This is a genomic window from Bradyrhizobium sp. C-145 (genome assembly GCF_023375135.1).
GTDB classification, from domain to species: Bacteria; Pseudomonadota; Alphaproteobacteria; order Rhizobiales; family Xanthobacteraceae; genus Bradyrhizobium; species Bradyrhizobium zhanjiangense.
In genome coordinates this window covers 992,330-1,453,702 of the sequence record NZ_CP088150.1, presented here as the reverse complement: position 1 = coordinate 1,453,702, position 461,373 = coordinate 992,330, and the positions used below count along the sequence as shown (strand labels likewise).

At 62.2% G+C, this 461,373-nt stretch carries 415 protein-coding genes, 2 tRNA genes, 33 pseudogenes and 2 riboswitches (2 of these 452 only partly in view); of the genes and pseudogenes, 183 read left to right on the top strand and 267 right to left on the bottom strand.

Annotated elements, in window-relative coordinates:
• The 14 genes from LRP30_RS06905 to LRP30_RS06840 form a co-directional block, all read right to left on the bottom strand.
• A protein-coding gene (locus tag LRP30_RS06905) for a Rieske 2Fe-2S domain-containing protein (RefSeq protein ID WP_249761711.1) crosses the window boundary here: on the bottom strand, positions 1-348 show its 5' portion. 102 nt of this gene lie to the left of the window's left edge; 348 of the gene's 450 nt are visible here — the first part of the coding sequence; it begins with the start codon at positions 346-348; its stop codon lies off the left edge, out of view.
• A gap of 20 nt (positions 349-368) precedes the next feature.
• Positions 369-590, bottom strand: a complete 222-nt coding sequence (locus tag LRP30_RS06900) for a hypothetical protein (RefSeq protein ID WP_249759783.1) — start codon at positions 588-590, stop codon at positions 369-371.
• Between the two features lie 350 nt (positions 591-940).
• Entirely contained in the window at positions 941-2,095 is a 1,155-nt protein-coding gene (locus tag LRP30_RS06895; RefSeq protein WP_249761710.1) for a DegT/DnrJ/EryC1/StrS family aminotransferase, read from the bottom strand.
• Between the two features lie 34 nt (positions 2,096-2,129).
• A complete protein-coding gene (locus tag LRP30_RS06890; RefSeq protein WP_249759782.1) occupies positions 2,130-2,405 on the bottom strand; it encodes a DUF6129 family protein in 276 nt (91 codons plus the stop codon).
• Positions 2,406-2,439: 34 nt separating this feature from the next.
• Positions 2,440-2,799, bottom strand: coding sequence for a DUF3024 domain-containing protein (locus LRP30_RS06885; protein WP_130212184.1), 360 nt, complete (start codon positions 2,797-2,799; stop codon positions 2,440-2,442).
• Between the two features lie 15 nt (positions 2,800-2,814).
• On the bottom strand, positions 2,815-3,054 hold the full coding sequence (locus tag LRP30_RS06880; protein WP_249759781.1) for a nitrogen fixation protein NifZ: 240 nt from the start codon (positions 3,052-3,054) through the stop codon (positions 2,815-2,817).
• Positions 3,051-3,365, bottom strand: a complete 315-nt coding sequence (locus LRP30_RS06875; protein WP_249759780.1) for a nitrogen fixation protein NifZ — start codon at positions 3,363-3,365, stop codon at positions 3,051-3,053. The genes LRP30_RS06880 and LRP30_RS06875 overlap by 4 nt, the downstream gene beginning before the upstream one ends.
• Positions 3,366-3,726: 361 nt before the next feature.
• Entirely contained in the window at positions 3,727-3,951 is a 225-nt protein-coding gene (locus LRP30_RS06870) for a 4Fe-4S binding protein (RefSeq protein ID WP_249759779.1), read from the bottom strand.
• A gap of 10 nt (positions 3,952-3,961) precedes the next feature.
• On the bottom strand, positions 3,962-5,461 hold the full coding sequence (nifB, locus tag LRP30_RS06865; RefSeq protein ID WP_249761709.1) for a nitrogenase cofactor biosynthesis protein NifB: 1,500 nt from the start codon (positions 5,459-5,461) through the stop codon (positions 3,962-3,964).
• A gap of 396 nt (positions 5,462-5,857) precedes the next feature.
• Positions 5,858-6,721, bottom strand: coding sequence for an SIR2 family protein (locus LRP30_RS06860; protein WP_249759778.1), 864 nt, complete (start codon positions 6,719-6,721; stop codon positions 5,858-5,860).
• Positions 6,718-6,942 carry a putative nitrogen fixation protein NifT gene (nifT, locus tag LRP30_RS06855; protein ID WP_018319613.1) on the bottom strand — a complete coding sequence of 75 codons (225 nt, stop codon included), beginning with the start codon at positions 6,940-6,942 and terminating at the stop codon, positions 6,718-6,720. Before nifT ends, LRP30_RS06860 begins: the two co-directional genes overlap by 4 nt.
• Positions 6,943-6,947: 5 nt before the next feature.
• Positions 6,948-8,120, bottom strand: a complete 1,173-nt coding sequence (nifS, locus tag LRP30_RS06850) for a cysteine desulfurase NifS (protein WP_249759777.1) — start codon at positions 8,118-8,120, stop codon at positions 6,948-6,950.
• Positions 8,107-8,406, bottom strand: coding sequence for a NifU family protein (locus tag LRP30_RS06845; RefSeq protein WP_249759776.1), 300 nt, complete (start codon positions 8,404-8,406; stop codon positions 8,107-8,109). The genes nifS and LRP30_RS06845 overlap by 14 nt, the downstream gene beginning before the upstream one ends.
• Before the next feature lie 20 nt (positions 8,407-8,426).
• Positions 8,427-8,747, bottom strand: a complete 321-nt coding sequence (locus tag LRP30_RS06840; RefSeq protein ID WP_249759775.1) for an iron-sulfur cluster assembly accessory protein — start codon at positions 8,745-8,747, stop codon at positions 8,427-8,429.
• A gap of 273 nt (positions 8,748-9,020) precedes the next feature.
• Here LRP30_RS06840 and LRP30_RS06835 point away from each other — a divergent pair, with 273 nt between their 5' ends.
• Positions 9,021-9,611 (top strand): hypothetical protein, encoded by a 591-nt coding sequence (locus LRP30_RS06835; RefSeq protein WP_249759774.1) that lies wholly within the window; start codon positions 9,021-9,023, stop codon positions 9,609-9,611.
• 9 nt (positions 9,612-9,620) lie between these two features.
• Here the strand turns inward: LRP30_RS06835 and LRP30_RS06830 are convergent, their stop codons facing one another.
• From LRP30_RS06830 to LRP30_RS06680, 31 genes and pseudogenes are all read right to left on the bottom strand, one after another.
• Positions 9,621-10,016, bottom strand: a complete 396-nt coding sequence (locus tag LRP30_RS06830) for a Rieske 2Fe-2S domain-containing protein (protein WP_183232848.1) — start codon at positions 10,014-10,016, stop codon at positions 9,621-9,623.
• A gap of 282 nt (positions 10,017-10,298) precedes the next feature.
• Complete coding sequence (gene fdxB / locus LRP30_RS06825; protein WP_249759773.1) at positions 10,299-10,598, bottom strand: ferredoxin III, nif-specific; 300 nt, start codon at positions 10,596-10,598, stop codon at positions 10,299-10,301.
• A gap of 14 nt (positions 10,599-10,612) precedes the next feature.
• A complete protein-coding gene (locus LRP30_RS06820) occupies positions 10,613-10,813 on the bottom strand; it encodes a CCE_0567 family metalloprotein (protein ID WP_018319619.1) in 201 nt (66 codons plus the stop codon).
• The gene (locus LRP30_RS06815) at positions 10,810-11,286 is read right to left on the bottom strand and encodes a NifX-associated nitrogen fixation protein (protein WP_091881680.1); all 477 of its coding nucleotides are present in this window, start codon (positions 11,284-11,286) and stop codon (positions 10,810-10,812) included. Before LRP30_RS06815 ends, LRP30_RS06820 begins: the two co-directional genes overlap by 4 nt.
• A 6-nt stretch (positions 11,287-11,292) precedes the next feature.
• Positions 11,293-11,688 carry a nitrogen fixation protein NifX gene (nifX, locus tag LRP30_RS06810; RefSeq protein WP_097669291.1) on the bottom strand — a complete coding sequence of 132 codons (396 nt, stop codon included), beginning with the start codon at positions 11,686-11,688 and terminating at the stop codon, positions 11,293-11,295.
• Complete coding sequence (gene nifN / locus LRP30_RS06805; RefSeq protein WP_249759772.1) at positions 11,685-13,094, bottom strand: nitrogenase iron-molybdenum cofactor biosynthesis protein NifN; 1,410 nt, start codon at positions 13,092-13,094, stop codon at positions 11,685-11,687. The genes nifX and nifN overlap by 4 nt, the downstream gene beginning before the upstream one ends.
• 10 nt (positions 13,095-13,104) lie before the next feature.
• Complete coding sequence (gene nifE, locus LRP30_RS06800; protein ID WP_249759771.1) at positions 13,105-14,751, bottom strand: nitrogenase iron-molybdenum cofactor biosynthesis protein NifE; 1,647 nt, start codon at positions 14,749-14,751, stop codon at positions 13,105-13,107.
• A gap of 97 nt (positions 14,752-14,848) precedes the next feature.
• Positions 14,849-16,405 carry a nitrogenase molybdenum-iron protein subunit beta gene (gene nifK, locus LRP30_RS06795; RefSeq protein ID WP_249759770.1) on the bottom strand — a complete coding sequence of 519 codons (1,557 nt, stop codon included), beginning with the start codon at positions 16,403-16,405 and terminating at the stop codon, positions 14,849-14,851.
• A 66-nt stretch (positions 16,406-16,471) separates the two neighbouring features.
• Positions 16,472-17,974, bottom strand: coding sequence for a nitrogenase molybdenum-iron protein alpha chain (nifD, locus tag LRP30_RS06790; protein ID WP_249759769.1), 1,503 nt, complete (start codon positions 17,972-17,974; stop codon positions 16,472-16,474).
• A 449-nt stretch (positions 17,975-18,423) separates the two neighbouring features.
• Complete coding sequence (locus LRP30_RS06785) at positions 18,424-19,671, bottom strand: cysteine desulfurase (protein WP_249759768.1); 1,248 nt, start codon at positions 19,669-19,671, stop codon at positions 18,424-18,426.
• The gene (gene sufD / locus LRP30_RS06780) at positions 19,668-20,990 is read right to left on the bottom strand and encodes a Fe-S cluster assembly protein SufD (protein WP_249759767.1); all 1,323 of its coding nucleotides are present in this window, start codon (positions 20,988-20,990) and stop codon (positions 19,668-19,670) included. The genes LRP30_RS06785 and sufD overlap by 4 nt, the downstream gene beginning before the upstream one ends.
• An 18-nt stretch (positions 20,991-21,008) precedes the next feature.
• The gene (sufC, locus tag LRP30_RS06775; protein WP_249759766.1) at positions 21,009-21,761 is read right to left on the bottom strand and encodes a Fe-S cluster assembly ATPase SufC; all 753 of its coding nucleotides are present in this window, start codon (positions 21,759-21,761) and stop codon (positions 21,009-21,011) included.
• A 69-nt stretch (positions 21,762-21,830) separates the two neighbouring features.
• Positions 21,831-23,327, bottom strand: coding sequence for a Fe-S cluster assembly protein SufB (gene sufB / locus LRP30_RS06770; protein WP_249759765.1), 1,497 nt, complete (start codon positions 23,325-23,327; stop codon positions 21,831-21,833).
• A gap of 194 nt (positions 23,328-23,521) precedes the next feature.
• Positions 23,522-23,716, bottom strand: a complete 195-nt coding sequence (locus tag LRP30_RS06765; RefSeq protein ID WP_018319631.1) for a 4Fe-4S binding protein — start codon at positions 23,714-23,716, stop codon at positions 23,522-23,524.
• A gap of 771 nt (positions 23,717-24,487) precedes the next feature.
• Positions 24,488-25,600, bottom strand: coding sequence for an alanine dehydrogenase (gene ald, locus LRP30_RS06760; protein WP_249759764.1), 1,113 nt, complete (start codon positions 25,598-25,600; stop codon positions 24,488-24,490).
• 403 nt (positions 25,601-26,003) lie between these two features.
• Complete coding sequence (gene hypE, locus LRP30_RS06755) at positions 26,004-27,050, bottom strand: hydrogenase expression/formation protein HypE (protein WP_249759763.1); 1,047 nt, start codon at positions 27,048-27,050, stop codon at positions 26,004-26,006.
• Entirely contained in the window at positions 27,047-28,189 is a 1,143-nt protein-coding gene (gene hypD / locus LRP30_RS06750) for a hydrogenase formation protein HypD (protein WP_249759762.1), read from the bottom strand. Before hypD ends, hypE begins: the two co-directional genes overlap by 4 nt.
• Positions 28,186-28,419: a HypC/HybG/HupF family hydrogenase formation chaperone gene (locus tag LRP30_RS06745; RefSeq protein ID WP_018319633.1), complete on the bottom strand. Its 234-nt coding sequence runs from the start codon at positions 28,417-28,419 to the stop codon at positions 28,186-28,188. The genes hypD and LRP30_RS06745 overlap by 4 nt, the downstream gene beginning before the upstream one ends.
• 16 nt (positions 28,420-28,435) lie before the next feature.
• Positions 28,436-30,679, bottom strand: a complete 2,244-nt coding sequence (hypF, locus tag LRP30_RS06740; protein WP_249759761.1) for a carbamoyltransferase HypF — start codon at positions 30,677-30,679, stop codon at positions 28,436-28,438.
• Positions 30,676-31,635, bottom strand: coding sequence for a hydrogenase nickel incorporation protein HypB (gene hypB, locus LRP30_RS06735; protein ID WP_249761708.1), 960 nt, complete (start codon positions 31,633-31,635; stop codon positions 30,676-30,678). Before hypB ends, hypF begins: the two co-directional genes overlap by 4 nt.
• Positions 31,635-31,976 (bottom strand): hydrogenase maturation nickel metallochaperone HypA, encoded by a 342-nt coding sequence (hypA, locus tag LRP30_RS06730; RefSeq protein ID WP_018319637.1) that lies wholly within the window; start codon positions 31,974-31,976, stop codon positions 31,635-31,637. Before hypA ends, hypB begins: the two co-directional genes overlap by 1 nt.
• Positions 31,969-33,063, bottom strand: a complete 1,095-nt coding sequence (locus LRP30_RS06725; protein WP_249759760.1) for a hypothetical protein — start codon at positions 33,061-33,063, stop codon at positions 31,969-31,971. The genes hypA and LRP30_RS06725 overlap by 8 nt, the downstream gene beginning before the upstream one ends.
• Before the next feature lie 100 nt (positions 33,064-33,163).
• On the bottom strand, positions 33,164-34,021 hold the full coding sequence (locus LRP30_RS06720; RefSeq protein WP_249759759.1) for a hydrogenase expression/formation protein: 858 nt from the start codon (positions 34,019-34,021) through the stop codon (positions 33,164-33,166).
• Complete coding sequence (locus LRP30_RS06715) at positions 34,018-34,464, bottom strand: hypothetical protein (protein ID WP_249759758.1); 447 nt, start codon at positions 34,462-34,464, stop codon at positions 34,018-34,020. The genes LRP30_RS06720 and LRP30_RS06715 overlap by 4 nt, the downstream gene beginning before the upstream one ends.
• Positions 34,465-34,655: 191 nt before the next feature.
• A complete protein-coding gene (locus LRP30_RS06710; RefSeq protein ID WP_249759757.1) occupies positions 34,656-34,946 on the bottom strand; it encodes a HypC/HybG/HupF family hydrogenase formation chaperone in 291 nt (96 codons plus the stop codon).
• Between the two features lie 16 nt (positions 34,947-34,962).
• Positions 34,963-35,547, bottom strand: a complete 585-nt coding sequence (locus LRP30_RS06705) for a HyaD/HybD family hydrogenase maturation endopeptidase (protein ID WP_249759756.1) — start codon at positions 35,545-35,547, stop codon at positions 34,963-34,965.
• 11 nt (positions 35,548-35,558) lie between these two features.
• Positions 35,559-36,269, bottom strand: coding sequence for a Ni/Fe-hydrogenase, b-type cytochrome subunit (gene cybH, locus LRP30_RS06700; RefSeq protein WP_249759755.1), 711 nt, complete (start codon positions 36,267-36,269; stop codon positions 35,559-35,561).
• A gap of 4 nt (positions 36,270-36,273) precedes the next feature.
• Positions 36,274-38,064, bottom strand: a complete 1,791-nt coding sequence (locus tag LRP30_RS06695; RefSeq protein WP_249759754.1) for a nickel-dependent hydrogenase large subunit — start codon at positions 38,062-38,064, stop codon at positions 36,274-36,276.
• 13 nt (positions 38,065-38,077) lie between these two features.
• Positions 38,078-39,178: a hydrogenase small subunit gene (locus LRP30_RS06690; protein WP_249761707.1), complete on the bottom strand. Its 1,101-nt coding sequence runs from the start codon at positions 39,176-39,178 to the stop codon at positions 38,078-38,080.
• 830 nt (positions 39,179-40,008) lie between these two features.
• A pseudogene (locus LRP30_RS06685) lies at positions 40,009-41,272 on the bottom strand (serine hydrolase domain-containing protein).
• Between the two features lie 111 nt (positions 41,273-41,383).
• On the bottom strand, positions 41,384-42,064 hold the full coding sequence (locus tag LRP30_RS06680) for a molybdenum ABC transporter permease (protein WP_249759753.1): 681 nt from the start codon (positions 42,062-42,064) through the stop codon (positions 41,384-41,386).
• A gap of 1,165 nt (positions 42,065-43,229) precedes the next feature.
• Here LRP30_RS06680 and dctA point away from each other — a divergent pair.
• The 4 genes from dctA (at position 43,230) to LRP30_RS06660 (ending at position 49,468) form a co-directional block, all read left to right on the top strand.
• Complete coding sequence (dctA, locus tag LRP30_RS06675; RefSeq protein ID WP_249759752.1) at positions 43,230-44,552, top strand: C4-dicarboxylate transporter DctA; 1,323 nt, start codon at positions 43,230-43,232, stop codon at positions 44,550-44,552.
• A 1,090-nt stretch (positions 44,553-45,642) separates the two neighbouring features.
• The gene (locus tag LRP30_RS06670; protein WP_249759751.1) at positions 45,643-48,315 is read left to right on the top strand and encodes a PAS domain S-box protein; all 2,673 of its coding nucleotides are present in this window, start codon (positions 45,643-45,645) and stop codon (positions 48,313-48,315) included.
• The gene (locus LRP30_RS06665; protein WP_249759750.1) at positions 48,312-48,995 is read left to right on the top strand and encodes a response regulator transcription factor; all 684 of its coding nucleotides are present in this window, start codon (positions 48,312-48,314) and stop codon (positions 48,993-48,995) included. Before LRP30_RS06670 ends, LRP30_RS06665 begins: the two co-directional genes overlap by 4 nt.
• An 86-nt stretch (positions 48,996-49,081) precedes the next feature.
• Complete coding sequence (locus LRP30_RS06660; RefSeq protein WP_249759749.1) at positions 49,082-49,468, top strand: response regulator; 387 nt, start codon at positions 49,082-49,084, stop codon at positions 49,466-49,468.
• Positions 49,469-50,390: 922 nt separating this feature from the next.
• On the opposite strand, the gene LRP30_RS06655 is transcribed toward LRP30_RS06660, so the two are convergent.
• From LRP30_RS06655 to ltrA, 4 genes are all read right to left on the bottom strand, one after another.
• On the bottom strand, positions 50,391-51,218 hold the full coding sequence (locus LRP30_RS06655) for an Effector protein NopP (RefSeq protein ID WP_249759748.1): 828 nt from the start codon (positions 51,216-51,218) through the stop codon (positions 50,391-50,393).
• 451 nt (positions 51,219-51,669) lie between these two features.
• Complete coding sequence (locus LRP30_RS06650; protein WP_249759747.1) at positions 51,670-53,634, bottom strand: beta-L-arabinofuranosidase domain-containing protein; 1,965 nt, start codon at positions 53,632-53,634, stop codon at positions 51,670-51,672.
• A 73-nt stretch (positions 53,635-53,707) separates the two neighbouring features.
• Positions 53,708-55,057, bottom strand: coding sequence for an IS701 family transposase (locus LRP30_RS06645; protein ID WP_249759746.1), 1,350 nt, complete (start codon positions 55,055-55,057; stop codon positions 53,708-53,710).
• Between the two features lie 123 nt (positions 55,058-55,180).
• Complete coding sequence (ltrA, locus tag LRP30_RS06640) at positions 55,181-56,503, bottom strand: group II intron reverse transcriptase/maturase (protein ID WP_346016183.1); 1,323 nt, start codon at positions 56,501-56,503, stop codon at positions 55,181-55,183.
• Positions 56,504-58,071: 1,568 nt separating this feature from the next.
• Here ltrA and LRP30_RS06635 point away from each other — a divergent pair.
• Positions 58,072-58,536: pseudogene (locus LRP30_RS06635) on the top strand (transposase); the annotation flags it as partial.
• 217 nt (positions 58,537-58,753) lie between these two features.
• Here LRP30_RS06635 and LRP30_RS06630 read toward each other — a convergent pair.
• The gene (locus LRP30_RS06630; RefSeq protein ID WP_249759745.1) at positions 58,754-59,629 is read right to left on the bottom strand and encodes a host specificity protein; all 876 of its coding nucleotides are present in this window, start codon (positions 59,627-59,629) and stop codon (positions 58,754-58,756) included.
• A gap of 315 nt (positions 59,630-59,944) precedes the next feature.
• Here LRP30_RS06630 and LRP30_RS06625 point away from each other — a divergent pair.
• Positions 59,945-60,224, top strand: a pseudogene (locus tag LRP30_RS06625) (transposase); the annotation flags it as partial.
• Between the two features lie 454 nt (positions 60,225-60,678).
• Here the strand turns inward: LRP30_RS06625 and glmS are convergent.
• Positions 60,679-62,505, bottom strand: coding sequence for a glutamine--fructose-6-phosphate transaminase (isomerizing) (gene glmS, locus LRP30_RS06620; protein ID WP_249759744.1), 1,827 nt, complete (start codon positions 62,503-62,505; stop codon positions 60,679-60,681).
• A gap of 1,484 nt (positions 62,506-63,989) precedes the next feature.
• On the opposite strand from glmS, the gene gmd reads away from it, so the two are divergent.
• From gmd to LRP30_RS06605, 3 genes and pseudogenes are all read left to right on the top strand, one after another.
• Complete coding sequence (gene gmd, locus LRP30_RS06615; RefSeq protein ID WP_249759743.1) at positions 63,990-65,075, top strand: GDP-mannose 4,6-dehydratase; 1,086 nt, start codon at positions 63,990-63,992, stop codon at positions 65,073-65,075.
• Positions 65,056-66,060, top strand: a complete 1,005-nt coding sequence (locus LRP30_RS06610; RefSeq protein WP_276017369.1) for a GDP-L-fucose synthase — start codon at positions 65,056-65,058, stop codon at positions 66,058-66,060. Before gmd ends, LRP30_RS06610 begins: the two co-directional genes overlap by 20 nt.
• 297 nt (positions 66,061-66,357) lie before the next feature.
• Positions 66,358-67,294 (top strand): annotated as a pseudogene (locus LRP30_RS06605) (IS630 family transposase).
• 87 nt (positions 67,295-67,381) lie between these two features.
• On the opposite strand, the gene LRP30_RS06600 reads toward LRP30_RS06605, so the two are convergent.
• The 9 genes and pseudogenes from LRP30_RS06600 to bioB (LRP30_RS06560) form a co-directional block, all read right to left on the bottom strand.
• Positions 67,382-68,521, bottom strand: coding sequence for an MFS transporter (locus LRP30_RS06600; RefSeq protein ID WP_249761705.1), 1,140 nt, complete (start codon positions 68,519-68,521; stop codon positions 67,382-67,384).
• 799 nt (positions 68,522-69,320) lie between these two features.
• Positions 69,321-70,211 carry a sulfite exporter TauE/SafE family protein gene (locus tag LRP30_RS06595; protein ID WP_249759742.1) on the bottom strand — a complete coding sequence of 297 codons (891 nt, stop codon included), beginning with the start codon at positions 70,209-70,211 and terminating at the stop codon, positions 69,321-69,323.
• A gap of 210 nt (positions 70,212-70,421) precedes the next feature.
• Complete coding sequence (locus tag LRP30_RS06590) at positions 70,422-73,526, bottom strand: efflux RND transporter permease subunit (RefSeq protein ID WP_249759741.1); 3,105 nt, start codon at positions 73,524-73,526, stop codon at positions 70,422-70,424.
• Positions 73,527-74,226: 700 nt separating this feature from the next.
• A complete protein-coding gene (gene panC / locus LRP30_RS06585; RefSeq protein ID WP_249759740.1) occupies positions 74,227-75,078 on the bottom strand; it encodes a pantoate--beta-alanine ligase in 852 nt (283 codons plus the stop codon).
• Positions 75,079-75,090: 12 nt separating this feature from the next.
• Entirely contained in the window at positions 75,091-75,963 is an 873-nt protein-coding gene (gene panB / locus LRP30_RS06580; protein WP_249759739.1) for a 3-methyl-2-oxobutanoate hydroxymethyltransferase, read from the bottom strand.
• Between the two features lie 356 nt (positions 75,964-76,319).
• Complete coding sequence (locus LRP30_RS06575) at positions 76,320-77,585, bottom strand: adenosylmethionine--8-amino-7-oxononanoate transaminase (RefSeq protein ID WP_249759738.1); 1,266 nt, start codon at positions 77,583-77,585, stop codon at positions 76,320-76,322.
• A complete protein-coding gene (gene bioD / locus LRP30_RS06570) occupies positions 77,585-78,214 on the bottom strand; it encodes a dethiobiotin synthase (protein WP_249759737.1) in 630 nt (209 codons plus the stop codon). Before bioD (LRP30_RS06570) ends, LRP30_RS06575 begins: the two co-directional genes overlap by 1 nt.
• Positions 78,196-79,365, bottom strand: coding sequence for an 8-amino-7-oxononanoate synthase (locus tag LRP30_RS06565; protein WP_249759736.1), 1,170 nt, complete (start codon positions 79,363-79,365; stop codon positions 78,196-78,198). Before LRP30_RS06565 ends, bioD (LRP30_RS06570) begins: the two co-directional genes overlap by 19 nt.
• A gap of 125 nt (positions 79,366-79,490) precedes the next feature.
• Positions 79,491-80,539: pseudogene (gene bioB, locus LRP30_RS06560) on the bottom strand (biotin synthase BioB).
• A gap of 122 nt (positions 80,540-80,661) precedes the next feature.
• On the opposite strand from bioB (LRP30_RS06560), the gene LRP30_RS06555 reads away from it, so the two are divergent.
• Positions 80,662-81,303, top strand: coding sequence for a GntR family transcriptional regulator (locus LRP30_RS06555; RefSeq protein ID WP_249759735.1), 642 nt, complete (start codon positions 80,662-80,664; stop codon positions 81,301-81,303).
• A 102-nt stretch (positions 81,304-81,405) separates the two neighbouring features.
• A pseudogene (locus tag LRP30_RS06550) lies at positions 81,406-81,553 on the top strand (Dabb family protein); the annotation flags it as partial.
• A gap of 338 nt (positions 81,554-81,891) precedes the next feature.
• On the opposite strand, the gene LRP30_RS06545 reads toward LRP30_RS06550, so the two are convergent.
• Positions 81,892-82,197: a hypothetical protein gene (locus LRP30_RS06545; RefSeq protein ID WP_276017368.1), complete on the bottom strand. Its 306-nt coding sequence runs from the start codon at positions 82,195-82,197 to the stop codon at positions 81,892-81,894.
• Between the two features lie 476 nt (positions 82,198-82,673).
• On the opposite strand from LRP30_RS06545, the gene LRP30_RS06540 reads away from it, so the two are divergent.
• Positions 82,674-83,288, top strand: a complete 615-nt coding sequence (locus LRP30_RS06540) for an NYN domain-containing protein (RefSeq protein WP_249759734.1) — start codon at positions 82,674-82,676, stop codon at positions 83,286-83,288.
• A 76-nt stretch (positions 83,289-83,364) separates the two neighbouring features.
• On the opposite strand, the pseudogene LRP30_RS06535 reads toward LRP30_RS06540, so the two are convergent.
• Together LRP30_RS06535 and LRP30_RS06530 are read right to left on the bottom strand one after the other, a co-directional pair.
• Positions 83,365-83,731 (bottom strand): annotated as a pseudogene (locus LRP30_RS06535) (hypothetical protein).
• 97 nt (positions 83,732-83,828) lie between these two features.
• Entirely contained in the window at positions 83,829-84,050 is a 222-nt protein-coding gene (locus LRP30_RS06530) for a hypothetical protein (protein ID WP_249759733.1), read from the bottom strand.
• 576 nt (positions 84,051-84,626) lie between these two features.
• On the opposite strand from LRP30_RS06530, the gene LRP30_RS06525 reads away from it, so the two are divergent.
• The gene (locus LRP30_RS06525) at positions 84,627-85,082 is read left to right on the top strand and encodes a YidB family protein (protein WP_249759732.1); all 456 of its coding nucleotides are present in this window, start codon (positions 84,627-84,629) and stop codon (positions 85,080-85,082) included.
• A 41-nt stretch (positions 85,083-85,123) separates the two neighbouring features.
• Positions 85,124-85,387, top strand: a complete 264-nt coding sequence (locus LRP30_RS06520; RefSeq protein WP_249759731.1) for a GlsB/YeaQ/YmgE family stress response membrane protein — start codon at positions 85,124-85,126, stop codon at positions 85,385-85,387.
• 119 nt (positions 85,388-85,506) lie between these two features.
• Here LRP30_RS06520 and LRP30_RS06515 read toward each other — a convergent pair whose 3' ends face one another.
• The 14 genes and pseudogenes from LRP30_RS06515 to LRP30_RS06450 form a co-directional block, all read right to left on the bottom strand.
• Complete coding sequence (locus tag LRP30_RS06515; protein ID WP_249759730.1) at positions 85,507-86,241, bottom strand: hypothetical protein; 735 nt, start codon at positions 86,239-86,241, stop codon at positions 85,507-85,509.
• Positions 86,238-86,357: pseudogene (locus LRP30_RS06510) on the bottom strand (phage holin family protein); the annotation flags it as partial. The pseudogene LRP30_RS06510 and the gene LRP30_RS06515, both read right to left, overlap by 4 nt.
• A gap of 53 nt (positions 86,358-86,410) precedes the next feature.
• Entirely contained in the window at positions 86,411-87,088 is a 678-nt protein-coding gene (locus LRP30_RS06505; RefSeq protein WP_249759729.1) for a hypothetical protein, read from the bottom strand.
• A 12-nt stretch (positions 87,089-87,100) separates the two neighbouring features.
• Complete coding sequence (locus LRP30_RS06500) at positions 87,101-88,303, bottom strand: DUF3618 domain-containing protein (RefSeq protein WP_346016204.1); 1,203 nt, start codon at positions 88,301-88,303, stop codon at positions 87,101-87,103.
• Positions 88,300-88,542 carry a hypothetical protein gene (locus LRP30_RS06495; RefSeq protein WP_249759728.1) on the bottom strand — a complete coding sequence of 81 codons (243 nt, stop codon included), beginning with the start codon at positions 88,540-88,542 and terminating at the stop codon, positions 88,300-88,302. The genes LRP30_RS06500 and LRP30_RS06495 overlap by 4 nt, the downstream gene beginning before the upstream one ends.
• Positions 88,543-90,663: 2,121 nt before the next feature.
• A pseudogene (locus tag LRP30_RS06490) lies at positions 90,664-90,966 on the bottom strand (transposase); the annotation flags it as partial.
• 45 nt (positions 90,967-91,011) lie between these two features.
• Positions 91,012-91,739 (bottom strand): annotated as a pseudogene (locus LRP30_RS06485) (hypothetical protein).
• A gap of 84 nt (positions 91,740-91,823) precedes the next feature.
• Positions 91,824-92,726, bottom strand: a complete 903-nt coding sequence (locus tag LRP30_RS06480) for a hypothetical protein (protein ID WP_249759727.1) — start codon at positions 92,724-92,726, stop codon at positions 91,824-91,826.
• The gene (locus LRP30_RS06475; RefSeq protein WP_249759726.1) at positions 92,723-94,273 is read right to left on the bottom strand and encodes a hypothetical protein; all 1,551 of its coding nucleotides are present in this window, start codon (positions 94,271-94,273) and stop codon (positions 92,723-92,725) included. The genes LRP30_RS06480 and LRP30_RS06475 overlap by 4 nt, the downstream gene beginning before the upstream one ends.
• 286 nt (positions 94,274-94,559) lie before the next feature.
• Complete coding sequence (locus tag LRP30_RS06470) at positions 94,560-95,558, bottom strand: polyprenyl synthetase family protein (protein ID WP_249761703.1); 999 nt, start codon at positions 95,556-95,558, stop codon at positions 94,560-94,562.
• A 132-nt stretch (positions 95,559-95,690) separates the two neighbouring features.
• A complete protein-coding gene (locus LRP30_RS06465; RefSeq protein WP_249759725.1) occupies positions 95,691-97,034 on the bottom strand; it encodes a cytochrome P450 in 1,344 nt (447 codons plus the stop codon).
• Entirely contained in the window at positions 97,034-97,879 is an 846-nt protein-coding gene (locus LRP30_RS06460) for an SDR family oxidoreductase (RefSeq protein WP_249759724.1), read from the bottom strand. Before LRP30_RS06460 ends, LRP30_RS06465 begins: the two co-directional genes overlap by 1 nt.
• Entirely contained in the window at positions 97,866-99,464 is a 1,599-nt protein-coding gene (locus LRP30_RS06455; RefSeq protein WP_249759723.1) for a cytochrome P450, read from the bottom strand. The genes LRP30_RS06460 and LRP30_RS06455 overlap by 14 nt, the downstream gene beginning before the upstream one ends.
• A gap of 93 nt (positions 99,465-99,557) precedes the next feature.
• A pseudogene (locus LRP30_RS06450) lies at positions 99,558-100,759 on the bottom strand (cytochrome P450).
• A gap of 332 nt (positions 100,760-101,091) precedes the next feature.
• Between LRP30_RS06450 and LRP30_RS06445 the strand changes: the two are divergent.
• The 4 genes and pseudogenes from LRP30_RS06445 to LRP30_RS06430 all read left to right on the top strand — a co-directional run bounded on the left by LRP30_RS06445 (position 101,092) and on the right by LRP30_RS06430 (position 104,050).
• Positions 101,092-101,256 carry a hypothetical protein gene (locus tag LRP30_RS06445; protein ID WP_249759722.1) on the top strand — a complete coding sequence of 55 codons (165 nt, stop codon included), beginning with the start codon at positions 101,092-101,094 and terminating at the stop codon, positions 101,254-101,256.
• Positions 101,257-101,522: 266 nt separating this feature from the next.
• A pseudogene (locus tag LRP30_RS06440) lies at positions 101,523-102,172 on the top strand (FMN-binding negative transcriptional regulator).
• 304 nt (positions 102,173-102,476) lie between these two features.
• Positions 102,477-102,764 carry a hypothetical protein gene (locus LRP30_RS06435; protein WP_249759721.1) on the top strand — a complete coding sequence of 96 codons (288 nt, stop codon included), beginning with the start codon at positions 102,477-102,479 and terminating at the stop codon, positions 102,762-102,764.
• A gap of 377 nt (positions 102,765-103,141) precedes the next feature.
• Positions 103,142-104,050 (top strand): TauD/TfdA family dioxygenase, encoded by a 909-nt coding sequence (locus LRP30_RS06430; RefSeq protein ID WP_249759720.1) that lies wholly within the window; start codon positions 103,142-103,144, stop codon positions 104,048-104,050.
• 187 nt (positions 104,051-104,237) lie between these two features.
• Here the strand turns inward: LRP30_RS06430 and LRP30_RS06425 are convergent, their stop codons facing one another.
• The 12 genes from LRP30_RS06425 to LRP30_RS06370 all read right to left on the bottom strand — a co-directional run bounded on the left by LRP30_RS06425 (position 104,238) and on the right by LRP30_RS06370 (position 115,332).
• Entirely contained in the window at positions 104,238-104,480 is a 243-nt protein-coding gene (locus LRP30_RS06425; protein WP_128931751.1) for a DUF2274 domain-containing protein, read from the bottom strand.
• Between the two features lie 4 nt (positions 104,481-104,484).
• A complete protein-coding gene (locus LRP30_RS06420; protein ID WP_249759719.1) occupies positions 104,485-105,696 on the bottom strand; it encodes a TrbI/VirB10 family protein in 1,212 nt (403 codons plus the stop codon).
• A complete protein-coding gene (trbG, locus tag LRP30_RS06415; RefSeq protein ID WP_249759718.1) occupies positions 105,693-106,727 on the bottom strand; it encodes a P-type conjugative transfer protein TrbG in 1,035 nt (344 codons plus the stop codon). Before trbG ends, LRP30_RS06420 begins: the two co-directional genes overlap by 4 nt.
• Entirely contained in the window at positions 106,724-107,407 is a 684-nt protein-coding gene (gene trbF, locus LRP30_RS06410) for a conjugal transfer protein TrbF (RefSeq protein ID WP_249759717.1), read from the bottom strand. Before trbF ends, trbG begins: the two co-directional genes overlap by 4 nt.
• A 99-nt stretch (positions 107,408-107,506) precedes the next feature.
• Complete coding sequence (gene trbL, locus LRP30_RS06405; protein ID WP_249759716.1) at positions 107,507-108,736, bottom strand: P-type conjugative transfer protein TrbL; 1,230 nt, start codon at positions 108,734-108,736, stop codon at positions 107,507-107,509.
• Complete coding sequence (gene trbK-alt / locus LRP30_RS06400; RefSeq protein ID WP_249759715.1) at positions 108,733-109,104, bottom strand: putative entry exclusion protein TrbK-alt; 372 nt, start codon at positions 109,102-109,104, stop codon at positions 108,733-108,735. Before trbK-alt ends, trbL begins: the two co-directional genes overlap by 4 nt.
• The gene (trbJ, locus tag LRP30_RS06395) at positions 109,104-109,832 is read right to left on the bottom strand and encodes a P-type conjugative transfer protein TrbJ (RefSeq protein ID WP_249759714.1); all 729 of its coding nucleotides are present in this window, start codon (positions 109,830-109,832) and stop codon (positions 109,104-109,106) included. Before trbJ ends, trbK-alt begins: the two co-directional genes overlap by 1 nt.
• The gene (gene trbE / locus LRP30_RS06390; RefSeq protein ID WP_249759713.1) at positions 109,829-112,270 is read right to left on the bottom strand and encodes a conjugal transfer protein TrbE; all 2,442 of its coding nucleotides are present in this window, start codon (positions 112,268-112,270) and stop codon (positions 109,829-109,831) included. Before trbE ends, trbJ begins: the two co-directional genes overlap by 4 nt.
• A gap of 10 nt (positions 112,271-112,280) precedes the next feature.
• Entirely contained in the window at positions 112,281-112,544 is a 264-nt protein-coding gene (locus LRP30_RS06385) for a VirB3 family type IV secretion system protein (RefSeq protein ID WP_249759712.1), read from the bottom strand.
• The gene (locus tag LRP30_RS06380) at positions 112,544-112,867 is read right to left on the bottom strand and encodes a TrbC/VirB2 family protein (protein ID WP_249759711.1); all 324 of its coding nucleotides are present in this window, start codon (positions 112,865-112,867) and stop codon (positions 112,544-112,546) included. Before LRP30_RS06380 ends, LRP30_RS06385 begins: the two co-directional genes overlap by 1 nt.
• Before the next feature lies 1 nt (position 112,868).
• Positions 112,869-113,783 (bottom strand): P-type conjugative transfer ATPase TrbB, encoded by a 915-nt coding sequence (trbB, locus tag LRP30_RS06375; RefSeq protein WP_249761702.1) that lies wholly within the window; start codon positions 113,781-113,783, stop codon positions 112,869-112,871.
• A 220-nt stretch (positions 113,784-114,003) separates the two neighbouring features.
• The gene (locus LRP30_RS06370; RefSeq protein ID WP_249759710.1) at positions 114,004-115,332 is read right to left on the bottom strand and encodes an MFS transporter; all 1,329 of its coding nucleotides are present in this window, start codon (positions 115,330-115,332) and stop codon (positions 114,004-114,006) included.
• Positions 115,333-115,693: 361 nt separating this feature from the next.
• Here LRP30_RS06370 and LRP30_RS06365 point away from each other — a divergent pair.
• Positions 115,694-115,951, top strand: a pseudogene (locus tag LRP30_RS06365) (transposase); the annotation flags it as partial.
• Positions 115,952-116,197: 246 nt separating this feature from the next.
• On the opposite strand, the gene LRP30_RS06360 reads toward LRP30_RS06365, so the two are convergent.
• The gene (locus LRP30_RS06360; RefSeq protein ID WP_249759709.1) at positions 116,198-117,250 is read right to left on the bottom strand and encodes an IS110 family transposase; all 1,053 of its coding nucleotides are present in this window, start codon (positions 117,248-117,250) and stop codon (positions 116,198-116,200) included.
• Positions 117,251-117,317: 67 nt separating this feature from the next.
• Between LRP30_RS06360 and LRP30_RS06355 the strand changes: the two are divergent.
• Together LRP30_RS06355 and LRP30_RS06350 are read left to right on the top strand one after the other, a co-directional pair.
• Positions 117,318-117,816 (top strand): annotated as a pseudogene (locus LRP30_RS06355) (IS3 family transposase); the annotation flags it as partial.
• Between the two features lie 1,793 nt (positions 117,817-119,609).
• On the top strand, positions 119,610-119,837 hold the full coding sequence (locus LRP30_RS06350; protein ID WP_091891373.1) for a hypothetical protein: 228 nt from the start codon (positions 119,610-119,612) through the stop codon (positions 119,835-119,837).
• Positions 119,838-120,145: 308 nt separating this feature from the next.
• Here the strand turns inward: LRP30_RS06350 and LRP30_RS06345 are convergent, their stop codons facing one another.
• The 15 genes and pseudogenes from LRP30_RS06345 to LRP30_RS06275 all read right to left on the bottom strand — a co-directional run bounded on the left by LRP30_RS06345 (position 120,146) and on the right by LRP30_RS06275 (position 132,803).
• Entirely contained in the window at positions 120,146-120,397 is a 252-nt protein-coding gene (locus tag LRP30_RS06345) for a hypothetical protein (protein ID WP_249759708.1), read from the bottom strand.
• 125 nt (positions 120,398-120,522) lie between these two features.
• Positions 120,523-121,583: pseudogene (locus LRP30_RS06340) on the bottom strand (HAMP domain-containing sensor histidine kinase).
• Positions 121,584-121,612: 29 nt separating this feature from the next.
• The gene (locus tag LRP30_RS06335; protein WP_249759707.1) at positions 121,613-122,404 is read right to left on the bottom strand and encodes an alpha/beta hydrolase; all 792 of its coding nucleotides are present in this window, start codon (positions 122,402-122,404) and stop codon (positions 121,613-121,615) included.
• A 103-nt stretch (positions 122,405-122,507) separates the two neighbouring features.
• Positions 122,508-122,866 (bottom strand): annotated as a pseudogene (locus LRP30_RS06330) (response regulator).
• A gap of 92 nt (positions 122,867-122,958) precedes the next feature.
• Entirely contained in the window at positions 122,959-123,213 is a 255-nt protein-coding gene (locus tag LRP30_RS06325; RefSeq protein WP_249759706.1) for an ATP-binding protein, read from the bottom strand.
• A 62-nt stretch (positions 123,214-123,275) separates the two neighbouring features.
• Positions 123,276-124,073, bottom strand: a complete 798-nt coding sequence (locus tag LRP30_RS06320; protein ID WP_249759705.1) for an RsbRD N-terminal domain-containing protein — start codon at positions 124,071-124,073, stop codon at positions 123,276-123,278.
• 283 nt (positions 124,074-124,356) lie between these two features.
• Entirely contained in the window at positions 124,357-124,782 is a 426-nt protein-coding gene (locus tag LRP30_RS06315; protein WP_249759704.1) for a CopG family transcriptional regulator, read from the bottom strand.
• A 6-nt stretch (positions 124,783-124,788) separates the two neighbouring features.
• Positions 124,789-126,777, bottom strand: a complete 1,989-nt coding sequence (locus tag LRP30_RS06310; RefSeq protein WP_249759703.1) for a conjugal transfer protein TraG — start codon at positions 126,775-126,777, stop codon at positions 124,789-124,791.
• A 36-nt stretch (positions 126,778-126,813) separates the two neighbouring features.
• Positions 126,814-128,577, bottom strand: coding sequence for a DUF3363 domain-containing protein (locus tag LRP30_RS06305; RefSeq protein WP_249759702.1), 1,764 nt, complete (start codon positions 128,575-128,577; stop codon positions 126,814-126,816).
• Positions 128,578-128,827: 250 nt separating this feature from the next.
• Positions 128,828-129,550, bottom strand: a complete 723-nt coding sequence (locus LRP30_RS06300; RefSeq protein WP_249759701.1) for a transglycosylase SLT domain-containing protein — start codon at positions 129,548-129,550, stop codon at positions 128,828-128,830.
• Positions 129,551-129,723: 173 nt separating this feature from the next.
• Complete coding sequence (locus tag LRP30_RS06295) at positions 129,724-130,236, bottom strand: S26 family signal peptidase (RefSeq protein ID WP_249759700.1); 513 nt, start codon at positions 130,234-130,236, stop codon at positions 129,724-129,726.
• Positions 130,233-130,697, bottom strand: coding sequence for a DUF2840 domain-containing protein (locus tag LRP30_RS06290; protein WP_249759699.1), 465 nt, complete (start codon positions 130,695-130,697; stop codon positions 130,233-130,235). Before LRP30_RS06290 ends, LRP30_RS06295 begins: the two co-directional genes overlap by 4 nt.
• A 289-nt stretch (positions 130,698-130,986) precedes the next feature.
• A complete protein-coding gene (locus LRP30_RS06285; protein ID WP_249761701.1) occupies positions 130,987-131,868 on the bottom strand; it encodes a replication initiator protein A in 882 nt (293 codons plus the stop codon).
• A 22-nt stretch (positions 131,869-131,890) separates the two neighbouring features.
• Positions 131,891-132,172: a helix-turn-helix domain-containing protein gene (locus tag LRP30_RS06280; RefSeq protein ID WP_249759698.1), complete on the bottom strand. Its 282-nt coding sequence runs from the start codon at positions 132,170-132,172 to the stop codon at positions 131,891-131,893.
• Positions 132,173-132,305: 133 nt separating this feature from the next.
• On the bottom strand, positions 132,306-132,803 hold the full coding sequence (locus tag LRP30_RS06275) for a DUF2285 domain-containing protein (RefSeq protein WP_249759697.1): 498 nt from the start codon (positions 132,801-132,803) through the stop codon (positions 132,306-132,308).
• A 369-nt stretch (positions 132,804-133,172) separates the two neighbouring features.
• Between LRP30_RS06275 and LRP30_RS06270 the strand changes: the two are divergent.
• Positions 133,173-133,292, top strand: a pseudogene (locus LRP30_RS06270) (helix-turn-helix transcriptional regulator); the annotation flags it as partial.
• Here LRP30_RS06270 and LRP30_RS06265 read toward each other — a convergent pair.
• Positions 133,287-134,248 (bottom strand): annotated as a pseudogene (locus tag LRP30_RS06265) (IS481 family transposase). The pseudogenes LRP30_RS06270 and LRP30_RS06265 sit on opposite strands and share 6 nt — an antisense overlap.
• Before the next feature lie 84 nt (positions 134,249-134,332).
• On the opposite strand from LRP30_RS06265, the pseudogene LRP30_RS06260 reads away from it, so the two are divergent.
• Both LRP30_RS06260 and LRP30_RS06255 read left to right on the top strand, forming a co-directional pair.
• Positions 134,333-134,470, top strand: a pseudogene (locus tag LRP30_RS06260) (XRE family transcriptional regulator); the annotation flags it as partial.
• Between the two features lie 83 nt (positions 134,471-134,553).
• Complete coding sequence (locus tag LRP30_RS06255; protein ID WP_249759696.1) at positions 134,554-135,618, top strand: IS630 family transposase; 1,065 nt, start codon at positions 134,554-134,556, stop codon at positions 135,616-135,618.
• Between the two features lie 166 nt (positions 135,619-135,784).
• On the opposite strand, the gene LRP30_RS06250 is transcribed toward LRP30_RS06255, so the two are convergent.
• A complete protein-coding gene (locus tag LRP30_RS06250) occupies positions 135,785-136,105 on the bottom strand; it encodes a DUF736 domain-containing protein (protein ID WP_018317677.1) in 321 nt (106 codons plus the stop codon).
• A gap of 395 nt (positions 136,106-136,500) precedes the next feature.
• On the opposite strand from LRP30_RS06250, the pseudogene LRP30_RS06245 reads away from it, so the two are divergent.
• Positions 136,501-136,656, top strand: a pseudogene (locus LRP30_RS06245) (DUF736 family protein); the annotation flags it as partial.
• A gap of 53 nt (positions 136,657-136,709) precedes the next feature.
• On the opposite strand, the gene LRP30_RS06240 reads toward LRP30_RS06245, so the two are convergent.
• The 7 genes and pseudogenes from LRP30_RS06240 to LRP30_RS06205 form a co-directional block, all read right to left on the bottom strand.
• Positions 136,710-137,144, bottom strand: coding sequence for a hypothetical protein (locus LRP30_RS06240; RefSeq protein WP_249759695.1), 435 nt, complete (start codon positions 137,142-137,144; stop codon positions 136,710-136,712).
• 140 nt (positions 137,145-137,284) lie between these two features.
• Positions 137,285-138,208, bottom strand: a complete 924-nt coding sequence (locus LRP30_RS06235) for a DUF2493 domain-containing protein (protein WP_249759694.1) — start codon at positions 138,206-138,208, stop codon at positions 137,285-137,287.
• A 370-nt stretch (positions 138,209-138,578) separates the two neighbouring features.
• Positions 138,579-139,640 carry a toprim domain-containing protein gene (locus LRP30_RS06230; protein WP_249759693.1) on the bottom strand — a complete coding sequence of 354 codons (1,062 nt, stop codon included), beginning with the start codon at positions 139,638-139,640 and terminating at the stop codon, positions 138,579-138,581.
• A complete protein-coding gene (locus LRP30_RS06225; RefSeq protein ID WP_249759692.1) occupies positions 139,640-143,962 on the bottom strand; it encodes a strawberry notch-like NTP hydrolase domain-containing protein in 4,323 nt (1,440 codons plus the stop codon). The genes LRP30_RS06230 and LRP30_RS06225 overlap by 1 nt, the downstream gene beginning before the upstream one ends.
• A gap of 94 nt (positions 143,963-144,056) precedes the next feature.
• A pseudogene (locus LRP30_RS06220) lies at positions 144,057-144,353 on the bottom strand (zincin-like metallopeptidase domain-containing protein); the annotation flags it as partial.
• Between the two features lie 307 nt (positions 144,354-144,660).
• Positions 144,661-145,269, bottom strand: a complete 609-nt coding sequence (locus LRP30_RS06215) for a carbonic anhydrase (protein ID WP_249759691.1) — start codon at positions 145,267-145,269, stop codon at positions 144,661-144,663.
• A 1,375-nt stretch (positions 145,270-146,644) separates the two neighbouring features.
• A pseudogene (locus LRP30_RS06205) lies at positions 146,645-147,227 on the bottom strand (site-specific integrase); the annotation flags it as partial.
• An 804-nt stretch (positions 147,228-148,031) separates the two neighbouring features.
• On the opposite strand from LRP30_RS06205, the gene LRP30_RS06200 reads away from it, so the two are divergent.
• The 6 genes and pseudogenes from LRP30_RS06200 to LRP30_RS06175 all read left to right on the top strand — a co-directional run bounded on the left by LRP30_RS06200 (position 148,032) and on the right by LRP30_RS06175 (position 153,918).
• Positions 148,032-148,646 (top strand): sigma-70 family RNA polymerase sigma factor, encoded by a 615-nt coding sequence (locus LRP30_RS06200; RefSeq protein WP_249759690.1) that lies wholly within the window; start codon positions 148,032-148,034, stop codon positions 148,644-148,646.
• A complete protein-coding gene (locus tag LRP30_RS06195; protein ID WP_249759689.1) occupies positions 148,643-149,221 on the top strand; it encodes a cupin domain-containing protein in 579 nt (192 codons plus the stop codon). The genes LRP30_RS06200 and LRP30_RS06195 overlap by 4 nt, the downstream gene beginning before the upstream one ends.
• A 323-nt stretch (positions 149,222-149,544) precedes the next feature.
• A complete protein-coding gene (locus LRP30_RS06190; RefSeq protein ID WP_249759688.1) occupies positions 149,545-149,973 on the top strand; it encodes a cupin domain-containing protein in 429 nt (142 codons plus the stop codon).
• Positions 149,974-150,093: 120 nt separating this feature from the next.
• Positions 150,094-151,896, top strand: coding sequence for a PAS domain S-box protein (locus LRP30_RS06185; RefSeq protein ID WP_249759687.1), 1,803 nt, complete (start codon positions 150,094-150,096; stop codon positions 151,894-151,896).
• Positions 151,897-152,341: 445 nt separating this feature from the next.
• Positions 152,342-152,837: pseudogene (locus LRP30_RS06180) on the top strand (ferritin-like domain-containing protein).
• A gap of 153 nt (positions 152,838-152,990) precedes the next feature.
• Positions 152,991-153,918, top strand: a pseudogene (locus LRP30_RS06175) (hypothetical protein).
• Between the two features lie 235 nt (positions 153,919-154,153).
• On the opposite strand, the gene LRP30_RS06170 reads toward LRP30_RS06175, so the two are convergent.
• Together LRP30_RS06170 and LRP30_RS06165 are read right to left on the bottom strand one after the other, a co-directional pair.
• Positions 154,154-154,357 (bottom strand): CsbD family protein, encoded by a 204-nt coding sequence (locus LRP30_RS06170; RefSeq protein ID WP_249759686.1) that lies wholly within the window; start codon positions 154,355-154,357, stop codon positions 154,154-154,156.
• Positions 154,358-154,738: 381 nt separating this feature from the next.
• Complete coding sequence (locus LRP30_RS06165; protein WP_249759685.1) at positions 154,739-155,068, bottom strand: hypothetical protein; 330 nt, start codon at positions 155,066-155,068, stop codon at positions 154,739-154,741.
• Between the two features lie 241 nt (positions 155,069-155,309).
• Between LRP30_RS06165 and LRP30_RS06160 the strand changes: the two are divergent.
• The 3 genes and pseudogenes from LRP30_RS06160 to LRP30_RS06150 form a co-directional block, all read left to right on the top strand.
• Positions 155,310-155,752, top strand: a pseudogene (locus tag LRP30_RS06160) (transposase); the annotation flags it as partial.
• A gap of 348 nt (positions 155,753-156,100) precedes the next feature.
• On the top strand, positions 156,101-158,434 hold the full coding sequence (locus tag LRP30_RS06155) for an AI-2E family transporter (RefSeq protein ID WP_249759684.1): 2,334 nt from the start codon (positions 156,101-156,103) through the stop codon (positions 158,432-158,434).
• A gap of 317 nt (positions 158,435-158,751) precedes the next feature.
• Positions 158,752-159,141: a response regulator gene (locus tag LRP30_RS06150; protein WP_249759683.1), complete on the top strand. Its 390-nt coding sequence runs from the start codon at positions 158,752-158,754 to the stop codon at positions 159,139-159,141.
• Positions 159,142-159,197: 56 nt separating this feature from the next.
• Here LRP30_RS06150 and LRP30_RS06145 read toward each other — a convergent pair whose 3' ends face one another.
• The 4 genes from LRP30_RS06145 to LRP30_RS06130 all read right to left on the bottom strand — a co-directional run bounded on the left by LRP30_RS06145 (position 159,198) and on the right by LRP30_RS06130 (position 164,107).
• Complete coding sequence (locus LRP30_RS06145) at positions 159,198-160,124, bottom strand: zincin-like metallopeptidase domain-containing protein (protein WP_249759682.1); 927 nt, start codon at positions 160,122-160,124, stop codon at positions 159,198-159,200.
• A gap of 220 nt (positions 160,125-160,344) precedes the next feature.
• Positions 160,345-160,788, bottom strand: coding sequence for a hypothetical protein (locus LRP30_RS06140; RefSeq protein ID WP_249759681.1), 444 nt, complete (start codon positions 160,786-160,788; stop codon positions 160,345-160,347).
• On the bottom strand, positions 160,785-162,950 hold the full coding sequence (locus LRP30_RS06135; protein ID WP_249759680.1) for a hypothetical protein: 2,166 nt from the start codon (positions 162,948-162,950) through the stop codon (positions 160,785-160,787). Before LRP30_RS06135 ends, LRP30_RS06140 begins: the two co-directional genes overlap by 4 nt.
• Positions 162,950-164,107 (bottom strand): hypothetical protein, encoded by a 1,158-nt coding sequence (locus LRP30_RS06130; protein ID WP_249759679.1) that lies wholly within the window; start codon positions 164,105-164,107, stop codon positions 162,950-162,952. Before LRP30_RS06130 ends, LRP30_RS06135 begins: the two co-directional genes overlap by 1 nt.
• Between LRP30_RS06130 and LRP30_RS06125 the strand changes: the two genes are divergently transcribed.
• On the top strand, positions 164,072-164,467 hold the full coding sequence (locus tag LRP30_RS06125; RefSeq protein ID WP_249759678.1) for a hypothetical protein: 396 nt from the start codon (positions 164,072-164,074) through the stop codon (positions 164,465-164,467). The genes LRP30_RS06130 and LRP30_RS06125 overlap by 36 nt on opposite strands.
• A gap of 320 nt (positions 164,468-164,787) precedes the next feature.
• Here LRP30_RS06125 and LRP30_RS06120 read toward each other — a convergent pair whose 3' ends face one another.
• Positions 164,788-166,143 carry a tyrosine-type recombinase/integrase gene (locus LRP30_RS06120; protein ID WP_249759677.1) on the bottom strand — a complete coding sequence of 452 codons (1,356 nt, stop codon included), beginning with the start codon at positions 166,141-166,143 and terminating at the stop codon, positions 164,788-164,790.
• 334 nt (positions 166,144-166,477) lie between these two features.
• A pseudogene (locus tag LRP30_RS06115) lies at positions 166,478-167,212 on the bottom strand (ArdC-like ssDNA-binding domain-containing protein); the annotation flags it as partial.
• A 1,228-nt stretch (positions 167,213-168,440) separates the two neighbouring features.
• On the opposite strand from LRP30_RS06115, the gene LRP30_RS06110 reads away from it, so the two are divergent.
• On the top strand, positions 168,441-168,719 hold the full coding sequence (locus tag LRP30_RS06110; RefSeq protein ID WP_249759676.1) for a hypothetical protein: 279 nt from the start codon (positions 168,441-168,443) through the stop codon (positions 168,717-168,719).
• A gap of 24 nt (positions 168,720-168,743) precedes the next feature.
• Here the strand turns inward: LRP30_RS06110 and LRP30_RS06105 are convergent, their stop codons facing one another.
• Complete coding sequence (locus tag LRP30_RS06105) at positions 168,744-168,932, bottom strand: DUF3606 domain-containing protein (protein ID WP_249759675.1); 189 nt, start codon at positions 168,930-168,932, stop codon at positions 168,744-168,746.
• A gap of 104 nt (positions 168,933-169,036) precedes the next feature.
• Between LRP30_RS06105 and LRP30_RS06100 the strand changes: the two are divergent.
• Both LRP30_RS06100 and ligD (LRP30_RS06095) read left to right on the top strand, forming a co-directional pair.
• Positions 169,037-169,138 (top strand): annotated as a pseudogene (locus tag LRP30_RS06100) (DNA ligase); the annotation flags it as partial.
• Between the two features lie 38 nt (positions 169,139-169,176).
• Positions 169,177-170,124 (top strand): non-homologous end-joining DNA ligase, encoded by a 948-nt coding sequence (gene ligD, locus LRP30_RS06095; RefSeq protein WP_249759674.1) that lies wholly within the window; start codon positions 169,177-169,179, stop codon positions 170,122-170,124.
• Positions 170,125-170,178: 54 nt separating this feature from the next.
• Here ligD (LRP30_RS06095) and LRP30_RS06090 read toward each other — a convergent pair.
• Positions 170,179-170,382: pseudogene (locus LRP30_RS06090) on the bottom strand (metallophosphoesterase family protein); the annotation flags it as partial.
• 616 nt (positions 170,383-170,998) lie between these two features.
• The gene (locus LRP30_RS06085; RefSeq protein ID WP_249759673.1) at positions 170,999-171,265 is read right to left on the bottom strand and encodes a DUF3551 domain-containing protein; all 267 of its coding nucleotides are present in this window, start codon (positions 171,263-171,265) and stop codon (positions 170,999-171,001) included.
• A gap of 399 nt (positions 171,266-171,664) precedes the next feature.
• Between LRP30_RS06085 and LRP30_RS06080 the strand changes: the two genes are divergently transcribed.
• A complete protein-coding gene (locus tag LRP30_RS06080) occupies positions 171,665-171,907 on the top strand; it encodes a hypothetical protein (RefSeq protein WP_249759672.1) in 243 nt (80 codons plus the stop codon).
• 332 nt (positions 171,908-172,239) lie between these two features.
• Here LRP30_RS06080 and LRP30_RS06075 read toward each other — a convergent pair whose 3' ends face one another.
• The 5 genes from LRP30_RS06075 to LRP30_RS06055 form a co-directional block, all read right to left on the bottom strand.
• On the bottom strand, positions 172,240-173,112 hold the full coding sequence (locus LRP30_RS06075; RefSeq protein WP_249759671.1) for an ABC transporter permease: 873 nt from the start codon (positions 173,110-173,112) through the stop codon (positions 172,240-172,242).
• Positions 173,105-173,986: an ABC transporter ATP-binding protein gene (locus LRP30_RS06070; RefSeq protein WP_249759670.1), complete on the bottom strand. Its 882-nt coding sequence runs from the start codon at positions 173,984-173,986 to the stop codon at positions 173,105-173,107. The genes LRP30_RS06075 and LRP30_RS06070 overlap by 8 nt, the downstream gene beginning before the upstream one ends.
• Positions 173,983-175,038, bottom strand: coding sequence for an ABC transporter substrate-binding protein (locus LRP30_RS06065; RefSeq protein ID WP_249759669.1), 1,056 nt, complete (start codon positions 175,036-175,038; stop codon positions 173,983-173,985). Before LRP30_RS06065 ends, LRP30_RS06070 begins: the two co-directional genes overlap by 4 nt.
• Before the next feature lie 28 nt (positions 175,039-175,066).
• Positions 175,067-175,996: a TauD/TfdA family dioxygenase gene (locus tag LRP30_RS06060; RefSeq protein ID WP_249759668.1), complete on the bottom strand. Its 930-nt coding sequence runs from the start codon at positions 175,994-175,996 to the stop codon at positions 175,067-175,069.
• 124 nt (positions 175,997-176,120) lie between these two features.
• Positions 176,121-176,513 (bottom strand): hypothetical protein, encoded by a 393-nt coding sequence (locus LRP30_RS06055; protein ID WP_249759667.1) that lies wholly within the window; start codon positions 176,511-176,513, stop codon positions 176,121-176,123.
• 136 nt (positions 176,514-176,649) lie between these two features.
• Between LRP30_RS06055 and LRP30_RS06050 the strand changes: the two genes are divergently transcribed.
• Positions 176,650-177,990 carry an LLM class flavin-dependent oxidoreductase gene (locus LRP30_RS06050; RefSeq protein WP_249759666.1) on the top strand — a complete coding sequence of 447 codons (1,341 nt, stop codon included), beginning with the start codon at positions 176,650-176,652 and terminating at the stop codon, positions 177,988-177,990.
• 1,078 nt (positions 177,991-179,068) lie between these two features.
• Here LRP30_RS06050 and LRP30_RS06040 read toward each other — a convergent pair.
• The 3 genes from LRP30_RS06040 to LRP30_RS06030 form a co-directional block, all read right to left on the bottom strand.
• Positions 179,069-179,515 carry a winged helix-turn-helix domain-containing protein gene (locus LRP30_RS06040; protein ID WP_249759665.1) on the bottom strand — a complete coding sequence of 149 codons (447 nt, stop codon included), beginning with the start codon at positions 179,513-179,515 and terminating at the stop codon, positions 179,069-179,071.
• A 17-nt stretch (positions 179,516-179,532) separates the two neighbouring features.
• On the bottom strand, positions 179,533-179,733 hold the full coding sequence (locus LRP30_RS06035; RefSeq protein ID WP_249759664.1) for a hypothetical protein: 201 nt from the start codon (positions 179,731-179,733) through the stop codon (positions 179,533-179,535).
• Positions 179,734-180,393: 660 nt separating this feature from the next.
• Complete coding sequence (locus LRP30_RS06030; protein WP_249759663.1) at positions 180,394-180,654, bottom strand: hypothetical protein; 261 nt, start codon at positions 180,652-180,654, stop codon at positions 180,394-180,396.
• A gap of 728 nt (positions 180,655-181,382) precedes the next feature.
• A riboswitch (cobalamin riboswitch) is annotated at positions 181,383-181,582 on the top strand.
• A 274-nt stretch (positions 181,583-181,856) separates the two neighbouring features.
• Here LRP30_RS06030 and LRP30_RS06025 point away from each other — a divergent pair.
• The gene (locus LRP30_RS06025) at positions 181,857-183,974 is read left to right on the top strand and encodes a TonB-dependent receptor (protein WP_249759662.1); all 2,118 of its coding nucleotides are present in this window, start codon (positions 181,857-181,859) and stop codon (positions 183,972-183,974) included.
• A gap of 2 nt (positions 183,975-183,976) precedes the next feature.
• Positions 183,977-185,500: a PepSY domain-containing protein gene (locus LRP30_RS06020; RefSeq protein ID WP_249759661.1), complete on the top strand. Its 1,524-nt coding sequence runs from the start codon at positions 183,977-183,979 to the stop codon at positions 185,498-185,500.
• A 339-nt stretch (positions 185,501-185,839) separates the two neighbouring features.
• Here LRP30_RS06020 and LRP30_RS06015 read toward each other — a convergent pair.
• A pseudogene (locus LRP30_RS06015) lies at positions 185,840-186,943 on the bottom strand (IS630 family transposase).
• 38 nt (positions 186,944-186,981) lie between these two features.
• Between LRP30_RS06015 and LRP30_RS06010 the strand changes: the two are divergent.
• Complete coding sequence (locus tag LRP30_RS06010) at positions 186,982-187,266, top strand: helix-turn-helix domain-containing protein (protein WP_027555782.1); 285 nt, start codon at positions 186,982-186,984, stop codon at positions 187,264-187,266.
• A 415-nt stretch (positions 187,267-187,681) separates the two neighbouring features.
• Positions 187,682-188,125 (top strand): hypothetical protein, encoded by a 444-nt coding sequence (locus LRP30_RS06005; protein ID WP_249759660.1) that lies wholly within the window; start codon positions 187,682-187,684, stop codon positions 188,123-188,125.
• Between the two features lie 803 nt (positions 188,126-188,928).
• On the opposite strand, the gene LRP30_RS06000 is transcribed toward LRP30_RS06005, so the two are convergent.
• From LRP30_RS06000 to bioB (LRP30_RS05975), 6 genes are all read right to left on the bottom strand, one after another.
• Entirely contained in the window at positions 188,929-189,123 is a 195-nt protein-coding gene (locus LRP30_RS06000) for a hypothetical protein (RefSeq protein WP_249759659.1), read from the bottom strand.
• Positions 189,124-189,645: 522 nt separating this feature from the next.
• Positions 189,646-190,908, bottom strand: coding sequence for an adenosylmethionine--8-amino-7-oxononanoate transaminase (locus LRP30_RS05995; RefSeq protein WP_249759658.1), 1,263 nt, complete (start codon positions 190,906-190,908; stop codon positions 189,646-189,648).
• A complete protein-coding gene (gene bioD, locus LRP30_RS05990; RefSeq protein WP_249759657.1) occupies positions 190,908-191,540 on the bottom strand; it encodes a dethiobiotin synthase in 633 nt (210 codons plus the stop codon). Before bioD (LRP30_RS05990) ends, LRP30_RS05995 begins: the two co-directional genes overlap by 1 nt.
• Positions 191,537-192,691: an 8-amino-7-oxononanoate synthase gene (locus LRP30_RS05985; RefSeq protein ID WP_249759656.1), complete on the bottom strand. Its 1,155-nt coding sequence runs from the start codon at positions 192,689-192,691 to the stop codon at positions 191,537-191,539. The genes bioD (LRP30_RS05990) and LRP30_RS05985 overlap by 4 nt, the downstream gene beginning before the upstream one ends.
• 74 nt (positions 192,692-192,765) lie before the next feature.
• Positions 192,766-193,119: an aspartate 1-decarboxylase gene (gene panD / locus LRP30_RS05980; RefSeq protein WP_249759655.1), complete on the bottom strand. Its 354-nt coding sequence runs from the start codon at positions 193,117-193,119 to the stop codon at positions 192,766-192,768.
• 50 nt (positions 193,120-193,169) lie between these two features.
• Positions 193,170-194,165 (bottom strand): biotin synthase BioB, encoded by a 996-nt coding sequence (gene bioB / locus LRP30_RS05975; protein ID WP_249759654.1) that lies wholly within the window; start codon positions 194,163-194,165, stop codon positions 193,170-193,172.
• A 124-nt stretch (positions 194,166-194,289) separates the two neighbouring features.
• Between bioB (LRP30_RS05975) and LRP30_RS05970 the strand changes: the two genes are divergently transcribed.
• The 4 genes from LRP30_RS05970 to LRP30_RS05955 all read left to right on the top strand — a co-directional run bounded on the left by LRP30_RS05970 (position 194,290) and on the right by LRP30_RS05955 (position 197,563).
• Positions 194,290-194,928, top strand: coding sequence for a GntR family transcriptional regulator (locus tag LRP30_RS05970; RefSeq protein ID WP_249759653.1), 639 nt, complete (start codon positions 194,290-194,292; stop codon positions 194,926-194,928).
• 163 nt (positions 194,929-195,091) lie between these two features.
• Entirely contained in the window at positions 195,092-195,451 is a 360-nt protein-coding gene (locus tag LRP30_RS05965) for a Dabb family protein (RefSeq protein WP_249761700.1), read from the top strand.
• Positions 195,452-195,566: 115 nt separating this feature from the next.
• Positions 195,567-196,961: an aminodeoxychorismate synthase component I gene (gene pabB, locus LRP30_RS05960; RefSeq protein WP_249759652.1), complete on the top strand. Its 1,395-nt coding sequence runs from the start codon at positions 195,567-195,569 to the stop codon at positions 196,959-196,961.
• Positions 196,958-197,563 carry an aminodeoxychorismate/anthranilate synthase component II gene (locus tag LRP30_RS05955; RefSeq protein WP_249759651.1) on the top strand — a complete coding sequence of 202 codons (606 nt, stop codon included), beginning with the start codon at positions 196,958-196,960 and terminating at the stop codon, positions 197,561-197,563. Before pabB ends, LRP30_RS05955 begins: the two co-directional genes overlap by 4 nt.
• A gap of 473 nt (positions 197,564-198,036) precedes the next feature.
• Here LRP30_RS05955 and panC (LRP30_RS05950) read toward each other — a convergent pair whose 3' ends face one another.
• The 4 genes and pseudogenes from panC (LRP30_RS05950) to LRP30_RS05935 form a co-directional block, all read right to left on the bottom strand.
• A complete protein-coding gene (gene panC / locus LRP30_RS05950; protein ID WP_249759650.1) occupies positions 198,037-198,909 on the bottom strand; it encodes a pantoate--beta-alanine ligase in 873 nt (290 codons plus the stop codon).
• Positions 198,910-198,916: 7 nt separating this feature from the next.
• Complete coding sequence (gene panB / locus LRP30_RS05945; protein WP_249759649.1) at positions 198,917-199,792, bottom strand: 3-methyl-2-oxobutanoate hydroxymethyltransferase; 876 nt, start codon at positions 199,790-199,792, stop codon at positions 198,917-198,919.
• A 214-nt stretch (positions 199,793-200,006) separates the two neighbouring features.
• Positions 200,007-200,245 (bottom strand): annotated as a pseudogene (locus tag LRP30_RS05940) (aspartate 1-decarboxylase); the annotation flags it as partial.
• A 521-nt stretch (positions 200,246-200,766) separates the two neighbouring features.
• Positions 200,767-201,288 carry a thermonuclease family protein gene (locus tag LRP30_RS05935; RefSeq protein WP_249759648.1) on the bottom strand — a complete coding sequence of 174 codons (522 nt, stop codon included), beginning with the start codon at positions 201,286-201,288 and terminating at the stop codon, positions 200,767-200,769.
• 283 nt (positions 201,289-201,571) lie between these two features.
• On the opposite strand from LRP30_RS05935, the gene LRP30_RS05930 reads away from it, so the two are divergent.
• Entirely contained in the window at positions 201,572-201,838 is a 267-nt protein-coding gene (locus tag LRP30_RS05930) for a hypothetical protein (protein WP_249759647.1), read from the top strand.
• A 33-nt stretch (positions 201,839-201,871) separates the two neighbouring features.
• Here the strand turns inward: LRP30_RS05930 and LRP30_RS05925 are convergent.
• Positions 201,872-202,062: pseudogene (locus tag LRP30_RS05925) on the bottom strand (DUF3606 domain-containing protein).
• Between the two features lie 104 nt (positions 202,063-202,166).
• Between LRP30_RS05925 and ligD (LRP30_RS05920) the strand changes: the two are divergent.
• The gene (ligD, locus tag LRP30_RS05920; RefSeq protein WP_249759646.1) at positions 202,167-203,087 is read left to right on the top strand and encodes a non-homologous end-joining DNA ligase; all 921 of its coding nucleotides are present in this window, start codon (positions 202,167-202,169) and stop codon (positions 203,085-203,087) included.
• Positions 203,087-203,254, top strand: coding sequence for a hypothetical protein (locus tag LRP30_RS05915; protein WP_249759645.1), 168 nt, complete (start codon positions 203,087-203,089; stop codon positions 203,252-203,254). Before ligD (LRP30_RS05920) ends, LRP30_RS05915 begins: the two co-directional genes overlap by 1 nt.
• Before the next feature lie 51 nt (positions 203,255-203,305).
• On the opposite strand, the gene LRP30_RS05910 is transcribed toward LRP30_RS05915, so the two are convergent.
• Complete coding sequence (locus tag LRP30_RS05910) at positions 203,306-203,920, bottom strand: cell envelope biogenesis protein TolA (RefSeq protein ID WP_249759644.1); 615 nt, start codon at positions 203,918-203,920, stop codon at positions 203,306-203,308.
• A gap of 142 nt (positions 203,921-204,062) precedes the next feature.
• Between LRP30_RS05910 and ligD (LRP30_RS05905) the strand changes: the two genes are divergently transcribed.
• Positions 204,063-205,010 carry a non-homologous end-joining DNA ligase gene (gene ligD / locus LRP30_RS05905; RefSeq protein ID WP_249759643.1) on the top strand — a complete coding sequence of 316 codons (948 nt, stop codon included), beginning with the start codon at positions 204,063-204,065 and terminating at the stop codon, positions 205,008-205,010.
• A gap of 81 nt (positions 205,011-205,091) precedes the next feature.
• On the opposite strand, the gene LRP30_RS05900 is transcribed toward ligD (LRP30_RS05905), so the two are convergent.
• The 3 genes from LRP30_RS05900 to LRP30_RS05890 all read right to left on the bottom strand — a co-directional run bounded on the left by LRP30_RS05900 (position 205,092) and on the right by LRP30_RS05890 (position 207,049).
• Entirely contained in the window at positions 205,092-205,556 is a 465-nt protein-coding gene (locus LRP30_RS05900; RefSeq protein ID WP_249759642.1) for a metallophosphoesterase family protein, read from the bottom strand.
• Positions 205,553-206,056 carry an NUDIX domain-containing protein gene (locus tag LRP30_RS05895; RefSeq protein WP_249759641.1) on the bottom strand — a complete coding sequence of 168 codons (504 nt, stop codon included), beginning with the start codon at positions 206,054-206,056 and terminating at the stop codon, positions 205,553-205,555. Before LRP30_RS05895 ends, LRP30_RS05900 begins: the two co-directional genes overlap by 4 nt.
• A gap of 63 nt (positions 206,057-206,119) precedes the next feature.
• On the bottom strand, positions 206,120-207,049 hold the full coding sequence (locus tag LRP30_RS05890) for a Ku protein (RefSeq protein WP_249759640.1): 930 nt from the start codon (positions 207,047-207,049) through the stop codon (positions 206,120-206,122).
• Between the two features lie 146 nt (positions 207,050-207,195).
• Here LRP30_RS05890 and LRP30_RS05885 point away from each other — a divergent pair, with 146 nt between their 5' ends.
• The 5 genes from LRP30_RS05885 (at position 207,196) to LRP30_RS05865 (ending at position 213,689) form a co-directional block, all read left to right on the top strand.
• Complete coding sequence (locus LRP30_RS05885) at positions 207,196-207,591, top strand: hypothetical protein (protein WP_249759639.1); 396 nt, start codon at positions 207,196-207,198, stop codon at positions 207,589-207,591.
• A 46-nt stretch (positions 207,592-207,637) separates the two neighbouring features.
• A complete protein-coding gene (locus LRP30_RS05880) occupies positions 207,638-208,087 on the top strand; it encodes a hypothetical protein (protein ID WP_249759638.1) in 450 nt (149 codons plus the stop codon).
• A 426-nt stretch (positions 208,088-208,513) separates the two neighbouring features.
• Positions 208,514-209,179, top strand: coding sequence for an SOS response-associated peptidase family protein (locus LRP30_RS05875; protein ID WP_249759637.1), 666 nt, complete (start codon positions 208,514-208,516; stop codon positions 209,177-209,179).
• 144 nt (positions 209,180-209,323) lie between these two features.
• Positions 209,324-212,458, top strand: coding sequence for a hypothetical protein (locus tag LRP30_RS05870; RefSeq protein WP_249759636.1), 3,135 nt, complete (start codon positions 209,324-209,326; stop codon positions 212,456-212,458).
• A complete protein-coding gene (locus tag LRP30_RS05865) occupies positions 212,379-213,689 on the top strand; it encodes a hypothetical protein (protein WP_249759635.1) in 1,311 nt (436 codons plus the stop codon). Before LRP30_RS05870 ends, LRP30_RS05865 begins: the two co-directional genes overlap by 80 nt.
• A gap of 26 nt (positions 213,690-213,715) precedes the next feature.
• Here LRP30_RS05865 and LRP30_RS05860 read toward each other — a convergent pair whose 3' ends face one another.
• Positions 213,716-214,546: a hypothetical protein gene (locus tag LRP30_RS05860; protein ID WP_249759634.1), complete on the bottom strand. Its 831-nt coding sequence runs from the start codon at positions 214,544-214,546 to the stop codon at positions 213,716-213,718.
• Positions 214,547-214,743: 197 nt separating this feature from the next.
• Between LRP30_RS05860 and LRP30_RS05855 the strand changes: the two genes are divergently transcribed.
• Positions 214,744-214,923, top strand: coding sequence for a hypothetical protein (locus LRP30_RS05855; protein ID WP_249759633.1), 180 nt, complete (start codon positions 214,744-214,746; stop codon positions 214,921-214,923).
• On the opposite strand, the gene LRP30_RS05850 is transcribed toward LRP30_RS05855, so the two are convergent.
• The 4 genes and pseudogenes from LRP30_RS05850 to LRP30_RS05835 all read right to left on the bottom strand — a co-directional run bounded on the left by LRP30_RS05850 (position 214,917) and on the right by LRP30_RS05835 (position 217,489).
• On the bottom strand, positions 214,917-215,489 hold the full coding sequence (locus LRP30_RS05850) for a hypothetical protein (protein ID WP_249759632.1): 573 nt from the start codon (positions 215,487-215,489) through the stop codon (positions 214,917-214,919). The two genes, LRP30_RS05855 and LRP30_RS05850, sit on opposite strands and share 7 nt — an antisense overlap.
• 121 nt (positions 215,490-215,610) lie before the next feature.
• Positions 215,611-216,537, bottom strand: coding sequence for a hypothetical protein (locus tag LRP30_RS05845; protein WP_249759631.1), 927 nt, complete (start codon positions 216,535-216,537; stop codon positions 215,611-215,613).
• An 80-nt stretch (positions 216,538-216,617) separates the two neighbouring features.
• Positions 216,618-217,300 (bottom strand): annotated as a pseudogene (locus tag LRP30_RS05840) (SOS response-associated peptidase family protein).
• An 18-nt stretch (positions 217,301-217,318) separates the two neighbouring features.
• Positions 217,319-217,489 (bottom strand): hypothetical protein, encoded by a 171-nt coding sequence (locus LRP30_RS05835; protein ID WP_249759630.1) that lies wholly within the window; start codon positions 217,487-217,489, stop codon positions 217,319-217,321.
• A gap of 443 nt (positions 217,490-217,932) precedes the next feature.
• On the opposite strand from LRP30_RS05835, the gene LRP30_RS05830 reads away from it, so the two are divergent.
• The 6 genes from LRP30_RS05830 to LRP30_RS05805 all read left to right on the top strand — a co-directional run bounded on the left by LRP30_RS05830 (position 217,933) and on the right by LRP30_RS05805 (position 226,699).
• Positions 217,933-218,142, top strand: coding sequence for a hypothetical protein (locus tag LRP30_RS05830; RefSeq protein ID WP_249759629.1), 210 nt, complete (start codon positions 217,933-217,935; stop codon positions 218,140-218,142).
• Between the two features lie 9 nt (positions 218,143-218,151).
• Positions 218,152-218,400, top strand: coding sequence for a hypothetical protein (locus LRP30_RS05825; RefSeq protein ID WP_249759628.1), 249 nt, complete (start codon positions 218,152-218,154; stop codon positions 218,398-218,400).
• A 136-nt stretch (positions 218,401-218,536) separates the two neighbouring features.
• Positions 218,537-219,130, top strand: coding sequence for a hypothetical protein (locus LRP30_RS05820; protein WP_249759627.1), 594 nt, complete (start codon positions 218,537-218,539; stop codon positions 219,128-219,130).
• The gene (locus LRP30_RS05815) at positions 219,120-220,070 is read left to right on the top strand and encodes a nucleotidyl transferase AbiEii/AbiGii toxin family protein (protein WP_249759626.1); all 951 of its coding nucleotides are present in this window, start codon (positions 219,120-219,122) and stop codon (positions 220,068-220,070) included. Before LRP30_RS05820 ends, LRP30_RS05815 begins: the two co-directional genes overlap by 11 nt.
• A gap of 106 nt (positions 220,071-220,176) precedes the next feature.
• On the top strand, positions 220,177-224,787 hold the full coding sequence (locus LRP30_RS05810; protein ID WP_249759625.1) for a hypothetical protein: 4,611 nt from the start codon (positions 220,177-220,179) through the stop codon (positions 224,785-224,787).
• A complete protein-coding gene (locus tag LRP30_RS05805) occupies positions 224,774-226,699 on the top strand; it encodes a hypothetical protein (RefSeq protein ID WP_249759624.1) in 1,926 nt (641 codons plus the stop codon). The genes LRP30_RS05810 and LRP30_RS05805 overlap by 14 nt, the downstream gene beginning before the upstream one ends.
• A 165-nt stretch (positions 226,700-226,864) precedes the next feature.
• Here the strand turns inward: LRP30_RS05805 and LRP30_RS05800 are convergent, their stop codons facing one another.
• Together LRP30_RS05800 and LRP30_RS05795 are read right to left on the bottom strand one after the other, a co-directional pair.
• Positions 226,865-227,524, bottom strand: a complete 660-nt coding sequence (locus tag LRP30_RS05800) for a hypothetical protein (protein WP_249759623.1) — start codon at positions 227,522-227,524, stop codon at positions 226,865-226,867.
• Between the two features lie 752 nt (positions 227,525-228,276).
• Positions 228,277-229,044 (bottom strand): integrase, encoded by a 768-nt coding sequence (locus tag LRP30_RS05795; RefSeq protein WP_249759622.1) that lies wholly within the window; start codon positions 229,042-229,044, stop codon positions 228,277-228,279.
• A 53-nt stretch (positions 229,045-229,097) separates the two neighbouring features.
• Here LRP30_RS05795 and LRP30_RS05790 point away from each other — a divergent pair, with 53 nt between their 5' ends.
• Entirely contained in the window at positions 229,098-230,183 is a 1,086-nt protein-coding gene (locus tag LRP30_RS05790; protein WP_249759621.1) for an HNH endonuclease, read from the top strand.
• Between the two features lie 86 nt (positions 230,184-230,269).
• On the opposite strand, the gene LRP30_RS05785 is transcribed toward LRP30_RS05790, so the two are convergent.
• From LRP30_RS05785 to LRP30_RS05760, 6 genes are all read right to left on the bottom strand, one after another.
• Positions 230,270-231,937, bottom strand: a complete 1,668-nt coding sequence (locus LRP30_RS05785; protein ID WP_249759620.1) for a DUF4062 domain-containing protein — start codon at positions 231,935-231,937, stop codon at positions 230,270-230,272.
• A 185-nt stretch (positions 231,938-232,122) separates the two neighbouring features.
• Positions 232,123-233,088, bottom strand: coding sequence for a hypothetical protein (locus tag LRP30_RS05780; protein ID WP_249759619.1), 966 nt, complete (start codon positions 233,086-233,088; stop codon positions 232,123-232,125).
• Between the two features lie 279 nt (positions 233,089-233,367).
• A tRNA-Met gene (locus LRP30_RS05775) sits at positions 233,368-233,453 on the bottom strand.
• Entirely contained in the window at positions 233,432-234,106 is a 675-nt protein-coding gene (tenA, locus tag LRP30_RS05770; protein ID WP_249759618.1) for a thiaminase II, read from the bottom strand. The genes LRP30_RS05775 and tenA overlap by 22 nt, the downstream gene beginning before the upstream one ends.
• A 350-nt stretch (positions 234,107-234,456) precedes the next feature.
• Positions 234,457-234,533, bottom strand: a tRNA-His gene (locus LRP30_RS05765).
• 349 nt (positions 234,534-234,882) lie between these two features.
• Positions 234,883-235,317 carry a phasin gene (locus LRP30_RS05760; protein ID WP_128931477.1) on the bottom strand — a complete coding sequence of 145 codons (435 nt, stop codon included), beginning with the start codon at positions 235,315-235,317 and terminating at the stop codon, positions 234,883-234,885.
• Positions 235,318-236,006: 689 nt separating this feature from the next.
• On the opposite strand from LRP30_RS05760, the gene LRP30_RS05755 reads away from it, so the two are divergent.
• The gene (locus LRP30_RS05755; RefSeq protein WP_249759617.1) at positions 236,007-239,324 is read left to right on the top strand and encodes a PAS domain-containing protein; all 3,318 of its coding nucleotides are present in this window, start codon (positions 236,007-236,009) and stop codon (positions 239,322-239,324) included.
• 202 nt (positions 239,325-239,526) lie between these two features.
• On the opposite strand, the gene LRP30_RS05750 is transcribed toward LRP30_RS05755, so the two are convergent.
• The 11 genes from LRP30_RS05750 to LRP30_RS05700 form a co-directional block, all read right to left on the bottom strand.
• Entirely contained in the window at positions 239,527-240,693 is a 1,167-nt protein-coding gene (locus tag LRP30_RS05750; RefSeq protein WP_249759616.1) for a serine hydrolase domain-containing protein, read from the bottom strand.
• Between the two features lie 193 nt (positions 240,694-240,886).
• Positions 240,887-242,059: a thiolase family protein gene (locus LRP30_RS05745; protein ID WP_128931474.1), complete on the bottom strand. Its 1,173-nt coding sequence runs from the start codon at positions 242,057-242,059 to the stop codon at positions 240,887-240,889.
• A gap of 260 nt (positions 242,060-242,319) precedes the next feature.
• Positions 242,320-243,909 carry a phosphoglycerate dehydrogenase gene (gene serA / locus LRP30_RS05740; RefSeq protein ID WP_128947306.1) on the bottom strand — a complete coding sequence of 530 codons (1,590 nt, stop codon included), beginning with the start codon at positions 243,907-243,909 and terminating at the stop codon, positions 242,320-242,322.
• A gap of 216 nt (positions 243,910-244,125) precedes the next feature.
• Positions 244,126-245,298 (bottom strand): phosphoserine transaminase, encoded by a 1,173-nt coding sequence (locus LRP30_RS05735; protein ID WP_249761699.1) that lies wholly within the window; start codon positions 245,296-245,298, stop codon positions 244,126-244,128.
• A gap of 79 nt (positions 245,299-245,377) precedes the next feature.
• Positions 245,378-245,569 (bottom strand): hypothetical protein, encoded by a 192-nt coding sequence (locus tag LRP30_RS05730; RefSeq protein ID WP_249759615.1) that lies wholly within the window; start codon positions 245,567-245,569, stop codon positions 245,378-245,380.
• A gap of 173 nt (positions 245,570-245,742) precedes the next feature.
• Positions 245,743-246,207, bottom strand: coding sequence for a GNAT family N-acetyltransferase (locus tag LRP30_RS05725; RefSeq protein WP_249759614.1), 465 nt, complete (start codon positions 246,205-246,207; stop codon positions 245,743-245,745).
• A 16-nt stretch (positions 246,208-246,223) separates the two neighbouring features.
• Positions 246,224-246,814: a glutathione S-transferase family protein gene (locus LRP30_RS05720; RefSeq protein ID WP_249759613.1), complete on the bottom strand. Its 591-nt coding sequence runs from the start codon at positions 246,812-246,814 to the stop codon at positions 246,224-246,226.
• 74 nt (positions 246,815-246,888) lie between these two features.
• Positions 246,889-247,716, bottom strand: coding sequence for an outer membrane beta-barrel protein (locus tag LRP30_RS05715; protein ID WP_249759612.1), 828 nt, complete (start codon positions 247,714-247,716; stop codon positions 246,889-246,891).
• 166 nt (positions 247,717-247,882) lie between these two features.
• Complete coding sequence (locus LRP30_RS05710) at positions 247,883-248,701, bottom strand: outer membrane beta-barrel protein (RefSeq protein ID WP_128931469.1); 819 nt, start codon at positions 248,699-248,701, stop codon at positions 247,883-247,885.
• Positions 248,702-249,249: 548 nt separating this feature from the next.
• Positions 249,250-250,593 carry a phosphoglucosamine mutase gene (glmM, locus tag LRP30_RS05705; RefSeq protein ID WP_091886618.1) on the bottom strand — a complete coding sequence of 448 codons (1,344 nt, stop codon included), beginning with the start codon at positions 250,591-250,593 and terminating at the stop codon, positions 249,250-249,252.
• Between the two features lie 221 nt (positions 250,594-250,814).
• On the bottom strand, positions 250,815-250,982 hold the full coding sequence (locus LRP30_RS05700; RefSeq protein WP_164939789.1) for a hypothetical protein: 168 nt from the start codon (positions 250,980-250,982) through the stop codon (positions 250,815-250,817).
• 91 nt (positions 250,983-251,073) lie between these two features.
• Here LRP30_RS05700 and LRP30_RS05695 point away from each other — a divergent pair, with 91 nt between their 5' ends.
• Positions 251,074-252,210, top strand: a complete 1,137-nt coding sequence (locus tag LRP30_RS05695) for an alpha-hydroxy acid oxidase (RefSeq protein ID WP_128939778.1) — start codon at positions 251,074-251,076, stop codon at positions 252,208-252,210.
• Positions 252,211-252,435: 225 nt separating this feature from the next.
• On the opposite strand, the gene LRP30_RS05690 is transcribed toward LRP30_RS05695, so the two are convergent.
• The 7 genes from LRP30_RS05690 to LRP30_RS05660 form a co-directional block, all read right to left on the bottom strand.
• Positions 252,436-253,062: a hypothetical protein gene (locus LRP30_RS05690; protein WP_128939779.1), complete on the bottom strand. Its 627-nt coding sequence runs from the start codon at positions 253,060-253,062 to the stop codon at positions 252,436-252,438.
• A 56-nt stretch (positions 253,063-253,118) separates the two neighbouring features.
• On the bottom strand, positions 253,119-253,952 hold the full coding sequence (locus LRP30_RS05685; protein WP_249759611.1) for a shikimate dehydrogenase: 834 nt from the start codon (positions 253,950-253,952) through the stop codon (positions 253,119-253,121).
• Positions 253,953-254,043: 91 nt separating this feature from the next.
• Positions 254,044-255,798, bottom strand: coding sequence for a SulP family inorganic anion transporter (locus LRP30_RS05680; protein WP_128931464.1), 1,755 nt, complete (start codon positions 255,796-255,798; stop codon positions 254,044-254,046).
• Between the two features lie 93 nt (positions 255,799-255,891).
• A complete protein-coding gene (locus LRP30_RS05675) occupies positions 255,892-256,164 on the bottom strand; it encodes a helix-turn-helix transcriptional regulator (RefSeq protein ID WP_091886630.1) in 273 nt (90 codons plus the stop codon).
• A 352-nt stretch (positions 256,165-256,516) separates the two neighbouring features.
• On the bottom strand, positions 256,517-258,565 hold the full coding sequence (locus LRP30_RS05670; RefSeq protein WP_249759610.1) for an elongation factor G: 2,049 nt from the start codon (positions 258,563-258,565) through the stop codon (positions 256,517-256,519).
• 178 nt (positions 258,566-258,743) lie between these two features.
• Complete coding sequence (locus tag LRP30_RS05665; RefSeq protein ID WP_249759609.1) at positions 258,744-259,223, bottom strand: DUF992 domain-containing protein; 480 nt, start codon at positions 259,221-259,223, stop codon at positions 258,744-258,746.
• A gap of 398 nt (positions 259,224-259,621) precedes the next feature.
• Positions 259,622-260,824 carry a pyridoxal phosphate-dependent aminotransferase gene (locus LRP30_RS05660; protein ID WP_091887068.1) on the bottom strand — a complete coding sequence of 401 codons (1,203 nt, stop codon included), beginning with the start codon at positions 260,822-260,824 and terminating at the stop codon, positions 259,622-259,624.
• A gap of 605 nt (positions 260,825-261,429) precedes the next feature.
• On the opposite strand from LRP30_RS05660, the gene LRP30_RS05655 reads away from it, so the two are divergent.
• The 6 genes from LRP30_RS05655 (at position 261,430) to LRP30_RS05630 (ending at position 265,537) form a co-directional block, all read left to right on the top strand.
• Positions 261,430-262,080, top strand: a complete 651-nt coding sequence (locus LRP30_RS05655) for a glutathione S-transferase family protein (protein WP_128931461.1) — start codon at positions 261,430-261,432, stop codon at positions 262,078-262,080.
• A 159-nt stretch (positions 262,081-262,239) separates the two neighbouring features.
• A complete protein-coding gene (locus LRP30_RS05650) occupies positions 262,240-262,416 on the top strand; it encodes a hypothetical protein (RefSeq protein ID WP_164934664.1) in 177 nt (58 codons plus the stop codon).
• Positions 262,417-262,489: 73 nt separating this feature from the next.
• Entirely contained in the window at positions 262,490-262,648 is a 159-nt protein-coding gene (locus tag LRP30_RS05645) for a hypothetical protein (RefSeq protein ID WP_091886648.1), read from the top strand.
• 128 nt (positions 262,649-262,776) lie between these two features.
• Positions 262,777-263,589, top strand: a complete 813-nt coding sequence (locus tag LRP30_RS05640; RefSeq protein ID WP_249759608.1) for a PAS-domain containing protein — start codon at positions 262,777-262,779, stop codon at positions 263,587-263,589.
• A 298-nt stretch (positions 263,590-263,887) separates the two neighbouring features.
• On the top strand, positions 263,888-264,343 hold the full coding sequence (locus tag LRP30_RS05635; protein WP_249759607.1) for a GNAT family N-acetyltransferase: 456 nt from the start codon (positions 263,888-263,890) through the stop codon (positions 264,341-264,343).
• Between the two features lie 252 nt (positions 264,344-264,595).
• Positions 264,596-265,537 (top strand): aldo/keto reductase, encoded by a 942-nt coding sequence (locus tag LRP30_RS05630; protein WP_249759606.1) that lies wholly within the window; start codon positions 264,596-264,598, stop codon positions 265,535-265,537.
• A gap of 13 nt (positions 265,538-265,550) precedes the next feature.
• On the opposite strand, the gene LRP30_RS05625 is transcribed toward LRP30_RS05630, so the two are convergent.
• The 3 genes from LRP30_RS05625 to LRP30_RS05615 form a co-directional block, all read right to left on the bottom strand.
• Positions 265,551-265,874: an antibiotic biosynthesis monooxygenase gene (locus LRP30_RS05625; RefSeq protein ID WP_249759605.1), complete on the bottom strand. Its 324-nt coding sequence runs from the start codon at positions 265,872-265,874 to the stop codon at positions 265,551-265,553.
• Between the two features lie 171 nt (positions 265,875-266,045).
• Entirely contained in the window at positions 266,046-267,269 is a 1,224-nt protein-coding gene (locus LRP30_RS05620) for a DUF1501 domain-containing protein (RefSeq protein WP_249759604.1), read from the bottom strand.
• Entirely contained in the window at positions 267,266-268,819 is a 1,554-nt protein-coding gene (locus LRP30_RS05615; protein WP_249759603.1) for a DUF1800 family protein, read from the bottom strand. Before LRP30_RS05615 ends, LRP30_RS05620 begins: the two co-directional genes overlap by 4 nt.
• 114 nt (positions 268,820-268,933) lie before the next feature.
• Here LRP30_RS05615 and LRP30_RS05610 point away from each other — a divergent pair, with 114 nt between their 5' ends.
• On the top strand, positions 268,934-269,149 hold the full coding sequence (locus LRP30_RS05610; RefSeq protein ID WP_249759602.1) for a cysteine-rich CWC family protein: 216 nt from the start codon (positions 268,934-268,936) through the stop codon (positions 269,147-269,149).
• 161 nt (positions 269,150-269,310) lie between these two features.
• Here LRP30_RS05610 and LRP30_RS05605 read toward each other — a convergent pair whose 3' ends face one another.
• The 3 genes from LRP30_RS05605 to LRP30_RS05595 form a co-directional block, all read right to left on the bottom strand.
• Positions 269,311-270,009 carry a glutathione S-transferase family protein gene (locus LRP30_RS05605; RefSeq protein ID WP_249759601.1) on the bottom strand — a complete coding sequence of 233 codons (699 nt, stop codon included), beginning with the start codon at positions 270,007-270,009 and terminating at the stop codon, positions 269,311-269,313.
• A gap of 120 nt (positions 270,010-270,129) precedes the next feature.
• Complete coding sequence (locus LRP30_RS05600; RefSeq protein WP_091886673.1) at positions 270,130-270,360, bottom strand: hypothetical protein; 231 nt, start codon at positions 270,358-270,360, stop codon at positions 270,130-270,132.
• On the bottom strand, positions 270,357-271,136 hold the full coding sequence (locus LRP30_RS05595; protein WP_249759600.1) for a sulfite exporter TauE/SafE family protein: 780 nt from the start codon (positions 271,134-271,136) through the stop codon (positions 270,357-270,359). Before LRP30_RS05595 ends, LRP30_RS05600 begins: the two co-directional genes overlap by 4 nt.
• Before the next feature lie 199 nt (positions 271,137-271,335).
• Between LRP30_RS05595 and LRP30_RS05590 the strand changes: the two genes are divergently transcribed.
• From LRP30_RS05590 to uvrB, 4 genes and pseudogenes are all read left to right on the top strand, one after another.
• Positions 271,336-272,253: a LysR substrate-binding domain-containing protein gene (locus tag LRP30_RS05590; protein WP_249759599.1), complete on the top strand. Its 918-nt coding sequence runs from the start codon at positions 271,336-271,338 to the stop codon at positions 272,251-272,253.
• Positions 272,254-272,583: 330 nt separating this feature from the next.
• A pseudogene (locus LRP30_RS05585) lies at positions 272,584-272,809 on the top strand (hypothetical protein).
• 50 nt (positions 272,810-272,859) lie between these two features.
• Positions 272,860-273,093 (top strand): hypothetical protein, encoded by a 234-nt coding sequence (locus LRP30_RS05580; RefSeq protein ID WP_249759598.1) that lies wholly within the window; start codon positions 272,860-272,862, stop codon positions 273,091-273,093.
• A 93-nt stretch (positions 273,094-273,186) separates the two neighbouring features.
• Positions 273,187-276,138, top strand: coding sequence for an excinuclease ABC subunit UvrB (gene uvrB / locus LRP30_RS05575; RefSeq protein WP_249759597.1), 2,952 nt, complete (start codon positions 273,187-273,189; stop codon positions 276,136-276,138).
• A gap of 73 nt (positions 276,139-276,211) precedes the next feature.
• On the opposite strand, the gene LRP30_RS05570 is transcribed toward uvrB, so the two are convergent.
• Positions 276,212-276,598 (bottom strand): hypothetical protein, encoded by a 387-nt coding sequence (locus tag LRP30_RS05570; protein WP_249759596.1) that lies wholly within the window; start codon positions 276,596-276,598, stop codon positions 276,212-276,214.
• 691 nt (positions 276,599-277,289) lie between these two features.
• Here LRP30_RS05570 and LRP30_RS05565 point away from each other — a divergent pair.
• From LRP30_RS05565 to LRP30_RS05550, 4 genes are all read left to right on the top strand, one after another.
• Positions 277,290-277,730 (top strand): nuclear transport factor 2 family protein, encoded by a 441-nt coding sequence (locus tag LRP30_RS05565; protein WP_249759595.1) that lies wholly within the window; start codon positions 277,290-277,292, stop codon positions 277,728-277,730.
• Positions 277,731-277,990: 260 nt separating this feature from the next.
• On the top strand, positions 277,991-278,902 hold the full coding sequence (locus LRP30_RS05560; protein WP_249759594.1) for a hypothetical protein: 912 nt from the start codon (positions 277,991-277,993) through the stop codon (positions 278,900-278,902).
• Between the two features lie 224 nt (positions 278,903-279,126).
• Positions 279,127-279,546 (top strand): hypothetical protein, encoded by a 420-nt coding sequence (locus LRP30_RS05555; RefSeq protein ID WP_091886700.1) that lies wholly within the window; start codon positions 279,127-279,129, stop codon positions 279,544-279,546.
• 320 nt (positions 279,547-279,866) lie between these two features.
• Entirely contained in the window at positions 279,867-280,004 is a 138-nt protein-coding gene (locus LRP30_RS05550) for a hypothetical protein (protein WP_164934668.1), read from the top strand.
• Between the two features lie 38 nt (positions 280,005-280,042).
• On the opposite strand, the gene LRP30_RS05545 is transcribed toward LRP30_RS05550, so the two are convergent.
• From LRP30_RS05545 to LRP30_RS05535, 3 genes are all read right to left on the bottom strand, one after another.
• On the bottom strand, positions 280,043-280,189 hold the full coding sequence (locus tag LRP30_RS05545; protein ID WP_164934669.1) for a hypothetical protein: 147 nt from the start codon (positions 280,187-280,189) through the stop codon (positions 280,043-280,045).
• A gap of 198 nt (positions 280,190-280,387) precedes the next feature.
• Positions 280,388-280,867 carry a MaoC family dehydratase gene (locus LRP30_RS05540; RefSeq protein WP_249759593.1) on the bottom strand — a complete coding sequence of 160 codons (480 nt, stop codon included), beginning with the start codon at positions 280,865-280,867 and terminating at the stop codon, positions 280,388-280,390.
• A complete protein-coding gene (locus LRP30_RS05535) occupies positions 280,867-281,319 on the bottom strand; it encodes a MaoC family dehydratase (RefSeq protein WP_128931444.1) in 453 nt (150 codons plus the stop codon). Before LRP30_RS05535 ends, LRP30_RS05540 begins: the two co-directional genes overlap by 1 nt.
• Positions 281,320-281,501: 182 nt before the next feature.
• Between LRP30_RS05535 and LRP30_RS05530 the strand changes: the two genes are divergently transcribed.
• Complete coding sequence (locus tag LRP30_RS05530) at positions 281,502-281,798, top strand: DUF4282 domain-containing protein (protein ID WP_091886710.1); 297 nt, start codon at positions 281,502-281,504, stop codon at positions 281,796-281,798.
• A gap of 199 nt (positions 281,799-281,997) precedes the next feature.
• Here the strand turns inward: LRP30_RS05530 and ychF are convergent, their stop codons facing one another.
• From ychF to LRP30_RS05510, 4 genes are all read right to left on the bottom strand, one after another.
• Positions 281,998-283,095, bottom strand: a complete 1,098-nt coding sequence (ychF, locus tag LRP30_RS05525; protein ID WP_091886713.1) for a redox-regulated ATPase YchF — start codon at positions 283,093-283,095, stop codon at positions 281,998-282,000.
• Between the two features lie 5 nt (positions 283,096-283,100).
• Complete coding sequence (pth, locus tag LRP30_RS05520) at positions 283,101-283,706, bottom strand: aminoacyl-tRNA hydrolase (RefSeq protein ID WP_249759592.1); 606 nt, start codon at positions 283,704-283,706, stop codon at positions 283,101-283,103.
• Positions 283,707-283,764: 58 nt separating this feature from the next.
• Positions 283,765-284,484: a 50S ribosomal protein L25/general stress protein Ctc gene (locus LRP30_RS05515; RefSeq protein ID WP_091886720.1), complete on the bottom strand. Its 720-nt coding sequence runs from the start codon at positions 284,482-284,484 to the stop codon at positions 283,765-283,767.
• Between the two features lie 207 nt (positions 284,485-284,691).
• A complete protein-coding gene (locus LRP30_RS05510) occupies positions 284,692-284,952 on the bottom strand; it encodes an accessory factor UbiK family protein (protein WP_091886723.1) in 261 nt (86 codons plus the stop codon).
• Between the two features lie 434 nt (positions 284,953-285,386).
• Here LRP30_RS05510 and lgt point away from each other — a divergent pair, with 434 nt between their 5' ends.
• From lgt to LRP30_RS05485, 5 genes are all read left to right on the top strand, one after another.
• Positions 285,387-286,232, top strand: a complete 846-nt coding sequence (lgt, locus tag LRP30_RS05505) for a prolipoprotein diacylglyceryl transferase (RefSeq protein ID WP_249759591.1) — start codon at positions 285,387-285,389, stop codon at positions 286,230-286,232.
• A 21-nt stretch (positions 286,233-286,253) separates the two neighbouring features.
• Positions 286,254-287,372, top strand: a complete 1,119-nt coding sequence (locus tag LRP30_RS05500; protein ID WP_249759590.1) for an SAM-dependent methyltransferase — start codon at positions 286,254-286,256, stop codon at positions 287,370-287,372.
• A complete protein-coding gene (gene pgeF, locus LRP30_RS05495) occupies positions 287,369-288,136 on the top strand; it encodes a peptidoglycan editing factor PgeF (protein ID WP_128931439.1) in 768 nt (255 codons plus the stop codon). Before LRP30_RS05500 ends, pgeF begins: the two co-directional genes overlap by 4 nt.
• A 191-nt stretch (positions 288,137-288,327) precedes the next feature.
• The gene (locus LRP30_RS05490) at positions 288,328-288,942 is read left to right on the top strand and encodes a hypothetical protein (RefSeq protein ID WP_128931438.1); all 615 of its coding nucleotides are present in this window, start codon (positions 288,328-288,330) and stop codon (positions 288,940-288,942) included.
• 196 nt (positions 288,943-289,138) lie between these two features.
• Positions 289,139-290,092 carry a ribose-phosphate pyrophosphokinase gene (locus LRP30_RS05485; protein ID WP_164934670.1) on the top strand — a complete coding sequence of 318 codons (954 nt, stop codon included), beginning with the start codon at positions 289,139-289,141 and terminating at the stop codon, positions 290,090-290,092.
• A gap of 173 nt (positions 290,093-290,265) precedes the next feature.
• Here LRP30_RS05485 and LRP30_RS05480 read toward each other — a convergent pair whose 3' ends face one another.
• Positions 290,266-290,838 (bottom strand): 6,7-dimethyl-8-ribityllumazine synthase, encoded by a 573-nt coding sequence (locus LRP30_RS05480; RefSeq protein ID WP_128931436.1) that lies wholly within the window; start codon positions 290,836-290,838, stop codon positions 290,266-290,268.
• Between the two features lie 77 nt (positions 290,839-290,915).
• Positions 290,916-291,090: riboswitch (FMN riboswitch) on the bottom strand.
• 433 nt (positions 291,091-291,523) lie between these two features.
• On the opposite strand from LRP30_RS05480, the gene LRP30_RS05475 reads away from it, so the two are divergent.
• Positions 291,524-292,024 (top strand): YbjN domain-containing protein, encoded by a 501-nt coding sequence (locus LRP30_RS05475; protein ID WP_091886743.1) that lies wholly within the window; start codon positions 291,524-291,526, stop codon positions 292,022-292,024.
• A 225-nt stretch (positions 292,025-292,249) separates the two neighbouring features.
• A complete protein-coding gene (gene proC, locus LRP30_RS05470; RefSeq protein ID WP_249759589.1) occupies positions 292,250-293,074 on the top strand; it encodes a pyrroline-5-carboxylate reductase in 825 nt (274 codons plus the stop codon).
• A 97-nt stretch (positions 293,075-293,171) separates the two neighbouring features.
• On the opposite strand, the gene LRP30_RS05465 is transcribed toward proC, so the two are convergent.
• From LRP30_RS05465 to LRP30_RS05450, 4 genes are all read right to left on the bottom strand, one after another.
• Positions 293,172-293,576: a hotdog domain-containing protein gene (locus tag LRP30_RS05465; protein ID WP_249759588.1), complete on the bottom strand. Its 405-nt coding sequence runs from the start codon at positions 293,574-293,576 to the stop codon at positions 293,172-293,174.
• Between the two features lie 228 nt (positions 293,577-293,804).
• Positions 293,805-294,008, bottom strand: coding sequence for a tautomerase family protein (locus tag LRP30_RS05460; protein WP_025033847.1), 204 nt, complete (start codon positions 294,006-294,008; stop codon positions 293,805-293,807).
• Between the two features lie 100 nt (positions 294,009-294,108).
• Positions 294,109-295,623: a histidine--tRNA ligase gene (gene hisS / locus LRP30_RS05455; protein ID WP_249759587.1), complete on the bottom strand. Its 1,515-nt coding sequence runs from the start codon at positions 295,621-295,623 to the stop codon at positions 294,109-294,111.
• A gap of 200 nt (positions 295,624-295,823) precedes the next feature.
• Positions 295,824-296,906, bottom strand: coding sequence for a branched-chain amino acid aminotransferase (locus LRP30_RS05450; RefSeq protein WP_128931431.1), 1,083 nt, complete (start codon positions 296,904-296,906; stop codon positions 295,824-295,826).
• A 413-nt stretch (positions 296,907-297,319) separates the two neighbouring features.
• On the opposite strand from LRP30_RS05450, the gene LRP30_RS05445 reads away from it, so the two are divergent.
• The 4 genes from LRP30_RS05445 (at position 297,320) to LRP30_RS05430 (ending at position 300,457) form a co-directional block, all read left to right on the top strand.
• Positions 297,320-297,787, top strand: a complete 468-nt coding sequence (locus LRP30_RS05445) for a MarR family transcriptional regulator (protein ID WP_164934671.1) — start codon at positions 297,320-297,322, stop codon at positions 297,785-297,787.
• A complete protein-coding gene (locus tag LRP30_RS05440) occupies positions 297,784-298,515 on the top strand; it encodes a response regulator transcription factor (protein ID WP_128931429.1) in 732 nt (243 codons plus the stop codon). The genes LRP30_RS05445 and LRP30_RS05440 overlap by 4 nt, the downstream gene beginning before the upstream one ends.
• A 20-nt stretch (positions 298,516-298,535) precedes the next feature.
• The gene (locus LRP30_RS05435; protein ID WP_128931428.1) at positions 298,536-299,924 is read left to right on the top strand and encodes an ATP-binding protein; all 1,389 of its coding nucleotides are present in this window, start codon (positions 298,536-298,538) and stop codon (positions 299,922-299,924) included.
• A gap of 122 nt (positions 299,925-300,046) precedes the next feature.
• Positions 300,047-300,457 carry a hypothetical protein gene (locus tag LRP30_RS05430; RefSeq protein ID WP_128946365.1) on the top strand — a complete coding sequence of 137 codons (411 nt, stop codon included), beginning with the start codon at positions 300,047-300,049 and terminating at the stop codon, positions 300,455-300,457.
• A gap of 7 nt (positions 300,458-300,464) precedes the next feature.
• Here LRP30_RS05430 and LRP30_RS05425 read toward each other — a convergent pair whose 3' ends face one another.
• Both LRP30_RS05425 and LRP30_RS05420 read right to left on the bottom strand, forming a co-directional pair.
• Positions 300,465-300,995 carry a DUF3617 family protein gene (locus LRP30_RS05425; RefSeq protein ID WP_128931427.1) on the bottom strand — a complete coding sequence of 177 codons (531 nt, stop codon included), beginning with the start codon at positions 300,993-300,995 and terminating at the stop codon, positions 300,465-300,467.
• Positions 300,996-301,039: 44 nt separating this feature from the next.
• On the bottom strand, positions 301,040-301,333 hold the full coding sequence (locus tag LRP30_RS05420; protein ID WP_128931426.1) for a hypothetical protein: 294 nt from the start codon (positions 301,331-301,333) through the stop codon (positions 301,040-301,042).
• Positions 301,334-301,514: 181 nt separating this feature from the next.
• Between LRP30_RS05420 and LRP30_RS05415 the strand changes: the two genes are divergently transcribed.
• The 4 genes from LRP30_RS05415 to LRP30_RS05400 all read left to right on the top strand — a co-directional run bounded on the left by LRP30_RS05415 (position 301,515) and on the right by LRP30_RS05400 (position 304,271).
• Positions 301,515-301,976 (top strand): hypothetical protein, encoded by a 462-nt coding sequence (locus LRP30_RS05415; RefSeq protein WP_249759586.1) that lies wholly within the window; start codon positions 301,515-301,517, stop codon positions 301,974-301,976.
• 105 nt (positions 301,977-302,081) lie between these two features.
• Complete coding sequence (locus tag LRP30_RS05410) at positions 302,082-302,786, top strand: ribonuclease T2 (RefSeq protein WP_249759585.1); 705 nt, start codon at positions 302,082-302,084, stop codon at positions 302,784-302,786.
• A gap of 157 nt (positions 302,787-302,943) precedes the next feature.
• Entirely contained in the window at positions 302,944-303,804 is an 861-nt protein-coding gene (gene rlmJ, locus LRP30_RS05405) for a 23S rRNA (adenine(2030)-N(6))-methyltransferase RlmJ (RefSeq protein ID WP_249759584.1), read from the top strand.
• Between the two features lie 251 nt (positions 303,805-304,055).
• Entirely contained in the window at positions 304,056-304,271 is a 216-nt protein-coding gene (locus tag LRP30_RS05400; RefSeq protein ID WP_008544396.1) for a cold-shock protein, read from the top strand.
• Positions 304,272-304,342: 71 nt separating this feature from the next.
• Here the strand turns inward: LRP30_RS05400 and LRP30_RS05395 are convergent, their stop codons facing one another.
• Complete coding sequence (locus LRP30_RS05395) at positions 304,343-304,966, bottom strand: outer membrane protein (RefSeq protein ID WP_164939607.1); 624 nt, start codon at positions 304,964-304,966, stop codon at positions 304,343-304,345.
• A 249-nt stretch (positions 304,967-305,215) separates the two neighbouring features.
• Here LRP30_RS05395 and uvrC point away from each other — a divergent pair, with 249 nt between their 5' ends.
• From uvrC to LRP30_RS05350, 9 genes are all read left to right on the top strand, one after another.
• Positions 305,216-307,285, top strand: coding sequence for an excinuclease ABC subunit UvrC (gene uvrC / locus LRP30_RS05390; protein ID WP_249759583.1), 2,070 nt, complete (start codon positions 305,216-305,218; stop codon positions 307,283-307,285).
• 97 nt (positions 307,286-307,382) lie between these two features.
• The gene (gene pgsA, locus LRP30_RS05385) at positions 307,383-308,000 is read left to right on the top strand and encodes a CDP-diacylglycerol--glycerol-3-phosphate 3-phosphatidyltransferase (RefSeq protein ID WP_091886795.1); all 618 of its coding nucleotides are present in this window, start codon (positions 307,383-307,385) and stop codon (positions 307,998-308,000) included.
• Positions 307,997-308,248: a molybdopterin converting factor subunit 1 gene (gene moaD / locus LRP30_RS05380; RefSeq protein ID WP_091886798.1), complete on the top strand. Its 252-nt coding sequence runs from the start codon at positions 307,997-307,999 to the stop codon at positions 308,246-308,248. The genes pgsA and moaD overlap by 4 nt, the downstream gene beginning before the upstream one ends.
• Positions 308,249-308,251: 3 nt before the next feature.
• Entirely contained in the window at positions 308,252-308,734 is a 483-nt protein-coding gene (locus LRP30_RS05375; protein WP_249759582.1) for a molybdenum cofactor biosynthesis protein MoaE, read from the top strand.
• Positions 308,734-309,693, top strand: a complete 960-nt coding sequence (gene prmB, locus LRP30_RS05370; protein ID WP_249759581.1) for a 50S ribosomal protein L3 N(5)-glutamine methyltransferase — start codon at positions 308,734-308,736, stop codon at positions 309,691-309,693. The genes LRP30_RS05375 and prmB overlap by 1 nt, the downstream gene beginning before the upstream one ends.
• A 91-nt stretch (positions 309,694-309,784) precedes the next feature.
• On the top strand, positions 309,785-310,372 hold the full coding sequence (locus LRP30_RS05365) for a phage holin family protein (protein WP_128939806.1): 588 nt from the start codon (positions 309,785-309,787) through the stop codon (positions 310,370-310,372).
• Positions 310,373-311,503, top strand: coding sequence for a YihY/virulence factor BrkB family protein (locus tag LRP30_RS05360; protein ID WP_249759580.1), 1,131 nt, complete (start codon positions 310,373-310,375; stop codon positions 311,501-311,503).
• Between the two features lie 162 nt (positions 311,504-311,665).
• A complete protein-coding gene (locus LRP30_RS05355; protein ID WP_249759579.1) occupies positions 311,666-313,141 on the top strand; it encodes an EAL domain-containing protein in 1,476 nt (491 codons plus the stop codon).
• Between the two features lie 15 nt (positions 313,142-313,156).
• A complete protein-coding gene (locus tag LRP30_RS05350; protein ID WP_128931415.1) occupies positions 313,157-314,011 on the top strand; it encodes a TIGR01459 family HAD-type hydrolase in 855 nt (284 codons plus the stop codon).
• Positions 314,012-314,184: 173 nt separating this feature from the next.
• Here the strand turns inward: LRP30_RS05350 and LRP30_RS05345 are convergent, their stop codons facing one another.
• Positions 314,185-314,580: a response regulator gene (locus LRP30_RS05345; protein ID WP_008567674.1), complete on the bottom strand. Its 396-nt coding sequence runs from the start codon at positions 314,578-314,580 to the stop codon at positions 314,185-314,187.
• A 229-nt stretch (positions 314,581-314,809) separates the two neighbouring features.
• On the opposite strand from LRP30_RS05345, the gene LRP30_RS05340 reads away from it, so the two are divergent.
• The 7 genes from LRP30_RS05340 (at position 314,810) to arfB (ending at position 324,052) form a co-directional block, all read left to right on the top strand.
• A complete protein-coding gene (locus LRP30_RS05340) occupies positions 314,810-315,781 on the top strand; it encodes a bifunctional riboflavin kinase/FAD synthetase (RefSeq protein ID WP_249759578.1) in 972 nt (323 codons plus the stop codon).
• Between the two features lie 206 nt (positions 315,782-315,987).
• Entirely contained in the window at positions 315,988-318,996 is a 3,009-nt protein-coding gene (ileS, locus tag LRP30_RS05335) for an isoleucine--tRNA ligase (protein WP_249759577.1), read from the top strand.
• 172 nt (positions 318,997-319,168) lie between these two features.
• Positions 319,169-319,663, top strand: a complete 495-nt coding sequence (gene lspA, locus LRP30_RS05330) for a signal peptidase II (protein WP_249759576.1) — start codon at positions 319,169-319,171, stop codon at positions 319,661-319,663.
• Positions 319,664-319,757: 94 nt separating this feature from the next.
• On the top strand, positions 319,758-320,483 hold the full coding sequence (locus LRP30_RS05325; protein WP_164934707.1) for a hypothetical protein: 726 nt from the start codon (positions 319,758-319,760) through the stop codon (positions 320,481-320,483).
• Positions 320,484-320,689: 206 nt separating this feature from the next.
• On the top strand, positions 320,690-322,081 hold the full coding sequence (locus tag LRP30_RS05320) for a pitrilysin family protein (RefSeq protein WP_249761698.1): 1,392 nt from the start codon (positions 320,690-320,692) through the stop codon (positions 322,079-322,081).
• On the top strand, positions 322,078-323,451 hold the full coding sequence (locus LRP30_RS05315; RefSeq protein WP_249759575.1) for a pitrilysin family protein: 1,374 nt from the start codon (positions 322,078-322,080) through the stop codon (positions 323,449-323,451). Before LRP30_RS05320 ends, LRP30_RS05315 begins: the two co-directional genes overlap by 4 nt.
• A 184-nt stretch (positions 323,452-323,635) precedes the next feature.
• Complete coding sequence (arfB, locus tag LRP30_RS05310) at positions 323,636-324,052, top strand: alternative ribosome rescue aminoacyl-tRNA hydrolase ArfB (protein ID WP_128931409.1); 417 nt, start codon at positions 323,636-323,638, stop codon at positions 324,050-324,052.
• Positions 324,053-324,110: 58 nt separating this feature from the next.
• On the opposite strand, the gene LRP30_RS05305 is transcribed toward arfB, so the two are convergent.
• Positions 324,111-324,416 (bottom strand): hypothetical protein, encoded by a 306-nt coding sequence (locus LRP30_RS05305; protein ID WP_249759574.1) that lies wholly within the window; start codon positions 324,414-324,416, stop codon positions 324,111-324,113.
• 310 nt (positions 324,417-324,726) lie between these two features.
• Between LRP30_RS05305 and LRP30_RS05300 the strand changes: the two genes are divergently transcribed.
• The 4 genes from LRP30_RS05300 to LRP30_RS05285 are packed head-to-tail and all read left to right on the top strand — an operon-like array spanning position 324,727 to position 327,701.
• Complete coding sequence (locus tag LRP30_RS05300) at positions 324,727-325,113, top strand: c-type cytochrome (RefSeq protein WP_249759573.1); 387 nt, start codon at positions 324,727-324,729, stop codon at positions 325,111-325,113.
• Positions 325,114-325,509, top strand: a complete 396-nt coding sequence (locus tag LRP30_RS05295) for a VOC family protein (protein ID WP_128939816.1) — start codon at positions 325,114-325,116, stop codon at positions 325,507-325,509.
• A 46-nt stretch (positions 325,510-325,555) separates the two neighbouring features.
• Complete coding sequence (locus LRP30_RS05290) at positions 325,556-326,104, top strand: gluconate 2-dehydrogenase subunit 3 family protein (RefSeq protein WP_249759572.1); 549 nt, start codon at positions 325,556-325,558, stop codon at positions 326,102-326,104.
• Positions 326,105-326,132: 28 nt separating this feature from the next.
• The gene (locus LRP30_RS05285) at positions 326,133-327,701 is read left to right on the top strand and encodes a GMC family oxidoreductase (RefSeq protein ID WP_249759571.1); all 1,569 of its coding nucleotides are present in this window, start codon (positions 326,133-326,135) and stop codon (positions 327,699-327,701) included.
• Between the two features lie 230 nt (positions 327,702-327,931).
• Here the strand turns inward: LRP30_RS05285 and LRP30_RS05280 are convergent, their stop codons facing one another.
• The gene (locus LRP30_RS05280; RefSeq protein WP_128946382.1) at positions 327,932-328,249 is read right to left on the bottom strand and encodes a ribbon-helix-helix domain-containing protein; all 318 of its coding nucleotides are present in this window, start codon (positions 328,247-328,249) and stop codon (positions 327,932-327,934) included.
• Positions 328,250-328,500: 251 nt separating this feature from the next.
• On the opposite strand from LRP30_RS05280, the gene mutL reads away from it, so the two are divergent.
• A complete protein-coding gene (mutL, locus tag LRP30_RS05275) occupies positions 328,501-330,315 on the top strand; it encodes a DNA mismatch repair endonuclease MutL (RefSeq protein ID WP_249759570.1) in 1,815 nt (604 codons plus the stop codon).
• 123 nt (positions 330,316-330,438) lie between these two features.
• Here the strand turns inward: mutL and rsmD are convergent, their stop codons facing one another.
• Positions 330,439-330,993: a 16S rRNA (guanine(966)-N(2))-methyltransferase RsmD gene (rsmD, locus tag LRP30_RS05270; RefSeq protein ID WP_249759569.1), complete on the bottom strand. Its 555-nt coding sequence runs from the start codon at positions 330,991-330,993 to the stop codon at positions 330,439-330,441.
• 1 nt (position 330,994) lies between these two features.
• Positions 330,995-332,917 (bottom strand): pseudouridine synthase, encoded by a 1,923-nt coding sequence (locus LRP30_RS05265; protein WP_249759568.1) that lies wholly within the window; start codon positions 332,915-332,917, stop codon positions 330,995-330,997.
• 119 nt (positions 332,918-333,036) lie between these two features.
• Here LRP30_RS05265 and LRP30_RS05260 point away from each other — a divergent pair, with 119 nt between their 5' ends.
• Complete coding sequence (locus tag LRP30_RS05260) at positions 333,037-333,495, top strand: nucleoside deaminase (RefSeq protein ID WP_128931400.1); 459 nt, start codon at positions 333,037-333,039, stop codon at positions 333,493-333,495.
• A gap of 103 nt (positions 333,496-333,598) precedes the next feature.
• On the opposite strand, the gene LRP30_RS05255 is transcribed toward LRP30_RS05260, so the two are convergent.
• Both LRP30_RS05255 and purD read right to left on the bottom strand, forming a co-directional pair.
• Positions 333,599-334,501 carry an alpha/beta hydrolase gene (locus tag LRP30_RS05255; RefSeq protein ID WP_249759567.1) on the bottom strand — a complete coding sequence of 301 codons (903 nt, stop codon included), beginning with the start codon at positions 334,499-334,501 and terminating at the stop codon, positions 333,599-333,601.
• Between the two features lie 220 nt (positions 334,502-334,721).
• The gene (gene purD, locus LRP30_RS05250; RefSeq protein WP_249759566.1) at positions 334,722-336,005 is read right to left on the bottom strand and encodes a phosphoribosylamine--glycine ligase; all 1,284 of its coding nucleotides are present in this window, start codon (positions 336,003-336,005) and stop codon (positions 334,722-334,724) included.
• A 760-nt stretch (positions 336,006-336,765) separates the two neighbouring features.
• Between purD and LRP30_RS05245 the strand changes: the two genes are divergently transcribed.
• Entirely contained in the window at positions 336,766-337,785 is a 1,020-nt protein-coding gene (locus LRP30_RS05245; RefSeq protein ID WP_249759565.1) for a HEPN domain-containing protein, read from the top strand.
• A gap of 332 nt (positions 337,786-338,117) precedes the next feature.
• Here LRP30_RS05245 and LRP30_RS05240 read toward each other — a convergent pair whose 3' ends face one another.
• The 3 genes from LRP30_RS05240 to LRP30_RS05230 are packed head-to-tail and all read right to left on the bottom strand — an operon-like array spanning position 338,118 to position 339,975.
• Complete coding sequence (locus tag LRP30_RS05240; RefSeq protein WP_249759564.1) at positions 338,118-338,417, bottom strand: transcriptional regulator; 300 nt, start codon at positions 338,415-338,417, stop codon at positions 338,118-338,120.
• Positions 338,417-338,968, bottom strand: coding sequence for a hypothetical protein (locus LRP30_RS05235; protein ID WP_249759563.1), 552 nt, complete (start codon positions 338,966-338,968; stop codon positions 338,417-338,419). The genes LRP30_RS05240 and LRP30_RS05235 overlap by 1 nt, the downstream gene beginning before the upstream one ends.
• Positions 338,965-339,975 (bottom strand): alpha/beta fold hydrolase, encoded by a 1,011-nt coding sequence (locus LRP30_RS05230; RefSeq protein ID WP_249759562.1) that lies wholly within the window; start codon positions 339,973-339,975, stop codon positions 338,965-338,967. Before LRP30_RS05230 ends, LRP30_RS05235 begins: the two co-directional genes overlap by 4 nt.
• 137 nt (positions 339,976-340,112) lie before the next feature.
• Here LRP30_RS05230 and xseA point away from each other — a divergent pair, with 137 nt between their 5' ends.
• Together xseA and LRP30_RS44910 are read left to right on the top strand one after the other, a co-directional pair.
• The gene (gene xseA, locus LRP30_RS05225; protein WP_249761697.1) at positions 340,113-341,735 is read left to right on the top strand and encodes an exodeoxyribonuclease VII large subunit; all 1,623 of its coding nucleotides are present in this window, start codon (positions 340,113-340,115) and stop codon (positions 341,733-341,735) included.
• Between the two features lie 332 nt (positions 341,736-342,067).
• Complete coding sequence (locus tag LRP30_RS44910) at positions 342,068-342,196, top strand: hypothetical protein (RefSeq protein ID WP_256477654.1); 129 nt, start codon at positions 342,068-342,070, stop codon at positions 342,194-342,196.
• A 20-nt stretch (positions 342,197-342,216) separates the two neighbouring features.
• Here LRP30_RS44910 and LRP30_RS05220 read toward each other — a convergent pair whose 3' ends face one another.
• Together LRP30_RS05220 and LRP30_RS05215 are read right to left on the bottom strand one after the other, a co-directional pair.
• Positions 342,217-342,366: a hypothetical protein gene (locus LRP30_RS05220; protein WP_249759561.1), complete on the bottom strand. Its 150-nt coding sequence runs from the start codon at positions 342,364-342,366 to the stop codon at positions 342,217-342,219.
• 226 nt (positions 342,367-342,592) lie between these two features.
• Positions 342,593-343,417 (bottom strand): dienelactone hydrolase family protein, encoded by an 825-nt coding sequence (locus tag LRP30_RS05215; protein ID WP_249759560.1) that lies wholly within the window; start codon positions 343,415-343,417, stop codon positions 342,593-342,595.
• 177 nt (positions 343,418-343,594) lie between these two features.
• On the opposite strand from LRP30_RS05215, the gene LRP30_RS05210 reads away from it, so the two are divergent.
• The gene (locus tag LRP30_RS05210) at positions 343,595-343,822 is read left to right on the top strand and encodes a DUF2093 domain-containing protein (RefSeq protein WP_128946396.1); all 228 of its coding nucleotides are present in this window, start codon (positions 343,595-343,597) and stop codon (positions 343,820-343,822) included.
• Between the two features lie 16 nt (positions 343,823-343,838).
• Here the strand turns inward: LRP30_RS05210 and LRP30_RS05205 are convergent, their stop codons facing one another.
• The gene (locus tag LRP30_RS05205; RefSeq protein ID WP_249761696.1) at positions 343,839-344,162 is read right to left on the bottom strand and encodes a hypothetical protein; all 324 of its coding nucleotides are present in this window, start codon (positions 344,160-344,162) and stop codon (positions 343,839-343,841) included.
• 200 nt (positions 344,163-344,362) lie between these two features.
• On the opposite strand from LRP30_RS05205, the gene LRP30_RS05200 reads away from it, so the two are divergent.
• The 4 genes from LRP30_RS05200 to LRP30_RS05185 all read left to right on the top strand — a co-directional run bounded on the left by LRP30_RS05200 (position 344,363) and on the right by LRP30_RS05185 (position 347,133).
• A complete protein-coding gene (locus tag LRP30_RS05200) occupies positions 344,363-345,643 on the top strand; it encodes a pilus assembly protein TadG-related protein (RefSeq protein WP_249759559.1) in 1,281 nt (426 codons plus the stop codon).
• A gap of 11 nt (positions 345,644-345,654) precedes the next feature.
• On the top strand, positions 345,655-346,158 hold the full coding sequence (locus LRP30_RS05195; RefSeq protein ID WP_249759558.1) for a TadE/TadG family type IV pilus assembly protein: 504 nt from the start codon (positions 345,655-345,657) through the stop codon (positions 346,156-346,158).
• Entirely contained in the window at positions 346,155-346,532 is a 378-nt protein-coding gene (locus LRP30_RS05190) for a TadE/TadG family type IV pilus assembly protein (protein ID WP_249759557.1), read from the top strand. The genes LRP30_RS05195 and LRP30_RS05190 overlap by 4 nt, the downstream gene beginning before the upstream one ends.
• Before the next feature lie 415 nt (positions 346,533-346,947).
• Positions 346,948-347,133, top strand: a complete 186-nt coding sequence (locus LRP30_RS05185; protein ID WP_128931389.1) for a hypothetical protein — start codon at positions 346,948-346,950, stop codon at positions 347,131-347,133.
• A gap of 361 nt (positions 347,134-347,494) precedes the next feature.
• Here LRP30_RS05185 and lpxK read toward each other — a convergent pair whose 3' ends face one another.
• From lpxK to LRP30_RS05155, 6 genes are all read right to left on the bottom strand, one after another.
• Positions 347,495-348,511 carry a tetraacyldisaccharide 4'-kinase gene (lpxK, locus tag LRP30_RS05180; RefSeq protein ID WP_249759556.1) on the bottom strand — a complete coding sequence of 339 codons (1,017 nt, stop codon included), beginning with the start codon at positions 348,509-348,511 and terminating at the stop codon, positions 347,495-347,497.
• Positions 348,504-349,838, bottom strand: a complete 1,335-nt coding sequence (locus tag LRP30_RS05175) for a 3-deoxy-D-manno-octulosonic acid transferase (protein WP_128939837.1) — start codon at positions 349,836-349,838, stop codon at positions 348,504-348,506. The genes lpxK and LRP30_RS05175 overlap by 8 nt, the downstream gene beginning before the upstream one ends.
• Complete coding sequence (locus LRP30_RS05170; protein WP_128931386.1) at positions 349,801-350,514, bottom strand: lysophospholipid acyltransferase family protein; 714 nt, start codon at positions 350,512-350,514, stop codon at positions 349,801-349,803. Before LRP30_RS05170 ends, LRP30_RS05175 begins: the two co-directional genes overlap by 38 nt.
• Entirely contained in the window at positions 350,511-350,753 is a 243-nt protein-coding gene (locus LRP30_RS05165) for a DUF4170 domain-containing protein (protein WP_091886920.1), read from the bottom strand. The genes LRP30_RS05170 and LRP30_RS05165 overlap by 4 nt, the downstream gene beginning before the upstream one ends.
• Positions 350,754-350,814: 61 nt before the next feature.
• Positions 350,815-351,633, bottom strand: coding sequence for a 3'(2'),5'-bisphosphate nucleotidase CysQ (locus tag LRP30_RS05160; RefSeq protein ID WP_249759555.1), 819 nt, complete (start codon positions 351,631-351,633; stop codon positions 350,815-350,817).
• Positions 351,620-353,017 (bottom strand): TldD/PmbA family protein, encoded by a 1,398-nt coding sequence (locus LRP30_RS05155; protein WP_249759554.1) that lies wholly within the window; start codon positions 353,015-353,017, stop codon positions 351,620-351,622. The genes LRP30_RS05160 and LRP30_RS05155 overlap by 14 nt, the downstream gene beginning before the upstream one ends.
• A gap of 264 nt (positions 353,018-353,281) precedes the next feature.
• Between LRP30_RS05155 and LRP30_RS05150 the strand changes: the two genes are divergently transcribed.
• On the top strand, positions 353,282-353,800 hold the full coding sequence (locus LRP30_RS05150) for a DUF6101 family protein (protein WP_249759553.1): 519 nt from the start codon (positions 353,282-353,284) through the stop codon (positions 353,798-353,800).
• A gap of 106 nt (positions 353,801-353,906) precedes the next feature.
• Here LRP30_RS05150 and ubiA read toward each other — a convergent pair whose 3' ends face one another.
• Together ubiA and LRP30_RS05140 are read right to left on the bottom strand one after the other, a co-directional pair.
• Positions 353,907-354,839, bottom strand: coding sequence for a 4-hydroxybenzoate octaprenyltransferase (ubiA, locus tag LRP30_RS05145; RefSeq protein WP_249759552.1), 933 nt, complete (start codon positions 354,837-354,839; stop codon positions 353,907-353,909).
• Positions 354,836-355,498, bottom strand: a complete 663-nt coding sequence (locus LRP30_RS05140; RefSeq protein ID WP_128937137.1) for a hypothetical protein — start codon at positions 355,496-355,498, stop codon at positions 354,836-354,838. The genes ubiA and LRP30_RS05140 overlap by 4 nt, the downstream gene beginning before the upstream one ends.
• 211 nt (positions 355,499-355,709) lie before the next feature.
• Between LRP30_RS05140 and LRP30_RS05135 the strand changes: the two genes are divergently transcribed.
• The 6 genes from LRP30_RS05135 to LRP30_RS05110 all read left to right on the top strand — a co-directional run bounded on the left by LRP30_RS05135 (position 355,710) and on the right by LRP30_RS05110 (position 361,682).
• Positions 355,710-356,465: a 16S rRNA (uracil(1498)-N(3))-methyltransferase gene (locus LRP30_RS05135; protein ID WP_128931381.1), complete on the top strand. Its 756-nt coding sequence runs from the start codon at positions 355,710-355,712 to the stop codon at positions 356,463-356,465.
• Between the two features lie 155 nt (positions 356,466-356,620).
• Positions 356,621-357,772 (top strand): ATP phosphoribosyltransferase regulatory subunit, encoded by a 1,152-nt coding sequence (locus LRP30_RS05130; protein WP_249759551.1) that lies wholly within the window; start codon positions 356,621-356,623, stop codon positions 357,770-357,772.
• A gap of 3 nt (positions 357,773-357,775) precedes the next feature.
• Positions 357,776-358,753: an ATP phosphoribosyltransferase gene (hisG, locus tag LRP30_RS05125; protein ID WP_091886940.1), complete on the top strand. Its 978-nt coding sequence runs from the start codon at positions 357,776-357,778 to the stop codon at positions 358,751-358,753.
• Between the two features lie 86 nt (positions 358,754-358,839).
• Positions 358,840-359,886 (top strand): glycosyltransferase family 2 protein, encoded by a 1,047-nt coding sequence (locus LRP30_RS05120; protein ID WP_128931379.1) that lies wholly within the window; start codon positions 358,840-358,842, stop codon positions 359,884-359,886.
• On the top strand, positions 359,883-360,728 hold the full coding sequence (locus LRP30_RS05115; protein WP_249759550.1) for a ChbG/HpnK family deacetylase: 846 nt from the start codon (positions 359,883-359,885) through the stop codon (positions 360,726-360,728). Before LRP30_RS05120 ends, LRP30_RS05115 begins: the two co-directional genes overlap by 4 nt.
• Positions 360,729-360,854: 126 nt before the next feature.
• Positions 360,855-361,682, top strand: a complete 828-nt coding sequence (locus LRP30_RS05110; RefSeq protein WP_249759549.1) for a DUF2076 domain-containing protein — start codon at positions 360,855-360,857, stop codon at positions 361,680-361,682.
• Between the two features lie 629 nt (positions 361,683-362,311).
• Here the strand turns inward: LRP30_RS05110 and LRP30_RS05105 are convergent.
• Entirely contained in the window at positions 362,312-363,124 is an 813-nt protein-coding gene (locus LRP30_RS05105; RefSeq protein WP_249759548.1) for a L,D-transpeptidase, read from the bottom strand.
• Between the two features lie 315 nt (positions 363,125-363,439).
• Here LRP30_RS05105 and LRP30_RS05100 point away from each other — a divergent pair, with 315 nt between their 5' ends.
• Positions 363,440-364,219, top strand: coding sequence for a protein phosphatase CheZ (locus LRP30_RS05100; protein WP_128939845.1), 780 nt, complete (start codon positions 363,440-363,442; stop codon positions 364,217-364,219).
• Between the two features lie 158 nt (positions 364,220-364,377).
• On the opposite strand, the gene LRP30_RS05095 is transcribed toward LRP30_RS05100, so the two are convergent.
• Positions 364,378-364,899: a hypothetical protein gene (locus LRP30_RS05095; RefSeq protein WP_164939615.1), complete on the bottom strand. Its 522-nt coding sequence runs from the start codon at positions 364,897-364,899 to the stop codon at positions 364,378-364,380.
• 316 nt (positions 364,900-365,215) lie between these two features.
• On the opposite strand from LRP30_RS05095, the gene LRP30_RS05090 reads away from it, so the two are divergent.
• The 3 genes from LRP30_RS05090 to LRP30_RS05080 all read left to right on the top strand — a co-directional run bounded on the left by LRP30_RS05090 (position 365,216) and on the right by LRP30_RS05080 (position 368,643).
• The gene (locus tag LRP30_RS05090) at positions 365,216-365,512 is read left to right on the top strand and encodes a co-chaperone GroES (RefSeq protein WP_091886950.1); all 297 of its coding nucleotides are present in this window, start codon (positions 365,216-365,218) and stop codon (positions 365,510-365,512) included.
• Between the two features lie 143 nt (positions 365,513-365,655).
• Positions 365,656-367,287 carry a chaperonin GroEL gene (gene groL / locus LRP30_RS05085; RefSeq protein WP_128931374.1) on the top strand — a complete coding sequence of 544 codons (1,632 nt, stop codon included), beginning with the start codon at positions 365,656-365,658 and terminating at the stop codon, positions 367,285-367,287.
• Between the two features lie 144 nt (positions 367,288-367,431).
• The gene (locus LRP30_RS05080) at positions 367,432-368,643 is read left to right on the top strand and encodes a hypothetical protein (RefSeq protein WP_249759547.1); all 1,212 of its coding nucleotides are present in this window, start codon (positions 367,432-367,434) and stop codon (positions 368,641-368,643) included.
• 134 nt (positions 368,644-368,777) lie between these two features.
• Here LRP30_RS05080 and LRP30_RS05075 read toward each other — a convergent pair whose 3' ends face one another.
• Both LRP30_RS05075 and LRP30_RS05070 read right to left on the bottom strand, forming a co-directional pair.
• Complete coding sequence (locus LRP30_RS05075) at positions 368,778-369,176, bottom strand: META domain-containing protein (protein ID WP_249759546.1); 399 nt, start codon at positions 369,174-369,176, stop codon at positions 368,778-368,780.
• A 143-nt stretch (positions 369,177-369,319) separates the two neighbouring features.
• On the bottom strand, positions 369,320-370,984 hold the full coding sequence (locus LRP30_RS05070) for an L-lactate permease (protein WP_128931371.1): 1,665 nt from the start codon (positions 370,982-370,984) through the stop codon (positions 369,320-369,322).
• A gap of 313 nt (positions 370,985-371,297) precedes the next feature.
• Here LRP30_RS05070 and LRP30_RS05065 point away from each other — a divergent pair, with 313 nt between their 5' ends.
• Positions 371,298-373,052 (top strand): ABC transporter ATP-binding protein/permease, encoded by a 1,755-nt coding sequence (locus tag LRP30_RS05065; protein ID WP_249759545.1) that lies wholly within the window; start codon positions 371,298-371,300, stop codon positions 373,050-373,052.
• A gap of 235 nt (positions 373,053-373,287) precedes the next feature.
• On the opposite strand, the gene LRP30_RS05060 is transcribed toward LRP30_RS05065, so the two are convergent.
• The 6 genes from LRP30_RS05060 to LRP30_RS05035 form a co-directional block, all read right to left on the bottom strand.
• Positions 373,288-374,301 carry a TorF family putative porin gene (locus tag LRP30_RS05060; RefSeq protein WP_128931369.1) on the bottom strand — a complete coding sequence of 338 codons (1,014 nt, stop codon included), beginning with the start codon at positions 374,299-374,301 and terminating at the stop codon, positions 373,288-373,290.
• Positions 374,302-374,686: 385 nt separating this feature from the next.
• The gene (locus tag LRP30_RS05055; protein ID WP_249759544.1) at positions 374,687-375,049 is read right to left on the bottom strand and encodes a histone; all 363 of its coding nucleotides are present in this window, start codon (positions 375,047-375,049) and stop codon (positions 374,687-374,689) included.
• 85 nt (positions 375,050-375,134) lie between these two features.
• Positions 375,135-376,457, bottom strand: coding sequence for a glycolate oxidase subunit GlcF (gene glcF / locus LRP30_RS05050; protein WP_249759543.1), 1,323 nt, complete (start codon positions 376,455-376,457; stop codon positions 375,135-375,137).
• Positions 376,454-377,692 (bottom strand): FAD-binding protein, encoded by a 1,239-nt coding sequence (locus tag LRP30_RS05045; RefSeq protein WP_249759542.1) that lies wholly within the window; start codon positions 377,690-377,692, stop codon positions 376,454-376,456. The genes glcF and LRP30_RS05045 overlap by 4 nt, the downstream gene beginning before the upstream one ends.
• A gap of 245 nt (positions 377,693-377,937) precedes the next feature.
• Entirely contained in the window at positions 377,938-378,216 is a 279-nt protein-coding gene (locus LRP30_RS05040) for a hypothetical protein (RefSeq protein WP_164940093.1), read from the bottom strand.
• Positions 378,217-378,460: 244 nt separating this feature from the next.
• Positions 378,461-379,954 (bottom strand): FAD-linked oxidase C-terminal domain-containing protein, encoded by a 1,494-nt coding sequence (locus LRP30_RS05035; protein WP_128946417.1) that lies wholly within the window; start codon positions 379,952-379,954, stop codon positions 378,461-378,463.
• Between the two features lie 276 nt (positions 379,955-380,230).
• Here LRP30_RS05035 and cycA point away from each other — a divergent pair, with 276 nt between their 5' ends.
• The gene (gene cycA / locus LRP30_RS05030) at positions 380,231-380,626 is read left to right on the top strand and encodes a cytochrome c-550 CycA (protein WP_091886974.1); all 396 of its coding nucleotides are present in this window, start codon (positions 380,231-380,233) and stop codon (positions 380,624-380,626) included.
• A gap of 118 nt (positions 380,627-380,744) precedes the next feature.
• On the opposite strand, the gene LRP30_RS05025 is transcribed toward cycA, so the two are convergent.
• Positions 380,745-381,701, bottom strand: coding sequence for an alpha/beta hydrolase (locus tag LRP30_RS05025; protein WP_249759541.1), 957 nt, complete (start codon positions 381,699-381,701; stop codon positions 380,745-380,747).
• A gap of 331 nt (positions 381,702-382,032) precedes the next feature.
• On the opposite strand from LRP30_RS05025, the gene LRP30_RS05020 reads away from it, so the two are divergent.
• Positions 382,033-382,215 carry a hypothetical protein gene (locus LRP30_RS05020; protein WP_091886978.1) on the top strand — a complete coding sequence of 61 codons (183 nt, stop codon included), beginning with the start codon at positions 382,033-382,035 and terminating at the stop codon, positions 382,213-382,215.
• An 11-nt stretch (positions 382,216-382,226) separates the two neighbouring features.
• Here LRP30_RS05020 and LRP30_RS05015 read toward each other — a convergent pair whose 3' ends face one another.
• From LRP30_RS05015 to ykgO, 3 genes are all read right to left on the bottom strand, one after another.
• Positions 382,227-382,487 carry a hypothetical protein gene (locus tag LRP30_RS05015; RefSeq protein WP_128931362.1) on the bottom strand — a complete coding sequence of 87 codons (261 nt, stop codon included), beginning with the start codon at positions 382,485-382,487 and terminating at the stop codon, positions 382,227-382,229.
• Between the two features lie 125 nt (positions 382,488-382,612).
• Complete coding sequence (locus tag LRP30_RS05010; protein ID WP_091886982.1) at positions 382,613-383,254, bottom strand: tetratricopeptide repeat protein; 642 nt, start codon at positions 383,252-383,254, stop codon at positions 382,613-382,615.
• A 104-nt stretch (positions 383,255-383,358) separates the two neighbouring features.
• Positions 383,359-383,484 (bottom strand): type B 50S ribosomal protein L36, encoded by a 126-nt coding sequence (gene ykgO / locus LRP30_RS05005; RefSeq protein WP_006611362.1) that lies wholly within the window; start codon positions 383,482-383,484, stop codon positions 383,359-383,361.
• 306 nt (positions 383,485-383,790) lie between these two features.
• Between ykgO and LRP30_RS05000 the strand changes: the two genes are divergently transcribed.
• The 3 genes from LRP30_RS05000 (at position 383,791) to LRP30_RS04990 (ending at position 386,113) form a co-directional block, all read left to right on the top strand.
• A complete protein-coding gene (locus tag LRP30_RS05000; protein WP_011090280.1) occupies positions 383,791-384,675 on the top strand; it encodes a 4-hydroxyphenyl-beta-ketoacyl-CoA hydrolase in 885 nt (294 codons plus the stop codon).
• 180 nt (positions 384,676-384,855) lie between these two features.
• Positions 384,856-385,587, top strand: coding sequence for a haloacid dehalogenase type II (locus tag LRP30_RS04995; RefSeq protein ID WP_249759540.1), 732 nt, complete (start codon positions 384,856-384,858; stop codon positions 385,585-385,587).
• A gap of 58 nt (positions 385,588-385,645) precedes the next feature.
• Complete coding sequence (locus tag LRP30_RS04990; protein WP_249759539.1) at positions 385,646-386,113, top strand: YbaK/EbsC family protein; 468 nt, start codon at positions 385,646-385,648, stop codon at positions 386,111-386,113.
• Between the two features lie 6 nt (positions 386,114-386,119).
• On the opposite strand, the gene LRP30_RS04985 is transcribed toward LRP30_RS04990, so the two are convergent.
• Positions 386,120-386,464: a hypothetical protein gene (locus LRP30_RS04985; protein WP_091887079.1), complete on the bottom strand. Its 345-nt coding sequence runs from the start codon at positions 386,462-386,464 to the stop codon at positions 386,120-386,122.
• Between the two features lie 96 nt (positions 386,465-386,560).
• Positions 386,561-387,547, bottom strand: a complete 987-nt coding sequence (locus LRP30_RS04980) for a tripartite tricarboxylate transporter substrate binding protein (RefSeq protein WP_128931358.1) — start codon at positions 387,545-387,547, stop codon at positions 386,561-386,563.
• A gap of 147 nt (positions 387,548-387,694) precedes the next feature.
• Here LRP30_RS04980 and LRP30_RS04975 point away from each other — a divergent pair, with 147 nt between their 5' ends.
• Positions 387,695-387,952 (top strand): hypothetical protein, encoded by a 258-nt coding sequence (locus tag LRP30_RS04975; RefSeq protein ID WP_249759538.1) that lies wholly within the window; start codon positions 387,695-387,697, stop codon positions 387,950-387,952.
• Positions 387,953-388,058: 106 nt separating this feature from the next.
• Here the strand turns inward: LRP30_RS04975 and LRP30_RS04970 are convergent, their stop codons facing one another.
• Positions 388,059-388,994 (bottom strand): LysR family transcriptional regulator, encoded by a 936-nt coding sequence (locus tag LRP30_RS04970; protein WP_128931356.1) that lies wholly within the window; start codon positions 388,992-388,994, stop codon positions 388,059-388,061.
• A gap of 119 nt (positions 388,995-389,113) precedes the next feature.
• Between LRP30_RS04970 and LRP30_RS04965 the strand changes: the two genes are divergently transcribed.
• From LRP30_RS04965 to wrbA, 3 genes are all read left to right on the top strand, one after another.
• Complete coding sequence (locus tag LRP30_RS04965; RefSeq protein WP_128939860.1) at positions 389,114-389,866, top strand: SDR family oxidoreductase; 753 nt, start codon at positions 389,114-389,116, stop codon at positions 389,864-389,866.
• 37 nt (positions 389,867-389,903) lie between these two features.
• Positions 389,904-390,602 carry a pirin family protein gene (locus tag LRP30_RS04960; RefSeq protein WP_249759537.1) on the top strand — a complete coding sequence of 233 codons (699 nt, stop codon included), beginning with the start codon at positions 389,904-389,906 and terminating at the stop codon, positions 390,600-390,602.
• A 125-nt stretch (positions 390,603-390,727) separates the two neighbouring features.
• The gene (gene wrbA, locus LRP30_RS04955) at positions 390,728-391,327 is read left to right on the top strand and encodes an NAD(P)H:quinone oxidoreductase (RefSeq protein WP_091887000.1); all 600 of its coding nucleotides are present in this window, start codon (positions 390,728-390,730) and stop codon (positions 391,325-391,327) included.
• A 38-nt stretch (positions 391,328-391,365) separates the two neighbouring features.
• Here the strand turns inward: wrbA and LRP30_RS04950 are convergent, their stop codons facing one another.
• Complete coding sequence (locus tag LRP30_RS04950) at positions 391,366-392,499, bottom strand: GNAT family N-acetyltransferase (protein ID WP_249759536.1); 1,134 nt, start codon at positions 392,497-392,499, stop codon at positions 391,366-391,368.
• Between the two features lie 118 nt (positions 392,500-392,617).
• Positions 392,618-393,970, bottom strand: coding sequence for an O-antigen ligase (locus LRP30_RS04945; RefSeq protein WP_249759535.1), 1,353 nt, complete (start codon positions 393,968-393,970; stop codon positions 392,618-392,620).
• A 348-nt stretch (positions 393,971-394,318) separates the two neighbouring features.
• Between LRP30_RS04945 and LRP30_RS04940 the strand changes: the two genes are divergently transcribed.
• Positions 394,319-395,305, top strand: coding sequence for a glycosyltransferase (locus tag LRP30_RS04940; RefSeq protein ID WP_249759534.1), 987 nt, complete (start codon positions 394,319-394,321; stop codon positions 395,303-395,305).
• Positions 395,306-395,320: 15 nt separating this feature from the next.
• On the opposite strand, the gene LRP30_RS04935 is transcribed toward LRP30_RS04940, so the two are convergent.
• Positions 395,321-396,349, bottom strand: a complete 1,029-nt coding sequence (locus LRP30_RS04935) for a glycosyltransferase (RefSeq protein ID WP_249759533.1) — start codon at positions 396,347-396,349, stop codon at positions 395,321-395,323.
• Positions 396,350-396,745: 396 nt separating this feature from the next.
• Between LRP30_RS04935 and LRP30_RS04930 the strand changes: the two genes are divergently transcribed.
• The 5 genes from LRP30_RS04930 (at position 396,746) to LRP30_RS04910 (ending at position 402,585) form a co-directional block, all read left to right on the top strand.
• A complete protein-coding gene (locus tag LRP30_RS04930) occupies positions 396,746-397,546 on the top strand; it encodes a class I SAM-dependent methyltransferase (RefSeq protein WP_249759532.1) in 801 nt (266 codons plus the stop codon).
• A 279-nt stretch (positions 397,547-397,825) separates the two neighbouring features.
• Positions 397,826-400,207: a Wzz/FepE/Etk N-terminal domain-containing protein gene (locus LRP30_RS04925; RefSeq protein WP_249759531.1), complete on the top strand. Its 2,382-nt coding sequence runs from the start codon at positions 397,826-397,828 to the stop codon at positions 400,205-400,207.
• On the top strand, positions 400,200-401,003 hold the full coding sequence (locus LRP30_RS04920) for a WecB/TagA/CpsF family glycosyltransferase (RefSeq protein ID WP_128939866.1): 804 nt from the start codon (positions 400,200-400,202) through the stop codon (positions 401,001-401,003). Before LRP30_RS04925 ends, LRP30_RS04920 begins: the two co-directional genes overlap by 8 nt.
• Positions 401,004-401,022: 19 nt before the next feature.
• Positions 401,023-402,015, top strand: a complete 993-nt coding sequence (gene galE, locus LRP30_RS04915; RefSeq protein ID WP_128931348.1) for a UDP-glucose 4-epimerase GalE — start codon at positions 401,023-401,025, stop codon at positions 402,013-402,015.
• Between the two features lie 228 nt (positions 402,016-402,243).
• The gene (locus LRP30_RS04910) at positions 402,244-402,585 is read left to right on the top strand and encodes a hypothetical protein (protein WP_128939868.1); all 342 of its coding nucleotides are present in this window, start codon (positions 402,244-402,246) and stop codon (positions 402,583-402,585) included.
• Here LRP30_RS04910 and LRP30_RS04905 read toward each other — a convergent pair.
• Positions 402,559-406,674, bottom strand: a complete 4,116-nt coding sequence (locus LRP30_RS04905) for a GAF domain-containing protein (protein WP_249759530.1) — start codon at positions 406,672-406,674, stop codon at positions 402,559-402,561. The two genes, LRP30_RS04910 and LRP30_RS04905, sit on opposite strands and share 27 nt — an antisense overlap.
• 296 nt (positions 406,675-406,970) lie before the next feature.
• On the opposite strand from LRP30_RS04905, the gene LRP30_RS04900 reads away from it, so the two are divergent.
• The 3 genes from LRP30_RS04900 to LRP30_RS04890 are packed head-to-tail and all read left to right on the top strand — an operon-like array spanning position 406,971 to position 410,213.
• Entirely contained in the window at positions 406,971-408,023 is a 1,053-nt protein-coding gene (locus LRP30_RS04900; protein ID WP_249759529.1) for an Ldh family oxidoreductase, read from the top strand.
• A gap of 21 nt (positions 408,024-408,044) precedes the next feature.
• A complete protein-coding gene (locus LRP30_RS04895) occupies positions 408,045-409,412 on the top strand; it encodes an LLM class flavin-dependent oxidoreductase (protein ID WP_249759528.1) in 1,368 nt (455 codons plus the stop codon).
• 15 nt (positions 409,413-409,427) lie between these two features.
• Complete coding sequence (locus tag LRP30_RS04890; protein ID WP_249759527.1) at positions 409,428-410,213, top strand: fumarylacetoacetate hydrolase family protein; 786 nt, start codon at positions 409,428-409,430, stop codon at positions 410,211-410,213.
• Position 410,214: 1 nt separating this feature from the next.
• On the opposite strand, the gene LRP30_RS04885 is transcribed toward LRP30_RS04890, so the two are convergent.
• Complete coding sequence (locus tag LRP30_RS04885) at positions 410,215-411,135, bottom strand: LysR substrate-binding domain-containing protein (protein WP_128931342.1); 921 nt, start codon at positions 411,133-411,135, stop codon at positions 410,215-410,217.
• 62 nt (positions 411,136-411,197) lie between these two features.
• Between LRP30_RS04885 and LRP30_RS04880 the strand changes: the two genes are divergently transcribed.
• The 3 genes from LRP30_RS04880 (at position 411,198) to LRP30_RS04870 (ending at position 413,163) form a co-directional block, all read left to right on the top strand.
• The gene (locus LRP30_RS04880; RefSeq protein ID WP_249759526.1) at positions 411,198-411,668 is read left to right on the top strand and encodes a hypothetical protein; all 471 of its coding nucleotides are present in this window, start codon (positions 411,198-411,200) and stop codon (positions 411,666-411,668) included.
• Positions 411,669-411,739: 71 nt separating this feature from the next.
• The gene (locus LRP30_RS04875; protein WP_249759525.1) at positions 411,740-412,333 is read left to right on the top strand and encodes a hypothetical protein; all 594 of its coding nucleotides are present in this window, start codon (positions 411,740-411,742) and stop codon (positions 412,331-412,333) included.
• A complete protein-coding gene (locus LRP30_RS04870; protein WP_249759524.1) occupies positions 412,330-413,163 on the top strand; it encodes an MFS transporter in 834 nt (277 codons plus the stop codon). The genes LRP30_RS04875 and LRP30_RS04870 overlap by 4 nt, the downstream gene beginning before the upstream one ends.
• Before the next feature lie 25 nt (positions 413,164-413,188).
• Here LRP30_RS04870 and LRP30_RS04865 read toward each other — a convergent pair whose 3' ends face one another.
• Entirely contained in the window at positions 413,189-413,644 is a 456-nt protein-coding gene (locus LRP30_RS04865; protein WP_091887029.1) for an Lrp/AsnC family transcriptional regulator, read from the bottom strand.
• Positions 413,645-413,798: 154 nt separating this feature from the next.
• On the opposite strand from LRP30_RS04865, the gene LRP30_RS04860 reads away from it, so the two are divergent.
• Positions 413,799-417,230, top strand: a complete 3,432-nt coding sequence (locus LRP30_RS04860; protein WP_249759523.1) for an indolepyruvate ferredoxin oxidoreductase family protein — start codon at positions 413,799-413,801, stop codon at positions 417,228-417,230.
• A gap of 7 nt (positions 417,231-417,237) precedes the next feature.
• On the opposite strand, the gene LRP30_RS04855 is transcribed toward LRP30_RS04860, so the two are convergent.
• Positions 417,238-418,149 (bottom strand): LysR family transcriptional regulator, encoded by a 912-nt coding sequence (locus LRP30_RS04855; RefSeq protein ID WP_128931338.1) that lies wholly within the window; start codon positions 418,147-418,149, stop codon positions 417,238-417,240.
• A 301-nt stretch (positions 418,150-418,450) separates the two neighbouring features.
• Here LRP30_RS04855 and LRP30_RS04850 point away from each other — a divergent pair, with 301 nt between their 5' ends.
• The 4 genes from LRP30_RS04850 to LRP30_RS04835 all read left to right on the top strand — a co-directional run bounded on the left by LRP30_RS04850 (position 418,451) and on the right by LRP30_RS04835 (position 423,126).
• Positions 418,451-419,632 carry an HlyD family secretion protein gene (locus LRP30_RS04850; RefSeq protein WP_249759522.1) on the top strand — a complete coding sequence of 394 codons (1,182 nt, stop codon included), beginning with the start codon at positions 418,451-418,453 and terminating at the stop codon, positions 419,630-419,632.
• Positions 419,633-419,648: 16 nt separating this feature from the next.
• Complete coding sequence (locus LRP30_RS04845; protein ID WP_249759521.1) at positions 419,649-421,259, top strand: DHA2 family efflux MFS transporter permease subunit; 1,611 nt, start codon at positions 419,649-419,651, stop codon at positions 421,257-421,259.
• Positions 421,260-421,285: 26 nt separating this feature from the next.
• A complete protein-coding gene (locus LRP30_RS04840) occupies positions 421,286-421,747 on the top strand; it encodes a carboxymuconolactone decarboxylase family protein (protein ID WP_249759520.1) in 462 nt (153 codons plus the stop codon).
• Positions 421,748-421,956: 209 nt separating this feature from the next.
• The gene (locus LRP30_RS04835) at positions 421,957-423,126 is read left to right on the top strand and encodes an IS481 family transposase (RefSeq protein WP_128936665.1); all 1,170 of its coding nucleotides are present in this window, start codon (positions 421,957-421,959) and stop codon (positions 423,124-423,126) included.
• A gap of 35 nt (positions 423,127-423,161) precedes the next feature.
• On the opposite strand, the gene LRP30_RS04830 is transcribed toward LRP30_RS04835, so the two are convergent.
• From LRP30_RS04830 to LRP30_RS04805, 6 genes are all read right to left on the bottom strand, one after another.
• Positions 423,162-424,022, bottom strand: coding sequence for a D-amino-acid transaminase (locus LRP30_RS04830; RefSeq protein WP_249759519.1), 861 nt, complete (start codon positions 424,020-424,022; stop codon positions 423,162-423,164).
• 201 nt (positions 424,023-424,223) lie between these two features.
• On the bottom strand, positions 424,224-424,955 hold the full coding sequence (locus tag LRP30_RS04825; RefSeq protein ID WP_091887043.1) for an amino acid ABC transporter ATP-binding protein: 732 nt from the start codon (positions 424,953-424,955) through the stop codon (positions 424,224-424,226).
• A gap of 12 nt (positions 424,956-424,967) precedes the next feature.
• Positions 424,968-425,660, bottom strand: coding sequence for an ABC transporter permease subunit (locus LRP30_RS04820; RefSeq protein WP_091887045.1), 693 nt, complete (start codon positions 425,658-425,660; stop codon positions 424,968-424,970).
• 3 nt (positions 425,661-425,663) lie between these two features.
• A complete protein-coding gene (locus tag LRP30_RS04815; protein ID WP_128939881.1) occupies positions 425,664-426,395 on the bottom strand; it encodes an amino acid ABC transporter permease in 732 nt (243 codons plus the stop codon).
• A 115-nt stretch (positions 426,396-426,510) separates the two neighbouring features.
• A complete protein-coding gene (locus tag LRP30_RS04810; RefSeq protein ID WP_249759518.1) occupies positions 426,511-427,422 on the bottom strand; it encodes an amino acid ABC transporter substrate-binding protein in 912 nt (303 codons plus the stop codon).
• An 86-nt stretch (positions 427,423-427,508) separates the two neighbouring features.
• Positions 427,509-428,894, bottom strand: a complete 1,386-nt coding sequence (locus tag LRP30_RS04805) for a M20 family metallopeptidase (RefSeq protein ID WP_249759517.1) — start codon at positions 428,892-428,894, stop codon at positions 427,509-427,511.
• A 264-nt stretch (positions 428,895-429,158) separates the two neighbouring features.
• Here LRP30_RS04805 and LRP30_RS04800 point away from each other — a divergent pair, with 264 nt between their 5' ends.
• The gene (locus tag LRP30_RS04800; protein ID WP_249759516.1) at positions 429,159-430,538 is read left to right on the top strand and encodes an LLM class flavin-dependent oxidoreductase; all 1,380 of its coding nucleotides are present in this window, start codon (positions 429,159-429,161) and stop codon (positions 430,536-430,538) included.
• A gap of 183 nt (positions 430,539-430,721) precedes the next feature.
• Here the strand turns inward: LRP30_RS04800 and LRP30_RS04795 are convergent, their stop codons facing one another.
• The 4 genes from LRP30_RS04795 to LRP30_RS04780 all read right to left on the bottom strand — a co-directional run bounded on the left by LRP30_RS04795 (position 430,722) and on the right by LRP30_RS04780 (position 436,233).
• Positions 430,722-432,383 carry a thiamine pyrophosphate-binding protein gene (locus tag LRP30_RS04795; RefSeq protein ID WP_249759515.1) on the bottom strand — a complete coding sequence of 554 codons (1,662 nt, stop codon included), beginning with the start codon at positions 432,381-432,383 and terminating at the stop codon, positions 430,722-430,724.
• Positions 432,384-432,653: 270 nt separating this feature from the next.
• Positions 432,654-433,157, bottom strand: coding sequence for a GFA family protein (locus tag LRP30_RS04790; RefSeq protein WP_249759514.1), 504 nt, complete (start codon positions 433,155-433,157; stop codon positions 432,654-432,656).
• Between the two features lie 223 nt (positions 433,158-433,380).
• Positions 433,381-434,508: an alkene reductase gene (locus LRP30_RS04785; RefSeq protein WP_249759513.1), complete on the bottom strand. Its 1,128-nt coding sequence runs from the start codon at positions 434,506-434,508 to the stop codon at positions 433,381-433,383.
• A 228-nt stretch (positions 434,509-434,736) separates the two neighbouring features.
• Positions 434,737-436,233 carry an aldehyde dehydrogenase family protein gene (locus LRP30_RS04780; protein WP_249759512.1) on the bottom strand — a complete coding sequence of 499 codons (1,497 nt, stop codon included), beginning with the start codon at positions 436,231-436,233 and terminating at the stop codon, positions 434,737-434,739.
• Positions 436,234-436,423: 190 nt separating this feature from the next.
• On the opposite strand from LRP30_RS04780, the gene LRP30_RS04775 reads away from it, so the two are divergent.
• Positions 436,424-437,269: an SDR family NAD(P)-dependent oxidoreductase gene (locus LRP30_RS04775; protein ID WP_249759511.1), complete on the top strand. Its 846-nt coding sequence runs from the start codon at positions 436,424-436,426 to the stop codon at positions 437,267-437,269.
• Positions 437,270-437,429: 160 nt separating this feature from the next.
• Here the strand turns inward: LRP30_RS04775 and LRP30_RS04770 are convergent, their stop codons facing one another.
• The 3 genes from LRP30_RS04770 to LRP30_RS04760 form a co-directional block, all read right to left on the bottom strand.
• Positions 437,430-437,636, bottom strand: coding sequence for a hypothetical protein (locus LRP30_RS04770; protein ID WP_025033895.1), 207 nt, complete (start codon positions 437,634-437,636; stop codon positions 437,430-437,432).
• 276 nt (positions 437,637-437,912) lie between these two features.
• A complete protein-coding gene (locus LRP30_RS04765) occupies positions 437,913-438,188 on the bottom strand; it encodes a YiaA/YiaB family inner membrane protein (RefSeq protein WP_061846546.1) in 276 nt (91 codons plus the stop codon).
• A gap of 55 nt (positions 438,189-438,243) precedes the next feature.
• Positions 438,244-438,939 carry a PspA/IM30 family protein gene (locus LRP30_RS04760; protein ID WP_249759510.1) on the bottom strand — a complete coding sequence of 232 codons (696 nt, stop codon included), beginning with the start codon at positions 438,937-438,939 and terminating at the stop codon, positions 438,244-438,246.
• A gap of 101 nt (positions 438,940-439,040) precedes the next feature.
• On the opposite strand from LRP30_RS04760, the gene LRP30_RS04755 reads away from it, so the two are divergent.
• Positions 439,041-439,649 (top strand): TetR/AcrR family transcriptional regulator, encoded by a 609-nt coding sequence (locus LRP30_RS04755; RefSeq protein ID WP_128931323.1) that lies wholly within the window; start codon positions 439,041-439,043, stop codon positions 439,647-439,649.
• Positions 439,650-439,763: 114 nt separating this feature from the next.
• A complete protein-coding gene (hydA, locus tag LRP30_RS04750) occupies positions 439,764-441,218 on the top strand; it encodes a dihydropyrimidinase (protein WP_249759509.1) in 1,455 nt (484 codons plus the stop codon).
• 61 nt (positions 441,219-441,279) lie between these two features.
• On the opposite strand, the gene LRP30_RS04745 is transcribed toward hydA, so the two are convergent.
• The gene (locus LRP30_RS04745; protein WP_249759508.1) at positions 441,280-442,656 is read right to left on the bottom strand and encodes a glycoside hydrolase family 3 N-terminal domain-containing protein; all 1,377 of its coding nucleotides are present in this window, start codon (positions 442,654-442,656) and stop codon (positions 441,280-441,282) included.
• Between the two features lie 189 nt (positions 442,657-442,845).
• Between LRP30_RS04745 and LRP30_RS04740 the strand changes: the two genes are divergently transcribed.
• The 3 genes from LRP30_RS04740 to LRP30_RS04730 are packed head-to-tail and all read left to right on the top strand — an operon-like array spanning position 442,846 to position 446,649.
• The gene (locus tag LRP30_RS04740) at positions 442,846-444,342 is read left to right on the top strand and encodes a DUF4173 domain-containing protein (RefSeq protein WP_249759507.1); all 1,497 of its coding nucleotides are present in this window, start codon (positions 442,846-442,848) and stop codon (positions 444,340-444,342) included.
• A 19-nt stretch (positions 444,343-444,361) separates the two neighbouring features.
• Complete coding sequence (locus LRP30_RS04735) at positions 444,362-445,066, top strand: response regulator transcription factor (protein WP_249759506.1); 705 nt, start codon at positions 444,362-444,364, stop codon at positions 445,064-445,066.
• On the top strand, positions 445,063-446,649 hold the full coding sequence (locus tag LRP30_RS04730) for an ATP-binding protein (RefSeq protein WP_249759505.1): 1,587 nt from the start codon (positions 445,063-445,065) through the stop codon (positions 446,647-446,649). The genes LRP30_RS04735 and LRP30_RS04730 overlap by 4 nt, the downstream gene beginning before the upstream one ends.
• Here the strand turns inward: LRP30_RS04730 and LRP30_RS04725 are convergent.
• Entirely contained in the window at positions 446,646-446,786 is a 141-nt protein-coding gene (locus LRP30_RS04725) for a hypothetical protein (RefSeq protein ID WP_164934688.1), read from the bottom strand. The two genes, LRP30_RS04730 and LRP30_RS04725, sit on opposite strands and share 4 nt — an antisense overlap.
• 52 nt (positions 446,787-446,838) lie before the next feature.
• Positions 446,839-447,153, bottom strand: a complete 315-nt coding sequence (locus tag LRP30_RS04720; protein ID WP_249759504.1) for a hypothetical protein — start codon at positions 447,151-447,153, stop codon at positions 446,839-446,841.
• A gap of 123 nt (positions 447,154-447,276) precedes the next feature.
• On the opposite strand from LRP30_RS04720, the gene LRP30_RS04715 reads away from it, so the two are divergent.
• The 3 genes from LRP30_RS04715 (at position 447,277) to LRP30_RS04705 (ending at position 451,307) form a co-directional block, all read left to right on the top strand.
• Positions 447,277-448,206 (top strand): carboxylesterase family protein, encoded by a 930-nt coding sequence (locus LRP30_RS04715; RefSeq protein ID WP_128939987.1) that lies wholly within the window; start codon positions 447,277-447,279, stop codon positions 448,204-448,206.
• Between the two features lie 390 nt (positions 448,207-448,596).
• Complete coding sequence (locus tag LRP30_RS04710; RefSeq protein WP_128947624.1) at positions 448,597-449,820, top strand: ABC transporter substrate-binding protein; 1,224 nt, start codon at positions 448,597-448,599, stop codon at positions 449,818-449,820.
• Between the two features lie 395 nt (positions 449,821-450,215).
• Positions 450,216-451,307, top strand: a complete 1,092-nt coding sequence (locus LRP30_RS04705; protein ID WP_249759502.1) for an enolase C-terminal domain-like protein — start codon at positions 450,216-450,218, stop codon at positions 451,305-451,307.
• Positions 451,308-451,494: 187 nt separating this feature from the next.
• Here LRP30_RS04705 and LRP30_RS04700 read toward each other — a convergent pair whose 3' ends face one another.
• From LRP30_RS04700 to LRP30_RS04690, 3 genes are read right to left on the bottom strand one after another with little or no spacing between them, the layout of a single operon-like run.
• Positions 451,495-452,391, bottom strand: coding sequence for a U32 family peptidase (locus LRP30_RS04700; protein ID WP_249761695.1), 897 nt, complete (start codon positions 452,389-452,391; stop codon positions 451,495-451,497).
• A 54-nt stretch (positions 452,392-452,445) separates the two neighbouring features.
• Positions 452,446-453,372 (bottom strand): peptidase U32 family protein, encoded by a 927-nt coding sequence (locus LRP30_RS04695; protein WP_249759501.1) that lies wholly within the window; start codon positions 453,370-453,372, stop codon positions 452,446-452,448.
• On the bottom strand, positions 453,372-453,905 hold the full coding sequence (locus LRP30_RS04690; protein ID WP_249759500.1) for an SCP2 sterol-binding domain-containing protein: 534 nt from the start codon (positions 453,903-453,905) through the stop codon (positions 453,372-453,374). The genes LRP30_RS04695 and LRP30_RS04690 overlap by 1 nt, the downstream gene beginning before the upstream one ends.
• A 99-nt stretch (positions 453,906-454,004) precedes the next feature.
• Here LRP30_RS04690 and LRP30_RS04685 point away from each other — a divergent pair, with 99 nt between their 5' ends.
• Both LRP30_RS04685 and LRP30_RS04680 read left to right on the top strand, forming a co-directional pair.
• On the top strand, positions 454,005-455,537 hold the full coding sequence (locus LRP30_RS04685; protein ID WP_249759499.1) for a UbiD family decarboxylase: 1,533 nt from the start codon (positions 454,005-454,007) through the stop codon (positions 455,535-455,537).
• Positions 455,534-456,130 carry a UbiX family flavin prenyltransferase gene (locus LRP30_RS04680; protein ID WP_128939897.1) on the top strand — a complete coding sequence of 199 codons (597 nt, stop codon included), beginning with the start codon at positions 455,534-455,536 and terminating at the stop codon, positions 456,128-456,130. Before LRP30_RS04685 ends, LRP30_RS04680 begins: the two co-directional genes overlap by 4 nt.
• 3 nt (positions 456,131-456,133) lie before the next feature.
• On the opposite strand, the gene LRP30_RS04675 is transcribed toward LRP30_RS04680, so the two are convergent.
• Positions 456,134-457,561, bottom strand: a complete 1,428-nt coding sequence (locus LRP30_RS04675; protein WP_245473393.1) for a sulfatase-like hydrolase/transferase — start codon at positions 457,559-457,561, stop codon at positions 456,134-456,136.
• Between the two features lie 171 nt (positions 457,562-457,732).
• On the opposite strand from LRP30_RS04675, the gene LRP30_RS04670 reads away from it, so the two are divergent.
• The 4 genes in view from LRP30_RS04670 to LRP30_RS04655 are tightly spaced (at most 26 nt apart) and all read left to right on the top strand, a layout consistent with a single transcriptional unit that may run on beyond the window.
• The gene (locus LRP30_RS04670) at positions 457,733-458,497 is read left to right on the top strand and encodes a FadR/GntR family transcriptional regulator (protein WP_249759498.1); all 765 of its coding nucleotides are present in this window, start codon (positions 457,733-457,735) and stop codon (positions 458,495-458,497) included.
• Positions 458,498-458,523: 26 nt separating this feature from the next.
• Positions 458,524-459,879 carry an extracellular solute-binding protein gene (locus LRP30_RS04665; RefSeq protein ID WP_249759497.1) on the top strand — a complete coding sequence of 452 codons (1,356 nt, stop codon included), beginning with the start codon at positions 458,524-458,526 and terminating at the stop codon, positions 459,877-459,879.
• Positions 459,876-460,772, top strand: a complete 897-nt coding sequence (locus tag LRP30_RS04660; protein ID WP_091892059.1) for a sugar ABC transporter permease — start codon at positions 459,876-459,878, stop codon at positions 460,770-460,772. The genes LRP30_RS04665 and LRP30_RS04660 overlap by 4 nt, the downstream gene beginning before the upstream one ends.
• Positions 460,769-461,373: the 5' portion of a carbohydrate ABC transporter permease gene (locus LRP30_RS04655; protein WP_249759496.1), read on the top strand. The gene runs 223 nt beyond the window's last position; the window shows 605 of its 828 coding nt (coding positions 1-605); it begins with the start codon at positions 460,769-460,771; its stop codon lies beyond the right edge, outside the window. Before LRP30_RS04660 ends, LRP30_RS04655 begins: the two co-directional genes overlap by 4 nt.

The following is a 461,373-nucleotide window of genomic DNA, read 5'->3' as shown; positions in this document are numbered from 1 at the left end:
ACCTTCGATCACGGCGAGCGCTAGCGGCTCAAGCGATTGTCCATCGCAGGGGCCGTCGATGCACATTCCAGTGTCGATCTCGAATCTTGCACCGTGTCGGCCGCATCTGAGAAAGGAGCCGTCAGCCGAGAAAAACGCACCGGAGCGGATGTTGAGCCAGACGCTTTCATGCGGACAACGATTGACGTAACCAAAATAGTCGTTGCCGAAGGTGCGCACCACAATAATTGGAAACGGCCGGCTCTCGCCCCTATCATCGATCCGCGACAGGCTAAAGCCCATGGCCCCGCTCCGCTCGATGGCATCAGCCGGACAGACGGCAAAAACCTCGATCTGATCGCTCATCAGCTTGCCAATTGTCGGTTCGGTCATCCCGGCCGCGCAGCTTCCTGCTTGTAGGCATCGAGCGCGGTCCGGCTCAGCCGAAAAATCCCACGGCCACGAGCGAGCGGCCGATAAGCCGAGCTGGCACGGGCGTTGAGGATATCAAACCATTGGTTCGATGTGAGCTTCGCCGGACGCTCGCTGATTTGGATCACCCTCCCGTTTGGACCGAAGCGGACGTGGATGATGACTTGTTGCGAGTTCATATCGATCCCCTGTTTTGGTAACTCTAAAGATCCCGAGCCGACACCGAGAATCTCTCGACCCTGATGTGCTTGGTTTCGGGCACCTTGGCGCGTGGGCCTCAAGCCGCGCCTTGGACGCGGCGCCTTTTCTACTATCGAGCAGGTCTTCTTTGCGCTCGCTCGGAGGATTTCTCTTCGTCAAGACGAGTGCATGCCTCCAGCGGCATCCGGCGCGCTCCCGCATTTGTTTGGATCACGATGTGCGCCCGGCAACGCGTATCCTCGGTCCCCTTGCTCATCACTCGCGATGACAAACACTGTGATCATCGCAATTCAATTCTCGTTCTTCCGTGCCGTGGATAACGAGCATCTCAGTAAATCGCTGCACCCGCTCCCACGTTGATCGACGCATCTTTCATGGTCTCGACGATAAACTCGATCTGCTCGTTCGTGAGATGGGTGTGAAACGGAAGCGCCAGAGCGCGATCGGCTATTTTTTCCGTAACCAGGAAATCGCCACGCCGATAGCCGAAATCAAAGTAGTGGCGTTGCAAGTGCAGGGGCTGGCTATAGGCGGCGCATTCAACCCGTGCGCCGCGCAGATCATCGATAATGGCGTCGCGCCCCGATCGCGTAAAGCGCGTCCCCAGATGAACGAGATAAAGCAACCAATTCACCTCGGTCACATGGGGTCCAATATAAGGAGGCTTGATGCCCTCAAATGATTGCGTATGCGCGTTGTAAAGCTGCTCGACCAACCGACGCCGCTCCAGGATTTCATCGAGACGCTTGAGCTGCGCCAGGCCCAAGGCAGCCGTGAGATCGCTCATGCCAGCTTGGTACGGTGCGGTGCTACCGACAACAACTGAGGAGCGCTCGTCCAGACGATGGAGGCGATGGCGACGCATGCCGACCGCGATGTCGATATCGTCGGTCACCACCATTGCGCCTTCGCCACAGGTCATGGCCGCCGGCTGGGCAAAGTCGAACACAGCGAGGTCACCAAATCGGCCGACGAGCTCACCCTTGTAGCTCGATCCGATCGCCTCGGTGGAGTCCTCCAAAAGCAGCAGCTGATGGCGCTGCGCGACCGCGCGCAGTTCCGACCATGGCGCGGGATGACCGTTGGGGTTGCCGGCGACAATCGCCCGCGTGTTGGCCGTGATGCGCTCTTCGACCTTCGCTGGGACTAATGCTCCCGACCAATAGTCGATATCGGCAAATACCGCTCGTGCGCCTGCGAGACTGATGGCATGCGCGGTCTCACGAAAGGAGTAGGGCGAGGCGATAACCTCCTGCCCCGGGCCGATGCCGAGCGCCTTCAGCGCAAGCAGGAGCCCGATGGCACCACTCGAGACCGCAACAGCATATTTGCGGCCCAGATAGGTGGCGAAAGCGTGCTCAAACGCCTCAGTGATCTGCCCGTTGGAGATTTGCGGCGAACACAGCAGCGTTTCCACGGCAGAGAGCTCGGCGCTGGTGATATCGGGATCGGACAGTGGAATGAATGATGTATTCTCTTCCAAAGTGTGCGCGCCATCAAGCCGATACTCTGCTAGTTCAGTGCTCACCGCCCACATTCCTTTTGGCCAATACGATTCCGGTCGCCCGCGTCGGATCGGCCGTAATCTGCACGCAGTGATCCGATCCATCGATCAGATGAAGGTCGAAACGAGGAAACTGCCGGAACGGACGATCCGCTACATCCGACGCATCACAGCGCACCCAGGCAAGCTGCGGAAAGCGGCGCCGTAGCTCGACAGACAGACCCATCTCGGCGCAATCGGCTGCAAGCAGCCGCTCGATTTCGATCAATTCCTGCGCGGTGAGCGCCATCGTGGCTCCTCTATGATTCCTCGACCGTGGTTCGTCATTGCCAGAACAGACGCTCCGGATCCGCATTCAATTCGTCGATTGCAGAAGTCAACCGATGGTAAAGGCTGTAAAATTCCCAGATGCCTCGCGCGTGGTTCTTGCGAAACAGCTTCCAGATCCCGCTCACGGCATCATAAAGAATCAGCGCGACATCGATGAGAGCGCCATCCTTGTCGATGTTGCGCGAGCAACAGGGGCTCTCAACGAGGTAGCCGCCCCTCACCTGCGTCACGTTCGGCGAGACGTAGAGATAGCGCTTGCGCGAGCTCAAGCCGCGCTCGATCCGTTTGCGATCGAGCTCGTTGGGGTGAGGCACCAGCCCGGCCTTTACCTTTCTCATCAGCGCGGCATTCATGGCGAAAGCCTCCATTCAAAGCACTGTGATTTCTTCTTCAAGACAGCCGATGAGTAGCTGCTCACCAAAATCGACAATATAGATCGGCACGTTCGCTTCGGTATGGATAGCGACGTTGATGATCTCGCCGGTCGCTCCGGCGGCGAGCAAGACTCCCTCGGGCTCCTTATTGGGAAATGAGCGGTCGTTGATGAGGTCGACTGCGGTTTTGACCCGCTGGCCGCGCCGATATTTCGGAAAGCCGGGCTGGGTCATGACTCCTCCGGCAATGGCAGATCATCGATCTCCTGGCAGGCGTCCACCGGCTCTAGTTCCTTGCGCTTCATGCCAACGCGGTAGCCGCTTTCCAGAAACTCGACGCCGTAGATGTAGAATTGCTGCAGGAACGTACCGATCGAGACGACGTAACCCACCTCTCCCTTCTTGACCAAGACGTCGCCAATCTCCTTGCCGCGATAGGTGCCATCATTGCGGATGGTGCGATTGGCTCGCAGTTTTTGGCCAAAGCTGAAGACAGGCGCCTCGCTGAGCTCGACGACGTCGCTGTCGCGAACAATGCTGTTCATGTACCGCTCCTCATGCGCATCGTTCCCTCGTAGAGATGCAGCGAGCCGCCTCGCCCATCGCAGGCGAGATCCTGCATCACTTCATGCTCGCGTGGCATCGTCAGTCACATCGGCGATGGCAGCTCCGCCTGAAAGACCGCTCTCGGCATCGCGAAGCGCCTTCGGACCGCCGCGCAGAATGAAATGCCCGCCAGGGCCGTGCTGCCGACCAGCAACAGCACTTTTGCAGGGCAATCCAGAGCAGTCGTCGTCCGTGATCGAGGACCGAAAGTCGGCGCCTGCGCCGCCGTCAGCACGCAGCACGAAGCTTGCGACGTTTTCAGCACCAGCTCTTGGCATGCCGTTCATGGGGGCTCACGCGTTAGGCTGGCGCCTGGTAGCGAGGCAAGGATGTGTCAACTACGCAGGTATTGTCGACCGGACAGGCGGCGACACATTGCGGCTCGTCGAAATAGCCAACACATTCGGTGCATTTCGCCGCTTCAATGACAAAGTTCCCCCCCTTCTCCGAGATGGCAACGTTCGGGCATAAGGGTTCGCAGGCTGAGCAGCTCGTACACTGCGAGGCGATGATCTTGAATGGCACACATTCCCCCTTACGCCGCAGAGATCAGAGATCCTTGCCGGATCGCGGCGTCGCCGCGCTGCGCGTGCTGGATCTCGCCGCGTTTCACCTTGTCCAGATAGGATCTGAACCAGGCGATCGCCGACTTCTCAATGAACTCATAGGCGTATTCATCGACCGGCTCGATCCCCGCCTTGATCAGATTGCTTTTCGGGCAGCCACCGATCTTGGCCACGAAGACCGCATGGCAGTCCTGGATGCCACGCATGATGGCGGAAAGCCTGTCCTCCTCGCCATAACCGCCCTGGCAGTAAACGTCCACGCGGCGGTGGCCGACGAATTTGGCGCCGGATGTAGAAAGTTCGTATACCTGGAATTCCTTTGCATGCCCAAAGTGCTCGTTGATCAACCCCGAGCCCTTGCTTGCGACGGCCACTAAAAGAGTGATCGCGCTCATCTCTCCGGCAAATTCCGCAAGCTCCTTTTGGCCGGCCGCGACTTTGGCGGCACGTTCATCCTCTACCCTGTCCTGATATGCCCTGCGCATCTCTAAGTCATATTGGACGTCCATTTTCATGACCTGATCGGTGGTGAACTCTGCGCTGCGATCCTCCCCGAGTAGACCGACCGCATCGGCGCGGCACTGGCGGCAATGCCGCATCATTTTTATCTCCCCTTCACAAGCATCTTGCAGCGCCTTCAATTCCTGCGCTGTCGGCCCGCGCTGACGGTTGAGGCCAAATACGGTGCCGTGCTCGGGCGCCGAGATCAGCGGCATGATATTGTGAAGAAAGGCACCGCGCGACTTCACCGCCTTGTTGACCTCGATCAGATGGTCGTCGTTGATGTTTGGGATCATTACCGAGTTGACCTTGCACAGGATACCGCGTTCGCTAAGCATCTCGAGGCCTTGCAGCTGGCGATCGGTGAGTATCCTGGCCGCGTCGATGCCGGTGTAGCGCTTGTGGTTGAAGAAGATCCAAGGATAGATCTTGGCGCCGATTTCGGGATCGACCATGTTGATGGTGATGGTGACGTGGTCAATTTTGCATCTGGCGATGGCATCAATATGGTCCGGCAGAGCCAATCCGTTGGTAGACAGACACAGCTTGATGTCGGGAGCCGCCTTGGCGACCAGCTCGAACGTCTTGAACGTCTTTGCTGGATTGGCCAGGGGATCGCCGGGACCAGCGATGCCAAGCACCGTCATCTGCGGAATGGTGGTCGCGACCGCGAGCACTTTTCTTACCGCCTGCTCAGGCGTGAGCTTCTCGCTTACCACACCCGGACGCGATTCATTGGCGCAGTCATATTTTCGGTTGCAGTAGTTGCACTGGATGTTGCAGGCAGGCGCGACCGCGACATGCATGCGCGCGTAATGATGATGCGCTTCGTCGCTGTAGCAGGGATGGTTCTTGACCTTTTCCCAGATTTCGGTCGGCAGATCGCCTTGGCCTGCCTGCGAGCCGCAGCTCGCCTGCCCGGTCTTGGCCGAAGCGCGGCAGCCCTTAGGCTTGTGGGCGGGCTTCATCTTGCCGCTATCCGCTGCAGCCTTGACATATTTTCCGCGTCCGACGACCGCGTTCATTTTCATTTTTCCCTGCAGGCATCATCGGCCTCCCAGGACCATCCGTGAGCGAGCCTCAAGAAGCTGGGTAGCAACTTGCATGCCATGGCGGAGACGATGAAATTACAACCATACGCCAACGAGTTAGCGGAAACGATCGGCGCTGGCGCGTGTAAGAACGGCAATGATGCGCTTGTTGACAATGCGACAGATACGTCGTCATTCTCACGCAGAGCTCCATGGCTTGCGCATTCATTCTCGCGCTAAGCCACAACCCGGCTCCACCTGAACGGGTTTTCTCGCGTTGCGGCTCTCGCAATATGCCGATACGAGCTGGGGGATCCGGGCTTCACAAGGCCACTAATGGGTCAGCAGTATCTCAACCGCCCAAGGGAGCCCAATCGCAAGCGGTGTCAGGCCTTGCTCGAGTAGGAAGCGGAGCTCGTTGCGAGAGAGCGCGTCCGGATCAACGATCGCATAGTGGGTGTCGGCCGAGCGCTTGATGATCTGCCGCGCATAACTACGCAACAGCTGGTCGTTGAAGCGACAGCCGATGAAGAGAAAGGTCTTTCCGGTTCGCCTTTCCTTGATGATGTCCGGAATTGGCGTCTGAATGTCGATTTCGGTCAACGCCTCAACATAGTCAGCGTCGGAGATAAGGAAGTTGTTGGCCGGCTGCACGCTGCCATGCGGCTTGTACAACACCGTCGCCCAGCTGCCGGCCACGGCACTGTCGACCTCTTGGCCAACTGAATCGTAAAAGCGATACCAGCGATTCTCGCCAATCCCGCCGCGGGTGATACCCTGTACTTCGCCCCATCCATCGCGCTTACCCAGCGCCGCGCGCATGGCGGCATCATACCAGGCGTCTACTATGACGGGCAGCGACAGGGACGCAAGATGATGGTGCAACCGCGTCGGCTCGACTGGCCGAGCGAAGGCCTGGGTCATCAATGCCGTCACGGCGGACCGATGTTTGCTGATCTCGATATGCTGCGCCGATGCCCACGCATTGCCCCTAGCCCGCCGCGGCAGCGCAATCTTGCTGGCGAAGAAGCCGGCCAACGCCTCTGGTGTGGTCGGCACATCGGATCTGCACAATTCGGCGAGGCCAGGACCAAGATAGGGAACAATGCTCGCGGCCCTCAGACGGGCAGCGAGGTCCACGAGCGTGGCCTTTGCATCGGCCGCATCGACAAAGTCGATCTGCGGGGGCGCCTTCATGGATCGTCCCCGTTCTCGCCCCGTTTTTTAGCGTTGATTGTGATCGGTAACCGTGTGTCGCTCGCCATCTCGGGCAAATCGAGCACCCAGCCATTAGCTACTTTTATCCAGCCGCCCCATAGCGTCTCGTACTCGGATTCCACGATTGGCTCTTCGAGATCCTTTTTTGGCACGTAGATCGACAGGCCCGCGTCCGGAGACCGGCGGATCATGATTTTCACGAGGTCTACTCCCTGACTGTGACGCGGGAGGTGGCGCGCAGGCGAGCCACGATGTCGGACACTGCGCAGACGACCTCATCGACCTCCGCGAAGGAGGTTTCACGCGACAGAGAAAAGCGCACCGCGCCGCGTATCCGCCACGCCGGCACCTGCATGGCATGCAGAACATGCGATGGCTGCATTGAGCCGGAGTTGCAGGCTGATCCGATCGACACGGCGATGCCCGCCCGATTGAGATGGTGAACGATGGTTTCGCCTTCGAGATGATCGAAGACAATGTTGGCCGTGTTCGCTAATCGATTGCTGATATCACCGAGCGCAACGCACTCGCCATTATGCAAGATTCCCTGCTCAAGGCGGTCGCGCAACGCGCCAATGCGAACGCGCTCCGGTTCGAGCCGCTCCGCCGAAAGCTCGGCAGCCTTTCCCAGGCCGACGATGCCGGGAATATTCTCAGTCCCGCCGCGACGCCCTCGTTCCTGTGATCCGCCGCAGATCAGCGGTCGGAATTTTGTCCCTTTGCGCAAATATAGCGCGCCGACCCCCTTGGGGCCGTGCAGTTTGTGCGCGGATAGCGACAGCATGTCGATCGCACTGTCCTTTAGGTTCACGCGCACCTTACCGATGGCCTGGACCGCATCGGTGTGAAACAGCGCGCCCGCCTCACGGGTCAACCCGGCCAGAAACTCCACAGGAAACATCGTTCCGGTCTCGTTGTTGGCCCACATAACCGAGGCAATCGCTGTGCGTGGCCCGAGCGCGCAGCGAAACGCCTCGACGTCGAGCCGGCCGCGGGAATCTACGGGTACGATGTGCGTCTTGACTCCTCTTGTCGCCAATTGCTCGGTTAGCGCAAGAATGGCGGAGTGCTCAACCGAGGTGGTGACGATCTCGTCGCGCTCTTCCTGCGTCGCAAGCGCAGAGAGGACCGCGGCATTATTGGCCTCGGTCCCTCCCGAGGTGAAAACGATTTCATGATCGTATGCGTTCCCTAGCAGGCCCCGCAAGCTACGCCGGGCCTGCCTCACAGCGACTGCGACCTCGCTGCCAAAGGCATGCGTGGACGAGGCATTGCCGAATTGCTCGGTGAAGAACGGCAACATGGCTTGCACGACGGATGGATCGGTCCGCGTCGTTGCATTATTATCGAGGTAAATCGGCACTCTATTTTTGCTCAATCCACGCCTCGCCTGCAGCAGCAACGGGGATCAGGCGAACCAATTCGCCGAGTTTATCGACCAGACGCGCCTGAATGCCTTCCAGCGTCACCCTCGAAAGCTTACACAACGTGCAGGCACTGGTCAGCCTGACCATGACCCTGCTGCCATCAATCCTGATCAGGTGACAGTCGCCACCGTCGCGTTGCAGATTGGGTCGGATCTCTTCGATTGCGCCGCGAATGCGACGCTCTCGGTCTGTCGCAGTGGACGACGATTGCCTTAGTTGTTCTGGTTCGGCCGGCATGCTTCGATGTCTGCTCCTCATCAGCTGAACGATTTTCCGCAGGAGCAGTTCGCGATGGCGTTCGGGTTATGAAAGGTAAAGCCAGAGCTCTCCAGTGCCATCACGAAATCGATGGTCGTACCGACCAGATGCTCACGGCTCTTGTTATCGACGAACACCTTCAGCCCGTCGCATTCGATCACGGTGTCGTCAGGCTTCGCTTCCTCGGCCAGACCCATCTTGTATTTGAATCCATTGCAGCCGCCTGCTTCGATCATGACGCGCAGACCGCCGGTCGGGTGCGTCGACGATGAAATCGCGCTCTTGATTGCATTCACTGCGCTATCCGTCAGGTTGATCACGGCTTTCCCTCATCAGCTTGGATCTAGCTACCAAGGGCAAGTCACGTGCCAGCGCGCAGACGCTTGATGATGCTCACTTTTTCGGATCGCGCCTGCTGGCTTTGGAACCGGTGTCGGGTTCCCGACAAGGCTCCTTGAGGCGACCGCAGCCACTGACGCGTTTTCTTTCTGACCTACGCCCGGAGACCGCTACGCATGCAACGGCAAGAAATTTGCATCGCATCTGGCACCGGCCAAGGCGTCGGTTAAGAGCTTAGATCGAGGAAGAATTTAATGACTGCAATCGAGAACACCGCACTCGGCAGACTTGAGAAGGAGGGCCGCCTGCTCAATGCCGTACTCAAAGGCGGGACTACCAAGCCGGGCCGGTTCGGCTTTCGCGGCGACGTCGCACTAAAATTCCAGACCCAAGTCGCGGACGAGAAACGGCCGCCGGATTATTCGATCGAACAGGTGTTGACGATCGCGCAGGACGGAGAACGCACTATTCCGGTGCTGGCCGGCTACCTGCATTCCCTCGCCTATCTTGCTGACGTCGCGACCGTCCTTGACGGTGCCTTAAGCCCAAACGGCAGCTACTTCATCTTCTGCAACAACATAGATTTGCTCGCGAAATATCGAATCAAGCTCGGTGATATTAACTTCCACGTCCTACCGTGCGATGAATCCACCGTTTGGAAGGAGATGATGGACCTGGTCGGGCTCAACAAGGACGACATCAAGAAGCTCGATCCGGGCGGCAAGCTTGATTACCTCCTCGATGCCGCAAAGGATCTCGATTTGTCCTATGAGGAGATCTCGTACCACGACGGGCTAAAAAGGATGGAGCCCGTGAAAAACCGCAACGAGAACCGGCCGGTCTGAGCGCGGTCTTCAGTTGTTGGGAGATGCATCGTCTTCGACAAGACGCACGCCGAGGACACAGATATCGCCATCCAGAACCGCCAACGCGATCGGTGTGAGCGCTCTACCCTGACATGGACCTTCGACGCACCGCCCGGTGCCGAGTTCGAAGGTCGAACCGTGCTTGCCGCACATCAGCCGGATACCGTATGGATCGAGGAATTCGTTCCGCTCCCAGTCCAAATTGACGCTGTTGTGCGGGCATTTATTGACATAGCCAAGCACCTTTTTGCCCCAGCGCACCACAATGATGGACCACGGCCGGTGATTGCCGTCATCTTCGGCCACCATAAGATGGAATCCCATAGCCTGGCGGCTCGGAATCTCGTTAAAGCCGCAAATCGCATAGATGGGATTTGGCTGCATTCATCGCTCGTTTATTGCAAGACGTTCTTCATTGTCGCTGTGCAATCACCCCTGCAAGAACCGTACAAGCGCCGGAACGGATCGTGTTTCTGGCAATCCAACGCGCAAGCTTCGCCATTGCGGCACACTTCATTGGCCCGGACGCATAATTCAGACCAATTCGCACGAGCATTGAGCCTTGCTGCCCTTTCCATGCTGGCTGCGCAGCTGCAGCTTTCGCGCTTCAACCTCTCTGGCCCATTTGGCCGGACAGCTAACGCGGTGGCTGGTAGCCGCCTTCGCTCACGCAGCTTCGGCTGCGCCTGAAACGTGGGTCTGGCAGTTGGTCGGGCAAACCCTGGCGCATGCACCACAGCCGATGCAAGCGCCCTGATCGTTCAGAATCATGACCTTCTTTTCGATTTCATCGTCGTCGTCATTGTCGAGGTCGACAAGTTCGCCCTCCTCGTTGATACCTTTCAAGGTCATGACATCTCGACCGCATACCTTGAAACAGCGGCCACAGCCGATGCACTTCTTGCTATTGATCGAGATCAGATATTCTGGCGTCCAGTGGCGTCCATCGCGCGTTGCAAATGACATCGGTCGGGCCCCCTTTAAGTATTTTCCAGCGCCTTCAAATCATGGCTCTTGCGCTCGAGTTCGGCATAGGCATTGTGTGCCTTCTGCGCCACCACCATGATCGAGGTCCAGTTGACGGGCAATTCTTCCGAAAGATCATGCAAATCCATCTTGGCTTGTGTCGCCTTGACAGACAGCTTCTTTAGTTCTGCCTTCAGTGTTTCACGATCGCTCATGAGTATCCCCAATAGTTCGCCACGTCCGGAAATTTCCGAATCAGGTCGATTCCGTCGCTGACATATTTGTCGCCCTCCTGCGCGAGCTTTACGAAATTAGGAAATCCAAAGCGATGCACATCGCGCAGCTGCTTGTTCACGGCGATCAGCCGGCCTGAGATGAGCACCATGCGGCCGAAGCCTTCATGATGCAGATCCAGGATCGGCTGGATCATCACGCCGGTTTCCCTCTCGATCGAGAGCGCGACCGCATCGAAGAACAGCTTAAGCCGCCACAGCGTATCGGGATCGGGATCACCGATAATCGGCAATGCGCGCCGTTTCTCCTTGTCCAGGATATAGGGTTCGAGCAGGTCAAGATCGCTCTTCGCCTCCCAGGCTCCGTTGGTATCCTGAGCGCGCCAAATCTTGATCAACTCCTTGAGAAACGGCGCGTCGACGGCGCTGCCCTGCTGCTCTATTTTTGCGGTCATATCACCTCATTCATCGAACTCGAACGTACGCCGTCGGTCCTTTGCCATGGCCTTGCGTAGCCAGGGAGGTGGCGTGCCCTTCAGTACGCGCTCGAGTTTTTCGAGCAACACCAGGATGCTTTCTGGCTTATTCACCTTGATAGGATGGATCTTGTTGGCCACCACTCGCGCAGCCCCGGCACCGCCGATGGCGGCGACGTAAAGGATTGCGCAATCCTTGATCGCCTCGATCTTCGGCGCCAACTTATCGTCGTTGCCGTCTTCCTTAAGATCGCCCTCAAACTCAATCGCTTTGAGAAAGACGTGCCCGCCAGGCGTGACATCGTAGATTGCGATATTCTTTGCCCAACCAAAATGGGCATCGACGCGTCTCAGGTCTTGAGTGGCAAACGCGACCTTCATGAAAACGACCTCTCAGCTGCGCCGGTGGGGCTGCGATACCCCGAATATCGTGACAGTCCGGCCGCAGTCCGCCATCTATCGGGCGTCGGCTGATCGTTCTCCTCGCGGTGCGCGATCACGAGATTGGCGATATCGAAGATCAGATTGCGGGTACCACGATAGCCCACGGATATTTGGTGTCCCGCGCCAAGTCGGTCGAACATCGGAAATCCCATACGATAGAGCGGGACTTTCAGCCGAGCCGCCGCTTGCCTGCCATGCGAATGCGTGATCAGCAGGTCGCAATGCTTTGTTTTGGCAAGCCCTTCCAGATCCTCGAGATCGCCAATGAGTACCTCCTTGGTCTTGATCCGCTCGATCACCCCCGACTGAGTTGTCGTCACGGCCGCGGTCACATGCGCGCCCATGTCGTGCAGCATGCCGGACAGATCGAACAGGAGGTCTGGCTCAGCGCCGATCGCAACTTTGCGACCACCAATATGGAAGTGCGCGTCCAGCATTGCATCGGCGAGCTGACTGCGCTGGCGCCGGTATTTCAATGGTATGGGGCGGCCGCTGATCTCGCTCAAAAACGTCATGAATTCGTCGTTCGGACCGAGACCACACAACCGCTCGAAGACACGAAAAGGCACGCCGGTCTTGACCTGCATGACCTCTGCCGCTCGCTGCATCTGCGCGCCGATTGCAATCGTCCACCCGGCGCGGCCCATGCTCGCAATTTCGTCGACGCCAATGCCGCCGATGGTCGTCGGCGTAAACTCATCGGGGATATGCCCGTCGAGCGATCCCGCGAGGTCAGGGAGGAAGGACGGGCACAACCCGAAATCCTCCAGTACGACACGGAGTTCATCAAGGTCGCCGGGCGTGAGGTGACATCCCGGCAGAACATTCACCTTCGATGGATCCCGCAGGCCATTGGCGTTGGGCCCTTCCACCAGCACCTCCACAATGCGCGCCACAGCCTTCTCCCAGCCGTCCTGGAATGCGCCCTTGAAATCAGGCGTCGAGACATACACCAGTGGCAACTTTGCAAGTTGCGGATGCTTGCTCCGGATTAGCTTGAGGTAGGCATCCACATCGTCGCCGTTGGTCTCGGTGACACCGGTCGAGCAGATTCCGATGATCTGTGGCTTGGCCCGGTTGTAGATGTTCAGTATTGCCTGCTCGAGATTCTCATAGCCGCCGAGTACGGTCGCGACCTCGCTCATCGCGGTGGTCTGCAGCGGTACTGCCTCTTTGAAATGCCGGACAAAGAGCGTGAGCCCGAAGGATGTGCACCCCTGGGAGCCGTGCAGAAGCGGCATCGCCCCGCGCAGCCCCATGAAGGCGAATGCGCCGCCGATCGGCTGGCTCATCTTCAGCGGGTTGACAGCGCAGGCCTTTGTCGGCGCTATGACGAGGGCCATGACGCCTCCCCTATTCTGCGGCCTGTCGCATGGCAGATGGCTCGGAAACCAAGATCCCTTCGATGCGCCTTTGGCAGCAGCCACCGACCGCATTGGTATGCTCTCTGACCGCTGCGACGCTCCTCAGGCCGTGCGCGTAGATTGCATCCTCAATCGTGCCCAGATCGACCGTGTTACACACGCAGATCTTCCGGGCGCGGCGCGCGGTTTCGGCGAGCGCCGGATCGCAGGCGATCGCCGCCACCGGCGATTGCATCTGCTCCATCGCCTTGGCTAATGCCTCCCATGGTGCCGGTCGACGTAGCTGCTCCCACATCGGACTGGAGAGCGACTTGTCGATCTCCTCCACCAGCTTGACCATTCCGACATAGCCCATATAGGCGTGGCAACGCTCCTGGTTGATATCGAGCCAGGGCATCGCCGCTTTCAGCGCGACGAACTGCGACTTGCCGCCCGATAGCATGATGTCCGCTTTTGCGTCCTTCAACATCTTGTACATTTCGCGCGGCGTCATGTCCTCGATCATGTGGGCATCCTGCCCCATGAGCTCCTTGATGCGCTCCTTGTCTTTCTTGGTTGATTTCTTGACGCTGGTTCCGACTAACTCAAACCCGGCTTCCTGGAGTGCCGCGACGACCGACCATGACTTGACGCCGCCCGTAATCAACAAGGCCTTCTTGCCCTCGAATCGTGGCTTGTACGGCTCGATCGCAGCCCAGGCCCACGCTTCCTCGCGCGCGATCACCGCTTCGGTGCGGTCGAGCAGATCTGCCGGCGCGCCGCGTTCAACTAACAAGCGGGCAAGCTGACGCAGCGATTCGCTCGAATCTTGAATACCGTAGAACGACCCCTCGAAGAACGGGATCCCGTAGCGTTGCTCCATCTTGCGTGCGACGTTGATCATGGACTTTGAGCACACCAACATCGCCGCCCGCGCGCGATGAGATGAAGCGACTTCGCGATATTTTCCATCGCCGGAGATGCAGGAGAGAATCCGTATTCCAAGCTCGTCTAGCAATGGCTTCACTTGCCAGAGCTCTCCCGAAAGGTTGTATTCCCCGATCAGGTTGATATCGTACGGCGTGGTGTAGTCCGGTTCTTGCGTCCCGATTACATAGTCGAGCAAAGCCTCGCCGGCGAGCTTGTTACCGAGGTTCTTCGAGCCGACGAAGCCCGGGGAATTGATCGGGATCACCGGCTTTGCGAACCTTTGAGATGCTGCCTTACAGACTGCGTTGATGTCGTCGCCGATCATCGCCGGGATGCAGGTTTGATAGACGAAGATGGCGGGCGGGTCGCACTTGTCGATGATCTCCTTGATCGCTTTGCAGAGCCGCTTCTCGCCTCCGAATACAATATCGGTTTCGCTCAAATCGGTTGTGAATGCGGTGCGCCACAGATTCGAGCCGGACGACGCCGCGCCGCGATTGTCCCAGGAATTACCTTCGCACGCGATCGGACCGTGCACCAAGTGAGCGACGTCGGTGAACGGCTGCAGCGCAACCTTGGCGCCATCGAAAGCACAGCCGCCGGCGGCGCTACCCGGCTGCAGCTGTTTGGTGCAGCCCTTCTTCCGTTCAGCCTCCGACTTACTGCCATTCTTGGCGCAGCCCGGCTCGTCGAAAATATTTTGGACCGTGGCCGCTAGTGAACTCATCCCTTTTTCCTCTCAGCGCAAACCAATTGCAAGGTCAACCGTCGTGTGCTTGTGCCATCGCCGAGTGCTTGGGCGATGGCACGCGCACGATCGCTCATCAACGAATGATGTCGAAGCTGTAGTCAGTTTTGCCAAGAACGTTTGTCTTCTTGTCGATCTCGTCGAAGATCTTGTCCAGCATCTTCACCAGCACATTCAGGCCGCCCTGATAGCCCCATAGGGGGGAGCGGTGATGGTGATGCCGATCAAAAACCGGAAAGCCGATGCGGATCAGTGGCGTTCCAGTATCACGTTCCAGGTACTTGCCATAGGTGTTGCCAATCAGAAAATCGACCGGCTCGGTGAACAGGAGTGAGCGCATGTGCCAGAGGTCTCTGCCCGGATAGGCTTGGCAGCCCTGCCCAAATGGCGAGCTTGCAAGCAGCGCCTGCATTTTTTCGTGCCACGCCTTGTTGCCGTTGGTGGACAGCACATGGGTCGGTTCGGCGCCGAGTTCGAGCAGAAACGCAGCTAACCCATAGCAAAGATCAGGATCACCATAGATCGCGAACTTCTTGCCATGGATATGCGCGCTGGAGTCAGCGATGGCGTCGACCAGACGGCCACGTTCTCGCGCGAGTTGCTCGGGAATCTCCTTGCCGCTGATGCGTGACAGCGCGACGATAAAGTCATCCGTTGCGGATAAGCCCACCGGGTAGTTGAAGGATACGATGTCCTGGCCATGCTCAGCCACGAATGGCAGCGTTTTTTCGGTGCACCACTGCTGCATGGAGATTGTCGCCTTGGCGTGAACCGCGTTGGCCGCATCTACCAGCGTCGTACCACCGTCATACATCCGGAATTCGCCGTCTGTCGGAGTATCGAAGACTTCAGAATTATCGGCGAGAATCGTGTGCTGGATGCCCATCAACGCCAAGATGCGCTTGATTTCGCGAAGGTTTCCGACGGTATAGCCATCGAACCCGCCAATGATGTTGATCGCCCCGTTCGGCTTGCGCTGCAGCTTCGGTGCTGTTCCCGCCTTGCCGTCCCAAAAATGCTCCAGAATGCCCTTGAGTGCATTGTCATAACCGGTGACGTGGCTGCCGACGAACGCCGGCGTGTGGGCGAACGGCACGTCGAAGTCCGCCGGAACCGAGCCTTTTTCTTTCGACGTCTTGATGAAGGCGTTGAGGTCATCGCCGATCACCTCGGCCATGCAGGTCGTGGAGACCGCAATCATCTTGGGTCTGTACATGTTGTAGCTGTTCGCGAGCCCGTCGATCATGTTGTTCAGGCCGCCGAATACGGCAGCGTCTTCTGTCATCGACGAAGAGACGCAGGAGCTAGGCTCCTTGAAGTGCCGCGACAGATGGCTGCGGTAATAGGCCACGCAGCCTTGCGAGCCGTGGACGAAGGGCAGCGTGCCCTCAAAGCCAACAGAGGCGAATACGGCGCCAAGCGGCTGGCAGGCCTTGGCCGGATTTACCGCTAGCGCCTCCCGCGCAAAGTTCTTTTCCCGATATTCGGCCGTTTTCGTCCATTCCTTGATACGTTCGACCTCGGCGGGATCGCGAGGATTCTCGAATATCTTCTTCTTGGCCAGCATCTGCTGGTATTCTGGACCGCGGAACAGTTCGAGATGATCGAGCACGTGTTCGGCACTCTGCGCCATTGTTGAAGTCCTTCACTATCGAGATTGGTATCGCCTCGGCTTTTCCAGAGAGCGAGATGAGTTGCTTTATTCTGCAGCCAGGAGCTTGGCCCTCGAAGCTTCCTTCCAGGGGGCCTTCGTTTTCTTCCAGACCGGCGAGTTGACGGCCATGTCCATGTCGCGCGCAAAGATCGCAAAGCCGTCATAGCCGTGATATGGACCCGAATAGTCCCAGGAGTGCATCTGCCGGAACGGCACACCCATCTTTTGGAAAACGTATTTTTCCTTGATGCCCGAGCCGACAAGATCAGGCTGGAGCTTTTCGACGAAGCGCTCGAACTCATAGCCATTGACGTCATCGTAGATGAGCGTGCTGTCCTTTACGTAGTGCTGAGCTGTGCGCTGATAGTCGTCGTTGTGACCGAACTCGTATCCGGTGCCAATGACTTCCATCCCGAGATCCTCGTATGCGCCAATCACGTGACGCGGACGGAGCCCGCCGACGTACAGCATCACCGTCTTGCTCTCCAGGCGCGGGCGATATTTCGCGATCACGGCATTCACCAGCGGCTGGTACTTTTCAATCACCCGCTCGGCACCTTCCTTAATCTTGTCGTCGAAATAACCCGCAATCTTGCGCAGCGACTCTGCGATCTTTGAAGGTCCGAAGAAGTTGTACTCGCACCACGGGATACCGAACTTCTCTTCCATGTGGCGTGAGATGTAGTTCATGGAACGGTAGCAATGCAGAATGTTGAGCTTTGCCTTCGGCGTTGCCTCGAGCTCAGCCAGTGAACCGTCGCCGGACCACTGCGCGATCACCCGCAGGCCCATCTCCTCCAGCAGAATTCGTGATGACCAGGCGTCGCCGCCGATATTGTAGTCTCCGATGATCGCAACATCGTACGGCGTCGGCTCGAACTTTGGTTTGCCGTCGGACTCGAGCTGGTCGAAAATCCAATCCCTCACCGCGTCGTTGGCAATGTGGTGGCCTAGTGACTGCGACACACCCCGAAAGCCCTCACAACGGACCGGCACGATGGTCTTGCCGCCATATTCCTTGGATTTCGCTCTTGACACGGCCTCGATGTCGTCACCGATCAGTCCGATCGGGCATTCCGATTGGATCGTGATGCCGTTGTTGAGTGGAAACAGCTCCTGGATTTCGTCTAGGATCTTCACCAGCTTTTTGTCGCCACCGAATACGATATCCTTTTCCTGGAAGTCGGAGGTGAACTGCAGGGTCACGAAGCTATCGATGCCCGTCGTGCCAACGTAATAGTTGCGTCGCGAGCCCCACGAATACTGACCGCAGCCGACCGGGCCATGGCTGATATGGACCATGTCCTTGATCGGTCCCCAGACCACCCCCTTTGACCCTGCATAGGCGCAGCCTCTGATCGTCATCACGCCAGGTATGGATTTGATGTTGGACTTCACCCCGCAGTCAGACTTGCCGGCTTGGTGAACGTTGAGGTGCTTGGCACGCCGTTTCGCGGTTTTCTCCGGATAGACCTTCAGCACCTCCTCGATCAGCTCTTTGTTGCGAGCCCTGATTTCTGCGATGCTCTGGGTCGTGGCGAGACTCATCTGATGTCCTTCAAAGGTTAGCTGTTGCGAGGGCGGCTTCTTGACCAAGACTTTTGCAACCAGCATGCCAGCGTCGCGTAAGCACAAAAAACACAGCAATCAAAATCGCTTAGCGCGCCTCGTGCGGTGACAGGGGGTGTTGTTGCGAACCCGACATCACGCTTTGCGCAGAGAACTCTTGGTTTGGCCCTGTTCGAAATGGAACAAGGGCTGGCTATGTGTGAAATTGCCCGCCCAATTCTCGCGTGTGTCCGCGATCGCAGTACTCTGCGATCGCGCTCGCCGGGCGGCCGTACAGGAAGGTTGGCCGACACAGGCTTGCCAATGCTATCTATGCTTGCTGAGACCTACAGGTTCTTATCTGCTGCGATGAGGATGAGGTGCTTGACCTCATCCTCCAGACCTCAATGCGAGCTGCCTCGCAACCTGGACGTCGTAGGCTCGCCGAATCACGAGAACAGCTGCCGCGCCTTGATAAGCGCACGCACGAGCACATCAATCTCTTCACGTGTATTGTAAAGTCCGAGGGACGCACGGCATGTCGCCAGCACGCCGAAGCGCTTGAGTAGCGGCATCGCACAGTGGGCCCCCGCCCGCATCGCTACACCGGCGCGGTCGACGACGGTGGCAATATCATGCGCATGCGCACCCTTCATATCAAAGGAAATGATCGGCCCCTTCTCGGCCGGGGTCCCGATCATGCGCACGACGTTGATGTCCGCCAGCCTCTCCTGCGCGTAAGCGAGCAGTACGCTCTCGTGCCTGCGGATCTGCACCTTGCCTATTGAATTGATGTAATCGATAGCCGCGCCTAAACCGATGGCTTCGACGATCGGCGGCGTACCCGCTTCGAACCGGTGCGGCGGATCACCATAAATGACGCCGGAACGCGAGACCTCGCGGATCATCTCCCCGCCGCCATTGAAGGGCGGCATCGATGCCAGATGCTCAGACTTGCCGTAAAGCACACCGATCCCAGTCGGACCATAGAGTTTGTGGCCCGTCATGACGTAGAAATCGCAATCAATGTCGCAGACGTCGGCGCTCAGATGGACGCATCCTTGCGAGCCGTCGACCAGCACCGGGATACCACGAGCATGCGCGATCCTCACCACGTCTTTCACCGGCAACACCGTGCCGAGCACGTTCGACATTTGTGTGATTGCAACCATCTTGGTGCGCGGGGTCAGCAGTCGCTCAAAATCATCGAGCAAAAAGTTTCCGTCATCATCCACCGGCGCCCATTTGATCACTGCACCGAGTCGTTCCCTGAGAAGGTGCCATGGCACAATGTTGGAGTGGTGTTCCATAATCGAGAGAACGATCTCATCACCTGGGGTAATGCGTTCACGGCCAAAAGTCTGGGCCACCAGATTGATTGCCTCCGTGGCGCTGCGGGTGAAGATGATCTCTTCGTTTGAATGCGCGTTCACAAACCGGGCCACCTTGGTACGGGCGCCTTCATACGCCTCGGTCGCCGCGTTAGCGAGGTAGTGCAAGCCGCGATGAACGTTGGCGTATTCGCTGGAGTACACCTGCATCATACGGTCAAGCACCGCGTTGGGCTTTTGCGCGGATGCAGCGTTATCGAGGTAAACAAGCGGTTTGCCGTACACCGTCATGGCAAGCGCAGGAAAGTCCTTACGCAGATGGTTGACCTCGTAACTACCATTGCTCACGGCGGGATGTGCGCTCATCGCCCCGCCTGCAGCCAGAGTTCAGCTTGCGCTGCCACGAAATCGCGCAGATTCTCGGAAGTGATCTCCTCAATCGACTCGCCAAGGAACGCTTTAATCAGCAACATCTGCGCATCCTTCTCGGGTAGCCCCCGAGCGCGCAGATAGAATACGAGAGCGTCGTCGAGCGCACCCGATGTCGCTCCGTGGCCGCAGGTCACGTCGTCAGCCAAGATTTCAAGTTCGGGCTTATTATCGGCCTCGGCCTGGTCCGATAGGAGCAACGCTCGCGTCGTCAGGGTGGCGTCCGTCTTCCGGGCGGCGGGACGAACGACGATTCTGCCCTGAAACACCGAGCGGCCGCAATCGTCGACGACCGCGCGGAACTTCTCCCGACTGGTGCAATGTGGCACGGCGTGGTCGACCACGATCGTTGTGTCGGCGTGCAGCTTGTCCCTGATAAGATTAACCCCATTCGCCGAGAGCTTGGTTCCTTCGCCGGCCAGCGTGATGAATCCCTGATAGCGACTGATGGAGCCGCTGCAGGTCATGCTGAAGAGGTCGAGCTTAGCCTTGGCGCCGACTGCGATGATCGCCGAGGAGATGTTCACGGCGTCGGAGGCATCGGCTGCCACGCGGTTATGCGAAAGGCTCGCCTCGTCACCAACCAGGGCGATTATCGCATCGTTGGCTTGATAGCCGCTCGCGCCTTCAGCTGGGACGAAACTTTCCACGATGGCCGCATGCGCTCCTTTACCGAGCTGCAGATAGGAGCGTGTAAAGGTGGACACCGACAGTCCGGTTGCGACGTGAACGATTTGAATTGGACGCTTCACCGCATTGCCATCGGCGACCGTAATCACCAGGCCATCTGTCGCCATTGCGGCATTGAGCGAGATCGCCGGATCGCTCGTCGTCGACAGCACCAGACCGGCCATGGCCGCAGTGGCCGAATTCTCCAGAACCTCTTGCAGCGACCGCACAACGAGGTCATTTTCCAGCCTGCCGAGATCGGACAGCTCCGGCGCGAATATGCCATCCACCAAAACCAGTTTGACCGCCTGATCGGCAGCCACTTGCTTGGCCGACACCTTTGCGCGCACCAGCGCCTCCGCATCCGGTCGCGGAGCGAGTGGCAGCACCTCGCCGATCAGGGCGCGCAGATCAGTGTATTTCCAATCCTCCATGCGCCGATGCGGGAGGCCGGTACGCTCGTAGACCTCGAATGCCCTCGCCCGGATTTGGGGCACAGGGCCTGCACCAGGCAGCCGTCCACGCGCCGCAGCGAAAACATTGCCCATTGCGCGCTCGGCGTCGGCTTTGGCCAAAACCTGCTTCATCGGGGAATCCTAAAGCCCTCAGGCCGCGTCTTCAAATTGGGCGTAGCCACAAGCCTCGAGCTCCAGCGCGAGTTCCTTGCCGCCGCTCTTCATGATCCGCCCTTTCGACATCACGTGCACAATGTCCGGCACGATATGGTCGAGAAGCCGCCGATAGTGGGTGATCACGATCATCGCTCGTTCCGGCGAACGCAAGGCGTTGATGCCGCTGGCGACGATACGCAGCGCGTCGATATCGAGGCCGGAATCGATCTCGTCCAGGATGCACAGTCTCGGCTCGAACAACGCCATCTGCAAAATTTCATTGCGCTTCTTCTCGCCGCCGGAAAAGCCGACATTGACGCCACGCTTGAGCATGTCCTTGGGAATGTTGAGCGAACCGGCCACCTCGCGGACTGTTTTCAGAAATTCGGGCGTGGAGAATTCCTGTTGGTCGCGCGCCTTGCGATGGGCGTTCAGTGCCGCCCGCAGGAAGTTCATGGTGGTAACGCCGGGGATCTCGACCGGATATTGGAACGCCAGGAACACGCCCTTGGCGGCGCGTTCATTAGGCTCCATCCGCAAGAGGTTCTCGCCCCTGAAAAGGATTTGTCCGCCGGTGATCTCATAACCCGGCTTGCCGGCGATGACGTGCGAGAGCGTCGATTTGCCCGAGCCGTTCGGCCCCATGATCGCGTGCACATCACCTGCATTGACGTTAAGATCGAGGCCACGAATAATTTCGCGGTCTTCGACACGAACATGCAAATCTTGGATTTCGAGTAGCGCCATTCTGATCTGAGCCCTGAAATGCGTCATTCGAATGCGAGCCGCATTGGAGAGGGCTCGCGGGAGGTTCGGTTATCCGACAGATCCCTCGAGCGAGATCGAGATCAGATTCTGCGCTTCCACCGCGAACTCCATCGGCAGTTTTTGCAGAATGTCCTTCGCGAAGCCGTTCACGACGAGGCCGACGGCCTCTTCCTGCGAGAGGCCGCGCTGGATGCAGTAGAACAGCACGCCCTCGGAGATCTTCGACGTCGTCGCCTCGTGCTCGAAGGTCGCGGACGAGTTCTTCGCCTCGATGTACGGCACGGTGTGCGCGCCGCATTTGTCGCCGATCAACAAGGAGTCGCAGGCGGTGAAGTTGCGCGCGCCGGTCGCTTTGCGGTGCGCGGTGACGAGACCGCGATAGGTGTTCTGCGATTTGCCGGCGGCAATGCCCTTGGAGATGATTCGGCTCGACGTGTTCTTGCCGAGATGAATCATCTTGGTTCCCGAATCGACCTGCTGGAACCCGTTCGAGATCGCGATCGAGTAGAACTCGCCGCGGGAATTGTCGCCGCGCAGGATGCAGCTCGGATATTTCCAGGTGATCGCCGAACCGGTTTCGACCTGGGTCCAGGAGATCTTGGAATGGGCGCCGCGGCAGTCGCCACGCTTGGTGACGAAATTGTAGATGCCGCCCTTGCCTTCCGAATTGCCGGGATACCAGTTCTGCACCGTCGAATATTTGATCTCGGCATCGTCGAGCGCCACCAGCTCGACCACGGCCGCGTGCAGCTGGTTCTCGTCGCGTTGCGGCGCGGTACAGCCCTCGAGATAGGAGACGTAGGAGCCCTTGTCGGCGATGATCAGCGTGCGCTCGAACTGGCCGGTGTTGCGCTCGTTGATGCGGAAATAGGTCGACAGCTCCATCGGGCAGCGCACCCCCGGCGGCACGTAGACGAACGAGCCGTCGGAGAACACCGCCGAGTTCAGCGTCGCGTAGAAATTGTCCGAGGTCGGCACCACGGAGCCGAGATATTTCTGCACCAGTTCAGGGTGCTCGCGGATCGCCTCCGAGATCGGCATGAAGATCACGCCGGCCTTCTTCAGCTCCGCCTTGAACGTGGTCGCAACCGAGACCGAATCGAAGACCGCGTCGACCGCGATCTTGCGGCGGGCCGGGTCTTCCTCGCCCACCTTGGGCTCGACGCCTTCGAGCATGGCGACTTCCCGCAAGGGAATGCCGAGTTTCTCGTAGGTCTTCAGGATCTCCGGATCGATCTCGTCGAGCGAGGTGACCGTCTTCTTCGGCTTCGGCGCCGAGTAATAGTAGATGTCCTGGAAGTCGATCTTGGGATATTCGACGCGCGCCCAGGTCGGCTCGGTCATGGTCAGCCAGCGCCGATAGGCTTCCAGCCGCCACTGGAGCATCCAGGCGGGTTCATTCTTTTTCTGCGAGATGAACTTGACGATCTCTTCCGAGAGACCCTTGGGGGCCTTGTCGGACTCGATCAGCGTTTCAAACCCATATCGATACTGGTCGACGTCGATGCGCCGGACGCGCTCGACCGTCTCTTGTACAGCTACCATTGCCCGCTCCGCTCGCGCAACGACAACTCCCGACGCCGAGGATTGCGCCGCAATCTCTCCGAGCGGACCGCGCAAGTCACGGCCAACTCGGGGCCAGCGAGTGAGAGAAACAGGAGACGGATCCAAAAGGCGGCGGCTGTCGATAGCGTCTTCATCATGTTTCGTGCCGGAGCTCCTCTCATCGGCTACTCCACCTATGCCGGCACGCAGGTATCGGGCACCGGGCAAACGACGGCGCATTGCGGCGCGTCAAAATGCCCCTCACATTGGGTACACTGGGTCGGATTGATCACATATATGTCGTTCTTCAGGCTGATCGCGGCATTGGGACATTCGTACTCACACGCTCCGCAGACGGTGCACTGGGATGCGATTATCTTGTAGGCCATCACTGCGATTCCATGAGCAAAAGGTGCGGGACAGTTTCTTGCTTTTTTCTTGCTTTCAAGTCTTGTGCCAGACAGTTTAATCTTGATTTGTCTGGGCTATTTTCGATAACGCAACGCCGCCTCGACACGGTGTCGCAAATCCTACAACGGGCATGACAGCAGCTTGATCTCGATGCCGTGGTTTACGCATGGTCGATCTCACGGCAGTCAGCCGATCAGGTGAACCGGGTCAGCCAACCTCAGGGAACGATCTGCGATCCTTCCCAAGGCCGCCGTGCCGCGGCTACGATCGAAGCGCCGCGCGACTTCACAAAGTTCTCCGCCGGTGTGTCAGGTCGACCCCGAGCCGCATCTTGTTGGTTCCACTCACCGGGACAGCGGCGGCTTCGGCGACATCACCGCGATGAACAACCGGCGCAGTGATCACCGGTCCGGTCCGCGTCCCCACAGCCAGTCAGAAAAGGTCGCGGCGATCGCGCCAGATAAAGTCGCTGAGGCGATCGCGGGCGCCCTGGGGACCCGCGGGACGCAGTCTCAATTGCCTTGGATGACTTGGCAAAACCGGCATTCATATGCGCTGTAAGGGGCGAGAGTACATTGTCTCGCATTGTGCGGGCGACTGAAGCCAGGCCTTCGTCTGGTGATCCTCCGCTTCGCTCCGCGTGGCAAATAAATGCCGGCGCCGGTCAGCAGATTGATGGAGCCGAAAAAAAAGCCACCCCGAAGGGTGGCCTAAGTCAGGGAGGAAACGCCCATAATGGGCCTCTGGGATCAGGCCGCAGCCTGTTCGATCGGTGAGAAGGGCAGCCCGAGGCTTTCGGCCACCGCTTTGTAAGTTAGCCGGCCCCGATGGACGTTGAGGCCTGCGCGCAAATGCGGATTTTCGAGCACGGCGGAAAAACCCTTGTTGGCCAGAGCCAAACCAAACGGCAGCGTGGCGTTATTCAGTGCCTGGCTCGAGGTCAGCGGCACGGCGCCGGGCATATTGGCCACGCAATAATGAATGACGCCATCCACTTCGTAAGTTGGCTCAGCGTGAGTGGTTGGGTGCGATGTCTCAAAGCAGCCGCCCTGATCGATAGCGACGTCCACGAGCACCGCCCCCTTGCGCATCGAGCTCAGCATGCTCCGGCGGACCAGCTTCGGCGCGCTCGCACCTGGAACGAGCACCGCACCAATCACCACATCCGCCGCAAATACCTCTTCCTCCACGGAGTCGATGGTCGAAAACCTGGTGCGAACGCGTCCTTCGAATAGCTCGTCCAACTCGCGGAGCCGAAGTATCGAACGGTCGATTATGGTCACCTCTGCGCCCAGACCGACCGCCATGCGTGCCGCGTGCGTGCCAACGACGCCACCTCCGATCACCACGATTCGGGCCGGCTGAACACCGGGTACCCCACCGATCAACAGCCCTCGTCCGCCTGCACTCCGCTTCAGGGCGCTACCCGCCGCTTCGATCGCAAGCCTACCCGCGACCTCGCTCATCGGCGCCAGCAGTGGAAGACCAGCATGCGCATCGGTTACGGTCTCATAGGCGATCGCGGTGCATCCAGATTTCAGGAGGCCCTTGGCCTGATCCGGGTCGGGGGCCAGATGCAGATAAGTGAACAGGATCTGATTTTCCCGCAGCTGACACCATTCGGACGGCTGAGGCTCCTTAACCTTTACGATCATCTCGCTCGATGCGAATACCTCAACTGCGGAAGTTAGAATCGTTGCGCCAGCATTGCGATAATCGTCATCGGTTGCACCAATGCCAGCGCCGGCATTGGCCTCGATCATCACGCGGTGGCCCGCTGCCACGTATTCGCGGACAGCTCCAGGGGTAAGGCCCACGCGATATTCGTGCGCCTTGATTTCCTTGGGGACTCCGACCTTCATTTGAAAACTCCCTGCCTGAAGCGCCTTTCTAATCGGAAGCGCCCAGCGATATTGCGACCCAGCCGTCAAAATGGCGCAGGAATTCAGCGATATTTGACAAGCTTCGCAGGATTTCAAACCCACGGGTGCCGAGCGGATCGTGTGATCCATAGGTCGGCGAGCTTAAACGTCCAAACTGCGCGATGGCGGTGAATCATTTCGAGTCGCGTGCTCGGCTCGTGGAAAAGCTAACAATTGAAATCCAGCCTCGCTGAACTTCCTAAAGGAGCGAAGATCGCAGTCTGCCGGGTTCGGCAGGATTGCCGATTGAATGGATCGTTTCCAGAGCTGATGGCTGATGGCTGATGGCTAATGACCATTGATCATAAATTTGCTTCCAAAAACTGGACGTTGCGTAGCGCGTTCAACAGATCCGAGGCAATTGTTCGCCCCACAGCCAATCGACGATTCGTCGGCCGCCGAAACCGGTCGCCATCTGTACAAATTTCTGATCGTCAGCCACCGCCTCGCCAATATCAGCTGCATCGGACCCGAGCGGGTGCGCCTTCATGGCCGCAAGCACGGCATCGGCCAATTCAGGCGCGACGATCGCAACGAGCTTGCCCTCATTGGCGACATGGATCGGATCGAGTCCAAGGAGTTCGCAGGTAGCCGCAACCGCGGGCTTCACCGGAATAGTTGCTTCCTGCAGACGAAACCCGAGTTCGGATTGATGCGCAATCTCGTTGAGGGTCGCAGCGAGCCCACCGCGCGTGGGGTCGCGCATCACCCGGATGCCGCCACCGCCGGCGGCAACCATGACCTCTACGAGGTTATGCAACGCTGCGGAATCCGAGACGATCTCAGTTTGAAAAGCGACGTTCTGCCGTTTTGACATGATCGCCACCCCATGATCGCCGAGGCTACCGGACACCAGCACACGATCCCCGACCCTTGCCTTGTCGGCGGAGAGATCGAGTCCATCGGCCACAATCCCGATCCCGGTCGTAGAGATGAACAGACCATCCGCCTTGCCGCGCTCGACGACCTTGGTGTCCCCGGCAATGATGTAAACGCCGGCCCCGCGCGCTGCCGCGCCCATCGAATCCGCGATCGCCTTCAGATCCGAAAACCGGAAGCCCTCCTCGATGATAAAACTGGCCGACAGATAGAGGGGATGCGCGCCGGACATCGCGACATCATTGATCGTGCCGTGCACAGCCAGTGACCCGATATCGCCGCCCGGAAAGAACAGCGGCGAGACCACATAGCCGTCGGTCGTCATCACCATCCTGCCTGCCGCAACGTCAAACACCGACTGATCATTGCAGCGGGCGAGCCATTCATTACCAAAGGCTTGGTGAAAAAGGCCGGAGATCAGCTGTGCCATGGCACGGCCCCCAGATCCGTGAGAAAGATCAACGCGTCCGTTCACGACGTCGAGCTTGCGTTGATAGGCCTTTAAGCTCATGACGTCCGCCTCAACTGTTCATCGCGAACTCGGCCATAGGTCCAATACGCCGCACAAGCGCCTTCCGATGACACCATGCAGGACCCTATGGGAGTTTCCGGCGTGCAGACGGTTCCAAACAGCTTACAATCGACCGGCCGCTTGGCGCCACGCAGGATCGCGCAGCACTCGCACGCCGGATTGTCTGCGACACGCAGGTCGTGGATCGCAAAACGCGTCTCGGCGTCGAATTGCGTATAAGCCCGCTTCAGCTTCAGTCCGCTGTTGGGTACGAGTCCGAGCCCACGCCATTCAAACTGCTCACGCAGTTCGAATATCTGCGATACCTCCTCCTTGGCGCGCCGATTGCCTTCGCGTGTCACTGCACGGCTGTATTGATTCTCCACCTCGTAGCGGTCTTGGTTCACCTGCCGCACCAGCATCAGGATCGCCTGCATCACGTCGAGGGGTTCAAATCCCGCGATCACGATAGGCTTGCCGAATTGTTCCGCCAGTGGCTCATAGGGCTGCGTACCGATAATGGTGCTGACATGTGCAGGCCCGATGAAGCCGTCAATTGGGACCCCGCCAGTGTTGCGGATCTTCGGGTTCTCGAGAATGCTGTGCATCGCAGAGGGTGTAAGCACGTGGTTGCAGAACACGCTCAGGCCCTTCAGCCGCTTCTTCTCGGCAATTCGGATCATGACCGCCGTCGGGGGCGTCGTGGTCTCAAATCCGATGGCAAAGAAGACCACCTCGCGGCTCGGCGCCTGTTCGGCGAGCCGGATAGCGTCGAGCGTCGAGTAGACCATCCGAATGTCGGCGCCGAGCGCTTTAGCTCGCAACAGGGACTGTCCTTGCGACCCAGGCGCGCGCATCAGGTCGCCGTAGACGCACAGAGTGACCTCTGGTCGGTCGACGAGCCGGATCGCCATGTCGATTCGGCTGGCGGGCAGAACGCAGACGGGACAACCGGGCCCGTGGATCATGCGGACGTTCGCGGGCAGCAGATCTTCCAGGCCGTAGCGGGAGATCGCATGAGTGTGTCCGCCGCAAAATTCCATGAACCGATAGGCTCGTTGCGAACTGACCTCGGCGTCAATCGCACGCGCAAGTCCCTGCGCGATGGTCTTGTCGCGAAATTCGTCGGAATATTTCATGATCGGCGTTCCCCTTCGCTGCCTAGCTCCTGCAGGAGCTCCAGGGTGCGCTTGGCTTCCGTCGGATCGATCTTGGCCAGCGCATAGCCGACATGGACAAGGACGCAATCGCCGACCTCGAGCTCGTCGATGAGAGCAATCGATATCTCCAGGCTGATGCCATCGATGGACACGACGGCCATGTCATTGGGAAGAATTTTCGCAATCTTTGCCGGAACCGAAAGACACATATCAGGCTCTTCCTCCTCAGGCCGACGACCGTTGAGCAATCTGCAGAGCGGCAATCCAGGCCTGGCCAAGGCTCAAACCGCCATCATTGGGCGGCACCCGCCGTGGCACCAGCGGGGTAAGGCCGGCAGCGCTGCAACCGCGCGGGATTTCATCCGCCAGCACCGCGTTCAGGAAGCAGCCGCCGCTCAGAACGACGGTATTAACGCCGGTTGTCCGCGCAGAGCGCGTGACCCAGTCAACGCAGGCGGCGGCGAAGGTGCCATGAAACAGCCCGGCTCCGCCCGCGGCGTCAATGTCATCTGCAACCAACCGCGCAAACAGCGGACGAAGCGACAGCACGCCGCCATCGATCGTCCAGCCGACTTCGAGAATTGCAGTCCGCCGCACCAGCGCCTCGAGCTTCATCGCCGCTTCGCCCTCATAGCTCTGCAAACTCGCAATCCCCAGCAGCGCCGCTGCCGCGTCGAACAACCGGCCCGCACTGGTCGTGGTGGCCCCGCCCGGCTGATCGAGCAAGGCCGACATACATCCGGCCTGACGTTGCGCCGCAAAGCGCGGCCCGATTTCGTTACCCCGGCCGAGCCCGTGTAATACTGCGCTCGCCATGCGCCACGGCTCGCGGGCTGCACGATCTCCACCAGGCATTTGCAGGGGCGCTAAGTGCCCGATGCGTCGGCAGCTCGTCCCTTCGCACAATAATAGTTCGCCACCCCAGTTACCGCCCTCGGAGCCAAAGCCATGGCCATCGAGCACCAGGGCAAGCGCAGGTCCCGTATGGCCATGCTCGGCGATCACTGCGGCAGCGTGTGCGTGATGATGCTGGACAGCCACCAGCGCGCGGCCATTTGCTTCCGCAAACCGGGTGGAAGCCATATCGGGATGCAGATCATGGGCGATGACGACGGGCTCCACATCAAGGCTCGATGTGAGGTGTCGGATCGTGTCCTCGAACGTACGGATGCCTTCGGCCGTATCCAGATCGCCAATATGCTGGGAGACGAACGCTTGGTTATCCCGCGTGATGGTGACGGTCGATTTCAGTGCGCCGCCGACGGCGAGCACGGGCGGCACAGACTTCGTAAGCCGGATCGGTTCGGGAACATAGCCACGGGCACGACGAATGAATTGCGGCCGGCCAGCCACCACCGACACCACGGAGTCATCAGCACGCGTCAGGATATCGCGATCATGGGTCACGATAAGGTCGGCGATCCCCTTGAGCCGCCGCAGCGCCTGCGCGTTGTCGATCAGGAGCGGTTCGCCGCAAAGATTGGCACTGGTGGCGACGATGACCGGGCCGGCCCCCGCACATGCTCCTGCCGAGCGAAGCGCATGAAAGATGAGGTGATGCAGCGGCGCTACAGGCAGCATGACACCCACACGCGATAAGCCAGGAGCTATGGCGGGCGCCAGATTGTTGCGCGAAGGCAGAAGGACGATGGGACGTGCTACGGATTCGAGCAGCGCAAGCTCGGGCGCGTTCGCCTCCGCGATGTCGCTGACGCGCTCTATGGAATCGACCATAACAGCGAACGGCTTCTGAAGGCGATGCTTTCTCCTGCGCAAACGCTGCACGGCGTCCTGATTACGCGCATCGCAAAGAAGCTGGTATCCGCCCAGCCCCTTTATCGCCACGATTTGTCCCCCCACGATTGCCGCGACAATGGCGCTGATCCCATGGCTGAGCCGAGGACCGCACGTGGGACACGCGATCGCCTCCGCATGAAACCTGCGGCTCGCCGGATCGGCATAATCGGCCGCGCAGGCGGCGCACAGCCCAAAAGCCCTCATCACAGTGTTGCGGCGATCGTACGGAAGCCGTTCGGCGATAGTGTAGCGCGGGCCGCAATGGCAACAACTGATGAAGGGGTAAAGGTAATGCCGATTTTCTGGATCGAACAGCTCACTGAGGCATTGCTGGCAGGCCGCGGCATCAGCGACGATCTGCGTTGACAATTTTCCGCCTTCGCTCGTGCCGATCGAAAAGTCTTTCGCCGCGAGCGCCGCAGTCTCCCGAACGCAGATGTGGTCGATGCGTGCCAATGGAGGCGCCTCGAGCGGCAACGTGGCGACAAACTCCGACGCACGGTGGCCCTCGACCTCGATCGTAACGCCCTCGGGGCCATTGATGACAAACCCCGCCAATCCGTACCGCCTAGCGAGTCCATAGACGTAAGGACGAAACCCGACCCCTTGCACGGCCCCACTCACGCGCACGCGCAGCCGTGTTGGGTCGCAGGTGGTTGCGGCGGCGCTCATCGCCTTGTGTCCTCTACGGCGCGCCTCTGATGCCCCGCCTGTCTATCGATCCAGGCGTAGAGCGCGCCAAAGCCCTCGCCAGTACGCGCCGAAACTACAAGCACGTCGATCTTTGGATTGACGCGTCTGGCGTATTCGATGGTCTTGTCCAAATCGAACTCAAGCAGCGACGCCAGATCAATCTTGTTGATAACCATGAGCGAAGAAGCGGCAAAGATATCGGGATATTTGAGCGGCTTGTCTTCACCTTCGGTCATCGACAGCACTACGATCTTGCAGGCCTCGCCAAGATCGAAGGCTGCGGGACAGATCAGATTACCGACGTTCTCGATGAAGAGAATACCGCCAGTGAGCAGCGGCAAGCGCCGATAAGCCTCGCCAATCATTGCAGCATCGAGATGGCAACCCTTGCCGGTGTTGACTTGAATGGCTGGCACGCCGGCGGCCCGAATGCGTTCGGCATCGTTCGAGGTCTGTTGGTCGCCTTCGATGACCCCGACCGGGCGGCTACGCTTGAGCTCGGACACGGCGCGGACGAGCAGCGTCGTTTTACCTGCACCGGGACTGGACAAAAGATTAAATACAAGCAGGTCATCGGCTACAAAGAGCGCGCGGTTGTCCGCCGCAATCCCATTATTCTTGCCAAGAATATCGCGCTCGACCTGAATGACCCGCTCTCTGCTCATGCCCCCGACCTTCAAGCCAGCCGGCTCGGCGCCGCCGCTCAGAAGCGCCTGCACGCCATGAGCCTGGTGATGGGCAGATCGATGATTGCGACTATGACCATCGCCAGCATGGTTTGAACGCTGCGGGCCTTGGTCGCCATGCGGATGGGCACAATGGCGTTCGCAATCGTCCTGCACATGGGCATCGTATCGCTCATGGCTCTCCGCATCATGCGCCTTCGCGCGTTTGGTCAACGGCTTTCCTTCGGTGCAGCCGCAAACGGTGCACATCAATCGATCTCCAGCTCTTTCACGCGCATCTGTTCGCCCGCGGTTACCTGTAATTGATAGCTGCCGCAGCAAGGACAGCATTCACCGCGCCGTGCAATTTCGACGCTCTTCGAACAGCTCATGCACCAGGCAACGCCTGGCAGTTCGACGATATTAAGGGCCGCGCCCTCGGCAACTGTCCGCGTTGCAACGACAGCAAAGCAGAACCTGATCGCTTCAGGCGCGGCATGACTCAGCGCTCCCATCTCTAGACAGACGCTCCGCACCCGCGAAAACGATCGGTGACGTACCTCCTCCTCGACGATTTGAATGATGCCAAGACAAATCGTCATTTCATGCATCGCCAACTTCGCGAAAATTGAGGGTGAACCCGACGCACGGATCGAGCGATGCAATCACCGCATGGACTGCATCCCGACGTCGTCTAGCCGTCAGCACCGCGCCCTGCAGGTTCCGGACAAGCGGTCCGCGCCGGTGGAAATTCCACTCCGTCGGCGCAAGGAATTCGAAGCGGGATATCCGGCCCTGAGGATCAAGCTCAACCGCGTGGTAGAGACGCCCCCTGGCGCATTCGACCGCGGCCGCTGCACGGCCGGGCCCTAGCTTATATCTTTCGATAATCCCATGCTCCGCGGAGTCAATCTGAGCACCGGACTTGAGCCAAGCGCATAGCCGGAGGATTTCAGTAATTCTGGCCCTCAGCCGCTCGGCCGCTCCGACGGGACTCGGCGAGAGCCGATCACGCGTCATTTGGCGCGCCCATGGACCCGTCTCGGGCACATGACCGTCAAGATCGGGACAATAGCAAAATGTCGCGTCATCCACGAGCAGCCGTTTAATGATGTTGCGGTCGTCAGCAACGGACAGGAACGAGTGCTCCGCCGGAATTGACTTCAGGTCCACCTCATTAAGCGCTGCAATGCGAAGCGCCAATGGGCTACCGGACCTCAGCGCGCCACCCTCATTCGGCATGCCGAGTGCGGCCAGCGCAGCCGCAATCCGCGCTGTTTCTTCGCGTTGAGCTGAGCCCCAGGCCGGCTGTGCGCAGCCGACAAGCGCTGACATTCCCCGCATTAGGGAGCGAATTGCCGCCGCACTGGCGATGTCTTGCGTAAGATGTCCGACAAAGATGCCCCGTAGCAAATCCGCGATGCGCTCGGTAACGATAAGCGCGATACGATGCTGTTTTGTTGTGCGGGTGATCACTTCGTCGCGCGCCGTCTCGATCGCGGACAGTAGTGCGGTTTGCTGCGCAGCGGCACACAACGCGAAGAGCCGCGGCAGCACGTTGAGCAGGGACGAGGCCTGTTTGCCGGCGAACAGCCGCGTCAGTGGCGGCCGGACTCGCGGCACGATCTCAACCGCGGCGACTACGTCGGCAGCAAGCGATACGGTGACATCGATTTTGTTGCGGGCAGCTAGGCTCATGCGCACCGCTGCCCCATCATACCGCGCAAGATATGCCGGCGGTCGCCGTGCGCGCCCCGTCTGCGGGATCCCACCCGATTCCGAACGTTCTCCAAGCTCTTCATGTGAAGTACGCCTTGATAATTTCCTGCATGCGTTCGGCAGAGTCCTGGAAATCCTCGTCGGCAGCCAACGCAACAATCGGTACGCCGCCGACCTCCAGCGTATCAAGGATGATGTCGTCCGCAGAATTGAAGAACTGCACCGACCAGACATTCCTGATCCCGGTCGCCTGCACTCGGCAGGTGCCGTAGCCGCGGAAGATGAGTTGGACCGGGCCATTGCCCACGCTTTGCTGCAGGAACGCCAGGTCGACAACGCTCATTGGCAGCAATGTGAGATTGATGACATGCGCGCGCATGCCAATCCGCCACACGCGCGCCCGCTCGCGCATTTCTGCCAGCACCGGTTGCACGTTCATCGCGCCGTCGGGCGCCGCGCCGATCACAAGATCGGCGGACGTCAGGTCAGTTGCGGCGCGCCGGACAATCTGCGGGATCGCCCCGACCTCAACATATTCGTGCGCCGGCTCGGTCCCGATGCGCACGCGCCAGATTCCTGCAAGCACGGACTCCCGAATTTGCGCCAAAGAGCCATCTGGCAGCGCAACCACGCCGGCGACCTCACCTTCTCCGAGCACTTCGCCTATCAGCCTGCGCTCGGGATCGCTGAGATTCGCGAGTCCGTACAGTTGCGTCCGAGCGCCGCTTCTCTGGCTGCCAGCGGCAGCAGCGGCATTCGATAACAGCGCGGTGGCATTCGGATAGTTCCTTGCAAGCTCGCCGCCATCGCGCCAAGCGCGCTTGGCGAGCGCACTCGTCGATCCGCTGTGGAATACATCGAGACTTTCCGAGGCCGTGCCAAACTTGCACGTCACCCGCTCGGCGCCGTCGGATACAACGCGGATCGCTGTTTTCATGATGCGATGTTCCGTTTGGTGTATCGAGAGGCAATGCACCTGCCGACCGAAGTGCTGCCGGCGTGTGGCCGAACGATCGGTACCGAGATGCGACCGATCTTGACCAAACGGATCGGTCTCTTGCCAATCAGGCGGAGTGCATCGTGCCGATCGCACAGGCTCGGCGTCGACGGGCCACGCAGGCCGATCCGGCCGACCAGTTCGCCACCAACGCCGCCCGCAGGCACTGCGCCTTGCATGCGCTGCCGAAACGCCTTGACCATTTCAGGAACGAAGAATGCGAGCTGGATGATCCGGAGCAAATATAGGGGATCGCCCGCCGACAGCGGCATCACGGCCGCCCTCACGGGAGCGTGCGCGGCCAGGCGCGCATCGACGCTGACGCCCTCCACGTCGGACGGAGCGGGCCGCGCCAGACCATGCTGCGCCGGCTGCAACTTCATCACACGCCTTTCTGATAATGTTCGGTTCTGCTAGCAGGCTATTAGCAAGGCGCATGCCAATCATCGTCTGGCCGCGACTCCCGCTCGAACCAACGGCTCGAAGCGCCTGACATTTTTCCATGCAAAGGTTACGTGCGACTGAAATTCGATTTGTGAGCAAGCCTAGTCGGCGCAACCGGCGAGCGGAACTGCTAGCGTAGGTGCTCCGGCAATTGCGGCTCATGACCGATCAAGTCCGCAAAGAAGCGATCGCAGTCCTGGCCGTTGAGGCTGGCCTTAAGCCCGTCAAGTGCTTCCGAGATCAGCCTTGCTTCATTTTCGTCCAAAAGCCGCACCGCGCTATCGATATGAACGAGCACCTTGGCGCCGACCGACGCGTCGGAGAGCAGCATGACCGAGACGCGCCGCCGTTCATTGCCATACTCGCACAGCGCCGTGATGCCGTCGGTCTCGACAATCGTCATCGGCAAGCCAAGGCACATGGTCAGTCGCGGGCCGCTAGACCGGCTGCGCCCTCATCTCATAATTTGCATGGTCGATATTGTTCGCCAGCAGCCGTTCTGATGCAGGCAGCGGCGCGGTCCGCGGTTTTGCCGGCGAGTCCCACTGCGCCAGGAGTTTGCAAGCCAGTTCAATCGCAGGCGCAATCTGAAAGCGCACCGGAGCGGTCAGCGGACCGCCCCAATGCTCCAGGTCCAGCGGCTGACAGCCGATGAGAGCGAGCTCTCGCGGGCAGCGGCCAAGTAGGTCGGCCGCATTCAAGACGTCCTGAAAGCCGGTCTGATGCAGGCTCACCTTCTTGGCGGCGGTAAATTTTGGCACTTCGTCATCTCGCACAAGCTTCAACTGCCCGGGCAGCAATCCATAGTCGATGGCATCGAACACGATCAGGCAATCGGCCTGCTCAAGAAAACTGACGAGGTAGAGCCCCTGTGTGCCGCCATCGAGGACGGTGACGTTGTCATCGATAGCGTAGCGGCGATGAAACTCCTCGACCACCCGCACGCCGAATCCCTCATCGGCCCACAGGATATTGCCGATGCCGAGCACCAGGACTCGTTTTTTACTTTCCGGCTTCAGCATGCGCTTCCCAGTCAATCGCGAAACCCGCGCTCACCCGACATGATAGAAGAGATGCTGCGGCCCGACATGATGTCTTCCCGGATCACGGCGTAGACGTGGACCAGCGCGAAGATCACGATCACCCACAGGCCGAGATGATGACAGGTATGGACGTCCTGACTGTTCGGCCAGATTGAAAACACCCAGCCGAACAGCTTGTACTGCCAGCTGTCAGTACCGGCACCTTGCCCATAAAGTGCAAAGCCTGTGACGACCATGAACGTGGTCGTCTGCGTAAACATGAAGAACATTGCGAGCTGAGCAAGATGGTTGTGCCCGACGCGCCTCTCCGGCTCAACTGTAATGAACGCATACCAGCGAATCTCGTGGTACACCTCGCGCCAAAAGCACCTGCGCCAGAGCGGCACGCAAAAGATCTGGATGGCATGCGCGTTTCCCATTAAGGCCCAGTAGACGCGTAGAAAAAAGCCGACGCTGAGCACATATCCCGCCGAGAAATGAGCAAAGCGGAGATAGCCGAACAGGAAATTGCCGCTTGCCTCACCCCATATCGCCGGTGTCCCGGTTCCAATGAGATAGCCGGTTAAACTCAGCATCAGAATGGCCGCCGCATTGACCCAATGCCACAGTCGCACCGGTGCGTAGGCGACGCCACCGCCGATGCTGCGTTCAGTCGGGGCCGCATCGACGACGGCGAGGAGCTGCGGAGCGTTGTCCAGCATGTCCCTAACGAACTTTGACTGAAGCCATTTCTTGGCCGTCAGGACTCATCACGTGGGTCGAGCAAGCCAAGCACGGATCAAAGGAATGGATGGTGCGCAAGATCTCCAGGGGCCGCTGCGGATCGGCCATCGGGGTACCGATCAGGGAGGCTTCAAAAGCGCCAATATTGCCCTTGGGATCGCGAGGAGATCCATTCCACGTCGTCGGCACGACACATTGATAATTGTCAATCTTGGCGTCCTTGATCTTGATCCAGTGCCCGAGTGCACCGCGCGGCGCCTCAGTGAACCCGTAGCCCTTGGCCTCCTTGCGCCAGCTCTCCGGCTTCCACCTGCTGACATTGGCAGTTGCCGTATTGCCTGCCTTAATGTGGATTACCAGCTTATCCTGGAAATAACGCATCTGATGCGCCGCCCACTGGCATTCGAGCGCCCGCGCTGCAGTACGGCCAAGTGTCGAGAACAGCGCAGTCAGGGGAAGATTGAGCCCCTTGAGCAGTCTCTCGGCCGGCTCCTTGAACTCGGCTTTGCCTTGCGCATAACCGATGATGTATCGCGCCAACGGCCCGACCTCGACGGCGTGGCCACGCCAGCGCGGCGCTTTGATCCAGGAGTACTTGCCGCCTTCGTCGAGTTCCTTGATATCTGTCTTGCTGCCTTTGAGTTTTGGCCCAAGTTCAAAACTCGCCTCGGTGATACCGTCCCACGGATGCAGTCCACAGCAATCGCTGGGGTACTTATACCATGAATGCGCGACGAATTCCTGGATCTGCTCGGGATCACCATGGTCGATCGGCAGAACCTCCTTGAGATTGCCATCAAGAATGATCCCGCGCGGCAGCTTGAAGCTCTTCGCGGAACAGTCATTGGCGTTTTCGGGGATGTCGCCATAGGACATCACGCTTTTGCTCGAAAGTCCGCCGCCATGGAGCCAGTCCTTATAGAACGAGCAGATCGCGGCAATGTCGGGCAGGTAAACCTGCTCGACAAACTCGATCGAACGATCGATGACCGAGGACACGATGTTCAGTCGCTCCATATTGATCGCACCCACCGCACCAGTTCCGTCGATATTGATCGCGCAGGGCACGCCGCCGACCAGCCAGTTTGGATGCGGGTTCTTGCCACCATAGATAGCTTGGATCTTGACGATCTCCTTCTGGAAGTCGAGCGCTTCCAGATAATGCGCTACAGCCATCAGGTTCGCTTCCGGTGGCAGCTTGTAGGCCGGATGCCCCCAATAGCCATTCTTGAACGGACCGAGTTGCCCTGATCCGAAGAATTTGGTGAGCCGGATCTGCAAATCCTTAAAATAGCCAGGGGACGACAGCGGCCAAGGCGAGATAGACTGCGCCAGCGCGGAGGTCGACTTGGGATCGGCCTTGAGCGCGGAGACGACGTCGACCCAATCCAGCGCGTGCAGGTGATAGAAATGTACGAGGTGATCATGCACGAGCAGGCACAGCTGCATGATGTTGCGGATCGAATTTGCATTCTCCGGAATCGTAATTCCTAGTGCATTTTCAACCGCGCGCACGGAGGTGAGCGCATGGGTGCCGGTGCAGACCCCGCAAATCCGCTCGGTGAACGCCCAGGCGTCGCGCGGATCGCGCCCGCGCAGGATGACTTCGATGCCACGCCACATCGTCCCGCTTGAGACCGCATTGCGGATCACATTATCGGAATCGAGATTGGCTTCGACGCGCAGGTGGCCTTCCACCCGCGTCAGCGGATCGATGACGATTCGCCTGCCGGAACGATCGAGATTGAACCCATTCGGTGTCTGGACGGCCACCGTCGCCCCCTCCTCAACTCGGTTTGCTTTTTTGGGCTGCGCGATCCGGCTTGTGGGTCAACCGCTTCACGGCGGTGACCGCCGCATGGGCAGCGACGGTTAGCCCAACCACGCCGGCAGCGGCCATGCCGATTTGGTCGGCGTTCTCCTCGATGCCGAACTGCTTGATGGTCGTGAGTCGATCGTAAAATGACCCTTTATCCCAGAAGCCGTCTTCGGAGCAGCCGAAGCAGCCGTGGCCGGATTGAATCGGAAATGAAACGCCGCCGTTCCACCGAAGGGCCGAACAGGCATTGTAGGTGGTTGGCCCCTTGCAGCCCATCTTGTACAGGCAATAGCCCTTGCGTGCGTACTTATCGTCCCACTCTTCGACGAATTGGCCAGCGTCGAAATGGGAACGCCGATAGCACTTGTCGTGAATGCGCTCGGAATAAAACATACTTGGACGCCCTTGACGATCGAGCTCAGGAAGCTTTCCGAATGTGGTGATGAAAGTCACGAGGCCACTCATGACCTCTGCGATAGGCGGGCACCCGGGCACCTTGATGACCGGCTTGTTGGTGATCACCTTATCGATCGGCGCCGCGCCAGTCGGATTGGGCTTGGCCGCCTGCACGCATCCCCAGGACGCACACGTGCCCCAAGCGATGATCGCCATGGAATCTTCCGCCATCGACCTGAGCTTTTCAACGAACGGCTTGCCGCCGTCAATGCAGAACATGCCATCCTCCTTCAGCGGCGGATTGCCTTCGACGGCGAGCACATACCTGTCTTTGTACTTGGCACGAGTTTCCTCCAGGATGGCCTCGGCCTGATGTCCTGCCGCCGCCATGATCGTATCGTCATAGTCGAGCGAAATCATCGACAGCAGCACGTCCTTGATCAAGGGATGGGCAGACCGGATAAAGCTTTCCGAGCAGCACGTACACTCGAGCCCGTGCAGCCAGATGACGGGCAAACGCTCTTTGGTCTCCAGGGCATTGGCAATACTGCTTGCGGCGAGCGGACTAAGTCCCAAGCTCGCGGCCGTCAAACTGCAGAATTTGTGGAAACTACGACGCGTGATACCTTGACGTCTGATCACGCTGTAGAACGTCTCCGTTGCACCACCCATGAGGCCTTCCATGTCAGCTGTCGCCGGCCGTAACGAATTGCTGACGTACAGCAAGAAGCAGGCCACCGAAGCCAAACACTGACAGACACCAAGCTACCGCTTCGGGACTCGCGGATTATCGAACCCAGCCAGCGAGCCACAAGCAGCGCCATTGATCTGTCATGCTAATGGTGTCCGGTTTTGGACGTCGATGTGAGCACTTCAACAGAGCAGCACGATGGTTCACCACTGCACGGCGACTACGTCATACTAGCTCTTGCACGACCGCGACACTCACGTGTCATGCCGATTGTTGAATAAAATTGGTGCAGTTGACGGGCACCGCACTGCCCCCGGGTCTTAAAAAGACTTGCCGATTGCTGACCAATGAGGTGTTAAAGCCGCTCATAGTCGCAAGTGCGCAAGCAGTCCGTACCAAAGTGGCGGTCGAGCGACGAAGAGAAGCCGCAATGGATTGAGCCGCGATGCGCACGCTGCCTGCGCGTTTTAGGCTGATCGAATCCGACTGCCTTTGATTCAAAGCGGCTCGCCGCACGGCATCGCTGCGGGATCGTGGGCGAGAGTTTGGACGTTCAGAGCTATCACAGGAGCGTTCATCGCGCGAGCCGATCGATAGCAAGGCGCGATCGTCTTGGCGCATCGCAACACCACCCCCCCTTGCAAGAGCTTCTTCGATGACGGAGGCGATCTCGTTTTTGAAGCACTGGTGCGATCCGGCCGACGCGGATAGCAGTCGACGGCGCCGACTTTCAGTCGACATCGATGCGTAGCAGCAACACTGTCTGCCTGCTACCCCAAACGGTTCAGCGAGCCTTTCGACGGAAAGCGAATTATCGGATTATTGCAGCATAGACGATATACTGGACTTGTTCGCGGTAATACTTCCGGATTTCTCCGGGCGCTGCCGTTCCGACCACCACGACGAGACGCTCCTTTGGGTCGCAGAAAAATTGTGTTCCGTAGGCGCCGGTCCAGGTGAACTCACCTGGATTGCCCGGAACCGCCGAGAGACCCTCGTTTGTGCGTACAGCCACTCCGAGCCCGAAGCCGAAGCCGGCACGGTGCGCTTCCACATTGGCGACCTTATTTTTGATCTCTGGCCCGAGGTGGTTGGAGATCATGTGGCGCACCGTCTTCGGACCGAGAATGCGCTGCCCATCGAGCTCCCCGCCGTTGAGCAGCATTTGTCCAAAGCGCACGTAGTCACCGACTGTCGCAAATGCACAGGCTCCCCCGCAGTCAAACTTCGTTGGACTTTCGAGGAGCTCGATGTCTTGTGGCTTTCCCGTCAGCGGGTCGTCTGGAAATGGATGCGCGAGGCGCTCGCGTTGCGATTCCGACAAATGGAAAGTGGCATCCTGCATTTCGATGGGCCTCCACAGGTTGCTGGCAAGATAGTCGCCCAATCGCTGTTCGCTGACCTGTTCCACGACAGCTCCCAGCACATCGGTCGAGAAGCCGTATTCGAATTCCGTCCCCGGTTGGTGCGCTAGCGGCAGCTTGGTAATGGCTTCGATGAACGCCTGCTTATCGCCCCTTAGTGGCGGCGCGGCGAAATCAGGATAGAGACGCGCCACTTGGTCTGAGCTGTCGGGCGCCGCGCCATAGGTCAGCCCGGATGTGTGGCGATATAGATCGTGGATGTAGATCGGAGACCTCTGCGTTTGAAATTCTAATGAGCCGTCATGCTGTGGCACCTCCCACCTTCATGTTTGCGAATTCTGGGTAGTAATCCGTAAGCCTAGCCTGTAGAGGCAGGCGACCTTGCTCCATGAGGATAAGCCCCGCAACGGCCACCATCGGTTTGGTCATAGACGCAAGCGCGAACATCGCATCGAGCCGCATCGACCTTCCTTTTGCAGGATCGAGTTGCCCGTACGCCTTGTAGTGAATCAGCTTGCCGTCTTTGGCGATTGCAACCACCGCGCCAGGCACGCGTTTACTCTCGATCTCGCGAGCGAAGAACTCGTCTAGCTTGGCGAGGCGCTGCTGAGAAACGCCGACGTCATCGGCCGTCGCTTCGGGCAGAGGCGCGGAGTGCACTGAATTGAAGCCGATTCCAGCAGCCGCCGCGGCCATAACAAGCTTGTTCATTGTAGCCTCGCAAGGATGGATGATCGGCTTGCAATACTGCTGCTCGGTCGTGATCGGATATGTCTGGCCGGTAGGCCTAAGACGGTTCTATCCGGCTTGGTGCGCTTTCGTTCATGTGCCTCTCCTGGCACAGTGTCTGTCGATGAGGGCTAAGGTGAAGATTGCCGCAAAGGCGAACATCACCATACCGCCGGCAACCACACTCGCCTCGCGCCAGCGCGATGCTTGGACGTACTCTACGACGTAGGCTGACAACACTTTGGTGCGCCCAGGAATGTTGCCGCCGATCATCATCACGACGCCGAATGTGCCGATCGTATGAGAAAAGCCAACCACGGCCGCTTTAACAAACTCTAGTCGCGCCAGCGGCGCGCTGATGGTAATGAAGGCATGCAACGGCGAAACGGGCGGCGTAGTTTCCAACGGGCGATCGCCTATCGCGACAAAGGCGTTACGGATCGGCTGCACCACCAACGGCAGCGCCGAGAGGACCGATCCGACCACGATTCCTGCGAAGGTAAAAGCGAGCGAGCGCTCGCCCCAGAAAGAGGCGAGAACGCCACCCGGTCCGTTGGGGCCGAGCAACACGAGTACGCAAAAACCGAGAGCTGTCGGCGGTAGCACCAGCGGCAGGGCGATCATGGTCGCCACCGCCTCGCTCAAAAGAGTCTTTGAGCGCGCTAGCCACCAAGCGAGGGGCACACCAATCACGAGGAGGATCACGGTCGTCACGCTGGCGAGCTCGATCGTGAGCGCAACGGATTGCGAAATCTCTGCCGAAAAGACCTCCATGTGCGTCAGCCCAACAGTGAGAGCAGGTCGCCGTACCGGCACAGTGATCGCCGGCACGTCCGGCCCGCCCAGCGATGTGGCGCGGATCGCCCTTTGGTTGCGCGGCGCTTCGTGGCGGCCGCCACATTCACGCGCGTCGTTTCTGCTAGCAAGAGCAGCATCGCACGCCTCATCGGCAACTCCTGTGACAGGGCCGCTTCGATCCATCTGACGGCAGCCCCTCGTTAGTCATCAGCAATTCCTGTGCCGTGTGCGAACTGTGGCGCGCTCTATGCTCGACGTGAGAGAACTTCGCATATACGTCGACGTCACTATGGATTGGACCTAACGCTCTGTGTCAGATTCCTGGCATCTTTGTTTCCGAGCAGACAGCGACACGCCGCGTAACGAAACGGAGAATTTGACGCCCCGAGAGATGCCTGTTTGGTTTGCCGACGGCTCAAACGCCGCATTCGCCGCGCCGGCAAGTGGAACGGATTGCAGGAAGCCTGCCGTTTGGCAGCAACGCGAACGATCTAGCTGAGAAATCATCGTCACGCTGCTTCTGCGACGCAACAAAAGGCGCGAGGGGCCGAGAGCGAAGGCCGCCTCTCGACCAACCTGCCTAATGCGCATCGTTAGCACAGGCCTGGAGACAAATGCCCCGTGCACGAACGAGCTTTGCCGCTAGCGACAATCATCCATCAAAGATTTTTTTCGCGCAATCGAGTTCCTAAACCAAGCTTCCATCGCGTGGATGCCGATAATCCAAACTATCAATTTTACTAATGTCACGTACTGTTGCATCCATCTCAGCAGTCGGCGCATATCGATCACGCTAGGGTTTCCAGGCCGAGACGTGACTCCGCTAATGCGCGCAGCCGATCAAGATACGAGTCACGCTGCAACTTATGTTCGACCTTGCGAACGTGGTCCGAGCACTCAAACCGATGACCCGGAGATGACGGCTTGTCCGCGACTGCTTAATCGACCGCAGTTTGGGCATCTGGTGCATATCTTGCTTAGCGAGAAAGATAACGTAACTGAACGCCTGCCTTTGGAACGACGCGTCGGCTCTCGGAACCGTCTTCAATCGGACACGGCTAAAATGATGATTCTCGTATGACGCTGCCGCCCCTCAATCACGCGGCGGCTCAAATTCGAGTATATTCGGGAAGGAAGCGTCATGACCACCATGGCAACTGCGGCGCCCGCGCGCGCGTCGCAAGCTTGGTATAAGATTCTCTACGTCCAGGTACTGATCGCGATCGTGATTGGCGCCGTGGTCGGCTGCCTATGGCCGTCCGTCGCGACCAGCGACTGGGTCAAGGCGCTCGGTGACGGGTTTATCAAGCTCATCAAAATGGTGATCGCGCCGATTATTTTCTGCACCGTCACATCTGGTATCGCGCATATTCAAGATGCGAAGAAAGTCGGGCGCGTCGGCATCAAGGCGCTGGTCTATTTCGAGATCGTCTCCAGTTTTGCCTTGCTGTTGGGCCTTGTTATGGGCAATCTGGTCCAAATCGGCCATGGCCTTGCGGTCAAGCCGGATGCTGCGGCGGTCGCCAATTACGTCAAGCAGGCGGAAGCCTCGAAGACCGTCGATTTCTTTCTCAACATCATTCCCGATACGGTGGTCGGCGCCTTCGCTCGCGGCGATGTCCTGCAGGTTCTCCTGTTCGCGATCCTATTCGGCTTTGCGCTGATGGCGCTGGGAAACCGTGGTGAGCGACTGCGCGGCATGATTGACGACGTGGCGCACGCGGTGTTCGGCGTAATCGCTATCATCATGAAAGCGGCCCCGATCGGCGCCTTCGGCGCCATGGCCTTCACGATCGGCAAGTTCGGGCCGGCAGCACTCGGCAATTTGATCGGTCTGATCGCGCTGTTTTACGCGACGGCGGCGTTATTTGTGGTGGTGGTGCTCGGTTTGATCGCGCGCCTCGTCGGCTTTTCAATCTTCAAGTTCATTGTCTATATCAAGGACGAGATTCTGATCGTGCTCGGCACTTCGTCCTCTGAAAGCGCGCTGCCGCAATTGATGGAGAAGCTCGAGCGGCTGGGCTGCTCCAAGCCCGTGGTCGGCCTCGTGGTGCCAACTGGCTACTCCTTCAACCTCGACGGCACCAATATCTATATGACACTTGCGACATTGTTCATTGCCCAGGCACTCGGGGTCGATCTCACCTTTGGCCAGCAGCTCACGATCCTGCTCGTGGCAATGCTAACGTCTAAGGGAGCAAGCGGCGTCACCGGCGCGGGCTTCATCACGCTCGCTGCAACGTTGTCGGTGGTCAACCCAGCGCTGGTACCGGGCATGGCAATCGTGTTTTCGATCGACAAGTTCATGAGCGAGGTGCGCGCCCTTACCAACATCACCGGCAATGGCATCGCCGCCGTGTTCGTATCCTGGTGGGAAGACGAGCTCGAGCACGCGACGCTACAGGCTCGGCTCAACCAGCCCACCGTCTCCACCAATATCGACACTACAAGCACAATGAGGTAGGTCCTTAACCACCGCCATTCGAAGACGCCTCGAATGCTAGCGCAGCCACATTTCTCGTAATTCGAATCGGCACCTCCGACTTGACACGAGCCGGAACTTTCTCGCGCGATCTCCAGTGCGCAGCGCCTTGCTCCGCGTTGCGCCCCGGCAGCCGCCCCTGACACGATGCCGCACGCGAGCAAAAGAGTAGGAGCTTTTTTACAGTCATTTTCAAGCGCGTCTTTCGCGGTCAAGGCTCCCGGCCATCTGAACGCTTGTGCAACATTTGCCGAGTCAGACAACAGGACTGCGACAGAACGTGTCCGGCCTGACGGACCTACCTGTTGGTCCACCTACAAATGCCCATGTGCGCGGTCACCGCATTTGCCTCGCCCGACCAACGAGGTGGTAGCGATCTTGCTGACGCAACTCGTGACCCGTTGTTAACGTGCGCGCAGCGCATCAGACCGTGATGGGTGTGATCAGCAGGATTAGATGGCACCTCGACGGAGCCGTGGCGGCTCGTACACGGATAGTGTCGGTTCGGCGTCACTGTGCGCGCTCGGTTCCGGCTAAACTCGAGACAAGTCCTCCGCACCTAGGCGTGATGGCCTGAACGCATAGATAGCAATCGCGTTACTTCGCCTTCGTGTCTCGGCACATGACCATTGCGCTTTCTTCCGCATGACCGATCGTGCCGGCGAGATGAGTGGTCCGGCAGCTTGTCCCTGTTCTTTCCGGGTTCGGCGAGGCGCGCGCCTGATTGTTTTGCCTCAACGTCTTGGCTGACCTGCAGCCGCTGTCCTCGTACCGCTGGCTTAAGGGCGTTGTCCTCGGCCGCAGCCTCGAGCGCCTGCCGGGAGGCTATCGGCAGCGGAGGAAAGCAGACATCTCAGCTTCGATTGCAGGCGTGTCAGCCTGCGCCATATTGGAAGGTTTAGGACAACTATACGTATGTCTGTAATGCGTTTTTTCTCGGCGCGTGCTCAGTTCAGCCGCAAGCAATCGATCTCGGAACCGCTCACCAGCGGGTCTTGTGGCCGAGGATTGCCCCATTTTTGCCTAAAATGTTATAGCTCTCCCGCCGGAGAACAGGCCGGACGGTATCACAATGCGTAGCCAGATCAGCAGTTTTAAACGTTCAGCCCCTCAGTTTACCTTCGGCAGCATGACGCTGGCCGTGGTAACATTGGCTTGCTTGCACCTTCAGGCGCATTTCGCCGCGACGGCGTTCGCCTATTTGTTGGTGGTATTGCTGTTTTCGTTGATGGGCAGCTTCATCGCGTCGTCCGCGCTTTGCATCCTAGCCATCGCTGTTCTCGCTTACTACTTTGCGCCGCCAGCGTTCAGCCTGCGAATCGATGACCCCCAAGATCTTCCGGTGGTTGTTGCATTCTTTATTGCCTCGATTGTGGGAACGCACCTGATCGGAAAGCTCCGCCAGGAAAGAGAGGCTGCGCGTGTGGCCGCGGCCAAGCTACAGCGGAGTACGGCCGATTTGGAGGATCGCGAAAAACGGTGGCGCGCAATCTTCGAGCACAATCCGGCCATGTATTTCATGGTCGACGAAGCCGGCACTGTCCTCAACGTCAATACGTTCGGCGCGACACAACTCGGCTATGCTCGTGCTGAACTGATTGGTCAACCCGTGCTGGGCGTATTTCTTGAGGAGGACCGCGCGTTCGTTCGCGAATGCTTTCGGACGTGCCTTGAGGATATCGGACAATCGCGCACGTGGGACGTCCAGAAGGTCAGGAAGGACGGCTCGGTCTTGTGGGTACGTGAAAACGCCAAAGCCATGCTCTGGGCCGATGATCAGCCAATTGTCCTTATAGCCTGCGAAGATATCACGGAACGAAAGCGGACCGAACTTGCCCTGCAGCGGAGCGAAGCACATTTGGCCCAGGCGCAGGAGTTGAGTCATACAGGCAGCTTCAGCTGGAACGCCACTACGGGCGAGGCCTTCTGGTCAAAGGAAACATTTCGGATTTTCCAATTAGATCCTGAGATTGCCCCGGGGCCGCAGCTCGTCGTTGAGCGCACTCATCCAGATGATAGGGCTTCGGTTAAAGAAATTATCGATCGAGCGATGCGAGACCTGAGCGATTTCGAGCACGAATACCGGTTGCTACTACCGGACGGCTCGGTGAAGCACATCCATGCGCAGGCACGAACCAGGAGAACTGCCTCTGGTGACATCGAGTTTGTTGGGGCAGCTACGGATATTACGGCGGCGAGGCGAGCAGAACAGCAGCTGCGCCGCAGCGAGGCCTATCTAGCCGAAGCCCAGCATCTCAGTCACACGGGCAGCTGGTCCTGGGACGTCTACGGTCTAGATTTCGTGTATCGCTCCGCCGAGGTCGATCGTCTGTTTGGCTTTAGCCCACAAGAACCGGTATCGATAGAGACCATTCGATCGCGCATCCATCCGGACGACTTGCCGCGGCTGCAGGAGGTGCAGCGCCAGGCGATTGAACAGAAGGAGGGACGGTTCGAATATGATTTCCGTATCCTTTTACCAGATGACGGGATAAGGCGCATACACTCCGTTGCGCACGTGGTGGTCGGCAGCGATGGTAACGTCAGCGAGCTGATCGGAACACATATGGATGTCACCGAGCAACACGCAGCTAGGGAACGCCTGGAAACCACACTTGCCGCGCTGCGCGAAAGCGAACAGCGGTTTCGCGACTACGCCGAAACAGCTTCCGACTGGCTCTGGGAGACTGGGCCAGATCATCAGGTCACTCACTTGTCCGAGCACACCAGCGCTGCGGGAATTTTGGCGACAGGATTGATGGGCCTGCTTCGCTGGGACATTGCGTGCGACGTCGAAGAGGAACCCGAGAAGTGGCGGCAGCATCGGGCGACGTTGGAGGCCCATCTTCCGTTTCGGGATCTCGTCTACCGCACCGTGAATCGGACAGGTTCTCCGATCTACGTCCGTACGAGTGGCAAGCCTTTTTTCGATGGAAACGGCAAATTTCTCGGCTACCGTGGGGTCAGCACTGACATCACCGCTACCATTCGCGCCGATCAAGCCGAACAAGAACTACGAAAAGCACAGGCGGAGCTTGCACATGTGACGCGTGTAACGACGTTAGGAGAACTGACAACTACCATCGCGCACGAAATAAACCAGCCACTCGCCGCTATTATCAGCAACGCCGATGCGTGCCTCGGTTGGATGGGTCGCGAAGCTCCTGATCTTTCCGCCGCGCGCTCTTCGGTGGAGTGGATCATCGAAGACGCAATCCGGGCAAGCGAGGTGATCCGTCGTGTTCGCGCACTCGCTAAGAAAGGCGAGATTGAGATGGTGCCGCTCGATATCAATGAGGTCGTTAAGGACGTCATTGCGCTGGTAACACGAGAGCTGGTGAGCCACCGAGTGACGTTACGAACCGAATTGACGGCAGCGCTGCCAGCAATCCTCGGCGACCGGATTCAGCTACAACAGGTGATCATCAATCTGGTGATGAACGGAATCGAAGCCATGGACGCTGTTACAGACCGGACGCGCGAACTGCTGATTCAATCATCAAAGGACGACATGGGGCAGGTGCAGCTTGCCGTGACCGATTGCGGCGTCGGGGTCGCCGAGGACGACGCGGACCGTGTCTTGGATCCCTTCTTCACCACCAAGTCGAGTGGCCTTGGAATGGGCCTTTCGATCTGCCGGTCGATCGTGGAAGCTCACGGAGGGCGGCTGTCAATGGTCCACAGACATGGGCCGGGCGCGACGTTCCAGTTTGCCCTACCATTGCATAAGGAGGTCGTCTCGTGACAGGACGCTTTGACTCGCCAAGTGAAGGCAGCAATGCCGAGGCCTCGACAAAGGCGATCGTCTTCGTCGTCGAGGATGACATCTCCATGCGTCGCTCGCTTACGAACCTTTTTAAATCGGTAGGGTTGGACGTCGTTGCATTCGGATCGGCCCGCGAAATGCTGCAGAGCACAATTGCGGACGTTGTTAGCTGTCTAGTTCTTGATGTTCGGCTGCCAGGCTTGAGCGGCCTTGAGTACCAGACCGAGCTGGCGAGATTGAACATACATATTCCGATCATTTTTATTACCGGCCATGGCGACATTCCCATGACCGTCAGGGCCATGAAGGAAGGAGCGGTCGATTTTCTCAGCAAACCGTTTCGCGATCAGGAACTGCTTGATGCCGTGGTTGCGGCGACCGAACGCGATCGCAAAAGACGGGAGGCTCAGCAGACCGTCGCGAACCTGCAGTCTCTATTTGAAACCTTAAGCCCGCGCGAGCAGGCGGTGATGAAACTGGTGGCTGCCGGCCTGATGAACAAGCAAGTAGCCGCCGAGCTTGGGCTCGCCGAAATTACGGTCAAGATCTACCGGGGACACGTCATGAAGAAGATGCGTGCCCGGTCGCTGGCCGACTTGATCAGAATGACTGAGACGCTGGGAATTCGCACCAATCGTCCTGAACAAACCCAAGTATGATTTTACAAATTCATGACTCGAGCCCACTTTCGCCGAAAGTGGCTAATGCTTTGGCAGCCACTATTCCCGCGCCAGGAGGGCTCGTCTTGTCCACGCCTTTGATTTCCGTCGTTGACGACGACGCCTCAGTCCGTGCGGCGACAGAGAACCTTCTGAAATCGCGTGGCTACATCGTCCGAATATTTGCGTCGGCCGAGGAACTCTTGCGGTCGCCGCAGTTGAATGAGACATCCTGTGTCATTACCGATGTGCAGATGTCGGCTATGAGCGGCTTGGAGCTGTTGGCAGAGATGCGGACGCGTGGTTACGACGCACCGTTCATTTTCATTACTGCTTTCTCCAACGACCGCGTGCGCGCGTCAGCGCTGGGCGCCGGAGCGATTGGCTTCCTTGCCAAACCCTTTGGCGGACAAGCGTTAATCGAGTACATCGACACCGCACTGAAGGCGTGTGGCGGTCGAGTCGGGATCTGACGCAATCAACCTGCAGCGCTTGAGTTCATGTCCGATCTAAACGCTCATGCGACGACGATCTCGCCACCGATCAACCTCTTCGCGGTCGGACACGCTACTTGCTCTAAAATCAGGCGAGCGAGAGGCCAATTGTTGCCTTGTGGATGCCTTACCGACTATCGCCAGGCGGCTACATTGGTGCAAAACAACTTGCCGCTGCGAGGGACGGAGGGCACGCCGGCTCGACTCATTCTGCAGGTCGACGTTCAACGTAATGTTCACCTAAAGCGATCGACGAGCCTAAGCACTTCTTAACTCCGTCTCGATCGAGGCTATATATTCCATTGCAGAGCCGAGCTGGCCGAGAGCGCTCGACAAAGCAAGAGATTGGCTGTGCGCAGCCCGACTGCAGTGACCATGCCAACGGAGCTTCGCCCAGGACAACCGCCTCACGTCTTGTGTTGAGGCTTTTCTGGTGAAAGAGCTCTGCACGATGCTCGTGCTCACGGCGTCGTTATGTCCGTTGACGCATGCCGGCCAGCCTTGTCCATAGGGACGCCGCTTCGCTGTGCATTTCCTTGCCCACCGATTCACGGCAGGCGCCCACGCCCTTACTACTTCGTAGGCGTCATCTGTAGAAGACTTCTGCCTCCAAGCAGTCCAAACTGCTCGGCGCAGCACGCCCGGCCCCTGGGGGCCGGGCGCACTTTGGCGGCACCCCATGCAGGTTCTCGCCGCAGCGAGCATTGTCGCAATTGCCTTGCGCCGTGAGCTCCTACTCCCAAGGCGCAAACAAATCAGCAACCGCTAAGCCAAGAAGCAGTCTGGGGGTAGTATTCTGAGCCGACTCAGAGGAACTCCTAGCCGAAACGGCAATAAACGCAGAGGAGCCCGGAGCAGGCTAGATAGGGCCTACTCCATGGGGCCATATCCCCTCCCATGGTCACATAAAATCATCCTCATAACCGTATGTTGAGGAGCTCGCTGGGATCTCGGTATCACTGCCTTCACTGTCGTCATCTTTGGAAAGATACCGCGCAGCAGTGCCTTTTCGCTGCCATTCGCCGTCGCTATTCCTTACCCATTTGTCTGACTTCTCTGGGTCGAGAACCATGTTGTCGTCGTCAACCTCGACGAACCCCATCTTTGCCGCACGGGCTCTTGCTTCCGGATTAGCCGGACGCAAATTGAGCAGCGGCCGTTTGCCTTCCATTCGAAGTTGATGCTCGAGCAGAATATCGCCAGCGTTCTCGACGAGCGGATGAACGACCTGAAGATCTACGGTAGACGTCGTCCCGGACCGCCCAGGAAACAGCTCCTTCCACCTTTTGACGTCGAACTTCGTCATGCTGTCGCCGCCCTCCATTCTTAGAAGTCCGACACTCTTGTTGCCCAATTGGTAGCTGAAGTATCGCGCATTCTCGGAATCTCGGGTTGTCCCGTAGTCTTTGGCAAGTTCTGCAGTTCGCTTTGCCTTGGCGGACACGAACTCGGAGTACTCGTGGGGGTTGTCGGCGATGTACTTGATTTCGTCGCCATGATAGGCCTCCGCGGCTTTTCGGAATGACTGACGATCGTTGAACTCCATTATGGGAGGGGTTGAAACGAGCGAATACGGTCTTGTTGCCGAAGATGAACCGCCACTCGAGCCAGATTCGGCTAAGCGCATATTGGCGAACGCATCCGCAAAGCTGTCCGCGTCCTTTTGCTCATCACTTTCGGCAAAGTGAGAGGATTGGAAGTAGGACGAGCCGTTGATCCGATTATACATGGCGATTGGTGCTCCCGTCGGACATACATTTCCGCATCTAGTTTAGGCTTGTTAGGCCCAGCGGCGCTGATAGGGAGCCTGGCTTACCAAAACCTGACGTGGTCCTGCTGGCCGCCCTCACGCTGGCTTGTCACAGGGCCTTCTTCTGAACGACACCGCGGCACGCTCGTCCCATTGCCATTCATCAGGTTTGATGAGAGGCCGCGAGCACGTCCGAGGATGCTGCTCCATTAGGAATTGGTCGATCGATGATTCATCTGCTGACGCCGATCGGATCGTACTCTTTTCGGAGTTCTACCCCGCCGCCTCATATCTGGGTCTTCTTTTCAACGTTCCAGTGGAGCTCGCGGACGAGCCGTCTTCGCCGATTTCCAGACTTTGACCAACGATATCGCCTGCGCCAGAAGCGTACTCTAACTTCGACTCGTGGAAGCGCGACCCGCGTTCGGCGTCAACGCTCATTTACCCAAATCCGCATTTCGCCTTCGCCGCGGTTAGCCCAGCTGAACCACGGAATGAATGTCAGCTGCTGTGGTTCTAGTTGTCCAGGCACTTTGTCGTACTGATGAAGCGCCGTTTCTTCAGAATGCGTGTGTTGCAACCGTGCCCCGTTGGCCTGCAGCAAAATCTTGCCCTTAAGGAGACCAGTTCCTTCGATAAGGGAAAACCGGCTGTCTGCATGAAGCCAAACGTTGTGTAACTCGGTCCCGTTGTCGACTTCCTCCAGACAATAAATTAACGGGCCACGCTGGATGGCCACCTTGCTGGCCAAATTGCGAAGTTGTGGATGGCCGTATACGCGACGAACTTGCATCGGCAGCGATAGTTTGACGCGATCTCCCTGCCGCCATGTTCGGCGAATGTGCAGATAGCCCTTGCGCGGCTCGCAATTCACAGGCTCGCCGTTCAGGCTCGCCTGCGGCGCGCTGCACCATTCCGGCAGGCGCAGGGCGAGCGTGTGGGCAATTGGCGGCGCAGATTCGACTGCGATTTCCACCTCGTCTCTCCAGGGATAGCTGCCGCTTATGAGCAACCGCAGCGTATGTCCCTCGACGGATATTGCCACCTTATTACCAATGTAGAGATTTACATAGAGCGCGTCGGTGCGAGGCGTGTAGATGTATTGACCAATCGATGTGAAAAGGCGTGCGATGTTCGGTGGACAGCACGCGCAGCCAAACCAGCGTCGTCGCACCGGCGAGATGTGATTGTAGATGCCATTAGATCTCAGCGTTTTGGGATGCACTTCGAGCGGGTTAACATAGAAATAGTGACGCCCGTCGAACGCGATACTGCCGAGAACGGTATTGTAGAGCGCGCGCTCCATCACGTCTGCATAGCGACCGTCCAGTTCCATCTCCAGCATACGGCGCGCGAACATCATTAGGCCAATCGACGCGCAACTTTCCGCGTACGCGGTATCATTCGGCAAATCGTAATCGCTGCTGAACGCTTCGCCGGCGCCTTGCGAGCCGATGCCTCCCGTAATATAGATCTGGCGCTGGACCATGTTTTGCCATAGCCGTTGGCAAGTTTGACGCTGCTGCTCGTTCTGGCGCAGACGCGCAAGATGAGCTACCGCGGTCATGAGGTATACAAAACGAACCGCATGACCGGTTGCAGTCTGCTGCTCCGAAAGTGGCAAGTGCGCTTGGCTATACGCTTTATTTTTTATCATCCAAGGCTTGCCGTCCGATTTGGGGACGCAGGATTGCTGGCGTTTCTCGTACTCCATATCGTAGAAGTGTGGCTCCGTGCCGCGTTGCTCCACGAAAAAATTGGCTAGCGTGAGATATCGCTGCTCCTCTGTCGCTTCGTAGAGGCGTGCCAACGCAAGTTCGATTTCCGGATGGCCATCGTAGCCGTGCAACTGATCGCGCTCCGGGCCGAAAACTGTGCCGAGGTGATCAGCAAGCCTGCAAACGATCTCCAGCAATCGCCGTTTGCCAGTCGCCTGAAAGAACGCGACACCCGCTTCAATCAAATGGCCCGCGCAATAAAGCTCGTGGCACTCCGCTAGGTTGGTCCAGCGCTCCTGAGGCGCGTTCAGTATGAAATAGGTGTTGAGATAGCCGTCGCCGCATTGGGCGGTCGCAATCAATTCAATCAGCTCATCGGCGGCTTTCTCCAGGTCTGGATTTGGTGCCTGGCATAGCGACCATGCAGCCGCCTCAAGCCATTTTGCGACGTCGCTGTCCTGGTAAACCGTGCCATGGAACTCCCCCCTCGCACGTCCGGCGGCAAGGCGGAAGTTCTCTACCGCGTGGCTCGGTATCGCATCGGGATCACGATCGTTCAGCACCTCCCATTGGTAGGGAATTGCCACTTCCCTGACCAGCTGCTGGCATTTCCCAATCAGCGGATCCGAGACCTGTAGGTTGTGAAGATCGACTTCGGCCACATTCCGATCATTCATCTCGTTCCTCCTTGGAGTGTGGCGAACGGACGCCTAGCACTACTTTGGCAGAATGTGTTTGCGCCACTGTTTTTCAAGGATTTGCTTTCGGCAATATGGGCACTGCTGAGACGGCGGCCGAAGGATGAGATCGACGATGGCGTGACGTACGGCGGGCATGGTTGGTTGAGGCGGAGGCCCGTTGATTCTTTTTTTTCCGCCCCGCGTATGCGAGGCGACGATGTTGCAGGAAGGCGTAGGCAATCATTGTCATCAGGGCGTGGCGATGAAGACCTTGCCATGATCGCCCTTCGAAGTGATCAAGTCCAAGCTCCTCCTTCAGCTGCTGATGCGCCTGCTCACAAATCCACCGTGCCTTGATGGTTGCGGCCAGCGTGCGCAGATCCGTCGCCGCCGGAAGATTGGCGAGATAGTATTTCTTCTCCCCGGAGGCACGTTGCTCGCCAATGAGCCAGGCTTCGTCGCCTGGGAGATGCTGCTGACCTTTATCCCATATCCGCTGCGGAGGGCCGTCGGCGGTCCGGACACGGAGAGCAGCAAATTGGGCTTTGAGCCGACCTTTCGTCCCGCTACGCCAACTCACGGTTTTCCATTTGGCGCTGGCCAGCATTTGTTCTGCCGCAATCGATAAGATATCTGGCACGTGGTGCTTTCGTGGTTTCCCGCGGACTTTGGTCATCGGCCAAATGAGCTTCACATCGACCGGATACACTTTCAGGTGCCGAGGGATGCCAACAGCCCAGGCCAGCCCGCGCCCTGTTAGCCCTTGTCGAAACGGTGCGCTGAGGCCGTATCCTGCATCCGCCAGCACACATCCAAAGCGCACGTTAGCTGCCATCGCGCGGTCAATCTCGGCCAAAGCAATCTCCGGCTTGGACCGTGGCGTTCGGTGTTCGACTGGCACGCGAGCGCGCTTCAAACGAGACACGTCGCTCGTCCAACTGTCAGGCAGAAAGAGACGTAACGCGACCATCACTGGCACTTCGCCCCGCGCAAGCGTTAAAGACACCAGCGTTTGGCAATTTGCTGTTTTGCCGAGAGCCGACGCGTATTGAGCCGCAACACCGACCGAGCGCTCACCCTTCTTCGGCAGTGAGGTGTCATCAATAACCAGCACCGCATCCCTGCCGCCGACAAGTCGGTCCGCCTGGTTGAGCAGCTCTGTCTCCAGCGACGTCGCGTCCCAGACACCATCCGCAATGAAATGGTGCAACTGGTCGTAGTTGCTCGTGGCAAGGCGTTCCGCCATCGGCTGAACGCTCTTGCGATCGCCAGGACCGATCAATCCCGCCACATACAGAGGACACATCCGCTGCCGGGTCTTATGACCCAGCCGGTCCAAGAACGGCATCAGCCAGCGTTCGAGTTCGTCTTCCCATCCCGGCATGGTCAGCCCTCCAAGAGCCGACCACCCATGAATCATTGAAAAATTGATTCGGGAATCCTATAAAACACGACAAAATCAACAATCTGTTCGCGGTAGGGACACCCATCACTGGGCGCCCCCCGCGCAGATCCCGGCGAGCCCAATTAAGGCACCGGGCTCCTACCTCGGGTGTTTGACGGCGAAGCGCAGCTTCGGCCATGGATGAAGGATGCGAGCCTTGGGGAGCCAGTCGTCGGTGATCTGCGTTATGCGATCCCAGGTCAGACAGTTCCGCTGACTGCGCCGCCGAAGCGTACGCCTCCAGAGGTCGGTCAGATAGAACCGAAACGCATTGAGCGCTCGGCCATTCGTCGGGACAGCAAAGTACGCAAAGTGGCCGGTCACGACCTGCCTGAGCCATCTCCCCTGTGCAGGGATCGGCCAGTGCATTCGGCGCCTCAGCTCCTCCTTGATCTCGCGGAGTTTGGTTCGCATGCGGTCGCTACGGGTCTTCCGTTGAAGCTGGAAGCGCCCTTGGCGTGATTTGCCGCAGATGAATGTGAACCCCATGAACGCAAAGGTTTCCGGCTTTCCGAGTCCGCGCTGCTTACGTTGAACCGCCGCATGGCGACCAAACTCGATCAGGCGGGTCTTGGCCGGATGGAGCGTCAGCTCGAACTCCTCCAGTCTCGCGCGCATCGCATCGAGGAAACGACGTGCGTCGTCCTCGCGCTCAAAGCCGACCACTACATCGTCCGCGTAACGCACGATGATCATGCCGCCGGAGGCCTCGCGTTGTCGCCAGCGCTTGGCCCACAGGTCGAGAGCGTAGTGCAGGTAGATGTTGCCGAGGAGCGGTGAAATCACCGAACCTTGACCCGTTCCCCTGTCATCAGCGGTTACGACGCCGTCTTCGAGAATACCTGCCTTCAGCCATTTCTGGATGAGGCGGATGATGCGCTTGTCGCCGATCCTATGTTCCAAGAAGCGCACCAGCCAAGATTGACTGACTGCGCCAAAGAAATTTTGGATGTCGGCGTCAACGATCCAGTTCACCTGCCGCGTCTCGATCGCTGTGCAGAGCGCGTCCAACGCATCATGTGGCCCTCTGCCGGGCCGAAACCCGTAGGAAAAGCCACAGAAGTCTCCTTCGTAGATGGCGTTGAGCACGATGACGGTGGCGCCCTGGACGATTTTGTCTTCGAGAGCCGCGATCGCTAACGGCCGCTGCTTGCCGTCTGCCTTTGGTATGTACGTCCGGCGAGACGGTTGCGGGCGGTACGTTCCTCGTTGGACCCGTTTGTGCAGATCGGCGAGCTGGGGCTCGAGATCTTCCTCGTAGTCCTGCCACGTCATGCCATCCACTCCGGGAGCGGCCCTGCGCCTGAGCGCAAAGAACGCCGCCCGCAGTGTATCGACATTGATGTGGTGAAGGAGCGCGGTGAACCGGTCCTTCTTCCTCAGCCTTGCGGCTGTCCGTACGCGGTCCAGCGACTGGGTCATGCGAGCCCGGCCCTGTGTCCGGTGTATGCGCTGCTGTTCCGCGTTTCCCTTGGTCCCCAGCCTTGGCTCCACCCACTCCGCCGCCGGTAATCCGGCTTTGTTCGTCGGCTTCTCAGCTACTATGCCAGAGTCAGACTTCTCCGTGTCGTGCATCAGCGGCTACGGCTCCTCGCCTTCCCGCTGCGGACCATATCCTCGGAGGAGGAAGGTGGCCGACCCGGAGATATCCCGGTTCCCGTACAAGGAGCTTCCATGCATGCCAGGGTCTACGACCACGCCGGGCTGGACGGGTGCTCGCGCTTGCGCACTCGCCCATGTTGCCTTCCGCTCTTTGGACAGCGTCGACGCCCGGGATAACACTGTTTCGCGGCTCAATGGCTGGCCTGCATGCTCCCCTACCGACGCTTCGCCGACCCCCTCGCGGAGGCCTGCGCACGGCTCGGGGCCGATGTAGTTCGCTACACCTTCATCGCAATGGACTTTCACCATCTACTCCTTGCCGGTCTCCCGGCGCACCCAAAGTAGTGCTAGCCTGGCAAGCCATCTCACCACGATTGCGTTGTTGGGTTGTGGCCCTGAGATTTGCGGCTGCACAATCGTATTCTCGGTGCGAGCGTTCAAACGATAGAAATGGAGAGGCTGCCCTAAGGCGCCGCACTCCAGACATGCGTTGACAGCAGTCGCGTTCGAGGAGCGGGACAGCAATTCCCGTGCCGAAAATGAGGAGCGGTTCTTCTTTCAACCCGATCTGCGGCTCCGCGGTATGAGCCCGATGCGATCGCTGGCCACCGACCGGATTTGCCAGTCGTGCTAAATCCCGCGTCGCCACAAGGATGGTCGATCCTCCTATACGAGCGGGTCGGTTGTCGCTGGGCCAGATAATGGCCAATAGTACTCGCCTGTCGCATATACGGCGGGCGCGCCGCGTCCTTCCGGTGCGGCGAACCATCTGCTATTGATTCTAGGCCCTGGAACTTGTGCGGGAATGTCCGGTTTCTAACAATCCTTTTGATGACAGGTAGCAGGTGGGAGGGCCGCGGTGGCGCGTGTGGCCCAACCGGATTGAATGAGCCGCTGCTACGCGCGATCTACGGAGGAAACTGGACTGCTAATCCTAGCAATCGTCCCGGGGTCGAAGTGCATGCTCAACTTGCCCGACATGGCGCGGATGCTGGCAATCGGGAAAAGTAAGTTGTCGCGCGTATGCGCTTCCAGTGAATAAGCCGCGACGGAGCGGCCCGAAGCTGTCTACACCGACTTGCTCGCCGGCTTCGGCAAGATGCGAGGATGAGTTAGAGATATCTTTTGTGCATCGAGCTTCAGGCTGATTTGGTCCTGCAAGGCAGATAGCAGGCTGGGTAACCAAGAGCCGACTTGGATCTCCCAATTGTCCGTAATTCGTCGTTCGTGAAGAACCGCTAAGCGATTGAGCTAGAATCGCATTTTGTCGTTGTGGACTGGTTTGCGAATGCAGGGTTTGGTGCACCGGGCATCGGAGCCTTGCAATTTCATTTTCGGGATTCCGTCGAATCGCCGGCCATGATTCCGTCGTCGCATCGGAGGTGGCGATGCGACCGAAGAAGCACAGGACGAAGGGATCGGGCGATCTGTTCCGGGCCAGGCTGAACCAGATCAACAATATGAAGCACGCGCTGCTTCAGCTCGCCGGCAAGGTCGATTAGGACAGGATCGACGGCGAGATCGCGCCGCTGTACAGCGAGAACGGCCGGCCCGGGATCGCGACCCGCTTTGTGATCGGGCTGCTGCTGCTCAAGCACATTTACGGCCTGTCCGATGAGGGAGTGTGCGAGCGCTGGCTTCACGATCCGTATTTCCAGTACTTCACCGGCGAAGAGTTCTTTCAGCACGCCTTCCCGCACGAGCGCTCGGACCTGATCCACTGGAGCAAGCGGCTTGGCGACAAGCTGGAGCTGTTATTGGCCGAGAGCCTGCGGGTGGCGCACGAGGTCGGCGCGTTACGCAATCAGGACCTCAAGCGGGTCACGGTCGACGCCATCGTGCAGCCGAAGGCCTCGACACCTCGCGGCCCCCCTATGGAATGCGTGGATTGGATCCAATTCGGCTACGCGTGCTCGCTGACTGGCGGCGAGCGGCCCAGCGCAGGTCGGTGCAGCACTCCGGGCGCGATCCCGCCGCCTAAGGCAAGCTCGTTTTGAAGTGGCGAGCCATTCCTGCAGCAACATACTCAATGAGCTCAGTAGTCACCAGGTCCGGCCTCGCCCACAGCGACTATTCGGCAGCCGACCCCGGGCCTAGATTAAGGCGTTCGAAGTACCAAGACGTGTCATCGCCGGACGACTCTGTCTCATCACTTGCTTCACTCGAAGCTCGCTCGATTCTTGCCTGAGCACCACTACTCTCGGCGGCGAGATATCCTTCAGGTTTGCCTACCCGTTGCCATTTACCTTCAGCGTTATGCGTCCACTTGTCGGGATGCTGGTGAGGATCAAGCACCCAGTGATTGTTATCACTCACAGGAACAAAGCCCATCTGAGCCAGACGGGGCTCGATGCCTGGCAACGCAGGTTTTGACATAATCAATGCTCGCTCGCCGTCCTCCCGAAGCTGATGCTCCAGTAGAATATCGCCAGCGTTCTCGACGAGCGGATGAGTAACCCGAAGATCTACTTGGGATGTGACTGCGTTTCGACCGGGAAACTGGGCGCTGAATCGCCTTCCTCCTACCCGAAGTCCGCCTTCTGTTCTCAGAAGCCCAACAGTTTTGTCACCCAATCGATAGGCGAAATATCGCGCCTCGTCCGTATCTTCGTCGGTGTGACCATGGGTTCTAGCAATGTTCGCTGCGCGCTCAGCTTTTGTGGATATGAAATCCGAGTATTCCAGTGGATTATCGGCAATGTGCTTGATGTCATCGCTATAGAAGGCCTTCACTTCTTCCCCGAAGGTATCCATGTCGATCTCTTCGATCGGAGGTCGGGAAACTACGGAGTACGGCCGTGTCGCTGCCTGGAACGAACTTGGGCCAGCATCGGGCGCCATGCCTGCAAGCCTTTCCGCAAAGCCCTCGTCATCTGAATGCCTCGATTCGTCAGCCTGGGTAGCGCTTGTGGATTGGCTGGATGAGCCAGCAATTCGGCCATACATCGGATCTCTCTCCTGTCGGTACGGTTGGGGGTGCTGAGCTCGCGCCGCTCGAGCTCTACCGACGATGGTAAGAGGTCTAGCTGACTATGAGCTGACGCGCCGAGGTTGAGCATCTGTCGCGCGCTCTTGTGAAGAGGAAGCTAACGCGTCGTCCGTGAAGAACGCCTAAGCGATTGAGCTAGAATCGCATTTTGTCGTTGTGGACTGGTTTGCGAATGCAGGGTTTGGTGCACCGGGCATCGGAGCCTTGCAATTTCATTTTCGGGATTCCGTCGAATCGCCAGCCATGATTCCGTCGTCGCATCGGAGGTGGCGATGCGACCGGAGAAGCACAGGACGACGGGATCGGGCGATCTGTTCTGGGCCAGGCTGGACCAGATCATCTATATGAAGCACGCGCTGCTTCAGCTCGCCGGCAAGGTCGATTGGGACTGATCGACGGCAAGATCGCGCCGCTGTACAGCGAGAACGGCCGGCCGGGATCGCGACCCGCTTTGTGATCGGGCTGCTGCTGCTCAAGCACATTTACGGCCTGTCCGATGAGCGAGTGTGCGAGCGCTGGCTCCACGACCCGTATTTCCAGTACTTCACCGGTCCGGCGATGCCGCCAACGTCATCCTCTCTGCCGTCGGCCATAACTTCCGCCGCATCCTCGCCTGGCTGAGGACTCTTTCGCGTCTCTTCCTGACCACCATCATCGCTGCCCTCAGCGACCAATCACCGCTGAAATCGGTTTCTTAACATTGGTGTCCTGACGTGATGACGTAAGCACGACGGAATCTAGCTCTTTAGCTGGATCGGTCTATGATTGACCTGTTGATGCCGGGATCGTTCTCCTTCTGAGCTCGCCCACGCCATAGTGACGTCGTCGTCTCGCCGCTCAGCTGAGCACGGCCTGAGTCGCGCAACCATACGGCAGCTACGAACAACTTCGGATACAGCAAGATCGAGAACTTGTCCGGTTCCGTCCCCACGAAATCGACGCGACCAAACGCAAGCCCAACGGCTCGACGCCGAGGCCTCAATGCTCCGATACTAACACTGCGGCCTCATTCGACGGTCACCGATTTTGCTAGATTACGCGGCTGGTCCACGTCCGCGCCCCTTACGAGGGCGGTATGGTAAGCCAGGAGCTGAACCGGAATGGCATAGACTATCGGCGTAAAGCTTGCGACCATCTCCGGCAGCACAATGGTCATGAGTGTGTCCACCGTCGCTTCCAAAGCACCCTTCGCATCGGTGATCAGAATGATCTTGCCGCCCCGGGCGGCAACTTCTTGCATATTCGAGACGGTCTTCTCGAAGACCTGGTCGTAAGGCGCGATCACCACCACAGGCACGGCCTCATCGATCAGTGCGATCGGTCCGTGCTTGAGCTCGCCGGCGGCATAACCTTCTGAGTGGATATAGGAAATTTCCTTCAGCTTGAGTGCGCCCTCCAACGCCAGGGGGGCCGATGTGCCACGACCGAGATAGAGCACGTCCCTCGAGTCGGCGATATAACGCGCGAGCTTCTCGATCTGCGGCTCGATCAACAGCGCCGCAGCAATCAATCGCGGCACTTCGATAAGCTCACGCACGAGCTTCGACTCATCGATCTCAGACAGCTTACCGCGCTCTTTGCCTGCTGAGACGGCAAGCGCCGCCAATACGATCAGCTGGCAGATGAATGCCTTTGTGGAGGCTACGCCGATTTCTGGCCCTGCCAGCGTCGGCAGAACGGATTCACTCTCGCGCGCAATTGTCGAGGTCGGGACGTTGACCACTGATATCGTGTGCACGCCCTGCCCCTTGGCGTATCGCAACGCGGCCAGTGTGTCAGCGGTTTCGCCCGACTGCGAGATGACGATGGCGAGATCGCCCCGGCGCAGAGGCGCCTCCCGGTAGCGGAACTCGGACGCTACATCGATCTCGACAGGCAAGCGCGCCAGCCGCTCGAACCAGTATTTGGCGATGTGCCCGGCATAGCTCGCCGTGCCGCACGCGGTAATTGAGATGCGCTGAATGGATTTAAAGTCGAACGGCAATGTGAGCGGCAGGGCGATACGCTTGGCCGCCATGTCGAGATAATGCGCTAATGTCTTGCCGGCCACGGTCGGCTGCTCGTGGATTTCCTTGGCCATGAAGTGGCGATAATTCGCTTTGTCCACAAGGAGTGACGATACGCCAGACTTTGTTGTTTCCCGCTGGACGACGGAGCCGTCTGCGCTATAAATCACGCACATCGTGCGCGTAAGCACGGCCCAGTCGCCGTCTTCAAGATAGGTAATCTTGTCGGTCAAAGGCGCGAGCGCGATCGCGTCCGATCCTAGATACACTTCGCCGTTACCATGTCCGATCGCAAGGGGCGACCCCTTGCGCGCGCCGATCAAAAGATCGTCGTGCGCCTTGAAAAGGAATGCCAGCGCGAAGGCACCGCGCAGCCGCGGCAGCGAAGCTTGTACCGCATCCTGCGGCGAGTAGCCGTTCTTGAGATACGATTCGACGAGATGTGCCACCACCTCGGTGTCCGTCTCTGAGTCAAAATGGGCTCCATTCCGCTCCAGCTCGGCTCGCAGCTCGCTGAAATTCTCAATAATCCCGTTATGAACGACCGCTACATTTTCCGTCGCATGCGGATGAGCATTGCTCTCGGTCGGCTTTCCATGAGTTGCCCAGCGGGTGTGACCAATACCGGTACGACCCGACGGCGGGTAATAGCGCAGCCGCTCCTCAAGGTTTCTTAGCTTACCTTCAGCGCGTCGCCGCTCGATGCGGAGACCTTCGAGAGTAGCGAGGCCTGCGGAGTCGTAGCCACGATATTCCAATCGCTTAAGCGACGCGACCAACTGCCCAACGACCGGGCCACGCCCCAAGATGCCGACAATTCCACACATATGGATCAATGCTGCCCAAGTTAAAGAAGCCCGACGTTCCCCCTTACAGGAACCCCGTTATGAAATTCGCTTGCCCGATGATAACAGACGTCAAGTTCGGGATTTGTCGCGGCCGGCGCTATCGCCGCCGCGTTCACAAGCGTGAGTTAGATCTCTTTCAGCCATCATCGCTTCGCCTGGCTGCATTCCGCTTTTGGCTGCCTATCGTGTACAAACTGCAATGCGGCCGCGAAAAGCGTGACCGCTTCGAAGAGAGCCAGATATGCAGGTGCGCTTGCAGCGTGGCGCGACATCCAATCCCGACACGAACAGAATCGCGCGGTTGCGACGATAGCTGTCGTCGTCGCCACAAGCCGATGCGAGGATACATCGCGCAAATAGTCTGGCTCCATAGATGAGGACATTCGAACCAGATCGGCAGGCCAATTATCCTACGATAAAACATCTTGTCTTGTTTGGCTCATCATCACTGATGAGCCATTTCACGAATGCAGCTCAAATTCCAGGAAAGTGAGCAGCGATACCGGCGAACCGAGCGGCAGTGGATGTGAGAGTAACTGAGTCCTTGCGTCTCACTGATAGACCTTTCGAGAGGTTCACGTTCCGTCTCGGCTGCGCTCCATTCGGGAGATATGGCTTCTACATAGTCTGGCGCCGATATATTTGCGCAGCCGCTCTAGCGTGAATTGTCCTGTGTCACTGGAAACATTTTGCCGGCGCGGGTTTAAGAGGCTCATCATACTCGGACCGAGGCACGTTACGTTCGTCGAGACTAAGCGATTGGCGTCGAAACTCTATTGTACAAACGTAAACTTTCGATATCGATACGTTCGAGGATCTATACCAACGTTTGCTACTCTTTCTCATTTGTCTTTCGTCGACCGTCCACTGCCTGCCGCGAGTTGGATATTGGCAACGTCTCTGATCACGGGTGATGAATCGACCCAAGACGGGGTGCTCTGTTCGCAAGTTAACGGTACGGGCGCTTTGTAGACTACGATGCGCAGGCTTGACTGCGTGCTGGCTTGCATCCCTTCACTCCGACAAATGCATTGACGACTGCGGCCTCAGCTCGTCGCTCTCCCAAGCCATGACGAGACCACGCGAGTGCGTACATGCGCCTGAGGATAGATAAGGAACACATACCGTCGGCTTCTATCTCATTGGAAATATCGCCCCGGGGATAAGCGCGCCCGTAACAGCATTTTCCATCCATCCCGCCTGCTTAGGGCCATCACGGATACCACGCAGGTTGCGAGGCTTAGCTGACTTTCATTTTCTAAGCTCAATCTGTTGGCGTCCTCCAGTCCAACTTAAATCAATGTATATAGTGTGCATTCCTACATGATGTGTATGACTGGAGCTAACGATCGCTTTCCTCTAATTGCGGGTGGAGCGCGCTTGCGCATCTAGATTTCTTGAGAATCGGCTTCGCAATAGCGTTTCACAGGGAGGCTTTCTTTCCGGCGCAACTAAGAGAGACCATGGCGGCTCAGGACTCAAAGCGGCGCGTTGCGCTGATCACCGGCGTCACCGGGCAGGACGGCGCATATCTCGCCGAGTATCTGCTCGGTCTCGGCTACGTCGTGCACGGCATCAAGCGGCGGTCGTCCTCCTTCAATACCGCTCGCGTCGACCATCTCTACCGGGACCCGCATGTCGGCGAGGTGCCGTTCCTGATGCACTATGGCGACATGACGGACTCGACCAACCTGATCCGGCTCATGCAGCAGATCAGGCCGACCGAGATCTACAACCTCGCCGCGCAGAGCCATGTCGGCGTCAGCTTCGAAAGCCCGGAATACACCGCCAACGCGGACGCGATCGGCGTGCTGCGGCTGCTTGAGGCGATCCGCATCCTCGGCATGGAGAATGAGACGCGCTTCTATCAGGCCTCCACCTCCGAGCTCTACGGCCTGGTGCAGGAAGTTCCGCAGAAGGAGACCACGCCGTTCTATCCGCGCTCGCCCTACGGCGTGGCGAAACTCTACGGCTACTGGATCACCGTGAACTACCGCGAAGCCTACGGCATGTTTGCCTCAAACGGCATCCTGTTCAATCACGAGAGCCCGATCCGCGGCGAGACCTTCGTCACCCGCAAGATCACCCGCGGCATCGCCCGCATCGAGGTCGGGATCGAGGACACGCTCTATCTCGGCAATCTCGACGCCAAGCGTGACTGGGGCCATGCCCGCGACTATGTCGAGGGCATGCACAGGATCCTGCAGGTCGACGAGCCCGGCGACTTCGTGCTCGCGACCGGCGAGACTCGGTCGGTCCGCGAGTTCGTCGAGCTGGCGTTTGCCGGGGTCGGGCGCAGCATCGAATGGCGCGGCAAGGGCGTCGAGGAGGTCGGCCTCGACAAGGCATCCGGCAAGACCCTGGTGCAGATCGATCCGACCTATTTCCGTCCGACCGAGGTTGATCTCCTGATCGGCGATGCCAGCAAGGCGCGCGCGAAACTGGGCTGGGCGCCGAGGACGCCGTTCTCGCAGTTGGTGAAGGAAATGCTCGCCAGCGATCTCGTCGAAGCCAGGCAGGACGCAGCCAATGGCAAGCACTGCGTTTGAACTGAAGGGCAAGACGGTTTTCGTCGCCGGCCACCGCGGCATGGTCGGCGCGGCGCTGATGCGCCGGCTGGCACGCGAACAGGCCAATCTCTTGACGGTGTCGCACAACGAGGTCGACCTGCGCGACCAGGCCGCGGTGAATGCCTGGTTTGCCGCGAAGCGGCCGCAGGCCGTGTTCCTCGCCGCCGCCAAGGTCGGCGGCATCGTCGCCAACAACACGCTGCGCGCCGAGTTTCTGCACGACAATCTGGCGATATCGAGCAACGTGATCCAAGCGGCCCATGCCAATGGATGCGAGAAGCTGATGTTCTTCGGCTCCTCCTGCATCTATCCGCGCCTGGCGCCGCAGCCGCTGCGAGAGGATTCGATGTTGACCGGCCCGCTGGAGCCGACCAACGAACCCTATGCCATCGCCAAGATCGCCGGCATCAAAATGGCCGAGGCCTATCGCAGCCAGTACGGCGCCGATTTCATCAGCGTGATGCCGACCAATCTCTACGGCCCCGGCGACAACTATCACCCCGAATACAGCCACGTCGTCGCCGCGCTGATCCGCCGCTTTCACGAGGCCAAGATATCGGGCGGCGGCAACGTCGTGGTGTGGGGCACCGGCACGCCGCGCCGCGAATTCCTCTATGTCGACGATCTCGCCGACGCCTGCATCCATCTGATGAAGACCTATTCCTCGCCGGAACTGGTCAATATCGGCACCGGCGAGGACATCAGCATCGCCGAGTTCGCACTCATGGTCGCGGCCGCCGTCGGTTTTCGCGGTGAGATCAGCTTCGACCCGTCGCGCCCGGACGGCACGCCCCGCAAGCTGCTCGACATCGGGCGGCTGTCCGCGCTCGGCTGGCGCGCCACGACGTCGCTCGAGGACGGCATTCAGCTGGCATACCGGGCGTATCGCGCCGATAGCGGACAGCACCAGAGTGATCTGCTTGTTCACGATAAGGGGCCGATCCTACGTATCAATCGGCGGTGAACCTCCAGCGTAGGTGACTCGCCGCTCAATAACGATAAATTTTGCTTCGCAGTCGACAAATGTTGAACGTCAACAACCGCGCTCAGATGGACGCCAAGAACCCGAGTGTGACGCGGTGTATCCTAGCTACGACGCAGCAACGACTGCAGCAAAAGGAGAATGGTAATGATCGATGTGCTGCCATCACATTGAGTCGCTCATCGGCTCTAGAGCATGTTGTTTTTTGCCGGAATCGGGATTCCCTGCGGGGAGGATTTCTGATTCAAGCTCCATGCTGGAAAGCGGAGGCCAGCATGGATGACGCGACCGTTTTCGGAAGACATTCGCGAACGCGCTCTTGCGCCAGCTGACGCGGGCGAGACCGTTCGTTCGATCGCAGAAGCGCTTCAGATCAGCCCTTCCTGTGTGACGAAGTGGAAGAATCTGCGGCGGGAGACCGGAGGCGTTTCTCCCGGCAAGATCGGCGGTCACAAGAAGCCGGTTCTGTCCGGCACCAATGCCGACTGGCTGCGCAAACGCATTCACTCCGGCCCATTCACTTTGCGGAAGCTGACGGAGGAACTGGCTGCGCGGGGACCAAGACAGACGTGCGGGCGGTGTGGACGTTCGTTCACGCCGAAGGGCTGAGCTTCAAAAAAAACGGTCCTGCCGGCCGAACAAGATCGTCCCGATATCGCCCGTAAACGGGCGCGCTGGAAGACGCATCAGGGCAGGATCGACGCTTCGCGCCTGGTCTTTATCGACGAGACCTGGATCAAAACCAACATGGCGCCGCTGCGAGGCTGGGGGCCGAGCGGGCAACGTCTCCAGGCGTCTGCGCCTTTCGGCCATTGGAAGACCATGACCTTCATCGCTGCGCTACGATCGGATCAGCGCGCCATGGGTCATCGACGGCCCAATCAATGGCGAGCTCTTCACCCTTTATATCGAACAGGTACTGGCGCCGACCCTCGCAAAAGGTGAACTCGTCATCCTCGATAATCTCGGCAGTCACAAGGGCAAGGCGGCGCGCAACGCCATCCGTGCCACAGGAGCACATCTGCTCTTCCTGCCGCCCTACAGCCCCGACCTCAACCCGATCGAGCAGGTCTTCGCCAAGCTCAAACACCTGATGCGAGCCGCCCAGACACGTGATGTCGAAGCGACTTGGCGCAAGGTCGGCGAACTCCTCGACCTCTTCTCCAAGGAGGAGTGCGCCAACTATCTCAAAAATTCAGGGTATGTTTCCGTATAAAAACATCACGCTCTAAGCCTCTACGCCGAGCGGTGGACGATCATTAACCGGAAGCGTGCTGGTGTCCCTTTCCTCTCGACCACCGGCTTAGCGGGGGTCTATCATCATGATCCTGGCCGACAATGTAACGATGGACATGAGCGCGCCTAACAACGCGAACGCCAAGGGCAAGCCTAACATGTGTGCGACGAGCCCGATGCCGGCGGGCCCGACGAGTATACCCGCGTAGCCGGCTGTCGTGATGACCGCGATCGCAACGCCTGCTGGCATCACTTTCTGTTTGCCGGCGCGCCGACACAGTACGGGTACAACATTTGAAATACCCAATCCAATAAGCAGGAACCCCGCCATAGCAATCAACGCAACGGGCGCGGCCACTACGGCCAAGAAGCCCGTCACGGTCGGCAGAGTCCCGAGCATCAATGTGGCACGGTCGCCGATTCGCGCCACCACGGCATCTCCGCTGAGACGCCCTGCTGTCATGGCGATTGAGAAGAGCATACAACCAATGCCCCCGTGCGCCTCAGCGAGGAGATCTCGTTCAACGAGAAGCAAAGCGCTCCAATCGAGCATTGCACCTTCAACAAGAAAGGTGATAGCCGCGAGCACAGCTATCAGCATTACACTGCGATGGGGCAAGACAAACAATGGCCCCTGCTGCCTCGAACCCGTCCCGAGCAAACCCAGCCAAGCCGACACAATCGCGATCGTCATTAACGCCGAACAGAGGAACGTCGAAAAAAGCGGGCCAAGCTGCAACGAGAGGAACGAGGTCACGGCGGCAGAGCCGGTGAATTCCCCAAGGCTGTACTGGGCGTGGAAGCCGGACATCAATGGACGGCCGGTGGCGCGCTCCAATTCAATCGCATGAATGTTCATGGCTACATCGATCGAGCCGAGTGAAACGCCGAAAGCAAACAGCGTGGCACCGAGGCTGAGAGGTGTGTCGGCAATTGCAAGCCACGGCAGGATGATCGCGAGTCCAAGTCCACCCGCGAGGATAATGGGCTTGCTGCCGTACCACGCATTCGACAGGCTGCTCAAAAGCATAGCGATGACGGATCCCGTGCCGAGACAGAGCAGCAGAAGACCAAGCATGTGGTCATCCACCGCAAGCCGCTCCTTCGCGAGGGGCACCAAAGGCGCCCAGGCCGCGAGGCCGAATCCGGCCACAAAGAATGCGAGCCGCGTCGCAAGCAGGCCGGCAGACCAATTGGCAGATGGTATCACGAGCGCTCCTGAGAGAACGGCCTCGTGAGCGCGGCGCCACTCATCCTGCGATGCGCCGCCTGCGAGCGGCCCGCGGCTCGACGATGATGGCCTCAAGTTGACATTCTTCAGCCTTGCAAATGCGATGCCGCTACAAAAACTCGACTACGTCACAGGGCGAGCGACAAATAGGCGTGATCGTCGAGCCCCTGGACCCGGTGTTTCGGCTGATCTTTGCCGGATGAGCTAGCTATGCGGGGGTTGGCAGTTGTTGCTGGTCTGCGACAGCTGGAGGCGCAACGCTCAATGGCTTGTGTTGCAAAGCCTACAAAGCCAACAGCGCCCGACGCCTCTGGTACTTGGCGCGAACACGGCCGTAGGATTTCCGATAGCTTTGCAGCCAATCGGAAGCTCTCATCACGAGCAACGTCGCTGAGACGCGAGATCACGACGAGCACCGCTATCACGCGCAAGCCGTCAACGTCGGCCTGACACTTTTGATACTCGATTATTCCCGGTTTCAGGCGGCCAGGTGGTCCCCCGCGCCGCATTTGATGTGTCGTGTCTCGAGTGATCCGTTTGTTCTGAACTAGCGTTCGCCGTCGGCGACCACAGCCACTTTGAATGGCATGGCGACAACATCAGCCTCCAAAAGTTCAAGGCTGTCCTGTGATCCCGAATTCCCGGCGACGGTGCGCTGGGCTGTCTTGGAGCAATCAACCTGATTTCCATGCCATCGTTGTTGCCGCCGAAGGGGCGGCATCGGTTAGGTCCAGGACGCCGGCGCACTCAATACCGAGGTGCCCGCCGGCATCGTTCAAGCGCTTATATCCGCAGTTTTCCGAGACCGTCGCTCTGACCAAATCGGATTGTGCGTGGTAAGGAACAAGTATAACAGGCAGAGATCGATCAGTATCGCCGCCGCCATCACGCTATAAGCCCAGGCGCTCTGCACTAGATCGAGCTCGATGAGCACTCGTGACAAACCGAAGCCCACGATCCAAGCATCAAAGCTCATGCAGATGCGTCGGAATATCTCCGGATCAAGCCGGCGAATGACGTAGGACCCCAGCGGGATGCCGACCATGACACTGGGTATAAAAACATAGAGCAAGCTACCGCTTTCGGAAATGAACAAGCCGAGCTGATAGTAGACGAAGGCGGTCACGCTCGATTCCGCCACGCGAACCAGGGCTAGGCCGGCGCGAAATTCGTGTTTGACCAGGCCCTGGTTGTTAAACAGCATCGCTAAGGGAGGGCCGGAGATAGTCGTCACCGAATAGAGGATGCCCAGCATCCACCCGAATGGCAGGCCGATCAGCCAGCTTGCTTCGATAGGGCGGCGCCAACCCGCAGCTTGCAGCAGGATCAGGGGCAGAATGATCGTGTAGGTGGCGAATTTGATCCAGCCCGGCTGGAGCGAGGTCAACGCATAGCCGCCGAGCGCAATGCCCGGCAAGAGTCCAAGCAAGATGGGAAGCACTCGTCTCCAAACCACCGGCACGCCCTTCAGATTGATGAGGAGGACGTAAACGTTAACGAAGACCTCGATGATGACAATGGCGGGGTTGAGAATGCGATTGGTGTAGAAAACCAGCGCAAGGGGTACAGTGAGCGACGAAAAGCCGTAGCCGATGGCTCCATTCACAAAGGCCGCAAAACACGTCGTTGCGGCCAGAAACCACATAGCAGCATCAAACTCAGGCATTTCCTTAACTTTCCCACTCCGGAGGGCATCGGGTCACGCGTCAGGAACCAGCGTGGCCATTGGACCGCGTATCGCCGATGTATTCTTCGCCGAGCACCTGATGGTCGCCAAGCTCGGCACCACGGGCGTGACAATCTCGATACGCGAGGGAGCGTGAAGCGGTCGCAGGCTCCTTCGCTCACACCACACTGAGCGAAACTGATCTTATCATCATTGCTTCGCCATCGAGGCATCAGCAGCGCCGGTGAGGTCGAGCTCGGCAGCGATCGTCGCCCGGCCGGAGCTCGCATCGGCACGGTGATCGGACGCGATCGCGACATAGACCGCCGGCAGCACGAAGAGCGTGAACAGCGTGCCGACAGACATGCCAGCGACGAGCACGAGCCCGATCGAAAAGCGGCTCGCAGCGCCAGCTCCCGTTGCGGTCAACAAGGGTATCAAGCCCGTGACCATCGCCGCCGTGGTCATCAAGATTGGACGCAGTCGGACGCGCGCCGCCATCTCTATAGCTGAGCGACGGTCAAGTCTCTCCTTGACCTGCAGCTCATTGGCGAACTCAACCATCAGGATGCCGTGCTTGGAAATCAACCCGACCAGTGTCAACAGTCCGATCTGGGTGTAGATGTTCATAGTCGCCCAGCCAAAGAATGGCGGGATCAAGGCGCCGACGATTGCCATCGGCACGCTAATCATGATGATGAGAGGATCGCGCAGACTTTCGAACTGCGCCGCAAGCACCAAGAATATGATGATGAGTGCAAATGCAAACGTAATCGCCAGTTGGTTACCCTCGTGCACATATTGGCGGGCGTCGGCGAGGAAGTCGTGGCTGAAGCCTGCGGGCAGTTTCTTTGCCTCAGCTTCCAGGAAGTCCACAGCCTGACCGATCGTGACGCCTGGCATCGGCACTGCCTGAAAGGTCGCGCAGTTGAGCTGGTTGTAGTGGGTGAGCGCGTTCGGATCAGTCGCAGTCTCGATGGAGACTACGGTGGACAGCGGGAGCATCGAGCCCGCCGCAGTCTTCACATAATAGTTCCCGATTGCTTGCGGCGCCAGGCGTTCCTCGCGTGGCACCTGCGGGATCACCTGGTAGGAGCGGCCCTGCAAATTGAAGCGGTTGACGTAGTTTCCGCCAAGCAAGGTGGCGAGCGCGTTACCGATGGTCTGCATGGTGATGCCAAGCTCGTTGGCCTTGGATCGATCAACCTTGATTCGTACAACCGGCTGGTTGAACTCGAGGTCGGAGTCGCTGACCATGAATAGACCGCTCTTCCGCGCGGCTTCCTTCAGCTTCGACATCTGCTCGTAGACGGATTGGAAGCCAAGCGTCGAATTGATCACCATCTGCACTGGTAGGCCATCCGAACCGCCCGGAAGCGGCGGCAAGCTAAAGGCAAACGCGTTGATGCCTTCGATTTTGGACAGCTCGGCCTGGACAAGGGACTTTAGCGCGATCGATGATCGCTTGCGCTCGTCCCATGGCTTGAGCAACATGCCGGCCATGCCACTTTGCTGGCCGTTAACGCCATTGAGCACGAAGCTCAAATCAGTCTCGGAAAATTTGTGGAACGCGTTTTCGAGCTTGGTACCGTAATAGTCGAGGTAGTCGACATTGGCGTATTTCGGCGCCTTGGTTAGAGCGAATACGATACCTTGATCCTCCTCGGGTGCGAGTTCCTTGGAAGTATGCATATAGAGAAAGCCGACGAGGCCCAGCATGGTCAGCGCAAACAGCCCGGTAATCGGACGATAGTCGAGCGAGCGGTCGAGCTTGCGGCCGTACCATCGTGTCATGGCGGCGAACCCGCGGTTCACAAATCTTGCAAACCGCCCCCCCTCAGCGCGCTTCAGGAAGAGTGAGCACATCATCGGCGACAGCGTCAAAGCGATCACGCCCGACACGATTACCGCTCCCGCTAGCGTAAACGCGAGCTCGCGGAACAGCGCACCGGTGAGGCCGCCGAGAAATCCGATTGGGGCATATACCGCAGCCAAGGTAATTGTCATGGAGACAACGGGGCCGACGATCTCGCGCGCGCCCCTCGTAGCAGCCTGTAGGGGCGGCGCACCCTCTTCTAAATGGCGATGAATGTTCTCCACCACCACGATCGCGTCATCGACGACGAGACCGATCGCGAGAACCATCGCAAGGAGGGTCAGGAGATTGAATGAAAACCCCAGCGCCAGCATCATGCTGCAGACACCAACGAGCGACAAGGGAATAGTAACCACAGGAATGATGACCGACCGCAGCGAGGCCAGGAATAGGAAGATTACCACCACCACGACCACGACGGCCTCGATGAGCGTCTTCTCCACTTCATCGATCGATGATTGAATGAATTTGGTGGAGTCGTAGGCCACTTTCAACTTCAGTGACGGCGGCAGGTTACGCTCCATTTCTGGAAACAGCGCCCGAACGCCTCGCACTATGTTCAATGGATTGCCCTGCGGGCTCGCCTGAACGCCGATAAAGACTGCGTGCTCGCCGTTCATTGCGACGCTGGTGTCTGTGGCTTGCGCGGCAAGCTCGACTACCGCAATGTCCTCCATGCGCACAAAGCCACCGTCATTGGCTTTGACGATCATGCGCTTGAAGTCATCGACACTTCGCAGATCCGTGTTTGACGTGACATCGGAGATAGTGAAATAGCCCTTGGTCTGGCCGGCCGCGGCCTGGAAGTTGTTAGCGGCGATTGCAGCCGAAGCTTCAGCCGGCGACACGCCGTGCCCTGCCATTTTCGCAGTATCGAGCCATAGCCGCATCGCAAAAGTCTGGCCGCCCAGGATGTTTGCGGCTGCGACGCCGTCGACGGTTGACATAACCGGTTGCACGACGCGCGAGAGGTAGTCGGAGATCGCGCTGGCCGCCAGTTCCTCGCTGGAGAAGGCGACATACATGACAGCGGTGGCCTGACCGGTCGACTTAGTGACGACCGAATCGTTTGATTCCTTCGGGATCAAGTATTTGACTGAGTTGACCCTGGAGAGCACCTCGGTGAGCGCTTCGTTGGGATCGAAATTGAGCTTGATGTAGACTTGGATCGTCGAGGTACCGAGCACCGATGCGGACCTGATGTAGTCAACGCCCTCGGCGGAAGCCACTGCCTGCTCCAGGGGAGTGGTGATGAACCCCTGGATCATGTCGGCGGAGGCGCCAGGATAGGAAGTCGTGATATTGACGACCGTACTAGTTAGCTTGGGATATTGCCGGATCGGCAGTACGGTGGCCGCGCGAAAGCCGATCAGCAGGATCAGCAAACTGACGACGATAGACAATACCGGACGTTTGATGAAAAGCTCGGTAAATGCCATCTCGACTCGCATTTCAAAGGGGATGCAAATTCGCCAGCAGCTTGCGCACAATGATCATCAATGCGGCAACTGCGCTAAAGCCCGTAGTATGAGGGAAGCGTTATCAGCTACTCTAAGGGCTCACACGTTCCTGAGCATAGCGCGCCCAATCCTCCGCTTCTCCATCTTCGTCGCTCGGATGAATGTTGGCTCCGCTATTCTGATCGCTGATCGCGATCTCGAATAGTCGGTACCGTCTCAAGATAAAGCCCCTGTTTTTTTTTGCGTGCAATCGGCCAAAGGTCCGACTCTAGATGTTCGTCTTCACACCCGATTGGAAGCATCGACTTCTAGCAAGATATCAGTTCAGGGTTCGCGCCCCCCGTCGATCGAATGATCCAGGTTCGACATCGAAAGTACAAACGACCTGACCGGTGCTCAACTCTACAAAGGTAAGTCGGTAATATAGCATGGGCTGCCAAACACTATACCAAGGTTTGCCGAAACGGTCGCTGGTCGCAGCCGCGCGAAACTGTGCGCTGCCAGACGCAAAGTTCTCGGCCCCACAATATTCCGCAACCACCCCTTATCGCATCGCTAACTCGCTGAACGTCGGCTCGGAGTTCGCCCTTTGCTACTAGGTCGACACGTCTGTCGGAAAAGTGGCCTTGAGCACTTCTTCCACCTCAATATGCTGCGTACGGTTTGGCTACGCATTGCGCTACGGAGTTGGCAACACCAGTATTACGTTGTCGATCAGCCGGGTCGAGCCGACGTAGGCTGCCGCACAAAGCGCCGCGGGCCGTCGCAGTGGATTGTCGGCGGCCTTGAGCGTGTCACCGTCGACAAGTTCAAGATACTGCAGCCGGTCAACTGCCTCTAAATGCCCCTTGGCGATCGCAATCAGCTTTTCTACGTTGCGCTCTCCTGAGCGAAATTCGTCGAGCGCGGCGGATAGTCCACGATTGATCGCAAGGGCCCGCTGACGTTCTTCCTTGCTGAGATACCGGTTGCGACTGCTCATCGCGAGCCCATCCTGTTCGCGAACGGTTGGTACGGTGACGATCTCGATCGGGAGATTTAGATCAACCGCCATGCGACGCACGACTGCGCATTGCTGAAAATCCTTCTGGCCAAAAAACACGACATCGGGCTGCACCATGTTGAACAACTTGCATACGACAGTCGCGACACCGCGAAAATGTCCAGGCCTGAAGGCTCCGCACAGAGGTTTCGCGAGGTCGCCCGGTTCAATGAAGGTCTCGAAATGGCTCGGATAGACTTCCTGTGCATCCGGCGCAAAGAGGATCGCAACACCGGCATCGCGGCACAGTCCCTCATCGCGCAAGAAGTCGCGCGGATAGGTGCTGAGATCCTCGTTTGGTCCGAACTGAGTGGGGTTGACGAAGATGCTGACGACGGTAACGTCGCATTGCGCCTGGCTCGCCGCGATCAGCGCCAGATGGCCATCGTGGAGATAGCCCATTGTCGGCACGAATCCGACCCGTAGATCGGCGCTGCGGGACTTTGCGAGAGTGCGGCGAAGCTCAGCGACCCTCGTGATTGTTTGCATGTCGAGCTCACATCAGGTTGGGTTGGACGGCGCCCAGTTGGTAATTGCCTCGCCGACCCCTTCAGGAAGTCGATAGGATTCTTGGGGTCCCGGGAATGCACCACTGCGGACATCCGCGGCCCAGCGCAAAAGCGCATCATGCAACTGCTGGAAGCCTTCCGCATAGGCGCGAACGAATTTGGGGCGATGACCCTCGGTCAGGCCCAGCACGTCATGAAACACGAGCACCTGCCCTGAACAGTCCGGGCCGGCGCCGATTCCGATCGTCGGTATTGTCAAGGAATCGGTTGCTCGAGCAGCAAGCTCGGCCGGAATCCCTTCCAACACCAAAGCGAAACAGCCGGCCTCCTGCAGACGGTGAGCATCATCGAGCAACCGTAGCGCTTCATCCGCTTTCCGGCCCTGCACCTTGAAGCCACCCATGACATTGACGCTCTGGGGCATAAGGCCCAGATGACCCATCACGGGAATCTCGCAATCGACGAGGGCACGTACCATCTCGATACGCTTGCCGCCGCCCTCGAGTTTCACCGCGGCTGCGCCTCGCTGCAGGAATCCGCCGGCATTGCGTATGGTTTCTTCGACGCTGAGGTGGAAGCTAAGAAACGGCATATCGGCGACGAGCAAAGCACGAGGCTTGGTGCGTACAACGGCTTCCAGATGATGGTTCATCATCGCGACGCTCACGGGCAGCGTGTTTTCAAATCCAAGGCAAACGTTGCCGACACTGTCACCGACGAGAATGATGTCGACGGAAGGATCCGCGATGCGCGCCGTAACCGCGTCGTAGGCAGTCGTCATGACGAGACGCCGGCTGTCCTGCTTCCAGCGCTGCAGCATGGGAATCGTGATGCGCTCGACCGGCTGCTGCGAAACGTGGCTCATTTGGACCCCATCGCGTCGACGACCTCAGTTCGATTCTGCGGTGCGAAGTGGCAAGGCTTTGATGTCACCCAACTCGCCGACTGTTTAGCAGAGCGTACTTTTCTCATTTGAAGTACCGTTGAGCCTTTGCGCACCTGGTACTTCCTAGGGAGCGTGGAAGAAAATTGTCAACCGGGGAAGAAAAAAAGAAATCGTTGCCTCGAAAATGGCCCACGAACGGATGGAAATTCCTTTTGGTTGCGCGATCACCAGACGAAGACTTTCTCGACCGGTGTGTTGGGTCATGCGGGCGTGGCCAATGACTCCGGCAGATTCGCCGACAGGCTGTGGCGATCGGCAACCGATCCGGCCTGCTTCTAGACCAGCTCATCGGCTGCATCGTTAATTCCAGCATAGATTTCATCGAGGTCCGCCGACGTGACACAATACGGCGGCATGACATAGATCGTATTGCCAAGCGGGCGCAGCAGCAGATCTCGATCGCTAAAGAACGCCTGCAGCCTCGGCCCGATATTGGCGAGGTACCCCTCGTCGCACACCTTCAGCTCGAGTGCTGTGATAGTACCAGTTTGACGGACGTTCGCGAAGCGCGCGTCCGCGCGAAATGACTCGATTTTCTGTTTCTGCATTGCGGCGACGAAGGCCACACGCTCGTAAGTCTCATGGTTGCACCAGAGATCCAGGTTCGCCTTGGCAGCGGCACACGCCACCGGATTTGCCGTGTAAGAACTGGAGTGGAAGAAGGTGCGGGTTCGGTCTTTCGAATAGTGTGCGTCGAAAATCTCCGCGCAGCAGAGCGTCACCGCAAGCGGAAGAGAGCCACCCGTGAGGCCCTTGGAATAGCAGGCAATGTCGGGCGTGACACCAGCCTGCTCGCAAGCGAATAATGTTCCAGTGCGCCCCCAGCCTGTCATGACCTCGTCGGCAATGAACAGGACGCCTGAGGCCTGACAGATCCGTTGCATTTCATTTAGGACCCAAGCAGGATACATAAGCATCCCGCCAGCGCCCAGGATCAGGGGTTCGACGATGAAGGCAGCCGGATTTTCGTTGCGACACGCGGCCTCGAGCGCGTCGAGCGTCGGCTGTTCATGACCCAGCGCCGGGAACGGCACTGAGGTAACCTCGAACAGCAGAGGTTCGTAGGCCGCATTGAACACACCACGCGCGCCGACCGACATCGTCCCCACCGTGTCGCCATGATAGGAATGCTGCATCACGACGATGCGTGAGCGCGACTCGCCGATGTTGCGCCAATAGCCGAGCGCGAACTTCAGCGCGACCTCCACACTGGTCGAGCCGCTGTCGGAGAAGAAGACGTAGTCGAGGCCGCGGGGCGCAAGTTTCAAAAGCAGGGAGGCAACCTCTTCGGCGGGTTCATGAGTGTGGCCCGCGAAGATGATCTGGTTGAGCTTTTCCGCCTGCTTCTGAATGGCACTCACGATGTATGGATGGCAATGGCCATGGGTCACAACCCACCAGGACGCGATCGCATCGATGATGCGACGGTCATCCGCGGTGTAAAGATATGCACCCTCGCCGCGCAAAATCTTTGTCATCTCGCCTTGCAGCGCATGTTGGGTAAACGGATGCCAGATCCGCGACTTTGCTTTGCACATCATCAATCGAAATCGCCACCACGGAACGAGACCTTGAAGGCCGCGCGAAGCGCGTTGGCCGTGAGTGGAACAAGGCGCGGCAGCCGGCCCAGCTTCCGCACTTGTCCGATCCTGCAAATGGTGCTCTCGGTGTCGACGTTCTCTTCGCCGATGAACGCGATACCGAGAATTTCAATGTTGCGATTGTGCAAGGCCTCGAGCGAAAGCAGCGAATGATTGATGGTACCAAGGGCAGTGCGCGCGCAGAGAATGACTGGCAGCCGCCATTGTGCAAAGACGTCGATATAGAGTTCGTTGCGATTGAGCGGTACCATCAGCCCGCCTGCCCCCTCGATCACGAGCGGGCGATCCCCGGTGTCCGGTACATTGAGTGAGGTGGCGTCGATGTGAAGGCGATCGAGTTCTGCTGCGAGATGTGGTGACGCTGGCGTTTCAAGACGATACCGCTCTGGCACAATCCGATCGTCGGGAAGTTCAGCCAGTTGTTTAACGACTAAGGAATCGGTCTCCCCTCGAAGACCAGCCTGGACAGGTTTCCAATAATAGGCATCAAGAAAATCGACGACTCCTGCGGAAAAGATCGTCTTGCCGACCTCAGTGTCGGTGCCAGTGACTACGAATCGCCGAGCCATCTTGTCTCGCTTCCGGTTTCTTCCATCAAGGCATCGAGCAACGCACGCACATCATTCTCTCCGACATTCAGTGTCAGGGAGATTCGCAGCCGAGCTGTGCCCGCCGGCACAGTCGGTGGTCGGATTCCGCGAACGTCGAATCCGCGAGCCTGCAGCTTCGATGCCAGTTTCATGGCGCGCGCGTTGTCGCCGACAATGTAAGGGACAATCTGGGAAACGGAGGGACTCCGGCCCCCGCGCAAGCGGATCTCCCGATGTGTGAAGGCGACCAAGCTGGCCAGGCGTTGTTGCCGTTCGGGTTCCTCCTTCAAGATTGATAGCGCCTCCTGCACGGCAACAGCCAGCAGAGGCGACGGGGCGGTTGCAAAAATGAAGGGACGGCAACGGTTGACGATGAAGTCGCGCAGCACCCGGCTCGCAGTGACGAGGGCACCGGCGGCGCCCAACGCCTTGCCGCACGTATGAACGACGACCAGGTTCTCGCGCCCTTCATAGGGGGCGGTCAGCCCCCTTCCCTGCTCACCGTACACGCCAGTGGCATGAGCTTCATCTACCAAAAGAAATGCATCATGCCTGTCGGCGATTGCGACAAGCTCCTTGAGCGGCGCGAAATCGCCGTCCATGCTGTATAGACTTTCAGCCACGATCCAGACGCGGCCCGTCCCGCCTTTCGCGCGCCAGTTGCGGATTGTGTTTTCGACCGAGGTCGGGTCGTTGTGAGCGCTTTCGCGAAACTCGGCGCGTCCGGACCGTGCGCCTTCGTGAATGCTCGCGTGCACGAGCGAATCGAGTACCAGCAGATCGCCCCGTTGAGGCAGCGTCGTCAGGATGGCAAAATTCGCCACATATCCGCCGCTGAAAAACAGCGCCGTCTCGGCTCCGAAAAGGTGCGCGGCCTTCGCTTCGAGGAGTTCGTGCTCGTCGCAATTTCCGCGCAGGAGTCGTGACCCGCCGGCCCCGATTGGAGTGCCGGCTTCCAGCGCCGCCGCCAGAGCCTTCTTCATGCGCGGCGCACTCGCCAGCGCGAGATAGTCGTTCGATCCAAAGTCAATGCCGGAACGCGGCGCTAGGCGCCGCAGCCGGTCCTGCTCGTTCAGGGCCCGCAAGGCGGCGTGATAAGTGGCCATCTTGTCCGCGCATGTTGGAGTCATTAATCAATCCCGCGTGTAGAAGGTGTGCTTGCGCAAATCACTCAGGCAGCCGCTAATCACGAAGCCCCGCTTCTTCCTGACATTCTTCAAAACGTCTCTCGAGTTCGGCGGACGCGGTTTGGGCGTCAATCGCTGTGAACGCTATCGTTAGCCGGCGCAGATTGCGTGTTGACCGGCTGCGTCTGGTCGAGGCTGGACTTGATGCCGAGCCGCCCAAGCAACTCCACGTCGCGCTCGCGCTGCGGGTTGCGCGTGGTCAGGAGCGCGTCGCCGATAAAGATCGAGTTAGCGCCGGCGAGAAGGCACAGCGTCTGCAATTCGTCGGTCATGTATTGCCGTCCGGCGGACAGCCGCACCACGCTTTGTGGCATCAGGATGCGTGCGACCGCGACGAGACGCGCGACGGAGATTGGATCGGGCCGTTCCGCGGCTTCCATGATCGGCACGCCCTTGACCTCGTTCCAGAGATTGATCGGCACGCTCTCCGGATGGCTCGGCAGATTGGCGAGCAGCACCAGCATGCCTAGCCGGTCCACGACGCGCTCCCCCATGCCGATGATGCCGCCGCAGCAGACCTTCATGCCTGCCGCGCGCACCTCTGTGAGCGTGTCGATACGATCCTGCAAGATCCGCGTGGTGATGATCTGGCCATAGAATTCGGGCGAGGTATCGACGTTGTGGTTGTAGAAGTCGAGGCCGGCCTCACGCAAACGCTGCGCCTGAGGAGCGGTCAGCATTCCGAGCGTCACGCAGGTTTCCATTCCGAGACCCTTCACCGCGCTGACCATCTCGCAGACCTGGTCTAGGTCGCGGTCTTCGGACTGCGCCACGCCGCCGCCATGCAGAACCGCGTCGCGCCGGCCGCTTTCGCGCGCTCGGCCGCCGCGATCACATCCGCCTTGTCCATCAGCCGCGTCGCTTTCAACCCCGTGTCATAGTGGGCGCTCTGCGAGCAATAACCGCAATCCTCTGGGCAGCCGCCAGACTTGATGCTGAGAAGGCTCGCGGTCTCCAGATGATTGGGATCAAAGCGGCGGCGGTGAACGGCCTGGGCGCGGAACATCAGGTCGGAGAATGGCGCGTTGTAGAGCGCCTCGGCCTTCCCAAGGGTCCAGTCGTGGCGGACGGGTTCGATGTAGCCGTCGTCCGATTCTGTTTTCGCGCTTGGGACCATCCGAGCCACGAGGCCTCCTCTACAAACTATAGATAATCATTATGATTATCTATGATCTTCCATCTTGAGGTATGCTAACTGACGTCTGGCCGCCACGCACGATGTTTTCTGATAGATAATCTATGATGAGTTTGAGCGACAACACGACAACTGCGCAACGCATTGCGCATTCGATCGGGCACCGCATTATCAGCGGCGCGCTACAACCAGACGCACCGCTGCGGCAGGACCATATCGCGCGCGAATTCAACTCGAGCCACGTCCCCGTGCGGGAGGCTTTTCGGCAACTCGAGGCACAACATCTCGTTGTTGCCGCCCCCCGCCGCGGCGTGCGCGTTGCATCGCTCGACGCGAAGTCGGTGAAGGAGATCGCCGAGATGCGTGCCGCGCTGGAAGTGGTCGCGCTGCGGAATGCCGCGCCGAAACTCACGTCGGCTCATCTGGCGCGGATTGAGCTGGCTCTGATCGAAGCAGATAACGCGGAGACAATTCAGGAATTCGAGATCGCGAATCGCACATTTCACCACGCCCTTGTGGCGCCCTGCGCAATGCCTCGATTGCTCGCCTGCCTCGATGGACTGCAACTCGCAAACTCGCGACTGGTGTTCGCGATGGCGCGCAGTGCCGGATGGCGTCCGCGCTCCAATCAGGATCACCGCTTGATTCTGCAAGCATTACGATCGCGCAATATCGATCAAGCCTGCGATCTGCTTGCGCGTCACATTCAAACCATTGAGCGCCTCGCCATCCCAGCGTCATTATGAGGGACAACAATGCAATCGCAGAGCACCATGCGCGTCCGTCGCTGGCACGATATCAAGATAGTCCTGCGATCAGCCTTCATCTCACACAGTTAGCCAGCCACGATTCGCCACATCGTCCTATTTACAGCCAAGAACAAGACCACATCAGTCGAATCGCCGACGGACTCTCGGTTATTACCGCCACCCACATGCACGCCGGATCGAGATCGCGCGCAACCGCAAGGCCGATCAGCTCGGTAATGACATCGATTCGTTGTTTACGAATTCACTTCGGACCGCTCTGATGGTGAACATTGACGCACACCTCGACTGGCTGGAAACGGCCACAATGACGTGGCCCCATGGCGTTAGTCCGCGAATGATTCCTCCTCTCCAGGGTGCAAATGGAAAGCCCCGGCTCGAAGCCGGGGCTTTTGTTGAGCTATTCATCGCCGCGCAACTCTCACAAGCGCCACGGTGCCGTTGTTACCAGGCATCTCATCCGGTCGAAGCGGTCGGTTTCACTCCGCCCAAGACTCAACGTAAGCTGACGATGTCGACTTACGTTGCTCCGCCGCCTGCCGCAACATGAACGCTTACAGATCCGCGTTACATAAAGTCACCGTCCTCGTCGGAATCTGCTGCAGCTTCAGTATCACTGTCCGCTTTGGAGAGATAGCGCCGAGAACTAGTTGCACGCTGCCATTCACCATCGCTGTTTAGCTCCCACTTTCCGGACTGGGTGGGATCGAGCACCATGTCGTCCTCATCCACTTCAACGAATCCCATGGCTTGTGCGCGGGCTTTCGCTTCTGGATTAGCGGGACGCCAGTTCACCAACGGTCGTTCGCCGTCTTGCCGAAGTTGATGCTCGAGCAGAATATCGCCAGCATTCGTGACAAGCGGATGAGCCACCTGAAAATCGACAATTGAGGTGACTTCAGTGGACGGGAGGACGCCGACGGGTAGATCTCGTTCGATTGCGATAAGGGGCTGTCAACAGAAACTGGAAGATGGCTCGGGCAGCCATGTATTGCGCCCCGGACCGGCTGCGCTCACTTCCCGCCAACAGAAGATTTCCGCATTGATCTGAGACAGACCACCGCCAAGTGCGGCCGCGCCTGCTGATGGAGAATTCGAACAGGGCAAAATCGCCAGACGTCATGACGCGACTAGCCTCAAAAGCTTCTAGAACGGACAGCAAAAATGACAAATTTGACAGAACAACTTTCGTCTACAGCACGAGTTCCGAATCATGATCTCGAGCGCCTTGAGCCGACCCCATTTGGCGCACTCGGTGACTATCTGTATATAAAGCGTCCGCCTGTTCGCGCTCGGCGGATAAATCCTTACACGTTCAATCCTTCATTTAGCTTCTGCAAACGGCACAAATGCCCTCTCCTACCAACAAGATCGCGCTCTTCATCGACGGGGCCAATCTCTACGCGACGGCGAAAACTCTGGGCTTCGACATCGATTTCAAGCGCCTGCTGAAGGAGTTTCAGAGCCGCGGGACGCTGCTTCGGGCGTTCTACTATACCGCCATCATCGAGGATCAGGAATACTCCTCGATCCGTCCCCTGATCGACTGGCTGGACTACAACGGCTACACGGTCGTCACTAAGGCGACCAAGGAATTCATCGACGACTCCGGCCGCCGCAAAATCAAGGGCAACATGGACATCGAGCTTGCCGTCGACGCCATGGAGCTCGCCGGGCATATCGACCAGATGGTGCTGTTCTCGGGTGACGGCGAGTTCCGCTCCCTGGTCGAGGCCGTCCAGCGCCGCGGCGTGCGGGTCACCGTGGTCTCCACCATCGCCAGCCAGCCGCCGATGATCGCCGACGAGCTGCGCCGCCAGGCCGACGTCTTCACCGACCTCGTCGAGCTGCAATCCAAGCTCGGCCGCGACCCGTCCGAACGCCCCGCCCCGCGTGACCGCGAGCCGCGCGGCCGACTGCCGAAGTTGTTACAAGAGCCGAAAGGGAATGATCCACCGGAGTGAATCGGTGCCGCCGCGTCGGGTCACATGTGCGAAGGATTAGGACGGGCCTCTTGATTGCGAGATCCTCAACTGGGTTCTAGCTGGGATGAAGAAGGCGCACGCGCGAACTTCTTCCCTCCGAGCGACTAACGGGTAGGCGCCACCGGATGGGCCGGGGGAAGCTGTTGGCGATGCTCAGGGCGCGCTCCTCGTCCGTTTCGAGAGCTATTTTCTGGGCGAGCATGACGTCGCTCGCGACCAAGCCACCCAGCGGGACGAAGCACCACCCCGTTCCGAGCCGCCCATATTCGTCGATCTCGTTGACGTTACCGGACGATCCCTGCCTGGCGGTACCGCTTCCCGGTATGGCATCCTACGACATCGAAGTACCCCCTCGTATCGAACTCGACCCTTTGCTGCGGCGAAAGCCAAGAACGCAGCAGTCGCAGCGCACGACCCTGAATCGTTTTCTCGTCCTTAGCTGCTTGATAAAGCCCACCAACGGCCAGGCTTCGAAGGGTCCACGGGCGGACGCGACAAAACTTAGTCTTCACCTGGTGATCACCCGCCGACGAGCCGCGGGAAGAACAATGTCTCTTCGGCGGTCGGCTCGAACGCTGTGATTTTGGTTACCTCCCCCGGCCCCGTCCTCACCGCCGCGGTATATCCTTTGCCGATATATTCCAGAAAAAGCCTCTCCGCTTCCGCCAAGGCATCTGCACTGGAGTCGTCGAAGAAGTGCCGGCTGTCGCCGCTGTGATCCATCACGATTTGCGTTGCCATGCTGAGGCTCCCGATTGCACCTCAGAAGCAATGTGGAAGCCGAGACCTCGTTCCTAATTTCGCAAAAATGCCCGTGAGACTTCCACGCGCTGCATCATCGGCGCGGGTCGATGTATCCGCCTGATAGGACATGCCAGACGATTGTCTCAAGGCCTTGTCATTGCTCGATTGAAATCTCGATACGATCTCGCGGCAGGGTGGCGGAGTGGGTCTGGGCTCTCAAAGCGAACGGCTTGCGCCCCCGAAACATGATCAACCTGCCAGCTGCACTTGTCCGTTCTCTCCTCGCAAGCAGACCACGCACATCCGAATCTTGAAGTTGCAAAGTGCCATAACCGACTCATGCACCCCCGCAATTGTTGTCGCTATTCGATCACCTCGTCGGCGCGGATAAGCAACGAGGGCGGTACGGTGAGGCCGAGCGCCTTGGCGGACTTCATGTTGATCAGGCCGCTTTGCGACTGCGAGGCAATAAGCGGTCAGGACTGAGGTGCCCGGATGTCTGGTCGAGACTGCCTAGGAACAGAACCGGACCGGCCGAGTTCGAGCTGTCTAATCATATCATGGAGTTACAAGATGAGCCGCGGAATGCCGTCCATGACCGCACTTCTCGGACTGCTCGCCATTGCCGGGTATCAGAATCGAGACAAGCTGGCGGAGTTGCTCAGAGGCCCGGGCGCAGGCTCTCTCGAGCCGCCCAATTCTCAACAGCCGCTCGGCGGCCTGCTCCGCAATCTCCTGGGCCTGCTGAGCGGCGGGGGTGTCGGAGGACTGCTCCAGGGAGGAATTGGCGAGCTACTGGAGAAATTCAACCAAAACGGCCACGGAGATGAGGCTCGGTCTTGGGTCAGCTCGGGGCCAAACAAGGACATATCGCCCCCGCAGCTGCGGGAAGCAATCGGCCCCGACGTGTTGGACAGACTTGAGAAGGAAACCGGGCTTTCTCAGGAGGAGATACTCGCAAGATTATCGCGCGAGCTTCCCCAGGCAATCGACAAGTACACACCTGAGGGGCGTGTACCCGCCTCATAGCCCTCGAACTGTCGCCGTTATCTATTCAGGAGGAGCGGAGCATGAGCATTATCTGGACCATCATTATCGGCTTTATCGCGGGGGTGATCGCAAAATTCATCATGCCAGGTGATAACGAACCCTCCGGGTTCATCCTGACGACCATCCTCGGGATCGTCGGCGCCTTCGTTGCCACTTACCTTGGCCAAGCCCTTGGGTGGTACCGTCCGGGAGAGGGTGCCGGACTCATCGGTGCGGTGGTCGGCGCCATCATCGTGCTCTTTGTGTATGGTCTGTTCGCCGGACGACAACGGCGCGTGATTTGAAGGCGGAAGGTCGCGTTTTGTCCGCCGCGATCTGTGTGCAAAGCATCCTGTCTGATCAAGTTCAAGCAAAAAGGGCGCGCGCCATCGACGGCAAGCGCGCCCCCGCCTTTCTCGTGGCATCAAGGAGACTTCACTTCGGCACGGGCAGCTGCCGCGGCGTCCATGCCAGCCTGCTTAAGCCGGTCTACAGCTTCGGCGCTGGTGTCACTCATATCTGCGATCACCGTATCCGAGGCTTCACGCAGGGCCTGCGAGACCGCACCGGCGCGCCGATTCAGGTCGTCCTTCACATCGTCGCTGACTTTGCCGATGTACTGGTTCTCGATCTCAGACGCGCGAAACGCGCCTGCAACCGCTGCACCGATCGCGACGCCCACGACCCCAAGCACGAGGGGTTGCCGTTCAAGCATATCGGCGAGTGACGATTTCGCGCTGTTTATGGCTTCCTTGTCCGGAAACGCGTTGCCGTGCTTGCTGAATTTTTCCTGCGCGAAGGCGACGCCCTCGTCGAAACGATTCCGGACGTTGTCGCCAGCTCTCGAGACCGCATCGGAAGCGGCAGCGGTCGCGTCACGAAAACTTTCTCCGACGCCCAGCGACGTGTCGTCGTCCATTTCAGGTGCGGTCGGAGGCGCCACGGTCTGCTTGACGGCGGATGCCGCCGACCTGAGACCACTCGTCCCAATGTCGGCGACGGGTGCGACGGCGTCCGCAGCCGACCGCGCCGCAGTCTTCAGCTTCGGGTCGCCGGCCAACAGCCAGAGCGCTCCGCCTCCGATCAGCGCCGCAGCAAGCGGGTTTTCCCGGGCGGCGGTCACCAAATTGTCCATAAAGCTGGTTTTTGTGCTGCTCATCGCACCATTCCCTTCACGGTGTCCTTATCCTTTTCGAGCTGGCCGATCGTTTCCCGGGGCGCCAGATGACGCACATCAAGCCGGTTGAGGCCGATGGCGACGAGCACGGCGGCGATGGCCACGGCATCGCCGAGCAGCGTCGAGATCGCCCTGAAATCGCGCTCGATGCTCATGGTACTGTGCTGCCCTGTGTGGATGAGGTTTGTTGCGGATTAGGGCCACGCCGCACGGACTCCTCAGCCCAAGTTGGTTGTCCTGCCGAGAACGAAGTCCCGCCCGACTTCTGGCCGCTTCCCGACGACGATCTGTCCGTGGTGCGCTGCCCAGGGGATGACGACTGTCCGCCCGATGCCTTCAGGAAGCGGACGGCCGCGAAGCCTGCCAACACCGATATCCCGAGAAAGGCCGCAGGCTGACGTTTGGCGAAATCGGTTGCGCCTTCGACGAGATCTCGGAAGCTCCCCTCCCGGATCTTCTGCGCGGCGTCTTCGACATAGTCCGCGGCGGAATCGATGCCACGTGCGGCGAACGGTACGTCAATCTCAAAAGCTCTGCCGGCTTCGCGGATGTTGCCGGCCAGGCGCTGGACGAAATCGGCGCCGGACCGCTGCTGCTCGCGCGCTTGGCTCTGGATCTGGTCCGCGGTTCCTTCCGCGACCCCCTTTGCTGCTTCCGCGGCCTCACCAAACTTGTCTCGCGCAAGATCGGCCGATGCCTGAAAAGCATCACCGGCGCGCTGCTTCATCTCCCCTCCGGCATCACCAATCTGTTCTCTCAGATCCTTCCCGGTGCCTTTGTCCTGGTCCTTTGCGAACTGCGTCACGTTGTGCGGGTCCAAATCGCTCATGATGTTTATCCTTCAAGTGTTCGTTTGAGAGGGACTAAAGGCAGCTTTGACCACGTCGTCGGCGGCCTCTTTCAATGTGTCCGCCATGTTCTGCGTCATACGGCTGGCGTGGCTGGCGAGATCAGCCTCGGCGACCTTTTGCGCCGCAGCATCGGTTGCCGATGTGGTCGCGCCTTTGGCTGCCTCGAAGCCGGATTGCGCCGCAGCGGCCGCAGCCTGCTTCATTTCGTCGCTTGCCCGGCCCATCACCCTGGCTTCAGCCTTGGTCTCGGGGAGCGCCGCGGCAATGATGGCACCAATCGCGATGCCCAGGCCTCCGATCAGCGCTGCATTGTCGCCAATGGTCTGACGAGCCTGGTCAGGCACGCTCGCAGCGGCATCCTTGGTTGCATCCATGCCGCTCTTGAGCTTTTCGCTCGCGACGCTGGCCGTCCGCGCCGCGCTCCCGCGCAGATCAGCGGCCTTGTCCTGCGCGTCGCCAGCTATCCCGGCGGCTCGGCTTTGAGCCGAGGATAGCGTCTCCTTGGCATCGCCCTGCATGGCCAGGGCGCCTTCCCTCACCTCCTCAAGCATCCCTCCCGCTTTGTCGATGACCGGACCGGTGGCGTCTGCAGCGCGATCCCGCACTGTCTTCGACGTCAGGGCCAGCCCGGCACCGATCATGAGAAGTGGGAACGGCACACCTCGCGCCATTCGCAGCAGCGGAATTCCCACGGCGGCGCCCGCGGCCACTGCGCGCATGGGATTCTCCATGATCTGTTGCTTGAGCCCCTCGACCCAACTTTGGGTTTTGTGGCTGACGTATTCGGTGACCTCGGATTTGATGTGCTGCGGCGAGACTTTGTGGCGAATGTCGTCGGCGGTGTCCGATATCTGCTCCTTTAATCGTCCTACCGTAGCCGCCAGTTCTGCACGGCTGCGCTCGGACTCGCGTCTCAACTCCTCCACGGATCGTGTCATCACTTCACCCTCCTGATCTGTTGGCACGGGCAGGCACTGAGGCCGCCTGAATTTTAGCCGCCGGGAGCTCCTGAAGCTCAGCAAGATCTTTCTGGCCGTCAACCAGAGCGATTTCCGGTGGACTTGGCGGCGCGAGCCCCCGCCCGCTTTGCGGCAAGCTTGCGAATGAGCCGGCTTGTTGAAGCAACATGCCGAATCGGGTTCGCTGGCCGCCAGCTTTTCAAGCTGGACCGCGCGTTCGGTCAGCAACTTCATGCGATGTCACGAGCCTTTTTCGCCGCCATCTCCCCGAGTGCGGGCGGCGCTGCGCCTGGTGCGGCCAACCAGTCATTGATTTGCACAGCGGCCTCAGCCTGCCTGGCGCGCTTCATCAACAACTCTCGCTGAGTACCGGGCGGCAATTGTTCGGCGGCTTCCCGAAACTTGGCAGCCTCCTCCATGAGGCGCTGCGTGAACGACGTGGTGTGTTTAATGCGACGGCGAAGCTTACCCATGCGAGGTCTCCGGAAAGCAAGACACATAGCCCGTATCGCGAGCTCGACTCCGAAATAGTTCCGGGTGTCGGCGCGCTTAGATCAAAGCTGCAACACATTTAATCCAAGATCCGTATCATCTGATACACCGCTCCGGTTTTGTTTTGCGGAGGGTATCAATCAGCATGGAAGGCGCTCGGCTCACGTCCGGCCCTGGAAGCGCTATGGCCGACTAGGAACTAACGAGAGATGCATCTCGTTTTGATCGAGCCTTGCCTGGGTTACTGGAACCTCGGCCGTCCAGACAGCGGCTGGGACCTTTTGAGGCGCTATGACAATTGAGGCTGCCGGACTTCCCGAGCCTCATGTTCAAAGCCGCCTCGACCCAACTCCGCTGGACGGCGCTAAGGGCCCTTCCCTCGGGAACCGCATCGAGCACGCACTCGACAGCCTTGTCGCGCTCGTCGCTGCCAACCAAATCTGGCGTTCGCCGATGTCGGTAATGACCATGAGCCTGTAAGAAACCGGAAGGGCTCACGCCGCTAGTGTCTCGATCGGGTGGTTGCAGGTCTGGGCTCTATAAGACCCGGTACCGCACTTGCTTTGGGACGAGCTTGTACGGCGAGCTGATGTCATTTGCATCGAAGGGGTCGGTTCAGAGGAACACTTACATTTGTGCGAGATTGACAGTCGGTGGCTTACCGCGATCTCGCGGAGCGGCTCGGGCTCCAACCCTCTCTCCGAGGATGCAGGGACAGAATTGAGATTGCCTATGTCGCTATCGGCTGATTGCATCCTCCCATCGTGCCCACGTTGTGAAGCATGGCCAATGGCCATTTCAGGGATGGTGTCCTCCTATGGAAGGGCAGCCGAGTTTCGTTGCCCGCGTTGCTCCTATCGCGAAGTGTTCGACGCGCGCCCATCCGACGTCGTTCGTAAGCACTGGCCAGCAAGTTCTGGCCGGTTCCAGAACGCAGTCCGCATTCGTGTAACAACGTGAGTCTTTAGCTGCCAGTCAGGCAAAGACGCTGTCCGCGGCCGCGAAATCTTAAGCGTACGGCGGACGTTCACGAGGGTCCCCATCTCTCCTTTTATTGGCGGCAAGCATTGAGCGAATGAGGGCCCGTGCTTGGCTCGATCCTATCGCCCAAGCATTTCGAGCAGGGCGCGATACCGACAAACCAGTATCGGGGCCATCTCCAAAGATAGTCAAATCGAGTCGGCCGCACGCCGCGCCGGTGCCGACGACGTTTAACGGATGAGGTGCGCATGAAGCGCCGTCACCGAAAACGCATGCTTGGCGGTTCAAGCGCGCTCCCTGATACAATGCGTCACCACTACACCGAGGGTGAGCGGGCCGCCCTCTGCGTCGTGGCCGGCGAGGTAAAGCGGCAAGGAGTGTGCGACCTTTCCATCGATGACATTGCCGATCGCGCTGTGTGGGCAGGACCACGGTCCAGAATGCCATGCACGAGGGACGACGACTTGGCCACCTGCAAATCATCGAACGCCCGCAACGCCGCGCCAAAAATCTCACCAACCTTGTCAGGATCGCCTCAACCGAATGGCGCGCGTGGATCAGACGAGCGCCATCTGCAGCACGGCCGATAGGGTCCAAATTTCCAAGAATATCATCACGACAGAGATCATAGATTTAAGGAAGAAAGGAGCTTGGCAGAAAAATCGCGTCATCGCTATCGGCAAAGTTCGAAAAACATCAGTCGGAGCTGCCTCGGTCTGAGCACGCTCTACCCTTGGACGCCCGAGTAAAACCCGAAACGGCGATTAAAGCTGATGACTAATAAAGACCCTCAGCTGGCGCCTGTTTGCGGCGTGATCTGATGACGCCGATTCGTTAGGTTCGAGGAGACATCCGAACGCGCCGTGCTGTCCGATATTCCGGAGCTACGAAGAGCCACGAGTCTGCAAATGCAGCGATTGTTGAGAGTAGGCAGGGTATTATTTCCCTCGCGTTGAAGCCCGATCTCGCCCCATATCCTCGATATTAGAAGTTACGTTTGGATCTATGCCGGCACCGGCCTCGCCTTAGCGTTCCGACAACCGCAACCACCTGGCTGGGCAATTCAGCATTGTACTGCGCCACCGCCTTCTTAATCAGCGCTACTTTTTTCGCTATTCTCGCCCTGAATACAGACTGATCAACGTGCCATCCACACTGAAATGTTCGCCCGACAACCAGTCCCGGTCATTGGCGATCTCCACCACTTCGTTTAACAGCGCGATTACCGCATCGTGTTCGACCAATCGCCCGCGGTTCTTGCTGAACACCGTCGGCACCACACCGTCGTCCATCGAAAGACCGATGAACAAGCGATACAGCAGGTTCTTCTGCACCTACTCCATCAATTGCCGCTTCGAACAGACGCTGTAGAACACCTGCAACAACATGGCCCGCAGCAATTTCTCCGGCGCAATGCTCTGGCGACGGCATTAACCGGCGGGCAGATACGCCGAGGGCAACAAGCGCGCCTAACGCAACGCCACCGATGCAGAAGCAGGCGACGGCCAACTGGCGGATGACGATCTCGATATGGGCGACAACCGCCTCGGTGGACACAGTCGCCGCGCGCAGCACGCTGGCGGCCTGCCCGGCGATGTCCGCGCCCAGGCGGATGGCCTTGGCGCGATCGGCACGCCCACGCTGCGCGCGGCGCGAGCGATCTGCGCCAGGACGCCGCGCCAGTTGCGGTCGCCCTCCGGCTGTACCGCTTCCTGCAGCGGATTGAGATGGACGATGAGTCCATCGGCCCCAGCGCATCCACCGCCCGGCGCGCCAGGTCCGGGCCGTTGGCCTCGCGCAGTTGCGCGGCGCCGATATTGGCCAGCAAGGGAATGTCTGGGGCCAGGCGGCGCAGCGCGCGCGTCAGCCCCTGGGAGTTGCGGGATTGCAGGTTCACGCGCTGCGAACCGACGCACATGGCGATGCCCAAGGCTTGCGCGGCCTCGCTCAGATGCCGGTTGAAGGCCTCGGCGCGTGGCATGCCGCCGGTCATGGAGCTGATCAGCAGCGGCGCGCGCATGGTCTTGCCCAGCAGCGAGGCGCGCAGGTCGATCTGCGTCAGGTCCAACTCGGGCAATGCGCAGTGTTCGAAACGGATGTACTCTCAGCCGGCTGCGACCGTGGCCGGGGCCGCTCGCCGATCCAGCACGATGTCCAGATGGTCGTCCTTGCGCCGGCTCAGGGCGGTGTCGCTCATGCTCGCTCCATCCGTCGCATCGGGCGACGGCGTTGCATCGTCTCGGACCGCGGCAAGGCGCGCACGCCGCCGCCCCCCGCGCGTTCAGGCCGGCGCACGCTGGCCTCCCCCCGCAGAGTCGCTGCGGTACCGGCTGGCCGAGGTCTGGTAGTACTGCGCGCGGATGGCTGCCATGGCCTCGATCAACGGTCCCCACGGCGCCGGAAAGCGTTCTTCCGCCATCACCCGGTGCAGCATGCGCGTATGGCCGGCCAGCTCGTCGTTGAGGAACTCCACCACAGGCATAGCTGGATAGCGCTGCAGCAGCAGGATCGCCGCGTTGTCGGCCTCGCCGGCCGACCTGTCCTTGTCGCGTCCATGCAGATCGTTCTGCAGGCGCCCTATCGCGGAGATGAGCCGCAGGACCTGGCGAAACGCCGGACGCGCGCGCAAGGTCGCCATGTCCAGCCCCCACAGCAACGACAGGCAACAGAACACGTTCGCGTAGGCGATCGAATCGATGCCGTTGTGCAGGTACTCGGCGTAGGACCAGCGTTCCGCCCCTGCCGCCTGCGCGTGTCCGGCGCGCAGCGCCGCACAGTAGCACCGGGTATCGTCGAGAAGCTGAGCATAGTCGCGACGATCGTAGGCGAGCGCGGCCAGCGAAGCGCGCAGCACAGCGCAGCCCTCGAATCCGGGGAGCGCGCACGGCTCGCCCTGCCCCAGCGCCTGCTCCACCGCGGCGAGCTGCTCCGGCGCGATCAGGCCAAGGTCGTTGCAATCGTCAAGCCAGAACAGCAGCGCCAGTTCGCGATAGAACGCCACGGTCAGCGTTTCGTCCTGCGGATCGCGACCGGTGCGGGCGCTGGTATCGCGCAGGCTCGGGTGGATGCGCCGCAGGATGTACTGGCCGCCCCTGACCGCTTCCACGGCATGCTCGTCAGCGAAGCCGGTCAGGGAACGCCCCCACTCCAGCACCTGCTGGAGCGCGCGTTCGGGCTGGATCATGGCGCCGCTCCTGCTCCCTCGGCCAGGACGCGCCGCCTCCAACGAAGCGCCAGCCACAACCCGGCGAGTTCGGCCACGCGCACGACCCGAGTGGGGCAATACAGTTCCTTGCCGATCCACAGCGGCGTCTGCGGCAATGCATGCGCCGCATGGCGGGCGAGCATCCACTCCAGCGCACGCGCCACCCCCTGCGCGATGCGCCGGCGCCCTGTCGCCTCTTCGCTCCCGTCCATCACGTGTAACGCGAACAGCGCATAGGCGGTTTCCTCGAATGTGGACGCGCGACCGGCGCCCCAGCCACCGTCGTCGCGCTGCGCCTGCAGCAGCGCCGCCAGCGCGCGCTCGTCGCGCCACTGGGGCTTGCCTTGCGCCAGCGCAGCGACCGCATGCGCGGTGGGATACAGCCACGAAACGTGCCATTTTTCGTTGTCCCATAGACCGTGCGGGTTGCGATTGGCCTCGACGTAGGCGCTGGTGCCCGCGGCGGGCTTTCCCAACAGTCGCAACGCATGCAAGGCATGGATGTTGGTCGACACCGAGGCATTGCGCTCGCCGGGGAACGTGACGAACAGCTCGCCGATTTCGAAATGGCGCAACGCATCGACCGCCGGGGCGCGGCCTGCAAGGTGCAGGACGCACAACGCAACGGCGGTGTCGTCCGCATCAGCCGCGAAGTGCAAGGCCGGGCCCAGACCGCGCACGCCCAGGCGGGCATCGAGCTGCGCGACGATCACGCGGACCGCCTCGGCGAGCGCGGGATGCGCGAACAGCCCGGCCAGATGCAGGGTGTACAGCGACCAGCATGGCTCGAACACATTGATCGGCCAGACATTGGGAACGACACCTTCGATGCCGCTGCGCGTCGCCCGCGATGCCATCTGCAGATACGCATCGGCGCGCCCGACCTGCGGCGTGTTCCCCCGTGTCACGGCGTGCGCACGCCACGCGGCGGTGGCCGCCGGACTGATGCCGATGCTGCCGTCATCATCCGGGCATGCGCTGGTCGGCGAGGTCCCCCAGGCTTCCCAGGAGTGTAGCAACGGATGGCCGCTCGGCAACATTGCCACCGCCCCCAGCTTGACCAGGCACGCTTGCCGGAATGGCAACAGCGCTGGATGGCGCGGAAACGCTACGGCACCCAGCAAGGATGCGGCCTCACCGCAAAGCTGCGGCAGGATCAGCTCCGCGCCGATCGGCGCGTCTTCTGGCACCGCATGCGCGTAGGGATCGGGCTGGCGCTGGAGGAAGCGGGTTGCCGCCTGGACTGCGTCGGCAGCACCGGGAAGAGGATCGGCACGTTGCAATGCCAGTAACGCTGCCCAGGTAGGCGCATGCCGGAACAGCGGGAAGTCCGCGCTTCCCCATCCGCCGTCGGCCTGTTGCTGCGCGATGAGCCACGCGTATGCGTCCTGCCGATCAGTGACGTTGCCGTGGAAGCGCAGCGCCCGCGCCGTGTCGTAGACAGACGAACCGACGCTGCCGCCATCGCTCATTTCGCTCAGCAGGCCGCGCAATTCGGAAAGGATCTGTTCGGACAGCGCGTTCACGCTGGATGTTCCTTATGCAGACCGTTGAAAAGAACCGGGATCGGGCAGACGCCGCGCATGTCGCCGCAAGCTCGTCGCATAGGCAGCGCCGGACGGCCGCCCTGCTCCGGCGCGGCGAGGTCCCCGATGCTGGCGCCGGTCCGCCGCGTAGGCTTGCGCGCAGGGCGCCGCGTGGGTCGCGGGCAACCGCTGCGATCGGCACCGCGACTCGGACAAAGTGCAGCATGTACCTCTGTCGCCGGTCGATCGCTGCGGCACGGGGGCGTCTCCATGCTGGCGGGCGCGCTCATGCGCATGGCGCGTGCTTGAACAGATACGCGTTGGCGCGCTCTAGGAGTTGCGCCAACCGTTCAGCACGCGGCCCCAGCGGCGCGATGGCCTCCCCGGCATCGCGCAACAGATCCAGCGCGAACTGGCGTGCTGCCTGCAGGCCCATGATCGACGCGCAGGTCGGCTTCTGCGCCGCCGCGTCCTTGCCGGGGGTCTTGCCCAGCGTCGCGGTATCCGCTGTCACGTCGAGAATGTCGTCGACCACCTGCAACGCCAGGCCGAAACAGGCGCTGTAGTGATCGAGCGCACAGTACAGCGCAGCGTGCGCGGCATTCTCCGCGAAAGCGCATAGGGCGCCCATGCGAACGGACGCACGCACTAGCGCTCCGCTCTTCATCCGGTGCATCGCCACGATCCTGTCCAGCTCGACGTGCTTTCCCACCAGAGACAGATCCATGGCCTGTCCGCCAGCGGCACCCTCGGCTGACACCGCCCGCGCCAGTTCGCGCACGAGCGCGATACGGTTGTCGCCCGGCGCATCCAGGCTCGCCAGGGTCAGGAAGGCGTGCGCCTGCAGCGCATCGCCGACCAGGATCGCAGTAGCTTCGCCGAACTTGACGTGCACCGTCGGAAGGCCGCGGCGAAGCACGTCGTCGTCCATCGCGGGCAGATCGTCGTGGACCAGGGTGCAGGCGTGCATCATCTCGATGGCGGCGCCGACGTCATCGAGCATGTGCGCCGGCGCGTCGGCCAGTGTGCCGGCAGCCAGACAGAGCAAGGCGCGTGTGCGCTTCCCGCCATGCAAGGTGGCGTAGCGCATCGCCGCCATCAGCTCGGTCTCACCGTCATGTTCGGCGCAGAGAAGACGCCCCAGCACTTGTTCGACCCGGTTTGCGCCCTCATGCATCCAGATCTCAGGCAGCAGCCCGCCGGATGCGCCGCACGTCTGCGCGCCCAATCCGCCGAGCGCGGAATCACCAGTTCTGTCATCCTGTGGCGTAGAACCGGTCTGCATGTTGTTCATGTCCTTGTCCCTGACAGGCGAGCCGCCGCGGTGTTGTCTGCGTCGCACCGTGCGCGCGCCGAGTGCAGCAATGCCGCGCGTCGCCGGTGCCGCTGCCTCGCCACAGGGGCATGTGATGCCAGCTCATGAGAATCCGATGCGGACAGTCATGGACGGATGTGCGGTCGGGTAATAGCGCCGGCCTTTTTCGACGCCGTTCAGCAACCGCGGCCGCGCCCCGCCCTCGTGCATGGTCAGCGCCAAGGCGATGCAGAACTGCACCAGTTCCAGACATGCCAGGTGGTAGCCGATGCAGACGTGTGGGCCGGTACCGAACTGCAGCATGTCCACCGGCCGGATCGGCTCGGTGCGTTCCAGCCACCGCGCCAGGCGAAACTGATGAGGCGCCTCGTGCAGCAGCGCCGAGGTCGAGAAATGCAGCAGCGGGATGCACAGATCGGTGCCCGCGGGAATGCGCCGTTGGCCGAGTCGCAATTCACGCACTGCGCGACGCACCAGGAGCGGCGTCGGCGGATGCATGCGCAGCGTCTCGCGGAACAGCGCCTCGGCGACCGGACACTGCGCCAAGTCCGCGTGCCGCGTCGGCACCGCGCCCACGCGTTGCGCCTCCTCGACCAGAGCGTCCCATAGCCCAGGCTGCCGCGCCAGCTCGATCACCATCCAGGCCATCGTTGAGGCGGTGGTGTCGTGACCACCAAGCAGCAGCAAGCGGATATTGGCGACCAGGACCTCATCGGAGAGCGCATCGTCGCTGCGATCGAAGGCGCTCACCATGTCGTTGATCAACCCGGTGCGCGCGGCATGTTCGCGCGCACCGCGAACGAACTCGCGCAACCGCGCATCGATCCAGTCGCGGGCGGCGCGACCGCGCCGCAAGGGCAGTCCGGGCAGGTCGACCGGGGGCGCGACGATCAACTGCAGCAGTTGGCGGTACTTGCGACGCCATTCCGGCAGGTTCTGCGTGGGGATTCCCATGAGGCTGAAGATGAGCTTAAGCATCAGATCGCCGGTTTCGCGCAGGATGGTTACGTCGCCTCGGTCGCGCCACCTCTGCACGCGCGCCCGGATGACGGGCGCGAACAGCTCGCCGACGCCAGCCTGGGTCAGCCCCGTGGGCAGGAACGCCGCCTGGAGCGCACCGCGCGCCTGCCGGTGCGCGCCGCCGTCCTGGGCGACCAACGTTCCGCCAAACAATTCGGGCGCGATATCTTCGATCAGCGCCGAGGACACGTCCTTGTGCCGGAGCAGTGCTATCGCATCCGGATCCAGACACGTCACCATGTGTCCGGCAGGGCCGAAGTCCAGCCAGAAGTGGCTGCCCAGCGTCCGTTCCGCGTGCCGCAGCAGGCGCGGCAGGTCGCAGACGATGGCGGGAAGATGCCCGACCAAGGGGAAAGCGCCGGGCACGACCGGGATGTCGTGCCGCAGCCGATCTCGACCGTTCAGCGGGTTGAGCAGCATGTCCATTAGCAGCGCGGCGACGCAGCCGCTTCGGCGGTCTCGCGGGAAGGCCGCGCGGCGCGGCTGTTCCCACCGTCGGCGTACGTCGGCACATGCGCCAGCATGCCGCCGTCGATGCACACTACTTGGCCGGTGATGAACGCAGCATCGTCGGAGAGCAGGAAGGTCACCAGCGCGGCCACGTCCTCGGGGCGGCCGACGCGCGGCAGGAGCTGGTGCCGGCGCAGATGCCGTTGCATGCACTCGTCCAGCTTGGCCAGGAGACGCTCGGTCATAATGAGACCCGGCGCAACCGCGTTGCAGCGGATCTGCGCACGACCGTACTGGGTGGCGAGCGAGGCCGATAGCATGTTCATCGCCGCCTTAGATGCGGCGTAGGACGTCAGCGCGGTGTCAGCGCTGAGCCCCTGGCATGACGACATGTTGACGATCGCGCCACCGCCGCGGGCGATCATCCCTGGAATAGCCTGCCGGCAGCAGAGCAATGTGCCGCGCAGATTGGTTGCCATGGTCTCATCCCAGACCGCCAGGTCCAGGTCGAGGATCGCGCGATCGCGCGGAGTCAGATGCATGGCGCCCGCGTTGTTCACCAGAAGATCGACCGCACTGAAGTGCCGCTCCGCCGTATCGAACAGCGCTGCCACAGCCTGCGCCTCGGCGATGTCGATGGCCAGAGCCAGCGCCTGGCCCGCCTCGGCCGCGATTTGCGCGGCACACGCCGTGGCCGCCGAGCCATCGATGTCGGCTACCACCACTCTCCCGCCCTCGCGCGCGATGGCGAGGGCGCATGCCTTGCCGATCCCGGCGCCTGCGCCGGTCACCACGGCCACCTTGCCTTCAAACCGTCCCATGGTGTCCTCCTGGATTGCGTTGGTCTCTCGCGGCATGCCGCTTCGCCTCCGCGGGAGAAGGCGCACTGTCGGCGCTGGCGCGCTCGTCACCGCCAGCTTCGCTTCTGATGACCCGAATGGCGGCGACCGGGCACTGGCTGGCTGCGAGCCGCACGGCGGCGTGCAGCGCCTGCGGGATTGTCGCCCCGCACACTTCGGCCACGCCGTCCGATTTGCGCTGGCGAAAAGTACCCGGTAGCGTCAGCACGCACTGTCCGCTGGTTCCGCACAGATCCTGGTCGACCACGACGCGCATCTCAGCCCCCTCCGCAGGCAGCCGCACCGGCAGCGCGCGGAACGTCCTAAGGAACGCGGAGGGCTCCCGGGTCGGCAGCTCGGCCAATGCCAGCGTGGGGAAGCGCGCCTGAATCCGCGGCAAACTTTCGGCCAACTGCACCCGGGCCAGTTGCGCACCGAGGCAGAAGTGGATGCCGTGGCCGAAGCTCAGCATGATCTTCCCGTCGGTCGACATGCCGGGACTGGTGCCGTAGAACCGCGCGGGATCGAAGCGGTCGGGATCGGCGAAGGCGTCAGGATCGCGATTGCCAGACGCGATCAGCACGCGCACGTCCGCGTTCTTCGGGATCACCACGCCGCCTAATTCGATGTCGCGCTGGGCGATACGCGGAATGGAGCTGAACATGGCGGGCGCGTCGCAGCGAAGGACTTCTTCGACGAATGCCTTCACCCCCATGGCGTCTCCCTGCAGCCAGTGCCGCTGTTCGGGATAGGCCAGCATCGCCAGGACCGCATGGTCGATGGTCGCAGCAGTGGTGGCGAAGCCACCCAGCAGCATGCCCCACAACATGCTGATCAACTCCGCATCTGACAGCGTGTCGGGATCATCGTCGTGTGCGCCGACGAGCATCGACACGATGTCGTGGCAGGGATTGGTGCGCTTGCGCTGTATGAGACCGCCGAAGTAGGCCTTCACTCTGGCACTGGCCGCGTCCGCCGCGGCGAGTCGGGGATCGCTGGCGTGCGGGCTCAGGCCTTCCAGAATGGCGCCGATGCCGGCGGCGAGCCCGAACATGTCGTCCTGGGGCATGCCAAACAGTTCGGCGAAGACCAGTATGGGCAAGGCCAGCGCGAATTCCCGATGCAGGTCCACGGCCTCCCCGCGCTCCAGCGCGGGCGCCATGCCGTCCAGCCGCGCTTCGACGATGCGCGCGATGCTCGGCCGCAGGTTGTCGATCTGGCGCATGGTGAAATCGCGCGAGATCAGCCGGCGCAGACGCGTATGCGTCGGTGGGTCCTTCATCGCTAGCGTGGAGGCCAGCAGATTGAGCGACAGGCTGGTCGCCGCATGCGGAAAATAGCGCGCCAGTTCGCCCGGCGCCGGTCCCCGAAACGCATCGCCCGTGGCCTTGAGCGCCCAGTAGATGTCGGCGTGACGGCTCAACAGAAAGAGGCCCGACGCCGCGCGATGCACCGGGTCGTGCTCGCGCAACCACCGCATGAACGGATACGGGTCGCGGATCCACGCCGGCGACGCCAGTTCGGCGAAGGCGTCCCGGCATGCTGCCGTGGTTTCTTGCACGTCCATCTTCGTTACCTGTTGGCTGGCTGATCTGAGCGGTGCACGGCAGGTGCGCCGGCAAACCGCGGACACGATCGCGTCCCCAGCGGCGTCCGCACATCACCAGAAAACCGGGAACTCCTCGAACCCGCCAGTGATGATCTCCTTGCGCAACTTCAACTGTTCGGGCGCGACGGCCAGGCGCAGCGCGGGAAAGCGCTGGAAGATCGAACCGAACACCGCCTTGAGTTCCAGCCTGGCCAGCTCCCCGCCGATACAGGAGTGCGGCCCGTAGGAGAACGCCAGGTGCGGCTTTTCCTGGCGTCCGATGTCGAAGATTTCCGGCTCGTCGAAATGGCGCGGATCGAACGACGTTGCCGGCAGGCCGACCAGCACCTTGCTCTCGGCGGGAATATGCACGCCCGCGATGGTCACGTCGGTTTTCGGATAGCGCATGATGCCGTCCCAGCCCGCGCCCGGCGGGTACATGCGCAGGATTTCCTCCACCGCCTTGTCCACCAGGGATGGATCGCCGACCAGGCGTTCGCGCTGTTGCGGATGGCGGAACATGGCCAGCAGGCCGCATTCGATCTGCGCGACGGTGCTCTCGTGCCCCGCCACCAGCATGCCTGCCGCCAGGCCGATGGCTTCTTCCTCGGTCGCCTTTCCCTGGTCGACCGCCGCGAGCAGATCCGTCAGCAGGTTGTCGCCCGGATCCTGGCGCTTGTCCCGCATCTTGTCGCGAATGTAGGCGCGCAGTTCTTCCCAGGCCGAGCGCGACGCCCTGCGCGGGCCGCTTTCATGCTGGTGCGTCATCACCTCGTCGGACAGGCGAGCGAAAAAGGCGTGATCCTCGTAGAGCAGGCCCATCAGGGCGCTGATGACCATGGCCGGAGCGGAAACGAGAGGTGGCGCCGCAAATCGGCGGGCTGGCGCTGGGCCGCCAGGTTCTCGTACAACTCCGCAGCGATCGCCTCGACATGCGGCGCCAGCAGCTTCACCCTGCGGCTGCTGAAGGCCGGCGCGACGAGCGTGCGTAACCGGGCATGCTCGCCCCCCTCGTGCGAGACGAGCCACCCCGGCGAACCGAGAATCACCGAATCCGGGGTGAACGCCGTCGGCGGCATTCCCGCCGGCCGGAACGCCGCGTCGGACAGCGCCGCCTTGGCCTCGTCGTAGCCTGTCACCCACCAGCCTTCGTGCCCAGACGGGAAACGCACGCGGTGTATCGGACCGTTGGCGCGTAGCGCCAACATCTCGGGCGAGGGCTCAATGTGATCGACGCGCCACATCGGCAGCATCGGCAGGGGTTGTTCGGACACGGTGTCACTTCACTCTCTAAGCAATGGAAGGGCGCCCGCAGGCACTGCGGTCACCGGCTTTACGTGCGCTTGCGTTCACTTCTGTTCGTCGATGATGATCAGCGGGGAAGGTGACCGACTCTTAGAGCCTCAAGTTGGCTTTAGCCAGCTACTGAATCTTGTAGTAGCCCCCTAAGCTAAGCGCCTGGTGCCGCAAAAAATATGCGGAAACTCTGTCGCCACGCGATGCCATACGGAAACCTATTTCAGATGGGTATCCGCCTATGTTGGTTGGCCTCATGCGCGTCTCAGAACACGGACCAGCAGCGTGACGCGCTGCTCGGCTCGCCATCGTGACCTCGCTCAAGGACTATCGGGTGGCGTTCCGCTCGCTGACCGAGAACCTGCACACGGCGACGCCCTCGGGCGGTCCTGTTCCGGGTGCGGCGCGCTCGCGCAGTATGAGCGCGCTCTATCTAGGAGCGTGCGGCGTCGATCTTGCCAAGATCAGGGACTAGTTCGCCAAAGGCGACTCGGTGCGCGTCGAAGGACAGCTGCCGGATCGTTTCATACAGGCGACCCCGGGCGAGATTTCTAAAGGTCCATCAAGGCTTGGCTCACCCTACAGGAGAATAGCCACGGAAGCACCAACCCAACAGCAGCTCGATAGACTGAAGCGGCCGAGTGGAATCGCCCGCGTCCCAAATAACTCCGAAGCCGTCACGTCAAAAGAGGAAGCGGAGAAGCTCTACGGGAGCGACTGAAAGTTTTCTCGCATATTGACTTGCGTTTATCTCTAGGACCGCCAACGGAGAGCCTTCATGTTCGAGATGACGACATCGAGAACATTCAAGCGACAATCCGGTGCGCCCGATTGGACAACCTAGTCACAGCGACATCAGATGGGCCACTTGCGACGCCTCTTCCGCTCTTCCTCGATGAGAGCGAAGGCGAACACGGCGCGCTATACGGGCACCTAGCGAAGGGCAATCCGCATGGCGCACGGCTCCGATCGGAGAAGCTCTGGCGATCTTTACTGGCGCAGAGGCTTATGTGACGCCATCCTGGTATCCCAGCAAGCGACAAGCTGAACATGTGGTGCCGACATGGAATTACATCGCGGTCCACGCCCGTGGGCCGATTGAGTTCTTCGAGGATCCCACTCGCCTGCTTGAGGTTGTGACGCGTCTGACGAATATCCATGAGACATCACGTGCGACTCCCTGGGCCGTCAGCGATGCTCCCGCGGATTTCATCGCCGCCCTGTTGCGTGAAATCGTCGGCGTTCGCATCCCGATCACCATCGTCGAAGGCAAACGCAAGATGAGCCAAAACCGCCCCGCGCCTGATCGCATTGGTATCGCCACCGGCCTAGCGGCGAGCAAGATGGCACGGGAACAGGAAGTTGCAGCTCTTATCTTGGTTCAGGACTGAGACGATAATGTGCATGACCAGCAGCGCCGCAGCCATCTTACATCTACAGCTCTCACAGACTCCAGCGGTCGGGCCATCAATTACCTCGCGGAATTCACGAACGGAAACGTCAGCTCGGGCTTGCAGCACTGTGCAGACACCTGTCGGTATTCTGACAGAGGCACAATCTCGTGTCAGGTCCAGTACAACGCGCATAATAAGCGTTCAGACTCTCGAAAGCCGATTCGACTTTGCGGCTCCCCGCGCCGCCTGGGATGCCATTGCTTAAAACAACCTATCCAGAAACAGAGCCACAGAGGCAGCAATGCTCGCTCTCCAAACTCCCTCTCGCCCCGGAAGCAATTACATTGTTGAACCAATTCGCGCACAAGTGCAAAAACTTGGAATCGAGACTCACGTCAGCGACATTTTGACATTTGCGAGCCGCGCAACTCAGTTTAGGCGCATGAGCAAGCAAGAGCGGCTGCGCTTGTATATGCAGGCCAATGATTTGTCCCCAGAAAGAACCGTTATCGTCACAGTGAGCGATATGCCAGTTGAGACAGAACTTGCCCGCGATCTCGGTCTCGTCAACGTATCAATCGTGGGATGAATTGTTTCCGAGGCGCGCTTCCGCGCGGCAGGGCCGGACTACATGATTCATGACCACCATAAACTATTGCAAATTCTACCGAAGCATTGCTTTCTTCAACGCAGGTAGTGATTACAAAAGCATGACGGAAGATCTGCCGTTTGCTCGCTCCTGATGTGCGCTTCGCGATTCGACATTCGAAGGGGTGAGCTCGGTGAGCGATTCCTTTCGTTACTCGGCGCCCAACCACTGGCTCGGTTCGAGGACTCGCGCCAAATGCCACGATCCTTTCACTGCCCATTGTCGAGTACATGCTTGTGTTTCGCTTGGCACGACGCTTGCTGAAGATCATTTGTCCCAAGGGGCGAGGAAGAACTGCAAGGGCTTGGAAAAGCAAGATGAGCACAAACGCTTTGATCGGAGGCGTCATTCCGAGAACCGATGTTGTGAAACGTGCAGCGCGCATCGGTGCCGAAGTCAAAAATATCAAGCTATCAGGCGATCTACCGGATCACACGATCGCCGCGATCAACAGGTTATTGCTCGAGCACAAGGTGATCTTCTTCCGCAATCAAGGGCATCTCAATGACGCCGAGCATGAGCGCTTTGCCGCCCGTTTCGGAAAGCTAGTGCCACATCCGATGCTCGGTGCTACCAAGGGGATGGCGTCGCTCCTCGAACTGGACTCCACTCGCGGCGGCGGTCGCGCCGACGTTTGGCATGCGGATGGGACCTTCGCCGACGCCTATCCCAAGATTTTGGTCCTGCGGGCCGTTGTAATGCCAACGTTCGGAGGCGACACCGTGTGGTCGAACACAGCTGCCGCTTATCTTGGTTTGCCGCCGCCGCTACAGCGGCTTGCCGAGGGCCTATGGGCCGTTCACAGCAACGTCTTCGATTACGTCGGGATCGCGCGGGTCCGCGAGGTCGACAAGAAACATTTTGACGAGGTGTTCACTAGAACGGTTTTTGAGACCGAGCATCCCGTCGTACGCGTCCATCCCGAAACAGGCGAGCGGACGCTAGTGCTCGGCGCCTTGGTGAAGCACTTTGTTGGGGTCCCCAAATACGACGGACAAAAGCTGTTCGATCTGCTCCAGTCTCACATCACCGCGCCCGAAAACACTGTGCGCTGGAACTGGTTAGAGGGCGATATTGCGATATGGGATAATCGCGCAACGCAGCATTACGCGGTCAACGATTACGGGGACCAGCATCGCGTCGTACGTCGGGCCACGATCGAGGGTGACGTGCCTGTCAGCGTCGATGGCCGGAGCAGTGTAACGCGCCTGAAGGTGACCGAATAACTGCACTCGACGCCCAGCGCTCTCGCGTCTGAAAACGAGAAAACCTGGTAATCGGAGTTGTTGCAGGCAGACGCGGGAACACACTTTCCGACACGATATCTCAGCTCTTAGCGCCAACTCGGCAGCGCCTTGGTTGATGCAAGCAACTATTTAGCGTCGACCAACAGCTTCGAGGAAACCTTGAGCATCACTGTCCTTCGCCAGCGGCCGGTACGTGGCCTTCACGTTTCAGTTTAGAAAATCCTCGATCCGTGGCCATAAAGCGCGCCAACATGGGGGCGATGAGTTTAGTCGGATCGACCACTTGACCACCCTGACGCGTAAGCGCTTCTGCATATGCAATGAGATCACGATGCACGGCCGCAGGTAGCTCCGTACTCACTTTGACGGGCTTGTCGTCTGGAAGCTCTCCTATTTTGAGTTTTGGCATGTTGTCACCCTCTATACGGCGTAAGTATGAGGTCATGATTGACAAGAACACGAACCGGGAAGCCAGGTCGCACGGTCAGAGTAGGCTGGATGCTGAGACTGCGGCGAACGACCTGCTGCCCGGTCTGGTTTAGTGAGTCCGAGGCGCCGTGGCGCAATGCCTGGATGATTGCGCTGTTGTTGCTGTTGGTGTCCGAGCCGGCACCCAGTTCGCTCCCGATCGCCAGAAACGTTGATAGTGCCGCAGCCTTGAACAACTCGCCCCAGTGATTGTCGACCTGATCTTCGAGACCTGCATACCCGGCCGTGTCAGCGCCAGGCTGCCGCTCGAGAACGATAGAACGTCCATTCGGCATGATCAGCCGTGTCCAGACGAGCAGGACGCGAGACTGGCCGAAAGTGACCTGGCTATCGTAGATGCCGATCAGACGCGCCCCCTGAGGGACAAGCAGAAAGCGGCCGGTCGGGGTGTCATATACGCTCTCGGTCACTTGGGCCGTAATTTGGCCTGGCAGGTCCGACCTGATGCCCGTGATCAAGGCTCCCGGAATAACCGTCCCAGCCTGCACGATGTATGGTGAAGCCGGCCTGGTGACACGGTCAGTGCTGACCGTGCGACGGTCTACCGAGGCGCTCACGAAAGCAAGCTTTCGGTCCTGAGCGTTCTGCGCAGATCCGTCTTCGCCAGTGCTCGTTGCGTTCGGTGGCACGACGCGGTCGCTCCCAGCAGCCGCAGCGTCGGCCGGTCGCACTTCTCGCCCATTGGTCGCAGCGAACAAACGGCTGATGCGAGCGGCCTCGGTCTCTTGATCCTGGCGCTGCTGTTCCAGATTACCGGCGATGATCGGCGACTGTCCTTGGGCAGCAAGGATTGGTCGGCCGAGGTCACCAGGGAGCGGCGGGCCAAGCTGCGGGATTGGTTGGTGCGGAACGCCAGCGTAGTCCTTTGGCAGAGCCGTAACGCCATCGGCGACATTGCGATGGTCAGTGCTGTAGAGCTCATCGGCCGGCTGGCTTCGGGGACGATTGTTCTGCAGCGACCATAGGACCGCTCCACCGACCACAAGCAAGGCAGCCGCGCTCCCTGCCGCTAGGACTTTTCGGGACAACCGTGTCACGCGCTGATGCTCTGCTCTCAGGCGGAAGCTTTTGGACTGTTCCTCTTGTGTCTCCGGCGGAGCTGCTTGATCCTGATCGTTTCCATTCTGAGTGTTCATGACGACGGCCTCCCGTCGGTCCTGACAATCCTGACCTTCTGCTGGTGCTCACCACCGAGCCGCAGTTCGGCGGCTGCGAACAGCCGATCAACGATCAACACGTTACCGTAGGCACGATAGTTGACGAGTTCGGTCTTGCCGTCGGGGCCGATGACAAAGAGCGGTGGCATCTCACCTTGCACGATGCCTTGCGGGAATTCGACATAGACCTTGCGGCCATCGTCATATGCGGCGAGCGGCCGCCAGGGAGGACTGTCCCCCTCGATGGCGTAGCGGGCGATTCGCTGCGCCGGATCTGGAAGAACGGGTTTCAGGACGGCTGAACGCGACCGTTCGCGTGTCGTTTCGGGATAGTACCAGGCAACGGATGGCATGTAAGGCCGCTCGCGGGAGCGGAGCTCGATCAGATAGGTACGCCGGTCGGTATTGACGACCAGATTGGTCTCGATCGATGCCCGAGTTGGCTTGACCAGGATATGGACGCGCCGCGTGTCGCCGCTCCCGCTCTCGGTATCCCCCACGACCCAGCGGACGGTGTCTCCAGCCGCAATGGGCCCTGATCCCGTCAACTGCTCTCCTTCCTCGAGCGCGATATCCGTGATTTGTCCCGGTGCGGCGTAAATCTGATAGAGCGCCCCGGGACTGTAAGCGTAGATCTGCGCTGCGTTGAAATATCCCCGCTTGCGCGGCTCGACACGGGCGGCGCTGTTGGCGGTCTCAATCCGGTTCACGGGCTCGGGCTCTTCCTTCCCGGCCGACTCGCCGCCGAGAGCCGGCTTCCAGAGTGGCGGAACGTGAAGCGGCCGAGATCTGTCCTCCAGAGGCGATGGAGGCGCCGGCAGTGGCGGAACTTCCGCGTCATAGCTGATCTCCGGCGGTATGTAGGTCGCGCACCCACCGAGGGCCGACGAGCCAAGTAATAGCGCGGACAGAAATGTTCGCTTCCCGGCCAGGATCTCGAACAAAGTCGAACTGAACCTGCTGAGCGGGATGGAACGCTTCGAATGAACGTCAGACGGCGTCTTGGTCACTGACTCAACTCCTTCGACCAGTTGATGGCGCGGACGTAGACGCCAAGGGGATTCTTGCGCAGGCGCTCAGCGTCGCGCGGGGTCTCGATCACGATGGTGAGAATCGCGGTCCAGCGCTCGGTCGAGCTCATTGAGCCGTTATCGTAATTGCGTTCGGTCCATGCGACCCGAAAGCTCTCTGAAGACGCGCGAATGACGCTGGAGACCTCGACGGAGATTTGCGCCTTACCCAGCTTGGCAAAGGGGTCGTTGTTGCGCGCATAATCGTTGAGCGCCGCCGCTCCGCGATCGGTCGTAAAATCGTAGGCCCGGAGCCAGTTTTGGCGCAGAACGATGCTGTCGGCTGGTAGGCCTCTGACATCCTCGATAAAGCGCGCCAAGTGGTAAGCGATCTGCGCATCAGTGGGTTGATAGTCGATGTTGGCTGGCGCAACCCTTTGGGCCCGACCGAGCTGATCGACTTCGACCACCCATGGCGTGATCGATCCCTGGCTCGAATGCCAGACAAGACCTCCGGCGAGACCGGCGGACAGCATCAAGCAGCCGAACGCCATCAGGCGCCAGTTCCTGGCTTGCACGCGCGCCGATCCAATGCGTTCGTCCCAAACCTGCGCTGCCTTTTGATAAGGTGTGATCGGCTCGGGCATGCGCCCGTAGTGTAGGGAAGGTCGTTTGAACATCGATAGTTGCCCCTGAGATCAAGTGATCGGCTTCGAGTCGTGCGGTCTACGAGTTTGAGGCGCTGCTGCGTTGCCGTGGCGCAAGTGCAGTGGTGCGGGTCAGCGCTCTCCTTCGGACAAATCGACGGAGGAGCCGCTGCCACCGTGATCGCCCGAGCGAACCGCTTGGCCGGCTACTGAAGCACCATGCCGAATGGTCTGGGCGCGCTTCATGCGGCGCGCCCAATCGGGCTGCTCTTCGGTCGGGGTGCTCGCGGCCTGCGCGCCGGCTTCCCCGCCTCCGCCGAGGGCAGCCGCTGCGCGACGTAACGGGCTCATGGCAGTCGAGCTGCCCGCCTCCGCAACGCCAGCAAGGCCACCACTCCGATAAGCGGCGGCCGCTCCGCTCATGACAGCGCCGCCACCGCGCGCGGCACCTGCAATCGCACCACCAGCGAGACCGGCACCGCCAGCGGCGAGGCCCGCGCCCGCCGCAACAATGCCGCCGGCAGCAAGGCCTGCCCCGAGCGCGGCACCGGCGCCGAGCTGGGGTCCGCCAGAGACAAGCCCGTTTGCGATTCCGGGACCAAAGATACCGAGGCCCAGCAGGGAGAGCGCAGCAAGGACCAGCGTCATCGCGTCTTCGATGGTCGGCTGAGCGCCGCCGAAGCCAGCGGTGAACTGCGAGAACAAGGTCGATCCAATGCCAATGATAACGGCCAACACCAGAACCTTGATCCCTGAAGATATGACGTTGCCCAAGACCCTCTCTGCCGCGAATGCGGTCTTGCCGAACAGGCCAAAGGGAATGAGCACGAAGCCGGCCAGCGTCGTAAGCTTGAACTCGATCAGAGTGACGAAGAGCTGGATCGCCAGAATGAAAAAAGCGAGCAACACCACGACCCAGGCGAACAGGAGAACGACGATCTGGACGAAATTCTCGAAGAAGCTGATGTAGCCCATCAGATTGGAGATCGAATCGAGCAGCGGCCGGCCGGCGTCGAGTCCGACTTGAGCGATCTTTCCGGGTTTCAGGAAATCGGATGCGGACAAGCTTGCGCCTGATGCTTTCAACCCAACGCCGGCAAAGCTTTCGAAGACGATGCGCGCCAGGCTGTTCCAGTTGCCGATGAGATAGGCAAAGACACCTACAAAGAGCGTCTTCTTCACGAGACGCGCGATGATGTCTTCCTCCGGCCCCCAACTCCAGAACAACGCAGCAAGCGTGATGTCGATCGCGGCAAGGGTCGCTGCGAGATACCCGACTTCACTACCGAGCAGCCCGAAGCCATTGTCGATATAACCCGTGAATGTTTCCAGGAATTGGTCGATGATCCCCGTACCCGTCATGGCTCGCTCGCCTCGGGCGCCACCAGGTTCGGATATCCCTGCGGGATCCGGCTTTGATCCTTTGGAACTAGCGCGATGCCGGCGGCGGAATTGTCGTGGCCAGGAGCTGCGGCACCGTCTTTCTTGCCAAAGAAGCGACGGCGGTTTTCGGCCCAAACTTGTTTGCAATGCTGATAACCCGCTGCTTCCTCCGCAGTGACGCTGCGGCAGCGTGCGAGGTCAGAGCTGGTTGCATCTGTCGTCTGCTCCGTCTTCGGCAGCGCGGGCGGCTCGTCGCCACCGCGAAGCTGATTCGTGCAAGCAGTAACGACCAACACGCCGATTGTCGTAAGCAGCGACAACGCCTTGAATACCCTTATGTCAGTCATTAGTGGAACATCTGCACATTGGAGGATTGATAGCCCTGCCCCGGTGTCAGGAAGCGCCGAAGCTGTTCTCGTCCCTGATCCTGAGCCGAGGCGCGCTGAGCCGCATCAAGACTATGCGCCCTACCTTGCGCCGTCACGACAGCGGTAAGGTCGGCAAGCTGCTGCGCATTCAGCGCAAGAAGCTGATTGCCAGCCTGCGTTGCCTGTAGAGTGCCGCTCGCGCCTTGGCTGGACGTTACGAGTGCGGACGTCTGGACACGATTGGTGTCGAGATTGCCAACGATGCCGGCCTGGACGCGAAGCGCATCTTGTGTTGCCGCGTAAGTATTTTGCCACCGCGATTGAGCGTTGGTGACCAGCAACTGGCTGGATTGGTTGCCAGCGGCCGGGGCGTAGCTCGTCGAGAACGCGCGATCGATCTGCTGGACGTCGTAGGCGATCCGCTGGGCCTGGGCCAGCAATTGCTGGGTCCGCTGGATCGATGATTGCAGTTGCTGCAGCGATGAATACGGAAGGTTTGCCAGATTCTTCGCCTGATTGATGAGCATCTGCGCCTCGTTCTGCAACGAGGTGATCTGATTGTTGATCTGCTGGAGCTCCCGCGCCGCGGTCAGGACATTCTGAACGTAATTATTGGGATCGAAGACAATCAGAGCCCGCGCAGGTACGGTGGCGCCAAGCAGGAGCGCGATGCTGCTAGCAGCCGCCAATAAACCGAGACGCCTCATAATGATTTCTCCAGATTGACGAGATTGGGGATCAGATCGAGGGCCCAGGCGACGCCACGGTGCTGGAGCCAGGCCGGCACAAAGCCGTCGGGTCCATGCTCGGCGATGAGTTGCGCGATGACAGCCTGGTCTGTCTTGGAAGAGGCTGCGGTGAATGCGAGCGCGACCTCACCAAGGCCAAGTTCGAACATCCGGTTGCCGCGACGAGACTGGCAATAGTAATCGCGCTTTGGCGTTGCCCGGCTCAGAAGTTCGATCTGACGGTCATTGAGGCCGAAGCGGCGGTAGATGGCTGCGATCTGCGGCTCGATCGCCCGTTCGTTCGGCAGCAACAATCGCGTTGGGCAGCTTTCGATGATGGCTGGCGCGATCGCCGATCCATCGATGTCCGAAAGCGACTGGGTGGCGAAGATGACGGAGGCGTTCTTCTTCCGGAGCGTCTTCAGCCATTCCCGGAGTTGCCCCGCAAAATCTTCGTCTTCGAGGGCAAGCCACCCTTCATCGATAATCAGGAGTGTCGGCCGGCCGTCGAGACGATCACCAATTCGATGGAAGAGGTACGCCAGCACGGCCGGCGCCGCACTCGTTCCGATCAAACCTTCGGTCTCAAACGCCTGGACCGACGCCTCGCCGAGACGTTCGAATTCAGCATCGAGCAGGCGCCCGGAAGGTCCACCGAGGCAGTATGGTTGCAGGGCGCGTTTCAAAGAATTCGATTGGAGCAGGACAGACAGGCCCGTCAGGGTGCGCTCCTCCCTCGGCGCGGAAGCGAGTGACGTCAGCGCCGACCACAGGTGATCCTTGACCTCCGGAGTGATCTCGATCTTTTCCCGTGCGAGGATCGCGCCGATCCATTCCGTCGCCCACCCTCGCTCGGCGAGATGATCGATCCAGGCCAACGGTTGCAGGGCGACGGGGTTTTCGTCCCCGTCAGATAATGCACCGCCGAGATCATGCCAGTCGCCACCCATGGCGAGCGCGGCCGCCCGGATCGAACCACCGAAGTCGAACGCAAAGACCTGGGAGTGCGGATAACGCCTGAACTGTAGCGCCATCAGCGCAAGCAGGACTGACTTGCCTGCACCGGTCGGTCCCACCACGAGGGTATGGCCGACGTCGCCGACGTGCAGCGAAAACCGGAAGGGCGTCGATCCCTCAATCTTGCCAAACAGGAGTGGCGGCCCTTTGAAATGCAGATCCCTCGCCTCGCCGGCCCACACGGCCGACATCGGAATCATGTGGGCGAGGTTGAGGGTCGAAACCGGTGGTTGCCGCACGTTGGCATAGACATGTCCCGGCAGACTGCCGAGCCAGGCTTCGACGGCGTTCATCGTCTCGATCATGCAGGTGAAGTCGCGGCCCTGGATGACCTTCTCGACCAGCCTCAGCTTTTCGTCGGCTGCACTGGGATCGCTGTCCCACACCGTGATGGTGGCCGTGACAAAGGCTTGTCCGATCTGATCCGAACCCAGTTCCTGCAGCGCGGCGTCGGCATCAATCGCCTTGTTGTGGGCATCGGTATCGAGCAGCGTCGACGCCTCGTTCGTCATGACCTCCTTGAGAATGGCGCCGATGGACTTTCGCTTGGCGAACCACTGCCGCCGAATCTTGGTCAGCAGCTTGGTGGCGTCGGTCTTGTCGAGCATGATCGCCCGGGTCGACCAACGATAAGAGAATGGCAGGCGATTCAGGTCGTCTAGGATTCCCGGGGTCGTGGCGCCCGGAAAGCCGACAATCGTCAAGACCCGAAGATTGGCTAAGCCCAACATCGGCTCGAGCCCGCCGGTCAGCGGCTGGTCGGCCAAGAGGGCATCGATGTACATCGGAATTTCGGGCACGCGAACGCGATGACGCTTGGTCGAGATCGTCGAGTGCAGGTAAGTCAGCGTGGCCTGATCATCGAGCCAGGCGCATTCCGGCATGAACCCTTCAACAAGCTGCAGCACGCGGTTGGTTTGATCGACAAATCCGCGGAGCACCTCGCGCGCGTCGGTGCCGACGGTGCGACCGCGGCCCTCATAGAGCAAGCGCTCTGCCCTGGCGGCCCCCTCCTCTGGCGGCAGATAGAGGAACGTTAGGAAATAACTGGACTCATAGTGGGCCTCCGCCTCTTCGAACTGAGCTCTTCGCTCGGCATCGACCAGTGCGGATGCGACATCCGGAAAGGTGTTCAGCGGATAAGCACCCGCGAAATGGCGCTGCGCCTCGACGAATACGGCCCAGCCTGATCCCAGGCGACGCAAGGCGTTGTTCAAGCGACCCGCGACGGCGACGAGTTCAGCCGGCACTGCGCTATCGAGGTCCGGGCCCCGGAATTTTGCCGTCCGTTGGAACGAACCGTCCTTGTTCAAGATGATCCCCTCATCGACGAGGGCTGCCCAAGGCAGGAAGTCTGCGAGACGCGCGCTGGAATGGCGATATTCAGCGAGATTCATCATGATCGAGAGCTCAGAGGTTGAGATGACTGGGAATGCGCAGATGTCGGCGCACCACATCGACGAAGGCGGGATCGCGCTTGGCGGCCCAGACGGCGGCCGTGTGGCCGATGAACCAGAGGACAAGACCCGCGATCCAGAGCCGAAGTCCGAGCCCCAGGGCTGCCGCAAGCGTGCCGTTGACGATCGCGACCGACCGCGGCGCGCCGCCCATCAGGATGGGTTCGGTGAGTGCGCGGTGAACGGGCACGACAAAGCCTGTGACCGGTTCATCCATCAGATCACCACGCCGCCGCCAAAGGAGAAGAACGACAGGAAGAAGCTCGAGGCGGCGAATGCGATCGACAGCCCGAACACGATCTGGATCAACCTGCGGAAGCCGCCTGACGAATCCCCGAACGCGAGCGTGAGTCCGGTGACAACGATAATGATGACGGCAATGATCTTGGCAACCGGGCCCTCCACCGACTGCAAGATCTGATTGAGTGGCTGCTCCCAGGGCATGTTCGAGCCAGCCGCCCATGCCGGCGCCGCTGCCAAAAGCACTATGCCGAAAGCGGCCAACGATGCACCTCGAAGAAAGCGAATTTGCTGACGCATGTCAGTCTCCTGCTGATGAAAGGCTGTAGTCGCCGCTGGCGCTAAGCCCCGAGACGATGGCGAGCTCAGCGAGGCGACGGTCGGCGCCGCGGCCTGCAAGTACGGCGACGAGGTTGATGGTGTCGGCGATCATGGCACGCGGAACCGTGATGACGGCTTCCTGGATGAGTTGCTCAAGCCGCCGCAGCGCGCCGAGCGCGGTGCCCGCATGAATAGTGCCGATGCCGCCGGGATGGCCCGTACCCCAAGCCTTGAGTAGATCGAGTGCCTCGGCACCTCGGACTTCGCCAATCGGGATGCGATCAGGTCGTAGACGCAGGGAGGATCGAACGAGGTCGGAAAGTGTGGCCACGCCATCCTTCGTCCGCAGCGCTACAAGATTAGGCGCTTTGCACTGGAGTTCGCGGGTATCTTCGATCAGCACGATCCGATCGGAGGTCTTTGCCACCTCGGCCAGGAGCGCATTCGTCAATGTAGTCTTGCCGGTCGATGTCCCACCGGCGACGAGGATGTTCTTCCGTGCGGCGACCGCGCCCTTCAGAACCTTGGCCTGCTCCGAGGTCATGATCTCCTTGGCGACGTAGTCGTCGAGCGTAAACACGGCGACAGCGGGTTTGCGGATAGCAAAGGCCGGAGCCGCGACGACCGGAGGCAGGAGGCCTTCGAAGCGTTCGCTAGTACCAGGGAGTTCGGCCGAGACCCGTGGCGCGCCGGCATGCACTTCGGCGCCTACATGATGCGCCACCAGGCGAACAATGCGCTCGCCATCGGCTGCGGACAGCGTTTCGCCTGTGTCGACCAGTCCATTCGACAATCGGTCGATCCACAGCCGCCCATCTGGGTTGAGCATCACCTCGATGATCGCTTCGTCTTCGAGGTAGCCTGCAATCGCAGAGCCGAGCGCGCTGCGCAGCATCCGCGCACCGCGCGAACTCGCTTCCGATTGAATGGAATGGATTGCCACCGTTCGCTCCCACCGAATGAGGACGTCCAACGAGCGTCCTCATATGGGGATGATTAGAAAAGGCACCGATGGACTTGGCGCAACACGCGGTTTCCGTTGATCGTAATCTGGCGTAGAAAAAGAAAGACTGCGAACCGAGGTTTGGGATCTACTGTTGGCTGCGAGTCGTTGCTCACCACTCCGCATCATCATCCGCGGGGAGGATGATGACCGAATCCTCATACAACCCAATCGACTCGACAGCGTAGGAAACATCAGCCGGCTCGAAGAAGAGGATTGAACTGATCCACGCAGCGATGGATCGGCGCCAGGGCAGCGCGAACCAGACCAATGCCGCGATCTGCAGTGCTACGTTGAGACCGAACGCGACTTGATAGGCTGGGAGGGGCCTATGGCCATCGGTCGTGGGCCATTGCTCCAAGATTAGGCCTGTCGCGTATTGTGCCAGAAATGCCCAACCAAAGTGCAAGACGTTCAGGGCGCCATTGGCACGGCCGGCAAGCTCCGGCGGAAAATAATCTGCCATCACCGCGAAGCTGACTACAGTCGCCGTTCCGACGATTGCGACAACGGACCAGGGCAAGATGGACGGCAGAGGCGCTCGCAGGATCAAGGCCAACTCGGCTGCGATAAATAGTACTGCAACCATCGCCAATACTGTCTCCGCCCCGATTCCCCTTCGTTTGATGCAATGGACCGTGATACCGAACAGCCAGGCACCGCAGCTCAAGACGATCGACATTATGAAAAGCTGTCGGACGAGACTTGCGCGATCAAACCTCTCGACGTCGGTTAGCCACGGCGATGCCCACAATCCCTGCAGCGACCAGGACGATCCAATGCAAGTCGCCGACAATGGGGCCATTCGCCAAAAGCGCCGATCGCTGGAAACGGAGCTCAGGGTGGTGGACGCCGTTGATGGGGCAATGCCTCGTTCCGGTACTACGACGTAGATGAGAATGGCTATCGCACCAGTAGCGGCTGCCAGGATCTCAAAAAGCTGCCGCCAGCCCATCCAAGCAAGCAGGTGTTCGACGGGAGCAGTAGCGGTCATCGCTCCTAGTGAGCCCAGCATGACCATGTAGCCGTTCAGCAAGCCAACGCGCTCCCTGGGGAACCAAAGGATGATGGACTTCAGTCCCGCCGTGAGCGCCGCCGCTACACCAAGCCCGATCATTGCACGCGCGATCAAGAGTGACAGGAAGCCAGTCGATACGGCGAACAGTCCGGCGCCCACTGCTGCGAGCAAGAGCAGAGCACTCTGGACGCGACGCGGACCAATTCGGTCCAACAATATGCCGATGGGGATCTGAACCGCCGCGAACACCAAGAAATAGACTGACGTAAGCAACCCGAGGTCGGCAGTCCCAAGACCGGTATCCGAGCTGAGATGACTGGCGATCAAAGCGTTGATCGTTCGAAACAGATACGAAAGATAGTATCCAGCGGCAAAAGGAAGAAAAACGCGCGCAATTCGACACCATTCTGTTGAGATTTGCATGCCGGCCCTCTTGCTCTCAGCTCGTTCTAGCCGATAGCTCGTCGAGCTTTCTGAGGGCGCGGCTAAATTGCTGCGATCGTGGGCCGGCGTACAAAAGAAAAGTCTGGCGGGACAGCAACCTAGGGCATGTACTCGTAACCGGCTGATGATTGATTTCCGGTCACCCTACGACTTCCGCCGTTCAGCCTTGGGAAACAGCCATGAGAACTAGCGTCAGCGCCTGACTTGGCTTGGCTAAGGCGAGCCACATCTGCTTCGTTGGCACGGCTCCGTCGTCCGAGGTCACCTCAACGAGCGTTGACCTGCCCCTGCGTATTTCCTCCAGATGGAGTTAGAGTCCGGCCCGAAGAAGGACGGGCAGATGAAGCGAGCAAGGTTCACGGAAGAGCAGATTATCGCAGTGTTGAAGGAGCATGAGGTTGGGGCAAAGACGGCCGACCTGGCTCGCAAGCACGGGGTCTCGGAAGCAACGATCTACAATTGGAAGGCCAAATTCGGCGGCATGGACGTTTCAGAGGCGAAGCGGTTGAGGGCGCTGGAGGACGAGAACGCGAAGCTGAAGAAGCTTCTAGCCGAGCAGATGCTCGACGCCGCCGCCCTTCGCGAGCTTCTTTCAAAAAATGTATGGTCCGCCCCCGTCCGTGCAAGGGTTCGTAACAGCAAAAATGACGCTTCCAGTTGCATAAATGTATCCGGCCTCTCGCGAGTGGACTGCTGTTGCAGCCAGGCCATGATGAGATCCGCGCACGCCGTTCCCAATAAATGGTTCGGGCACGAAGCCCGCTTTTTTGCACAGGGCTTACGGCATGTTGATCCACTGTTTCGTCATCACTGTTCCCGAGCCTTGCAATCGAAGCCAGAAGCGTCAGGTGAAAGCAGGATCTCTGCGTTCGTAGAGAGCTCCAGGCTTGTTCAAGACCACCCAGACAATGCGGGCCATCTTGGCGGCTAGAGCGACAACGGCCTTGTTCGGATGCATCCGAGCCTGGAGTCCGTCGAGCCAGCTTCCTAGGCGATCGCGCGTCCGGTCCAAATGCCGAAAGCAGTATCGCGCGCCATGCACTAGAAGCTTTCTCACATAACGGTTGCTGCGTTTGCTGACGCCAAGCAACGTCTGTTTCCCGCCGGTCGAGTATTGCCTGGGCACTAACCCCAGCCAGGCAGCAAGATCGCGGGCCTTGCGAAACTGCAGCCCATCACCGATCGCGGCAAGTACAGCGGTCGCACCCAATGCGCCGATACCAGGGATTGTCATCAGCCGGCGTGTGACGTCCTCTCGATCGGCGACCGCTTCGATCTCCTGTGTCACTTCGCGGATCCGTTCTTCGAGGCGGCGGAGATCGGCGAAGAGATCGCCCACCAGGCGACGCATCACTGGTGACAAATCGTTTCCTTCGTCATTCAAAGCGCGCGGCAACTCGAGTTTGAATATTCCGGCACCCTGACGCAAAGTTACACCGTACTCGAGGCAGAAAGCCCGCATCTGATTGATCAGGCGTGTCCTCGAGCCGACCATCTGGTCACGGATTCGATGCAGCGCTTGAAGATCGACCTGGTCCTCCTCCTTTACGGCGACGAAGCGCATTGTCGGGCGCGTCGCGGCCTCAGCGATCGCCTCGGCGTCGATGATATCGTTCTTGTTTGACTTCACGTAGGGCTTCACGAATTGCGCGGGGATCAGGCGCACCTTGTGACCAAGTGCCTGTATCTTCCGGGCGAGCCATTGTGAACCGGCGCAGGATTCCATGCCAACTATGCTTGGTTGTGCGCGAGCAAAGAACTGAAGAAGCGTGTCCCGTCGAAAGCGAACTTTCTGAACAGGTGTGCCGTCGCAGCTCAGGCCAACGACGTGGAACAGGTTCTTGCCAATGTCGATTCCATAGACAGCCGCCGGTCGCGGCAAATTGCGATGGGCCATGATACTCTCCTCTTTTGATCCGACCTTCCTATGATGAGGCAGGAGGACGGGGCGGACCATCCCATTAATGGTAGGGCCCGCCGCCAAGCGCGCTGCGGTCGCGCATCTGCAGGCCGTCATGAGCCTGTCGGAGCGGCGGGCCTGTTCGATTGTCGGAGCGGATCGGAAGATGATCCGCTATCGCTCCAGCCGTCCTCCGGACGCGACTCTCCGTGGCCGGCTGCGTGACCTTGCCAACGAGCGGCGGCGTTTCGGCTACCGCCGGCTGTTCGTGCTGCTGCGGCGGGAGGGTGAGCCATGGGGGATCAACCGGATCTACCGGCTTTATCGGGAAGAAGGGCTCACCGTCCGCAAGCGGCGGGCTCGCCGCAAGGCCGTGGGGACCCGTGCCCCGATCCTAGTCGAGGCGATGCCCAACGCCCGCTGGTCGCTGGATTTCGTCCACGACCAGTTCGCCAACGGTCGGCGCTTCCGCATCCTCAACATCGTCGACGACGTCACGCGCCATTCCGGATACGTCGATCTCAGGACGACGCGTCGCTCGCGAACTGACGGCCGTCGTCGAGAGGCTCTAACCGCGGCCGGATGAAAGTTCGTGGCAGGTCAGTCCAGCCGGAACGGCCAATCGTCCGACACGCGTTAGGCAACGGGCCGGTTCTCGTAATCCTTGACTCTCTCAACTGCTGGTGTATGGTCCCAACCATCGATACTGGCCGAACAACTGTTCCGCTTTCGCCTCAGATCCTGCGGCGCGCACGTTTCAGACATTCTCCAACATCGACTAATTGAACACTGGCCGCAGCTCCGCGCGCCGGATCCTGCGCGTATACGAAAGGAAACCCTGATGAACACGGGTACAGTGAAGTGGTTTAAGGCGTCGTGGCAGACCGTCGTACCGGCAAGTCCGCTGCCGAAAACCTTCGTGCTGCTTAGTTAGCCGCACGACAGACCTGTCGCTCCAGCCACGGATGTACTGGCAGAGCTTGTGGTCCTGCCCCGCGCCCGAGCCATCGGGAGCGGGGTTTTTGATTTAATCTGGCAAAGAATTCAACAGCCTCGTTTGTGGCTTCGCTTCGACAATTGGCCCTTATGTCGCTGAGTTACGATTAAGGCACAGGCTGAAAAGCTGAAACGAGCGCTGCCTCGAAGCTCATCGCGCGAATTGATTTCGCAGTGGCTTGTTTTGTCTTTCAGGCGCATAAATCGGTATGCTCGATTCTCATGACCGATCTTGTCGGTGCGGCGCGGTCTATCTATAGCCGAACCGAGGCGATGGCCCCTAGTCGGAAGATCGCCAGCTTCGAGTGCTCGGTTTGCGGCGCTACCATGGAATCGTGGAACACCGCCTGGGTGCCCATCTACAGGTTGATTGCCGGCCCCGTTCGACATTCCTCATCTGAAGGATGACTTCACCTCGCAGCAGTAGCTTGTGGCGGGAATTGCCGTTCATGGCAGAGTCAGTTGGCAACTCGTTTACTGTCGTTGACGTAACCGCGGACGATTTGTCGGCAGAGGGGCCCACAAAGCAGTCTTGGATTGCGTTTGCCAAGCCAAGTGAGGCGTTGACGCTGGTACTCGCAGCCCTTCCGGAAGGCTGGACGGCGGAACTCCTGATTCAACCCTGACGGAAGTGCAGCAAAGGCTTTTCGAGGAGTTAAACCTCAAGCCGGGCGATGTTTACAGGCTGCCCCGGTAAGACGGTTCAACGCTCTGCCGACCACGTCGGCATATTCACCAGGCGTGGGTGCATCCGGAACGTGGTATCGTTGGGACCAAGCAGGAGATTCAATGAGCATCGTAAAACGTCATCTGGCCGAGCAAGAAGAACGCCTGGTACTAATCGAGGAAATTTGCATCGATACGGGAGCGCTTGTCTTGGATACTGCCACGGACGAAGTCTACTTCTCTGCAGACGAAGGGGCCTACAAGAACGCCTACGTCCCCTGTTTCAAGCGTGGGCGAAGGGCACGATCAAGGGCACAGCGGAACAGATATTCGAGGCTACAAAATCCATTCTTGAGGACTAGAGATTCCGCCCTGGACACAAGGCGAGTCAGATAGAGTCGTGAGCGATGAGGAAAAATAATGCCATATGCCTACAAGCTGAATGAGGACGTTCGCCACCAAGCTCAAGGCCCGCAAGGACGCGCCGCAACTGAACCGCCGATGGTTTATACGATCGTACAGCACATGCCCATCGAGTCTGATGGACGAGTTAGGTACCGTATCAGGTGCAAGTCCGAGAAGATCGAGCGCGTCGTTACGGAAGATCAGCTTTCGCATTTTCAGTGATCTCTCGTATTCTTCCCGCAAGCGCCCATCGGCCTCCCACAGGGACAGGAGGCAGCAAGGAGGAAAAATGTCAGACCGGCGGGAGCTCTATCGGAGCCCAAACGGCGACGCATGGTTCATCGCACGCGAGCCGACAAACGGCTACGCGTTCATCATCCACCAGCCCAATGCGCCCTCTGGCGGCCGGCTATCTCACGTCGAATTGGGTGAGTTCTTGCGTGACGGGAAGGGACCCGAACAGCAAGCATTGTTGCGATTGATCGGAACGCTGGTCGAGGTACCGCCCTTTGCGTAGGATCCTTGCACCCATTTATCATGGCCGCATCGTGTTGTAACGCAATGGCCACTTCAACAGCTGCTACCAACTTGAAAGCGAGTTGAGAAAACTCTTCTTGGTAGAGCAACACGTGAGGCCTCCGGCCGCGAAAGTCCTCCACAGGCCCCAAGCGTTCATCAGCCTACTTGCCGCGAGAGAACCTCCGCCACCTGCGAGAATGGCGGCTTTGGTTGAGGGAAGCTGGAACAATAGAGGTGGTAGCCGGACCTTCGGCGCGAGCCAGAAGCGTCAGGCGGACATGACCGTTGCAGGAAGGCGTCATCAAATCACTTCGCGTAGCCCTGTGATCGGAGCCAGGCGATCCTACGCTCTCCATTCATCCAATCATCAATATCGGCTTTGCTCGTGAAGCCCGTGATTTCTCGGGGCTCTGCGCCTGGATACTCGGCGACGATAGTCCAATCGCCCTCAGATTTGCGAACCGGTTTGAAGCTCACTTTGATTTTTGCCATGCCGGACCATGCAGGAAAGCTCGCGGAAAAGGAACCTCGTCCTCCACAATGCAGGTAGTTACCCACCAACTGCCTCGCCCGTAATGGCTCTGGAGCCCACATTGCGGGCGAGCGGCAGGGAATTATTTGCACGCTTGAACAGAAGGAGTAATCGCTATCCTCCTGATACGGACATCTTCCGAGAGAAGCAGTCAGCCTGCCGAAAGGGGCATAGTGAAGGTGAACTTGGTTTCTTCACTCGTCGAACTGACCGTCAGTTCGCCGCCGTGAGCTTTTGCGATCTGGGAAGCGATGTAGAGACCCAGTCCGAGTCCCTGGCGGCTGGCGTGTGCGTTCCCGCGGAAGAAGGGCTCGAACAGCTTGTCCATCGCGGATTGTGGGATCGGCTGGCCGGCATTGGAGACCCAGAGCTCGAATACGTGCTCCCTTGTTTCCGCGTGAACGATGACCGGCTTACTTGAAGATCCATGCGTGAGGGCGTTTCCGACGAGATTGGACAGCATCTGCCCAAGCCGTTGGCCATCGCAGTTCACGGGCCGCTCGATCTTGAACTCGGCCTCTATGATCCGACCCGGCGAAGCCAGTCTCAGTTCGTCCACGACGCCCATGAGCACGGGCTCCAGCGAATTTCTGAGATCGAGGTTCAACCCAATTCCGCCGCCAAGCCGCCTACGCGCCAGATCAAGCACGTTGTCGATCAGTCCTGCCATTCGCATGACGGTGGTCTGCATCATGGCGATAACCTGCCGCTCTTTCTCGGTCTGCACTGTCCTTTCGAGGATACGTGCCCCGGCACTGATCGAAGCGAGCGGATTGCGCAGATCATGTCCGAGAACGGCGATGAACTGCTCTCGGAGCTCCGAGGCTTCGTGCTCTCGTTGCAAATTGACTTCGGCAGATCTTTCGCCTGTTCTTGCCGCCTCGCGGGCTCGAAGAAGCTCCTGTTCGTACCGGCGCCGATCAGTCGCTCTGATGAGCGCCAGGCGGATGGAGACAGGCTTGCCGTCAGCGTCCCGACGCTCGGTTGCGTTGGCGATCATCTGGAGCAACTGCCCGTCCGCCTTGATGACGTCGATGGCGAATTCCTCGAACGAACCCTGCATTCGCAATAGCGGCGCGACGTGAGTTTCATAGTAGATGCGCCCTGCGACCGTCAGAAAGTCGCTGAAGCGCTTGCCGATCATCTGGTCGGCGGCATGACCGCTCCAGCCGGCGATAGCGAAACGTAACCGCAAGGAGCGTCCTCGACCATGTCGGTGAAGTCGAGCGAGACCACGCTGGTCACACAAACGTTCGCATCGCGGACACCACTTCTTCCGGTGCGCTGAGGTTTGGACAATGACCGGTCGCCTTCAGAACGATCATCCGGCTGTTCGGGATGGTACGGTTAACAAAGTCGCCGACCTCCTGGCTGGCGATAATGTCCTCGCTGCACTGAAGGACGAGTGTTGGCACGGCTACACGGGCAAGATCCCTGCGATTGTCCGAAGTGAAGGTCACGCGAGCGAATGCTTTGGTTATTTCAGGATCGGTTCGGCAGAAACTGTTGGTCAGCTCCTGGCCCAGCTCGGGGCGGTCCGGATTGCCCATGATCATTGGCGCCATCCGCGCGGACCAGCCCATGTGGTTGGATTCCAGAAATTCCAGCAGTTCGTCGATCTGCTTTGCGCTGAAGCCGCCGGTGTATCCTTCGTCGTCAATATAGCGGGCCGATGGGCCGATCAGCACCAGCTTGCCAAACATTTCCGGCGCCTTTTCGGCCGCCATCACGCCGATCATGCTGCTCACGGAATGGCCGACAAAGACGGCGTCCGAAAAGTCCAGCTCGCGGCCGATCTCCACGACGTCGGTCGCGTAGCCCTCAAGGCTCGAATATTTGGCTCTGCCGTACGCGCTTAGATCCGAACCCCCGGCACCGACGTGGTCAAATAGGACTGTCCGGAAGTCCGCTTCGAACGACGGAGCCACGAAGCGCCACATGTTCTGGTCGCAGCCGAAGCCATGCGCAAACATCATCGCTTTTGCGCCGGCACCTTGAATATGCACGTTGTTTCGTTCAAGCACTTTCGACATGAACCACCTTGTATTCCCTTGCGCCGTTTAGCTGGCTTGCCCCACGGGTCCAGGCGATATCTACGCTATTCCCGACTTGAGAGCCGGATACCCGATGGAGTGATCAATCAGGTAATTCCGGTTCCCGCAGAACCTCGACGACTTGGGCGCTACGGTACGGCTTAGGCAGAAACTCAAATCGTTATCTTCGATGTGGACGTGACCGGAGGTCGCGAAGATCTTGATTCGTGGCCCACGGTCGCGGACGAACCGGGCGAGCTTCAACCCGTCCATCGAACCCGGCGTCTGAATATCGGTGAAGACAACATGGATGTCGGAGCGGGCTGAGAGAATGGCGATGGCTTCGTCGGCATTGACCGCCGGAATGACTTCAAAGCCGGCGTCTTCGAGCACCTCGACGGAATCCATCCGCGGTAGGAATTCGTCCACGACGATCAATATGACGGGGCTCGTACGCGCCATTCCGGTGCAATCCTCCACGCTGGCAAGCGCGCCATCAAGATATTGTTCCTAAAGATCAAGAACTTGCGTTTCGCCCGAAAATCCGTGAGCAGTCAGGAGCGAGGGAGTTGAATTGTGAACGTTGTGCCGGTCTTCTCGTCCGAACTAACGGCGATGTCGCCGCCATGGGCTTCGACGATCAGCCTCGCGATGTAGAGGCCGAGCCCCAGATGAGCGCAGTCACCCGAATCCTGCACTTGGCCGCGCATCCACGACTGGAAAATCGCCCTTTGACCTTCAGCGGGTATGGCAGGACCGAAATTATGAACGCTCACGATCAAAGTGCGGGGATCGTTGCCCGATACCATCACCGAAACCGGTTTCGTTCCACCATCAGGTTGGACAGCACCTGTCCCATTCTTGCCGGGTCCTAACGCCCGTTTGGATCACCTTTCTGAGTGACTGTGAGAGTGTGCTTCTCGTTGACGCTTTGCAGTTCGTCGGCGATTCCGTGACATACCGACGCCATGTCGGTTTGGGATTTTGCGATGGGGACGTCGATTCCGAAAGATGAGCGGGCGAGATCGAGCAGATCATCCAGAATTCGCGTCGCCCGGTCCGTTGTCCGGACGAGATCGGAAACGATTTTGGCCTGGAATCCATCGTCCCAGACCGCTCCTGCGCCAATCGGGTTCCGCAAGTCGTGACCAAGGATGCCCAGAAAGACATTCCGGGAGTTGTTGATTGTTTTGGTGTAGTGGGCGACGGATTCGGTCACAGCCTGATCGATCGCTTCGTTGAACCTGGTGAGATCCTCCAGATCAGTGCTTTCGAGGCTCCGGTGGTGTGCCACCCGTTGCTTCACTACGCTCGCCCGCAAGGCTCGATATTCCGAAACCTTTTGATCGATATCGAAGCCGTCCGCAAGGCGGAGGGCCGCGTGCACCTCTGTCGCCCTCTTGCGAAACGATTCGTCTCCGCCGTCCATGCCGCGCGACTTGTCGACCTGTTCGGCCGGCGTCTGAGGAGACTCCAGGTCCGTGGCGACGAATTTGAGAATCTCGACGATGTGGTCTTTGAGCGCGAGCTTCGACATCACCTCACTCGCCAGTGAACGCGTCCGCGCAAAATCGATCCATTCCTCGATGATAGCGGATTGGTTGTTGCGGATGAAATCCGCCAGGCGCTCATCGCGTTCGCCAGGGTCCGTATCGGCTGGATCGCTCAAAAGACCACCCTCACCTGCTCCGCTTCGATCAAGCCTAACTCAGTTCTTTCGAAATTACTGCGCCGAATGCTTTGGCAAGATAGTTATTTTGGCCCATGGAACTTCAATAGTGAGCGGGGAAGCCACGAGGAAAGGTATGCGAGACCGCATCTACCGGATCGTCGAAATCTTCTTGCACCGCACGGCCGGACCATACATTGGCTCACAAGCGGCCGATCTCGGCTGCGCTGGTCGGCTTCCGCTTTGACGTCGGTAACGGACCAAGAGACGTGAAGACCCCCTGCTAGATTTTGTCCAGCGATGCCTGATGGCGGATATCTTCTGGAATCTCGCGCAGAAAGCTCTGCCCCTTTTGCAAACGCCGCCCGAGCGCCTCGACAAATCCTTCGAAGCGTTCTCTGCCCTTTGCCTGCGCGGCCGCCTGCGCGTCGTTGGGCAACGGTGGCGTGATCGTCAGCCAGAAACGGATGAACAGGGCCACGGTCTCAGCCGTAAGGCCGACGTCACGCTCCAGCCTCTGCATCTGACGTGACAGCCGATCCAGGCGACGGGTAAACGCCGCCTCCCGCCTGTCCGCGCCGTCCGGTGACAGAAACGAAACGACAGCCGCTTCCACGATCGCAGACCGAGAAAGCTTCCTGCGATCGGCGAGCTCCGAGATCTGTTTCAGAAGCTCTGGCGGGAAGTAGACGTTCATCCGGTCGCGCATATTGCCTCAGAGCTCCATGCCGTCATTCGAGTCCATGGCGACTTGACGGGCGACGCCGCGCATCTGTTGACGCATGAGCCGGGACTGGCGGACCGCATCTTCGTCGTCGTCTAGCACGGCGGCAAATTCCTCTGCCGGTGTCGGTTCGGTCGTCTCCTTGGCGATCGCGACGTGATCGGGGAGCTCGGGCTCCCGACGAAGGCCGCTGTTCGCCATGTCTTCCCCGGCCTCGGCGGCCTTGTCAGTTGGACCTCCCGTCGGCTTCGGCGTTCCGAGCGCTGACCATCCGTCCGTTCGCGATGATCGGCCGGCGCTCGCCGGATTGGGCGGCGGCAGAACCCGCTCAGTGAACCGCCTGTCCTCGAAGTAGCGGACCTTCTTCGCCCGGATCGGCGCCGTCCCCGCCACCATGACGATCTCGTCCATTGGCGGAAGCTGCATGACCTCGCCTGCGGTCAGCAGTGGCCTTGCCGTCTCCTGCCGCGAGACCATCAGGTGCCCCAGCCATGGGTTCAACCTGTGCCCGGCGTAGTTCTTCATCGCACGCATCTCCGTCGCCGTACCCAGCGCATCGGATACCCGCTTGGCGGTCCGCTCGTCATTGGTCGCAAAGCTGACGCGGACGTGACAATTGTCGAGAATGGCGTTGTTGGGCCCGTAGGCCTTCTCGATCTGATTGAGTGACTGCGCGATCAAGAAGCTCTTGATGCCGTAGCCTGCCATGAAGGCGAGCGCGGACTCGAAAAAATCAAGACGGCCCAGTGCCGGAAACTCATCGAGCATCATCAGGACTCTGTGCCGGCGGTCGCGGGCGTGCAAGTCCTCGGTCAGGCGCCGGCCAATCTGGTTCAGCACCAAGCGGATCAACGGCTTAGTCCGCGAGATATCGGAGGGCGGCACCACCAGGTAAAGCGTCGTTGGACGGCTATCTGCGATCAGATCGGCGATCCGCCAGTCGCAGCGACAGGTCACCTGGGCCACAACAGGATCGCGGTAAAGGCCGAGGAACGACATCGCGGTGGACAGGACGCCTGAACGTTCATTCCCTGACTTGTTGAGGAGCTCGCGCGCCGTCGATGCGACAACGGGATGGGCGCCCTGCTCGCCAAGATGCGCGGTGGTCATCATCGCCTTCAGCGTTGCCTCGATCGGCCGCTTCGGATCGGAGAGAAAAGCAGCGACTCCGGCCAAGGTCTTGTCGGCCTCGGCATAGAGGACATGGAGGATGGCGCCGACCAGGAGCGAATGACTGGTCTTCTCCCAATGGTTCCGCTTGTCGAGCGAGCCTTCGGGGTCGACCAGGACGTCGGCGACGTTCTGGACGTCGCGAACCTCCCACTCCCCGCGTCGGACTTCGAGGAGCGGATTGTAGGCCGAGGACTTTGGGTTCGTGGGGTCGAACAACAGGACTCGGCCATGCCGTGAACGGAAACCTGCGGTCAGTTGCCAGTTCTCGCCTTTGATGTCGTGAACGATGGCCGAGCCGGGCCAGGCCAGCAGGGAGGGGACGACAAGACCGACGCCTTTGCCCGATCGAGTTGGTGCAAAACACAATACGTGCTCCGGTCCGTCATGGCGGAGGTAGTCGCGGTCGAGCTTGCCCAGCACCACGCCATCCGGACCGAGAAGTCCGGCCGCTCGAACCTCCTCCAGACCAGCCCAGCGCGCCGAACCATAGGTCTCGACATTCTTGGCTTCACGCGCCCGCCAGACAGACATGCCGATCGCCACTGCGATCGAAACGAAGGTCCCCGACGCCGCGATGATGGCCCCCTCGACAAAGATTTGAGGCGCATAGGCGTCGTAGACGAACCACCACCAGAAGAAGACTGGCGGGTAATAGATCTTGAAGCCCAACAGCTCGAACCAGGGCCGCCCAAGCTCCGGTTGCCAGGCGAGCCGCCAAGCCGTCCACTCAGTCGCTCCCCAGATTGCAAGCAAAACGATCAGGCCGACGACGATCACCTGTCCCCAGAGGATTTTGGTTCCAGACATCGCGAACGTCCTTCCGTAACTGGATTGAAGAGACTACTAGAGACCCAGGTCGCGCTTGCGACCAAAGCCCCACTCGATGCCACCGCCGTCCTTCACGACGCCCGTGACGTGTTGGCCGAGCCTCTTTTCGAGTTCGCGCGACCAGGGCACGAGCTGGAAGCCAAGCCCATTATCGATCATGGCAAAGCGTCCCGAGGTGAGCGTCAGCCGCTGACGATATGTGCCCGCCACGTGCTCCCCGGACGCGGCCTTCACGTGAGGCAGGCCAGTGTCGGCCGAGACCTTTGCTGCCACTTCGTCCAGTTCGCGCCGGCGCAACGTGTTCAGGAGGTCGCGCTGTAAGATGATGCGTTGGCCCTGCCGCTGCGCCAGGCCCTCCTGGATCAGATGCTCGGTCCGGGCTTCCATGGCGTCGCGGGCCTCACGACCGAATCCGCCCATGGCGAGTGGCATGGGATCGCGTTCGACCAGCCTGTGGTCGAGCCAGGTGGCCCCTCTTGCAGTGACCTGCCCACCGAGATCGAGATCGGAACGGGTTGCGAGCACCACGGTCGGCCGCAGATCGCCGGCTTGACCGATGCGTCGGACTTCGACGACGCCGCCGGTCGCCGGAGCATGTTCGAAGGCCTCGACGCCTCGGAAGCGCACGTGGTGAGCACGTCCGTCAGTTCCATCGATCAGGGCGTAGGCCTCGCCAGTCAGTTCGTCGTGCAATCCCCGGTCGACCAATCGTCCGATGATCTGGGACGTCGGCTGTCCACCTTCGATGACGTAGTCGGCAACGCCGCGCGTTTCCCCGCGCTCGGTAAAGGCGCGATGCATGGTCTTGATGATGTCGCCGCGCATGCCGAGGTCGCGCAAGCTACGCTCGGCCTCGAGCCCTACCATCCATTCCCCTGGTGCGGCGGATGCGGCAAGGCCCATCTTCTCTAGGTGTTGAAGGCGGCCGACCATCAGGCGCCTGATCTCGGGATCGGACTTGCCGGGATTCTCGGGACGAAGATCGATATAGCCGATCTCGTCGGCCGCCAGCCGGATCTCCCGATCGAGCCGCGTCCATCGTTCCGCCGTGACTTCCTTCTCCAGCGAATTGCGGATCTCGTGCTCCGGTTTTGGACCGAGTTCAATGGCGACCAGTTCCTCGGCGCGCGAGCGCAGGCCGTGGCCGATGTAGTCGCGGGAGATTACGAGATCCGTCCCTTCCTCATCGACTCCCCGAACGAGAAGATGGACGTGAGGGTTGTCGGTGTTCCAATGATCGACAGCCACCCAATCGAGCCGCGTGCCGAGATCGGTCTCCATCTGCTTGGCGAGATCGCGGGTGAAGGCCTTGAGGTCGGTCATGTCGCCGGCGTCCTCGGGTGAGACGATGAACCTGAAATGATGCCGGTCGTCCTGGCAGCGTTCAGCGAAAGCCGCGCTATCAGCACGGTCGCCGCCGGCATCGAACATCTCGGCCCGCTCAGCACTCCGGGTCACGCCGTCGCGCTTCAGATATGAGAGGTGGGCGGTCAGTGGTGCTGAACGGAAGGCTCGCCCTTTATGACGAACCACGCGCGCCTTCACCACAACGCGCCGCGCTGGGCTGAACAATCTTGCACGGCTAAACGACAGCCGGCCGCGGCCAAACGTGGAGCGCCCATAGGCCGCCGAACGCCTGCGGGCCACGGTCTGACCCGAGGTGTGCCCTGCTCTCTTCGCCGCCCGCAGCACCTGGTTGATGAAGCTCTTGGGCTTCGGTGCGCGGGTGCTGCGGATGCGCCCGGGCCGGATACGCAGGTCGCTATCGCCCACGCTCATGGCAGGACCTCCCAACGATCAAAAGCGGACACGGTGCCGAAAAGACCCCTGATTGCATTCGTCAAAATGCACCGCGCGGCACGCGCCCCGACCGACCGGCACGCCAGAACCCAAGCCATGCCAATGGCTTGCGGTTCGACCGGCGAGACCCTTTTATCTCGCCGTCCTGCTGTCGTGTTTCCCCGCTGCTCTCCCCATTCCGCCCATTGTTCTCCAGAGCACGCCAATGCATGCCAGCTTGCGTAAACAGTCATCGCTGGGGCCCCGCATCAGATCTCGGGACGAACAACCCTGTTGTCTGTGGCGCAATGGTCGAAATGTCGTGAACGGAGACGGCCATTGGAGCTCGATTCGTTGGTTGCCCAGGCTGCAGCCGGGCCGCGGTCGTTGAACTTTGAGACTGCACAACGAAGAGCGCTCCTCCCGATGGCCGCAGGCTTGCGACTGCACCGGAACCTACAATATCGCCACCGATGATCGGCACTAGCTTCTGCAGATAGATCTGGGTTTCAGCGGGCAATGGACGACCGGCGAGATGCTCTTCGTAGCGAGTAGGCCCTGCGTTGTAGGCCGCTAAAAAGCCTGGTGAACCGTACCGGTCGTGCAACTCGCGAAGGTACGCTGTCCCCGCAAGAATGTTGTCATGGGGATCGTAGGCATCATCGCCGAGGTCGTACCGCAGACGTAGCTCTGCCCACGTCTCTGGCATGATCTGCATCAGCCCCATGGCACCTTTCGGTGACCTGGCACGCACGTCTTGGGCGCTTTCGACGTCCAAGACTGCTCGTATCCAGCGCACCGGCACACCGAAGCGGCGCGAGGCCTTCTCGACAAACTGCGCAAACGGAACGGCAGCACGATGACTCGCTGAAGGCTCCGCAGGTCGCATCTCGGCTAGAGCAGCGGCGTTACTCACGGTCAGCACAATGAACAACGGTGCGACAGCGCGCAGGCTCCCCTCGAGCAAACGCAAAGGTGCCGCCGTGCTCGCGCCCTTCCAGGGTAAAACCGCTTCGCGCCCGCCGTTCGGCCACCCTGGGTCGCCGCTACGGGCGGAGGCTTTGCAAGCATTTGCCGGAACGGAAGAATGGGCTCGCAAACGATTGAATAAAGGAATGACAAGGCGCGGACAAAGAGGAAGCACTATCACTCCTCCCATGTCCACACGGGCAGCGCACGGCCAATAATGGCTGACGCCGGCAGTAATCCGAAGTATCGGCTGTCCAGCGAATCATTCGACTGCCAGTTCATGAGAAAGAGCTCGCCGTCACCGACGACGCGGCAGCCTTGCCATTTCGGCAGCGGCCGCCCGCGTCCATCGCGATCCTTTGCCTCGCCCATCGCAATGTTATCGACCGAAATCGTGAGCCCACTTCTGCAGACCGTCTGTCCGGGTAACGCCAAGACCCGCTTGAGCATCGGGACGCCGACCGGCAGATAGCCATTGAAGTCGAGAAAGGTCGCAAGCGGTTCGGGCGGCTGAACGGCGACCAGCTCGGTGACATGGAAGCTTTTTGCCGGTCGCAACCGATAGAGACCGATGGGCACGCTCGCCGATGCATTCCAAATGTAGATTGGAAGCGGCTCCAGGATGATTGTCGCGACGAGAGCAGCAGCAGCCCCAAACGTTGCGATGAGCATCTTCAGGCGGCCTGTCATCGCATCACCCTCTGCCGGTGAAGCCAAGCCTGGTGGCGGGCTTTCGTGTAGGGGCGCGGGTTTTCGTTGACGGACAGACGGTTGTGAACGTGATGCCAGTGATCAGGAGCGACGTCAGCCGGATCGATGCCGAGCGCCTCGACGGCGTCGATCATCTGCAGTACCCGTTCGACCTTCGGCCAACCGGACAGCCGCAGTAAAATCTCTCCACCGGGCTTCACATACGGCACGGTCGAGCAGCGCTGTCCCGGAGCGACCGCGCGCAAGATGTCGATCCGCGAGATGATCATGCCAAAGTCGTTGGACGTCCAACGGACGAAGGCAAAAGTGCTGCCCGGTGCAAATGACAGGACGCGCCTGTGACGATCAAGCTTGCGTTCGTTGACGATACGACCGAACCGAATGCGGTTTTCGATTCGCTTCTCGAGCCACAGCACCTCCACTTCGGTGAGATCGCTCATACCGCCGCCCCCTGAAGCTCGAACTGCAAGCCGTGCGCTTTGGGGGCGGTGAAGTGTGTGCGCCGATTGTGAAGGCAAGCAGGATTTGTGGCCTGCCGTTGGCAGTCGGCTCCATCGTCGCTTTCGGCCTGGTCCGTTAGAAGAAATCCGAAGGATTTCTGGTTAGTAAAGTTAGAGCGGCTGGAAAGCGTCGAGAAACAAGCTCTTAAGCTCGATTCCGGTCCCCGATAGCACGAGGATTGGGTCCCCGATAGCACGAGGGTTGCGGTAACCGATAGCACGAGCTGATTCACAGGTTGTCCTCCGAATTTGGAATGAGTCCGCGCCGGCGCGGGCGAGCCGTTAAGGGATCAACAGGTGCAGGCGCGAAGTTCAGTCGCTCGGTACCGTTGGGGTCGCGCGTGAGCACGAGCTGATAGCCAGGCAATGTCTGGCGCTGGACGATCTGCCGTACGTCGTAAGCGAAGTGCTTGAGCGGCGAGAGGATGCCGGACTTGGCATGGAGGGGCACAAGGTCAAAACTCCAGCCGCCCTCCTGCCGACCGCCGTGCTTGCGCACAAGCCGATAAAGCCAGCGCTCAAGCCCGCCCGTCAGATCGAAATAGGCGCGGTCGATCGTGAGCATGAGCGCGTCATCGATGACGCCCGCATAGAACCAATCCGGCAGGATCAATTCGAGCCCAAATGGGCGACCATTTGCATTGGCTGTCTCCTTCCACTCGTTGATCCAGGAGAAACGATGCCGTCGCCGTTCTGTCGGCTGGCGGATCGACGTCAGCACGGTCGTTGCCTGCAACCTGTCGAGCCCAGCCTTCAGCCGGTCATAGTCGCGCGCGCTGGTGCCGCGGCCGACAAACGTCAGAATCTCGTAAGGCGTTGCAGCCATCAGCCGCGACGTCTTCAAGCCGGCGTCACGTGCTTCGACGATCTGGGACGCAGCCCAGATCAGAATATCTGCATCCCAGATGGTCGCCATGCCGTGTTCCGGCACGGCTTCGACACGAATCGCGATCGCACCGGCACGGAAATCGATCGGCACAATCCGCTTGGTCTTTGCCAGTGAAAAGAATGGATAGGCCATCAGATCCTGCGCGTCGCGGGGCGCAAGCTCGCCGGGTAGCGCCCGAAATAGCTCAAGCTGGTCGCACTCGGAATGGTATTTGCGCCGCATGGTCACTGCTTTCACGCGGTGATCAGCGACGTTCCTGGCCCGCATAAGGGCGCAGCGTCGGGTGCTTCTTGGCCGGCAGCACTGTCCCCTTCCCGGGGTCGGACGTCGACGTCTTGGCGCCGAGGTCGGCCCATGCTTTCAGGTCATCGACGGCGTAGACAACACGTCCGCCAATCTTCCGATACGTCGGCCCGGTGCCGTACGTGCGGTGCTTCTCGAGCGTACGACCGGAGAGGCCAAGATAACGCGCGGCCTCCGGTGTACGCAGGAAGCGCGGGGGAAGACCGGCCATCGGATCGGGCATTTGAGAACTCCAAGAGGACAGCGCACTACGCCTGGCTAGGCCGGCGTGTGTGCGGTCATCATGGGGAAGCAGGATCTCGGAGGGGGATGCCGAATCTTAATGGTACGGTTTTCGGCACCCCTTGGGGACTGCGCTACTCGTTCCTGCGCCCGGGCCGCAGCAGTTTGCGATAGCCTCTGCGTACCAACGCGAGGCCGCCTTGCACCAGGCGGACGGTTCGATTGCGCAAATCGTGTGTCTTCCAGGCGCGATCGGGAATGCGCTTCTTGCCGAACAGCGCTTCGGCGATCATGCGATAACTGCCGCCGGCGCTATGCGCATCGAGCGCGCGGATCGCGGCGCTCAGCCGTTCGCGCCGCTGTTTAGATAAGTGATGAAATGCAGGACCTGGCGCGCGCCCATTGATCGCACGCCACAGCCGCCTGGCTGCATAGGCACGCGCTTCCAGATCGCCATCAAACGGCAGTTCGGCCGCATATGACGCGCCGAGCACTGGCGTGTCTCTGGACCAAATGCGGTGGTCCACTGAACCGATGCGCAGCACGGCATGCCAGCCGTCGACAGCGCGGCGCACCTGGCCAGCTGTAAGGTCGAGCAGTGGCTGAGACGGCGCCCCGTCGTCATCGGCCACCGCGACCTTGACCGGAACGACCGCCGCTAAAACCTCTGGCGCCCAAAAGATCGTCTGCTGGTCGAAGGACCTCTGCGGGTCATGGGCGAAAGCATAGGCCCCACCTCCTCCTGAATTCTGGTGTCACTTCGCCATCGGACTGTTGGCGATCATCGCCTCAAACTCGCGTCGATAGTCCGCGTTCCGGCGAAGACATTCCAGGCGATGTCGGTGACGTCGGCGTCTTGTAGACTCTTGTAGGAATCCGGCGACCGCCAGTCGAATTCAAGCATTGCTTCCGCCCCATTGCACGCAGCTAACAAGGAGGCAGGTCGAAGTACATACTATAGGAGATAAACCTCATAGTATGTAAAGACGCAATTTGCGCCGATGGACATGCGCAAGTTAGTCGGTCGGAATTTCGCAAGAGTGCGGAAGCAGAAGCGCGCCACGCAGGAGAAATTCGCGGAAGTGTCCGGATTCACTCAACAGTATATCAGTGACCTAGATGTGGAGCCTCAAGAGGTTGTTCTCGGTCAGACCGAGCCGGCTGATGGGCGTTTGAGATTTTATACCACCGTGGGGTCGGTGCCAGTTGTATTGGTGCAACCAGATCGGCAGCTCGTGGGCGCGCCGATCTGACGTTGGATAGGCTTTGGCATAGGCCCATTCGCGAAGCGCGGTCTGGATGAAGCGCTCGGCTTTGCCGTTTGTTCGCGGCGTGTAGGGCTTAGTGCGGATATGCTTGATGCCCAGGTCCCGGCACGCGTCGCGGAAGGCGAAAGACTGGTAGCAACTCCCGTTGTCGGTCATGACGCGAGTGACAGTGACCCCGAGGCTTTTGTAATAAGCCACAGCCGCCTTGAGGAAGGGAACGGCGCTGTCCGCCGTCTCGTCTGGTTTAATCTCCGAGAAGGCGACGCGAGAATAATGGTCGTCAATGCAGACGTGGACGAAATCCCAGCCGGCGCCGCGGCTCTTGTTCGGACCACTCGGATCGCCGGTGATGCGGTGGCCGACCCGCTCGAAACGCCCGAGCTTTTTGATGTCGATGTGGATGATCTCGCCTGGGGTCTGGCGTTCATAGCGCCGTTCCGGCTCGGCCGGCTCGAGATCGCGGATCCGGTTTAGTCCCAAGCGGCGCAGAATGCGGCTGACGGTGGCCGGTGACACAGCGACCTCGGCTGCGATCTGCTTGCCGGTATGACGCTGGCGGCGCAAGGCCTCTCGACAGCTGTGCACGTGGCTGGCGGGGTTTGGCTCGGCGATGAATGGGGCCTGGAGGAGCGGTCGCGCAACCCTTCTACGCCATCCTCGCGGAACCGCTTGACCCATTTGGCAACGGTCTTCGGCGTCGTGTTGAACTGGAAAGCCGCGTCGGCCTGGCTCAGCCCGCCCTCGACCACGCTTCGCACCATCGCCTCTCGACCTTTGGGCGTCAAAGGCGCATTCTTGTGGACGTTCATCTGGTCTCCCCTTGGAAAACTGAAGCTTCGCAACCTCAGCTTCCTTGGTTCAGACCAGATGGACAACCTCCTGAAAGACCACACCTAGAGCGTCGCCGTCGCAATCCAACTGTCGTCACTCTATTTGAGCTCGCCAGCACGTTGGGCGTTAGTCATGTCGATCTAGTCCTCCCAGATGAAGGGGCACGAGACGACCGGCCAAAACTTGGCAAGCGGCGGTGATTGAGCTGCAAATCGCACGCTATGTCCCTCCGGACCGGCCCCCTAGTACCCACTTTTCTTGGATCGCGTGATTCAAGATATGGATGATACCCGAAGCAAGAGAAGTCCACCTTTCGAGGAAAGATCGCAAGGTGCTTGAGGCGTGCTGTCGCTCACCGGTGACCTTGCAGCGCGATTTGAAGCGGGCTCGGATTGTTCTGTTGGCAGCGGACGGGCGCAGTACGCGCTCGATAGCCAAGGAAGTTGGGGTCCAGCCGCGGATTGTCAGCCTTTGGTGGCATCGCTATGCCGACCATGGCCTTGAAGGGCTGAAGGACAAGCCGCGGCCGGGCAAGCAGCCGATCTATACGAAGACGACCGACAAGCGGATTCTGAAGCTGCTGGACAAGCCGCCGCCGCAGGGGTTTGCGCGCTGGACCGGCCCCCTGCTGGCCGAGGCGCTGGGCGATGTCGATGTCCAATATGTTTGGCGGTTTCTGCGCAGCCACAAGATCGACCTTGTGGCTCGCAAGTCCTGGTGTGAGAGCAACGACCCGAACTTTACGGCCAAAGCCGCCGATATTGTTGGCCTTTACGTCGCCCCGCCGGCGAGGGCCATTGTGCTATGCGTGGACGAGAAGCCCTCGATCCAGGCTTTGGAACGAGCGCAGGGCTATCTGAAGTTGCCCAATGGCCGCGCCTTGACCGGCCAGAGCCACGACTACAAGCGGCATGGCACGACGACACTATTTGCAGCGCTCGAAGTCACCACCGGAAAGATCATCGCAACGCATTCAAAACGCCGTCGCCGCGTCGAATTTCTCGACTTCATGAACAGCGTCACCAAGGCTTATCCGGGCCGCCAGCTTCACGTCATCCTCGACAATCTCAACACTCATAAAAAGAACGAGGGCTGGCTCAAGGCCCATCCCAACGTGCAATTTCATTTCACGCCGACAAGTGCGTCATGGCTCAATCAGGTCGAAGTATGGTTTTCGATCTTACAGGGGCAGTCGCTCAGCGGCACTTCCTTCACGAGCCTCAAGCAGCTTCAGGAACACATCGATGCCTACGTCAACGCATACAACGACAGAGCCGAACCCTTCGTCTGGACCAAGAAAAAGGTCCGTCAACGCCGTTTCAAAGGTCGCCGTATCACTCAGCTCTGATTCCGGGTACTAGGGCGTTTGCGACGAGTACGAATGCAGTGTCGCGGCTGAAAACGCGACAAGCAAGCTAGGTAAGAGCTGCACGGCTCGATGCGCGAGCACGGACTGAGGGCGGGCTTTAGGAAGCCCCGCCCGATCTGTTCGGGCGGGGCGTGATTGAGCGAGCTTACTCGCCGTTCTTGCGCGGCCGCGACCACAAGAGCGTGTAGCCTTCGCCGCCTTCGTCGTCGAAGAGGTTCGCGTAGATCGGCGCGTTGAACGAAGGGTCGTCGAGCTTGAGCGAGAGGTAGTCGCGCCCCTCTTCGGAACGCTTCGACCACGCTGCGCCGATCTCGGCCCGGCCCACGTAGATACGGTGGCTGGGCGCGTTCTCGTTCGAGCGGTTGGTTTCGGCGACGATGCGGACGCCCTTAGCTTGCAGGCTCAGGGTGACGATCTCGCCCTGGAAATCGTTGCCGACCTTCTTGAAAGAACCGATGTTAGCCATGTCACTTCTCCTGTTGTGTTTCGAGCCCGCGACCACCGCGGCCTCGATGGCGATGGACAGGCCGAGGACGATCGGCGACGCACCCGCTCGCGGGCCGAAGCGCAGCGGAGGACGCCGTTGTTGCGACTTTCTTGCCTCGCGAGGAATGGGCGTAAGCCCAGGGGAAGAAAGTCGCATCAACGGCGTTGCGGCTTAGACGATCGAGGCGAAGCCGGTCTTCGGCCAGATCAAGCCATCAAAGAGGCCACGTGCGTCCGCGTGCTGAACCGCGATCTCGGGAGAAGACTTGCCGACTCGGTTGAACTGCACAAGAGGTCGAAACGTTTCGGAGGAGAAATAGAAACGATCTGCCGCAAAAGGCGGTATCGTCCCCGATAGAACGATCGAGGGGCTGCGCGCCGCACCACCGCATCTACGTGGGCCGGACTCAATTGGACCGACTTGGTCGAAGCGCAGCGAAGAGGGGCGCGACTACCTCTCGCTCTAATCACGCTGACCCCGCGTTCAACGCGCCGATCTACGTGAACCTGTTTGAAGGTGAGGAAGGCGAGGAAGGATCATCCCTCGTGCGTGGCGGCCGTGAGAACGGATTGAGACGGTTGCTTCACCAGCCCGGCCGGCTGAACAGGCGCGTCTCGGCAAAAACGGTCAAGCGCGTCAACGCCGTGCCGCCAATGCAAATCGCGCCCAGGCAGGCGAAGACCTCACGCCAAACCAGCGACGGCACCCCGATCTGCGATAGCGCGAACACCACATGATAGCCGGCGACGGCGGCGGGAACAGCGAATGATGTCGCGATCGCGACGCGCAAGGCCGAGGACCGTGTAACAGCAACGGCGACCTGGCCGAGGACGAGCGTCAGCGCACCGCCGGCCGTTGCGATAAGCAGCGCGCCAATGAGGCCGGCGCCGCTCTGAAACGCCGTCATCCCGATACTCAGTGCGACGAAAAACGGCAGGGCATACACAGCGAGCGAGAAGATCGCCCAGCAGAACAGGCCAATACCAAGTGTGTTGAGAACAAGCCCAAGGGGGAGCATGGTGGTGGCTCCATGTGCATAGATGTACCAGTCGCGCCTTCCACCACCACCGCGGCGCAGGCCTGGATATGAGACTGGAAAGAGGCGGAGTTGCGGCGTAGGCAATTCCGCCTCGAAGGCGTGGGATCGAGAGACGGTGCTCACGCGCCGGCGAACCTCCAGACGGGGATGCCGAGGCGCTTCGCCTTGTCGGCGAGGTTGTCCTGGATGCCGGTGCCCGGGAAGTGCATGACGCCGATCGGCAGGAGTTCGAGCATGGCATCGTTGCGCTTGAACGGTGCTGCCTTGGCATGTTTCGTCCAGTCGGGCTTGAAAGCGATCTGCGGCACCTTGCGGGTGACTGCCCATTTGGAGGCGATCAGTTCGGCACCTTTCGGTGAGCCGCCATGGAGCAGCACCATGTCGAGATGCTTGGCGTGAACCTTGTCAAGACGATCCCAGATGAGGTGGTGGTCATTGAAGTCGAGCCCTCCGGTGAGCGCGATCTTCGGCCCTGACGGCAGCATGACCTCGGTCTCGGCGCGGCGCTTGGCAGCGATGAAGTCGCGGGAGTCGATCATTGCTGCGGTCAGAGTGCGGTGGTTCACCAACGATCCCGATCGGGGGCGCCAGAATGAGCCGGTGTGGGTCTCAAAGCGCTCGATGGCCTGGTCGCGGAAGAGCTCCAGGCAGCTGCGGCGCTCGATCAGCGTGATGCCTTCTGCCGTCAGGCGCTCAAGTTCGACCGATCGCACTTCGGAGCCGTTCTGCTCGCGTTGGCTCTTCTGTTGTGCCTGTTCGTTGTCGTCGAGTTGGCGTTCGATGCGGTCGACGGCACGATGGAACAGATTGACGGTCGACCAGAGCAGATCGTCGAGTTCCAGTTCAATCCGGGTGTCGGTCAGTGTTGCGACCAGGGCGTCGAAGATATCGGCGACCGCGCCGGCGATCATCTTGCCCTCGGGGAGCGGTCTCGGATCGGGCTGGTCGTCGAAGGGGCGGTAGCCGAAGAGCTGCAGTTCGTTGAGAACCTGGTCGGTTGGAGATGCGGCGTGCAGCGGTTCGATGTCGTCATGGTCGGTCATGGGAGTAGGTCCTTTGCCGGATCGGCCGCGCCCATCGCGGCCTTCGTGGCGATCACTCAGGCGGCGGGCGGAACGGGCCAGAACCCGAAGCGGCTTGTCCGCCGAAGCCCGAAGGCGTAGGCGGAAGCGGAGGGCCGAAGCGGCAGCGGAGGATGGCGGAGGCCGGCTATTTTGCTTCGCGATGCAAAGCGCGCCGGTCAGTGGCTGATGTGTCTTCTCATCGCCGGGGCGCGGCGGAAAATAGCCGGACGTAGCCATTGCCGGCCCGAGCCGCCTGCCGTCCGATCGCCCTCTAGAAGGCCGTGGTCGCGTCCTCTTCCGGCAGTGGTCTCGCGATAGCCGACCGATGAACGTCGATCGAACACCGGAGCTACTCCGCAGCTACCGTCGACGAATGCAGGAAGCGAACGACGTCTTCTGGCACGAGTTGAACCCGCAACGCTGCTCGGAGGGGCTCAAGCCCGAAGATGTGCAGATCTTCGTTGAAGTCACCAAGCCGAGGCGACAATGCAATCGCTTCAACGCCGGCGTCTGCCGCGCGCTGGGTGAGAATAGCCTGTACGGCATCGCCAGCGGCGTCGGCATCGCGGGCGATATAGAGACGACGCAGGCCAGAGGGCAGCAACATTGCAGAGAGGTGATTGGCCGAGAGTGCAGCGGTCATGGGCAAAGTCGGCAGCACGTAGCGCAGCGACAGCATGGTCTCGATCCCCTCGCCGGCCGCAAGCACGTCGTCCACCACACCGAAGCGAACGGCGTTGCCGAGCAGGTCGCCCATGGCCCGCCGTGGCGTGTCGATAGGAGCCTTTCCGAACCGTATGCGATCAAAACCGTCTGGATCGAGCCAGGTGCGGTGCACACCAGTCATCCGTCCCTTGAGGTCCGTGACAGAGGCAATCATCGCCGGCCAGGTTTCGGTCGGTAGATGCTCGTCCGGCCGATAGTAGCAACGAGGATGGAAGCGGAGGCTGCCACCATGGTGGACGTTGGCTATTCCGCGACGCTGCAAGTACGTCTCGGCTACCGTCCCTTTAATCGGGCTGGACATCGCAAAGAGCCGACGAGCCGCTTCTCGTGATCCGGCCGGCACTTCTGAACGAACGGGTTTCGGAGCCTGCTGCGGCTCGGGACGAGGCTGCTTCAGAAACCGCCTCGCCTCCTCGGCGACCTCGCGAAAGTCTCGCAACGCCAGGCTTTCGCGAATGATGTCGAGGAGATCGCCGTGCTCGCCGGTCGCGGCATCGGTCCATTTGCCGGCGGGGCCCTTCGGCGATTCCTGCAGCCGCACGAACAGTGAGCGGCCCGGAGTGTTGTGGACGTCGCCGACCATCCAGTACCGCCCTGCCCGCTTGCCATTGGAGAGGTAGTGTCGGCACACCGCCTCGGCCTCGCGCGCGAGGCGGCCTGCCAGTTCGGAGGCATCGCGGGGCATCACGCGGCCTCCCGCCCACCAACGCGCGCGACCGGGTAGCTGTCGAGCACCTTCGACAAGATCTGAGCGCCGCTCCCGTCCGTGGGCACGAACATGCGCAGCTTCCAGGAGATGAGCTCCCCAAACAGACCATAAGCTCGCAGTCGATCACGCATCGTATCGTTGAATCCCGACAGCTCGATGCGATATGCACCCATCACCCGGACACGGCGAAGCTGGAGTCCCTCCGCCAGCTCAAGGACGGCCCGTCCTTCCACCAGAGCGGCAAAGGCGGCATCCGGCGCCAGCGAAGGCGCGTCCGCCGCAAGGACGTTTGCGACCCAGACTGCCGAGACCTTGCGGCCGATGATGCGCTCGCCCGCATGGGTCTGAAGCCTATAGACGCGGGTCGATTCGTTCGGCAGCCGCTTCCAGATGGGGAGCAGCAGGCCCGCCACGACGTGGATCGTGCTTTCCGCGAACTCGGGGACTTCGGCAAGCTCCGCCAACCAGGCCGCGGCGAAGCGTTCACGGTCCGCTTCGATCCAATGGCTCTCCGCCATCATGGTCAAGGGGACCCGGTGCTGCTCCATCGGACGGATCAGGCTGACGCGCCGCTCGATCTCGCCGTCGTCGAGCATGACGCTCGCCGCCGGGACCTGCACAGCGGCTCGTCCCGAGCGCTCGTTAATCAGCAGGACGGCATGACGCTCGGAGAGACGATCGAAAGCGTCGTCCAGACCCACAGGATGGTTGCGCTGGCGCTGGGTGATCGTGATCAGGCGGGTCTCGGCGCCAGTGCCCGGATGGACATGGATCGTCCGCCGGTCGGTGACGACAAAGCTCTCAGCGCGGAGCGTTTCCAGCCCCACGTCGAAGGTGCCCGACGCAACCGCCCCCTCGATCCGAGCGGTCAGGAGGTGCTCGAAAGCGGTGAACAAGATATTCTGCAGGTCGATGGTGAGCGCAAGCAACCTGTTCAGGAAGGTCGTGATCGGCGGCAGGTCGCCCCTGAGCCCATTGGAGTCTGTCAGCTTCAGGCCGGTCGATTCTTCGAACCTCTGAAGCGAGCAGCCGTCGACCTTGCCTCGCACGAGCAACGTGTAGAGTTGACGCAAGGCATCGCGCCCGTACTGGCTTTCCAGATTGTCCTCGCGCCGGAACAGGCCCTGCCCTCCGGTCTGGCGCTGGCCGCGTGTGATGGCCCCCAGTGTGTCGAGCCGGCGGGCAATGGTGCTGAGAAAGCGCTTTTCGGCCTTCACGTCGGTCGCGATGGGCCGGAACAGCGGCGGCTGCGCCTGGTTGGTCCGGTTGGTCCGGCCAAGCCCCTGGATCGCGGCGTCGGCCTTCCAGCCGGGCTCGAGCAGGTAATGGACCCGCAACCGGCGATTCCGGGCCGACAGTTCGGCGTGGTAGCTCCTTCCCGTGCCGCCGGCGTCGGAGAACACGAGGATGCGCTTGACGTCATCCATGAAGGCCGCGGTCTCCGCGAGGTTCGCCGAGCCAGCGCGATTTTCGACCACCAGCCGGTCGTCCTTGCGAACGATGCGGCGCGAGCGACCAGTTACTTCGGCGACGATGTCAGTGCCGAAACGCTGGATGACCTGATCCAATGCCCCTGGCACGGGCGGCAGCGAGGCGAGTTTTTCGATGAGGCGACCGCGGCGTACGACGGCTTCGCGGCTCTCGACCGGCTGGCCATCGCGATAGACGGGCCGGGAGCAGAGATTACCCTCCGAATCAGTCAAGGGCTCATAAAGCTGGACCGGGAAGGAATGGACGAGATAGTCGAGGACATATTCGCGCGGGGTGATGTCGACCTGGACGTCGCCCCATTCCTCAGTCGGGATTTCGGCGAGCCGGCGCTCCATCAGCGCTTCCCCCGTCGACACGATCTGGATCACGGCGGCATGACCAGCTTCGAGATCGCGGTCGATCGAGCGGATTAGCGAGGGCGTCTTCATTGAAGTCAGGAGATGGCCGAAGAAGCGCTGTTTTGCACTTTCGAAGGCGGATCGCGCCGCGGATTTTGCCTGCCCGTTCAGCGTTCCGGTTGCGCCCGTGATGTTGGCCGCCCGCATCGCGGCATCGAGATTGTTGTGAATGATGCCGAACGCATCTGCATAGGCGTCGTAGATGCGAACCTGCTCCGGCGTAAGCTGGTGCTCGACGAGCTCGTACGCGACGCCCTCGTAAGAAAGCGAGCGGGCCGCGTGGAGGCCGAGCGCCTTGAGGTCGCGCGCCAGCACCTCCATGGCCGCGACCCCACCCTCCTCGATCGCTTCGACGAACTCGGCACGCGTGGCGAACGGGAAGTCGGAGCCGCCCCAAAGACCGAGGCATTGTGCATAAGCGAGGTTGTGGACCGTGGTGGCGCCCGTCGCCGACACATAAACCACGCGAGCATTCGGCAAGGCGTGCTGGAGCCGAAGGCCCGCACGCCCCTGCTGTGAGGCCGCCTGATCGCCTCGCTCGCCCTTGCCGCCAACCGCGTTCTGCATGGCGTGGCTCTCGTCTAAGACGATCACTCCGTCGAAATCGGAGCCCAACCACTCAACGATCTGCCTGACACGCGAAAGCTTTTTGCCACGCTCGTCGGTGCGTAGCGTGGCATAGGTGGTAAATAGGACGCCTTCCGCGAGCCGAACCGGCGTGCCCTGGCGGAAATGAGATAGCGGCGTGACGAGAAGCCGCTCCATGCCGAGCGCGGACCAGTCGCGCTGCGCGTCCTCGATCAGCTTATCGGATTTGCTGACCCACACCGCCCGCCGGCGGTCCTTGAGCCAGTTGTCGATCAGGATACCGGCGACCTGCCGCCCCTTGCCCGCGCCGGTGCCATCGCCCAAGAACCAGCCGCGACGAAAGCGGACGGCGTTCTCGGCGTCGTCGCGCGCGGCAGCCACAACGTCGAAGGTCGCATCCACCGTCCAGGAGCCTGCGAGATATTCGGAATGCGCTTCGCCGGCACAGATGATGCTTTCGATCTGGGCGTCCGACAGAACTCCATCTGCCGCGATACGCGAAGGCAAATGGGGGCGATAGGACGGCCTCGGCGGCGCAACGGAAACCATCGCCGCGGACTGCACGAGCTTGGTCGGATGTGCGCACGTTCCGGGAATACAGATCGACTGCAATCCGTATTTCTCATAAAGCGCATCGGTCAGTCGAGCGCCTTCCGGCGGCGACCATTCGACCGTCTCGTAGATCAGTTCTACGCTGTCGGGCACTACCCCACTTGAAGCGGACGATGGACGTGGCCCAGAGGCGCCGGCCGATCGTGATATTGCAGGGCGCCTGATGGCGTCGACCGCGACCGGCGAAGCGACTGGCAACCTCGGAGGCACCTGCTGCGTCACCCAGTCAAGCAAGGTGGCGACATGGCCCGCCGTCCCCAGTGAGGCGGGAAAGATCTTCGGATCTGCGGCGGACACCTTGTCGATCACAAGCAGCCGCGTGTCGATCTGCGTTCCGTGCTTGGCGTAAACAGCGCCGTCGATGGCGGCGGAAAACACCACCCGCCCGCGTTCCTGGAGACGAACAAAGGCATCTCGCCATGCCGGGTTATCCGGCGCCAGGCTCGCGCCGACGATGGCGACGAGGCGCCCGCCGTCGCAAAGGCGTGCCAGGGCTGAAGCGATGTGGCGGAGAGCCGCGTCCGCCATCCGTCGATCGACATTCGCAAGCGCCGAGAACGGCGGGTTCATCAGGACGACGGTAGATCTGACACTCGCATCGAGGTGGTCATCGATTTGAGCGGCGTCGAACCGCTTGATCTCAACGTTGGCGAACAGTTGGTCGAGGAGCTCCGAGCGAGCCTCCGCCAGCTCGTTCAGCGTCAGAGCATCGCCGGCGAGTTCAGCAAAGATGGCGAGCAAACCGGTTCCTGCGCAGGGCTCGAGCACGAGATCGGCCGGCGTAATGGCGGCTGCGGTGCATGCGACCAGCCCGAGCGGGATCGGCGTCGAGAATTGCTGAAACGCCTGACTGTCCTCGGAGCGCCGCGTATGAGTCGGCAGAAGACTAGCCATTCGCGCGAGCATCGGCAGCATCGCGGCGGTCGAGCCAGCCTTGGCGCGCATAGCCGGGCCGAACTTGCGAAGGAACAGAACGGTTGCCGCCTCGCAGACGTCATAGGCAGTCTTCCAGTTCCAGGCACCGGCCGCGTCCGAGGCGCCGAAGGCAGCCTCCATGGCGCTACGCAGAACGGCGGCATCGATGCGACGGCCGCCTTCGAGATCGGCCAGGAGCTGTCGCGCGGCTTTGACGGCCGCAGTGGTTAGACTTGCAGCGGCACGCATCGAGAGCGGCGCGGCGGCGGCGCCGCCGGCGAGAGATTCGGTCATGGCTGGATTTCTCAGGAGAGCAGGAACGGGTCGAACCGCCGGGCGCTCTCCAAGACCACAGCGATTCAAACGCCTCCCGGCCCGTCTCTCCCTCTCAGCCATCGCAAATAAAAAGGGGACCGGCGCTGAGCACCGGTCCCCCAACGACTGCCGGACGGCCGCAGCCATCCCGCCCTGTCACGTCACTCAGCCGCGTCGAGCTGTTGCGGATCGGCCGTTGCAGAAAGCCGAGCAAGAAGTCCGCAGCCTTCGATACCGCGCTCGCCGCCCGCACAACGGCGCGGTTGTCCTCACGCAACACCTCCAGCCAGGAGCCGATATAATCGGCATGGCGCACGGTCGGCACGATTCCAAGTGAGGCGCAGACGAACGCACCCGCCATCTCGGCGACTTATCTGAACAGTCAAGTCGTCTCAGTGAGATTTTTCGGTAGCGTTTTCCTGAAAAACCGCGGGCTTCCGGGCGATCTCGGCGCGTGAGACAGACTTGCGAATTGCCGAGGCACCTTGGCGGTCGTTCAACCGGCACAGCAGGGCAGCTCGGCGACGTCCTCGCCGAACGAGAGAGCAGCGAGCTTCAGGTCCCCGACAGTTTCGCCCCCCGGGCTGGTGCTCGATCGGCCGAGCTGACGCAAGAGGTGACGGATGGCAGTGCGCGAGCGTTCACCACTCCTACCCGAATGACGCCTGAATCGCTTGTCATCCGGGCGATGCCGGCCCGCCGGTCACGGTCACATTCAGATCGGTGATGAGCCCGCTCGACAGCGAATAGACCCAGCCATGTACCGCCAATGGCTGGCCGCGCGCCCAAGCATCCTGAACGAAGACGTCGGACGCGACGTTCCTAACCTGGCGGATGACGTTGAGCTCGCAGAGCCGGTTTAGCCGCTCTCGGTCGTCGGTGTAGGCGGCGAGCTCGTCCTTGTGGTCGTGGGCGACTTCGCGGATCGGATGGAGCCAGTGGTCGACGAGGCCCCGGCGCTCGCCATCCACTGCAGCGGCTATGCCTCCGCAGCCATAGTGGCCGACGACCAGCACGTGCTTCACCTTGAGCACGTCGACGGCGAACTGCAGCACCGACAGATAATTCGCATCCTGGGGCGGGGCGAGGTTGGCGACGTTGCGGTGAACAAACATCTCGCCGGGGTCCAGCCCCACGATCTCGTTCGCGGGTACCCGGCTATCGGAGCAGCCGATCCACAGATATTCGGGCCTCTGCTGCCCCACCAGCCTCTTGAAGAAGCCGGGATCGACAGCGAGCTTGCCCTCGGCCCAAGCGCGGTTGTTTTGCTTCAGCTGATCGAGCATGAGATGGTCGACTCCTTGGTTACTGTTGATGCCGCGCTCGCTTCACCACTTTGGTCTCTTTAGACCGCTGTTGCATATGATCAGCGAGACGATCATAGCTCGCAGCAATGGCACGCATTTGCCGTTTGGCTTCTGTGTCATCCAGGAGTTTCGTGATGGAGCGAAGCTCCTCAGCTCGCTCGTGCCAATACTTGGGATCGTTGATGAAAGGATGGGTCAAAGTAATCACGCTAAGCGCCTATACCCTTCAGCTGCTTCCCACGGTTCACAGACTCTACGATATCGTTCACGATCCGCAAAATATCATGATCGAAGAGTACTTGTCAGGAGTGAACGGCCGGAGGCTTTGGCTCGGCCAAAGACGTTCACCGGCCTCGCGCACCCCGATGCGCGAGGCCCCCTACGGCCCGTGCCCGACTGCGAATGCTGACTGTGAACGATGCCAGGGGAATGACGAGACGATCCAGGAGCTCGTCCGTGATGCCCTGACGGAAGGCGGTTACCAGCCGGCAATGTGACATCCGCCCATGAGGCGGTGACCCTGCTTCAAAGTGGGCAGGCGGACTACCGGGCGCTTGTGATCGATATTTACCGGAGCGGCAGCATGAACAGTTGGGAAGCGGCTCGGAAGGCGAGGAGGATCGCCTCGGATTTGCCGGTCGTGTACATGACCGCAGGCGCTGGTAATGAATGGCCTTCGGAAGGTGTCCCGAGCAGCGTCCTTCTGCAGAAGCCATTTGCCTTGGCACAACTGGTGACTGCTGTCTCTCAGTTACTCATCACCGGGTCCACCTCACCGAGGACACCTTAGAGACACCGGCGGTGTTAATCCTCGTGCAGTCTGCGGGGGGTCTATTTGAGAATCGGCAAATGATGGCCGTGCATCTCACGTTATCCACGCGGGACTGAATAAGTTCGCCACGCCGTTTTACTGATCACTTTCATCCGTCGTCAGGAGGGAATTGATCGTTTCCCGTAGTTTAGGGATTGAGACTGGCTTCTCCAGCACTGGTCTTCTGCGGAACAAGGAGGGAAGATGCTGCTGCCCATAGCCCGTGATGAACAGAAAAGGGCGCCCTCGCCTTTCGATGGCCTCAGCAATGGGATCGCCCCCCGTGCTCAAAAAGCGCTTTCAGCCGTTTATCGTGTGGACTACGAAAGCTCATCGGCTGATGATGAGATATACCGTTCAGGCAGGTATACGCGAACAGGACTGGGTTTCACTTTCACAATCCTTATAAAATGGTTCTCCGCTGATTGGGGCAGGAGAAGCCGAATGATTTTTGAACTTGGTTGCGGGAGCTGAATTTGAACCAGCGACCTCAAGGTTATGAGCCTTGCGAGCGCAGGCGATCAATGAGTTTCACGCCCCCTACTAGGCCGCGAGGAGCTGCACCTGGTCGGCTTCTGTGAGCGCTTCGCCAACAGCCTCACTCAGGAAACGAGCCAAGGCAGCCTTCCTCGAATCGCGATCCAACGCATACGCGGTCTGCTTGAAATTTGATGCCATCTAAGAGCCCTTGAATGTAGCCTGAGATCGTATCTGCAGCCATGATGAGCGCCGTGTCGAGCGTGTGGATGTATTTGCTGGTGACTGACCCCTTCGCGTGTCCGACCAGCGCTGCGATCGTAACCTCAGTGAAGCCGAGATCGTTCGCGATACTAGCGAAGCTGTGACGCAGCACGTGTGGGGTGATATCCGGGAGCGGCGACTTTCTAAATAGTTGCTCCCAATGGTTTGGGAAACTGCCAAAGGCATTGTCGTCCCCGTACCCGGGAAAGACGTAGGACCCGACTTTCTCTCGGCTCCGGGCATCCATAAACTCGACCACGGCGAGTCCGATCGGCCGAATTGAAGCGCCCTCTTTGCTGTCCTCTAGATGCAGACAGCTCGCCTCGGTATCCACCTCAGACCACTTGAGGCCGATGATCTCGCTGCGACGGCAGCCGGTAAGAGCAGACCACGTCCCATTATCTCGTACTCCGACCCCAGAAGGTCGGAAATCACCCGGAAAATTCCGTATACGGACGTGGCCTACACCAAGGCTCAGCCACTGAGCGTGGACGATTCAAAAAAGCCCGCCGTAGCGGGGCTTTTAGGAAATACTGGCGGGGGCGCGTTTTTTACCAACTCTGCGAACCGTACCAGTCGTCGATGTCCTTACTGACTATCGACAACGATCGGTCGATTGCTTTCTTCATCGATCATGCTGTGCTTCGCGCGGCCGCGTGAAGAATACCGTCAATGCCTGTGGCGCAGACGATGACGCTCGCTATTTCCATCGCCGCCGGTAGCGACGATCGCGGCTACTTCGCGGTGCCGGTCGTGGCTCATTTCTACCCGCCTTCAGCTCGTTAGTGGGAGCGCGCCCGCCAATATGGCTCAAGGACTGTGCGCTTCAAGAAGGCCCCCGTTATCCCGCCTCCGGGATCCAGAACCGCACGGGATGGTCCCGCGTTGACGGTTAGGAGACCAAAATCCGTAGTTAATGCTCGTTCTGGCTGACGGTGCTACGGCCCGCTTATAAGAGCAGCTATCGATAACGGCCGCGTAAGAGACAAAGCAATTGGCGCGACCCGCAGCCGACCCACCTCGCAACCGATCATAACGCCTCGGAGACCCCGCACCCGGCCGCCCCAGTTGAAAACGCTCGCGGCCTAAAGCGCTGAACCAGCTGCTCATCCTGCATTGCATCGACAGGCGGAGCATATTGCTATATCTTGGTTAGCGGCGGCCCCGCTGACATGAACGGCGAACCGGCATGACAGAGAAAAAACCACCAGCAACACTGGGGGACGTGTTGTACGCGAAGTCCGAAGCTTCGGTGCCGGAGCAGGACTGGGTGACGCTCGTTCAATCGATTGCTGGCGGCGATCAATTCGCACTTCATGAGCTCTATGCGATGGCCCATCGCGTCGTTTTCACTTTGGCGATGCGTATCACTGCCAATCGGGAGACCGCCGAAGAACTTACCGTCGACGTATTCCACGATGTATGGCGGCGCGCGTCGGATTACGATGCCGAGAAAGGCACGGTGCTCGGTTGGATCATGAACCAGGCGCGCTCGCGCGCTATCGACCGCCTGCGCTTCGATAGCCGGAAGAAGCGTAGCGGGGATCCGCAGCCGCTGGCCGAGGTGGCTGCGGATCCGTGCGATGTCCTTGAGCTGCGCGAACAGGAGAAGTCCCTTCGCGCGGCATTGGCGATGCTCACGCCGGACGAGCGTTTGGCGATCGAAACGACTTTCTTCGCCGGCCTTACCCATGCAGAAGCCGCGGCACGGCTGAACCAGCCGCTCGGCACCATCAAGACGCGAATTCGCTCGGGACTCCACAAGCTGCGGCGCGCGTTGAACGCGGGAGGGGGCGAGCTATGAGTGCATCCGATCGCAAGCAATGCCCACAGAGCGAGATGACGTGTGCCTACGCACTGCAGGTCCTGCCTGCGAGCGAGATTGCCACGGCCGAAGCCCACATCGCCTCGTGCCCGGACTGCCAGCGGGAACTCGAGGCACTGCGTCCGGTGGTCGACCGTTTGGTCTCCTGGCCCACCGATGTGCTGCGTCCCTCCGCATCGCTGCAGGCGCGCCTGGCGCTTCGTATCGCCAAGGAGACCGGCAGGCAGCCCGTGTCACCGCCGCCGCGGCAGCGGTTCGAGCCGGATTGGGAGCAGGTCGCGCCAGGGATCGAATGCAAGCTGCTCGCCACAGATATCGAGAGACACCGGGTCAGCATGCTGGTGCGTCTCGCGCCTGGTGCGAGCTACCCGGCGCACACCCATGCTGGCGTGGAGGAGTTACATCTTCTCCACGGCGAGCTGTGGATCGACGAGCGCAAGCTCTCGCCGGGCGACTACAACTACGGCGCCCCGGGAGCGAGCGATCAACGCGTCTGGAGCGAGACGGGCTGCACCTGCGTTCTCGTCACCAGCACCAAGGATATGCTTCGCTGAGTTCTCTCGGGCGCGTGATGCGCTGATACGGCGATCGATTACTCGCGCTGGGCGCCGCCGAACCGCCCGCGCGAAACCCCCTCGCGTCTGCCTCCGGTCAGACGGAACTCTCCTATTTTTCTCGATCCGCCGGCATTCGGGCCAATCCAGAAGTTTGCGTCTGACGTATTGCGCATATGAGCCCGAGCCCGATCCGGTGCCGACAGAGCGAGAGGACGTGTGCCTACGCACTGCAGGCCCTGCCTGCGAGCGAGATTGCCACGGCCGAAGCCCACGTCGCCTCGTGCCCGGACTGCCAGCGGGAACTCGAGGCACTGCGTCCGGTGGTCGACCGTTTGGTCTCCTGGCCCACCGATGTGCTGCGTCCCTCCGCATCGCTGCAGGCGCGCCTGGCGCTTCGTATTGCCGAGGAGACCGGCAGGCCGCCCGTGCCGCCGTCGCCGCGGCAGCGGTCCGAGCCGCAATGGCAGCAGGTCGCACCAGGGATCGATTGCAAGCTGCTTGCGACAGACATTGAGAGACACCGGGTCAGCATGCTGGTGCGTCTCGCGCCTGGTGCGAGCTACCCAGCACATACCCATGCCGGCGCGGAAGAGTTGCATCTTCTCGACGGCGAACTGTGGATCGACGAACGCAAGCTCTCGCCGGGCGACTACAACTACGGTGCCCCAGGAGCGAGCGATCAACGCGTCTGGAGCGAAACCGGCTGCACCTGCGTTCTCGTCACCAGCACCAAGGACGTCCTGTGCTGAACATGCCGAACACCGCTGCTCGTCAGACTAACCTGGCCGGGCAAGCCTCTGCCTCCTCTCAAGAGAAGCAGACGCCTCCCGGCAATTGTAACGCTTGCATAAGCTGACACGGAGGAAGAGATGTCCACGCTTGATACGGCACGTTCGTTTAATTTTGTGAGCTCGCTACCCGATGAGCTCGACGATGGCGTTTTATTGGATAGTCTTCCTATTGGCGTATACGCTTGCGACGCTGCCGGCTTTATCCTTCGCTACAATCGTGCGGCCGCCGCTTTGTGGGGGCGCAAACCGCGGCTGGGCGAGCACGCCGAACGGTTCTGCGGTTCGTACCGCCTGCTAGACCTGGGCGGCACGCATATCCCGTCCGCGGAATGTCCCATGGCCATCGCCCTTGCGACCGGTCGAGGCTTCCGGGATGAACGTATCCAGATCGAACGTCCCGATGGCAGCCGCATTATGGCGCTGGTGAATGTCGAGGTACTGCGGAATGTCCGCGGCCGAGTGACGGGCGCGGTAAGCGTCTTCCGTGACTGCGGATTCCCAGGTCGGGACCGTGGACAAGCAGCCGATCATGTGGCGGATCTCGAGGCGATCCTGAAGTCTCTTCCGGCGGCGATCTACACGACCGACCAGGAAGGCAGGATCACCTTCTACAACGAAACCGCCGCCGAGCTATGGGGGGTGCGGCCCGAGCTACACCGCAGTGAGTTTTGCGGCTCGTGGAAGCTCTACTGGCCCGATGGAACGCTGCTTCCGCATGATCAATGTCCCATGGCGGTCGCCCTGAAGGAGCGAAGAGCAATCAATGGCCAAGAGGCAGCGGCGGAGCGACCCGATGGAACACGCATCCCGTTCCTCGCCTACCCGACGCCCCTGTTTGACGAAGTCGGCGAGCTGGTTGGCGCTGTAAACATGCTCGTGAACATTGGTGGGCGCAAATCGGCTGAGCTCGCCAGCCAGCGATTGGCTGCAATCGTTGAATCTTCCGACGATGCGATCATCTCCAAGGACACAAACGGCATCATCACCAGCTGGAATGGCGGCGCCCAACGCCTCTTCGGGTATTGTGAGCATGAAGTCATTGGCAAGCCCGTGACGATCCTCATCCCGTGCGATCGGCAGGACGAAGAGCCGGCAATTCTCAGTCGCATTCGGCGCGGCGAACGCATTGAGCACTACGAGACGATCCGCCGGAGGAAGGACGGCAGTCTCGTTGACATCTCGCTGTCAGTCTCACCCATACTGGATTCGAGCGGGAAGGTCGTTGGCGCTTCGAAGATTGCACGGGATATTTCGGACCGGCGGCGCGCCGAGGAGCAGAAGAATCTGTTGCTCGGGGAGATGAATCACCGCGTGAAAAACCTCTTCGCGTTGGCCGGAGGCCTAGTCAATCTGAGCGCTCGCGACGCCACGTCCGTTCCGGATCTGGTCTCTGACCTCCGGGGCAAGTTCTTGGCGCTTAGTCGAGCCCATTCGTTGACGCTATCAGGGGCAGAGACCGACGCTCCCCAGATTGCGACCCTTCATACGCTCATGGCCGAGGTGACAGAGCCTTATGATCATGAGGGGACGTCCGAACGCCGGATTGCCGTATCTGGCCCGGACATTCAACTCGGGCGTAGCGCCGTTACGAACCTTGCTTTGCTCCTTCATGAGTTCGCGACAAACGCGCTCAAATATGGAGCTCTGGTAGATCCATGCGGCCAAGTGCGGATCGAATGCTTTGAACGGGAGCATGACTTTTGCATTACCTGGCGTGAAGCTGGAGTGGTTTCGCCTGCGGGAGAATCGGCGCGTGAAGGTTTCGGCAGTTGCCTCGCACGGGCAGCAACCACCGCCCTTAACGGCAGTTTTTCTCGGGACTTCACGAGCAATGGACTGGAGATTCGGCTGACCGTGCCACGGGCCAAATTGCGCGAGTGATCGCCGAGCAGGACTGAAATGTCGCCGTTCACGAGCGAGATCAGTAATGGTTACGAGAAGTCAATCCTTCATTCGGAAGGACTCGTATCCCTTAGTTAGGAGCGCTATGCGGTAGATTATACAGCATATCCGGGCTTGCCGTTTCCGACCGTCGGCGTCGAAGTGGCGATACTCCCGATGTATCCACGATCGGTTGGCGGAAGCCACATCTCCTGAGCGTTTCCGCGCGGCACTTGGGCCGGCGACGGTTAGTCGTGGCCGCCTTTCGATTCCGAGACCCGACTGGCGCCCTATTCCAAATGCAGGCTTTCGATCAGAAACGTCTTAGTGCTGGAAAGGAATCGGCCCGCTTGAACGACGAGTCAGGAACCTTTCTGTAGCAGCACGCTTGATAGATGAGCGACTCTCACAACAGCGTAAATCGCCGCGCACAAGGGAACATTCCATGACGAAAGAAAAGACACTGGAGGACCTCTTCCACGACACGCTCAAGGACCTACTACGCGGAAAGAAAGATCCTGAAAGCCCTTCCGAAGATGGCCCGCGCCGCTTCATCGCCTGAGCTGAAGGTGGCATTCGAAAAGCACAAGGACGAGACAGAAGGCCAGATCGACCGCCTGCAGCAGGTGTTCGAACTGATGGGCAAGCGGGCCCAAGGCAAGACCTGCGACGCAATCGAAGGAATCATCGCCGAGGGCGAGGAGATCATCGAAAGCTTCAAGGGTACGCCCGCGATCGACGCCGGACTGATTTCTTCCGCGCAGGCGGTCGAGCACTACGAGATCACGCGCTACGGCACGCTCAAGCGATGGGCGGAGGTTCTGCGCTTGAAAGACGCCGTCAAGCTGCTCGACGAGACGCTGGAGCAAGAATCCAACACGGACGAGGCGCTGACGGAGTTGGCGGACGCATCCGCCAACGAATTGGCGAAAGCTGCCTGAACTCGAAGCCACCCGGCAACGCCGGTGGCTTTCTCTTCAGCAAATATCATTCGAAAGGAGATCATCATGGGTCGTGGCATTCTGCTCTGGCTGTTGGGTGTTCCCATTCCGATCATCATCCTGCTCGCGCTGTTCATGCGGTAAGACGAAGCCATGGCAACAACCCAATCTGCAACAGACACTATGGCTTCAACCGAATCGTCGCCGTCGGCTGTCAGCTGGGGACCGATTGTTGCTGGCGCGTTTGCTGCGTCAACGCTCACGCTGATTCTGATGCTCCTGGGCTCCGGCCTTGGCCTGACGATGGTGTCCCCGTGGTCGAACGAGGGCGCGAGTGTCACGACCTTCGCCGTCTCCACCGCAATTTGGCTGATTGTCGTTCAATGGTTATCCTCGGGCGCGGGTCGCTATCTGTCCGGGCGCCTGCGCACCAAATGGGTCGGCATCCACGCGGATGAGACCTTCTTTCGGGATACCGCGCATGGCTTCTTGGTGTGGGCGCTCGCAACGCTGTTGGTGGCAGCGGTACTTGGCTCCGCCCTATCCGCTATGGTCGGCAGAGGCGTCCAGGCAGCACTCGACCGTCGCATCCGGTGCGGCCATGGGCGCTTCCGCCGGCACGACTGCGACCGGCAATACCGGGTCGGAAGGAGCGTCGAATGCGATGTCCTATTTCGTCGACGCGCTGCTCCGACCAACCGATCCCGCCCGTCTGTCGGCGCCGGGTGCTGAAGGCGACGCCGCTGCGGCCGCGCAGGCCTCTCGCATCTTGATCGCAAGCGCCGCGGCGAGTGAAGTGTCTGCCGACGACAAGGCTTATCTTGGGCGGCTTGTTGCGGCGCGCACAGGATTACCGCAGCCCGAAGCGACAGCCCGCGTCGATGCCGTGCTGGCGCAAGTGCAAGCCGCCAAGGTCAAGGCGCGGCAAGCGGCCGACGAGGCACGAAAGGCTAGCGCAACCTTCGCGCTGCTCGGAGCTCTATCCCTGATCATTGGAGCGTTCATCGCCAGTGTGGCCGCCGCGCTGGGTGGCAGACAGCGTGACGATGACGAAGCGACCTATCTCACGGCGCGTCGTTAAGAGCGGTCAAGCGGGCCGGCCCGCGAGGGCAGGCCAGGCTTATCGGCCGATCATCTTGCCTAGTTTGGCAGCGACGAAAGCCGACTCATACGGCGGGAATGGCGGAGGCACGGCCGCGGGCTGAGCCTGCCGAGGAGGATTTTGCGGCGAGATCGGGGCTGCGCCCGAGAGCTTGTCGCGCGCAGCCCACTCACCTCTGTGGCCGGGTATGCAGACAGCTTGGAACTAGTGAGCGTCACCACTTCTGCGAGCCGTACCATTCCTCGATATCGTGGCGAACTTGATCCTTCGCGACTCCATAACGCTCTTGGATCTTGCCCTCAAGTTGGTCCTGGCGACCCGCGATCTGATCGAGATCGTCGTCCGTGAGCTGACCCCACTTTTCTTTTACCTTACCCTTGACCTGCTTCCAATTTCCCTCAACTCGGTTCCAGTCCATCGCTCGCTCCTATGGTTCGGTTCGAAGGTTTATTGCCGATTGACAACGCGAGAGAGGCGCTTGCGTTCGATCGCTCGCTCCGCTTTTCGGCCAGGATGAACGTTGTGAGCGATTTGAATAGCTCGACAGAGCGCCCCGTAGACATGCAGCCTGACCGTCGAATAGCCTGGCAGCGGGTGGATGCGCTCGATCGGCCGTTTGCTGACGCCAGCTTCGATCCGGCCGCATCTACCACGGCAGTTCGCTCCGCGGATGCAGGGCCACTTCAATGAAATAGCGATCGAGATCGTCGTGCCTCAAAGAATCGCTTACCGGTACTTGTCAATGCAGCCGAGAGGCGCGGCGGGCGCGGCGGCCTGCGCTTCACCCGGATCACTGTTTTTAACGCCGTCGACCGGCGGCGCTATGAACCGGGAGTTGCTCGACGCCCGGCGCAAGGCCACCGCCGCGAGCGGCGCTCTTCGCGAACTGAACGCACCCGGAAGACCGAGTCGCGGAAGAAGTCGCGCAGGGCATGAAAACGAAGGAAGCGCTCTGGCAAGGTCGAAGATTGAAGTCGTGAGACAGCTTACCGGCGGTGTGGCACACGATTTCAAGAATCTGCTGACCGTCATCATGGGTGGCGTCGACACCATCGGCCGACAGCTCGCTCGTCCGCCAGAAGAGATGGACCTCGCGCGTATGCGCCGGGCGCGCGATATGGCGCATCATGGACCCAGCGCACCGCCGCGCTCACGTCGCGCCTCCTTGCGTTCTCGCGCCAGCGAACTCTGGTTCTGCCGATCTCCTGCAGCGAACACTAGAAGAAACGATAGCCTTCGAAACGGTCCGCCCGCGCGCTCTCCAATAGCGCCATAACGGCCGGGCGGCTTTGCGGTGGTCACCGGCAATTCGCCGGTAGGGCCGGGTTGCTGACACCAACCTGATTCGAGGAACCACCGATGCCGACGAGATGATGAACCTTCGCGCGCTCGTGGAGAAGGCCCTAGACGCCGACCTGCTACGATAGATGATCGGCTTTGCCGCCCAGTGACTGATGGAGCTGGAGGTCGCCGGGCTGACCGGAGCGTCCTACGGCGAGAAGAGCCAGGAGCGTCTGACGCAGCGCAACGGCTACCGTGACCGGACCTTCGGAGACCCACGCCGGCGCGGTCGAACTGCGGCGTCCAGGCTTCGCAAGGGTTCCTACTTCGCGGGTTTCCTGGAGCCGCCGCGGATGGCCGAGAAGGCGCTGACCGCCGTGATCGTCTCGACCCGCTCGGTCGACGATCCGGTGCAGGCGATGGAATGAGCCGGATCTGTAAGAGCCAAGTGGGCCGGCTCTGCGTTGCGATCGACGACAAGGTGAAGGCTTTCCTCGCCCGCCCGATCGAAGGCGACTGGCCGTATTTGTATTCTCAGCAACATTGCGCGAGAAGCTCCACTGGCCTCGCTCTTGGCAGGATGCCGCCTCGATCGCAGGGAAGCGTCACTGGTCGTTGCCACTATCGCACCAAGCGTAAGCTGTCGGATTTCTGAAGGCATACCCCGCCAGTTGGCTGCCCGGCGCGGAACTTGTCGATTCGATCGCTATCTTGCGGAACGCGCGTGGTCGAGTCGCATGTGAGGTCGACGATTTGTCGCCGACTCGCGGGACGAACAGCACAAGGGAACTTGCCGAGCCCGTCCACGTTTCGTGTGAGGCGGAGCAAAATGCTTAACTTGCCTACAGCCCCAACGTCTCGATCAGGTCGGGTTCGCGGATTGCCGGCCACGACTCGCGATCTGGATATTGTGAAAATTGCGGCCGCCTTGGTCACGGCCGCGATCCTCCTTGCTGGCCTGCATTACGGCCGAGATATACTCATTCCGCTCGCGATCGCCTTCCTGATCACTTTCGCGCTGAACCCGCCGGTTATCTGGTTTGTCCGGCGAGGCCTGCCCAGACTGCTCGCGACAAGCCTCGTCATGGTGACCGTTGTGTGCGCGCTGGTGGGACTAGGCGTCATTCTCGGCGCCCAGGTCCGTTCGATCGCGGTCGAATTGCCGGCCTATCAATCGACAATACTGACGAAGCTGTCGGATCTGCGTCAGAATCTCAAAGCACCGGGCTTGTTCGACGGCGTTTTGAAAACGTTTGAACGCGTCCAGAAGGAGGTCGAGGCAAAAGAAGATAGACCTGCGGATGGTCCCCTCCCACAGCGCGTCGAGATCGTTCCCACACCGCAAACGCCGTTCGAGCAGGTATTTTCCTGGCTTGTGCGTTCAGCGGAACCTCTGGCCACCGTCGGCATCATCTTGATCTTCGTCTTTCTAGCGCTGCTTGATATCGGTGATCTTCGCGACCGGTTTCTACGGCTTTTGGGAGGCAGCTTCCATCGCTCGACCGATACGATTCAGGAAGCTGGAGCACGTATCAGCCGATACCTTCTGATGCAGTTGCTCGTAAACGTCAGTTACGCAATACCGCTAGCTGCCGGCCTCTGGATCATCGGCGTACCCGGTGCCTTGCTATGGGGCGCCGTGGGCGCGGTCATGCGGTTCGTCCCCTATATCGGCCCACTGATTGCTGCGATCTTTCCAATCGCGCTCGCCTTTGCCGTCGATAGCGGCTGGAGCATGTTGCTTTGGACAGTTGCGCTGATTGTCGTCCTCGAATTGACAAGCAACAATATTGTCGAGCCGCTGCTCTATGGTTCCAGCACCGGCCTGTCGGCAATCGCGCTGATCGCCGCGGCAATATTGTGGACAGCGCTTTGGGGTCCCGTGGGGCTCATCCTCTCCACCCCTCTCACGGTTTGTCTGCTAGTCCTCGGGCGTAACCTGCCACAACTGCGCTTCCTCGAAACCATGCTAGGCTCGACGCCCGCACTGGATGTTCCGGCCCGCATCTATCAGCGGCTGATTGCAAATGATGCCGACGAAGCTGTCGAGATCGCGAGCACCGAGATCGAGAGGTCTTCGGTCGTATCATTCTACGATGCAATCGGCATCGAGGTCCTTGGTCTCGCAAGCGAGGAGTATCTCCAGAATGCCAGCGCCGAGCATCGCTTGCGCCTGGCAAGCGGAATGGATACGCTCCTCGACGATCTGAGAGATGAATACCCCTCTTCCCTCAGTCCGGAGGGAAAGCCAACGGTGCTGTGCATCGGAGGGAAATGGGAGATCGATGCCCTCGCCGGCGAGATGCTCGCCCATGCGCTCGCTTTCGAAGGGATCGCCGCAGCTTCCCAACCCGCTGCAAGCTTCAATGCCGATTATCTGGCCAAGCTCGACCTGAAGGGCGCGGACATTGTCTGCCTCAGTTACTTTACGCCGAATCCAGCCATCTCCGCTCGCCACGCCTGCCGGCGTCTGCGAAGACGATGGCCGAATTTGCGAATCGTCCTTGCGCTATGGAAGGCTCCGCCGGAGCTGTTGACCGACGAATCCCTTGCGGCGCTCAAAGCCGATGCTGTCGTGAGTTCGGTCAAGGAGGCGGTTCGTCGCATCCACCGCATCATCGACCCCGATGAAGCCAAGGCAGCTCAGCAAGCCCCTGTGCCGGACAACGACGCAGAGCGTGTCGACGCACTCAAGGCGACCGGGGTCCTGGAAGGTGATAAGCGTGAAGCGCTGGATGCACTCGCCAAACGTGCGGCCGACGTATTCAACACCAGCGTTGCCGTGATCACCACGATCGATAAGGACCACGAATACTTCGTCGGACAAAGCGGGAAATTGCCAGATGCCATCACCGACGATACAGGCACGCTGCTACCGATGGAGCGCGAACACGCGATTTGCAACTACGTAGTAGCCAACGACGAGACGCTGGTGGTTTCGGATATCGAGCGCGACCCGCGCTTTGCCGACAACAAAGCGATCGAGCAATGGAACGTACGCTTTTACGCCGGCGCTCCGCTACGTGCAGGCGACGGTCTGATAATTGGAGCGTTATGCGTTCTCGACTCCAAACCCCGCACGATGGAGGAAAACGAGGTTCAGTTGCTTGAGACAATGGCCGCCGATGTCGTAGCCACCATTACAACGAGTGATGCGGAGGACGAAGCGTCGGTGAAATCTGCGCCTGCTGCCTCATCGGCAACAGTCGGGTAGCCGGTGCCCCGTAGCCTACGCCAATCCAAAGGTGACATTTCCCGACGAGGCTACCCTGTCAAAACAGTGCGATGAACGTACCACCATTCCAGCGCAAGTGACTCCCAACAAACATTCGGTCGGTATCGGTTGAGTTCAGGAAAGGTTCTCGAGTTGCCAATCCGTTCTCACGGCGGCCGGTTGTGCGTATTGATCCTCCATGTCCTAGTTTAACGTCAGCGGTATCCTAACTCGCTATGTTCACTCTTGGACAATTGAAAACCGAACGTCTGTTTCTCCAGTTGAGGGCGTGTGATTCCATGCGCGTTGGAGGGAGCGTGAACGAGGTGCCTTTAATCCTCGTCGTCGAGGACGAGTATCTTCTGCGGCGCGAGGTGGAGGAGATACTGACCGGCGCCGGCTTTGCTGGCGACAGTTTCCCGTCAGGAGACACTGCGCTGGCCAGCTTTATGGACAACGCTAAAACTTACAAGGCGCTGATCACCGACGTGAACTTGGGTGACGGCTTGAACGGTTGGGAAGTCGCACGGCGCATCAGGGAAAAAGAAGCTGGCTTTCCGGTCATCTACATAACAGCCTATTCGGCCGCAGAATGGACCGCGCACGGCGTTCCTAATAGTATCCTCATCTCGAAGCCCTTTGCACCAACGCAGTTGGTCACCGCTCTGTCGAATCTCCTCAACGTCGGGTCGGCGCCGACAACGTAAGGCCGCCGCAGTTGGCGGCCTCTTTCATTCGAATGCCACCCGTTGGTTCGTCACGCCTACGCGGCGCCCCTGTCGTCGTCTTGATGGGCGTTGCCCTGCTGGGCGTGCATCCAATCGGCAATCTGCTGCGCTTTGCTCGCGGCCGTGAAGATGGCGCGCTTGTCGGAGCGCAGCACGTCGACCCAGGAGGCGATATAGCGGGCGTGATCCGGTCGCGGCTCGACGCTGAGATTGAGGTCGGCGCAGATCATGGCGCTGAGCAACTCGACGGTGCATTCCTCCATGGCATAGGCGGCCGAGCCGAACCGTCCGGTGAGATCGCGATCGAGGCGATGCTTGGCGCCGGAGGCGTGCCCGCACTCGTGGAGCAAGACGGCGTAGTAGGCGATGGCGTCGCGAAAGCTGGCGAACGCCGGCATCTCCACGATGTCCTTGGATGGCATGTAGCACGGCTGCGAGCCGCCGTGCCGAATATCGATGCCGAGGGCGGCACAGAAGCGCTCGGCGTGTGCGATGCGTTCGGTCTCCGGCAACACCGGCATATCAGGCGGCGTGTAGTTGTCAACCTGCGCGCAATTGAAGACCGTGTAGCCGCGGGCGAACATGCGCCGTGCCGGTTCGTCGCGATCCTCATCGCCGTCCTGACGATCAGTGTCGCGATCGGGCTGCTTCCAGAACACCACCAGTTGGCCGCGCTCGCCCTTGCGAACCTGAGCGCCAAGTTCGTGCCATTGGCGATACGTGCCCCAGGTGCCGCTGGGATAACCGCTCTCTTGCGCAGCAGCCCAGAGCGCGATGACGTTGACGCCGCGATAAGCCTTGCGTGAGGCGACATTGACGGGCGTCGTGATGGATGATCCGTCGTGGTGCCAGGGCATCCGGTACTCGCCGGCGCCGGCCTCGATGGCGGCGATGATCTGGTTGGTGACGCGCTCGTAGATATCCTTGCTGGCTTGGGTCGGGCGGTTGCGATCCGTGCTCATGGGTGTCTCCTGTGCTCGCCCTCTCCGTCGAGGGCGAGGCATCAGGGGCAGACGCGGCAGGCCGACCCGTCACACCCTGTTCTCGGTCGCTGGTGCGGAACAGGGTTGACGGGTCGGCAGCGTCTGCCACAAACCCGAGCCCCTGCCTCGACGGGCGAACACAGGAGACCGTGACCATGCGAGCGGCCACCGCAGGACAATGCTGCGATTTGCGCGGCTCTCAGCCTGCGCCGTCGCGAGGTAAGCGCCGCAACGGAATGACGTTGGCCTGAGGCGATTGGGCCAGTTCATCCTGCAAGCGCGTGATCTGCGCATCGCGTTCGGCGACCTGCAACGTCAGCATCTGGATGTGCTGGGCAAGCGTGCGGCTAAGTGAGCGCAGCTCGGCCATCTCGGCGCCGCGCACGGCTCTGAGCTCGGCCTCGAGGGTGCGGATGCGCTGCTTCAAGGCGTGGGGAGATGATCGCCGCTGGTGGGCTTCGGCGGCGCGAAACTCGGCGAGAAGATCGGCGGCACGGTTCGCGGTGGCCCGGCTGACACCTGCCTCACGCGCCAGGTTGGCGACGGTGAGTGCGCCGTCGGTGCGCTCGGGTCGACCGTCAAGCAATCGTGCCATCGCCGCCCGCAGCGCCGCCTCGCTCTTCGAACCAATCGGTGCGGTCATGCGCCACCATCCATAAGGGGTGCAATGAGCCGGCGCTTGCGTTCGTTGTCCTGCGTGATGGCTGCGCGTTGCAACGGCGACAAGCGACCGTCGCTGAGCAAAGCTTCCCCCTCGGCGATCGAGGCCCGCCATGGTTCGAGGTGGCGCGCGGTCAGGCAAGCGTTGGGGCAACGGTCTGGGCTGCATCGCGACAGGGCTGGCGCGGCCCGTTCAGAATCCGGCGCGGCTGCGAGGCACAGCGCGGTCGCAGCGTCGAACAGGCAGTCGTTGAGAAAGCCCACAAGCAAGGTTCGGCCGAGATGGGCTAGCATGGTGCGCAACCGCTTGCGGTCCACGATCCGGCCAGGCAGATCGCCAAATTCGTCCTGTACGCGGGCAAACTCGCGTCGCAGTCGCATGGCGCCCGCTCCGGCCGGACCGTCATCGCGACGGAAAGCTTCATAATGCGCGACGATATCGCCGAACTGGCCGAGCGCACGTTCACGCTCGACCGCCAGGCGAAAATCGCCATTGGGCGAGCCGGCATATCCCTCGAACATGGCGATCGAGGCATGCTTGTACTGGATCTTGCCTGCGATGGTGCCGAACGGCCGGTTGGCGATGTACCACGCGATCGTGCGGCGAAGCTGGCGGGTCGTGAACTTCCAGGGCTCGTCCGCGATTCGAGGAATGACTGGTTCGTCGCCACAGCGTGCATCGAGACCTTCGCGGAACAGGTTCAGTGTCGGCGTCGCGCCGATGCCGAGATGATCAGCGCTCCAGGGCCAGTCCTTTAGCGCCACCCATAGGGACGATAGTCCCTTCTCCCGACGATTGCGCGCCGAAAGGATCTCCATCACCGCAACGGCGCGGGCGACGGGTTCGATCGTGATCCAGTCGGCCGTCACGCCGCGCGCGCCGTGGCGCTTGTAGACCGTGCTGCGCACCCGGTAGCGCTCGATGAAGCCATCGGCGCTGCGCTCCGCTGACACACAGCCCGGCTGCATGGCCTGCACCTCGCTGTCGCGCATGCCAGTGAGATAGGCGCAGATGACGTAGCAGGCGCCCTGCAGCATGCGTTCCTCCCGGGCGAGGCTCAGGCCGTCAAAGCGTTGGCGCCACGGCAGACTGGTGTCCGGATCGATGGAGATCGGCGTATCGAGACCGCCGACCTCGGTCCCGAGCTCAGCCGCTGCCTGATCGATCAGCCGTGCCGTCGGTTCGGACTGGCTGATACGGCCGCTCTCGCGCGCACCGACATGGAGGCGTATCAGCTGAAGATTGTAAGGTGGTGTCTCGGCGCCAGTTTGGGGGTCGATGCGGCGGGCGACATTGGGCGCGCGCTCCCAGATCGGCACGCCTCGGCCGGCCATCCGGCGCGCCTCGAGCCATTTGATCGTGCGGGTGAGATAAGTCCCGGCAACTGCTCCCCCGGCCCGCGCATCCTGTGCCATCAGTTGCTCGCAACGGGCTTCAAGGGCATCGAGCTCCGCTCGTGCCGCGAGGATATCCGGCGCAAAGACATCGACATATTTGAGCGACCAGCGCAGCATGGCGCCGATGATCGGTTCGGGAATGCGCGGTGTGGCATTCTCCGCCCGTGCCGGCGGCCGCTTGGCAACATGGTGAGCCGCACGCCCACGCCACGGCAGAAAGCCAATGCCGCCTTCCGTCAGCCATGGCGACAGATGATGCAGATCGATAGGGACCTCGACGTACTTCACTGTCTCGTGCGGCGTTCGCCGGCCACCATCGCGGGCGTGTGCCAGATAGGCGTCAAGGACAGGCTGGTCGATCCGGCGCAGATTGACGGCGCCAACGTGCGCGGTGAGGAACGCCGCGAAATGCTGGATGTAGCGCAGCAGCCGGATCGCCCAAGCCACGCTACACGGCGCCCGGTATCCGGGCACATGGATGCGGAGCCGAGCGAGCACGTACTCCTTGGCGAGCCGCCGGGTCAGGGGGTCAGCGATGCGGGCGAAATTGAGCCGGTAATTGCTGTAGCGGGCGTTCACCCGGAAGATGGCGACTCCCAAATCCCAGTGGTCATCGCCAAAGCGTGGGAATTGCGCTCGATCCGCATCCTCCCTGACCGGAATGCCGGCAAGCACGGGCTCGTCGTCGCCATAGATGGCCGACGGAAGCGATGCGGGCTGTAACAAAGCGCTGTTAACGGGAGACATTATGGTGCTCCAGCTTCGGGCGGCAGGTAAATCAGCGTCGGGTCCGATGCCGCGAGCTGGCCTGCCTGTTCGATCTCGGCTACGCTGAACCGCGGCAAAATCTGATCGGCGATCCGCCCATGAACTCGGCCGAACTTGCTGATCCAGTCGGCTTCGTTGAGCGACTGCCGTTGCGCCCGGATAAAGTTCAGAAAGGACAGGAGCGCGGGCAGCTTGCGTGCGGTGATGACTGCGTTACTGCATTCGAGGCAGCCCCAGAATGGGGACGGACAAGCGTGCCCATCGGCGCCAAACGGGCTCTTGTAGAAACCGCCGCAACTAGCGAGCCAGACATCCTGTTCGCCGCTGAACAGCGCGTTGACGGCCGCATGCCCAGAAACCGGGAGACCGACGGCCTCGTCCGGATCGGCTCGAACGGCTGCCTCATCTCCCGATGAGAGGACGCACGGATGCAGGGCGGCGTCGAGCGCGTCCTCCATGGCATCAGCGATGGTGGCTTCGTGGATATGACGAAGCGCGGGGATATCGGCGTAGTGATTGGCTGCAACCGACACGCTGTGGCCGACCACAAAGCGGTCGAGCTGACCGCCGGTTCGCCGATACCATGCTGCTTTGTGCGTCTTGCGGAGGCGTGTCAGATTGAGCCGGAGAGGCTTGCCCTCCTCGTCGCGAATACCGTGTCGCTCGGTCCATGAGGCAACAAGTTCCTTCGTGGCGAGGACGCGCGGGGTCAACCGGCCCCAGGCGAAGTGAGCCAAAAGCGTGCCGGTGGCAAGCCGGCTTCGCGCGGGCACGGTCCACTGCAGCACCTTGCGGATCAGGCCGCCCGGCGTCGATGAGGCGCCATCGCGTACACGCAACCGCTTCCACTCGCCACCGCGCGACCGCCGCTTGCAATACTCGATCTCGACATAGCCGCCCGCAGAGTTCTTCAGGCAATCCGACCGCAAGTCCTTGATTGCTTCGATCTCCAGACCGGTATCGAGCGAGAGCAGGACCATCAGCGGCACGAGGTCGGCGGCGAGCAGATGCCGGCGGCCGTGCAGATCGTGGATCAGGCGATCGTTCGGCAAGCCACTCTCGCGGCGAAGTGTGTAGAGCCGCTTGAAGACGGGGTGCCGGTGACCGATGGCGCCTTCGGCGTCGATCACAGCCATCGCTCCTTCGTGCGCAACCTGCAGAGCTTTGGTCCGATCGGCATCCTCAAGCGTCGGAATGCAATCCGCCTCGGCAAAGCGACCGACAACCGTGGTGAGATCGGCGCGCGCAGCATTCCGCAGCGCCGTGGCGACATCATCGCCATAGGCATCGCGTGGCCGGTTGCGCACCCCGGGTCGGTCGCTCGTATACATCAGCCGCCGCGAGGCATCGGGCGGCAGACAACCCGGCTCGGCGGCCTCGGCGAGCCGGAACAGATTGAGCACCTTGCTCATCCGGTGAAGGCGATGATTGGGGTGCAGACCACTCTCCTCCATCCATGCATCGAATCCGTCGATGCAAGCTGCGCTTACATCTGACAGGCGGGTGACGCGGGGCTTGCTAGACTCGAGATACCGCCAGAAGAATTTGAGCGCGTTGGCATAAGCCGCCGCGGTCGAAATCGAGCCCGCCGGGCCGCCGACCTGACAGGCGCGCCAGAGCGCGCCCGCAAGCGGTTGGGCCAACACCTCGCGGCCAGACAGCATGGTCAGATCGATCGTGATACTGCGATCCGCGAGGGTGACGGTGAATCGGAGCGATGCGATGGCTGTGGCGGCTTCGCCCTCGGGATCAGGCAACGCCTCAGGAAACAGCGCGCGACGTCCCGGCCGCCGCACTGGCCCAGCTGTCAGATCGGTCATTGCGCATCACCGGCCGCATCTTCGGCCCAGCGATCGGCGGCCGCGTCGACCAGTTCCTGCGCCTCGGCCAGGCTGTCGAGATAGATGTAGGTGCTGGTCACGCTGGCGTGGCCCAGCAGGTGCTGGAGCTTCTGCAGCGGATCCCCGAGAATCCGGCGGTAGGCTGCGCCATGCCGATCCTGCGGATCGAACACGATTCCAATCTGCTCGCGGATCAGCATGGAAAGCATGTTGACGGCGAAGGTGTGCCGCAGCGTATGCGGCGTCACGTTGACGTCGATGCCGAAATGCCGGCAACGCGCGCAGGCGCGGCGGAAGGCCGCTTCCCAGGTTGCTGACGGGACGGGTTCGCCGCCTTCCGTCAGCCAAAGCAGCGCATGCTGCGCTTTGCCGCGTACTCCAATCAGCACACGGCCGCGCTCGTACGGCGTCAGCCGGTCGAGGCGGACCCGGCGGCCCATCGCATCGGCAACCTTCTCGCCATTCGGCGCCAACCAGAACGGATTGGACACCACGGGTTCTGACCGGGCTGCCGAGATCGCGCGCTCAAGATCGATGTAGTCGTTGATCAGCCTCAAGACGCGGCGAGGGATGCGAATGCGGCGCGGTCGTCCGCCCTTGGCCACTGCCCCGGGGAGGTCGAACGGGAGCGAGCGCATGCCGGAGTCGGACGTGCGCGGAAGATCGGAGAGCAGCAGGCTGCCACCCTCGGACAATCGCAGACCGGTCGTGACGAGAAGTTCGGCGAACAGCGCATTGCGCTCGCCATTGCGGCCACGCCAGGTCGGGTCTTCCGAACCATCCGGGAGCCTTCCGCGCAGGCCGACGTCGCGAAACAGCAAATAGCGACCAAGATCGATGAAACGCATATCATGACGCCGCGGGGCGCGTTCGCGCGAGCGGTTCGCCGTCACAGCGATCAACGCGGGCGCCCCCGCCGTCCTGCGAAGGGTCACGCCATAGCTGAAGGGCGAGGTCGTCATGATCCCTTCTTCGACGGCCCACCGATAGAATCTGTCGAGCGCCGCGATGCCTCGATTCCAGCTCGATGCCGAGATGCGGTAGGGAGCCGCCGACAGCCGCCGTGCCTGATGGAACGCCAGAACGTCATGGCGGTCAGCCTGCCAGACCGTCTTGCCGCCCCGCCGCTCGCAAAGAAAGCGAGCCCAGACCAGAATGTCCCGCGCGTACGAACGCCAGGTGTTCGGCGAGCGCGCGCCCATACCCGGGCAGGCGCGGAAGAACCGATTGAGATGGAGATCGTAGCTGCCGTCATCCATCAAAATGAACGGCATGCCGTCGATCAGCCCGGCGCGCTCGGCAACGTCGACCGCTCCGGGCACGATGCTCACTACAAGGCCATCGATGGAAGAAGGAAGCGGACGCGATAGCGCGTCAAGGTTCGTAAAGTACAGTTGCACGCACATACCCAAGCGGAGCGCCTTCGGCGCACTCTTTTTGTTTAGGATGCGAGGGGTTCCGCTCGCGCTCTCCCGCTCGCCGCGTGGCAAGGTTGCAGGACTTCGCCTGCACCCCTTTGAATAGCTTGTGGTGGCGCCGCCGTGTCAAGCGTTGTCCTCGCTACGCTGCGGGAACGCTTGACTCGGACGTCTGAAGAGCTCCACCGCAACACCGGTGACGCCGCTCCATGCCTGATTCTGAGACAGGATCACAGTGTTAGGATAACGCGACCAGTTCCTCGCGCGCGTAAGATTTGGAGCCGAACGAGCACGAGAGATCCCGACCAAGTCGGGAAGCAGCTCCACTCCAATGCGACAGTTCGTGGAACGCGGTTCGATGCCAGTTGATCGGCTCGAAATACGCCGCCGGCGGCGGGACCTGCACAAAATCGCCAGCCGTATTGTAGTAAGCGCGCGCCCCGCCAATCCGGAAGTCGGCACCGGTCGCGGCAATCAAGGCTTCAGCCTGCGGTTCGATCTGATCCGGTGGCGGCGGGACGACCGAGCCAGCAACGTCCTCGGGCAAGCCGTCACACTGGTCGGTGTTGAAGACGGTAAAGCGCTTGAGGAATGGGACCGTGCCCGGCTCATCTCCCATCTTTGCGGCGCGTCGACGCTCGTCCTCGGGGATGAAGCGATCGGCATAGACGACTGTCGTTCCTCGCTCTCCCTTCCTGACATGGCCGCCGAGCCCGAGCGCCTGACGAAAGGTCAGCCAGCTCTGACCAGAGAAGCCGCACTCAATAACGGCACCCCACAAAATCAGCACATTAATTCCGGAATAGCCGCGCAGCGTCGAAGCATTGCGCGGCATGGCGAGCGGCGCCTTGATCGCCGCCGTCCCCCATGGCTGCACCCAGGGGATGCGGCCGGCCTCCAGTTCGGCGATGATTTTATCGGTGATTTCAGTGTAAAGGCTCGCCCGGTCGTCGCCAACGCGAGCTCGTGTGTGCCTGGACATCGCGGCTCTCCGCGACGGGCGCCGGGAGCCTCTCTCCCGACCTTCGACGTCACGACGAACCCGGTCCGCACTCTCACTCTCAATCTCGATGACGGCGCACCGCGCCGGAAACGAGTTGCACGCGCGGTAGACTTCGAACCGAATGGCCCGTCTGGACACCCTGCGGCTCGAATGCCGAAGATTATGAATCGCGCCGCGCCCCTACCCGCCTGCGGGCCCACGGCGTCTCAGCGGGGAGGTGGTGGCGGGTGGGGTCAGGAAGCTTTGCGCGCGAGATGCACGTCTCCCGTCATAAATATAGAAGAGAAGCGTATGTCCGGAGCGAAAGCGGAGACCACTGCGGGTCGCGAGACCTGGCGAAAGAGGCACCCGCAGGAGGGTCAGCATAGCGCCGACGCGTAGCGGCGGGACCCGGGACCGAGTGCAGTCGCGAGACCGGTTAAGAAGGCACCCGACTCGAAGGGCAGTGATAGCGACGCCGGCATGCAATGACTGCGGGCCCGAGGGCGAGTGCGTCCGGCGAGCGACTCAATGCGGCTTCACGTCTGCTTGGTATCAATTTTGCTTTTGTGATAACGTCTCACTCGTGCGCATGTCGATGCACGGCGTGGGCATGTTCACTGAGAGCCAATTCTTACAGAGGACGACATGGCCAAGAAAGCGAAGAAGGCAAAGAAGACGACGAAATCAGCTACCAAGAAGGTGGCGAAGAAGACTTCAAAGAAAAAGAAGTAGTCGTATCGGCTACTGATCTATTGCCGCCTCCGGGTCGCAACCCGGATGAAAGCGATACCTTCCAAAGGATATGAAGCGTCCTTTGCAGCCGTTTGGTATCGCGGCACGCTAAGATAAGGCCGGACCTTTGTGCAGGTGGCTGCTGCATAAAGGTCCGGTTTTTCGTTTCTGCCCCGCGAGGGGCGTGGCCTGCTCGTGCGCGAGGGATCGAAGCCGCATGACCGAGACGCTGTGCGGCTCGGTTCACGAGAGCCAGGTGCGTCGACAGCCGCACGCGCAAAACGGACAAGGAGCAAGCACCTGAGCTCAGACGTCTGAAGTATCGGAAAAGCGGTTTCTTCAGCTCGTTCTTGCCCACCCTAGCACCTGGCCGGGCGGAAAATTCGGCCTTTGTGGGACCACGAGATCCCACGATCCGGAATCCCAGTCGTGTGTTAGCGATGGGGAACGTCTGCGGAACTAAACGATTCGTCTCAGCGTGGGAGAACCTTCAATGCTGATGACCAAGCAGAGACGGTCAGCGTTCCGCACCCTGCGCGGTTGGGCGATCAACGTGCTGAACGAAGCCGGCGCCATCCGCGAGTGCGAGGAGCACGGTTGGATGCAAGACCGTGCCGATCCGCATGCACGAGAGCGGGCCTTCGACATCGCCCGTCGAGATCCGCCAGCAGACGTATCCCGTCAAGCAGTGGAGGCCGCGGTTCGCGACGCGCTGGACTCGATTGGTGATACCTGCCCAGAATGCCCTCCTGACGAGGAGGACCGGCTCTAGGCCCCGACCCGACCCTTCTCCGCCTCAGCGGCCCAGCCGTTTCTCTACACGTTTGCGCGTGTTGCCGACCTTCTTGACGGCTTTTTTCACCGCGGGTGCCGACTTTCCTGTCTTCTTCGTCTCGTACTGCACTTCGTAGTCCTGCCCGCCGGCCACCCGCGCCCGATCCTGCTTTCGTCCGCGCGCCTTCTTGCTCTTCTTCGCTACCGCCATCGGTGCCTCCTGTTGTGACATCGAAGCAACGCGACAGGGATTCGCAGGTTCCGGAACGATTCGAACTGTGCCAATTTGAATCGGCTGTAGCGTGGAGTTCTTCAGTGGCGTTTCAGCGTAAAAAGCAGGCGGTTATCGGCGTCAAGGCGCCTTTCCCCGGCTTCATCGAACCGGCCCTGGCCACCTCGAGCGATAAGGTGCCGTCCCTGCATTACGCAACACGCACTGAAGGATTGGCCCTTGAATGAGCCGGACGTCGACCCTGCCCAAGCGCTTACAGCCAATGCTCGCTACGCTCACCGACGCGCCGTTCGACGACCCCGACTGGGTTTTCGAGGATAAGTACGATGGCTTCCGGATGATCGCGGAAATCCGGCGGGGCAAGGTTTCGCTCTACAGCCGCAACGGCAAGATCATCAGCCGCAGCTATATCGAGGTCGCCAAAGCGCTGGAAGGCGTGAAGGGCGACGCCGTGATCGATGGCGAACTCGTTGCGATCGGAAAGGACGGCGTCTCGCATTTCCAGCTACTTCAGAACGCACTGCGGCATGAAGCGAAGCTCCTGTATTGCGCCTTCGATCTCATGTTTCAGAACACAGTTGACTTGCGCAAACAGCCTCTTCTCGAGCGCAAGGAACGGCTGAAAGCGATCTTGCCGCGTCACCGGCTGATCACCTTCAGCCGTCACCGCAAAGCGAGCGGCACGAAATTCTTCGCCGATGCCGAGCGGAAGGGTCTGGAAGGCGTCATGGCGAAGCGCGCCGACAGCGCGTATGCGTCCGGAAGCCGGACGGCGGATTGGCTGAAGATCAAGACAGCAAAGCGGCAGGAAGTGGTGATCGCGGGCTTCACGGCGCCGAGGCGTACAAGACCATACTTCGGCGCCCTGGTCCTCGCCGTGCGGGAAGACGACACATGGCGCTATATCGGACATGTTGGCACTGGCTTCAGCCACAAGGTCCTGGAAGACCTCCACACCAAGCTCATGAAGCTGACGACCCCGAAATCACCCTTCCCTGCCAAAGTGAAGGACGAGGCTGCCACGACCTGGGTCAAGCCCTCGTTGGTTGCCGAGGTCAAATTTGCGGAGTGGACGAGTAAGGGCGAACTGCGCCAGCCCGTCTACCTCGGGCTCAGGTCCGACAAGCGGGCGAAGGACGTCGTGCGTGAGCGAGAACGTCCGCGCAAGTAGTGCTTCCCTTCGGCGAAAACCGGCAAAAAGGATTGACGCACCCTCCGCCGACACTCACTCGCTTCCAAGGTCGTGGATTTCCGGTCGCATGCCGTCAGGCGTGAGTTCGAGCGTCGCAAACGTGATCGGCAGCTTGAAACGGCGAGGTCCCGCGCTGCCGGGATTCAGGTAGAGAATGCCACCGACCGTGTCGATCTTCGGCACGTGGGAATGCCCGGAGATGATGACGTCGATGCCGGCGCCGGGATCGACCTTCAAAGCCGCTTCCCGGGCGGTGAGATGACCATAGTACGAGCCGTGGCCAGCATCACGATCCAGAAGCGTCGCTTCGACAACCGGCGCGTCGGTCTCTGCGTTGACCAAAGGCCCAATCGATTGCGATCGCAGCTGCGACTGAGGCCTCCACCGCCACCGCACGTCACAAGAATCCCGACCTCGTTCAGAGCTCAGCAGTGAAGCGATACTACATTTGGTACGACATGCCCGATCGCGTTTAGACTTAAGTGCTGATGCCACTTAGCTTTTCGAGAAGTCCCGGTCCAATCCATCATGGAACAGACTGTGTCGCCAACGGTGTGAAGTGCCTCCTGGAGCTCACTGACCGCACCAGTTTCGCACCAGAAACGACGTGAACAAACCACGACGAACGCGATCAACCTCAAACGAAAATGCAGCAAAATCAACGAAGCTGATCCATAGTCTGCCGCTCATAACGGTCTGGTTGCAGGTTCGAGTCCTGCCGGGCCCACCAACCAGAAAGAACAAACGAGCGAACGCGGATCTGGACTCGGCCCGTTGCCGCCATCACTGTCTCACCGAGGGCGCAATGGCATCGCGAAGCGCTTTTCCAAAGCCAAGAATGCCTAACCTCACATCAGTGCGATTGCCCTGGCTGTCGCTTGAATGCGTAGACTGGATTCATGCCACAATAGGCGTAGGTGCCGGATGCGGTGGCCATGCACTGATCGTAGGTCGAGAACTGACAATTGCCAGGGTATCCCCAGCTACGTCCCTGCAAGCAATAAACGTCTTGCCGAGCCGGCGGGATGTACGAACGCGCCCGCGAAGCGGCGATGGAAGGTGATCCAAAGCCGACGAGCATAGGAAGTGCAAACACGCCGATAATGACAAGGTTGCGCATGATCTAGCCTCCTCTTGAGTCCTGGGAGAATAGAGCATCTGAAATTGATGTTCGATTTCGGTCAATGGCCGTCCAGTTCGCTCTTCCAATCATTCATTGTTGCCCCCAAGCGGCACCGCCGTGGTGACCAGCCAATCCCAGCATACAGGCGAGCCCATCTCATCCGCTTATCCCTGAAATAGGCGCCGACGATATCGCCGGCGGCCTTCCGGGTTCAAAATGCCTATCGTGAAAAATGCAGTCCAGCCCCGACGACAGACATCCTAGACTTTAAGGCGGCTGCTTCCAACTGTTGCCGTTCAGAAACCTTAACCCCCAGGTGCGTACGGTGTTGCCTCGAGTCGATGAGCCATATCACCTGCGGCGACAAGCGGCATTTGTCCGCGTCAAGGCTTGGGCATGATCGAACACGTCGCGAGGCTTCAGGTCAACATTGCGTTTCCCAATACGACGAGGATTGGCGGCGACACCAAGGACGAACTTGCCGGAAATCTGCGTCATCGACGCGGGAACGGACACAGACCCAATGAAGCAGGGCAGAAGGCATTCGCCACCGATGTAGCGCGCCACTCGGCTAAATGCTTGTCAACCATCTATTCTTGGCCGAGTCGATGGATCGCCATTGGTGAACTGCTTGTGTGATTGTCGGCCCGGCCCGGTAGCGACCTTCATGGAGTGAGGACAAAGCAAGTCCCCGACACGCTTTTGCTTATTGCTGACGTGTCTAAATGCCAATTCTGAATCCTAATTCGGCGAAATTGATTCGCCTCCTCCCCAACACGCTTTTGCGCTTGCCCGCTGGCTTGAGAGCCACGTGTTGGCCGGGCGAGCAACTGTCCGTCTCCAGAATTGAAAGAGCGATGGCCCAAGCGGCACGAGCTGGCATGAGCACATCATGGATGCCGGCGGAGCGAGGAATCGAGCACCAAGCAATGGTGTGGTTCAGGTAAGCGGGCAAGGCGCGCGGCGGAACGTCAAGCAGAGGCCGGTGCCTTCCATCGCATGAAATGCCGCTCGATTGCCTGGAGGATGGCATTGAACGCAAGCCCAGCGACTGTAATCGCAAGTATGCCGAAATACATCTGCGGGATCAGGAAGCTGTACTGGCTGTTGATGATGAGATAGCCGAGCCCCGCCTTGGCGCCGACCATTTCGGAGGCGACCAGCACCAGCATGGCTGATGCGCTCGCAAGCCGAATACCAACGAAGATGGTCGGCAGCGCCGCCGGCAGGATCACCTTGCGGAACAATTGCTGCGGCGTGGCGCCCATCGTCCGGGCTGATTTGATCAGGAGCGGATCGACCTGCTTCACCCCGGCAATCGTGTTGAGCAGCAGCGGCCAAGCGCAGCTATAGATCACCATGGTGACCTTCGACAACTCGCCAATACCGAGCAGAAGGATGAACACCGGAAGCAGTGCCAACGGCGCGGTGTTGCGGCAGATCTCGATGAACTGGTTCAGGAGATTGCCGAGCCGGGCATACCAGCCGACGGCGAGGCCGAGCGGAACGATCAACGCAACCGAGATCGAAAACCCGCTCAGCGCGCGTAGCAGGCTAGCCGAGACATCGTCATAGAGCTCACCAGTCTGTGCGAGCTGCCAACCGGCGGCGATCACCTCCGAAAACGGCGGAAGGAACACGGGGTCGATGAATCCGAACCTGGGGGCCGCCTCCCAAACCGCCAGCAAAGCGATCAGCAACAGTGAGCGGTGCCCAAACGCAGTCAGCCCGCGCGCAGCCGCGCGAATCCCGGCCGTAATCGGCGAGGTTCGGCGCTCTCTGGATATGGATGGCGAGCGCCCATGCGCCAGCTCCAGCAAGGTCAGCGTCTCCAGGCTAGACATGGGCTACCTCCTTCACGTCACGGCTCACTTGGCGCGCGCTGACGCCGCCGCTGAATTGCCCCTGCTGCGCCTTCTGCACCTCCTCACGGAGAAGGCTCCAGACCTCGTGCCTGAGGTGGCCGAATTCCGGCAGCGAGCGCACGTCGTCGGCCTCGCTGCGCAGCGTCTCCGGAATGTTGATCACTTGCTTGATACGGCCCGGGCGCGAGGTCATCACTGCGACGCGCTGGCCCAGCACGAGTGCCTCGTCGATACCGTGGGTGATGAAGACGATGGTCTTGCCGGTGGCGCGCCAGATCCGCAGCAGTTCGCCCTGGAGCGTCTCGCGCGTCTGGGCGTCGAGGGCGGCAAACGGCTCGTCCATCAGCAGCACCTCGGGATCGTAGGCGAGGCTGCGCGCGATCGCGACGCGCTGCTTCATGCCGCCAGAGAGCTTGTGCGGATAGCGATTGGCAAAGCCGGACAGGCCAACCAGATCGAGGAAATGCCGCGCGATCTCGCGGCGTTGCGTCGCGCTAAGCCCGGCGATATCGAGGCCGAACTCGACATTCTCCGCGGCCGTGCGCCAGGGAAAAAGCGCATATTGCTGGAACACGATGCCGCGGTCGCGCCCGGGCCCCGTGATCGGCCGTCCGTCCAGGAGGATGCGGCCGCTGGTCGGCGTCGTCAGCCCGCCGAGCAGATCGAGCAGGGTGGATTTTCCACAGCCGCTCGGGCCGACCAGGGCCAGGAACTCGCCGGAGCGAACGTCCAGCGAAATGTCCTCCAGCGCGGTGAAACGGTCAGCCGGACCGCCGCCCTCGTCGCGCGTCATGAACTCCTTCCGGACGCGCTCGAAGCTGATCTTGACCTGGTTGACTTTTACTTGGGTCATTGCGCCTCCGCCGTCCTGCCGGGACGGAAATAGTTGAACGCGTTGGTGTAGGTGTCGGAGGCCTTGACCTGGCCCGGCTTGAACAGGCCGTCCTTCTCCAGCCAGTCGATCCACACCTGGATCTCGGCGTCCGAAATCACGCCGCCCATGGATGCGACACCTGTACTCTTCCAGTATCTGATGGGAGTGGCATCCTCGTTGCGCTTGCGCTCCGAGATGATGCGTTCGAAGCGCGCGCGGACCTCTTCCGGCGGTGTCGCCTGCGCCCATGCGATCGCGCGCGAGATGCCTTCGATCAGCTGGCGTGACGCCTCGGGATTGTCCTTGATGAACCTGTCCCGCAGCACATAGGCGCCGCCGGTGAACTGGCCGAACAGGTCGGTGTCGTTGAACAGCGAATGGATGCCGCCCCGCTCGAGCGCCTTGTCGCGCAGCACGCCGCTGAGCGTGCTCACCTCGACCTGGGCCTGTCGCAAGGCCTGCTCGCCGCTCACCGGCGGGATCGCCACCAGCGTCACCTGCTTGGCCTCACTCGCGGACAGGCCGTCGCGGGCGAGATATTCGCGCAGCACGAACTCCAGATGCGCGCCGAGCGTATTGACGGCGACTTTCTTGCCGATCAGGTCGCGCGCTGTCTTGATCGGGCTGTCGTCCTTCACGTAGTAGCCGTAATAGGTGTTGGCGTCGGAACCGTAATAGCCAACGACGGCCTTGATGGGCGCGCGTGCCGCGATCAGCTTGAGGATCGCACCGTAGAAAGCGCCGCCGATGTCGATATCGCCGGTCACCACCGTCTGGATGTCCTGCGGGCCGCTGATGGTGTTTCCGACCCATTTCAGCTTCAGCGGCGCGAGATAGCCGAGGTCGTCGGCGAGCTCGATGAACGTCACCTGTCCGGCCCATCCCTGGTAACGGATCTCGGTCTTGTCGAGCGGCGGCTCGGCGAAGGCGGGAGCGATCAGGCCGAACGTCAAGGCGCCGGCGAGCAGCAGCCGCGCCGTCTTGCGCGCGGCGAACTGCCGCGCGCGTAAAAATCGAAACAGCGAGTTCATTCTGGTCGATCCTGTGAGTGAAGCGGAATCAGGCGGCCTTGGCCGTCTCCGATTTCGACGCCTTGATCCGCGTCACGCTGCGGCGGCCATCGACGCTGAGCGGCACGTCGCCGTCGATGGTGGCGCGGCGGACGATGCGGTGCTGATCGCCATAGTCGTTGACGGCGTAATGCTGGGTCGCGCGGTTGTCCCAGATCGCGACGTCCCCGGCCTGCCAGGTCCAGCGCACGGTGTTTTTCGGCGCGGTGATGTGGGATTGGAACAAATCAAACAGCTTCTGGCCGTCATATTTCGGCAGGCCCACGAACCGCTGCACGAAATTGCCGAGCACCAGCGTGCGCTCGCCGGTCTCGGGATGGACCCGCACCACCGGATGCTCGGTCTCGTAGATGGTGCCGGTGAAGACTTCGTCGAAGTGCTTTCGGTCAGCTTCGCTCGCCCGCGTCCTCACGGCGTAGTCATAGTCGTTGCTGTGGACTGCCCAAAGCTCGTCGGCGAGCTTGCGCAGCGGCGCCGGCAGGTCGAGATAGGCTGCCGCCGTGTTCGACCAAACGGTGTCGCCGCCGAACGGCGGGATCACGACGCCGCGCAGCACAGAGATTTTTGGATAGGCGTCGACGAAGGTGACGTCCGTGTGCCACTGGTCGGCACGGCCACCGCCGCGCCCCGAATCCAGCTCCAGGATCGACGACGTGCCCTTGGTCGCCCCGACCGTCGGATGCGGCACCAGCTTTCCGAGGCGGACCGCAAAGCGTTCCTGCTCGGCATCGTCGAGATGCCCCTGCTCGCGGAAGAAGATCACCTTGTGCTCGAGCAGCACCTGGTTGATGGCGCGGACGACGTCGTCCGACAGATCGCCCGACAGCTTGACGTTTTTGATCTCGGCACCGAGCCGCGCCGCGCGCTTGACGATGTCGGCGCGGGGAATGGAATTATCGATGGTGGTCGTATTGCTCATGATGGTGGTCTTTCTTGTGTGATTGTTCTCGACAAGCTCCGCCAAGCGCCGGTAATTGCCGGCGGCGGCGCGTGATGGGGTGTTTCTGGTTGACGTCCTGCGGGACCGCGATGTGCGCCGGCGGCTAGATGATCGGCCGCACAGTCCCGCCTGTACAGCTCTCCGCCATCGCGCCGGCACAGCACGGCGCACACGCCCCCGGCATCAGCCGGGCTGCTTCGTGAACGACGAGTGGATCGGATTGCCGCATGGTGAACGACCTCGCTTGGACCTTGCAGATCGTAAAAGCGATCGCGATCCAGTCAATGAAACGAAACCAGCTTTGTTTTCTGCGACGCGCAATGATCGCTTCGTCGGCCGTCCGGACGCGGAAATATTTGCGATGATGACGGTCCGCCCCGCCGTTTCGCACGCGCCACAGCAGCGAAATCAGACCAGCCGGCACACGAGGCCGCTTGAATTGCCGTACTTGTTCGTGATGACGAACGCACTCGCCTCCGATCAACGACGCGCTCACATGCTTCATGCTTGCTTCGCCTGCAACAACGCAAATTCATTTCATCGACAGGTTTGCGATGCCCGGCATAGAGTCGAACGAGCACGCAAGCAGGACGCCAACATCCGAAATCGTTCAATATTCACGAGCCAAATCCATGAGCAAACGGCAACTTTCCCTGAACTTCTTCATCTATCCGGACGGTCATCACGAGGCGGCCTGGCGCCACAACGCCTCGACCACGGACCGCATTCTCGACGTCACCTACTACCAGGAGCTCGCGCAGCGCGCCGAAGCGCACAAGTTCGATGCGGTGTTCTTCGCGGACGGCCCGGCGCTCGCAGACAACGTCCGCTACGCGCAGCGCTTCCGGCTCGAGCCGATCACGCTGCTCACCGCGATCGCGACCGCTACCAAGCGCATCGGCCTGATCGCAACCGCGTCGACGACCTACACCGAGCCCTACAATCTGGCGCGGCTGTTCGCCTCGCTGGATCACATCAGCCGTGGCCGTGCGGGCTGGAACATCGTGACGACGAGCTCGCCGCAAGCCGCGCAGAATTTCGGGCTGCCCGAGCATCCGCCGCATCACGAACGCTATGAGCGCGCGCGGGAATATCTCGATGTCATCACCAAGCTGTGGGACAGTTGGGAAGATGACGCGCTGGTCAACAACCCCGTCTCCGGCATTTTCGCCGAGACCAGCAAGATCCATACGATCGACCACATCGGGAAGCATTTCCGCGTGCGCGGCCCGCTGAACGTTTCGCGACCGCCGCAGGGGCGGCCGGTCTATGTCCAGGCCGGCTCGTCCGAGGACGGACGGGCGTTTGCGGCGCGCTTTGCGGAAGCCATCTTCACCGCACATCAGACCCTGGCGAGTGCGCAGGAGTTCTACACGGACATCAAGCGTCAGGCGCGCGCGTTCGACCGCAGCCCCGACCAGATCAAAATCCTTCCCGGCATCTCTCCGTTCATCGCCAGCACGCAGGTCGAGGCCGACCGGCTCCAGGAGCAATTCAACGCGCTGATCCAGCCGGAATTCTCGCTGGCCCAGCTCCGCCAGATGACCGGGCTTGATCTTTCAGGGTTCGACCTCGATGGGCCTTTTCCGCGGCACCTGATCGACACCAATGGCGTGCACGGCGCCGCCAGCCGCTTCAAGCTCGTCGTCGACATCGTGGATCGCGAGAAACCGACTATCCGCCAGCTCGTGCAGCGGCTCGCCGGCGCGCGCGGCCATTGGGTGATCGCCGGACCGCCGGAAAAGATCGCCGACAACATCCAGACCTGGTTCGAAAACGGCGCCGCCGACGGCTTCAACGTCATGCCACCCTGGCTACCTGGCGGCTTCGACCTTTTCGCCGAGGAAGTCGTGCCGATCCTGCGCAAACGCGGCCTGTTCCGTCAGGACTATGCGGGCAGCACTCTTCGTGATCACTATGGTTTGAGCCGCCCGGCGAGCGTGTTCTCGCGCTCTCTTCAAGCGATCGCATGATTGCTAAAGCGGTCACGTCGCGGCCGGCCTATGCCTTGACTTCTCGCGGAAACGAGCCGTTCTGGCGTTCACATACTCAATATCGGCTTCGCAGCCATCTAGTCGAACCAATTCGCATCGGCGGAATGCCAACCCTGTTTTCGAGAGTAGCAGGAAGAAATGCCTCGATCGGAGCACGTCTGGCGATCCTTGATCAGAAGGCGCGCACCGGTTTCGGACGCCTCGCTGAGCACGCAACTGCGCCACCATCTTCCATCTGCATCCAGAAGAGCTACCCGGTATTCATGTTCAAAGCGGACGCGCCTTGTTCGCCATTTGCCTCGAAGCATAAAAAGTCAGCCGCTTGATGGCGCCTTCAATAAGGCCGTTTAAAGAGGAAGTGGATAGCTAGATTTTATTCCGGCCCATTCTCCGGGCCGCAAGGAGCAATGGAAACGCGAAACTCAAGCCTTGGACTATCTCTGGAGAAACGTGAAGCCGAACAGGCTTTCCCACAGGAGAACAGCCCCGCTGCGGTAAACCCAAGGAAGGTTCCTCAAATGGAATCATGCTTGCGCATGAGTCTCAGCTGCCTGCCGGCCTCGAATCAGGGCAGTTTTGGTTTTGGATTGAACGTGCTTTTCTTATCGTCTCTGGGCGCACAATTCCGGCCGTTGCGCGCACAAAATGCATCTTTAAGGCACGATGCGCGATTAGTGAGACGTAGTGCGGCACGAATCACTTTTAGTGCCAGTACATTATCTTTCCTCGGCCCGTTCGGTATGTCGCTCAAAAGGGTCGGGAGTACGGTCTCTGATTTTGTTTGTCATTTTGCAACGATTTGGCTCTGGGCGGACACCAACAAGAGTGTTTCGCGTTGCATTCAACCGGCAGAAGCAGGGAAGGTGTTGGCGACATGCTGATAATCTGGAGCACTTACGTCTTCACTCAGATTCGAAGAAGGATTCGGCGGCGAGGATCGAGAGAAGCCCACGACGAGCAGCACTGTGGAAAGCTTTGAAATAGGCACCGGTCTCCTGAACTCGAGACCACACGTCGTGCAGAGTGTCGCCAAAGCGCAAGCTGCAATGTTTCGGAGTCACGACCGTATTGCACGTCCATTTCCAAAAGTGCGAAGCCGTTGCCGTCGTTTAGCGGCCCGTCGATCTGCCTTGGCCGCAACTGAAAGAGCCGTGGCAGCGTTCACAGGCTCTTTGGCAGCTACGTTCGCCTCGGCAGCAGCGTTGGTCCCGGCAGCAGGTCCGTCCTCATCTATTCGCTTTTCTACGACGGACGATCTTGCTTCCATCACCTCAAGGACGGCCCGGCCCTTGTCCGTGATGCGCCAACCTCGATTGACGCGCTCAATCAATCCTTGGGAAAAGATGTCGAGCCCCGGCACACGCGCACCCATTCTCTTCGTGGGCGCTGCCCAATCCGGCCCGCTCGTAGCCAAAATCGCCATGTCTCGCTTGAGGTCGGGCATGGATGCGAATCCATCCGGGTAACTGATGAGAATCTTCAACACTGTGACCTGCAAATTCACTTCAGGACTGCCGAGACCTATCGCCACATCGTTGGCGCCGAGCGAAGTGCCTCTATGGCCACCTGTCTCAGCCGCTCCGCGGTAGTTTCACCGTTTCTGGCGGCGTCCAGCATCTTGGAGGCGACATGGGCGCGAAGGCCAGTCTCGCTGCGGGATACGCCCTCGCAGACCTCATCAAGGATAGTGCGTAGAAGGGCAGTCGTGGCTGGGTCCAACACTCTGCGACTCCGAAATGCGAAGAGATCAATAGCACGAGAACGCACTGAATACTTTTGAATGCGATCTTTCAGATGCAAAACCCAAACCGAGTATATCTCCGTGCGGCAGAGCGACTAGCGTCGGAGCCTGGCAAGGATTCAACCTCCTCTGCGGGGCACGACTTGCGTCGTCGTGACACGCAGAGACCGAGGCGAGTCGTATTACGTGAGCGTGTGACCGCGCTTCCGAGCCAGTCGGCTTGTCGGTTGGAGAATATCATCCGGGAGAATATCATCCGCTCGGGTCACCCGGGAAGTTGTGGGAGCTGCGATGCCGGCACGTTCGGGTCGCGGCTTCTCATCGCCCATGCTTGCCGGCTCTTCGGGTCTCGAGCGCTGGGATTCCAGTTGACACGGCGAATGTACCCTTGCCGAAATCGATCGGGCTTCCGAGCTGACTTTCTCGAAGTGGACCCACTTAAGCTTGATCATTAGACGTCACGCGACCATCAGCGAGAAGCTCTCTGAGCTGCTATCCTTCTCCCGCTAGGCTGGCGAGAAACTTGATCAGCAGCCACACAGAAAGGAAGACAATGCCAGCATGATTTCGGCGCGCGTCGGATCTTTACCGAGCGAGGCGGCGCGCAATCCTATTGTTGCGGGCCAGCTCTGTGGCCGGAGTCATCGGAGGGAGGCTAAGTTAGTATCACAATCAACCAAAGCCGGAGCGTGAGATGGTTTGGTTGTCATCTCTATAGAATGGATCAGCCGACCTGCGCTCATCACTTCAAGTCGACATCCCTCGCCGGGCCTTAGGCTTGCTACAATGTGGCGCGCTATATCAAGAGCAGCTTGCCAAGCCGCATTGTCGTCGAACAATTCTTCCCCGAGCGTGTCCTGAAATGGACGAATGCCGCCGACATTGAAGAAATAGCGTGTCATCGGCTCTCTCATTCCTTCTGTTCGAATAGTTACTTACAATCTATCCTTAAGGAAGGCCCCTGGAGTAGGGGCGCGGCCGCTCCTCTCCCCACTTCGTCGCCGAGAACAACGCGCCGCTGCGTAACGATTCCTTCCGCAGCAACGGCGAATTCGGAGCTTTTGTTCCGACAAGCACAGTACATAACGCACGAACCAACTGAGTGTGTCGTACGGGCTTCAGATTGGGCGGCCCTACAAAAAGTCCCCGCTAATTCACTTAGAACGTGCCGCTCTGCTGCTGGAGCCGACCCACAAGCAAATTCCGAGATCCGCCAAAGTGTTGCGGGCGCGGAAATGTGCTCTGCGGCAATCGTTTCCGCTGTAGTGACCGTAACCATCTTTCAATGTTGATTAATGCAAACTGCCGCCCCTGCATGTTGAAATCCTGCGTTCGGTCGTCTTCTTCGACAGATTTCAACGGCTCTGTTATTTAGGCGTGAAGAGCAGTCCGGCGCGCGCGTCTCCCACCTGATCGTAGATTCGCGGCTCTGCCGCGGCAAGCTGCGCGATGCGCTTTTGTCATCAACCGGCGGGCCAAATGCTCGACTAGCTTTCGCGAGTTTCCGCTCTATAGGGCCCAAGCACGAACTCCTGCTGCTTACTCGGACATTGTTACTATTGGTCCGGTGGAGCTGGTTTAGCAAACAACGCCTTGCTTCAGAGAGAGATTGACTTCGCGCCTCGTCACCTCTTACGGTGATACCGACGGTTCCCCACTCGGGGATCAAAAGGGAATGCGGTGCGGGGATTTTCCCTTAGGCCGCAGCTGCCCCCGCAACTGTAAGCGGCGAATCTTTCGTCATAGGCCACTGGGAAACTCGGTCCTGGGAAGGCGACGCAAGGTTAGGACCCGCGAGCCAGGAGACCTGCCGTCAGTCGTGGTCACACGCGAAAATGTCGGTCGGGGAGTACAGACATTGCTTTCACCTTGCGCAGGCGCATCTGCGCCATGGTGAGACCTCGTTCGCTGTGACGTGCCACTGACGTCATGCCGAGGTCTTCTCGTGTTTCCCATCGTGCCAAGGCGGCTGCGTGCCGGCCTGCTCGCTCACGCCCTCCTTCTTCCAGCTCTGCCGTTTGTGATTTGCGCTGCCAAGGCGCAACAAGCCCGTGCGGTCCAAACCTTGCCGCCGGTCACAGTCAGCCCGCCTGAAAAGCCGGCGGTGAGGGCCGTCCGCCCTGACGGCAAGCGTTCGGCCGCGGCCTCCCGGCCGCAGTCGAAGCCGGCGGCAACGCCTCGCGCGGCACCGGCGGCCGCAGCCTCCGACGGCTCGCCGTCGACGCTAAGGCTGACCGAGCGGAACACCAGCGGAAGCCGGCTTGGCCTCACGCCGCTGCAAACGCCTGCCAGCATCGAGACGATCACGGCGCAGACCATCGCGGGTCGCGGCCAGCACAACGTCACCGATGCCGTGGCCCAGAACGCAGCCGGCTTTACCGCGAGCCCAGCCCCCGGGAACGGCGGTCTTTCCTTCGCCACCCGCGGATTCGCCGGCAGCAATTCGGTGATGACGCTGTACGACGGCACGCGCCTTTATGTCGGTGCCGGCACGGTGACGTTTCCGTTCGATACCTGGTCGGCGGAGCGTATCGAGGTGATGCGCGGGCCGGCGTCGGTGCTCTACGGCGAAGGTGCCATCGGCGGCATCATCAACGTGACCCCGAAGAAGCCGATCGCAACGACCTACAACGATGCCGAAGTATCGCTCGACAGCAACGTGACGCGACGCCTTGCGGTAGACAGCGGCGGCGCCGTCAATCCCAATGTATCCTATCGCTTCACCGCCACCGGCAACATGTCGGATGGCTGGGTCGATCGTGACAAGACATCCAACCTGGCGATCTCCGCAGCGGTGCGGGTGCAGGCTGCGGACAATCTCGCTTTCACGCTGTCCGAGGACTACGGCAACAGAAACCCGTCGCACTACTTCGGGACCCCTCTGATCAATCGCACCATCGACGACACGCTGCGCTTCAAGAATTACAATGTGCTCGACAGCGCGATTCACTATGAGGACAACCGGACTCAGTTCAAGACTGAATGGAACGTCGCGGACGGCATCACGGTCCACGACACGCTCTACTACCTGACCAGCCATCGGCACTGGCGCGACGTCGAGAGCTACGCGTGGAATCCCGCGAACCAGCTCATCACGCGGACCAGCTACATCGAGATTTTCCATGACCAGGCGCAGGCCGGCAACCGGACGGATGCGACGTTCCGCGGCCACGTGCTCGGCCTCGCCAACGAGCTCGTTACAGGCTTCGACGTCAACAGGATCGACTTCACCCACACCAACAATTCGCCTTTTGGCGGGACAACCTCAGTCGGCGTCGATGCCGTCGGCCTGGGCTATTTTTCCGCAACGACGACGCCGGCCACGCCCGGTTACAATGCCATCGTCAACCAGTACGCACTGTTCGCCGAGGATCGGCTGTCGCTGACCGACAAGCTGTCCCTCGTGAGCGGCGTGCGGGTCGACCGCCCCGAGGTCGACCGCACCGACTACAAGACACCGGCCAATAGTTTTGGTACGTCGCTGTCGGGGACGAGCTGGCGCACCGGCGCGGTGTACACGCCGATCCCGAACCTGGCGTTCTATGGCCAGTACGCGACCGCCGTCGACCCAGTCACAAACTTGATCTCATTGGCTGCGACCCAGAAGACGTTTCAGCTCTCCACCGGCAAGCAGATCGAGGTTGGTGTGAAGCAATCGTTCTGGGGCGGCCGTGGCGAGTGGACGCTCGCCGGCTATCAGATCGTCAAGAACAACCTGCTGGTCCCCGATCCCGTCAATCCCGCCGGTCTGGCGTTGCAGGTCGGCCAACAATCGTCGCGCGGGGTTGAGGCCTCGATCGGTCTTGCCCTGAACGACGGCTGGCGGGTTGACGCCAATCTGGCGCTGCTGCAGGCGAGATACGACAAGTTCAGCCAGACGGTGGGCGGCAAGATCGTCAGCTACGCCGGCAACATCCCCAAGAATGTGCCGGAGCAGGTTTCGAACGTCTGGGTCACCTGGGACTTTGCTCCCGACTGGTCGGTCTATGGCGGCGTTCAGATCGTCGGCCGGACCTTTTCGGACGACGCCAATACGCTCCGCCGCCCCGGCTATGCAATCGTGAACGGCGGAATACGCTGGAAGCCGCACGCGCGGACCACCGTCGCCTTCCGCCTCTACAACCTGTTCGATACCGTCTATGCGATTTCGGCGCCGTATGCCGGGCAGTGGCTGCTGGGCATGCCGCGCACGGCGGAACTGTCCGTCAACGTGAAGTTCTGATCATGCGAGGCACGTTGATCCGCCGGGGACGGCGATGGTTGTTCGTCATCCATCGCTGGATCGGCATCGCGACCTGCCTGTTTTTCACGATGTGGTTCGTCTCGGGCATCGTCATGATGTATGTGGCGTTCCCGCAGCTCACCGACCGCGAGCGATGGTCAGCGCTGCCGGATATTGCCTGGGACCGGGTAGGCATCGCGCCCGACTGGGCCATGGCGATTGCCGGTGTCGATCACTATCCGCGCGACCTTCGTCTTCTCATGCTGGACGACACGCCCGTCTATCGGCTGCTGGATTGGGACGGCAGGCGCAGCACCGTAGCCGCAACGGACGGGCATCTGATCGAGGGCGTTGCGTCCGAGCAGGCGCAGGCAATCGCCAGCCATCATCCGAATGCGGTGCGTCCCGGCATCATCGGCACGATCGGTCGCGATCAATGGAGCGTGACGGCGCGCTATGATCCATTGCGGCCGTTATTCCTGGTCTCGCTTGGAGACGACAGCGGAACGGAGCTCTACATCTCAGCGAGGACGGGCGAGCTGGTGCTCGACACGACACGCCGCGAGAGGCTCTGGAATTGGCTCGGCTCGATTCCGCACTGGATCTATCCTACGGTTCTTCGCCGGGATGCCGCGCTCTGGCGGCAGGTGGTGCTCTGGATATCCGGCATCTGCCTCGTGGTGGGGGTAACCGGCTTCTGGATCGGCGTCCTGCGGTTGCGCTTGCGCCGGCGCTATGCCCGGGGCACTGTCACGCCCTATCGCGGCTGGATGGCCTGGCACCATATCGCCGGGCTGGTCGGTGGCGTCTTCGTGATGACATGGATATTCAGCGGCTGGCTGTCGCTCAATCCCGGAGAGTATTTCGCCGCTCGCACGCCGACCAGGGACATGGCCGCGCGCTATGCCGGACATGACGCGCCGGAGATCGCGGCGAACTTCCGGTCGATGCCGCCGCAGGGCGCGGTGGAAGCCCGCTTCGTCTGGATCGGCGGCCGTCCCCTGATGGTCCTCACCGATCGCGACGGTCGTCAGACCACCGCCGATCCGGCAAGTGGCGTCCCGTCGGGCCTGTCCGACAACCAGATTTTCGAAGCCGGCCGCCAATTGTTGCCGGCCGCCGCGATGACCCTTCACCTGCGCCTGACGCAGTTCGACAGCTATTGGTATCCGCACCACAACGAGCGCACCTTGCCGGCATTGCGCGTGGGCTTCGACGACGCGGCGAAGACCTGGTTCCACATTGCCCCGATCACGGGCGACATTCTCGGCCGCACTGACGAGAGCCGGCGATCGCATCGCTGGCTGTTCAATGCCCTGCACAGTCTCGATTTTAAGCTGCTGCTGGACTACCGCCCCGCATGGGACATCGTAGTCTGGCTGTTGTCGGTGATTGGAATGATTGTATCGACCAGTGGAATTGTCATGGGTTGGCGACGACTGCGCCGCCACGGGAGGATACGACAGCCTGTCCGTCCGGCACGTGTCTATCGGGAAATCCGGGTTTCTGACGAAGCCGCTGATTAACTGGCGAGTGATTTGTTTGTACCGGACCTCCAATTGGGTTCAGCCAATTGGCTCACGGCCGTCATCCGGACAAGCCGCCGGAAGAGCGACCCTGAAATCTCGGGAGAACCGGGCGCACCGAAGCCGATCAAGCAGAAAAGCGGCGAATAACGGCTATAAACGCCGCTGACCGCCAGGGTTGCAACGCTATTGTCTCGCCGTCAGAGGGCGTAAAGGAAACATCGTGGAGCATTTTCGCAATGCCGTCGCGGCACTCTCCTTCACAACGGTCGCCGGCAGCAACTTTTTGTGGAGTTTTATGGATGACTATCTAGGCTGCGTCCTCGCACTAGTGGCTCGTCACTGTGATTTTGACTCTTTGGGCGCATCTGGATAAGCGCGGCCCAATTTGTCGCGAGCTTTGTCTGTCGTGAACATCCAGTTGATGCGAGCGCGCGCTTTGTTTCGCTGCCGCTCCCATGCTGCGATCTCATTTCTGAGACGTTTTGGATCGTCGATTCGGCGGCTGAGACACTGCCCTTGGAGGACGCCGATCTCGATCTCAACCATGTTAAGCCAACTGGCATGTTTCGGGGTGTAGTGGAACTCGAGGCGACGCAAGATACGGCGGGCCTCAGCGGGCGCAAAGGCCTGGTAGAGGGCGCCGGGGGCATGGATCGACAGGTTGTCTTGCACGACACGGATGCAGGCGGCCTTGGGGTAATGGACGTCGACGAGTTCGCGCATGCAGTGAGCATAGTCCACGGCTGTGCGCCGTTCAGTGACCTTTCGAAGGTGACGAAGAGATTGACAGTGCCATTGCGACGGTACTCGTAATCGTAGCGTTCGCGCTGACCCGGCGCGGGTGGGATCGGCTGGCGCACCTCGCCGATGAGTTGGACGGGGGTCTCATCGAAGCAGACCAGCGGTCGCTCGGGATCGGGCGCTTCAGCGTAGAGATCGAGCACATCTTCCATGCGGGCGACGTATTCGCCATCGACATGGGGAATGCACCACATGTCCCTGCGCCACGGCTTGAGGTCATTCTCGGCCAGCCGGCGACGCACGGTCTCGCCCGATAGGCTATCGTGATCGGTGAGCTTGACCATCGCGTCGGCCAGCAGCGCCAGCGTCCAGCGCCTCCGCCCGGCAGGCGGTGGCGCATGCAGTCGCCACCAGCAGGGCCTCTTCCTTGCCGTTGAGCTTGCGCTGCGCGCCGGGACGTGGCTCCTCGCTCAAGGCCCGCTCCAGATTGCCTTCCACGAAGCGGCGCTTGGTCCGATAGACGGTAGAACCGCTCACGCGGACGGTGCGGGCAATCTCCTCGTCGTCGCCGCCGGCGTCGGCCGCCAGCAAAATCTGCGCCCGTTTGAGTTTGCGGGCGGCATGTTTGCCGCCGCTCAGCATCGCAATCAGTTCGTCGCGCTCGGCTTGGCTCAACTCGACCCGATAACGTACATTCATCGTCGCCTCCCTGTCGGAGGCCCGGGACGAATCGATCGATGAGTCAAAAATCAGGCGCCGCGCACTTTACTGAAAAACAGGGCCACTACTTGGCCTTCATCTATACCTACTCGTACATGTTCGGACGGCCGCCTGCCGAAACCGATATGCAGCGCCACTTCGGCGTCAGCCCGCCCTCAGTCCATCAGATGATCGTCACGCTCGAGCGTAACGGCCTTATTCGCCGTCAAGCCGGTGCCCCCAGAAGCATCGAAATCCTCGTGCCACCGGAAAACTTGCCTATCCTAGACTGGCTCGGTATCAAACCGTCAAAACCACTGTGACGAGCCACTAGTCGCTTCATTCATTGCCGCAAGCTGCATCGAGCGCGCCTTTGTCAGGAACGCCCATCGCGAAATGGCACGCATCTATGGCGCGGACTGGGGATATGCGGACAACGGCCAGCCGAGACCGCTGATTAAACTCCTCGCGTACGCGCTCGTCATCATCTTCATTGTCGGGGTCCTCTCATTCGATCAGAGAGACCTGCTTCGATGATCAAGCCTGCCTATCCTTTCCAGATCGCCCGCATGGAGCGCCTGCGGGAGCTGCTCGCGGTCAATTCCTCGAGGTCTGCGATCACCGCAGAGGTGACCCCAGCCGCCACGCCGACTGAAAACCAACGAGGCGCGACCATGCCACCCCCGCCTCCCGCAAGCGATCGAGCAAGGCATCGTTGAGGAGGCCAAGGCGCGGGCCATGCGCGGCGGCTCGCCGACCTTGGCCGAGCACGCGCTCGACCTCAAGGCGCGGTGCGCCAGCGAGAAGATCGCTGAGCAATCGGAAGATATCGAGGGACCGACCATGCAAACAATCAGACATCCGGACGGCAGCGAGAGCGTTCGCCGCGTTCGGCCCGACCCCCCTATTTGCGGCAATGACAGCGAGATATCCCTGGGGACAGAAGTCGAGGCGGTGCATTCATTGCGGGCAGGCTGGGCCGCGCGTTGTCGTCATCGGCGGCTACGCACATCGCCGCTGCATCTCAAAGCCGATTCAAGCGAGCCGAGGACGTGCGGTGCAATTCTCAGAGAAATCCCTGCCGCGCCACAGGGCTTGAGCCCCGAAAATATCCCGAATCTCGGGCGCTGCATGGCCGGAAATCCGCATATGACCGTCGGGAAGCGTACAAGGTATTCTTGAAAGAGTCGCGCTCAGATGCTCACCGAAATTGTAGGCTCGATCCGCCCCATATCAAACTCCATCCGAGGCAGCTCAACGCACGAAGAGTTCGTCCCCCGAGCCACTTTCAGTTTGGGTAAACCAGGGATCACATTCGAATTTGGGCCGCCCCAAGACTCTGATCCTTTCAGCGCGTCATCATAGCGCCGAGGTTGATTACGATCATTAGGATAAGAGGATCATGACTACGCTCTCGTCAGGGTGAGGTGCCTCTGCCCCTCCGCCAGAAGAGCGCTTTGGTGATGGAAATCGCAGCCTGGTCGCCTGGAGCGGGAGCATTCGAATATGATCGACAAGAAGAAGATCGCCCTCAAATCCGTCAGCTGAAGCCGCGTTTGGATCTTAAGTCAGAGGCGACGCTGACCTTGTCCCATACGGCACCGCAAATGGCCTGGAAGACTACGAGCAGTTCACGCGGCGCGTCTCCGCGGGTCGATGCGAAGGCATCTACGCGAAGCCCTTGAGCAAGGCGAGATCGCGCCAGATCTGTTCTGGGCGGCCTGCCGGATAAGGTCCAAGCGCCGGAACTAGGCCTACGAGGGCAGCCGGTGCGAACACTGGATTACGCTGGTGCACCCGGCGTTCAGACGCGTGGTAGGTCAGTTCTGAGTCGCTGCCAGCGCACCGCCGCCGCGGCCACTTGAGCGGGCTCAGAATACGCGGCATCTCATGCCGAAGAATGAGCTGCTGCCGAAAATTGCTCAATCGACATTTCCTGCATGACTATCTTCCGCCTACCAGATCTCTGCAGTGCGACGAGCTCGCTATAATCCGAAGGCGTTAACCTCCTCGTCGGAGAACTTCTCGGACTCAAGCTCCAGCTGGTTCTTCGCCCCTTCCAGCTCCCCGATTATGAGGACGTAGTCTCCAAACGTGCTCGACGGGCCGATGTGCGTCTCGATTAACTGCCGCAGCTCACCCGCGAACTGATGCTTCCTGACGGTCATTGGCTTGACCATGCTGCAATTCCCATCGCGCTCAAGCTCATCACAGACGCAACAATAAGCAATAGACCAAGGTAAAGCAGAAGTTGAAAGATCAAGTCACCATCACGGTCCAACATCAAATCACCCATCGGCATTACCTCATGTCCCGGCTGCGGCACGCTGACTTTGCCAATTCTGCGCCTTTGTTCCTCGAGGCATTGTACGTACGAACGAACAGTCGCGGTCCAATGAGAGGTGTTGCCTCGGCTTCACATTTGCATCGTTTGAGCTTCATACTGTAGCACTTTGGACACTCCATCAATGCGACACGTCCTGTTATTGCGCACAAATCCTGTTGGAGCTCCGGCTTCTTCGGTGGATTTCAGCGCCTTCTAGGATTGGCGACCTGTGGTCAGCACTGGTCCTGCTTCATGACCGTCCTGGGAGCGACCGCGGCTACGGACTTCACCTAGGCAAGCGAGCTTCCTTTCGGCCCTGGGATGACTAGCATCGCTGAGGAGGAGGAGCGCGAGTCAGAACTTGCAAAGCACACTTTCAAACCAGCGCATCGGCAGCATCGCTGATGCCAGCGTAGATTTCATCGAGATCTGCGGCGGTGACGCAATAGGGCGGCATCACGTAGATGGTATTGCCTAGCGGGCGCAGCAGCAGATTTCGGTCGTTAAAGAAGGCCTGGAGCTTCGGACCGATGTCCGCCAGATAACCGCCATCGCCCGTTTTCAGATCAAGCGCTGTGATGGTCCCGGAACGACGAACGTTTTCAAAGCGCGCGTCGGCGCGGAATGGCTCAAGTGCGCGCTCTTGCATGGCGGCAACCGAAGCGGCGCGCTCGCGGGAGTCCCGATGCCACCAAAGATCCAGGTTTGCTTTCGCAGCGGCACAGGCTACGGGATTCGCCGTATATGAACTCGAATGATAGAATGTACGCATACGATCTTTCGAATAATGCGCGTCGAAAATGTCCGCACGGCAGAGCGTAACCGCGAGTGGGAGCGCCCCTCCCGTGAGACCCTTAGAATAGCAAGCGATATCGGGCGTGACATTGGCCTGCTCGCAAGCAAATAGCGATCCGGTGCGGCCCCAGCCCGTCATGACTTCGTCGGCAATGAACAGCACGTCCGACGCCTCGCAGATCCGCTTCATCACAGTCAGCACCCAGGCTGGGTACATCAGCATCCCGCCCGCCCCCAATATCAGAGGCTCCACAATAAAGGCGGCTGGCATTTCGTTTCGACATGCCGACTCGAGCGCAGCGAGTGTCGCCTGCTCACGACCTCTCGCAGGGAATGGAATCGAGGTAACGTCGAACAGCAGCGGCCCGTACGCTGCGTTGAACACGCCTCGGGCACCAACGGACATGGCCCCAACCGTATCGCCGTGATAGGAGTGTTGCATCACGACGATGCGTTTTCGCTGCTGACCGATGTTATGCCAATACCCGAGCGCCATCTTCAAGGCGACTTCGACACTGGTGGAGCCACTGTCGGAGAAGAAGACATGGTCGAGACCGCGAGGTGCGAGTTTCAAGAGTTGTGCAGCAAGCTCCTCAGCCGGATCGTGAGTATAGCCGGCAAAGATGATCTGATTGAGCTTACCGGCTTGTTCCTGAATGGCGCCTACAATATGTGGATGGCAATGACCATGCGTTACGACCCACCAGGATGAGATTGCATCGATAATGCGCCGCCCATCCGCTGTGTGTAGATAAGCACCATCAGCACGCACAACCTTTGTCATTTCGCTTTGAAGCGCGTGTTGCGTGAATGGATGCCAGATCGGCGACTTGGTCTTCGGCATCACGGTTTGAAATCATCAGCACGGAATGAAGCTTTGAAGGCGGCCTGCAGCGTGTTTGCCGTGAGAGAGGAAAGCCACGGCAATCGCCCCAACCATCGCACCCGCCCGAGTTCGCGAACTGCCACCTGAGTCTCAGCATTTCTTTCGCCAATGAAGGCCATCCCAAGAATGCGGATCTCACGTTTTCGGAGAGCCTCTATCGACAGCAGCGAGTGATTGATGGTGCCCAGCGCTGTGCTTGCGCAAAGCACGACTGGGAGCCGCCATCGCTCGAAGACATCGATGTAGAGCGTGTCGCCGCTCAGCGGCACCATTAGCCCGCCCGCGCCCTCGATCACCAACGGCCGCTCCCCGGTATCGGGCACATCGAGCAAATCCGGCTCGATGCGAACTCCATCAAGCTCGGCAGAATAATGGGGCGAAGCGGGGGTCTGAAGGCGGTAGCGTTCCGGCAGGGTGCGATCGGCCGAGAGGCCACCAAGACGAGCAACGACCTCGGTATCGGTCTCTCCTTCGAGACCAGCCTGAATCGGCTTCCAATAGTCTGCTCCGAGGAGATTCGCGAGCCCCGCGGAAAACACCGTCTTTCCAATTCCGGTACCTGTGCCCGTTACGACGATCCTCGCACTCATCGAAGCTCGCCTTTCGTCTCCTCGATCAAGGCATTGAGCATTGCACGCACGTCATCCTCCCCCACGTTGAGCGTCAGCGAAATTCGCAAGCGCGCCGTGCACGCCGGTACGGTTGGCGGCCGGATTCCGCGGATATCGAACCCGCGAGCCTGCAATGCAGAGGCGAGGCGCATCGTGCGCGCATTGTCGCCTACGATGTATGGCACGATCTGCGAATCCGAGGGACTTTTCCAACCGCGTTCTCTCATCTGCCGATGCGCGAACGCGACCAGGTTGGTGAGACGCTGCTGCCGCTCGGGTTCCTGCTGCAGGATCAGAATCGCCTCCCTCACTGCGACAGCCATCAGCGGCGATGGCGCGGTCGCGAAGATGAATGGACGGCACCGATTGACCATAAAGTCTCGCAGCACGCCCGACGCAGTCACTAGCGCGCCGGCCGCGCCCAGCGCCTTGCCGCAGGTATGAACGACCAGCAGATTTTCGCGTCCCTCATAGGGCGCGGTGAGCCCTCGTCCCTGCTTGCCGTAAACGCCTGTTGCGTGGGCCTCATCCACCATCAGGAACGCATCATGGCGATCGGCGAGCGCCACCATGTCCTTGAGAGGCGCAAAGTCGCCGTCCATGCTGTACAGACTTTCGACCACGATCCAGATGCGGCCCATTCCGCCATCGGCCCGCCAGTCGCGAATCGTGCTTTCGATCGACTCCGGATCGTTATGCGCGCTTGTCCGAAAGTCGGCCCGGCCAGCTCGCGCGCCTTCATGAATACTCGCGTGCACTAGAGAGTCGATAACAAGCAAATCGCCCCGCTGCGGCAGCGTTGTCAGGACGGCGAAATTTGCGACATAGCCGCCGCCAAAGAAAAGCGCTGTGTCCGCCCCAAAGAAACTGGCAGCTTCTGCTTCGAGACGTTCGTGCTCCTCGCAATTGCCGCGCAAAAGCCGCGACCCACCGGCACCGATCGGTGTACCGGCCTCGAGCGCGTCCAAGACAGCCTTTTTCAGGCGCGGCGCACTCGCCAGCGCGAGATAGTCGTTAGACGCGAAATCGATCCCCGCGCGCGGCTTGAGGCCGCGCAGCCGGTCCTCTTCCTTGAGGACATGCAAGGCTGCGACATAATCGGCAACTTTGGTCGCATGGATTGGATACATTCTTCACTCGGACAGTAGCGATCGATGGTTCTGATGGCGGGGAAGAACGAAGCTTCAGCTTCGGGCTCTTGGCTTCAGCCTGGCAAGATGCGATTTTCTCGGTCGACCAGCACAACGTGCGGCTTGAAAGTTTTTGCTTCGGCCTCGTCAAAGGAGGCATATGCAACGATAATAACTTTGTCTCCTGGCATCGCGAGTCGCGCAGCCGCACCATTCAGCCCTATGATGCCTGACCCTGTGGGCGCTTCGATCACATAGGTGGCAAATCGCGCTCCAGTGTCGATGTTGTAGATTTCAACGCGTTCGTTGATCAAAAATCCAGCAGCATTCAGCAGCGCACGGTCAATCGAAATCGAACCTTCATAGTGCAGGTCGGCTTCGGTGACCGAGGCGCGATGGATTTTGCCTTTCATCAACGTAATCTGCATTTTTCACCCAAGCTGGATTTGCGCGCGGCGCGCGCGCTGGTCTGATTGATTCAGGCTAAGTTGGACGCGATGCCGAGCCGGTCCAGCAAGTTCGCGTCGCGATCGCGCTGCGGGTTCTTGGTGGTCAAGAGCGTGTCGCCGATGAAGATCGAATTCGCGCCGGCAAAAAAGCACAGCGCCTGCAGTTCATCGGTCATATACTGCCGTCCAGCGGACAACCGCACCACGCTCTTCGGCATCATGATCCGAGCGGTCGCCACCAGGCGGACCAGAGCAAAGGGTTCGGGACGCTCCGCGGTGTCATTGACCGGCACGCCCTCGACCTCGTTCCACATGTTGATTGGAACGCTCTCGGGATGGCTGGGCAGATTGGCGAGCAGCACGAGCATGCCAAGGCGATCTTCGACGCGCTCGCCCATGCCGATAATACCGCCGCTACATACCTTGATGCCGGCCTCTCGAACATGTGCGAGTGTGTCAATGCGATCCTGCAAAGTACGGGTGCTGATGATCTTGCCGTAGAACTCCGGCGAGGTGTCGACGTTGTGATTGTAGAAGTCGAGTCCAGCCTCAACGAGCCGTACAGCCTGGTTCGGGGTCAGCATGCCGACGGTGACGCAGGTTTCCATTCCAAGACCTTTGACTGCGCTGACCATGGAGCAGACCTGATCGAGATCGCGGTCTTTTGGACTGCGCCAGGCCGCGGCCATGCAGAAGCGGCTTGCGCCGGCGTCTTTGGCGCGCTGTGCGCTGGCGACCACATCGTCGCAATCCATCAGTCGGGTCGTTTTCAGACCGGTCTGGTAGTGCGCGCTCTGGGAGCAGTAGCCGCAGTCTTCCGGACACCCGCCCGTCTTGATGCTGAGCAGGCTAGCGGTCTCGACGTGGTTTGGATCGAAGTTGTCGCGATGAACGCTCTGCGCCTGAAACATCAGGTCAGCAAACGGCAGGCTATAGAGCGCTTCGGCCTCGGCGCGCTCCCAATTGCTGCGGACCTGTGCGCCGTTTCGACTGTCGTTCTGTTCTACTCTCGTAGCGGCAATCATTTAGACTTGCGTTCCCATCCATGATCGATCATAGATAATATTTGTGATTATCTATGATCGTGAGCCTGAGCTGATGCTAACGCACGTTGCCCGTGAACGCACGGGCTTTTCTAATAGATAATCTATGATCATCGACGACCAGAGCACGACCGTTGCCAGACGCATTGCCGAGACAATCGGAGAGCGCATAATCAGCGGCGCCATCCCGCCAGATGCCCGGCTGCGGCAGGATCATGTCGCGCGGGAGTTCAACTCTAGCCACGTCCCGGTACGCGAGGCTTTTCGGCAGCTGGAGGCGCAACATCTTGTCGTCGCTGCGCCCCGTCGCGGCGTGCGGGTTGCCCCGCTTGATACCAATTCAGTGAAGGAGATTGCCGAGATGCGCGCCGCGCTCGAAGTGGTCGCATTACGCAATGCGGCGCCAAAGTTCACATCGACCCATTTGGCACGGATTGAGCTTGCCCTGATTGAGGGAGACAATGCCCAGACGATTCAGGATTTTGAGATGGCCAACCGCGCTTTTCACCAGGCGCTGGTGGCGCCGTGCGCGATGCCGCGCCTGCTCGCCAGTCTCGACGGACTGCAGCTTGCAAATTCGCGATTGGTGTTCGCGATGGCGCGCAATTATGGGGGGCGACCGCGATCCAATCAGGATCACCGCCTGATTCTGCAAGCACTGCGAGCGCGGAACGTCGATCAAGCCTGCAACCTGCTCGCACGCCACATTCAAACGATTGAGCGCCTTGCCCTTCCCGCGTCCTGACCAAGCATGAGACCTGGCGAGTTCCGTTTCAGACCGCCGGCGATCGCAAGAGTATCAAGCCACTCTCTTTGCCGCACGAGGCGGCATGTGGCGCTGGCGTTGCAGCGGGCTCGATCCCAAGATAGTTATGCGAGCCACTCGCGATTTTAACCTATGGCCATCCATGATTCGTCACATTGTCTTGTTTACCGCCAAAGATAAGGCCCATATCGACCAAATGATCGAAGGCCTGTCGCTTCTCACCACGATCTCGCATGCCCGGCGGCTCGAGATTGCTCGCAACCGCAAGGCCGACCAGTTCGGCAACGATATTGACGTCGTGGTCTATGGTGAGTTCGACAACGAAGCGGAACTCGCAGCCTACAAGGCGCATGACCTTTACCAGGAATCGATCAGGCGAGCACGACCTCTCCGCGAGCTGCGCCTCGCGGCCGACTATGACGTATCAACAGATGCGCGTTTCGTCTCAGCGGCAGGCGCAATTCAACCTAGTCCGCGCATCGTATCCACCGACGGGGCCTAACCTGCCAGTCAGTCTCGAGAGCTTGCGGCGCTCCGACGAGCGTCGCTCTCGTTGTGGCGGGGATCACAACCGAAGCGCGCTCCACAGCACACCAGTCGTCGGTAGCTCATAGCCGATGCACGTCCGTGAACTACAGTGGATTGAGCCTATCACAGCGGTGCGACGTCTCGCGCATCGACCGCACCTCACGTTTCTCGATAGCGCTGCAAGGCATGAATTGCTTGGGCGTTACTCGTATCTGACCTGCGATCCATTCAGCACCTACATTGTCTCGGGTGGACGGGCGAGTTGCAATGGCGAAGATATCGATGGTGATCCATGGACAGTTCTTCGCACTCTTCTCGCAAGGTATCCGCAAGAGCATCGTCCCGATCTCCCGCCGTTTCAGGGAGGCGCGGCTGGCTTCTTTGCCTACGATTTGAACAGGACGCTGGAGCGATTGCCGGCGCCGGCAATTTCCGGTCGGCGTTTGCCCCAATCCATTCTGCATCTTTATGACGTGATCGTCAGCTACGACCACCGGGACAACAGGTGCTGGATCGTCTCGACCGGATGGCCGGAGCAGGATCCCGTACGTCGCGGCGAGCGCGCACGTCGTCGAGCCGATGAGTTTGCAGCACTGCTTGCCAACCCAAAGTCGCCGCGGATTGTGCTCCCTGCCACAGCGGGTGCATGGAATTCCAACTTCAGCCGAGAAGCATACATTGTGGCGGTACAGCGTGTCATCGACTTGATCCTGGCCGGAGACCTCTTCCAAGCCAACATTGCGCAACGCTTCACATCCAGGCTTTCGACTATATTCGATCCGCTCACCTTCTACCGCCAGCTGCGGTCATTGAACCCGGCACCCTTTGGGGCCCTCTTGCGGTACGGCAAGCTGACCATCGCATCGAGCTCGCCTGAGCGATTCCTGAAGCTCGACGGAACACAGGTCGAAACACGACCGATCAAGGGCACGATCGCGCGTTCCGCCGACTCCAACGAAGACCAGCGCCGCGCTAACACGCTCGCTGCGTCCGAAAAGGATCGTGCCGAGAACATTATGATCGTCGACCTCCTGCGTAACGATCTATCACGCGTTTGCACTCCACATTCAGTCGACGTTCCAGCCCTGTGCGAGCTCGAATCCTATGCCTCAGTGCATCACCTCGTCTCCATCGTTACGGGTACACTTGCGGGAGACGAAGATGCGGTCACCCTACTTCGAGCTTGCTTTCCTGGTGGCTCCATTACTGGGGCGCCAAAGGTGCGATCGATGCAGATAATTACGGAAATCGAGCGTGTGGCGCGAGAGGTCTATTGTGGGGCGATCGGTTTCATCGGCTTCAACGGGCAGATGGACACGAACGTTGCGATCCGCACTGTAACGATCGACGACGATATGGCTGTGTTCCACGCGGGTAGCGGTATAACGGCGATGTCGGACCCGGCGGCAGAATACGAGGAGACACTTGCCAAGGCGCAGCGAATCTTTGACGCATTTCGTGCTGAAACACCCGGTGCACTTTGATTGTCATCATCGACAACTACGATTCCTTCGTCTTCAACATCGCCCGCTATTTCCATAAGCTTGGTGAAGCAACGGAAGTGTTCCGGAACGACGTGGTCAGCGTCAGCGAGCTTGTTGACCTCAAGCCGCGCGCAGTGGTCATCTCCCCCGGTCCTTGCACTCCAAATGAGGCCGGAGTATCGACGGCCGTCGTCCGCGAACTTTCGGGTCGCGTCCCAATTCTCGGCATCTGCCTTGGACACCAGTGTATTGGGAGCGTATTCGGCGGACGCGTGGCGCGCGCACGTTGCCCTATGCACGGTCGGTCCTCATATGTAACACATGACGGCCGAGGGCTATTTAGGCAGCTACCGTCCCCACTTTGCGTTGGCCGCTACCATTCTCTTGTTGTTGAGCTCGATGAGTCATGCGCACCGCATCTTACGGTGAGCGCGCGTTCGGACGAGGGCGAGATCATGGCCCTCGCACATCGCTATCAACCAACTTTTGGTGTGCAGTTTCATCCGGAATCGATACTTACCCAAGACGGGCAGCTGGTGCTTAAAAACTTCCTGCGACTCGCAGAGTCCTACCGGGCGCAGCAGGCAAAGACAAAAACGTGACGTCGCCGGTTGGACTGGGCTGCTATCTCGCGAAACCAACTCTTACCCGGTTGGCGGCCGTCAGGGCAGGGCGCTCGCCTGCCCTTCGAAGGGAGACTCACGGGGTTAGCCTTCGTCCCTCTGCGCTATTTACGACGTTGCGCAAAACAATTTCAGACAGTTGCACAACCAACTGTTTGAGACGCGTAATTTCTTGCTTGCAGCGCTCAAGCTCGCACTGTTCGTCCGTCATGAGCGATATTTCTCGGCTATCTCTATTTGCTGTCACATGATTCATCTAGAACCTTTTTTTCGAAGAGGCTCAAAATCGAATTCTCTGACTTCCGCTTGTGTCCACTGTATTCACGAATGCACCGAGTTGACGCTGATCGTCGAGCATGCCTCAAGAGATCGTATGCATTTTTGCAATAAGTGGCGAGCTCGCGCTCAAATCCTGCGTTCGACTACCACCTTGCAGGGATTTCACCGCTCCATCAGGCCGGCGTGTCGGGGCAGAGCTCATAGCCAGCCGCGAGCAATATGTTGTCGATGAGGCGCGTCGAGCCGATGTAGGCTGCGGCGCACAAGGCGGCAGGCCGATGTAGCGTGCTCTCAGCTGGCTCGAGCGTATCGGCGTCGACAAGCTCGAGATATTGCAGCCGGTCAACCGTCTCCAAATGTTGTTTGGCGATAGCCAACAGCTCTTTCGCTTCGCGTTCTCCTGCCTGAAACTTAGCCACCGCCGCGAAGAGACCACGACTGATGGCAAGGGCGCGCCGACGTTCTTCCTCGCTGAGATAGCGGTTGCGACTACTCATTGCGAGTCCATCAGTTTCGCGGATCGTGGGGACTGTGACGATCTCAATCGGAAGATTGAGATCAATCACCATGCGACGCACGACCGCACATTGCTGAAAATCCTTCTGTCCAAAAACGGCCACGTCAGGCTGCACCATGTTGAACAGCTTGGACACCACAGTTGCTACACCACGAAAATGACCTGGCCTGAAGAAGCCGCACAGAGGTTTCGCGAGCTCGCCAGGATCGACAAAGGTGTGGAATCTCGGCGGATAGACCTCCTGCGCTTCCGGTGCGAAGAGGATCGTGACATCGGCATCGTGACACAGCTTCTCATCTCGCGGGAAGTCGCGCGGGTAGACGCTGAGGTCTTCATTTGGGCCGAACTGGGTGGGATTGACGAAAATGCTTACGACGGTGATATCGCATTGCATCTGGCTTGCTCGGACAAGCGCCAGATGGCCATCGTGCAGATAACCCATTGTTGGCACGAAACCGACGCGCTTTCCACCTGAGCGCGCCTCGTTGATGGCGCGGCGAAGCTCAGCGACTTTTGTGATCGTTTGCATCGTTGCTTCAGGCCTTTACGCTGGGCGGCGCCCAATTTGCGATTGGTTCGGCAAGGCCCTCGGGAAGACGGTAAGATTCCTCCGATCCCGGGAACGCTCCGCTGCGGACATCTGCAGCCCAATGCGAAAGTGCGTCCTGCAATAACTGAAACCCATCCGCATAGGCCCGAACAAATTTGGGACGACGCCCCTGGGTTAGACCCAGCACATCGTGGAATACGAGCACCTGGCCCGAACAGTCAGAGCCTGCGCCAATCCCTATCGTCGGTATTTCGAGGGTCTCGGTCGCTCGCGCGGCCAGCTCGGCGGGTATACCTTCCAGCACCACGGCGAAGCATCCGGCTTCCTGCAGACGGTAAGCATCGTCGAGCAGGCGCAAAGCGTCATCGGCTCTCCGTCCCTGCACCTTGAAGCCACCCATGACATTGACGCTTTGGGGGGTGAGGCCCAGATGTCCCATCACAGGGATTTCACAATCGACCAGCGCGCGCACCATTTCGATACGTTTGGCGCCGCCCTCGAGTTTGACCGCGGCCGCGCCACGTTGCAGGAATCCGCCGGCGTTACGTATTGTTTCCTCGATGCCGAGGTGAAAACTCAGAAATGGCATATCGGCGACCAGCAAAGAACGTGGCCTGGTGCGGACAACCGCCTCCAGGTGATGGTTCATCATCGCCACGCTGACCGGAAGCGTGTTGTCGAATCCAAGGCAAACGTTGCCGACGCTATCGCCGACCAGGATGATCTCGACAACGGAATCCGCTATGCGTGCTGTTATTGCATCATAGGCGGTCGTCATTACGAGGCGCCGCCCCTCCCGCTTCCACCGCTGCAGCATCGGAATCGTCACACGCTCAACTGGGGAATCGGAAACGTGGCTCATCTTTTCCTCTAATCCGTAAACTGCGTTAGTTCGATTCTACGGCGCGGAACGGTATGGCTTTGACATCGCCGAACTCGCCTCACAATGTCGATGCGGTAATGACCCGAAGGCTCTGGAGTGACCAAATCCGTCAGGCGATCGGTTGAGGTGGTTACCGCTATTAGAAGTGAGAATCGTTGGCCAGCTAAACTAATCGCATTTCGCCCAGGCATGTCGAACTACAGACGTTGGTTTGGACGTCGACTTGGCAGGTGCGCGCAGCGGCCGTTCAGGATATAGCAGCGCGAACCGCGTGGGCCAAAGATGGCACCGGTCGATAGCCGCGCTCCGAAAATATCCATGAACTCGATCGGCAGGATGCCAGTTTCCTGGCAGTGATCCGTGACTGAGCCTTGATAGTTTGGCTTCGGTCAGAGGGATGCCATGCAGCTTGGCAGTGAGCATTTTTCTCATTTGAGAACACCGTTGAGCTAGCACGCATCGGCAGGGAAAGAACGCTCCTTAAAAACCTGCGGAAAACACTGTCAACATCTGCGAGAAAAAAGAAACTTTCGTCTCCAAAGCGCCGCATCTGCGCGCCGAAACCTCCAATGATCGCGCCATCATCAAATCGAATTTCCTCAACCGCGCAGTTCATAATACGAGAGCCGAGCAGGCGGAGCCCAATTTTTCTGGCCTTGCCGGCGCGTCGGCCGTAGCAGTCGCGTGTGCGAAGTCCTCAACAGCAGCGACTGGTGTCCCGCGGTGTTCGGCAACACTTGCAAAATTTGAACGCCGGTTGACAGTAAATTCGGCTTTCAGCCGGCCGTGCACTTCAAGCGTGTAACCAGAGGCCGGCAATTCACGGTGGGCTGCAACCATTTGATTTCCATTGTGCAGTAAGGTGTGAGTCGCCCAAACCGCGCGGGAGCCACCTGCCCAACTGCGGTGATTGGCCAGCGCACGTTGTAGATTGACGCCTTGCGGGGATCGCATCAAGGATGGGCATTTGCATCGTCCGAACAGGCGGACGGCTTTCCACTTGCGCGGATGAATGCACGATAGAACCACGGCTCGACGTAGCCGCCCTTCCAAAGCCCCTGGCCGTTGCGTTCAGCCTCCCGCTGAGTTTCGTGATACCTGCCCTTCGAGTATTGAGGCCAATCCAACGCAAGGCCGTTGCGTACAAGCCATTCGCCGAGGTCCGCACCACCGACCGAGCAAGTCGCGACCGTGCGGTCATACCGGTCGAGGCTGAGCGGAACACAATTGACGGGACGGTGGGCAATGAAGGCGTCAAGGTCGTTCGCGGCCTGCGCCCCGCAACGATATTGCAAGCTGTCGTCGCCACGGCACAGCTGACTGCTCTCCGGTGCATCGATACCCCAAAGCCGGATGCGCGCTCCATGCATTTCCAACGTATCGCCGTCGATCACGCTGGCCTGTCCGACAAATTCGTCGGCCAAGGCCACGCTCGACAGAATGGTGAGAATCAATGCGACAGAGGTTCGACGCATGCCAGTGACCTTGTAGCTACCGCAAATCGCGCGGATTGGATTTCGGCTAGTTCTCGAGTGGCTTCAGCGTTCGGCAGGCGGGGATAGTGAAACTTATGCCGCGCAGCCAGTCGTCATGCGCGAGAGGGACAAGGAAGACAAGGTTGCTGCGGGGCTGGTTTTGCACAAGGGGCGGAACACGTGGAAAAGCATCTGCCCCGGCGATTTCGAATCCCTGCTCTGTGTTAGCAGCCGGAACAAATCGAGGGTGCAAGGATTCGTCCCGCGCGAAGGAGCGATCTTGATGCTGATGACCAAGGAGAGGCGGGCGGCGATCCGCTCGCTACAGGGGTGGGCGATAGCCGTGCTGCAGGAGGCAGGCGCGATCCGCGAGTGTGAGTACCACGGCTGGATGCAGGACCGCGCAGATCCACACGCCCGTCAGCGGGCGCTCGAAATCGCCCGCCAGGATCCGCCATCGGGTCTTCCGCCCGAGGCGGCTGCCTGCGCGGTGACCGAGGTCCTGGATTCGATCGGCGATACCTGCCCCGAATGCCCGCCCGAGGTCTAGGCAACCCGCTGGGCATCCGGCGAGTGCAAAGACCTAGCGCCCGAGACGGTTCTCGACGCGCTTCCGGCTGTTGCCGACCTTTTTGACAGCTTTCTTGACCGCTGGCGCCGACCGTCCTGTCTTTTTGGACTCGTACCCCCCACCTCATACTTTTGCCCGTCGGCCACCCGTGCCCGGTCCTGCTTGCGGCCACGTGCCGTCTTCGTCTTTTTCGCTACCGCCATCGATTCCTCCTGTTGCGACATCGGAGCAACGCGATTGGGATTCGCAGGTTCCGGAACGATTCGATCTGTGCCAATTTGAATCAGCTGTTGCGTGGAGTGCTCGAGTGGCGTTTCAGCGTCGAAATCCGGCGGCCATCGGCGTCAAAGCGCCCTTCCCCGGCTTCATCCAACCGGCCTTGGCCACCTCGATCGAGAGGGTGGCGTCCGGCAGGCGATGGATTCACGAAATCAAGTTCGACGGCTACCGCGTCCAGGTCCATCTCGCCAACGAGACGGCGAAGATCTTCACCCGCCGCGGCCACGACTGGACGCATCGCTTCAAGAAGGTCGCCCATGACGCCTGGCGGATCAAAGCAAGCTCCGCGGTCATCGACGGCGAGATCGTCGTCGCCGCCGCCGACGGCAGCACCGATTTCTCGGTGCTGCAGAACGAGCTCAAGGGCAAGTCGACCAAGATCGTGCTGGTGGCGTTCGATCTGCTCTATCTGAATGGCCGCGATCTGCGCAAGCTGCCTCTATTCCTGAGGAAGGCCGAGCTGAAGAAGATCGTCGATGGCACCGACGTCCAGTTCAGTGAAAGTTTCGAGATCGACGGTCAGGAGATGTTCGCGCACGCCTGCAAGCTCGGCCTGGAAGGCGTCGTCTCGAAGGTGCGAGACGGTCCCTATCCAAAGGGCCGCACAAGCGATTGGGTTAAGAAGACCTGCGCCCAGCGAGAGACGCTGACCATTGCCGGCTTTGCACTCGATGGAACGAAGTGGGACGGTATCTATGTCGGCCGCCGCAAGGGCGACGATCTCGTCTATGCGGGAAAAGTCGACCGCGGCTTTGACAAGACGTCCGCCGCTGACCTTCAGAAGAGACTGAAGCCGCTGATCCGGAAGACGCAGCCGTACACAAAGCGGATCGCCCATAAGGGCATCTGGGTCGAACCAAAGTTGCTCGCCGAGATCGAGTATCGCGCAAAGTCAGCCGAGGGAAAGGTCCGGCACCCGGTATTCCGGGGCCTGCGGGAGGATTTGTGATGGATGCATTCGATCGCTTCTGGCAGTGGGCCAACAAGCCCCTGGAAAGCCATCTGACGATTCCGGTCGAGCTATGTCAGGCCGTCATGGAGCTCGCTCCTGACGATCGACGGGACCGCGGCGCCGTGAACCAAGCCGCAGCACGCGTCCTAGATCAAGAACGATGAATGGTTGAAGGTGATCGCTGGCCTCCACGCGTTGGAGCCAACCACAGAAAACTAACCCCGCGCGCGCCGCAGCGCGGATTCTAATCGCTCCTTCTCCCTGTCCCAGCGGGCTTCTTCGGTTTGCGATCTCTTCTCAAGTGCCTCGGCCTCGGCCTTGATGGCGGCCGCCCGCTTCGCGTGCTCCTGCTGGGCCTTGTCCAACGCAGCCTGGGCCTTGTCGACCGCCTGCTGACGGCGTTCACGCTCCTTCTGCCTGGCGGCCTCCTCCTTCGCCCGTTCTAGCTCGCGGCGGCTCTGCTCCCGTTCGTAGGCGAGAGCGGCCTTCCGCTCCGCAGCCTTGTCGACGGGGCGAGAGGGCCGCTTGTTCGCCTTCGAGCCTTTCGGCTTGCGGCCGGCTTTCGCTGTTCCGCCGCCACCAAGATCGGTGGGCAGCTCGGCGTGTTCGCTGAAAGGTCGGTCGGTTCCCACCGGGCGCCTGAGAACGACGCCAGGCTTTGCCATAGCCGCGGCGATGACATCCCGGTCGTCACTTTCCTTCGCCGCGCCCTGATGAAATAGATTGCTGTCGGCGCCCCAGGCTTCCAGCGCCGCCTTCATCGAAGGAGCGGCGATCGCCAGATCGAAGAAGCCCAGCGAAGTCTGGTAGGTCTTCAGTTTTCTGGCCATCGGCCTGATCCGCCCTCCGCTATGGGTCGCTAACGTCACGCGCGTCACGGCCCCTGCGGAACATGGCGCGGCCTCGAAGCGTTCCCTAATCCTTGAACGACGTCCATGCATTTCGCAACGCGCTCCGAAGGATTGGCCTCGGATGACCCGGACGTCGACCCTGCCCAAGCGCCTGCAGCCCATGCTCGCTACGCTCACCGATGCTCCGTTCGACGACCCCGGCTGGGTTTTCGAGGACAAGTACGACGGCTTCCGGATGATTGCGGAAATCCGACGGGGCAAGGTTGCCCTCTACAGCCGCAACGGCAAGATCATCAGCCGCAGCTATATCGAGGTCGCCAAAGCGCTGGAGGGCGTGAGGGGCGACGCCGTGATCGACGGCGAGCTCGTCGCGATCGGAAAGGACGGCGTCTCACATTTCCAGCTGCTTCAAAACGCGCTGCGTCATGAAGCGAAGCTCCTGTATTGCGCCTTCGATCTCATGTTTCAGGACGCAACGGACTTGCGCAAACAGCCTCTTCTCGAACGTAAGGAGCGGCTGAAAGCGATTTTGCCGCGCCACCGGCTGATTGCCTTCAGCCGTCACCGCAAAGCGAACGGCACGAAATTCTTCGCCGAGGCCAAGCGGAAGGGTCTGGAAGGCGTCATAGCGAAGCGCGCCGACAGCGCGTACGCGTCCGGAAGCCGGACGGCGGATTGGCTGAAGATCAAGACGGCAAAGCGGCAGGAAGTGGTGATCGCCGGCTTCACGGCGCCTAGGCGCACCAGGCCATTCTTCGGCGCCTTGGTCCTTGCCGTCCGGAAAGACAACGCATGGTGCTACATCGGACATGTTGGCACTGGCTTCAGCCACAAGGTCCTGGAAGACCTGCATGCCAAGCTGGTGAAGCTGACGGTCCCTAAATCGCCCTTCCCTGCCAAAGTGAAGGACGAGGCCGCCACGACCTGGGTCAGGCCCTCGTTGGTTGCCGAGGTCAAATTCGCGGAGTGGACGAGCAAGGGCGAGCTGCGCCAGCCCGTCTACCTTGGGCTCAGGTCCGACAAGCGGGCGAAGGATGTCGTGCGCGAGCGAGAACGTCCTCGCAAATAACGCTCCCCTTCGGGCGTAACTGGCCAGCGAAACGAATTAACGCATTAACTCCTCCACAGTGAATTCCCTGCGGTGGTGCGCTCAGTCGCCTCCAAGGTTGTGGATTTCCGGTCGCATGCCCTCAGAAGTGACTTCGAGCGTCGCAAGCGTAATCGGCAGCTTGAAGCGCCGCGGTCCCGCGCTGCCGGGATTCAGGTAGAGAACGCCACCGACCGTGTCGATCTTCGGCACGTGGGAATGCCCGGAGACGATGACGTCGATGCCGGCGCCAAGATCGGCCTTCAGCGTCTTCAGGTCGTGCAAAACGTAGATCGACTTTCCCGCCAGGCGCACGAGCTTCGTGTCGGGATATTGGCGGGCCCACTCGCCGCTGTCTACGTTTCCGCGGATGGCCGTGACGGGCGCGATCCGGCGAAGCGCGTCGACGATCTCGGGGCGCCCGATGTCGCCGGCATGAATGATGTGATTGACACCCGCCAGGCCTCGTTCTGCCTCGGGCCTCAACAGGCCGTGCGTGTCGGAAATGATTCCAATCCTGAACGTCATTTCCCGGCGCTCTCAACCGCGATCGCCAAAAGACGATCGAGAAGCTCTACCTGGGCGGACAGCATCTTCGTCCGCGCGAACTCGATATCGAACCATTCCGCGCGGTCGACTTCGGGAAAGCTCTGCCGTTGACCGGTTCGTGGCGGCCATTCGATCTCGAAGGTATTGCTGACCAGCGCAGCGGGGTCAAAATGACCTTCTCCAGCGAATGCGATAACGCGCTTCCCTCTTTGCTGTCGGACCTCCCCGAGCGGTTGGAGTGGACCAATCGAAGCGCTCGCGCCGAGCTCCTCGGCAAACTCGCGCCGCGCGACCTGCTCCGGAGCATCCGCGGCATCGATTTCGCCCTTCGGAATGGACCAGGCGCCGTCATCCTTCTTGCGCCAGAACGGACCGCCGGGATGAACGAGCAGAACCTCGAGCCCACGAGCGCCCTTGCGGTAGGCGAGAATGCCCGCACTCAACGTCGATCTGCGGGAAGTTTTCTTCAGCGCCGCCATATCGCTCCCTGCCGCGGACACGAAGTAACGGCCGTCTGGCGTCACCGGATGCCGAACGACACGCTAGGCTGACTTCCGCTGCGGTCTGGCCGCCGGCTTCTTCGCGGCCTCCTTGGCCGGTTTCTTGCCGGCAATCGGCATCAGCATTTCCTTCTGGCCGGGCGCCGCCTTGCGTGCCTTCTTGGCTGGCTTCTTCGGCGCCTCTGTCGCTTCCGCCGCGCCTCCTCCGATGCTCTTGCGCAGCGCGTCCATCAGATCGACCACGTTCTCACCGCGCGGACGCGCTTTCGCGGTGATGGGTTTGCCGGCGCGCTTCTGGTTGATGAGATCGATGAGAGCGGTTTCGTACTGGTCTTCGAATTTATCCGGCTCGAAGTGGCCCGCCTTCTGGTTGACGATGTGCTTGGCGAGATCAAGCATGTCCTTAGTCACTTTGACGTCCTGGATATCATCGAAATACTCATCCGCGGAGCGGACTTCGTAGGGATAACGCAGCAGCGTCCCCATCAGCCCCTTGTCGAGCGGCTCCAGCGCGATGATGTGCTCGCGATTGGTCAGCACCACACGACCGATTGCGACCTTGTTCATCTCGCGGATGGTCTCGCGGATGACAGCGAAGGCGTCGTGCCCGACCTTGCCATCGGGACGCAGGTAGTAGGGGCGGATGAGATATCGCGGATCGATCTCGGCGCGGTCGACGAACTCGTCGATCTCGATAGTTCGCGTCGATTCCAGCGCCACGTTCTCGAGCTCCTCCTTTGTCACCTCGATGAAGGTATCGGTGTCGACCTTGTAGCCCTTGACGATGTCCTCGTTGTCGACCTCCTCGCCGGTATCGGCGTCGACCTTGGCGTACTTGATCCGGTGGCCGGTCTTCCGGTTGAGCTGGTTGAAGGAGACTTTTTCGGATTCCGATGTGGCCGGATAGAGCGCGACCGGACAGGTGACGAGGGAAAGACGCAGAAAGCCTTTCCAGTTAGCGCGCGGGGCCATGGCGGGCGGAACTCCAATACTGATCCCGGATTCAAGACGAACGGACGGGCTTGGTTCCGACATCGCGACCCGCCCAACAGGGTGATTTTTCTCGCCGCGGGCTTGAGCGGACTCGACTTTTGTTCTCTTTATGTTCTAATTCCGGCATGACCGATCGACCCGCGAGCTGGCGCATGCCGACCCCAAAGCAGATGGAAAAACTGGCCGCTGAGGCCGCTCGCAGGCCGGCTCCCCCCGCCGCGGCTCCAGATGCGCCCCTTCCGGCCGAATACTGGGAATCGGTCCTCAAAGACCCTCGCGCCGGCGCGACCGAGACCCAGATGCGGCAGCGACGTCTTTCGGAAATTCAGCGCCACGTCCTGCGCGTCTCCTGCCGCCGCTGCGAGAGAACAGTGGAAATTCAGACCGTCGATGCAGTCCGATTATATGGGGGCAACGCGGTCTGGAAGGACGTCGCGCAACGGTTGCTCGACAACACCTGCCAGCAGCGCACCGGCCGGCATGAAGAAGACGGCTGCTGGCCGGCGTTCGAGACGCCGTAACCCGCTTCCGTATCGCCGATCCGATCTATTGCGCCTGGATGTCCGGATGGCCCCGAAGTATCACCCTACGCCCCTGTCGGGCGGCGATCGCAAGGCTCTGGCGAAAGAGCTCGGCAAGGCGCGCGCGGTGGCCAATATCCTGGCCGCGCAGTCGGCCGAGATGCGGGCCAAGGGCGAGGCGATGATCCAGCAAGCTGACAAGCTGCTTTGCGAAAGCTGGAACGAACGCATGTGGTCAGACGGCGAGCCGATCGATCCATCGCCAACCATCGACCAGGCCGTGAATGGAGGCTTCCCCTGGTTGGAGATCAGGTGCGCGCGCTGCAAGACGCCGAGCGACGTCGACCTCGCGGCAATGAAGCACCCGCCGACCACCTTCGTACACGATCTCGCCAGCCGGCTGCACTGCCGCAAATGCGCGAAGGCGGGCCGGCGTCCATCCGCGACTCTGTTACAATTGGCCTCGCGGCCACGCCACCCTCGAACTGAACCCTGACCGATGTGTAACCTCTACTATGCCGCCCCTTGGATTATGCCGACCATTGGCTCAGAACAGGCTCGGGCGGCAGCGATCGATGCGTCGGAGTCGGCATAATCCGATTGATCTCACAGCGTATGGCCTCCTTCTTGCTAATTGAGGGGAGGCTTTCATGTCGATTGGTCTGTCACGAGTTGGAGTTTCGGGGCCGCTTTCGGCCCGATCTCGCCTTGTCCCACCGTTTTGCTTCGCGCCAACGGAGAAACCGACAATCGCTCTCAGCGGTCCGAGATGTACCAGCTCGATTGGATTATGCCGACATTCTAGCGGCCGTTACCGCCACGAAAGCTCGCTCTCCGACACTGATCGGCATAATCTGGAAGTCGGCATAATCTCTACTCGATCACGACCAACCAGGCCGCCATCAGCGCGCTGTTTCGTGTGGTGAACCGATACGTTGGCAATCTGGCGCCGATGCCGGGGGTGTTTCCGGATTACAAGGCGCCGATCGTTCGCAACGGAGCCGAAGGTCGCGAGCTCGTCACTGCGCGGTGGGGGATGCCGTCGTCATCAAAGGCGCTGATGGACGCCACCAAGAAACGTGCCGAAAAGCTGCAAGCCAAGGGCAAGACTATGGATTTCAAGGAACTGTTGCGGATGGAGCCGGACGGCGGCACGACCAACATCCGCAACGTGAAGAGCAAACACTGGACGCGATGGCTGGAAACGGCGAACCGCTGTGTGGTGCCCTTCAACTCCTTCAGCGAATTCAACAAGGCCGAGGGCGGCGACATCTGGTTCGCGCTCGAAGAGACCCGTCCCCTCGCCTGCTTCGCTGGCATCTGGACCAACTGGACGTCCGTCCGGAAGGTCAAGGAAGGCGAGACGACCAACGACCTCTACGCATTCCTGACGACGGAGCCGAACGCCGAAGTTGGCGCCATCCATCCCAAGGCGATGCCGGTCATCCTGACAACACCGGAAGAAGTCGAGACCTGGATGACGGCTCCTCCGGACGAAGTCTTGAACCTACAGCGGCCGCTTCCGGACGGATCGCTCAGGATCGTCGCCCGCGGCGTCAAGGAAGAGTCGGCCGGACCGACAACGTGACCGACGAGAACGACGATCAGGCAGAGCCCTCGCCCCGTCAGCGCAATGTCATCCACGTCGACATGGACGCCTTCGCGGTTGCACGCTGCTATTCTAGCATCCTCGAATCAAACGCCTCCTTCGGACCAGGCCAGTTGCTCAGCGATGTCACCAACAACCACTGCCTCCTCCACCCCATCATCCATCAAGCGCTCGTTTCGAGACCTGTCGGATATCGAGGTCGCGGATATCGAAAGAGCTTCAGCTCTCTCGCGCATGGGCTGGAGCGGTGGTTTTGGTTGGGACGAGCTGTTGCTCTCGCAACGCGTGGTCATGGTTTCCGAAGCTGGCGCGGGAAAGACTTACGAGTGCCAAACACAGCAGGCCAGGCTCTGGAAGGCTGGCGAACCAGCGTTCTTTCTGGAACTCGCGACGCTGGGCGGCAGTTCAGTTCGCGATATGCTGACCTATGACGAGGAGCAGCGCTTCGATGCGTGGCTACGCTCCCAATCCGAGATCGCGACCTTCTTCCTGGACTCCTACGACGAACTTAAGCTGACGCTTGGGAGCTTTGAGCAAGCGCTGAAACGTCTCAACAAGGCGCTGGCAGGCCAGCTCGGACGCGCGAGAATAATCGTCACAACGCGGCCGGTACCGATCGACCGCGAGCTTTTTGCGGAGCATTTGCCGATTCCAACTGCAAGAAAAGCGACTTCTACGGCCGAAGCGTTCGCCGATATGGTGATGGACCGGAACCAACAGAAGACCAAGGACGAAACCAGGCCAAAACCATGGCGCAATGTCAGTCTGATGCCGCTGTCGACGGAGCAAATGCGCGAATTTGCCGTTCTCCAGAGCGTAACCGATCCTGATAAATTGCTGGCCGACATTCGGGAGCGCGATGCGGAACAATTCGCGGAACGCCCCCAAGATTTGATCGAGTTGTGCTCGGATTGGCGCGAGCATCATCGCATTCGTTCCCATCGCGAACAGGTAGAGAGCAACATCGCCACCAAGCTGAAGCCTAGGAGGGACCCGAAGGAGAGAGTGGAGTTATCGCAAGAAGCGGCGATTGAAGGCTCCAGCCGCCTGGCTCTCGCTGCGTTGCTGACTCGAAAGCTTACCCTGCGCCACTCGGCAGATGCGGACAGCGTCCACGCAAGCGAGGCAGCACTGGACGTTTCCAAGATATTGCTGGACTGGGGCGACGTGGCACAATCGGTCCTCTTGGAGCGAGCGTTGTTTGGCTTCGCCAGCTACGGCCGCGTTCGATTCCACCACCGGTCTGTGCTCGAATTTCTTGCCGCGAAGCGACTCGACGCCTTGCTCTCCCGCGGTGTTTCGATCAAGTCCATCAAGCGGCTCTTGTTCGTAGAGACGGCGCAAGGGATTCGGACGGTCCGTCCCTCGATGCATCCGGTGTCGGCGTGGCTGGCTCTTTGGCACCACACTATCTTTGACGATATCGTTGAACTTGATCCGGCTGTCGTTTTGGATCACGGGGACCCGCAGTCGCTGAGCGCGCCCCAGCGGATCAGAGCGCTCGAAGCTTATGTCGAGCGTTACGGCCGCGGCGGCTGGCGTGGCCTCAGCACCCCGGAAATTCAGGTTCATCGGTTCGCCTCGCCCGAACTTGCGCCGAGTGTTAAGCGGCTGTGGAAATCCGGGATCGAAAATCCGGAAGTGCGCAGCCTTTTGCTCCGGATCGTCATTGCCGGAAAGCTAAAGGAGTGCGCGGACATCGTTTATGCGATTGCGATGGATGCTGCCGGCGATGATTATGAACGTAGCCTCGCAACTGAAGCCTTGGTGCAACTGAACGACGAGCATCTCGAAGCACTGGCAGACTCGCTCGAAAACGAGCCTGCTCGGTGGCCTGACGCGATGGCCCGCCGTGCGCTGATCACCTTATTCCCTACCCACCTTTCGGTAAGCCGATTGTCACGCATATTGAAGCGGGTAAAGCAGAATACCCGTAGCATCGGCGAACTAAATCACCGTCTGCCACACGAGATTGAGACCGCGGGCCTCTCGCCCGCGCATCTTGATGAATTGCGCCAAGCGCTGACGGATCTGATCCTTGATGGGATTACGTGGGCCTCTGATAAATACCCGCATGTGCGAACGAAACGCTACGAGCTGTTGCCGGCACTTATAGCAACATGCCGCCGGCAGGAGGCTGAAGGCGTCCGGACGGAGGGATGGATTTCGTCGAGCCTGCTCGCAATTCGGCTCTCAAGGGACGAGCATGGCACTGAGAAAGAGGCTCTAGCTGGATTGCGGCACGCGCTCGGCGAACTTTCTCCGCAAGCGCGAGAGACGGCCTTTTGGAAAGAAGATGCTTTTGTCGCGACGATTCATAAGGTTCAGGACGCCTGGCAGCGTATCTTCGACTTGTCCCACCATGGCGGCATCCAGCTCAGCGACAAGGATGCTGCGTGGGTTCGAAAACGCCTCGCCGACAGTCAAGAGCCGCTCGATCATCGCGAGATGATGCTGTGGGCCGAGATGGTCTTGCTCACGAGTAACGTGACCGATCATCGGGCGCTGCTTGAAAGCCTCAAGCCGCTTGTTTCGGACTCGTCCGCCCTCACCACGATCATCGATGGTCGCCTAAAGCCACAGGAGGGCTCAGCCGAATACCGCCGGATGGAGGCCGAGCGCGCAAAACAGGCAAAGCAGGCAGAACGCCGTACAGCCAAGGCACATGCGAGTTGGGTGATCTTCTGGCGTGAGATCGTGCAAAATCCGGACGCTGTCTTTGCTGCGGACCGCGCTGAAGGCACGGCTTGGGACTTATGGCGCGCGGTCGAGCGCTCCGGTGAAAAAAGTCGGGCCTCGGGATGGAACCGGCGCTTCATCCAAGAACAGTTTGGCGCAACCGTCGCTGACCGCCTTCGCGAAACCATGATGGCCGCCTGGCGCAAGGATCGGCCGACGCTGCGGAGCGAACGTGCCGAAGGACAGAAGAACACGTTCCTCGTTCGATGGCAGTTTGGTCTCGCCGGGATCGCAGCGGAGGCGGAAGACCCAAACTGGGCGAAGCGGCTGACGGAGAGCGAAGCTGGAGCTCGCCTGCCGTTACGCGCCGTTGGAGTTCAACAGCTTTCCGTCATGGCTCGAAACAGTTGCCGTCGAGTATCCGCAAGCCGTGGACCGTGTCCTTGGTCAAGAGCTCAGCCTGTCTCTGCGCGAGGTCGCGAGCACAAACGGCTATTCAATGTTCCTGCAGAATATCAGTCACGCACCGGCCATCATAGCCGCGCTCTTTGTTCCGCGTATCCGCGCTTGGTTGGCTGAGGTGGCGCAGAGTGAGACTCGCCCCAATGATCCGCAGTATGAGCAAAACCTCCGTCAGGCGATCGAAATCTTGGTCAAATCGGGTACCGATGATGATCGCCGTTTCATAGAGCTAGCCGGACAGCAACGTCTCGCTGGGGGACTCATCGTTCCTTTCGCAAAGGTGTGGTTGCCAGCGCTTCTAAATCTAAATCCGGGCGCAGGCATCGATGTCCTGGAGAAGGGACTCGCGAATATGCCGGCCGCCAAGCTGGGCTCGGGCGTTCAGTTATTTTCAGACCTTTTCGGCCATGAGTACGGCGGCCTTGGCTTCGATCTCCACGGGCCTGGATTTGGACCACAGCTTTTGCTTCGTCTTCTCCGCCTCGCCTATGCCCAAGTTCGGATAGGCGACGATACGCACCATGAAGGGTCCCATTCGCTTGACACCCGGGACCATGCCGAGCGGGGGCGGAGCGCAATCCTAAGCGCGCTGTTCGCTTCGACTGGCCCCGAAGGCTGGGCGGCAAAGATCGAAATGGCTGGCGATCCGTTGTTTGCGCATATCAAGGACCGCACCATGGCGCTCGCGCAGCAAAAAGCAGCGGAGGAAGCGGACAGCGTTGCGCTAACAGAGACCGAATTCTCAATTCTCGACAAGACCGGAGAGGCGCCGCCAAAGACCCGCGAAGCGATGTTCGCGCTCATGCAGGATCGTCTCGATGACATTGACGACCTGTTGCTTCAGGATGTTTCGCCTCGCGAGCTATGGGCCAGCATCAGAGACGAGCACGTGATGCGGCGAGCATTATCCGGCGTCCTCCGGGACGCCGCCAGGCAAAACTACACCATCGATCAGGAGGCGGTAACGGCGGATGAGAAGGAGACCGACATTCGATTTCGGTCGACTGCATCCGGACAGCAGGGAACGATTGAACTCAAACTCGGAGATGAGCGTTCCGGAACCGACCTGTTCAACACGATCCACGATCAACTTTTGACCAAGTACATGGCTGCCGACGAGTGCCGGGCAGGATGTCTCCTTGTGACCATCGCAAAGGTCCGCGAGTGGGAGCATCCCCAGACCCGCAAGCTCATCGGGTTCGAAGAACTGATATCCCTACTGAACGATGAAGCGGAACGAATATCGAGGGAACTCGGAGGGACAGCCAAGCTCATGGCAAGAGGATTGGACTTGAGACCTCGACTGTCTTCGGAAAAGAGCACGCGGGCAAGGCGCGGTAGAGAATAGGTCACCTTACGACCTCTCGCAGCGGCCTAACCTGCTTGACTTGTGTTCTGCACGACCGCTGACACTTCCATAAAGCTGACCAGCTTTGTATCGATGCCATGAAAGACGGCGGCGAAGTCCGGGACAAACGTGCCCCGCTTGCTGAGATTATGACGTGCCTGCCGGCCGATCGCGTGCATGATGAAATCGGCAACTTCGAGGCCGGGTTCGCCCTCTCGCTTGTGCATGAAATAGCACTCAACTGGCACCGGGTTGCCATTCTCCTCGATCGAGAAGTTCTGAAAGGCCTCCTCGATCAGGGGATCGGCGCGTTCCGACGATTCGAAGATCACCGCGACTGAACGGAAGCGGGTCCACCTCGCGATGTCGATGATGCGTTGTTTGAGCACCAAAGCGATGGTTGGCAGAGGGCCAAGATTGTCGGCAAACGCGGTATCGACAGACACGATAGTGCCAAACCGTGCAAAACGGCCCTGACGGAAGAACGCGGCAGCCGTGAGAATCTGCTCGCGGGTCGCGCTCCGACCAAAGTCGCTGGCATGAAGCGGGGTGTCGGGCGAACCGGTCGCTTGCCGCCTTACCTCGCGCCACGGCTTCCGGACGATAGCATCAAGATCTTGCGCGAGCACGGCGCAACCGCCAAGGCCATAGACTTGCTGGTCCGGGACAAGGGCTTCGTGACCAGTATCGTCTGCAAACACCGCCAGACAGTCGCTCGGCAGCTTCAGCTCCATCGGCGCAATCTTTCCGTGACTCCGTTCGCCACCGACTCTGCCGATGCGCACAGGACTTTGCAAGCTGTCCGCTGCGACAGCTTCGTTTGACGCATTCGCCGGTGCTGGCTGCTTGATCGTCATGTCAGCAGTCGTACTGATCCTCCGTCACTCCCGCATCGCACGTCCTTCTCCGGCCTTATCGCACCTCTCGTCCGCTCATGGATGCAAGTGCTGCGCACTCCTCCACTTAAGTTCCGGTCTGACGATGCATCCGCCTCCTCCGGCGCAGCGGCCTTTTCAAAGGTCGCGAATGACGCGGCCATGTGATGGAGGAACCAATGCTGCCGCTGACGATGGACGAACTGATGTATCTTGCGCGCGACGAACTTTGCGGACTAGCCACCGACCTGTCGCAGGCACTTGCCAGCCTGGAAGCCGGTACGGCGGCAAGGCTGCATGTCCTTGCCAGCCTCGAGAATATCCGTCGCATCATGGTCAGACGCTGTCTTCACTACTGATCGATCGTACAAAAAGCCCCTGCCGGTTGCGCGCCAGCAGGGGCCTTCCTTCTCTTTAGTAATGCAAACCTAACCCTGAAACGCTTCCATGCGGCGCGAGCCGTTGCGACCTCGTCCGGGCTTTTGGTAGGACGCTTCGGTGTCCTCACCAACTCGGCCTTGGCCTGGAGGAGTTCGGCGATCACCGTCTCCGGCGGGGTCACCAGAAGCTTGCTCTGATTGGCCCCCGCAAGATCTCGCCACTTGAGACGGGTCTTGTAGGGCTTGGTTGGATTGAAGTTCTCGGTCGGCTCGAAGGTCTCGACCCTGAACACGATCGACCGGCTCACCGCAACATTATCCTCGGTGAACAGATGCAGTTCGTGTTCACTCGCGAACGCCTCAGGGACCTGTTCGGTCAGGACGGTGTCGCGATCGAGCAGGACGATGCGTCCCCTGAAGTCCTTCTCCGGCTTGAACTCCGGATTGGCTGCGGGATCAAATGGCTCGACGAACGCAATCTGCTCAACCGAAACCAGTCTCTTTCCCACTATAGCCAGTCTCCCAGGCACTGTAACAACCTTCATGGCACTTTCCTTTCGCTTGGGTTGATCGAAGCACAACGCTTGCGAAGCGGCGCCATCAACTGGAGCGAAAGGTTTGGGAATCCCTGCGTAATGAAAGGGAATGATTGGTAACAGGCGACGCTCAGCCCGCGCCGGCTTGTCCACGGCGACGACGTTGCAGAGTATTCGTACCTGGAAGTGGATAGTATTCTTCTAACCACCTGATCCAGCCCCGCGGAATGGGTCTGTCAGCGCGCTGATTGTGCACGTAAACAAGATCGTGCCGCGCCACCGAGAACTTTCCGATATGGCTGCGTGACCAGATGACACCCGAGATGTCGCGATACTGGTCGCTATGGAACGCGGTGCGGTCGATGGGATCTTCGGGCTTCACGAGCCTCGGTATCGATTCGCTGAACGTGAAGTCCCTCGCGACCACCTTGAAGGTCTTTCGATCAACTGAGAACTGCTCGTCTCCAAATGGATATAGCGCGGACACGGTATATGGTAGGCCCAACGTGCCGGCCACGGATGCGAATTGCGCTCCGGTGATGGCAACAATGCAGGAATCCTTTTCGCCAATGATGCCGTCCTCGCGGTAGCGCCGGAACGCCTGAGCCTTCTTGGAAAGAGCTCCAGTAATGCGGAGTTCCACCTGTCTTCGAGGGGCAGCAAGGAGAGTGCGCTTTCCTTCGTTCAGTTCAGGAACCTTGTCAGGATGGTTCTCATCTCCCTTGGCTGGCGCAATCGCCTCAATCCAGATAACGCGCTTGCCCTTGCGTATGCCGATATCGGGTCCCTTGTCTCCGTTCTTACATCGCGCAATTTCTTTACGTGGCATCAATTTCTTGCGGGCACGAACGAGATGTGTGCTCAGATACATTTCCCAAAAGCGCGGGTCCGGGTGACGGGCAAATTCCTTGCGGAAGGCCTCATCAGCGGTCGGCTCATGGTAGATCCAAAGCTTTTCGAGATCGGCTTTGACTTCCGCCTCGATCGGATATTCCGCCGTTTTCAGATTCTGCCAGCTTATGGCAGCATCCGCGACATTCACTTCAAACAAGCTCATGGAAAACCTCGGAGCGCTAGAATGGATTTATCAAATAAGCTGACGAACTATCTCGGTGTGAGCTGACCAAGGGGGCCGCTTCAAGGCAGTGCCGCCTCTCCTGAAGTGGTGATGCGATCTTCCTTGTCGCTTCCTCGCGCAACAACCTTTAGCGCCTCATCAGGCAGAGGTCGCTGCAAGGCCTTTGCCTCGTCCCATGGAGCCCGCATCCAGACATCGCGCTCTTCGTCGGTTGTCAGCATCACAGGCATAGCCTTGGGATGGATCGGCTCAACAATCGCGTTCGGCGTGGTGGTCAGAAAGCCGTAAACGAGATGCGGTCCCGGAATCGGTTTCGACTTGGTGCCGCGATCGCCTTTGAACTCGGTCCAGATTCCGCCAAAGGCGAACAGGGGCGTTCGTCGTTCAGGGCGAACCACACGATGTCCTTTTTCCCGGTTTCAGGATTTGGTTCTGGCGCGTATTCGGCGAAGCTGTTGGCGGGCACGAGGCAGCGGTTCTCCGGTTTCAGCCAGCCGCGCCAGTGCGGTGACGCCGTGTTGCGGATGTTGGTCACGGGCGGGCCGCCTGTGCGTGGCGGCGGCGGCATGCCCCAGCGCATCATGATCATCTCGCGCTCGGTGCCGGCGTTGCGCAGGACCGGCGCCGGGTAGTCGGGAAATACGCCGGGCATCGGTGCAAGGTTGCCGACATAGCGATTCACGACGCGAAAGAGGGCGCGAATGGCCTCCTGGTTGGTCGTGATCGAATAGAGATTGCACATGATGGTCCTGCAAATCTGTCAGCGCGTATCCCGTGGGTCGAACTTCGGCCAGTTCTCGAGCGGTTTCAAGGACGGCAGATTGGCCGGCCGTTCGGGATAGTGAAACTCGGTGCCGCGCAGCCACCCCCCCTCGAAGCGATCCCAGAACAGGATCGCGTCCATCTGCCAGGTGAACTCATAGACCTCCATACGCCCTCGTACTGAATGGTCTCACCGGTTGCGTTGAAGGGCAGGCTGTTGAGCCGGCAGAGCGCATCGATCTCATTCCAGTGGGCGCGAATGTAGGCGTCCTGCAAGGCGACGTGATAGGGCCGATCGGCGCGCAGACGTGGCCCGCTTCCACGCGGATGGAAGCCCTGGCGCTGCATCATGAATTCGGGAATGCGGCTGATGGCCTTGCCGATCCGCCGTGCTTCCTCGGCGGTGAGTTTGCTGGCGCCAAAACTGTAAGTCTGCCGCTCGTCGCGGCAATAGAGCCATGCCACCGTCACACCGTTGGCGTCCCGAACGGTGTAGCACTCCGAATTCTCCCGGATCAGCGTCCAGGGCGGCTTGAAACGGCGGATTGACGGCTTGACCCATAAGAACAAAATAGGAACATATGAGCCAGCCAGTCAACCTGGAACAGCGTCATGTCCTCTCGTTCACAAGCGAACACACAGGACGATGACGGGTTGGAGGCCGCTATCGATCAAGCGATCGCGGCGTGCGATGGCGACATGCGATCCACGATCCGCGCGTTGATCGTCGCGAACGAATATTTGGCAGCTGAGGTGAGCGAACTGATGAAGGCCGTCTCTCATGCCTATGTGCGCGGGAGATTTCAAACCTATTCCGGCTAGGAGCGTGCCATGGCGGAAGTAACCTATTTCGTGGCGTTGCCCTTCGTCGCTGCCGACGATGGCATTGCGGCCGGTGAACCGATCGAATGCTTCAATCCCACGGCCGTTGTAATGAAAGCGGAGGCGCTGTCGCGCAAGGAAGGTCATATCGGCGCCGTGGCCTTTAGCCGAACGGGAGATCCCGCGACGGGCGACTTCGGAGATGCGAAGGTCATCAAAAAATTCGGCCAGGTGCCGGACGATTTGAGTGCGTTGTAGAGACCGTGGCGGCTGAGCGAAGTAGATACAGAACAATAATAAAACATGTTTTATATCAGGTGGATGACGTATAATTTGCATGATTTTTCAATAAGAAAACTTGCAAAATGATCAATTTTGGGCTATATTGGCGAGCATGACGAAGCTCGAACAACTCAAGAGGCATCTAAAGCCGGGGAATGTTTACCGGCGTGCTGATCTCGCGCGCTGGTCGACGTCTGTCGACCGGCATCTCAAGCAGCTGGTTGAGCAGGGCACGCTCAAGAAGCTCTCGGGCGGACTCTACGCCTATCCGAAAGAAACCGCTTTCGGTCCGGCTCCCGCCTCGGATAAGGAGGTCGTTGGCGCCTTTCTCAAGGACGATCAGTTTCTGCTGGCCTCTCCCAATGCCTATAACAGCTTGGGGGTCGGTACGACGCAGCTGTATGACAGGACCGTCGTCTACAATCACAAGCGCCACGGCGAATTTCAGCTTGGCAATCGAAAGTTTGCTTTCCGAGCAAAGCCGCGCTTTCCCAAGTCACTGACGAAGGAATTTCTGCTCGTTGATCTCGTCAATAACGTTGATCAGCTTGCCGAGGCCAAGGACGAGGTTCTCAAGCGCGTGGCGGAGCGTGCTGCTGAATCCGACCAGCAGCGTTTGCGTCGTGCAGTGCGCGAGTACGGAAGCGAGCGGGCGAAGAAGTTCTTTGAACGCGCGCTGAGAGGCAACGAATTGCATGCCGCGTGATTTCCTCCACAACCATCCGCAATTTGCGGATCTGATCCGGATTGTGGCGGACGAGAAGGGCATTGATCCGGCCTTGGTCGAAAAAGACTACTGGATCATGCACTGCCTTTATGGGCTTGATGAACTCGGCTTCACATTTCAGCTCAAAGGCGGCACGTCGCTTTCCAAGGGCCACAAGATCATCGGCCGGTTTTCGGAAGACATCGACATCCTGATCGAACCGTTCCCCGGCCAGGATGTGAAGGTCGGTAAGAATCAGAACAGCACAGCGCAGATCAAGACCCGAATAGACTTCTACGATTGGTTAACTGGCGAGATCAGGATTGACGGCGTCACTAAGGTCGAACGTGACACCGATTTCGACGATCTGCCGAACTATCGCAGCGCCGGCATCAAGCTGAATTACGCGACAGTCGTCGAGGCCATGGAAGGTCTCCGGGAGGGCGTCCTGCTGGAGGTCGGTTTCGACACCGTGGCTCCGAACGCACCAAAGGACATCAGCTCATGGCTCTACGACCGGGCTGTTGCAAGCAATGTGGACGTCATCGACAACCGCGCCATGGGGGTGCCTTGCTATGACGCCGGTTATACATTCGTTGAAAAGCTTCAGACCGTCTCAACGAAATTCCGCACGCAGCAGGCAGATGGCAGCGATCCGGTCGGGTTCATGCGCCACTACTACGATATCCATGAGTTGCTCAAGCAGCCTGAGGTTCAGAAGTTCATCGGCACGAACGCCTATAAGGCTCACAAGCAGGCACGCTTTCGCCAGGCCGACAACCAGAACATTGCGGAGAATGAGGCCTTCCTTCTGAGCGATCCCAAGACACGAACGACATTCGCGAATGCCTATGAGCGCAGCAGCGCGCTCTACTACGCGGGCAAGCCGACCTTCGAGCAGATGCTTGCCGAAATCGAAAAGTCGATCGATAGACTTTAGTTTTCGATTCTTCAGGCTCCAGGCGCGTTCAAGACGAACGCTTACACTACTAAGACCCGAATGGGCTATTATGGACCTAAGAATCGGCCGATCTCATTAGATTTCCGTGCTGATCGCGTCGCCATACGCGGAGGGGGCACTGGCGGACATTTTTCTCAAGTCAACGACCGAGAAAATGAGCAGGCATGTGGTGTTTATCCACGGCCTCAAGCGCGTTGGTCACGCTCCCTGGATGTCGTCCGGCATTCCGGAAGAGTTTTGGCCACTGTGGCTCTCAAAGGACATCGCCGAACTCGGAATCTGGAGCATAGAGTACGACGCCGCTCCTACTCTTTGGCGCGGACACTCCATGGCGCGCGCCGATCGCGCCAGCAATATACTCCCCTTGCTCCTCTCCGAGGAGCACCTGAAGGTCGGAGAGATAGCCTTCGTTACGCACAGCTTCGGCGGCCTGATCTTCGAGCAGATGTTGCGCATCGCAAACGAGCGAGCACGTACCGAACCAGCCATTGCGGATTTTCTAAGCCGTATCCATCGGGTCACTTTCCTGGGGACGCCTCATCGTGGTGCAGATCTCGCCAGTTGGGGAGCGCGTTTGGGATTGCTCGCTCGGCTCTCAAATGCAGCGCAGGGCCTCCTCCGCAATGATCCAGATCTTCGCGATCTAAATCAGTTTTATCGAGCATACGCTCATCAAACTTTAATTGACACCCAATGCCTTGTCGAAACGCGACCTGTCCGCTGGCTAGGGATGATCGTCAAGCCAGATAGCGGGGATGTGGGTCTGCCCTCGGCTCCCATTCCGATCGACGCCGATCATTTTCAGATCGCATCCCCGAAATCGCCCGCATCCGAAGTCTACCGCCATGTTCGCGATCAACTGAAGAAACCGCTTGAGCGCAAGACGCTCCTGGCCGATCCAGCTCTCTTGCAAGACATTGCCACTTCGACACGAAGCACGACCGCCGCTGTTGCGCGAATTGAGGAACGACTATTGTCAGCTCCTCAACCAATCTCATCCGCACCTGACTTGCCAAGCTCGCTCGTGGATGCCGAAACCACCCGACGCGTGCAACGCATTCGCCGCATGCGCTTTTTCGTTGATTCAACGCACTCGGAGGAAGCCCTTCAACTCTCCCAAGATCTGCTCAGCGGCCAACTAAGAGCGACTTCGACCGAACTTAAGGCTGACGCTCTTGCATGGTGCGCACGTCTCTTACTATCAAAACCAGACCGTGCGGAGGCCCTGCGAATCCTCGGTGAAGCCAAGCGGCTCGTTCGCACGGATGGTGTCTCGATCGCGGAAGCACTGGCCGATTCATACAACAACGAGGTTTCGACGGCCCTTCAGAAACTGTCAAGACTGGATTCTGCCGACGCACGCGCTGCCGCGTTCATCATTGTCGTGAATGCTAAGGACGGCCGTGATCCCTTGACCTGGTTGGCCGGAGCAGGTCTTTCGTCGGAATTGATGTCATCCGACGGAAAATTCTTTGTACTGAAGCAATATCTCGACAACGCTCGATGGAATGAAGCGCTCAACCTGGTTCGGACATTGACATCCAGCGATTACGAGCAAACTCCCGTACTTGCTTATCTCTCAGCCGGCGCGCATCTCGTTCAAGCTACACCATTGGAACTACGGCAAGCCATCTTCTGGCAACTGCCGTTTGACTCGGCGTCGATCCCGCTTGCCGACGATGCTCCGTCTTTGGATGAACGCCGAACGGCGATCGCCCTCTATGAACAGACCGCAATGCTCGCATCCGCACTTGGATGCACACGAGTAAGCAACGATGCGAACGACCGCGCGCTGTGGCTGCGTCTGCGTGATCCCGCCACGCTACCAGGAGCGCGCAGCGATCTGGAAGCGAGCATGCGAGATCCGGCTCACTCCCTACGGCGATTGCCGCTCGCTCTCCAGTTTGGATTGCGTCTCGATCTGCAAGCCGTGGAGCGGGAGATCGATCGTCAAGATACGTTGACGGACGGTAACTCGCTCGATGTGGCGCTCGCGCGGTTCAGTCTGGCGCTTACGAAGCAGTCGCCGCGGGAGACAGCCGACTACATTCAGAAGCACAAGCCTCAATTAGAGAGATATCTGAATCCATTCTATGTCGCGGCTGTCGAAATCGAAATGCTCGCGAACTCGGGACAAGCCGACTTGGCCGAGCAGCGTTTGCAGCAACTCCCACATCAGGCCGATCTCGTGGGCGAACGCGGTCGTCTTGAACGGCTTATAACGGAAGCAAGAGGGGCAAATCCCGTCGAGGCACGGGAGGAGGAATTTAAGAAGAGCAATTCGTTGGCCGACCTCGCGAACTTGGTCCACCGACTTGTCGAGCTACATGATTGGCCCCGATTGGTCACATATGGGGGTGAATTCTTCAACCGTACGCGCGGCCTAAGCGCGCTCCGAGCCTTCGGCGAAGCCCTGTTCGAGACGAAGGCTTACGACGACCTTATTACTACTCTCGCCCAACACCCTGATTTGGTCGCCCAATCGTCGTTTCTTGCGGCTCTACAGGCGTGGGCTTTGTTTCGGACCGGCGATCTACATGCAGCTCAAGAAGCGCTGGCGCGGCTTCGCGCCGTTCGCGACGATGCAAATGACCGCATTTTACAAGTAAACCTGGCCATAGCATCCGGCGATTGGACCACGCTTGGCGCTTTCGTCGAGCATGAGTGGGACCATCGCAATGATCGAACGGCAGGGGAGCTGCTTAGAGCCGGACAGCTCGCCCGTCAGCTCGGATCAGCACGCGCGCGTGAACTGATTATCGAGGCAGCCACGCATGCAGATGACGATCCTGACATCTATATTGGATGCTACGGAGCCGCCGTAAGCGCAGGATGGGAAGACGCGCAGACGGCAACATGGCTCGAAAGAGCCGCCATCTTGTCGGGCGACAACGGCCCCGTGAAGAGGATGTCGTTCAAAGACATCGTCGACCTCCACCCCGAATGGCAAACAAGAGAAACGCGCACGACGGAACAGCTGCTGGCCGGCGACCTCCCGATATTCGCGGCAGGGCATCTCCTTCATCGCACGCTGTTCGACTTATTTATGATGCCAGCAATCGCAAACCCTGAGATTGTGGATCCACGCAGGCGGACGGCGGTTTACGCGTATAGTGCAGCCCGGGGACTATTCAGATCGAACGCCAAGTCTGTAGCGCTCGACCCGACCGCGCTCATGACGCTAGGGCTTCTGAAGCTGACCGAGCAGGTTTTTGCTCGCTTTGAAAAGGTTATCATCCCGCATTCCACGCTGGGCTGGCTGTTTGAAGAACGTCAGCGCATTCAGTTTCACCAACCAAGCAGAATTGACGAGGCCCGTGAGATCAAAAGTCTCTTGGGGTCAAAGCATCTCACGAGGCTTGAGCGAACCGCACCAGTGGATGACGTGCTTGCATCCGAGGTCGGTTTTGACCTTGCTGCGCTACTGGCCGAGGCAACCCTCCCGCACGACAACGGACCTCAGAGGCTCGTGGTTAGATCAGCACCCGTCCATCGGATTGGGTCATTGATGGAAGAAGCTGCGGATCTGAGCAACTATGCGGATCATTTGTGTAGCTGCGCGGAGGTTGTGACGGCGCTGGTACAGCGCGGCCAACTTACGCAGGCAGAAGAGCAACGTGCTCGATCATATTTAAAGCTTCATGAGACACCGTGGCCGACCGCTGTTCCGGTTCGTCCGGGAGCACGATTGTATCTCGATGGCCTATCGGTGACCTATTTTCAGCACCTCGGTATTCTCCGAAAATTGCGCGACGCCGGCTTTGCTGCAATTGTACTGCCGACCGACATCGATCAGAGCGACAATTTTGTGAGATATGAAGATCTATCTCGCCGCGCGCTCTCGATTATCGATGACGTGCGGCAGTCTCTCGCGGTGGGTATTGCAAGTGGAAAGGTCGCTCTCGCACCGTCGGTAACGGAGCAAGGCAATCAGAGTGACCGCCTTCAAAGTCATCCAAGCTTCGAGATACTGAACGCCGCGAAAATCGCTGACGTATTGATAATTGACGACCGCCATTTCAATCAGCATGGCAACGTAACGGGGGATTTTGGCACGAAGCAGATATGGACAACTTACGACGCTCTATCGTTCCTATTCGAGCCGCCCGAATTCCGAGAACATGTCACAATGTTGCGACGTGCCGGCTATTGCTTCGTGCCGTTACGCGTGGACGAGCTTGCTGATCTATTGAGCGCCGCAAATGTCGTCGATGGCGCCATCATAGAAACGGCCGAACTTAAGGCGATACGCGAGAACCTTTTACTGGCACGGCTCACGGGGAGCCTGCAATGGCCGAAGGAAAGAGCATGGCTTGATAATCTCGCCTTCGTCTTTATTGAGGTCATCAGAGCGCAGTGGCGAGACGACATCGACGCTGAAGTCGCGTCTGCCAAGTCGAATTGGTTGTCAGCGCAATTCGACATCCGCGATTGGGCATCCCAATATGGAAAAGCGGAGAAGCCAGGATCGGCTAACGATCGGTTTCGTGGGTTTGTGCTGGCCCTAAGCCTACTAAACAAAAATGTGCAGCCGAAAACCAGACAGCGATATTGGGACTGGCACGCGAAAGCTATGCTGGAGCCTCTGAAAGAGCAGCAGCCGATCGTTTACACCGAGCTCGTCGAACAGGTCAGATCAGTCATTATCGCCGGGTCAAAGGGCAGCAACAATGGGGTCGGTGATGACGACAATTGATACGAGAGAAGCTGCCGTCGCTGGCCTCGCGCTCTTTCCGCCGTCGCTTCGGATATCTGCCCTGGAAAGCAAGAACTTCCGTGACGAAGTCGGGCTCAGCGTCGATGCTGTTATCCAGTTAGATGAAATTGGTGTCGCGTTTCGGAGATCGACTCTTTTTAAGAACATTCGTGCACTTCTGTCGGAGAATGTAGCGAGCGCTGAGATAATCGACCGAAACAATCAGAGCTGGAACATCGCGCTCGACAAAGAGAAGCATGGAATTCGGATTACCGCCGCCGAGCGAACATACTTGATACCTGATTTCAGCTGTTTGCATCCTAATGTAGATAATCGGCTTGCCTGGTTTGACGCTGAAACGAAGAGGCACGGCGTAAGCGACGAGGATTTGCGGGCGTGGCGACGGATACTTGCGGATCGGGAGATTGACGACGAGGAGGTTGATGGACTGCTCAAGCAATTTCGCTTGACGCCGAGATATGTTTCTGCGGCGATTGAGAAATCTTTACGCCGCAAGAATATCCGCATAGATGCGCTCATTCCGGACGAGGTGACGTACTTCGATCGTCTTGTCGGAAAGCCGGCACCGGAGCACGATCTCAAGCAGTTCTTTGAGCATACCACGAAAGAACGACCGGGGCTCGATCTCCCAGCGGCATTTCTATTATCGAGCCACTCTTTCGGTCCTCAGAGCATCGCGCTGGAGGCGGTTGACCCCGCTAAGGTTCTCGAGTTCTTCGACTGGGCCGAACATGCCGGTGATCGTTTCACTCAGGTCGGCGTAGTCGAATGTGGACTTAGGCATCTGCATAAAATGCCTCAACTGGCTCCCCACCTTCGGAACATCATACAGACCATTCGATCGGACGACCTTACGAGTGAGACCGGCCGACTGGAACTTCTTTGCGCACTCATCATGCTTGTCGATGGGGAACTCGCACGCACCGGTATCTGTCGGGAGCGCCAGCCGTTTTGGCGCCGACTTGCCGCCATTGCGCACGCGTCTGTTATCGAGCGCGCAATTGTGGCGGTGAATATGCTTCCCGACGACTTCATCGCATGGTGTCGACAAAGCCGCGGATTGCATTTTTATCTGCAAACCTTCGTCGATATGCGACGAGAGCCGCGCTGGAGTCCCGATCTCTTATCGGCATCACAGTTGAAAGCAGAATTTATCGGGAGAATTGTCGCTGCTGCCCCCGAGAATGCTGGCACCATGTTGGGAGACGGTTCTCTGGAATTGTTTGATCGCGCGTCGAGCAGCAGTCTTGTCGCCCAGGTCTCGTTTCCTTTCTCGTTCCTGCCCGGACCATTGGAGGGAGGCCAACCATCGATCGCCACGATGCCTCAAGAGATCGAGGATAATCTCAACGAGATGCTCCGAAGCGAAACGCTCACGGCAAAGTCATTTGTCACGCTCGTAAATAGCGCTTTGCTCTATCCACTCGATGGGGAGTTTGCACGGCTTGCGGCTGAAGGTCTCGCGCGGGCGAAATACGAACTACCGAATATCAAGTCTTCAGACGAAGCATTTCACTTACTCGTCGGGCTTGCGATCGTCGCCTCGGTAACTCGAAGCGCGAAATTGGCTAACGAGGTCAAAATCCTCATGCGCGCGGTGAGGCGAAAGCCGGATATTGAGATCAGTCAAGAAAACGCCTTCCGCATTTGCCTGCTTGCCGCCCCAGCGTCCGCCGGGCTTTCGGACTGGGGAAAGTATATTGGCGACTGCGCAACCGAACTTTCGTTTGAAGACATGTCGCGTGACAGTATCACCACCCTCTGGAATTTTATCGAGGTGCTTCGGCAGCTCGAGCCCACGCTTTTGCAAACAACGTCGCGCGCCGATGCGGCACTACAGGCTGCTTTCGCCTGCTGCCCACCGGAGGTGAAAACAGCTGAAGCCAGCTAAGGACGTCACTGGCTCGAGCCAGAAGTCGAGGCGCAAAGCGATCTCATGCTGCATGGAGCCACCGTGAGGCTCGAAGGACTCCCTCGTCGGAACTGGCTCAAAACTCACATTATTCAGAATGACGCGGAGCGGAAGGATTCGAATCTGCGTCTGGTACAATGCCCATTAGCTCGTCGCAAAAACATGAGTTGTTATAACGTGTTCGGGGAGCGGAGGCGGCACGGCGACCTCGGTTTGCCAGGTCTCCGTTGTAGGATCGAAGAACAAGCCCGCTTGGCCGACTTTGCAATCGAGGAAATCATCCCCGAGTAGCTGCCCCAGCGGTTGAGCTGCACCCGCTTGGTCGATCAACTTTCTATTGGCGTGACTATGCACCACGTCTTGTGCGAGGCATGCGGCATACTGATTGGGCCGATAGTCGATTACGATCCCCCCACCCGTAGTCTCGATCATGTTCTGCGCTTGCGTCAGCAACTTCCCGTCTGTCGATCGCCATTGCTTCTTAGACTGGAATGGAAGTCCTTTTCGCCACTCCCCATTTTCGTCGCGGACCTCAATTTGAAAGATGCCGTCCGCGCCGAGAGACTTTTCTGGCGCGCCGCGACCTCTGCCTCTAATCTTTTGGTACGAGATCTGGAACTCATACCGGCGCATCCCATCACTAAAAACTAAAGGCTGCGCCATCGAGAGGTTGTTGCCGAGGGCACCCGACAGCGAATCTTCGTCGGCAGAGCTAAACCGGTATTTTGCTTCTGCATCAGCTATCCCGGCCAGGTATCGATCGCGAATAATGCTCTTGAGCCCGGGTGGCAATTGCAGGTCCATTTGAAAGCTCACAAAAAGCGCAATATATGAACTCAATCAGAACGAGCATTCTCATCGAATCTGCGCAAGCTTGTCAAAGTCTATTCCCGAAGATCGTTAGCTATTGGGTGGCGATTATGAACGAAGGAATTTCCGACCCGATACCAGCGGACTTTGATCAGCGACGGAGGCTTTGGATATACGCCTCTCTTTGGCTGAACAGCACTGAATGTCCTTACGCAAGTCTCAGCGTTCAGACGCTTGGATATGCGGAACGCTTGATCTTGGATATGGAGAGTAGGCTCGCCGCGCTCATCAAGGACCACGCCGGCAAAAAGGCGCGCGACTGGCTCTTGTCGGAGTGTTCGGCCCATTCCGTCTTGTGGGTGTTTGGCCTCTATGAAGTCCTGCGGACGGTCCGCGCATCGCGAGCACCAGAATTTTCGAGACTGCTGCCGGTGTTCCAGAAGTTGGAGGCGCTGCGAATGCCGTTGGCAAAACATGAAGCGAAGAGCCATCACGGCGCCGCACCGTCCCACTATCCGACAAGCTGCTGGGATGTAGATAGCGGGCAGGTTGGGTGGAGCTTCTATGACCCCCGGCTGGGTACAATGCGGACCTTAACTCGTACGTCTCTTAGCGATGAATTCTTGCAGATCGCTGCGGTAAAGCCCGAGCATCTTCCCCCATTCCCGATTGGGGACCCTTGGGTGATTTCGAGGCATGAGTTTCTAGAAACTGCAATCAGGCTCACCACTTTACGGATCGGGCCGTTAGACGATGTTGTTCTTGGAGATACTCGCTTCGTGTTCTCGGACCAACGCCTGGAAGGCCAAGAATGCCTCCGTACCAAGCTGATATTGTTCATCCAAGAGCCCGGCGACAAAGTCTAGGCCAAGGGCCGGCATGCCACCAAATGTATAGCGAATGGATTTTGCTTCCGCATCGACTTCGCGTGTGACGATTTGTGTGATCCCGATGACGAAGCGCGACGAGAGCCGGTGGTTATATGCGTTTCGAAAATCACGCGTTGCGCTCTGATATTGCTTATTGCCAAATTTCTCTACACATCGTTTGAATGCAGAGTACGCTTCCCATGGCGCTCCGAATTTGTCCGCCGCCTTAAAATACACCTCTCCATCCAGAGGAAAATCGTCTCGCCACGATGCACCCTCACGTGATCGGCTTGCCTGATGAGACAAATGCGCAGCCGCAAATATGAACCGCGATCGGATCACATAAGGCAAGTTCAGTCCAATAGTCGCAATTGGGTCTATAAACTCATGGACGGTATCGAGCTTCTCCTTGTCGTCCATAGGAGCGATCACAGCATTCCAGGCCCTCAGACGAAGACTGTAGTCATTCAATGTATTGAGGCTGTTTGCGATTTCGCGTGAGAATTCATTGAACATCTCGCTGTAGGGCAGCCATACCCCGTTCAGGGGATTCGGCAATTTGCCCCAGTCATACTCGACGGGCTGGGCTCCGTGAACGGTGGCGTCCAGCGCTTCGCGATATAGGCGATACAGTTCAACGAGCACCGTGATAAACTCCTTCCGCGCGGTTCTAATTGTCGCCGACAACGACGGAGAGCATGCAACAAACCGCGCTAATTGTATCGCGAGGATGCGGATTGTCGGAGCCGCGTTATCGACGTCACACGAATCAGACCGAGTTGCAGGACAGCATGGATAAAGGACCACGGATAGGCGACGCTGTTCTGGGCGGGCGCTATTCGTTGCTAGCGCAGGTGAAGGGATCGATCGGTGGAGGTACTGTGTTCCTCGGAACAGCAGGGCGATGCCGCTATTGCGGCCAAACAGATCGCGCTCGTTTCCGAACAGTGGTCCACGCGTTCCCAGAAGCTCTCGGCAACAAGTGGATTATTTCACGGGACGAATGCGATGCCTGCAATCAGATATTCTCAAAATACGACGACGCTATAACGAGAGCGGTCAGCCCATTCCTGACACTTGGTGGAGTGAAGGGAAAATCCAACAAGGTCCGGCAAACGGGACGCTCGGAGGGTGACGCGGTAATATCGCGGCGTGGCGGAGCTGACGGGCAGGGAATAAATATGTTTGCAACCAATGCAGATCCCGCTCAGCACCTTTCGGTGACCGCGGATGGTCTTCTCCGCATGAATATGCCGGTCGCGGACGCGCCATTTAGACCGCGCCGGGCTTACAAGGCGCTCGTAAAGATGGGCATCGCGCTGCTGCCCGAGGAGGAGCTGGATCACTATACCAAGCTTCGCGCCTGGCTGCTCGATGCCGACGACATGGTCGATTTTCCCAATCTCGACGTAGGCATGTCATTCGCTTCCGTTGGGAAGGCGCCACCCATTGCCGTCGGAGCTTTGCTTCGTCGAACAAACCCTACTGACGTTGTTCCGCATATACTTTTCATTTTCAGTGCGGGTTCAATTTGCCTGCAAATAGACCTCATGTCTGATCATCTGGAAGATCATCTCCCGCCTGTGCCCACTGACTCGATCAACATCGAATGGTCTAACATCATATTTGATCCGGACGGCCCTGCGACCATTGCATTTCGCTACGGAAAGCCGGTTCATCTCAATTGGTCATCGCTTGAAAACGAACCGCAGCCGGTCGAAGCCGTGATTTTGAGTTTCAACCCGCAGACTTGCGCTGGTTCGCTGACGCCTATCTTTAGGTAAGTCGCAGATGGTGCGGAATCTGTTCCGTTCGGCACACGCATCCCGCCATCGTCGATTCCGCTTATCGGGGGAACTCTTCGGGCGCGCTACTCACCCGGCTGCGACCGCTCGACTTGCGCATCTGACGCCTGAAAAGGCTCGCCTTCGGCCGGCTTTATTAAATAGGCATGCACGTGATTGAGGAGCAATCGCTCGACAACACCTGATTTTCCGGCGAGCGGACCGTTCTTCACGACTAGGGGGTCTCCGACACGAAAACGCAATTTTGCCAGCGCCGCCTCGCGGCGCACGTGCTCCCATTCGCCCTTGATCTGTAATGTCTCTTGATGCTCGACGCCGAGCATTCGATCGGAAAAGACGTAGGCCCTCCGCAGGGGTTCAACCGCATCGTTGGGTTGATTGTTGGAAAGAAGTTCGCGTCCTTTCTGGAGTTGCTCAAGCCTGATCCGTTCCAGCGTGGAATCGTCGAAGGGATAGGTAAACTTGACCCACTCAGAAGCTTGGCCTTCGGGGTTGCGAACTTGAAATTCGTAGCCTCGCCACGACAAAGGACTTTCGACGGGATCGTCATGAGACGAGACTTCAAGGTAGTTGCCCCAATAGATATTCGGCAAACGCCAAGATTGCGCATGACTGGACTCGCTTTCAACGCCGCTACGCCGCGTCGTCCACGTAATCCCAGGTACAAAATTCATGCCCCGAAAGACGATCCCTGCGCGGTATCCACGGTGAAGGCCATTTTCAACGTACGATAGCGTCTCCCATGTCACGCTGGACAAAGTAGGCTTAACGAGCTGCCCACCGGCGGCTGCGTGATAGCCCCGCAAGGCAACCTCTGCCGAATGGTGGAAGGGCACCCGGCTCGGCTGGGGTGGCATCATCGTCCGGCGAATATGGTCCAACCAGACGGCATCCTTTGCAGCCGAATGGGCAACAAGGTTTCGGGTAGCCGTCGCCTGCTGCATCACTTCCGAGAGCCGTCGCTCAGCTGCGCCTTTCTGCTGTTCCAAGCTTTCGATCCTCTCGCGCGAGGCGCCCGCGACGCGTTCGAGATCGGCGTCGATTTCGGCGACCCTCGCCTGCAAAGCATCGCGCTCAAGAACGAGATCTTCGTTGAGAGCTTCCGCGATCCGCTTGCGGGTCGCGGGCGGCGCATCCTCTAACTTGACTAGAAGATATTGCGAGAGGTCCGTTCGTTCTTTCTCTCGCTCACGCAGATAGTGGTACAGTTGATTGATAATCTCGCCGTTGAGGGACGAGAGAAGTGTCGCGGCGTTGCTGAAATGATTGATCCAAGGCGCGGGATTGCGCCTCTTCAACTCGTGAAACATCTCCAACGTACGGATGTCCAACCCCGTAGGTAGCGACGAAGCAAATGCGGTCGGATTTTTGCGCCAGACTTCGTAAAATGTCCATGTATCGTCGTGGACATAAAGAAGAACCCTCTTGCCCATGTCTAGCGCATGCCGCAATTCGGCGTGCGTAGGAGCGAGCCCCGCATAGCGCGGATACGGCCCCCAATCGTCGAACGGGTGGCCGTAATATCGGTCGATGACGCCGATGACGAGTGGACATTCTTCGAGGGTCGGAAGGCAGGCGGCGTAGGGCGGCATCCCATCCGCATGTGGGAAGTCGCCGGCCTCGCTTAGGATCGGATTGAAGCCCCGGTCGCTTAACCACTGGCGAACGGTGGCGCGAAGATCCCGCAGTTCGTAGCACGACGAGCTCAGAAATACGTTCGGTGAAAAGCCCATTGGCGAATTGTTACCTAGTTCGACAAAACTGCAAAAGCTCGCGTCAGGCGACGACTATAAGGAAATTTCATGCGAGTCGAATAGCTGTGACTTTTCCCAGATCATGCTGCGTCCATGCTGCGTGGAGTCTCCGTCACAGCTGGTGGAATCAAAATCCGCTCCCGTGTATGTCGATTTTGGCCAGCTCAACAGCGACCCTGCCTACCTTCAACGGTGGTCACCGAGACCTGGATGCTTGCCACTAGACTTGCGGCATTCTTCAAATCGCCCGCGAAGCGCTGCGGATTGCCGGGGTAGTAGCAATTACTGCGGTCAAGCGGAAACCTCAGGGATTCAACGTTCGCACCGATTGCTGATTTCAGATCGATAACCACCGTCTGTGAGCCACCCTGCGTTCCCCCACTGCCTGACCATGACCATTCAGCCACGTACGTGTCGGCTTTCTTTCCCTTATTGTCGACGACCGAAACTTTTATTTGGCTAATGGTGCCGGACTTCAAGCGGCTACCATCAAGCGTGTCGAAGGTGTCGAAAAGAAACTGCTTTGTTGCTGGTGCATCGCTGGTTGGGGGCGCAGCAGTTGGCGACGGACTAAGCACAGGCGGCCTCGGGGAAGGCGCCGGACAAGGAACGATGCTGCAATAGACATCAGTCGCCGCTTTGCGAACTGGCGGTATCGCGGCCAGTAAGATTGTGACCGCAACTAGCAGAGCGGTCAACGCGGTTGTTCGACTCGTCAGGCGTTCGATGAAAGCTTTCTTGGTCGACGCGCTCTTAGACTGGTCTGGTTGAGAACTTTCGGCCGTCTGCTGCACAGGAGAATTGACGGCCGTTCCGATGTTGGCGGTGTTGTTTACAATGTTGTACGTGACCGCTGGAAAGGATCGAGCCGGTTGGTCTGGATGCTGCTCGGCTTCTTCGATGGCATCAATTCCGTGAGCGTTAATGCGAGCCGTGTGCGGAACGCTAAACGTCTGAATCAACCCCTTATCTTTCAGGTAGCTCCAAGCATAATGAGCTTCCTGCTCCGTCAAACCGGCGCCGCTTGCTAGGTGTTCTACAAAAGCGGGATCGGATGATGTTTTGCTGTGATCATAGAGCGCTTTAAGGAGGCGCATCGCCCGTGCCTGACTGCTTCGCGGTTCGGTCACTATCGTGGCTCCTTTGACGACAGCTGAATCTAGCAATGAAGTGCAACCGGAGCGCGCCTATTTGGACCGTCGGCCACGCTCAAATTCACACAAGGATTTTGTGCCGTTTTGTGCCAGTTTTGTGCCGTGGAGTTTTTGGGAGAGCTTGGAAATCCTCATCGGAATTTCGCTAACCCATTGGGAAGAAATGGTTTTCGCTCGAACAGAATACGAATGATTTGTAAGGCATGAAAAAGCCCGCCAGAGGCGGGCTAATTCATTGATACTGCTATCAAATCTTGGTTGCGGGGATAGGATTTGAACCTATGACCTTCAGGTTATGAGCCCGACGATTGCCGAAGGCCTATTCAACACGCTGGCCCGCGCGCCAGCCCATCTCCCAGAAGCCTGCCTCGAGCCGGGTGGCTTCCTTGAAGATCGCGATCAGCTCTGCCTCGCGGGCCGGCGTGGCGTAGAGATCGGCGAGATGCTCCAGGTGCGCCCGCGCTTTTGCTGCGATCTCCTGGTATGGCCCGCCGGCGTACTCGGCGATCCAAACGCGATAGGGGTTCGTCGCAGCGTCCGCATCGGGGCGCGAGGCGAGCCGCGTGGCGATCTCCGCGTACCCGATCACGCAGGGGGCAAGCGCCACCTTGAGTGCCAGCAGATCGCCGCGCATTCCAGCGTCGAGCACGTAGCGTGTGTAGGCCAGCATTTCGACCGCCGGAGAGGTTTGTTCAAGGTCGCTCAGGGATAGCCCCCAACCCGCACAAAGCTTCACATGCAGGTTCATTTCGACATCAAGGATGGCCGAAAGGCCGGCCGCTGCTTCACGCATGTCGGCAAGTTTAGGCGACTTGTAGACTGAGAGCGCGTAGGCGCGAGCAAACTCGATGAGGAACAAGTAGTCCTGAACAAGGTAGTGACGAAACGCCGCTTCGGGGAGCGAGCCGTCTGCCAATCCGTTCGTGAGCGGATGCTCAGTGTAGGCCCGCCACTCAGCGGATGCTTCTGTCTTTAGACGCTCGAAGAAACTCACGATGCTTTTCGCCTGGCTTGCTTTTCCATGAACGTCTTTTGGCCCGCTACCGATAGCGCATTGCGAGCCGGGTGGACGCTGACCTTGACAGCCGCCGCCAGTTCGACGGCGCTTGCCGTCGGTCGCCGGGACTGACTTGCGTTCCCACGTTATTACACCGCGAGTCCCGCAAGGACTGGGGAGAAATTTCGTCAGGTCGGGTGGCGTCGCAAACGGTACTCGAACCTATGACCTCGTTATTACGAATGACTGTTTTTAGAACCACACCGTGTTTCGATCGCCGTGGTAGCTATATGGTAGCTAGGGGTCGTCCACTTCGCGTGAAGAGTTGAGCAAGTTATTGATTTCGCTGGTACAGTTGGGTGGGCTCGAACCACCGACCTCCTGTTCCACAGACAGGCGCTCTAACCAACTGAGCTACAACTGCATCCTGGCGAGCCGCTCCAAGGCGGGCCTGAAAAGGCCGGCGACCTAAGGGGGCTGGACGGGGCGGAAACTAGGTGCAACGGGCGTTTTTGGCAAGGCCGCAAACGGACGAAAAACCAGCGGAAATCACCCTCGGCGCGATGAAATTGGGCTTGATGGCGACGATAAGGGGGCTGCGCTGCCTATCTCCATCTGCTGGGAGACTCCCCGTGGGGAGAGAACCCTCACCCGGCGCGCGGGACGATGCTTCGCATCGCCCGGACGCGCCGACCTCTCCCGCAAGCGGGAGAGGTGAAAAAAAACCCGGGCCGTTAAGGCCCGGGTTTCTCAACTCAAACCGGCCTCGCCGCTCAGGCGGCGGGCGGGTAGTACTTCGAGGCGGAGGCCTTGATCGGCTCGGCGGTCTCGGCGGCGACGCGCTGGCTGAGCTCGACCAGTTCCTTGGCCTGGGACTGGAAGGTCTCGAGCTGCTTGCGGGCGTGGCCGGTCCACAGCTCCAGCGCTTCCGACGGCGACTTGGCGCCGAACAGCTGCTGGGCGAAGTCCAGCTGGGCGCTGCTATTGGCCTTCATGAACTCCACCAGCTTGGCGGTGTACTCGCTCGCGCCCTTGCTGGCGGAGGTGAAGACGGCCTCGACGGTGCCATTGTGGGTCTCGGCGGCGTCCTTGAACTTGGCGTAGTTCTCGCGGGCCTGCGACACGCCCTTTTCGGCGAACGCACGCATCTGCTCGGGAACCTCGAACGGGATGATCGAGGCAGAAAACGGATCAGTCGCACCTGTCATGGTTGTCCTCACGCAAATTGAAAAAATGGAGTGAGCCTTCTGGCGCGCCCGCCGGCCCCGATTGTGGACCCTCGCATTAAGCGGGTACGAAAGACTGGAAACGCGAAACAAACGAGATGGCTCGCCCAGTGCCGCCATTATTGCCGCGCATCATGTCAAGATTGTGCATCGCAATGCGATCCGCCAGTCGTCGTGAAAATTTAATCTCGGAGAGGGTGAGGTTCCTGGGATGGGGAACCGGTGGTTGAGGGGTTACCGATTCTCGGGCGCGCACTCCACCCTCCCCTGGAAGGGGGAGGGTCGATCGCGCGCAGCGCGAGCGGGGTGGGGTGATCTCTCCACTCGGGCACTGTCGGACGCGGAGACACCGTCACCCCACCCCGTCTCACATTCCGCTGCGCTCCATGTGAGCCGACCCTCCCCCTCCAGGGGAGGGTGACACCGGTGATGCCGCGTGCGCACGTCACCTGGCATACGGCCTGACGACAGGCTTTGCCCGCGAATCCCTTGGATGCAACCGGGCGGCGGCTTGCAGGTTCGGGACCATTAAGGTTATCGCGGCTTTAGGACGGCTGTGAGAGACCGTGGCCGTGGACCTGCCCGCGCCTGCGGGCGATACTAACCCTTTCTTAAGGCTGCCATTCCCGGCAGCCGCCCCACGCTGACAAGCGAGACTTAAAGCCGGTCGGATGAAGAGTTCGGATTTCCAGTTGCGAGGCGTGGGCGATCCCCGGCTGGCCGTGCACGCGACCTCTGCGCTGCCCGCCTGGCTGTGGTCGATCGACGGCACGCGCGTGCTCTGGGCCAATCCGGTCGGCGCAAAACTGTTCGGCGCGGCGCATGCCGCCGCGCTTGCGGACAGGATCTTCGGCCCGGCGGACAGCCACCGCCGCCAGGTCGCCCGGCTCGCCCGCAGCCTGCCGGCGAACGGGACCGTGCGGCTCGAGCGGCTGCGCGGCTTCGGCGCCCGGCTCGGCATGCTGATGACCTGCGCCTGCGCGCGGCTCGACTTTGCCGATGGCGGCCATGGCGTGCTCGTCGCCGCGATGGACCCGACGCTACGCCCGATGCCGCTGGTCGAGCGGCTGCATCGTCTCGTCGCTGGCGCCAAGGTGCCGATGGCGGCGTTCGCGCCCGACGGGATGTTCGTCGGCGCCAGCGAAGCCGCCCGTTCCCTGCTCGGCTTTCGCGATCTCTTTGAGGCCGGCCTCGACCGGGCCCGCAGCGAAGCGCTGACCTGCGGCCGCGCCGCGACGCCGATCGGCATCGGCCAGATGGTGCTGCAACGGGTCGGTGTCGGCGCCGATATCGGCCTCGTCGCGCTGATCGAGCCCGCGCAGGAGGCGCGCGCAGCGTCGGCTCCTAAAAGCATGCCGGGCGACCCGCCATCGCAGAATGCGCCGGTCGGGATCGCATTGTTCGACGCCTTCGCAGAGCCGGCCGACGCAAGCGAAACAGCCGAGACGCTGACGCCCGCGCCTGAACCTGCCGTGAGCGAAGCGCTCGTGGAGGCCTTCCAAGAACCGGTGCCCGACCAGACCACCAAGACTCCGGTTGAAAACTGCGCCCAGGCCATTGTGTCGCCGCAGGCCGCGCCGATCACGTCAGCCATGTTCGAGCTGCCGTCGGGCCACACAGAGACGCCCGCACCGCATCAGCATCCGCTGCGCTTCCTGTGGCAGATGGATGCCGGGGGACGCTTTGCGCTGCTCTCCGACGAATTCATCCGCCTGATGGGCCCGCACACCGCCGCCGGCTTCGGCCGCCCCTGGCGCGAGATCGCAGCGGAGTTTTCGCTCGATCCCGAGGGGCGCGTTGCGCAGGCGCTGGCAAGCCACGACACCTGGGCCGGTATCACCGTGAACTGGCCCGCCGATGGCGGCGAGCATCTGCCGGTCGAGCTCGCGGGGCTCCCGATCTACGATCGCGAGCGCAATTTCGCCGGCTTCAAAGGCTTTGGCGTCTGCCGCGATCTCGACGGCCTCAACCGGCTCGAAGCGCTCCGGCGCTTCGAGCGACTGGCCGAGGTGCCGGCGCAGCGCGGCCTGTCTGCCGATGTCGTCGAGCCGGACTCCGAGCCGGAGGCCGAGGCCGCGACGCCGCCTCCGCCCATCGCGCCGCCTGCAGGCGAGCCTGAGCCTGAAGCTGAACTGCCCGAACCCGCAACTGATGTGACTTCACACCCAACCGAGCCCGAGACGTCCGTGGAAACGCCAGTGGAAACGCCTCCCAATGTCGTGCCATTCCGCCCGCATGGCGATGCGCGCTCGCCGACGCTGACGCCGGTCGAGAACAGCGCGTTCAACGAGCTCGCCCGGCAATTGTCCGAGCGCCTCGAACGCGAGCGCGAGTCGATCGCGGCTGATACATCCGAACAACCGGCGGCAGAGATCACGCCCGAACCGCCTGCGCCGGAGCTTGAAGCGCCGCAAACCGCAGCCGAATGGCTGAGCGAGCCCGCGCCGCCCGCACGCGGCGCGCCGGCGCGCGACCGCGCGCTGCTCGACCTGTTGCCGACGGGCATCCTGATCTATCGCCTCGATCGCCTGCTCTACGCCAACCCCGCCTTCCTCGCGCGCATGGGCTACGCCAACCTCGGCGCACTGGAGCATGCCGGGGGGCTCGACGCGCTCTATGTCGAGCCGGGCGTGTCCACGGCCAGCAGCACGTCGCAAGGCGGCACGCCGGTGACGATCAGCGCGGCGATCGCGAACGGCGAAGCGCCGCTTGCGACCACCGAGGCGCATCTGCACACGATCGACTGGGACGGCGAGAGCGCGCATGCGCTGATCTGCGCGCTGTCGCAGGCGGCGCCAATGGTCGCCGCGCCCGTCATCGCGGAGACCATTGTCCCCGAATCCTTCCCCTACGCGCCCGACCTCGAGCCCGCGGCCGGCGATGCCGACGCCGAGGATCTCGCCGCGATCCTGGACACCACGGCCGAGGGCATTGTGATGTTCGATGCCGAAGGCAACATCCACGCCTGCAACCGCAGCGCCGAGGCGCTGTTCGGCTATGACGGCGATGCGCTGCTCGAGCAGAATCTGGCGACGCTGTTCGCGCCGGAGAGCCAGCAGATCGTCGCCGATTATCTCGAAAGCCTGAAGAGCCAGGACATTGCCAGCCTGCTCGACCACGGCCGCGAGGTGCTGGGCCGCGAGAAGAAAGGCGGCGTGATTCCGCTGGCGATGATCATGGGCCGCACACGGCCGGACGGGCCGAACTTCTTCGCCGTATTCCGCGATCTCTCGCAGAGCAAGAAGGGCGAGAGCGAGCTGACCCAGGCCCGCCGTCGCGCCGACGGCGCAGCGACGGCCAAGGCCGACATGCTGGCGCGTATCAGCCACGAGATCCGTACTCCGCTCAACGCCATCATCGGCTTTGCCGAGGTGATGATCTCCGAGCGCTTCGGCGCGCTCGGCAACGAGCGCTACGGCGAATACATGAAGGACATCCGCGCCTCCGGAGAGCGCGTCATCGCCATCATCGACGATCTCTTGGAGCTGTCACGGATCGAGACCGGCAAGCTTGATCTCAACTTCGCCAACCTCAATCTCAACGACCTCGTCGAAGCCTGCGTTACGGTGATGCAACCGCAGGCCAATCGCGAGCGCATCATCATCCGCACCTCGCTGGCGCACGCGCTGCCGCAGGTGACAGTGGATGCGCGCGCGATGCGGCAGATCACCGTGAACCTGATCTCGAACTCGATCCGGCTCGCGAGCGCCGGCGGCCAGGTCATCGTCTCGACCGCGCTGACCGATCGCGGCGAAATCGCGCTTCGCATCCGTGACACCGGCCATGGCCTCAGCGAACGCGAAGTCGCCGCCGCGATGGAGCCGTTCCGCACCCCGCCGCCGGGCGATGCCGCGGACAGCGCCGCGCTCAGCCTGTCGCTGACCAAGGCACTGGTCGAAGCCAACCGCGCCCAGTTCAACATCAAGAGCGCGGGCAATTCCGGCACGCTGATCGAAGTGGTGTTCGCGCCGGCGCTGGCGAAGGCGTAAAGCGGCGTCGGGGGGCCCACCTCTCCCTACGGGAGAGATGATCAACATCCTGGGCGCGCACCGATCCAACCGATAGCCCTGCCCTTGCGTAGCCCTCGCGAACTCGGCTGGGCCGTCCCGGATCGTCGACATCATAGACGATCGGGCCCTTCGCAGGACTGTCCGTCATCCTATCGTCGAAAAAGACGAGCCCGGATTTGGGTCAGCTCGACGACAAACCACCCTCGACCTCGGCGCTCAGAAGAGTGGACATGATTTTCTGTCCCACGGACGAGGCGAGGCTGCCGGCGGACAGAACGACGACGCCATTGCCCGACGGAGCGTTTGCGCCGTTCTGAACCCAGCTCTCAAACCCCATCCACGAGCTGAAGCCCGGTACGCTGCCATCTTTCGACAGGACACGTCCCGCAGCGCCGGCGATTTTCGGAAAGAACCATCCAATTGCGACCGTGGGGCCCTGCGTCTGCACCTGGCAGGTGCCCGTCGTACCGCATTTGCCGCGGGCCGGGCTGGCCTGCTGCTGCATCTGCAGGATGGCGAATTCCGTTGGTGAAGGCTGCAATTGACCCATGTTGTAGAGCAGCCATTGAAGCATGTCCGAGGCGCAGCTGACGATCGCTCCGGCGCCGAACTCCATCGTTGGGCCCGGCTTATAGCTCTGACCCACCTCGAAAGGCTGCGTCCCGTTATACCCACACACCATGCTGGGCACTTGGCTCGTACTGAACAACGCGGTGTTGCCCATGCCCAGATCCGCGCACAGCACCGCGAGTTGCGCGTTGTACTCATCATAGACGTCGACGTAGGGGTTCTGCGGGTTGAGACCGACGATGGCCAGGAGCGACCAGGCAAGGTTTGAATAGGTGTAGCAGTGGCCCGCGGGGCAGATCCAGGACGAGTGCTGTCCGCTGTTGAACCAATCGACGAGGTCGGCGAGGTTCTGCAAGTTGCTGGGCGGGCAGAACTGTCCCCGCGGATCGGGGGGCTCGTCATTGTCCTGCGGAAACCCAGAAGCATAAGTGACGATATCGGCAACCGGAATCCCGCTGATCGCTACCGGCAGGGAAATCGAGGGCATGCAGGACCCAACCGTATTCCCGTCATATGTGCCTTGAAGACTGTAAAAAATCCTGGACGTGAAAACTTTTGAAATGGACCCGATTTCGAACAGAGTATTTGGCAGCTTCGCAGCGCTCACGACATCATGGTTTGAGTCCCAGACTTCAGTCTTAGAGGGAGAGAAGAACTTTGCGGAGGGGGTGCCGGAGCTGTCAAAATCCGTGAAGACGTAGACTGCCATCCCCATGTAATCGCTGACGGCCGCGTCTATGATGTTTTGGATCGCCAAGCTCGGGTCCGAAAAGGCCATTTGCGCCCCTCCCCATTGCAAGCTGCATCGCAAGCAAGCTTTAGCACCTTTCGCTGCGGTTGTCTTTATTAGAATAGCACCGTAGAGGTTGATCGCGTGATTTGCCCGAGTTCCCGCGTAGGCGCTCAAAGAACTCAAATAGAAAGGCACGGCGCTTGCGGCGCCGTGCCCTTTCGCGTTCCTGCGGCCTGGATCAGCTGTAGATTTCGAACAGGCCGGCGCCACCCTGGCCGCCGCCGATGCACATGGTGACGACGCCCCACTTGGCCTTGCGGCGCGCGCCTTCCTGCAGCAAATGGCCGGTGAGCCGCGCGCCGGTCATGCCGAAGGGATGGCCGATCGCGATCGAGCCGCCGTTGACGTTGTACTTGGCGGGATCGATCTCGAGCTTGTCGCGGCAATACAGGCACTGGCTGGCGAAGGCTTCGTTGAGCTCCCACAGATCGATGTCGTCGATCTTGAGGCCGGTGCGCTTCAGTAGCTTCGGAATCGCGAACACCGGGCCGATGCCCATCTCGTCGGGCTCGCAGCCGGCGGTCGCCCAGGCGACGAAGCGGCCGAGCGGCTTGAGGCCGCGCTTCTCGGCGTCCTTGGCTTCCATGAGCACCACGGCGGCGGCGCCGTCGGAGAGCTGGCTGGCATTGCCGGCGGTGACGAACTTACCGGGACCCTTGACCGGCTCGAGCTTGGCAAGGCCTTCCATCGTGGTGTCGGGCCGGTTGCACTCGTCGCGATCGACGACGTAGTCGACGATGCTCTCGGCCTTGGTCTGCTTGTCGACGACCTTCATCTTGGTCTTCATCGGGACGATCTCGTCCTTGAACTTGCCGGCCTGCTGCGCCGCGGCCATGCGACGCTGCGATTCCAGCGAGAACTCGTCCTGATATTCGCGGCTGAGCTTGTAGCGCTCGGCGACGATGTCGGCGGTGTCGATCATCGCCATGAAGATGTCAGGCGCGACCTTGAGCAGTTCCGGATCGATCGACTCCTTCGGCGAGCCGCCGCCCGGAATCGAGATGCTCTCGACGCCGCCGGCGACGATGCAGTCGGCGCCGTCGGAGCGGATCGAGTTGGCGGCCATCGCGATGGTCTGCAGCCCCGAGGAGCAGAAGCGGTTCACCGAGACGCCGGCGGTGGTCTTCGGGAGCCCTGCGAGCAGCGCGGCCTGGCGGCCGATGTTCGGCGCGCCATGGGCGCAATTGCCGAGATAGCAGTCCTCGACATAGTCCTTGTCGACGCCGGCGCGCTTCACCGCGTGCTGGATGGCGTGGGCCGCGAGCGACATCGGCGGCGTGATGTTGAACCCGCCGCGGCCGGATTTCGCAAGGCCCGTGCGCGCATAGGAAACGATGACGGCTTCACGCATTGTGTTCTCCCTTTTCGAACGATTTTGAACGGAGCGTCCTTATCGCCATTGGTACACAAAGTTTGGCGAGCGCGGGAAAATAAAACGCCGCCTCCAGGTATTGGAGGCGGCGTTGTTCCGCGCGTCGGAATATCGATAGGAGCGTGACTCTATCCGCGCGTCATGCTCGGGCTTGTCCCGGGCATCCACGTTCTTCGTGCCGAGTGCCAAGACGTAGATGGCCGGGACAAGCCCGGCCCATGACGACGGTGAGAGCGCGATCAGAACGTCAGCGCCTTGGCCTGCTTGACCTGCGGCAGCGCCTGCACCTTGGCGAGCAGGTCCGTCGGCACCGCACCGTCGACCTCGACGAGGGCAATGGCATCGCTGCCGGGCGCGACGCGGCCGAGATGGAAGGTGGCGATGTTGATCTTGGCGTCGCCGAGCAGGCTGGCGAACCTGCCTATGAAGCCGGGCTTGTCCTCGTTGGTGACGTAGATCATCGACTTGCCGAACTCCGCATCGACGCGGATACCCTTGATGTCGACGAGGCGCGGCTTGCCGTCGGCATAGACGGTGCCGGAGACCGACCGCTCCTGCCGCTCGGTGGTGACGGTGACGGTGATCAGGCTCTCATAGTCGCTCTGGGCGGCGCGCACGATCTCGTCCACCACCATGCCGCGCTCCTTGGCGACGACGGGGGCGGACACCACGTTGACCTCGCCCAGCATCGGCCGCAGCAGGCCGGACAGCACGGCGGAGGTGATCGCCTTGATCTTCATCTCGGCGACGTGGCCCTCATAGGTGATCTCGACCTTGAGGATGCCGCTTTCGGTGAGCTGGCCAGCGAACGAGCCGAGCTTCTCGGCGAGCGCGATGAACGGCTTCAGCTTCGGCGCTTCTTCCGCGGTGATCGAGGGGAAGTTGACCGCGTTCGAGATCGCGCCGGTGAGCAGATAGTCCGACATCTGCTCGGCGACCTGGAGCGCGACGTTCTCCTGCGCTTCCGTGGTGGAGGCGCCGAGATGCGGCGTGCAGATCACGTTGGGATGGCCGAACAGCACGTTGGACGTCGCGGGCTCCTCGATGAAGACGTCGAAGGCGGCGCCGGCGATATGCTTGGAATTGAGCGCATCGACCACGGCCTGCTCGTCGACGAGGCCGCCGCGGGCGCAGTTGATCAGGCGCACGCCCTTCTTCATCTTGGCGATCGCGGCCGCATCGATGATGTTCCTGGTCTTCTCGGTGAGCGGCGTATGCAGCGTGATGAAGTCGGCGCGCTTGAGGAGATCGTCGAGATCGACCTTCTCGACGCCGATGTCCTTGGCGCGCTCCGGTGACAGGAACGGATCGAACGCGATCACCTTCATGCGCAGGCCGAGCGCGCGGTCGGCGACGATCGAGCCGATATTGCCGCAGCCGACGACGCCCAGCACCTTGCCGGTGATCTCGACGCCCATGAAACGGTTCTTCTCCCATTTGCCGGCCTGGGTCGAGGCGTCGGCCTGCGGGATCTCGCGGGCGAGCGCGAGCATCAGGGTGATGGCGTGCTCGGCGGTCGTGATCGAATTGCCGAATGGCGTGTTCATCACGATGATGCCCTTGGCCGTGGCGGCGGGAATCTCGACATTGTCGACGCCGATGCCGGCGCGGCCGATCACCTTCAGCTTCGTGGCCTTGTCGATAATCTTGGCCGTCGCTTTCGTCGCGGAGCGGATCGCGAGGCCGTCATAATTGCCGATGATCTCGGCGAGCTTGTCCTTGTCCTTGCCGAGATTGGGCTGGAAGTCGACCTCGACGCCGCGGTCCTTGAAGATCTGCACGGCTGCGGGCGAGAGCGCGTCGGAAATGAGAACTTTGGGTTTGGTCATGGGGATGATCCTTCGCCTTCCCTAAAGGGAGGATCGGCCTGCGATGGCCGAATTGAATGAAGAGGCTTTGTCTTCCCCCTCTCCCCGTTCTTACGGGGAGAGGGTTGGGGTGAGGGGCAGCCACAGGCGAAGGTGCAAGCGGAGAGAGCCCCTCACCCGGATTGCTGCGCAATCCGGCCTCTCCCCCGTAAGAACGGGGAGAGGCGAAAAAGAAACTCACGCTGCCTTGGCCAGCTGCGCCTTGGTCTCGGCAAAGGCCCAATCGATCCACTGCGTCAAGAGCTCGACGTCCTTGGCCTCGACGGTGGCGCCGCACCAGATGCGCAGGCCGGCCGGCGCATCGCGGTAATAGGCGAAGTCGAAGCCGGCGCCTTCCTTCTCGACCAGCGCGACCAGCTTCTTGGAGAAGTCGGCCTGCGCGTCCTCGGAGAGCGAGGTGATCGCGGGATCGGTGAACTTCAGGCACACCGAGGTGTTGGAGCGGATCGAAGGATCCTTCGCCAGGAAGTCGATCCACGGCGTCTTCGCCTTCCAGTCGGCGAGCACCTTGGTGTTGGCGTCGGCACGCGCGATCAGCGCCTTGAGGCCGCCGATCGACTTGGCCCAGTTCAGCGCATCGAGATAATCCTCGACGCAGAGCATCGAGGGCGTGTTGATGGTCTCGCCGACGAAGATGCCTTCGTTGATCTTGCCGCCCTTGGTCATGCGGAAGATTTTTGGCAGCGGCCAGGCCGGCTTGTAGGTCTCGAGCCGCTCCACCGCGCGGGGCGAGAGGATCAGCATGCCGTGCGCGGCCTCGCCGCCGAGCGCCTTCTGCCAGGAGAAGGTGACGACGTCGAGTTTTGCGAAATCGAGCGGCTGCGCGAAAGCGGCCGAGGTCGCGTCGCAGATCGTGAGCCCTTCGCGGGTGGCGCTGATCCAGTCCGCGTTCGGCACGCGCACGCCTGAGGTGGTGCCGTTCCAGGTGAAGACGACGTCGCTCTTGGGATCCACCTTGGAGAGGTCGGGGATCTCACCATAGGCTGCGTTCAGCTTGGTGACGTCCTTGAGCTTCAATTCCTTGACGATGTCGCTGACCCAGCCTTCGCCGAAGGATTCCCAGGCGATCGTGGTGACGGGCCGCGCACCGAGCAGCGACCACAGCGCCATCTCGACCGCGCCGGTATCGGAGGCCGGCACGATGCCGATGCGGTAATCGGCGGGGACCTCGAGCACTTCGCGCGTCAGATCGATCGCGAGCTTGAGCTTGGTCTTGCCGATCTTCGCGCGATGCGAGCGACCGAGGGCTGCGTCCTTGAGATTTTGGGCGTTCCAGCCGGGGCGCTTGGCGCAGGGGCCGGAGGAGAAGTGCGGCACGTTCGGCCGCGAAGCGGGCTTCGCTACAGTCATCATCTACCCTTCCAGATAGTAAGCCTCCCGTTGGGGGGAGGTGTCCCGCCGCGGCTGATACGGGAATCGGGAGGGGCAGTCAAGGAAGTTCCGGCGTCTCACGGGGGAGTGAAGGCGCCTCTGGCGCGATACCAGGGGATTCGACGGCAGCGAGCGCATTCAGCAAGTCCGTGGCCTCGCTGATCAATTGCGCGGCTTTGCGGCGACTGCCGACCTTCAAAATGCATTTGTCATTGGCCTGCACGACGTAGTCGTTGCCGACCTTGATCATCGAATAGCTTGTCATCGAAATCCCCGAACCGACCGAGCTCGGTGTCTGACGCTGCCGTAGCACCGTTCGTTCTTGTACAAACATGAACGACGGTCAGGTAGTTTATCAGCTCTTAAGATGAACGAATGCGCGATCCGGATGTGCTGATCGCGCAAGGCCCGCGACGAGCTGCCTCAAAAGCGGACAGTCATGCCCACATGACTCGCAGCGAATCCGAGCCGCGTATAGAAGCGCTGCGCATCGACGCGCGTCTGATGCGTCAGCAGCTCGACCAGATTGCAGCCGCGCGCTTTCGCTTCCGCGATCGCCCATTGCACCAATCGCTCGCCGATGCCGCGGCTGCGACAATCGGAAGCAACGCGGACGTCTTCGAGCAGGCCGCGCACGCCGCCTTGCGAGCTGATGCCGGGCAGGATCGCGAGTTGCAGGCAGCCGACCACCCTGCCCTCGCTCTCGGCGACCACAAGCGTCAGATTCGGATCGCGCTCGACCCGCGCGAATGCCTCGTCATAGGCGGCGGGCAGTGGATCCTCGACGCGCTCACGCCCGCGCCCGAGATGATCATCGGCGAGCATCGCCACGATCGCGGCGACATCGTCGCGGCGCGCGCGGCGAATGGAAACGGCCTCAGTGTTCATGCGCGATACTCCAGGCTCAGCGCGCCGACGCAAGGCCGAGAAAGGCCTCGGCCTCGCCGATCCAGCGACGGACGGCCGCATGGCGAGCGAGATCGAAGCCGCCCTCATGCGCAACGCGGGTATAGGCGAGCAGCGAGACATCCGCGAGCGAAACCGCCTCACCAGTGAAGAAGCGGCTGACCGAAAGATGCTGCTCCATGCGGTCGAGCGCCGCATAGCCGCGCTTGACCTTCTCAGGGTCGAGCTCGGATGCCTTCTTGCCGAGATAGACCAGGAGGAAGCGGCACACCGCGATATAGGGCTCGTGGCTGTACTGCTCCCAGAACAGCCATTCGTCCATCTTGGCGGCAACGAAGGCGTCGCGCGGAACGAGCGCGCTGTCGCGGGCGAGATAGCGGATGATGGCATTGGATTGCGCCAGCGTGCGGCCGTCGTCGAACGCGACGGTCGGCACCTGACCGGCGCCGTTCATCTTCAGGAATTGCGGCGTGCGGGTCTCGCCCTTGCGTGTGTCGATTTCAATCCACTGGTAGGGCAGCGCGAGCTTGTCGCAGACCCACTTCACCTTCAGACAATTGCCGGAATTGCTATCGCCGTAGATCTGCATCGCCGCCGCCCTGCTTTTGAGCGACAGAGCATCAGGACGGACGGGAGCTGTCAACCGCGGCGTGCGCGGCCGCGTCAGAACTTGTAGCCGAGGCCGGCGCGGACGGTGTTGATGCTGGTGTCGACCTGGGAGGTGAAGCGGATGTATTCGTACTCCGCACGCATGAACAATCCGCCGACCAGGTTGACGTCGACGCCGAGACCGGCGGTGTAGCCGTAGATCAGGTGATTGTGCTGGGCATCGGTCGAGCTCAACGGCGCGAGCGGCGTGTAGGTCCCCAACTGGGTCGCGCTGACGCGATCCTGCACGTAGGCAGTGCGCACAATGTCCGCATTACCGAGCGCGAGACCGGCAAACATGTAGGGCAGGAAGCATCCCCATGCGTAAGCGGCGCGGCCGCGGAACGTTCCGATGTCGCTGATGCTGATCGAAGATGTGGACGTCGCCGTGACATCATGGAAATTGCCGTCCGCCAGTGCAGTGGCGCTGACGCGCCTTTCGCTGGCCGACGACATTCCTCCGAACTTGCCGTGCAGCCAGCTCACTTCGAGCCCCATCACGACGTCGTCCCACTGCGCGTTGTAGCCGACGAAGGCGCCGTAACCGGTCGTGCGCTGCGAGGCCTTGCCCAGTCCAAGATTCCACTGGGACACGCCCATCGAGCTCTCGATCAACGTATCCGCCAACAATGCAGCCATCATGTTGCTGGTCGAGCCGTTGAAGTTCTCGTCGGACGAGCCATAACCGGCCTGCGCTCCGATATACGAGCCTTGCCAGTTGACTGTGGAGGTGCTCAGACCGTCGGTGAAGCCGCCGCGCAGGATCGGCAGGTCCGGCATGTCGGCCGCGTGCGCGGCAGACACCGTCCCCAACATCGCCGCCGCCACCATCAGCCTACGCATCGCAACGCTCCATCGGACTCGAACTGTTGCGATGATCATCGCCTGTTAACCTTAACCAATGGTTGCGTTCACCACGTTCGTCGCTGCCGCGCCATGAAAAATCCGCAAAGCAAAACGGCGCGAGATGATCCCGCGCCGTTAAAAGACCTTAAGCGATGAGGCTCGATCAGCCCTTGGTAACGAGCGGCGGCGCGTAGACCGGCGGGCTGCTGAGATCCCAGCGCACGCCGAACTTCAGGTCATGCGAGGTGATGTCCTTGAACTGCATGGTGCGGCCGCGGTTGACGCCGTCGAAGGAGGTGAGCGTACCAGTGACCGCGTCTCCGAGGTCCACGTAGCGATAGGCCAGTTCGAGCGTGAGGCTCGGATTGACCTTGTAGGCGAGACCGGCATGCGCCGCCCACGCGAAGTTCCATTGCGAGGCGTTGGACGCAAACGCAGCACCCCCGAGCGGCGTGTTGATGTCCTGGAAGTTCGAAATGGTGTTGCGCGAAGCACCAACGCCGGCACCGATGAACGGTGTCACACACCACCAGGTACCGAGATCGACGTAGGCGTTGGCGAGGATCAGCCACTCTGACTTGCTGCCATGATATTCGTCGGTAAAGGCCGGAACGCCGTTGAAATTGATGACCTGGAGACCGTGCAGGTTTGCGCTGCTGCGATATTCACCGGTCACGTCGGCACGGAACCAGTTGTTGAACTTGTAGCCGGCACCGAGGCCGAAGATGCCGGCCGAGTCGAAGCCGAGCCCCTGCGTCGAGGCAATGCTGATGCCGGGATCGATGAAGCTCGGGTTGAGCTGCTTCACCTTCTGATTGCTGATGCCGATGTCGCCGCGCAGATACCAGCCACCAAAATCGGCGGGCGGAGCCGGCGGCGCGTACATCGGAGGCGGAGCCGCGATCGGCATATCAGCGGCGAACGCCATCGACGAGATCAGGGTTGCCGCACCCGCGGCAAGGAGAGACTTAACGCTACGCATTTGGCTTCGTCCTTATGGCCGGTGAGGCAAAAATGCAGACGCCCCACGTTCTGGAAACTCACGACCCGGACGATGGCAGCAAATGTTTAAGCGCCACTTAACCCTAATTTTTAAGGTTGATTTTTTCTCACCATACACGCGCGCGCCGCGCCAGCGTTGCAAGAACGCCGCGCCAGATGCGACGACCTCGCCGCAATTCCTAACGATGTGTGAAACCGCAACACGGCGAGAGAGGATGCGTTAACGCGCGTGCCGCGGCAGCCTGGGCAGGAATCGCGATCTTGCGGCCAAATCGGTCGCCCAAGGGACCACCGAGAAACGCACCGACGGCGTTGGCCGCGAGCAAGATGAAGAGATAGATCTGCGCAGCTTGTCTTACCCGCTCCGCGAGTCCGGAATCGTAGGGTGGGCAAAGGCGCACTTGCGCCGTGCCCACCATCAATCCAACACTGCAAATGAAACGGTGGGCACGCTTCCGCCTTCGCTCTTCGAGCTACGGCGGACAAGTCGCTTTGCCCACCCTACGTCACTGCGGGAGAAGGAAGACCTTACGCCGCCGCTTGGCCGAGCGCGGAGACGATGGTGTCGACGACGTCCTCGACCAGAATACGGTCCTCGCCCTCGCCCATGACGCGGATCACCGGTTCGGTGCCGGAGGAGCGGATCAGGAGGCGGCCGCAGCCGTTGAGGCGTTTCTCGCCGTCGGAGATCGCCGACTTGACGTCGGAATCGTCGAGCGGCTTGCCGCCCTTGTGACGGACGTTCTTCAGGATCTGCGGCAGCGGATCGAAGCGGTGGCAGACTTCGGACACCGGACGGCGCAGCTTCTGCACCACCGCCAGCACCTGCAAGGCAGCAACGAAGCCGTCGCCGGTGGTGGCGTAGTCGGACAGGATGATGTGGCCGGATTGCTCGCCGCCGAGATTGTAGCCGCCGTTCAGCATCTGCTCGAGCACGTAGCGGTCGCCGACGGGCGTGCGGACGAGGTCGAGCCCCTGCCCGTTCAGGAAGCGCTCGAGGCCGAGATTGGACATCACGGTCGCGACGATGCCCGGCCGCGACAGCCGGCCGTCTTCCTTCCAGCTCTGCGCGATCACCGCGAGCAGCTGGTCGCCGTCAACGAGATGACCGCGCTCGTCGACCAGGATGACGCGATCGGCGTCACCGTCGAGCGCGATGCCGATATCGGCGCGCATCTCGCGCACCTTCTTCGACAGCGCTTCCGGCGAGGTCGAGCCGCATTCCTTGTTGATGTTGAAGCCGTCGGGCTCGACGCCGATCGGAACGACGTCGGCACCCAATTCCCACAGCGCTTCCGGTACCACCTTGTAGGCAGCGCCGTTGGCGCAATCGATCACGACGCGCAAACCATCCAGCGACAGATCGCGCGGCAGCGTGCGCTTGGCGAATTCGATGTAGCGGTCGTGCACGCCGTCGATGCGGCGGGCGCGGCCCAAGCTCGCGCTCTGCGCGAGCCTCTTGTCGAGGGATTCGTCGAGCAGCTGCTCGATCTGCCGCTCGACGTCGTCGGAGAGCTTGAAGCCCTGCGGGCCGAACAGCTTGATGCCGTTGTCCTCGAACAGATTGTGCGAAGCCGAGATCATCACGCCGAGATCGGCGCGCATCGACTTGGTCAGCATCGCGACCGCCGGTGTCGGCATCGGGCCGACCAGCAGCACGTCCATGCCGACCGAGGTGAAGCCAGCGACCATCGCATATTCGATCATGTAGCCGGACAGGCGGGTGTCCTTACCGATCACAACCCGATGGCGGTGGTCGCCGCGCTGAAACGCAAGGCCCGCGGCCTGGCCGACCTTGAGCGCGAGCTCCGGCGTGATCAGTCCGTTGGCGCGGCCCCGAATCCCGTCCGTCCCGAAATATTTGCGGCTCATATCGTCCCCCAGGCAACAATCAGGGGTCCCCTCGACAACCACGGGCTGCCCGAAAAGGCCCCGCATCCCTGATTTGCTGAGCTCTTATAAAACCATCGCGGCTAACTTGGCTTCAAAAAATATGATGAATCATTACGGAACCGGGCCCGCCGCGTGCCCGATAACATATTGTTAACACTATATTTCCCTGCAGGGAAGCCGGAACGGGATGGAACCCGGCCCTAGCCGGTGCGCTTCACATGGCCGTCGCCGCGGCTCGGCGGTGGCTGGGTGACATTGACAGGATCGGAGGCCGGAAAGGTCTCTTCCAGGCCCTCTTCCAGCGCTTCCTCGAGGTCGCGCTTCTCCTTGATCTCTTCCGGCGAAGGTGCGGCGTGCGGCCTCGTCATGGCGCCCTCCTCTCAAACGATTTGGCTGTGCATCTAACCATGCTAGATGACCCCGAAATCATCCGATGCAAGACGGGCCGGGGAAACGATCATGAAGCACATCACCTGTATCGACGATCTTCGCGCGCTGCATAAGCGCCGCGTGCCGAAGGCGTTCTTCGACTATTGCGACCGCGGCTCCTATGCCGAGGAGACGCTGCGCGCCAACCGCGAGGACATGCAGGCGATCAAGTTCCGCCAGCGCATCCTGGTCGACGTCTCCAAGCGCGACACCTCGACCACGATCCTCGGCGAGCCCTCGACCATGCCGCTGATCCTGGCGCCTGTCGGCTTGCTCGGCATGCAGCATGGCGACGGCGAGATCCATGCCTGCCGCGCCGCGCAGGCCGCCGGTATCCCGTTCACGCAATCGACTATGTCGATCTGCTCGATCGAGGACATCGCCGCGAGTGTCGAGAAGCCGTTCTGGTTCCAGCTCTACGTCATGAAGGACCGCGGCTTCATCAAGGATCTGATCCAGCGCGCCATCGCGGCCAAGTGCAGCGCGCTGGTGCTCACCGTCGACCTGCAGGTGATCGGCCAACGCCACGCCGACATCAAGAACGGCATGACGGTGCCGCCGGAATGGTCGCTGTCGAAACTGCTGGATTTCGCCAGCAAGCCGGCCTGGGTCTCCGGCGTGCTGCAAGGCAAGCGCCGCACCTTCGGCAACATCGCCGGCCACGTGAAGAACACCGAGGATCTCAACCGCCTCGCCGAATGGACCGCATCGCAGTTCGACACCTCCTTGAACTGGAAGGACGTCGAGTGGGTCCGCAGCATCTGGCCGGGCAAGCTCGTCATCAAGGGCATCCTCGACGTCGAGGACGCCGAGGAAGCCGCCAAGACCGGCGCGCAGGCCCTCGTCGTCTCCAACCATGGCGGCCGGCAGCTCGACGGCGCGCCGTCCTCGATCGAGGTGCTGCCCGAGATCGCGGACGCGGTCGGCGACAAGATGGAGATCATGTTCGACGGCGGCATCCGCTCCGGCCAGGACGTGATGCGCGCGCTCGCGCTCGGCGCAAAATCCTGCATGATCGGCCGCGCCTACGCCTATGGCTTAGGGGCCGGCGGCCAGGCCGGCGTCGCCAAGGCGATCGACATCATCCAGAAGGAGCTGCTCACCACCATGGGCCTGTGCGGCGTCAACAGGATCGACGAGATCGACGATCACGTCATTGCGGTGTGAGGCGAAACCGTCGCGTCAAACATAGCCGTCGTCCCGGACAAGCGCGCCCTAAGCGCGCGCCGATCCGGGACCCATAGCCACAGGCGGACGTGGCTACGGAGACTCGGAGTTACCTCCTTCGCGCAACAACTTGACCCTGTGGTTATGAGTCCCGGATCTGCGCTGACGCTTGTCCGGGACAACAGCGGTGTCTGTGGCGGTGGTTGCGCAAATATATCCCGCGGCTCACATCGGCGGCGTGACGCCGTCGCGGCCGACGCCGACGCGGTTGGTCTCGAAAGAGCCGTCCGGCAATTGCTTCGTGAAGGCGATGATCTTGGCGCCGGCTTTGAGCTCGGACTTCTCGCCCGGCACATAAGTGACCACCGGGGTGTTGTCGGCGACGAACACCTTCTTCTCGCCGTCCTTGTACTTGACCAGCAGCGTGTGGCCGTCATTGCCGACCACGCTCTCGGCGACCGTCGCATTGGTCATGCTGGAATTGGGCTTGAGATCCCAGGGCCGCGAGCCCTCCCCGGTGCCGCGCATGCTCTCCGGAAAGACGTGGACCTCGACTGCATTCTGGCCGCCGTCCGGCCCAGGCACGGTGGTCGCGCCGATGAACGAACCCGGCTTGATGTCGGCGAGTGAAATCTTGGTGATGCCTGCGACGTTCACGTCAGAGGCGATGTGAAGCTTGACGTCTTCGCCGCTGCGCGACTTGACCTGCATGGTATCGCCATTGACGCTCTCGATCGTGCCGCGCACGCGCGTCGGCACCGGCGCTTTCTGGGCGAAGGCGCAGTAGGTCGAGAGGGCCACCATTGCGACGGCGAGAAGTGGACGTGTGAAAGTTGCACGTTGAACAGACATGACGGTCTCCGGTTATCCCCACGGAGGGAGAACTCCGGAACAGCCGCGCTATTCTCTCAAGTCTTTGTGAGATCGGCCTCGACCAGCGCGCGCAGCTCGGCGGTGACCTCAGGCCGCTGGCCGAACCACAGCTCGAAGCCGCGCACCGCCTGGTGCAGCAGCATGCCGAGCCCGTCGGCGGTCTTCAGGCCGCGCGCTTTTGCTGCCGCAAGCAGCGGCGTCACCAGCGGGACATAAACGAGATCGGCGACCACGGCGGCCTGCGGCAGGCGCGCAACATCGACATCGAGTGAAGGCTGGCCATGCATGCCGAGCGAGGTCGTGTTCACGAGAAGTTTTGCACGCGGCAGAACGTCGTTGATCGCATCCCATGCAACGGGGTGCACGTTCGGCCCGAACTGTTTCGCCAGCGTCTCCGCCCGCGCGATGGTGCGATTGGCGAGATGGATGCGCTTGATGCCCCGCTCGCGCAGCCCGAACACGACGGCGCGCGAAGAGCCGCCGGCCCCGAGCACCAGCGCCTCCTCAGCCGTATCCCAGCCGGGCGCGCTGGCGTCGAGATTGCCGATGAAGCCTTCGACGTCGGTGTTGGTCGCGTGCAGCTCGCCGTCTTCGAACCATAGCGTATTGGCCGCGCCGACGGCCGTTGCGCGCGCATCGGGTTTCGACAGCGCCAGCACACCCTCCTTGTGCGGGATGGTGACGTTGGCACCGACGAAGCCGCGCAGCGACAGCCGCAGCACGAAGTCGCGCAGATCCTCAGGCGGAACCGCCTCGATCACGTAGCCCCCTTCGATCCCGAGCGTGCGCAGCCAGTAATGATGAATCAGCGGCGAGCGCGAATGCGCCGCCGGCCATCCGATCAGACAAGCGGCGGGAGCCCTGGTCACGTCATCCTTCCCTCGAGCGATGTGGAAGGCGATCCATTTCGCGTCCCGAAGGCTCTGTCAAGCGCACGAGCGCCGCATCGCCACGGCGCCGTCAGCTCGCGGCAACCTCATCGGCCTCGGGCTGCGTTGCGCGGCCCTTGATATCGGCAATCGCGCGCTCGAGGCTCTGGCGATAGCGCGCGCGCGGCGGCGTCACGCCATGGGTGAGCAGCGCGCGGCGAACCGCCGGCGATGCCCCCGTGATGAACAGCCTGATGCCCTGGCGATGGGCCTTGGCGGCGACGCGCCCAAGCACGTTCGCCGCCGTGGAGTCCAGGAACGGCACCGCGGCGAAATCGACCACGAAGGCCTTGCGCTGGTCGGCGACGCCGTCGAGCACGCCTCCAATCGCAGAGGCGGCGCCGAAGAAGAACGCACCGGTGATGCGATAGACCAGCACGTCGCGGTCGACCGCCAGCGCGGAATCGTAGGGAACGCGCGCACCGTTGCTGTCATCGGGACGATCGGGGACCACCAGCGGCGTGCGCTCCTCGATGCCCGTCATCTCCGCCATGCGATGGATGAACAGCACCGCGCCGAGCGCGAAGCCGACCAGAATGCCTTCGGTCAGATCGCGGAAGATCGTGAGCAGGAAGGTTGCGAGCAGCACGACGGCATCGCCCCATGACGAGCGCAGGAGCGTCGCGAATTCCTGCTTCTCCGCCATGGTCCAGGCCACCACGACGAGCACGGAGGCGAGCGCTGCGAGCGGAATGTAGCTTGCGAGCGGCGCCGCGATCAGCATGAACAGCAGCAGGAAGACCGAATGCAGCATGCCCGCGAGCGGGCCGCGCGCGCCCGCGCGGATGTTGGTCGCGGTGCGCGCAATCAGGCCGGTAACGCAGATGCCGCCGAACAGCGCCGAGCCGATATTGGCGACGCCTTGCGCCACCAGCTCGCAATTGGAGCGATGACGGCGTCCGGTCATGCCGTCGGCCACCACGGCCGACAACAACGATTCGATGGCCGCCAGCAGCGCAAACGCAATCGCGTCCGGCAGCACGGCCTTTGCCTTCTCCAGCGAGAACGCGGGCAGCGCCGGCGAGGGCAGCTCGCGCGGAATGCCGCCGAAGCGCGAGCCGATGGTCTCGACCGGCAGCGACAGCACGGCGCTGGCGACCGCCGCGAGCGCAACCGCGATCAGGATGCCGGGCCAGGACGGCCGCCAGCGCCGCAAGGCGGCGATGATGACGATGCTGCCGATCGCGACCACGACGGCCGATGGATTGATGGTGTTGAGGCCTCCGGCGAGCGCAACGAGCTTGGGAACGAATTCGCTGGGCTCTTTCCCGGCCAGCGTGATCCCGCCGAGATCGCGGAGCTGGCTCGCAAAAATGATGACGGCGATGCCGGCGGTGAAGCCGACGGTGACGGGATAGGGAATGAACTTGATGTAGGTGCCGACCCGCAACAGGCCTGCGGCGACCAGGAACAGCCCCGCCATCATGGTGGCGAGGATCACGCCGTCGACGCCGTGCCGCTCGGCCGTCACCGCAACCAGGACGATAAAGGCGCCCGCGGGTCCGCCGATCTGGAAACGGCTGCCGCCGAGCAGGGACACGATGAAGCCGCCGACGACGGCGGTGTAGAGGCCGCGGTCCGGTGTCACGCCCGAGGCGATCGCGATCGCCATCGACAGCGGCAGTGCCACGATCGCGACGGTGAGGCCGGCGAAGACGTCGGCGCGAAAGTCCGCGACGCCGTACCCCTCACGCCAAATGGTGACGAGCTTTGGCAAATACAATTCGACAAAGGTCGGCCGGCGAAGCTGATGCAGTTGGCCCGCTTGATCGCTTGTGATGCTCATGCCCACGATGCTCCGAAGCATCGTGCGTCCCGTGTTGCCGAGGTGCGACGATGCGCTATCCCATTCCTGATCCCGAGCATGATCAACGCCCGATCATGCCCCCACCCGCCGCGGCGGCCCCGGCTCCTTGAGGCGAACGCCGCGCCCGCCAATGTCGCTGCGCGCCTGCTCGCCGATCAGCTCGACGCCGGCCCGATCGAACGCCTCGACCACCTTGATCAGGGTCTCGACCACGCCGCGAACATTGCCGGTGCTGGCTTCCATCCGCTGGATGGTCGGCAGCGAAACGCCGGCGAGCTCGGCCAGGGTTTTCTGGTCAATGCCGAGCAGCGCCCGCGCTGCCCGCATCTGGAACGACGTGATCACCGTGGCCTCACGTATCAGAGCGTATAAATGATATCTAGGACATATACAATGATATAAAATACATCATTGATGGCCGGGCGCAAGGCCTGTATCGGCTGCCCCACCTGCCTCCGGCGTCATTGCGAGAAGCTCTTGCGACGAAGCAATCCAGACCGCCTCCTCGGAGACAGTCTGGATTGCTTCCGCCTTCGCCAAAGGCTTCGGCGGACAAGTCGCTGCGCTCGCAATGACGGAGGTTGGGCGCGGGTTCGGCTCAATGAAATGCCGCATCCGCGGAGGCAGCCCCTCACCCCACCCTCTCCCCGTGAAGAACGGGGAGAGGGTGTGAGAGGCCGGTTGCCTCACTTACAGATCACGCCGCGTGCTGGTGGGCGGCGATGATCTGGTCGGCGGCGCGGCCGGTCACTTCGGCCATGTGGTCGAACTGGCGGGTGAAGCTGCCGGCGCCGGCGGTGGCCGAGCGCAGCTCGACGATGAGCTCGCCGATCTCGGCTTCCGGCATCATGGCGCGGACGCAGTCCCAGCCGCTCCAGCCGTCACGCGTGTCAAAGCCGAGGATCTGGCCACGCCGCGCCGACAGGATCGCGTTGATCTTGGCGGTGGCGTCGGTCGGGCAGACGATCTCGACCATGTGGATCGGCTCGAGCAACACCGGCTGGCATTGCGGCAGGCCCTCATTGAGTCCGACCCGCGCCGCCGTGCGGAAGGCGAGGTCCGACGAGTCGACGCTGTGATAGGAGCCGTCGGTCAGCGTCACCTCCACGTCGGTGACGGGGAAACCGAGCGGGCCGCGCGCCAGCCCATCGACGACGCCTTCCTCCACCGCCGGGATGTAGTTGCGGGGCACCGCGCCGCCGACCACCTTCTCGGCGAACTTGAAGCCGTCGCCGCGCGGCAGCGGCCTGATGTCGAGCACAACATCGCCGAACTGGCCGTGACCGCCGGACTGCTTCTTGTGACGCCCGCGCTGGGTGATCGGCTTGCGGATGGTCTCCTGATAGCCGATCGCGGGCGGATGCGAGGTGATCTTGACGCCGAAGCGGTCGCGCAGCCGCTCGCCGGCGACGCGCAGATGCATCTCGCCCTGGCCCCACAGCACGGTGTCATGGGTCTGGGCGTTCTGCACCACGACCAGCGAGGGATCCTCCTCGTGCAGCCGGGCCATCGCCTGGCCGAGCTTCACGTCGTCCTTGCGATCTGTGGCCGCGATCGAGATCGCGAGCACAGGCGGCGTCGGCTCCACGGCGACGAGCACAGCCGGCGGGGTCTTGCCGCTCGAGACGGTGTCGCCGGTCTTTACGGGATCGAGCTTGGCGAGCGCCACGGTGTCGCCGGCTTCGGCCGAGGCACGCTTGGTGTCGTAGGCGCCGTTGACGGCGAGGATACCGGAGATGCGCCCCGTGCCACCGGCTGAGGATTGCAGCGTCGCACCATCGTCGAGATGGCCGGCGAGCAGCCGCGTCAGCGACAGCTTGCCGCCGTGCTGCGAATGCAGCGTCTTGAAGACGTAGCCGAGCGCATCCTTGGTCTCGGGAACGCCGAGACGTTTTGCGGTCTCCACAACGCCGGGCGCCTCGTGGCGCAGCGCTTTCATCAGACGCAGCACGCCGTTTTCGCGCGCGGCGGCGCCCAGCAGCACCGGACAGATCAGTCCTTCGCGTAATTCGCGGGCAAGATCGTCGAACACGGCATCGCGCGGCGGCTGGATGTCTTCGAGCAGCTGCTCCATCAGCGCATCGTCGTGATCGGCGAGCTTCTCCAGCATCGAGAAGCGAGCCTCCTTCTCGCGGTCGAGATTGCCGCCTTCGAGCGCGATCACCTCGGAGGCCTTGTGCTCGCGATAGATGAAGGCGCGCTCCAGCGCGAGATCGACGAAGCCCTCGATCAGCTCGCCGTTCCAGATCGGAATCTGGCGCAGCACCAGCGGCACGCACGAGGCGGGCTGCAGCATTGCGAGCGTCTCGCGGATCCGCTCGCTGGCGCGGTCGATCTTGTTGAGGAACAGGAAACGCGGGATCTTCAGCTCCTCCAACTCGCGCAGGATGATCTGAAGCTGCGGCAGCTTCTTCTCGTCAGCCTCGCAGACCACGACCGCGGCATCGACCGCGGGCAACACGGCGCGCATGTCGTGGGCGAATTCGACGGAACCGGGACAGTCGAGGAAGGTGTAGCTGTCGCCCATGAAACTCGTGGTGGCGGCAGTCAGCCCGACGGTCATCTTGTGATCACGGGCCTCTGGCGTGGCGTCGCCGACGGAAGTTCCGGCATCGACGCTGCCGGCGCGCGGGATCGCACCCGTTCGCGCCAGGATTGCTTCGAGAAGTGTGGTTTTACCGCTTTGGAATGGGCCCACCAGCGCGATGCACCGTGGACCTCGGGGACTTCTGACGTCTTGTCCCATTCGCCGCCTCCTTCTTGTGGAGCTCGGCCCATGATTGGGTCGGCAAACGCAGATGCTCTGCCCGTCCCCAAGATTTGGCAAGCATCAAACGTCGCTGCGGTGCGTCGTCGGTACTCACCTCTCCCGGAGGGAGAGGTGAGTACCGTAGCTGGCTCAGTCAATTAGAATTGACGACGGCTCAACGCCCCGGACGAAGTTCCAGGCTCTCCAGACCCGCGGCGACGTTGAGGCCGACCTGGCCCTGCACGCTGAGCGGCTGGAGCGCGATCGAATTGTTGGAGCCGCCGACCAGCACATTGCCCCCTAAGCCGACGCCGACCGAGGCGCTGCCCTGCGCACCCGCGTAATTGCCGGAGAGATCACCGGGGCCGAGCCGGTCGACCGGCGCGAACACGCCCCAGGCGAGCGCAGTCTCCTGGGTGATGCCGATGTCGAGGCCCACTTTACGGATCGTCGCGACGTAGCGGTCGTCGGGCAGGCCGTCGGCGCGCAGCACGCAGCCGAGATGGGTCACCGATCCCACGATGAAGCCGACGCTGGCGCCGCCGCGACATTCGAGCACGCCGATCCGCGTCATCCGTTGCTGCGCGCTGGCATCAGCGACGGAGACAACGAGGCTTGCGGCGGTGAGCCCGGCGAGGAGGAACGAACGGCGCATGAAACGTCTCCGGCGATGAATGGGATGCGAGCAGGAAGGACGCGGCACACGCCGCGCGATCGTCTATGCCACAAGAGTCTTGGCGGTGCCAGATCGGACATATCTGAAATCGAATTCGCAGAGAGAGGCCTCTCACCCCACCCTCTCCCCGTAAGAACGGGGCGAGGGAGTGTGCGAGCCTGCGCTCCTCACGATGCGAGAAGAATTAGAGTGCGCAATCGGACGCGACTTAACCTCTCCCCGCTTCTGCGGGGAGAGGTCGGATCGCGCAGCGATCCGGGCGAGGGGCATGGCAAGATGCCGACCAGAACAAAGGACCGTCCGACTCCGCTTATCGAAACACAACAAAAAAGGCCCGCACGAAGCGGGCCTTTTCAATTTGCACTGTCGCGACAGGCTTACCGCAGATTGCCGCAGAAGCGCTGGATGCGCTTGCAGGCGTCTTCGAGGTCGGAGGTCTTGGTCGCATAGGAGATGCGGAACGCAGGTCCGAGGCCGAAGGCCGAGCCCTGCACCACGGCGACGCCTTCGGTCTCCAGGAGCTCGGTGACGAACGTCTCGTCATTGTCGATCACCTTGCCCGACGGCGCGGTCTTGCCGATCGTGCCGGCGCAGGACGGATAGACGTAGAACGCGCCTTCGGGTCGCGGGCACTCGATGCCCTTGGCCTGGTTGAGCATGGAGACGACGAGATCGCGGCGCTCCTTGAACACCTTGTTGTTGGCGGGGATGAAGTCCTGCGGACCGTTCAGCGCTTCGACCGCCGCCCATTGCGCAATCGACGACGGGTTCGAGGTCGACTGCGACTGGATGGTCGACATCGCCTTGATCAGCTGCGCCGGGCCACCGGCATAGCCGATGCGCCAGCCGGTCATGCAATAGGCCTTCGACACGCCGTTCACGGTGAGCGTGCGGTCGTAGAGTTTCGGCTCGACCTGCGCGACGGTGGTGAACTGGAAGTCGTCATAGACGAGATGCTCGTACATATCGTCGGTCATCACCCAGACATGGGGATGCCTGAGTAGCACGTCGGTGAGCGCCTTCAGTTCGGACTTGGTGTAGGCAGCTCCCGTCGGATTCGACGGCGAGCACAGGATCACCCATTTGGTCTTCGGCGTGATCGCGCGCTCCAGCGCCTCGGCCTGGAGCTTGAAGCCGGTCGCGGCGGTGCAGACCACCGGCACCGGCTCGCCGCCGGCAAGCGCCACCATTTCAGGATAGCTGACCCAATAGGGCGCGGGAATGATCACCTCGTCGCCCGGATTGATGGTCGCCATCAGCGCGTTGTAGAGCACCTGCTTGCCGCCGGTGCCGACGATGATCTGGTTCGGCTTGTAGGCGACGCCGTTCTCGCGCTGAAACTTGCCGATGATGGCTTCCTTCAGCTCGGGGATGCCGTCGACCGCGGTGTACTTGGTCTTGCCGGCCTCGATGGCGCGGATCGCCGCCAGCTTGATGTTGGCGGGCGTGTCGAAGTCGGGCTCGCCGGCACCTAAGCCGATGACGTTGCGGCCCGCCGCTTTCAGCGCGCGTGCTTTATCCGTGACCGCGATGGTCGCGGACGGCTTCACACGGTCGAGCGCAGCGGCAAGGAAGGACATCGTCATCTCCTGACAAGCGTCGTGAAGCCCTCGGCCTCACGACTCTGATTGTGGGAATGAGCCACCCTAAAACGTGAGCCGCTGCACCGCAAGAAACTTCGGCCCGATCCGGCAAAAGTTTGCGGATTTCCCGCGTTTCGAGGCGCGATTGACCGCAATGTTCCGCAACTTTGCCGGCCAAATTCCTCATATCCGGCAAGGCTTGTCCTCGGAGCAATTGATAGCCGGGTCCCGGGCATCCACGTTCTTCGAACCGCTTGACGCGGCGTGGATGGCCGGGACCTAGCCGAGCGGAAGCGATGGCGTCCTTCGGTCGGCTATGCCCGGCCATGACAACGCGGAAGCACCAGCGCCCTAAACCCGATGCATACGGTCGTCCGCGGACTTCACGATTGCGCGGAGCAACGCATTGGTGTGCTGACGCAAGCGTGATCTCGGTTGCACGGTCGCGCGGAAATGATCTTCCGTGGCGTTGCAGTGCGGTAGGGTTTTCGAGTTTTTCTATGGGCCGGCTCTTGCGGCGGATTCGCATCGGCATCATTGTCTAGCCGCGCTGCAGGGCAGTCAGCTCCGCACCTTCCCATCCTCGGAAACGAACTCCCAGAATGTACAAGCTCTATTCGATGCAGCGCTCCGGCAACAGCTACAAGGTCCGCCTTGCGCTGGCGCTGCTCAACGTGCCCTATGAGGCCATCGAGATCGACATTCTGCGCGGCGAGAGCCGCACGCCAGACTTTCTGTCGAAGAACCCGTCCGGCCAGGTGCCGCTGCTCGAGGTCGGGAACGACCGCTATCTCGCCGAGTCCAACGCCATCCTCTGGTACGTTGCCGTCGGCACGCCGCTCGCGCCGGAGAACCGCATCGACCGCGCCGAGGCGCTGCAGTGGATGTTCTTCGAGCAGCACGCGCTCGAACCCAACATCGGCGCGGCCTATTTCTGGCTGTCGCTGGTCAAGGGCGGCCGCGATCTGCAGACCCATTCGCTGGAGGATTGGATGGAGCGCGGCTATGGCGCGCTCCAGGTGATGGAGAACCACCTCAAGACCAACGCCTATTTCGCCGCCCGCCAGCTCACGGTCGCCGATATCGCGCTCTATGGCTACACCCATCTCGCCGACCGCTGCGACTTCGATCTTTCGACCTTCCCAGCGGTCCGGGACTGGCTGAAGCGCGTGGAAGCTGCGCCCGGCTTCGTGACGATGGACTGGCGCCCGGCCGACATCGACGACCCCGCCAGCATTGCTGCGGGCGCCTGACAGGCCTGCCCCCCGCTCCGGCAAATAGTGGGCATAAGGGTCGCCCTTGCCGCAATGTCGCCGCTTTCGGCGCGACAGCCGCCGCAATATTGCCGGTTGAAACTGGGAAATTGTGGAAAGTCGCGGGTGATTCGCTCGCGTGTTGAGGGATTTAGACCCATGATTCGGGCGTCCGGCACGGCAGGCTTTCAGGGCCAATCCGCCACCGTCGCGTCTTCCCGGCTGACCAACGCGGTCGCGGCCTCGCTCGCCGTCGCCGCACTCTCGCTGTGCCTGATCGTCACTCTGACGGTGATGTCGACCAAGGCGACCATGGCGATGGGCCTGCCGATCTGATTCCCGTTTCATCCTGGACCAGCCTTCAAGGCGCCGTGCGGCCCGCGCCGACCGGCATTGCGACAGGACGTCGATGAAGTCACCTGTGGTAGTCGTTGCGATCACCCTGACTGCGGCCATCCTGGTCGCGGCATCGCTGTTGATTTTCACCGGCATGCGCAAGAGCTCGGGCAGCTCGACGCTGAATGCGCCCGCGCTGCAACAGCGCCTCAGGCACGCGCACTTGGTCTAAAATCATCCGAAAGATTTGCGCTCCGCCGCAAGCGCCCATTAAGCGCATCGCGCGAAATCGCATCGCGTCGGCGCAACTATCCGCCAGTGTTGCGGTCTTACCTCGTGGGGGAGGAGCGAGACTGGCCCATGCGGTTCGGATGGCGCGCGATCTCCGGTCCGGTGCTGACGGCAGCGACCCTGCTGCTGGCGATGCTCTTCGATCGCGTCGTCCCCACTCCCTCGCCTGCGCCGCTGCTGGTCTGCCTCGTGGCGCTTGCCGGCGCGCTGTCGGGCCTCGCCTCGGCCATGACCAGTGCAGCCGTCGCGGTGATCGGCGCGGGACTGCTCTTCCTCAACCATCACGGCGTCTCCGGCTATGGCAACGCGGATCTGGTCCGGCTCGGCCTCCTGGCAATCACGGTTGCCGGCACCGCTGGCATCACCGGCCTGATGCGCGCGCGGATGCTCGGCACGTTCGCGGCCGAGCGCCAGAGCCACGCCACCGCCGCACGCCTGTCGGCCGCGCTCGACCAGATCGATATCGGCGTCGTGCTGCTCGATGCTGAGACGCGGGCCGAATTCATCAACCGCGCGTTCCGCGAATATTTTGCGGTGCCGGACCAGATCGCCGACGGCAAGCCGCCCTTCATCGCGCTGATGTATCACGGCCGCGACACCGGCGCGTTCGAGCTGCCCGAGGACGAGCTCGGCACCTTCATCGCCCAGCGCATGGAGATGGTGCGGATCGGCGATGCCACGCCGATCAACATTGCCTTGCGCAACGGCGAGGTGCTGCGTTTCGTCTGCACCGCGCTGCCCGACGGCGGCCGCATGCTGAGCTACACGCCGGTGACCGACCTCGTGCGCCACACCGATGCGCCGGCGAGCGCCGACTACTATCGCTCGCTGCGCGATCCCGCGAACCGAAGGCTGATGAGCTATCTCCGCGTTGCGGAGTAGGCGCGGCAACGTGCGCGCATCGTACGCCGGCGCTCGCGGATACAGCCCCTCACCCCACCGTCTCCCCGTAAGAACGGGGCGAGGGAGCGAGAAGCCGGTGCGCACCTCACTTTCGACTGTGCCGATATCTCTACCTCTCCCCGCCCTTCTGCGGGGAGAGGTCGGATCGCGCAAGCGATCCGGGTGAGGGGCAAGGCAAGCTGTCGCCACGACTGAATGTCCATCCGACTCGCGAGACAAATTGATCAGCAAGCCCGTCATGGGTATGAAGTATCCTTCATCGATCGCGGAAATTCACATGTCCCTCATCATTCGCTCCGTCACCAAGCAGGACTACGAACAATGGCTGCCGCTGTGGGACGGCTACAATGCCTTCTATGGCCGTTCGGGCCCGACCGCGCTCGCGCCCGAGATCACGCGCATGACGTGGCAGCGTTTCTTCGACGCCTATGAGCCGATGCACGCGCTGGTCGCCGAGAGCGATGGCCAATTGCTTGGACTGACGCACTATCTTTTCCATCGCAGCACCACGGCGATCGAACCGTCCTGCTATTTGCAGGATTTGTTCACGCGCGAGGTTGTGCGCGGCAAGGGCGTCGGCTCCGCGCTGATCCATGGTGTGTATGAACGGGCGAAACTGGCGGGGTCGCCGCGCGTCTACTGGCAGACGCACGAGACCAATCTCACGGCGCAGCGCCTGTACGACAAGGTCGCCGAGCGCTCCGGATTCATCGTCTACCGCAAGCTGTTCTGATTCTCTCCACATCCTGTGGATAAGTCCCACTGTCACCCTCGCGTAACATAGCAGGGCTACGCTCGCGCCTGCGTCTGATCAGGCCCCCCCGTCACCGATCAAGCGCCCCAAGCGGTCCCCGTCAGTCGCCGCGTCTGACAGGGGCCGCATTTTTTTGTCCGCCTCATGGGCATGGCAGCAGCGCGGCGAGCGGCTTGCTGCTGGGGGGCGCCGTGGTCAGAATGCGCCGCGGCTCATCTGACAGGATCTCCCATGGACATTCGCAATCTCGGCGCCTCCGGCCTGCGCGTCTCTGCGGTCGGGCTCGGCTGCAACAATTTCGGCCAGCGCGCAGATCTGGAGACCTCGCGCAAGGTGATCCATCGCGCGCTCGATCTCGGCATCACGCTGTTCGACACTGCCGACATCTATTCGAACATGGGCGGCTCGGAGACGGTGCTCGGCACCGTGCTGGGCGACCGCCGCAAGGATATCGTGCTGGCGACGAAATATTCGAAGCCGATGGCGGAGGACGGCACCAAGCAGGGTGCCTCGCGCCGTTACATCATGAACGCGGTCGAGGCGAGCCTGAGACGGCTCAAGACCGACTACATCGACCTCTACCAGCAGCACGATTACGATCCGCTGACGCCGATCGAGGAGAGCCTGCGCGCCCTCGACGATCTCGTCCGGCAGGGCAAGGTTCGCTACATCGGCAATTCGAACTTTCCGGCCTGGCGCGTCGCAGAGGCGGAGTACGTCGCACGCGCGATGAATGTCAGCCGCTTCGTCTCCTGCCAGGACGAATATTCCCTCCTCGTGCGCGACATCGAGAAGGATCTGTTGCCGGCGGCAACGGAATACAAGCTCGGACTATTGCCGTTCTTCCCGCTCGCAAGCGGACTTCTGACCGGCAAATACCGAAGGGGCGAGGCCGCGCCTGATGACACCCGCTTCGGCAAAGTCCCCCGGCTGCGCGACCGCTACGTCACGCCGCGCAACGAGGACATCGTCGAGAAGCTCACGGCCTTCGCCAAAACACGCGGGCACAGCATGCTCGAGCTCGCCTTCTCCTGGCTCGCCGCGCGACCGCAAGTGTCGAGCGTGATCGCCGGCGCCACCCGCGTCGAGCAGGTCGAGGAGAATGTCAAGGCGATCGCGTGGAAGCTCAGCGCGGAGGAGATGGTGGAGATCGACAAGATCACTCTGAGCTAAACTCTGCGGCGCGCTACTTTGCGCCGCGCCCCACATTCTGCATCACCTCAAAACCTTCGAATTGGGGATGACCGAGATAGAGCGGCTTGTTATCGCCGGCCCGGTGGTGCGCCGCGCGAAACGCCTCCGACTTGGTCCACGCCTCGAACGCCGCATAATTCGCCCAGACCGTGTGCGAGGCATACAGCGTGTGGTCCTCGAGCTCGGGGCCCTTCAACAGATGGAATTCGACGAAGCCCGGCACCTTGTCCAGATGCGTGTCGCGCGTCAGCCAAACCTGCTCGAACGCGGACTCGGAGCCCTTGGCGACGCGGAAGCGGTTCATGGCGATGTACATGGCGGCGGTTCTCCTGATGCTCGGCTCATCATGTCGTCATTCCGGGACGCGCTGCAAGGCGCGGGCCCGGAATCCATTTTGCGACAGAACCGGTGGAGGAATGGATTCTTAGATGCGCAATTGCGCATCATAGCTCGCGCCACGCGCACCCCGGAATGACGACGGCAGTTGTTAAGCCACCAATCCCTTCATCGGCCGTGCTGCCGCGCTATCCGGGAACACCGCCTCCGCCAGCACGCGATCCGAGAGCCCAAATTGCCCCTGCAGCACGCCCTTGATCACGGAGCGCAGATCCGTGGTGGGCTTGAGGTCGCGCCCTTCATGGAGGTTGGCGAGTTTGAGGCCCGGCCAGTCCGAGATGACGCGGCCGCCCTTCACGGCGCCGCCGGCGAGCAGCGCTATCGTTCCCGTGCCGTGATCGGTGCCGTCGGTGCCGTTGATGCGCGCGGTGCGGCCGAACTCGGTGGCGACGACGACCACAGCGTCGCGCCAGCGCGCCCCGAGCCCGCTTTCGAATTCGGCGAGCGCGCCGTCGAGCCCGCCGAGCAGGAAGGCGAGACGCCCCACCGGGCCGCCTTCATTGGCGTGTGTGTCCCAGCCGTCGAAGGCGAGCGCGGCGATGCGCGGACCGTCGTCGGCGGCCATCAGCTTTGCCGCGCCACGCGCCACCTGCCGCATCTGCGCGACTGCATTGCCGCGTTTCGGCTTCATGTCGGCGCCGCTTGCAGCCTTGTCGAGCTGGAGGCCTTGCGACAAAGCCGTCGCCAGCACGGGATCGCGATGGCGGTAGAGCTCGACGAGGCGCATCGCGGTGTCGTCGTCGGCCTGCGGCAGCGCGACCGGTGCCCAGCCGACGGTCGGTGCATTGCCGCGCAGTACCAGCGGCGTGGTCGGGCCGACAGCAAGCCCGCTCGACACGCGCTCGCCGCGCGGCAGCGCTTCCAGCGCGCGATTGAGCCAGCCGGACTGCATCCGGCCCGGGCCGGCATAGCCGCTTTCGAGCACGTCCTGGCCGTCGAAATGCGAACGATCGCGATACGGTGTTGCGACCGCGTGGATCACCGCGGCATGCATCTCGCGATACATGCGCGCAAATTCCGGCATCGCCGGATGCAGCGCGAAGAACGAGTCGAGCATGATCGCGGGATGCGTACCATCAGCCGTGAGCGCGATCGAGCCGTGCAGGCCGGCGTAATCGGGGTCGCCGATCGGGGCGACGGTCGAAAGCCCGTCAAGCGCGCCGCGCAGGATCACCACGACCAGGCGCGGATCGCGCCCGTCGGCAGCGCGGGCGAATTTGGGCAAGTAAGCCCAGGCCGCGAAAAAGGCGCCGCTGAGCAGGAGTCCTCGGCGCGAGGTGAGGAGCCGGTTCTCGACGCAGTCAATCATCGTCATCTCCGCTGCATTTCCGGCGACATCAACAGCAGCGCCAGCGCCTGCTGCCGCGACTCCGCGCGCTCGATGGTTCGCCGTGTCTCGATGGAGGCCGCGTCCGCAGCCGCGAATTCCAGGAGGTCGAGCGGATCGATGTTGTTGCCGAGCCGCGCCCCCATCTGCGCCGCGATGTCGAGCCGCAGCTTCATGCCTTCGGGCGCGCCCCAGGCGGCGCTGGTGTCAGGGAAACCGTTCGGTCCCGCCGGCGACCACAGAGGTTGGCCGAGCAAGTTCAGATTGTTCAGATAGGTGCCGGGATCCTCCGGCACGCGCGCGAGCAGCCGGCCGCTGGCAACCAGGAAATCGTACGGCGAGCGCATCTTGGTCAGCGGCGCTTTCCACGCTTCATCGGAATCGACCAGCGCCATGGCAAGCGCCTTCAGGTCGCCGTCGGTCTTGACGAAGATGTCGCGCAACCGCGCAACGAGAGCAGGCGGCGGATCATCGGCGACGAAGTGACGGACCAATTTGGTGGCGATGAAATTCGCGGTCGAGGCATGGCGCGCGATGTCGGCGAGCGCGGCCTCACCCTGCGCGAGGCCCGCCTGAGCGTAGGTCTTGCCGAGCAGGATCTGCGACCCGGGCTGATGCGCATTGACATTGAACACGAAGGAGCCAGGCGCTCCTAATTGTCCCTGCCGTCCGGCAAAGGTCCAGCCGGTGATGATGCGCGCGAGCGAGGTGACGTCGTCCTGCGTGTAGCCGCCGCCGACGCCGAGCGTATGCAGCTCCATGATCTCGCGCGCCAGATTTTCGTTCAGCCCGCGCTTGCGGTTTTGCCCGGCGCGCGAATCCGGTCCGAGCGATTGCTGGTTGTCGAGGAAGAACAGCATCGCCGGATGCTGCTCGGCCGCCCTCAGCATATCGGCGAAGCGCCCGAGCACATGCGGCCTGATCGCCTCGCGCTCGAACGCGCCGGCCCAGATCCGCGCCAGCTCCCCCTTGCTGGCGGAGATGCAGAAATGGTTTGACCAGAACACGACGAGACGCTCGGTGAAGCCGCACTCGGCGAGGGTGGCGCGCTGCAACCGGGCCAGCGCCTCGGCGCGAAACGTCTTCTGGATGACGTTGAGCGGTTGCAGCGCGGGCTTTGCGGCAGGCGGCGCGGCGGCGTTGGGCTGCATGGCCTCCGGCTTCGCCGCATGATCGGCCGGTCTTGCATCCGCCATCTGGCCGGCGACCTCCGCCGCCGCTGCGTTCAGCGAGAGATTGCGGCGCAGGGCGGGCTTCTGATCGGCAGGCGCTTGTGTCGACGGTGCTTCAGCGGCCGCCTTCGCGGCCTCGCGCGCCTGCTTGACCTGGTCCTGATAGGCGAACACTGCCTGCCCCAGCTGCGGCGTCGATTGCAGGCCCGGCGCTTCCAGCAGCACGCCATGGGAGCGCGCGAGCTCTGCCTTCACGAAACCGCGCGGATCGGAGGCGGCGTTGATGAGATCGCCGGACGCGCCGCCGCGGGCGCCGAAGCCGAAGCGGTTGAGCGCAACAAGCGCGGCTTGCGAATCGCGGGCCATCGATCTGTCCTTCGCGCGTTGGGGGCCGCTTTCGGAGTCCGTGCGCAACGCGTAATATACCGCAGCGACAGATGAACCCGACATGAAAATGACGGCGAAGCTTCGACGTAGATCATGACAAATCCGCAAGAATCCTCATTGCAGGAACCGCGCCGCCTCACCTGCTCCCGCTGCGGCACCGAGTTCGGCTGCGACCTCTCAGGCAATTGCTGGTGCGCGGAGGAGACGGCAAAACTGCCGATTCCAATCGAGGGCGAGGATTGTTTGTGCCGGGAGTGTTTGCGCAAGGCGGCGGCAGAGGCGCGTAGCCCGGATGGAATGCAAGCGTAATCCGGGAATCATTCCGCGAACGCAAATCCCGGATTGCGCTTCGCTCCATCCGGGCTACGGCAGTATCGTAGGGTGGGCAAAGCGAAGCGTGCCCACCATTTCATTGCGTGTGTGGGAGATGGTGGGCACGGCGCTTTGCGCCTTTGCCCACCCTACGAAGCTTATACCTCATGCCCCGGCGACTTCCGCGCCATGCCGTCGAACGCATCGAGCAGTTTCTCGCGCCAGACGTAGACCGGGTCGTCCGCCTCGAGCAGCTTGAACGGGCTCACCACCCGCGCCCATTGAAAACCGCCGAACACAATGTAGTCGGCATAGTTCGGCGCAGCGCCGCCGATGAAGGGTTGCTTCTTCAACGTCTGCCGCATCACCTCCAGCGACCTGCGGAACGCGACCACGCCGGTGTCGCGGTTGGCCATGACCTCTTCCAGCGACTTGCCGCCGAAGCGCGCCTCGCGCGACTGGCGGAAATAGGCGGCATCGACTTCGGCGAGGTTATTCGGAATGTCGGCGACGATCAGCGGAAAGATGCCGCCGACGATGGCGATATCGCCGAAGGCATTGATCATGCGCGCCATGGCGCGACCGCCCTCGCCGCCAAACAACGACGGACGATCCGCAAAATTGTCTTCGAGATAGTTCGCGATGATCCAGGAATCGACCACGGGCTTGTCGTGATGCAGCAGCACCGGGACTTTCTCCGAGCCGTGCGGCGCGATCGCGCTCTTCTCGGTGAAGCGCCAGGGCAGCGATTGTGCCGTCAGGCCCTTATGCGCGAGCGCCATCCGCGTGCGCCAGCAATACGGGCTGAATGGGCGCGCGGCGTCGGTGCCGACGAGTTCGAACAGTTTGAGTGACATGAAAGGCAACTCCATCCGCTCCGTCATTGCGAGGAGCTCTTGCGACGAAGCAATCCAGACCGCCGCCGCAGGGACATTCTGGATTGCTTCGCTTGCGCTCGCAATGACGATGTGGAGAGATCACCGCCCGTTCGCGCGCAACAGCCGCTCGCCGCCTTCCGTCACCGCGATGATCAGCCCGATTCCGGGCACCGTCTCGCGCGCGACATAGCCACGCTCAGTGGCGTCTTCCCAGATGGTGAGGCGCGGGCACGAGGTCTTCCAGGTCGCGATCACCTCGGCATAGGCGCGCGGCTCGCGTGCGACCCATTCGACGAAATCCAGCACCAGCGGATCGGTGGCCTCGCTCATTGCAAACCTCCCTTGTCGAAGGCCGCCAGCACCGGTGTACGAACCAGGAGCCAGCCGCCATAGGCCATGTAGTAGCAGGCGATGGTGGTGATCAGCTTGTTCGACCAGGCCACGAATTGCTGGTCGGTCATCGCTTCCAGGATGCGCCGCGCCAGCGTGGTGCCGAACATGGAGGCCGCAATCGCGACGCCGGCGAGCACGGGATCGAGGCTCGCGGCCTGGTCGATGATGCCGCCGAAATAGACCAGCTTGGTGAAATGGCTGACGAGCTGGCACATTGCCTTGGTCGCCACCTTCTCGCGCCGGCCGAAATCGCCGCCGAGGAAGAAGGTGTCGAGCAGCGGGCCGGAGACGCCGGTCATCAGCATCAATCCCATGCAAATCGTGCCGTAGACCGTGCCCTGCCAGAGCCTATCAGGGTCCGGCTTGATGTTCGCGGGCAGCAGGCGCGCCATGAACGGGGTGATGCCGAGCAGCAGCAGCGCCATCGGCTTGTCCGGCACGTAGCGGGTGAGCGACCAGGCCGCGAGTGCGATGGCAGCGCCGACCATGTAGTTCGCGACCGGCCGCCAGCGGATATGCGCCCGCCAGAGCAATGCGCGCCAGCCGTTCGAGGCCATCTGCGTGATCGCATGCAGCACCATCGCGGTCGGCAGCGGCATCAAGGCCAAGAGCACGCCGATCAGGATCAGCCCGCCCGCCATGCCGAACAGCCCGGATAGGAACGCTGTGGCGACCATCAGCAATCCGAGGGCAGCGATCATGATGGACGTCACGAAGGGAGTCTCCTGTCGGCTGGTAAGGGACGCAGGCTGCTTGCGCCGCGCTTCGGACGATGCTTCGCATCGCTCGGCGCGCGTCGGCCTCTCCCCGCACGCGGGGAGAGGCAGAGGCGAAGAGAACGTGCCTTGCTTGCCCTTCCTTCGCAAACTGAGTTATCTTGGCCTGGCATCAGCTTTCCTGAGGGTCGGGCATTTGCGGCGGCTGCTGTTTCTCAACGGCATCAAGGCATTCGAGGCGGCGGCGCGGACCGGCAGCTTTGCCGCGGCCGGCGTCGAGCTCAACGTCTCGGCGGCCGCCGTCAGCCGCATGGTGCATCTGCTGGAACAGCGGCTCGGCCTCGCGCTGTTCGAGCGCAAGGCCAACAAGCTCGTGCTGACGCAGGCCGGCCGCGCCTATCAGAGCGGTCTGACGCCGATCTTCGATGCGCTGGCGAGCCTCACCGCGCAGGTGACCGCGCCCTCCAGCATGCGCGTGCTCACCATCGGCGTCGGCCACACCTTTGCGATGCGCTGGCTGATCCCACGCCTGTCGGAGTTTCGCAGCGAGGAGCCTGACATCGAGGTGCGCTTCACCACCGGCGGCGCCTCGGTGCCATTTGGCGAGGACTGGAGCTGCGGCATCAAGCTCGGCACCGGCGACTGGCCCGGCCTCGTCGCCGAGCCGCTGTTCGCCGGCGATCTCACGCCGGTCTGCGTGCCGCGCCTTGCGAGCGGCCTGAAGCGGCCGGCCGATCTGAGGGGGCCGAGCCTGATCCGCGTCGCGCATTCGCCGGAGGACTGGCCGCTCTGGCTCAAGGCCGCGAACCTGGCGCGCATCAACGCGCGCGGGCCAGAGTTCCAGTTCTACGGCCAGGCGCTGCAGGCCGCCGCCGACGGGCTCGGCATCGCCATGGGCATCCGGCCCTATATCGACGACGACCTCGCCGCCGGACGGCTGGTGGCGCCGTTCGATCTCTCAGTGCCCAAGGGCATGCGCTGGTACCTGCTCTATCGCAGTTTCCAGACCGAGCAACGCGACTTCGCCGCGTTTCGCCGCTGGATCATGCGCACGGCGTCGGAACCGGCGGCGCGTCCGGTGCGGCGGATCGGCCGTGCTGCGGCGCGGAACTGAGCGTCAGCTGCCCGTATGCACTTTGGTCAATTGGTGCCACGGACTCCCGCCTCTCCCGCTTGCGGGAGAGGCCGACGCGCCTCGGGCGATGCGAAGCATCGTCCCGCGCGCGGCGGGTGAGGGCTCTCTCCACACTGGGAATCTCTCTGCGGAAACACCCTCTCCCCAACCCTCCCCCGCAAGCGGGGGAGGGAGCGCACCAACTGTACGGAACCGGGCGTCTTTTATGCGTCAGGCAAAAAAGCCCCGCGGCTTGTGAACGGCTTCACATCCTGAAATTCGCAAATGTGGTCCCTTGACCCTCCGAAAAGAAAAGTGGGACCTACAAGAATGACGACCCTTTACGACGGCTTTGACATCGAATCCTTCGAAGCTGGCAAGGGACTGTGGCACGCCCGCATCCGGCGCGCCGATTTCAGCCCGGTTGCCATCGACGGCGTGCTGTTTCCGGCCATGGAAGTCGGCTTCGCCTGGCCTGATCGCGACGCCGCGATTGCCGATGCCAAGCACCACATCGATCGCTTCCGCCGGCGGGCCCGATAGCGACGACGAATAGACGAGCGGGTCTGCAACGGACCAGCGACAGGGCGGCGTGGGAACCGGTTCATGTCAATCATCGAAGCCGACGGACGGCCGCGGATCTATGCCCGCGCCGTGCTGTCCAACTGCCCGGAATGCGACGGCGATCTCATGGTGCTGCGTGTGATCGGCGGCCGCGCCGGATGCGAGTACTGGACCATGCGCTGCCCCGATTGCGGCGGCATCCATCTCGACATCCTGACGCCGCATCAGGCGGGCGAGGACGACGAGGACGACGAGGGGCCGCGGCCGGCGGCGTGAGCCTCGAGGCTGCTGCCAACCTGCTGTCAGCAGGCTGCATGACGATGGGCATTCGCCCTTTATCGCGGGGCGGACTCGTCCCATATTCGCCCCATGGCGAAGAAACCTGCATCCTCCGAAAAATCCGGCAAATCCCCGAAGACCAAGGCCCCGAACTCGAAGGCGCATCGCCCCGATGTGCAGCCGATCGGGCCGGCGCTGGCCGAGCTGCTCAATCCCGCGATCAATCGCGGCGATGCGGGCCTGGGATCGGGCACCGGCCTGCAGCCGCCGCCGGACAATTCGCGCGATCGCCGCGCCGGGGGCGAAGCCGCCGCGCATCGCGCGCGCGCCTCGACGCCGAAGGAGTTTCCGCAGGATACGGCCAAGCCCACTGTAAAGCCGATGCCGCCGGGGGCGTCCACCGAAGGCTTCGACGAAGCGCCGCAGGCCAATTACGGAACCTCGGCCACGATCCCCAAACTCGATCCCGAATTGGCCCGTCAGCTCGGTCTTCCCACTGAAGAGGACGATGCCGAGGCGCTGGCGCGGCCACCGCGCTCCAAGATGGAGGCACTGGGCGTCAAGGCCACCGCGGATGCGCTGGAGGCGCTGATCCGCGAGGGCCGCCCGGAATTCCGCAAGGACGATGGCTCGATGCGGGTCTGGACGCCGCACCGGCCGCCGCGCCCGGAAAAATCCGAAGGCGGCGTGCGCTTCGAGATCAAGTCTGAATATGAGCCCAAGGGCGACCAGCCGACCGCGATTGCTGAGCTCGTCGAGGGCGTCAATCGCCACGACCGTTCGCAGGTGCTGCTCGGCGTCACCGGCTCGGGCAAGACCTACACCATGGCCAAGGTGATCGAGGCGACGCAGCGCCCTGCCCTGATCCTGGCGCCGAACAAGACGCTCGCGGCCCAGCTCTATGGCGAGTTCAAGAATTTCTTCCCGGACAACGCGGTCGAGTATTTCGTCTCCTACTACGACTATTACCAGCCGGAAGCCTACGTCCCGCGCACCGACACCTATATCGAGAAGGATTCCTCGATCAACGAGCAGATCGACCGCATGCGCCATTCGGCGACGCGCGCGCTGCTCGAGCGCGACGACGTTATCATCGTCGCCTCGGTGTCCTGCATCTACGGTATCGGCTCGGTCGAAACCTACACCGCGATGACGTTCGCGCTGAAGAAGGGCGAGCGCATCGACCAGCGCCAGCTCATCGCCGACCTCGTCGCGCTCCAGTACAAGCGCACCCAGGCGGATTTCACCCGCGGCACGTTTCGCGTCCGCGGCGACGTCATCGACATCTTCCCCGCGCACTATGAGGACCGCGCCTGGCGCGTGAACCTGTTCGGCGACACCATCGAGAATATCGAGGAGTTCGATCCGCTCACCGGCCACAAGCAGGACGAGCTCGAGTTCATCAAGATGTACGCCAACTCGCACTATGTGACGCCGCGCCCGACGCTGGTGCAGGCGATCAAGTCGATCAAGTTCGAATTGAAGCAGCGGCTCGATCAGCTCCACGACCAGGGGCGTCTTCTGGAGGCGCAGCGGCTGGAGCAACGCACCACCTTCGACCTCGAGATGATGGAAGCGACCGGAAGCTGCGCCGGCATCGAGAACTATTCGCGCTACCTCACCGGACGCCGCCCCGGCGAGCCGCCGCCGACGCTGTTCGAATACGTGCCCGACAACGCCCTGATCTTCGCCGACGAGAGCCACGTCACCATCCCGCAGATCGGCGCCATGTTCCGCGGCGACTTCCGCCGCAAGGCGACGCTGGCCGAATACGGTTTCCGCCTGCCCTCCTGCATGGACAACCGCCCCTTGCGCTTCGAGGAGTGGGACATGATGCGGCCGCAGACCATCGCGGTGTCGGCGACGCCGAGCGGCTGGGAGCTGAACGAGAGCGGCGGCGTATTCGTCGAGCAGGTGATCCGTCCCACCGGGCTGATTGATCCGCCCGTCGATATCCGCCCCGCCCGCACCCAGGTCGACGATCTCGTCGGCGAGGTCCGCGCCACTGCGCAGGCCGGCTATCGTTCGCTGATCACCGTGCTGACCAAGCGCATGGCGGAGGACCTCACCGAATATCTGCACGAGCAGGGCATTCGCGTCCGCTACATGCACTCCGACATCGACACCATCGAACGCATCGAGATCATCAGGGATCTCCGCCTCGGCGCCTTCGACGCGCTGGTCGGCATCAACCTCTTGCGCGAAGGCCTCGACATTCCCGAATGCGCGCTGGTCGCCATTCTCGACGCCGACAAGGAAGGCTTTCTGCGCAGCGAGACCTCGCTGATCCAGACCATCGGTCGCGCCGCGCGCAACGTCGACGGCAAGGTGATCCTCTACGCCGACCAGATGACCGGCTCGATGGAGCGCGCCATCGCCGAGACCAACCGCCGCCGCGAGAAGCAGGTCGAGTACAACACCGCCAACGGCATCACGCCGGAGAGCGTGAAGAAGCAGATCGGCGACATCCTCAACTCGGTCTACGAGCGCGATCACGTGCTGGTCGAGGTCGGCGGCCACGACATGACCGACGACGTCATCTCGATCGGCCACAATTTCGAGGCGGTGCTCGCCGATCTCGAGACCCGCATGCGCGAGGCCGCCGCCGATCTGAACTTCGAGGAAGCCGCCCGCCTGCGCGACGAAGTCAAGCGCCTGCGCGCCACCGAGCTCGCGGTGGTCGACGACCCCACCGCGAAACAACGCACCGTGCAGGGCAAGGCCGGCGCCTATGCGGGCGCGAAGAAATACGGCGACGCCGCCAACCTCCCGGTCAGCGCGATGAAGAACAAGAGCGCCGCAACAGCGCTCAAGGCCGGCGGCGGCAAGGGCTCACGCGTGCACAAGCCGCATCTCGACGAGATGCACGGCCCGGAATCGCTGCCCTACCGCGCGAGCCCGACACTGCCGTCAAAGCCGTTCGGCAGCACCAGCCGGATCATCCAGCCGACGGACTCGCGGCAGTCGGGTCCGGAGTTCGGGCCGGCGCCGAAGTCGACGGGCGGCGCGCCGGGACGGCGAGGTGGGTGGAAGAAGAGGTAGGCGCATCCGCGCGAGTGGTGGCTATGGATTGCGGGCTCGCCGCTTTGCGGCGCCCCGGAATGACGAGGAGAGATTACCCCACGCTCGCCGTCACCACGGCCATCACCGACAGCAGCAGCATGATGGTCACGAGCTGGAGCGAGGCGACGGGCTGGGTGCGCCAGGCGGTGATCTTGTCGGACAGCGACAGATGGGCCTCGAAGAATTTTGGCTCGTAGACGGTCTTGAAGAAGGCCGGGAAGCTTGGGCCAAGGGTCAGCGCGAGCAGCGCGTGGGCGAGCGAGGCGATGGCGACGAAGATGGCGACGCCGGGGTCGCCGACGAGGTCGTGATTGCCGGCGAGCTTGAGCAGGAAGGCGGCGGCGGCGAAGGTCGGGAAACTCTGGAGGGTCGCGGTCAGCGCGAGGCCTTCGAGCGCGTTATGCAGGCGGGACTTTCTGGCGGCGGCGATGGTGGCCATGGCACGTCTCCCTGATGACATGGGGATGACGTTAGCTGCGGTGTCAAAGTGGTGATGTGAGATGGGTCACGCGGCGCGGCGGGCCCTTTGCCTCGCCCCGCTTGCGGGGCATGGCTATCGCATGTGATCTCTTGGAGCCGCCTGAGCAAGCGCCTCGTCCTTCGAGACGACCGCTCCGCGGTCTCCTCAGGATGAGGGCTAATTGGCATCGGGGCCGTTGAAACTGCTGCCGCACACTCCGCCCTCATCCTGAGGAGCCCGCCAAAGCGGGCGTCTCGCGCGGGCGCACGGGATGTAAGGGGGCGGCGGTCTCCCGCTGCCCACCATCTCCATAGCGTCGTCCTGGCGAAGGCCAGGACCCATTACCCGGACTGCCGGTGTGCCGGCGCGCGGTCAACCACCAGCCTGCGCATTGCGGAGGCCGATGGATATGGGTCCTGGCCTGCGCCAGGACGACACCGGGGGTGAATGCGGGCCTTCGGTTCCATAAGGCCTGCCCTCAGAACCGGAAAATGCGGGACTCTGTTGTAAATCTCACAAATCGCGTTCAATGGTGCATTGCGAAAACGTGAATTGCGTTTTGACCGAAATCCCGTAGTTATTCGTACACGAACGAGTTGAGCCTCGGCACCTTTACTGTGCATGGGGTTGTTTTCCGTTTTTTGCAAGCCAGCTTTCAGGACTGCCCCAAATGACAGAGCACAGCCTCTGGCGTTTCTCGCGCGCGTTGCACCGCGCGATCAACGACCGGCATTTCAGCGACCTCGAGGCCCTGATCGACGAGGATATCGCGTGGGCGCTGTACGGTCCGATCGACATGTTTCCGTTCCTCGGCGCACGGCAAGGCAAGGACGCCGTGCTCGACGTCATCCGCCAGCTCGCCGACAATTTCCATGTTCGCCGCTTCGATCGCGAGAGCATCATGCTCGGCGTCGATTCCGCCGCCTCGATGCTGCGCTACTCGCTGACGGCGCTCGATTCCAATAAGCCGATCAGCTTGCGCGTCGCGCAGTTCGCCCAGTTCAGGGCGGGCAAGCTCGTCAGCATGCGGGTGCTGATCGACACATTCGACCTGGTCGAGCAGGCACTCGGCCGCGCCATTCATCTGCCGAAGATGAGCCGCGCCGGCTGAGGGGGACGCCAACGGGTCCCGCTATTCGGGACCGATGACGACACGCACATGACGCCCTGGCCTCCAGCCCCGCCGGATGCGGCCGTGTCAGAAGCTCGTCGTCGGGCGCGCGCTTTTCGCGCGGCCCGTTGGTTCGCCATTCGAGGCGAGGCGTCACAATTTCGCGACGATGGATCAGCATGTTTCGCGCGGAATTGGCGTATGGCCGAAGGCCGATATATATTATCGAAAAGCATGCGCTGGGGTTCGCGGGCAGGACGATGGAATTCTCGACAGGGTTTGGCTGGACCAGGCTGCCGTTGCTGGCGGCCGCCTTCATCTTGGGCTCGGTGTTAACGGTCTCGGCACAGATCATTCCGCCCACAGCGGCCGCGCCTGACGACGAGGCTGAGACTGCGGCGACGAAGGCCCCCGACGTCAACGACCCCGATGTGCTCAAGGGCATCGACGTCGACAAGCTCGACTGGAGCCAGCTCGCGGTCGATGCCGGCACCGGCATTGACCCCATGGCCGCCAAGAAGCGCGCCCAGGCCGCGGCCAAGGATGGCCTGGACTGGTCGTCGAACCCCAATGCAAACGGCTCCTCGGCCGTGACCGTGAAGCAATCCGTGTTCTCGTTCTGGGATACGCGGATCGGCGCCGACATGACGGTGACGCGCGAGCCGCGGACGATGTCCGAGTTGCTGGCGCAGAAGGCCACCAATGGCGGCAGCCTGCCGCAATCCTCCGGCAGCGCCTGGGCCGCCGCGACCGCGCCGGGCGCGGGCTCGATCTGGGACAAGACCGCGGTGGAGGCCCGGGTCGATCCCGGCACCGAACAGAGCAAGATCGGGGCGTCGCTGACCAAGTCGGTGCCGCTGTCGGGCGACACGTCGCTGACGCTCCAGAACGGCTACAGCGTCAACCAGCAGGGCACGACGGCTGTCCCCGGCATCGGCGGCCACATCACGCGAAATTACGAGACCGACCAGTCGGCCAAGATCACCCTCACTGACACCGGAACCAGCATCACCGCCGGCCAGACGCTGTCGACCACCGACGACAAATGGCTGCGCAAGTTCGGCGCCGAGCAGAAGCTGTTCGACAACGTCACCGTCTCCGGCTCGGTCGGCGAGACCTCGCAAGGCGCGCTCAACAAGAGCCTGACGGCCGGGTTCAAGAAGAGCTGGTAGCTCTTTCGCCTCTCCCCGCAAGAGCGGGACGAGGGAGTCGACGACTGCTCGAACCGCAGCCATTCACACTCTCCTAACCATACGCCACGGCAAAACCCCCGAATGGTCCGCCCTTGCCGCATCTCGGCCCATTTGCGGTCAAAATCGGGCGTCCTAGTCGCCCAAACAGACGTCGTCGTGCGGGGACACTCGCGCCGCGCTCAAACGCGAAAAGGGGAATAACGATGAACGCCATCCGTCCGGAAAAGACCGAAACCACCGAGACCGAGACCGTCGACAACAACCTCGCCGCCGTGACCGAGGTCGAGGCCGGCATCCGTGATTTCGTCCGCAACGACATCGCCTATCTGCGCCGGCCGGCGGCCACGACCGACGCGCCGCCGCTCGACGCGAGCGCGGAAGCCACCGTCAACAACGTCAACTCGCTGATCCAGCGCGTGGCCGGAACCTCGCTGGCCGAGATCGAGAATTTGATCTCCGAGCTCGAGAGCCTGCGCGACCTGCTCCATGCCGAAGGCCAGCGCGTCCAGCGCGAGATCTCCGGCTATGCCCAGCTCAGCCAGGCCGCGATGAAGTCGACCCGCATGATCGCCGACAACGTCGCGCAGTGGAAGCGCGCCGCCGACGGCCTGCGCAACAGCTGATCGCAAGCACAAGCATCACCGGCCGCCGCGTTCCCGAAAGGGAGCGCGGCGGTTTTGATTTAAGGGATGCATGCGGGTGCTCACACGTTCCCCAATGAAGGTGTCATCGCCCGACTTGATCGGTCGATCCGGTATTCCAGAGGCCGTGAGGCAAGAGCCGAGAGGCCGCGGCGTACTGGATGCCCCGCCTTCGCGCGGCATGACAGCGGAGCATGTGGCAGCACGGGGCATGACAGGCGAGAGGCTTTGAACCCTCCACCCCTCCCCAGCGACGAATGCCAAGCGCCCGCAGCCTTTCGTCCGGGCCGGGGGGACATGTGATGGAAAGCATTCGGCCCGACAACACGGACCCTATATCACTGCGGCCCGCGCCCAATCAGCTCGGCACGATCATGCTGCGCTTTGTCGGATTGCTGGCGGTTGCGATCGCGGTGCTGGCGTTCGTCTACAGCCGCTGACACGGGGCCTGACGCGGCCCCGACAATTCTACGAACCCTTACCGGGCGGCTTCCACGGTCGAGGCTTCCAGGGTGTAGCCACCATCGGCATAACCCTTCACCACCATGCCGGCGACCAGCATCACGGCCAGCGTCGCAGTCGCGAAGATGAATCCGACAAATTTGAGTGCGCCGCGATCTGCCATGGTCCTCGTCCCCTGTCTCTGCCCAATTCGTTTCAAATAGACAGCGACAGGTTCATAATTAGTTAGCAACTCGATGGTTCCGCCAAACTGCTTCGCGGTAACCATGTTGCGCAGGCTTATGGCAGCCGCCTGGAATCGCGTCCATAGCGCGCGGGCAACACTCGCGCACTCAATTGGACCGTTCATCTTGGAACAGGTCTAACCACCCTTCCGCATCGGCACGAAGGCGGTGGCGGTGATCGAGTAAACCTCCTCGCCGCGCTGGTTGGTGCCGGTGGTGCGGGCCGTCAAAATGCCCCAGCCGGGGCGCGAGGCGGAGCTGCGCTTGTCGATGACGATGCTGACGTAACTGACGGTGTCGCCGGCGAGCACCGGCCTGATCCAGCGCAGGTCGCGAAAGCCCGGCGACGGGCCCCAGACCGCAACCTCCTCGCCGCGCGAGGTGGCCTCACGCGCCAGGCGCTGGCCGTCGGCGACAAGCAGGCTCATGCAGGCGGAGCCGACATGCCAACCGGAGGCGGCGAGCCCGCCGAATAGCGAGTTCTTGCCTTCCTCTTCGTCGAGGTGAAAGCGCTGCGGGTCGAACTTCGCGGCGAAGGTCTTGATGGAGTCCGCCGTGAACGTATAGGTGCCGATCTCGCGGCGCTGGCCGATCTCGATGTCCTCGAAGAACCGCATCAGAGCGCTCCCTCGCGCCGCTTGATCAGGATCGGCGAGGTCATCTCGGCGAGGGCCTGCCCCGCCGCGTTGCGCGCGGTGCATTTGAACTTGACGATGCCGAGCTCCGGGCGGCTCTTCGACGTGCGCGCCTCCACGACATCGACGTCGAGCATGAGATCGTCGCCGGGCCGGAGCGGAGACAACCAGCGCACCTCGTCGACGCCGGGCGAGCCGAGCGAAGCGGCGCGCGTGATAAAACCGTCGGCCATCATCCGCATCATCAGCGAACAGAGGTGCCAGCCCGAGCCGGACAGGCCGCGCAGCATGCTTCTCGCCGCCGCCTCTTCATCGAGGTGCATCGGCTGCGGATCGAACTCGGCGGCAAAGGCCAAAATCTCGTCGCGTGTGACATGGCGCGGGCCGAACGTTCCGAACCGCCCGGGCGGGAAATCTTCGAAGGTCAGGGTCATCTTGGGATTGGTTCGTGGAAATGACAGATTGTGGCCGCACTTTACGGCAATCTCAACCCGCGGGCCCGCATGGCTCGTGCTACATTCGGCGCAGCGGGGTTGGTCTTGAGTCGGATCAACCGGGGGTCAGGATCATTGAGCAAGGCCCAATTTGGCAAGGCCGCTTTGCCCTGGGGAGAGCGATGTTTTCATTCAGCGACCTGTTTCAATGGGACCGCTTCATCACACCGACGATCATCAAGACCTTCTACTGGCTGGTGATCGCGCTGATCTGCCTGTTCGGCCTCTCCGGCATCTTCTCCGGCTTGGCTGCGATGGCGATCAGTCCGTTCGGCGGCTTCCTGGTGCTGCTGTCGTCGATTGCGAGCGTCGTCGTCGGCGTGGTGTTCTCGCGCATCCTCGCCGAGCTGATCCTGATTGTCTTCCGCATCAACGAGCATCTCGGCGCGATCAGGGACCAGGGCAGCGGGACGCGGTGAGGACGGCGCAGGTGCCGTAGCCGCAAGTCTCCATGTCGTCCTGGCGAAAGCCAGGACCCATTACCCCAGGGAGAAGTTGTGGCACAGATTGGTAACCCGTGTCTTCGCCAAACCACGCCTTGGGGTAATGGATCCTGGATCGGCGCTCACTACGTTCGCTTGTCCAGGACGACGTCGGAAAAACCGCGCTCTTCGCGGCTTACGTATTAAACCTGAAATGCATCACGTCGCCGTCGGCGACGACGTATTCCTTGCCTTCGAGCCGCAGCTTGCCGGCGTCTCGGGCGCCGGCTTCGCCGCCGAGGGCGACGTAGTCCTCATACGCGATGGTCTCGGCGCGAATGAAACCCTTCTCGAAGTCGGTGTGGATCACACCGGCCGCCGCCGGCGCCTTGGTGCCGCGATGGATGGTCCAGGCGCGCGCTTCCTTCGGTCCTACTGTGAAATAGGTGATGAGGTCGAGCAGCGTGTAGCCGGCGCGGATCAGGCGATCGAGACCGGCTTCTTCGAGACCCAGCGTCTCCAGGAAGTCAGCGCGTTCTTCACGCGAGATGGTCGCGATCTCCGACTCGATCTTGGCGGAGATGACGACGGCGACGGCGCCTTCCTTGGCGGCCTGCTCCTGCACGGCCTTGGAGAACGAATTGCCTGTTGCGGCCGAGCCTTCCTCGACGTTGCAGACGTAGAGCACGGGCTTTGATGAGAGCAGCCCCAGCATGGAGAAGGCGCGCTCCTCCTCCGCCTTGCGCTCGACGAGGCGGGCGGGCTTGCCTTCGCGCAGCAGCACCAAGGTGCGGTTGACGAGGTCGAGCTGCTCCTTGGCGTCCTTGTCGTTGCCTTTGGCTTTCTTGGAGAGGTTGTCGACGCGTTTCTCGAGGCTGTCGAGGTCGGCGAGCATCAGCTCGGTCTCGATGGTCTCGATGTCGGCGAGCGGCGCGATCTTGCCCTCGACATGGGTAACGTCGGAATCCTCAAAGCAGCGCACGACATGCGCGATCGCGTCGACCTCGCGGATGTTGGCCAGGAACTGGTTGCCGAGGCCTTCGCCCTTGGAGGCGCCGCGCACGAGGCCGGCGATGTCGACGAAGGTCAATCGCGTCGGGATGATCTGCCCCGACTTGGCGATGGCCGCGAGCTTCTCCTGCCGCGGATCGGGCACGGCGACTTCGCCGACATTCGGCTCGATGGTGCAGAACGGATAGTTCGCGGCCTGCGCCGCGGCCGTCTCGGTCAGCGCATTGAACAAGGTCGATTTGCCGACATTGGGCAACCCGACAATCCCGCATTTGAATCCCACGAGCGTTATTCCTTGCCGTTCTCGTCCTTGGTCAAAAATCCCTTCGCCTGCATGGCGAGATGCACCCTGTTGGCGAAGGTCGCGTCCGTGCCCTTGGCGATCAGCGCCGCGTGCTCGGCAACCGCGTCGCACAGCGTCGCCACCCATTCGTTGTCGGCCTTGGCGAAGTCCGACAGCACGTGGCCATGCACCAGGTCCTTGATGCCGGGATGACCGATGCCGAGCCGCACCCGGCGATAGTCGTTGCCGATGTGGGCTGAGATCGACCGCAGGCCGTTGTGCCCGGCGATGCCGCCGCCGACCTTCACCCGCACCTTGCCCGGCGGCAGCTCGAGCTCGTCATGGAACACGGTGACGTCGCCCAGAGCGATCTTGAAGAAGCTCGCCGCCTCCTGCACGGCGCGGCCGGACTCGTTCATGTAGGTCATGGGCTTGAGCAGGATGACGCGCTCTGTGCCGAGCGCACCTTCCGAGGTCTCGCCCTGAAAGCGGCGGCGCCACGGCGCAAAGCCATGACGTCGCGCGATCTCGTCGACGGCCATGAAGCCGATATTGTGCCGGTTACGTGCGTATTTCGCGCCGGGATTGCCGAGCCCAACAAAGAGTCGCATGACGCGGCGCGCCCCTCGCTCGGCGCGCGATCAAGGACCGCGCGCCAGCTTTGAGAGATTACTTCTTCTTGTCGCCGCCGGCCGGAGCCTTGGCAGCCGCAGCCGGAGCAGCAGCGCCCGCAGCCGGAGCAGCCGCCGGAGCAGCAGCACCCGCGGCCGGAGCCGCACCACCCGCCGCAGCCGCAGCCGCCGCCTTCTGCTCTTCGGCGTAGCCCGACGGCGGGACGATGGTGACGAGGGTCGCGTCCTCGCGGGTCATCGCCTTCACACCGGCCGGCAGCTTGATGTCCGACAGATGCAGGGAGTGACCGATTTCGAGCGAGCCGACATCGGCCTCGATGTATTGCGGAATGCTCTCGACACCGCATTCGAGGTCGATCGCGTGGGCGACGATGTTGACGGTGCCGCCGCGCTTCACGCCGGGCGAGCCTTCCGCCTTCACCACGTGCAAGGGCACGCTGATGCGGATGGTGGCGCCTTCGCCGAGCCGCATGAAGTCGACATGGATCGGGAAGTCCCTGACCGGATCGAGGTGATAGTCGCGCGGAATCACGCGGTGCTTCTTGCCCTCGAGGTCGATGTCGACCAGCGTGGTCAGGAACCGGCCGGCGAGGATGCGCTGGCGCAAGTCGCGATCTTCGATCGAGATCGTCACCGGGGGCTGGTTGTTGCCGTAGATCACTCCGGGCACTCTGCCGGCGCGACGCTCAGCCCGGGCGGCCCCCTTGCCGCTCTTCGGACGTGCGGTCGCCTTCAATTCCTTGACGGTCGTCGCCATGTCGTTAAGTCCTTGTTTTTGCAAAAGTTAATGGGCCGCAGCGCGGCCCATGGCATAGTCCGCAGCAAGCCTCCAGGGGTGCGGGGGCCGCAGACGTGGCGGGCTTTTACCCGGAAGATGCGGAAATGACAAGGAGAATGGGCTGCCGGCCCGAGTTCCCACCCTCCCCTGGAGGGCCCTGGAGGGGGGAGGGTAAAAAAGAGTGCCTTACGTCGGCGTGCCGCCGAGCTTGGCCTCCAGCGCGGCGATCCTTGCCTTCAGCGCCTCGTTCTCCTCGCGGGCGAGGCGGGCCATGTCCTTGACCGCCTCGAACTCCTCGCGCTTGACCAGATCCATGTCGCGCAGGAATTTTTCCGCCTGCGTCCGCATCACCGTGTCGAACTCGCGCTTGACGCCCTGGGCGGCACCGGCGGCGTCATTCATCAGGCGGCCGATCTCGTCGAAAAACCGGTTGCTGGTCTGGGTCATGGCTGCCTCCGATAAACTTTGCGCGAACTCTCCGAAACACAATGGCAATCCGAAGGGAACGGTTCAAGGGCCGAGCGGGGGTATCCTTGTCATGCTCCGGTTTCCTTGCAATCGTACTCAACGTCCCTGCATAAGAAGAATCACAAGGCGCCAGAGATGATCGACCGGCAGATCGAGCAGCGGCTGCTAGGGCTCTATCGCCGCAATCTCGTGTAAGCAGAATGGATCAGTCTATACGCGATCTCACTTCACCTCCCCCGCTTGCGGGGGAGGTCGCATCGCATCGACAGATGCGAGGCGGGAGAGGGCTCTCTCCTCTTGGGGAGTCTTCGTCGCGGAAACACCCTCACCCCAACCCTCTCCCGCAAGCGGGAGAGGGGGCGCAGCTCCGTCGGAGCCGCGGCTTGCCCATCAGTCCCTAGAAGCAAGGCGCGATGCCCTTCCTGCTCATCGACTTCCCCGCCTTCAAGCCGATCGCGATCGAGATCGGTCCGTTCGCGATCCGCTGGTACGCGCTGGCCTATATCTGCGGCATCGTGTTCGGCTGGCTCTATGCGCGCTCGCTCCTGAAGAACCGGCGTCTGTGGGGCGGACCCGCACCGATCTCGCTGCTCCAGATCGACGACTTCATCCTCTGGGTCACGCTCGGCATCATCCTCGGCGGCCGCACCGGCTACGTCCTGTTCTACAATCTGCCTTTCTTCATCGAGCATCCTGCTGCGATCTTCAAATTGTGGGAGGGCGGGATGTCCTTCCATGGCGGCTTCCTCGGCTGCGTCGTTGCGGTGATGTGGTTTGCCTATCGAGGCGGCATCTCGATCCTGTCGCTCGGCGACATCACCACCGCGGTCGCCCCGGTCGGGCTGCTGCTCGGACGCATCGCCAATTTCATCAATGGCGAATTGTGGGGCCGCGCCACCGATGCGAGCCTGCCTTGGGCGATGATCTTCCCGAACGATCCCACACAGCTGCCGCGCCATCCGAGCCAGCTCTATGAGGCCGGCATGGAGGGCATCCTGCTGTTCACGGTGCTCGCGATCATGATCCGCTTCGGTGCCCTGAAGCGGCCCGGCATGATCCTCGGCGCCTTCATCCTGATCTATGGTCTGACCCGGATCGCCGGCGAACACTTCCGCGAACCGGACGCACAGCTCGGCTTCCTCTGGGGTGGATTAACCATGGGCATGCTGTTGTCGATCCCGATGCTTATCGTCGGCGCCATACTTATTGTATGGGCTATCCGGCGCGGCGCGCCGAAGCCTATCGAGGCCATTCGTTAATTCATTTCGAGAACATGGATCGTGACCGACTCGCCGCTACTCAACGAGATCAAGGCGCTGATCAAATCCTCAGGGCCGATGCCGGTCTGGCGCTACATGGAACTGTGCCTGATGCACCCGCGCTATGGCTATTACGTCTCGCGCGATCCGCTCGGGCGGGAGGGCGACTTCACCACCGCGCCCGAGGTCAGCCAGATGTTCGGCGAGCTCTTGGGACTGTGGGCCGCCTCGGTGTGGAAGCAGATGGGCTCGCCGCAATTCTTGCGGTTGATCGAGCTCGGCCCCGGCCGCGGCACCATGATGGCGGACGCGCTGCGCGCATTGCGCGTGCTGCCGCCGCTCTACCAGGCGCTCTATATCCACATGGTCGAGGTCAATCCGGTGCTGCGCGACCGGCAGAGCGCGACGCTGTCCGCCGTGCGCAACATCGCCTGGCACGACAGCATCGACGAGGTGCCGGAAGGCCCGAGCATCATCCTCGCCAATGAATATTTCGACGTTCTGCCGATCCATCAGATGGTCCGGCACGAGAACGGCTGGCACGAGCGCGTGATCGAGATCGATCCCAACGGCAAGCTTCAATTCGGCGCGGCGCCCGAGCCGACGCCGCGCTTCGACGTGCTGCTGCCGCCCTTGGTGCGTGCCGCGCCCATCGGCGCCGTGTTCGAATGGCGGCCCGATGGCGAGATCATGAAGCTTGCGACGCGCGTGCGCGACCAGGATGGCGCGGCGCTGATCATCGACTACGGCCATTTGCGCAGCGATGCCGGCGATACGTTTCAGGCCATTGCGCGTCACAGCTTCACCGATCCCTTGAAGGCGCCGGGCCAGGCCGACGTCACCGCCCATGTCGACTTCCAGGCGCTGGCGCGTGCGGCCGAGGACGTCGGCGCGCGCGTGCACGGGCCGGTGACGCAAGGTGACTTCCTCAAGCGCGTCGGCATCGACACCCGCGCGGCGGCGCTGATGCAGAAGGCGACGCCCGAAGTCGTCACCGACATTTCAGTGGCGCTCAAGCGCCTGACCGATACCGGGCGCAGCGGCATGGGCTCGATGTTCAAGGTGCTCGGCATCTCCGAGCCGCGGCTATCCGGCCTTGCCGGCCTCAGCGATCTCGAACAGGCTGGAGAGGCCTCATGACACTTGCTTCGTCGCTGCTGTCGGCCGTGCCCGGCCTGCGCCATGCCTTCTTCACCCGCGAAGGCGGCGTCTCCAGCGGCATCTATTCGGCACTGAACGGCGGGCTCGGCTCCAACGACGATCAGACCCTCGTCGCGGAGAACCGCCGCCGCATGGCCGAGCATGTCGGCGTCGCGCCGGAACGCTTCCTCAGCCTGCACCAGATCCATTCGCCCGACGTGCTCATTGCCGAAATGCCGTGGCCGAGCAGACCGCGCCCGAAGGGTGACGCACTCGTCACCAAGACGCCCGGCATCGCGCTCGGCGTCTCCACCGCCGATTGCGGGCCAGTCCTGTTCGTCGATCCCAATGCACGCGTGATCGGCGGCGCCCATGCCGGCTGGAAGGGCGCGTTATCAGGCGTGCTGGAAGCAACGATCTCGGCGATGGAGAATCTCGGCGCCACGCGCGGCGGCATCATCGCCGCGATCGGCCCCTTGATCCGGCAGGAAAGTTACGAGGTCGGCAACGAGTTCGTGGCGCGCTTCATCGAAGCCGACGCGGAGAACGCCATGTTCTTCATCCCGTCGGCGCGCGAGGGCCACGCGATGTTCGATCTCCCCGGCTTCATCCGCAAGCGGCTCGAATCTGCCGGCATCCTGATGATCGACGATCTCGGCCTCGACACCTATGCCGACGAACGCTTCTTCAGCTACCGCCGCTCGGTGCATCGCAAGGAGCCGGACTACGGCCGGCACATTCACGCGATCGCGCTCGAAGCGTGAACACACCGGCAACATTAACGATCGTCATTCCGGGGCTCGCGAAGCGAGAACCCGGAATCCATCGTGCGGCAGATCACGCGGCGAAATGGATTCCGGGCTCGCGCCAGGTGGCGCGCCCCGGAATGACAGTGTGTTTGTGGCTCGCCCGCCCTAGACCTTAATCGATTTTAACGATATCGCTGCCCTCCATAATGAGGGAAGCGTCATCCATCCTGCGCCGCGCGGGCTCGCGCGTGCTGGCGGTCATGCTGCTGGCGGCTGCGACCATGCTTGCCGGCTGCGCCGGCGGCAACGCGCCGAGCAATTCCTATGCGATGGCGCCGAGCGGCGGCAGCGGCGCAACGGTCGCCTTCGAATCGATCGACGGGCCACCGCCGCAGGTGTTCGACCGCATGGTCGGCGTGCTCGACAGCGAATCCAAGCTGCGCAGCCTGTCCGTGGTCTCCCGCGAGGGCACGGCCGCCTATCGCGTGCGCAGCTACCTCTCCGCCCAGGTCGTGCGCGGCAAGACCGTGATCGCCTGGGTCTGGGATGTCTACGACGCCAACCAGCAGCGGGCGCTGCGCCTCTCCGGCGAGGAACCGACCTCGGCGAAGGGTGGCCGCGATGCTGCCCGTGATCCTTGGGCGGCTGCCGACGATCTCGTGCTGCGCAAGATCGCCCAGGCCGGATTCAGCGGACTTTCCAACATGATCAACGGAACGCCGGATGCTCCGAACCTGCGAGGACCGGCGGTGGCAGGCGTGATCCGGGAGGCGCCGGCGGCGGAGATGCCGGTCACGGCGCTCGGCTATGCCGAGCAATAACCCCCGCTAAACCACGGGCCCAAGTTACGGCCAAACCGTTGGCCCGACTCGGGATTTTCGAAGGGAAAACGTAGCATCCCGGGTTGCCATTTGAGCCTCCGGCCTGATATTTCCTCGCCCGTCGTAAACCGTGCTTCCAGTGGGTATTCGTAGGATGTTGAACGTCGTATCCAGCAAAGCGCGGGAGGAAGCGTCCATGTCGGCCAAAAACGGCTCCATCAAGCTCGTCGCCGGCAACTCCAATCCGGCTCTCGCCCAGGCCATTGCGCAAGGCCTCGACCTGCCGCTGACCAAGGCGGTGGTGCGGCGCTTCGCCGACATGGAGATCTTCGTCGAGATTCAGGAGAACGTCCGCGGCTCGGATGCGTTCATCATCCAGTCGACCTCGTTCCCGGCGAACGACCATCTGATGGAATTGCTGATCATCACCGACGCGCTGCGCCGCTCCTCGGCGCGCCGGATCACCGCGGTGCTGCCCTATTTCGGCTATGCCCGGCAGGACCGCAAATCGGGTTCGCGCACGCCGATCTCGGCCAAGCTCGTCGCCAATCTGATCACGCAGGCCGGCGTCGACCGCGTCATGACGCTCGACCTGCATGCCGGCCAGATCCAGGGCTTCTTCGACATCCCGACCGACAATCTCTACGCGGCCCCGCTGATGGTGCGCGACATCAAGGAGAAGTTCGACCTCTCCAAGGTGATGGTGATCTCGCCCGACGTCGGCGGCGTGGCCCGTGCGCGCGGCCTTGCCAAACGCATCAACACTCCGCTCGCCATCGTCGACAAGCGCCGCGAGCGTCCGGGCGAGTCCGAGGTCATGAACGTGATCGGTGACGTCGCCGGCCACACCTGTATCCTCGTCGACGACATCGTCGATTCCGGCGGCACGCTGGTGAACGCAGCCGACGCGCTGATCGCCAAGGGTGCCAAGGATGTCTACGCCTACATCACCCACGGCGTGCTCTCCGGCGGCGCCGCCGCCCGCATCTCCGGCTCGAAGCTGAAGGAGCTGGTGATCACCGACTCGATCCTGCCGACCGATGCGGTGACCAAGGCGCCGAACATCCGCATGCTGCCGATCGCCAGCCTGATCTCGGATGCGATCGCGCGCACGGCGGCCGAAGAGTCGGTGTCGAGCCTGTTCGACTGATCTTTCCTTTTCGCCTCTCCCCGCGTGCGGGGAGAGGCCGGATTGCATCGCAGATGCAATCCGGGTGGGGACTCTCCGCGAGTCCAACTCTCACCGTCCCCGCGGAGACTCCCCCTCACCCCACCCTCTCCCCGCAAGCGGGGCGAGGGAGTGCGCGGTCCTTCCGCCCCTTACTACCCCGCGATCCCTGCCGCGACCTGGCCGCGCAGGCGTTCGAGGCCGAGCAATGTCTCCGCGCAGGCGGCCGCCACCTCCACGCCCTTGATCGCAAAATGCTTGCGGAAGAAGTCGTAGTGCACCTCGGTCTCGTGGAATTGCTGCGGCGTCAGCACCGCCGAGAACACCGGCACCTCGGTGCGGAGCTGCACGTCCATCAGCGCCTTGATCACGGTGTCGGCGACGAACTCATGGCGGTAGATGCCGCCATCGACGACGAGGCCGGCCGCGACGATCGCGGTGTAGCGCCGCGTCTTGGCGAGGACCTGTGCGTGCAGCGGGATCTCGAACGAGCCAGGCACCTCGAACACGTCGACATGGGTAAGGTGCCGCGCTTCTGCTTCCTTCAGGAAGGCGATGCGGGCCTCCTCGACCACATCGCGATGCCAGCGGGCCTGCACGAAGGCCACCCGCTGCGGCTTTGCGAAGCGCGGGTGTTCGGGCGCCGGATCCTGCGGAACCGGCGGTCGGGCGACTTCAGTTTCGACTTTGGAGGTTTGGACTTGGGGATCTTGCAACATCTGATTCATGGCTTTCCTCGGTTTAAGGACCAGAATCAGGGCACACGGAACGACAAACAGCCGCATCTTGCGATGCGTCTGCCACCGACCGTTCTCTTTCATCCGGACTTTGACCGTCGGCTTCGGAGTTGCACCGAATCTGCTGACCCTTCCCTTCAGTGAAATCCTTTTCAGGACAGAACCTGGGGGAAGGCGCTCGCGGGCTTGGGCCTTTCGGCCGTTACCGCCGGTGGGGACTTTCACCCCGCCCTGAGAACATCGGCCGTTCGGGATGAACGGCCTGAGGCGAAATATGCCGCCGGGGAGCCGTCGCGGCAAGCGCGTTCCGCATGGGCAAATCGCATGGTCCCATGCCGTCGCGGTGGGAGCGGCCCTCGCGGGACGGAATTAGCGATTGAAGGCCGCCGCCCGAATCCGATTCCGGTTTGTTCTGCTTCGTCCGGTTTTGCCTCGCCCCGTTAAGAATTGTGGCGGAGATGAGCTGTGGACGAAGGAGTCCTGGCTTGTGGACGGACTCGGGACCCCGTTGCGCAGATTCCGCAAATCACATCACTTGATCCGCGACAGGCCCGCGTTGATCCGAGGGGATCGCGAGAGCGACCCCCAGGGATCGCCGTAGCGACGTGAAGGGAGCGCGCGCCGGGCCAACCGCGTGCGTATCAAAGACAACAAGAAGGCAAGAGGTCGAGACGGCATGTCCCTGCTCGAAGGCACTATCGATTCCAAGAACCATCCGCTCGCGGTGGTCGAGGATATCGCTGCCAGCAACAACTGGCCGTTCGAACGCTCCGGCGAAGACGAACTCACGATTGTCTCGAAGGGACAATGGACCGACTACCAGCTCTCCTTCACCTGGATGGGCGAGATCGAGGCGCTGCATCTGGCCTGCGCCTTCGACATGAAGATTCCGCCCGCACGGCGCGGCGAGGTGCAGCGGCTCGTCGCCGCGGTCAACGAGCAATTGTGGGTCGGCCATTTCGACCTCTGGACCAACACCGGCATGATCATGCACCGCCAGGCGCTGGTGCTGCCGGGCGGCCTCACCGCCTCGACCGCGCAGTGCGAAGCCATGCTCGCCGGCGCCATCCACGCCTGCGAGCGCTACTTCCCGGCATTCCAGTTCGTGGTGTGGGCCGGCAAGACCACCGCGCAAGCCATGGACGCGGCGATGTTCGACACGGTGGGAGAGGCGTAAGTACGTCTGCCTCCACCAGGCGTGAGGGAGCCAGAGCTCTCCCCTCATCGTCGTCCTGGACCAGCGACGCCGGCGCGAAGCGCTGTCGTCGCGCCGATCCAGGACCCATACCGCGAGGTCTTTCCGTAGCTCGCGATGCTTGTTGCCCTGCCCTCCATCCACTAGAACCACTTGGGGTAATGGGTCCTGGCTTTCGCCAGGACGACGGATTTTGTGGCAACAGCGATGGCGAACAACACCCTCCAAAACATCACCGGCACCATCCTCCTCGCCGGCGCCGGCAAGATGGGCGGCGCAATGCTGACCGGATGGCTGGCGGGCGGGCTCGATCCGCGCCGCGTCGCGGTGATCGATCCGCAGGTCTCGCCCGAGATCGCCGCGCTTGCGGCCAAGGGCGTTGCACTCAATCCCGACGTGACGACCGCCGGCAGGATCGAAACGTTGGTCGTCGCGGTGAAACCGCAGATGTTCCGCGAGGCGGGCGCCAAGCTGAAACCATTCGTTTCGGACAAGACGTCGGTGGTCTCGATCATGGCGGGCACCACGATCGCCTCGCTTCAGGACGTCTGCGGCGGCGCCGTGGTGCGCGCGATGCCGAACACGCCGGCTGCGATCGGCCGCGGCATCACCGTCGCCGTCGCCGCACCAGACGTCAGCTCGTCTCAGCGCGCGGTGGCCGATGCACTGCTGCGCGCCACCGGCTCGGTGGAATGGGTCGACGATGAGAGCCTGATGGACGCGGTGACTGCCGTCTCCGGCTCGGGCCCGGCCTACGTGTTCCTGCTCGCCGAGGAACTCGCCCGCGCCGGCGTCGAGGCCGGATTGCCCGAGGCGCTGGCGACCAGGCTCGCACGCGAGACCGTCGCCGGCTCCGGCGAGCTGCTGCACCAATCCGAGCTTGCATCCAGCACGCTGCGCCAGAACGTCACCTCGCCCGGCGGCACGACCGCTGCGGCCCTCGGCGTGCTGATGGGCGAGCCCGGCCTGCGGGACCTCATGATCCGCGCGATCGCGGCAGCGACGCAGCGGTCGAGGGAATTGGCGAAGTAAGCAGGTGTCGTAGGGTGGGCAAAGCGACAGCGTGCCCACCGACTTCATCGCGGTCCCGGAAAGATGGTGGGCACGGCGCTTCGCGCCTTTGCCCACCCTACGGCGTCGAGCCAGCCGCCAGCCGCTTGTTGAACATCTCGACATTGACGAGCCCGCGCGCGTGGCGGCCCTCGCCGAGCTTGCGGGCACCCTCGAACGCCTCGACCTCGAAGCGGATGACGCGGCGCTCGACCGCGACCACTTTTGCGGTGGTCCGCACAGTGGCACCGACGAGAGCGGCGGCGAGATGGCGGATGTCGACCTCGGTGCCGACGGTGACCCAGCCCGGCTGGAGCACGCTGCGGATCGCATCGCCCGATGTCATCTCCATCTCCAGGATCATCATCGGCGTCGCGTAAACAAAAGGCATGCCGGGCACGAAATGCCCGACCGTGCGCTCCACCGGGACCACCAGCGTGCGCTCGGCGCTCATGCCGATTGTGATGAAGTCGCGTGCGTCCATCCTGCCTCAAACTCCGCTGTCGTCCCGGACAAGCGAAGCTCTCGACAACGCGCAGCGTTGTCTAGAGCGGAGCGCTGATCCGGGACCCATAACCACAGGACGTTGTTTGGCGAAGACTCGGAGTTACCAGCTCGCGCCGCAACTTCTCCCTGGGAGTATGGGTCCCGGCCTTCGCCGGGACGACGGTTGTGATTGTAGCTGCGGCTGCACTACGAGCCCCAGCGTCGGCTACTTCTTCGCAGCCGCCGCGCGCTCCACGAAGGTCTTGCCGCCCTTCATCTTATGGCGAAGCGGGGCTTCGTTGATCTGGATGACGACGGCATCGGCATCGACGCCGAGATTTTTCACCAGCGCCTGGGTGATGTCGCGCATCATGCCGGCCTTCTGCTCGTCGGTGCGGCCTTCGGCCATGCTGATGGTGATCTCAGGCATTTTTCTCTCCCTTGCGGCCGAACACCGGCCATTGACGGCCGCCATCAAACAAGACGTGGATGCCTGGGACAAGCCCAGGCATGACGGCGTCAGCGAATGGCTAGCCCCAGCTCACGTCATGGCGCGCCAGGACCTCGCGCACCTTGGCGACGAGATCGGCCTCGCTGCACGAGAACTGCGCCGGCCGGCTCTCGCGCCATTCCTGGTTGGAGGCGATCGCGGCGGCGGCCTTGGCACCTTCGATCAGATCCTTGATCTGCACCTCGCCGCGCGCCTTTTCATCCGAGCCCTGGATGATGACGCAAGGCGCGTTGCGGCGATCGGCATATTTGAGCTGATTGCCCATGTTCTTGGGATTGCCGAGATAGAGCTCGGCGCGGATGCCGGCGGTGCGCAAGGATGCGACCATCTTCTGATAGTCGGCGACGCGATCGCGGTCGAACACGGTGACGACGACGGGGCCGAACTCCGGCCGCGTGTCGAGCTTGCCGAGCAACGTCAGCGCGGCCTGCAAGCGAGAGACGCCGATCGAGAAACCGGTCGCCGGCACCGGCTCACCGCGGAAGCGCGAGACGAGCCCGTCATAACGTCCGCCGCCACCGACCGAGCCAAAGCGCACCGGGCGGCCCTTTTCATCCTTGGTGTCGAGCAGGAGTTCGACCTCATAGACCGGGCCGGTGTAATATTCGAGGCCGCGCACGACGGAGGGATCGATCTTGATGCGATCCGCGCCGTAACCCGAGGCCGAGACCAGCTTGGCAATCTCTTCCAGTTCGCTCACGCCGGCCTGACCGACTTCGCTCTTGGCGAGGTAGGTTTCTGCCGCGGCAATTGCCTCTTTCCAATCGTCGCGCGGCTTGGTGATGGCGAGAACAACGTCAGCCTCCGCCGCGCTCAGGTTGGCGCCTTTCGTGAAGTCGCCCTTGCCTTCTTCGCCGCCGTCCCACCGTCCGGGACCAAGCAGCTTGCGCACTTCGTCGGCGGAAAACTTGTCGAGCTTGTCGATCGCGCGCAGCACGGTCAGCCTGCGTGCCGCGTTCTCATCACCACCGAGCCCAATTTCTTCCAGAACCCCATCCAGCACCTTGCGGTTGTTCACTTTCACGACATAGGCGCCGCGGGCAATGCCCAGCGCCTCCATCGTGTCCGCCGCCATCATGCAGATCTCGGCATCCGCCGCCGGCGTCGCGGAGCCGACCGTGTCGGCATCGAACTGCATGAACTGGCGGAAGCGTCCGGGGCCGGGCTTCTCGTTGCGAAACACGTAGCCGGCGCGGTAGCTGCGATAGGGTTTTGGCAGCGTGTCGAAATTTTCCGCGACATAACGGGCGAGCGGCGCGGTCAAATCGTAACGCAGGCTGATCCACTGCTCGTCGTCGTCCTGGAACGAGAACACGCCCTCGTTCGGGCGGTCCTGGTCGGGCAGGAATTTGCCGAGCGCGTCGGTGAATTCCATCGCCGGCGTCTCCACCGGTTCGAAGCCATAGAGCTCATAGACGGCGCGGATCTTCTCGACCATCTCGCGCGTCGCCCGGATCGCGGCGGGATCGCGATCCTCGAGCCCGCGCGGCAGGCGCGCCTTCAGTTTCTGGGGTTTTTTGGGTTTCTCGGCCATCCGCGGCGTTTACCAGCCGACGCGCGGTGCGGCAACCGCTGGCTTTTCCCCTCTCCCCTTGCGGGAGAGGGTGGCTCGCCGCGCTAGCGGCGAGACGGGTGAGGGGTTCTATCCGCGGAAGCAGACCCCTCATCCGGCGCGGTTCGCGCGCCACCTTCTCCCACAAGGGGAGAAGGAAGAGCGCAGCCGAGTACTCCGCCTCAAAACACCTTGCGGATCCAATTGTGCGGATCGTTGGTGCGGCCGTACTGGATGTCGACGAGCTGCTTGCGCAGACCCATGGCGACGGGGCCGGCCGCGCCGCCGCTGATGTCGAAATCGCCGCTGACCGAGCGCACCTTGCCGATCGGCGAGATCACGGCCGCGGTGCCGCAGGCAAAGGCTTCTTTCAACCTGCCGCTTGCGGCGTCCTTGCGCCACTGGTCGAGCGAGTAGGGCTCCTCGCGCACCGTCTTTCCGGCATCGCGGGCGAGCGTGATGATGGAGTCGCGGGTGATGCCGGGCAGAATGGTGCCGAGCGGCGGCGTCGACAGCGAGCCGTCGTCGAACACGAAGAACACGTTCATGCCGCCGAGCTCCTCGATGTAGCGCCGCTCGACCGCGTCGAGGAACACCACCTGATCGCAACCATGCTGGATCGCTTCGGCCTGGGCGCGCAGGCTCGCGGCATAATTGCCGCCGCACTTCACCGCGCCGGTGCCGCCGATGGCTGCGCGCGTGTAGTTCTCCGAAACCCAGATCGACACCGGCGCAGGTCCGCCCTTGAAATAGGAGCCGACCGGCGAGGCGATGACCGCGAAGATGTATTCGGAGGACGGCTTGACGCCGAGGAAGGTCTCGCTCGCGATCATGAAGGGCCGCAAGTAAAGACTGCCCTCGCCGCCCGGCATCCAGGCGCGGTCGATGCGCACGACCTGCTCGACCGCCTCGATGAAGACGTCCTCGGGCAATTGCGCCATCGCCATGCGATCGGCCGAGTCCTTGAAGCGCCGCGCATTGGCATCGGGGCGGAACAGGTTCACGCCGCCGTCGTCGCGCTTGTAGGCCTTGAGGCCCTCGAAAATTTCCTGGGCGTAGTGAAGGACCGCGCCGGCCGGATCGAGCTGGAAGTTGGCGCGCGCCTCGATTCTGGCCTCGTACCAGCCGCCCTTGGCCTGGTTGTAGCGGACGATCGCCATGTGATCGGTGAAGACCCGCCCGAACCCGGGGTCCACCAGCTTGGCGATGCGGTCCTTCTCGGGAGTCGGATTGGATGCGGGCTGGATGTCGAATGTCATACTCATGTCCTTGGCTCCCGCTGCCGGTATCGGCGCTGTTCTGGCACCGCCTGCCCCTGTTCGGGGCCGGCTGGCTTCATTAGGTGTCTGTCTGGACCACCGCCAGCCTTGTTACGGCCGGTTTCCCGTGGCCAGCATGTCGCCGAGGACATGCTTTTGCCGAAGGCGGAAGTCCAGTATGTTTTGCCGAAATGCCGCTCGACAATCGCACGGTAGATCTGATCGCCCGTCGTCGCCTGTCCGGCTCTTTCCGCCGTCCCTGCTTCGACGCTGCCCGTCGCGAAACGATCTAAAATTTCGTGCGGGTCGATCGTTTTGTAACATTGAACCCAAGATACGTCAATATGCCTGACATAAATTTCGTAAGTCCTTCTCAAGATGCCGCCGAGCCTCGGCCGGCCGCAGGGGATGGAGGCAATTTGCGCTGGGATATCATCGAGCTGCTGTTCTTCGCCTATCGCGATTTCGTCGGCGATCCCGACCAGGAGCTGGAAGCCTTCGGCTTCGGCCGAGCCCATCACCGGGTCATGCACTTCGTCTATCGCTACCCCGGCCTCAAGGTCGCCGACCTCCTCGACGTCCTGCGCATCACAAAACAGTCGCTCGGTCGCGTGCTCAAGCAGCTTCTCGACGAGGGCTACATCGTGCAGAAGACCGGCGACAATGACCGTCGCCAGCGCCTGCTCTACGCGACGCCGAAGGGCGAAGCGCTGGTGCAGAAGCTTGCCGGGCTCCAGACCACGCGGATCACCAAGGCGCTCGCCGAGATGGGTCCGCAGGATGCCGAGACCGTCAAGCGCTTCCTGCGCGCGATGATCGACCGCGATGATCCGGACAAGGTGCTCGAGACGATCTTCGCTTCCGTCAACCAAGACGCCAAGGAGTGACCGTGCCGCTCGCTGCCACGCTCGCCCGCCCGCCGGTGCAACCCGCCGACGATGCCCCGCATCTGCTGCTGGTCGATGACGACCGCCGCATCCGCGATCTGCTCTCGCGCTTCCTCGCCAGCGAAGGCTACCGCGTTTCGACCGCCGCTAGTGCCAGCGATGCGCGCGCCAAGCTCATCGGTCTGCATTTTGATCTGTTGATCCTCGATGTCATGATGCCCGGCGAGACCGGCTTCGAGCTCGCCCGTTTCATCCGCACCTCGTCCTCGGTGCCGATCGTGATGCTGACGGCGCGGCACGAGGCAGAAGCGCGCATCGAGGGCCTGCAAATCGGCGCCGATGACTATGTCGCCAAACCGTTCGAGCCGCGCGAGCTCGCGCTGCGCATCAACAACATCCTCAAGCGTGCCGCGCCGCCGCCGCAGGCCGCGGCGGTGGAGAAGATCGCCTTCGGCCCCTACGTCTACCATCTTGATCGCGGCGAGCTGCGCCAGGGCGATGAGATCATCCATCTCACCGACCGCGAGCGCGAGATGCTGCGCATCCTCTCAGAGACGCCGGGCGAGACCGTGCCGCGCAGCGCGCTCACCGGCAATGGCAGCGTCAACGAGCGCGCCGTCGACGTGCAGATCAATCGCCTCAGGCGCAAGATCGAGACCGATCCCGCCAATCCACTGTTCCTCCAGGCGGTACGCGGCATCGGCTACCGGCTGGTGGCCTCGCCTTAAGCCGCAGTGAAGCGCGACCGATGAGCACGATCGATACCGGCCTGACGCTTCTGAAGAGCGCCGCCGGCCGCGTCTCCGCCGCCAATGGCTGGATGGGCAACGCGTTCAAGGGCTGGATGCCGACCGGCCTCTATGCGCGCGCGCTGCTGATCATGATCGTGCCGATGGTGATTCTGCAATCGGTCGTCGCCTTCGTATTCATGGAGCGGCACTGGAACACGGTGACGCGCCGCCTGTCGGCCGCGGTGGTGCAGGACATCGCCGCGCTGATCGACGTCTACAAGGGCTATCCGCAGGACAAGGATCGCGACCAGATCCGCCGCATCGCCCAGCAGCGGCTCGGCCTCGTCGTCGATTTCCTGCCCGCCGGCGACATGCCGCCGCCGGGACCGAAGCCATTCTTCTCGCTGCTCGACCAGACGCTGTCGGTGCAGCTCGGCCGCCAGATCGGGCGTTCGTTCTGGATCGACACCGTCGGCCGCTCCAACCTCGTCGAGATCCGCATCCAGCTCGACGATGCCGTGATGCGCGTGTTCGCGCAGCGCAGCGCCGCCTATGCTTCGAACTCGGAGATCTTCCTGTTCTGGATGGTCGGCACGTCCTCGATCCTGCTGATCGTCGCCGTGCTGTTCCTGCGCAACCAGATCAAGCCGATCCTTCGGCTCGCCGACGCCGCCGAAAGTTTTGGCAAGGGCCGCGAGGCGCCGAACTTCAGACCGCGCGGCGCGCGCGAGGTGCGGCGCGCCTCCGTCGCCTTCCTCGAGATGAAATCGCGCATCGAGCGCACGATGGAGCAGCGCACCGCGATGCTCGCCGGCGTCAGCCACGACCTGCGCACCATCCTGACCCGCTTCAAGCTCGAGTTGGCGCTGATCGGCGACAGTCCCGAGCTCGAGGGCATGCGCAAGGACGTCGACGAGATGTCGATGATGCTGGAGGATTACCTGGCCTTTGCCCGCGGCGATTCCGGCGAGCAGTCACAGCCGACCGACATGGCCCAGGCCCTGGAAGAATTGCGCAGCGACGCCGAACGGCACGGCCATACCGCGACCGTCGCATTCCACGGCCTGCCGGTAGTGACGGTGAAGCCGGCCTCGTTCAAGCGCTGCCTCGCCAACCTCGTCACCAACGCCGCGCGCTACGGCAAGGCCATCGCCATCACCGGCCAGCGCGATCACCGTTATCTCACCGTCACGGTCGACGACGACGGCCCGGGCATTCCCGCTCACTTGCGCGAAGAGGTGTTCAAGCCGTTCCTGCGGCTGGACAACGCCCGCAACCAGGACGAAGGCGGCACCGGCCTCGGCCTCGCCATCGCCCGCGACATCGCCCGCTCCCACGGCGGCGACATCACGCTCGGTGACAGCCCGATGGGAGGATTGAGGGCGAGCGTGAGGATTCCGGTGTGAGAATCGTAGCCCGGATGGAGCGGAGCGCAATCCGGGACTCCTTACGCGACGGAGACAGTCCCCCGGATTTCGCTACGCTCCATCCGGGCTACGATCTCTGATCTTGCGGAGTTGAAGAAGGCATGAATGACAAGAATGGATTCATAGCCAAATTCGCTTCACCATTCGATCGAAGTGCAGTCATCATCGAAGATGACGCCAGGGTTGGATATGCCTACATGCAGGGGGAAGACGGGCGGATTTTAAGCGACGTGTGGCTCTACAACCGTTGCCCGGCGCCAATTGAGCCTGAGTGGCATAACCCGGCGAACCTGCCGTTCGCCAATCCCGCCTCATTCGTCGACGAAAGTCCTCGCTTCTCGCCTCCCGGCTCGGCCCGAGATTTCATCGTGGAGTGGAACGAAGTGGGCGCACTCCTCGTCGCCGAAATTTTTCTGCTTGATAGGTATTTCGCGAGATTGGAAGCCGGGAGTAAGCCGGGCTGGTCAGCCTTGGCGGCCAAGGACGGTCCGTTGGCACAGGTGTTGAAATAACACCCGCCTACTTCGGCAGCAGCGCCTTCAGCTTATCGACATCGCGCACGTTCATCTTGAAGCCACCGGGCATCACGATATCGCCAGGCTTCTGGTCCGCCTTGCAGGCCCCTAACCATTTGGCTTGCAGCGTCATGGTGCTATCGCGACCGGCCGCACCGGCGACGCCGCCTTGCGCGTGCGAGGAGGTCTTCACGGTGTAGGCCGAATTGAAGTCGCCTGTGATCTCGGCATGCGAGGTCGTGCTGACGCCGGCGACGCTGCATTCGGAATCGCTGACATAGCCGGTCGCCGTTTTCTTAATCTCCTGCTTGGCGCAGATCTGCTTTGCCATCGGGGAGACGTTGTTGCTCATCTCCTTATCGACGGTCTCGTCAGTGCAGTGTTGCATGGTCATCTCGGGCACGGGCGAACCGGTCGTGACAAGCTTCATTTCCCATAGCCCGGCCTTGCGCATCGGCAGCTCGTCGGCGCCGGCTGCGCCTGCCGACAGCACGAGACAAGCGACCGAGCCGAGCAAAGCGAGTTTGCGCGTCATGTGGAAGACTCCCGGCTTGAGAGTTTGGGCGTTACGACAACGCCTCAGTACAGCGTACGGATCGGCTGCTCGGCAGCGCCATAGGGCACCCAGCGGCAGGAGAACGAGATGTAGCCGCCCTCATAGGCCTGCACCGCGAGGAATTTGACGACCTTGCCGTAGCGCGCGCAGTGATCGACCGCGACCTGTCGCGCATCGGCCTGGGTCGCCATCGAATAGGCGATGATGCCGCCGGTGTCGTTGCCCTTGAACGGCGGCACCGGAAGGATATCGGCGCGCGCCGACTGGCTCGCCATCATACCCAAGGCAAGAAGGCCCGCGGCCGCAATGATTCGCATTCCCGTCACTCCAATTGGCTGCCCCAGTTTACGGTGCCGGACTGGAAGTGAAAAGAACGGAAGCCCTGTCGGCTGCGACGATATGGTCAACTCCTGGCGAAGTGTTGCCGCGGTGCACTTGACCTCCCCCGGCCTTCGCGGCACCGTCCGACCTTCGCAAGACCAGCTGTCCGGATTGACCATGCGCGCCCCCTCCCTGAAATCGCTCCGCTTTGCCGCCGTGCTCGGCCTCATGTTCGGGGCGCTGTCGCTCGGTGAGGCCAGGGCCGCCAATCCGCTGGAGCTGAATTTCTGGCTGAGCGGACCGCGCTACGACGGCGCCGTCGCCGATTGCGACAAGGCGCTGCCGACGATTGCCGCCCAGTTCTGGGAAAAAGAAAGCGAGTTCTGGAATTCCTCGCTGAAAATCACCGGCTTCTCCGCCGTTCGCGAGACCGCGTTCCGTCCCTGGCAGTCCGACAACATTCCGCGCCGCTATTGCACCGGCGATGCCCTGCTCAATGACGGCAAGGTGCGCAAGGTGCATTTCTCGATCATCGAGGATGGCGGCTTCGCCGGCTACGGCAATGGCGTCGAATGGTGCGTCGTCGGCGTCGACCGCAACTGGGCCTATAATCCGGCCTGCCGCGCCGCAAAGCCCTGATTCGGGTCGAACTGGCGGTTGAATGGCGGTCGCCTGAATTTTGTTCTTGAAATGTTCTTATCGCCTGCTAGGCTTCCTTGCACAGTCTAGTTGAGGGGCGTCGCCATGTTTCATTCCAGATTGCATTCGTTCTCCCGCCTGGTGATCTCGCTGACCCTTTCCCTGATCCTTGCCGCGGGGCTGGCCTCGTTCGCCGGTGACGCAAAGGCCCAGGACAAGCGGCAGAACGCGCCGGGCGAGTTCGATTTCTATGTGCTGTCGCTGTCATGGTCGCCCTCCTTCTGCGAGGAAGCGGCCGAGCGCGGCGGCCGCTCACAGATGCAGTGCAGCGGACGCCCCTACGCCTTCGTGGTGCATGGGCTGTGGCCGCAATATGAAAGCGGCTTCCCCGAATATTGCCAGCGGCCGGCACCGCGGCTGAACCGCAGCATCGTCTCTTCGATGCTCGACCTGATGCCGGCGCCGGGCCTGATCTTCAACGAATGGGACAAGCACGGCACCTGCTCCGGGCTCGAGGGCCGCAGTTATTTCGAGACGATCCGCAAGGCGCGCGCCGCGATCAAGATCCCGGCCGAATATCTCGATCTGTCGCAGGCCAAGACCGTGGCGCCGGCGGAGATCGAGGACGCCTTCATCAAGGCCAATCCCGGCCTCAGCGATGCCGCCATCTCGGTCACCTGCAACCGGACCCGGCTCTCCGAGGTCCGCATCTGCCTCAGTAAGGACCTGCAATTCCGCGCCTGCGACGAGATCGAACGCCGCGCCTGCCGCCGCGACCAGGTGACAATGCCGCCGATCAGGGGTGGATAGTTCCGGTCATTGCGAGGAGCCCGCGACAAAATTGCGAAGCAATTTTGCGCTGGCGACGAAGCAATTCAGACTGCCTCCGGAGTTAGATTCTGGATTGCTTCGCTGCGCTCGCAATGACAAGGGGTTGGGATCGCGCGAGACAACATAGTCCGATCCCATGAACTACCGCCACGCCTTCCACGCCGGCAACTTCGCCGATGTCATCAAGCACATCGTGCTGGCGCGCATCCTCACTTATTTGCAGGACAAGCCGGCGGCGTTCCGCGTCATCGACACCCATGCCGGCGCCGGTCTCTACGACCTCGACAGCGACGAGGCACGCCGCGGCGGCGAGTGGCTGACCGGCATTGCACGGCTGATGCAGGCGCGCCTGTCGAACGAGACCGCGGCGCTGACCAAGCCCTATCTCGACATCGTCCGCGCCTTCAATCCGAAGGGGGAGCTCAAGGCCTATCCGGGCTCGCCGCTGATCGCGCGCGGCCTGCTCAGGCCGCAGGACCGCCTCATCGCCTGCGAGCTCGAGCCGAAGGCACGCAAGGCGCTGATCGACGTGCTGCGCCGCGACGAACAGGCGCGGGTGGTCGATCTCGACGGCTGGATGGCACTGCCGGCCTTCGTGCCACCGAAGGAGCGGCGCGGCCTCGTGCTGGTCGACCCGCCCTTCGAGGCCAAGGACGAGTTCGAGCGGCTCGGCGAGGCCTTCGCGACGGCTTTCGCGAAATGGCCGACCGGTATCTACGTAATCTGGTATCCGGCCAAGAACCGGCGCGCCACCGATACGCTGGCGCAAATGGTGGCGCGGCTCGCAGCCGCAGCAAAGCCGCCCGGAAAATGCCTGCGTCTCGAATTCAGTGTGGCGCCGCAGCTCGATGGTGCGGCCCTCACCTCCGCCGGTCTTCTGATCGTCAACCCGCCCTACACGCTGCACGGCGAGCTCAAGACGATCCTGCCGGAGCTCGAAATGCCGCTCGGCCAGGGCGGCGCTGCCAGATTCCGATTGGAGGTGCCGAGGCCGTAACACTCCGGCATTCTTGGGAAAAATATGCAGGAGCGGTAGTCAATCTGCGAAGAACCGTATTATGCTGTTGCCGTGACTGGCTTTACGTTCCGCTTCCGCGAATGGTTGCGGCGGAGTGAAGGCCTAAGAAAGATCCGGCCGGACCGATGAGGTCCGCCCAAGGATGGCCAGCTCCCGGGCTTCGTAAGGTCCGGTCATGTCGTGACGTGAGTCTGCGTCGCGGCGGAGGAGCAATGAGGGGGAGTTTCCCGATGGCCATGACGGGAACGGTCAAGTTCTTCAACGGTGAGCGCGGCTACGGCTTCATCAAGCCCGACGACGGCGGCCGCGACGTCTTCGTTCACATCACCGCCGTGGAGCGGGCGGGACTGAAGGACCTTGCCGAAGGACAGCGTATTACGTTCGAAGTCGAACCGGACAAGAAGGGGAAGGGACCGAAGGCGGTCAATTTGGTCATCCTCTCCTAGCGAGCCTGGCTTTAAAAAAATCCCGGCCGCGAGCGGCCGGGAGGTTGGTCCGGTATTTTCTTCTTCAGCTATCAGAAGTGATAGTTCACGCCTGCGCGGACAACGCTGGCGCTATAGCCGTTTGACACGCCCGTAATTGCGAACTGACTCGTCGACAGGTCGATGTAGAGATATTCGAGCTTGGCGCTCCAATTCGGCGCAAGGCCGACTTCCGCGCCGGCACCGATGGTCCAGCCGGCGGTGGTGTGCGACTCCGTCCAGCCGAAGGTCTGCGCGCGCAGCTCGCCGAAGGCGAGGCCGGCGGTGCCGTAGAACAGCACGTTGCTGAAGGCATAGCCGGCGCGGCCGCGCAGGGTGCCGAACCACGGATTGGAGAACTTCCAAGGCGCGAAGGTATCGTCGGCACCGGCGGCCTGGATGTCGCCCTCCACGCCGAACACCCAAGGGCCGTTCTGGAAATTATAGCCGGCCTGCACGCCGCCGACGAAGCCGGAGGGCTTTGAGGGATTGTTGTCGACCGAGCCCCATTCGTAGCCGATGTTGCCGCCCAGATAAGGACCAGCCCAGCTATACGCATTGAGCGGCTGATTGACTGTATAGGGCGCGCGCTGCCCGTAATTGAGATCGGCGGCCCCTGCCGAAGCTGTCCAGCCGGCTGCAACCAACGCGGCTGCGCCCACAACGAGCCCCTTCATCACACACTCCAACGCAACTGCCGCCACCGCGATGCCCGCGCTGCCGCGCAAGGCCAGACCGCATGGTTACGGAACCACCACTTTTTCGCGTAAGATTTATCGAGAGTTCTAAGTTAAAGGGCTGTTAAGCCGGGTTACCGCGCTGTTAACAGGCTTAAGCAAGCGTTACCGGGAACTGCGCCCGCCATCCCTGTGCGGGCGCCACGGCCGGAACTTCAAATCGGCAACCCCAGCACCTAAATTCGTACCATGGTTCACGATTCCCCCGACAACCCGGACGAGGCACGCGCGCGCAAACCGGTGCGCGTCACCGCGCCGGACGCCTCGCCCCGGGACACGGAAATGACGCCACCGGACCTCGATCCCGCGACCGCGAGCGGCGACGACGAGGACGAGGCGCGGCTGCCGGATATCCTGGAAGAGAGCGGCGCGGTCGGCGAGGGCCCGCTGGCGACCGGTCATGAGGCGATCGAGCGCGCGGTCCGGCTCGCCCCCACCTCGGCCGGCGTCTATCGCATGCTCAATGCGAACGCGGACGTGCTCTATGTCGGCAAGGCCAAGAACGTCAAAAAGCGCCTGTCCAATTATGCGCGCCAGAGTGCGCCGCAGCCGGCGCGCATCCTGCGCATGATCGCCGCCACGGTGACCGTGGAGATCGTCTCGACCAACACCGAGACGGAAGCACTGCTGCTGGAGGCCAACCTCATCAAGCAGCTGCGGCCGCGCTTCAACGTGCAGCTGCGCGACGACAAGTCGTTTCCCTACATCCTGATCACCGGCGACCATTGGGCGCCCCAGATCCTGAAGCACCGCGGCGCGCAGACGCGGCCCGGCCGCTATTTCGGCCCGTTCGCCTCGGCGGGCGCCGTGAACCGCACCATCACCGCACTTCAGCGCGCGTTCCTAATCCGCTCCTGCACCGATTCCTTCTTCGAGAGCCGCACCCGGCCCTGCCTGCTCTACCAGATCCGCCGCTGCGCCGGCCCGTGCACCCGAGAGATCGACTTTCCCGGCTATACGACGCTGGTGCGCGAGGCGACCGACTTCCTCTCCGGCAAGAGCCATGCGGTGAAGCAGGAGCTCGCCGGCGAGATGGAGAAGGCCTCCGGCGAGCTCGAATTCGAGCGCGCGGCGCTCTACCGCGACCGCCTCGCCGCGCTCTCGGCGATCCAGTCGCAGCAGGGCATCAATCCGCGCACGGTCGAGGAAGCCGACGTGTTCGCCATCCACCAGGAGGGCGGCTTCTCCTGCGTCGAGGTGTTCTTCTTCCGCACCGGACAGAATTGGGGCAACCGCGCTTATTTTCCGCGTGCGGAAAAGACATTTACCCCGGAGGAAGTGCTCGGTTCCTTCCTCGCCCAGTTCTACGACGACAAGCCGCCGCCAAAGAACATCCTGCTCTCGCACGAGATCGAGGAGAGCGAGCTGCTCGCCAACGCGCTGTCGATCAAGGCCGGCCACAAGGTCGAGGTCACCGCGCCCAAGCGCGGCGAGAAGAAGGAGCTCGTCACCCACGCGCTGACCAATGCGCGCGAGGCGCTCGGCCGCAAGCTCGCGGACACCGCGACGCAGAGCCGCCTGCTCGAGGCCATGGCCGCGACGCTGAGCCTGCCGCACGTGCCCAAGCGCATCGAGGTCTACGACAACAGCCACATCCAGGGCACCAACGCGGTCGGCGCCATGATCGTCGCCGGCCAGGATGGTTTCGTGAAGAACCAGTACCGCAAGTTCAACATCAAGTCGGAAGGGCTGACGCCCGGCGACGACTACGCCATGATGCGCGAGGTGCTGGAGCGACGCTTCAAGCGCCTGATCAATCCGCCTGAGGAGGGCGTGACCAAGGCGAAGGACGACGATTTCCCGCAATGGCCCGACCTCGTCATCATCGACGGCGGCCGCGGCCAGCTCAACGCCGTCCGCGAGATCTTTGCAAATCTCGGCCTGACCGAGGTGTCGCTGATGTCGGTCGCCAAGGGGCCGGACCGGGATGCGGGCCGCGAGACCCTGTTCATGCCGGAGCGCGAGGCAATCAAGCTGGAGCCGCGCGATCCCGTGCTCTATTTCATCCAGCGCCTGCGCGACGAGGCCCACCGCTTCGTCATCGGCTCGCACCGCAAGCTGCGCAAGAAGGACATCCGCGAGGCCGGTTTGCAGGAGATCCCGGGCATCGGCCCGTCACGCAAACGTGCCTTGCTGCATCATTTCGGAACCCTGAAGGAGATCGAACGTGCCTCGATCGCCGATCTCGGCAAGGTTCCGGGGGTAAGCGCCGAGAGCGCCCGCAGGATTTTCGAGTATTTCCATCCCCAGCCGGGATGAACTAAAGGGGGACCGCGGTCATATGATCGTTGCGTCCGCGCCTCATTTGGGGAGCGGAACGGTTGACGTTCAGGCACCAGCGGTATTGGTAGGACGGATGAACATCGCAACGACACGAGGGGCAACCAGGCGCTCGATGTCCCTTCCCAACATCCTGACCTACGGCCGGATCGCCGCGATCCCGGTCGTGGTCGGATGCATTTACGCGCAGTCGATCGTGGATGGGCCGCTGTGGCTGCGCTGGGTGGCGGTGGCCATCTTCATCGGCGCCGCGGTGACGGATTACCTCGATGGCTATTATGCACGAATCTGGAATCAGCAATCGGCGTTCGGCCGGATGCTCGATCCGATCGCCGACAAGCTGCTGGTCGCCTCGTGCCTGCTGATGCTGGCCGCCGATGGTATCATCCATGGCTGGTCGCTGTGGGCTGCCATCGTGATCCTGTGCCGCGAGATCCTGGTCTCGGGCCTGCGCGAATATCTCGCCGCGCTGCGCGTCAGCGTGCCCGTGACCAAGCTCGCCAAATGGAAGACCACGGTTCAGCTCGTCGCCATCGGCTTCCTGCTCGCTGGCCCGGCCGGCGATGAGGTGGTGCCGGTGGTGTCGATGATCGGACTGGCGTTGCTGTGGGCCTCGGCGATCCTCACCATGTACACCGGTTACGACTATTTCCGTGCCGGCATCCATCACCTCATCAAGGAGGACGAGGGATGAAGGTGAAGTATTTCGCCTGGGTGCGCGAGCGCGTCGGCAAGGCCGAGGAGATGATCGAGCCGCCCGCGACGGTGCGCACCATCGAGGAGCTGATCGCCTGGCTGTCCGGCCGGAGCGAGGCCTACGCCTACGCCTTCGAGAAGCCGAAGGTGATCCGCGCCGCGATCGATCATGCCCATGTCAAGCAGGACACCGCGATCGCGGGCGCCCGCGAGATCGCGTTCTTCCCGCCGATGACCGGCGGCTAGGCCATGACCTCCGCTGTCACCACCTGCCCCGTCACCATCCGCATCCAGGAGGATGATTTCGACATTGGGCGCGAGATCGCGATCCTGACCAAGAGCCGTTCCGACATCGGCGCGGTCGTGAGCTTCTCCGGCATCTGCCGCGCCGACGAGGACAGCGCGAAGTTCGCAGCGCTCACGCTCGAACATTATCCGGGCATGGCGGAAGAAGAGATCAAGCGTCACGTCGACGAGGCGATTTCGCGCTGGCCGCTGATCGGCGTCACGGTGATCCACCGTGTCGGCCGCTTCATGCCCGGCCAGAACATCGTGCTGGTGCTGACTGCCTCGCAACACCGCCAGGCCGCGTTCCAGGCGGCCGAGTTCCTGATGGATTATCTCAAGACGAGCGCGCCGTTCTGGAAGAAGGAAGAGAGCGAAGCCGGCGCCGGCTGGGTCGAGGCCCAGGCCCGTGACGACGAAGCCGCCGCGCGCTGGACACGATCCTGATGGCAAGAGCAACCAAAAAGACCGCGCGCGGCCGAGCCGCGCCAAGACTTGCGAAGGTCGGTCCGGGTGAGCTTCTCACGCTGCTCGATTTCGTCCGCTATGCGGTGAGCCGCTTTGTCGAAGCCGAGCTCGCCTTTGCTCACGGCACGACCGATCCGGTTGCCGAGGCAGCCTTCCTGGTCAGCGAGGCGCTGCATCTCAATCCCGAACAGTTCGAGATTTTTGCCAATGCGCGCGTCACGGTCGCCGAGGGCAAGACCATCCTCGATCTCATCCATCGGCGCGTCACCACGCGCAAACCGGCCGCCTATCTCGTCAACAAGATCTACATGCGCGGCCTTCCTTTCTATGTCGACGAGCGCGTCATCGTTCCGCGCTCCTTCATCGGCGAGCTGCTGGATTCGCATTTCGGCAGCGACGGCGCTGCCGGATCGCTGATCGATGATCCCACCGCCGTCGAGCGCGTGCTCGATCTCTGCACCGGATCGGGATGCCTCGCCATCCTCGCCGCGCATCATTTTCCGAATGCTGCGGTCGATGCCGTCGACATCTCCAAGGGCGCGATCGAGGTCGCCACGCGGAATGTCGGCGAATATGGGTTGGAGGACCGGATCAGCCTGTATCACGGCGACCTGTTCGCCCCGCTCGGCGATGCACGCTACGACCTGATCATCACCAATCCGCCCTACGTCGATGCCGAAGGCATGGCCGCGCTGCCGCCGGAGTGCCGGGCCGAACCAAAACTCGCGTTCGACGGCGGCGACGACGGCCTCGACGTGGTGCGCCGCATCCTGCGCGAGGCACCCGATCACCTGACGCCGGATGGCGGGTTGATCTGCGAGATCGGGCGCGGCCGCGAGCTGGTCGACGAGGCCTTTCCGGAACTGCCGTTGCTCTGGCTGGACACCGAAGACTCCGAGGCCGAAGTGTTCTGGATCGCAGCCGCCGATCTCGGCTGATCCTCTACGGCGGGCCCGCTCCCCTCGGAACAAGTCAAATTCCGCCACGTTCATCCCTCGACGAATTTCGTGGCTCTCGGAGGATGTCCGCATGCTCGCGCCATCGGGCGAATTGCTGCGCGCCGGCGTGGCGCTCAAGCTCAACCATCTCAAGCGAGCCACGCAATCGTACTTGCGCGACCGCACCAGCCAGGCCACCGGACGCGCGACGTCCTACGCGGTTGCAGCCGGCCTGTTTGCGGTGGCCGGGCTGTTCGTCATCGCGGCCTTCTTTGTCGGTCTGGCCGCCCTGTATCGCTGGGTTGAGATCACCTACGGGCAATTCTGGGGTTTCGGTGCTGTCGGTGCAGTGCTGCTGGTGCTGGCGGCGGTCTGCGCCGGCATCGCCATGACGATGATGAAGCGGCCGGCCAAGCCGGTCGTGCCGCTTGCCAGCCGCGTGCGCGTTGCGATCACCACCCCGCGGATTCCTCGTGGAACGGTCAAGGAGGCCGTGAAGGAGGTCGCAACGACGATCCCCCTCGTGCCGCTTGCGCCCGGCGAACGCGGTCATGGCAGCAAAGCCTGGCCGAACCGCGCCAACCGTCCCGTGCAACTGGGCCTGATGCTCGCAGCCGTCGGCCTGGTCGGGCTTACGGCCGCACGTCGGCGGCGCCATAGGCACAGTCTGGAGGCGTGAGTGGTGGTACGGCGCTCCGAGCAGATGGACAGCTGGTTGCTCGTGGCGGCCACGGCTGTCTTCGTGCTCACCGCCGAGCGCTACTTCCAGGACTCCGCCCTGGTCCGCTCGGGGCCCCCGCAGGACCACCGCAAAGGAGAGGCGAATTCACCGGAAACCGACCCGGCGCGCGCAGCCGTACAGTCCGGCCATGGCCGCCGCGCGAAGAGCCCCTTCACGATCCCCTGGGCTGGCTGGAAGGATATCTTCTGGCGCACCTATCAGCGCATCGACGAGGATCGCCTGCTCGCCACAGCGGGCGGCGTCGTGTTCTTCGGGCTGCTCGCGATCTTTCCGGCCGTGACCGCGCTGGTCTCGTCCTACGGGCTGTTCGCCGATCCCTCCACGATCAGCGATAACCTCCAGAAGCTGGCGATGATGCTTCCCGAAGGTACCTTCCAGATCGTCGAGGAGCAGGTCGGGCGTGTGGTGTCGAAGGGCAATACGGCGCTGGGTGCCACCTTCCTGTTCGGCCTTGTGCTTGCGATTTGGAGCGCCAATGCCGGCGTCAAGGCGATCTTCGACGCCCTCAACGTCGCCTATGAGGAGCGCGAGAAGCGCAGCTTCATCCGGCTGAACATGGTGTCGCTGGCCTTCACGGTCGGCGGCATCATGGCGCTGTTGCTGATGGTGGCTGCCGTCGTCGCCCTCCCGCTCGCGCTCAATCACCTCGGCCTGGCGCCTGAAAGCAAATTGATCGTGGCGCTGGCACGATGGCCGCTGCTGTTCCTGATCCTGCTCGTGGCGCTCGCCATCCTCTACCGCTTCGCGCCCAGCCGCGATGCACCGCGCTGGCAATGGCTGAGCCTCGGCGCGGTGGCGGCCGCCATCCTCTGGATCGCCGGCTCGGCACTGCTGTCCTGGTATCTCTCGGAATTCGCCAATTACAACGCGACCTACGGCTCGCTCGGTGCGGCGATCGGCCTGATGATGTGGATGTGGGTGTCTGCGATCGTCATCATGTTCGGAGCCGAGCTGAACTCGGAGATCGAACGGCAGACCCTGCGCGACACGACCACCGGGCGGCCGAAGCCGCTCGGCAGCCGCGAAGCCGTCTCGGCCGATACGGTCGGCGCCGCCGCGCCGGCCTGAGGCCATGACGGTCCTGAACGCGCGTGCTGGAGGCTGCTATCCCCTCGAATCAACAATGATGTTAAGGTCATGCTGCTTGGGGGAGCATGAGGCGTGACGGGTCGGACGGCGGCCCGTGTTTTCCCGGGTAAGACAGTCAGCTCTTGAGAAGTAACGCGCGGCATGATTCGCATTTCGACGATCTTTATCGCCATCTGCATGGTTCTGGTCGCGGCCTCGCTCGGGCTGATGCTCTATTCGGTCGCCGGCATCAGCGGAACCGAATCCGCGATCGTGGCGCTGACCGCGCTGACCTTCCTGATCCTCTACAACGCGGTGTCGATGCGGCTGCGCGACCGCAGCGACGTCGGCGGCCAGATCGCCGACCTCTCGCGCGGCACCGCCGACCTCGCCCGTCAGGTGGCCGAGTTCGGCCGCCGACTCGCGGCGGTCGAGGGACGCATCGCCTCATCCAATTCGACCAACTCCGACCGCATCCAGTCGGTGGTCGGCGAGATCAACGAGCTCGGCGGACTGGTCAGGCAGCTCGCGACCACCGTCTCGGCGCATGAGGACCTGCTGGCTGGCGGCGCTCCGGTATCAGCCGCAAGCCCGGTCGAGAAGCAGGATCCGGTGGCGCCGCTCGATCTGATCGCGACGATCGACGAGCGGCCGGCTGCCCCGTCACCGTTGCCCGTGCCGCCCCCGCCTCCCGCAGCGCAGCCGCGGCCCGCACAGGCGGTCCCGACCCAGGTCGCCAACGGCCGCAACCAGACCCAATTGCTGGCGACGCTGCGCAATGCGATCGACGAGAACCGCATCGACATCTTCCTCCAGCCGATGGTGACGCTGCCGCAGCGCAAGGTACGGTTTTACGAGGCCGTGACGCGCCTGCGCGATGAGCGTGACCAGCTGATCGCCGCCGAGGAGTTCATCAGTATCGCGGAAGCCTCCGGGCTGATCGGGCGCATCGACAACATGGTGATGCTGCGCTGTGTGCAGGTGCTGCGGCGCCTGATGGTGCGCAACAAGGATGTCGGCGTGTTCTGCAATGTCGCGGCCTCCACGCTCGGCAATTCCACCACCTTCGCGCAATGCCTCGACTTCCTCGAAGCCAACCGGGCGCTGGCACCCTCGCTGGTGCTGGAGTTCAAGCAGTCGACCTTCCGCAACCTCGGCCCGTCCGAGACCGAGAATCTCGCCGCGCTCGCCCAGCGCGGCTACCGCTTCTCGATCGACCATGTCACGGATTTGCGTATCGAGCCGCGCGAGCTCGCCGACCGCGGCGTGCGCTTCATCAAGGTGCCGGCCACGCTGCTGCTCGATCCGAAGCAGGCCTCGACCTCGGACATCCATCCGTCCGATCTCTCCGACCTGCTCGGCCGCTTCGGTATCGACCTGATCGCCGAGCGGATCGAGGGCGAGCGCGCGGTGGTCGACCTGCTCGATTATGACGTGCGGTTCGGCCAGGGCTTTCTGTTCGCACCGCCCCGGCCATTGCGGCCGGAAGGGGCATCTGCTACCGGCGGGGCCTCGCCGAACCAGGCGCAGGACATCCAGGGATCCAATGGCTCCGGCACACCCAGCTCAGGCGCAACGTCTTCAGCGCCACCGCCACAACGCATCACCGGCAACGCGGCGCTCGCGCGCCGGATCTGATCGGCCGCGCGCATCATGACCACGTTGCATTTTGCCGAAAGCCTGCGCGAGCTCGTGGCTGGCGTTGACGTCGTGCTCAGCGACATCTGGGGCGTGGTCCATAACGGTCTCGAATCCTTCCCCGAGGCCTGCGAGGCGCTGCATACCTATCGCAGCCGCGGCGGCACGGTGATCCTGATCACCAACGCACCGCGCCCGGCCGACTCCGTGCAGCGCCAATTGCGCAAGCTCGGTGTCGCGGACGAGACCTATGACGCGATCGTCTCGTCGGGCGACCTGACGCGGCTCTATGTCGCCGAGCATCCCGGCCGCAAGATGTTCTGGCTCGGCCCCGAGCGCGACAACTCGATCTACCGTGGCCTCGATGCGACGACCGCGCCGCTGGAGGAAGCCGATTACATCGTCTGCACCGGCCTCTATGACGACGAGACCGAGACGGCGGAAGACTATCGCGGCATGATGCTGAAGGCGCGCGAACGCAAGCTGACGCTGGTCTGCGCCAACCCCGACATCGTGGTCGAACGCGGCGACCGGCTGATCTATTGCGCCGGCGCGATCGCCGAGCTCTACCGCGAGCTCGGGGGCGAGGTGATCTTCTACGGCAAGCCGCACCGGCCGATCTATGAGCGCGCGATGGCGCTCGCCGGCGAACGCCAGGGCCACCAAATTGATCGCAAAAAGGTCTTGGCGATCGGCGATTCCGTCCGCACCGATCTCACCGGCGCGCGCGAGTTCGGCATCGACTGCCTGTTCGTCACCCGCGGCATCCATGCCGAGGAGTTCGAGGGTCTCGACCAGCTCGACCCGGCATCCGTGATGGAATTGTTCGGCCATCCGCCGAAGGCGCTGATGCGCGAATTGAAGTGGTGATGGCGTACTACGACACGACGCGAGCTTGGACGAATTGCAGGGCTCCAGACCTCGTCATGGCCGGGATTGACCCGGCCATCCACGCCGTCCTTCGCATGTCCAAGAACGTGGATGCCCGGGACAAGCCCGGGCATGACGATCTCAATGGATGACTGTTTTCAGGTCAGGTGCCCTTACGCGCTCGCCATATCCGGGAAGACCGCCTCGATCTTGGTCTTCAGCGTCGCCGCGTTGAACGGCTTGACGATGTAGTTGTTCACGCCGGCCTTCTTGGCCGCGATCACGTTCTCGGTCTTGGACTCGGCCGTGATCATGATGAAGGGCGTGGTGGCAAGGTTCGGATCCGCGCGCACTTCACGCAGGAGGTCGTAACCCGTCATCGGCTCCATGTTCCAGTCGGAGATCACGAGCCCGTACTTCTTGCCGCGCATCTTGTTCAGCGCCGCCGAACCGTCGCTGGCATCATCGATGTTCTCGAAGCCAAGCTGCTTCAGCAGATTCCTGATGATACGGATCATGGTGCTGTAGTCGTCCACCACCAGAACCGGCATCGACAAATCAACCGCCATCTCGACTCCCCCAAACGCAAACCCAGGAATATTACGATCGGACCTGCCAGGCCCGAAGCCCGGCAGTTCCACGCTCAAGGACTAGCATCAAGGCGTTAAACAGCGCGTTAACTGCGGACGCCTCCAAAGGACTGAAATCGTGTTCAATCTCCCGGCTCCCCCCGCTTGACTTCGTCAGGCCGGTCGAGCCACGGTCCCGACCGGTCCTGCCGCTTCGAGAATTCCCCTGATGGCTCCGCATTTTACCGTCATCCGCGACACCACGCCGGACTCTGCGATTCCGAGGGGCGCCGTGGTCGCCATGGGCAATTTCGACGGCGTTCATCTCGGTCACCGCGCCGTGATTGCGGCCGCCCTGGAAATGGGCCGGGCGCACGGCCGCCCTGCGCTAGCATTGACCTTCGAACCGCATCCGCGACGGTTTTTCAGCCCCAACACCCCGCAATTCCGCTTGACGGACGAGCCGGCCAAGCTGCGGCTTTTGGCCGGCACCGGGCTTGCCGGCGCCGTGGTCATGACTTTCGACAAGGCGCGCGCCGGAACCAGCGCGCAAGACTTCATTCACCATGACCTAATCGGACGCCTCGGCGTCAGCGGCATCGCCGTCGGTTACGACTTCCATTTCGGCAAAGGTCGCGTCGGCTCGCCAAGCCTGCTGGTCAACGAGGCGCCCCGGCTCGGCATCGAGGTCGACGTGCAGCCCCATGTCGATATCGACGAGCGGCCGGTCTCCTCCAGCGCGATCCGGATCGCCCTCGCCGAGGGCCAGCTGGACGAAGCCACCAGCATGCTGGGCGCCCCCTGGTTCATCACCGGCGAGGTGATCCACGGCGAGAAGCGCGGCCGCGACCTTGGCTATCCCACCGCCAACATCCGTTTGGACGCCAATTGCGGCCTGAAGCACGGCATCTACGCCGTGCGGGTCGGCCGCGGCGCCGAGCGCCTCGACGGCGTGGCAAGCTTCGGTCGCCGCCCGACTTTCGACAATGGCGCGCCGCTGCTGGAAATCTTCCTGTTCGACTTCAAGGGCGATCTCTACGGGCAGGCGCTCGACTGCGCCTTCGTCGGCTTCATTCGCGAAGAGCTGAAATTCGACAGCCTGGAGGCCCTGATCCGCCAGATGGACGACGATTCCGCCCGCGCCCGCGCCATGCTGGCCGCCGCCCCGGACGCGTTTCCGAAGCTTGGCGCGATCGATTGAGCCGGAAACCGGGCCACCCGAACCTTTGCGCTTCCCCCGCCCGGCTGCTATGGAGAGCCCATGTTTGCGCGGCGCATCATAGCGATTAGCGGCCCGGCTTCCGCCTGAGCCTTCGGCTCGGCGCAAGACCGGGATGTTGTCGTTTCACCCCCGCGATTCCTTATCGCTATCCGTTTTCCCGCGCCCCTTCCGAGCCAGTCAGCCTCATGTCCGAAAAGCCGCAGAAGTCCCAAAAGTCTGAAGTCAAAGACTATTCGAAAACCCTGTTCCTGCCGCAGACCGAATTCCCGATGCGCGCCGGCCTGCCGCAGCGCGAGCCGGAGATCCTCAAGCGCTGGTACGAGATCGGCCTCTACGACAAGCTGCGCGAGAGCGCCAAGGGTCGCGCCAAATTCGTCCTGCATGACGGCCCGCCCTATGCCAACGGCAACATCCATATCGGCACGGCGCTGAACAAGATCCTGAAGGATCTCGTCACCAAGAGCCAGCAGATGCTCGGCTTCGATTCCAACTACGTGCCGGGCTGGGACTGCCACGGCCTGCCGATCGAGTGGAAGGTCGAGGAAGAGCACTATCGCAAGAAGGGCAAGCAGAAGCCCGACTTCCGCGACAGTGCCGCGATGATCGATTTCCGCAAGGAATGTCGCGCCTATGCAATGCACTGGCTCGGCGTGCAGCGCGAGGAGTTCAAGCGCCTTGGCGTGATCGGCGACTGGGACCATCCGTACGCCACCATGAGCTTTCCGGCCGAAGCCCAGATCGCGCGCGAGCTGATGAAGTTCGCCGCCAACGGCACGCTCTATCGCGGCTCCAAGCCGGTGATGTGGAGCGTGGTCGAGAAGACCGCGCTGGCCGAAGCCGAGGTCGAATACGAGGACTACACCTCCGATACGGTGTGGGTGAAATTCCCGGTGACCTCGCCCGCGCACGGCGCGCTTGCCTCCGCAAGCGTGGTGATCTGGACCACCACGCCCTGGACTCTGCCCGGCAACCGCGCCATCTCGTTCTCGCCGAAGATCGCCTACGGCCTGTACAAGGTGACCGAGGCGCCCGCCGACAATTGGGCCAAGACCGGCGATCTCCTCATCCTCGCTGACGCGCTCGCTGAAGAAGTCTTCAAGCAGGCGCGCGTGACGGCCTATGAGAAGGTCCGCGAGGTCCCCAGCGACACTATGGACGCGATCGAATGTGCCCATCCGCTGAAGGGCCTAGCCGGCGGCTACGACTTCATCGTCCCGCTACTGCCCGGTGATCATGTCACGGACGACACCGGCACCGGCTTCGTGCACACGGCGCCCGGCCATGGCCGCGAGGACTTTGACGCGTGGATGGCGCAGGCGCGCGATCTCGATGCGCGCGGCATCAACACGGCGATCCCCTATACCGTCGATGAGAACGGCGCCTACACCGATCATGCGCCGGGCTTTGCCGGCAAGCGGGTCATCAACGACAAGGGCGAGAAGGGCGACGCCAACGAGGCCGTGATCAAGGCGCTCGTCGAAAGAGGCATGCTGCTCGCGCGCGGTCGGCTGAAGCATCAATATCCGCACTCCTGGCGCTCCAAGAAGCCGGTGATCTTCCGCAACACGCCGCAATGGTTCATCGCGATGGACAAGGACGTTGCCGCTGACGGCAAGACCAAGTCCGGCGACACGCTCCGCGCGCGCGCGCTGCACGCGATCTCGGTGACGCAATGGGTGCCGCCGTCGGGCGAGAACCGCATCAACGGCATGATCGAGGCCCGGCCGGACTGGGTGATCTCGCGCCAACGCGCCTGGGGCGTGCCGATTGCCGTGTTCGTGCGCGAGAAGGGCGACGGCTCCGCCGAGATCCTCCAGGACGAGGCCGTCAATACGCGCATTGGGGAAGCTTTCGAGCAGGAAGGCGCGGACGCCTGGTATGCGAAGGGAGCGCGCGAGCGCTTTCTCGGCCCGCGCGCGAGCGAGGACTGGCAGAAGGTCGACGACATCCTCGACGTCTGGTTCGATTCAGGCTCGACGCACGCCTTCGTGCTGGAAGACCCCGTGCATTTCCCGGGCCTCGCCGGCATCAAGCGTAAGGTCGACGGCGGCACCGACACGGTGATGTATCTCGAAGGCTCGGACCAGCATCGTGGCTGGTTCCACTCCTCGCTGCTGGAGAGCTGCGGCACGCGCGGTCGGGCTCCTTACGACATCGTGCTGACCCACGGCTTCACCCAGGCCGAGGACGGCCGCAAGATGTCGAAGTCGCTCGGCAACACCATCGAGCCGCAGGCCGTCATCAAGGAATCCGGCGCCGACATCCTGAGACTTTGGGTTGCGTCCTGCGACTACACCGACGACCAGCGCATCGGCCCCGAGATCCTGAAGAATACCGTCGAGACCTATCGCAAGCTGCGCAACACCGTGCGCTGGATGCTGGGTACGCTGCATCACTATAACCCGGCCGACGCGATCGCCTCTGCCGACATGCCCGAGCTTGAGCGGCTGATGCTGCACGAGCTCGCGATCCGCGCTGCCGCCATCGACAAGGCTTATCGGGAGTTCGACTTCAAGAGCGTGGTGGCTATTCTGTCCGCCTTCCTCAACAGCGAGCTGTCAGCCTTCTACTTCGACATCCGCAAGGACACGCTGTATTGCGATCCGCCCTCTTCGCTGACGCGCAAGGCGGCGCTGACCACCATCGACCTGTTGTGCGCCTCGATCCTGAAATGGCTGGCCCCGATCCTCAGCTTCACCGCGGAGGAAGGCTGGCGCATGTACCGGCCCGACGCCGAGCCCTCGGTGCATCTGACGCTGTTCCCGCACGATCTCGAAAGCTTGCGCGACGACAAGCTCGCGGCGAAGTGGGAGACGATCCGCAACGTGCGCCGCGTCGTCACCGGCGCGCTCGAGCTCGAACGCGCCGCCAAGAATATCGGCTCGTCGCTGGAGGCCTCGCCGGTGATCTATGTCGCCGACCGGGCCATGCTGGCGACGCTGTTCGACGTCGATCTCGCCGAAGTCTGCATCACCTCGAACTACGAGGTGCGTGAGGGCGAGGCGCCGGCTTCCGCGTTCCGTCTCGATGCCGTGCCCGGCGTCGCAGTCGTCGTCGAGAAGGCGGTCGGCACCAAATGCGCCCGCTCCTGGAAGATCTCACCGATGGTGGGCGAAGACCCCGAATACCCCGACGTCACCCCGCGCGACGCTCAGGCGCTGCGCGAATGGAAGGCGCTGGGGGTCAGCGTTTAAGCTTGAACCGTCGTCCTGGCCTAGTGCGCAATTGCGCACGGGGCCATTACCACCGCGGCTAATTGCAGCGAAGGCTGATGACTACGAGTCTTTCAAACAATCACCGCCTGGGGTTATGGGTCCTGGCCTTCGCCAGGACGACGACGGCAGAGACTGCGGCGGCTGTCTGCCCATGACCCCGCTCCGCGCCGGCATCACCTCCGCCCTGGTCACACTCGTCCTCGACCAGGCCTCCAAACTTTGGTTGCTGAACGTGTTCGACCTCGCTCATCGCGACGTGGTGCGGGTGACACCGTTCTTCGATCTGGTGCTGGCGTGGAACATCGGCATCAGCTTCGGCTGGCTCCAGAACGACGGCCAGGCGGCGCAGTTCGCGCTGATGGCCGTCAAAGCTATCGCGGTAGTCGCGCTGGCGATCTGGATGGCCCGCTCCCACACCCTCCTTGCCACGATCGCGCTAGGCTTGATCATCGGGGGCGCCATCGGCAATGGCATCGACCGCCTGGCCTATGGCGCGGTGGTGGATTTCGCCCTGTTTCACATCGAAATCGGCGGACATACCTATAATTGGTACGTGTTTAACCTCGCCGACGTGGCCATCGTTGCTGGGGTGGCGGCGCTATTGTATGATTCCTTCCTGGGGGTACCCGCCGCAAAAGCGCCCTGATCCCGGCCGATACGACCGGCAGGTGGAACCCGCTTTTGCAAGGGTCAAGCCGCGTGCGAGCGGCAAACTGCCACAATTTGGAACAGGTATGGTGATGCGCAGCTCGAAGACCAGCGGTTCAATGGTTCGAGACCCCAAATTGGGGTTCTGGCGGGCATTGAAATTGTCCGCTGTCGCGCTCGGCATCGGTCTCGTCATGTCGACCGGCGCCGCCCGCGCCGGTGACGACGACGAGGAAGACGACATGACCTTCGAAGAGAAGCTCATCGACAATCTGATGTCCGGCCTCGGCGCCAAGAGCATGGAGAAGCCCGGCATCGAGTACCGCGAGCGTTCGCCGCTGGTCGTGCCGCCCAAGCTCGACCTGCCGCCGCCGGCCGCTACCCAGGCCACGAATGCGCCGAACTGGCCGAAGGACCCCGACGAGAAGCGCCGCAAGGAAGCGATTGCCGCGCGCAAGAAAGCCACCAAGGCGACGGAGAACTGGCAGGCCGCCCGGCCCCTGACCCCTGCTGAGATGAAGGCGGGTGAGGTCGCCGCGGCCCCCCGCACCAGCAATGATCCCATACAGCCGGGAGCCAACGGCAACCCGTCGCTCAGCCCCGCCGAACTCGGATACACTGGTGGTCTGTGGAACATGATGAAGGGCGGCAACAGCTCCGAAGAAAAGAAATTCGTTAGCGAGCCGCCGCGCCAATCGCTGGTCGAGCCCCCGCCTGGCTATCAGACGCCGTCGCCGAACTACGCCTATGGCGCCGGGCCGGACAAGTCGCGGCGGACCTATTTCGACATCATGTCCGGCAAGGAGAAGGAACAATAGCGTTCCTGTCGCGCCGCGACATCCTGACAGAACCGCACCCTGCACCGGCGGCTCGTGCACGCCGGACGCGGTTCCAAAATTGCTTATCAGTAACTTGCCTCCGCGTTGAGTTCTCTGCTTCGTGACGCGAAGCCTCAGCCGCACGGTGTACCATGCCGTGCTTCCGAGCCGGACATCCGGATCTCGGCCTTTCACTAGGGATCATGATGTCCTCTTACCGATCGGCTGCCTGCCTCCTTGCCGCGCTGCTTTCGACGAGTGTCCTGACGGCCGGCGCGTCCCTCGCCCAGACCACGGTAACATCGGCCCCGCCCGTCAGCTTCACGCTCAGCAACGGCATGCAGGTCGTGGTGATCCCGGATCACCGCACGCCCGTGATCACGGAGATGATCTGGTACAAGGTCGGCTCGGCCGACGAGACTCCGGGCAAATCCGGCCTCGCGCATTTCCTCGAGCACCTGATGTTCAAGGGCACCTCGAAGCATCCCGTCGGCGAATTCTCGCAGACCGTGCTCCGCGTCGGCGGCAACGAGAACGCCTCGACCTCGGTCGACTACACCAACTACTACCAGCGCGTTCCGCGCGAGCAGTTGCCGACCATGATGGAGTTCGAGGCCGATCGCATGACCGGCCTCATCCTCAAGGACGAGAACGTACTGCCCGAGCGCGACGTCGTGCTCGAAGAGTACAACATGCGCGTCGCCAACAATCCGGACGCGCGGCTGAACGAGCAGATCATGGCCGCGCTCTATCTCAACCACCCGTACGGCCGGCCGGTGATCGGCTGGCACCAGGAGATCGAGAAACTCGATCGCGAGGATGCGCTCGCCTTCTACCGCCGCTTCTACGCGCCGAACAACGCGATCCTGGTGATCGCCGGCGACGTCGACGCCGCTGAAATCCGCCCGCTGGTCGAGCGCAATTTCGCCGCCATCCCGGCGCAGCCCGCCATCCCGGCACGGCGCATTCGTCCGCAGGAGCCGGAGCCGGCCGCCCCGCGCACCGTCACGCTGGCCGACCCGCGGGTCGAGCAGCCGAACATGCGGCGCTATTATCTCGTGCCCTCGGCGACCACGGCCGCGGCCGGCGAGAGCGCGGCCCTCGACGTGCTCGCGCAGCTGATGGGCAGCGGCAGCAATTCCTATCTCTACCGCGCCCTTGTCGTCGACAAGCCGCTCGCGGTCTCCGCCAATGCCAGCTATTCGAGCATCTCGCTCGACCCGACCCAGTTCGCGATCTCGGCCGCACCGAAACCCGGCGTCAGCTTCGCAGAGGTCGAGCAGGCGGTCGATGGCGTCATCGCCAATGTCGCGCAGAACCCGATCCGCGCCGAGGATCTGGAGCGGGTCAAGACCCAGCTCATTGCGGAAGCGATCTACGCCCAGGACAATCAGGCGGTGCTGGCGCGTTGGTATGGCGGCGCGCTGACCACGGGCCTATCGATCGAGGACATCAGGAGCTGGCCCGACCGCATCCGCGCAGTCACTGCCGAGCAGGTTCGCGCCGTTGCGCAGAAATGGCTCGAAAAGAAGCGCTCGGTGACGGGCTATCTGATCAAGGACACCGCCACCGCCAAGCGCGAGGAGAAGCGTTCGTGACCTATCCCTTCCTTCGCGCGCATCATTTCGCGCTGTCCTTCGTTACCGGCGCGGCCCTCGTACTGGCCGCGGTCTCGCCGTCGCATGCAGCCGCAAAGATCCAGCATTTGACCTCTCCGGGCGGCATCGAAGCCTGGTTCGTGCAGGACGCAACCGTGCCGCTGATCGCCATGGAGTATTCCTTCGCCGGGGGCTCGGCCCAGGATCCCAAGGACAAGTCGGGCGTCGCCAATCTCGTCGGCGACCTCCTCGACGAAGGCTCCGGCGATCTCGACTCCAAGACCTTCCATGAACGGCTCGACCGCCGCGCCATCGAGCTCTCCTTCAACGCCACCCGCGACGCCTTCCGCGGCAGCCTGCGCATGTTGCGCGACAACAAGGACGAGGCCTTCGACCTGCTACGGATGGCTTTGACCTCGCCGCATTTCGACACCGCCGATGTCGAGCGCATCCGCTCGCAGGTCATCTCGGGACTGCGCCGCGAGACCACCAATCCGACCTCGCTGGCGAGCCGCAAGTTCCTCGAGGTCGCCTTCGGCGATCACCCCTACGGCCGGCAGACCAACGGCAACCTCAACAGCGTGCCGACCATCACGGTCGCCGACTTGAAGGATTATGTCGGCCGCGTGCTCGCCAAGGATGGGCTGAAGATCGCGGTCGTCGGCGACGTCGATCCGGCCACGCTCGGCAAGCTGCTCGACCACACCTTTGGTAGCCTCCCTGCCAAGGCCAACCTCACGCCGGTCCCCGACGTCGATGCCGCAAAGCCGCCGCAGCGCGCCTTCGTGACGCTCGACGTGCCGCAGACCGTGATCACCTTCGGTGGCCCCGGCGTGAAGCGCAGCGATCCCAACTTCATGGCCGCCTACGTCGTCAACCACATCCTCGGCGGCGGCGGATTGTCCTCCCGGCTCTATCGCGAGGTCCGCGAGAAGCGCGGGCTGGCCTATTCCGTGTACGAATCGCTGCTCTGGATGGAGCACTCGGCGCTGTTCACCGGCAATACCGGCACGCGCGCCGACCGCGCCGGCGACACCATCGACGCCATCGAGAAGGAGGTCCGCCGCATCGCCGAGGAGGGCCCGACACAGAAGGAGCTCGATGAGGCCAAGTCCTACCTCAAGGGCTCGCAGATGCTGGCGCTCGACACCTCCTCCAAGCTGGCGCAGGCGCTGTTGCAGTATCAGCAGGACAAGCTGCCGATCGACTATATCGAGAAGCGCAATGCCATCGTCGATGCGGTGACGCTGGACGACGCCAAGGCTGCCGCGAAGCGCCTGTGGGGCGAGGGCCTCCTCACCGTCGTCGTCGGCCGCGCCCCCCAGGCCGCTGCGCAGCCGGTGGCGGTACCGGCGACGAAGTCGAACTGACGATCTGATAAACGTCTCCTGAGATGGCAGGGCTCGCCGTCTCCGCCTGCGGCTTCGCCGGCCCAGCACTCAAAGCCCGGCGAAGCCATGGCGGAGCCGGGTCCCGGCCATTTGCGTTTCCACGATGCACCATTGCCGAACGTAGATGTTCGCGATATGTCCGGACATCACGAATGGTGCCATCATGCTGCGGATATCCCGCGATCTCGTCATCGACGAGGACGACATCGAGATCGGCTTTGTCCGCGCCTCCGGGCCTGGCGGACAAAACGTCAACAAGGTCGCGACTTCAGCGCAACTGCGCTTCGACACGCGCAAGCTGACCCTGCCGGAGGATGCCGCCATCCGGCTTGCCCGCATCGCCGGACAGCGCATGACCAAGGACGGCGTGATCGTGATCCACGCCCAGCGCTTCCGCACCCAGGAGCGCAATCGGCAGGATGCCATCGACCGGCTGGTCGAAATGTTGCGCGAGGCGATGGTACGCCCGATCCCACGACGCGCGACACGGCCGACCTTCGCGTCCAAGCAGCGCCGGCTCGAAGGCAAGAAGCGGCGTAGCGACATCAAGGCCGGACGCGGCGGCCGCTTCGACGATTGATCAAGCAAAAACCTTCGGTCGCAGAGCGACCGAAGGTTTGCCGGTTCGTAAGCTGGCGTCAGTAGCGCTTGCCGGTCGCAGCACCGCCCGTCGCCGCATCGTCGGCCGTGCCCTTACGTGTCGCGCTGCCGGTGGTTCCGGCGGTACCTTTACCCTTGGTCGACTTCACGCCGACCTTCTCGCCGGCAGCCCCCTGCTGCGCGCCGACATCATCATCCTCGCTGCCCACCGTGCCGCCCTGCATGGGTTTGCTTTGCACGGTGCCTCCGGGCTTGACGCCAGATGACGTACCTTGCGCGAGAACAGGCGTCGCAATGAGGGCCGAGACAGCGCATGCGATTGCAGAGGTCTTCACCAACTTCATCCATTTCTCCTGGATTTTTTCGCGATGAACGGCACGGCAACATCCCTGCGCCGCTCGCCTGCACCGGACCAGTTCATCGCAAAGAGAGTTTGAACGGCGCGGTTGTGATGCAACCTGCGTCGTGTGGTCATCGTTTAGGGATTTCTGGGCGGTTTCGCGGAATTGTGCTCCTCATATGCGGCAGCGCGGAACACACGCCACGCGCGAGCCCCCGCTTGCAGCGAAACAGCCCGCTACTACCACTGCATCTTTGGCGCCGCCTAGAGTTTGCGCACGCTGACTTCGAAGTGGATGGGGCGAGCTCTTGGCGATGCGCGCAGTCGTGCTCGGATTGTGCACCGCGATGGTGCTGATGATGCGGGTTGCCGACGCGCAGATGCCCTTGCCGGCGGCAAGATCGCTGGATGGCGCGACACTCTTCAAACAGCAATGCGCGGTGTGCCACACCACCAACCTGTCGGAGCCGATGCGGCAGGGTCCGCCTCTGGTCAAGATCGTGGGCCGGCCCGCCGGCAAGCTCGATGGCTTTCGCTACTCGGAGAATCTCGCGAAGGCTGACTTCGCCTGGGACGAGGCAAAGCTCGACGCCTGGCTGGCCAATCCTCAAGCGGTCGTTCCCGGCGTGGTCATGGCTTACCGGCAGGCGAAGCCGGAGACGCGCGCCGCCATCATCACCTATCTCAAGGAGCAGAATTGAATGGCAAAGCCCGTCCATTCCATGATCCGCGTGCGCGACGACGCGCGATCGCTCGACTTCTACAGACGCGCCTTCGGCTTAGAGGTCGCCGACCATCTGAAATTCGCGGATTTCGCCCTGATCTATCTGCGTCATCCCTCCTCACCTTTCGAGCTCGAGCTGACGGTGAATTTCGACCGCCAGGAGCCGTACCAGCTCGGCGACGGCTACGGCCATCTCGCCGTCGTGGTCGAAGACCTCGACGCCGAACATGCCCGCTTCGAGCGCGAGCAGCTCGCGCCGGGCCCCTTACGCGACTTCAAGCACGACGGCAGGACGCTGGCGCGCTTCTTCTTCGTCAACGATCCCGATGGCTACAAGATCGAGGTGATCCAGCGGGGCGGCCGTTTCAATTGACCAAATCACGATAATCCAAATCACAAGAATCGAAGGAGGACATGTCATGAGAGAAGTCGACCGTCGAAGCAAGCACAGCCGCCGCGTCTTTCTCAAGGGCGCGGCAACCGCCGTACCGGTTGCGGCGGTCGCGACCAGCGTCGGTGTCAGTATCGACAATGCCTGGGCAGATGAAGCGAGCGCGCTGTCGCCCGCGACAATGAAGACACTGCTGAAGGTCGCGCGCGACATCTATCCGCACGATGTGCTCGGCGACAGCTACTACATCACCGCGATCAAGCCGTGGGATGGCAAGGCGGCCAAGGATCCCGCCGTCAAATCGCTGATCAGCGACGGCATCACGCGGCTCGATCAGAACGCGCGCGATCGCCACAAGGTGGCTTACGCCGAGGTGCCCTGGGAAGCCGACCGCGTGGTGCTGCTGAAGGAGATCGAGCAGAGCGAGTTCTTCCAGAAGGTGCGCGGCGACCTCGTCGTCTCGCTCTATAACCAGAAAGAGGTCTGGCCGCGGTTCGGCTACGAGGGCTCCTCGGCCGAGCATGGCGGCTACATCAACCGCGGCTTTGCCGACATCGACTGGCTGCCGAAGGCTTAACGTCACCCAACGGTTCAGGAGAACGCATATGGCAAAATTCGATCTGAACGACTCCAGTGTTGTGGTGATCGTCGGCTCCGGCGCCGGCGGCGGCACGCTGGGCAACGAGCTCGCGCAGAAAGGCGTCAAGGTCGTCATTCTCGAGGCAGGTCCCCGCATCGAGAACCACGACTTCATCAACGACGAATGGGAGAGCTTCTCGCAGCTCGCCTGGACCGATGCGCGCACCACGTCAGGCACATGGCGCGTCGCCAAGGATTTTTCGGGTCTCCCCGCCTGGATCGTCAAGGCGGTCGGCGGCTCCACCGTGCATTGGGCCGGCGCCTCGCTGCGTTTCGACGAGCACGAGTTCAAGGTGAAGAGCACCTACGGCAACATTCCCGGTGCGAATCTGCTGGACTGGCCGGTCACGCTCGCGGAGATGGAGCCGTGGTACGCCAAGGCCGAGAACAAGATGGGCGTGACCCGCACCAACGGCATTCCCGGGCTTCCCGGCAATAATAACTTCAAGGTGCTGGAGGCCGGCGCGAAAAAGCTCGGCTACAAGACCGTGCACACCGGCAACATGGCGATCAACAGCCAGCCGCGCGACGGGCGCGGCTCCTGCCAGCAGATCGGATTCTGCTTCCAGGGCTGCAAATCCGGCGCGAAATGGTCGACGCTCTACACCGAGATCCCGAAGGGCGAGGCGACCGGCAATCTCGAAGTCCGCCCCGGCAGCATGGTGGTCAAGATCGAGCACGATGCGAGCGGCAAGGTGACCGGCGTCGTCTACGCCGACGAAAACGGCGCAATGCAGCGCCAGAAGGCGCGCATCGTCGCGGTGGCCGGCAATTCGATCGAAAGCCCGCGGCTGCTGCTCAACAGCGCCTCGACCACGTTCCCCGATGGTCTCGCCAATTCGAGCGGCCAAGTCGGCCGCAACTACATGCGTCACATGACCGGCAGCGTCTACGCCGTGTTCGAAAAGTCGGTGCACATGTATCGCGGCACCACCATGGCCGGTATCATCCGTGATGAAGCCGCCAACGATCCGAAGCGCGGATTCGTCGGCGGCTACGAGATGGAGACGCTGTCGATCGGCCTGCCCTTCATGGCGGCGTTCCTCAATCCCGGCGCCTGGGGCCGTCCGTTCACCTCAGCACTCGACGGTTATCCCAGGATGGCCGGCATGTGGCTGGTCGGCGAAGACATGCCGCAGGAAACCAATCGCATCACGCTCGACCCTGTCGTGAAGGACAAGTTCGGACAGCCGGTCGCAAGCGTGCATTTCGACGATCATCCCAACGACGTCGCGATGCGCGCCCATGCCTACAAGCAGGGCGCTGCGGTCTACGACGCCGTCGGCGCCACCGTGACCTATCCGACGCCGCCCTATCCAAGCACGCACAATCTTGGCACCAACCGGATGAGCGACAAACCGCGGGACGGCGTGGTCAATAAGTTCGGTCAGAGCCACGACATCAAGAACCTGTTCGTCTCCGACGGCAGCCAGTTCACCAGCGGCGCGGCCTGCAACCCGACGCTGACCATCGTCGCGCTGGCCATCCGGCAGGCCGACTACATCGCCGGCGCGATGCAGAAGAAGGAGATTTGAGGCCGGGCATCCTCCCCGTCATTGCGAGCGCAGCGAAGCAATCCAGAATCTCTCCGCAGCGACAGTCTGGATTGCTTCGTCGCAAGAGCTCTCCTCGCAATGACGCCGGAGGGGTATCGTAGTCCCGTAGCCCGGATGGAGCGCAGCGCAATCCGGGGCCGCTTTCACCTGCGGCTCGAATCCCGGATTGCGCTGCACTCCGTCCGGGCTACGGACTTTTGTTGGAACGTCTATTCCGCCGCGTCGAGAATAGGCGCCACTGTGGCCTTGAATTCCTGCACCGGCACCGAGCTCCGGGAGCGGTAGATCAAACACGAGCACCGCAGCAGCGAGGCGAAATTGTTGACCTCGCCATGATGATCAAGCACCTCGTTGTAGAGTGTCGTCAGGAACTTGCCGAGGCTCATGCTCTCCTTGGCCGCGATCTCCTCGAGCGTGTCCCAGAACGCCATTTCCAGCCGGATCGAGGTGCAGTGCCCGCCGATCCTTAACGAACGGGTTTGGGATTCGTAGTCGCGTTGGGGCTGGTGCGCGAAGAGATGGCACATGGCGTCCTCCCGTCCTGTTGCCATTTTTTCACGATGCTACACCGCTCCCCGGCACCTCACAATCACGACGGTGGCCGGAGACGCGTCCATCCCGGTTGCGGAATCTTCTCGAACGCCCAATGTCTTCAATGTGATAGAGAGCCCTCTTCCCCAGCCCGCCACTCCGGTGTTGCCCAGCCCATGCTTTTGACGCAACACGGCCTAGAATAGCGTCGTCTGCGAATCCCCGTTCGAGCCCCAAGATCGAGTTCATGCCCGTCCGCCAGCTTCCAGAGCAAGTCGTCAACCGCATCGCCGCCGGCGAGGTGGTCGAACGTCCGGCGAGCGTGGTCAAGGAGCTCGTCGAGAACGCGATCGATGCCGGCGCGAGCCGCATCGACGTCTTCACCGACGGTGGCGGGCGCCGGCGGATCGGCATCACCGATGACGGCGGCGGCATGACTGCAAAGGATCTCGCGCTCGCAGTCGAGCGCCACGCCACCTCCAAGCTCGACGATGAGGACCTGCTCCAGATCCGCACCCTCGGATTCCGCGGCGAGGCGCTGCCGTCGATCGGGGCAGTCGCGCGCCTCTCCATCACGACGCGGCACGCCAGCGAGCCGCACGCCTGGGCGTTGACTGTCGAGGGCGGCGAGAAGTCCGAGATCATGCCGGCGGCGCTGGCGCATGGCACGCGGGTCGAGGTCAACGATCTCTTCTACGCGACACCCGCGCGGCTGAAGTTTCTGAAGACCGACCGCACCGAGGCGGAAGCCATTCGCGAAGTGGTCCGGCGCCTCGCGATGGCGCGGCCCGATATCGCCTTCACGCTCGCGGGCGAGGAGCGCGCGCCGGTGACCTGGACCGCGGCGCTGCCCGGCGCCGCGGGGCGCCTGACGCGGCTCGGCGATATCCTGGGCGCGGAGTTTCGCAGCCACGCCATCGAGGTCCATGCCGAGCGCGAGGGCGTCGTGGTCGCCGGCTATGCCGCCGCACCTGCGCTGACCAAAGCCAACGCGCTCGGGCAATATCTCTTCGTCAACGGCCGTCCGGTGCGCGACAAGCTGATCCTCGGCGCGGTGCGCGCGGCCTATTCCGACTATCTGCCGCGCGACCGCCATCCCGTGGTGGCGCTGTTCGTCACGCTCGATCCACGCGAGGTCGACGCCAACGTGCATCCGGCCAAGACCGAGGTGCGCTTCCGTAACGCGGGGCTCGTGCGCGCGCTGATCGTGCATGGATTGAAGGAAGGGCTCGCGCGGGAGGGCCGGCGTACGGCGGCCAACAGCGGCGGTGCCGCCTTGTCCTCGTTCCGCCCTGCCTTCACGCCGCAACGGTCTGCCAGTTGGGACTGGCGCCAATCGCCATCCGTCCCGGTTGGGACGCTGCCGTCGTTCGAAGGTTCAGCAGCGCCCGCCTTCGCCGAGCGCGCCCAGGCCGCATTCGATGTCGGTGCGCCCAGTGCGGATGTGCGAATCGAGACGCAGCCCGCCGGCGACCTCGTCGACCGCCCGCTCGGCGCGGCACGCACCCAGATCCACGAGACCTATATCGTCTCGCAAACTCGCGACGGGTTGATCATCGTCGACCAGCATGCCGCGCATGAACGGATCGTCTATGAGCGGCTGAAGGCCTCGCTGGCGGCGAACGGCGTGCAGCGGCAGATCCTGCTGATCCCCGAGATCGTCGAGATGGACGAATCTACTGTGGAGCGCTTGCTCGATCGCAGCGAGGAGCTGGCATCGTTCGGTCTCGCCATCGAGTCCTTCGGCCCCGGCGCGGTCGCGGTGCGCGAGACGCCGTCGCTGCTGGGCAAGCCCAATGCAGGCGGGCTACTCCGCGATCTCGCCGAGCACATGGCCGAGTGGGACGAGGCCTTGCCGCTGGAGCGCCGCCTGATGCATGTCGCCGCCACCATGGCCTGCCACGGCTCGGTCCGCGCCGGCCGCCGGCTGCGGCCGGAGGAGATGAACGCCCTGCTCCGCGAGATGGAGGACACCCCGAACTCCGGCCAGTGCAATCACGGCCGCCCGACCTATGTCGAGCTGAAGCTGACCGATGTGGAGAAGCTGTTCGGGCGGAGGTGACGGTGCCGTAGGGTGGGCAAAGGCGCAAAGCGCCGTGTGCCCACGATCTTTCCACAAGAGCAATAGAAACGGTGGGCACGGCGCGCGAAGAGCGCGCCTTTTGCCCACCCTACGGCAGCGAGACTACGGCTTCCTCAGAAACACGAACTCCGTGTCGTCATAAGCCCGCCGCTCCAATTCTTCGAAACCTTCCGGCGTCACGAACTGCGCGGCCTTCGCCTCTTCCACCACCAGCAGTGCGCCCGACGTGAGCCAACCGCCGTCGCGCAAGCTCGCCAGCGCCTTCTCAGCAAAGCCCTTGCCATAGGGCGGATCGAGGAACACCAGCGAGAACGGCTCGACGGGATGCGCGGGGCCTAGATCGGTCGCATCGCGGCGATAGACCTTGGTCACACCGCCGAGGCCGAGCGACTCGACATTGTTGCGCAGCAATGCTCGCGCTTCGGCCCCATTGTCGACGAACAACGTGAACTTCGCCCCGCGCGACGACGCCTCGATGCCGAGGGCGCCGGTGCCAGCGAAGAGATCGAGCACGCGCGCGTCCTCGATCGGATCGTCATAGGCGTGCACGAGGATGTTGAACACGGACTCGCGCAGGCGGTCCGCCGTCGGGCGGATGTCGCGCGAAGACGGTGAGGCAAGATTGCGCCCCTTCAGACGACCGCCGACGACGCGCAAATTAATCCTCCCGCGGCGTCAGGTCGCGCTTGCCGTGATAGCCGCGCTTGGGACGGCGTGGCGGGCCATAGCCGCTCGCTTCCAGCTCGTTGCGCTCGCGCGCCTCCTCGCTGCCGGTACGCTGCACCAGCACGCGGCGGCCTTTGCGATCGTTGATGACAGCGCGCTTCATCGGCTTCTTCGGCGCATCGCCCTCGCGCGCGGCGGATTTCGCGGGCACGTCGAACTCGGCGCCCGACTTCTCGATCACCTTATCGCCGAGCTGCTCGCGCAGCACGCGCGACTTGATCTCCTCGACCTGGCCTTCCGGGATCTCGCCGAGCTGGAACGGGCCATAGGAGACGCGGATCAGCCGGTTCACTTCGAGCCCGAGATGGGCGCAGACATTGCGCACCTCGCGGTTCTTGCCCTCGCGGATCGCGAACACCAGCCAGACATTGGCGCCCTGGTCTCGCTCCAGCGTCGCCTCGATCGGACCGTATTTGACGCCTTCGACCTCGATGCCACCCTTGAGCTCGTCGAGCTGCGCCTGGGTGACGTCGCCATGGGCGCGGACGCGGTAGCGGCGCAGCCAGCCGGTGTCCGGCAGCTCGAGCGTGCGGGCGAGGCCGCCGTCATTGGTGAGCAGCAACAAGCCTTCGGTGTTGAAGTCGAGCCGGCCGACGCTGATCAGGCGCGGCAGACCTTCGGGCAGATTGTCGAACACGGTCGGACGCCCCTCGGGGTCGTCATGTGTCGTCATCAACCCGCGCGGCTTGTGATAGAGGAACAGCCGCGTGCGCTCGCGCGGCGGCAACGGCTTGCCGTCGACGGCGACGACGTCGTTCTGGGTGACGTCGAGCGCCGGCGAATTGATCACCCGGCCGTTGACGGTGACGCGGCCCTGCGTGACCAATTCCTCGGCATCGCGCCGCGAAGCGAGGCCCGCTCGGGCCAGCACTTTTGCGATGCGCTCGCCGGCCTTCTTCGGCTTCGGCGCGTCTTCACGGCGCGGCCGCCCCTCGAAATCGCGATCGCGCTCGCGATAGGCGCCGCGGCCGCCGAAGGCGGGGCGCTTCTCGAAAATCCTGCTGTCGTCCTCGTTGTCGCGGCGCGGCCGGTCGCGGAAGCGACCCTCGCTGCGGGGATGCTCCTGCCAGTCCATGCGGCCTTCCGGCCGCCTTTCGCGCGAGCGATTGAAGCGCGGACGATCGTCACCGGACCGCTCCTCGCGCGGGCGCGAGAAACGCGGGCGATCATCGCCCTCGTCGCGGCGCCGGGAGAAACGCGGACGGTCGTCGCCACGGCCACCTTCACGGCGGTCGTCGCGCTGACGCCAGGGCTTTTCATCGCCGCGATCACGGCCGCCGAAATCCTTGTCGAAGCTCTTGCGCGGCCGGTCACCGCGTGGACGATCGTCGCGCCTCTGCCACGGCTTTGAATCGCTTCGCTCGCCACGATCCCTCGGACGGTCGCAAAAGCTGCGCTTGCTATCCCGGAAGTCACGGTCGCGGCCAAAATCCTTGCGCGGCCGATCGGAGTCGCCGCGCGAAAACTTGCGGTCCTCGAACCGCCGCTCCGAACGCTCACCGCGCGGCGCGCGCTCATCACGATCGAACTTCGGACGGTCGCCGCGCGGCTTGAACGGCCGATCACCCCGCGGCTTGAAGCTGCGCTCGCCGCGGCCCTCTCCGCCGCGGTCGTCGCGCTTGAAGCGCGGACGGTCGCTGAAATCACGGCGCGGCGCATCGCCCTCCTCGCGGCGGCGGAACGGGCGGCCCTCACGACCCTCGCGGGGCGGGCGGCTGTCGCGATCGCCCTTGCCCTCGAGGCCGCGCTTGGCGAATTTCTTGTCCGGTCCCCGGGGCTTGCCGGTACGGCCCTTGGACGGGCCACGATCACGCCGGCCGCGGGAATCGTTGTCTTTGTCGCTGTCGCGGGGCATGAATAATCTCACTTAGGGGTGGCGCGATGAGCATTGTGCGCGCTCGTTCCGAGCCGCATGCTCAGGCAAAATCGGTATCCACTCTTGCTGAAGGCGGAGCTAGTAGCAGGTTTCTGGCGATGATACGAGGCATGAAAGCCCCTTCTTTCATGGATTTGGCGCTTAAGACGGCCGAAAATGCCGGAAAATCGGGCGAAGTTCCGATCGGGTGCGTCGTGGTCCGCAATTACGAGGTCATCGCCACCGCGGCGAACCGGACGCTGACCGACTACGACCCGACGGCCCATGCCGAGATCATCGCGCTGCGCGAGGCGGCGAAGAAGATCGGCAGCGAGCGCCTCGTCGACTGCGACCTCTACGTGACGCTCGAGCCCTGCACCATGTGTGCGGGCGCCATCTCCTTTGCAAGGGTGAGGCGGCTCTATTACGGCGCCGCCGACCCCAAGGGTGGCGCGGTCGAGTCCGGCGTGCGGTTCTTTGCTTCCCCGACCTGCCATCACGCGCCGGAGGTCTATTCCGGGGTCGGCGAGAGCGAGGCGGCGCGGCTGCTGCGGGAGTTCTTTCGCGAACGGCGGTAGATCCCTCCTCGTCATTGCGAGCGCAGCGAAGCAATCCAGAGTCTTTCCGCGGAGACAGACTGGATTGCTTCGTCGCAAGAGCTCCTCGCAATGACGATGAGGATCAAGCCGTAAAAAACTCGCGCAACGCGCTCGCGGTAACGTCCGGGTTCTCCTCGGTGAGGAAGTGGCCGGAATCCACCGGCATGCCCACGACATTCGTGGCCCATTCCTTCCAGGTGTCGAGCGGGGTGGCGGCGGCCTGGGCGATGCCAGCATTGCCCCACAACGCCAGCATGGGAACGGCGATCTTCTTGCCGGCCTCGAAATCGGCCTTGTCGAGGTCGTAGTCGAAATAGGCGCCGGCGCGATAGTCCTCGCACATCGCATGCACCCGGGCGGGATCGCGGAACGGGGCGAGATAGTGCTCGAGCGCGCGCTCGTCGATCGCGTCCAACGTCTTCGACTTGGTCTGGCTCGCCATCTTGAAGCGCAGGAAGAACTCGCCATTGCTCGCGATAAGGGTCTCGGGCAACGGATAAGGCTGCGCCAGGAAGGTCCAGTGATAGATCTTCAGCGCGTAGGCGCGGTTCATCCGCTCCCAGTAATTGTAGGTCGGCAGGATATCGAGCACGGCGAGGCGCGACAGCCGGCCGGGATGGTCGAGCGCGAGGCGGTAGGAGACGCGGCCGCCGCGGTCGTGGCCGGCGAGCGCGAAATGCACGTGGCCGAGGCGCTCCATCGCCTCGACCATGGCCTTGGCCATGGCGCGCTTGCTGTAGGGGATATGCAGCGCATCGCTCGCGGGCATGTCGGACCAGCCATAGCCCGGCAGGTCGGCAATGATCAGCGTGAACCTATCGGCCAGCTGCGGCGCCACCTGGTGCCACATCACATGGGTCTCGGAGAAGCCATGCAGCAGGAGCAGCGGCGGCCCGCTGCCGCCGACGCGGGCGAAGATGCGGCCGAAGGAGGTGTCGATCCATTCCGCGGCAAAGCCCGGATAGAGGTCGGCGAGATCGGACATCTTTCTGCATCCTTATTGGTCAGTCCCGGAGCCGGCCCCCGACAAACAAAAATGTCGAAAACAACCCCATGCACAGTAGCGGTATTATCGGCGGGGCTGCTAACCCCAACAGCCGATTGCACATTCTGGAATATCGATGTGGCGGCGCGGTGACACCAAGCCTCGAGATTTTCGGACTGGTGCGCTTTGCGCACCGTCCGGGATCGCAAGCTGGTTCGCGTTAATTCCTGGCCTTCTCCGCTTCCACCGCCTGCCAGCCGATGTCGCGGCGGCAGAAGCCTTCCGGCCAGTCGATGCGGTCGACGGCCTGATAGGCACGGCCTTGCGCCTCGGTCACGGTCTTGCCGAGCGCGCAGACATTGAGCACGCGGCCGCCATTGGCGAGGATGGCGCCATCCTTTGCCACGGTGCCGGCGTGGAAGATCTCGACGGTATCGACCTTGGCGGCGTCATCGAGCCCGCCGATGCGCGTGCCCTTCTGGTAGTCGCCGGGATAGCCCTTCGCCGCCATCACCACGGTGAGCGCGGATTCCGGATGCCAGCGCAGATCGAAATGCTTCAACTCTCCGTCACAGGCTGCAAGGAAGGCCGGCACGATGTCCGACATCATGCGCAGCATCAGGACCTGGCACTCGGGATCGCCGAAGCGCACGTTGAACTCGAACAGTTTCGGGCCCTGCGTCGTCAGCATGATGCCGGCATAGAGCACGCCGCGGAACGGCGTGCCGCGCTGCTTCATGCCGGCCACCGTTGGCAGGATGATCTTCGCCATGATCGCATCGTGGATCGCCGGCGTGACCAGGGGCGTCGGCGAATAGGCGCCCATGCCGCCGGTGTTCGGGCCGACGTCGTGGTCGAACACGCGCTTGTGGTCCTGGGCCGAGGCCAGCGGAATGGCGGTCTCGCCGTCGCACAGCGCGAAGAAGCTGATCTCGCGGCCGGGCAGAAATTCCTCGATCACGACTTCAGCGCCGGCCTCGCCGAAGGCGCCCTCGAACATCATGGCGATGGCGTCCTCGGCCTCGCGCAAGGTCTTGGCGACGACGACGCCCTTGCCGGCGGCAAGACCGTCGGCCTTGATCACGATCGGCGCGCCCTGGCTCTGCACATAGGCGCGCGCGTCCTGTGCGTTGGTGAAGCGCTTGTAGGCGCCGGTCGGAATGCCGAACTCGGTGCACAGCGCCTTGGTGAACCCCTTGGAGCTTTCGAGCTGGGCGGCCACCTTGCTCGGCCCGAACGCCTTGATGCCGGCGGCCGAGAGATCATCGACGATGCCGGCCGCGAGCGGCGTCTCCGGGCCGACCACCACGAGTTCGACCGCATTCTTCCTGCAGAAGTCGATCACGGCGGCATGGTCGGCGACATCGAGCGCCACGCATTCCGCCTCCTTCGCGATGCCGGCATTGCCGGGCGCGCACCAGAATTTGGTCACCAGGGGAGAGGCTGCGATCTTCCACGCCAGGGCATGTTCGCGGCCGCCGGAACCGAGCAGGAGAATGTGCATCGAGGGCTCAGGAATGAGGGGTTTGCTGGCCGCGGAGGTCGCACGAATCGCGGCGGGTCTCAAGGGGGGCGGCGCAACCTTCCCGTCGTCATTCCGGGACGCGCGTGCAGGCGTCGGACCGGGCATAGAGGCCTCCTTTCAGGCCCCATGGCCGACACAGGCTAGCACGGTTTGGCCTCTTCGCATGTTGCCCTGCGCTGCGACGCCGAGACTCGCCGTGCCGGATCACTGAGCTACAACTCTTAATTGATTGCCCTGAATGACGCCCCTTAATCTCGAATTTTCAAGATGGTTTCAATTCCCCTGCCCTTCTCGCCCTGAACAAGCAATCTTCGATGATCCCGCGGCCCTGAAAGACTTCGACGCCACTGCGAGTTGCGCAAGTACAGCGTGAAGGCTGGGAGGTGGGCGAATTCACTTGGGAAAAGGATGCGGCGATGGACGCCGCAACCGCCAACATGCCACAAGCGCGACCTATTGATGCGTTGGAGTCATTGATCAAGCAGGCCGGAAAGCAACCAAAGATCGGTCGCAACGAAAAATGCCCTTGCGGTAGCGTCAAGAAATATAAAAGGTGCCATTTGCTCAAGGTGGATGGCCTTAAACGGCGTGCGGCAAATGGGCTCGCAGATCGTGCGAAGGCACGAGCGAGCACGCAAGGTGGCGGAGCGTCGCGCCGAGAAGCTCGCTCCGCTGCGAGAGGCGTTCGCCAAGGGTATCGGCAGGCAGCGAGGCTAAAGAAAATAGCAACGGCAGAATCATGGGCGCGACCGGATCAATCGACCAGAGAAATCAAAAGGAGCCAACAAACCAGGCAACGGCTGGAGATCGATTTTGGGTGTGGTTCGCGGATGAGCCTTCGGCGTTTGAAGTTCATCTAGCTGACACCCTGACCGGCTTTCCAAAATCAGAACCTAATCAGGATGATAATGGAGTATTTCACGTAAGAGCCTACTCATGGCGTGGTCGCCCGGATTTTACGCAGGAGTTTGTGCAAGCGCATCTCCCTCGCTCCGTCGAACTACCCGTTGATGGCATGATTAAGTTCGTAACAATCGACGATAAGCTAGAGTTCTCAATTCCGGTCGAGACGCTATCTTTTTCACACAGTGCGGAAGCTGGTTCGATCCACGTCACTGCGCGCAAGTTCATTCTAAGCGATCAGACGTTGATGATATTGGCATCTCGTCAATCTGATCATGATCGTGAGGCACCCGCTCTCACAGGATCGTTTGATGCGCTTGGGCTAATCTCGCTACTGTCCGGGAATGTCTTGCTTGGTCGTTGCCTGTTCTCCTCCTACTTCTGCACTACTCGCAAGAAGTTCCTCAGCGGAGCGCTCGGCGTTGTTGGTTCGTCCCTTGTCGATTGGGCACCAATAAAGTTCGCCGATGACAATCCAGACACTCGATTTGATGCGCGGAATGATCGGACCCATGCCGCGCTCTGGTTCGCTGGGTCAGCGTTCTCGGCAAACGACAACGCCTCCAAAGTAGTTTCTTATGTCACGGCACTCGAAATTCTGACGGGAAAGAACATAAAGAACTATCTTAGTCGCCTATATCGGAAAGATTCAGAGTTACGTCAGATCGCGTTAGAGAACGTACTCGCCTTGATGGACCTCCGCGGAGACCTTGTGCACAAAGGACGGCGGGTCGTCCTGTCGCCTGAACTTGAGAGATACGCTCAGGCATTTATCCTCGACGCGATCCGCGAGAACAACAGGATCGCATCCGCGAGGTTCGCGGTGCAGAGTGTGATTGAGGCTACGCGGCGCTGAAGTCCCGTGCATCACCGCGCGCGAAGCTTCCGCAGCGCGTAGGATGGGTTGAGCCCTTGCGAGACCCATCACGCGTGTTTCTCGAAGCGTCCGTAAAGCTAACCGACGGGCGCTATCCGCGCTTCGTCGTCACTTGCAATCGGATGACAGCCGCAATGACCGAGAGCCGGAAGAGGAAAGCGATGGCTTTCGCGAAGGCTCAACCCATCCTACGAACTGTCATTCCGGGGCGCGCGCAGCGCGAACTCGGAATCCATTGAGCGGCAGCGTCGGCGGTGGAATGGATTCCGGGTTCGCGCCCAAGAGGGCGCGCCCCGGAATGAGGGCGGAGCCTAACCCTGCTTCCCCGCGATGATCTCCTGCAGCGTCGCCACATGCCGCGCGAAGGCGCCGCGGCCGGCGGCGGTGGCGGTCACCGTGGTCTGCGGCTTCTTGCCGACGAAGGCTTTCTCCACGGAGACATAACCCGCCTTGGCCAGGGTCTCTATATGGGCACCGAGATTGCCGTCGGTGGCGCCGGTGAGCTTCTTCAGGCGGGCGAATTCGAGACCGGTGCCCGACGGCAGCGCGTTCAGTGCCGCCATGATCTTCAGCCGCAATGGCTGATGGATGATGTCGTCGAGCTCGGCCATCAGATCCGTCGCATCCAGAGGCCGCCGAGGATCAGGCCGCCGCCATTGACGAAGGCCATCCAGAGCGGGAATGGCTCGCCGATGGTGAAGAAACCGATCAGCGTCAGCGCACTGATGACGAGACCGATCGCGACGAAGGCATAGCCGAACCAGAGACCGGCGAGGGTGTAGAAGAGCATGAAGTAGATCGGCCAGAATGCGCCGAGCTCGCGCGGACCGAAATGACCGAGCACGTTGGTGCAGATATAGCCGAACGCGAAGAACAGCGCGAAGACCAGCACGAGCCTGATGTCGAACGCCGGGGCCTGGGCTTGCGAGGGCGCGAGCAATCGGATCGCAACCAGGCCGCCGACCCCCAGAATATCGACGGCGGGCCACGCATAGACTGCGTAGAACGGCCAGAGCCAGGTCACGAGGTTGCCCGCGAAGACCAAGGCGCCCCACCAGAGGGCACCCAGGCTCGCCAGCTCGTAGAGCTGCGACTGCCGCAGGCGCTGGACGATGTCGTCGATATCGGCAAGTGCTTCAGCCGCCTGCTTGCTGTCGATCATGACTGGCCTGCCCCTCTGGTTGCCACGTCCTCGGCGATCACATTGACCGCCTTCGGATTGGTGACGATGCCCATGTGGTTGACGCCGTCGATCACCTTGACGCCCACCGACGGCTTTATCGCCTGCACGGCCTCGGCATATTTGTCCGAGATCATCATCTCGTCCTCGGCGGCGCCGAAGATCGTGATCGGACGTGTCGTCGCCGGAAGATCGATGCGATAGCCGCGCGTCGCGAAATTGCGCATCAGGCGGTCGGAATAGGTGGAGACCAGGTACTTCGCGGAGGCCGGCGGCACCGCCAGGGCGAGCACCGGCAGCTGCGCGCAGCAATCGATGCCGAGCTTGCGCAGCGCGGCAAGCGCGAATAAGCGCGGCATATCGGCATTGGCCCAGCCCCCGGAATGCGGCTTGTTGGTCGGCGCGTCATAGCCGAGATAGGGCGCGAGCAGCACGGTGCGGACAAACATGTCCTGCATGATCGGTGTCGCGGCGACGCGCAGTGAGAAACCGGCGCCGGCGGAATGGCCGATCAGGGTCAGCGGCAGATCGGGCGCGTTCCTGCGGACATGGGCGACGAAGTCGACGAGGTCGTCCTCGAGCTGGCCGACATAGCCGATGTCGCCGCGCGTGCCGGAGCCGCCATGGCCGCGGATGTCCAGCGCCCAGGTCTCCACCCCGCGCGCGGCGATCGCATGGGTCAGCGCGTGATTGACGGTGCCGCTGGAGCCGGAGGAGCCATGGATGAAGATCGCGCCGCGGCCCGTCTCCGGGCCTTTCGGCGCATAATGGCGATAGCCGATCCAGGTGCCATCGCGGGCCTGAAAGCGTTCGAGCGGTGGCAACGTGGACCAGTCGATGCCCTTGGCTGAATCCGAGACCGATCGCATCTCAGGCGGCCGCTCCAGCGGCGTTGCGATCATGGCGCCGAGGATCAGCGCCACGCCGCCGAGCGCACACAAGGCCCATTTCAGGCCGGTCAAAACGCCGCGCAGCAGCCCGATCGCCATGGCTCATCCCCCTAAACTCACCAACCAATCGAGAACTCTATATTACAGAGTACTCTTCCAATCAATCCCGGGATTGGCGCCGCGGCGCGAAAATCCTTAACGTCGGGTCTGACCCCAAAATGCCGAATCGTTTGCCGATGCCGCCTGCGGAACAACTGCTCAACGCGCCCGAATTCACAGTCTCCGAGCTCTCGCTGTCCCTGAAGCGGACGGTCGAGGACGCCTTTGGCCATGTCCGGGTCCGCGGCGAGATCTCCGGCTTCCGCGGACCGCACTCCTCCGGTCATTGCTATTTCGCGCTCAAGGACGACAGCGCCAAGATCGAGGCGGTGATCTGGAAGGGCGTGCATAGCCGCATGCGCTTCAAGCCCCAGGAGGGGCTCGAGGTGATCGCCACCGGCAAGCTCACCACCTATCCAGGCTCCTCGAAATACCAGATCGTGATCGAGGCGCTGGAGCCGGCCGGCATTGGCGCGCTGATGGCGCTGATGGAGGAGCGCAAGAAGAAGCTTGCCGCCGAAGGCCTGTTCGACCAGGCGCGCAAGCAGCTCTTGCCCTGGCTGCCGGAGGTGATCGGCGTCGTCACCTCGCCGACCGGCGCGGTCATCCGCGACATCCTGCACCGGCTCGAGGACCGCTTTCCCCGCCGCGTGCTGGTGTGGCCGGTCAAGGTGCAGGGCGAAGGCTCGGCCGAGCAGGTCGCGGCCGCGATCCGCGGCTTCAACGCGCTGCCAGAGGGCGGCAAGATTCCGCGGCCCGATGTGTTGATCGTCGCGCGCGGGGGCGGCTCGCTGGAGGATCTCTGGTCGTTCAACGAGGAGATCGTGGTGCGCGCAGCTAGCGACAGCATGATCCCGCTGATCTCGGCGGTCGGGCACGAGACCGACATCACGCTGATCGATTTCGTCGCCGATAAGCGCGCGCCGACGCCGACGGCGGCGGCCGAGATGGCGGTGCCGGTGCGCAGCGACCTCTTCGTCGAGGTCGCCGATCTCGGACGGCGCACCCGCGCCTGCTGGCAGCGCGGCCATGAAAGCCGGCGCAACGAGTTGCGCGCGGCCGCGCGTGCGCTGCCGGCGGCCGGCGACCTGCTGGCGATCCCGCGGCAGCGGCTGGATTCGGCGGGCGCATCCCTGCCCCGCTGCCTCAAGGCCAACACGCATGCGCATTTCCGCCGGTTTACGGCGGCCAGTGCCAAGCTGACGCTACGGGTGCTGCACGGCCAGATCGCGCAGGCCGATCACCGCCTCACCGTGTGCGGCGAGCGGCTCGGCCTCTCCGCGCGCTCGCTGCTGCGGCGGCGGCGCGACCACTTTGCCGGGCTCGAGGTTCGCTTGCGCGCCTCCAAGCTTTCCAACGCACAGGCGCAGCGCAACGCGATTCTCCGCCAGCGCGAGCACACGCATCGGCTCGCCGAGCGCGCGCAACGCGCGCTTGTCACGCTGCTGCAACGGCTCGATGCGCGTGTCGAGAACAGCGGCAAGCTGCTCTCCGCGCTGTCCTATCGCAGCGTGCTCGCGCGCGGCTTTGCTTTGGTGCGCGATGAAGCCGGCCACCCCTTGCATGCGGCCGACAGCGTCGGGCCGAATGCACGGCTCGAGATCGAGTTTGCCGACGGTCGTGTGGCCGCGACTGCGGATGCGGACCGCCCGGCGCCTGCGACGAAGCGCGCGCCCTCACAGCCAAAGCCGGCCGCGCAAGACGCAAAGCCCGCGCCGAAGCGCGTGGCCAAGCCGGTGGATCAGGGCAGCTTGTTCTGAGGCGCGAGGGCAGCACTCCGCCCGGTGTCATTCCCCGCGAATGCGGGGAATCCAGTACGCCGAGGCTTCTCGGTGAATCACTGACGTCTCGGCGTACTGGATCGCCCGGTCAAGCCGGGCGATGACAGCGCGTGTGTGGAGGCGAGTGTAGCCACAACCTCGTCATTGCGAGGAGCCCTTGCGACGAAGCAATCCAGAATCTTTCCGCAGAGGGACTCTGAATTGCTTCCATCTTGTTAAAGCTTCGGCGGACAAGTCGCTGCGCTCGCAATGACGGTGTGGCGGCAAGGCGGAGCCCATTCAGCCCGTCATCCTGAGGTGCGAGGCTTGCGATGCAGGCGCATCGCAAGATGAGCCTCGAAGGATGTACGGCCGAGATGCAGCCGGGCCGTCGTCCTTCGAGGCTCGCCGAAGAGGCGAGCACCTCCAGCGACAACGGCTTCGCCGTTGCGCTGGGATGACGGCGATGGATTGGTGTACTTCAGCGGCACGACAATCCCGCGTCGATCGTGGTCCAGAAGCCGCAATGTTCCGGCGCGAACTGTGGCGCGCCGGCGTGGGCTTCAAACAGGAAGATCGCGACGGTGAAGACGATCACGGCGGAGGAGAGCAGGACGATACGACTGCGCATATGAAATGCGTTTAATCGACATCGTGGTCGAATGATGGCGTCGTGACATGCTGAAACCGGCGCCACGCGCGATCCGTAGATTCCCGGTCGGCCATCATGGTCCGTGCAGGGCGGTGGTCGATGCGGGGCTGTCCGCCTGACGTTGTTCCTCGGGCGGCCCCGCTTCCGCCTTCGCTCTACCGAGCTACGGCGGGACAAGTCCGGGTTACGAACTACGGCACCATCCTCACCGCGCCAGCCATTCCGCGACGTCCTTCTGCGACTCCGCACGCGCCTGCGCATCGGTGCCGAGATGGCCATGCTCGGGCGCGGCCACGTCGGTACCGCCGGCAGCTGCGTGCAGCGGCGTGTTGGCGCGGTCGAAATCATGATAGGCGCCGGGATAGACCACGATGCGCGCGAGCGCGCTGCGGCCGCGCGCGCCGTCCACCATCTGGCGGCAGGCCGGCGGCGACGACACGTCGTCATCGGCGCCGATCAGCACCAGGGTCGGCACCCGCGTACTCCAGCCCAGGCCGGCGGAGATCCGGCAATCGGGATAGAAGGCGACCGCGGCGCGAAAATCCGGGCCCAAATCGCGCGCCGCGCTCTGCGGCCGCACGGCCCACAGCAGCGCGCTGGCGCCGTTGGCCCAGCCGATCAGGCTGACGCGGTCGCGCGCCACCCAGCTCTGCTTCATCAGCCAGGCGCGTGACGCTGCGATGTCGGTGACGCGTTCGCGCCGCGCCTTGACGTGCATCTCCTTGACGCGACATTGCGGCCCGAGCTCGCGCGAGCCGTAGCTGTCAGGCAGCAGCACGGCGTTGCCGGCCCTAAGCAGCCGCTCGGCCCAATCGCGATAGCGCGGCAGGACGGAATCGGAATGGCCACTGAGCCCGCCGCAGCCATGCAGCGCGATCACGGCCGGAAATGGCCCCTCGCCCTCGGGCTTGTAGAGCTGCGCATGCAGGACGCCCGACGACAGCGGGATGTCGACCTGCTGCGGCACAGGCGCAGCGTGCGCGGCCGACATCAGGAGCGTCAGGAACAAGGCGGTCAGTCGAAGGCGCATCGGACTCGGCGTCAAGACCCTTCGTCCAAGCACTACCACGCGGAAACGGCGCCAAAACATCACAAACCAGTGGGTTTACCGGGCGGACAAGCCACCCTATCTATGCTACATCCAGCCTGACACATCGTGCCCTCCAAGGAATTTCCACGGAGAGGCCTTCCACGGAGACTTTCGACCGTGCTGAACAAGTTTGGCCCCTCGGGCCATGGCGAAGCGCAGGTGCAATATCTCGACGGCGATTTCCGGGTGATCTCGCCGGGGACCTATGTGCGCTGCGCGATCACCGACACGCGTATCCCGCTCGACGAATTGAAATACTGGAGCGTGGATCTGCAGGAAGCCTACGCCACGCCCGTCGCCGTGCTCCAGCGGCATTTCCCCGGCGCGCCGAAGCCGCAGGGATAAGGCCGCGCGCCTGCGGCTATTGTTGCTCGGTGCCATCCGCGCCCACGCAGGTCTTGATGAAAGTCTTGCGGGCCTCGCCGACGATCTTCTGATCGATCGCCTGCTTGAGGCAGTCGAGCCGCGCCTGCGCCATGCAGAGCTGCAGCTGGTCGCGTTTATCCTGTCCCTTCAGGTTTTGCGTCGTGGCGAGGCACGTGACGCGCTTGGTCGCGGGAACCGGCACCGCACCTGTCGGATTTGCCGGAGCGGCCGCAGGCGACGGCGAGGAGGTCTGAGCAAGGGCGGGCAAAACCGGCAGACAGGTGAGGCTGACGACAATGATCGCGGACCGCAGTTTCATCGAATTCTCCTGATCGGAGATATATCGATAGAAGCGCGGCCATGAATGCCGGCTGAATGTCAGCTGATGTTTAAAATTGTCTCGTTTCCGTTGGGCCCGGTTTAAGTCGGTCTGCAGCACATTGCCACGGGAAAAAGTGGCAAGCGGGCAGGACGCACATGGACCCCCGGAGACTTTGCAGCCATTCGTTCGATGCACCATTGAGCCCAGAGCGACATGCTCGTCGGCGCGAGCGGGCGGTTAGCCTGCTTGAACGATTCGCCCGAGATCAGTCGGGCAGCTATGTGATCATTTCGGCGCTGCTGATGCCGGTCCTGGTCGGCACAGCAGGGCTCGGCACGGAAGTGGGCTGGTGGTACTACAAACATAAGAACATGCAGAGCGCGGCTGACTCTGGCGCGGTCAGCGCTGCGACAGCGGCGAGTGCAGGGACCGACCCCTCGTCCGAAGCCAAAGCGGTTACGGCAAACTATGGTTACGCGAACGGGGCAAACAACGTCACGGTCACGGTGAACCAGCCGCCGAAGACAGGCAATCACACATCCAATTCGCAGGCAATCGAAGTCATCGTGAGTCAACCGCAACAGCGGCTGCTATCAGCCCTGTTCGGCTCGGATCCTGTCCTCATAACCGCACGCTCTGTCGCCCTGCCCAATTCCGGGACAGGCTGCGTACTTGCGCTCAACTCGAGCGCAAGTCCCGCTGTCAACGTCAGCGGCGGCAACCAGCTCAACTTGATCAAGTGCAACCTTTACAGCAACTCGAGTGCAAGCCCCTCACTCAACGTTGCCGGCAGCGCCTCGGTCGCTGCAAATCAGGTCGGAGTGGTTGGCGACGTCTCAGGCGCGAGCAGCATCACGGCGACCAACGGTGTCAAGACGCACATATCGCCCGTCGCCGACCCCTACGCCAATGTCTCTCCCCCCGCGAGGCCGAGTTGCACCAACGGCAAGATAGTGGTCAACTCCAATGGAAAAACAACCTCGCTCGACCCCGGCTGCTACACGGGCAGCATTACGGTCAATGCCGGCGCAGTCCTGAACCTCAATCCAGGCATCTATTATCTGGACGGGGCAAGCTTGAGCGTCGCTGGAAACGCCACCATCACGGGCAGCGGCGTAACCCTGGTGTTTACCGGCTCGGGAAGCAACTGGGGCACCGCTTCAATCGGCAGCAACGCGACCGTCGACCTGACGGCGCCGACCAGCGGCGCCACGAAAGGCATCGTCATGTACGGCGATCGCAATATGCCGGCCGGGACTGCTTTCAATCTCACCGGCGGCAGCACACAGAACTTCGGCGGTGCCATCTACCTGCCAAAGGCCAACCTCAGCTTCAGTGGCGGCAACGGCACGAGCACATCCTGCACCAAAATCATCGCGGATACGCTGACGTTCAGCGGCACGTCGAACCTCCAGGTCAATTGTACCGCGCTCGGCACCGCGACGATAGGTTCGCAAACCGCGCAGCTCATCGAATGAGGTTTGGACCAATGCAAATCCAGAACTTCTCATCCAAGCACTGCCGTCGATTGCTTCATTCTCTGATGGGGCACGTGCGCGCCGCTATCGGCGACAAACGCGGCGTCGCGGCCGCCGAATTCGGCATCTTGATCCCGATACTGTCTCTGATGGTCGTGTCGGTGACAGACATCGGGCTCGCACTCTATCGCAAGATGCAGGTCGAAAATGCCGCACAAGCGGGAGCGCAATACGCAATTGCGCGCGGCTTTGACGTGAGCGGCATTTCGAACGCCGTGACAAATGCCACCAATGCCACGGACATCACTGCTTCGCCTCCGCCGGTCCAATTTTGCGGATGTCCAACGAGTGCGGGAGTTAGCACTGTCACTTGCGGGACGACCTGCACCGGCGGCACGCAGGCTGGAACATATACGACGGTCTCGGCGCGAGCCACGTACTATACGCTCATCGATTACCAGATCGTGGCAGCCACATATACTTATAGCGCGCAATCCACTGCGAGGCTGCAGTGAGACTGGCGGCATTATGGCACGACGATCGGGGCGCGTCGGCGCTGGAATTTGCGCTGACCGCTCCTGCGTTCTTCCTGTTCATATTTGGGATCATCGAATGCGGGCTGCTGTTCTGGACTCAGCTGGGGATCCAGCATGGGAGCGAAATGGCGGCGCGTTGCGCAACCGTCAACAGCACGCTCTGCCCAAGCAGCAGCGCCATAACGAGCTACGCTGCCCAGCAGGCATTCGGCCTCACGCTCCCTGCGGACACATTCACCTTTTCCACGTCAGCATGCGGCAACGAGGTAAGCGCGAGTTATGCATTTACGTTTCCGGAGATTCTCAATCTCTCCCCGGTGACACTGACCGCCCGGGCATGCTTTCCGAGTTGAGGCCGTGGGTGGGCCGCCTTGCCGCTACGGAATCATCGTGCGCTGAACCGCCGTTCGCGCGCCTTGTACGCGGATCGCCCTCCCGCAATCGTTCCGATCCGACGTTGCATCGAACAGTGCCTACACTCCGTAGTTTGTCATTTCGCGCTGTAGTTGGATTCTTTGTTGCAGATCAGCGCTCTTAAGTTGTTTGACGAAGTCTTGGTGAAACAAAGGGCTGCTATATTGCGTGTTAGGTAATTAGCCCTGCTCTTTTATCGCGCAGACAATCAAGTCAGCCAAACGGCGATCGAGCTTTGGAATTGGCGCAGTCTGTGAACGGGCTCATATCGAAGAGCCATCTGGCGGGCTACGATCACCTCGAAAATTCGCGGTGGAATATCTGTAAATCAGGGTCAAGCGATGGGGGTGAATCATGCCCACCATATTCGACATGCTCTATCGTGAATATTGCCGCGCCCGCCTCGCTGAAATGCGGAAACAGCTTCTGATCTCAGCCCAACGCGCTGAAGCTCACGAAGCGCACTATCCGCCTGCGGATCAGGGTGGCGATGAGAGGACGGACGCGCAGCGCAAGACCGATTGCGGCATGCCGAATTGAAGCGGCCCCAAGACCACGATCTCTCCCGCGTAGCGATGACCAAGCAAATTGCAGCTTGGGAGGCAGCGATGAATACACCCGAATGCTATACTGTGATGGTCGCCTGCGCCTCATGCCTGACCATTATTGGATTGATCGCCATCGGGGCGTGGTGAGCATGACTGAATGCTGCACCGCGATCCAGGCCGTTGCCGAGGCCGCTGGCAAACAAGTTCGGTCGGCGTATGGGCTACGGCAGAGACGCTTGCCTAAAGCGCGATGAGATTAGGATGAATCGTCATCGCGCTTTAGGTTGTTGTTTGAGCATGATCTTTTCGGAAAACCGCTGCGCACTTTCCGGATCATGCTTTAACGCGCGAGATCAACGCGTGCTGAACCGCCGCTCGCGCGCCTTGTACAGATGATCGCTGATCAACTGTCGCAGCTTTGCCGGATCGTCGAACTCGAGCTGGACGGCGAACGGCACAATGTTATCAGGCACGCCCGCACGGCCGCGCAAACGCGCGAGATCCTTCTCCGTGGTCACCAGCGTGAGCTGTTCGCGCTGGGCCTCCACCGCGAGCGCGGCGAGCTCGTCATCCGAGAACATGTGGTGATCGGCGAAGGAACGCATGCGCGCGACATCGACGCCGCTGGCGTGCAAGCTGCGGAAGAAGCGCTCGGGATCGCCGATGCCGGCGAAGGCGAAAACCCGCTTGCCAAGGAGCTGCGCGAGCGAGGCGGCATCCGCCTTCAGCCGCGCGCGCAGCTCCGGCTTGTCGCGCTTGGCAAGCTCGGCCGCGACATCGTTCGCGGCACGCCCGTCGCCGATCAGGACCAGCGCATCGGTGCGCGCGAGCTGTGCTTGCAGTGGCGCGCGAAGAGGACCGGCGGGAAACACCATGCCGTTGCCGAGGCCGCGCTCGCTGTCGATCACGATCAGCGAGGCGTCCTTGCGCAGACTCGGATTCTGGAAGCCGTCGTCCATCAGGATCACGGTGGCGCCTTGCGACTTCGCCAGCGCGACGCCGTCGAGGCGATCGCGCGCGACCGCGACGGGGACCTCGCGCGCCATCATCAGCGGCTCGTCGCCGACGTCGGAAGCGGTGTGGCGCATCCGGTCGACCATCACCGGCCCCTTCAGGCTTCCGCCATAGCCGCGGCTGAGCACCAGCGGGGTCTCACCGAGCTCGCGCAGGAGCTTGGTCAGCGCCAGCACGGTCGGCGTCTTGCCGGCACCGCCGACATGGTAGTTGCCGACGCAGATTACGGGAATGCCGGCGTCAAAGCCCTGGCGCGCCATGCGGCGCGCCGTGATCGCGCCGTAGAGCGCGCCCAGAGGACTAAGGACATACGACTGCGGGGAACGTGGCCGGTACCAGAAGGCCGGCTCACGCATTGGCGGCCCCCATCTCGATCCGCAGTTGCAACAGATAGGGCTCGAGCGCGGTCATGGTGCGATCGAGCGCGCCGCCGAGTTGCTCGACCACGCCCGAGCCTGCGCGTTGCATCTTGTCGCGCATGGTCGGATCGGCCAGCAATTGGCCGAGCTGCTTGACCAGCGCCTCCTGCGTGTCGGCCTGGCGCGCCCCGCCGCTGGTGTCGAGCGCCTCGTAGACGTCAGTGAAGTTGAAGACGTGCGGACCGTGGACGATGGCGGCGCCGAGCTTGATCGCCTCGATCGGATTCTGGCCGCCGTGATGGATCAGCGATCCGCCCATGAAGACGATCGGCGAAAGGCGATAGAACAGGCCGAGCTCGCCCATGGTGTCGGCAACATAGACGTCGGTCGTCGCCGTCGGCAGTTCCTCGCGCGAGCGCAATGCCGGCTTCAGGCCCGAGGCCGTGATCAGGCCCGCGATCGAGGGGCCGCGATCCGGATGGCGCGGCACGATCACGGTCAAGAGCTGCGGGAAGAAACCGGCGAGGCTGCGATGCGCCGCGATCAGCATCTCGTCCTCGCCCGGATGGGTCGAGGCCGCGACGATGATGGGACGCCCGCGCGTCATGGCCATCAGCCGCTCAAGCCTGGCGGGATCGGCCGGCGGCGCCGGCACGTCGAGCTTGAGATTGCCCGTCGTGAGGACGTCGCGGCCGCCGAGCGCGGCAAAACGCTCAGCATCCGTCTGCGATTGTGCAAGACAAATATCGAAGCGCGACAGCAGCGCCGAGATGGTGCCATGCATGCGCCGCCAGCGCGGGAAGGAGCGCGGCGACATCCGCCCGTTGATCAGCACCATCGGCACGCGGCGCGCCGCGCCGGCGAGGATCAGGTTCGGCCACAGGTCGGATTCGATGAACAGCGCCAGCGACGGCTTCCAATGGTCGAGGAAGCGCGCGACATAGCGCGGGGAATCATACGGCACGTATTGATGGATGACGTCGGGCGGGAAGCGCTTCGCGACCACGGCCGCCGAGGTGACGGTGCCGGAAGTGAGCAGGATGCGCAGATTGAGATCGCGCAGCCGTTCGACCAGCGCCGCCGCGGCCAGAACCTCGCCGACGCTGGCGCCGTGGATCCAGACCAGCGGGCCATGTGGCCGCACGTCCCGCGACAGGCCCCGCCGCTCGCCGACGCGCGCGGGATCCTCCTTGCCCTGTTTCAATCGCCGCTTGATCAGCGCGGGCGCGAGCGGCACCAGGCCGGAGGCCAGCCGGCGATACATTCGCAGCGTCATCGGCAGCGGGTCAGACATCTTCCGGTCCCGGGCGGCCGAGTTGCGCATAGGCGCGGCGGGTCGCCTCGTTCAACGTCTCCTCCAACTCCAGCCGCAGCGCTTCCATAGTGGCTGCGTCGGCATCCGGCGGAACGTGGATCTCCTTGATTCCGACCAATGCGCCGCGCCCGAATGGCAAATTGATGGTGGTGCGGTCCCAGTTCTTGAGCCTGATGAAGCGGCTGGTCGCCATTGCGAAAGGCATGATCGGCCGCCCCGATTCCCGTGCCAGCATGATGATGCCGAGCCCGGCCACGCGCGAGCGTTTGGGGACATCGGCGGTCAGCGCGACATTACAACCGTCCTGGAGCGTCCGCACCATTTCCTTGAAGGCGCCGACCCCGCCCTTGCGGTGGAAGGCGCCGCCATGGTCGCCGGAACCGCGGATGGTGCCGATGCCGAGCCGTTCGGCGGCGATGGCATTGAACTCGCCGTCGCGATGACGGGAGATCAGCACCTTGGCCTGGTACCAGTCCTTGTTCTTGATGAAGGGGGTGAGAAAATGCTGGCCATGCCAGAAGGCGAAGATCGCCGGAATCTGCGGCTCGACGAGGTCATAGACGTCAGCCGGATCGAACGTGAACTTGTTGGTCCACCAGACCAGACGCAGATATTCGGCCGCCAGGACCCCGACGGCACGCTGAAACCAGCTGCTTCGCAGCGTATTGCGAAGCAGTTTTTTCAACGCGCCGGTTCTTGATTGGGATCGAGCAGCCGGTGGAGATGGACGATGAAATAGCGCATTTGCGCGTTGTCGACCGTGCTCTGCGCCTTGGCCCGCCAAGCCGCGTGCGCGGTGGCATAGTTCGGATAGATGCCGACGATGTCGACGTCGTCGAGGTTCTTGAAGGTATTGTGCTCGAGATCGACGAGCTCGCCACCGATGACGAGGTGAAGCAGTTGTTGCGGGGCACTATCTGGCATGGGTTCTCTTCCTAACGGTCTGCCCGGCAAAGCAGTGTTCGACAAGCACGACGAAAGCGCTTTAGGCTAAGGGGCGGTTTCGAAAATGCGCGACAATGCCCGCATGACGATCGCGTCCCGCTGCCACCAGCACCCCGTGCGCCACTTCCCGGCGGTTATAGAGGATGGGTTCTCCGGAGAGGTCACTTATCTTACCATCCGCTTCCTGCACGATCAAATCGGCCGCCGCAAGATCCCAATCATGGCTGTTGCCGCCCGCAAAAGCCGCATCCAGCGCGCCGTGGGCGACCCGGCACAGACGCAGCGCGAGCGAGCCGATTCGCGGATGCAGCTTGATTTCGCCAAGCGAGGGCTTCAGCCGCTCGACCAGCGGCTTCGGGCCGGCGACGCGTGCGAAGTCGAGCTCGGACCCGGACGTCGTCTGTACCGGCTCGCCGTTGAGCGTCGTGCCCTCACCGCGGACCGCGAAGAAGAACTCATCGCGCGACGGCGCGAACACTGCGGCAAGCACCGGCGAGGCGTCCTCGACCAGCGCGACGCTGACGCACCAATCGTCATGGCCGCCCAGATAATTGCGCGTGCCGTCGATGGGATCGACGATCCAGGTCAGCCGCCGCGACAGCCGTGCCGCATCGTCGGCGCTCTCCTCGGACAGCCAGCCATAATCGGGCCTCGCAGCACGCAAGCGCGCTTCGAGCAGATCGTTGACCGCGATATCGGCTTCGGACACCGGCGAGGATACGCCCTTGATCCACTTCTTCAGCTCGGTGCGGAACATCGATTGCGCCAGCGCGCCTGCGTCCCGCACCGCGTCCTTCAGCAGCGCCGCATCGCGCGTCAGGATGGTCGCGTCCAGGGATTGCGCGTCAACGTCCGCCAAGCGTCAAACCCTCGATGCGCACCGTCGGCGCATTGATGCCGTAGCGGAACTCGAGATTGTTCGCCGGCTGCATCGACTTGAAGATCTCGAACAGATGGCCGGCGATCGTCACCTCGCTGACGGGATAGGTGATCTCGCCGTTCTCGATCCAGAAGCCGGAGGCGCCGCGGCTGTAATCGCCGGTGACGCCGTTGACGCCGGAGCCGATCAGGTCGGTGACGTAGAAGCCTTGGCTGATGTCGGCGATCAGCTCGGCCGGTGTCGGCGTTCCGGCTTCGAGATGCAGGTTGTACGGCCCGGGCGAGGGCGAGGAGGAGACGCCGCGATGGGCGTGGCCCGTGGTGGTGAGGCCGAGCTCGCGCGCGGTGGCGCAGTCGAGCAGCCAGGTCGTCAGCACGCCCTCGTCGACGAGCGCGGTCTTCTTCACCGCGACGCCTTCGGCATCAAACGTCTGCGAGCGCAGACCGCGCTTGCGCAAGGGATCGTCGACAATGCGGATGTTCTTCGCGAATAGCTGCTGGCCGAGCTTGTCCTTCAAAAAGCTGGTCTTGCGCGCGATCGAGGCGCCGTTGATGGCGCCGACGAGATGGCCGACCAGGGAGCCCGCAATGCGCGGATCGAACACGACGGGCACCTTGCAGGTCTCGACCTTGCGCGGATTGTGGCGCGCCACGGTGCGCTCGCCGGCGGAACGGCCGACGGTTTCCGGCGACAGCAGATCGGCGCCGTGCGGCGCCGAAGTGAAGTCGTAGTCGCGCTCCATGCTGGTGCCTTCGCCCGATATGGCGGTGGCGGAAATGCCCTGGCTGGAGCGCAAGTAAGAGCCGTGGAAGCCGGTAGAGGTGACGAGCACCATGCCGCCGATGCCGGCGGAAGCCGAGGCGCCGCCGGATTTGGTCACGCCCTTGACGCCGAGCGCGGCAGCTTCGGCCGCAAGCGCGCGGCGCTCGAGCTCTGAGGTCGTGGGCACGTCGGAATCGAGCAGGTCGAGATCGGGGAAGTCGCGCGCGAGCAGCGCGGGATCGGCGAGGCCGACATATTTGTCGTCGGGCGCAACACGCGCCATCGCCACCGCGCGTTCGGCCAGCTTGGTCACGGCATCGCCACTGACGTCGTTGGTCGAGACCACCGCCTGGCGCTGGCCGACCAGAACGCGCAGGCCGACATCGTCGCCCTCGGACCGCTCGGATTCCTCGACGCGGCCGTCGCGCACCTCGACGCCCTGCGAGACGCCGCGCACTGCGACCGCATCGGCCGCATCGGCGCCGGCGCGCTTGGCCGCCTCGACCAGTCGCTGCGCGAGATCGGAGAGCGCGGACTGATCGAACAGGTCGCGATTGGCTGAGGTCGAAAGCGTCGAGCTTGCGGATGGTGAAGAGTTCACGAACGAAATCCTGTTGGGCGGGGGTTCGGGACTGGAACCCACAGATGTGCCCTGATAGCGCGGACTTCAAGCATTTTCAGCCCGCCAAAAGCTCAGATTCGCGACTTCGGCGCAACGTCTCGTCAATCATGCGCGCCAAGGTCTTGTCAATCATGAGCAGCAGTGACGGTGGGTTAACCAGCCTTTTTAAGCGGTTTGGGAAAGGCGCGCGCTAAGGTCCTCGCATCGACCGGGAACATAATCCTGGCGGGGAGAACTAAAGCCGTGAGGCGTCAAACAGCAACAAGCGGGGTCACTCCCGCCGGGTCGAGCCGCTCCTTGCGGCTCGACCCCCTTTCCCTACCGGTCCGCTTCGATGCGCATGATCCGCGCGCCGACGGACATGTCAGGCAGATCGAGCTTCATCGCGAGCGAGTGGTGCTGCGCCGTGCCGTTCGCGGCATGCAAATGGCGATCAACGTCCGCGTGAGCGACTTCACCGGCGTCGCGCTCCGCGGCAACGACGATGCGCAGGCCCTTATCCTCGTGCATCGCGATCCCTCACTCTCCGTTCCGCTGCTGGTCGGCGCCGATGGCGACGAGCTCACTGAAGCCTGGGCGATCTGGAGCGAGATCTTTGCGCTGCCGCAGCTCGACGAAGACGCACGCAAACCCGCACCGCGTCGCCGCCGCACCAACGCGATCCGCGCCCGCCGCCCGAAATTTTTGATGCGCCGGCGCACCGGTATCGCACGCGAGCTTTCCGTCCATCGCGGCGAACGCGAGATCATCGCAAGGAATTAGAGGTGCCGTAGAGTGGGCAAAGCGAAAGCGTGCCCACCTCTTCTATCCCAGTCTCGGGAAACATGGTGGGCACGGCGCAAGGGCGCCTTTGCCCACCCTACGAGAGCTACGCAGCCCGCATCACCGCGTCCGCGAGCAATCCCGCAAACAGCAGCAAGCCTGCATCGCGGTTCGACTTGAACAGGCGGAGGCAGAGCTCGGGATCGTTGATCCTTAATCGCACGATCTGCCACGCCAGATGCACGGCGAAGGCCGCAAGCCCGAGCCAGGCCGGCCAGCGCGCATCGCCGGAGGCCAGCGCGACGCCGATCAGCATCACCGCGAGCCCGTAGAACAGGATCAGCGCCTGATGCGTGTGCGCGCCGAACAGGCGCGCGGTGGACTTGATGCCGATCAGCGCGTCGTCCTCGGCGTCCTGATGCGCGTAGATCGTGTCATAGCCGATCACCCAGGAGATCGCGCCGGCATAGAGCACGAGCGCGGTGACGTCGATGCGTCCGAAGGTGACGGCAAATCCCATCAGGGCGCCCCAGGAGAAGGCCAGCCCGAGCACGATCTGCGGCCACCAGGTGATGCGCTTCATGAAGGGATAAATCGCGACGATCAACAGCGAGGCGATGCCGGTCAGGACCGCGAAGCGGTTGAACTGCAACAGCACGAGGAGACCGATCAGCGCCTGTGCGATCATGAAGACCAGCGCCTGCTTCGTGGTCACCTGCCCTGATGGCAGCGGCCGCGAGCGGGTGCGCTCGACCTTGTCATCGAGGTCGCGGTCGGTGATGTCGTTCCAGGTGCAACCGGCCCCACGCATCACGAAGGCGCCGATGAAGAACAGGATGATGGTGAGCGGCAGGCCGCGGAGCTCGTGCGCGATGCCGGCAGCGAGCGCCGCCGACCACCAGCACGGCATCAACAGCAGCCAGGAGCCGATCGGACGGTCGAAGCGGGACAAGCGCAAATAAGGCCGCGCCCATTGCGGCGCGAGCGTATCGACCCAGTTGCCAGTGGAATCGGCAACGCGGGCGGATGTATCGCTCATCGGGTCAGGACGTTGCCGTTGAGCGTATCGAAGGTGCTGCCGCCCTTCTTGCCGGCATTGGCTTCAGGCGCCGAGCCCGAACCCAGCACCTCGCTCAGCGATGGGCCGGCCGGGCGCGCCTGCTGCTGCTGCATCTGCTGCGCGACCGTGCAGACCTTCTTCTGCATGGTCTCGGTGTTCTTGTGGCCGGTCTTCATCTGCTCGCCGATCTGCGGCGGGATTCCGCATTTGGCGGCGTGGGACTCGATGTATTTGATCATCTTCAGCTCAGCCTGGCTGAAGTTGCCGATCAGCTTGCAGGCCTCGTCCGGCGGCGCATGACGGTCGCTCGCGGCCTTGATCAGCTTGCCGCGCTTCTCGGCTTCCTCGCGGAGCGGAATGAACGCTTTCATACAGTCCTCGCCGGGACCGCCTTGCGTCGGCGGGGCCGCACTGAAGGCGCCGGCGCCGCCGATCGGTGCAGCGCCGTTCACGGGAAAGGACGATTGCGGCGCGGTGCCGACGGACGCGACGGGCGCCGAACCGTTCACGGGCGGAAACGCGGAACTGGTCGCGGCCTGATTGGGCAGCGGCGCCGGGAACGCGCTTTGCGCATCAGCGCCCGCGGCGCCCATCGTGACCATGGCGGCAGTGATCGGAACCATCAAATGACGGATCATCAAGATAGTCTCTCCGGCAGGAGCTTACGGTTTCGGCGCCTTCCCAATTGGAAGCGCAACCAGCGTGTTCGCGTTTCTACGATTCCCACCGGCGCTTAACAACCCGTGGAATAGGGCAAGAGCGCGGCGCTGGGACGCACCAGTTTGGCAATATTTACCCCCGAAATGGCGGCTTTCGGTTAAGAACGGCGATAAATCGGACCTTCGAACGATGCCTTCCCACGATTTTCGCGCCCCTCGCCTGTTCGTCGACGCTCCCTTGGCCCAGGACGCCAGGGTCCTGCTCGACCGCGACCAGAGCAACTATCTCGGCAATGTGCTGCGGCTTGCCGCCGGGGCCGAGGTTTTGGCTTTCAACGGCAGCGACGGCGAGTGGCAAGCTGCCATCGAAGGCCGCAAGCGGCCGGACGGCCTCGTCATCCTCCAGCAGACCCGGCCCCAGGACCGACTGCCCGACCTCGCCTACATTTTCGCCCCGCTCAAACATGCCCGGCTCGACTACATGGTGCAGAAGGCCATCGAGATGGGCGCCGCCACGCTTCAGCCGGTCCTGACCCGGTTCACCCAGGCCTCCCGGGTCAACACCGAGCGGATGCGCGCCAACGTCGTCGAAGCGGCCGAGCAATGCGGCATCCTCAGCATCGCCGCGGTGGCCGAGCCGGTGCCGCTGGAGCGGTACCTCAGCCAGCGCGCCGCGGGCCGCCTGCTGATCTTCTGCGATGAGGCGGCGGAGGTCGAAAGCCCCATTCAGAGCCTACAGAACGCGCGCGAGGCCGACCAAGGCATCGACGTGCTGATCGGCCCCGAAGGCGGCTTTGCCGCGGAGGAACGGGCGCTGCTGCTGCGGCAGCCGAAGATCCTGCGGCTGGCGCTCGGCCCCCGGATCATGCGGGCCGACACTGCCGCGGTGGCGGCCCTGGCGCTGGTGCAGGCGGTGTTGGGCGATTGGGGCGGCAAGACTGGCTAGCTTCCGTCGGCCTGACGATGAAACGATGAATTGCCCGGCCGTTAAGCGATTGATCCTTTGGAGGTCGAAACCGCTTTCCGGCCATGCTAAGGGCTGCGCCAATTCCCTTGCCTCCCCTTGCCTGCCCGGTTCCACCGGGTCAATGGACCCCTGTTATGACCGCGACTGCCACCTCAAATGCTGCCGGCTCCGCCGCCTGGGCGGACACGCTGCTCTTGTCGTTCGCGCAGGCGGGCTATGTCAGGGCCGAGCCCGCCATCCTGCAGCCGGCCGAGCCGTTCCTGGACCTCTCGGGCGAAGACATCCGCAAGAGCCTCTACCTGACCACGGACCTCACAGGCGAGGAGCTCTGCCTGCGCCCGGACCTGACCATTCCAGTGGCGCGCGATTACCTCGCCTCTGCCCGTGCCGGCCAGGCGGCCGGGTTCAGCTATCTCGGCCCGGTGTTCCGCTACCGCAGCGGCCGGGCCAGCGAATTCCTGCAAGCCGGCATCGAATCCTTCGGCCGCCAGGACCGCGCCGCGGCGGATGCCGAGATGCTGGCGCTGGCGCTGGAGGCGACCGCCGCCTTCGGAGTCGGCGACGTCGAGATCCGCACCGGCGACGTCACGTTGTTCAACGCCCTGCTCGATGCGCTCGATCTCTATCCAGTCTGGCGCCGCCGGCTGGTCAAGGATTTCAACCGCAAGATCAGCCTGGAGCAGGACCTGGAGCGGCTGGCGGCCGCGGCCACCGCGACCCGCAGCGAATATGAGGGCGTGCTCGCCGCGCTGGCCGGCTCCGATCGCAAGGCAGCGCTCGCCTTCGTCACCGATTTGATGTCGATCGCCGGCACCACCAATGTCGGCGGCCGCACCACGGCCGAGATCGCCGACCGCTTCCTCGAGCAATCGACGCTGAAGGGTGGCGCGCTGCCGCGCGAGGCGATCACCGTGCTCAAACGCTTCCTGTCGATCGCAGGCAATCCCGACGATGCGATCGCAGAGCTGCGCGCACTGACCACCGATGCCAAGCTCGATCTCACGGCTGCGATCGACCAGCTCGAGAGCCGGGTCGGCTTCATGGCGGCGCGCGGCATCGACGTGAAGCTGACGCGCTTCTCGACCGCGTTCGGACGCGGGCTCGACTATTACACCGGCTTCGAGTTCGAATTGCATCACAGGGGTAATGGCGCCGAGCCGCTGGTCGCCGGCGGCCGCTATGACGGGCTGATGACCCAGCTCGGCTCAGCGCAGCCGATCCCTGCGGTCGGCTTCTCGGTCTGGGTGGACGCGCTGACCAAGATCGGCCGCAAGGTGGGAGCTTAAGTCATGAGCGCGCCATTCGTTCTGGCCGTTCCCTCCAAGGGCCGCCTGCAGGAAAACACCGAAGCCTTCTTCGCCCGCGCCGGGCTCAAGCTGTCGAAGGCCGGCGGTGCCCGCGACTATCGCGGCACCATCGCGGGCCTCGACAATGTCGAGGTCGCCTATCTCTCGGCGAGCGAGATCGCCTCGCAACTGTCCCGCGGTTTCGCGCATCTCGGCGTCACCGGCGAAGACCTGGTGCGCGAGAACATCGCTGATGCCGACAAGCGCGTGTCGCTGATCGAGGGGCTCGGCTTCGGCTATGCCGATGTCGTCGTCGCGGTGCCGCAGGCATGGATCGACGTCCGCACCATGGCCGACCTCGACGACGTCACCACCGGCTTTCGCGAGCAGCATCACATGCGGATGCGGGTCGCGACCAAGTTCATCAATCTGACCCGCGCCTTCTTCCAGAGCCACGGCATCACCGACTACCGCACCGTCGAAAGCGCCGGCGCGACCGAAGGCGCGCCCGCGGCCGGCAGCGCCGAGCTGATCGTCGACATCACCACGACCGGTGCAACGCTCGCCGCCAATGGCTTGCGGGTGCTCGACGACGGCGTGATCCTGCGCAGCCAGGCCAATCTGGTCGCCTCGAAGGAGGCCGACTGGTCGCCGCAGGCGCGCGAGACCGCGCGCGTCATCCTCGATCACATTGCGGCGCGGGCGCGGGCCAACAAATACCGCGAGGTCCGCACCCGCTTCCGGCAGTGCGACGCCGCCCTGCTCGGCGAGGCCCACAGCCGGTTCGGCGTGGAGGCCCCATTTGGCGGACCGACCTCGTCAGGCATGCTGACGCTGCACTGCCCCCCGGGGCAGCTCTATGCGCTGGCGAGTTTCCTGCGCGAGCATGGCGCCGAGACCGTCTCGGTGGTTTCGCTCGACTACGTGTTCGACCGGGAGAACCCGCTGTTCGCCAAGCTCGAAGCGTTCCTGGGGCGGTGAGCCCTAGCTTTGTTCAGCGTAGCGACAGCAAACGGCTGCTACCATATGCGGTTGAGAAGACCTAAACGCCTCTGGAACCTTGATCGATGACGCTGGGCTCTGACGTTTCCGGCATGACGACCACAGCGGCCAGCGCCGCCGCGAAGGGGCTGTCGATTGTCGTCCCCGTCTACAACGAGGCGGCGGGCCTCGCCGCCCTGCATCAGAGGATTTGCGAGCTCGCGAAGACCTTGCGGCAGCGCTATCGCCTTGCTTGCGAGGTCGTCTATGTGGACGACGGCAGCGCGGATGCGACGCTGTCGATCGCCCGCAGCCTGCCGGCCGACGCGATCGGCGTCCAGGTGGTCTCGCTGTCGCGCAATTTCGGCAAGGAGGCGGCGCTGATGGCCGGCCTCGACCATGCCCGGCTCGGCGCCGTCATGTTCATGGACGGCGACGGCCAGCATCCGCCGGCCCTGGTCGAGCAGCTGGTGCAGCACTGGATCGAAGACGGCTACGACGTCGTCTATACCGCCAAGGCGCATCGCGACAACGAGCCCTTCCTGCGGCGGCTCGCCGTGCACGGCTTCTACGCGCTGATCAATTGGGGCGCGCGGCAGAAGATTCCCGAGGACGCCGGTGACTTCCGCCTGCTCTCACCGCGCGCGGTCGCAGCGCTGAGGCAGCTGCCGGAGCGCAACCGCTTCTTCAAGGGACTGGCCAGCTGGATCGGCTTCCGCCAGATCCGTGTCGACTACGAACCGGCGCCGCGCGCCCATGGCGTCACCACCTTCAACGCCGCTCGCCTGCTCGGCCTGTCGATCGAGGGCCTGACCTCGTTCTCGGTGGCACCGCTGCGCTTCGCCAGCCTGCTCGGCGCGGCTCTTGCCGGTATCGCCTTCCTGTTCGGCCTCTCCATCCTCTGGGAGGTCTTCACGACCGGCAAGCAGGTGCCCGGCTATCCCTCGCTCGTGGTCGGCCTGATGACCATCGGCGGCGTGCAGCTCATCATGATCGGCATCGTCGGCGAATATATCGGCAAGATCCTCTCCGAGCTGAAGGCGCGCCCGATCTACTTCGTCGCCGAGCACAGCGAGAAGCATTTTGAGGCCGACAACGCCGACGACGCTTCGAAAAGGACGGCCGCCGAATGAGTGCTGCCGCGGGCCTGCGGCGGATTTGGCTTTGCGCCGACGATTACGGCATCAGCCCGGGCGTCAACCGCGCCATCCGCGACCTGATCGAACGCGGCCGCCTCAACGCCACGTCGGTGATGATGGTGGGTCCGGCGATCCAGCGCAGCGAGATCGAAGCGCTGGACGCGGCAGCCAAATCGAGCCCGCGCTGCGCGATCGGCTTGCACGTGACGCTGTCGGCACCGTTCCGGCCGCTCACCATGCATTTCCGCCCTCTCGACGGCGACATGTTCCTGGCCTTTCCGAAGCTGCTGCGCGCCGGACTGATGCGGCGGCTCGACCGCGAATTCTTTCGCAATGAGGTGAAGGCGCAGCTCGCAGCGTTCACCGAAGCATTCGGGCGTGCGCCCGACTTCGTCGACGGCCACCAGCATGTGCAGCTCTATCCGCAGGTGCGCGACGGCTTTGTCGATGCCGTGAGCGAGACAGCACCGAACGCCTGGGTACGCCAGTGCGGACGCAACCTGCCGCTGGCGCAGCGGCTGGCCTCACTAAAGGCCATGGTGCTCGATATCCTCAGCGCGCAATTCCGCCGCCGCGCCGGCGCTGCCGGTCTCAGCTTCAATCCCGGCTTCGCCGGGGCTTACGACTTCACGCGGGCGGCCGATTTCGGCGCATTGATGCGGCAGTTCCTGGAAGGCCTCCCCGAGGGCGGTCTCGTGATGTGCCATCCCGGTTTCGTCGATGACGTTCTTGTCGGTCTCGACCCGATGACGGATGTGCGCGAACGCGAGCACGCTTATTTCGCCGGCGACGCGTTCCCACGTCTGCTGGCGGACAGCGGCGTCACGCTGGGATGAAGTCGCCGAAAACCGCCTTGCGGGGCAGCTTGTCGCATACCGAAATTTAATCCGGCCGGCACTGTTGGGGCCATAATGGAACCCTACATCTCCTGCGCGCTTGGTTTCGCGCGAAGGAGATTGATCATGACGCCGCAGGAACGCCAGCTCGTCGACGAGCTTTTCGACCGGCTTACCAAACTGGAAAATGCACCGCGCGATCCGGACGCAACCGCCGCGATCTCCGACGGCTTGCGCAAGGCACCCGGTGCGATCTACGCGCTGGTGCAGACCGTGCTGTTGCAGGACGAAGCGCTGAAGCGCGCCCACGCCCGTATCCAGGAGCTGGAAGCGGGGCAGGCGCCCGAGCAGGCGCAGTCCGGCGGCTTCCTGGATTCCATGCGCGAGACGTTGTTCGGCGGAAGTCCGTCACGGGGTTCGGTTCCGAACGTGCCGCCGCGTGACTCGCGGCCGGTCTGGAATAGCGGCCAGGCCATGCAGCAGACCCAGCCGGGCTACGGCCAGCCGCCTTACGGTCAGGCCTACGGCCAGGGTCCGGGTCAGGGTTATGGCGCGCCGCCGATCGGCGGTGGTGGCGGCTCGTTCCTCGGCACGGCGGCGGCGGCCGCGGCCGGCGTCGTCGGCGGCTCGCTGCTGCTCTCCAGCATCCGCGGCATGATGGGCGGACCGCATCAGCAGGCCTTTGGCGACACCAACGCCCTGGGCGACCGCAGCGCTGGTGGAAGTCCTTGGGGCGGCAGTGACCAGTCCGGCGGCTCGCTCGCGCGCGATGCGGGCCTCGACGATATCGGCTCGAACCGCCGCGACGACTCGCGCCAAGGCTTCTTCGATCAGGCGTCGAACGATCGGGACAACAACGACCAGAATTACAGCGACGATCGCGACGACAACATGGACACCGGCGACGACAGCGATTTCGGCGGCGGCGACGATGGCGGCAGCGATTACGCGTGAGCAATTCACCCGGTAGATACGAAACGGCCGCCTCTCGGCGGCCGTTTTCTTTTAGGGCGTAGCTCAAGCGCCTCTTGTGCCACCGCGCGCAGAGAAGCCGTTCGATATAGTATGACTAATGCGCACGGTTGCTGGCTTACACTGAGCTGAACGTTGCCGGACGCGCCCGAGTTCACCATGAAAAACGAAATCACTTTCTGACGCGCGCGGCCGTAGACTCCCGGATTTCCAAATTCGGACATGGGTGTTCAACTGGAAGAACACGTTGCTCATGCCACACACGATGTGGCTGCCGCTCTTGGCAACAGTCGGGGTTTTAAAATGAGTTCACTTCAGCAGCGCATTGCAACCTTATCCGACGTGACGACACATCTCATCACCGAATTGTACGAGTTGGAGGGACTGCACGAGCGGATCAGGAAGGCAGAGCTGTCGGCGCGGCGGCTGAACCGCTCCGCTCGCGCACCGCACTCCCATTCATCAACTCGTCGTCGCTGCTCCGTTGCCGGGTCGACGCGGCACCGTCAGCGAGCATAGCTGGAAGGCGTTCGCCGGCGGCACGCAACGCCTTCGATGCCGCGCATCGCGAGCCGGCGCGGGTTGACGGCTCGTTTCAAGCGCACAACGCCTCACATCACCACGACTTTGGTGCCGACATTGACACGGCCGTAGAGGTCGATGACGTCCTCGTTGCGCATGCGGATGCAGCCGGAGGAGACGTTGGTGCCGATGGTCCAGGGCTCGTTGGAGCCATGGATGCGGTAAAGCGTGGAGCCCAGATACATCGCGCGGGCGCCCAGCGGATTTTCCGGGCCACCTTCCATGTGCCGGGGCAGATCGGGACGGCGTGCGAGCATTTCCGCCGGCGGCGTCCAGTCCGGCCATTCGCGCTTGGCGGTGATCGACTTCACGCCGGACCAGGTGAAGCCGGGACGGCCTACACCGATGCCGTAGCGCATCGCCCTGCCGTTGCCCTCGACGAGATAGAGGAACTTGTTCGGCGTATCGACCACGATCGTGCCGGGGCTTTCCTTGCCGCCATAGTCAACGAGCTGCTTCTCGAATTTCGGATCGAACGGACGCTGCCGCGGATCGACCGCATCCTGCTGGAGCGCGCCTTGCTGAACTCCGCCTTGCATCTGCGGCTCGCCCATCGGCGGCAGACGGCGCTGATCGTAATAGGCCGGCTGCTGCTGATACACCGGATGCTGCGGCGCATAGGCCGGACCGCGGCCGGGACCGTCACCGAACAGGAATTCGATGAAGCCGCCGCCCATGTTCGAGTTGGAGGCGACGCGCACCGGCGCCGGCGGCACCTGCGGCGCATAGAGCACCGCGGGCGGATCGTTCGGCACGGTGTTGTCGAAGGCGCTGGCGCTGTTTGCGCCGGCAATGAAGGTGCAAGCGCTGCCGAGCAGCGCGACAGACATTTTCTTGAACATCGACGTACTCTGTACTGTTTCGTCTAGATCACATGCGTCGAGGAAGGCGCCTGGCTGATCGGCCGCCGCGACGTGGTCAATAAAAAGCAAAAGCCGTTTTGTTTGGTAAACGTATCAGGCGTTTGGATTCACCACGTCGTCAAGCGCGGGCCAATTTGGCGATCAGCGTTTATTTTCGATGAACGCAGCGCAGCCATGGTTAATCGCTTCTTTGCGCGCCGTCGCGCGACGCCGCACGACAGTTCCGGCTGTGAACTTCGTGTTAAATCGCTTCTGCCTACAAAGACGCGTGAATGAGGTGGGGGGAGTATCCTGATGGCTGTTCACCGCAAGCGTTTTCGCGTCGAAGATATCGCCGGTGGCGAGATGCCGATTCTTGACGTAACCGAAGAAGCAATCCCGATGCATAGCGAGATCATGGCCGAGCTGCGTGCGATCCGCGCACAGATGGCGAAGGGCACTATGCCCCTGTCCGGCAGCGCAGCCATGGCGGCGATCGACGCCTCCACCGCCCACGAGCTATCGGAAGCTCGTACCATGCTCGAGACCTACCGGGCGCAGATCGAGCAGTGCGAGAAGCTGAAGGTCGAGCTCGACCTCATCCACGACGCCATCGACCGCACCAAGCGCGAGATCGCGACGCTGCACGGCAAGAGCTTCGACGGCGGCGAAATGGCCAAGGTCAATGGCGAGCTCGGCGCGGTCGTCGGCGGCACCGAGCAGGCGACGCAGCAAATCCTCGAAGCCGCCGAGTCGATCGACCAGGCGGCCAGCGCGATGTCCAAGGTGCAATCGGCCGATCAGCAGAAGCGGCTCGCCGACGACATCCAGGAACGCGTCATCTCAATTTTCGAAGCCTGCAACTTCCAGGATCTGACCGGCCAGCGCATCAGCAAGGTCATGACCACGATGAAGTTCATCGAGCAGCACATCAATGCGATGATGGAGATCTGGGGCGGCGTCGACGCGATCAAGGCCCATGTGCCGGCGCCTGTCGACAACCGCAGCGATGACGAAAAGCTCCTCAACGGCCCGAAACTCGCCGGCGACGTCGGCCATGCCTCGCAGGACGATATCGACGCGCTGTTCGACTGAGCGGACTTGTCATTCTGAAAAACAAAACGCCGGCGCAAGCCGGCGTTTTTTGTTTGCTGTCATTGCGAGCGTAGCGAAGCAATCCAGACCGTCACCGTGGAAAGACTGGATTGCTTCGCTACCGCTCGCAATGACGCGTGGTTAGGCCGGAATCCCGGTCACGCCCTCGGCGCGCAGCGGACGTAGACCATGTTGCCGTAGCGGGTGGCGGCGTCCTTGTCGATGAAGCGGGTGATCAGCACGCGGCCATCGAAGGAGATGATCTCGCGGTCCTGCTCGCCCGGCGTCGGGCCGGCGGGGCCGATGTAGTTCTTGCCGCTCGGCGAGCCCTTCAGCCGCAGCTCCTGCGGGGTCGCCTGGTCGGCCAGATGCATGATCACGCCGCCGGAGGAGCCGGCAGTGATCACATAGGGATTTTTGCACTGCGCCCGGGCGGCAGCCTCGGTGCGGGCGCGGTCGGCCGGGTTCTGGAACGAGGCGAGGCCCCAGCGGCCGACGATCTCGTCGGAGCGGATCGTCGCGGGCATTTCCGGGCCGGTGCCGGGCTCAGCCTCGGGCGGCGGCGAAGACGACGAGAAGGACGGCAGGCTCATGCCGCCGCCGCAGGCGCCCAGCGATAGCGCCAGACAAGACGCGGCGGCCAGATTGGCAACCGTGCGCGCGCGAGCTGAACTGATCATGGCATTCCCCCGAACAAGACCATGGCCGCACCCCTCCCGCAGCCAAGCGCAAAACCGCCGCTGGAGCAATGCCGTCGTTTGATACGCCGGCGCCCCGAACGAGTTTCCAATGCCACCATCCTATATCCGCCTCACCAATCGCTTAACCACCTTTGCTTGACAGGATCGCGGCCAAGCCATATTTCCGGGCGCACTATTAGCACTCGGAAAGCCCGATTGCTAAGCGTGCCGTTCGATCCTCGGGAAGAGGGTGGACCGAAGCGCCGCCCCAACCCACTTCCACTACTTCCGAAGCGAGCCTCCAAAGGGAAACGTCATGGCTAAATCCAAATTTCGTCCGCTGCATGACCGTGTCGTGGTCAAACGTATCGACGCCGAGGAAAAGTCCAAGGGCGGCATCATCATTCCCGACACTGCCAAGGAAAAGCCCTCCCAGGGCGAAATCGTCGCCGTCGGCCCGGGCGGCCGCGACGAGACCGGCAAGCTGATCCCGATCGACCTCAAGGTCGGCGACCGCGTGCTGTTCGGCAAATGGTCGGGCACCGAGGTCAAGATCGAGAACGAAGAGCTCCTGATCATGAAGGAGTCGGACATCATGGGCGTGCTGGCCTAAGGCCATCCGTCTGAACGGCCGCTGAATGTCATGCCCGGATCGCGCGATCCGGGCATCCATCATTCCGCCGGGTTCGACTTGCGGACCCGGGATTGGTGCAACACAAGCGGCAGATACATCACGAAACACGAGGGATTGCAGAAATGGCTGCCAAAGACGTCAAGTTTTCCGGAGACGCGCGCGATCGCATGCTGCGCGGCGTCGACGTTCTCGCCAACGCCGTCAAGGTGACGCTCGGCCCGAAGGGCCGCAACGTCGTCATCGAGAAGAGCTTTGGCGCACCCCGCATCACCAAGGACGGCGTCACCGTCGCCAAGGAGATCGAGCTCGAGGACAAGTTCGAGAACATGGGCGCCCAGATGGTGCGTGAGGTCGCCTCCAAGACCAACGACCTCGCCGGCGACGGCACCACCACCGCGACCGTGCTGGCCCAGGCCATCGTGCGCGAAGGCGCCAAGGCGGTTGCCGCCGGCATGAACCCGATGGACCTCAAGCGCGGCATCGATTCCGCGGTTGCGGCCGTGGTCAAGGATATCGAGAAGCGCGCCAAGCCGGTCGCCGCCTCCTCCGAAGTCGCCCAGGTCGGCACCATCTCGGCCAACGGCGATGCCGCCATCGGCAAGATGATCGCCCAGGCGATGCAGAAGGTCGGCAACGAGGGCGTCATCACCGTCGAGGAGAACAAGTCGCTCGACACCGAGGTCGACATCGTCGAGGGCATGAAGTTCGATCGCGGCTATCTCAGCCCCTACTTCGTCACCAATGCCGAGAAGATGACCGCCGAGCTCGAGGACGCCTACATCCTCCTGCACGAGAAGAAGCTCTCGGGCCTGCAGGCCATGCTGCCGGTGCTCGAAGCCGTGGTGCAGTCGGGCAAGCCGCTCGTCATCGTCGCCGAGGACGTCGAGGGTGAGGCGCTCGCCACCCTGGTGGTCAACCGCCTGCGGGGCGGCCTCAAGGTCGCCGCCGTCAAGGCGCCTGGCTTCGGTGACCGCCGCAAGGCCATGCTCGAGGACATCGCGATTCTCACTGGTGGCCAGCTCATCTCCGAAGAGCTCGGCATCAAGCTCGAGAACGTCACGGTGAAGATGCTCGGTCGCGCCAAGAAGGTGGTGATCGACAAGGAGAACACCACGATCGTCAATGGTGCCGGCAAGAAGCCCGACATCGAGGCCCGCGTCGGCCAGATCAAGGCGCAGATCGAGGAGACGACCTCGGACTACGACCGTGAGAAGCTCCAGGAGCGCCTCGCCAAGCTCGCCGGCGGCGTCGCGGTGATCCGCGTCGGCGGTGCGACCGAGATCGAGGTCAAGGAGAAGAAGGACCGCGTCGAGGACGCGCTCAACGCCACCCGCGCCGCGGTGCAGGAAGGCATCGTGCCCGGCGGCGGCGTCGCGCTGCTGCGCGCCAAGAAGGCGGTCGGCCGCCTGTCCAACGACAATGCCGACGTCCAGGCCGGCATCAACATCGTGCTGAAGGCGCTGGAAGCCCCGATCCGCCAGATCTCCGAGAACGCCGGCGTGGAAGGCTCGATCGTCGTCGGCAAGATCCTGGAGAACAAGTCCGAGACCTTCGGCTTCGACGCCCAGAACGAGGACTATGTCGACATGGTCGAGAAGGGCATCATCGATCCCGCCAAGGTGGTGCGCACCGCGCTCCAGGACGCCTCCTCCGTCGCCGGCCTCTTGGTGACCACCGAAGCCATGGTCGCCGAAATGCCGAAGAAGGAAGCCCCGCCCGCCATGCCGGCCGGCGGCGGCATGGGCGGCTTCTAAGGCCCATCCTCACCTTCCAGTGTTACGAAGGCCGCCTCCGGGCGGCCTTCTTTTTTGCCGACCCTGCCCCTCCGCTTTCCGATTCAACCGGCGGCCAAAACCCACTACGGTGGCCCCGATTCTGATTGCTCGAGGATTTCGTCGATGCGCGCGCTTCCGGTTTGTTCGACAGCCCTTTTGGTGGCCTTACTCGCCGCCTCGCCCGAGGTCGCTTCCGCCCAGATGAAGCTGTCGCCGAAGGCCACGACGCCCGGCGGCGTCGAGACGCGCTATTTCACCTCGATCGACGGGCTGATGGACGGCAATGCCGACGTGATCCTGAAGGAGACGCGCCAGGGCAAGACGGTTACGGCGGCCGTGCTCGACGTCTGCTATCCCGTCGCGAAGAATTCCGACCGGAAGGACCGCTTCGTCGTCAATCTCCAGGTCGCAGGCCAGAACCTGACGGGCACGACGCAGAGCTTCGGCGCGAAGGCGCCGGTCAGCGTCAAGCTGCTGCGCAAGCAGGCCGGGGACATGTTCGAGTTCCGCGGCCAGATCACGATCGGCCAGACCGTGACCGAGGTCACCTCGCCCGACAATTCCGATCTCAGCGAGAAGGAATTTCTCGACAACCAGACCTCCGATGACGGCATCACGCCGCAGCCGAAGGATTTCACCGACGTCTCGCCGGAGGCGATCGCGGTCAAGGTCAAGCTCGATGCCGCGACCGACTTCCTGAAGAGCCTGAAGGGCCAGGAGGTTGAGGTGACGCTGGCCAGCCTCAATGTCGGCTGCGACGCGCTGCGCGCCGGTGAGCAGACCATCAACATGTCGGTCGATCCGGAGCGCGCGGGAGCGCTGCTGGCAAAGTTCAAGGCGATGCCCGGCGTCACCGCCGCGGGCTGGACCGCAGGCATGACCGAGATGGACCGCACCATCCGCTTCCCCGCCGCCGACTGGCGCGATGGCGACAAGATCAACCGCGACAAGCTCGCGACCGCGGTTGCGGGCGTGCTGAGCAGGACGCTCGCGGCAAAGCCGGTGTCGCAAAGCTTCAACCCGGCGACCGGCAAGCTCAAGCTGGTGTTCAAGCGGCCGAACCAGGATCATCCGGCGCTCGAGCTCACCGACACGATCGAGGTCGCAGGGCTCGTCTCGCCCGACAAGCCCGGCACCACGGACAAGCTGATGCTGTGGATCGGCAGCCCCGCGACCACGACAGCTGATGAAAGCAGCGGCGCCAAGCTTAACCTCTCGGACGACGCTTCGGCCGACGAGGAAGGCGATCTGCCCGACGACAACGGCTCGGTCGAGGCGCTCGCCAAGGAACTGAAGGGCCAGCGCTGGGACGCCGACAAGTCGGTGTGGAAGTAGGCGCCGCTATCGTGCCCCGGACGCAGCGCTGTAGCGCTGCAGAGCCGGGGCCCAGAGGCCACGAGTTCGATAACCGGTAGAATCTGGGTCCCGGCTCTGCGGCGCCTCGCCTTGTCCGGGACACGAGAGCAGATCTAATTCCCGTTCACGCGAAAGCGCAGCGGCTTGGGGCCGATCAGCGTCAGCACGTCGCCCTGGCGTTTCCAAGTCTCGACGCTGCCGAGCGCTCCGACCAGCTCATCGTCGGCCTGGGCCTTGGCCTGCGGACAGGAACGATCCTGGATCTGCCCGGGAACGAAGATCACGGTGTTGCCGGCGACCGAGAACTGCCCCTTGCCGCCCTTGCACCAGAGCTCCAGCACGACCTCGCCATTGTCGCCGATCTCGATGTTCGGTATCCGCTTCGAGCCGGGCTGTGGCAGCGCTTCCAGCGTCATTTCGGTGCCGAAGGGGAACCCGTCCTCAGCACGCGCGAGCGTGGACATCGCGAGCATGGCAACTGCCACACACACCAACCGCTTGAGCAAAACCATAAGACCTCTCGACCGACCTGACTTGCCACACCTTCTATAAGACAGCAGCGTTCTTGAGAAGGTTCGCCCATGGCGGATGTCGATGCAAAAATCCCCGCGAGGCGAGCCTCGCGGGGATTGGCATCGCAGCCTGGCGTCGACCGCTACTTCAGCACCAGCGCCGTAAACGGCCAGACATAGGCCTGCAACGTCACGAGCACGCCGACGAGGCAGGCCAGCACGATCGAGTGCCGGAACACGAAGCGCAGGATGGTGCCCTCGTGGCCGTACCAATTGGTGGCGGTGGAGGCGACGACGATCGATTGCGCGTCGATCATCTTGCCCATCACGCCGCCGGAGGAGTTCGCCGCAGCCATCAGGACCGGCGACAGGCCGAGCTGCTCGGAGGTGATCTTCTGCAGGTTTCCGAACAGCACGTTTGAGGCGGTGTCCGATCCCGTCAGCGCGACACCCAGCCAGCCAAGCAGCGTGCCGAAGAAGGGATAGAGCACGCCGGTGGCCGCGAAGGCGAGGCCCAGCGTCGCGTCGACGCCGGACAAGCGCGTCAAGGTGCCGATCGCGAGCATCGCGGAGATCGTGATCAGCGAGATCGCGCACAGCCGGATGGTGCGGCCGTACTCGGTCACGAGTTTGACGGGACCGACGCCCATCAGGAAGCCGGAGATGATCGCCGCGATCAGCATGCCCGTGCCAGTGAAGGACAGGTAGGTGAAGCTGAACACCGCGCCTTCCGGCGTCGGTTTCGCCGCCACCGGCGGCATCTTGTTGATCATCTTGTCGAGCTCGGGAACCGCGTAGTTGAAGGTGAAGATCGAGTTCGCCCAGGTCTTGAACCAGCCGCTGCCCCACAGCAGCATCACGACGCAGACGATGATCCACGGCAAGAGCGCGCTCCAGAGCTCCGCTTGCGTGAGCGGAGTTTTGTCGAGCGGCTTCGCCGGCGCCATGGTCGCATGCGACTCGTCGTGTCCACGCAGCTCCGGCGACAGCCAGAGCTGCCTCGGCTGCCACACCTTCAGGAACAGGATGAGGGCGCCCATCGAGATCAGCGATGCCCCGATGTCGACGATCCAGGGATTGATGTGATTCGAGATCACATATTGCGGTATTGCAAACGACACGCCCGTGACGAGGATCGCCGGCCAGACGTCCTTCATGCCCCTCCAGCCCGCGAACGCCCACACCACCCAGAACGGCACGATCAGCGAGAAGAACGGCAATTGCCGGCCGACCATCGCACCCAAGATATACGGGTCGAGCCCGGTGACCGAGGCAAGGCCCTGGATCGGCGTGCCCAGCGCGCCATAGGCGACCGGCGCGGTGTTGGCGATCAGCGACAGGCCGGAGGCTGCGAGCGGCGAGAAGCCGAGCCCGATCAACACCGCGCCGGTGATCGCGACCGGCGTGCCGAAGCCCGAGGCACCCTCGAAGAAGGCACCGAACGAGAACGCCACCAGCAACAGTTGCAAACGCCGGTCCTCGGTGACGCCGCCGATCGCGCGCTTCAGCAGTTCGAATTTTCCGCACCCTACCGTCACCTGATAGAGGAAGATGACGTTGAGGACGATCCAGCCGATGGGGAAGAACCCGGTGACGATGCCCAGCACCGAGGCGCGGATCGACATGTTCGCGGGCATGGTGAAGACGAAGATCGTGATCAGGTTGGTCACGATCACTGCGATGACGGCTGCGATATGGGCCTGGACGCGGCCACTCGCGATCAGGACCAGCAGCGTGACGACGGGCACTGCCGCCGCGATCGTCGACAGCACCGGGCTGTGCAGCGGGTCATAGATTTGATTCCACATGGTCTTCCTCCCCACGCATGTTTGTGGCAGGCGACCCGCGTGGAGAGCCGGTCCTGCTTGACGCTGAAAGCGATAACCCCCGAGTCGGACGCGAATTCCTCGCGAATGCGGCGGTTCCCGTCCGCTCACAAGCTCGCGAAATCCCGAAGCACCCCGCCCCGCGCCGTCGAGCCCCATGCTAGGGTTGCAAGCTGCGACAAGCCAACGCAAATTGCAGACCTTGCGACTTTAGTCTAAGCGCGCCCATTTTCGCCATTACCTCAGCCATATGGCTCTGGGCCGTTATGCACATCCCCTGAGGAGACCCAGCTCTGTGAAGAACATCCGCGCCACGCTCGCGATCGTCTGGCGAATCGCCGCCCCCTATTTCCGATCGGAGGACAAATGGGCTGGCCGCGGCCTGCTCGCCGCCGTCATTGCCATGGAGCTGGCGCTGGTGGCGATCAATGTTCTGGTCAGTCAGTGGCAGAACCGATTCTTCAGTGCGATCCAGGGATATGAACTGGACCGGTTCGTCAGAGAGATTTGGATCTTTCTTGGCCTTGCCTTCAGCTTCGTCGCATTGGCGGTCTACAAGCTCTACCTGAACCAGTGGCTCCAGATTCGTTGGCGGCGCTGGCTGACGCAACATTATCTCGGCGAATGGCTCAACGGCTCGACGCATTACCGCATGCAGCTCAAGGGCGACGCCGCCGACAATCCGGATCAGCGTATCACCGAGGACGTCAAGAATTTCGTCGAGCAGACCCTGACCATCGGCCTCGGCCTGCTGTCGTCGATCGTGACGCTGGCCTCGTTCGTCGTCATTCTCTGGGGCCTGTCGGACAAGGCGCCGCTGCACATTTACGGTACCGATATCGTCATCCCTGGTTTTCTGGTCTGGTGTGCGCTGGTCTACGCAATCCTGGGTACGGCGCTGACGCACTGGATCGGTGCCCCGCTCATCAACCTCAATTTCGAGCAGCAGCGCTTCGAGGCCGACTTCCGCTTCAACCTGATCCGCGTGCGCGAAAATTCCGAGCAGATCGCCCTTTTGAAAGGTGAGAGCGCGGAGCGAGGGAATCTGCTGCAGCGCTTTGGTTTCGTCATAGGCAACTGGTACGCGATTATGAGCAGGACCAAGCGCCTGACCGCTTTCACGGCAAGCTACAGTCAGGCTGCAGTGATCTTCCCCTATGTGGTGGTGGCTCCGGCTTACTTCGCCAAGAGAATCCAGCTCGGCGACTTGATGCAGACCGGCTCGGCGTTCGGCAGCGTGCAGGATGCGCTGTCGTTCTTCGTCACGGCGTATCGCTCGCTCGCGGAATGGCGCTCGGTGATTGCTCGTCTCGATGGCTTCGAGATGTCGGTCAGCTCAGCAGCCACCGTCGCGGCGCACGAGCCGGCCATCAGCGTTGCGCCAGGCAGCGCCAAGGCAATCACGCTCAAGCAATTGCTGGTGAACCTGCCAAACGGCGAGCCACTGGTCAGCGCCGATGCCTTCATCGTCCGGCCGGCAGAGCGGGTGCTGGTGACCGGACCGTCCGGTTCCGGCAAGTCGACGTTGTTCCGGGCCATTGCCGGCATCTGGCCTTTCGGCGACGGAACGATCGCCATTCCTGAGAAGGCGAAGCTGATGATGGTGCCGCAGCGGCCGTATTTCCCGATCGGTCCGCTCGGGGATGCCGTGATCTACCCCTCCGATCATGGCACAATCGCGCCCGAAAAGATCGCGGAAGCGCTGACAGCAGTAGGCATGCCGCGTCTGGCAAAGCGGCTTGCCGAGGACGGTCACTGGAACCGGATGCTGTCGCTCGGCGAGCAGCAGCGCCTCGGGCTCGCCCGCGCGCTGTTGCATGCGCCGGACTATCTGTTCCTGGACGAGGCCACGGCGTCGCTGGACGAGCCGTCCGAGGCCCGGCTGTACCGGCTGTTGGCGGAGAAGCTGCCGCAGGCGACCATTGTCTCGATCGGCCACCGCTCGACGCTCGACGCCTTCCACACCCGCAAGATGACAATGGTGAAGGACGGCGAGATCCACGTCCTCGGCGGCGAACCGGCTGTAGCGGAGCCGAGCGCGGCGCGTTGAGGACGAGCGGACGCCGCGTAGGCCCTGCGTTGCGGTCCATCCTTCGAGACGCCCGCCTGTGGCGGGCCCTCAGGATGAGGTCCGCTGTCGCGGCGACAACCCAGATTCTCATGGTGAGGAGCCCCCACAAGCGGGCGTCCCGAACCATGAAGCCAGCTGTTGGTGCTCCCGCAACCCAAAGCAAAAGGGCGGCAGATTGCTCCGCCGCCCTCATCAAGTCGTTTCGGGAAGATACTTACTTCAGGTTGGTCATCGCCGTCAGATCGAAGGAGAGCTTGGCGATGCCGGCGGCGCCGCACCAATTGGAGCCGACGCCAGTCGGATTGATGTTGCTGAAGCTGCCGTTGAAGCCTGCCGTGTAGTCGCTGGTGAACGCGTTGCAGTTCGCTTTCGAAAGGTCGGTGTCGGAGTAACGCAGGTCGAGCGTGAACACCTTGTAGGTGAAGCCGATGCCGATATTCCAGGTGTTGTAGTCGGCGTACTTGATGCCGTTCGGGAACGGACCGGCGAAGCCCGGCGCGGCGAAGCCAGTGCCGTAGAACGAGTCGGAGGTGCCCAGGAATTGGCGGCCGAACTCACCCGAGACGTACATGCCGACGCCGCTGGAGCCGAAAATGGTGCTCGGCGCGGTGTATTTGGCGGTGATCGACACATAGTCGCCCCACGCGCCGGAGTTCAGGAAGCTCGGCGTGTAGTACTCGTTCAGGCCGACGGTCCAGCTGTCGTTGATGGTGTAAGCCACCTTGCCGTAGACTTCGAAGAAGCTGACATCCTTCTTCATCACGTTGCCATTGAGCAGGGCGTTCGCGGCGCACTGCGCGCTGAGCGGGTTGCCGGCGGTGTCAGTCGGCGCGCCGTAAAAGCAGGTGCCACCCGGATACAGATAACCCCAGACACCGATGTCGAAGGCGAACGCACCGAAGGTCGGGCGGATACCGCCGTAGACGTCGATCTCGGCCGCGGCGCGGTTCGGGAAGGAGATGCTCTCACCGGCCAAGCCGACATAGAGCTGGAGGTCCTTGGTGACGTTGTAGCGCGGCTCAAAATAGGCGGCGACAGACGGCTTGTGGTTCGACTGGGTGATACCGCGGAAGATGTAGTCGCTCATGATGGCGCCGCCGAAGGCGATATCCCAGGGATCGAAGGCCGGCGGCGGCGGGGCTTTCAATGCCTTGACCGGCATGTCTGCCGCGAAAGCCGAACCCGCCACCATTGCCAGCGCCGTTGCCAACAAAGCCACTTTTTTCATTTCGATCCCCATCGCCAGTTCTTAGACCCAGTCAGATCCCGTTAGCCCCCCGGGGCGCTCGATCTGATTGCAAATTTCCTAACTGCGGCAATGTGAATTGAGGGGTGCGAACGGTGAAGCAAAAAGCGCGGGCATCTGCCGACTTTTTAGGCGTTTTGACCATTCCACGAAAGGTTGTCAGCCTGTGTGTCTTCTCGAACACATCAATTGCGTCGCAAACTGCAAAGGATGGTCCGTGCAAGTACGGGGAAGCCAGGAAGCGTGGCCCCCAGGTTACGAATCAGACAGGCGCGAGAAAGGGCGGCCCCTGTAGGTGCTTGTGGCGATGCAAAAAGGCCGCAGCGTCACCGCAGCGGCCTTTCTGTTGTCGATCGCGTCGCTGGACCTACCCCTGTCCCTCGGCCGGCGCCGATTCCGCAGAAGACGAAGGCATCGCCCAGCTTGTCTCGGCGGCAGGCTCGGGAGCCGGAGCTTCCACCGGTGCTGATGGCTTCGGAGCAGGAGCTGCCTTCGCTTTCTTCGGTGCCGCTTTCCTCGCGGCCTTCTTGGGTGCGGCCTTCTTGGCCGACTTCGTCGCAGCCTTCTTGGCGGCTTTCTTCGGGGCTGCCTTCTTGGCAGATTTCGCAGCTTTCTTTGCAGACTTTTTCGCGGACTTCTTGGCTGCCTTCTTCGCGGTCTTCTTCTTCGCCGCTACTACCTTCTTAGCCTTTTTGGCCTTCTTGCTTTTTTTCTTCTTCGCTTTCGCCATCGTGGTCCTCCTGTTGCCGCCGAACAATGGTCGATCGGGCGTCTTTCTGCCGTCACCTGCGGACGAAAGCTCAGCTTTTGAAAGCTCAAACTTGCGCGTTCAATGCCGGCCGCGACCCGCCCGTAGCCCAATCGAGAAGCTCAATCGTGTGTACGACCGGAATTGATGTGCCACTGGCAATCTGCACCATGCAGCCGATATTGCCCGCAGCAATCATGTCCGGCTTGACGCTCGCGATGTTGGCGACCTTGCGATCGCGCAACCGGTCCGCAAGCTCGGGCTGGAGAATGTTGTAGGTGCCCGCCGAACCGCAACACAAATGGCTCTCCGGCACATCTTTCACCACGAATCCATTCTTGGAAAGCAATTCTTTCGGAAGGCCCGTGATTTTCTGCCCATGCTGCAACGAGCACGCGGAGTGATAGGCGACCACGATGTTGTCCTGTGGCGCGGTGGCCGAAAGTCCGAGGCCGGCGACGTATTCGGTGATGTCCTTGGCAAGCGCGGACACCTTCGCCGCATCGGCTGCGAACGCCACATCCTCGCGCAGCAGATAGCCGTAGTCCTTGATCACGGTGCCGCAGCCGGACGCCGTCACCAGGATGGCGTCGAGCCCCTCGCCGGCCGCCTCCCGGCACCACGCAGCGATATTGGCGCGCGCCCGCGCCAATGCGTCGTGGTCGTTGCCGAGGTGATGGGTCAGCGCGCCACAGCACTGCTCGTCCCGGACCAGGACAACCTCGATGCCGTGGCGGGTGAGAAGGCTGATGGCGGCCTGGTTGATGCGCGGCGCCAGCACCTGCTGGGCGCAGCCCTGCAGCAGAGCGACCCGGCCGCGTCTCTTGCCGAGCGCGGCGAACACGCTGCCGGCGGCGGGCCCCGGCAATGGCAGTCGGTTCGGCGCCAGCGCCAGCATCGCCTTGATGCGCTGGATCAGTCCGGGCGTGGCCGAGGGCCTGGGCGTCGGCAGGAAGACGGCAAGCGGGCGGGCCAGCCGCGCCAGCCACATGCTCGCGCGGAAACGCTGCGGGTCCGGCAGCACGAAGGCCAGCACCTGACGCAACAACCGCTCAGTCAGCGGCCGCTGATAGCGCTGCTCGATCCGGACCCGGGCCTGGTCGACGAGGTGCATGTAGTTCACCCCTGACGGGCAGGTCGTCATGCAGGCGAGGCACGAAAGGCAGCGGTCGATATGCTTGACCACCTCGGCGGTCGGCGCCAGGTCCTTCTCCAGCATCTCCTTGATCAAGTAGATGCGGCCGCGCGGGCTATCGAGCTCGTCGCCGAGCAGTACATAGGTCGGACAGGTTGCGGTGCAGAAGCCGCAATGGACGCAGGCGCGAAGGATCTTGTCGGCTTCGGCGATGTCGGGGTCGGCGAGCTGCGCCAGTGAGAATTCGGTCTTCATGCCGCAGCGCCCCGCCTCAGGCGTCCCCGGTTGAGAATAGTCTTCGGATCGAAACTGGCGCGCACCCGCTCGCTCAGTGCCGCGATGCCAGGCGCTTGCGGATGGAATACATCGACATCACGCCTGACGTCCTCGGCCGCCCGGATCAGTGTAGCATGTCCTCCGAACGCGTTGGTGAGCTGGCGCACGGCCGGGGCATGCGCGTCCGGCTTCGGCGGCACCGCCGCCCAGATCAGTCCGCCGCCCCAATCGTAGATCAGGTCGCCGCCGGTCTCGCGTGCCAATTGGGTGCCGAGCGCCGCGCCCGACGCCGGCGGACAGACGATCCGCCAGACCGGCCAGGCGCCCACCGCGCCGCTTGCCGCGAACGGCAGGACGTCGCGGATCGTGGCCCACAGCGCGGCCGATGCGCCGTCTTCGATCAGGGTCGCGGTTCCGAACGGCGCCAGCAATTCCCGCAAGGAGCCGGCGCGGTGCGCGGCGGAGGCCGTGATGCCCTCGAGCCGCAGCACGGTCAGTGCCTCGTCCTGGCCCGCGATGTCGCCGAGCCCGTTGGCCTTGGCGCGAAAGGCCGATTTCGGCAGATGCGCGGCTCCGGAAACGTCGAAGGGCGAGCCGAGCGCCGCCGTCATCGCCTTGTTGGCGCGGGCATCGTCGAGCCCGCCGAGCAGCAGCGTCCGCTCGGCCTCGGGCTTGGGCATCACCTTGAGCGTGACCTCGGTCATCACCGCCAGCGTACCCCAGGACCCCGCGAGAAGCTTGCACAGGTCGTAGCCGGTGACGTTCTTCACCACCTTGCCGCCGGTCTTGAAGCTGTCACCGAAGCCGGAGACGGCGTGCGCCCCGAGCAGGTGATCGCGCGCCCCGCCCGCCCTGATCCGCCGGGGACCGGCGAGCCCGGCGGCGATCATGCCGCCGATGGTTCCGAGCGCCGGCGTGCCGAGCAGCGGCGCCGTGTTCATCGGCTCGAAGGCGAATTGCTGGTTTTTGGCATCGATCAGCGACAGCACGTCGGCCAGCGGCGCGCCGGCCTGGAGCGTGACGATCAACTCGTTGGGCTCGTAGGAGGTGACCGCATTGAGCGCGGAGACGTCGAGCACGGCATTGGTCGCCATCGCATGGCCGATACCGCGCTTGGAGCCATGACCGATGATCTCGAGCGGCTGCTCGTTGGCGATCGCCGCGCGCACCACCTCTTCGACGTCTTTGCCGTCTCTGACCTTGAGCGTATCCACGAGAGGAGGCCGTAACGAAATTCGCGCCGGAAATCAAATCTGTCAGACACTGCGCTTCGCCCAGGCCGGCAATCTCTGGTGCAACGCGAAAGAGCGGTGGCCGGGCGCTCGCTTTGCTGGGCATGCCTTCCGCTGCTTGTCGTCAACTGGCGCATCTTACCGAAGCAGCCCAGCCGGACGAAGCGAGCAAGAACGGTAAGGCGACGCAATCTCTCGGCGCTCGCAACCAGACTTCGCGCTCTGCATCAATCGTCGGGATCACCGGTACTGCTTCGGCGGATCGGCGCGACGCGCACATCGGGCATTTGGTGGACCCTCGATAATAGATTGATGAACAGGCGTTCATGGAACGGCGCAGTTTCCAACCCGTTGATCACGGTGCTTCCTTCAGAAGGAGGAATGAAGATGAAGAGAATAATTGTTGCACTTTCTGCCATCGCCCTCATCGGCACTGCGCCGGCCGTCTTTGCCCAAGGCGTATCAAGCAAGACGCCGGGCCAAGAGATGCAGACCAAGGGCTCCAAGGCAGGCCATCCGGGAGCATCCGGCTACACTCCGGGACATAAGAAGCACGCCATGGGTTCTAAGAAAGGTCACCCCGGCGCTTCTGGCTACGCTCCCGGCCAAACCACTGGCGCGAGCACGAAGTCTGGTGGCGCGAGCACGAAGTCTGGCTACTGACGGTCGCCTCGCAATTGCCAATAGGCCAATGACAAGAGCCGCCGCGGTCTCAACCCGGCGGCTCTTCGTGTGAGTGATCCCGGTCGCTCAGAACCGGGGAATATCCGGAAACGCCAGCTTACCTGCATGCACATGCATACGGCCGAGCTCGGCGCAGCGGTGCAGGGTCGGAAACACCTTTCCGGGATTGAGCAGGCCCTGCGCGTCGAAGGCACATTTCAACCGCTGCTGCTGGTTGAGGTCGATCTCACTGAACATATCCGGCATGAGGTCGCGCTTCTCGATGCCGACGCCGTGCTCGCCGGTGAGCACGCCGCCGAATTCGACGCAGGCGCGCAGGATGTCGGCGCCAAAAGCCTCCGCGCGCTCGATCTCGCCGGGCTTGTTGGCGTCGTAGAGGATCAGCGGGTGTAGATTGCCATCGCCGGCGTGGAACACGTTGGCGCAGCCGAGCTGGTATTTTTCGCTGAGTTCGCGGATGCGCGCCAGCGCCTTCGGCAGCGCGCCGCGGGGAATCGTGCCATCCATGCAGAGATAATCGGGCGAGATGCGGCCCACGGCGGGGAATGCGGCTTTGCGGCCCGCCCAGAACAGATTGCGCTCGGCCTCTGAGGTCGAGATTTGGCAGGTGGTCGAACCGCAGCCATTCGCGATCGCCTCGACGCGCGTGATCAGTTCGTCGACCTCGATCTTGGGACCGTCGAGCTCGATGATCAGCAGCGCCTCGACATCGAGCGGATAGCCGGCATGGACGAAGGCCTCGGCGGCGTGGATCGCGGGCCTGTCCATCATCTCCATGCCCCCAGGGATGATGCCGGCCCCGATGATGCGCGCCACGCATTCGCCGGCGGCCTCGACCTCCGCGAAGCCGACCATCAGCGCACGCGCCGTCTCCGGCTTTTGCAGGATGCGCACCGTGATCTCGGTGATGACCCCGAGCAGGCCTTCGGAACCGGTGATGACGCCCATCAGATCGTAGCCAGGGTTCTCCGCCGACTTGCCGCCGATGCGCAGGATCTCGCCGCTCATCAGCACGATCTCACAACCGAGCACGTTGTTGGTTGTCATGCCGTATTTCAGGCAATGCACGCCGCCGGAATTTTCCGCGACATTGCCGCCGATCGAGCAGGCGATCTGCGAGGACGGGTCGGGCGCGTAGTAAAAGCCGGCATGCGCGACCGCCTGACTGATGGCGAGGTTGGTGACGCCGGGCTCGGTGACGACGACGCGGTTGTCGAAATCGATCTCGCGGATGCGCTTGAACTTGCCGAGCCCGAGCAGCACGCCGTCCTCGAGCGGCAGCGCGCCCCCGGACAGCGAGGTACCGGACCCGCGGGGCACGACCTTGATACCCTGCTCTGCACAATATTTCAGGACCAGCGAGACCTGCTCGGTGGTGTCAGGCAGCACCACGACCATCGGCGGCTGCCGATAGGCCGTCAATCCGTCGGATTCATAGGCTCGCATCTCGGCGGCGCTGTCGATCACGCCTTCGCCGGGGACGATTGCGCGCAGTGCGGCAACGACGTCCGCGCGGCGCGCGAGCACGGCCTGGTCGCTCGCAGGCATCATGATGGCCATATCAAATCCTTCATGGCATATCCTTCCGGCTCACGCCGGGCGGTCCAATTTGTCGCGGTAAATCAACCACGTCCGGGAGTGTTTGGGTAGGCCATCCGAAAGTCGGACCCGCAATCGCCAGCGAGTTCGCTCTGGGACAAGTAGGAAATCGTGAAACCTGTCATGGTCTGGCGGCTTGTCCAAGCCGGGCAGGCCTGCCAAAACCGGCAGGTCCGACGATTGCCGCTCAGGCAAGAGACTGACTAGACCCACCAGGGAAGAGACGAAGAGCACCCGATGACAAAACTGACTTTTGGCGCACTGACGATCCTCACCGTGATTGCCACCGCACCCGCCGCGATGGCGCAGGATGTCGCGGCCGGCAAGACATCGTTTAACAAATGCCTGGCCTGCCACGCAATCGGCGAAGGCGCCAAGAACAAGGTCGGCCCCGAGCTCAACGGCCTCAACGGCCGCAAGTCGGGCACCGCTCCGGACTACAACTACTCGGATGCGAACAAGAATTCCGGCATCACCTGGGACGAGCCGACCTTCAAGGAATACATCAAGGATCCCAAAGCCAAGATCCCCGGCACCAAGATGGCATTCGCCGGCATCAAGAACGAGACCGAGATCAACAATCTCTGGGCCTATGTCTCGCAGTTCGACAAGGACGGGAAGATCAAGCAGTAGGTGCGGAAAAGGCGGCCGCTAGAGCTTCGATTCTGATTGAATCAGAACCGAAGCTCTAGCTTCTTGTTTTGACGCGTTTGCTTCACGCGAACCGGTATCCACTTCGCTCGAAAACGCTTTAATCGGCGGCCGCCTGCGCCGAGACGATTTTCCCGATCATCGTCTCGATCTCCGCCTTCACGACATCCGGTACGGCGTTCTGCACCATGTGGCCGAGATCGGGCAGCACGATCAGCTTCGCATTCGGCACGATCGCGGCAAAGGGGCGTGCGTGGATGCCGGTCGATACGGTCTTGTCGGGCTCACCTGCGATGATCGTGACCGGCGCCGATATCTCGCCATAACGCGCGACTTGCGCAGCAACCGCTTCCTTCAGCGTCACCAGATCATAGGCATTGGCGATGAACTCGCGCGGACGCAGCAGCAGCGGCGTCGCGGAGTCCTTGACGAAGCCGTCCGGCATGACTTGCGGCAAGAAGACGTTGCGCGCACCGGATTCAGTAAGAACATAGCCGAGCGGCAGCGTGATCGTGTAGGCGAGCAGCGGACCGATCACAGGCGTTGCGATGATCTCGTTGTAGCGGCCGACGCCGCCGCGCCAGGGATGAGTGACGGGCGCGAGCATCACGAGGCCGGCGACGCGGTGCGGGTGATCGAGCGCGATCCGCGCGCCCAGGGCGCCGCTCCAGGAATGCACCACGAAGACCGCGCGGTCGATCCCGAGCTCCTGAAGCGCATCATCGATCATCCGCGCCTGGATCTGCGGCGTCGAATCCTGCCGCCGCACGCGCGTGCTCCAGCCATGGCCGGGACGGTCGATCAGAATGACGCGATGATCGCTGGCGAGGAGATCACCGAGCGGCCGCCGCATTGCTTCGAGATTGGAGCTTGCGCCGTGCAGCATCACGATCGGCAGGCCAGCATTGCGCGGGCCGAGATCGACGACGTGAAGCACCGCGCCGTCGACCTCGATCATCCGGCCCTGCGGCGGAAAGGCGCGCTGCACGACGAGGATTCCGGCCTGCGTGGCCAGCGCCAGCAGAACCAGCGCCGTCACGACTGACATCACGATCATTGAGCGAATCCGGGCGGTCCTGGGCACAAGGCAGTTACGGGTCTTGGCACACGGCAGTTTCGCTCAGTCGGCTTCAGGGCTTCCACCGGAAACAGCGGGGCTGTGGATATGTGCACAATTAGGGAACGTAAAAACCCAACGGAATCAACAATAATCCTTGGCGACACGCAAGCCTCGGACCAGCTTCATGCAGTCGTCATCGCGGCTTCCATATAATCGCCATGGTCGGTTCGGCCATCTAGGCGCGGGTGGGCGCCGATCCTCCTCGCAGCCTCGGGGATGCGGGAAAGACCGGCAGGATTTTTTCCTGGTTTGAACCGGAGGATTTTCGATGAGCTTCAGATCGAACGACACTGCGATCGACGAGATCGTCGCGAGCTGCAGCGGCGACCTGCGCGGTGCGGTGCGGGCGCTGCTCCTGATCAACGAGCATCTCGAAGCGGAGCTTGCAAAGGCTTACGCCGCGGTCGCCGATCGCGGTCTCACCGAGCGCGGCGGCAGCGTCCTGCACTAGGTGCAAGCGACTTAGTTCGACCCGTCCTCGTCCTTCTCCTCGTCGGGCGTTGCCGCGGGACAGGCGCGGATCGTCGAACGGGCGAGCTTGGCGTCGGCCTTGGATTTGTAGGGGCCGTCACCGAACCAGATATCGCCGATGATCACGGGATTGCTGGTCACGATATCGCATTTGCCGGTGGCGCGGTTGCCGACCACCCAGAACAATCCATCGGCGAGGCTCACCGTCCCGGACGCGAGCAGCAAGCTACCTGCAAAGATCAAACGCTTCATGGCTTTTGCTCCTGCCATGCAGGTAGGCCTGCGGCAGCCCCGGCAATAGCCCTCGCGACGCGACGCCTGCGATCGTGGTTAATCCGCGCCGGCCGCGATCGCTCAAGAAATGATCGAGTTATAGGCTAGATGTCGCGGCCTTCGACCTTCTCGGTCAGCGCCTTGACCTGGTCGGGGATCTTCTCGAGGTGCGGATTGACGGCGAGCGCCTTGCGGTAGGCTTCCAGCGCGCGCTTCTCGTTGCCGACCTCCTGCATGATCATGCCGAGCCCTGCGAGCGCACCGAAATGGCGCGGCTCCCGGATCAGCACTTGCTGGATGTCGGCGAGTGAGCGGCCATAATCGTTCTGCATGTAATAGAGCGTGGCGCGCCGGTTCCAGGCCTCGATATAGTCGGGCCTGAGCTTGATGATCGAATCCAGCAGCTTGATTGCGACATCGATCTTCTGCGCCTCGACCGCGGTCTTGGCGCGCGACATCAACAGTGCCGCGGTGTCGCTCGGGGTCTGGAGCCAGATCGCCCAGATCCGCGCCTCGACATGCTTGGCGCTGGTCTCGTCGGGCGCTGCCTTCAGCGCGCCGAACAGGAAATCGAGATTCTTGGTGCGGTCGACCTTGGGCAGCTTGGCCGGCGCTTCCGGCAGCTTCTTCTGCTGGCCGGGCGGAGGCGGCGGCTCAATCTGCTGCGCCAGCACCGGGGCGAAGCCGGCGGTCCCCAGGACGAGGGCCAGACACAGGGTGGGCGCGCAGAGGAATCTCAGTGCCATGGGCAAAGTCTAAACGCGCAAAGCCGCCCTTGCAAAGCAGGGCGGCGTCAAACTCGTGTGAGACCGTGGTGTTGCGGAGCGCGAAGGCGTCCGGCAGGGCGAGATCAGCCCTGACGCGCCTTGAAGCGACGCTGCACCTTGTTGATCACATAGACCCGGCCCTTGCGGCGGACCAGGCGGTTGGCGCGATGGCGACCGCGCAACGATTTCAGCGAGTTACGGACCTTCATGGCAGAATCCTGAACGTTCGAAAGGCCGTGTTCGGCACTACCGTTTCGGCACGCGCGAATGTGGCAAAATGAGATTTTTCCCGCTGGCGGATGACCGCCCGGGACGGGGCGGTTCTTAAGGCATCGCGGGAGGTGATGTCAATGTTAACTGCCCGGTTCCGAACCAGCAAAATTCGCGAAAACAAACCCCATGCACAGTAGAAACGGCCGAATCGGCCCGATCCGCCAAGCCGAGAACCTACGGCAGCGCCTTGCCAAATTCGTTATATGATATAATCAATTTGGCAACCCGTCGGGAGGAAACCAATGCCGAAACTGAAGCTGCCCAACATCGACGATGTCGTTGCCATCGACATCCACACCCATGCCGAGGAGCCCTGCGGCTGCCATGCCGACGACGGCTATGACGATTTCCAGGCGCAGATGGCGGAGTATTTCAAGTCACCCAACAAGCATCCGCCAACGGTGCCGGAGACCGCGGCGTACTATCGCTCCAAGAACATCGCCGCCGTGATCTTCCCGGTCGACGCCGAGCGCGAGACCGGCTTCCGACGCTATAACAATTACGAGATGCTGGAGGTCGCCTCCGACCATCTCGACGTCCTCATCCCCTTCGTCTCGATCGATCCGCACAAGGGCAAGCTCGGCGCCCGCGAGGCGCGCAAGCTGATCGAGGAGTATGGCGTGCGCGGCTTCAAATTCCACCCGACCATGCAGGGCTTCTACGCCAACGACCGCATGGCCTATCCGCTCTACGAAGAGATCAACAATGGCGGCGCGATCGCGCTGTTCCACACCGGCCAGACCGGCGTCGGCTCGGGCATGCCCGGCGGCATGGGGATGCGGCTGAAATATTCCAACCCGATGTACATGGACGACGTCGCGGCCGATTTCCCCGACCTCAAGATCATCCTCGCTCACCCCTCCTTCCCCTGGCAGGAGGAGGCGCTGTCGGTCGCGACCCACAAGCCGAACGTCTATATCGACCTCTCCGGCTGGTCGCCGAAGTATTTCCCGCCGATCCTGGTGCGCTACATCAACTCGATTCTTCAGGACAAGATGCTGTTCGGCTCGGATTGGCCGGTGATCACGCCGGACCGCTGGCTGTCGGATTTTGCCAAGATCGACATCCGCGACGAGATCCGGCCGAAGGTGCTCAAGGCCAACGCGCGCAAGCTGTTGGGAATCTAGGCGCTCACCCATCGCCCGTAGCGAATCGAGGGCTTCGATCCCGGTGACCGAAGCCCTCACGCTCGGACGCTCGAGGCCTCAGCCGGGTCTTCGCCGAGCGGGAGGCTCGGAATATAGAACGACGATAGCTGGCCGTTCCGATATAGTCCGTGCGCCTGCAACGATCCAAGGGAGGGGTCAATGAGCATCAAAGCCGTCGTCTTCGACGCCTACGGCACGCTCTACGACATCCAGTCGGTCGCAGAGATCACCGAGGATGCGTTTCCGGGCTATGGCGAGATCATCACGCAGGTCTGGCGTATCAAGCAGCTCGAATACACCTGGTTGCGCTCGCTGATGCGGCGCTACGAAGATTTTGCCACTGTCACGCGCCACTCGCTTGCCTATACGCTGCGCGTGCTTGGGATCGCTTACGAGAACGACACATTCGAGCGTGTGATCGAGAAGTATCTGCACCTCGACCTCTATCCGGATGCGACAGCAGCGCTTGCGGCTCTGAGACCGCGAAAGCTTGCCATCCTCTCCAACGGCAGTCCGGACATGCTCAATGCGCTCGTGCGCAATTCCGGCCTCGACGCCCTGCTCGATGCCACCATCAGCGTCGACGCGAAGAAAATCTTCAAGCCGAGCCCGGACGTCTATGAGCTGATCGGCGAGGTGCTCGGCACCAAGCCGAACGAGGTTCTGTTCGTCTCCTCCAATCCCTGGGACGCCGCCGGCGCGAAATCGTTCGGATTGAAGGTCGCCTGGATCGAACGGGTGACGCCCGAAGCCATGGCGCTGGCTTGCGTCGAGAACGAACTCGTGGCACCGCTGACGATGTTCAAGGCGATCCGCACCCAGATGGACGAGCTCGGCTTCGCGCCGGATCACCGCATCCGCGCGCTCTCCGAGCTACCAGGAATCGCTTAAGGAATCGCCTAATCTAGGGATCGCCGCCCGCCCATGTGCTTGGAATGAGCTGTTTGGAATGAGCCTTCAATCCGTTCGCGATTTTTTCGCCGAGAAAGCCCCCGATATTACCGTCATCGAATCCCCGATCAGCTCTGCCACGGTGACGCTGGCGGCGGAAGCCTATGGCGTCGAGCCGGGGCGCATCGCCAAGACGCTGTCGTTGCGCGTCGGCGAACGCGTGATCCTGATCGTCGCTGCCGGCACATCGCGCATGGACAACAAGAAGGTGAAGGCGCAGTTCGGGGGCAAGCCGAAAATGCTGGGACCGGAGGAGGTCGCCGAGATCACCGGGCACGAAGTCGGAGGCGTCTGTCCGTTCGGCCTGAAGGCGCCGCTGCCGATCTATTGCGACGTCTCGCTGAAAGCGTTCGACGTCGTGGTGCCGGCCGCAGGCTCGACCCACAGCGCCGTGCGCATCACGCCGGAGCGGATGGCTGAGCTCGTCGCGGCCGAATGGGTCGATGTCTGCGAACACCGATCCTAAGCGAGGCTAATCATCCTCGTCATAATAGGGCCGCGGCGGAGGGGGCGGCGCGGTGTTGTAGCGCGGCGGGGGCGCGGCGCGGTTGCGCGGCACCGGCTGCTGCGGCTGGGCCTGGTTGTTCGACTGGAACACTGCGCGGCAGCCGCTCGAGAGCTGCGGCGTGTTCTGCTGCAAGCAGGCAACGATACGGTTCACGTCGGGAATCTGATCGCTGCACAGACGCCACACATCAGGCGTGCAGGCCATCTGTTGTTCCATCGTGCCGCGATATTCCTGGGCGAATGCTGCGTTCTGCGCGACGATGCCGCCGATCGCGAGCGCCACACCCAGCGCAATCCGCTCTGTTCGCATGTCCCGATCCTTCCCGAATCCCATCAAAACCTCCTCAATCAATGAGGCGGGGGAAGGTTCTGGACCAACAACAAAATGTGAAAGAGCGCCTGGAACCTACTCCACCTTGCCGATCTTCTTCACCGCCGCGATCAGCCGCGCGCTGTCGGCCGCGACGAATTGCGCGAAGGCCGGCGCATCCTGATAGGCCACGAGACTGCCCGAGGCCTCGAACGATTTGAGCACGTCCGGACTGGTCATGACCTGCGCCATCGCCTCGCGCAGACGGGTCGCGATCGGGGCCGGCAGCGCGCTTTGCGCGAACAGGCCGGCCCAGATGTACATCTCGACATCCCTGTAGCCGAGCTCCTGGAAGGTCGGCACGTCGGGGAAGCTCGCGATGCGCTGCGCGCCGCAATTGCCGAGCACGCGCAGCTTGCCGCCGTCGACCTGCGGCTTCAGCGTTCCGGGTGCGGCGGCGATCGCCTGCACGGTACCACCCAGGATCGCCGTCAGTGCCGGACCTGCCCCGCGGAACGGCACGTGCAGCAGCTTGATGCCGGCGCTGCTTGCGAACATCTCCATCGCCACGTGCAGCGTGCCGTAGGGCCCGGACGAGCCATAGGTGATCTGGCCTGGCCGCTTCTTCGCGTCCTCCACGAAATCCTGCGCCGTCTTCCACGGCGCCGAGGCCGGCACCGCGAGCAGCGTGGGATCGGCGAGCACGCGCGCGATCGGCATGAACTGCGAGACCTCGTAGGCAACGGGACGCTCGAACAGCCGATCGGCCTCGGGGAGCACCGCGAGCGAGGACAGCGTCATCAGCAGCGTGTAGCCATCGGGCTCGGCGCGCGCCGCGGCGGCATTGCCGACCGATCCGCCGCCACCGCCGGCTCTGTTGTCGACGATCACGGGCTTGCCGAGGACCCGCTCCAGCGCCTGTGCCACCGGACGCGCGGCGAGATCGGCCTGTCCGCCGGCGGGAAACGGCACGATCATGGTGATGTTGCGGGCGGGATAGGTTTGAGCGAAGGCTTTGTCAGGTAACGCAGCGCGCAACAACGGCAGTGTAGCAGCGGCGCGAAGGACGTCGCGTCGATCCATGGCAGGTCCCTCCCCTCATTTTCTTTGTTTCGCCAGCCAGCCTAACGTCGCGATCGGCAAGAACAAGATGTTTACGAAGCATTAGCCATGTTCGACCGAGCCCGGAACGCATGCCTGAGCCCTCCGTTGCCCTTCCAGGAGTGTGCCATGGGAAAACTCGCGGCCATCGACATCGCCTTGGACGAGATGCTGGTGAATCTCGCCGCGATCGTCTTGCGACTTTCAACGCCCGAAATGACGCGAACGCCGGAAGCGCGGCGCGCACTGGCGCAATCCGTCCATCAATATGCGGTTTGCGCGAGACGCTCGAGCGACCCGCGTGTTCACGAGCTGAAGTCGCAACTGGAAGACACGCTGAAGCCAAGCTTGCGCATTGTCGCGATCGACGGCGTGAAGGTGTCGTAGTCGAATACCGTCATTGCGAGGAGCTCTTGCGACGAAGCAATCCTCCGCGGAGACACTCTGGATTGCTTCGCTGCGCTCGCAATGACGAAGTTGTTGAAGCCGGTCGCTACGACGTCGTTGCTTTCCCACGTGGCCGCCGCTTGCACGTGCCCGGCAGCTTCGCGGCCAGGAAATCGCCGAGCGCCTCGACGCGTGCGGGGCGCGGGCCGCCGGGCGGCGTCACCAGGTGCACGGCGCCTTCGGCCTGCTTCCAATCCTTCAGGATCACCTCGACCTGGCCTGAGGAGATCGCCTCACCGACGATGAACTCGGGAAGCTCGGCGATGCCGAGGCCTGCGATCAGCGCCGGCATCACCGCCTCACCATTGTTGACGCGGAGCTGGCCGCCCGGGCGCACACTGGCCTGCTCGCCGGCCGAATTGGTGTAGTGCCAGACGTTGGGCGTGGAGAGATAGGCGTAGCTGAAGCATTTGTGCTCGGCCAGATGCATTGGATGCGTCGGCCGGCCGTGCTGTTTGAGATAGGACGGCGCGGCCACGGTATAGCGCGGCATGGTGAAGAGCTGCCGTGCGATCAGCGAGGAATCCGGCAGCCGCGCGATCCGCACCGCCATGTCAAATCCTTCTCCGATCAGGTCGACGGTCGCATCGCTCAGATGCAGGTCGACCGAGACTTCCGGGTAGGCCTGGAAGAATTCCGGCAGCAGCGGCGCGACCGCCTTGATGCCGAATGTCATGGGCACGGCGAGCCGGACCAGGCCGCGCGGTGCCACCGATTGCGCCAGCGCTTCGTTCTCCGCCGCTTCGCCATCGGCCAGCAGGCGCGTCGCGCGTTCGGCGAGCTTGTGGCCGGCATCGGTCAACGCGAGCCGGCGCGAGGTGCGGTTGAACAGGCGGGCGCCGAGCCGCTCCTCCAGCCGCGTGACCGCCTTGGAGACCGTCGCCTTGGACATCGCGAGCTCGCTTGCGGCCCCCGCAAACGACCGTAATTCCACGACTTTTGCGAAAACCGCGAGCGCCTCGAAATCGGGGAGTTTTGCCATGGGCTTTGGTCCAATCGGGGTATTTAGAGAAACAATGCGTTTCAACAGTTTCTATTTCTATACCACAGGCGGAGGCTTATCCAAGGGGCCATCAGACATTCAGGAACTGGAGAAATCCAATGACCAAGAAGCTCTCAGGCAAGGTTGCCCTCGTCACCGGCGGCTCGCGCGGCATCGGCGCGGCTTCGGCCCGCGCACTCGCCGATGAAGGCGCTGATGTCGCCATCAGCTATGTCGCTTCGCCCGACAAGGCGGAGGCCGTCGTCGCCGAGCTGAAGGCCCATGGCGTCAAGGCCCGCGCCTACAAGGCCGATCAGGCCTCGGCCAAGGAGGTCGATCAACTGGTCAGGAGCGTCGCCAGTGATTTCGGCCGGCTAGATATCCTCGTCAACAACGCCGGCGTCGCCGTCGGCGGATTGATCGACGATGCCGCGACCGACACCGCCGCGCTCGCCCGCCAGGAAGACATCAACGTGCACGGCGTGATCGCCGCGATCCGCGCGGCCTCGAAGCTGATGGGCGAAGGCGGCCGCATCGTCACGATCGGTTCCGGTATTGCCACACGCGCCTCGTTCCCTGGCCTCGCCGATTACGCTGCGACCAAGGCTGCGATCGTCGGTTACTCCAAGGGCGCTTCGCGCGACCTCGGGCCGCGCGGCATCACGGTCAACGTGCTGCAGCCGGGCTCAATCAACACGGACATGAACCCCGACGACGATCGTGAATTCGCCGACGCGCAGCGCAAGCAGCACGCACTGCAACGCTTCGGGACCGCGGAAGAAATCGCCGCCGGCGTCGTCTTCCTCGCAAGCCCGGAGGCCTCCTTCGTCACCGGCACCGTGCTCAATGTCGACGGCGGGTTCGGCGCCTGATCCGAACCGCCCCCCTTCAAGTTAAGGAATTACGCAAATGATCGAACTCAGACCTTTCGCAAAGCTCGGCGGCGCCGATCACGGCTGGCTCAAGGCCAAGCATCATTTCTCCTTCGCCAGCCACTACGACCCGAACAACATGGGTCACGGCGCGCTGCGGGTGTGGAACGACGACGAGATCGCGCCGAACACCGGCTTTCCCGCCCATCCCCACGCCAACATGGAGATCATCACCTATGTGCGCGAGGGCGCGATCACCCACCAGGACAGCCTCGGCAACGAGGGGCGGACCGAAGCCGGCGACGTGCAGGTGATGAGCGCCGGCAGCGGCATCCGCCACTCCGAGTACAATCTCGAGCCGACCAGGACGCGGATCTTCCAGATCTGGATCGAGCCGACCTCACGCGGCGGTCAGCCGACCTGGGGCTCGAAACCGTTCCCCAAGGCGGACCGTTCCGGCAAGCTCGTCACCATCGCGAGCGGCTTCGAAGACGATGCGGACGCGCTGCCGATCCGCGCCGATGCGCGGGTGCTCGCCACCACGCTGATGGCCGGCGAGAGCGCGGAATACGCGCCGCAGAAGTCGCGGCACCTCTATCTCGTGCCCGCGGCAGGTTCAGTCGAGATCAACGGCGTGCGCGTCAACGCCCGCGACGGCGCCGCGATCCGCGACGAGGACAGCTTGAAGGTCACCGCTCTGGAAGATTCGGAGCTCGTGCTCGTCGACGCGGCGTAAAGGCCGCCCCCACACAGCAACTCGTCATGCCCGGCCTACGCCACGCCGAAGAGGCTTCGGCGTCGCAGGCGGGGCAAGCCCGGAAACGAACAAACACTCACCTCGTCATCCAACGGAGACCACCCATGACCAAAGTTCTCGTCCTCTATTATTCCGCCTACGGCCACATCGAAGCGATGGCCAATGCCGTCGCCGAAGGCGCGCGCGAAGCCGGCGCTACTGTCGACATCAAGCGCGTTCCGGAGCTGGTGCCGGCCGAGGTCGCAAAAGCCTCCCATTACAAGCTCGATCAGGCTGCCCCCATCGCCAAGATCGAAGACCTCACCAATTACGACGCGATCATTGTCGGCACCGGCACCCGCTTTGGCCGCATTGCCTCGCAGATGGCCAACTTCCTCGACCAGGCGGGCGGGCTCTGGGCCAAGGGCGCGCTGCACGGCAAGGTCGGCGGCGCGTTCACCTCAAGCGCGACCCAGCATGGCGGCCAGGAGACGACGCTGTTCTCGATCATCACCAACCTGCTGCATTTCGGCATGGTCGTCGTCGGCATGAACTACGGCTTCGCCGGCCAGATGAAGCTCGACGAGGTCACCGGCGGCGCGCCCTATGGCGCCACCACGATCACCGGCGGCGACGGCAGCCGTCAGCCCAGCGCCAACGAGCTCGCCGGCGCACGCTATCAAGGGCGCCAGATCGCGGAGACCGCAAAAAAGCTGCATGGCTGATGCGATCGCGGGCGGCATTCTCGTTCGAGAATGCCGCTTCAGCGTGTCCCCTTGCCCATCGCCCGTGCCGCAAAGGCGGCGAGCCTGGGGTGGCGGCGCAGGCCCTGCGCGGCATGGTCACGCCATGCATACGGCAAGCCGCGCCAGGACAGCGCGACGCTGACATCGGTCAGCGGGACCTTCTGAGCGCCGAAGCGGCGCTTGTAGTCCTGGTTGCCGATGCTGAGATCGAAACGGCGCACGCCCCGTGCATGCAGCGCCGCCATGGTGCGCTCGGTGACGAGCAGCCCCGGCGAGCAGCTCGACCATGATTCGCCGGCGTGACTGATGCGCAGCAGGTAGTAAGTCGCGCCTTGCCTGACGCCGAGCGAGGTGGCGATGACGCCCTCGTCGCAGACCAGCGCCGAGACGACGGCATAGCCTTCCGCGACGCCTTGGCGGGCGACCTCGCGATAGAATCGCGCATGGGTCTCGTCGTTGAGGACAAATGGCGAGCCGAGCTTTCGCATGCGCGCCTGCTGCTGCACATCCATCACGTCCAGCAGTTCATACGCGCGGGCGACGTCCGTGGCGATTTCGAACCGCGCGCCGGCATGACGGCTGAAGACGCGCCAGCAGCGCGGCAGCTGCATGCGCTTGATCGAGGCCTGGTAATCTTCATAGTTCTCGCCCATCAGCACGAGATTGCCGTTGAGCGAGGAGGATCCGATCCGGCCGAGCGACACCAGCGGGTTCGGCTTGCCGCCGATTTGGGCCGGCATCTTCCTCAGGCGCAGCAGATCGAAGCCGTCGGGCACGGCGCGCAACGCCTCGATCAACGCCTTGCCGATGGCATCGGTCGCATCCGCGTCAAGCGACAGGATCGGCGCGTTGTTGTCGGAGACGCCGAGATCGGCAAATTCGACCACGCGGATGCCGCGCCTGAGATGGCTGATCATCGGCACAAGTGCGATGTCCTTGCCGGTCGCGGCATCGGAAATCACGGCGATCAGCGGTGCGAGGTCGTGAAACGCCTCATACCAGGCGCCGAGCCAGTAGACATGCTGGAACGCGGTGCGATGGCCTGCGCTCAGGCGCAGAGCAGCCCGCCACCAGTCACGCATGAAATCGACCACGATTCCCGACGTGCTGGACACCCGACCTGCTGATTGCTCGACGCTGAGGAACGTCATCCGCGGGACATACGGTTACTGAGTCTTTCCAGATAGATTATGTTTCGTCGCAACCACAAGTAACCTCGCTGCTTATCGTTAAGCGATGCCACCCGAGCCGCTCCGCTGCGACAAGGCGTCAGTGCTCAGGTCCCACCTGCCCGACGCACTGGAACCTGGCCAGGAAGTGCAGGCCGGCCGCCGCGAGGACGAACATGAACCAGATCGGGCTCTGTCGTTCGAGCAGGAAGGTCTCGGTGACTCCGTAATACAGACCGAACAGCCATACGGTGAGGAACAGCTTTGCCAGCGCGCTACTACGGTTGTGCGCCTGGGCCGACTGAAAATTGCCGAGCGGCGCGAGCACGAAGACGAGGATCACGAGCAGCAGCCCCGGCAGGCCGATGGTGACCGCGAGATCGAGATAGCTGTTGTGGCTGTGTGCCGCAGTCGTCGCCCATTCGGCGCCTTGGGCGGTCTGCCGCTCGGTCACGTCGTCCCAGAAGGCCGCATAGCCGTGGCCGATGATGGGCTTCTCGGCGACGGCTGCGAGCGCAAATTCCCAGATCGCGGAGCGGCCGGTGAAGGTCGGATCGAGCGGAAGCAGCCGCGTCATGGCGCCAAGCGCCGGACTCAAGACGCTGCCGACCGTCAGCAGGTTCATCACGATCAGCGGCACGAAGCAGATGATCCGCTTCAGCCACAGGCTGCGCGTGACGCAGATCAGCGACGCCAGCGCATAGATCGCGAGGCACAGCACCGAGGATGTCTTGCCGCCGGTGAAGATCAGGAAGATGCCCGCCAGCGCGGCGATCGCCGGTCCCATCACGAACGAGCCGACCGCGCAAAGGTAGATGCCGACATAGACCAGGATGGTCATCACGGGCGAGGCGACGTTCTTGTGACCAAAGCTGCCGCGCCAGTCGCCGGCAAGCTGCGGCTCGGTGATGTCGAGCGCGGTGTGGATCGAATATTGCGGCGCGAGGAAGACGCCGAGATAGCACAGTGCGAGCAGCGCGAGCGCGGCACCGCCGAGGCACAGGTTGAAGCTGCGCTGCGTCGGCGGCAATAGCGGCAGGAGCACGGCGAGCGACGTCACGCTCGCCGCGAGCACGAAGCGCTGGAGCGAAACGCCGCGGCTCTCGGAGAAGGCGATGTTGATCAGCAGCCAACCAATGAGACAAAGATGCAGCGGGGTCACAAGGGTCTTCAGCGAGAGACCGTCGGTGACAGCGGCGAGCAGCACCGCGACAGCAGCCAAGAGGCCGAAGGAGACGTAGGTCAGCGCCATTCGTCCGCCAACGGCAGTGGCGGCATCGGGGCTGCGCAGGTCCGGGAAGGGATCGAGCGTGACCAGCACCAGAAGCAGCGCCGCCACGGCCACGAGGCAGCGCGCCGCCTGCACGGCGTTCAGCCCCGCGAGCCCATCGCGCAGGACGTGGCCGAACGATCGGCGCTCGACGTCAGTCATGTCAGCGGCGCTGCGATCCAAGCTGCGATTCATGGCTCAAGGCAGGTGACGAAGCCGGAGGAAGGTCAAAGCGACATTCAAGGGAAGCTCGAGACCTTAACCAATCCCCGTTAACCGCCCGTCAACCAGCATGCAGGCGATGGCAGGCATCTTCTGCAACGGGGCAGCCCTGTCGCACTCCTTGCGAATTGCCACAAGCTCAATGCCGGCGGCTTAACGCTAATCCACGAAACCGGCACCACCCAGGCCTTCCGCGCAATGATTTGACCGTAATGCGGGTATCATCCGCATTGGCCGAGGTTGCGATCGTTGGCGTTGCCAGCTCGGCGGATGCGCCTGGTTAACGGATCATTAAAGACGAGCCGCAGCTTGATCACCGCCGACGACGTTCTCGAATTGCCGGCTGCCTCACGCGTCATGCCGGCGGCGCGCCCGCCGCTGCCGGTGCACCCGGGCGCGTCGGTCTCCGTCGTGATTCCCGCCAAAAATGCCGCGGCCTATGTCCGTGAAACCATCGCGAGCGCGCTCGCGCAAGGCGATGTCACCGAAGTGATTGTCGTGGACGACGGCTCGATCGACGGCACCATGGCGATCGTCCGCGCCATGCGTGATCCACGGCTGCGTCTGATACACAACGACTCCGCCGGCGTGTCGGCGGCGCGCAATCTCGGCGCGCGGCAGGCGATCGGGGATTGGCTGCTCTTCCTCGATGCCGATGACCGCTTGCGTCCCGATGCAGTGGCGGCGCTGCTGGCGGCAGCGCGCGGCGCTCCGCGCGCAGTTCTCGTCTATGGCGACTACAACACGATCGATAGCGAGGGACGTCAAATCGGCCGGCGCGATCTGCTGAAGGCACGCCGCAAGCCGTCCGGCGATGTGCTGACGCGGCTCGCGGCCGGCAACTTCATCGTCAATGGCGGCATCGTGCTCACCCGTGCGGAGGCCTTCCGCGCCATCGGCGGCTTCGACGTCTCCCTCAGATATTGCGAGGATTGGCATTGCTGGTGCCGCCTTGCCGCGATCGGCGAGTTCGAGTTCGCACCAAAGCTCCTGCTCGACTATCGCCTGCACACGGCCAACACGATGAACGCGGCGGTGCGGACGCCGCAGGACTTCTTTCCGGCGGTCGCGCGCGTCTTCGACGACGGGCTGATCCTGGCGCGACTGCCCGAAGGCGCGGCCGGCGCGCTGCGGCGGGCCGCCGAGATTCATCTCGTCACCTATTCGGCGATGCAGGCGGTGCGCTTCGGCAGATATCGCGAAGCCTTCGCCTATCTTGGGATGGTCGGCCAGCGGTCGCTCAAATCGCTGCCGCGCTCCGCGCTCCGGGTCGCCCTCGCCCGTTTCGGCATCTAACCCGCGACCAGGGCGTCAGGACACGATCTTCGAGGCTTCATAGGGCTTCGGCTCGATGCCGAAAGCCGCGAGCACGGAGCCGAGCGCGACCATCACGGGATGCATCGCGACAACGGTCTTCGACGACGTCAGCAGACTGGCCGCGCGCACCAGCGACAACGGCAACCGTCCAACCATCTGCGCAAACACCAGCATCCGCGCCGCCGCGCTCCGCGCAGCCTTGGACTGCACACGATAATTGATCGCGCCGATGCGCAGGCCTCGTTTTGCGATCCAACCGAGACTTGTGCGGCTCTGCGGCACGGTCTCGGTGATGACTGCCTCCGCGGTCCAGTGGAATGTCATGCCGGCATCGCGACACCGCACGAAGAAATCGCAGTCGCCGCCGCCGAGGAAATTGAAGCGCAGATCGAAGGCCGGTCGATCGAACCGCTCGAACACCGCGCGCGTGATCAGACAATTGCCGCAGCCATAGATCAGCGGCACCGCGCCGCTGTAATCATAGGCAGGACAGAAGGCGGGATGACGCGACAGCCAGGGCTGGCTGTCGTCGTCGAAGACCGGCACCACCGGCCCGCCGACCACGTCGGCGCCGGTCGCCTCCGCGGTACGAACCATCAGCTCGAGCCAATCGGGCGAGGCGATCTCGTCGTCGTCGATCATCAAGAAGCGGGTCGCGGCGGGAAACAGCGCCTGCGCCGTCTCGAACGCGGCGTTGATCGCCTGGCAATTACCCTGCCGCTTCTCGACGAGGCAGACGCCCTGGAGCCTGCCGCCGGCGAGATACTCCGCGGCGACCGGCGCGCTCTCGCGCCGCGCAGCATCGTTCTCGACCATGACGACGGCAAAGGAGCGGGGGGTACGCTGGCTCACCAGCGAGTCCAGCGTCAGCCGCAGATGTTGCGGGCGGCGGAAGCAGGGAATGCAGACGACGATGCCGACCGACAGGTCGATGACGCGGGAGCTCGCCACGATCTCCCGGTTGGGATCGCGCACGACGTCCGGGATGCGCGTGGCGGACAGGTCTGTCGGGATCAATGTCATGACGTCCTAGATGTCCGAGATATATTGAAAAAGCCCTGCTTCGATCGCGCGGATCGCCCCCGTCCCGCGACGGCACATCGCCGCGGCACAGATGCGTCCCAAAATGAACGACGGCCGCAGGACGCATGCCGGCGGCCTCCAACCATCTCGGCACAACACCATGCACTTAACCGCCTTCGCGTGTTTCTGCTGCGAAACGTCGCACGCGTGATAGTGCAATTCGCGGTCCACTGCGCCGACAACGCCGCAACATGAACAATGCCGTAGTTAACGCGTATGTGCATTAACCCGACCGTAAGCACTGCGACCAGTCAGGTGGCGCGGCATCAGTTTTGCTCTTCGGGCGAGCGAGTTTTTTCCTGTAAATTTGAATAGAACAAGCGCAGTCAGAAAATCATGGACAAGCCAGCCACGATCGATTTCGCGACAGCCACGGCAATCACTGTCTCCGCGGCCACTCCACCCACCCAGGCGCTGCACGATCTGATCCCTGGCGAAGCCCGCGACAGCCTGCTCGCTGTTCATGACATGCTACGCCGCGAACTGCCGCAGGGCCGGCTCGCCATCTATGAAGCTGGCGGCGGCTCGTGCAGCGTTCTGCCGCCGGAATTACCGAGCCGCAGCCACGTCACCGTCGTCGACATCGACGAAGATCAGGTCCGCAACAATACCTACGCGGACGAGGCGATCCTCGGTGACGTCCAGACCTACCGTTTCGGGCGGGAGAGCTTCGATCTCGTGATCTGCTACAACGTGATCGAACACCTTCCCGACGTCGAATCCGCACTGTTGAATTTCCGCGACGCGCTCAGGCGCGGCGGAATGATCCTGATCGGCGCGCCCAATCCGCGCTCGCTGTCGGGCGTGATTACCAAATATTCGCCGCACTGGTTTCACGTCTGGTTCTACCGGAACATCCGCGGCATCAAGGATGCCGGCCTGCCCGGCGAGCCGCCGTTCCCGACATTCTTCCATCCGCTGGTGACACTGCCGAGGCTCGAAGCATTCGCTTCCGCCAACGGTCTCGAGATGATCTATCGTCGCGAAGTCGAGAGCCCGCGCTATCCCGAGATGCGCCGGCGCAAGCCGCTGTTTGCGGCCCTGGTCGACGCCGGCGCCGCGGTGCTGAACGCGGTGCTGCCGCGCGGCACCGACGTCCGTCGCGGCGACTATCACGTCATCCTGCGGAAGAGCTAACTGTCATGCGCGCGCAGCGGATCGCACAACAGGCGAAGCTTCGCGGCCACGCTGCGCGCGGTAACGAACCGTTAATCTCTGCGGGACCTCAGCGTCGCGGCGACGCGCCGAGGAGCGGCATGCGCTTAAACGCTTTGTTTGCCATTTCGGTGAATAGTCCCTCAATGAGTATGGTTAATTTTCCCTGTTGCGTTGATTGGGCGCCCATATCCCGGGTGCGTGGCGTAAAGCGAAGAGTAACCCCTCAGCCCGCGGCAGTTGGAATGAAAGCTGGGGATCATGCTTGACTATAACCAGCCGATTGATCGGGCCAGACCGGAGGCCCCGCAACGGAAGCCTGAGGCCGGCTTCAGCGTGCTGGAGCTCGCCAATCTGCTCTGGCGGCGAAAGGTCGCGATTGCCGCGGCCGCCCTGCTCGGCGCGACGCTTGCGGTCACCATCGGCAAGAGCCTGACGCCGCGCTACACCGCCACCGCCCAGCTCTATGTCGACCCGCGCGAGCTTCAACTCGTCGATCGCGAGCTCACGCCGCGCGCGCAGGACGTCTCCGGCATGTCCATGGTGGTGGAGAGCCAGGCGCGCCTGATCACCTCCAATAGCGTGCTGCTTCAGGTCATCGAGCAGGCCGGTCTCGACAAGGATCCGGAATTCGGCGGCGGCGAGGGCGCGAGCCTGATGTCGTCGCTGCTCGGCCTGATCGGCCTTCAGCCCCGCGCGCCCTCGGCCGCAGAGAGGAAGGAAGTGCAGCTCGCAGCGCTCGACGCGCTGAACAAGCACATCACGATCCGCAAGACCGAGAAGAGCTTCATCGTCGACATCGAGGTCTGGTCGACGGATCCCGCGAAAGCGGCGATGCTCGCCAACACGCTGACCAATGCCTACCTCGCGGAGTCCCGCAACTCACAGGCCTCGGCCGCACGGCGCGCCACCAGTGATCTCTCCGGCCGGCTGAAGGAGCTGCGCGAGCGGCTGCGCAACGCCGAGACTGCGCTTGCCACCTACAAGGCCCAGAACAATTTCGTCGGCACCCAGGACACGCTGATCAGCGACCAGCAGCTCTCCGCCAGCAACCAGCGGCTGGCCGCGGCCCGCGCGGCGACGATGGATGCGCAGGCGCGGCTCGACCAGATCGAGGCGAGCCGGCGCACGGCCGCGGATGCGGGCGCGATCCCCGAGGCGCTGCAATCGCCGACGATTGCGAACCTGCGCGCGCAATATGCCGACGCCCGCAAGAAATATGCGGAGCAGGCCGGCGAGCTCGGCCCGCGCCACCCGGCGCTGCGCCAGACCGAGAAGCAGGTCGAGGATCTCAAGCGCACCATCAACGAGGAAATCGACCGCTTCGCCCAGTCCGCCAAGAACGATTTGACGCGTGCCCGCGACTTCGAAGCTTCGCTCAACCGGGCGCTGGAAGCGCAGAAGCGGCAGAGCGTCCAGCTCAGCCAGGCCGCAGTCCGCCTGCGCGAGCTCGAGCGCGAGGCCGACGCCAGCCGCGACGTCTATCAATCATTCCTCAAGCGTTCGCGCGAGACCGAGGAGCAGGAGAGCCTGAACACGTCCGCAGCCCGCGTCATCGGCGAAGCGACGGTGCCGCAGCGACGCTCGTTCCCGCCGGCGATGAGCCTGTTTGCCATGATTGGCTTCATCTTCGGCGCGGTCGCAGCGTCAAGCTGGTTCGCTGCGGCCGAGCTCCTGTTCGCCGGTGCGACCGCGCCAGCGCCGACGCCTGCTCGTCCACAGCGCACGCCTGCGCCGGATGCAACGCGAGCTCCGCAGCGCGCGCGGGCTGCAGAGGCCTCGGAGGCCTCGCCGCCCCAGCAGGTCTCGCGAGCTCCGGAAGTTGCGCAAGCTCCGCCGGAACTTGCCGCACCTCCGTTACAGCCTTCGATGGACGAGAAGCCCCTGATCGAAAAGCCGCTGATCGCACGCCTCCAGGAGGCCGACGTCATTCACACGCTCGGCGCCATTCTCGCCACGGGCGGCGGCGTCGATCTCACCCGGCTGGGCTGGCCGACCCTGCGTCCCGGCTTCCCCCTGACCACGCTGCTCAATGCCTGGCGCGACATGCGCACTGCTGTGGCCCGGCGCGCCGATGGCAAGGCGATGCCGGTCATCGCGCTCGTCGGCACCGGCGAGACCACCGATCGCAGCGTGACCGCGCTGAATTTCGCGCTGGCGGCCGCGCGCGACGGCGCCCGCGTGCTGATGATCGATGCCGATCATCAGGCATGCTCGCTCTCGAACAAGCTCAACCGGCGCGGCAAGAGCGAACCGAGCCGGCTCGGCTGGCTCTCGATCGGCAGCAAGGACGCCCGCGAGATCAAGACGGTCAACGGCATCTCGGTGCTGCCGGCCGCTGGGGGCGATGCCGGCAAGGCGACTGATGCCATTCGCAAAGCGATTGCACAGGCGCGAGCCGCGGGCGGATATAATCTCGTGATTCTCGACGGCCCCGCGGTGCCGCTCTCGGCCGGCGGCCGCAAGCTGCTGGACGACACGGACGCGCTGGTGGCGGTGCTGCCGACCAGCCTCGACATCAACGACAGCCTGGAAGAGATCTTGACCGCGCTCGGCCGCGCCGAGCGCAAGCTCGTCGGCGTCGTTCTCGACGAGCTCACTCCCGCAGCCCAAACGCGCCAGCGAGGCAGACAATATGCTTGAGCGCCGCGTCAACCTCGATGGACGGGCGGCAACTGCCGAGGTGCCGCGGATCACCGTCGGCGGCCTTCGCATGGCCGCGATCGACCTGGAAGAAACCGCCGATTTCATGATCGAGGCGACCGATCCTGACAATCGCATCGGCCGTCCGCTGTTCCTGACCTCGGCCAATGGCGAGGTGCTGGCGCGCTGCTCGACGGAACCGCAGACCGAACGCCTGTTCCGCGCCGCCGACCTGATCAACGCCGACGGCCAGCCGCTGGTCGCGGCTTCGAAGCTGCAATCCTGGTTTCCGCTGCCGGAGCGCGTTGCGACCACGGACCTGTTCCACGTCGTCGCGCGCAAGGCGGAAGCGGTTGGCCGCACCTTCTACATGTTCGGCGCCAGCGAGGCGGAAAACATCGCTGCGGTCGAGAACGTTCAGAAGATGTATCCGAACCTCAAGATCGTCGGGCGCAGCCACGGTTATCTGCGCGGCGAGGCGCTGCGCGCGAAGGTCGAGGAAATCAACGCGCTTGCGCCGGATTATCTGTGGATCGCGCTCGGCGTGCCCAACGAGCAGGCATTCGTGGAGGAATTCACCCCGCATCTCACCAATGTTGGCGTTATCAAGACATCCGGCGGTCTGTTCAACTTTTTGTCGGGCAGCCGTTCCCGCGCGCCGCAATGGATGCAGAAGATCGGACTCGAATGGGCCTGGCGCACCTGGCTCGAACCGCGCCGCCTGCTCTGGCGCTATTTGACCACCAACCCCCGCGCGCTCTATCTTCTCTTCAGCCGCCACCGATCCCTCCGCTAAGAGAAGAGCAGAAGACGACATGACCGACCGACCGACCGTCCTCGTCACCGGGGGCGCAGGCTATATTGGCTCGCATGCGTGCCGCGCACTGACCGCCGCCGGCTATCAGCCCGTCGTTTATGACAATCTCTCGACAGGTCATCGCAGTTTCGTTACCGGCCCACTGGTGACGGGCGATCTGCTCGACGGCACGGCGCTGGCGCGCGCCTTCGCCGATTACAACATTACGGCGGTGATGCATTTTGCGGCGGCGAGCCTGGTCGGGGAGTCGATGACCGACCCGCAGAAATATTACATCAACAACGTGCAGGGCACGCTGTCGCTGTTGCAGGCCATGCGCAACGCGAACTGCCGTCGCATCGTGTTCTCCTCGACCGGCGCCGTCTACGGCAACGCCGATTCCAAGGAACTGCCGGAAGACTTTCCCTGCGCGCCGATCAACCCCTACGGCGCCTCGAAGTGGATGATCGAGCGCATGCTCGCCGATTACCGCACGGCCTATGGCTTCGGCGCATTCTGCCTGCGCTATTTCAACGCCAGCGGCGCCGACCCGGCCGGCGGTATCGGCGAATTGCGCGACAACGAAACCCATCTCATTCCGCGCGCGATGATGGCACTTCAGGGCCATGTCGAGTTCGCCGTATTCGGCGATGACTACGACACGCCCGACGGCACCGCGATCCGCGATTACATCCACGTCACCGACCTCGCCGCGGCGCATGTCGCGGCACTGAAGCTTCTGGAGCAGGGGCATGCCGGCAGCAGCTTCAATCTCGGCACCGGCTCCGGCTTCTCCGTGCGCGAGATCCTCAACGCCATCAGGCAGGAGACCGGACGCGAGGTGCCGCACACCATCAAGCCGCGCCGCGCCGGCGATCCCACCTATCTGGTCGCGGATCCCTCTGCTGCGAAGAAGGTGCTCAACTTCGTGCCCTGTCACTCCGACCTGCCGACGATCATCCGCACCGCCTGGGCCTGGCACCAGAAGGCGCATCCGTTCAGATCGCGTTAGGCAATCGCGGCACCCGCAGCTTGCCTGCCGTGCCTCGAAACGGCTAGAATGGATATTCGCTGCCGCCGTTGGCGCATCGCTGACGGCCGCACGTTTTCGCATTGCCGACGATGATGTCGGCTTGCATGGCTCGGCCCATTTGCGCGAGCTGATTTTTCCGAACGAAGGCCACGATCAAATCCGCCTGCCGGCCTATCATCGGGCGTGGATCGAGGGAGTATCGACCGCATGCATCAGGCTGCACGCCTGGAGTTCGAGCGCGTGATGGAAGAGTTCGCCCGCTGGCAGGTCGTGCCCGAGGGCGAGCGTTCCCCCGCGCCGGCTTGGTGGTGGGGGCCTGCGATGGCGGTGCTCGACGACAACGAGCCGATGGGTTGCGCGTGGTGCGCCGAGCTCGGCTTGAACGAGGGGTCGAGCTTCGCCGAGGGCGCGCGCAGTATTCTCGCCCTGTTCGTCGAGCAGACGTCGCTGACTGGACCGCAGCAGTTTCCGAACAAGGCCGAGGGCGGAGAACACGCCGTCCGCGAGCTGCACCCGCAGCCGTCAGACGACAGCGCGTTTCAGCCGTAACGCTGCGGCCTCCTCGGCGGCCGGATCCCGCTCGGGCTGGAGCGGTGGCGCCACGGGCAGAACCATCGGCCGCAGCAGTTCGGCCATCTGTCGCGGCGGCAGCGGCTCGGCGATCAGATAGCCCTGCATCTCGTCGCAGCCATGGGTGCGCAGGAACGCCTCCTGCTCGGCATTCTCGACGCCTTCGGCGACGACGGTCATGCCGAGCGCCTTGCCCATGCTGATGATCGCCTGCGCGATCGCCTGATCTTCCGAGTCCTGCGGCAGGTCGCGCACGAAGGAGCGGTCGATCTTGATGGTGTCGATCGGGAAGTGCTTCATCAGCGACATCGACGAATAGCCGGTACCGAAATCGTCGATGGCAAGGCGAATCCCGCGGCTCTGGATGGCGTCGAGCACCTTGAGCGCACGCCCGACATTGCGCATCATCATGCTCTCGGTGACCTCCAGCTGGAGCAGCACCGGCGACATGCCGCTGGCGGCGAGCGCCTCGTCGACGTCCTGCAACAGATGCTCGTCGGCGAACTGGCGCGGCGACAGGTTGACCGCCATCGACAGCGGCAGCAGGCCGCGGCGCTGCCAGGCCATGGCTTGCGCGCAGGCCTCATTCAGCACCCAGCGGCCGATCGGCACGATCAACCCGGTCTCCTCCGCAAGCGGAATGAATTGCGCCGGCGAGACATTGCCGAGATCGGGATGCGTCCAGCGCAGCAGCGCTTCCACGCCGGTAATCTGGCCGGTCTCCATATCCACCTTGGGCTGGTAGTTCAGCGAAAACTGCTCGCGCTCCAGCGCCCGGCGCAGCGCGCTCTCCAGCGACAGACGTTCGATCGACTGCGTCTTCACTTCCTTGGAGAAGAAGCGATAGCCGTTCTTGCCGTCTTCCTTGGCGAGATACATCGCCATGTCGGCATTCTTTGTCAGCGTCTGCGCGTCGGAGCCGTTGGCCGGATACATCGCGATGCCGATCGAGGCCGTGGTGTGGCACTCGTGGCCGGCCAGCTCCGTGGGCTCGGCAAGCGCGGCGAGTAGTCCGCTGGCGATGCGCTGGACGTCGTCGATCTCGCCGCACTGGTCGAGGATCACCACGAACTCATCGCCGCCGAGCCGCGCCACCACGTCGCTTGCCCGCAGCGCGCCGCGCAAGCGATTCGCCACTTCGAGCAGGAGCAGGTCGCCAGCCTCGTGACCCAGCGAATCGTTGATGACCTTGAAGCGGTCGAGATCGATGAACAGCACCGCAAAACGGTGATCGTGGCGCTGCGCCACCTCGATCGCCTCGCGCAGCAATCCGTTGAACGTCTCGCGGTTCGGCAGGTCCGTCAGGCTGTCATGCGAGGCGAGGTATTCGATCCGCTCATCCGCCTTGTTCTTCTCGTCGGCGCGATCGAAATTCTCCATCGCGAAAGCGACATTGTCGGCGAGGCGCTGCAACAGCTCGACGAACTCGGCCGTGAACGTGTCCTTTTCGGTCGACATGTAGATCATGACGCCGACAGCCAGGTCGTGAACGACGAGCGGGATCGCTGCGCCCGAGCGCGCACCGTCGCCACGCACGATGGCGTGGAAGGCGCTCACGCGCTGGTCGTTGAGATAGTCGTTGCTGATGCAGGGCTGCCGGGTTCGGAACGCTGTGCCGGCCATGCCCCGGCCTTCGGGGCGCTCGGGATCGACCGAGAGGCGGACATTGCGCGTGGTGTCGGACGACGGTCCGGCGCTGGCGACGATCTTGAGCTGGTCGCTGTCGGCGCTGGCGAGCGCAATCGTCGTCGAGGTGAACTTCGCGCCATTCGATGCGGCAAGGCACACGAGATCGAATAATTCGGCGCGCGATTTCGCCCGCATGATCGCCTCGTTGGTCGCGCTCAGCGCCGCGAACATGCGGGTCAGACGCTCCTTCTGCGCCTCGGTGCGGGCCTTTTCCTCGACGCGATCGAAGTTGTCGAGCGCGAAGGAGACGTTTTCGGCAAGGCGAGCCAGCAGCTCGACCAGATCGGGCGTGAATGTATCCTCCTCAGGAGCAAGGAACAGCAGAATGCCGATCGGCTCCTGACCGGCGCGCAGAAGCGGGAAGCTGGCAGCGGCGCGGGTCCCGTCCTCGACTGCCCTGGAGTGCCAATGTGCCGAGCGCGGGTCGTTCATATAGTCGTTGATGACACTGGGCCGGCACGTCCGCAGCGAGGTTCCGATGATCCCCTGGCCCTCGGGATGATCTGGGGAAATCGCGCAGGTGCGCCCGACCATTCGCTCCTGAAGCCGCCCCTTCACGGCGACGACTCGGATCAGCTCACGTGTCTCGTCGATGATTCCAATCGTCGCCGAGGCGAACATACCGCCCAGCACGGCCGCCTGACATGCGACCTCGAACAGCTCCTCGCGGGTCTCGGCGCGCACGATGGCTTCGTTGGTAGCGCTCAACGCCGCGAACATGCCGCTCAGCCGGTCTCGCTGCTTGTCGGCCTTCGCCTTCTCCTCGGCGCGATCGAGATTTGCGATCGCAAATGACACATTGCGGGCGAGCCGTTCCAGCAGTTCGACCAATTCCGGCGTGAACGTGCCGATCTCGAGGGAATTGAACAGGAACACACCCTCGGCGCGTTCGCCATTGAGCAATGGCAGCGCCGCGGAGGACTTGACGCCGGTGCGGCGGGCACTGTCGTGCCAGGGCTTGAGGCGCTCGTCGGCGAACAGGTCGTTGGTGAGGCACGGCTGCCCGGTGCGGAAGCACGTGCCGGTCAGGCCTCTTCCCTCCGGCACATTGTCGGTCGTCGCGAATTTGAGCCTGCGTACTTCATCGGAGTTCGGCCCTGCAGAGGCGACGACCCGCAGCAGCTCGGAGGCAGGCTCGGCGAGCGCGATCGTCGCCGAGCCGAACTTGCCGCCCTGTACCGAAGCTTCGCATACGAGATCGAATAGCTCGGCGCGCGATGTGGCCCGGATGATCGCTTCATTGGTGGCGCTCAGCGCGGCGTACATGCGCGCGAGCCGTTCCTCTTCGCGCGCGATCTTCGCCTTCTCCTCGTCACGATCGAAGTTCTCGAGCGCAAAGCACACGTTCTCGGTCATGCGCAGCAACAGCGCGACGATACCCTCGTCCTTCGCCCAGGACTTGCTGACGAAGAAGAACATCACGCCGACGCTGGTTCCGCGCTTGATCAGTGGCGCGGCGACGCAGGCGACCGCGCCGGCATTGACGTTGGCTCGCTCCCAGGTCGTTCCCTTGGTGCGACCGACGAGGTCGTCTTCGACCATCGCCTTCTGCGTCCGGAAGACCTGGCCGGAGATGCCCCGACCGTGAGGATTGTCGGGATCGACCGAGTAGCGCGCCTGCCTGATCAGGTCGAGATTTTGTCCGGTTGCGGCCACCGGCATCAGCCAGTGCGAGTTCTCCTCGCGCAGCAGCACGAAAGTCGCCAGCGATTTGCCGCCATGAACTGCTGCGTCGCAGACCCGCTGATACAAGTCCAATTCGGTGCTGGCTTTGAGGATTGCTTCGTTCGTCGCGCTCAGCGCCCCAAACATGCGATTGAGCCGCCGCATCGCCGCCTCGCTGTCCCGGCGCGCTCCTTCTCGCTCGAAATTCTCGATCGCATAGGAGATATTGGCCGACATGCGCTCGAACAGCGACACCATCTGCTCGTTCAGCGAGCCGGCTTCGCGGCGGGTCACGTAGAGCACGCCGACGCTGTTGCCATTGCAGAGTAGCGGCAGCGCCGCGGCCGCGCCGATATGGGCCTTGGCCGCTCCCTCGCGCCACGCCAGCGAACGCGGGTCGTTCAGATAGTCGTTGCTGATGCACAGCTTCTGATCGCGAAACGCCTCACCGCCGACGCCGGATCCTTCGGGCGTGCCTGCTTGCGTCGTGATCATGATCGAGCGCAGCCGCGCAACGTCGTCGCCGCAACCGGCCGCAAAATGCAGCCGCCCGCAATCCGGTCCCACCAGGAATACGGCGACGGCCAAGAAGTCCCCACTCGAAAACCCGGCGTCGCAGACCTTCTGGTACAGCTCGTCCGGCGATTTCGCGTAGAGGATCGCTTCGTTGATGGCGCTCAACGCCGCAAAGGTGCGCGCGAGTGTCGTCGGCACGATCTCAGCTCCCGGGCATTTCTGCCCATTTCTCCCGGGTGACTTTATGAATGCCGATCGCCTAAGTGGTCGTTATTGCGCGCTGCAAACCGTCGATCAAAGTGAATGAGCTGCGAACGACTGGCGCCAAACTATCAAAAATACCGCCGCACGGGATGAAGTTTCGACCAAAGGCGCGCTCTCTTTACGAATTTGCAGCCCTGTATTGGTTTACGGGAGATTGATATCGCAGCGGCGCTTTGAGACGATGGCACCCAACGAGCAGCCTGTTAAGGGCACCAAGCCGAGGGAACGCCATGCCGATCGTCAGGGCCGATCGCCTCACGCGCATCAGCGCCGCGCTGCTCCGTGCCGCCGGAGCGTCCGAGGAAGAGGCCGACGCAGTCGCCACCGGCTGCGTCAACGCCAATCTCGCCGGCCATGACTCGCACGGCGTGATCGCCGTTCCCACCTATGTCGACCGCATCAAGGCCGGACACATCGTGCCCGGCGCCAAATGGACCATCGTCCAGGAATCGCCGACCACGACCGTGATCGACGGCCATTGGGGATTCGGCTTCCACGTCAACGCAAAGGCGATGGCACTGACCATCGCGAAGGCGAGGACGGCGAACGTCGCCGCTTGCACCGTGTTCCGGCAAAGCCATGTCGGCCGCCTCGCCGCCTATCCGTTGATGGCGATGCGCGAAGGCATGATCGGGATTGCGACCGCGGATTCCGGGCGCTCGCCGAAGCACGTCGCCCCGTTCGGCGGCAAGGAAGCGCGGCTCGGCACCAACCCGATCTCGATCGCGGTGCCGTCCGACCTCGATGCGCCGTTCTATCTGGACATGGCGACCTCGGCGGTGGCGGCCGGCAAGGTCCAGCTCGCCGTCGCCCGCGGCGAAGAAATTCCGACGGGATGGATCATCGATGCCGAGGGGCGGCACACCACCGATCCGACCCAATACCGCAAGGGCGGCGCGCTGCTGCCGCTCGGCGGCACCGAAGGCTACAAGGGCAGCGGCCTTGCCGCCATGGTCGAGGTGCTATGCGGCCTACTCACCGGTCTCGGCTTCGGCGTCGAGCCGACCGGGCGACACAATGACGGATGCTTCATGGCGGTGTTCAACGTCGCGGCCTTCCGTCCGCTGCAGGAGTTCAAGCGTGAAGTCGCCGAGTTTGCGCGCTACCTCAAATCGACGCCGCCGTCCGAAGGCAGCAAGGGCGTGTTCTATCCCGGCGAGATCGAGGGCCTGCGCGAGCAGCAACGCCTGCGCGACGGCATCGAGATCGAGGATGCCACCTGGGAGAAGCTGCGCGCGCTGGCGCGCGAGTACAGGCTCGACACCGTCCTCGATCTGGCCTGACGGCATCAGGAGAACAGCAGCATGACGCGGCAGATGGTACTGGTCGGCTTCCTTCAGGCGCAGAACTGCACGAACTTGCCGAGTTCCTGGCGGCATCCGGACTCGCGCAACGATTCCATGTCGGCGGATTATTATCAGGAGATCGCCAGGATCCTCGAAGCGGGCAAGTTCCACATGGCGTTCTTCGACGACCGCCTGGCGATGCCGGACCGCTACGGCAACGATCACGCCCACACCGTCGAATACGGCATCCGCTGCGTGAAGATGGACCCGCTGATCGTGCTGACCACGATGGGCATGGTCACCGAGAAGCTCGGCCTTGGCGCAACCTGCTCGACCACTTATTACGAACCGTTCGACGTCGCGCGCCGCTTTGCAACGCTCGACCTGATGTCCGGTGGGCGCGCGGGCTGGAACGTTGTCACCTCGCTCAACGACGGCGAGGCGCTCAACATGGGGCGCGACTCCCACCCGGAACATGACTCCCGCTACGACCGCGCCGACGAGTTCATGGAGGTCGTGCTCGGCCATTGGGACACCTGGGAAGACGGCGCGCTCATCATGGACAAGCAAAGCGGTCGCTTTGCCGATCCAGCCAAGGTCAAGCGGCTCGATCACAAGGGGCCGGCCTTCAAGTCGCGCGGACCGTTCACCGTGCCGCGCTCGGACCAGGGCCATCCCGTGATCATCCAGGCCGGCGCGTCGGGCCGCGGCCAGCGCTTTGCGGGGCGATGGGGCGAAGTGATCTTCACCGCCGCGCGCAACCTCGCCGCCGCCAAGGACGGCTATGCTTCCGTGCGCAACGAAGCCGCCAAGGCTGGCCGCGATCCCGACCAGATGTTCCTCTGCAACTTGACGACGCCGGTCTGCGCGGCGACCAGGGCGGAGGCCGAAGACAAGATGGCGCTGATCAACAAACTTCCGCTCGAGATCGATGCGCTGTCACTGCTGGCCGAAGCGCTCAACTATGACTTCGCCTCCAAGGATCTCGACGAGCCGCTGACGACGGACGAGCTGAAGAGCATGCAGGGCATCTTGGGCATTCGCGACGGCGTGCTGAAGAATTCGGGCAAGAGCCACCCGAGCGCGCGTGACTTCGTCACCTTCTCCGGCCGCGGCCAGGTCCAGGACGCAATGGTCGGTGGGCCCAAGGAGATCGCGGACAAGCTGGAGGAGATGTTCGTCGAGCACGGCTGCGACGGTTTTGTCATCGCCGCGACTTACGTGCCCGGCTCCTACGCGGACTTCGTGCAACACGTCGTGCCGGAATTGCAGCGGCGCGGGCTATTCCAGAAGGAGTACCGCGGCAAGACGTTGCGGGACAATCTCGGACTGAAGCGGCCGGCCGCCGGCGCCTGGAAGACGCGGCCCCACGATGCCGCGGAATAATGACGAGGACCGGACATGCGCTGGCTGAAATTCACCGCCTCGAACAAGACATCCTGGGGGATCGTCGAGGGTGACCAGGTGATCGCCGTCGACGGCGATCCCTTCAGTGAATGGCAGCGGACCTCGCGCACGCATTCGCTGGCACAGGTCAAGATCGAGCTGCCACTGATCCCGCGCACCTTCTATTGCGTCGGCCTGAACTATCTGAAGCACCTGAAGGAGGCCGCCGACAAACGCGGTGAGGTACCGGCGGTGCCCGACCGGCCCGAAATCGGCTATCGCGCGCAGAACGCGCTGATCGCGCACGATGAGGAGGTCGTGATCCCGTCCTTTGCGACGGACAAGATCCACTATGAAGGCGAGCTCGTCGTCGTCATCGGCAAGAAGGTGAAACATCTCACCGAAGCGAACGCGATGGATTGCGTGTTCGGCTACACCATCGGCAACGACGTCAGCGAGCGCAGCTGGCAGAAAGCGGATCGCAGCCTGTGGCGTTCCAAGAACGCCGACACGTTCAAGCCGATGGGCCCGTGGATCGAGACCGAGGCCGATCTCGAAAAGATGGAGACCATCGTCCGGGTCAACGGCAAGGAGACCAATCGCTTCCATACCAACGACATGATCTTCGGCGTGGTGCCGTTCCTGGTCGAGCTGACCAGATATTTCACGCTCTGGCCCGGTGATGTGATCTGGATGGGCACCGACGGTGCCTCGCCTGACATCAAGCACGGCGATGTCGTCGAGATCGAGATCACCGGCATCGGCACGTTGCGGAACGGGTTCGTGCGGGAGGGGCAATAGCTCAGCGCGCGGCCCGGGATCGGCCCTTCACATGATCGATGAAGGCTCGAAGCTTCGGCATGATTTGTCGATGGCTGGGATAGTAGAGAAACACCCCCGGCGTCATCGGCGCGAATTTCTCCAGCACGGCAACGAGTTTTCCCGTTCTGACGGCGTCGGTCGCCAGCGGCCCTGGCACTTGCGCAAGGCCGACGCCTTCGACGGCGGCACCTAACATCGTCGGGAAGTCGTTGGCGATGAAGGGTCCCGCAACGGCAATCTCGATCGAACGACCGCCGTCGTTGAGCGACCAAGGTGCGAGCGCACCGTTTGATCGCCGCAATCTCAGGCATGCGTGCTCGCGCAGATCGTCCGGCCGCCGGGGCCGGCCGCGACGTTCGAGGTAGGCCGGGCTGCCGACGATCAGGAAAGGCAACGGCTTCGTCAGGCGGACCGCAATCATGTCCGGGGAGATGAACTGCCCCATCCTGATGCCGGCATCGAAACCTCCAGCGGCGAGGTCGACCAGCTCTTCGCTTGCAGCAAGCTCCACCTCGATCTCCGGAAAGGCCTGACAGAACGAGGCGACCAGGGGCTCCAGCAGAATCGGCACGACCGAGCGCGGCACCGTGAGACGCAAGAGCCCGGCCGGTCGCTGTCCGAGGTCGCGCGCGGCCCCGCTTGCCGCGACGAGCTCCTCGAAGGCAGGCCGTGCGCGCGCAAAGAACCGTTCGCCGGCCTCGGTCAGACTGACGCTGCGAGTCGTGCGCAGGAACAGCACGGCGCCGACGCGTGCTTCGAGTGCGCGCACCGCCTGGCTGATCGCCGACGGCGTTACACCGAGCTCAGCAGCCGCCCGGCGGAAACTGCGGTGCTGGGCGACGCTCAGGAACGCCTCCACACCGTCGAGCGCGCCCTGCCGGACTGTGAAGTTCTGCTTCATGGCCTATCAATATTATCGCGAATAGTCGCTCTCGCAAAGACGGCCTTACATCAGGATCGCAAATGCGCCGCGCCGCTGGTGCGCCTGACATTTGCGACATCGCGGCAATGGCCGTGATCAGAGAGATGAAACCGATGAAGGCAATCCGCAACATCGTCCTGGCGCTCACCCTCACAATGACAGGTGTTACCTCCATGGCAGAGCCATCCCTTGCCCAAGCACAAACCACGTCACCGACAACCGGCGTGATGGTCATTCTGACTGTCAGGCCCGGCATCACACGCGAACAGGTCATGGCGGTGATGCCCGATGAAATCAGGCAAACCACCCAGCTCTATCTCAACGGGATGGTTCGCGAATGGTATTCGCGGTCCGATGGGCGCGGTGCCGTCTTCCTGCTGAACGTCAAGGATGTCGCCGAAGGGCACGCCATCATGGAAGGCCTGCCGCTGGCGAAGCAGAACCTCATCGACCACGAGTACATCGCGGTCGGTCCGCTCATGCCGCTCCGTCTGCTCATGGCCAAACCCTGAGCGTCGCCACGTCGAGCCGGATTGATAGGCATCCCGGCTCGACAGCATGGTCAACCATAGGGAATCCGAACGTGCCGAACTTCAATCTTCCATTCGTTCTCAGCGTCGCCGGCGCTTTCCTGACCAGCTCGGTGGTCGCTGCCATCTATGTTTGGCCGGCGATCCGCGTGATGCCGCGCTATGACGCCCTGAGACTCATCGCAGCTTTCCATGCGTTCAGGTTCTTGGGAATGAACTTCATGGTGACCGGGTTCGTCTCTGCGGAGTTGAGTTCGCGCTTTGCCGCCGAGGTGGGATGGGGTGATCTTATCGCTGCTGTCCTCGCGCTTCTGTCGATGGCGGCTCTCTCGTGGCGATGGTCGATCGCCATCCCGGTGGTCTGGATCTTCAACGTCTGGGGGACGCTTGACCTCCTGAACGCGTACTACATGGGCGCGACAAAGGTCCCGGATCCCGGCCTGTTCGGCGCCGGCATTTATATCCCCACACTCTACGTACCACTGCTGCTCGTCGGCCACGCCCTTGCCTTCATGATTCTGCTCAGGGCCGGAACAGAGAAAAAAGTCCGTGACCTCGGACAGGATCGCGATCGGTCGGATGCCGGCCGCGATGCTGCCCTTGCACACGCCCGCAACCACGGCGTTCCAAATGGAGTGAGCACATGAGCACCGATGCTGTTTCCGCCACCATGACTGCCCAGCGTCCCCTCTGGCTCAGCTTGACCTGGACCGTGCCGTTCGCCCTGCTGTGGACCTGGTTGATCATCGCGCTACCCGCACTTCCGGAGAGCGGTTTTCCTGCGCTTGGCGTTCGGTTGATGACCCATGGACTCATTGCGCTCGGCTTGTGGCTCTGCCTCGAAAACACGGAATTGGCGCCGGCTCAGCGCCGGGCAACCTGGTTGGCCTTGATGGTCCCCTTCACGCTCTGGGCAGCCGTCACCTGGACCGCAGCCATCAACGGCGCATTCGGCGCCGGTGCTTCGCCCTTGCCGCTGCTTCCAGCGGCGATCCTGCTGCCCGTAATCGTCGGTGCGCCGGTGTTGCTGTCGTCGAAGCGGATCGGACAATTGCTCGATGCAATGCCGACGACCTGGATCATAGCCCTTCAACTCTACCGCATCTTCGGCAGCCAATGGCTGGCTTACTGGCTGCGCGGGCTGCTGCCGGGATTGTGGGCGCTACCGGCAGGAACCGGCGATGTGCTGACTGGCCTGCTTGCCGTGCCGGCGGCCATGGCTTTGGCAACCGGGACAGCTGACGGGCGGAAGGCAGGCATCTTCTGGAACGTCTTCGGCCTGGCGGACTTGGCTGTCGCGATCACCTTGGGGATGATCATGTCGCCGGGCCCGCTCCAGCTGATCATTCCGGACGGCCCGAGCATGGCGCTGGATCGTTTTCCGAACGTGCTGACCCCTGCCTTCGTCGTGCCATGCTCGATCCTGTTGCATCTCCTCTCGTTGCGCCAACTGCGCCGACGGTCGGAGACGGTGTGAGCCACGGATCCCTGGCGACATTGCTTCAAAACGGCAGCGCCACGCCGGTCTTGATCTCCTTCAGCACCACGTTGCTGCGGACGTAGCGGATGCCGGGAATGCGGAACATGAACTCGTCCAAGAATCTGTTGTAGGCGGCCATGTCCTGCACGACGACGCGCAAGTGATAATCGGCATCGCCCGTGGTCGCAAAGCACTCCAGCACCTCGCGGCGCTTGGTGACCCGAGACACAAACTCGTCGACGAACTTCGCGTCATGCCGCTCCAGCGAGACGTGGAGGATGGCGGACATCGCGAAGCCCGCCCGCTCGCGATCGATCAGCGCGGCGTAGCCACGGATGACGCGGCTTTCCTCCAGCGCGCGCACCCGCCGCCAGCAGGCCGAGGTGGACATGCCGACCTCATCGGCAAGTTGCTGGTTGGTGGCGCGGCCGTCCTTCTGGAGGTGCGCAAGAATCCGCGTGTCCTGCTCTTCGATCATGAAATCCCGCCAAACTGGATAATTTCACCGAATAATAGGTCAAATCGGACATATCTACCAGAACTACCCGTCTATCGGGAAAGATAGGTAAGACCTACCAGCCGGCCGGGCCTAACCTCTGCTGATCCGGCAGGGAATGCCGCGGGAGGTCCGCATGGACGCCATTCCGACCCTCGACACCTACGAACTCTCCGACCGCTACGACCGTGAGGAAGGCCGTGTCTTCCTGACCGGCACACAGGCGATCGTCCGTGTCGCACTCGACCAGGTCAGGCGCGATCGCGCGCGCGGCCTCAACACCGCCGGCTTCATTTCCGGCTATCGCGGCTCGCCGCTCGGCGGCATCGATCTCGAGCTCTGGCGCATCCCGGAACGGCTCAAGCGTGACCGCATCGAATTCCTCCCCGCCGTGAACGAAGACCTCGCGGCGACCGCCGTGCTCGGCTCGCAGCAGGTCGAGACGCAAGCCGACCGCGAGGTCGATGGCGTGTTCGGGCTCTGGTACGGCAAGGGCCCTGGCGTCGACCGCTCCGGCGATGCGCTCAAGCACGGCAACGCCTATGGCTCCTCGCCGCATGGCGGCGTGCTGGTGGTTGCAGGCGACGACCATGGCTGCGTTTCGTCCTCGATGCCGCACCAGTCCGACGTCGCCTTCATGAGCTGGTTCATGCCGACCCTGCATCCCGCAAGCGTCAGCGAATATCTCGCATTCGGCGAATATGGCTACGCGCTGAGCCGCTTCTCCGGCATGTGGGTCGGCTTCAAGGCGATTTCGGAGATCGTGGAGTCGGGCGCCTCCGTGGCGCTAAGCCCGCCCCGCGACTTCCGCGCGCCCGACTTCACCCCGCCACCGGGCGGCCTGCACTATCGCTGGCCCGACCTGCCGGGACCGCAGATCGAGGAGCGGCTGGAAGCGAAGAAGCACGCCGTCTACGCCTTTGCGAAGGCCAATCCGATCGACAGGCACATCTACGACATTCCGAACGCGACCTACGGCATCGTCACCACGGGCAAGGCGCATCTCGACCTGATGGAAGCGCTGCGGCTGTTGGGCCTCGATGAAGCGGCCTGCCGCAGCATCGGCATCGACGTCTACAAGGTCGGCATGGTCTGGCCGCTGGCGCTGCATGACGCGATGGAATTCGTGAAGGGCAAGCGCGAGATCCTCGTGGTCGAGGAGAAGCGCGGCATCATCGAGAGCCAGTTCAAGGAATATTTCTACGACTATCCGGGCACGAAGCCCGAGCGCATGGTCGGCAAGCACGACGAGCAAGGAGCGCGGCTGATCTCCTGGATCGGCGAATTGTCGCCGCGCGCGCTGACTGCCGTGCTGGCGCGGCGGCTCGACCCGATGTTTCCGGGCCTCAATCTCGCCGCGCGGGCGGCTGCGTTGATGCCGGAGGCGGCACGCACGATCAACGTCCCAGGCGCAACGCGCACACCCTATTTCTGCTCGGGATGTCCGCACAATACGTCGACCAAGGTGCCGGAGGGCTCCAAGGCACTCGCCGGCATCGGCTGCCATTTCATGGCGAGCTGGATGGACCGCGAGACCTCCTCGTTGATCCAGATGGGCGGCGAGGGCGTGAACTGGGCGGCTTCATCGAAATTCACCGGTCACAAGCACGTGTTTCAGAATCTCGGTGAAGGCACCTATTATCACTCGGGCTCAATGGCGATCCGGCAGGCGATCGCCGCCAAGGCCAACATCACCTACAAGATCCTGTTCAACGACGCCGTCGCAATGACCGGCGGCCAGCCGGTCGACGGGCCCATCAGCGTGCATGCCATCGCTCACAGCGTCCGCGCCGAAGGTGTTGAGCGCATCGCGCTGGTATCGGACCATCCCGCGCAATTTTCTCCGCCCGATCTGCCAACCGGCGTCACAATCCATCCACGCGAGGAGATGGACGCCGTGCAGCGCGAACTGCGCGGCGTGCCCGGCGTCTCCGTGCTGATCTACCAGCAGACCTGCGCCACGGAGAAGCGGCGGCGGCGCAAGCGCGGCCAGATGGACGACCCGAAGCGCTTTGCCTACATCAATGATCTCGTCTGCGAAGGCTGCGGCGATTGCTCGGTCGAATCCAACTGTCTCAGCGTCGAGCCGAAGGAAACGCCGTTCGGCCGCAAGCGCCAGATCAATCTGTCGGCCTGCAACAAGGACTTTTCCTGCCTCAACGGCTTCTGTCCCAGCTTTGTTACCGTCGAGGGCGCGACGCGCCGGAAGAAGACCGCGAGCCAGATCGACGCGATCGGCCGCGCCGCGACGCTTCCCCTGCCCGCCTTCGCGACGCTCGACCGGCCCTACGACCTGCTGGTGACCGGCGTCGGCGGCACCGGCGTGATCACGGTCGGTGCGCTGATCGGTATGGCCGCGCATCTCGAGCGAAGCGGCGTCTCGGTGCTGGATTTTACCGGCTTTGCGCAAAAATTCGGGCCCGTGCTGAGCTACATCCGGCTTGCCGCTTCCCCCGAGGCGCTGCATCAGGTGCGCATCGACCAGGGCGCGGCCGACGCGTTGATCGGCTGCGACCTCGTCGTGAGCTCCTCGCCGAAGGCCTCCGGCACCTACCGCCGCGGCACGCGCGCCGCGATCAATACCGCGGAGATGCCAACCGGCGACGTCGTCCGCTTCCGCGATGCCGACCTCGCCTCGCCTGCCCGCCTGCGCGCGATCAGCCGCGTGATCGGCGACGGCAATCTCGGCACGCTCAACGCGAATGCGCTGGCCGAACGGCTGCTCGGCGATGCCGTCTATGCCAACATCATCATGCTGGGCTTTGCCTGGCAGCACGGACTGGTGCCGGTCTCGCTGCAAGCGCTGCTGCGCGCGATCGAGCTCAACGGCGTCGCCATCGAGCGCAACAAGCAGGCTTTCGCCTGGGGCCGCATCGCCGCTGCCGATCCGGAATTTCTGCCGAAGACGGACGATATGCCAACGGTCGAGACACTCGACCAGCTCATTGAACGCCGCGCCGATTTCCTCACCGCCTATCAGGATGAGGCCTATGCAGCGCGCTATCGGGCGATCGTCGCGAAGGTCCGCCGCGCCGAGGCTGTCCTGAGCAGCGAGGCCCTGACCGATGCGGTGGCCCGCGCCCTGTTCAAGCTGATGGCCTACAAGGACGAATACGAGGTGGCGCGGCTGCACATGCAGAGCGGCTTCATCGACGAATTGAAGCGCGAGTTCGAGGACGGCTTCAGCATCCACTATCACCTTGCCCCGCCATTCCTGCCATCAAGGCGCGACGCACGTGGACGTCCGCGCAAGCGCGCCTTCGGGCAGTGGATCCAGATGCCGCTCGCCATGCTGGCGCGATTGAAGGGGCTGCGCGGAACACCGTTCGATCCATTCGGCTACACCGCCGAACGGCGCGCCGAGCGCGAGTTGATCGCCTGGTACGAGGACCTGATCGACCGAATGCTCGGCGGGCTCGACGCGGCACGCCTGGCAGATCTCATCGTCGTGGCCAAGGCCCCCATGAACATCCGCGGCTATGGGCCCGTGAAAGAGGCTGCGATCGCCTCGGTCAAGTCAGAGGTCGAATCCCTGCTGGCCCAGCCGATAACGGCGCGAGCGGCCTGACCGCCGCTCATGAATAGGGATTGATCAGCTTCTGCTGCTCGGCGCTGTGATGCACGAGCATGTCGATGAAGGTCCTGACCTTCGCCGACAGATGGTGGCGGTGCGGATAGACCGCGTTCATCGACATCTCGACCGGGCGATATTCGGGTAGGAGCCGAACGAGGTGGCCTGCTTCAAGATCGTCCTGAACCAGAAACCCGGCCATGAGGCAGACAGCCGCCCCGTCCAGCGCGACTTTCCGCAGCGCTTCCCCGCTATTGGTGACGAAGCGGCCGGAGATGCGTACCGAGGCCGGAGCACCCTTGCGGTCGAAGAAGCGCCACTCGTCGCCAAAAGGATAGTTCAAGTGACGGGCGCAATGGTGCGCGGCGAGTTCGTCGAGCTTCTGAACACGACCATGCCTCTCGAGATAATCGTGCGAACAGCACAGCACGTGCCGCCAGGTGGCGAGACTACGCACGATCAGGCTCGAATCCGGCGGCGCGGTCATGCGCAGGGCAACGTCATAGCCTTCCTCGATGAGGTCGACGTCGGCCTCGCCCATCCGTAGGTCGATCTTGAGCTCCGGATAAGTCGACAGGAGCTGCGCCACCACCGGCGCGACGAACGGCACCATGTGCGTGGCGACGTGGATGCGCAGCGTACCGCGGGGCACCGACTGCAATTCGCTCGCGATGTCGTCGGCCTGCTCGAGATCGGCGAGGATCTGCGTGGCGCGGTCGTAATAGGCCTTGCCGATCTCGGTGAGGCTGACCTTGCGCGTGGTGCGATTGAGCAGCCGGACGCCGAGCCGGTCCTCCAGCGCCTGGACGTGGTTGCTCACCATGCTGGTCGACATGTTGAGCTTGCGGGCTGCTGCGGAAAAGCCGCCGGTCTCGACCACCCGGCTGAAGACTTCGAGGCTGGTCAATCTGTCCATGCCGCCTGATTATCCGCTCTTGATCGATAATCGCAAGGAATTCGCCGGGATTATCTAACAGATCACCCCAGGCGGTCTCGTCCGCCTACAGGTTCGCGCGGCGTGGGCCTCGTTAGCAGCAATTGCGCGACAGGTGCGGCAATCGCTCTGGGGCAGTGGCACATCCGGTTCGGTAGACCTCAGACATCAAGGTGATATCCCCCGGACTATCCACCTTTAATGGATAATCCTTCCGGTATTTCGCTGATTATCACCGGAGCTGGAAAGACAGATAGTCTCGGCACGCCGATAGGAGACCGCCATGTCCGAAATGCCGCGCACCGAAAACTTCCAGCAAGCAACTGAAATCATTCATGATTACTCCAAGACGCCGTCGCGTCTGCCGGCCCGGCAGTTGGTCCGGCGCGCGGCGCTGGTGCTCGCGCTCCTCGCAGGCACGGCTACGGTTGCCTATTTCGGACACGACTATTGGACCACCGGCCGCTACCTCGAATCCACCGACGACGCCTATGTGAAGGCCGATTCCACGATCATCGCGCCAAAGGTCTCCGGCTACATCGCGAAGGTGCTGGTCGGCGACAACGAGAAGGTCAAAGCGGGCCAGGCGCTGGCCAAGATCGACGATCGCGACTTCAAGGCAGCACTCGACCAGGCCCGTGCCGATGTCGCCGCCGGCGAAGCCTCGGTGCGCAACATCGATGCCCAGCTCGAATTGCAGCAGCCGATCATCGCGCAGAGCACCGCCGACGTCACTGCTGCGGACGCCAATCTGAAATTCGCCCAGGAGGAACGCGCCCGCTACGACGACCTGATGAAGTCGGGCTCCGGCACGATCCAGCGCGCGCAGCAGACCGATGCGGCGCTGCGCGCCAGCACCGCGCAATTGCAGCACGCCAAATCCGGCCTCTTGGCGGCGCAGCGCAAGGTCGACGTGCTCACCACCCAGCGCGCCCAGGCGACGGCCCAGCTCGAGCGCGCCCGCGCGGTGGCGCAGCAGGCGGCACTGAACCTGTCCTACACCGAGATCGCAGCGCCGGTCGACGGCACGGTTGGCGCACGTTCGCTGCGCGTCGGCCAGTACGTGCAGGCCGGCACACAGCTGATGGCCGTGGTGCCACTCGATGCGGTCTATGTCGTTGCGAACTTCAAGGAGACTCAGCTCACACATATGCGTCCCGGCCAGCCGGTCGAGCTGCGCGTCGACAGCTTCCGCAGCCAGCCCCTGCGCGGCCATATCGACAGTCTGTCGCCGGCGAGCGGGCTCGAATTCGCCCTCCTGCCGCCGGACAACGCCACCGGCAATTTCACCAAGATCGTGCAGCGCGTGCCGGTGAAGATCGTGCTCGACGATCATCACCTCACCGGCCTGCTGCGCCCCGGCATGTCCGCGGTGCCGACCGTCGACACCAAGCAGGCGGTGCTGGCCGAACGCGAGACGACCAGACATCTCGCCGACAACACATCCCGCCCAAACGGCGGCTGAAGCTGACGAGGCTTCCATGAGCACGCTCCAACCCACCCTCGACGCCGCAGCCGACCTCCCCGCCCCTGCTGCGCCCACCACGCCGGCGGTTTCCGCAAGAACATGGATCGCCGTGATCGGCGCGACGCTGGGCGCCTTCATGGCGGTGCTGAACATCCAGATCGTCAACGCCTCGCTGGCCGACATCCAGGGTGCGATCGGTGCCGGCATCGACGACGGCGGCTGGATCTCGACCTCCTATCTGATCGCCGAGATCGTGGTGATCCCGCTCTCCGGTTGGCTTGCGCAGGTGTTCTCGATCCGCATTTATCTCCTCACCAACGCGATCCTGTTTTTGGCGCTGTCCGCGGCCTGCGCGCTGGCGCAGGATCTGTCGCAGATGATCGTGCTGCGCGCGGTGCAAGGCTTCACCGGCGGCGTGCTGATTCCAATGGCGTTCACGCTGATCATCACGTTGCTGCCGCGCGGAAAACAGCCGGTGGGCCTTGCCCTGTTCGCGCTGTCGGCGACCTTCGCGCCCGCGATCGGCCCGACTATCGGCGGCTATCTCACCGAGAATTTCGGCTGGCAATACATCTTCTACGTCAACCTCGTTCCCGGCGCGATCATGGTCGGCATGCTCTGGTACGCGCTCGACGCAAAGCCCATGAAGCTGTCGTTACTGCGCGAGGGCGACTGGGCCGGCATCATCACCATGGCAATCGGCCTGTCCGCGCTCCAGACCGTGCTGGAGGAAGGCAACAAGGACGACTGGTTCGGCTCCCCCTTCATCGTGAAACTGTCGGTGATCGCCGTCGTTGCGCTGACTGCGTTCCTGATCATCGAGCTCACGGTCAAGAAGCCGCTCCTGAACCTTCGCCTGCTCGTGCGCCGCAATTTCGGCTTCGGCATGCTCGCGAACTTCCTGCTCGGCGTCGCGCTCTACGGCTCGGTCTTCATCCTGCCGCAATATCTGGCTCGCATCCAGGGCTACAACGCCGAGCAGATCGGCTTGGTGCTGGCATGGACCGGCTTGCCGCAGCTCATGCTGATTCCGCTGGTGCCGCGGCTGATGCAGAAGTTCGACGCGAGGATCATCATCGGTGTCGGTTTCGTCCTGTTCGCGGCCTCCAACTTCATGAATATCTATATGACCAGCAACTATGCCGCCGATCAGTTGCTCTGGCCCAATGTGGTTCGGGCGATCGGCCAGGCGCTGGTGATGGCGCCGCTGTCCGCGGTGGCGACATCAGGCATCGAACCGGAAAACGCGGGCTCGGCGTCCGGCCTGTTCAACATGATGCGCAATCTCGGCGGCGCCGTCGGCATCGCGCTGCTGCAGACCGTGCTGACCAAGCGCGAGCAGTATCACTCCAACGTGCTGATGCAGTCGGTCTCGGTATTCGAGCAGGCGACGCGCACGCGGCTGGAGCAGCTCACGCAATATTTCATCAATCACGGCATCCTGGACCATGCGGATGCGTCGCATCGTGCCTATGTCGCGATCGGCCGCATCGTGCAGAAGCAGGCCTATATCCTCGCCTTCAGCGACACCTTCTATCTGCTCGGCGCGGCGCTGATCGTTGCCCTGATCGCGGCTCTGTTCCTGAAGAAGCCCGGCCAGACTTCCGCCGGCGGAGCCCACTGACCTCACCCCACGAAAGGAGAACGACCATGAAGCCTCGCATGAACTACTACCAGGCCGCGCCCGACACGATCAAAGCACTGATGGCGCTGGAGACGCAGATCCAGTCGACGGGCCTGGAGAAATCACTGATCGAGCTCGTCAAGATCAGGGCCTCGCAGATCAACGGCTGCGCCTATTGCATCAACATGCACACCGAGGACGCCCGCAAGCGCGGCGAGACCGAGCAGCGCATCTATCTGCTCAACGCCTGGCGCGAATCCCCGCTCTATTCCGACCGCGAGCGCGCCGCGCTGGCCTGGACCGAGGCGGTGACGCTGATCTCGCAGACTTATGCGCCGGACGACGTCTACGAGCAGGTCCGGGCACATTTCTCCGAGGAGGAGACCGTGAACCTGACCATGCTGATCGGCGCCATCAACGCCTGGAACAGGATTGCGATCTCGTTCCGCGCGGTTCACCCGGTGAAGGTGAAGGCGTCCGTGGCGTAAGGGTTGGTCGCTGTCACAACTCACGCCGCCGTCATGCCCCGCGAAGGCGGGGCATCCAGTACGCCGCGGCCTCTCGATCCAATTACGACCGCCGCGGCGTACTGGATCGCCCGGTCAAGTGTTCAGCCCGGGGACATGACCGACGGGTGTTCGGGGACATAGCCGACACATCATAGTGCAGGGATTTGGCGGTAAAGGAGGCCAAGTCCATGCCCTGGCGAGAGGTGTCGGTGATGGATCAGCGGCGGGAGTTCGTGCGGCTTGCGATGCAGGAGGGAGCGAACCGGCGGGAGCTCTGCCGGCGGTTCAATATCCATCCCGACACGGGCTACAAGTGGCTTGCACGATGGCAAGCGGATCAGAATGTCAACGACCGCTCGCGCCGACCGCATGCGAGCCCGGGACAGACCGATTGCGAGCTCGAGGCACGTATTCTCGCGGTGCGCGATGCCCATCCGGCATGGGGAGCTCGCAAGATAGCTCACTGCCTGGAGCGCAATGGTTTGCGTTCGCCAGCAGTCTCAACAGTTCATCAGATCTTGCGTCGGTCTGGCCGCATCAAGCCTCCGATCGGCGGCCCGATGGCAAGCCAGCGTTTCGAGATGCCGGCCCCCAATCTGTTGTGGCAGATGGACTTCAAAGGCTGGGTTCGGCTCGGCAATGATACCCAGTGCCATCCTCTGACGGTGGTGGATGACCACTCCCGCTATGATCTGTGTCTGCAGGCCTGTGCCGATCAACGCACAGATACCGTGCGCAGCCGCCTGGAGAAGACCTTTCGCCACTACGGGCTCCCGGAGGCCTTCTTCGTCGACAATGGTTCGCCCTGGGGTGATCCTTCCGGCGAGCGATGGACACGGTTCTCGGTGTGGCTGCTCAAGCTTGGCGTCGCCGTCATCCGCAGCCGCCCATATCACCCGCAAAGCCGCGGCAAGAATGAACGATTCCACCGCACCCTCGCGGCTGAGGTGTTCGCACTGCGACAGTTCCGCGATCTCGCAGAGACGCAGCGTGCCTTCGACGCCTGGCGGGAAGTCTACAACTTCGAACGGCCACACGAGGCGCTCGGACAACAGGTCCCGGCCAGTCGATATCGGCCCAGCCAGCGACCAATGCCCGATCGATTGCCACAGGTCGAATACGACAGCCATGAGATCGTGCGCCGCGTCTCCACGACCAAGGCCTATGTCAGCTTCAAGGGACGTCTGTGGAAAGTGCCACAGGCCTTCCGTGGCGAGCGCCTCGCCATCCGCCCCTCGGCAAACGATGCGCAATACGGGATCTTCTTTGCCGCCCACCAAATCGCTATCATCGACTTGGCGAGCGGAGAAAGTGTCGGCTATGTCCCCGAACACCCGTCGGTCATGTCCCCGGGCTGAACATCAAGCCGGGCGATGACGCCTGGATGCGCCGCCTAAACCGCCGTCGCCTTGGCGAACTCCACGTAGATCTCGCGCAGCCGCGTTGCCATCGGGCCGGGCTTGCCGTTGCCGATCTTCTTGCCGTCGATCGCGACCACCGGCTGGACGAACAGCGAGGCCGACGTCGCAAAAGCCTCCTTGGCGGCGAGCGCCTCGGCCACGGTGAAAGAACGCTCCTCGACGCGGAGCTGGCGCTCTTCGGCGAGCGCCACCACGGCCTTGCGAGTGCAGCCCGGCAGAATCGCGTTGGAGTTCTTGCGGGTCACGATGACGTCGTCCTGTGTCAGGATGAATGCCGAGGACGAGCCGCCTTCGGTGACATAGCCGTCTTCCAGCATCCAGGCTTCGCCGGCGCCGGCTTCGGCCGCGGCCTGCTTCGCCAGCACCTGCGCCAGCAGCGCCACGCTCTTGATGTCGCGCCGCTCCCAGCGGATGTCCGGCACGGTGATCACGTTGATGCCCGTCTTCGCCGACGCCGCGTTGATGATGTCCTTCTCGGAGGTGAACATCACCAGGCTCGACTTGACGTCGCCCTTGGGAAACGCGAAGTCGCGGCCCTTGTCGGCGCCGCGCGTCACCTGGAGGTAGACGAGACCGCTCTCGACCTTGTTGCGCGCGATCAGCTCTTTCTGGAGCTCGGTGATGCGCTCGACCGTCTCGGGCAACTTCAGCTTGATCTCGCCGACCGAGCGCTCCAGCCGCGCCAGATGTGAGGCGTTGTCGACCAGCTTGCCGTCGAGCACGGCCGAGACCTCGTAGATGCCGTCGGCAAACAGGAAGCCGCGATCGAGGATCGAGACTTTCGCGTCCGAGAGCGGGACGAATGAGCCGTTGACGTAGGCGATCGAGTCCAAGGCAGGTCTCCTGGCGGGGAATGGGATTTGACGCGCTTATACGCGAAACGGCGGTCGCGATCACCCCTCTATTCGTCATTCCGGGGCGGCGCGAAGCGACGAGCTATGATGCGCATCCGAGAATCCATTTCACCTCGCGTCCTGCCGCTCGATGGATTCCGGGCCCGCGCCAAGAGGCGCGTCCCGGAATGACGACAGGAATTAATGCGACAGGATCTTCGACAAGAACTTCTGCGCGCGGTCGCTGCGGGGCTTACCGAAGAAATCGTCCTTCGCTGCGTCCTCGACGATCTCGCCGCGGTCCATGAAGATGACGCGGTTGGCGACCTTGCGGGCAAAGCCCATCTCGTGGGTCACCACCATCATGGTCATGCCTTCGCGGGCGAGGTCGACCATGACGTCGAGCACCTCGCTGATCATCTCCGGATCGAGCGCCGAGGTTGGCTCGTCGAACAGCATGGCGATGGGGTCCATGGCGAGCGCGCGTGCGATGGCGACGCGCTGCTGCTGACCACCGGAGAGCTGCGCCGGGAATTTCTGCGCCTGCTCTTTCAATCCGACGCGCTCCAAAAGCTGCGTGCCCTTGGTCAGCGCCTTGTCGTGCGACCGCCCCAGCACCTTCTCCTGCGCGAGACAGAGATTGTCGATGATCTTGAGGTGCGGAAACAGCTCGAAGTGCTGGAACACCATGCCGACGCGCGAACGCAGCTTCGGCAGATCGGTCTTGGGATCGTTGACCTTGGTGCCGTCAACCAGGATGTCGCCGCTCTGGAATGGCTCCAGCGCATTGACGCATTTGATCAGCGTCGACTTGCCCGAGCCCGAGGGGCCGCAGACCACGACCACCTCGCCCTTGGTGACGCTGGTGGTGCAATCCGTCAGCACCTGGAAACTCGGAGTGTACCATTTGTTGACGTGGCTGATTTCGATCATGACCGACACGCTCTAGCGAATGATGGCGATGCGCGCCTGGAGCCGGCGGACGCCGAACGACGCGATACAGGAAATGGTGAAGTAGACGACAGCTGCGAACAGATACATTTCGACCAGGCGCCCGTCGCGCTGCGCCACCTTGCTGGCGGCGCCGAGGAAGTCGGTGATCGACAGCACGTAGACCAGCGAGGTGTCCTGGAACAGCACGATGGTCTGCGTGATCAGAACCGGCAGCATGTTGCGGAAGGCCTGCGGCAGCACGACGTAGCGCATGGTCTGGGCGTAAGTCAGCCCCAGCGCGCTGGCCGCAGCAGGCTGCCCGCGCGAGATCGACTGGATGCCGGCGCGCATGATCTCGGAGAAATACGCCGCCTCGAACATGATGAAGGTGATGAGCGAGGATGCGAACGCGCCGACGCTGATCGGGCGCGAGGCGCCGGTCAGCCACTGCCCGATATAGGGCACCAGGAAGTAGAACCAGAAGATGACCAGCACCAGCGGCAGCGAGCGCATGAAGTCGACATAGACGCCGGCGATGCGGCCAAGGATCTTGAAGCCGGACAGCCGCATCAGGGCGAGCGCCGTGCCGAAGATGAGACCGCCGAGAGCCGCGAGCCCCGTTAGCGTCAGCGTGAAGGTCATGCCCTCGTAGAACAGGTAGGGCAGCGCGCGGCGGATGACGTCGAAATCGAAATTGCCGAGCATCGCTTATTTCCCCGTGATGTAGCCGGGGATCGCAACCCAGCGCTCGAGGAAGCGCATCGCGGTCACGACGACGGCGTTGACGAGGAGGTAGAGGATGGTCGCGGCGGTAAAGGCCTCGAACACCTGGAACGAGAATTCCTGCATGGAGCGCGCCTGTCCGGTCAGCTCGAGCAGACCGATGGTGATCGCGACCGCTGTGTTCTTGATGGTGTTGAGGAACTCGGACGTCAGCGGCGGCAGGATGATGCGGAACGCCATCGGCAGCAGCACGTAGCGATAGCCCTGCACCGTGGTCAGACCCAGCGCAGTTGCCGCCATCTTCTGCCCACGCGGCAGCGACAAGATGCCGGCCTGGAGCTGCACGGCCACGCGCGCCGACATGAAGAAGCCGACGCCGATCGCGGCCGTCCAGAACGGCGCGTTCGGCAGCTGCTTCAACCAGAGGCCTGCGGCCTTCGGCAGGATTTCCGGCAGCACGAAGAACCACAGGAACAGCTGCACCAGAAGCGGCATGTTGCGGAAGAATTCGACATAGGCGAAGCCGAACCAGGTGGCGCCCTTCGACGGCAGCGTCCGCATCACGCCGACGATCGAGCCGGTGATCAGCGCGATGACCCAGGCCAGCGCCGCCGTCTTGAGGGTCAGCACCAGGCCCGCCAGCAGCATATCGAGATAGGTGCCGGTCCCCATCGGGTTCGGCTGGAAAAAGATTCCCCAGTTCCAGTTATAGTTCACGTGTCCCCCGCGCGAACGCGCCAGTCGTGGATGTCCCGGCGCCTATGCAAATGTCCGGCCACCCTGGTGTCAAGAGTGGCCGGACATGATTCCGATCGAAAGATCGAGGTCTATATTACTTATAGTCGTCCGGGTTCGGCGAGTCTGTCGGCTTGGCGAACTCGTTCTTCAACTCGGCCGAGATCGGCGTGTTGAGGTTCAGTCCCTTCGGCGGGATTTTCTGGGTGAACCATTTGTCGTAGATCTTCTGGGCTTCGCCGGACGTGTAGAGGGCCGCCGTCGCCGCATCGACCACCTTCTTGAAGGGGGCATCGTCCTTGCGCAGCATGATGCCATAGGGCTCGGGCTTGGAGAACGCGTCCTTGGAGATGGCATAGTCGTTCGGCGACTTCGAGCCGGCAACGAGGCTCGCCAGCAAGATGTCGTCCATCACGAAGGCGACGGCGCGGTCGGTCTCGACCATCAGGAAGGCTTCGGCGTGGTCCTTGGCCGGAATGATGTTGGCGCCGAGGCCCTTCGCGACGTTGGCTTCGGTGAGCTGCTTGATGTTGGTGGTGCCGGCGGTCGAGACCACCGCCTTGCCCTTGAGATCGTCGATCGACTTCAGGCCGCTCGACTTCTTGAACACGTAGCGGCTGGCCGTCAGGAAGTGGGTGTTGGTGAAGGCGACCTGCTTCTGGCGCTCGGCGTTGTTGGTCGTCGAGCCGCATTCGAGATCAATCGTGCCGTTCGCCATCAAGGGGATGCGGGTTGCCGAGGTCACCGGGTTGAGCTTGACCTCGAGCTTGTCGAGCTTGAGCTCCTTCTTCACGGCGTCGACGATCTTGTAGCAGATGTCCATCGCGAACCCGACGGGCTTCTGGTTGTCGTCGAGATAGGAGAACGGGATCGAGGAGTCGCGGAAGCCCAGCGTGATCGCGCCGGTGTCCTTGATGTTCTTCAGCGTGCCGGTCAGCCCCTGGGCCCCGGCCTGGCTGACGACGAAGGTCGCGGCCAGCGCGAGCCCGATGTGACGGAAATGTTTCACTTTTTCTTCCCCTTTCAGATGATGCGGCCCGGATGCAAGCACAAATCGAGCCGGATTAGAATGTAACTTTCGGCTGGATCAAAGGCTCAGGTTAACGGCGCCGGCAACTCGCCGAGATCCCAGAACAGCCCGGCCATCACCGTCAAGGCCTCTTCGGTCAATGGCAGCAGGATGTGCTCATTGGGCGCATGCTGGGAGCAGCCGGGATAGGAGTGCGGCACCCAGATCGTCGGCAGGCCCAGGATCTCGGAGAACACGTCATTGGGCAGCGAGCCGCCGAAATTCGGCAGCACGGCCGGCGCCTTGCCGGTGGTCTCCTGTACCGAATCCGCCGCCCATTTGATCCAGGGGCTGTCGAAGTCTGTGCGCGATGCAGCAAAACTCTGGGCCGCCCGCACCTCGACCATCGGAAAACCCCTCGCGACCAGATGCGCGCGGATGGCATCGATCAGGCCCTCGATCTTGGTCCCGACCACGAAACGCAGTTGCAGCACGGCATTGGCATGGCCGGGAATGGCGTTCGCCGGCTTCTCGATATTGCCCGAGGACATCGCCAGCACTTCCAGCGTGTTCCAGGCGTAGAGCCGTTCGGCCGCCGATAGTCCGTCCTCACCCCAATTCTCAGCCAGCGCCGGCTCGTCCGCGGTCGGCACCACCTGCACGTCGGCGAGATAGCTGCGGATCTGGTTGGTGAGCCGCGGCGGCTTCAGTGGGTCGAGCTGGAGGCGGCCGTGGCCGTCGACCAGTGTGGAAATTGCGTTGACCAGGATGGTCGCGGGGTTGGCGAGCACGCCACCCCAATTGCCGGAATGGTGGCCGCCATCACGCAGGTTCACGTCGAGATGGATGCGGATGCCACCTCGGCAGCCCAGAAACAACGTCGGACGGTCGGCGGACAGGCGCGGCCCGTCGGAGGCCATGAACAAATCGGCCTTGAGCGCGTCGCGATTGAGATCGCAGACCTTGCCGAGATCGGGCGAGCCGATTTCCTCGCCCATCTCGACGATGAATTTGGCGTTGAAGCCGAGCTTGCCGCCTCGCGCCTCGCGCACGGCGCGCAGCGCCGCCATGTTGATGCTGTGCTGGCCCTTGTTATCGGCGGTGCCGCGGCCATAGAGGCGCGTGCCCGCAACCGTCGTGCGCCAGGGATCGCGGCCATCGCGCCACTCGCCTTCCATGCCGTCGACGACATCGCCATGACCGTAGATCAGCACGGTCGGCACTGAATCGTTCTCGTGGTGCTCGGCGAACAGGAACGGCGCCTTGCCGCTTGGGGATTCGACGATGCGGCTGGTGAAATCAAGCGCAGCAAAGGCCGGCTGCATTTCCTGTTCCAGATAGGCGCGCAGCTCAGTGCCGCGCGACGGATTCTGGCTCTCGGTCCGATAAGCGACGCGGCGGTCGAGCTCGGTGAGAAACGCACCGGATTTGAAATCCTCACGGGCGCGGGCGATGGCGTCGGCTCTGGTCATGACTTGCTTTTCGAGGTTTTGAGACGAAGGACATTACCCGAGACGGGCGGGACTTCGAAAGTGGCGGGGACGTCGATAGTTCTTGGAGTTCTCTTGGGATTTCGTTCTTGCTCTCTTGAGATCGGCTTGCCAAGCGCGGCAGCGCTACGGACTTTGGCCTTGCCAAGGCCGAGACATCCAAGTCTAGGATATGCAAGAACTTCGCCAATTCGGGCGCACGTCTACCATTCGAAGAGCGCTCAGTACAGAGTGCCGAGGGACATCATGGCCAAGCAGATCAGGCTCAACGCCTTTGCGATGAATTGCGTCGCACACCAGTCACCGGGCCTGTGGACTCATCCGCGCGACCGCACTGCCGACTATAACCGCCTGCCCTACTGGATCGATCTCGCCAAGACGCTGGAGCGCGGCCGCTTCGACGGGCTGTTCCTGGCCGACGTGCTCGGGGTCTATGACGTCTACGGCAATAGCCCTGACGCAGCCTTGCGCAATGCGGCGCAGACGCCGTCGAACGAGCCGCTGCTGCTGCTTTCGGCGATGGCCGCGGTGACGCAAAATCTCGGTTTCGGCGTCACCAGCAATCTGTCCTTCGAGCCGCCCTACCCGTTCGCACGGCGGATGTCGACGCTCGATCACCTCACCGAGGGGCGGATCGGCTGGAACGTGGTCACCGGCTATCTCGACAGCGCCGCGCGCGGCGCCGGCAAGGACAAGCAGACCGGGCATGACGACCGCTACGACATCGCGGACGAATATATGGAGGTCGTCTACAAGCTCTGGGAAGGAAGCTGGGAGGACGATGCGGTGCTGCGGGATCGCAAGCGCGGCATTTTCACCGATCCCACGAAAGTGCATCGCGTCAATCATGACGGCGCGAACTACCGCATCAACAACACCATTCATCTCAGCGAGCCGTCGCCGCAGCGCACGCCCGTGCTCTATCAGGCCGGCATCTCGCCGCGCGGCCGGCAGTTCGCGGCACAGCATGCCGAATGCGTGTTCATGTCGGGACCGTCGGCCAAGGTGATCGCGCCGCGCGTGTCAGCAATCCGGCAAGAGGCCGCCGCGCTTGGCCGCAACCCGGCCGAGATCCTGATGTTCTCGATGATGACGATCATCCTGGGACGGACGGAAGCCGAGGCGAAAGAGAAATACGCCGACTATCGCCGCCACATCAGCCCGGAAGGCGCGCTGGCGCTGATGTCGGGGTGGACCGGCGTCGATTTCTCCGGCTACGACCTCGACCAGCAGGTCCGGCACGTCCAGAATGACGCCGGCCGCAGCGCGATGGACAACGTCACCCGCGCCGATCCCGACCGGGTCTGGACCGTGCGCGACGTCATCGAGCATGTCGGCATCGGCGGCGCCGGCCCGGTCGTGGTCGGCACGCCGGAGATGGTTGCCGACAAGATCGAGCAATGGTTCGAGGCGACCGACGTCGACGGCCTCAACGTCGCCTTTGCCATCTCGCCCGGCGATTTCGAGGACATCGCCGATATGCTGGTGCCGGAGCTGACGCGGCGCGGACGGTACAAGGCGGACTATGCCAAGGGTACGCTACGGGAGAAGCTGTTCGGTGAGGGTCGCGCAAGGCTCGATGCGCCGCACCCGGCGGCGGGATATCGGGTAGGGAAGAGGGGGTAGACGCTGCCACACCCTCAGGCGTCGTCCCGGCGAAGGCCGGGACCCATACCGCGTGATCCCTCGATTGTGATTGGTCGTAGTCCCGGACGACGAGTCTTCGCCAAACCCCTCCCTATGGTTATGGGTCCCGGCTTTCGCCGGGACGACGATGAGGAGGGATCGCGCCCGCCATTATCAGAGTGCCTACACTTTCCAATCCACCATCACCTCGATCAGCTTCGTGCCCGGTCGGCCGAACGCTGACGCCAGCGTTGCCTTCAGCTCCCGCGGATCGCTCACCCTGATCGCCTCGCAGCCCAGCGCCTTGGCGATGCCGGCGAAATCCACCGGCGGATCGACGAAATCCATGCCGACGTAATTGTCATCGCCATGGAAGGCAAGCAGGCGCTGCTTGATGATGCGGTAACCGCCATTGTTGGCGATAACGACGTTAAGCGGCAGCTTGTGATGCGCCGCCGTCCACAGCGCCTGGATCGAATACATCGCGCTGCCATCGCCGGAGAAACACACGACGGGACGATCCGGATTGGCGATGCTGACGCCGACCGAGGCCGGCAGGCCCCAGCCGATGCCGCCGGAGGCGAGGCCGTGATAGCCGTAGCGATCGCGATGCGGACGCAGCGCCGTGATCTGGCGGCTGGAGGTGAGCCCTTCGTCGACGAGAATGGCATGGTCGGGCATGGCTTCGACCATTTGCAGCACCAGAAAGTCCGGATCGATCGGCGTGCGGCCGGCGCTCTTGCTGATCTGCTCGATCAGCGCGGCGCGGCGCGCAGTCCAATTCTTCGGCGCAAGCTCGGCAAGACGTTGCCTGGCGCGGCTTGCGAGTGTCGTGCCGCCCAGCTCCTTCAGCACCGGGATCAGCGCGCGCAACGTTTCCTTTAATTCCGCCTTCAGCGCGATCTCGGCGCCGTAGTTCTTGGCGATCTCCCAATCCGCGAGACCAACCTGCACGATGCCGAGACCATCCGGCAGCGCATCAACCTCGCTATGGACCGACATGCGCAGGGGATCGCCGCCAAGCGCGATCAGGAGATCGTAAGGCGCGAGCGTATCGCGCGCCGCCTTCTGAACCCGCGCCAGCGTGCCGACGAAGCTCGGGCTCTCCGAGAGGAAGTGCGAACCATAGGGCGTCGAGGACTGATACGCGGCGGCGCCGAGCAGCTCGGCCAATTCAGCCGCCTCCTTCAAAGCATCACTCTTGACCACTTCGTCCATGGTGACGATCACAGGACGCCCGGCTTTCAGCAGCCGCGCAGCAAAGGCCTTGAGCGCGTCATCCGATGGTTTGGTACGTGCGTCGATGCGGGTGGAACGGCCGAGATCGATGCCGGCCTCGCTGTTCAGGATGTCGCCAGGCAGCGAGATGAACACGGGGCCGGTCGGCGGCGTGGTCGCGACCTTGGCCGCGCGGCGCACGACGCGCGGCAGATCCTCGAGCCGGGTCACCTCAACCGCCCATTTCACCAGCGGCTCGGCCATGCGCACCAAGGGACCGTACAGCACCGGCTCCATCAGGCCGTGGCCCTGCTCCTGCTGGCCGGCGGTGAGGATCATCGGCGTGCCCGTGAACTGCGCGTTGTAGAGCGAGCCCATCGCGTTGCCGAGGCCTGGCGCGACATGGACGTTGCAGGCGACGAGCTTTCCGGAGGCGCGGCTGTAACCATCGGCAATCGCCACCACCAGGCTCTCCTGCATCGCCATCACATAGGTGAGATCAGGATGGTCCTTCAGCGCGTGCATGATCGGCAGCTCGGTGGTGCCGGGATTGCCGAACAGATGCGTGATGCCCTCGTCCTTGAGCAACGCGAGAAAGGCGGAGCGGCCGGTGATCTTGTTCTTCATGTTTCCTCCAGGAGCGGACGTTGCCGCAAGGACGGGAGCATGATGACCGAAGTCGGTGGAGGCGCGCAAGGAAGTGCGGTCATGGCTGCGTTGCGCGAGCGCCCCGATCTCTTCTCTCGTGTCCCGGACGCGGCGCAACGTGTAACGTTGCGACGCAGAGCCGGGACCCAGAATTCGCACGACGATGGCTGGTGCATGGGCCCCGGCTCAGCAGCGCACCGCCGAAGAGGCGCTGCGCTGCGTCCGGGGCACGAGAGCAGCGCGGTGCGCTTACATCTCCTCGCGCCCAAGCTCAAACGGGTCCTCGCCCCTCGCCCGCTTCTTCTTTTTCGAGCGTTGCCAGACCACGCCCGGAAAGCCTTTGAGCGGCACTAGCGGCTCGCCGGTATAGGCCCATTCCTGCAGCTCTTCGATCGCGATGTGATAGAGTGGCTGGCGGCCGGTGCGCTCGTTGAACAGCGCGCGGGGGATGTTGACCATGTGCGGGCCGCGCGGGCGCTCATAGGCGATCGGCGTGCCGCAATGCGAGCAGAAGCTGCGGGTTGTCTTGGTGGCCTTGTCTTCATAACGCGTGAGCGCGACCTTGCCCGCGGTGATGCGAAAGCGCTTCTTCCAGCTCCCGATATAGGTGGCGTAGGCCGCGCCATGGGCGCGGCGGCTGGCGGCGGAATGATCGTGCCAGGCCCAGCGCGCGGGCACGTCAATCTCGAAGCTGACCTTGCCGCACAGGCATTGGCCGGTGGCGATTCCTGCGGCGGCTGCGGCTTTGGCCATGGGGATTTCTCTCCGTCGTCATTGCGAGCGCAGCGAAGCAATCCAGAATCTTTCCGCGGAGGCAGTCTGGATTGCTTCGCTGCGCTCGCAATGACGGAATATGTGGTGCGGTCGGAGCCACGCAACAACTCCGTAGCCCGGATGGAGCGCAGCGCAATCCGGAAATCTCGACGCTGGCACGAATCCCGGATTTCGCTGCGCTCCATCCGGGCTACGAAAGTCCCTACGCCGGCGTCAGCTCGTCATACACCGGATAATCCGTATAGCCCTTTTCTTCGCCGCCATAGAACGTCGCGCGGTTGTACGGCGTGATCGGGTAATCGCGCGCCAGCCGGCGCGGCAGATCGGGGTTGGAGATGAAGATGCGACCGAAGGCGATGATGTCGGCGTGCCCCTCGGCGATCGCCGCATTCGCGGTCTCGCCGGTGAAGCCGCCGGCGGTCATCAGCACGCCACTGTAGAGCGGGCGGAACAGCACCATCGCGGACGGCACGTTCTGCCAGTTGACGTCGGCACGCCCCGCGCCACTGGAGCGCGGCTCGATGAAGTGCAGATAGGCGAGACCCAGCTTGTCCAGCGCCTTCACCACGTGCGTGTAGAGCGGCATCGGATCGCGTTCGCCGGAATCATTGGCGATGCCGTGTGGCGACAGCCGCGCGGCGACGCGGTTCGCACCCCAGACCTCGATCGCGGCTTGGGTCACTTCGAGCAGCAGCCGCGCGCGGTTCTCGATTCCGCCGCCATACTGATCGGTGCGCTGGTTGCTGCGCGATTGCAGGAACTGCTCGAGCAGATAGCCATTGGCGCCGTGGATCTCGACGCCGTCGAAGCCGGCGGCGAGCGCGTTCTTGGCACCTTGGCGGAACGCCTCGACGATGTCCTTGACCTCCTCGGTCTCGAGCGCGCGCGGCGTCTCGTAATCGGCAATCTTGCCGTCGGCGGTCATCGCCTTCATGCCCTCGGCCTTGATCGGGATCGCCGAGGCCGACACCGGCAGCGCGCCGCCGTGGAAAGAAGAATGCGAGACGCGGCCGACATGCCAGAGCTGGAGGAAGATGATGCCGCCCTTGGCGTGCACGGCATCGACCACCTTGCGCCAGCCCGCGATCTGCGTCTCCGAATAGATGCCGGGGGTCGCCGGATTGCCACGGCCGTGCGAGAGCACCGGGGACGCTTCGGCGATGATCAGGCCGCCTTGCGTCGCGCGCTGGCCGTAATATTCCGCGTTGAGCGGCCGCGGCGAAAAGCTCTCGCGTTCGGCCCGCATCCGCGTCAGCGGCGCCATCGCGACGCGATGCGCAAGCCTGTATGGACCGACTTGCAACGGTTTGAACAACGCCGGAAATTTCATGCTGGCCCCGAATGTTTATGGAAGGATGCGGATCTTATAAGGGAGGGTGGCAGCCTGAAAAGACGCTGTCTCCTCTCCCTCTTCCCGTTCTTCACGGGGAGAGGGTGGGGTGAGGGGCTGCCTCGGCAATCACGGTGCGGGAATTCGCGGAGAGTCCCCCTCACCCGGAATCCGCGCTGCGCGCGGATTCCGGCCTCTCCCCGCATGCGGGGAGAGGCGAAGAGGCACTTACGCCGTCTTGACCCAGACGGCCTTCACGTTGAGATATTCCTCGACGTGCTGCTTGCCGGACTCGCGGCCGTAGCCGCTCATCTTGTAGCCGCCGAACGGCACGGCCGGGTCCATCGTCTGGTAGCAATTCACCCACACCGAGCCGGCGCGCAGGCCCCTCGCCACCGCATGCGCCTTGCTGACATCGCGAGTCCACAGGCCGGAGCCGAGGCCGAACGTGGTGGCGTTGGCGCGCTTGACCAGCTCGTCCATGTCCTTGAAGGCGATCGCGGAGATGACGGGCCCGAAAATCTCCTCTTGCGCGATGCGCATATTGTCCTGGACGCCCGCAAACACCGTCGGCGAGACGAAGAAGCCTTTCGACAGCGCGCCTTCGGTGACACGGGCGCCACCGGCAAGCGCCTTGGCGCCTTCCTTCTGGCCGATATCGAGATAGCCGGTGACGCGCTCGAGCTGCTGCTCGGACACCAGCGGGCCGATCTGCACGTTGGGATCGAGACCGTTGCCGACTTGCAGGTTCTTGCCGAACTCGGCGACGCGGCCGACGAATTCTTCGTAGATCGACTGCTCGACGAACAGACGCGTACCCGCGCTGCAGATCTGCCCCGAATTGGCGAACACCGCCATCGCAGCACCCGGCACCGCGGCATCGAGATCGGCGTCCGCGAACACGATGTCCGGCGACTTGCCGCCGAGCTCGAGCGAGACGCGTTTGAGGTTGCCGGCCGACGCACGGATGATCGACTGGCCCGTGACATGCGAGCCGGTGAAGGCGACCTTGTCGACGTCGTGATGCGAGGCGAGCGCCGCGCCTGCGGTCTCGCCATAGCCGGGAACGACGTTGATGACGCCGGGCGGCACGCCCGCTTCCATCGCGAGCTCGGCGATGCGCAGCGAGGTCAGCGGCGCCTCTTCGGCGGGCTTGAGCACCACGGTGCAACCAGTCGCGAGCGCCGGGCCGATCTTCCAGATCGTCGCCGTCAGCGGCCCGTTCCAGGGGATGATGGCGCCGACGACACCGACCGGCTCCTTCAGCGTGTACGAGAAGATCTCGCCGGGCAGCGAGTTCTCGATGGTCTCGCCATGGATCGCGGTGGTCTGGCCGGCGTAGTAACGCAGCATGCCGATCGCGCGCAGGCGATAGGCGCGGGTGCGGCTGACGGGAGCCCCCATGTCGAGCGTGTCGAGTTGCGACAATTCATCGAAATTCTTCTCGACGAGATCGGCGAGCTTCAAGAGGAGGTTTTGCCGCTCGAACGGCTTGACCTTGCTCCACGGACCCTCGAACGCACGACGTGCGGCGGCGACCGCGCGGTCGATGTCTTCCTTGTCGCCTTCGGCAACGGTTGCGAGCAGTTCGCCGGTGGCGGGATTGCGGGTTTCGAAGCGCTTGCCTGAGGCAGCATCAACCCACTTCCCGTCGATCAGCATCTGCTTGTAGGACCCGTTCGCGAATGGATGGCGCGTGATCGGAATAGCCTGCGACACAGCCATGGCTGCACTCCCTGTCAGGTGATTGATTGGTTCGATCTGCGCGGGATCGTTCGTCGCATAAAATATAGCCGCGCCGGAGAGGCGTAAAGGCGGCGCTGAGCGAAGACCTCCCATGCCGACTTGTGCAGGGTCGCAAGAGGCACGTGCTATAACGCGATGGAGCGCAATGTAGCTTCGCCGAGACCCCGCCATGTCACATCCCGCCATCGTCAAAGACAACGTTGCCGTGATCACGGGAGGCGCGTCCGGCATCGGATTTGCCGCCGCCGCGGCGTTTGCGCGCACCGGCATGAAGCTGTGCATCGCCGATGTCGATCAGCCGCGGCTGGCTGAGGCCGCAACTAAACTGTCATCCGTCGCAGGTGCCGGGAATGTGATGACGTCTGCCGTAGATGTCAGCAAGGTCGAGAGCGTGATGGAACTGGAACGCGCCGTGTGCGCCCGCTTCGGCGGCACCGATATCCTGATGAACAATGCCGGCATCCAGCCCGGCAGCACATTGTTCACCGGGCCTGACAATTGGCAGCGCATCATCGGCGTCAACATGTGGGGCATCATCAACGGCTCGCGCATCTTCGCGCCCGGCATGATCGCGCGCGGCAAACCCGGCCTCATCATCAACACCGGCTCGAAGCAAGGCATCACCACCCCGCCCGGCGATCCCGCCTACAATGTCTCCAAGGCCGGCGTGAAGGCTTTTACGGAAGCCCTCCAGCACGAGCTGCGCAATACCAGGGACTGCCGCGTCACTGCGCATCTGCTCATTCCAGGCTTCGTCTTCACCGGCCTCACCGCCAAGGGCCGCACCGAGAAGCCCGCAGGCGCCTGGACGCCGGAGCAGACCGTGGATTTCATGCTGAGGCGGCTCGAGGTCGGCGACTTCTACATCCTGTGCCCGGACAATGACGTGCCCCGCTCACTCGACGAGAAGCGCATGCTGTGGGCCGCCGGCGATATCATCGAGAACCGCCCGCCGCTGTCGCGCTGGCATCCGGATTACGCGGATGCATTCGCGAAATTCGTGAAGGGAGAGTAACTAGCAGACCCTCATGGTGAGGAGCGCGCCCTTGCACGCGTCTCGAACCATGCAGGCCTCGCTGCAGCAGCTCGGCCTCTATCCTTCGAGACGCCCGCTCAGCGGGCTCCTCAGGATGAGGGTTAGAGTCTTCGCGCACGGCAAGTTCGGGCGAACGACCCTACAGCGTCTCTTGCTTATGCCCGCAATTCTTGCAGGCGAACTTGACGCGGGTCTGACCCTTTTCCGCCTGCACCCGGTTCGGCGCGCCGCACTTGCCGCAGACGGCCTCGATGCGGGTGGTGCCCTGCTTGACGACGATGGTCTTCTTTTCCATCGATTCGCGGATCAGGCGCTCGGCCTCCTCACGCAGGGATTGTTTCGACAAAGCTCGTCTCCGCCTCTGGAAAGCGCGAGAGCCATATCGCACCTGCGTTCAAATCACAATCGGCAAAGCCTGCTCTGACCTCGACAATCACGTGCCAGTCCTCGGCATGCACGAGAAGACTCTCGGCAACATATGGGCGCAACGCCGTGCCATGATGGCTCGACTGCATTTCGCAGACGATGGCGCGATTGTGGCAAATGACCGGAAATACAGCGGGCGGCGGATGCTCGGCATCAGCCGCCCTGCGCAGAGCGCTCCTATCCCGCGCTGGTCTCCTCAAGCCGCCTTCGACACCTCCATCAGCAGACGCTCGGCCTTGGCGTCCTCGATGCGGTTCACGAGGCGGCTGCTCTCGTGATTGTCGCGCACGGTCTTGGTCAGCGTGATGCAGGTCTGGATCAGCATGACGATGCCCATGGTGAGATAGCCCTTCATCCAGAGGTCGATCGGCAGGAAGAAGATGCCGATGGCGACGAGGAAGGCGGAGGCTGCGAAGGACGCGTAAGTGAAGCTCACCCAGGCGCTGCTGTGGGGCTGGCCGTTCTGGTTCATGATGGGTCTCCTGTTGGTTCGAATGATGATTGGGTTCGAGGGATTGGATGTGAGATCAGGCAGTCGGCATGCGCTTGGACTTCAACCGCGCCAGCACATCGTCCGCTGTCGTCTTGAGCCGGGGGCCAAAGCCCTGTTCGGCTAGCCTCTCGGCGGTGGCGAGCGGACCGGTGGCCGCGTCGAGCTCGACCAGGGCATCGTCGGCGGCCTGGGCCTCCATCTGCCGCTCGCGCAGACGCCTCAACGTGCCCTCCGCCTCCGGCAGTGTGGATTCGTAGGGACGTGCAGCCTCGATGCTGCCGCGACGAAGCGAGCGCACCGCTTCCGAGGCACGGGCAATACGGCGGCCGCGGTCGAGCTCGGTGATGCGGGCCTGCGCGCTGGTGACGTGGTGCTTCAGCCGCGCGATCTCGGTCGCGAACAGCGCGCGCGCCGTCATTGCCGCATCGCGATCGGCCTCTAAGCCGGCGATGGCATCGGCGGCATCCTTGGCGAGATCCTCGCGGCCGCCGTCGAGCGCCGCAACGGCACGGGTCTCGAGGTCGGCGATGCGGGCATTCGTCGCTTCGAGCTTGCGGCCCTCCTGCTGGTCCTGCGCGATCGCCAGCGCCAGCGTGCGCTTGCTGCGCTCGACGGCCGCGGCCGCATCACGCATCTGCTGATCGAGGATCAGAAGAGCGGTCCGGTCTTCCAGCTCCTCGCCCGCAGCGGCCACGCTGCCGCGGAAAAGCGTCACTACGGTCTTGAACATTTGTTTCTCCCTGTTATGAGCATTGCTCACGGATGCTTTGTAGCACATCTTGAGCAATGCTCAAGATGTTTTTGAACGATGTTCACGAATCTGGTAAATAGATGTCTAAGACCATGGAACGTCGAGAGAAACTTCGAGCCGACCTGATCCTGGCAGCGGAGCGGATGATCGCTGAACGAGGATTGGCGGGCCTGAAGACCCGCGATCTTGCCCGCGAGATCGGCTGCGCCAATGGCGCGGTCTATAATCTCGTGGCCGACGTCGACGAATTGATCCTGCGTGTCGGCTCGCGCACGCTGCTTCGGCTCGACGAGGCGCTCAGCGCGGCGGAGAGCGCTGGCGAGCCCTCGCCACAAGAAGCCTTGGTTCGCATCGCCATCGCCTATTGCGATTTCGCCGCCGAAAATCTCCAGCTCTGGCGCGCGTTGTTCGAGCATCGTATGGAGGCCGACAAGATTGTCCCCGACTGGTCGATCCACGACCAGATGCAGCTGTTCCGCCACATCTACCAGCCGCTGGCCGCGCTACTTCCCAAGCGCGGTCCGGAGGAGTTGAGCATCACCGCGCGCAGCCTGTTCTCGGCGGTTCATGGCATGGTGGCGCTGGGGTTGGAACAGAAGTTGGTCGCCGTGCCGCTGCCGGCGCTGCGCAAGGAGATCGCAGGCCTCGTGCGCGCAATGCTGGATGGGCTGGTCGCCCACGCAAAGTAGAGACAGCGCGGCGAAACCATCGGCGGAGGCTGACTAAAATTTCGCCTGTCGCATCGCTGTCGCCGCGCCTAGCCTTCGCAGCAAGACGTCCCCTCACCTCTTCCGGAGCGCTCCATGCCCCTCCTCATCCGCGGCGGCACCGTCGTCAATCACGATCATCCGCGCCGCGCGGACGTGCTGATCGACGGCGAGATCATCGTCGCGATCGGGGCCTCGCTCGATGCGCCCACCGGCACTGAAGTGATCGACGCGGGCGGCGCCTATGTCATCCCTGGTGGCATCGACCCGCATACCCATCTCGAAATGCCGTTCATGGGCACCGTCACCGCCGATGATTTCGAATCGGGAACCAAGGCGGCGCTCGCCGGCGGCACCACCATGGTGGTGGATTTCTGCCTGCCCGATCCCGGTCAGTCGATGCTCGCCGCCTATCAGAATTGGCGCCGCAAATCCGAGAAGGCGGCCTCCGACTACGGTTTCCACATGGCCGTGACGTCGTGGTCGAAGCAGATCCATGACGAGATGGAGACCGTGGTCAAAACCTACGGCATCAACACATTCAAGCATTTCATGGCCTACAAGGGCGCGCTGATGGTGAACGACGACGAGCTCTACAACTCGTTCGCCCGTTGCGCTCATTTGGGCGCCATGCCCGTGGTCCATGCCGAGAATGGTGACGTCGTCGCCCTGATGCAGGAGGCGCTGATGGCGCGCGGCGTCACCGGCCCCGAAGGCCACGCCTATTCGCGGCCGCCGGAGGTCGAGGGCGAAGCCACCAACCGCGCCATCATGATCGCGGACATGACCGGCACGCCGGTCTACATCGTGCACACCAGCTGCCGCGAGGCACATGAGGCGATCGCGCGGGCACGCGCGGCCGGAAAGCGCGTCTATGGCGAACCACTGATCCAGCACCTATTGCTCGACGCGGATGAATATCAGAACAAGGACTGGGATCATTCCGCGCAGCGCGTGATGTCACCGCCGTTCCGCGACAGATCGCATCAGGACAGCCTGTGGGCCGGCCTGCAAGCCGGCTCGCTCCAGGTGGTCGCGACCGACCATTGCGCCTTCACCACCGCGCAGAAACGGTTCGGCCTCGGCGACTTCAGAAAGATCCCGAACGGCACCGGCGGCCTCGAAGACCGCCTCGCGCTGCTATGGACCGCAGGCGTCGCCACCGGGCGGCTGACCACGGAAGAATTCGTCGCGGTGACCTCGGCGAACATCGCCCGCATCCTCAACATCTACCCGCGGAAAGGTGCTGTCGCCGTCGGTTCGGATGCCGATATCGTGGTGTGGGATCCCAAGGCGACCAGGACCATCAGCGCCAAGCGGCAGATGAGCCGGATCGATTACAACGTGTTCGAGGGCTTTTCCTGCATCGGCGGGCCGGCGGTGACGCTGTCGCGCGGCCGCATCGCGTGGAAGGATGGAAGCTTGCGCGCCGAGGCCGGCGACGGCCGTTATGTCGAGCGGCCGCCATTTTCGCCGGTACATCTGGCCAATTCGACCTGGAAAAAGCTGACGGCCCCGCACGCGGTCGAACGCGGCGCGGTGACGCCGTAACACTTCTCGCCGCGCGAAGAGCTCAGCCATCTCGGTTGCCTGGCGCGGATGCACGCCGCGTTCAGCCGCCCCTGGCCATCGCGCGTGGGGCGGCACGCGCTATCTCAAGTGTACTTCTGGTGAGTAAGGCGGCTCGCGCCTGCTCGGTCGGGAAGCCTCTTTCCAACCGCGCCGCGCTCGCGCGCAGCATCGCCGCGTCGAGCTTGCCCCGACGCGATCCGTTCAGCGCGCAGGCGAAGACGCGGTAGAACTGCGCACCGTCATAGGCAACCAGCAGCAGATCGACGCCGGCATTGATCGCCTCGACCGCGGCCTTGCAGACGTCGTGCTGGTAGATCGCGCCCATGACGAGATCGTCAGTCATCACCACGCCCTGGTAGTTCCAGGTGTCGCGGATGATCCCTTCGACGACGCGTTTCGAATGCGAGGCGGCGCGATCGGGATCGACGGCGGTGAGCGTGACATGACCGACCATGAGCGCGCTGCGCGAATGCGACAGCACCTCGCGGAACGGGAGCCAATCCGTTGCTTCCAGCTCCTTCACCGGCGCATCGAGGTTGGCGCTGAAGTGATGGGTGTCAGTGCGCACGCGGCCGATGCCGGGAAAATGCTTCAGCGTGGCGCCGACGCCTGACTCTTCCAGCCCGCGCACATAGGCGCTCGCGATCGTGCTGACGACAGCGGGATCGGTCGCAATCGCGCGTTGGCCGATCAGCGTGTGGAAATCGAGGCGGTTGCGCCTCGTCGGCGGCTTCAGGTCGAGCACCGGCGCGAGATTGAGATTGACGCCGAGGCCCGCGAGCTCGCGGCCATGGATGCGGCCGAACTCTTGGGCTTTGGCCTGCTGGTCGTCGGGCGCGAGCCCGCTGAGCGTCGCCAGCGCAGGCACCTTCGTCAGCGGCGGCGCGAGGTGCCCGACGATGCCGCCCTCCTGGTCCGCGGCGACGACCAGCGGCGGCAGGCCGGCGGCGCGCCTGATATCCTGGAGCGCTGCGAGCTCGGCACGCAGCGCCTCGACCGTCCGTCCCCGGATGTTGTGCCGGGTGACATAGACGCCGCCGATCAGGCCCTCCTCGGCCAAGCGCGCAACCTCAGGATAGGAGGGATAGCCGACCATGAAGTGAGGCCCGAGTTGTCGCGCCTCAGCGGGGCTCGCGGCGAGGACATCATGCTTGCGCAGCTCGAACTTCAGATGCGCTGCAGACATAAGAACCGGCGGCAGGCACCAGAGCATGACGAGCAGCTTGCCCGCCGTGCTGCGCCAATGCTTTCTGCGCAGCAGGACGGTGACGATCATGATGCTTGCGACGGCAAGCGCGATGTTTCCGGCGCCGCGCAGTGGCAGCAGATAAGGATCGTTCTTGTTCGCTGCCGCGAACGCGACGACAGGCGCGGCAAGCCAGAGCAGGACGAGACCGATGCGGCGGAGCAATTGCATGATGCATCACGTGCGAGGAGTGGCGAATGCTCCGCACCTATCAAGGCGATTTGCGCTACGCGAGCGGCAAAAGCGCGCCTGCACGAAAACTGCAAAAGACTCCTGAAACCGTGCGGACGATGATCGCGGCTTCTGCACAAGCACCGTTCAGACTTCGTGATGCCACATATCACGAAAGGACTCTTAGACATGACGAGCCTGGCTTCGACGATCGCAGCGGATATCCAACCGATCAGGCATTCCTCGATTGCGGCCAAGCTTGGCTGCACGCTGGCACTGGCTGCGTTGGCGGACTGGCTGTTCTACGGCGAACGGATCGGGCTGTCGCTGACACTGTTTGCAATTGCGACGGTCTGCGTGTCGGTGCCCTTCAATCATGACTCGCTTGATTCGCGGCGCGCGACGATCGGCGCCGCCATTCTCGTCGCCGGCCTCGTGCCGGCCATCGAGGAGCTCAACACGCTGTCGTTCCTGATCCTCGTTGCGGCGCTGCTCATGGCTCTGCTGCTCGCGACCAATCCGGAAACGACCGAGTTCGCCGAGCGGACCCGCGCGCTACGCAACTTCGTCCTGCTCGGTCCCTTCAGGTTCTTCCTCGATGCGCCCCAGGTGTTCAACATGTCGGCGTTCACCCGCGGCGTCGCGCTGTGGCTGCTGCCGGCAGCGCTCGGCACCGTCTTCGTCGCGCTGTTCGCAGCAGCCAATCCGGTCATCGAGCAGTGGGTGTCCCTGCTCAATCCAAAGCTCATCCTCGAATATGTCAGCATCCCGCGCGTGCTGTTCTGGGCCTTGATGCTGGCGCTGGTCTGGCCGTTCATTCATGTGCGCTGGCGGCGCAAGACGATTGTCACCACGACCGTTGCCGATGGTCCCGTGCCGCCGCCGCTCCCGTCCCAAGTCTCGGCGGAATTTCTCGGTCCCTCCACCATCCTGCGCTCGCTGATCCTGTTCAACCTGCTGTTCGCGGCACAGTCCATTCTCGACGGCATCTATCTCTGGGGCCATGTGGCGCTGCCCGACAATTTGACCTATGCGTGGTACGCCCATCGCGGCGCATATCCGCTGATCATAACCGCGCTGCTCGCCGCCGCCTTCGTGCTGGTGGCGATGCGCCCGGGCGGGCCGGCCGAGAAATCGAAGGTGATCCGGCCGCTGGTCTATCTCTGGGTGGGCCAGAACGTGCTGCTCGTCGCCTCCTCCATCCTGCGCCTCGAGCTCTACGTGGACGTCTACACGCTGACTTACTGGCGCATCGCTGCCTTCATCTGGATGGGGCTGGTCGCGCTGGGACTGGTCCTGATCGTGACCCGCATCGCCCTCAACCGGTCCAACCAATGGCTCGTAGGCGTCAATCTGATCGCGCTCGCGATCGTGCTCTATGGTTGCTCGCTCGTGAACTTCGACGCCTTCATTGCCGACTACAATGTCACCCACAGCCGGGAAGCATCGGGCAAGGGCGTGCAGATCGACATCAACTATCTCCTGACGCTCGGGCCGCAGGCGCTGCCCGCCATCGACAAGGCCATCTTGCTGCGGTCTGGCACCCCCGAGAGCTGCCTTGTGTCGCGCCGCGACCGCCTTGTAGAACAGCAGCGCCGGGATCTGGCCTGGCGAAGCTGGGGCTTTCGCAACTGGAGGCTCCAGCGCAGGCTGGACGCCCAGGCGACGAATCAGCCGTCGGGTTGACGAGGCAGCGGAGAGGTTCTTGGCGCATCGCATTCTCATCGTCGACGACGAGGGTCATATCCGCGAGGTCATCCGTGTCGCCCTCAAGAAGGCCGGCATGGACGTGATCGAGGCGCGCGACGGCAAGGAGGCGCTCGCCCGCTTCGCCGCCGACAGGCCCGATCTGATCGTGCTCGACATCGGCATGCCGGAGTTCGACGGCCTCGACGTCTGCCGCGAGGTGCGCAAAAGCTCCGACGTGCCGATCCTGTTCCTGTCGGCGCGTGACGAGGAGATCGACCGCATCCTTGGTCTCGAGATCGGCGGCGACGACTACGTGACGAAGCCGTTCAGCCCGCGCGAGCTGGTGGCGCGGGTCAACGTCATCCTGCGCCGTCTCGGCCCGCGCAACGGTGAGATCAAGGCCGGTCCCACCGCGCTGGCGCAAGGCAATCTTCTGATCGATCCCGAGCAGCACCGGGCGTCCTTCGCCGGCACGCCGCTGAAACTGACGGCAATCGAGTTCGGCATTTTGCGCGCCTTCCTGACCCGCCCGACCTCCGTCTTCAACCGCGAGCAGCTGATGCGCGCCGCTTATCAGCTCAACATCCAGGTCTCCGACCGCACCATCGACAGCCACATCCGCAACATCCGCGCCAAGCTGGCGGCGCTGAATTGCGAGAACGTCATCGAGACCATCCACGGCGTCGGCTTTAAGCTCGGCCGCTGCGAGAAAGAGGCATGAGCGCGGCGCCCGACAAATGGCGGCCGTCGCTTGGGCTCGTCATCTTTACGGTGCTGACGACCGTCGCCGTGCTGCCGCTGGTTGGCCTGTTCTTCTTCCGCCTCTATGACAACCAGCTCATCCGCCAGACCCAGGCCGAGTTGATCGCGCAGAGCCGCGTGCTCGCGACGATCTATGCTCAGGAAGTCATTGCAAGGCTCGACAGCGGCCTGACGCTCGGCGCCGAGGTGCCGCCAGGCGTGCTGCCCGATCCCGGCGACCAGTTCACGCCGATCCGCCCCGCGCTCGACCTCACCGCCAATGATTTGTTGCGGCGCAGGCCGGATGCGCAGGCCGCAGCCCGGCCGGCAGAGCAGGCCTATGTCGAGATCGGCGCAAAACTGACGCCGATCATCCGCGAGACCCAGAAGGTGACGCTGGCGGGCTTTCGCATCCTCGATCCGCAGGGCGTGGTGATCGCCGGCCGACAGGAGGTCGGGCAGTCGCTCGCCCATATCGAGGAGGTCGCGGACGCGCTGCACGGGCAATACCGCGCCACCTTGCGTAACCGCGTGCCGGACAAGCCGCCGCCGCCGATCTATTCCTTCAGCCGCGGTCTCGGCGTGCACGTGTTCTCGGCGATGCCGGTCATCGTCAACAACCGCGTCGCCGGGGTGATCTACACCACGCGGACGCCGAGCAACATTTTTGACCATCTCAACCAGGAGCGGGCGAAGTTCGTGCTGGCGGGGCTCGCCGTGGTCCTCGGCACGATCGCGATCGGCCTCGTTTTCTCGCGCACCATCACGTTGCCGATGCGCGAGCTGATCGACCGCGCCGCCAGGATTGGCCGCGGCGACCGCGAGGCGTTCCGGCCGCTCCGGCATTACGGCACGCGCGAGTTCGCCCAGCTCTCGCACAGCTTCCTCGGCATGGCCGAGCAACTGGCGCGTCGCTCGGACTATATCGCAACGTTCTCGGCGCACCTCACCCATGAGCTGAAATCGCCCCTCACTTCCATCAAGGGTGCGGCCGAGCTCTTGCAGGATTCACTTCAGGGCAAATCAGGCAGTCTGACGCCGGCCGAGCAGACGACGTTCATCACCAACATCCTGTCCGACACCCAGCGGCTGGAGGCAATGGCGCAGCGGCTGCGTGAGCTCGCCCGCGCCGAAAGCCTGCCGCAGAACGAACGAACCGAGCTTGCTCCCGTGATTGCCGATCTCAAGAACCGGTTTCCGGAAAGCGCGATCTCGGCCAGTGGCAGCCTCGACCGCGCGATCGGCATGTCCGGCGAGAAGGCGCTGATCGTGCTGTCGCATCTTGCCGACAATGCGGTGCGGCACAGGGCGAGGACGATCAGGCTGGAGGCGACCTTCGAGCGCACGACCCTGCTGCTGACGGTGAGCAATGACGGCGAGCCGATCTCGGCGCCCAACCGCGACAGGATTTTTGACGCCTTCTTCACCACCCGCCGCGACCAGGGCGGCACCGGGATGGGGCTGGCGATCGCACGCGCGGTGATGGCGAGCCATGGCGGCTCAATCAGGCTCAAGCCGACCGACGAGGGCGCGGCCTTCGAACTCCAGTTTCCAGCTGCCTAGATGGCGAACACCCAGGCGGCGACGATGGCGGCGATGGTGACGAGACCGGCGATGGTCCAGCCGGCGGCATATTCCAGCTCAGGATGACCGGTCGCCCGCATGATCTCTGCCGGATCGGCGGTATGCTTCTCTGCCATGACAGCCTCGCACGTTACTTCCCGCGTCATATGTAAGTCGCACCAGTCGCCATTAGGTTCCATCACGGACGTGCGAGGAAATCTTATCGATGCCGCGGTCGAGCAGGGCTTGATCGGCCGCATCGCAGCATTGCCGCTTCAGCGCTTCCAGTTCGGCGCCTTTGAGGGCAATCGCCGAGCTGCCACCGGGCGGCGTCCGGCACGTGCTGTGCCGGCCGTCCAAAACAAAAACTGCGAAAACAACCCCATGCACAGTAGAAAGCCGTTTCCGGCGCGAGGCTGGATGGCGCCGGGCAACGCCTTGACGGATCGAGATAAAAAAGCCGCGCTGCGCAATCGTCCGGCCGGCTGCGAACTTGCGTTGCAAAAGCGGCCACGTGCCGACCAAAGGTGCCGTGAATTCGCCTCAAGGCCAGCTGACTAATGAGGCGAATTGAAAAGACAGGCCAAACCGGCGAGCCAATATGAGTCCCGCAAGGCCGGCATCACCATGAAGAATTATCTGGCATTTTTCTTAACTCTGACCATGACCACGGCCTCCGCGCACGGACCTTTGCCGGCCAGGCTGTCCCCGCCATCCGATCTCGTGCAAGTGGGCCTCACCGATTCCGACACGACCGCCGGCGGCACCGCGCGGCTGTGCGAGCAGGTCACCTTCTCGCGTGGCCTGCGCTACGGCGAGAGCGAAGCCAATGTGCTCGACGTCGCGACCAGCGCGACCAAGGCGGATACGCCGCGGCCGGTGCTGCTGTTCGTGGCCGGCGACACCTTCACCGGCGACCGCGCGGCGCCGGAGCTGGCCCGGCAGATCCAGGACCAGGCGATGTGCTTTGCCGCGCGCAACGACATGATCGGGGTGCGCGTGAACTATCGCCTGGCACCTTTGGCGCCCTGGCCCGCCGGCGCGAGCGACGTGGCGGCGGCCCTGTCCTGGGTTAACGGCAATATCGACCTGTTCAACGGCGATGCCCGCGAGATCGTCGCGGTCGGCTACGGCGCCGGCGCCTTCCATGTCGCGTCCCTGCTGGCGCATCCCGAGCTTCAGGCCGACCGCGCCGATGTCGCCGCCGTCGTCCTGGTGTCCGGCATCTACCGCGCGGGCAAGGACGCGAGCGACAGCGAGAAGGCCTATCTCGGCAGCGACGCCAGCCAATATAACAAGCGATCGGTCTTCCCCGGCATCCTCAATGTCGACGTGCCGATCCTGCTGGCCTGGGCCGCGGACGATTCCGCCGGCGTCGTCGCGCAAGGCGAGACCCTGAAGAAGACGCTCTGCGGCGCCGGCCATTGTCCGCGCAGCACGCTGCTGCGCAGCCGCGACGGCATCGCGAGCGCCTTTGGCCTGGACGGCTCCGGCGACAGCCTCGCCGAGCCGACCCTGCTGCTGGTGCATCAGCTCGAGGCGCGGGGGCTGCCGTAGGGGGGCTATAGAGCCGGGATCTCCTCACCTCTCCCGCTTGCGGGAGAGGTCGCGCCGAAGGCGCGGGTGAGGGCTTCCTCCTCGTTGGGAGTCTCTCTGTGGAGACACCCTCTCCCGCAAGCGGAAGAGGGGGCAGACCTTCCTCGCGGTCACAATGGGGCTCAATCCGGCAAGCCTGATCGGCCTCACGCCGGCTTGAGCGATGCCAGCGCGCTTTCCAGCAGCGAAAGGATTCGAGGCGCGTCAACACACCTGCCGTTTTGGCTCAATGCTCTGCAACATCAAACCCGGCGATCAAGCCATACGATCGCCAAACGCTTGACCTACATCAACCAGCCTTGGTGGGGATTGAGCCGGACCTTTTCGGGGGCCAACATCAAGGTGTCGAGCATGCGCGTCACCGGCAGGCTGCTGTTCGTTTTGATCGTCGCTTTGGCTTCGCTTGGGGCGATGTCCCTGCAACACGCGGAGCAAGCCACGACCGACAAGGAAATCCGCATCGGCAATGTCATGCCGTATTCGGGACCGCTCTCGGAGTTCGGCGCCATCGGCCAGGCGGAGGCCGCCTATTTCGACATGATCAACGCGCGTGGCGGCATCAACGGCCGCAAGGTCCGCTTCATCACGCGCGACGACAATTCCGATCCGGCGACTGCGCTGGAGCTGACGCGCAATCTGGTCGAGACCGAGGACGTGCACCTGATGTTCGGGTCGTTCGGCACGCCCGGCAATCTCGCCACGCGCTGGTATCTGAACGAGAAGAAGATCCCGCAGCTGTTCGTCGCCTCCGGCGACGAGGAGCTGAGCCAGCCAAGCGCGTTTCCCTGGACCATGGGCTGGCAGCCGCCGTTCCGGTCGGAGGGGCGCATCTACGCCAACTACATCCAGGCCTATTATCCCCGGAAGAAGATCGTGGTGCTCTGGCAGAATGACCAGTTCGGCCGCATGCTCTACAAGGGCATCCAGGAAGGCCTTGGCGACCTCAACCGTCATGTCCTCGTCGACATCGCCTTCGACATCGCCGACGAACATCTCGACGGACACGTCTCGATCCTCAAGCGCGCGGGCGCCGACATCTTCGTCTTTCTCGGCGTGCCGTCGACGGCATCCAAGGTGATCAAGCTGGCGGCCTCACTCAATTGGCATCCGGTCTTCATCGTGAACGATGCCTCCGCCTCGATCGCCAATGCGATGGCGCCCGCGGGCCTCGAGAACTCCGCCGGCGTGATCTCCGCGGCCTTTCTGAAGGATCCGAGCGATCCCGCATGGAAGGACGATGCCGCCATGAAGGACTGGTTCGCCTTCATGGACAAATACCATCAGGCCGAAAGCACCAACAGCAGCGCCGCGCTCTACGGTTACGCCGCGGCCGAAGCGCTGGCGCAGGTGCTGAAGCAATGCGGCGACGACTTCTCGCGTGACAACATCATGCGTCAGGCGGCTTCGCTTAAGGGTTATCACCCCTCCGTCGCGCTGCCCAACATCAGGATGAATACCTCGCCCAGCAACTATCTGCCGATCAAGCAGATGCGGCTCGTCCAGTTCGACGGCCGTTCCTGGCAGCCTTTTGGCGAGGTGATCGAGACCGCCTTCACCGAAGGCGCGGCGCGGTGAGACGCCTCAGAGCGCGTGTGAGCGCCGCGCGGGGTCACCTCTCCCGCTTGCTTGCGGGAGAGGTCAGCGCGAAGCGCCGGGTGAGGGCTCTTTCCGCTTGGGGATCGTCCCGTTGAGGAGGAGACACCCTCTCCTCAGCCCTCTCCCGCAAGCGGGAGAGGGAGCAGACCTTTCTCGCAACCACAACGAGGCTCAATCAGGCAACGCTGATCGACCTCACGCCGGCTTGAGCGATGCCAGCGCGCTTCCAGCAGCGAGCGGACTCGCGCTGGATTGCCGGACTTCACCCGCGGGGCGCAACCCCATTTCATGGTGGTCGCAACAGACGCCTTTTCGTTTGATCACGGATGCTTAAGATCGACGCCGACCTGCATCCGCTCCGCCGGGAGAGACCCATGACCGAGACCATCCGCATCAAGCGCTTCCGGGCGCGGCCCGTGATCGTGCCGATGAACCTGCCGCTCCAGACCTCGACCGGGGCGGTCGCCAAGGCGCCGCTGGTGCTGATCGACTGCGAGACCGACCAGGGCGTTCGCGGGCACGCCTATCTGTTCTCGATCACGCCGTCTGCCTTGAAGCCGCTGACCGCGATGGTCACCGAAATGTCGGAGCTCGTCGCCGGTGACGAGTTGCTGCCGTTCGAGATCGAGCGCAAGCTGGCCCAGCGTTTCACGCTGCTGGGCCTCGCCGGACTGCAACGGCTGGCGCAATCCGGCATCGACATGGCGGCATGGGACGCACTCGCTCGTGCACGCGGCCTGCCGCTGGCGCGCCTGCTCGGCGGCGCGCCAAAGCCGGTCAGGGCCTACAATTCGAAGGGGCTCGGCATCATGCCCGCGGGCGCCGCAGTCGAGGAAGCGCACAAGCTGCTGGCCGAGGGTTTTCGGGCGGCAAAGATCCGCGTCGGCCGACCCGATGCGCGGGAGGATCTCGCCGTCGTGCGCGCGGTGCGCAAGGCCGTCGGCGATCAGGTGACGCTGATGTGCGACTACAATCAGGCGCTGACGGTCGCGGAAGCCATCCGCCGCGGCGAGATGCTCGACGACGAGGGCCTCACCTGGATCGAGGAGCCGATCCGCCACGACGATTATGAGGGCAGCGCCCGTATTGCGGACGCGCTGCACACGCCGGTGCAGATCGGCGAGAATTTCGACAGCGCATTCTCGATGCAGGCGGCACTCTCCGCGGAAGCCTGCGACTACGTGATGCCTGATGTCCAGCGCATCGGCGGCGTCACCGGCTGGCTGCGTGCCGCGGCGCTGGCGCATGCCGCCGGCATCGAGATGTCGACGCACCTGTTCTCTGAAGTGAGCGCGCATCTGCTCTGCGTGACGCCGACCGCGCATTGGCTGGAATATGTCGACTGGGCCGACGCGGTGCTGTCGACGCGGCTAAAGATCAAGGATGGCTTTGCGCTGCCGAGCGAGGAGCCCGGCAACGGGATTGCGTGGGACGAGGCGGCGGTCGCCAAATATCTGGTCAGCTAATGGCGCCGACCGCCAGCGCCGCCGTCGTCCTGGCGAAGGCCAGGACCCATTACCCCGGGAAGTAGTTTGGCGAAGACCGGCTGCTCGGTACTGCGAGCGCTCACAATCGAGGGATCACGCGGTATGGGTCCTGGCCTTCGCCAGGACGACCCGGGGGAGATGATGTGCGCGCAACTATTCATCGTCGTCATTGCGAGGAGCACGCGAAGGAAAAGCCGGGCTTGCCGCGAAGAAAGCCGTTGGCAAAGGCGACGCCCGGGTAAAGATCGGACAAGCGGCGGCTTGCGCTTTCGGCTGAGTTGCGTCCGTCGAGCACATCGCGAAAGGTTCTGGCAACACCCACCATGTCGCAATCCTGCGGCGACAGGCGCAGCGAGCCGATCCCAGCCTCGCGCAATGCAGCAACGTCTCCAACGAGATTGGTGCAGGCATGCGACAGGGTCTGGACGCCGTTGATCGTGAGGAACTCCTGCTGGTCCAGCGTCTTCAACGCGAGCCCGTCCGGGTCCTTTTCGCAGACGAAGCGGCAATTGTCCTTGGACAGCTTGTGAAGCCGCGCATGGTAACAACGGGCGGAGATCGCCAGCGGCACCCGGCCGAAGGCAAAAATCTCGATCACGGCCTGGGGCACTGCTGCGGCAATCACCGCCGCTGACGAGATCGGCAATTCCGGCGGCAGGCAGATGCGCGCTGCGCCTTGCCGGACGTGAAAGGCCGCGCTGGTCTCGTTGTAGATGTTGACGTAGGGACCGATCGCATGCGGCCGGCCCTTGATCGAGCGGAGGCAGGTCAGATCGTTCACCTCGACCAATGCGCTGTCAGCCGCACAGAGCTCCTCGGTCTGACGCCGTTCGCGCCGCAGCGACACCAGGATCAGCGAACCCAGCAGGACCTGCTTGCCGGCACGCTGGAGCCGTTCGATCACGTCAGGCAGGTGCTCCGCGAAGAACGGCGAGCGTTTCGAGCAGACGACCTCGCCTACGGACACGACATCGACCGGCGCCTCGTCGGCAATCCGGAAGTAGAAATCGCGCCAGCGGTCCGGCGCCCAATTGTAGAGGACGGGGCCGAGACTCAACTGCATCGGGGCTTCTCTCATTGATGGCCAGCCGCCATCGGTTGCAATCATCGCCATTAATCATCGCCATGTCTTGCGATAGGCGCCGAGCGTAGAGGCCTGGCCTTCAGTGAAGGGCCGCAGGCTCACGATGTCCGCTTCGCGCCCCTGCTCGATTGTATCGAGTGCGCGGCGGAAATGACGGACCACGCTCTCGATATAGGCCCGTCCGCGCTGACGCCCCTCGATCTTCAGGGCGGCAACGCCGGCGCTTCGCAGTCCCCCGAGCAGCGTCGTGGCATCGAGGCTGACCGGGTCCTCGAAGACGTAGCCGTCGCCATGCGCGGTGGAAAACCGCCCCTTGCAGAGGGTCGGATAGCCCGCGGCCTCCTGCGGGGCGAAGCGGTTGATGGTGAAGCCGCCAAGCCGGGACGTCGTTCCCAGCGCGGTCTCCTCATAGGCCACGTGGCTCGCCGGCGAGCAGACGCCCTGCATGTTCGGCGATTTGCCGGTCGCATAGGACGACAGCGAGCAGCGCCCCTCGGCCATCACGCAAAGGCCGCCGAACACGAATACTTCGGTCTCGCACGTCGTCTCGCGGGTGATTTCGGCGATCTCCGCAACGCTGAGCACGCGTGGCAACACGACGCGGCGCGCCCCGAACATCTCGACAAGGCGCTGACCCGGATGACGCTTGGCGACGTAGTCCATGAGCCCGATATCGGCGACGATCAGCGCGTCGGCTCCGGCATCGACGGCATCGTCCACGGCGCGCTGCCAGAGCGTCACGGACGACGCCCGCGGAAAGGTATTGATGGCGACGAGGATGCGCGCGCCGCGTCCATGGGCGAACGCGATTCCGTTGCGCAGCTCGTCGCGGCTGAAGTTCAGCCCCGGAAAATTGCGCGCATTGGTCTCGTCGTTGAAGCCACAATAGACGGCGTCCGCGCCGGCATCGATGGCGCTGCGCAGCGCGGCCGGCGTGCCGGCGGGACAGATCAGCTCCATCACCTCTGCTCCTGCGGCGGGCCGGTCAGCCTGTCCCGCGCGGCCTCGAACGAGCGCCTCACCGGCTCGCCCAACGGACCGAACAGGGAAGCCAGCTCCGCGGCGAGATCGAGCCGCGCATCGTCGATCGCATTGCGCAAGGACAGCACAGCCTCCATGTCGCCTTCGATTCCGAGCTGACGCGAAAACATCAGCGCGTCGCCATCGACCCTGCCCTCGACCAGGGCAAGCAGGTTTGCGAGCGAGGCGGAGACATAGGCTTCCAGGTTTTGCGGCAGCTCGCGCACCACCGACAGAAGCGGCGGCGCGGCCTCGACGATGAAGGCGAACGGCAGATCGACCGGCTTGATCCCGAACCGTGCGCGGCGATGTGGTCCGAGCCGGTCGAGCAGTCCGGGATTGCGCCTCAATATCCGCGACAGGAAACCACCAAGCGCGAATTGCAGCGGCAGCAGCGGCAAGGGACGTATTGCCAGAGCGAGAAGCGGCGGGATTGTCGGCAACGAACCGGACGCGACGGACGAATGACTCATTCCGTCATCTGAGCCGATTGCGCGCAAATGTATTTGAGCGGGAACAATGAAGATCGAAATCACGCCGGCTAGCTTCTGCTTTTTCAGGAGACCGTTCGCTTGCAACGTGACGTTCCGCGCTTCGGCGAACTAGCCGACTTCCTGCACTTCCTCGAAAGCAAGGGACAGCTGCGACGCATTCGCGAACCGGTTTCCGTGGTCCATGAGATCACCGAGATCCACCGGCGCGTGATCGGCGAACACGGTCCTGCACTATTGTTCGAACGCCCGGTCAGGGCCGACGGCCTTCCCTCCGAGATGCCGCTGCTGACCAATCTGTTCGGCACGGTGGAGCGAACCGCGTGGGGCATGGGCATCACGCCGGACCGGCTGGAAGAGCTCGGCGTCTTGCTGGCCGAGTTGCGCGCACCGCGTCCTCCGCACGGCGTCCGGGATGCCTGGCGCAAGCTGCCGCTGGCGCGCGCCGCGCTTGCCACGCGGCCACGATCGCGCCCTGCGGCGGCGGTGCAGGATCGCGTGGCGATGGGCGAGGACATCGATCTAACAAAACTGCCGGCGCAGATCTGCTGGCCGGGCGAGCCCGCACCCTTGATCACCTGGCCGCTGGTCATCACCGCGCCGCCGGAGTCGCCCGTCGCGGACCAGGAAGAGAATGTCGGCGTCTACCGCATGCAGATCCTCGGTCGCGACCGCTCGATCATCCGCTGGCTCGCTCATCGCGGCGGCGCCCGGCATCACCAGCAATGGAAGGCACGCGGGCGCGACATGCCGGTCGCGATCGTCATTGGAGCCGACCCCGCGACGATCCTCGCCGCCGTGCTGCCGCTGCCGGAGACGATGTCCGAGCTGCGCTTCGCAGGTCTCCTGCGCGGCGAGCGGCCCGAGCTGACGCCGTGCCTGACGATTCCTCTCGCGGTCCCCTCCGCGGCCGAGATCGTCATCGAGGGCCTCGTCTCGGCAACCGAGACGGCCGCCGAGGGCCCCTATGGCGATCACACCGGCTACTACAATTCGGTCGAGGCCTTTCCCGTGCTTCGGGTCACCGCCATCACGTCGCGCCGACAGCCGATCTATCTCTCGACCTTCACCGGCCGCCCGCCGGACGAGCCGTCCCGGATCGGCGAAGCATTGAACCGGCTGTTCGTGCCGCTGATCCGGCAGCAATTCCCCGAGGTGACCGACTGCTGGCTGCCGCCCGAGGCCTGCTCCTACCGGGTCGCGATCGCTTCCATCAGGAAGCGCTATCCCGGCCAAGCGCGACGGCTGATGCTCGGCTTGTGGTCGATGCTGCCGCAGTTCAGCTACACCAAGCTGTTGATCGTGGTCGACGACGATATCGACATCCGCGACTGGCGCGCCGTGATGTGGGCGGTCGCGACCCGCAGCGACAGCTCGCGCGACCTCGTCACGCTCTCGGATACGCCGATCGACTATCTCGACTTCGCCTCGCCGAAATCCGGCCTCGGCGGCAAGCTCGGAATCGATGCCACCACCAAGATTCCGCCCGAGACGGAGCGGGCCTGGGGCGAGCCCCTGATGATGGATCCAGCCGTGATCGCCAGGGTCGACAGGATGTGGCCGGCGCTCGGCCTCGGCGCAATGGCTGGACCTAAACAGCGCGAGACCGCATGAGCGCGCGGCATGGCGTGGTCGTCGGCGTCAGCGGCGCCTCGGGCGCGGCCATCGGCATGCGCATCGTCGAGCGGCTGGCGGAGAATCCGCTTTGCGCGGTGCATCTCGTAATCTCACCGGCGGCCGAGCGCACGCTCACCGAGGAAGCCGGTGCCGGCGCGCTGCCCCGGCTGCGCGCCCTCGCCTTCCGCGACCATGATCCTGCCGACATCGGCGCCAGCATCGCCAGCGGCTCGTTTCCGGTCAGCGGCATGATCGTGGCGCCGTGCTCGATCCGCACGCTGTCGGCCATCGCCTGGGGACATCTAGACAATCTCCTCGTGCGTGCGGCCGACGTGCAGCTCAAGGAGCGGCGGCGTCTGGTGCTCCTGGTCCGAGAAAGCCCGCTGCATCTCGGACATCTCCGCGCGATGCTCCAAGCGACCGAGATCGGCGCAATCATTGCGCCACCGCTGCCCGCCTTCTACCTGAAGCCGCAGTCGGTGGCCGACATCGTCGACCAGATCGCCTGCCGCGCGATCAACCTGCTGGGCCTGCCCGACGTCTCGGCGCCGGCGTTGAGATGGCACGGCCGTGACGCCGACGATTCATAGGCATCAGCGCGCGGCCGCGTTCAGATCCATCGTCTCCAGCAGGCTGTTCTGCCGCCAGTCGATGAAGGCGTCCTTCAGACGGCTGATGATTCCGGCGTGCTCCGGCATGCCGAAGAGATTGTGCCGTTCGAGCGGATCGGTCGCGAGATCGAACAGCTGCCCGTCCTCGGCGCCGTGAATGAACACGACCTTCCACCTGTCGTCACGCACCATGGTGATCAGCCTTGCGCCGGTCATGGCGACGTCGCCGGCCTGCTCGCTGAACACGAAGCCACGGCCGGCCCATTTTTCGCCCTTCAGGGCTGGAAGCAGGCTGCGGGCCTGGAACGGCTTCGGATGCTGTGCGCCGGCGAGATCCAGAATGGTCGGGGCGAGATCGAACAGCTGGCACTTCCCGGCAATGCGGCGCCCGCCGGTGAACCGTCCCGGTGACCAGACCAGCAGCGGGATGCGGGTGACGGGCTCGTACATCGACCATTTCTGACTGAGGCCGTGCTCGCCGAGATTGTCGCCGTGGTCCGACATGAAGATGACGACGCAATTGTCGAGATAGCCCCTGTCTTCCAGCGTTTGCAGGAGACGGCCGATCTGCTCGTCGATCATGGTGACGTTGGCATAATAATGCGCGCGCAGGCGCCGCATCTGGTCGTGCGTCGGCGCGAGCTTCCATGACACCGCGTCATGATCGACTTCGGTATCGTGGCGGCGCTTCTCCTTCAGATAGGCCGGCAGCCCCTCGATCTCGGCCTCGGTCGGCTGCGGCACCGGAAGGTCGTTGCGCGCGAGGTAATGTTCCAGATAGTCCGGCAGCGGATCATAGGGCGGGTGCGGTCCGGGCAGGCCGATCTGCATGAACAGCGCCTCGGGCTTGGGTCGGGTCTCGAGCCACCACATCGCGGTCTCCGCGACGAAGATATCCGGATGCAGCGATTTCGGCATCTCCCAGGTGAAAGCGCCCATGCGGTCGCCATAGTCCGGCAGGCTGCGGTAGCCGGCGCGCGACGGCTTTGTCAGCTTGTGGGCGGCAAAGGCCTTGTCGAGTTCGTCGGCGAACCAACGGCCCTCGAAGAAGCGATCCTTGTTCTCGACGACGAAACGCTCGTGGAAGCCGGCCTTCGCATCGTAGGGGATCGTGTGCATCTTGCCGACATTGACGCAGTGATAGCCAGCCTCCGCCAGATTGGTGACCCACGTCTTCTGCCAGTGCTGCCCGTTCTTCAGCACGCCCGAGGCGTGCGGATAGAGGCCGGAGAACAGCGCCGCGCGCGAGGGAACGCAGCTCGGCGCGTTGATGAAGCAATTGTCGAAATAGACGCCCTCACGCACCAGCCGATCGAGATTCGGCGTCTTCATATAGGGATGGCCTGTCGCCGCGATCGTGTCGAAGCGTTGCTGATCGGTCATGACCAGGACGATGTGGGGCTTTGTCACGATGGTTTTGTCCTGCGCGGCATTGATCTGGGAGGAGATATGTCTGACATAATAATTCTTGTCAAACCTGCCGCCATGAGATTATCTTGCGTGTGACGGCCGGAATTCTTCCGCCGCGTCGTCAGCATCTGCAATAAATCAGACATTTGACTTCACGGAACCGGGTTCACCGTGGCCAAGACCGACAGCAGCGATAATCCGCAGGCGAGCGCCCAGGTGGCCCGCGAGGTGGCACGACTGATCCTGACCGGGGTGTGGCGCGAGGGCACGATCTTGCCGCGCGAGGTCGAACTGGCCTCGCGCTTCCGCGTCAGCCGCGCCTCGATCCGCGAATCGCTATCGCTGTTGAAGGCGAAGGGATTGATCGCCTCGAAACAGAAGGCCGGCACGCATGTCCGCGCGCGCTTCGACTGGAACATGCTCGACGAGGAGCTGCTGAACTGGACGCTGTCGGCGCTGCCGACGCAGGAGTTCGCCAAGCAGATCATGGAGGTCCGCCGCATCATCGAGCCCGAGGCCTGCGCGATCTGCGCGATGCGCGGCACGGACGAGGATTTTGCCCGGATCGAACGCGCCTATCGCGGCATGGACGCGGCCGGCATGGACCGGCTCGCCTATGCCGAGCCCGACTTGCAGTTTCACCGCGGCATCCTGATCGCCACGGGCAACGACTTTCTGATCGCCTTCGGCGCGACGGTCGCGGCAGCCTTGCGGATGTCGTTCAACCTGTCGACGACGAATCCGGGCGCACCGCGGAAAAGCCTGCCCTATCATCGCGCGGTGCTTGACGAGATCTGGGCGCGCAATCCGGACGGCGCGCGCGAGGCCATGCACAAGCTCATGGATCTCACCGAACAGAACATCGTCTCGGCCCTGTCGCGCCAGCGAAAGAAGGACGCCGAGGACGAGAACGCCCGCACCAGACGGGCGCGTTGAATCCGGCAAACAATAATTGGGAGGACATGATGAAGAACGCATCGCGCGGAAGTTCGCTCACCCGCCGTAAACTCTTGCAGGCCAGCGCCGCGACCGCGGCGCTTACGGCATTTCCCGCGCCGCTGATCGCGCAGACGAAACCGTTTGCCGGCGTCACGCTGCACGGCGCCTCGTTCCAGCACCGCTTCTTCACGCTGCTGCAGAAATACATCCCCGAGTTCGAGGACAGAACAGGGATGAAGGTCGATCTCCAGCTCTCGGCCTTCCCGGTCTACAATCAACAGGCCAATCTCGAACTGTCCTCCGGCGGCTCGGCCTATGATTTCGTCAACGTCACCTTCATCCTGGCCGCACGCTGGGTCGCGGCGGGATTGCTGGCCAATCTCGACGAGTTCACCGGCGATGCCAATCTGACCCCGGCCGAATGGAATCCCAAGGACTTCGTCGAAGGCGCGCAGGTGCCCTACCGCGACGCCAAGGGCGCGACCTACGGTTATTCCTGGGAAGGCGGCGCGATGCTGATGGGGCTGTCGCGCATGGATCTGATGGAGAAGAAGGGGCTGAAGATCCCGAAGACGTTCGCCGAGCTCCAGCAGGTCTGCGCCGAAATCAACGGCACCGACGGTGTCAGCGGCATCACCTCGTTCCAGCTGCATCACTGGAATCTGCCGCCCTACATCCAGGGCTTCGGCGGCAACATCTTCCGCAAGCCGCCCTCCGACATCATGCCGGCGTTGAACACGCCCGAGACCATCCAGGGCATCGAGTTCTATGCGAGCCTCCTGAAGAGCGCGCCGAAGGGCGTGCTGACCTACACCGAAGACCAGGCGCGGCAGTCGGTGCTCACGGGACGCGCCAACATCTTCATCCATTCCAGCGCCTGGGTGACGCCGATCCTGCTGTCCGAGGAGAGCAAGGTGAAGGAGACAGCGCGCGTGGTGCGGATGCCCGCGGGACCCGTGCATGACCACCCCGCCTCCAACAGCCAGGGGCTCGGCATTCCCAAGAACGCCAAGAACAAGAAGGCGGCGTGGGAATTCATCAAATGGGCGCTCTCCCCCGACATCTCGATGCGGCTCGTCAAGGAGCACGGCCATTCCTCGGTCTGCCGGCGCTCCATCATCACCAGCGAAGCTTATCGCAAGCTCAACACCGTCAACGGCCAGGATCTCGGCGCGCTCTATCTGGAAGTGCTGGAGCTGCCGGCCAAGGGCGAGAACTACATGGCCTATCGTACCGTCAAAGAGTTCCCGATCGTCGGCGACGTGCTCAACAAGGCGTTCGAGCAGGTCGCAACCGGCCAGCTGCCCGCGAAGGACGCGATGAACGCCGCGCAGGACCAGGCGATCGCCGCGCTCCGCCGTGCCGGGACGCAGCTTTGAGCGAGAGTGGAATTGACGCGGAGCGCCGCAGCTTCATCGCCTGCGCGCTCACGCCGAGCCTGATCGTGCTGTTTGCGGTCGCCGTGCTTCCGGCGATCTATCTCGTCGTGACCAGCCTGACGCCGTTCCAGTTGACGGCGCCGGGCTCAGCGACGGATTTCAGCGTGCCGCTGCGCAATTACGGCCTGCTGCCCGGCGATCCCCGCTTCGTCAATTCACTCTGGGTGCAGGCAAAACTGTCGTGCTGGGGTGTGCTGTTCCAGGTCCTGCTCGGCATGCTGCTCGCGCTGCTCCTCAACGTGCCGTCGCGCTTCGTCGAGTTTGCCCGCACCTTCTTCCTGATCCCGATGGTGCTGCCGCCGATCGTCGTCGCGGTGATCTGGAAGCTGATCTACACGCCCGACATCAGCCCGCTTTATTACGCCGCGCAGCTCCTCAATTTCACCATGCCGGCGCTGACCTCCAGCGTCGATTTCGCGCTGACCGCCATCATCATCGCCGACACCTGGGAATGGCTGCCCTTCACCTTCCTGATGGTGCTGGCGGCGCTCCAGACCATTCCCGACGAATATTCGGAGGCCGCCCTGGTCGACGGCGCCAGCAAGCTTCAGATCTTCTGGTACGTCACCCTGCCCTTCATCACGCCGATCCTCGTCATCTCCGGCATGTTCCGCCTGATCGACAGCGTGAAGGCGTTTCCGTTGATCTTCCTGCTGACCAGCGGCGGTCCGGGCACGGTCACGGAAGTCACGAACTACTATGCGTATCTCCTTGCCTTCGACACCAACGAGATCGGCTATTCCAGCGCGGTCACGGTCGTGATGCTGCTGCTCGTCGCGGGCATCAGCCTTGCCCTGGTCTGGATGGGGCGCCGGCGGGAGGCGATGGCATGAGCCACCATTCCGGACGCCGCGCGACGCCTGGGCGGCTGGTCGCGATCACCATGACGCTGCTCGTCCTGCTCTCACCGTTTCTGTGGCTGCTGCAGATGAGCTTCAAGTCCAACGACCAGATCCTGCAATTCCCGCCGCCGCTGATCTTCACGCCGACGCTGGAAAACTACATCTCGCTCTGGCACAGCGCGTTCTCGGCCTCCTTCGTCAACAGCCTCTTGAGCGCCTCGCTCTCGACCGCGCTCGCACTGCTGTTCGGCGTGCCTGCGGCCTACGCGCTGTCGCGCTGGACCGGGCGCGGCAAGCATGCGCTCTCCTTTGCGATCCTGGTGACGCGCATGGCGCCGCCGATCGCTTTCACGATCCCGTTCTTCCTGTTCTACCGCTGGATCGGGCTGCTCGACACCGTCACCGGCCTGGTGCTGGTCTACACCAGCTTCAACCTCCCGCTGGTGATCTGGATGATGCAGCCGTTCTTCGACACCATACCGGTTTCGCTGGAGGAAGCCGCCCTCGTCGATGGCGCGCGGACGCGCACGGTGTTCACAAAAATCGTGCTGCCGATGGTGACGCCCGGCATCGCCGCGACCGCGATCCTCTG

Coding starts and splice junctions, on each gene's coding strand:
- LRP30_RS06900 (WP_249759783.1), bottom strand. CDS start 590: ATGAACTCGCAACAAGTCATCATCCACGTCCGCTTCGGTCCAAACGGG.
- LRP30_RS06890 (WP_249759782.1), bottom strand. CDS start 2,405: ATGGCGCTCACCGCGCAGGAATTGATCGAAATCGAGCGGCTGCTTGCA.
- LRP30_RS06885 (WP_130212184.1), bottom strand. CDS start 2,799: ATGAATGCCGCGCTGATGAGAAAGGTAAAGGCCGGGCTGGTGCCTCAC.
- LRP30_RS06880 (WP_249759781.1), bottom strand. CDS start 3,054: ATGACCCAGCCCGGCTTTCCGAAATATCGGCGCGGCCAGCGGGTCAAA.
- LRP30_RS06875 (WP_249759780.1), bottom strand. CDS start 3,365: ATGAACAGCATTGTTCGCGACAGCGACGTCGTCGAGCTCAGCGAGGCG.
- nifB (WP_249761709.1), bottom strand. CDS start 5,461: ATGAAGCCCGCCCACAAGCCTAAGGGCTGCCGCGCTTCGGCCAAGACC.
- LRP30_RS06860 (WP_249759778.1), bottom strand. CDS start 6,721: ATGAAGGCGCCCCCGCAGATCGACTTTGTCGATGCGGCCGATGCAAAG.
- LRP30_RS06845 (WP_249759776.1), bottom strand. CDS start 8,406: ATGCCGGCCGAACCAGAACAACTAAGGCAATCGTCGTCCACTGCGACA.
- LRP30_RS06835 (WP_249759774.1), top strand. CDS start 9,021: ATGACTGCAATCGAGAACACCGCACTCGGCAGACTTGAGAAGGAGGGC.
- LRP30_RS06830 (WP_183232848.1), bottom strand. CDS start 10,016: ATGCAGCCAAATCCCATCTATGCGATTTGCGGCTTTAACGAGATTCCG.
- fdxB (WP_249759773.1), bottom strand. CDS start 10,598: ATGTCATTTGCAACGCGCGATGGACGCCACTGGACGCCAGAATATCTG.
- LRP30_RS06820 (WP_018319619.1), bottom strand. CDS start 10,813: ATGAGCGATCGTGAAACACTGAAGGCAGAACTAAAGAAGCTGTCTGTC.
- LRP30_RS06815 (WP_091881680.1), bottom strand. CDS start 11,286: ATGACCGCAAAAATAGAGCAGCAGGGCAGCGCCGTCGACGCGCCGTTT.
- nifX (WP_097669291.1), bottom strand. CDS start 11,688: ATGAAGGTCGCGTTTGCCACTCAAGACCTGAGACGCGTCGATGCCCAT.
- nifN (WP_249759772.1), bottom strand. CDS start 13,094: ATGGCCCTCGTCATAGCGCCGACAAAGGCCTGCGCTGTCAACCCGCTG.
- nifE (WP_249759771.1), bottom strand. CDS start 14,751: ATGAGTTCACTAGCGGCCACGGTCCAAAATATTTTCGACGAGCCGGGC.
- nifK (WP_249759770.1), bottom strand. CDS start 16,405: ATGGCGCAGAGTGCCGAACACGTGCTCGATCATCTCGAACTGTTCCGC.
- nifD (WP_249759769.1), bottom strand. CDS start 17,974: ATGAGTCTCGCCACGACCCAGAGCATCGCAGAAATCAGGGCTCGCAAC.
- LRP30_RS06785 (WP_249759768.1), bottom strand. CDS start 19,671: ATGAGCGCACATCCCGCCGTGAGCAATGGTAGTTACGAGGTCAACCAT.
- sufD (WP_249759767.1), bottom strand. CDS start 20,990: ATGAAGCAGGTTTTGGCCAAAGCCGACGCCGAGCGCGCAATGGGCAAT.
- sufC (WP_249759766.1), bottom strand. CDS start 21,761: ATGGCGCTACTCGAAATCCAAGATTTGCATGTTCGTGTCGAAGACCGC.
- sufB (WP_249759765.1), bottom strand. CDS start 23,327: ATGGTAGCTGTACAAGAGACGGTCGAGCGCGTCCGGCGCATCGACGTC.
- LRP30_RS06765 (WP_018319631.1), bottom strand. CDS start 23,716: ATGGCCTACAAGATAATCGCATCCCAGTGCACCGTCTGCGGAGCGTGT.
- ald (WP_249759764.1), bottom strand. CDS start 25,600: ATGAAGGTCGGAGTCCCCAAGGAAATCAAGGCGCACGAATATCGCGTG.
- hypE (WP_249759763.1), bottom strand. CDS start 27,050: ATGAGCTTAAAGGCCTATCAACGCAAGCTCGACGTCGTGAACGGACGC.
- hypD (WP_249759762.1), bottom strand. CDS start 28,189: ATGAAATATTCCGACGAATTTCGCGACAAGACCATCGCGCAGGGACTT.
- LRP30_RS06745 (WP_018319633.1), bottom strand. CDS start 28,419: ATGTGTCTTTCGGTTCCGGCAAAGATTGCGAAAATTCTTCCCAATGAC.
- hypF (WP_249759761.1), bottom strand. CDS start 30,679: ATGAGCGCCGCCGCAACCACCTGCGACCCAACACGGCTGCGCGTGCGC.
- hypB (WP_249761708.1), bottom strand. CDS start 31,635: ATGTGCACCGTTTGCGGCTGCACCGAAGGAAAGCCGTTGACCAAACGC.
- hypA (WP_018319637.1), bottom strand. CDS start 31,976: ATGCATGAAATGACGATTTGTCTTGGCATCATTCAAATCGTCGAGGAG.
- LRP30_RS06725 (WP_249759760.1), bottom strand. CDS start 33,063: ATGAGCCTAGCTGCCCGCAACAAAATCGATGTCACCGTATCGCTTGCT.
- LRP30_RS06720 (WP_249759759.1), bottom strand. CDS start 34,021: ATGAAAACAGCGATCCGCGTTGTATCCGACGGCGCCGAGCGGGTGACG.
- LRP30_RS06715 (WP_249759758.1), bottom strand. CDS start 34,464: ATGAAGTTGCAGCCGGCGCAGCATGGTCTGGCGCGGCCCGCTCCGTCC.
- LRP30_RS06710 (WP_249759757.1), bottom strand. CDS start 34,946: ATGTGCCTTGGCTTGCCGATGACGATTGTCGAGACCGACGGCATCACG.
- LRP30_RS06705 (WP_249759756.1), bottom strand. CDS start 35,547: ATGCTGAAGCCGGAAAGTAAAAAACGAGTCCTGGTGCTCGGCATCGGC.
- cybH (WP_249759755.1), bottom strand. CDS start 36,269: ATGCTGGACAACGCTCCGCAGCTCCTCGCCGTCGTCGATGCGGCCCCG.
- LRP30_RS06690 (WP_249761707.1), bottom strand. CDS start 39,178: ATGGGTGGTGCAACGGAGACGTTCTACAGCGTGATCAGACGTCAAGGT.
- LRP30_RS06680 (WP_249759753.1), bottom strand. CDS start 42,064: ATGGAGGTCTTTTCGGCAGAGATTTCGCAATCCGTTGCGCTCACGATC.
- dctA (WP_249759752.1), top strand. CDS start 43,230: ATGACCACCATGGCAACTGCGGCGCCCGCGCGCGCGTCGCAAGCTTGG.
- LRP30_RS06670 (WP_249759751.1), top strand. CDS start 45,643: ATGCGTAGCCAGATCAGCAGTTTTAAACGTTCAGCCCCTCAGTTTACC.
- LRP30_RS06655 (WP_249759748.1), bottom strand. CDS start 51,218: ATGTATAATCGGATCAACGGCTCGTCCTACTTCCAATCCTCTCACTTT.
- LRP30_RS06650 (WP_249759747.1), bottom strand. CDS start 53,634: ATGAATGATCGGAATGTGGCCGAAGTCGATCTTCACAACCTACAGGTC.
- LRP30_RS06645 (WP_249759746.1), bottom strand. CDS start 55,057: ATGATTCATGGGTGGTCGGCTCTTGGAGGGCTGACCATGCCGGGATGG.
- ltrA (WP_346016183.1), bottom strand. CDS start 56,503: ATGACCCAGTCGCTGGACCGCGTACGGACAGCCGCAAGGCTGAGGAAG.
- LRP30_RS06630 (WP_249759745.1), bottom strand. CDS start 59,629: ATGTATGGCCGAATTGCTGGCTCATCCAGCCAATCCACAAGCGCTACC.
- glmS (WP_249759744.1), bottom strand. CDS start 62,505: ATGTGTGGAATTGTCGGCATCTTGGGGCGTGGCCCGGTCGTTGGGCAG.
- gmd (WP_249759743.1), top strand. CDS start 63,990: ATGGCGGCTCAGGACTCAAAGCGGCGCGTTGCGCTGATCACCGGCGTC.
- LRP30_RS06610 (WP_276017369.1), top strand. CDS start 65,056: ATGGCAAGCACTGCGTTTGAACTGAAGGGCAAGACGGTTTTCGTCGCC.
- LRP30_RS06595 (WP_249759742.1), bottom strand. CDS start 70,211: ATGCCTGAGTTTGATGCTGCTATGTGGTTTCTGGCCGCAACGACGTGT.
- LRP30_RS06590 (WP_249759741.1), bottom strand. CDS start 73,526: ATGGCATTTACCGAGCTTTTCATCAAACGTCCGGTATTGTCTATCGTC.
- panC (WP_249759740.1), bottom strand. CDS start 75,078: ATGCAAACAATCACGAGGGTCGCTGAGCTTCGCCGCACTCTCGCAAAG.
- panB (WP_249759739.1), bottom strand. CDS start 75,963: ATGAGCCACGTTTCGCAGCAGCCGGTCGAGCGCATCACGATTCCCATG.
- LRP30_RS06575 (WP_249759738.1), bottom strand. CDS start 77,585: ATGATGTGCAAAGCAAAGTCGCGGATCTGGCATCCGTTTACCCAACAT.
- bioD (WP_249759737.1), bottom strand. CDS start 78,214: ATGGCTCGGCGATTCGTAGTCACTGGCACCGACACTGAGGTCGGCAAG.
- LRP30_RS06565 (WP_249759736.1), bottom strand. CDS start 79,365: ATGACTCCAACATGCGCGGACAAGATGGCCACTTATCACGCCGCCTTG.
- LRP30_RS06555 (WP_249759735.1), top strand. CDS start 80,662: ATGATGAGTTTGAGCGACAACACGACAACTGCGCAACGCATTGCGCAT.
- LRP30_RS06540 (WP_249759734.1), top strand. CDS start 82,674: ATGCCCTCTCCTACCAACAAGATCGCGCTCTTCATCGACGGGGCCAAT.
- LRP30_RS06530 (WP_249759733.1), bottom strand. CDS start 84,050: ATGGCAACGCAAATCGTGATGGATCACAGCGGCGACAGCCGGCACTTC.
- LRP30_RS06525 (WP_249759732.1), top strand. CDS start 84,627: ATGAGCCGCGGAATGCCGTCCATGACCGCACTTCTCGGACTGCTCGCC.
- LRP30_RS06520 (WP_249759731.1), top strand. CDS start 85,124: ATGAGCATTATCTGGACCATCATTATCGGCTTTATCGCGGGGGTGATC.
- LRP30_RS06515 (WP_249759730.1), bottom strand. CDS start 86,241: ATGAGCAGCACAAAAACCAGCTTTATGGACAATTTGGTGACCGCCGCC.
- LRP30_RS06505 (WP_249759729.1), bottom strand. CDS start 87,088: ATGAGCGATTTGGACCCGCACAACGTGACGCAGTTCGCAAAGGACCAG.
- LRP30_RS06500 (WP_346016204.1), bottom strand. CDS start 88,303: ATGAAGTTGCTGACCGAACGCGCGGTCCAGCTTGAAAAGCTGGCGGCC.
- LRP30_RS06495 (WP_249759728.1), bottom strand. CDS start 88,542: ATGGGTAAGCTTCGCCGTCGCATTAAACACACCACGTCGTTCACGCAG.
- LRP30_RS06480 (WP_249759727.1), bottom strand. CDS start 92,726: ATGATCCAGCCCGAACGCGCGCTCCAGCAGGTGCTGGAGTGGGGGCGT.
- LRP30_RS06470 (WP_249761703.1), bottom strand. CDS start 95,558: ATGCAGACCGGTTCTACGCCACAGGATGACAGAACTGGTGATTCCGCG.
- LRP30_RS06465 (WP_249759725.1), bottom strand. CDS start 97,034: ATGGACATGCTGCTCAACCCGCTGAACGGTCGAGATCGGCTGCGGCAC.
- LRP30_RS06460 (WP_249759724.1), bottom strand. CDS start 97,879: ATGGGACGGTTTGAAGGCAAGGTGGCCGTGGTGACCGGCGCAGGCGCC.
- LRP30_RS06455 (WP_249759723.1), bottom strand. CDS start 99,464: ATGGACGTGCAAGAAACCACGGCAGCATGCCGGGACGCCTTCGCCGAA.
- LRP30_RS06435 (WP_249759721.1), top strand. CDS start 102,477: ATGCTCGCTCTCCAAACTCCCTCTCGCCCCGGAAGCAATTACATTGTT.
- LRP30_RS06430 (WP_249759720.1), top strand. CDS start 103,142: ATGAGCACAAACGCTTTGATCGGAGGCGTCATTCCGAGAACCGATGTT.
- LRP30_RS06425 (WP_128931751.1), bottom strand. CDS start 104,480: ATGCCAAAACTCAAAATAGGAGAGCTTCCAGACGACAAGCCCGTCAAA.
- LRP30_RS06420 (WP_249759719.1), bottom strand. CDS start 105,696: ATGAACACTCAGAATGGAAACGATCAGGATCAAGCAGCTCCGCCGGAG.
- trbF (WP_249759717.1), bottom strand. CDS start 107,407: ATGTTCAAACGACCTTCCCTACACTACGGGCGCATGCCCGAGCCGATC.
- trbL (WP_249759716.1), bottom strand. CDS start 108,736: ATGACGGGTACGGGGATCATCGACCAATTCCTGGAAACATTCACGGGT.
- trbK-alt (WP_249759715.1), bottom strand. CDS start 109,104: ATGACTGACATAAGGGTATTCAAGGCGTTGTCGCTGCTTACGACAATC.
- trbJ (WP_249759714.1), bottom strand. CDS start 109,832: ATGAGGCGTCTCGGTTTATTGGCGGCTGCTAGCAGCATCGCGCTCCTG.
- trbE (WP_249759713.1), bottom strand. CDS start 112,270: ATGATGAATCTCGCTGAATATCGCCATTCCAGCGCGCGTCTCGCAGAC.
- LRP30_RS06385 (WP_249759712.1), bottom strand. CDS start 112,544: ATGGATGAACCGGTCACAGGCTTTGTCGTGCCCGTTCACCGCGCACTC.
- LRP30_RS06380 (WP_249759711.1), bottom strand. CDS start 112,867: ATGCGTCAGCAAATTCGCTTTCTTCGAGGTGCATCGTTGGCCGCTTTC.
- trbB (WP_249761702.1), bottom strand. CDS start 113,783: ATGCTGCGCAGCGCGCTCGGCTCTGCGATTGCAGGCTACCTCGAAGAC.
- LRP30_RS06370 (WP_249759710.1), bottom strand. CDS start 115,332: ATGCAAATCTCAACAGAATGGTGTCGAATTGCGCGCGTTTTTCTTCCT.
- LRP30_RS06360 (WP_249759709.1), bottom strand. CDS start 117,250: ATGGCCCATCGCAATTTGCCGCGACCGGCGGCTGTCTATGGAATCGAC.
- LRP30_RS06350 (WP_091891373.1), top strand. CDS start 119,610: ATGTCAGACCGGCGGGAGCTCTATCGGAGCCCAAACGGCGACGCATGG.
- LRP30_RS06335 (WP_249759707.1), bottom strand. CDS start 122,404: ATGTCGAAAGTGCTTGAACGAAACAACGTGCATATTCAAGGTGCCGGC.
- LRP30_RS06325 (WP_249759706.1), bottom strand. CDS start 123,213: ATGGTATCGGGCAACGATCCCCGCACTTTGATCGTGAGCGTTCATAAT.
- LRP30_RS06315 (WP_249759704.1), bottom strand. CDS start 124,782: ATGCGCGACCGGATGAACGTCTACTTCCCGCCAGAGCTTCTGAAACAG.
- LRP30_RS06310 (WP_249759703.1), bottom strand. CDS start 126,777: ATGTCTGGAACCAAAATCCTCTGGGGACAGGTGATCGTCGTCGGCCTG.
- LRP30_RS06305 (WP_249759702.1), bottom strand. CDS start 128,577: ATGAGCGTGGGCGATAGCGACCTGCGTATCCGGCCCGGGCGCATCCGC.
- LRP30_RS06295 (WP_249759700.1), bottom strand. CDS start 130,236: ATGACAGGCCGCCTGAAGATGCTCATCGCAACGTTTGGGGCTGCTGCT.
- LRP30_RS06290 (WP_249759699.1), bottom strand. CDS start 130,697: ATGAGCGATCTCACCGAAGTGGAGGTGCTGTGGCTCGAGAAGCGAATC.
- LRP30_RS06285 (WP_249761701.1), bottom strand. CDS start 131,868: ATGCGGCGCAAATACCATTCCGAGTGCGACCAGCTTGAGCTATTTCGG.
- LRP30_RS06280 (WP_249759698.1), bottom strand. CDS start 132,172: ATGCCCGATCCGATGGCCGGTCTTCCCCCGCGCTTCCTGCGTACACCG.
- LRP30_RS06255 (WP_249759696.1), top strand. CDS start 134,554: ATGATACCCGAAGCAAGAGAAGTCCACCTTTCGAGGAAAGATCGCAAG.
- LRP30_RS06250 (WP_018317677.1), bottom strand. CDS start 136,105: ATGGCTAACATCGGTTCTTTCAAGAAGGTCGGCAACGATTTCCAGGGC.
- LRP30_RS06240 (WP_249759695.1), bottom strand. CDS start 137,144: ATGCTCCCCCTTGGGCTTGTTCTCAACACACTTGGTATTGGCCTGTTC.
- LRP30_RS06235 (WP_249759694.1), bottom strand. CDS start 138,208: ATGACCGACCATGACGACATCGAACCGCTGCACGCCGCATCTCCAACC.
- LRP30_RS06230 (WP_249759693.1), bottom strand. CDS start 139,640: ATGCCCCGCGATGCCTCCGAACTGGCAGGCCGCCTCGCGCGCGAGGCC.
- LRP30_RS06225 (WP_249759692.1), bottom strand. CDS start 143,962: ATGACCGAATCTCTCGCCGGCGGCGCCGCCGCCGCGCCGCTCTCGATG.
- LRP30_RS06215 (WP_249759691.1), bottom strand. CDS start 145,269: ATGCTCGATCAGCTGAAGCAAAACAACCGCGCTTGGGCCGAGGGCAAG.
- LRP30_RS06200 (WP_249759690.1), top strand. CDS start 148,032: ATGACAGAGAAAAAACCACCAGCAACACTGGGGGACGTGTTGTACGCG.
- LRP30_RS06195 (WP_249759689.1), top strand. CDS start 148,643: ATGAGTGCATCCGATCGCAAGCAATGCCCACAGAGCGAGATGACGTGT.
- LRP30_RS06185 (WP_249759687.1), top strand. CDS start 150,094: ATGTCCACGCTTGATACGGCACGTTCGTTTAATTTTGTGAGCTCGCTA.
- LRP30_RS06170 (WP_249759686.1), bottom strand. CDS start 154,357: ATGGACTGGAACCGAGTTGAGGGAAATTGGAAGCAGGTCAAGGGTAAG.
- LRP30_RS06165 (WP_249759685.1), bottom strand. CDS start 155,068: ATGATGCGCCATATCGCGCGCCCGGCGCATACGCGCGAGGTCCATCTC.
- LRP30_RS06145 (WP_249759682.1), bottom strand. CDS start 160,124: ATGAGCACGGATCGCAACCGCCCGACCCAAGCCAGCAAGGATATCTAC.
- LRP30_RS06140 (WP_249759681.1), bottom strand. CDS start 160,788: ATGACCGCACCGATTGGTTCGAAGAGCGAGGCGGCGCTGCGGGCGGCG.
- LRP30_RS06135 (WP_249759680.1), bottom strand. CDS start 162,950: ATGTCTCCCGTTAACAGCGCTTTGTTACAGCCCGCATCGCTTCCGTCG.
- LRP30_RS06130 (WP_249759679.1), bottom strand. CDS start 164,107: ATGGCTGTGATCGACGCCGAAGGCGCCATCGGTCACCGGCACCCCGTC.
- LRP30_RS06110 (WP_249759676.1), top strand. CDS start 168,441: ATGCTGATGACCAAGCAGAGACGGTCAGCGTTCCGCACCCTGCGCGGT.
- LRP30_RS06105 (WP_249759675.1), bottom strand. CDS start 168,932: ATGGCGGTAGCGAAGAAGAGCAAGAAGGCGCGCGGACGAAAGCAGGAT.
- ligD (WP_249759674.1), top strand. CDS start 169,177: ATGAGCCGGACGTCGACCCTGCCCAAGCGCTTACAGCCAATGCTCGCT.
- LRP30_RS06085 (WP_249759673.1), bottom strand. CDS start 171,265: ATGCGCAACCTTGTCATTATCGGCGTGTTTGCACTTCCTATGCTCGTC.
- LRP30_RS06080 (WP_249759672.1), top strand. CDS start 171,665: ATGATCGAACACGTCGCGAGGCTTCAGGTCAACATTGCGTTTCCCAAT.
- LRP30_RS06075 (WP_249759671.1), bottom strand. CDS start 173,112: ATGTCTAGCCTGGAGACGCTGACCTTGCTGGAGCTGGCGCATGGGCGC.
- LRP30_RS06070 (WP_249759670.1), bottom strand. CDS start 173,986: ATGACCCAAGTAAAAGTCAACCAGGTCAAGATCAGCTTCGAGCGCGTC.
- LRP30_RS06065 (WP_249759669.1), bottom strand. CDS start 175,038: ATGAACTCGCTGTTTCGATTTTTACGCGCGCGGCAGTTCGCCGCGCGC.
- LRP30_RS06060 (WP_249759668.1), bottom strand. CDS start 175,996: ATGAGCAATACGACCACCATCGATAATTCCATTCCCCGCGCCGACATC.
- LRP30_RS06050 (WP_249759666.1), top strand. CDS start 176,650: ATGAGCAAACGGCAACTTTCCCTGAACTTCTTCATCTATCCGGACGGT.
- LRP30_RS06030 (WP_249759663.1), bottom strand. CDS start 180,654: ATGACACGCTATTTCTTCAATGTCGGCGGCATTCGTCCATTTCAGGAC.
- LRP30_RS06020 (WP_249759661.1), top strand. CDS start 183,977: ATGCGAGGCACGTTGATCCGCCGGGGACGGCGATGGTTGTTCGTCATC.
- LRP30_RS06010 (WP_027555782.1), top strand. CDS start 186,982: ATGAGTCAAAAATCAGGCGCCGCGCACTTTACTGAAAAACAGGGCCAC.
- LRP30_RS06005 (WP_249759660.1), top strand. CDS start 187,682: ATGCGCGGCGGCTCGCCGACCTTGGCCGAGCACGCGCTCGACCTCAAG.
- LRP30_RS06000 (WP_249759659.1), bottom strand. CDS start 189,123: ATGGTCAAGCCAATGACCGTCAGGAAGCATCAGTTCGCGGGTGAGCTG.
- LRP30_RS05995 (WP_249759658.1), bottom strand. CDS start 190,908: ATGCCGAAGACCAAGTCGCCGATCTGGCATCCATTCACGCAACACGCG.
- bioD (WP_249759657.1), bottom strand. CDS start 191,540: ATGAGTGCGAGGATCGTCGTAACGGGCACAGGTACCGGAATTGGAAAG.
- LRP30_RS05985 (WP_249759656.1), bottom strand. CDS start 192,691: ATGTATCCAATCCATGCGACCAAAGTTGCCGATTATGTCGCAGCCTTG.
- panD (WP_249759655.1), bottom strand. CDS start 193,119: ATGCAGATTACGTTGATGAAAGGCAAAATCCATCGCGCCTCGGTCACC.
- bioB (WP_249759654.1), bottom strand. CDS start 194,165: ATGATTGCCGCTACGAGAGTAGAACAGAACGACAGTCGAAACGGCGCA.
- LRP30_RS05970 (WP_249759653.1), top strand. CDS start 194,290: ATGATCATCGACGACCAGAGCACGACCGTTGCCAGACGCATTGCCGAG.
- LRP30_RS05965 (WP_249761700.1), top strand. CDS start 195,092: ATGATTCGTCACATTGTCTTGTTTACCGCCAAAGATAAGGCCCATATC.
- pabB (WP_249759652.1), top strand. CDS start 195,567: ATGCACGTCCGTGAACTACAGTGGATTGAGCCTATCACAGCGGTGCGA.
- panC (WP_249759650.1), bottom strand. CDS start 198,909: ATGCAAACGATCACAAAAGTCGCTGAGCTTCGCCGCGCCATCAACGAG.
- panB (WP_249759649.1), bottom strand. CDS start 199,792: ATGAGCCACGTTTCCGATTCCCCAGTTGAGCGTGTGACGATTCCGATG.
- LRP30_RS05935 (WP_249759648.1), bottom strand. CDS start 201,288: ATGCGTCGAACCTCTGTCGCATTGATTCTCACCATTCTGTCGAGCGTG.
- LRP30_RS05930 (WP_249759647.1), top strand. CDS start 201,572: ATGCTGATGACCAAGGAGAGGCGGGCGGCGATCCGCTCGCTACAGGGG.
- LRP30_RS05915 (WP_249759645.1), top strand. CDS start 203,087: ATGGATGCATTCGATCGCTTCTGGCAGTGGGCCAACAAGCCCCTGGAA.
- LRP30_RS05910 (WP_249759644.1), bottom strand. CDS start 203,920: ATGGCCAGAAAACTGAAGACCTACCAGACTTCGCTGGGCTTCTTCGAT.
- ligD (WP_249759643.1), top strand. CDS start 204,063: ATGACCCGGACGTCGACCCTGCCCAAGCGCCTGCAGCCCATGCTCGCT.
- LRP30_RS05900 (WP_249759642.1), bottom strand. CDS start 205,556: ATGACGTTCAGGATTGGAATCATTTCCGACACGCACGGCCTGTTGAGG.
- LRP30_RS05895 (WP_249759641.1), bottom strand. CDS start 206,056: ATGGCGGCGCTGAAGAAAACTTCCCGCAGATCGACGTTGAGTGCGGGC.
- LRP30_RS05890 (WP_249759640.1), bottom strand. CDS start 207,049: ATGGCCCCGCGCGCTAACTGGAAAGGCTTTCTGCGTCTTTCCCTCGTC.
- LRP30_RS05885 (WP_249759639.1), top strand. CDS start 207,196: ATGACCGATCGACCCGCGAGCTGGCGCATGCCGACCCCAAAGCAGATG.
- LRP30_RS05880 (WP_249759638.1), top strand. CDS start 207,638: ATGGCCCCGAAGTATCACCCTACGCCCCTGTCGGGCGGCGATCGCAAG.
- LRP30_RS05870 (WP_249759636.1), top strand. CDS start 209,324: ATGTCACCAACAACCACTGCCTCCTCCACCCCATCATCCATCAAGCGC.
- LRP30_RS05865 (WP_249759635.1), top strand. CDS start 212,379: ATGTTCCTGCAGAATATCAGTCACGCACCGGCCATCATAGCCGCGCTC.
- LRP30_RS05860 (WP_249759634.1), bottom strand. CDS start 214,546: ATGACGATCAAGCAGCCAGCACCGGCGAATGCGTCAAACGAAGCTGTC.
- LRP30_RS05855 (WP_249759633.1), top strand. CDS start 214,744: ATGCTGCCGCTGACGATGGACGAACTGATGTATCTTGCGCGCGACGAA.
- LRP30_RS05850 (WP_249759632.1), bottom strand. CDS start 215,489: ATGAAGGTTGTTACAGTGCCTGGGAGACTGGCTATAGTGGGAAAGAGA.
- LRP30_RS05845 (WP_249759631.1), bottom strand. CDS start 216,537: ATGAGCTTGTTTGAAGTGAATGTCGCGGATGCTGCCATAAGCTGGCAG.
- LRP30_RS05835 (WP_249759630.1), bottom strand. CDS start 217,489: ATGGAGGTCTATGAGTTCACCTGGCAGATGGACGCGATCCTGTTCTGG.
- LRP30_RS05830 (WP_249759629.1), top strand. CDS start 217,933: ATGTCCTCTCGTTCACAAGCGAACACACAGGACGATGACGGGTTGGAG.
- LRP30_RS05825 (WP_249759628.1), top strand. CDS start 218,152: ATGGCGGAAGTAACCTATTTCGTGGCGTTGCCCTTCGTCGCTGCCGAC.
- LRP30_RS05820 (WP_249759627.1), top strand. CDS start 218,537: ATGACGAAGCTCGAACAACTCAAGAGGCATCTAAAGCCGGGGAATGTT.
- LRP30_RS05815 (WP_249759626.1), top strand. CDS start 219,120: ATGCCGCGTGATTTCCTCCACAACCATCCGCAATTTGCGGATCTGATC.
- LRP30_RS05805 (WP_249759624.1), top strand. CDS start 224,774: ATGACGACAATTGATACGAGAGAAGCTGCCGTCGCTGGCCTCGCGCTC.
- LRP30_RS05800 (WP_249759623.1), bottom strand. CDS start 227,524: ATGGACCTGCAATTGCCACCCGGGCTCAAGAGCATTATTCGCGATCGA.
- LRP30_RS05790 (WP_249759621.1), top strand. CDS start 229,098: ATGCAACAAACCGCGCTAATTGTATCGCGAGGATGCGGATTGTCGGAG.
- LRP30_RS05785 (WP_249759620.1), bottom strand. CDS start 231,937: ATGGGCTTTTCACCGAACGTATTTCTGAGCTCGTCGTGCTACGAACTG.
- LRP30_RS05760 (WP_128931477.1), bottom strand. CDS start 235,317: ATGACAGGTGCGACTGATCCGTTTTCTGCCTCGATCATCCCGTTCGAG.
- LRP30_RS05755 (WP_249759617.1), top strand. CDS start 236,007: ATGAAGAGTTCGGATTTCCAGTTGCGAGGCGTGGGCGATCCCCGGCTG.
- LRP30_RS05750 (WP_249759616.1), bottom strand. CDS start 240,693: ATGGCCTTTTCGGACCCGAGCTTGGCGATCCAAAACATCATAGACGCG.
- LRP30_RS05745 (WP_128931474.1), bottom strand. CDS start 242,059: ATGCGTGAAGCCGTCATCGTTTCCTATGCGCGCACGGGCCTTGCGAAA.
- serA (WP_128947306.1), bottom strand. CDS start 243,909: ATGACCAAACCCAAAGTTCTCATTTCCGACGCGCTCTCGCCCGCAGCC.
- LRP30_RS05735 (WP_249761699.1), bottom strand. CDS start 245,298: ATGACTGTAGCGAAGCCCGCTTCGCGGCCGAACGTGCCGCACTTCTCC.
- LRP30_RS05730 (WP_249759615.1), bottom strand. CDS start 245,569: ATGATCAAGGTCGGCAACGACTACGTCGTGCAGGCCAATGACAAATGC.
- LRP30_RS05725 (WP_249759614.1), bottom strand. CDS start 246,207: ATGAACACTGAGGCCGTTTCCATTCGCCGCGCGCGCCGCGACGATGTC.
- LRP30_RS05720 (WP_249759613.1), bottom strand. CDS start 246,814: ATGCAGATCTACGGCGATAGCAATTCCGGCAATTGTCTGAAGGTGAAG.
- LRP30_RS05715 (WP_249759612.1), bottom strand. CDS start 247,716: ATGCGTAGGCTGATGGTGGCGGCGGCGATGTTGGGGACGGTGTCTGCC.
- LRP30_RS05710 (WP_128931469.1), bottom strand. CDS start 248,701: ATGCGTAGCGTTAAGTCTCTCCTTGCCGCGGGTGCGGCAACCCTGATC.
- glmM (WP_091886618.1), bottom strand. CDS start 250,593: ATGAGCCGCAAATATTTCGGGACGGACGGGATTCGGGGCCGCGCCAAC.
- LRP30_RS05700 (WP_164939789.1), bottom strand. CDS start 250,982: ATGACGAGGCCGCACGCCGCACCTTCGCCGGAAGAGATCAAGGAGAAG.
- LRP30_RS05695 (WP_128939778.1), top strand. CDS start 251,074: ATGAAGCACATCACCTGTATCGACGATCTTCGCGCGCTGCATAAGCGC.
- LRP30_RS05690 (WP_128939779.1), bottom strand. CDS start 253,062: ATGTCTGTTCAACGTGCAACTTTCACACGTCCACTTCTCGCCGTCGCA.
- LRP30_RS05680 (WP_128931464.1), bottom strand. CDS start 255,798: ATGAGCATCACAAGCGATCAAGCGGGCCAACTGCATCAGCTTCGCCGG.
- LRP30_RS05670 (WP_249759610.1), bottom strand. CDS start 258,565: ATGGGACAAGACGTCAGAAGTCCCCGAGGTCCACGGTGCATCGCGCTG.
- LRP30_RS05665 (WP_249759609.1), bottom strand. CDS start 259,223: ATGCGCCGTTCGTTCCTCCTCGCCGGGCTCACCGCCGCAAGCCTCGTT.
- LRP30_RS05660 (WP_091887068.1), bottom strand. CDS start 260,824: ATGTCCTTCCTTGCCGCTGCGCTCGACCGTGTGAAGCCGTCCGCGACC.
- LRP30_RS05655 (WP_128931461.1), top strand. CDS start 261,430: ATGTACAAGCTCTATTCGATGCAGCGCTCCGGCAACAGCTACAAGGTC.
- LRP30_RS05650 (WP_164934664.1), top strand. CDS start 262,240: ATGATTCGGGCGTCCGGCACGGCAGGCTTTCAGGGCCAATCCGCCACC.
- LRP30_RS05645 (WP_091886648.1), top strand. CDS start 262,490: ATGAAGTCACCTGTGGTAGTCGTTGCGATCACCCTGACTGCGGCCATC.
- LRP30_RS05640 (WP_249759608.1), top strand. CDS start 262,777: ATGCGGTTCGGATGGCGCGCGATCTCCGGTCCGGTGCTGACGGCAGCG.
- LRP30_RS05635 (WP_249759607.1), top strand. CDS start 263,888: ATGTCCCTCATCATTCGCTCCGTCACCAAGCAGGACTACGAACAATGG.
- LRP30_RS05630 (WP_249759606.1), top strand. CDS start 264,596: ATGGACATTCGCAATCTCGGCGCCTCCGGCCTGCGCGTCTCTGCGGTC.
- LRP30_RS05625 (WP_249759605.1), bottom strand. CDS start 265,874: ATGTACATCGCCATGAACCGCTTCCGCGTCGCCAAGGGCTCCGAGTCC.
- LRP30_RS05620 (WP_249759604.1), bottom strand. CDS start 267,269: ATGACGATGATTGACTGCGTCGAGAACCGGCTCCTCACCTCGCGCCGA.
- LRP30_RS05615 (WP_249759603.1), bottom strand. CDS start 268,819: ATGGCCCGCGATTCGCAAGCCGCGCTTGTTGCGCTCAACCGCTTCGGC.
- LRP30_RS05610 (WP_249759602.1), top strand. CDS start 268,934: ATGACAAATCCGCAAGAATCCTCATTGCAGGAACCGCGCCGCCTCACC.
- LRP30_RS05605 (WP_249759601.1), bottom strand. CDS start 270,009: ATGTCACTCAAACTGTTCGAACTCGTCGGCACCGACGCCGCGCGCCCA.
- LRP30_RS05600 (WP_091886673.1), bottom strand. CDS start 270,360: ATGAGCGAGGCCACCGATCCGCTGGTGCTGGATTTCGTCGAATGGGTC.
- LRP30_RS05580 (WP_249759598.1), top strand. CDS start 272,860: ATGTCAATCATCGAAGCCGACGGACGGCCGCGGATCTATGCCCGCGCC.
- uvrB (WP_249759597.1), top strand. CDS start 273,187: ATGGCGAAGAAACCTGCATCCTCCGAAAAATCCGGCAAATCCCCGAAG.
- LRP30_RS05570 (WP_249759596.1), bottom strand. CDS start 276,598: ATGGCCACCATCGCCGCCGCCAGAAAGTCCCGCCTGCATAACGCGCTC.
- LRP30_RS05565 (WP_249759595.1), top strand. CDS start 277,290: ATGACAGAGCACAGCCTCTGGCGTTTCTCGCGCGCGTTGCACCGCGCG.
- LRP30_RS05560 (WP_249759594.1), top strand. CDS start 277,991: ATGGAATTCTCGACAGGGTTTGGCTGGACCAGGCTGCCGTTGCTGGCG.
- LRP30_RS05555 (WP_091886700.1), top strand. CDS start 279,127: ATGAACGCCATCCGTCCGGAAAAGACCGAAACCACCGAGACCGAGACC.
- LRP30_RS05550 (WP_164934668.1), top strand. CDS start 279,867: ATGGAAAGCATTCGGCCCGACAACACGGACCCTATATCACTGCGGCCC.
- LRP30_RS05545 (WP_164934669.1), bottom strand. CDS start 280,189: ATGGCAGATCGCGGCGCACTCAAATTTGTCGGATTCATCTTCGCGACT.
- LRP30_RS05540 (WP_249759593.1), bottom strand. CDS start 280,867: ATGCGGTTCTTCGAGGACATCGAGATCGGCCAGCGCCGCGAGATCGGC.
- LRP30_RS05535 (WP_128931444.1), bottom strand. CDS start 281,319: ATGACCCTGACCTTCGAAGATTTCCCGCCCGGGCGGTTCGGAACGTTC.
- LRP30_RS05530 (WP_091886710.1), top strand. CDS start 281,502: ATGTTTTCATTCAGCGACCTGTTTCAATGGGACCGCTTCATCACACCG.
- pth (WP_249759592.1), bottom strand. CDS start 283,706: ATGCGACTCTTTGTTGGGCTCGGCAATCCCGGCGCGAAATACGCACGT.
- LRP30_RS05515 (WP_091886720.1), bottom strand. CDS start 284,484: ATGGCGACGACCGTCAAGGAATTGAAGGCGACCGCACGTCCGAAGAGC.
- LRP30_RS05510 (WP_091886723.1), bottom strand. CDS start 284,952: ATGACCCAGACCAGCAACCGGTTTTTCGACGAGATCGGCCGCCTGATG.
- lgt (WP_249759591.1), top strand. CDS start 285,387: ATGCCCTTCCTGCTCATCGACTTCCCCGCCTTCAAGCCGATCGCGATC.
- pgeF (WP_128931439.1), top strand. CDS start 287,369: ATGACACTTGCTTCGTCGCTGCTGTCGGCCGTGCCCGGCCTGCGCCAT.
- LRP30_RS05490 (WP_128931438.1), top strand. CDS start 288,328: ATGAGGGAAGCGTCATCCATCCTGCGCCGCGCGGGCTCGCGCGTGCTG.
- LRP30_RS05485 (WP_164934670.1), top strand. CDS start 289,139: ATGTCGGCCAAAAACGGCTCCATCAAGCTCGTCGCCGGCAACTCCAAT.
- LRP30_RS05480 (WP_128931436.1), bottom strand. CDS start 290,838: ATGAATCAGATGTTGCAAGATCCCCAAGTCCAAACCTCCAAAGTCGAA.
- LRP30_RS05475 (WP_091886743.1), top strand. CDS start 291,524: ATGTCCCTGCTCGAAGGCACTATCGATTCCAAGAACCATCCGCTCGCG.
- proC (WP_249759589.1), top strand. CDS start 292,250: ATGGCGAACAACACCCTCCAAAACATCACCGGCACCATCCTCCTCGCC.
- LRP30_RS05465 (WP_249759588.1), bottom strand. CDS start 293,576: ATGGACGCACGCGACTTCATCACAATCGGCATGAGCGCCGAGCGCACG.
- LRP30_RS05460 (WP_025033847.1), bottom strand. CDS start 294,008: ATGCCTGAGATCACCATCAGCATGGCCGAAGGCCGCACCGACGAGCAG.
- hisS (WP_249759587.1), bottom strand. CDS start 295,623: ATGGCCGAGAAACCCAAAAAACCCCAGAAACTGAAGGCGCGCCTGCCG.
- LRP30_RS05450 (WP_128931431.1), bottom strand. CDS start 296,906: ATGAGTATGACATTCGACATCCAGCCCGCATCCAATCCGACTCCCGAG.
- LRP30_RS05435 (WP_128931428.1), top strand. CDS start 298,536: ATGAGCACGATCGATACCGGCCTGACGCTTCTGAAGAGCGCCGCCGGC.
- LRP30_RS05430 (WP_128946365.1), top strand. CDS start 300,047: ATGAATGACAAGAATGGATTCATAGCCAAATTCGCTTCACCATTCGAT.
- LRP30_RS05425 (WP_128931427.1), bottom strand. CDS start 300,995: ATGACGCGCAAACTCGCTTTGCTCGGCTCGGTCGCTTGTCTCGTGCTG.
- LRP30_RS05420 (WP_128931426.1), bottom strand. CDS start 301,333: ATGCGAATCATTGCGGCCGCGGGCCTTCTTGCCTTGGGTATGATGGCG.
- LRP30_RS05415 (WP_249759586.1), top strand. CDS start 301,515: ATGCGCGCCCCCTCCCTGAAATCGCTCCGCTTTGCCGCCGTGCTCGGC.
- LRP30_RS05410 (WP_249759585.1), top strand. CDS start 302,082: ATGTTTCATTCCAGATTGCATTCGTTCTCCCGCCTGGTGATCTCGCTG.
- rlmJ (WP_249759584.1), top strand. CDS start 302,944: ATGAACTACCGCCACGCCTTCCACGCCGGCAACTTCGCCGATGTCATC.
- LRP30_RS05400 (WP_008544396.1), top strand. CDS start 304,056: ATGGCCATGACGGGAACGGTCAAGTTCTTCAACGGTGAGCGCGGCTAC.
- LRP30_RS05395 (WP_164939607.1), bottom strand. CDS start 304,966: ATGAAGGGGCTCGTTGTGGGCGCAGCCGCGTTGGTTGCAGCCGGCTGG.
- uvrC (WP_249759583.1), top strand. CDS start 305,216: ATGGTTCACGATTCCCCCGACAACCCGGACGAGGCACGCGCGCGCAAA.
- pgsA (WP_091886795.1), top strand. CDS start 307,383: ATGAACATCGCAACGACACGAGGGGCAACCAGGCGCTCGATGTCCCTT.
- moaD (WP_091886798.1), top strand. CDS start 307,997: ATGAAGGTGAAGTATTTCGCCTGGGTGCGCGAGCGCGTCGGCAAGGCC.
- LRP30_RS05375 (WP_249759582.1), top strand. CDS start 308,252: ATGACCTCCGCTGTCACCACCTGCCCCGTCACCATCCGCATCCAGGAG.
- prmB (WP_249759581.1), top strand. CDS start 308,734: ATGGCAAGAGCAACCAAAAAGACCGCGCGCGGCCGAGCCGCGCCAAGA.
- LRP30_RS05365 (WP_128939806.1), top strand. CDS start 309,785: ATGCTCGCGCCATCGGGCGAATTGCTGCGCGCCGGCGTGGCGCTCAAG.
- LRP30_RS05355 (WP_249759579.1), top strand. CDS start 311,666: ATGATTCGCATTTCGACGATCTTTATCGCCATCTGCATGGTTCTGGTC.
- LRP30_RS05350 (WP_128931415.1), top strand. CDS start 313,157: ATGACCACGTTGCATTTTGCCGAAAGCCTGCGCGAGCTCGTGGCTGGC.
- LRP30_RS05345 (WP_008567674.1), bottom strand. CDS start 314,580: ATGGCGGTTGATTTGTCGATGCCGGTTCTGGTGGTGGACGACTACAGC.
- LRP30_RS05340 (WP_249759578.1), top strand. CDS start 314,810: ATGGCTCCGCATTTTACCGTCATCCGCGACACCACGCCGGACTCTGCG.
- ileS (WP_249759577.1), top strand. CDS start 315,988: ATGTCCGAAAAGCCGCAGAAGTCCCAAAAGTCTGAAGTCAAAGACTAT.
- lspA (WP_249759576.1), top strand. CDS start 319,169: ATGACCCCGCTCCGCGCCGGCATCACCTCCGCCCTGGTCACACTCGTC.
- LRP30_RS05325 (WP_164934707.1), top strand. CDS start 319,758: ATGCGCAGCTCGAAGACCAGCGGTTCAATGGTTCGAGACCCCAAATTG.
- LRP30_RS05320 (WP_249761698.1), top strand. CDS start 320,690: ATGTCCTCTTACCGATCGGCTGCCTGCCTCCTTGCCGCGCTGCTTTCG.
- arfB (WP_128931409.1), top strand. CDS start 323,636: ATGCTGCGGATATCCCGCGATCTCGTCATCGACGAGGACGACATCGAG.
- LRP30_RS05305 (WP_249759574.1), bottom strand. CDS start 324,416: ATGAAGTTGGTGAAGACCTCTGCAATCGCATGCGCTGTCTCGGCCCTC.
- LRP30_RS05300 (WP_249759573.1), top strand. CDS start 324,727: ATGCGCGCAGTCGTGCTCGGATTGTGCACCGCGATGGTGCTGATGATG.
- LRP30_RS05295 (WP_128939816.1), top strand. CDS start 325,114: ATGGCAAAGCCCGTCCATTCCATGATCCGCGTGCGCGACGACGCGCGA.
- LRP30_RS05290 (WP_249759572.1), top strand. CDS start 325,556: ATGAGAGAAGTCGACCGTCGAAGCAAGCACAGCCGCCGCGTCTTTCTC.
- LRP30_RS05285 (WP_249759571.1), top strand. CDS start 326,133: ATGGCAAAATTCGATCTGAACGACTCCAGTGTTGTGGTGATCGTCGGC.
- LRP30_RS05280 (WP_128946382.1), bottom strand. CDS start 328,249: ATGTGCCATCTCTTCGCGCACCAGCCCCAACGCGACTACGAATCCCAA.
- mutL (WP_249759570.1), top strand. CDS start 328,501: ATGCCCGTCCGCCAGCTTCCAGAGCAAGTCGTCAACCGCATCGCCGCC.
- LRP30_RS05265 (WP_249759568.1), bottom strand. CDS start 332,917: ATGCCCCGCGACAGCGACAAAGACAACGATTCCCGCGGCCGGCGTGAT.
- LRP30_RS05260 (WP_128931400.1), top strand. CDS start 333,037: ATGATACGAGGCATGAAAGCCCCTTCTTTCATGGATTTGGCGCTTAAG.
- LRP30_RS05255 (WP_249759567.1), bottom strand. CDS start 334,501: ATGTCCGATCTCGCCGACCTCTATCCGGGCTTTGCCGCGGAATGGATC.
- purD (WP_249759566.1), bottom strand. CDS start 336,005: ATGCACATTCTCCTGCTCGGTTCCGGCGGCCGCGAACATGCCCTGGCG.
- LRP30_RS05245 (WP_249759565.1), top strand. CDS start 336,766: ATGGGCGCGACCGGATCAATCGACCAGAGAAATCAAAAGGAGCCAACA.
- LRP30_RS05240 (WP_249759564.1), bottom strand. CDS start 338,417: ATGGCCGAGCTCGACGACATCATCCATCAGCCATTGCGGCTGAAGATC.
- LRP30_RS05235 (WP_249759563.1), bottom strand. CDS start 338,968: ATGATCGACAGCAAGCAGGCGGCTGAAGCACTTGCCGATATCGACGAC.
- LRP30_RS05230 (WP_249759562.1), bottom strand. CDS start 339,975: ATGGCGATCGGGCTGCTGCGCGGCGTTTTGACCGGCCTGAAATGGGCC.
- xseA (WP_249761697.1), top strand. CDS start 340,113: ATGCCGCCTGCGGAACAACTGCTCAACGCGCCCGAATTCACAGTCTCC.
- LRP30_RS44910 (WP_256477654.1), top strand. CDS start 342,068: ATGCAGGCGCATCGCAAGATGAGCCTCGAAGGATGTACGGCCGAGATG.
- LRP30_RS05220 (WP_249759561.1), bottom strand. CDS start 342,366: ATGCGCAGTCGTATCGTCCTGCTCTCCTCCGCCGTGATCGTCTTCACC.
- LRP30_RS05215 (WP_249759560.1), bottom strand. CDS start 343,417: ATGCGCCTTCGACTGACCGCCTTGTTCCTGACGCTCCTGATGTCGGCC.
- LRP30_RS05205 (WP_249761696.1), bottom strand. CDS start 344,162: ATGAAACTGCGGTCCGCGATCATTGTCGTCAGCCTCACCTGTCTGCCG.
- LRP30_RS05195 (WP_249759558.1), top strand. CDS start 345,655: ATGCAAATCCAGAACTTCTCATCCAAGCACTGCCGTCGATTGCTTCAT.
- LRP30_RS05185 (WP_128931389.1), top strand. CDS start 346,948: ATGCCCACCATATTCGACATGCTCTATCGTGAATATTGCCGCGCCCGC.
- lpxK (WP_249759556.1), bottom strand. CDS start 348,511: ATGCGTGAGCCGGCCTTCTGGTACCGGCCACGTTCCCCGCAGTCGTAT.
- LRP30_RS05175 (WP_128939837.1), bottom strand. CDS start 349,838: ATGCGCAACTCGGCCGCCCGGGACCGGAAGATGTCTGACCCGCTGCCG.
- LRP30_RS05165 (WP_091886920.1), bottom strand. CDS start 350,753: ATGCCAGATAGTGCCCCGCAACAACTGCTTCACCTCGTCATCGGTGGC.
- ubiA (WP_249759552.1), bottom strand. CDS start 354,839: ATGAGCGATACATCCGCCCGCGTTGCCGATTCCACTGGCAACTGGGTC.
- LRP30_RS05140 (WP_128937137.1), bottom strand. CDS start 355,498: ATGATCCGTCATTTGATGGTTCCGATCACTGCCGCCATGGTCACGATG.
- LRP30_RS05135 (WP_128931381.1), top strand. CDS start 355,710: ATGCCTTCCCACGATTTTCGCGCCCCTCGCCTGTTCGTCGACGCTCCC.
- LRP30_RS05130 (WP_249759551.1), top strand. CDS start 356,621: ATGACCGCGACTGCCACCTCAAATGCTGCCGGCTCCGCCGCCTGGGCG.
- hisG (WP_091886940.1), top strand. CDS start 357,776: ATGAGCGCGCCATTCGTTCTGGCCGTTCCCTCCAAGGGCCGCCTGCAG.
- LRP30_RS05120 (WP_128931379.1), top strand. CDS start 358,840: ATGACGCTGGGCTCTGACGTTTCCGGCATGACGACCACAGCGGCCAGC.
- LRP30_RS05115 (WP_249759550.1), top strand. CDS start 359,883: ATGAGTGCTGCCGCGGGCCTGCGGCGGATTTGGCTTTGCGCCGACGAT.
- LRP30_RS05110 (WP_249759549.1), top strand. CDS start 360,855: ATGACGCCGCAGGAACGCCAGCTCGTCGACGAGCTTTTCGACCGGCTT.
- LRP30_RS05105 (WP_249759548.1), bottom strand. CDS start 363,124: ATGTTCAAGAAAATGTCTGTCGCGCTGCTCGGCAGCGCTTGCACCTTC.
- LRP30_RS05100 (WP_128939845.1), top strand. CDS start 363,440: ATGGCTGTTCACCGCAAGCGTTTTCGCGTCGAAGATATCGCCGGTGGC.
- LRP30_RS05095 (WP_164939615.1), bottom strand. CDS start 364,899: ATGATCAGTTCAGCTCGCGCGCGCACGGTTGCCAATCTGGCCGCCGCG.
- LRP30_RS05090 (WP_091886950.1), top strand. CDS start 365,216: ATGGCTAAATCCAAATTTCGTCCGCTGCATGACCGTGTCGTGGTCAAA.
- groL (WP_128931374.1), top strand. CDS start 365,656: ATGGCTGCCAAAGACGTCAAGTTTTCCGGAGACGCGCGCGATCGCATG.
- LRP30_RS05080 (WP_249759547.1), top strand. CDS start 367,432: ATGCGCGCGCTTCCGGTTTGTTCGACAGCCCTTTTGGTGGCCTTACTC.
- LRP30_RS05075 (WP_249759546.1), bottom strand. CDS start 369,176: ATGGTTTTGCTCAAGCGGTTGGTGTGTGTGGCAGTTGCCATGCTCGCG.
- LRP30_RS05070 (WP_128931371.1), bottom strand. CDS start 370,984: ATGTGGAATCAAATCTATGACCCGCTGCACAGCCCGGTGCTGTCGACG.
- LRP30_RS05060 (WP_128931369.1), bottom strand. CDS start 374,301: ATGAAAAAAGTGGCTTTGTTGGCAACGGCGCTGGCAATGGTGGCGGGT.
- LRP30_RS05055 (WP_249759544.1), bottom strand. CDS start 375,049: ATGGCGAAAGCGAAGAAGAAAAAAAGCAAGAAGGCCAAAAAGGCTAAG.
- glcF (WP_249759543.1), bottom strand. CDS start 376,457: ATGAAGACCGAATTCTCACTGGCGCAGCTCGCCGACCCCGACATCGCC.
- LRP30_RS05035 (WP_128946417.1), bottom strand. CDS start 379,954: ATGGCCATCATGATGCCTGCGAGCGACCAGGCCGTGCTCGCGCGCCGC.
- cycA (WP_091886974.1), top strand. CDS start 380,231: ATGACAAAACTGACTTTTGGCGCACTGACGATCCTCACCGTGATTGCC.
- LRP30_RS05025 (WP_249759541.1), bottom strand. CDS start 381,701: ATGATCGTGATGTCAGTCGTGACGGCGCTGGTTCTGCTGGCGCTGGCC.
- LRP30_RS05020 (WP_091886978.1), top strand. CDS start 382,033: ATGAGCTTCAGATCGAACGACACTGCGATCGACGAGATCGTCGCGAGC.
- LRP30_RS05015 (WP_128931362.1), bottom strand. CDS start 382,487: ATGAAGCGTTTGATCTTTGCAGGTAGCTTGCTGCTCGCGTCCGGGACG.
- LRP30_RS05010 (WP_091886982.1), bottom strand. CDS start 383,254: ATGGCACTGAGATTCCTCTGCGCGCCCACCCTGTGTCTGGCCCTCGTC.
- ykgO (WP_006611362.1), bottom strand. CDS start 383,484: ATGAAGGTCCGTAACTCGCTGAAATCGTTGCGCGGTCGCCATCGCGCC.
- LRP30_RS05000 (WP_011090280.1), top strand. CDS start 383,791: ATGCCGAAACTGAAGCTGCCCAACATCGACGATGTCGTTGCCATCGAC.
- LRP30_RS04995 (WP_249759540.1), top strand. CDS start 384,856: ATGAGCATCAAAGCCGTCGTCTTCGACGCCTACGGCACGCTCTACGAC.
- LRP30_RS04990 (WP_249759539.1), top strand. CDS start 385,646: ATGAGCCTTCAATCCGTTCGCGATTTTTTCGCCGAGAAAGCCCCCGAT.
- LRP30_RS04985 (WP_091887079.1), bottom strand. CDS start 386,464: ATGCGAACAGAGCGGATTGCGCTGGGTGTGGCGCTCGCGATCGGCGGC.
- LRP30_RS04980 (WP_128931358.1), bottom strand. CDS start 387,547: ATGGATCGACGCGACGTCCTTCGCGCCGCTGCTACACTGCCGTTGTTG.
- LRP30_RS04975 (WP_249759538.1), top strand. CDS start 387,695: ATGGGAAAACTCGCGGCCATCGACATCGCCTTGGACGAGATGCTGGTG.
- LRP30_RS04970 (WP_128931356.1), bottom strand. CDS start 388,994: ATGGCAAAACTCCCCGATTTCGAGGCGCTCGCGGTTTTCGCAAAAGTC.
- LRP30_RS04965 (WP_128939860.1), top strand. CDS start 389,114: ATGACCAAGAAGCTCTCAGGCAAGGTTGCCCTCGTCACCGGCGGCTCG.
- LRP30_RS04960 (WP_249759537.1), top strand. CDS start 389,904: ATGATCGAACTCAGACCTTTCGCAAAGCTCGGCGGCGCCGATCACGGC.
- wrbA (WP_091887000.1), top strand. CDS start 390,728: ATGACCAAAGTTCTCGTCCTCTATTATTCCGCCTACGGCCACATCGAA.
- LRP30_RS04950 (WP_249759536.1), bottom strand. CDS start 392,499: ATGACGTTCCTCAGCGTCGAGCAATCAGCAGGTCGGGTGTCCAGCACG.
- LRP30_RS04935 (WP_249759533.1), bottom strand. CDS start 396,349: ATGACATTGATCCCGACAGACCTGTCCGCCACGCGCATCCCGGACGTC.
- LRP30_RS04930 (WP_249759532.1), top strand. CDS start 396,746: ATGGACAAGCCAGCCACGATCGATTTCGCGACAGCCACGGCAATCACT.
- LRP30_RS04925 (WP_249759531.1), top strand. CDS start 397,826: ATGCTTGACTATAACCAGCCGATTGATCGGGCCAGACCGGAGGCCCCG.
- LRP30_RS04920 (WP_128939866.1), top strand. CDS start 400,200: ATGCTTGAGCGCCGCGTCAACCTCGATGGACGGGCGGCAACTGCCGAG.
- galE (WP_128931348.1), top strand. CDS start 401,023: ATGACCGACCGACCGACCGTCCTCGTCACCGGGGGCGCAGGCTATATT.
- LRP30_RS04910 (WP_128939868.1), top strand. CDS start 402,244: ATGCATCAGGCTGCACGCCTGGAGTTCGAGCGCGTGATGGAAGAGTTC.
- LRP30_RS04900 (WP_249759529.1), top strand. CDS start 406,971: ATGCCGATCGTCAGGGCCGATCGCCTCACGCGCATCAGCGCCGCGCTG.
- LRP30_RS04895 (WP_249759528.1), top strand. CDS start 408,045: ATGACGCGGCAGATGGTACTGGTCGGCTTCCTTCAGGCGCAGAACTGC.
- LRP30_RS04890 (WP_249759527.1), top strand. CDS start 409,428: ATGCGCTGGCTGAAATTCACCGCCTCGAACAAGACATCCTGGGGGATC.
- LRP30_RS04885 (WP_128931342.1), bottom strand. CDS start 411,135: ATGAAGCAGAACTTCACAGTCCGGCAGGGCGCGCTCGACGGTGTGGAG.
- LRP30_RS04880 (WP_249759526.1), top strand. CDS start 411,198: ATGCGCCGCGCCGCTGGTGCGCCTGACATTTGCGACATCGCGGCAATG.
- LRP30_RS04870 (WP_249759524.1), top strand. CDS start 412,330: ATGAGCACCGATGCTGTTTCCGCCACCATGACTGCCCAGCGTCCCCTC.
- LRP30_RS04865 (WP_091887029.1), bottom strand. CDS start 413,644: ATGATCGAAGAGCAGGACACGCGGATTCTTGCGCACCTCCAGAAGGAC.
- LRP30_RS04860 (WP_249759523.1), top strand. CDS start 413,799: ATGGACGCCATTCCGACCCTCGACACCTACGAACTCTCCGACCGCTAC.
- LRP30_RS04855 (WP_128931338.1), bottom strand. CDS start 418,149: ATGGACAGATTGACCAGCCTCGAAGTCTTCAGCCGGGTGGTCGAGACC.
- LRP30_RS04850 (WP_249759522.1), top strand. CDS start 418,451: ATGTCCGAAATGCCGCGCACCGAAAACTTCCAGCAAGCAACTGAAATC.
- LRP30_RS04845 (WP_249759521.1), top strand. CDS start 419,649: ATGAGCACGCTCCAACCCACCCTCGACGCCGCAGCCGACCTCCCCGCC.
- LRP30_RS04840 (WP_249759520.1), top strand. CDS start 421,286: ATGAAGCCTCGCATGAACTACTACCAGGCCGCGCCCGACACGATCAAA.
- LRP30_RS04835 (WP_128936665.1), top strand. CDS start 421,957: ATGCCCTGGCGAGAGGTGTCGGTGATGGATCAGCGGCGGGAGTTCGTG.
- LRP30_RS04825 (WP_091887043.1), bottom strand. CDS start 424,955: ATGATCGAAATCAGCCACGTCAACAAATGGTACACTCCGAGTTTCCAG.
- LRP30_RS04820 (WP_091887045.1), bottom strand. CDS start 425,660: ATGCTCGGCAATTTCGATTTCGACGTCATCCGCCGCGCGCTGCCCTAC.
- LRP30_RS04805 (WP_249759517.1), bottom strand. CDS start 428,894: ATGACCAGAGCCGACGCCATCGCCCGCGCCCGTGAGGATTTCAAATCC.
- LRP30_RS04800 (WP_249759516.1), top strand. CDS start 429,159: ATGGCCAAGCAGATCAGGCTCAACGCCTTTGCGATGAATTGCGTCGCA.
- LRP30_RS04795 (WP_249759515.1), bottom strand. CDS start 432,383: ATGAAGAACAAGATCACCGGCCGCTCCGCCTTTCTCGCGTTGCTCAAG.
- LRP30_RS04790 (WP_249759514.1), bottom strand. CDS start 433,157: ATGGCCAAAGCCGCAGCCGCCGCAGGAATCGCCACCGGCCAATGCCTG.
- LRP30_RS04785 (WP_249759513.1), bottom strand. CDS start 434,508: ATGAAATTTCCGGCGTTGTTCAAACCGTTGCAAGTCGGTCCATACAGG.
- LRP30_RS04780 (WP_249759512.1), bottom strand. CDS start 436,233: ATGGCTGTGTCGCAGGCTATTCCGATCACGCGCCATCCATTCGCGAAC.
- LRP30_RS04775 (WP_249759511.1), top strand. CDS start 436,424: ATGTCACATCCCGCCATCGTCAAAGACAACGTTGCCGTGATCACGGGA.
- LRP30_RS04765 (WP_061846546.1), bottom strand. CDS start 438,188: ATGAACCAGAACGGCCAGCCCCACAGCAGCGCCTGGGTGAGCTTCACT.
- LRP30_RS04760 (WP_249759510.1), bottom strand. CDS start 438,939: ATGTTCAAGACCGTAGTGACGCTTTTCCGCGGCAGCGTGGCCGCTGCG.
- LRP30_RS04755 (WP_128931323.1), top strand. CDS start 439,041: ATGTCTAAGACCATGGAACGTCGAGAGAAACTTCGAGCCGACCTGATC.
- hydA (WP_249759509.1), top strand. CDS start 439,764: ATGCCCCTCCTCATCCGCGGCGGCACCGTCGTCAATCACGATCATCCG.
- LRP30_RS04745 (WP_249759508.1), bottom strand. CDS start 442,656: ATGCAATTGCTCCGCCGCATCGGTCTCGTCCTGCTCTGGCTTGCCGCG.
- LRP30_RS04740 (WP_249759507.1), top strand. CDS start 442,846: ATGACGAGCCTGGCTTCGACGATCGCAGCGGATATCCAACCGATCAGG.
- LRP30_RS04730 (WP_249759505.1), top strand. CDS start 445,063: ATGAGCGCGGCGCCCGACAAATGGCGGCCGTCGCTTGGGCTCGTCATC.
- LRP30_RS04725 (WP_164934688.1), bottom strand. CDS start 446,786: ATGGCAGAGAAGCATACCGCCGATCCGGCAGAGATCATGCGGGCGACC.
- LRP30_RS04715 (WP_128939987.1), top strand. CDS start 447,277: ATGAAGAATTATCTGGCATTTTTCTTAACTCTGACCATGACCACGGCC.
- LRP30_RS04710 (WP_128947624.1), top strand. CDS start 448,597: ATGCGCGTCACCGGCAGGCTGCTGTTCGTTTTGATCGTCGCTTTGGCT.
- LRP30_RS04705 (WP_249759502.1), top strand. CDS start 450,216: ATGACCGAGACCATCCGCATCAAGCGCTTCCGGGCGCGGCCCGTGATC.
- LRP30_RS04700 (WP_249761695.1), bottom strand. CDS start 452,391: ATGCAGTTGAGTCTCGGCCCCGTCCTCTACAATTGGGCGCCGGACCGC.
- LRP30_RS04695 (WP_249759501.1), bottom strand. CDS start 453,372: ATGGAGCTGATCTGTCCCGCCGGCACGCCGGCCGCGCTGCGCAGCGCC.
- LRP30_RS04690 (WP_249759500.1), bottom strand. CDS start 453,905: ATGAGTCATTCGTCCGTCGCGTCCGGTTCGTTGCCGACAATCCCGCCG.
- LRP30_RS04680 (WP_128939897.1), top strand. CDS start 455,534: ATGAGCGCGCGGCATGGCGTGGTCGTCGGCGTCAGCGGCGCCTCGGGC.
- LRP30_RS04665 (WP_249759497.1), top strand. CDS start 458,524: ATGATGAAGAACGCATCGCGCGGAAGTTCGCTCACCCGCCGTAAACTC.